Here is a 439,002-nt window from a genome sequence, read left to right as displayed (position 1 = left end):
ACTTATCCCTCCTTTGCAAAAAATTTTTAATGATTGTATCTAAATGTATAGGCACAAATAAACTCATCGATTGCCGTCTTTATATTAATTTTGACAGCAAAGGTTCGGTGAGCTGTATAAAGGAATTTTGTGTTGTGTAATGTGAAGTGCCTAAAAACTATATCTTGCGCTGTACAACTTTTGTACAGACTACATCTGGTAAGCCAGTGCAGATTTGAATGTTTATTCATCAACAGGTATTTTAAGAATTATATAATAAAGAAGAAAAAAGGGTTTTCGACAATATCCACCATCTGTGGACAGATTAATATACACAGGTCGAATAAACTATCCACAAGTTATACACAGTCTGTGGATAAACGTTCCCTGTTGATAAAGTTATTCAGAGTGAAAACACAAATATAATATCAGAAATTCAGGCGTCTTGCAATGGGTTAGAAAACTTTATCCACAACTTACCGAGCTTGTGGGAAAAACTTTTCCACAGGCCATTGTTATGTGCAAAAGTCTATAAAATGGTTTGTGGATAGAAAAAAACATGTCGAATTTTATCCACAGACCGTGATTATAGCCTCGAATTAATTTAACTTGAACCAAGTTGTTCAAGCCGGAAGACGTGCATGTGACAGATAGAAAGTGATTCAGGTTCATTCATATTATTTGTCGAATTTTGTGTCGATCAAGAGAGGATTCATTGCGAATCTCATATTTGTGCCCATCGATAAAATGATGGAAATTTCCCTTTCCCCAAAAATTTCTATATCAGTTCGGAGCAAAATCATTTACAATAGGCTAGGTAGTAAAAAAAGGCCTACTGGACATTGAGCATTAAAAATGAAATATTTTTATGGATGAGGTTGACAAGTAGAAACCTCCATCTATATAATTGTAAAGACTGTCTTTAACTGTTATTCCTCAGGGAGGTGTCATATAATGAAAAGAACTTATCAACCGAATAACCGCAAACATAGTAAAGTTCACGGTTTCCGTGCACGTATGAGCACGAAAAACGGACGTAGAGTAATCGCTGCACGTCGCCGTAAGGGCAGAAAAGTATTATCTGCATAGACCACTGAAAAGTCTCAGTGGTCTTTTTTCGCAAAATAAGGGATTTACTGAGACTCAATTCATGTAATGAAGGTGTAAAAATGAAAAAAAAGTTAAGGATTAAGAAAGAGGACGAATTTCAGCTTGTGTTTAAAAAAGGTGAATCTTCTGCTAATCGGCAATTCGTTGTCTATGTCCTTGAAAAGCCGGGTCAGGATTATTTTCGGATCGGCCTTTCAGTCAGTAAAAAAATCGGGAACGCCGTTGTTAGGAACCAAATCAAAAGATACATACGGCAAGCGTTTTTGGAATTGAAAGAAGATATAGAAGAGGGTAAGGATTATATTGTGATTGCTCGAAAACCAGCGGCGGAGATGGACTTTTTCCAGGTGAAAAGCAGCTTGATCCATGTCCTGAAACGTTCTAAATCATTAAACTTTAAAAAGAAAAAACAATAAAGTCCCCTTATATCGAATAAGCACTCCTCGGATCATGTGGTTACTTGAGAAAAATGACATAGAAAATTCCGATTGTAAACTGTGGAAAAAGTGGATTGCTTTTCCTTGAAATCTTCTAATAATCAGTTCACAATTGTTTCAAAAAAGATTGATTGCAGTTAGGAGGAAATTACGGTTGAAAAAACGAATATTACTCATTATTGGACTAGCCTCGATAATGATGTTGTTAGCAGGGTGTACTGAAATCAAAGAACCTATTACTGCAGAGAGTGAAGGTTTTTGGAATTCATACATTGTCTATCCATTATCAGCCCTGATCATTTGGCTTTCTGAAGCATTTGGTGAGAACTATGGTTTGGGAATCATCGGTGTTACACTTATCATTCGCTTAGCATTACTTCCATTAATGATCAAACAGGTGAAAAGCTCGAAAGCAATGCAGGCCATTCAGCCTGAAATGAAAGAACTTCAAGCAAAATACAGCTCAAAAGATGCTGCCACACAACAAAAACTACAACAAGAAACAATGGCTCTATTTTCAAAATATAATGTGAATCCATTGGCGGGATGTTTGCCGATATTGGTGCAAATGCCGATTTTGATCGGATTTTACCATGCAATCAGCCGGACGGAAGAAATTGCTTTACATAGTTTTCTTTGGTTTGATTTAGGTTCCCCGGATCCTGTTTATGTTTTACCGGTCGTTGCAGGTATCACGACTTTTATTCAGCAAAAGATGTCCATGGCTGGAATGAACTCCAATCCACAAATGGCGGCACAAATGACGATGATGCTTTACATCATGCCAATCATGATTGTTGTTTTTGCTATTAATTTCCCCGCTGCTCTTTCTCTTTACTGGGTAGTTGGTAACCTTTTTGGTATCGTTCAAACATATTTCATCAAAGGTCCGGATCTTAGAAAAGCAGCTGCGGAAAACGCGGGAGGGGCAAAGAAAAAGTGAAAAAGGTAACTGCTACAGGACAATCTGTCGAAGAAGCAGTAAATTTAGCTTTAGCTCAACTGAACAGCACTAAAGATCGCGTGGAGATTGAAATAGAAGATGAGGGCAAAAAAGGATTTTTTGGTTTATTTGGTGCTAGGAAGGCCATTGTCCATGTGACATTGCCTGCAGATCCCATTGAAGAGACACTTGGGTTTTTGAAGAATGTCAGCGTGGAAATGGGAGTCGATGCACAAATTGATGTCACTCGTAAAGGGAAGAACGTAACATTCCATTTATCAGGTGATAAAATTGCATTATTGATTGGTAAAAGAGGTCAAACACTAAATTCACTTCAGTATTTAGCGCAGCTTGTTGCAAATCGATATTCGAAGCAGTTTTTGAATATTACTGTAGATGCAGAAGATTATCGAAATCGCCGCAATGACACTTTAGTCCAATTGGCTGAAAGAATGGCAAATAAAGCCATGAAAACAGGTAAAGCTGTTTCACTCGAGCCGATGCCATCCTATGAACGGAAGGTCATCCATAATGCCCTCTTGGATTATCCAAAAATAAAAACAACTTCAAGTGGGACTGAGCCATATCGCCACTTGGTCATTACTCCACTTAAATGAACCTTCTGCTTTTAAGCAGGGGTTCTTTTTTTAGGCCATGAAATCGTTGTGTGTTTAATGTTTTTTTTAAGTATTAATTCAACAATAACTGACAAAATTCTTTTTATATTCTCTTGATTCGTAAAGGGAATGGGAGAAAGGGAAGCGGGCGATATTTGTTATTCACATGTGGATAAGTTAAAATGAATATTACAGAATATGGATTAATTGCATGTGGATAACTCTTGGAGAGCAGGAGTATCTACTTTTTTTCATGAATATACTGTGGTATTGTAGTAATTTAGGGATTCGACGATTTTATTAACAGAAAAAAATAGAACCATCATTATATAAGAGGTGAAAGCATGGAATTCGATACAATCACCGCTATCTCTACTCCCTTAGGGGAAGGGGCAATCGCCATCGTTAGAATCAGCGGTGATGAGGCCATAGAAATAGCCGATAGGATCTTTAAAGGACCAGGTGGAAAAGGATTGCTTGAAGTGAAATCACATACGATTCATTATGGCCACCTTATCCAGCCTAAAACAGGTGAAATCATAGAGGAAGTCATGGTTTCGGTCATGATGGGTCCAAAGACATTTACAAGAGAAGATGTAGTTGAAATAAATTGTCACGGTGGAATCGTTTCGGTCAATCGGGTATTGCAGCTTATTCTCTCACAAGGTGCTCGTTTAGCGGAACCTGGTGAATTTACGAAACGGGCTTTTTTGAATGGCAGGATCGATCTCTCTCAAGCTGAGGCCGTTATGGATTTAATCCGGGCTAAAACGGATAAAGCCATGAATGTTGCATTAGGTCAAATGGAAGGCCGGCTTTCGAAATTAATCCAAAACCTGCGTCAGGAAATTTTACAAACCCTCGCTCAAGTCGAGGTAAATATAGATTATCCGGAATATGATGATGTCGAAGAAATGACGCATCGTTTATTTTTGGAAAAGGGCAGTTATGTGAAGAATGAAATAGAGAAACTGCTTCACACGGCCCAACAGGGGAAAATACTTCGGGACGGGCTTGCGACCGTTATCATAGGGCGCCCTAATGTCGGAAAATCTTCTTTGCTTAACAGCTTAGTTCATGAAAATAAAGCGATCGTCACTGATATTCCAGGTACAACACGTGACGTAATCGAAGAATATGTCAATGTTCGCGGTGTACCGCTTAAACTTGTCGATACGGCAGGAATTCGCGAAACGGAGGATATCGTCGAACGAATTGGAGTTGAACGGTCCCGTGCAGTATTAAAAGAGGCTGATTTAATATTGCTTGTATTGAATTATTCAGATGATTTCACTACTGAAGATGAGAAACTATTTCAAGCGGTTGAGGGTATGGATGTCATCGTTATCATCAATAAAACCGACCTTCCACAAAAAATCGATATGGCCAAGGTCAAGGAAAAGGCGGCATCCCATAAAGTTGTTACGACTTCATTACTGGAGGATCGAGGGGTCGATGAATTGGAGGAAGCTATCGCTTCTTTATTTTTCGAGGGTTCTTTAGAAACGGGAGACCTGACCTATGTTTCCAATGCCAGGCATATAGCTTTGCTGGGACAGGCATTACAGTCAATTGAAGATGCAATCGATGCTATTGAAATGGGTACACCGGTTGATTTGGTTCAAATCGATTTCACGAAAGCATGGGAGCTACTTGGAGAAATCATTGGCGAAAGCGTTCAAGATAATTTGATCAACCAATTGTTCTCTCAATTTTGTTTAGGAAAATAAGCGTAAAAGGAGGAAAAGGATATGCAGTACGAAGCAGGTAGCTATGATGTCATTGTTATTGGTGCCGGACATGCTGGAAGTGAGGCAGGCCTTGCAGCGGCAAGAGTCGGAGCTAAAACGTTGATGATCACCATTAACTTGGATATGGTCGCCTTCATGCCATGCAATCCCTCCGTTGGTGGGCCGGCAAAAGGGATAGTCGTTAGGGAAATTGACGCTTTAGGCGGAGAAATGGGAAAAAATATCGACAAGACCCATATTCAAATGAGGATGCTCAATACGGCTAAAGGTCCGGCTGTTCGTGCATTGCGGGCGCAGGCAGATAAATTTCTCTATCAACAAGAAATGAAAAAGACGATAGAAGACCAAGAAAATCTAACATTGATTCAAGGAATGGTAGAGGAATTAATTGTTGAAAACAACGTATGCACGGGTGTCATCACTAAAACAGGCGCGGTGTACCGTGCGAAGACTGTCGTAATCACGACTGGAACATATTTACGCGGTGAAATCATTTTAGGAGAACTGAAATATTCAAGCGGCCCTAATAATCAGCAGCCTTCCATCAGGCTTTCTGAACATTTAGAGCAGTTAGGATTTGATTTGGTCCGTTTTAAAACAGGAACGCCGCCACGCGTGAATAGCTCTTCCATAGATTACAGCAAGACGGAAATTCAGCCTGGCGATGAAATGCCGCGTGCATTTTCTTATGAAACGACAAAGTTTATAACGGATCAATTGCCATGCTGGTTAACGTACACGAATGAGGGGACACACCAGCTCATTGATGAGAATCTACACCGTTCACCAATGTATTCGGGAATGATTAAAGGAACTGGGCCGCGTTATTGTCCATCGATTGAAGATAAAGTCGTCCGTTTTAATGATAAACCAAGGCATCAAATATTCCTGGAGCCTGAAGGTCGCAATACAAAGGAAGTTTATGTGCAAGGTTTATCTACAAGTCTGCCTGAAGATGTGCAAGTGAAAATCCTGCAAACAATTCCAGGACTTGAAAAGGCGGAAATGATGCGCGCTGGATATGCAATTGAATATGATGCTATCGTTCCTACACAGCTATGGCCTACACTTGAAACGAAGAAAATCAAAAATCTTTATACTGCTGGCCAAATTAACGGGACATCCGGCTACGAGGAAGCAGCAGGACAAGGATTGATGGCCGGTATTAATGCAGGATTGAATGCAATGGGTAAAGAAGAACTGATATTAAGCCGTTCGGATGCCTATATTGGTGTTCTCATTGATGACCTTGTAACGAAAGGCACGAATGAACCATACCGATTGCTGACTTCACGTGCAGAATATCGTTTATTATTGCGTCATGATAATGCCGATTTACGCTTAACGGAAATTGGATTCAATATCGGAATGATCAAAGAAGAACGCTACAATCGATTCCTTATGAAAAAAGAAGCGGTTGAAATGGAAAAGGAACGACTGAAATCAAACTTCATCAAACCGACCAAAGAGGTACAAGAAGTCATTACTGCAAGTGGCGGCAGTGAGTTAAAGGATGGAATCCGGGCCTCCGATTTATTGAAACGGCCTGAAATGGATTATTCCCATATCCAGAAGTTGGCGCCAAGTGATGTCGAACTGAGTGATGAAGTGACGGAACAGGTCGAAATCCAGATCAAGTATGAAGGATATATCGAAAAATCCTTGCAGCAAGTCGATCGCCTGAAAAAAATGGAGAATAAAAAGATTCCAGAGAATATCGATTATGATGCAATTTCTGGACTTGCAACGGAAGCACGTCAAAAATTAAAGCAGGTCCACCCGCTATCAGTAGCTCAGGCTTCAAGAATTTCCGGTGTGAATCCCGCTGATGTTTCCATTTTGCTTGTTTATTTGGAACAAGGAAAGATTGCCAGAGTATCTCAGTAATGGAAATACCCGAAAAGGATTGAAAAGACATGAATATTGAACAGTTCCAACAAGCACTGCTGGAGAAAGGGATCGAGCTTTCTCCTCAACAGCTTGATCAGTTTGACACTTATTATCGATTATTGGTGGAATGGAACGAAAAGATGAACTTAACAGCCATCACTGATAAAGAAGAAGTTTATCTTAAGCATTTTTATGATTCAATCAGTGCAGCCTTCTATTTTGACTTTAACAAATCATATCGAATTTGCGATGTTGGGGCTGGAGCTGGATTTCCGAGTATTCCATTGAAGATTTGTTTCCCTGATATCCACGTCTCGATTGTGGATTCCTTGAATAAGCGAATTTCTTTTTTGAATCACCTTGCGGATTCCTTGCAATTAAAGGGAGTTTCCTTCTATCATGACCGGGCGGAAACCTTCGCCCAAAAACAGGAGCATCGCGAATCCTATGATATTGTCATGGCAAGGGCAGTAGCCAGGATGTCCGTTTTAAGTGAACTATGTTTGCCGCTCGTTAAACTGGATGGGACGTTCATTGCCATGAAAGCGGCTAGTGCACAAGATGAAATGGACACAGGGAAGAAGGCCATTTTTACATTAGGCGGAAAAATTGAAGAAATTCATCCTTTCACATTGCCAGAGGAAAATAGTGAAAGAAACATCATTACTGTAAAAAAAGTGAAGAAGACTCCTAAAAAATACCCAAGAAAACCAGGGACACCGAATAAGCAGCCTATTGAATAACCCTGTACGATGAGTAAGTTTTCATAGTAAGCGTAGATGATTCAGATATATGGCTGGTACTTGCCCTTATTTTCTTTTACTATAAATGTATGACCTTATTATTTTCACTCAATACTGCATTTGCCAACAAGAAGGCATTTTCGGTACATGTCAAAACATGTGCCCTGTGCTGGCTGATTCAGGGAAATAATTTTGGGCAAGCCGGCCGATAGTTACAATAACTGGCCCTCCATTCCTCATTATTGCCTTGATGGCGCCAGTCGACATGTTTTTTACAGCGAAGGGCCATATGTATAACCATGTCGGGAAATGTATGCAGGACTTGTCCTATAAATAGAGAATATGTTATTTGGGAGTTTTAAAAGGTGGTGTAGGAAGATGAAGCATCCTTTTTCGCGGTTCTTTGGGTTTGGCGAAAAGGAAGAAGAGCAACTAGAGATGGAGACACCTAGCAATAATAATGAAGAGATAAGAAAAATTTCCATTTCTGATATTGTGCCTAATCGATTTCAACCAAGGACCGTTTTTAATGACGATAAAATTGCCGAATTGGCTCAAACGATCCATACACATGGGATCATTCAACCAATTGTAGTAAGGGCTTATGGTCAGGGAAAGTATGAAATCATTGCAGGTGAGCGTCGTTTTCGAGCCATGCAAAAGCTTGGCTGGGAATTGGCACCCGCTATAATCAAAGATTTCACCGATACAGAAACGGCTTCCGTTGCGCTGATAGAAAACCTTCAGCGTGAAGAACTGACACCGATTGAAGAAGCTTTGGCTTATGGAAAACTATTGGAGCTGCATAGTTTAACACAAGAAGCTTTGGCACAAAGACTGGGAATAGGACAATCTACCGTGGCGAATAAGCTTCGGCTGCTTAAGCTGCCCCAGGAGGTTCAGGATGCACTTCTTCAAAAGCAAATTACGGAACGCCATGCCCGCTCGTTGATACCGTTGAAGAGTCCTGAAAAGCAGCTTAAACTGCTTTTGGAAATCATCGAAAAAGGGTTAAACGTCAAACAGACCGAAGAGCAGGTCGTCAAGCTCTTGAAGGGTACTGTGCAGAAGCCGAAACCTAAGCGAAAAGCGTTTAGTAAAGACATGAGGATTGCCGTGAATACCATACGCCAATCACTCAATATGGTTACAGACAATGGAATAAATTTGGATGCAGAGGAAGAAGAATTCGAGGAGTATTATCAGTTCACGATTAAAATACCCAAGAAAAAAACTTGAGTCCCTATCCTTACCCGCTTGGTAGTCTCCGATTACCAAGCTTTTTTTATTTTCGCGCTAAAACTGGTATTTCCACCTTGAAAAACATTCAACTTTTCCCGGATTTTTAATGCTTTTAGATATATTTCAAATTTTAAGAGGAATTTCAGAAAACGATTTCTTCCAGTAACATTCATGATAAAATAGAAAGAAATAAATGGATTTACGGTAAAAATCAATAGATATAAGCGTGATGAAGATAGTTGAAAGCGGGTGAATTCGTGGGTAAGATTCTCGCCATTGCCAATCAAAAGGGCGGTGTTGGAAAAACGACAACTTCTGTCAGTCTAAGTGCTTGTCTTGCATACATAGGACAGAAAGTCTTAATGGTCGATATTGACCCGCAGGGAAATGCGACAAGCGGTGCAGGCATTGACAAAGCCGATGTGGAACAATGTATTTATGATGTATTGGTTGATGATGTCGAGGCCAGTACCGTCATCATGGAAACAAAGGTAGAAAACCTATATGCCATACCTGCGACAATTCAACTAGCAGGTGCAGAAATTGAACTTGTTCCAACCATCTCAAGGGAAGTCCGATTAAAAAGGGCGTTAGAAGAGGTGCAGGGCCAATATGATTACATTGTGATTGACTGCCCTCCATCATTGGGTTTGCTTACGCTTAATGCCTTAACGGCCGCCGATGCAGTTTTGATTCCGGTACAATGTGAATATTATGCATTGGAGGGTTTGAGTCAACTATTGAATACGGTCCGCCTCGTCCAAAAGCATTTGAACCATGATTTGAAAATCGAGGGTGTGCTATTGACGATGTTGGATGCAAGAACGAATCTAGGTCTCCAGGTCATAGAAGAAGTCAAAAAATACTTTCAGGATAAAGTCTATCAAACCATCATTCCCCGCAATGTCCGTTTGAGTGAAGCACCGAGCCATGGAGAACCGATAATTATATATGATCCAAAGTCTCGAGGGGCGGAGGTCTATCTAGAACTGGCAAAGGAAGTGGTATCAAATGGCTAAAGGACTTGGCAAAGGACTTAACGCACTTTTCAACAGTGGGGAGATCAGTAAAGATGAAATCGTGCGAGAAATCAAATTAAGGGAATTAAGGCCAAATCCTTATCAGCCCCGAAAGAGCTTTCGGCTTGAAGCTATAGAGGAATTAAAGAAATCCATCATGGAACATGGGATATTACAGCCGATTATTGCCCGGGAAAGCATTAAGGGATATGAAATCGTGGCTGGGGAAAGGCGTTATCGTGCTGCCAAGGAAGCTGGTTTAAAGACAGTTCCGGTCGTTGTGAGGAAATTGAGCGAACAGCAGATGATGGAACTGGCGATTTTGGAAAACCTGCAACGGGAAGATTTGAATCCGATCGAGGAGGCTGTCGCTTATCAAACGCTTCTTGAAAAATTGGAATTCACCCAGGAGCAGTTGGCCAACCGGCTGGGTAAAAGCCGTCCCCATATAGCAAACCATGTTAGATTGCTATCTTTGCCTGAAGGGATTAGGAGATATATCTCCGACGGGGAAATTTCCATGGGGCATGGCCGGGCATTGCTAGGTTTAAAGAAAAAAGAGATGCTTAAGCCAGTGGCGGATAAAATCCTCAAAGAAGGAATGAATGTCAGACAGCTAGAGCAATATATACATCAATTGAATGATACCGTTTCACGTGAAACTAAACATAAGAAACAAGAAAAAAAAGATATCTTCATAAAGCAACGGGAGACAAGTCTGCGTGAAAGACTAGGAACGAGCGTAACGATAAAACAAAGCAAGAAAAAAGGAAAAATAGAAATAGAATTCTTTTCAAAAGAAGATTTAGAGAGAATTTTGAACTTGATCGATCAAGAGAACCTATCCTCTTAGATCACCTTATGAAAAGATCGTGACGACATATGCAGAAAATTAGGTGGATGAGATGGTATTATTAGGGGCTTTGGTGAATGGTGCCTGCATTTTAATCGGTTCGATTTTAGGAAGGTTTTTGCAACATATACCTGAAAAGATAAAAGAAACGGTCATGAGCGGTATCGGTTTGGCCGTCATGGTCCTAGGTTTGCAGATGGGCTTTAAAAGTGATAATTTCCTTGTTGTCATTTTAAGTATTGTCGGAGGGGCTGTCCTCGGTGAATGGATGAATCTTGAGGCCAGGCTGAATTCTTTAGGCAATTGGCTTGAACGCAGGATGAAAGCGAAGGAAGGAATTTCAATATCTCAGGGATTTGTAACGGCTACGCTCATATTTGGCATTGGGGCGATGGCCATCATCGGTGCCCTGGATAGCGGTATCCGGAATGATCATGACGTTTTGATAACAAAAGCGATCATCGATGGATTTACGGCATTGGTCCTCGCCAGTACGCTTGGCATAGGTGTACTTTTTTCAGCATTTCCGGTCATTCTTTATGAGGGGTTCATAGCGATTTTTTCAAGGCAAATCAATACGATGATCCCAACTGCTTTAATGGATTCCTTCATACTGGAAATGACGGCAACTGGGGGAGTCATGATTTTGGCAATTGGTTTGAATATTATCGGTCTGACCAAAATAAGGGTGGCAAATCTGCTTCCAGGCATAATGATCACCGCGATTCTGGTTACTTTCATGTATTATGTATAAAAAAAGAAGGAAGGGGCCATCCCCTTCCTTCTTTTTTATGATAAGAAAAAACCGATCATAGGGTTTTTTCTTGCTTGAATGACCATGTGAAAGGAGTGATGGAAGGTTTTATTGGATAATGATTTTGTGCTTCATAAATCCCCTCGGCAATGGTTTTGGCCATTTTTAGCACAAGATTAAGACGTGTGTTCTGCAAGACCATGAACTCCATGAATCCACTTACATTCACGATTCCTGTAATATGGGCATTTCCGACGGAAGGAAGATCTTTATTGACCCCAGCTCCTGGTTTCACTGGTCCCTGGCCGATTTGAACGATGCCGACACTTTTCATTTTCCCTAAGCAAGCATCGATTCCAACTATAAAGGGATTGGCATGCATCTTTTTGATTTCATTTAATTTTTCCTGTAAATTCATCGCATGTATAGGGTCATCCAGAGTACCATAAACATGGAATGAAGAAGAACCGTTTTCAGCTTTTTCACTAAGCAGAGTGCCGACAAGTGGTCCGAGTGAATCGCCTGTGGAACGGTCCGTGCCTATGCAGACGATGACGATTGGTTGGAGCTTTCCGGTTGGTAGGAGGTTGATTAATTCCTGGGAAATTTGCTTGGATGCATCCGTATCTTCATGCAGGATGCGACTCAATCTATTTTTATTATTATTAAATAGACTAGAATTCAGATTCATTGGCTCAACTCCTTTACTTTATTTGGTATTACAGTATACGGATAAAAAGGGGAAAATATACGGTATTTAACATCATGGATGAGGGAATTTTTTGTAGAACATGCAAACAGGTGAAGGGGATATGAATCGACGTTATCCTCTACCAATTGCTTTCATTTATACTTTCTAGTAAATAATTACTTTAATATTTGGGAAAAAACTTCTAATTCTTTTACCTATATACCCATAATTTTTTTGTACAGAAACCATTATTTATTGATAAAATAGAGAAAATCGCTCTACTTCATGGTTATCTCAATGCATGAAGGGTAGAGGAATACGTCTATATGGGAAAAAATCATATAGACGATATAAAAGATTTGCAGTTAATTGCATTAGGCAGGAGGAAAATATGGATCGCATTTATGATAACGTTACAAAAGAGATATTGGATGAAAAGATATGGCTGCTGTTGGGCGAGGGGATTATTAAAATCTTCCTTGTTCTGTTGTTATCGCGTATTATTATTAGAATAGGAAAGACTATTCTGAATAAATTTTTCAAAGCACGTTTAAGGAGTCCCATTCGGGTATCGGAGCGCAGGGAAGCGACACTCATTAAATTGCTTGAAAATATCATTACCTATGTCATCAATTTCATTGCCTTGATAATGATTCTGGAAATTTTCGGAATCGAAGTAATGCCATTACTCGCTGGTGCCGGTGTTCTCGGTTTGGCAGTTGGTTTTGGTGCTCAAAGTTTGGTCAAGGATATAATTACAGGATTTTTCGTTATTTTTGAAGATCATTTCTCGGTTGGGGATTATATTAAAATCAATAATTTTGAAGGGGAAGTCATTGAGATCGGGCTTCGTACAACGAAAATTAAAAGCGGTGCAGGTGAATTGCACTTCATACCCAACGGCAGCATCATCCAGGTCACGAATTATTCCATTTTAAATAGTATGGCTGTTGTTGATGTGACCATACCTAACGATGGATCGGTCGAGCGTGCTGAGAAGGTGCTGATTGATCTTTTAAACAGTATGGAAGGCAAATACGATGCATTGATCAAAACACCTGAATTTTTGGGAATTGAAAAAATTAGTCCTGAAGAAATCGTCTTTCGGATTAAAGCGGAAACAAAGCCGATGCATCACATTGAAATCAGTAGGATATTAAGAAATGAAATGAGTGCTGCGCTTGATTCAAGTGGGATTAAATCTACGTACAATGGCAGCGAGTCATAGGAATTAGGGGGCTCATGGTTATGGAAGAAAAGGAATTTGCACTTAAGGATATTGTGGAAATGAAGAAACCACATCCCTGTGGAGTGAATAAGTGGAGAATTATACGGCTCGGTATGGATATCCGGATAAAATGTGAAGGGTGCGGTCATAGCGTGATGCTGCCCCGACGTGAATTCGCGAAGAAAATGAAAAAAGTTCTGCAAAAGCATGAGGAATGATCATGCTTTTTTTTTGAGTGAAAGTAGTCCTGTCATCTCAATGATTTACTTGTCTTTTTAGGAAGCGAAATCTATAATTGGGAAAGGTTTAGGTAATTGGATGGTCTTTATAGAAGATCAGTTCTTTTCCCATATGTACGAATCATCTTGAAGGAGTGAAATATAAATGGCTTTAACAGCTGGTATAGTCGGTTTGCCTAACGTAGGTAAATCCACTTTATTTAATGCAATTACTCAGGCAGGTGCGGAATCTGCCAACTATCCTTTCTGTACGATCGACCCCAATGTCGGGATTGTGGAAGTGCCAGATCACCGTCTGCAAAAATTGACTGAATTGGTAAAACCGAAAAAGACGGTTCCGACAGCATTTGAGTTCACGGATATCGCCGGGATTGTAAAAGGAGCAAGTAAAGGAGAAGGATTGGGTAATAAATTCCTTTCCCATATCCGTCAAGTGGATGCAATTTGTCAAGTCGTCCGTTGTTTTGCAGACGATAACATCACCCATGTTTCCGGAAAAGTGAATCCAATCGATGATATCGAAGTCATCAACCTTGAATTGATCCTTGCCGATTTGGAATCTGTTGCCAAACGCATCGACCGTGTCGGAAAAATGGCCAAGCAAAAAGATAAAGCCGCTGTGGCAGAACATGAAATCCTTGTGGCTTTAAAAGAAGCATTGGAAGATGAAAAGCCTGCACGTTCCGTCGAGTTTACTGAAGAGCAGCAAAAAATCGTGAAGGGCATGCATTTACTTACAGCGAAGCCGACGCTTTACGTGGCGAACGTGAGCGAAGATGAAGTGGCGAATGCTGATGATAATGAATATGTACAGCAAGTTCGTGAATATGCTGCTAATGAAAATGCCGAAGTAATCGTGATTTGTGCCAAAATCGAAGAAGAAATTGCAGAGCTTGAAGGTGAAGAAAAGGAAATGTTCCTATCTGAACTTGGAATCGAGGAGTCAGGTCTTGATCAGTTGATCCGTGCTTCTTATAATCTGCTTGGATTGGCAACATACTTTACAGCTGGTGTACAGGAAGTGCGTGCTTGGACATTCCGCAAAGGAATGAAAGCCCCTCAATGTGCCGGCGTCATTCACACGGATTTCGAACGCGGTTTCATTCGTGCCGAAACGGTTTCTTATACCGATTTACTTGAAGCGGGCAGCCATGGTGCTGCAAAAGAAGCGGGTAAAGTCCGTTTGGAAGGAAAAGAATACATCGTTAACGATGGCGATGTTATCCATTTCCGTTTTAACGTTTAAGATTCAAAGACCCTACCATTCCATGTGGGGTCTTTTTTGAGACTTAAATCATTAGATTACAATTAATTGTAATAAGTCGATCAGTTCGTTGCAAAGCCTCTTTAACTATGCTATAATTTTATCTTGTGAGTAATTATAAATAATTGCTCCTTGCCCAATTGGGCCGCTTAGACCAAAAGGAGGTGACAGTGATGAGAAAATACGAAATTATGTATATCATCCGTCCAAACATTGAGGAAGAAGCTAAAAAAGCTTTAGTTGAACGTTTCAACACAATCCTTTCTGATAATGGTGCGGAAGTAGAAGCAAAAGAATGGGGTAAACGCCGTCTTGCATACGAAATCAATGATTTCCGTGATGGTTACTACATGCTTCTTAAAGTTAACGCTGAAAGTGCTGCGATTCAAGAATTCGATCGTCTTGCTAAAATCAGTGAAGACATTATTCGCCACATGGCTACTAGAGAAGAAGTATAATTCGATATTTAATATAAATTCTAATCTTGTTTCATAGAAACAAGATTGAAACCTAGGGGTTGATTCTGATGATGAATCGCGTAGTTTTGGTAGGACGCTTAACTAAAGATCCTGAATTACGATATACACCTAATGGAGTTCCCGTAGCTACCTTTACTTTAGCTGTGAACCGTGGTTTTACGAATCAGCAGGGTGAACGTGAAGCGGATTTCATTAACTGTGTAGTTTGGCGTAAACCGGCAGAAAATGTAGCTAACTTCTTGAAAAAGGGCAGTTTAGCTGGCGTGGATGGACGTGTCCAAACACGTAATTATGAAGGACAAGACGGCAAACGCGTATATGTGACGGAGATTCTGGCTGAGAGTGTTCAATTCCTTGAACCACGAAGCAGTTCAGCGGGTGAAAGAAATGAAGGCGGTTCTTACGGTGGAGGTCAAAGAAGTTATGGCAATAATAACGGAAATGACAACAATTCGTATGGACAAAATCCTAATCAGAATCAACGGAGCAATAACAACTACACTCGTGTAGATGATGATCCGTTTGCAAATGACGGTAAGACAATCGACATTTCAGATGACGATCTTCCGTTTTAAACAGCCGTTTAAAATGAAAATTCAAAAAGCAGGGAGGGAAATTTATCATGGCAATGGGTGGACGTAAAGGACGCGGTAAGCGTAAAAAGGTTTGTTATTTCACATCTAACGGAATCACTAAAATTGATTACAAAGATGTAGATCTTCTTAAAAAATTCGTCTCAGAACGCGGTAAAATTTTACCACGTCGTGTAACTGGTACAAGCGCTAAATATCAACGTAAATTAACGATTGCTATTAAACGCTCACGTACTATGGCATTACTACCATATGTATCTGGTGAATAATAAATTGGCACATTGAGGAGTTATCCTTAATGTGCCTTTTTTATAAGTTGTCACTTATGCCTGAAAACCGCTGAATTGCGGTTTTTTTATTTCAAAAGGAAGTTATCCGGACGTTTTCCTCAGAAAAAATAATCATATTCTAAAAAAGAATGTGATGTTTGAAATATCCTGGCCGTAACGGATACAATATAAAGATGGAGATAAGACATCAATAATAACAGGGGGTGAAATAAAGATGAATAGCGGGAGACGGATTGCTGAGGGCGGAGCCCTTCTGGCACTATATTGCATTTTATTGTTCATCACCATTCAAATCCCACTATTGGGTATTTTCACTACATTCTTTTTACCCATTCCATTCATACTTGTCACAATCAAACAAAAGTTATCGTGGAGCCTTGGTTACTTATTTGTAGCCTCGTTATTGTCGATCCTCATTGGGACGATATTGTCTGTTCCGCTGACCTTGCTCATGGGGGCAACGGGAATCGCGATCGGCTATTTTTTGAAAAAGGACAAACCGATGGCTCCTATGTTCATAAGCGCAGTCCTTGTCTTCCTGGGAGGCATTTTATTAATATATGCAGCTTCAGTATTGATAACGGATGTTAATTACATAGAAGAATCGATGAACATGGCTGAGGGGTCCCTCGAGAATACTATCGGCATAATGGATTCTTTTGGACAGGCACCGACGGAACAAGTCAAAAAGCGGTTGTATGAATCACTCGATATGATGAACACGCTGATGCCAAGTTTGTTCGTCTTGATGTCAGTCATCATGGTTTTATTGATTTTCTTTGCGGCGCATCCCATTGTGAAGAGATTCAGTGATAAGGCGTTAAAATGGCCCCATTTTCGAGATCTGCGACTCCCGAAAAGCCTTTTATGGTATTATTTAATTACGATGCTTCTTGCACTTTTTGTGAATACGGACAAGAACAGTTTTGTATATATGGCCATAACGAACCTATTTTTCATACTGCAGTTCTTCATTTTATTACAAGGATATTCCCTGATATTCTATATCGCTCATGTTAAGTCTTGGGCTAAGGCCATACCTGTTTTAATCGTGGTTTTTTCTTTGCTGCTGCCGATTCCGATTATTACGACGGCCGTGCGATTTTTAGGTATAATAGATTTAGGCTTTCCTTTTAGGGAGACAATCAAGAAAAAGGAATAGAAGACTTTTTTGTAAAACAGATGCTTTTAGGAGCTGAAACTATGCCATCTTATTTGAAAGAATACTCGATTAAGTCCCCATTGTATGGGGTGCTGGCCGCAGTCGTTTTACTTTTGGGCGTACTGGCTTATTATAATTGGGTTATTGCACTTGTTGGACTATTGATTCTTGCTGGTTTATTTTATTTAACATTAAGAATGGTAGAAAAAAAGCAACGAAAGACAGAAGAGTATATAACGACTTTATCCTATCGTTTAAAGAAGGTGGGCGAGGAAGCGTTATTGGAAATGCCGATTGGGATCATGCTCTTTAATGAGGATTATTACATTGAATGGACCAATCCATTCCTGGCTTCTTGTTTTAGTGAAGACTCCTTGGCAGGAAGATCGCTATACGATGTTGCGGACTCGATAGTGCCGTTGATCAAGCAAGAAATCGAGACAGAGACGCTTACGCTCCACGATCGGAAATTCAAGGTGGTCCATAAGCGTGATGAAAGGCTTCTTTACTTTTTTGATGTGACGGAGCAAGTGGAAATTGAGAAATTATATGAAGATGAGCGGACGGCAATTGCGATCATTCTTCTTGATAATTATGATGATTTGACACAGGGTATGGATGATCAGCGTAAAAGCAGCATTAATAGCTTGGTTACCTCACTTCTTGATAAATGGGCAAGGGATAATGGCGTTTTCTTTAAACGGGTTTCCTCGGAACGATTCATCGCTGTCTTCAATGAGCATATCCTTCATCAGCTTGAGAAGGGCAAATTCTCGATTTTGGATGAAATCAGGGAAACGACGGCCAAGCAAAATGTACCCTTGACCCTGAGCATCGGGGTCGGCTCGGCCGTGCCATCCTTACCGGAACTAGGTACGCTTGCACAGTCCAGCTTGGATCTCGCCCTTGGACGGGGCGGTGACCAAGTAGCGATAAAGCAAGCGAATGGAAAAGTGAAATTTTATGGCGGCAAAACCAATCCGATGGAAAAACGCACGAGAGTCCGTGCACGTGTCATTTCCCATGCATTGAAGGATATAGTCCTTGATAGCGATAAAGTCATTGTCATGGGCCATAAAAACCCGGATATGGACGCAATCGGTTCAGGGATCGGCATCTTGAAAGTTGCCCAGATGAATGAACGTGAAGGCTATATTGTCATCGACACCCAGCAGCTCGATAGCAGTGTCCTTCGTTTAATGGAAGAAATCAAAAATAAAGAAGAGCTGTATTCCCGGTTCATAACACCTGATGATGCATTTGAAATGATTACGGATGAGACCTTGCTGGTTGTGGTCGATACACATAAACCTTCCATGGTGATTGAAGAGCGGTTATTGAATAGGATCGATAAGGTTGTAGTCATCGACCATCATCGCCGCGGTGAGGAGTTCATCAAGAATTCATTGCTCGTCTATATGGAGCCATATGCATCTTCAACAGCAGAACTTGTAACCGAACTGCTTGAATATCAACCGAAACGCTCAAAGATTGATATGCTGGAGTCGACGGCGCTTCTTGCAGGTATCATCGTCGATACGAAAAGCTTCACCTTAAGAACAGGTTCACGCACTTTCGATGCAGCCTCTTATCTAAGGGCGCATGGAGCTGATACGGTACTTGTCCAGAAATTCTTAAAAGAAGACGTGGACACCTATATCAAACGTTCGAAGCTCATTGAGGAAGTCATCTTTTATAAAAAGGGAATTGCCATTGCCTCTGCAAAAACCGATCAAGTTCATAATCAGGTGCTCATCGCTCAAGCTGCGGACACCCTATTGACCATGGATGGCGTTGCGGCTTCTTTCGTAATGGCTAAGCGATCTGATGATACAGTTGGCATAAGTGCGCGTTCTCTAGGTGATATCAATGTACAGGTGATCATGGAAATGTTGAATGGAGGCGGACATTTAACAAATGCCGCCACTCAACAGGTTTGCTCCATTGATGAAGCTGAAAGTCGATTGAAAGCAGCTATTGATGAATATTTAGAAGGGGGACAAAAAGAATGAAAGTAATATTTCTGAAAGACGTAAAAGGTAAAGGGAAAAAAGGGGAAGTTAAAAATGTAGCAGATGGTTATGCACATAATTTCCTGTTAAAACAAGGATTGGCTGTTGAAGCAAATAATTCAAATGTAAAAACTTTGGAAGCCCAGAAAAATAAAGAAGAATCACTTGCAGCAGAAGAGCTGCAGCATGCTGAAGAATTGAAAGTGCAGCTGGAGAAATTAACGGTTGAACTATCTGCCAAAGCCGGTGAGGGCGGGCGTTTATTCGGTTCCATCACGACTAAACAAATTGCATCGGAGCTTCAGAAAAAACACGGTGTCAAGGTTGATAAACGTAAAATGGAGCTTGCTGAAGGCATCCGCACTTTAGGGCATACAAAGCTTCCAGTCAAGCTTCATCCTGAAGTCACTGCGACACTGACTGTGCATGTGAAAGAAATTAACTAATTTTAGCTGTTTCATATCTGTGAAAAATTGATAAAATAGAGATAGACGAAAAATGTGATTGGGCATGTTGTCCTTTCACTTTTTTCTTTTTTACTAGAAACATATAAAAGGTATCCTCTTAGAATGGGAGGTTTTAAGATATGATAGAACAATTTCAGGATAGGATTCCCCCTCAAAATATAGAAGCCGAACAGGCAGTGCTAGGAGCCATTTTTCTTGAGCCCTCTTCATTGACCGTTACATCGGAAGTTTTGATTCCGGAGGATTTTTACAGAAGCTCACATCAAAAAATCTTTAATGTAATGCTTAAATTGAATGACGAAGGAAAAGCTGTCGATTTGATTACGGTGACAGAGGAATTGGCTGCGACAAAAAACCTTGAAGAAGTTGGCGGAGTTTCTTATTTAAGTGAATTGGCCGGATCGGTGCCTACCGCGGCCAATATTGAATATTATGCCCGCATCGTCGAGGAGAAGTCATTGCTGCGTCGTTTGATCAGGACAGCGACCAACATCGCTCAGGAAGGCTACAGTCGCGAGGACGAGGTCGAGGAGCTGCTCGGGGAAGCAGAAAAAACGATCATGGAAGTGGCCCAGCGTAAGAATTCCGGGTCTTTTCAAAATATTAAGGATGTATTGGTTGCGACGTACGATAACATAGAAATTTTGACTACCCGTAAAGGTGATGTCACAGGAATACCGACAGGGTTTGCTGAACTGGATCGAATGACAGCAGGGTTCCAACGTAATGACCTCATCATAGTGGGTGCCCGTCCTTCGGTTGGTAAAACCGCTTTTGCATTGAATATCGCTCAAAACGTTGCGACCAAAACGGAGGAGAATGTAGCGATTTTCAGTCTTGAAATGGGTGCAGAGCAGCTCGTTATGCGTATGCTCTGTGCTGAAGGAAATATCAACGCTCAGAATTTACGGACAGGTTCCTTAACTGATGAGGATTGGCGTAAACTGACGATGGCGATGGGAAGCTTGTCGAATGCCGGCATTTATATCGATGATACGCCTGGTGTGAGGATTGGTGAAATCCGTTCAAAATGCCGTCGTTTGAAGCAGGAACATGGCCTTGGCATGATATTGATCGATTACCTGCAGTTAATTCAAGGCGATGGTCGTTCAGGCGACAACCGTCAGCAAGAGGTATCCGAGATTTCACGTTCACTCAAAGCGCTCGCTCGTGAACTTAAAGTGCCCGTCATCGCCCTTTCCCAGCTATCGCGGGGAGTGGAGCAGCGTCAGGATAAGCGTCCGATGATGTCTGATATCAGGGAATCCGGGAGTATCGAGCAAGATGCCGATATCGTCGCATTCTTATACCGTGATGATTATTATGATAAAGAATCCGAGAATAAAAATATCATCGAAATCATTATAGCGAAACAGCGTAATGGTCCAGTAGGCACGGTTTCGCTTGCATTCGTAAAAGAATATAATAAATTCGTTAACCTCGAACGCCGCTTCGATGACGATTCGATGTCTCCCGGCGCATAGGGAACTGCCTGCCATTTTTGCAATGGCGGGCTTTCTCTGTTTTTGGAAAAGGAAAGGGCCTTATGATAATAGAAAAAGAAATCAAAGGGTACAATAATGATTGACAATCCAAAACCCAATGTAAAACCGAAAGAATTTTCTCATATTTACGAACAAAGTATTTATTGAAAAGTGTATTGTTCGGATTTTGTATTGACTTCCAGTTTGGATTATTGATAAAATAGGTTTGTTTGATAAGAACCGGTTAAAATGATCGGTATTACGTGAACCTTTGGAGGTGCTTTATTCAGATGTCATCAGTTGTAGTAGTCGGTACACAATGGGGAGACGAAGGTAAAGGTAAAATAACAGATTTTCTATCCCAGAATGCGGAAGCCATCGCTCGTTATCAAGGTGGGAATAATGCAGGGCATACAATAAAATTTAACGGTGTTACCTATAAACTGCATTTAATTCCGTCAGGGATTTTTTATAGTGATAAGATTTGTGTCATTGGAAATGGTATGGTGGTTGATCCTAAAGCTCTTGTAGAGGAGCTTGCTTATTTACATAGCCATGGGGTGAGTACGGATAATCTTCGTATCTCAAACCGTGCACATGTCATTCTTCCTTACCATATCAAATTGGATGAAGTCGAAGAAGACCGTAAAGGCGCCAACAAAATTGGAACGACTAAAAAAGGAATCGGCCCTGCATATATGGACAAAGCTGCTCGTAACGGAATCCGCATGGCAGACCTTTTGGACCGTGAAATTTTCGAGGAAAAATTGTCTCAAAATCTTGTCGAAAAAAATCGTATGTTTGAACGTTTCTACGAAACGGAAGGTTTCAAAATCGAGGATATCTTGGAAGAATACTATGAGTACGGACAACAAGTGCAGAAATATGTTTGTGATACATCCGTTGTATTGAATGATGCACTTGATGAAGGAAAACGGGTATTATTCGAAGGGGCACAAGGTGTCATGCTTGATATCGATCAAGGAACATACCCATTCGTCACTTCATCTAACCCGGTTGCAGGTGGAGTTACAATCGGTTCTGGTGTAGGTCCTACGAAAATCAACCATGTGGTTGGAGTATGTAAAGCATATACAAGCCGTGTGGGCGATGGTCCTTTCCCTACAGAATTGCATGATGAAGTCGGTAACCAAATCCGGGAAATTGGCCGTGAATATGGTACAACTACAGGCAGACCGCGCCGTGTAGGCTGGTTTGACGCTGTTGTCGTTCGCCATGCTCGCCGTGTCAGCGGGATTACTGATTTATCATTGAACTCGATTGACGTATTATCAGGTCTTGATACTGTCAAAATTTGTGTGGCTTATGATTACAAAGGCGAGATCATTCATGAAGTTCCAGCGACTTTGAAAGCGATTGGCGAATGTAAACCAGTCTATGAAGAACTACCAGGCTGGTCAGAAGACATCACAGGTTGCAAATCATTGGATGAGCTTCCAGAGAACGCTCGTCACTATGTAGAGCGCGTATCTCAATTGGTAGGCATTCCTTTGACCACTTTCTCTGTCGGTCCTGACCGTAACCAAACAAATGTCGTGAGAAGCCCTTGGCGTCTAGCGTAATTCTTGAAAAAGGAGCTGGCTTTTTTGCCGGCTCTTTTCTTTCGTTATTAACATCCATGCTATTATATGTCACGTTCAGGAGGTCCGGGATACCGAATGAATGGATTAAACTGTTGGAAAATGAAAAAATATAAGAAAAAAATAATTTTATTTCAAAAAACTATTGCCTAAACTATATAAACCATGATATTATCAAAAGCGTCGTCACAATAGAACAAGCCATTAACAAGATACGGATGTTAAGTTAACATCCTGAAAAAAAACATTTCCTTAGTACGAGCCATTAGCTCAGTTGGTAGAGCATCTGACTTTTAATCAGAGGGTCGAAGGTTCGAATCCTTCATGGCTCACCATTTTTTCCGGCCCATTGGTCAAGCGGTTAAGACACCGCCCTTTCACGGCGGTAACACGGGTTCGAATCCCGTATGGGTCACTTCTTTATATAAATGCTTTACTGGTCCCGTGGTGTAGCGGTTAACATGCCTGCCTGTCACGCAGGAGATCGCGGGTTCGATTCCCGTCGGGACCGCCATTTTATTTTTTTCTAAAATAGAATATTTGGCTCAGTAGCTCAGTCGGTAGAGCAAAGGACTGAAAATCCTTGTGTCGGCGGTTCGATTCCGTCCTGAGCCATCCTTTTATAAACGCCTTTCCTTTTGGGCGTTTTTTTGTTTTGCGTCCAGATGTATTTTGAATGAAATCTTGTTAATAGATTGTTAACGATTTGTAACATACCAATTTAGACCAATTCGGCTTATTACTCGCTTTTAACCTTACTGGGCCTAGGCCCACTCCTTTTTCTGCAGTTTATTGAACTTTCCCCATTCCTATATTTATTGGTACATGTTGTCACGATTTATACAGTTCCATTACATTATGAAGTCTGTTTCTTGTTTTTTTTCTCAATATGGTAGAGTTATGAGTGATAAAAATCATTATAGAAATCAGTCATAAGCATGTGGATATTTAAATTGGACTAATAAATCTCAAAATAAAATTGATTAGTTTCTTAATTGGTGACTGAGCCGTTAAGGAGGACAATATATGTTTAGCTCAAAAGGCAAGGGGATCATCCTGTTGATGGTTTCCGTCATTTTAATGCTTGCAGGAAATCGGGCAACTGCTGCTGGAATATCGGAAACTGCAACCATACAGCATGTTTATCTTAACGATGAGTTCGTCGGAAGTGTGACGGACGAAACGGAAATCGAAAAGATTGTAGCCGATAAGGTAGAAGAAGCACAGGAAGATTATCCGGACTTAACATTCGATAAGGAGACACAGCTGACGTTTGTACCTGAAGAGGTATTCGATGAAGAGGTAAAAGAGGATCAGGCTGTTAAGGGAATTCAAGATCAGTTGAATGTGAAGGCAGAGGCTTATGAAATCGACATAGATAATCAGGCGGTCGCTTATGTTGCGTCAAAGGAAGATGCCGAGGACGTTTTGGAGAAAATCACTTTATTATATGTGAATGAAAAGGAATACGCTGAATATGAATCAGGTAAAAAGGAAAGTGAAAAAGATGCGGATCCGTTAAAAGAGCCAGGAAGTAGAATTCTGGACATCGAATTTTCACTTCCCGTCACGTTTAAAGAGACAATGGTATATCCAGACGAAATCAAGAGCGTCGATGAAACCCTTTCCATGATAGAAGAAGGAAAGGAAGGAACGACGAGCTATGAGGCTAAGGAAGATGAGGATCTTGAAGCCATTGCCACTAGCCATGATATGGACCTGGATCAACTGCTGGAACTAAATCCGGGACAGGATGAGAACAAAGGTGTTAAAGAGGGCGAGCGTCTTTATGTGACCCAACGTATCCCCTATGTGAACGTAATGGTAGAAAGAGAAGTATTTAAGGAAGAGAGGATTCCTTTTGAAAAGAAAGTGAAGGAGGATGACGAACTTCCAAAGGGCGAGCTCATTACTGAACAAATAGGGAATGAGGGGATTCTTGCGTTCACCTATAATGTATCCGAAACAAACGGAAAGAAAATCAGTGAAACAATCACAAAAAAAGAAGTCACGGAAAAGGCCAAAACAGAAATCACGAGAAAAGGCACCAAGGTCATTCCTTCACAGGGCAGCGGTACATATTCATGGCCTGCAGATGGGGGCTATATTTCCAGTAAGCAGGGTCAGCGCTGGGGGAAACTGCATAAAGGTATAGATATTGCCCGGCCAGCCACCAGGACGATAACGGCAGCAGATCATGGGATAATCGAAACTGCCGGAAACTCCGGAGGATATGGAAATAAGATAACGATCAATCATAATAACGGGTATAAGACAGTGTATGCCCATTTGGATTCAATAGATGTACAAGCAGGACAAAAGATTGAAAAAGGCATGAAAATTGGCATGATGGGTTCAACGGGGAACTCGACCGGTGTCCACCTCCATTTTGAAATATATAAAAACGGGTCTCTCGTTAATCCGCTAAACTATATAAGCCAATAATCGATGGAAGTCTTCGAAAATTATTCGAAGACTTCTTTGCTACATACATAGATGAGAATAATAGGAAAAAGGTGATTTAATGCCTATAAAATGATAAAGTAGAATAGAGACAATTTGCTTTCATTCCGGTGTTCAGCCCCTTTTATTGGGTATATATACGTAACTTTGCTAAAACTAGGTTGCCGGGTTGTGCAAGCAGAAGGAAAAGTGAATAAGGTCCCGGATAAGGACACGGTTTTTAATAGATTCAGTTCAGTTATTAAAAAGGAGATAAGTACATGGATAAAAAGATTCTGGTAGTGGATGACGAAAAGCCAATTGCTGATATATTACAATTCAATTTGAAAAAAGAAGGCTATGAAGTTTTTTGTGCTTATGATGGCAATGAAGCCCTCAAAATGGTAGAAGAACGGCAACCCGATTTGATTTTACTTGATATCATGCTGCCGCAGCGCGATGGCATGGAAGTTTGCAGGGAAGTAAGGAAGAAGTATGAAACGCCAATCATCATGTTAACGGCAAAAGATTCAGAGATTGATAAGGTCTTAGGATTGGAGCTTGGTGCAGACGACTATGTGACAAAGCCATTTAGTACCCGGGAAATAATTGCCCGCGTTAAGGCGAACCTAAGACGTCAGCAAGCTGTTCCTGTTCCCGATCAAGAAAATGAACCGAAGGAAATTACGATAGGAACGCTCACTATCCATCCGGATGCCTATGTGGTATCCAAGCGCGGTGATACGATTGAATTAACGCATCGCGAATTTGAGTTGCTTCATTACTTAGCGAAGCACATCGGTCAGGTCATGACAAGGGAGCACTTATTACAAACCGTGTGGGGCTATGATTATTTTGGTGATGTGCGGACGGTCGATGTAACGGTCAGACGTCTTCGTGAGAAGATTGAAGACAATCCTAGCCATCCTGGCTGGATTGTAACTAGAAGAGGGGTCGGTTATTACCTGCGTAACCCTGAACAGGAGTAGTTTCTATGAAAAAGGTTGGTTTTTTTCGCTCAATCCATTTTAAATTTGTTCTGATTTATGTTTTGCTCATTTTCGTAGCAATGCAAATAATCGGGGTATATTTTGTTGGGGAATTGGAAGAAAATCTTGTTGGGAACTTTACGAAATCAATAAAAGGCCACGTTAACCTGCTTACCTACAGCATTGGTGAAGAAATGGAAAAAGAGAGGGGAGAGGAAGATCCAACCCTCGAAGAAGCGATTGATACGATATTGAAAGACCGGGATAATTCATCGAATGATATTTCGGAAGTACGTGTCATCGACACCCGCAGCAGACGCGTGATTGGAACTTCAGCCCCAGGTAACCAGGATATTGTAGGGAAGAAGACAACAGAGGTCCTTATTAAGAATACGCTCATTTATGGAAAAGAAGATAATGATATATTTCGGGATAAGAAAACAGGCAGGCGACTCTGGGTCCTTTCGACACCCATTGAAGCAAATGGGGAGGTCATTGGCGCCGTCTATGTAATAGCAGAGATGGAAAATGTCTTTGAGCAGATGGATGAGATCAATAGTATCTTCATGACGGGTACGGCCATCGCCTTGGTCATTACGGCCATCTTGGGGATCCTGCTCGCACGAACGATCACTAGACCTATGTCTGATATGAGAAAGCAGGCACTGGTGATGGCGAAAGGGAATTTCTCCAGAAAAGTTAGGGTATATGGCGATGATGAAATTGGCCAGCTTGCCGTCACTTTCAATAATTTGACCAAAAAACTTCAAGAGTCGCAATCAAGCACAGAAGGAGAGCGGCGTAAGCTGTCATCTGTCCTTGCCAATATGACGGATGGCGTAATTTCAACGGACAGGCGCGGTCGGGTGAACCTGATTAATGAACCGGCGGCACAATTATTGAATGTCTCGCGTGAAACCGTCATGAACCAACCGATCATTGAGGTTTTGGGGCTTGAAGAAGAATATAAATTTGAGGATTTACTGGAAGAGCGGGAGTCCGTAATCCTTGATTACAGCAAAAAAAATCGGCCTTTCATTTTGAGGGGGAACTTTTCGGTCATTCAAAAGGAAACGGGATTCGTTAATGGTTTGATTACTGTTTTGCATGATATTACAGAGCAGGAAAAAATCGAAAGTGAACGCAGGGAATTTGTTGCCAATGTATCACATGAACTGCGAACTCCGCTAACGACGATGAGAAGTTACCTGGAGGCATTGGCTGAAGGTGCATGGAAGGACGAGGAAATCGCTCCATCCTTTTTAAGTGTGACCCAAAATGAAACGGAGCGAATGATCAGGCTTGTTAATGATCTGTTACAGCTTTCAAAAATGGACAGTAAAGATTACAGGCTTAAAACAGGCTGGGTGAATTTCAATAAATTCTATGACCATATCATCGATCGTTTTGAAATGACGAAAAATGATGACATCACGTTTAAGCGTGATTTGCCGAAGGAAGCTTATTTTGTGGATATTGATGAAGATAAAATTACCCAGGTTCTCTATAATGTAATCTCCAACTCATTAAAGTACTCACCTGAAGGGGGTCAAGTGACTTTCCGCGTCAGGGCATCTGATGGCTTTATCATTGTGAGCATTACAGATCAAGGAGTGGGTATCCCGAAAAACGTCATTGATAAAATATTCGACCGCTTCTACCGTGTGGATAAAGCAAGGGCCCGTAACTTAGGCGGGACAGGGCTTGGTTTAGCGATTGCAAAAGAGATGGTCGTGGCGCATGGCGGGAAAATATGGGCGGAAAGTGTGGATGGAAAAGGAACTACCGTGTTCTTTACACTTCCTTACGAACAGGAAGAAGAGGATGATTGGTCATGAATTTTGAACGTGCAAAAAGTATAATACTGATTATTTTGGTTGGGACAAGCATTTTTTTGACATGGAGCATTTGGACGTACGAGCCTGAGTATGATCCATTTGAACAATCGTCGGAATTTATAAAGATTAAAAGCGATGTCCAGATTGTCAGTGATGTCATTAAACCAGTCAGTATCCTTTTCCATGGCAATGGGCAGCATTTCCAGACTTCCAATCCGGTGGAAATAAATGAAATGGAAAAAGAATTTTCGCAATGGCGCTTCAGCGGCATAAAAGAGGTATCCGTAAAAAGGCTGCAAAGGAAATTTGACGATTTTGTCCATGAAGATGGATCGATTGAAATCAAATTTTCCGATGATATTCCCATTGCCCTTTATAAAACGGTATTGAATATAAGGGATAAGGAAGTGCCTGAATTTTCGTTTGATCGAATCCTCATTAAACAAAAGGATATCAGTGGTAAAGAATCTGCCGTTTATTTTGTTTCCTACGATCAAGAGAAGATTTATCAAGGTATGGTCGACTCTAAAAAACTAAGGAATTTCATGGATTCATTTTATAGGGGTTCTTACGATGAGCACCCTGAATACACGGCCGAAACGATAAACAGCAAAAGGACGCTGTTCGTCCCGGAAAACCCAGTGGAGATCAACAGATTTGAATATTATATTGACGATTTGGATATTGGAAACCTGAAAAATGCTTTATTTAATAATCCGAAGTATGTACGCCAGGAACCCGTTTCGGTTGGTGAGGAATACACGGATGGAACAAGACTTATGACCGTCAATAAAGACAATTACTTAATTTCTTATATCAATCCGGCACAAAAAAGCAAGGGCAGTTCCAGTGACCTTCTGCAAAAAAGTATTGATTTCATCAATGATAATGCTGGTTGGGAAGATAACAATTACCGCTTTGCCTATATGTCGGAGAATGAGCAACGAGTGGTATTCCGCTTATTCGTAAATGGTTATCCGGCCTTCAATGAATCCGGAATGACAGAAATCGAGCAAATTTGGGGGAAAGAAGAAATTTATAGCTATGACCGCCCGTACTTTTCACTTGACTCAGTCCTCCCATCAGAAGAATCGGTAAAAACTTTAAAAAGTGGTAGAGAAGTCTTGAATCAGTTGAAATCGAAAGATAATATCGACTTCAAAAGCGTGGAGGACATCTCGATTGGTTATAGATTGAATAAATCCCTCGATTCCAAACTTGTAACACTAGTTACACTCGATCCCACTTGGTATTATCGTGTAGGCGATAAATGGTTTATTGTGCCTTTTGAAGAAGGAGGCGATCAAAGTGGATTGGAATAATACAAAGTCGATATTCATCATGGTTTTCTTTACTTTGAATATTTTTCTTCTTTATCAATTCCTGGAAAAGATTAATGACTCCCAATTAGAAAGCTTTACGGAGCCCCTTACGGATGAACTTTTGAAAGAAGATGAGATTTCAATAGAAACCCCACTTCCGAAACAAAAGTTGAAGGATCAATTCCTGATTGCCCAAAGCAAGACTTTCGAGAAGAAAGATATACAGCACCTAAAGAATCAAAAAGCAAAAATCATCGATGATAAGAAGCTTGTGGGTACATTTAAGATACCGGTTGGCATGAAAGCGGAAATTAATGCTGCAGACCTTGATATATTCCTGAAGGAGTATATATTAAATGGAAGTGAGTATCATTTTTGGAGCTATGATGAAATCAGCCAGACCATCATCTGCTATCAAGTGGCAGATAAAAAGATGTTTTATAATAATAGTAAGGGGAAGGTCACTTTATATCTGAACAAGAAGGGTGAAATCGTTTCCTATGAACAGATGTATTTAGAGGGGATCGAAAAATTCAATAAACCAAAAGAATTGGTATCTGCTTTAACTGCTATTGGAGCATTGTATCAGAATGGTGATATTGATCCTAAAAGCAAAGTCACGAATGTGAAACTGGGTTTTTATAATTCGCTGCAAACGACATCTGTGTCACATTTACTTGTGCCAACATGGTGGGTGGTCATTGATGACGAAACGGATCTCTTCGTGAATGCTTTTGATGGAGAGGTCATTGAATTGAATACAGAAGAAAAAATACTGGAGTGAGTAAAGATGACAATGCATTTTAGTGTTCTCGCAAGCGGGAGTACAGGAAATGCCTTTTTCGTGGAAACGGAGGATCAATCATTCCTTGTCGATGCCGGCTTAAGCGGTAAAGCCCTGGAAGCATTGTTTCAGGATATAGGCCGTGATATGTCGAAGCTATCCGGTATCCTTGTTACCCATGAACACAGCGACCATATTAAAGGTCTTGGCGTGGTTGCCAGAAAACATAAACTCCCGATATATGCGAATGCAAAAACATGGAATGCCATGGATCGATCAATCGGTGAAATTGCAACCGAACAAAAATTCACATTTGAAATGGAACAGGTCAAAACGTTCGGCAGTCTTGATATAGAATCTTTTGGCGTTTCACATGATGCGGCAGAGCCGATGTTTTACGTCTTTCATCATGAGGATAAGAAACTTGTGGTCATAACCGATACAGGGTACGTAAGTGATCGGATGAAGGGAATCATCTCGAATGCCGATGCTTACGTATTTGAAAGTAACCATGATGTGTCCATGCTGAGGATGGGAAAATATCCATGGAGCATCAAGCGCCGGATTTTAAGCGATGTCGGACATGTTTGTAATGAAGACGCTGCCCTTGCAATGAGTGAAGTGGCCGGTGATAAGACCAAGCGGATTTACTTGGCCCACTTAAGCCTTGATAACAATATGAAGGATCTAGCAAGAATGTCGGTGGAACAGACGTTAAAGACAAAGGGGATCATCGTTGGCGAACAATTTTCCTTATATGATACAGACCCGAAAAGACCAACGGAACTTGTTACGTTATAAATAAAAGGAATGGATGAGGGATATCCTTGTTCATTCCTTTTTTATTTTTAAAAATTTCAGTTCGTAAGTTACGAATCGGATTAAAAGGGGTACCGTTTGGTTAGAACTGTATAGGTAAAAGGAAAATGGCTGTATACTAGTCAATTTTACGTTTCCCCTTAAATAAAAGCATTCATTTTTTTAGAAAAAATTCGGTAATTGAGTATAATTGAGGGAGGATACCAAACAATAGAATTGCTATAATTTATTCCTAAAATGAGAGGATGGGGCGGTCTTGGGTTATTATGATCAGAATGATGAGAACCAAAATAAACGGAAAAGAGGCTATACGGGCTATTTTCTAGCCGGCTTGGGGGGCGTCATCATCGGGGCCTTACTTATTTTACCGGGAAGTGGGCTGTTAAATAACGATGATAACGAAATTACAACGGGGAAATCAACAGAGAATGAGCCCGCGGAGCAGTCCCAGCAAAACCTTACTCTTGATGTAACAAGTGCTGTCACCAATGCTGTTGATAAGGCCAGCGACGCAGTGGTCGGGATCACTAACATTCAGGAAACGAACTTCTGGAGTCAAGGGACCAACGCCGAGGACAGTTCGGCAGAAGCCGGCACTGGTTCTGGAGTCGTCTACAAAAAAGATGGGGGCAAAGCCTATATCGTCACAAATAATCACGTCATTGAAGGCGCTAATGAATTGGAAGTGACATTAAGTGATGGCACTAAATTGCCAGCTGAACTACAAGGTAGTGACCCATGGACAGATTTAGCTGTCATTGTCGTGAATGGCGATAAAATCAAAACCATTGCTGAATTCGGAAAATCCGGCAAATTGAAACCTGGTGAGCCCGTAATTGCCATTGGTAATCCATTAGGCCTCCAATTCTCTGGATCGATCACACAAGGGATCATCTCCGGATTGGAGCGTACAATAGAGGTGGATATCAATGAGGACGGACAAGTGGATTGGAATGCGGAGGTCATCCAGACCGATGCGGCGATTAACCCAGGTAACAGCGGGGGGGCACTCGTTAATATGTCAGGGCAGGTCATCGGAATAAATTCGATGAAGATTGCGGAAAATGCAGTGGAAGGAATCGGTCTTTCCATTCCGATCGATTCAGTTATACCGATTATTAATGATATAGAGGAATTTGGTGAAGTGAAACGTGCCTTCTTGGGTGTGAATTTGGCATCTGTAGAAGAGATTTCCCAATACCATCAACAAAATACATTAAAGTTACCAAGAAAAGTTACATTTGGCGTTGCAATAACAGGCGTTCAAAGCAACTCTCCAGCATCCAAAGCAGGATTGAAGGAATTTGACGTCATTGTTGGAATGGATAATGAAAAAATTCATGACGTTGTGGAATTACGAAAATACCTTTACAACGAAAAGAAAATCGGTGATAAAGTTAAAATCATTTATTACCGTGACGGAAAGAAAGAAACTACGGAAGTCAAACTTTCAAGCAGCGAAATTTAAAAGCACAAAAGGACAGGGGGAAAAAATGCCTCCTGTCCTTTCTATTTCCTTGCGATTTTCTTATTTTTTGTTACGATTACCTGTGGATATATACTTAAATTAAAGATCTCAAGTAACTTGTGGATAATTGGGAATAGAAGTACTGGGAATAATGAGTGGGAAAGGAGATATGAAGGATGAAATTATATTGCTGTCAGGAACACGTGGATATGGCGCTGGATGAAGTGGTATACGAATGTGAAACCTATCCTGTTTTAACGCTGGTTCCCGAAGAAAATCAGTTATCAACAACCTGTGAATATTGTCGAAACGTGGCAATATATCTAGTAGGGAACTAATATTCGCATACAAGATGTGGATAGATTTTGTGGATATGTGGATAACTATTGTGGATAACATGTTCGTAACATGTTCTTAACCTGTTCTTAACATTTTCCGAAGAATGAAGCGGCGGGTGGAATGGTTTAGATTCAAGCTTTTGGTTGTACGAATAAGCAACATAATTCTTTATCGGATCTGAACTAAGTCCAGCCCAATTTCTTCAATACACATTAAAAAATAATGAAAGTTACCGTTGCCGCTTTCAGGGGCAGCGGTTTTTATTTTAAAAGCATTAAAAATTGGAAAGGATATGCTTGTTTTGCTTATAGGCCACTGTAAGGTATGATAATAGGTAGGCAAATCCAACAATTGATAGTAAAAACATAATGAAAGCTAGAGGATATATATGAAAATAACGATTATTACTGTTGGCAAGCTAAAGGAAAAATACTTAAAGCAAGGAATTGCTGAATATACAAAAAGGTTAAGCGCCTATGCTAATATAGAACTTGTCGAAGTACCGGATGAAAAAGCTCCGGAGAACCTGAGTGCAGCGGACATGGACATTGTAAAGCAAAAGGAGGGTGAACGAATCCTGGCGAAAGTCAGCCCGGACACCTACGTAATAACGCTTGAAATCAATGGAAAACAGCTTACTTCAGAGCAGCTGGCCACTCATTTGGATCAGCTCGCTACCTATGGAAAGAGCAAAATTGCCTTTATTATTGGCGGGTCGCTTGGGCTTGGCACTGAGGTGTTATCAAGAAGTGATTATGCCCTTTCCTTCTCGAAAATGACCTTTCCGCATCAATTAATGAAATTGGTTCTAGTGGAGCAAATATATCGGGCTTTTCGGATAAATAGAAATGAACCATATCATAAATGATGGAATTAATTCCGGGGGAATTCCCCGTAAGGTTAATGGGTTAAAATATTAAATCTTAATGTAATGAAAAGAGGGTAACGAATGAATAAAGAGTCCATTTATGGTTTAACATTCGAACAATTGACATCATGGCTTTCGGACCGTGGCCATAAAAAATTCAGAGCTTCCCAAGTCTGGGAGTGGCTTTATAGAACACGTGTGACGAATTTCTCTGAAATGACGGATGTTAATAAAGAGTGCATAAAATTACTTGAAGAGCACTTTGTCATCCAGACTTTGACTGAGCACGTTAAGCAAGAGTCAGCGGATGGCACGATCAAATTCTTGTTTAAATTACAGGATGGAAACCTTATCGAAACCGTCATGATGAGGCATAAATACGGAATTTCGGTTTGTGTCACCACCCAAGTGGGCTGCAATATTGGCTGCAGTTTCTGTGCCAGTGGATTATTGGCCAAAAGCCGCGATTTATCCAGCGGCGAAATAGTGGAACAAATCATGAACGTTCAACTGCATCTGGATAAATTGGAACAAGGGGATGTTGTTAGCCATGTTGTTGTAATGGGTATTGGTGAGCCGTTTGATAACTTTGAAAATATGATAGACTTTTTGAAGGTACTCATGGACCATAAGGGTCTTGCTATCGCTGCTAGGCGTATTACTGTTTCGACGAGCGGTCTTGCCAATAAGATTTATGATTTCACTGATACCCAATTACAGGTGAATCTGGCCATCTCATTGCATGCACCGAATAATGAACTCAGGACACGGATCATGAAAATAAACCGAGCTATTCCGATAGAAAAATTGATGAAATCTCTTGATTATTATTTAGAGAAAACGAATAGGAGAATTACGATTGAATATATCCTATTGAAAGATGTCAATGACCACCAAGAAGAAGCCGAACAACTCGCCAATCTTCTTGAGGACAAAAAACATCGGCTCTATGTCAACCTGATTCCATACAATCCTGTAGATGAGCATAGTCAATACCAAAGAAGTGAAAAAGAGTCCGTTCTCTCGTTTTATGATACGCTGAAAAAGAGAGGCGTAAATTGTAAAATCCGCCAAGAACATGGAACGGATATTGATGCAGCTTGCGGCCAGCTTAGAAGCAAGCAAATCAAGAAAGCCGAAGCCCAGTAATCACTAAGAGAAAACAACAAAAAGAGGCCGCATATTTCGCGGCCTCTTTGGCATGATTTTATTATTTAGCTATTTCCTTTACCGAGGCGACTTCATACGTTGTAAGCTCGCTGCCTAGAATTGGAGATTCTTTTTTTGCTTCACCGGAACCTGGTTCAGGCCGTTTATGTGCAGCTTTGAATGCATCGCTATTTCTCCAAGCAGTAAAGTTATCAAGGTTTTCCCAGTACATATTTACGCTCAGTTCATCGTGGTCCGACAAATTCTGCGTTAATAATACTTCTACTTTTACGAAGCCTTCCGTAGTATCAAGTGGACCTGGCGCAGTAAATCCTGGGGCCATGACTGCACCCATCCCTTTTTTGACTCTGATTCTATTCGTTACGATTATCATAAATCAGCACTCCTTTTGGACATCGGTTTAGAAACTACACTCTATTTAAGCTTTTATATCATACATATTTTAGCATATTGAAAGAAGCAGGGTCCATTTTGATTAACTCAGATCATGATATCCAGATGACCATTGTTTTAGTGAAGACGGATGTTTCATTATATTGAAATAAGGCAATTGAATTTGGTTATTACAAGGTTTATCGATGCATATCGCGTATAATAGAACCTTGTATAAGGAAATTACGATTATGGAAACAATAAAGCAACATACTAAACAACAAAAGAGGCTGTCATATGAATGAATTGAGTTTTACTGATTATACATTAAGCGATGAAATTGTAAGGGCATTAGAAAGCTTGGGATATCAGCTTCCAACAGAAGTACAGCGTGAGGTGATACCAGTGGCGCTGGAAAAGAGGGATCTTGTCGTTAAATCCCAAACGGGAAGTGGAAAGACCGCTTCATTTGGCATACCGATCTGCGAAATGGTCGATTGGGAAGAGAATAAGCCTCAGGCGCTTATTTTAACACCGACACGTGAGCTGGCTGTACAAGTAAAAGAGGATATTACGAATATAGGCAGATTTAAAAGGATAAAGGCTACTGCGGTTTATGGAAAGCATCCATTCGCACTGCAAAAAGCGGAATTGAAACAAAAAAGCCATGTAGTCGTCGGAACCCCGGGGCGTGTCCTGGATCATATCGAGAAAGGGACATTCGCCTTGGAACGCTTAACCCATTTGGTTATTGATGAAGCCGATGAAATGCTGAATATGGGCTTCATCGAACAAGTGGAAGCCATTATTAAAGAGCTTCCGAAAGATAGAGTAACCATGCTGTTCTCTGCTACGTTACCTGAGAGTATAAAAAAGCTATGCAAGCAATATATGAAAGATCCTTTGGATATTGAAATCAAAGCAAAGGGTGTAACGACGGAGAAGATTGAACATGCTCTTATAGAAGTGAAGGAAGACGACAAGTTTTCCCTGCTTAGAGACGTCACCATCACGGAAAACCCCGATAGCTGCATCATTTTCTGCCGGACGAAAGATAGGGTAGACCAAGTATGTGAACAGCTGCTGGAACTGGAATATCCGTGTGATATGATACACGGCGGCATGCTTCAGGAAGATCGCCTTGCAGTGATGAATGAATTCAGAAGAGGTGAATTCCGCTATTTGGTTGCGACAGATGTTGCTGCACGCGGAATTGACATCGACAATATAACCCATGTGATTAACTATGACCTGCCAATGGAAAAGGAAAGTTACGTACATCGAACTGGAAGAACGGGCCGTGCCGGTAAAAAAGGAAAAGCCATTACATTTGTGACGCCGTACGAAGACAAATTCCTTACTGAGATTCAAGGATATATCGGTTTTGAAATCCCTAAGATGACTGTTCCTTCAAAAGAGGAAGTCTCCAATAAAAAAGTGGAATTCGAAGCGAAACTGGAAGCTCGTCCAAAAATCAAAAAAGATAAAAGTGAACAATTGAATAAACAAATCATGAAGCTGTATTTTAATGGCGGCAAGAAAAAGAAACTCAGGGCTGTGGATTTTGTCGGAACCATCGCAAAGATTGATGGAGTGAATGCAGAGGACATCGGGATCATTACGATTCAGGATAATGTTTCTTATGTGGAAATATTGAATGAAAAGGGACCGCTTGTCTTGAAAGTGATGAAAAATACGAAAGTAAAAGGCAAACTTTTGAAGGTTTCAGAGGCTTTTAAGAAGTAAGGTGTTGAATGGAAAGAAGCGGAAGCTTATCTAAACATGGTTAACCAATTAAAATTGGTTCTGTTTGTAGACAAAAGGGGTTCTATCTAATTTTAAAACAAAGTTAATTGGAACGTAAGGTGCGAGACTCCTGCGGGAAAAGCGATTCCAGGGGAGAGACCCCGAAGGCGCAATGGCGCCGAGAGCGGACCGCCCGCGGAAAGCGAGTGCCTAGAGTGGAAAACAACGTTCCTGTAGAAAAAAGTGGTGGAAGTTTTGAGAATAAACCTCCACCACTTTTTTATTGCTAAAAAAGCTTCTTTTATTTTTTTTGAAATTTTATAAATTCTAAATACATCATTGGGAAAACAATTACAAACATTATTATAAAACCTATTATTATTCCTACCAAACTTTTATCCTGAGTTATGGACATGGATACATAATAGAACGCTACACTCGTAATAATTAAATATAATAAATATCTTAAATACTTCATTTTGTTATATCAATCCATTCATTTTTTTACCAATCCAAAATCTAAAAAAGCCTCATTCTCAAAAGGTTTTCCAAAATATTCTGCTGAATTATAACTATGTTAACCCATTTGAACAAACAAATGGTCCTGAACTTATATTTACAGCAAAAATATGAAGAAAAATTATTAATATTAAGTATTCAGTTTATATGATAATAGGAAAACTCTTAGATAGACTTACTTTTTTATATGTTTTAATAACTCACTCGGAAATAATCCAAACTACGCCAGGATAATTCTACACACTTAGAAATAATTCGACATACCCCAAAATATTTCGACTCATCCATGAATAATTTGACTTCCACACTGATAATTCGACCTCCACCTGAAATAATACGTCCTCACTGGAATGATTTTTTGTTTTGAGAATGTGAAGTTTCTTTTTCTGAATTCTGTTTATTCGTCAAAATAGAGTGGTATATGAGGAAGGATAACGCAATTATTTCGAATCAAATAAATACATACAACACGATCTAATCTGAATTCTTAGACATGGAGGGGAATGAGTGGGATGACAAAAGCAAATGAAAACGGAAGAATCGATGAGCAAAGTAAGCGGCGGCAGTTGGATCAATATCGAGTGGACGATAATGGGAAAAAGATGACGACTAACCAAGGTTTGCGTATTTCTGAGGATGAGCATTCTTTGAAAGCGGGAACACGTGGTCCAACTTTGATGGAGGACTTTCATTTCCGGGAAAAAATGACTCATTTTGACCATGAGCGTATTCCTGAGCGGATTGTCCATGCCCGTGGATCTGGTGCTCATGGATATTTTCAGGTATATGAACCGATGGCCGAATTTACAAAAGCCAAGTTTCTTCAAGACCCTTCAGTCAAGACACCAGTATTCGTTCGTTACTCCACGGTGGCAGGTTCACGCGGATCGGCAGACTCGGTCCGTGATGTAAGGGGATTTTCTACAAAGTTTTATACCGAGGAAGGAAACTATGATTTGGTCGGAAATAATATTCCAGTATTTTTTATCCAGGATGCCATTAAGTTCCCGGATTTAATTCATGCGGTTAAACCGGAGCCTCATAACGAAATACCTCAGGCTGCGTCTGCCCATGATACTTTTTGGGACTTCGTCGCCAACAATGAAGAAACGGCTCATATGGTCATGTGGCATCTTTCTGATAGGGCCATACCGAGGAGTTTCCGGATGATGGAAGGGTTTGGTGTCCACACATTCCGTTTTGTAAATGAACAAGGCGTGGCCCATTTCGTTAAATTCCATTGGAAGCCTGTACTTGGAGTTAAATCCCTTGTCTGGGATGAGGCACAGAAAATTGCAGGGAAGAATCCTGACTTTCACCGCCAAGATCTGTGGGAAGCGATAGATACCGGAAATTATCCTGAATTTGAATTTGGCGTGCAAATGATTAAGGAGGCAGATGAATTCAAATTCGACTTTGATATCCTTGATCCTACTAAACTATGGCCGGAAGAACAGATTCCGGTGAAAATAATCGGAAAAATGGTATTGAATCAAAATACGGATAACTTTTTTGCAGAGACGGAACAGATAGCATTCCATCCGGGGCATGTCGTACCGGGTATTGATTTTTCAAATGATCCGCTACTCCAGGGACGTTTATTCTCCTACACAGATACCCAGCTATCCCGACTGGGAGGACCGAATTTCCATGAGCTTCCGATTAATAGGACGGTTGCCCATGTTCATAATAATCAACGCGATGGCATGCACCGAATGTCAATAAATCCAGGGCAGGTCAGCTACCACAAAAATTCGCTTGCAGGCAACTCTCCCGAACCTGCTTCGGAAGAGGAAGGCGGCTATGCACATTACCAGGAAAAAGTCGATGGCAGGAAGGTCCGACAACGCAGTGAAAGCTTCAAGGATCATTACAGTCAGGCTAAATTATTTTGGAATAGCATGACGGAAGTGGAGAAGGAGCATATTATTCAGGCTTTCCACTTTGAAGTGGGAAAAGTGAAAAGTAAGGACGTTCAGCAGCAAATTGTCGAGATGTTCAGCAATGTAGATGACGAACTGGCCAAAACGATCGCTATTGGAGTGGGCGTGAATCCTCCAGCCAACAAAAGTAAGGTCAAAATGGATTTGGCTTCTCCGGCTTTAAGCCAGGAGCAAATGAAAGTGAACACGGCCGCAACAAGGAAAGTGGCAATATTGGCTGCAGATGGTTTCAACGGGTCAGAGGTTAATCAAGTTTTGGAATCATTTAAATCGGCAGGGATAACGGCTGAAATCATCAGTAATAATCGTGGAGTGATTACAAGTTCTGAAGGACAGCAGGTTGAGGTGAATCAGACATTCCTGACAGCCGATTCGGTACTTTTCGATGCTGTATATGTGGCAGGAGGCCAGGAGAGTGTCGATGCCCTAAAGGCATCCAAGGAACCAATTTACTTTGTTGATGAAGCCTACAATCATTTCAAAGCGATTGGTGCAGGAAAAGAAGGAGCCGAGATCTTATCGAAGGCAGGCATCGTTTCCAATGACCCAGCCTCAGGCATTGTAGCTGTTACGGATAATAATAGTGGTACTGCCTTTATCGAGGCAATTGCCAAGCACCGTCACTGGAGTCGCGCTTAATATTGGATGAAAAACCCCCAGACTTGGAGTCGGGGGGTTTTTCAATAAAGACATTTCGTATCAAGCTACTTTGCTTTTTCTTCAAAAAGCGATGCAATGCCAACGATCACCTTAGTGGCCAGGATCATATTATCGACGGAAATAAATTCATATTTGCCATGGAAGTTCTCCCCGCCCGTAAAGATGTTGGGTGTTGGCAGGCCCATATACGATAATTGAGAACCGTCCGTACCACCGCGTATTGGCGAAATTTTTGGTTTTATATCGAGTTTCTCCATTGCTTCGTGGGCAATATCCACGATTTCCTTCACGGGCTCAATTTTTTCCTTCATGTTGAAGTATTGGTCGTGTAATTCAAGCTGGATACGGTTTTGCCCATATTTTTCTTTTAAATCTTCGATTACTTTTGTTATATATTCCTTGCGTTCATTGAATTTTTGGCGGTCGAAATCCCTGATGATATAAGAAAGCTTGGTCTCTTCCACATCACCGTGAAATGAAATCAGATGATAAAATCCTTCGTAATCTTCCGTATATTCCGGTGCTTCTGCCACTGGGAGTTTATTATGGAATTCCATGGCGATTTTGGCCGAGTTGACCATTTTTCCTTTAGCCGTACCAGGGTGAATATTCGTCCCTTTGATCAGGATTTTGGCCGATGCTGCATTGAAGCTCTCATATTCAAGTTCTCCAAGTGGTCCACCGTCCACGGTGTAGGCAAATTGGGCATCAAAAGCATCTACATCAAACTTATGGGGTCCCCTGCCGATTTCCTCATCGGGAGTAAAAGCAACACGGATTTTTCCATGCTTGATTTCCGGATGCTGGATCAAATAATCCATGGCAGTCATGATTTCAGCAATTCCAGCCTTATTATCTGCTCCCAACAGGGTTGTCCCATCCGTTGTAATCAAGGTATGCCCTATATAGTTCTTAAGCGAAGGAAAATCATCAGGTGAAAGAATGACATCCAATTTTTCATGTAAAGTAAGATCTTTGCCATCATAGTTGTCAATGACTTGCGGTTTTACATCTTTTCCAGTGAAATCTGTTGCTGTATCGACATGGGCCAAGAAACCGATTGTCGGGACATCCTTATTTGAATTGGCTGGCAATGTTGCCATGACATATCCGTTCTGATCAATTGTCACTTCCTTCATCCCAATGGATTGAAGTTCCTTGACCAATGCATTTGCCAAGGTCAACTGTCCGGGTGTAGAGGGGCATGATGGATTTTCCTCATTCGATTGGGTATCCACTTTCACATAAGAAGTGAATCTTTCAATGATTTCATTTTTCACTTTTCCTTCAACTCCTTTTGTCCCTTATCTTACCATGATTAATCGAAATGGAAAAATTATCTTTCCCTATGTGACATACAGACTTATTTCCAAATCTTCAAGGGTGGTGTCATCAGCAAAGAACAGCATATCCGCAAATGACATGCCGTTCTTTGCTTTGCCTTTTTAGAGTGGATTATTCAAGGCCCAAACCGATACGCTTTTCCCATGAACGGGAAAGGTCGCGAAACCATCTTCTTCAATGGTGATGTGGTCATCTCTATGACAAGTTAAATCACTCCAGATTTCACCGGCACGATGTTCACCGACGAACATCCTTTTTTCACTGTTGTGATCTCCATTCGAGATGATGACGGCGCAACCCGAGCCTTCTAGCTCTTCAACTCCGTGCCGGACCCAGCCTATCGTATTTGGATCATCAAAGTAGTCCGTCTGTTCCCCATAAGCTTTTTCATACCTAGCATATAAGAGGCGATCTAGAATGTCCTTTTTTCCAGGCACCGGAGAAGGCCCGCCAATTCCATAATAGTCTCCGTAAAAGACACATGGATAACCGCAAAGTCTAAGCAAGGTAAGTGCATATGCCGATGGTTTGAACCAGTCCTTTACCCAAGATTCCAGTGATTCATGAGGCTGGGAGTCATGGTTGTCGACAAAAGTGACGGCCTGTGCCGGATTGGTTTGGACGAGGGTATCATCAAAGATGGTTGAGAGGTCGAAGTCAGTTCCTGCGTTTGAGGCCTCATGAAATTTATAATGCAGGGAAACATCGAACAAGTTGAGGTCATGCTTGGTTTGCTCTAAGTAAGTTTGACAAGCTTTAACATCCGCCTTCCAAAATTCGCCGACCATGAAGAAATGTTCCTTTGTATAAGGAATGAGTTCTTGGAGAAATTCATTGATGAATTCATAATCGATATGTTTAACGGCGTCCAAACGAAAACCATCACACTTTAACGTATCAACCATCCATTTCCCCCAGCTAATCATTTCCTGACGAACTTCCGGCAGGCTGTAATCGATGTTGGCAAACATTAAATAATCATAGTTTCCGAATTCATCGATGACATGCTGATTCCAGTGCTTGTTTTCACCTGTGATTCGATATACACCCATTTTGTCGTTTTCGGCATCATAGTCTGTACCATTAAAATGAGTATAGTTCCACTTAAAATCAGAGTATTTATTTTTACGGCCTGGAAAATCGAATTTTGTCCAGCCTTCCATTTCAAATGGTTCTGAAATATCTTCCATACGGTTTTCTGGATTGACTTCAATCACTTCAAATTTTTCGGTTCCATCGGCTCCGGCTTTATGGTTCATGACTAAATCGATATAAACGCAAAGCCCGTAGTTATGACAGGTGGCTATTGCTTCCAGCAATTCATCTTTGGTCCCGTATTTGGTACGGACTGTTCCTTTTTGGTCAAATTCCCCCAAATCGTATCCGTCGTATATTCCATATCCATTATCCCCAACGGATTGCCCTTTCGTAACTGGCGGAAGCCAAACGCAGTCAATTCCTATATCCTTCAACTTGGAGGCTGCAAATTTCAATCTCTCCCAATGAGAACCATCTGCCTCAAGATGCCACTCAAAAAATTGCATCATCGTATGATTTCTTTTCATCCGTTTCCCCCCTGACACCGACACGTTTTTAACAAAAGTGAAACTGTACGATCGGATAAAGTAATAATGGAAATCTTTACCCCCTAAATTCAATTGATAAACAAGTGAACAACCCTCTTGATTGAGGTTCATTTACCTCTCTATTTTACTATTTTATACCAAATAAGGGTATTTTATATTAATTAGCAGTTAAAAATTAATCAAACGTGGAGGAATAACCCGGAAAATACCATGCGCCAATTCAATAAAAAAGGTATCCCGAATATTTTGGGATACCTCAGACTATAGATAATTCGAAGAAAAACGTTTGCCTACAGTTTTCTTTAAAAACTTCAAGGTGTTTTCAGAAATCCGCTTCCTTTCCGCCGACTGTCTGCCAAGCCTCCTCACGGCAAGCGCCTGCGGGATCTTTGCTGGCCAGTTATTCGGCAGGAGTGCCGCAAATTTCTTCAATCTAGTAGGGGTTTCAAAAAACAGTAAAAAAACATTAGTATACCCTAGTTAATCATGTTTAGGGATGGAACCATTCCTAACCCCCTTTTGCACCTTTTTCTAGAATGGAAGGGGGATAGTCTATTATCCTTTTTTACCTCTTCGTTTAAAGAAGTGGGCGAAAGCCATTGCCCCTAATAATAAGATTAGTAGCACGGAAGATAGAATGATCATATCTTTGGAGGAGCTAATGTTACTTGCCCCCTTTTGGCCCATGTTCCCGTTTATACCTGGAGGTGCACCATTCCCGCCGCGTTCCATGTCAGGGGGCCGCATGGCAGCCCCATTCTCGCCGCCGCCCATGTTTGGTGGTTGCTGGCCTGCATTTGCGTCATCGCCCATATTAGGAGCTCCGCCGCCCATACCGCTTTCTGTCTCGGCTTCCACAACCAGGTCTCCAGAAAGCTGCGCCAAGATGGATTCAGCACGTTGGACAGCGAAGTCAACCAGGGTTTCCTCGCCTGACGTTGCTTCTGTATACTCGTCCATTGTATAAAACTTGGTCGGATCCTTTTTCACATATGGTGTGATTAATGTGGAAATTTCAGTGGTCATTGCTGTCATATTTTCTTCAGAGAAAAAATCTGTAGCAATGTCGTCCAGATAATCATAATATTTTTCACGATACCCGTCGTTGGAAAGCAGGGCATTCAATAAAGGGCGATCTTCAAGGGCCGTACCTGAAACAGGCTCGGTAATGCTGAAGTTGATATTATTTTCATTCATGAAATTCGAACTCATATCCATCATTCCGCCACCGTTCATATTCGGTGCTTCCCCAAGGAGTTCCGTGTCAGCCTGCTTATCAGCATCGTCGTTACTCTCAGCCGTCGCTCCATTTTTTTGGTCAGCGGTCACTTCATTTTTATTTTCTTGATCGGATGCGCCCGCCTGTCGCCCGCCGCCTCCGGAAAAGCCTCCAAATGACATATTATAGTCCCAGGGAAGCATGGAAAAGATTCCATTCTCTTCATATAGATAGTAGTTATGCTTTAATGTGCCTTGATAATGATCGAGGTTGACGAGGGCCGTATTTGCTGCAAAGTAGCGTAATGTTTCATCTACATCCAAGACTTCTTCCAAATCCCCGCCATTATTGATAGCATCAAGCATCTTGATCATGGCAGATTGATCAGAATTTTCATTTGTTTTTAAGTTCAACCCTGTATAATCATCAATATCATCACTAATCCATTTTAAATCACTTCCGGTGCCATCAGGATAATAAAGGTCACCGTTGCCAGATGGAAAGTTATTATTCAAAAATGTTTCATTAATAGATTCAACGCCTAAATACAAGCCCCATTCTTTTCCGTTGATGGTCACGTACATATAGGAATGTCCGGGAGTTGCTATGCCCATCTTTTCCATAAGCTCATATGAAAGGTACTCCCTCATATACGTGGGATCACTATAATTATTATTTAAATCGAATTCTTTCAGGCCGTGTAAATTTTGATCTGTCTGATAGTAATTAAAATCTATATTCCAGCTGTAGCGTTCCGAATCTTCCATTTGGACAACAGAGTTTAAGGAAAGGTTCCCTTTGGTTCGAAACCCTACATTTTCAACTTTTTCCCCATTAATGGTCACATCGGATGCAACAACTTCCTTTTCGGAGGGGTTATCCAGGATGGATTCCAAATCCTCATCAGCCAATGTTATATCCACGGTTGTCACCTTACTTTGGTCAAAAACAGATTCTGTATAAGTATTTCCTTTAGTAGCTTTTTCAACTTGAAAATTGGGAAGGAAAAACATCACTGCTATAAAAATTATTATCAATAATCCACTGGTCGCTACAACATATCTTGTTTTTAACATGTCAAGGCTCCTTCCTCCTGTTGTCTTATATAGAGGGGTGGGCATGGATTTTTATGTCCGCCATCTATCTTAAGCTGTGAAGTTGCCATCATAACTTAACATGATGGCAGAGTGAACGCTGTTCATGTCCTTGACTTGATTTATGAATTCCGCATTATTATCTTTTAATCGAATTTCATATGTCACTTCGAGGTTATTATCCGCCATGACGGATTTCGATTTGACGGAATGCTTTTTCACCTTGTTGGATATCATTTCTTCTAACGTTTTTTCAATTGATGCATCTGAATATTTAACGATTAATAAAAATGGATTTTCAACAGTGATCCGATTGGCAAATATGAGCATCACGATACCTATTAAAATAGCACCTATGATAACCAGCGGAATTAGTCCTGCCCCGCATAAAATCCCGGATGCCGCTGCCCAGAATAGGAAGACCAAGTCCATGGGATCTTTGATGGGCGTTCTGAATCGTACGATGGAGAGGGCACCGACCATACCAAGGGAGATAACGATATTAGTTGATATGCCCATGATGATCAAGGCCGTGGCCATTGTCATTACGATGAGGGATATATTGAAATTGTGTGAGTACATCACACCGGAAAAGGTCTTCTTATAAATGACGTAAATGAACAATCCGATGGCAAATGCCAACAGTAATCCAATTAGGGAGTCAATGATTGAAAAACTCTCAGTCTTGTCCAAAAAGCTTGATTTGAAAATATCATTAAAAGTGGTGTTGGTTGTCGTCGTATCCATTTTCTATTCCTCCAAATTTTATGTGTTTGTTGCAATCAGCCGAATCTTCTGCTTAGTTGGTATTTTGAAAAAGCTGTTTTTCTAGTATCGATGATGGATAACAATTGTTTGATGATATCCGGAAGAAATTCGTCAAACTTTATTTCCAGGATTACATAATCTGGGTCTAAAGCATCGACCACGATTAATTCGGGATTCAGGAAATCCGTATTCCGATAGCTCGTTTTCACATTACTGTCAAAGGTGACCCGCACATTTCCGTACTCATAGATGAATACCTCCCTTTCATAGTCAACGACGGTTGTAGGCTTGATTTGGAAAAGGGTCATTTGAATGTATAAGTCCCTGAGGATATCCCTTGAATCCTCGGACATCCAATCTATATCCCCTGAACGAATCCGTTCGTATTCTCTAGCAGAAAGCCTGCACTTCTGTTTATAGGTAAGGTTATTCCGCTTACTCTTTTTTTCTAGATTGATGAAATTCGCATTATGATCATAAAGTCTAGCCCTGAACTTATCCCTGTGATAGAACCCCTCTGTTTTTTGCCGCAGGATTTTATTGTAAAAGTTGTCGAAATAAACACTTCGAATTAAATATTTCCCATCAAGCCCATGGGGATCAAGCTTCATGAAGTTTTGCAGATTTTTTCTTAATAAATGACAATCCGCTTTGGTGATTGCATGTTTGAGTTCCCGCCTTCCCTTTAAACCGTTCATTGTCGTTCCTCCTTTTCCATGATTTTTGACTGCGTTCAGCTTATAAATGGAATCTTAATAAAACCTTAAGAGCATTTTTTATATTCAATAGATAAATAGAGAATAGGCCCCAGTTTTAACCTTTTCTTAATTTTATTGGAATTTAATAGCAGAAAAATGAGTGAATTTACTCATTGAGAATAATTATCATTATCAGTAAAATGAATTTCATGATAATGATAATTATTCTCAATTAATTCAATACATGGAGGTTCACTATGGTAACGAACACGCTTACAAAAAATGATCAACTTTTGGAACAACAAAATACAAGGGAATCAAATGCGCGATCATATCCTAGAAGATTACCCATGGCGATCGATCAAGCGGAGGGAATTTACTTAACAGACATGGATGGAAAACGATATATTGATTTTCTTGCGGGGGCTGGAACATTAGCGCTTGGACACAATCATCCGGCAGTGCTTGAAGCAATGGAAAAAATTCTTAAGGACAAGCGTCCTTTGCATACATTGGACTTTACAACGCCGATCAAAGAGCAGTTCGTCGATGAAATTTTTGAATGCCTGCCTGAGGAATTCAGGAAAAATGCAAAAATTCAATTCTGTGGTCCTACTGGCGGAGACGCCATTGAGGCAGCACTTAAACTAGTAAAAACAGCGACAGGCAATAGAAGCATTTTATCCTTCCAAGGAGCTTACCACGGGGCAACGCATGCAACCATGTCAATCAGCGGCAATACAAAACCAAAGGAAAAAATACAAGGGTTAATCCCAGATGTACAATTCCTGCCGTATCCTTACCAATATCGCTGTCCTTTTGGAATAGGCGGAGAAGAAAGCCATAAAATCAGCAGCCAGTATATCGAAAATCTATTGAACGATCCTGAATCCGGATTATTGCCGCCAGCAGGAATGATTTTAGAGGCAGTACAAGGTGAGGGAGGCTCCATTCCAGCTCCAATTCCATGGCTTAAGGAAATCAGGAGAATAACGAAAGAGAAGGGCATTCCGCTAATTATCGACGAAGTTCAATCAGGTATCGGCCGTACAGGGAAAATGTTTGCCTTTGAACATGCAGGAATCGTTCCGGATGTTCTTGTACTATCCAAAGCAATAGGCGGAAGTCTTCCATTATCGGTGGTGATTTATAACAAAGAGCTTGACCTATGGTCACCAGGTGCACATATCGGTACGTTCCGCGGAAATCAAATGGCAATGGCAGCAGGAACGGCTACTTTAAAATACATGAAAGAGACGAATCTTGTGGAGCATGCCGCTAAAATGGGAGAAATATTAAAGGATATTCTTAAAGATTTGCAAAAAGATATTAAGCAGATCGGTGATGTCAGGGGCCGGGGATTAATGGTCGGTGTGGAAATGATCAATCATGAAGAACCGCAAAATGCGAATGGAAGCCATCCTGCTAATTCGCAACTTGCCAGTGCCATTCAACAGGAATGCTTTCAAAGAGGGTTGATTCTGGAGGTTGGCGGCAGACATGGAAGTGTTGTGAGGTTCTTGCCTCCATTGATCGTAACGGAATCCCAGCTTCGCGAAGCCACTGCAATTTTTGAACAAGCTGTTCGTGCAGCTGTTGCAAGAGGGTGAATGATCAATGATCGAAATGATAAATAAAACGGATTTTGCTTATTCTCGATTGTTCTTGAATAACGAAGAAGGTTTCAATAACTACAGCCAGTCATTAAAAATCATTGAAAAAAAGCTGACGGACTTTTTAAAGGGGAACGATTCACCATACTCTGGGAAAAAACCGTATGAAATCGAGGCAAGATTAAACGAGCTGTCCATTGCTTCTCTAAAAGGGAAGACAATGGAAGCAGTAGCGGATGAGCTGGAAGAGTTTGTTATTAACGACAGCATCAATGTACACAGCCCTACTTGTATAGGACATTTGCATTGCCCGACATTAATACCTGCCGTGGCTGCCGAAATGATTATAGGTACGTTGAATCAATCCATGGATTCATGGGACCAAAGCTCGGCGGCCACCTTCGTTGAAGAGCGTTTAATAGATTGGCTGTGCAGCCAGGTGGGGTTACCTGAACAAGCGGATGGGATTTTCACAAGCGGTGGAACCCAATCTAATTATATGGGACTGCTATTGGCGAGGGACGCTTATTGTAAGCGTTTCTGGGGTGTAGATGTTCAGCAGCAAGGTTTGCCAGCCGAGGCGAAAAAGTTGCGGATCTTATGCTCCGAGGCTGCCCACTTTACGGTCCGTAAATCAGCGGCACAGCTGGGGCTTGGTGAACAGGCTGTAGTCACGATTAAAACGGATTCAAATCACCGTCTGTCCATAGATGAATTAAATCATCAAATGTCGATTTTAGAGGAACAGGGTTTACTGCCATTTGCCATTGTTGCAACTTGTGGAACAACGGATTTCGGTTCAATCGATCCATTACACGAATTGTCCGAAGCTGCAAGGAAAAATGGGATATGGCTGCATGTGGACGCCGCATATGGAGGCGCGATGATTTTAAGTAAGGATTACAAAGAGTTAATCAGCGGAATTGAACGGGCCGACTCGATTACGGTTGATTTTCACAAATTATTCTATCAACCCATCAGTTGTGGTGCTTTTCTTGTCTCTGACAGCAACTCATTTCAATATATCCAGCATCACGCCGATTACTTGAATCCTCAGGAAGATGAAGCCGAGGGCATGGTTCATTTAGTCAATAAATCGGTTCAAACGACGAGAAGGTTCGACGCATTGAAACTCTGGATGTCATTGAAGGTCGTTGGACTGGATACCTTTGCCGAAATGATCGACTATACTTGTCATCTTGCACGTGAAGTGGCAGCGAAGATAAATAAGGAGGAAGGATTCACAGTATTAAATAAAGAACCTGAATTGAATGCGGTTGTATTCCGTTATAATCCCGAGGGAGAAAGTGATCAGTTAGTAAATCTATTAAATAAACAGATTCAGCAAGAATTACTGAAAAGCGGACGGGCATTTTTAGCAAAAACGCGTTTTGACGGACAGGTATATTTAAAAATGACACTATTGAATCCAATGACAAGCCTTGAACACATAGAGGGAATTTTAGACGAAATCCGAGTATTAGGTGAAATGTTCAAGATAATGGAGGAATGAAGATGAATGGTAAGCAAATAGCTGAAAGGGTGACAATGCAAAGCTTTCTGAATTGTTATTTCCGGGAAACCGGAAATTACAGTTTAGAAGAAACGAAAAACTGGCCGAATTTGGATGGGTCCATTCCGGATTCATTAGTAGTCAGTAAGCTCATGTCCCAAGATATTGCATTGCTTGTTCCGCTTAAATATTGGTCGGAAACGGGGCGTCATATTTTCAACTTCCCGATTTACTATCAAACGGCATCCAAACAAGTACATGAATTAGATTACGTGACAATGGTCTCGATCGTTTCTAAAGAATTATTGAATGAGCAGGGCCGGACGGATAGTGAAGATGAATTGATGCTGCGTGTCATCCTAAGCAGCCAAAATATTCAACGGTATGTTGAAGCAAGGACCGAAGACATTGATGCACTTCAAAGTCCTGATTTCACCTACATCGAAGCAGAGCAGTCACTTTTATTCGGGCACCTGTTCCACCCGACACCGAAAAGCAAGCAGGGCATTTCAGAAAAAGAGGAATGGATCTATTCACCCGAATTAAAAGGGGAGTTTCAGCTGCACTACTTCCTGGCAGAACCTTCGATTGTCATCCAGGATTCCAGTGATGTCCGATCGGCAAGTGAGATCATTAAACAGGAATTAGCCGGTGACTTGGAGATTTCCAGTGAATTCAGAGGAACGTATTGCCAACAGGAAAGCAAATTTATCATCATCCCGGCACACCCGCTCCAGGCAAAAGTACTTATCGAAAAAGAAGAGGTCAAGAGGCTGATCGAGCAAGGGTCACTAGTTTATGCTGGACCGCTTGGGAAAAAATTCACGGCCACCTCTTCATTTAGAACGGTATATAGTGCCACATCAAGATATATGTACAAATTTTCGGTTCCGGTTAAAATCACGAATTCCTTACGTGCAAATCTGCAAAAAGAATTAGATCGTGGTGTGGAAATTGCTAAATTAATAGATTCTAAAGTGGGCGACGATTTAAAAGAACGGCACCCCTCCTTCCGTATCATCAAGGACCCTGCTTACCTAACGATCAAAACAAGCGAGCAAGATTCGGGATTCGATGTTGATATCCGGGAAAACCCTTTTTATGAAAACAATAAACAAGCAAGCCTGATTGCCGGCTTATGTCAGGATAATGCCTATGGTGCACCATCAAGGCTTGGAGCGATCATCCGCAAATTATCAACTGAAGAAAACCGCAGTACCGAAGAAGTAAGTAAGGATTGGTTCAAAACCTATCTGTCAATGACATTAAAACCGATGCTTTGGCTTTTTGAAGAGTATGGAATTGTTTTGGAAGCCCATCAACAAAATTCCATCATTCAACTTCAAGATGGTTATCCAGCCACTTTTTATTATCGTGATAATCAAGGGTATTACTATTGTGAATCCAAAGTGGACAGGCTGCTGAAGATCTTGCCTGAACTAAGTGAAAAAAGCTTCACGATTTGTTCTGATGAAGTCGCTGAAGAAAGACTGCAATACTATTTCTTTTTTAATCACTTATTAGGCTTAATCAATAATTTTGGTACGGAAGGATTAGTATCAGAGAACAAACTGTTACAGCTCGTTCAGGAACAACTGGATACATGCAGCAGGGAAAGCGAAGATGAGGGTGTGAATCGAGTTGTTTCAAAGTTGCTTCATGCCCGGGAATTATCGTGTAAGGCTAATTTACTGACACGATTCCATGATATGGATGAGCTTGTGGGTTCACTTGAGACACAATCCGTTTATACAACGATTGATAATCCGTTCGCGCAGGGGGTTATGGCCGTCCATGAAAAATAGCTATGAAGAAATGCTGAAGGAACGTAATCAACAGCTTTCATTTGTCAAAGTTGAATTTGAGAGGGATTTGGATACATTGCATAAATGGATGCATGAAGATCATGTGATTCCCTACTGGAATTTGAATTTCACAAAAGAAAAATTCGCCGTTCATTTAAAAAAGGCATTGGCTGATACACACCAAACACTCTATTTAGGCTGTCTGGACTCCATTCCCATGAGCTATTGGGAATCGTATTGGGTAAAAGGCGATATCATCGAAGATTATTACGAATCCGAAGAGGGAGATCAAGGCATTCATTTACTCATAGGTGATCCGGATTATCTAGGAAAAGGACTGGCTTTGCCGTTTTTACGTGCAATGGTGAAATACCAACTGCTTTCTGCGAAAACAAAAAAAGTGATGGCTGAACCGGATATTCGAAATGCAAAGATGATTTACTTATTTGAAAAGTGCGGGTTTACCCCAATTAAAGAAATTGAGCTCCCTGATAAAACAGCATTACTTATGTCATGTACACGGGAGAACTTCGAGAGGAAGTGGAAGTATGGAGAAGCAACAATCTATCTATGACCTGGTAGGGATAGGGATAGGACCCTTTAACCTTGGACTTGCGGCCCTTTTGGAGAAAACCCCGGAGCTGAATGCCGTCTTTTTTGAGAAAAAGCGGGAATTTAATTGGCATGAAGGGATGCTGTTGGAAGGGACAACTTTGCAGGTACCTTTCTTTGCCGATCTAGTTAGCATGGCAGATGTGACAAGCCCATATAGTTACCTGAATTATTTACAGCAGCATGATCGGCTTTATCATTTCTACTTTCTTGAAAAATTCTTGATTCCACGAAAAGAATATAACGACTATTGCCGCTGGACTGCCCATCAACTTGATAGCTGCCGTTTTGGAAAAGCAGTGGAGGCGGTTGAATATATAGGGGATCAAGGTGAACCCTGCTATCAAATCAGTGTAAGGGATGCACAAACACAAAAGATCGAAGTCTTTTATAGCCGTCATATAGTCATGGGAATTGGCAGCGCCCCGACTGTTCCATCGGCCTTTCATCCATATATGGGAGAGAGCATCCTGCATTCGGCCGACTATTTACGGAATAAAGAAAATGTCTTAAAGAAAAACTCCGTAACGGTTGTCGGGTCTGGACAGAGTGCAGCAGAGGTTTTTCTGGATCTGCTTAATGAGCAGGAGGAAAATGGCTACCAGCTAAACTGGTATACAAGATCCAAGGGGTTTTTCCCTATGGAATATTCAAAACTCGGGTTGGAATACTTCACTCCGGATTACCTTGATTTCTTTTATCGGCTGCCACAGGAAAAGAAGGATGAAATCCTTCCGAAACAGGATTTATTGTATAAAGGGATCAGTGCTACGACAATTGCAGCAATTTTTGACAAGATGTATGAAAAATCGATTGGAAATGCCGAACTTTCCATTGAACTTCGGGCCATGACGGAAGTTGCGGCAGTTACCCCCGCCGAAAATGGCTGGAGATTGAAATGCCGCCAGTGGGTAGAAGATAGCGAATTTGATGTGGACACAGAGGCGATCGTTTTTGGAACGGGCTATAAATCAACCCTTCCGGCATTCCTTGAAACCATGGAGGACCATTTAGTCCGCGATGATTTGGGGCGTCTTACAATAACGAAAGACTATCGGGTAGGAACGGCCATCCCTACACCAAATCACCTTTTCATTCAAAATGGCGAGATACATACACATGGTGTGGGTGCTCCGGATTTAGGCTTAGGGGCATTCCGAAATTCGATTATCATCAATCAATTGGCAGGTAAAGAAGTTTATCCATCCGAGCCAAAGGGTGCATTTCAGTCATTCCGTGTAAAAACACCCATCATGGCTTACTAAGAGAAAGGAAGGGGAGAATTATATGCAGTTCATAAATGAAGTGGAACAGGCGGTTTCAGAAAACAATTGGTCGATAGTAAACCAAAACCTGCTGGCAAAGATGATTTCTGAGTATATGTATGAAGATATGATCCATCCAGCTGTTCTGAACGAAAATGCAGCGGGAAACCTATATGAGTTAAAGATAAATGAGGGGAAATCTTATCAATTTTTGGCATCGCCCCGTCTTTTTGACAGCTACGAAGTACAGGCCGAGTCGATCCAGGTATGTGAAAAGGAAGGCTTTACACAGGCCAATGATGCCATTCAATTCATTTTAGACATCCAGCCATTAATTGGGATGACTGCAGAAACAACAGGACATTTAATCAAAGAATTCCATCATACGCTGCTTGCGGATCTCCAATTGCTATCCAAACCTGAACAAGATGCAGATGATTTAGTCGAACTGGATTATGCATTACTTGAAGGTGAAATGAGCGGTCACCCTTGGATTGCTTATAACAAGGGAAGAATCGGTTTCGGTTATGATGATTATTTGAAGTTCGCTCCAGAAAACCAGAAGGAAGTTCAGTTATCTTGGATTGCCGTCCATAAAACGAGGGGTGAGTTCAATTCAGTCGAAACGTTATCCTATAAGCAATTGATGGAGAATGAACTGGATGGGGAAACCCAAAAATCTTTTGCAAAGATATTGACGGAAAAAGGGCTGAACGCAGAAAGCTATTACTACCTCCCAGTCCATGAATGGCAGTGGAAGAATGTAATCATCCAGAACTTTACCGATGACTTGGCCAAAGGGCTGATCGTAGCTTTGGGAAATGGTCCTGATAAGTATCTGCCGCAACAATCCATCCGGACATTTGTTAATGTATCGAGTAAGGATAAACACCACGTCAAGCTGCCGATGAGCATTTTAAATACGCTGGTCTACCGTGGATTGCCAGCTGAACGCACGGTCATTGCCCCAAAAATCACAACGTATATAAAGAACATTTATGAAAATGATTCATTCTTGAAAGAACAATGCAAAGTAGTGCTTCCTGGTGAAGTCGCCAGTTTAAATGTTGATCACCCGTATTATTCCAAATTAGAGAATGTACCCTATCAATATTTAGAGATGCTGGGTGGAATTTGGAGAGAAAGCATATACAGTTATATGGAAGATGGCGAAAAGCCCATTACGCTTGCGTCCCTTTTACATGTGGACAGCAAAGGGAAACCATATGTAGAAAGCCTTATTGAAAAATCGGGATTGACTGCAGAAGCCTGGACAGCTCAATTATTCGACGTCATCCTATCACCATTACTACATTTTATCTATCAATATGGATTGGTCTTCTCGCCGCATGGTCAAAATACCATTTTAGTTTTGAAGGATTACAAGCCTCACCGTTTGGCCATCAAGGATTTTGTAGATGATGTGAACGTCAGTGATCAGCCGCTTCCTGAATTAAGCAGCCTTCCTGATGATTTAAGGAAAGTGCTAAGAAGTGAGACTCCCGAGGGGCTGGTTCAATTCATTTTCACGGGACTATTCATCTGTCATTTCCGATACTTGTCAACCCTTTTGATGAAGAGGTCCCTTTTGGATGAGAATGCTTTTTGGGAAGGCGTCGCTCAAACAATCCTTACACATCAGAAAAGGTTCCCTATGTTACAGGATCGTTTCGATACATTCAATTTCTTTGCGCCAAAATTAACGAAACTCTGCCTGAATAGAAATCGGATGCTTCAATATGGTTATAGCGATGGTGAAGATCGCCCGCATGCATCTGAGTTTGGGCATGTGAATAATGCCCTTTATGAAAAGTTACCTGCAAAAACGCTATAAAGTTAAACTGGCTCAGACTTTTGGGCCAGTTTCAGACAGTAGACAAACTCGTTGAAAATCGAGTTTGTCTACTGTTTTTTTTATGGCTTTTACAATTAGACCGTTGATTTACGCTCCAGGCACTCGCTTTCCGCGGGCGGTCAGGGAGCCTCCTCGGCTTGCGCCTGCGGGGTCTCCCCTAGACGCGCTTTTCCCGCAGGAGTCTCGTACACCCGTTCCAATCATCTTTGTTAAAAAGTTTATAGAGCGTTAATAGTTAACAAAAGGATTATTTTATCCTTTTTGGTCCAAATTTCTCAAAAATTATCTTTGGAATAGGGCTTGCCGTTCATATAAATTGGTGATAAGCTATTGTGTAAACGGTTACACAAAATTATTGAGGGTGATATATTGGCAACGATTCGGGATGTGGCAAAGGAAGCTGGGGTTTCTGTGGCAACGGTTTCCAGAGTTATGAATGGCAGTGGTTATGCACATGAGGACACAAAAAAGGCGGTCATGGCAGCTGTTGAAAAATTAAATTATAAACCGAATGAAGTAGCAAGATCCCTCTACAAACGGAAATCCAAATTGGTTGGTTTGATTTTGCCGGACATTACGAACCCCTTCTTCCCGGAAATGGCAAGAGGTGTAGAGGATTATCTGCAGCAATTTGGATATCGGTTAATTTTTGGAAATAGCGATGAAAAGAGAGATAAAGAAATAGAATATATTGATACGTTTCTGCAAAATAATGTAGTGGGCATGATTGCTTCAACTAGTGAAGAGGCCAATGAAAATTTCGATAACCTGGAAATTCCAGTTGTCCTTCTCGACCGTACAGCAGAGAAATTACCAGCTGTTTATTCCGATCAAAAGACAGGCGGTAAGCTAGCAGCACGCGTATTGCTGGATAGAGGCAGTACGAATATCGTCCTCATTAGGGGGCCAGTCGAAATAAAGCCTGTATATGAACGGTACATGGCAGCACTGGAGGAATTGAAACAAGCAAAAGTGAACGTGCAAGTCATGGATTCATCCCTAACACTTCAGGGCGGCCAAACTTGCGTGAAGCAGCTGTTCGAGCAATATCCGGAAACGGATGGAATTATTGCTTGTAATGATATTGTTGCAGCTGCCGCACTTCAAGAGATTTTAAAACGGGGAATACGGATACCGGAAGACATACAATTGATCGGCTATGATGATATCTCCTTCACGGCGTTATTGCACCCACCGTTATCGACAATTCGGCAGCCAGCCTATGAGATGGGGGCACAAGCGGCGGAAATGCTAATTAAAAAGATCAATCAAGAAAAAATGGAAGTAACACATAAAAAGCTCCCTGTTTCTTTTGTGGAGAGACAAACAACGAGAAGGAAGGCGGAGAAGACATGATAAGAATTGCAGTAGTGGGAAGTTCTTCAATGGATTTAGTGGTGACATCAGCTAAGCGGCCAATGGCCGGGGAAACGGTTTTAGGAGAGTCATTTATCACGGTTCCTGGAGGAAAGGGAGCTAATCAGGCTGTTGCAGCGGCACGTCTTGGTGCAGAAGTGTCAATGGTTGGATGTGTAGGGGATGATGTCTATGGAGAGATCATCTTGGAAAACCTGAAAAAAAATCATGTAAATACGGAGTATGTGGAACCGGTTACAGGTTCTGCTTCCGGGACAGCACACATTACCCTTTCGGAAGGTGATAACAGCATTATTGTCGTAAAAGGTGCGAATGATTTCATTACTCCCGAATATGTACAAAAGGCGAAAAAAGTGATAGAGGAATCGGACATCGTGATGGTTCAGCAGGAAATACCTGAGGAAACCGTGGAATATCTGGCTGAATTGTGCAACACGCTTCAAAAGAGATTACTATTGAACCCAGCTCCTGCCCGCAAGCTAAGCGAGGCTGTCATTCAACAGGCATCATTCCTTACACCGAATGAACATGAATTCGAGATACTATTCAATGGGAGAGATAGAACGAAAGTCTTGACTGAGTATCCAAATAAATTATTCATTACCGAAGGAAAAAATGGCGTCCGTTATTTTGACGGACATGAAGAAAAGGTCGTTCCAAGCTTTGTCGTGGAAGCGGTGGATACAACAGGCGCAGGGGATACATTCAATGCTGCCTTTGCCGTGGCTGTTGCAGAAGGAAAAAGTTTTGACGAATGTTTGTTATTCGCGAACCGGGCAGCCTCCATTTCCGTGACGAAGTTAGGCGCCCAAGGTGGCATGCCGCAAAGGTTAGAGGTCGAGAGGGGCTTTGAAGCATGAAACGTCAAGGAATCATCAATAGTTCAATAGCCAAGGTCCTGGTTGACCTTGGTCATACCGATTATATTGTCGTAGGTGATGCCGGGCTTCCGGTGCCACCGGGAGTTTGCAAGATAGATTTAGCATTGACGCCTGGAACACCATCATTTCAAGATGTCGTCCGGGCGGTTCACGAAGATATGGTTGTTGAAAAAGTTATCGCTGCCACAGAAGTGAAGGTTAAAAACCCGGAACAGCATCAATACATGGAGCAGCAATTCGGAGCAGCGATTGAATATGTTTCCCATGAGGATTTTAAAAGGCTGACAAGTAATGCGAAAGCAATAATCCGGACCGGGGAGACGACGCCATATTCAAATTGCATATTGCAGTCTGGAGTATTCTTTTAAAGAAATGAGATGATGAGCATGCAAATCGAAATGCACAATATTTATAAAGCATTTGGTCAAAACAAGGTATTGGAAGGTGTTCATTTTTCTTTAGAGGCTGGGGAAGTACATGCACTAATGGGGGAAAATGGAGCTGGGAAATCAACCTTGATGAACATTTTGACCGGGCTGCATAAACAAGATCAAGGAACGATTGAGATTAACGGTAAAGAAACCTCATTCAAAGATTCAAAGGAAGCAGAAGAGGCGGGAATGGCCTTTATCCGTCAGGAATTGAATATTTGGCCGGAAATGACCGTGCTGGAGAATCTATTTATCGGCAGGGAAATGGTGAATGCCTTCGGTGTCCTGAAGACGAAACAAATGAAAGCGTGTGCAAACGAGATTTTTAAAACACTTAATATTTCTCTTCCTTTTGATAAGGAAGCCGGATTTTGTTCTGTCGGGGAACAGCAAATGATTGAAATTGCCAAGGCGCTCATGACGGATGCCGAAGTCATCATCATGGACGAGCCCACAGCCGCTTTAACTGATAGAGAAATAGAGAAGCTCTTTGAAGTGATGAAGGGACTTACCAAAAAGGGAGTATCGCTTGTTTATATTTCTCACCGAATGGAAGAGATATTTGCCATTTGTGACAGGATCACCGTAATGCGTGACGGAAAAACAGTCGATACGAAAAGAATTGCAGATACAAATTTCGATGAAGTCGTTCAGAAAATGGTCGGGCGGGAGCTGGAGGATCGTTTTCCTCATCGTGAAGCGAATGCTGGCGACATAGTCCTTGATGTAAAAGGTTTAACTAAAAAGGGGCTTTTTGAAGATATCCATTTCTCGGTTCGGCAAGGTGAGATTGTTGGTGTAGCAGGATTAATGGGAGCAGGCAGAACAGAAATAATGCGCGCCCTTTTTGGTGTCGACCAAATAGACAGCGGTGAAATTACCATTGAAGGCAAAAAAGTTTTCATACGGAAACCAACTGATGCAGTTCGGCACGGCCTGGCTTTCATTACGGAAAATCGTAAAGAAGAGGGGTTGATCCTGGACTTTTCTGTAAGGGAAAATATCGGTTTGCCGAATCTCAAGAGTTTTGCTCCTGGCGGAATCGTAAAAACCGAAGATGAGATGAACTTTGCCGAAATGATGATTAAGCGACTTCACGTGAAGACATCTTCTGCAGAAACGGTCATCGGCAATCTATCCGGAGGAAATCAACAGAAGGTGGTAATAGCCAAGTGGATCGGCACTTCCCCTAAAGTTTTAATTATGGATGAACCGACCCGGGGCATAGATGTTGGTGCAAAACGTGAAATTTACGAATTGATGAATGAATTGACGGAGCGGGGCATCGCCATCATCATGGTTTCGTCAGAACTTCCCGAAATAATTGGAATGAGTGATAGAATCCTTGTGGTTCACGAAGGTGAGATTGCTGGGGAATTGTTAAAGCAGGAAGCGACGCAAGAAAAAATTATGGCATTGGCGACAGGAGGGAACTAGGATGAAACTTGAGGCTACAGGGAAAAGCGGGATTTGGCAGAAATTTGGTCCATTACTCGCCCTGGTACTTTTATTTATCGTAATAACCGTTTTAAATCCATCATTCATGGAACCGAATAATATTTTGAATTTATTGCGTCAAACCTCCATCAATGCACTTATTGCATTTGGAATGACTTTTATTATATTGACAGGTGGCATCGACTTATCCGTCGGTTCCATTTTAGCTCTATCCAGCGCACTTATGGCTGGTATGATGGTCTCGGGATTAGATCCGATTTTAGCTATATTAGTAGGGATTCTACTAGGTGCAATAATGGGTGTAATCAATGGGATTCTCGTTTCAAAGGGAAAAATGGCCCCTTTCATCGTGACACTGGCGACCATGACGATTTTCCGGGGATTAACGCTTGTGTATACAGATGGAAAGCCGATTACTGGAATCGGCGATTCTGAAATGTTCCAGATGCTTGGGAGAGGTTACTTCCTGGGACTGCCAGTACCGGCCGTGGTGATGGTCATCGCTTTCTTAATCCTATGGTTCCTGCTTCATAAAACATCCTTTGGCCGTAAAACATATGCCATTGGCGGAAATGAAAGGGCTTCCCGTATTTCGGGGATTAAAGTTGACCGAGTCAAGGTGGCCATATATGGTCTGGCCGGTACGATGGCGGCAATAGCTGGTGCCATTTTAACATCCCGTCTTAATTCGGCACAGCCGACTGCAGGCCAATCCTATGAAATGGATGCGATCGCAGCCGTGGTGCTAGGCGGAACGAGCCTTTCAGGCGGTAAAGGGCGGTTGTTCGGTACGCTGGTGGGTGTCCTGATCATCGGTACCTTGAATAACGGCATGAATTTACTTGGTGTATCCTCTTTCTACCAGCAAGTGGTAAAGGGTGCAGTTATATTAATCGCGGTCTTACTTGACCGTAAAAAATCATAAGAAGAGGTGTAATCAATGAAAAAAATAGTATCGATCATCATGGTTCTTTCTTTAATGGTCTTGGCTGCCTGTTCAATGGACTCTGGTCTAACAGATGATAAAAAAGAAAAGAAAGACTCCATGAAAGACGTGAAAGTCGGAGTCAGCATCTCTACTTTAAACAACCCATTCTTCGTTTCCTTAAAAGATGGCATTGAAAAAGAAGCAAAAGAAAAAGGCATGAAAGTCACAGTTGTTGACGCTCAAGATGATACGGCAAAACAAATTAGCGGAATTGAAGATTTAATCCTTCAAAAGGTTGATGTCCTTCTTGTGAATCCAACTGACTCTGCTGCAATATCTTCAGCCGTTCAATCAGCAAATGAAGCGGGTATTCCAGTTATCACGATTGACCGCTCTTCAGACGAAGGTGACATTGAAACATTCATCGCTTCCGACAATGTGGCTGGCGGGGAAATGGCTGCAGAATATCTAGTTAAAGAGCTTGGCGAAAAAGCGAAAGTAGTGGAACTTGAAGGGGTATCCGGAGCATCCGCAACTCGTGAACGCGGAAAAGGTTTCCACAATATTGCGGACAAGCAGTTAGATGTCCTTACAAGCCAAACGGCGGAATTCGACCGGACAAAAGGGCTTAACGTCATGGAAAATATCCTGCAAGGCAATAAAGACATCCAAGCGGTATTCGCCCATAATGATGAAATGGCACTAGGAGCCATTGAAGCAATCAAGGCAGCAGGAAAAGACATCATCGTGGTTGGTTTTGACGGAAATGATGATGCATTGAAATCAGTTGAAAACGGTGAACTAAAAGCTACAATCGCCCAACAACCGGCACTTATCGGTGAAGAAGCGGTTAATGCGGCTGAAAAAATCTTAAAAGGTGACAAAGTGGATGACACAATATCCGTTCCATTGAAATTGGTCACAAAAGAATGATTGTCTTTCAACAAAAAGAGTGCCGGAACTTTTCCGGCACTCTTTTTGTCGTAACAAATAAATGTTTTTAATCCAATTGATGTTATCTGATTGTGGATACCCAGCTTGAATTGGTATGAATGAGTGGTATAAGAAAGTGATAACGCTCTTCTGCAAAAGTAAGGCGGCCCTTGTCGGAACCGCCTCCTAAATCAACTGATTGCTAGAGTATACCTTGAGTCAGCATCGCATCCGCCACTTTAAGGAATCCGGCAATATTGGCCCCGACAACTAAGTTGCCAGGCGCACCATATGCCTCTGCAGCCTCTACACTGTTTTTATAGATGTTTTTCATGATCTCATGCAGCTTGGCATCGACATCTTCAAAAGTCCAAGGCATTCTGGCACTGTTTTGGGCCATTTCAAGTGCAGACACGGCTACGCCGCCTGCATTGGCCGCTTTTGCTGGTCCAAAAAGGATGCCGTTATTAAGGAATACATCAATGGCCTCGAGGGTTGAAGGCATATTAGCGCCCTCACCGACTGCCTTCACATTGTTTTTGATCAGTAATTTTGCTGCTTCTTCATCGATTTCATTTTGTGTGGCACAAGGCAGTGCGATGTCACATGGTACAGACCAAATGCCATAGCTTCCTTCATGGTATACAGCTTCCGGGTGCGCATCGACATACTCGCTCAAACGTTTTCGTTCCACTTCTTTTAGACGTCGAACTGTGTCAAGGTTCAGACCATTTTCATCATATATATAGCCATTGGAGTCGCTGCATGCAACAACTTTTGCGCCTAGCTGTGTAGCTTTTTCAATGGCATAAATGGATACATTACCAGATCCGGAGATAACGACAGTGCTGCCATGGAATTGTAACCCTTTGTCTTTTAGCATTTCTTCGACAAAGTAAACAGTTCCATATCCAGTCGCTTCTGTACGGGCCAAGCTTCCGCCGTAACTTATGCCTTTACCGGTTAAAACACCAGCATGGTAACTGCCTTGCATCTTTTTATACTGACCGAACAGATAACCGATCTCCCTTGCACCGACTCCGATATCACCAGCCGGTACATCTGTATCAGGTCCGATATAGCGAGCTAGTTCTGCCATGAAACTTTGGCAAAAACGCATGATTTCCGCGTCCGATTTTCCTTTTGGATCGAAGTCCGATCCGCCTTTTCCCCCACCGATCGGCTGGCCAGTAAGAGAGTTTTTAAAGATTTGCTCGAAACCAAGAAACTTAATGATACTGGAGTTGACAGTAGGATGGAATCGAAGGCCGCCTTTGAATGGCCCGATTGCACTGTTGAATTGTACACGAAAACCACGGTTGACTTGGACATTTCCCAGGTCATCAACCCATGAAACGCGGAAGGTGATCATTCTTTCAGGCTCAACCAACCTCTCCAATATCCCGCTTTTCATATATTCAGGATGTTTTGCAAAAACGGGGACCAATGAAAGGAATATCTCCTTTACGGCTTGATGGAACTCACTTTCGTGGGGATTACGCTCCTTTACCTGTGCGTATACTTGACTTACGAACTCTCTGGCAACTTGTAATTCCTCATGCTCGACTTCTTGTGAAGTGGTCATTGTTCTCTCTCTCCCTTAAGGTAATTTAGTCTTAAAATACAATTGAATAAGATATCAGTCTTTATATGATACTTTCATGATATAATTTAAAAATAAAACAAACAATCTGAATATTAGATAAGTAACATGCTGTTTTGATATGGAAGAGGGAGCTTAGAGTGGAATTAAGGCAAATCGAATATTTCATTGAAGTGGCAAAGCGTGAACATATGACGGAAGCGGCAGTGAACTTGCATGTTGCCCAGTCAGCTGTCAGTCGTCAAATCTACAATTTAGAAGAAGAATTAGGTGTGCCCCTATTTATCCGGGAAGGCCGAAAAATTAGATTGACGCCTATAGGACATACATTTTTAGCGAATATGGAACAAGCTATGAATATAATCGATCGTGCCAAGCGTGAGATGGCTGAAAGTCTGAATCCAGAAAAAGGGACAATTCGCATTGGCTTTCCCAGCAGTTTGGCTTCTTATGTATTGCCAAGGGTCATTTCCGACTTCAGGGAAAGTTATCCGCAGGCAAAGTTCACTTTGAAACAAGGTTCATATCGATACCTGATAGATTCGGTAATAAAAGGTAATATTAACATGGCCTTGATCGGTCCTCTGCCGATGAATGAAAAGAAAATCAAAGGTGAAACGCTATTTATTGAGAACTTAGTTGCCCTTTTACCAGAAAGTCATCCTTTGGCCTTGAAGAAATCACTATGCTTGGATGAGCTTAAAGGAAATCCGTTCATCCTATCTCCAAAGGGCTATGTTTTAAGGGATATCGTTATGAAGGCTTGCAAACTGCATGGCTTTGAACCGGAAGTGGCATTTGAAGGAAAAGATACTGATGCTATAAAAGGCCTGGTGGGGGCAGGGTTGGGTATAACCTTGATACCTGAGATTTCCTTGATTGATAGCTTGCCACGTTTTACGGTTAAATTGCCGCTGGAGGAACCGTCTGTTACCAGGACTGTAGGGGTCATCGTTCCAACTGATAGGGAACTGATGCCAACGGAGAAGTTGTTTTACCAATTTTTGAAGGACACTTTTGCAACATTGGAAGGTTTTCAATAGGAATAAGTTGCGTCTCTATTAGAAAAGTCATAAATCCAGCTAGTGAGAGAATCCTTGAATCGGGTTCTTTTTTTTGTCGCAAATGTATCGAAATATCTTCATTTTAGCACATCCTTAAAAGGGGTAATCTATTCTGAAATAATACAATATTAGTTTTTTCTTGTATAAGAATGTGTTAAACCTTTATTTTTGAAAACGCTTTTATTTTATTAGAATAAAAATACTTCTTACATTATCAGAAAATTCATGTTATTATACGAGCAGACATTATAGGTAGCGGTAATAGGCTTTTTTAAATGAAGACCTTAATTTTTTTTTCGTTTTTACTAAATTGAATATTCTGATAATTGATAAGGAGTGGAGATAAAGTGAGCAGGAAAGAATACATCAGCGATCGAATGTACAAGGCATCAACAGGGATAGCCAACGCTGTTTTGGTTACATTAGGGATTGGGTTATTGTTTGAATCCATAGGGGGATATTTAGGTTGGGAGGTCTTCCTGGCAATAGGCGGGGCCGCAAAGGTCTTGTTGGCACCGGCTTTAGGAGCAGGCATCGCATATCAGCTAGGTGGAAATTCATTAATTATCTTTAGCGCCATGGCTTCAAGTGCTGTTGGGGGTGCTGCCATTCATAGAACTGCTGAGGGTGCCTTCACGATTGTTACGGGTCAGCCGCTAAGTGCTGTCTTGGCAGCAGTAATTGCAACATATATAGGTAAGCGCCTAATCGGCAAAACGAAGTTGGACATCATGGCCATCCCAATGGGAGCAGTTCTTGTCGGTGGAGTTTCGGGATATGGCCTGGCTCTTGTCACCACCCCGCTACTGACGTGGATAAGCAGTCAAACCACCGCTGCGGTCGCAGGTTCTCCTTTAATCGGTTCAATGGTCATAGCCTTGGTATGGAGCATTTTATTGATGACACCGGCGTCTTCCGCTGCACTGGCGATCGCTCTGCAATTAGATCCCGTTTCCAGTGCTGCAGCTCTAATCGGATGTACCGTTCAGTTTGTCGGGTTCACTGTCATGTCTTATAAAGATAATGATATGGGCGGGTTCCTGGCACAGATGGTCGTTACGCCAAAAGTTCAATTTCCTAACTTAATCAAGAAACCATTATATGTAATTCCGCCTTTTGTGGCGGCAATCATCTGTGCGCCTATCGCTACCTTGGCATTCGATTTTCAAGTGCCGTATGAGCTTGGAGGCATGGGGTTAAGTTCAATGATTGCCCCGATTGCCATCATAACTGGTCAGGGGTTGTACACGTTCTTGGTTTATGTGGCAGTGGGTATGGTATTGCCAGCTTTGATCACACTTGCATTGCATCGGGTATTGAAGATGATGGGTAAAGTTAAGCCAGGTGATCTTCATTTGGAAGTTTCATAATCAAAGTTTTCTTAGAAACCAGCCTGGTTAAGGAACCGGGCTGGTTTTTATTTATAAAGGGATTAGGGTAAAATGGGGAGGAAAGCATTTGCATAGATAGGATGATATATATGGAAAAAGAAATAGATATAAAAGTGAAAGCTAAGTTCGTGAGTAAAATCGGCAAGGGTTTTCCCTTGATTGTTAAAGAGTCGATAGCCAACCTTAATGATCTTAAGGAAGAGGGGTCCTTGGTGCGTTTGGTGGATGAAAACAACCGCTTTCTGGCAAAAGGATACTATGGTAAACAGAATAAGGGCTATGGCTGGGTGTTGACCCAAAGAGAAGATGAACAGATCGATCAAGCCTTCTTTAACGGCAAAATCCAGGCAGCATCCGAATTCCGAAAGTCATTTTTTGAAGATGAGGAGACTACAGCTTTCCGCTTGTTTAATGGGGAAGGTGATGGAATTGGCGGTTTAATCATTGATCATTACGATGGTCACTATGTCATTAGCTGGTATAGCAAAGGAATTTATTCCTTTAAAGACTACATCATTAAGGCATTGCAGGAAACGGTCGAGGTTAAATCGATTTATCAGAAGAAACGCTTTGATACAAAGGGTCAGTACGTGGATGAAGACGATTTTGTCATGGGTGAACAGCCTGCATTTCCGCTTCTTGTAAAGGAGAATGGAGTACATTTCGCTGTTTATCTGAATGATGGGGCAATGGTCGGTGTCTTCCTTGATCAACGCGATGTCAGAAGGAAAATCCGGGATGAATACGCAAAAGGGAAAACTGTGTTGAATATGTTCTCCTATACTGGGGCATTCTCCGTGTTTGCCGCTTTAGGCGGTGCTGTTAAAACAACTAGTGTCGACCTGGCGAATCGCAGTTTACCAAAGACGATCGAGCAGTTCAGTGTGAATGGAATAGATCCCGAAGCTCACAATATCGTGGTAATGGATGTTTTTAATTATTTTAAATATGCAGTGAAGAAGGCCTTGAAATTTGAAATGGTCATCCTCGATCCGCCCAGCTTTGCCAAATCGAAGAAGTTCACCTTCAGTGCCGGGAAAGACTATACGAATCTATTGAAGGATACCATTTCCATTACGGAAGATAATGGGGTCATTATCGCCTCAACTAATTGCAGTACGTTTGACATGAAAAAATTCAGGAGCTTCATTGATGTTGCTTTCAAGGAAATGAATGGAAAATACGAGATCATGGAACAATTCTCATTACCGGCTGATTTTAAAACAAGCAGGGAATATAAGGAAGGCAATTATTTAAAAGTAGTCTTCATTAAGAAAATTAAAGGTTGAAAAAGGGCGTCCACAGTTCCATTAGAGCTGAGGATGCCTTTTTTTGAAAAATTGTTTCATGTGAAACGAACGGATATTCGGAATTCAAAGGTTTGGCCGTTCACTTTTCAAACCTTTCGATAAATGGAAAGATGGTTTCCTGCGAATGCTGTTAGCGATGCAAAACTGGGCTGCATAGTAGGTAAGCATGGTCAGTGGACCAGAATAGGCAACATCATCGATGAATTTGTTCCAAGATAAAATGGAGTCGGAAATCACAAACAGGACCCCGCCGATGATTGCAGCCGCATTTCCGGTCATGAATGCCGCCCAGCCCATGAGGGAGATGACCGTTACATAACAGATTACAGGGATGATAAGGTCATGTTCACCTTTTTCAATTAAAGAACGTACAATTTCACGGCCAATCCAAGTGGAGTAAATGCTAATCGGAAGAATCGTCGCAAATCGAAGCCATGAAAAGGTCCACAGTCTAAAGAATGCCGAAATATAGAAAAGGTGGCCGATCAAGAAGGCACAAAGCCCGATGACGAACCAGATTAACAAACCATCTCCAAGCATGCAAAAGAATAAACCAAGAAGTATGAAGGATTGGTAACGATCCCTTTTTCCCACATTTGTGCAGGCGTAGAGCAAAATCAATAACATGGGGATGACCTTGAACATGATTTTAATGATTAAAGGCTCTTCCGGTATAAAAAAAATATATAATAGTCCCGTGGTAAGGATTGCGGCAGGTAAGCATTTCATTAACATTCAAATCCCTCCTTCAATCTTTAATTCTATGTAAGGGAAAAGAACCCCTTGTCAATTAAAGTACTGTTTGAAAGAAAATCGTCAAAATGAAAAAAACTGACTCCCGATTAACCAGGAGTCAGTTCAGTTATAGAATCATACAGCTTCTTTAACGAATGCTTGTTTTAACCAGTTTTTCCCCTCAACAAGCCTTGTGACAAGCATGGCACAAACCGTGTTTCCTGTTGAGTTAAGCAGTGTAGCAGGAGCATCGATGATCGTGGATATAACGGCAATGATCGGCAGGACTTCAACAGGGAAGCCGAATACACTGAGAATCAGCATTTCCCCAATCATGCCGCCCCCAGGAATGGCACCCATAACGGCTCCAACCAAAAAGGCAACAGCAAGTATACTTAAAATGCTTGATATGCTTGTCATATCCTTTCCAAATAAGCTGAATAGGAAAACGATTTTCAATACCCCGCCGAATACCGAACCATCTTTATGAGTGTTGGCTCCGAGTGGGATGACAGTCTCCGCTATATCCTTAGGCACGCCCATTTTCTTGACAGATTCCAGATTGACTGGAATGGATGCGGCACTAGAACAAGTTGCAATGGCTGTAATGGATGGTGTCAGGGCATTTTTCCAAAATAGTTTAACTCCATCTTTCCCGCCTGCGATAAAGGCATACAAAGTGAAGAAGCCGAAATAATAAATCAAGGCCAAGAATAGATAAAGAATGAAAGTGCGGGCATAGCCTTCTAAAATCTGCGGCCCAAGCTGCCCGATTATCGCCGCAAAATAAGCACCAAGCCCAATTGGAGCATAGTACATGACGATTTTGACGACCTTCATCATGACAGCTGTACCTGCTGTCAAAAACTCGGTAATCGGTCTTGCTTTCTCACCGACCAGTGCAGTGGAAAGTCCGATTAATACTGAGAAAACGATAAGCTGAAGCATATTGCTTCTGGAGAACAGTTCTGGAAAATCGGACACAGTTACTGTGTTGACCAGTTGACTGAAGAAGGAAACTTCTTCGATCGGCTCTTCAGTGGAACTGTTTTCCATCAGTTCTTTAATGGCTGTCGTATCTGTGCCTTCCAAGGGATTGATGATGGTTGTCCCAATAAATCCAATGACCGCAGCCAAAGCGGCAGTTGTCAGGAAAACGATTACAATACTGCCCATGATTTTGCCAAGACGCTTCATTCCGCTCATATTGGCAATCGCTGAAGCAATGCTGAAAAATACCAATGGCACGATGATCGTGAACATCAGATTTAAGAATAAGTCCCCTAGCGGCTGTATGACCGAGGTTTTTTCCCCGAAAACCACGCCAGCTATCCCACCGATAATAATGGCAGTGAGTAATATTAAAGAGGATCGATAGTTTTTGATAAAGCTCTTCATTAAATTTCCGTCCTTTCAGGATGAAGATATCAATAAAAATATACTTCATTATCAACTCTAAAATCAGGTTTGACAATATTTTTTTATAGGAAGGAATGTTAAAAGGAGAAATGCAATAAATAATAATAGGGAATGGGTTGTTAAAAAATAGTGAAGGAGGGATAGAATGGCATTTATTGAGGTGGGAGAGGGCGTTCAGTTGTTTTATGAAGATAAGGGCCAGGGAAGACCGGTTATTTTTATCCATGGTGTGTGGATGAGCAGCCGGTTCTTTAAAAGGCAGCTTCCGTACTTTTCAGAAAAATATAGAACGATCTTACTTGATTTAAGAAGTCATGGCCAGTCAAATCATGTACATTACGGAAATACGGTCTCCGTTTATGCAAAAGATCTTCATGCATTCATAGGTAAACTGGGATTAAAGGATGTCATACTTGTAGGCTGGTCCATGGGGGCATTTGTCGTCTGGGACTATCTTAAGCAATTCGGTGAAGGAAATATACATTCAACCGTGATTGTGGACGAATTGGCCTCTGATTTTAAGTGGCCCGATTTTAATATCGGTGCATTTGATATGGACACGTTGATTGCCTTCATGACTGAAATTCAAACGAATCGTTCCCCATTTTTACAAAGCTTCCTTACCTCCATGTTCAACAATGAATTGTCTGCAGAGGATGCAAGCTGGATGCTTGGGGAAGTGACCAAGATGCCGGAATCCATTGCCAGTAGCATTCTATTTGACCAATCGATTGTGGACTATCGTGAATTCTTGCCAGAAATCAATATTCCGACACTTCTCTGTTTTGGAAGGCATGAAAAAGTCATTCCAGTAGCTGCAGGGGAACATTTGCATAAAAACATTCCGAATTCCAAACTAGTAGTCTTTGAAGATAGTTGCCATTGTCCATTTATGGAAGAAAGCGATTTGTTTAATGAAACAGTGGATTGCTTTATTCAAAAGGGAGTATAGTCGTACAGGATATGAAAAAGGGGATGCAGGGTTCGTGCCCGCATTCCTTTTCTTTATGGTTATTAATGAATTTTTCTACTAACTAAACGGTTTCGGCAAGAAATAAAGGGAATACTGGTACTAAGGGAGTCAGTAGTGCAGGTTAATGGAATTGATAAATTAAATAGGTAATATTTTTATATCCTTTTCACAGGAATTGGGCTATTATGAGGTGGATTTAAATTGGTATGATCGTTATCTGTTATTGAGAGAAACTCATGCAGGAAGTGATGGTGAGGATAAAATGGATGATCGTTTACCATACAATGAAATTATAGATGTATGTTTACTTGCAGGAAAAATCATGCTTCAGAACGGAGCGGAAACTTCGCGGGTGGAAGATACGATGGTAAGAATCGCTGCAGCGTTTGGATGCGGTGAGTCACATAGTTTTTCGACCCCTACAGGAATTATTTTTTCGCTGGATGGTATGCACCCAGCTTCAAAATTAATTCGAGTTTCCCAACGATCTACAGATTTACATAAGGTGACGCTGGTTAACAGTATATCCCGAAGCATTTCCAGCAAGGAAATGACACCGGAGGAAGCTTATCTAAGGTTAAAACAAATCGAAAAGGCCGGGATGGGGTATCCCATGTGGGTACAGGTCTTTGCTGCGTTTATAGCAAGCGGCTGCTTTTTAATCATGTTCCAAGGACAGTGGAATGATTTCATCTGGTCCTGTATAGCTGGAGGAATGGGATTCACTTGCCTGCTTTATTTGCACTGGTTACTGGAAGTTCGCTTTTTTGCTGAATTCATCGCCTCTTTAGTCGTAGGTTTAGTAGCTATGTTCTTTGTCCAGATTGGAGTTGGAAGTCATTTGGACACGATAATCATTGGAGCGGTGATGCCGCTTGTGCCAGGGCTGTTAATTACTAATGCTGCCAGAGATTTAATTGCAGGACATTTGGTTTCAGGTCTATCCAAGGGTGCGGATGCAGGTCTGACTGCTTTAGCCATTGGGGCAGGAATATCGGCTGCGTTTGTTTTCTTATGATTTTAGGGGAGGAAGAATGATGATTGCACAGCTTATTACAAGTTTCATTGCCTCAGCCGCCTTTGGAGTCATCTTCAATGTACCAAAGAATTCATTGTTTCAATGTGGTTTCGTAGGGATGTTAGGGTGGATATTATACTTTGTTCTGGTTGAAAATGAGATAAACAGCATCATTGCAACATTATCGGCTGCATTTATCGTTGCTGTTATCAGCCAGTATTTTGCTAAAAGGTATAAAACGCCGATCACGATTTTCAATGTATCGGGAATCATCCCCCTCGTGCCTGGAGGTTTGTCGTATGATGCGATGAAGCACTTTGTCGGAAATGATTTTTATGTCGCCGTTCAGTTGGCCGCCAAGGTCTTTATGCTGGCTGGTGCCATTGCGATGGGGCTGATCTTTGCAGAAGTCATGAATCAGTTAGTAACTAAGTACAATAAAAGGAAGTTAAGATTGAGAAGTTAGAGTGATTATTTTAAAACCTTCCTGATAAATATGTTTCTAAATAAAGAGAAAGGAGAGCAGGTCGAACACCCTGATCTCCTTTCTCTTTTTAATATTTTAAAATAATAATAAATCTAGCTTATATAGGATCTTTCATCCCAGTATTAGCAGTAACCAAAATCTCGTCGAATTTTTTGGCATCAGCTTTCTTGCTTGACAGAAGTGTTCCGACGATGGCTGCGATAAAACCAATCGGGATGGAGATGATGCCTGGATTGGCAAGCGGGAATAATGGCTCCCCAACGAATATTGCCGCTCCCTCTACAGGTGACCAGACATTGGGACTTAGGAACACAAGCAATAAAGAACTGACCAGTCCAACTATCATGCCCGTGACAGCCCCAGCTGTGTTAAAACGTTTCCAGAATACCGTGAAGACAATGATGGGCAGATTGGCACTGGCAGCGACGGCAAAGGCAAGTGAAACAAGGAAGGCGACATTCATGTTTTGGGCAAATAAGGCAAGGATGATGGAGAGGACGGATACTCCGATGGATGCCCAACGAGCAGCAACGACTTGTTCCTTGTCAGTGGCTTGGCCCTTCCGGATGATGTGGCCATAGAAGTCATGGGCAAAGGCAGATGCTGCCGATAGAACGAGGCCTGCGACAACCGCTAAAATGGTAGCGAAAGCAACTGCAGAGACAAAGGCGAACAGGAAGTCACCCCCAATGGCTTCGGCAAGCAGCGGAGCAGCCATATTCCCGGCCGCATTCGCGCCAATGATTTTGTCGTATCCAACAAAAGCTGCCGCTCCAAATCCCAGGAAAATGGTCATTATATAAAAGATGCCAATGATCCAAGTGGCATATACAACGGACTTTCGGGCTGTGATGGCATCTTTCACCGTAAAGAAACGGATGAGAATGTGAGGAAGTCCAGCTGTACCGAGTACAAGCGCTAAATTAAGGGATAAAGTGTCCAATGGATCCTTGAATTTGTTACCGGGGTTGAGGAAATCCCCGCCCAAAGGAGTGGCCGTTTTCATCTGCTTGAACATCTCGATCACGCTAAAGTCGAATTTCGCCAACACGATGATGGAGATGATGAATGTACCTGCCATCAATAAAACGGCTTTAACGATTTGAACCCAACTAGTGGCCGTCATGCCGCCGAATACGACGTATACGGTCATTAAAATGCCTACAATGATGACGGAGTAAAGATAATCAATTCCAAGTAAGAGTTTTATAAGGGCACCTGCACCGACTAATTGGGCGATCATATAAAAGGTTGAAATGGAAATGGTGTTAAGGGCAGCGACCCCGCGTACTTTCTTTTCATTGAAACGGGCAGCGATCATGTCCGCCAATGTATACTTGCCAAGGCTACGGAGCGGTTCGGCCACGATATAAAGAACGACCAGATACGCAACCAGAAAACCTATGCTATAGAAAAAACCATCAAATCCAGAGAGTGCGACCATGCCGGCTATCCCCAAAAATGAGGCAGCGGACATATAATCTCCCGCAATGGCCCAGCCATTCTGCCAGCCGGTAAGGCTGCTGTCCGCCGTATAAAAGTCCGCGGTCGTTTTGGTGCGCCGTGAAGCAAAATAGGTAATGACCAATGTTAGTCCGACAATGATTAGGAATAATATAAAAGCAAGTATATTCATTATGAATTCACCTTTTATCCTTTCGCTTCTTTAACGATTTTTTCCACTAATCTGTCAAATGTCGCAGCTTTTTTGGAATAGAGGATGCATAATGTCCAGGTCATGATAAATTGAGCAAAGGCAAAAATCCAGGCCCAGCTGATTGTCCCGAAAGCAATTGAGTTAAGAACTTTAGAATAGGAAGTTAGTATGGGTAAGGTGAAATAAAAGACCATGAAAAAGATGGATAGCGGGACGATGAAATTGCGTTTTTTCCTTAAGAGTTCTTGAAAAGATTGTGATTGGACAATCTTGGTGTAGTCCGTGGAAGCGCTTACCTCGGTTTCCTTAGCGATTGAATCGTTTGATGCCAAGTTGGTTCCCCCTTCATCATCATTGATTTGGATTTCATTACCAATTTCCGATAACAGTATCAGTATATAATTTTCAGAATATATTGTAAATTTAAATGCTGAAATTAAATCTTTTTTCGTTCGACATCGTTTTATTTTTTCGTACAAGCAAGGGAGTGTGCTATATAAACGAAAGATCATGGAAATCAAACACATGACCATTAAGGAAAAGTTAAGCTTCTTTCACGATACTGGTTTCAACGAAGGAAATCTGAAAGGAGAAAAGTGATGAAAAAGATGATAATGATATGTACGGTTTTAGTGCTGGCGATTGGGGGATGCGCTTGGTTTTTCATGAGGGACAATGCTGAGCCTGTCATTGCAAAGTCGGTGACCGCTACAGTTGAAAAGGGAGATCTTGAAGTTCAAATAAGCGGTTCCGGATCGGTCGCCGCTATCAATAGTGAGGACATCACTTCCTCTGTAACGGGTGAAGTGGATGAAGTCCTTGTAGAGAAGAATGAATTGGTTGAGAAAGGTGATGAACTTATTACCTTCACGGATGGAAGTGACCCGATAACGGCCCCATTCGATGGTACGGTTACAACAATGGATGTAGAAGAAGGGGATCGTGTATCAAGCAGTGAAGTGTTGGCACATGTTACGGATTATAAAAAATTGAAAACCACGATCAGTGTTGATGAATTGGATGTTCCAAGTGTTAAAAAAGGACAAACAGTTGAAATTAAAGCCAGTGCTTTTGAAGATGAAACATTTACGGGGGAAGTGACCAGTGTAGCAAAGGAAGGTACATATGAGAATGGAGTTTCTTCGTTCGATGTCACTATCAAAATTGACAAACCCGGCGATATAAAAATTGGGATGTCGACTGAAGTGAGCATTTTGACGAATAGTGTAAAAGATGCTTTATATGTTCCGATTGAAGCAGTCCAAATGGACGGTGAAGAGAAATATGTAAATATACAACAATCCGGTACAACTGAAGGAACTGCTAGTACAAAGACAGCGGTTGAGACTGGGATCAGCAATGATAGGTATATTGAAATAACTTCGGGTCTTGAAGAGGGCCAGTCTGTTTCCTTGCCAATTACCATCAATGAAAGCTCGACTGGAAGTGGCGGCGATGGAATGAGGGGAGGCCAAGGAGGCGAAATACGAATGCAGAGCGGCAGCGGAATGCCAAGCGGCGGGATGCCAAACGGTGGCGGAATGCCAAGCGGCAAGGGAGGTCAGTAAAATGGCGAAACCCATCATAAAAATTAAGAACATGTCTAAATCATATGAATTGGGCGGCGAAACGGTTAAGGCACTTCAAGATGTATGTCTTACAATCGATAAAGGCGATTTCATTTCGATCATCGGTCCTTCTGGGTCAGGGAAATCGACGTTCATGAATATGATTGGCTGCCTTGACAAGCCTGAGATAGGTGAATATCTTCTTGATGGAAAAGAAGTGGAAAAGATGAGGGATAATGAGTTAGCTGCCATTCGTAATATTAAAATAGGATTTATCTTTCAAAATTTTAACCTGTTGGCAAAACTGACAGCGTTGGAGAATGTCGAACTTCCCCTGGTTTATAGAGGGGCAAGCGTGAAGGAAAGAAGAGAAGTGGCCAATGCATGCCTTGATATGGTAGGCCTGAGTGACCGGAAGAATCATCTGCCGACCCAACTGTCGGGCGGACAGCAGCAAAGAGTTGCGATTGCAAGGGCACTTGCCGGTAACCCTCCCGTTTTATTGGCGGATGAGCCGACGGGGGCCCTGGATAGTAAAACGAGTAAAGAAGTGCTGCAGATGCTGAAAGAATTGAACGAAAAGGGACAAACAATCATTCTTATAACCCATGACTTGGAAGTGGCAAAAGAAGCGACTCGTGTCGTCCGGATACAGGATGGTCAGCTATTTGAAAACGGAGGTGATTGGATTGAATCTGAGCGAATCAATGAAGATGGCTATACGCAGTATCAAAACCAATAAAGTCAGAGCATTTTTAACCATGCTTGGGATCATAATTGGAGTTGCCTCCGTAATCGTTCTGGTTTCGATCGGGCAGGGTTCCTCACAGTCCGTTCAGGATGAGATCAATAGCCTGGGAACGAATCTGATAACGGTAAGTGTCACGGATACTGACTCCGTGGAGCTGACGGATGATACAATTGAACAGTTTAAAGAGCTGAACGGGATATCGGAAGTGGCGCCTGTGGTCACCGGACGCGTTTATGCAAAAAATGGAGAAGCTACGGCACAGGTTTCAATGACCGGTGCAACTTCATCCTACTTATCGGTTAGGGATCTGGAGCTCAGCCAAGGTCGGTTTTTGACGGATATGGAAACGGAATTACGCTCCAAGGTCGTTGTCCTGGGGTCGGATACAGCCAACACGCTTTTTGAAAATCAAAAAGCTGTGGATCAGAACGTGCTTATCGGCGGTGTTTCCTATCGCGTGATCGGTGTGCTGAAATCGGTAGGCACCTCAATGGGATCGAGCGGGGATGATGTAATCATTGCCCCGATCACCACTGCCGAAAGGGCTACAGGCAGCACGACAATCGGAACCGTATATTTAAAAGCGGAGAACGAGAATATCATAGATAGGGTGATGTACCAGGTCCAGGGTGCGATGACCACATCATTCCCAGAACAAAGTGATAACTATTCGGTGTCCAATCAAGAAGATCTGATGGATACAATGAGCTCTGTGTCGGATACGTTCACACTCATGCTTGGCGGTATTGCCAGTATTTCGTTACTGGTGGGCGGAATTGGAATCATGAATATCATGTTGGTTTCCGTCTCAGAGAGAACGAAGGAAATTGGGATTAGAAAAGCAATTGGGGCAAATCGGAAATCGATTCTTCTTCAGTTTTTAATTGAAGCGATGGTCCTGAGCTGCTTAGGGGGACTATTGGGAGTTGGAATTGGATTGGGAATCGCAAAATTGATTTCAGTTTTTTCAAGTTTAACGATCAGTTATTCATGGTCGGTAACACTGTTTGCCTTCTTATTCTCCATATTAATCGGGATAATGTTTGGCGTATTTCCTGCCAATAAGGCATCCAAGTTAAATCCAATCCAGGCACTGCGTCACGAATGAACATACAATTTGAGAGAAAGCAGGCGATTAAAAGCCCGCTTTCTTTTGCATATGAAAAAGGATAAAATCAACATATATATCACAATTGAGGCGGTTGGGAGGTACCCTGCATGAAGGTTTTGGTGGTAGAAGATAATGTTTCATTATTAGAATCGATCCGACAAATTTTGACAGATGAATATGAAGTGGATACAGCGGATAATGGGGAAGATGGGTTATTCATGGCTCAGCAAAGTATATACGATATCATCATTTTGGATGTAATGCTTCCGGGAATCGATGGATTTGAAATCGTACGGAAAATCAGGGAAGCAAAAATAGATACAAGTGTCTTGTTTTTGACGGCAAAAGATGCACTTGAGGATCGTGTCAGGGGATTGGAAATGGGTGGCGATGATTATTTAGTCAAGCCGTTTCAGGCACCGGAACTTAAGGCCAGGATTCGTGCCCTGCTTCGAAGGAGTGGCATTATATCGCTTGAGCAGCATGTGAAATACCGCAATATTGAACTGTTGGAAAAAGAAAAGGATATTTTGGTTGATGGAAAGGTCATTAAAATGACCTTGAAACAGTTTGAATTACTGGAATACCTAATTCAAAATAATGGAAAGATACTGACCCGTGAGCAGATTTTCGACCGCATTTGGGGGTTTGATTCAGATACGACGATTGCCATTGTTGAAGTGTTCATCCATCACCTTAGAAAAAAACTGGAACCTTTCAATTACCATAAAGATATTCAAACCGTTCGGGGTATTGGTTATATGCTAAAACAACCATAAGGGGATCATTATGTTCCAAAAAACACGACTTCAACTAACATTATTGAATTCTATCGTCTTTATTGTCTTAATAGCCATTTTAAGCAGAACGATTTATTTCTATACGGAAAATCAAATCTATAAGGATGTCAATGATTCACTTAAACAGGATTACAGGGATTTCAATAATGGAGGCATGCGAGGCGGACGTCCGCAAGGTGAGTTTCTTTTAGGACCTGGGCCAAGCGTCATCGTTTGGGGACCGGATGAGACGATCATTGAGCCAAGACTGAGTGTAGACAATTTTATTAAGGTTAATGAATCGGAATTTCACCCTAAAAGATTTGATGAGATTGAAGAAATATCGGTAAATGGGCAGACGCATCGTGCACTTTCCACCAAGGTCGATACAGAGTATGGAGAGATGACGGTACAATTCATCAGGAATGTGGATACAGAAAAAGAAATGCTCGATCGCTTGCTGCTCATATTGTTTGTTGGTGGGGGAATTGGAAGTCTAGTGGCGGTAGGCGCTGGCTATCTTCTGGCAGGACGGGCCCTGATTCCGGTCAAGAAATCCTGGGATCAGCAGCAGCAGTTTGTCTCGGATGCTTCGCATGAAATTCGAACGCCGCTTGCTGTCATTCAATCGCGGGCTGATTTGCTATTTCAATCACCGAACGCGACAATCGAGGAAAAAGCCGTTGATATATCCATCATTTCGAAAGAAGTCCGGCGATTGAATAAGCTTGTTAACGGACTTTTAACCTTGACCAGAACGGATTCGAATCAAATGGAAGTTAAGAAATCGAACTTTTTCCTTGATGACTTACTTTTGGATATCGTGGAACAGTATACGGATATAGCTTCTTTTCAAGAGAAATCAATTATTAGCCATGCTCCCGAACAGGTGGTGTTTCATGGCGATAAAGAGAGAATTCATCAGCTATTGGTGATCTTGGTGGATAATGCCATGAAATTTACCGAGGAAGGCGGGGAGATTTCCCTATCCTGCATCAAAAATGCTTCATCCATCATTCTTACTGTAGAGGATAATGGAAAAGGCATTCCGCAGGAAGATCTCCCCTTGATTTTTAACCGTTTTTATCAAGTCGAGCAATCCCGTTCAGCAAATGAAGGCTCCGGTTTAGGTTTATCCATAGCCCAATGGATTGTAAACACACATCAAGGGAACATCAAGGTTACAAGTGAACAGAATGAACGCACCCGTTTTGAAATCACTTTTCCGAGAAATCAAAGGAAAAATTAATCCGCCTTCAGATGCCATCCAATACGAAAAAGACCCTTACTTTTTTCCTTGTTGCTTAAGGAAAAATTAAGGGTCTTTTTAGATAATCATCTAATATAAATACATTAATTTTCGGAGGAGAAAACCATTGATGAAAAGACTTGGTAAGATACACTTTTTGGTTGGAATATTGGCCTCGGTCCTTTTAATGGTTCACGCAGTCATTGGGATCATGATGTATGTGGATGGCAGCGGCAATGAACCCGTGAATCGGCAGGCGATGATGGGTCAGCCTGCCGACCATAACACTACAGAATCGGATGATAATGAAAAACCGGCTAATAGCAGTGCGGCGACCGATGATTCAATTGCGGAAACGGCATCTATTGATACACAGGGCAATATGGGGACAACTCCCCAAGGCGGGCCTAATGGTTCTGGAACGCAAGGAGAGATGCCAAGCGGTGGCGGTTTCCAAGGCAGAGACTCTTTTGCAGGGAAATTTATCGACTTTTATCAAGGACCAGTCGGCTTGGCTGCATCCACCATCCTCTTTGTCATTGGAGGCTTTGGATTAGTCACATCGGTGATATCCAGAAAAAAAGCAGCCTAAAAAGTCAATAATATTTGAAGAAAGAGAAGGTTCCTTTCGAAGGGGAGCCTTCTTTTTTAATTCATGAACATTATTGTCACTAATTGTTATTTTAAAAAAGGGAAATAATAATTGCACTTAAAAAAATATTAGTTTAATATAGACTTCTAGAGAGGTACGTACATGTTTTTTGGATAAAAGAGAAAACGTTTGCATAATTTTTTTGAGGGTAACCTACTAGTAATGCACGATCATAAAATTCACCCTTAGTGGAGGCAGAATATATGAAATTTCTGATTGCAATTTTAGGGCTGCTTATTGTTTTTGGACTAGCTTTATTAGCCAGCAGTGACCGGAAGAAAGTTAAAATTAAACCGATCATCCTCATGGTGGTCATTCAGCTTATTTTAACTTATTTATTATTGAATACGAAGTTTGGTTTAGTGATCATCAATTCGATTGCCGATGGTTTCGGAAAACTTTTAGAATGGGCAAATGAAGGGATCACATTTGTATTTGGCGGGATTGTAAACGAAGGAGCATCGCCATTCTTTTTAAATGTTCTTCTTCCAATCGTCTTCATCTCGGCATTAATCGGGATTTTACAGCACTTCAAGATCCTTCCGTTCATCATGAAGTGGATTGGATTCCTTCTAAGTAAGGTGAATGGGATGGGTAAATTGGAATCTTACAATGCGGTTGCATCAGCAATAGTGGGCCAATCCGAGGTTTTCATAACCTTGAAAAAACAACTCGGTGCCATTCCGCCATCTCGCATGTATACGCTTTGTGCATCAGCCATGTCAACTGTATCGATGTCGATCGTCGGTGCATATATGACGATGATTGAACCAAAGTACGTTGTGACGGCAATTGTTATTAACATGTTCGGTGGATTTATCATTGCATCCATTATCAATCCTTATACAGTAACGGATGAAGAGGATATTCTCCCTGTTGAAGAAGGGGCAGAGAAGCAGTCTTTCTTCGAAATGCTTGGGGAATATATCATGGATGGATTTAAGGTTGCTATCACTGTAGCAGCGATGTTAATTGGTTTCGTTGCTTTAATCGCAGGAATCAACAGCATATTCGACATGATCTTCGGAATCAGCTTCCAAGACATCATGGGGTATATCTTTGCACCGTTTGCCTTTATCATGGGTGTACCGATATCAGAAACCGTGACTGCTGGCGGAATCATGGCGACGAAGCTGGTAACCAATGAATTCGTTGCCATGCTGAGCCTAGGGGAAGCATCAGCAGCCTTGAGCGATAGGACGATAGGGATCGTTTCGGTTTTCTTGGTTTCATTCGCTAATTTCTCATCTATTGGAATCATTGCCGGTGCAGTCAAAGGACTTCATGAAAAACAGGGAAATGTTGTAGCCCGTTTCGGCTTGAAGCTGTTATACGGTGCGACTCTTGTCAGCATCTTATCAGCGATCATTGTAAGTGTGATACTTTAATTAACAGATCTAACACAAAAGGGCACTTGGGTTTACTCCTAAGTGCCTCTTTTATATTTGTACAGCAAAAATAGAAAACGATTTTTGAATTTGAAGGCGTTTGGCTTGCTGGTATATAATACATAAAATGACAGGCATGAAAGGGGAGTTTTAGGATGACGATGGCTGGAAAAGAAACGGCTATCTTTGCAGGAGGCTGTTTTTGGTGCATGGTTGCTCCCTTTGATGAAATGGATGGTATTATTTCAGTGACATCAGGTTATACAGGCGGTAAATTTGCCGCGCCTAGTTATAAACAAGTGATTACCGGTTCGACTGATCATGTTGAAGCGGTTCAAGTGGTATTCGATCCATCAATCATTTCCTATAAAACGTTATTGGAGATATTCTGGCGCCAAGTCGATCCTACGGATGACGAAGGACAGTTCTCGGATAGGGGAAAGCAATACAGGGCAGCCATTTTCTATCTTAATGAACGTCAGAAAAGGGAAGCAGAACAATCGAAGGAAGATTTAATGATGAGCGGGCGGTTTAAGAAACCTATTGTTACGGGTATTCTACCCTCGGGGAAATTTTACGAGGCTGCGGAATATCATCAAGAATTCTATCGGAAAAATCAGTTTCGCTATGCATTGTATCGTAAAGGTTCAGGCCGGGATGCTTTCATTAAAGAAAATTGGCCTAAGGATAATGCACATCTTAGAAAGACCTTAACGGAGAGTCAGTTTCATGTCACCCAGGAAAATGGCACGGAGCCGCCTTTCGATAATGCTTATTGGGATCACTTTGAAGAAGGCATTTATGTGGATGTCGTTTCTGGGGAGCCTCTATTCAGCTCTCGGGATAAGTATGATAGCGGTTGTGGGTGGCCAAGCTTCACCAAGGCAGTCATGTCCGCAAGTGTCAATGAAAAAATGGATCTCAGCCACCGAATGACCCGGACCGAGGTGCGCAGCAGGGAAGCCGATTCACACCTTGGACATGTTTTTCCTGATGGTCCAAGTCCTAAAGGCACGAGATATTGCATAAACTCTGCAGCCCTTCGATTCATTCCTAGAAATGAAATGGAGAGAGAGGGATATGGAGACTTATTATTACTTTTTAAAATGAAATAACTAGTGAGATAGGGGAACGCAAATGGATAAAATAGATGAAAATTTATATCGATATATCCTTGATAATTCATCCAAGATTACGGAAAACTGGATGGCTTTAAGGGAAAAGCAGTCTGGGTCCATCTATTCAATGGACTCCAATGAGGAAATCGAAAAGCTTCTTAGAGAACAGAATACATTGACCATCAAGACAGTGACTAGTGCTTTACTTGAAGATAAAACTGCTTTTATCGAAACGATGGAGCAGTGGGCCACACTTGTCGCGAAGAGCAGGGTTGAATCGGACACCCCCATTTACGAAGTGTTGGAAGCGCTTAATAAGGTTCGTGAAACATATTGGGCCTTTATCACTGATTATATGCTAAAGGATACGGGGATAACGAAGGATATAATCATCCGGTGGAGCCGGATCATTAATCGTGCATTCGACCAGTTGAACCGTGAGTTCACAGAGCAGTATTACCTTTTGACAAAAGAACGTTTACTAGCTCAACAGGAGCTGATCAATGAACTGGGCGCACCTGTCATTCCCATTGTTGATGCCATTGCGGTATTGCCGTTAATCGGTGAAATCGATACCTATCGGTCAAAGGAAATTTTGAATGAGACTCCAAGCAAATGCATTAGCAAAAATGTCACTCACTTATTCATCGATTTATCGGGAGTCTCCCTTTTAGATACGATGGTTGCCCAACAGATCTATCAATTGATAAGTACCCTGAACCTGTTAGGCATTCAATCGACCATTTCCGGGATTCGTCCTGAAGTGGCCCGGGCATCGATTCAGTTAGGTCTTGATTTTAGTCTGGTTTCGACACATAGTACTCTTAAACAGGCCCTTTCCAAGCAAGGGATCAAACTTTACGAGAAAAAATGATATAAGGGTGCAGAGAATGAAAAAGAACCAGATCCCGCTAGGAATCTGGTTCTTTTCTGTGATTCTATAACTTGAATGAACTTTTCAACCCAACGATTTGGTTGAAGACCAAGTGATCGGCCGCAGTGAGTTTTGAATCAACATTATAATAGCCATGCCTGAAGAATTGGAATTTATCCTGAGGCTTAACATCTTTCATGTTCGGCTCAACAAATCCTTGTAAAATTTCTACAGATTCAGGGTTTACCCGGTCCAGGAATGATTTTTCTTCCTCTTCATCATTTTCCTTATCCAAGATTAAAGGCTGGTAGTTGCGGAATTCTGCTGAAACGGCTTGTGAAGCTTCGACCCAGTGCAATGTACCTTTTACTTTACGGCCAGTGAAGCCCGATCCGCTTTTCGTTTCAATGTCGTATGTGCAGCGAAGTTCAATTACGTTACCGGCTTCGTCTTTTATCACTTCTTCACATTTAATGAAATAAGCATGTTTCAAACGGACTTCATTGCCCGGGAAAAGTCGGAAATACTTTTTCGGCGGGTTTTCCATGAAATCGTCCTGTTCGATATATATTTCACGTGAAAACGGGATTTGCCGTGTGCCCATTTCAGGAACTTCCGGATTGACCTCAGCATCCAGCCATTCTACCTCGCCTTCCGGATAGTTGGTGATGACCACTTTAAGCGGATTTAGGATACCCATAGTCCGTGGAGCCTTCAGCTTTAAGTCTTCCCGCACGAAATGATCAAGCATTTGAGAGTCTACGACACCGCTTGTTTTTGCGACACCAATCTCTTGGCAGAATGCACGAATTGCTTCGGGTGTATACCCGCGTCTCCGCAAGCCTGAAACGGTAGGCATCCGTGGGTCGTCCCAGCCGTCCACGAAGCCCTCATCGACAAGCTGCTTCAGTTTTCGCTTGCTCATTACTGTATTGGTCAGGTTAAGACGGCCAAATTCATATTGTTTTGGCTTGCTTTCCATTTCACAATTTTCAACGATCCAGTCATAAAGAGGGCGTTGATCTTCGAACTCTAGCGTACAAATGGAGTGTGTGACTCCCTCGATGGCATCTTCAATTGGGTGGGCAAAGGCATACATTGGGTAGATGCACCATTTGTTGCCGGTATTATGGTGTTCAGTATGGGAGATACGGTATATGACGGGATCACGCAAATTGATGTTAGGCGAGCTCATATCGATCTTGGCACGCAATACTTTTGCACCGTTTTCGAATTCACCGCTGCGCATCTTTTCAAATAGTTCAAGATTTTCCTCGACAGTTCTATTGCGGTAGGGGCTATCTTTTCCCGGCTCAGTCAGCGTTCCGCGATATTCACGGATTTGGTCGGCATTAAGGTCGTCCACATATGCCAGTCCTTTATTGATGAGCAGCACAGCTCTTTTATACATTTCATCAAAATAGTCGGAAGCGAAGAAAAGGTTATCCCAGTCGTAACCGAGCCATTTTACATCTTCCTTAATGGAGTTGACAAACTCAATATCCTCTTTCAATGGATTCGTATCATCGAAACGAAGGTTAGTTTTCCCATTGAAATCATCAGCCACCCCAAAATTCAAAATGATTGATTTGGCGTGCCCGATATGTAAATATCCGTTCGGCTCAGGAGGGAAGCGGGTGATGACATGATCATGTTTTCCGGACTCTAGATCATCTTTTATAATATTTTTAATAAAATTCGAAGAGTTATTTTCCAACTGAATTCGACCTCTTTCATTTATATACTTCTTTTAATTTTACCTGTATATATACCATAAATACAGATATTTTTCCATGTTCGAGCCGGAATCAGGGTTTATCTGAAACAATTCATCAAGTATTTAGTTTGTACAATCAGAGCGAAAATATCCCTGAAACTTTGATCATGTAATTTAGGGAACCCAAAATAAGCAATACAGGAAGTCACGCCTGTATTGCTTATTTTAGTGATTTAGGCTCTATGACAAATTATTCTCGCTAATAGACAGATTTTAGGATGGAAATCAAAAGACTGTCGTTTGCAAAAATTCTTTTGTCCGCTCTTCTTTTGGATTGGTGAAGAATTCTTTTGGCGGGCCGCTTTCGACAACCCTCCCATTATGCATGAAGACAATCCAATCTCCTACTTCACGTGCAAAGCTCATTTCATGTGTAACGACTACCATTGTCATCCCTTCCAATGCAAGTTCCTTCATCGTGGCAAGAACTTCCCCGACAAGTTCGGGATCCAGAGCCGAGGTAGGCTCATCAAAGAGTAGGATATCAGGCTTCATGGCAAGGGCACGGGCTATGGCCACACGCTGTTTCTGCCCACCTGAGAGCTTGCTTGGATAGACATCCGCTTTATCTGATAAGCCGACTTTGGCAAGCAATGCTCTTGCTTCCTCGATTGCCTGGGCCTTAGGGACCTTTTTGACGTGAGTCGGTGCTTCGATGACATTTTCAAGCACGGTCATATGCGGGAAGAGGTAGAAATGCTGAAAAACCATTCCGACTTTCTCGCGGATTTTATTAATATCATGGGTACCCGGTTGGATTTCAGTTCCTTCAATGAGGATTTGCCCGCTGTCTTTTTTCTCTAAATAATTCAAACAGCGAAGCAGGGTGCTTTTTCCGGAACCGCTTGGCCCGATCAGACAGACAACATCGCTATCCAGTACCTTCATATCAATATCTTTGAGTACATGCAGGCTTCCATACGATTTATTTAAATTCCTAATGCGAATCATTTCTTTTTGTTCCATTTCAATTCCCCCTATCGATCACTAATGGAAAGTTTCTTTTCGAATAAATTGACGATAATGGTCAGGAATGCCACTAGAATCAAGTAGTAGACCGCTACAATCAGTAAATAAGTCATTTCATCGAAATTATTCGAACCTAACGTAGTCGCCACGTTAAACAGCTCATTCATGGAGATGAAGGCTGCCAGTGATGAATCTTTCAGTCCGATGATGAATTGGTTGCCTAGCGGCGGCAATGCGCGACGGAAGGCTTGAGGTAAGATGATTCTTCTTAATGTGAGAGAGTTGCTCATGCCAAGGGAGCGCCCGGCTTCCATTTGGCCTTTATCGATGGATTGGATCGTACCACGTAAAATTTCAGAGATATAAGCTCCATTATGGAAGGCCAAGGCAAGTGACGCCGCCCAGAAGTCCGGCAGTAAGAAGAGATTGCTGATACCGAAATAGAGTATGAATATCTGTACGATTAGCGGTGTTCCCCGTACCAGGAATACATATGTATCTGAAATCCATGCAAGAATTTTTATATTGGAAATTTTTAAAAGTGCAAATAGCAATCCGATGACGATTCCTACCAATATGGAGACTACCGTCAGTTCCAATGTGAGGAGCATGGCTCGGATGAATACGTCCGAGGAGTTAAATAATGTATCAAAAAAATGTGAAAAACTTGGCAATGTAATGACTCCCTTTCTATCAATCTTTATTCAGGCTTGGTTGTGATGTCCTCACCAAAGTATTTTTTGCTGATTTCCGCAAGCGTTCCATCTTCCCGGAGGTTTTCAAGTGCTTCGTTAATACGTGCAAGCAGCTGAGGGTTGTCGTTAGGCAGTACGATGGCCTGCTCGCTTCGTTCGATCAATTGCCTTCCTTCGACGTCGAAACCTTCCTTGGCAGCTTCCTTGCCGGTTACGAAGTCGGTGATGACGGCATCATGACGTCCTCCGCTCAATGCTTTCAGGGCTGTGATATCACTGTCATAGGTTTTTACATTGGTTGTATACTTTTCTGCTGTGGTTGCGTACGTGGAGCCTTTAGAAGCCGCAACTTCCTTTCCCTTTAAATCTTCGACCGTTTTAATATCACTATCTGAGCGGACGAAAATTTGAGGACCTGAGTAGTAATAAGGGGTCGAGAAGGCAACATGTTTACTTCGTTGTTCATTGATTGTATGACTGGCAACCGCGGCATCTGCCCGACCGGTTTTGACACCTTCCACAATACCTTTGAATTTTATCCGTTTAGGTACTGGCTCCAGGTCCAGTTCCTTTGCTATTGCATCGCCGACCTCAATATCGAATCCGGTTACGGTCATGTCATCATTGACATAACTGAATGGCTTGAATTCGCCTGAGGCAGCGAAAACAAACTGGTCCTTATTGATCAGCTTGCTTCCATCCTCCAGCTGGTCCTTTTCAGCACAGCCGGATAGAAGACCGAGAACAGCCAGAATGGATACAATGAATGTAACTGATGATTTCATGATAATTTCATTTCCCCCTTTGAAAAAAACTAATAGAATGGTCTATACCCTTATGAGGCAGTGTAATAACCTCATTAACTAGGGAAATTAAAACTGAAATAAAAAAGGGTGTCCAGAACATGCCGACATTTCATTCAAGAATCCCCTTCACTATGCATTTCATAAAGGTTCTCGACCTTTGCCTTCATTTCCTTCCAAATTACCGGTAATTTCCTGAAATAATGACAATTATTATTTGGTGGAGTAAGAAAATTCAGTTAGATTCAGCGCTAGAGATGAATTTGAAACAATTCATGATGATGTTTTAGACTCTATCGAAACCATATCTAATGAATGGGATGGGGTAAAACTGGAGGATTTAAAAAAGGGACCTCGTTGTCTGCCAACAAAATCCCGTATTGAATTGACTGACTTTAATTTTGCCCATGAATTGAAGTATAATATAGCAAAATAGAAGAAGGGCAGTTGGGAAAATGGTTAGCAACTTTGTGCAAGAACAGTTACAGGAGTTTCGCGAAAAGAATCAAGATAGAGGCCGATTGATTATAAAGTGTCCGGACCGGCCAGGAATTGTTTCGACAGTTACTGCCTTTCTAAAAGAATATGATGCAAATATTGTTGAATTGAGTCAGTATTCGATGAATCCTGAGGGCGGTACCTTTTTCACCAGGATCGAATTCGATTGTCCCGGATTGAAGGATAGGGCAGCGGATATGCAACTGGCATTCCAGGAAGTTTCGACAGCATTCTCGATGCAATGGACATTTAACCATGTGAGTGATCTGAAGCGGACGGCAATCTTCGTTTCCAAGGAACCGCACTGTCTTCTGGAATTGCTATGGGAGTGGCAAAGCGGGGATTTATTAGCTGATATTGCGCTAGTCATCAGTAATCATGAAGATACAAGACAAATTGTCGAATCAATGGGCATCCCATTTTATTACATTCCTGCAAATAAGGATATACGTAGGGAAGTGGAGACAAAACAGCTTGGACTTCTGGAAGAATTCAAAGTGGACCTTATTGTCTTAGCTAGGTATATGCAGATATTGACGCCGGACTTCGTAGCGGCCCATCCAAACAAAATCATCAATATACATCATTCATTTTTACCTGCATTCATTGGAGCACGGCCTTATGAAAGAGCTTATGACAGAGGTGTTAAGCTGATTGGGGCGACTTCCCATTATGTGACGAATGATTTGGATGAAGGTCCAATCATCGAGCAGGATATTGAACGTGTGGACCATCGTGATTCTGCTGGGGATATGAAGAAAATCGGTCGTTCAGCTGAACGCAGGGTGCTGGCACGTGCCGTTAAATGGCATTTGGAGGACCGCGTCCTTGTTCATGAAAATAAGACGGTAGTCTTTTAAAGTGAACCCCCCCTTTGTTCACCAAGGGGGGTTTTTAGGATGGAATTTAGTGAGTGCTAGTACGTGTACTCCACCCTTACTGAGGCAGTGATGTTCAATTCACCAGGCTGAATCGGGGTAGTCGCCATTTTTGAAAAGGTACTTGTTTGGTAAAGCATCGGTGTTGCCGTTTCAGATAGCTCTTCAACCTTATTAGGGACTGGGTTCAATGAGATTCCTAGTGTTCGGGCCATGGAGAGTGCTTTTTCGTATGCATTTTTTAAAGCGAGAGAAAGTGCCTGGTTATAGTATGCATCCGGGTTGGATAAAGAGAAGCGGATGCTGGTGATTGAATTGGCGCCGCTTCTGACGGCCGTGTCGATTATGCTTCCTATTTTCTCGATGTCGGTCGTTTGGGCTTGGATGATATGCTGGACTTTGTAGTTCTTGAACAATTCCTTTCCGTCAATATAATCATATTGCGGATCGATTCTGTAATCACTCGTTTTCAATTGCTCTTCGGGAATGCCTGCGGATTTGAGTGATGCGATGACATTTGCGATTGCTTGGGAATTGGCTTGCTGGGCCTTTTGCGGGTCCTTATCCTCTGTTATGACTCCTAGGGTGATTGTGGCTTGATCCGGAGCGGCAGATAGCGTCTCTGAGCCGGAAACTTTCAATGTATGTTCCTCGTTGCGGTAATGAACCCTATCAGGGGTATTGTATTCTTTCATTTTGACACCAGCCTTTTTTTAAAAGAGATAATCTCACCCCTATTGTACGAATTATGAACGGGAAACATGATTGAAATATCCCATTGTCATTAATTCGGTCGAATGATCACAAAAAAACACTCGGCCTGAACCGAGTGCGCGTTACTTATGAATGACTTGAACCCTGCCGACCTGGCCATCAGTCAATCTTACTTTAATTCCATGAGGGTGAGTGCTGGAGTTAGTCAAAATATCCTTTACAGTGCCGCTTGTCAGTTTTCCGCTGCGTTGATCTGCTTTAAGTACAATGTCCACAGAGGCACCTGGGGTAATGTCCTTCCGATTTTTACCGTTCATTTCAATTCAATCCTTTTCAGAGTTATTTGCAACCATTCAACCGTGCAGTAACTTCAGTATAAGGAAAACATCGGACCCAGTCGACTATTAGATAAAATCACTGTGACCATCAGCGTATTTTTTTCAATGGTTCGACAGCAGGGCCATTCAACACTTCACCAGCGATGGAGTAGCGGGAGCCATGGCATGGGCAATCCCAAGTACGGTCGCCGCTATTCCAGGCAACTTCACATCCCATGTGCGTACAAGTGGAATCGACAATATGAAGCTGGCCATCATGATCTCGGTAACACCCTGCCTTGTCTCCATTCACCTTCACGATTGCTCCTTCATCAATTCCTATGTCTTCCGGCGTTTTATGAATGACGGCCAATTTGCTTTTGATCAAATGCTTCGCTACATCAGCATTATCTTGGACTATATTCTTCATGCCTTTTAAACGGGCGGGGTCATACAAGTCTGCATAGCGGTTATCCCTTTGCAAAACCCGGTCAGTTAAGATCTTGGCCGCAATCGACCCATTCGTCATTCCCCATTTCGCATAGCCGGTAGCTATCAGAACATTTGGATTATTGGATGTCACTGGTCCGACGAAGGGGATATTATCCGGTGTCACAATATCTTGTGCCGACCAGCGGTAGGGAATGTCCTTCACATCGAAATATTGGGAACTGAAGTCCTTCAGTGCTTCATAATGCTCGATCATCGAGACTCCCTGGCCTGTTTTATGACCATCCCCGCCGACTAGTATAAGTTTTTCCCCATTGTCCAATTCCGTATAGCGAAGGGAGCGGGTAGGGCTGTCTGCACTGTAATACATCCCACCGGGATATTCCTGTTCAGTCCTGATTCCAAGTACATAGGACCTATCTACATGGACACGGGCAAAGTATAAGCCCTTTTCATCATTAAAAGGGAAGTGGGAGGCAACGATTACCTGATTGCTTTTGATTGTATGTCCAGTATCGGTCAGAACGGTAGGTGGATCGCCGTCTTCAATCTTCATAGCCGTTGTCCGTTCATAAATTTTGCCTCCACTTTCGAGAATTGTCGAAATGAGGGCAGTTAAGTATTTTAACGGGTGAAACTGTGCTTGATCTTTCATTATCACGGCAGCTTTAGAAGGGATGGAGAAAGGGATATTCTCTGAATAATCCCCCCGAATGCCGAGTTTTTGATAGGCTTTCAGTTCATTTTGAATTTTGATTTTATATTCATCTGTATTTGCGTAGACATAGGCATCCTGTGCAGTCAAATTACATTCAATGGAATGTTCTTCTACCAAGTCTTTGATTAGCTTCATTCCCTCTGCATTGGCTTCATAATAAAGTTTGGCCTTCTCTTCGCCATGGTCAGTGATCAATTGATCATAAATCAAGCCATGCTGGGCCGTGATTTTTGCTGTAGTGTGTCCTGTCGTTCCAGTTAGGATTTCGCCTGCATCAATCAGTGTGACTTTAACACCTTGTTTAGCTAGTAGATAAGCAGAAGTGATGCCAGTAATTCCGCCGCCTACTATTAAGACATCAGAGTTTATATCTGTTTCTAGTTTAGAAAAAGATGGGAAAGTTAACGCACTGCGCCAATAGGGTTCCGGAAATCGGGGAAGGTCTGTATTTTTTTCAGTCATTTGAATACCTCCATACAGTTCATTAGTAAATTGTCCATTTATTACCATACCCAAATCCGCTATTTATACGCTTATTTTTGTAAGAAGAAATATTAAAAAAATACATTATTTGGTTTGTTTACGATTACGTATACATGTAAACGAAAATAGATGTATTGTAAACAAAAACGCATACATGTTTACGAACACGTACACATGGCTATATATCAGGCGTACACATATTTGTTCCTATTGTAAACAATTCGGAAATTATAGCTACTATTAATGAAGCATTGACTATCGTGGAAACTTTTTCAGCTTCCAGAATCGTGGAGAGGAGGGCCGTTAAATATTTTAAAGGGGTGAAACTGTGCTTGGATCATGGAAGATTTACAAGGAATGGAGAAAGGGATTTCTTCTGCATAATCCCGCGAATGGCTAGTTTCGATAGGCTTTTAGTTCTTTTGGAATTTCACTTTTATATTCATCAGTATTTGCGTGAATATAGGTATCCATTGCAGTCAAATTACATTCAATGGAATGTTCTTCTACCAAGTCTTTGATAAGCCCATTCTTTCTGCATTGGCTACATAATATAGTTTGGCTTTCTTTTCACCATGTTTTAGTGAACAAACAAATCGTAAACCAGGCCATGCTGTGGTGTGTCCCGTTGATCCGTTAAGGATTTCGCCAGCCTCTATCAGTGTAACTTTAATACCTTGTTAAACTGAGTAATCCCTGTAATTCCATCGCCTACTATTAAGACATCAGAGTTTATATCTATTTCTAGTTTAGAAAAAGATGGGAAAGTTAACGCACTGCGCCAATAGGGTTCCGGAAACCGGGGAAGGTCTGATTTTTTTCAGTCATTTGAATACCTCCATACAGTTCATTTGTAAATTGTCCATTTATCACCATATCCAAATTCGCTATTTATACGCTTATTTTTGTAAGAAGAAAGAGTAAAAAAATACATTATTTGGTTTGTTTACAAAAATGTATACATGTAAACAAAAATATATGTAATGTACACAAATAAGTATACACGTTTACAAAAACGTACACATGGCTATATATAAGGTGTATACATACTTGTTCCTATTGTAAACAATTTGAAAACAATTCGACAAATATAGCTACAACTTATGAAGGATTGACTATCGAGGCAACTTTTTCTATCCTTAAAGGGAAAGCTTCACTTAAAATTTTTTTCTATAAAAAAGGGGATGTTTTTAGATGAGTTCTAGAATCGCAGCAGTAGACGTAGGAAATGATGCTATCAAGGCTATTTTTGGAAAGCTAGAGTCTGAACTATATATACCAAATGTCATTGCAAAAGACATAGAGGACCGTCCGGTCATTGGGATTGAGGAACTTGATGAAAAAAACCCATTGGAAGGGATTCATATTAGGGTCCATTCACCAGCCCTTCAAGATAATAATGCGATTTATCGCGTTGGGAACTTGGCGACAAAAAGTGATAATCCTACTGAATTGGATTTAGGAAGCAGTAAATCGGAAGAAGATCAAACATTAGTCATGCTTTTTGCGGCTCTTGCATTAGACGCTGCCAAGTTGGGGGACAACGATACATTCAAAAAAGTGAATAACGTTGTGGAAGCCAACTATACGCTTGGAACAGGGTTGCCACTTCGGGAGGTTAAAGAAGGGAAAGACGTCGGATACCGCTCGAAATTACTTGGTTCAGTCCACCAGGTGGAATTTTTAATTACTCCTAAATACCAAGGCATAAAGGTTAATATCAAATTTGATGAAGTGAAAGTCTATCCAGAGGGCTTTGCTGCATACATAAATTTGGTCATGGATAAAGATTTGAATATTATTAACCGTGAATTAATAGATAGAAGAATACTCATCCAGGATATCGGTGGATTATCGACGGATATCGCTGTCATTAAAAATCGTAAAGTTGACGATGACAAAGCACAAGGATTTAATTTGGGAGTAGCTGAAGCCCTTGAATCGATTCGTGAAGAAATCAGGAAGAAACATGGTGTCGAGCTGGATAGCAGGCGCGACGTCGTCGAAATCATCACGAAGAAAAATGATCGCAATCATATTATGGTTCGCGGAAGCAGGACAAGCGTCCATGATATCGTCGACCGCATTTTAGGTGAACTGGCCAAAAAGCAATATCGTCACCTGCGCAACGTATGGCAAAAAAATTCCCAAACGGAAATCTGCTATTTTGTAGGCGGGGGATCGATTGTCCTGAAAGATTACTTGAAAACATTGAATCAAAATTTCGATGGCTACAATATAGACTTTTTCGAAGATGAGCGGGAAAGCGTTTGGATGATGGCAAACGCCTATTATAAATTGATTTCGGATTTTAATCGCCGCCGGAATACAAAGGAACAGAATCAGTCACAGCAAAAGAAGAAAGAACAAAGAACGGGCTCCATTAAATAGGTGAGAGAATGAAAAAAACAGCTTCTTCTGAAATTAAAAGAGGACAAGCCATCACTTTTCGTATCCCTTCGGATGTATCAGACTATACGTTAAGACAGCTGCAGAAATTGAAGGAAACGGAAAGAAGGAATTTTTCCAGTAAAATTGCCGAGTATGTTCTCGATGGAGTCGGGCAATCCTCCCATCAGGATCGGGAAATGATTGCCCTGCCCATGCCGAACAAACTAAGCAAATCTCAGCGTGATTGGCTCAAGCATTCCCACTCAGAAGCTATGCTTGGAACGATTATGTACCACCTTTTATCCGATCCTTTACGCGCTACGGCCCTGCTTGCCTCTTTGAACAATAATGAACTGAATGAGGAACTGTATGTCCAGGCCGAGCCTGAAGATAAGGAAGCCGAGGAGGCCCCAAAATACCTGCCTAAGAAGAACCTGGATGACTTTGATTGGAGTTTGAATGAACCAGAACAACAAGTGGAAGATTCCGAACCGGAAGAGGAAAATCTCGACGATCTCCTGGGTGATTTTCTTGATCAAATGAACCAGTGAACTTTTGGAGGATATTTGACGATAAGTTGAATATCCTCCTTTTTCTTTTGCGGGGGTTAATGACACAAACCCCTTTGAACTAGACATCAGCCTTTTCCCGTAAACAACCGGGGAAAGGCTTTTTTTCGTGACGGATGTAACCCCCCCTTGTCATGGACAGACACATCCCTTCTATGAATAAACACGCATCAACCGGCCCTTCACTTTTCAATGGCGACGGAAGAAGGTTGTTTCCCCGAATCACAATCCGGCTACCCCTTTATTCCATACAGATTAGCCGTAAGCTTAAGCGACTGTTCCAAAATTAACACATGTTATGTTGATTTTGAGAAATGCACATTTCACTTCCCATGTAACATTAGATGTGCGCCCCCTCTTTTTTAGGTCGAATATGGTGTCTTTGTCATCAGTCTTCGGAATACGTAAAAAACTGTCAAAGAATAAAAAAAGACATTGGAGTTTTAGATGAAACGATTATATAAAATTGCAGGAATATTTACCGTGTTCACCATAGCGTTCATCTCCCTCCAGTCAACGGCCGTCGGGGCAAACGAAGTGTGCGGACCCACAACGGGAACGTTGATTCAGTTATTGGACAATAAAGGGAAGGTAAAACAAACGCTGTCACTAGAGGCGAACTATTCCACCACAACGATCCGGGCAATCGTTAATGAGGCCATTACGAGGGTTTCCGACTACCCGCAAGATGTATCGAATGGGAAAAGGGGAACGGTTCGTTTGTCAAAAGGCCAGTTCACGGCGAGTGCCTTTATTATGATGAAAGAAGGGGTCACATTAGAAGGGACGATGGAGAATGGAAGACCCGTCACGACAATGTGTACCCAGCCCTCGAGCGATTCTGTCACCATAAAAATCATGGTGAGCCATACGGGCGTCAAAAACCTGATACTCGATGGGAAACGACGGACGGAAGATCCCCAAACTGGGGAACCGAGGAACTATTATGCGGCACGGAACAGGGGCATTGAGGTTACCGCAATCGATCAATCCAAATCCACGGCGGATTTGGTGTCTGTCTATTCGACTGTAAGTGATTTGCAGAGGCTTCAAAATATCCTGATCGAAGATGTTCAAATCACCGGGTATGAGGGATTTGGCATTTACTTAGAACATGTGAATGGAGTCACGATTAAAGGGTCCGATTCGAGAAAAAGAAACAAAATGATCATAAAAGATATTGGATATGCAGGCATCGGCGGTTATTCTGCGAGTAACGTGACTGTTAGGCATGCGACAGTGAGAGATCTTGGGCCAGGGGAAACGGTGGGCAATACCAAACAAAGCTATGGCATCGCCTTTAGCCACCGGAAAGACAATGCGGGAGATGCCATGACTCAATCAAAGTTCCCGCGAAGTGACACTATTGCAGTCGATGGGAATGTGGTGGCGAACAACCCTGGATGGGAAGGGATTGACACCCATTCAGGCCATAATGTTTCCTTTACGAATAATGTCATCTTAAACACGTGTTTTCCAATCATTGTCGGGGGAATGGATTACATGGGAGGGGATATCTCAGCTTACCCACCCGGCAATATTACGATTGCAGGGAATAGAATCAATGGTGAATCCTTTAATGATTATGCGTATTACGATATAGATAAAAATGCCACAGTCAGCGAACGAGGCATTGCGGCCAACGGAACGCAATTCCATGATCTTACTGAAACAGAGATGGGATTCCTGCAAACGGTCGTGATTAAAGGCAATTATGTGAATAATGTCCAGGCTAATGTCGAGGAATGGGGAGGCATCAGCATTCATGTGACCAAAAATGCCCTTATTGAAGGCAATATCATTGAAAATTGCTTCAACAATGGGATTGTGATCCTTAGTTCCAACAAGTTCACCAAACTCAAAGGAAACATCATAAACCAAATTCATGAATCCGACGAAAAGTTCAGTTCAGCGGGCATCGGCATCAGAGGGTCGCATAATAACGGCAGCCCTACAAATGACTATGCCATTACCTCTATGAACATGAAAAATAAGGGGATTGAAAGGGATAATATATTTACCGATGTCGGGCATGAAATCCATGTACAAGACAAGACGGTTTACAACCGCCTGGATGACTGGCTTGCCATCTCGGCCTTCCTTGACTGGAACAAACCTAATGTGAGGAAAAAAATCATGCAAGAAATCCATCTGATGCACTGAAAAACAAGGGGAAGGACAAATCTCTAGTGGGTTTCAAAGTTAAAACGGCCCATTCTAAAAAAGGGACAGGTCACACCTATATTAAGTGTTACATTTGTTTTCTGGGGAAAGCAATAGGCACAGCATTCAGCTGTAAATCAAATTGAATCATATTGGGTAAAAGAGGAGGTGATAAAGTGAAGGTTCTTTATTTGCATCAATATTTCAATACCGATAAAGGCAGTACCCGATCTTATGAAATAGCTAAATTTTTAGTCTCTAAAAATAATAAAGTCACCATCATCACCGGAAATTCAATAGATTCGCGTGAGGGAATAAAGATCATATCAACCAAAACTAAATATAAACAAGAGTATAGTTACCTCAAAAGATTATTATCGTTTATTCATTATATGTATAAGAGTTTTTTTATTGGGGTGAAGGAGAAAGGGGTAGACGTTGTTTATGCTTCCTCGACCCCTTTGACGATTGGGTTGATAGGTATGCTTCTTGCTAAGGTGAAGCGCAGCGAATTTGTGTTTGAAGTAAGGGATTTATGGCCAGATATACCTATTGAGCTGGGAATCATCAGACATGAATGGTTAAAGAGAATTTTATTGAAGCTGGAAAGCATGATTTATTCTGCAGCTGATAAAATCATCGTGCTTTCGCCTGGAATGAAAGAAGATTTATTGAAAAAAGGAGTTAAACAAGAAAAGATTTCGACGGTTACTAACTTTGCGGATATAGACTATTTTTCACGGATTTGTTCCAAGGATAAAGAAGAAGCATTGGAAAAATTAGGTTTGAAAGCGAAGTTTATCTGTTTATATGCGGGTACATTAGGATTTATCAATAATATCGATTATATTTTACAGCTTGCCGAAAAGACTGATGACCCCGATATCGTCTATCTAATTGTAGGGGATGGAAAGGAAAAAGAGCGCTTAATTCAAGTGAAAGAGAGCAAGAAATTAAACAACGTCATTTTCTTGGATCAGGTATCTAAAAAAGAAGCGTACTTATTAATGGCCGTATCTCATATAGGTCTGTGTTTTGTACGGAATAATGAAATATTGGATAGGAATAGTCAAAATAAACTTTTTGATTTTTGGGCAGCCGGAAAACCGACATTAATAAACTATAAAGGCTGGCAACATGGGGTTATGACAAAATATGATGCAGGTCACGGTTTTGAATATAGTGAACGATCAAAGATGATAGAGTATGTAAAATCAATGAAAAGTGACAAACAAATGTATCTGAAAATACAAGGAAATATAAAGCGTTTAACCCTAAATTATGAGAAAACCAAATTGATTTCAAAGCTAGAGAGAACACTGTCTGATTTGGTTGTTAATAATCATTGAATAGTCAGGGGTCTTTCAAAAATTTGATTTATTTGTATGCCTCTTACTTAACGTGTAATGAAAGATCTGATTTTGGAAAAAGGATGGAGTTCTATGGAGACTATCGTAAATACAAAGCCAGTGATAACAGGTTGGGTAAAACGGGAATACCTCAAGAACATTGAGCACATTTTGGATTCTGGCAGGTTAATTTTAGGTGAGTATACCCGGAAATTTGAAGAAAGCGTCAGACAATACAGTGATTCTAAGTATGCTGTCGCACTTTCCAGTGCAACGGCAGCCATTGAAATCATTTTAAAGTATCTAGATGTTGAAGGCAAAGAAGTGATCATGCCAAGCAATACGTTTATTTCCCCAGTATATGCGGTGAAAAATGCGAAAGGAAGGGTCGTTCTTTGTGACATCAATTTAGAGGATTTCAATTTGGATTTAAATAGCCTGAAGAGCGCCGTGACTCCCAAAACGAAAGTTGTCCTAATTACGTATATTGCTGGAAAGATCCCTGATAACATCTTTGAGATTAAAGAGTTTTGTGATGAGAATGATCTTTATCTAATCGAAGATGCTTCACATGCTTTTGGTGCCGCTATAAATGGATATAATGCCGGGACAATTGGGTTTGCCGGGGTTTTTTCAATGTACCCTACTAAAATTGTTACAAGTGCCACAGGCGGTGTCATTACATCGGATGATATTGAGTTAATCAAATACTGTGAGTTGTTAAGGCACCATGGGAATGAAAATGGTGCAGTCAATCAAGTATTATCCGGTGACATGCTTCTCAGCGAATTCTATGCATTGCTGGGTTATCTGCAAGTTCAGGAAGCTTATGGCATGATCCGGGTCAGGCAGGAAATCTTCAGTTTCTATAAAGAACAATTGAATGATACTTTTCAAGTAAACGGTCTTTACTTCCAAGCTTCATCTGACCACAATGAATCTTCATTTTATAAAATTATCGTCATGTCTAAAAGCAAAGAGCAATGCGAAACATTTAAAAAGCATTTAAAAGAGGGTCATATAAGCACCGGGCATTGTTATGGGGTCCCATTACATTTACAGCCCACATTGCTAGAGGAATATCCCCTTGCATCTCTCCCGAATGCCGATAGATTTCGTGAATCTCATTTCACGTTACCATGTCACTTGGATTTGTCTGATGAGGATCTGAAATACATTGTAGCGAAATGTAAACAGGCAGTGGAACATGGTTGTTAAAAATAGGATTGGAGTGGTGGGGTCAGGTCCAATAGGTTGTGCAATGATTGATGCCATTAATGAAAGTTCAAATGGAGAGGTGATGGGAATTTGGGGGAGAAGATTCCATTTTGCCAAGGAGCTTGCAAAAGAAAAAGGAGTTTCTAAAGTTTATGGATCACTGAATGAAGTTTTTGAAGATGATGAGCTGGATACTGTTTATATAGCCACTCCCAATGCTTCCCATTATGAGCAAGCGATGGCAGCCATTGAGCATGGAAAGAACGTCATTGTGGAGAAAACGGCATTCATGACAGCTGATCAAGCCAATCGAGTTTTCGATGCTGCAGATAAACAAAATGTTTTTGTGTTTGAGGCGGTGAGATCTATTTATGAACCCAACTTTCAAATTTTAAAGAATGCCATAAAAAAAATAGGGAAAATTCATGGGGCAACCCTAAAGTACCAAAACTATTCCAAGCAGTATTCGGCCTTATTGAAAGGAGAAAAAGCTCCACTTTTCGATGAAAATCATGGTGGCGGCACATTAAGAACAATTGGAATTTATCCTATTTATGCGGCCATTCAATTATTTGGTGCTCCCCTTAAAAGTTTTTATTTTAAACAGCTGATCGTAAAAAACATTGATTTAGGCGGCACGTGCATTTTTGAATATAAAGATTATAAAGTAACCATGTTGATTTCGAAAATTAACTTAACGAATGATTCAATATCGGAAATTTACGGAGAGAACGGAACTTTGCGTTTTCACTCGTTATACGATATCCGCACAATCAGTTACCGCAGTATCATTAATGACATTGAAGAAATGATTAGTGAACCTATTAGTGATAATAGTTTGCTTTATGAAATCACTGAATTTTCAGAATGGATTTTAATGAAAAATGAAACAGCTTACAGGGAACAAAAGAGCATTACACTTAAAGCGATATCTATCATTGAACAAGCTTTAAATGGAGGAACATGATGAAAAAAATATTGCTAGTAACAGCACATCCGGATGATGCGGAAATTAGTATGGGCGGTACCATTCGTAAGCTATTGAACCAAGGACATTACATTATCAACATCATATTTTCCATCCCTTCGAATATCAAGGTCAGGAAACAAGAGGCAATAGAGTCATCAAAGAATTTCGGATATGAGGTACAGTTTTCTAATTACTGTGAGGGTAATAACGTTGAGGATATTCCTCTTCATAAATTAATAAAAGAGCTCGACAATATCATTGAAAAGATGAATCCAGACGAAGTCTATACACATTGGATGAATGACAGTCACCAAGATCATCAAAAATTATCAAAGGTGGTAAGAAGCTGTTTTAGGAAAAAACAATTTACCCTATATGAATTCGAACAAATCAACCAAAACAATAACATCGCTGCCAATCAATTTCTCCCGAATATTTATAGTGATATTACAGAGTTCATGGAAGATAAAAAACAAATGATTACCATGTTCCAATCACAGCTAACCGGTTATATGGGGCACTATTTAGTGAATGCGGAGCATATCGGCAGTTGGAGGGGCTCCCAAGTGAATTGTAAATACGCGGAGACATTCCTATTAATTTTTTCAAAAGAGGTTTTGTAGGTGGAAAAAAAGAAGATAGTCGCAATTCACCAGCCTAATTACTTGCCCTGGATTGGTTTGATTCATAAGGTTTTCCAATCGGATGTTTTTATATATTTGTCTGATGTGAAATACTCTTCAAGTAATTTTCAAAATAAGACATACATTCTAGGTGCTGATGGAAAAGAGTCAAGGCTAACTGTACCGCTTCAAAAAAAACCTGAAATGTTACATGAAAAATTAATCAGTTATCATTCCCAAAATCAAAAATGGAAAAGGAATCATTTGAAGCAAATTTCGCAAGTTTATAAAAAAACTCGCCACTTTCAAGATTTTTTCCCGCTGTTGGAAGAAGCATATCAAAAACAACACGCTTTATTAGTCGATTTAAATATTCATTTAATTGAATTGATCTTAAATTACTTAAACTATGAAGGAGAAACATACCTTTCCACTGATTTTAATACATCCTTTGGAAAAACAGAGAGATTAGTCAGCCTGCTTAAGCAAACCGATGGTACATGCTATTTAAGCGGGAAAAGCGGAAAGGATTACTTGGAAGAAGAATTGTTTCGTAAAGAAGGAATCGATCTCGTCTATCAAAATTTCATTCATCCTGTCTATTATGTGAAAAATGAGACAGAATGTGTAAAAAATTTATCGATTCTTGACTGGATCATGCACTGTCCGGCGGATCATATAAAAGAAACGTTAACTGAACGAATAAATTAGGCTAATCTGAAAAATGTAAATGAGTATAGAAAAATAGAGATGCGGCGTGGTTTGAGAATATGAAAATAAAAAATGAATTTATAAATAAAATCCTTTTATTATTAACAGGCAATTCAATTGCACAGCTTATTCTATTTGCAAGTTCTCCCATACTGACAAGAATATATAAACCAGAAGATTTTGGTGTGTTTTCAACCTATACGTCCCTTTTGGCCATTCTCATGTCATTTTCATCTCTTTGTTTAGAAAAGGCGATTCCTTTAGAAAAAAACCATAAGAATACGTTTCACTTGATTTACATTAGCATGTTTACGATTGCCGTTGTTTGTATGCTGAATTTGATTTTGAGCCTTTTTAATCTGTCGTTATTTCATCTTTACGGGATTAAGACGACTATTATGAATGACCTTTTGCTTTCAAGTGGTCTATTTTTTGCAGGGATATACCAAGTGTTGATTCACTGGTTGGTGAAAGAAGATAAGTTTAAAGGAATATTCCATTCTAAACTACTTCAATCGATTAGCAATGTTATTAGTCAGTTCTCGCTTACGTCCATTAATCACCTTTCTCCAGGAATGGGTTTAACTGCAGGAGATATAATTGGACGGGGAATAACCTTTGCGTACATTTGGCGATTTTTCTTAAAGCAAATGCATTGGCCAAAAGTGAACTATAGAAGAATCCGGTATTTGTTTAAAAAGTATGAGGATTTCGCCAAATACTCTACGTGGTCAACACTATTAAGCTCTTTATCTATGCAAATCATATTTTTGTTATTAATGCGTCTATACGGACCTGAAGTGACGGGTCATTTTTCCATGGCTTCAAAAACGGTAGGTATGCCCATTACGTTGGTGGGAGCAAGTATTTCAGCGGTATTCTATGCCGAAGTGGTAAAAAGCATTACAAATGATCCTGGAAGGGTTTTGAAATTATATAGAAGCATTCTTACTAAGTTAGCGATGATAGGCATACCGTCATTGATACTGTTAGCTTGGATTGCCCCAGGGCTCTTCAGTTTTGTTTTTGGGGAAGAGTGGCGTGTTTCCGGTGAATATGTGACGTTGATGTCAATCATGTTTATAGGCCAAGTGAATGTCATGCCAATTTCCCAAATACTGTATATAATCAAAAAACAACAGACTCAGCTTTTATGGGATGTTTCAAGGCTGTTACTGTCAACCATTGGAGTACTGGTCATTTTCATTTCAGGGGGATCGGCTGAAACAGCCATTTTATACTTTAGCATTTGTATGGGGGCCAGTTACTACTTTTTTGCTCTCCTTGGCTATAGGGCGATACATTCCATAGATCGAGAGGATAACCTAAAAAAATGAAGCTGATTCAAATGGGTCTGATAGGAATATACGTCTGCTTATTGGATATTTCCTACGTTTACTTTATTTCCCCTGAATATGCTTATATGGGATTTATATATCGACAACATCCAAGTGCAGTCATGATAGTAATTTCCATGTTTTTTATTATATTGCCAGCCATATTCATAAAAAATGATCTGGATAAGCCGTCGGAACTCGTTTTCTGGATTTTGTATTTTATTGTCTATATACCGGTAGTATGGGTCCCGAATTATTTATTTTCGCTAAAGCCTGATTATATATATACGAATGTCCTTTTGTTTTTTTGTTTACTTATCATCGGAAATGTTAATAGATTGCCAGCCATGAAGGTTAACCCTCCTAGTATTAATATCGGTCTATTAAAAGTCATTTTCGTTATAACATTATTCATTTTTTTTCTTTACATCTTCAAGGTTTCGGGTGGAATTAGTCTAAAGCCTCCCATAAACTCCGAGGATATCTATGATAAGAGATTAACCTTTCGAACAAAATTGACCCCTCTTGCAGGCTATATTATACAGTGGCTTGCAAAAGTATGTAATCCATTTATCGTGACCATTGGCTTATGCAAAAAAAAATATACCTATGTGTTTATCGGACTAGCGCTGCAATACCTTTTATACACCGTCAATGGATTGAAGTCCACTCTGTTATCAACTGGATTATTAATTGTTGTATTTATTGCTTTTCGGAAGAAGGGAAGGAACTTCTCCATCCTTTTTTGTGTAAGTCTTTGCTTGTTGTTAGGCATCAGCATTATTCTGGATGTTATCCTTGGTCAGGCATATTTATCCAATTTATTTGCCAGAAGGATGATCGTCACGCCGGGGTTGCTGACAACCTATTATGTAGACTTCTTTTCAATCCATCCAAAAGCCTTGCTGTCGTACAGTATTTTTGAAAAATTCATAGATCCTGTTTATGACAAGAGTCCGCCATACATTATCGGTACAGAGTACTTTGGCCGACCTGAAATGGCAGCCAATGCCAATATGTTCGCCGATGCTTTTGCTAATTTCGGTTATTTTGGATTCTTGATTTATACAGTGATCTTAGCAGCGATATTATGGCTTTATGATAGCCTGACGCAAAATGAAAAGTGGCAAGGCGTTGGCATAATCCTGTTTGTTGTACCTGCATGGTGTTTAGCGGATACTGCGCTTACAACAACGTTTGTGACAGGCGGGATGGTTTTTACTTTCGTTATCATGTATTTAATGTTAGGGTCAGATTCACAAAAGGGAGATAACAGATGAAGTTATTTTATAATATCAGTTCGGTGCATCCATGGAATGACACCAGGATTTATTTTCGGCAAGCCTTTTCTCTCGGGGAAACAGGAAAGTACAAGGTGAAGCATATAGCTATTAAAAATAATCTGATCCCAGATAATATACCAGACAATATTGAAGTTGAACTGTTAACTAAGCGATCTAGAAAAGGACGTATATTAAATTGGATTGCTCTGTACCGGAAGATTAAGAAGGATAAACCTGATGTGATTCAGTTTCATGATCCAGAGCTGCTGATTTTAATGAATATTATTAGAAGGATTCCCCATTATCATCCGGTCATTGTTTATGACATGCATGAAAATGTAACAAAGGTCCTTATGAGAAAAAAAATCCCCGAAATTGCATTGAGTATGTATCGTTATTCGGAGAAACAATTGCTAAGGGCATGCAGCGGGGTCGTGTTTGCAGAAATGACGTATAAAGATGATTATCGATTCTTAACTTGTCCAACAGTTGATGTTTATAATTACCCGAAAATTCTTTCAATGATAGAAAATACAGAAAAAGAAGATGTATTTACCTTTATCTATTTAGGAAGCATCTCTGATATACGTGGCGGGGAAACCATGCTGCATCTTGCGAAAAGATTAGTAGAATTAAAGAAAGTATTTCACATGAAGATCATTGGAACGGGCGGTGAAGCATACATCGAAAAATTGAAAACGTTCATAGTTGACAACGGCTTAGAAGATTACATCAGTCTAGAGGGTGTAATGGCTTTTGATAAAGCATTTGAATCCATCCAGAAAGCACATGCAGGCATGGCATTATTAGTTCCTGATCCTAATTTCATTGGTGGTAAAACAACAAAGTGCTTTGAATATATGGCTGCTGGCATTCCATTTATGGTTTCTGATTTTCTTATTCAAGATGTACTGGATAAATGGCGCTGTGGAGTGTCTGTCGATGTAGCAAACATGGATGAAATCGTTCAAAATGCTGTTTATTTAATGGAATCCCCTGAGGAGGCCGCAAAAATGGGTGAACTGGGGAAGGCCGCATATGGACAAGAATATAATTGGGAGAATGAAGAGGAAAAGCTGCGATCACTGTTCGATAAATTAAAATCATGTTTTTAGGAGGCATATCATGGGTTTATTTAAATGGTTCAATAAATTGTCATTTATTAATAACTGGGGGAGACTGGGCGGAATCCATGGAATAATCGTCATGTTTGTTTACCGGATAGGCAATATAATTTACTATAAAGTGAACATTCCAATCTTAAAACAAGTATTATGGATTATGTACCGCATGGTAGATTTGTTAATCATAAGACTTTTCCTGAATTGCGAATTTCCTGGGCAATGTCAAATTGGCAAGGATTTACGTCTGCCCCATGGAGCTAAAGGCGTTCTTATCAACCCATATTGCAAAATAGGAGATCATGTTACGATTATGCATCAAGTAAGTTTAGGACAAAATAAAGAAAGTAAAAAGGCACCTGAGGTTTGTGATTATGCGTATATAGGAAATGGCGCTAAAATACACGGTGGCATCCGAATTGGCACGAATTCGAAAGTGGGGGCAAATGCAGTTGTTTTGACATCCGTTCCCGATAATTGCACGGCAGTTGGAGTACCAAGTGTGATTAAAGGTAAAAAGATGGATGGCGTTATAAATTAATTGCACGTAAACGAATAAAGGAGTGTTCAATTAACATGAATTGAACACTCCTTTTTATTATCCCATGATGTCCTTCACGAAATGATCAAGCCAGGAAAATCAGTTGGTAAAGGAATAAAACGGCAAACATGTACACGAACGGATGCACTTCCCGGAATTTGCCCCTTGCCATTTTTAAAATGGGATAGGAGATGAATCCGAGTGCTATCCCGTTGGCGATGCTTGATGTTAAAGGCATGGCGACAATGACCAAAAAGGCTGGGAATGATTCGTCAAAGTGTGTCCAGTCAATTTCATTAATGCTTTTAATCATCATGCTTCCGACGATGATCAAGCTAGGTGCCGTGATTGCCGCTACATTTGAGACAGCTCCTATCAGTGGGCTGAAGAAGGCGGTCATTAAGAAAAGGATGGCCACAACCAACGCGGTTAAGCCTGTCTTGCCGCCGGCTCCTACACCAGCTGATGATTCAACTGAGGCAGCGGTCGGGCTTGTACCGAACATGGCACCAACAGTAGTGCCGATGGAATCTGCAAAGAAGGCACTGCCGGATTTTTCAAGCTTATTATCCTTCAGCAATCCAGCTTGACGGACTATGCCTAATAAAGCACCGGTCGTATCGAAAAGCATTACAAGCAAAATGGAGAAGACGACGCCATAAAGGCCGTAGTTAATGACATCGGCGATAGATGTGATTGGATTGGCGACGATAATCCCTTCAGGTAATGAAGGGGTGGAAACCAGACCGTTAATTTCCAATTGGCCTGTAAAGAAAGCGATTATGGCAGTCACGATCATTCCGATGAATATCGCTCCCTGCACATTGCGAACGATCAGCACGATCGTTATGACCAAACCAATCAATGTAAGCGCCACATTAGGATCCCTGAAGCTTCCAAGGGTAACCAGGTTGGATTCATGCTGTGTTACGACACCTGACAGGCGAAGTCCGATGAAGGTGATGAAAAGTCCGATTCCGGCACTGATTGCATGCTTCAAGTTATTAGGGATGGCCTCGATCAATTTAGAGCGGAAAGAGGTTAGGGATAAAAGGATAAAGATGATACCGGTAACAAAGACTGCAGAGAAGGCAACTGTGTATGAAATATCATGGGTTCCCAATACCGAGTATGCAAAATAAGCATTCAATCCCATTGCCGGTGCTATGACAATAGGGTAATTGGCTAATAGGGCCATGCTTAGGGTACCGATTATTATTGCGATTATGGTTGCCGTAAATGCCTGGTCGAATGGAACACCGGCATCAGAAAGGATCATTGGGTTTACAACGATGATATAAGCCAGAGTTAAAAAGGTTGTAAGCCCCGCAAGTACTTCCGTCTTAATATTTGAATTTCGTTCTTTTAATTTAAACATGCGGTCACTCCTTTTTTATATACAAAAAATCCTTGCACAAATCTACAAGGATGAGATGCTTACCCTTTATTTTAAAGTAAGTAGCTCGATTGGATAATCTTATAAATTATATTAGAAAAACAACTAAAGTACAATAGGATGAAAAATTTTAAGGTACAGGTTTTCTCGAAAATAGATAATGATATACTAACAATTAGCTTAGACTAAGGAATATGACATTAACTGAAGGAAGCTGTTACCATTTCAGTGGATTTATCAGTCAATTAAATGAAGAAATTCAGAAAGTAGGCCCATACATGACAGAATTCATCGACCTTGGCGTCAGCCCGGCGATTAACATGATATTAAAGCAAATAGGAATATCCGCCCCTACCCCGATCCAGGAGAAATCGATACCAGATATCCTTGCTGGAAGGGATGTCATCGCGAAGGCTCAAACGGGGACGGGAAAGACTTTGGCATTTTTGCTGCCAATCCTGGAAAAAGTAGATCCCGCTGCATCCCACATACAATCCCTGATCGTTACGCCAACCAGGGAATTGGCTTTGCAAATCACTGCTGAACTGAAGAAATTCGCTAATGAAATTGAAGGACTCCAAGTGCTTGCAGTTTATGGCGGACAGGATGTCGAGCAGCAAATGAAAAAGCTGACAAGAAACATCTCCGTGGTGGTCGCCACGCCAGGCAGGCTATTAGATCATTTACGAAGAGGCACCATCGATCTATCACAAACTGGAACACTCGTGCTGGACGAAGCTGATCAAATGCTACATATTGGATTTTTACCAGAGGTCGAAGAAATCATGGGACAGCTTCCAGAGGAGCGCCAAACGCTGCTCTTTTCAGCGACGATGCCTGAACAGGTGCATCAATTGGCCAAACGCTATATGACTAAACCATTAACTGCCGCTGTGAAGGCTGAGCAAGTAACGGTCGAGAAAATCAGGCAGCTTGTCATCGAGACCACCGATCGTGCCAAACAGTCATCATTAATCAACATGATCAAAGAAGAACAGCCATACCTTGCGATCATATTTTGCCGTACAAAACGTCGCGTTTCGGTTTTGAATGATGCCCTGAAAGCAGCTGGATTCAATTCTGAAGAGCTTCATGGTGACCTTTCACAGGCAAAGCGGGAACGTGTCATGAAAAACTTCAGAGACGCGAAGCTTCAATATTTAGTGGCAACGGACGTTGCCGCACGAGGACTCGATGTAGAAGGCGTGACACATGTGTTTAATTATGATGTTCCCGAGGATGCAGAAAGTTACATCCACCGAATTGGCCGGACGGGCCGGGCGGGTGAGAATGGCTTGGCTGTAACTTTCATAGCAACGAAGGATTTACAGCTTTTAAGCGAGATTGAAAAAGGGATCTCCATGAAAATCGAAAGAAGGACGATTGAAGGCGTGAAAATGTTCCAACCCGATGAGGTGAGGCAAAAAGGGAAACGCTATGAAGACTCTTCTGATGAGGGTACCCGCCGACCGCGTTCGGGCGGGGGAAGGAAACACCGGGAACGGATAGATACGAGAGGACCGAATCGGGGCAGTCACCGTTCTGTAAATCAAGCGGACAATCGTGAATTCGAGAGGGAGAAACCACGGGGAGGCCGGATGGAAAACAGCCGCGGGCCAAAGCGTGAGGATTCACGGGGAGGTCGGATGGAAAACAGCCGCGGACCTAAACGTGAGGATTCACGGGGAGGCCGGATGGAAAACAGCCGCGGAACAAAGCGTGAGGATTCACGGGGAGGCCGGATGGAAGACAGCCGCGGACCAAGACGAGAGAACCCGCGGGGAGGCCGCACAGAAGACAGCCGTGGATCAATGCGTGACAATCCGCGAGGAGATCAAAGAGACAGCCGTAGAGCAAACAGGACACAAGGGCCAAGTAATCTTAGAGGTGGATCTGGCAGCAGCCCCAATAGAGGGAGAAACCGGTAAAAGGGGGAGACGGGAGTGGAAAAGCCTTGGTTGGCAGAATATCCGGTTTCGCTGGAACTAGCGGGGAAATTGATAATGCTGCAGTTTCCGGAAATTGAGTTGAAAGAGATCAAGCAACTTGGGGAGGGCTTCGATAACACGGTCATACAAATCAATGGGCAATTTGTATTCCGTTTCCCCCGCCGCCCTATTGCGGTTACGTTGATTCAGGTGGAAAGTCAGCTTTTGCCTTCCATTGCAGGCACTTTTCCGCTTGCTATCCCTGAACCGATCTTTTTTGGGAAACCAAGTACACTGTATCCGTATCCTTTTACCGGTTATAAAATGGTAAAGGGACACTTGCCTGTAGAAGGATCAGTGGCAAATAAGGCCGAATCGGCAAAAAGGTTTGCTCATTTTTTGAAAGCTCTTCACAGTTTCCCTGTGGAAAGGGCTATGCGTTTAGGTGTGCAGCCAGATGGGATGATGAGGCTTGATGTATCCTATCGTAAGAAATCGCTAATGGAAAATGTCTCGAATCTATTAAAGCTAGGATTCTTTGAACAGGCGCATGCGGTTAAGGATTTTGTTGAAACCTTAGGTGAATTCGATGTTCAGCACCCGATTTCACTCGTTCACGGAGACATTCATATCCGGAATGTTTTACTTGATGACGAAGGCGTCCTTGCAGGTATCATTGATTGGGGAGATGTTCATGTCGGGAATCCAGCCATTGATTTCTCCTTTTTATACAGTTATTTCCCAAAAGAGGCGCGCCGAGGCTTTTATGAAATCTATGGTCAAATCGAAAAGGAAACAGAGAGCTTAGCCCGGTTCAGAGCCATATTTATGCTTGTAACATTACTCGTTTATGGCATAGACCGCCATGATGAAGAGCTGATTGCCATTACGAGTACCGGTTTGAAATTTGCTATAGAAGAATAATTGTCATGTTTTTTTGATGTTTAGGAGGTTCATATGAAGGCAAGTTATTATCATTCAATCACATTAATGGCGAACATGTTGGATCAAGCTAATATTCCATACCAATATACAGGTCGATCTGCTCTGTTCGTGCAAGGAGTGGATATTGATCAGTATAAGAACATCGATATTGATGTACAATGGGATGTCTTTAATGAGGCTTTAAATCTTTTTTCTGAATACTCCCCAACAAAGCCTGAAAGAAGTCCTGAGACTGCTTTCTTTCTAATGGATGTCGAGGGGGTTTCTGCCACTGTTCACTGCCGGTTTAACACGACTATTAAAACCGACCCTTATCGTTTGTCTATAAAGATGGGGGATATGGAGGTTTGGTGCAGGTCGTTATACAGTTATTTATATAACGAAGAAATGAGAAAGTACAGTATTGAGATTCATGCTTATTTATCTGCCGAGCAGCAGGGGTTCACAGAGGAAAATGAACAGGCGTGGAACCAGAACAATTATTTAGCGCTTGTCAATCGTTATGGAAATCCCGTGGAATTGGCATCAAAAATCAAGCAAAATCCAAAATGGAGACTGCACCCTTTTTATAAATATATGGGAGATATATCCGGTAAAAAAATTACTCATTTGATGGGATCGAACGGTGTTAAAGCAGTTGCCCTCGCCATATTGGAAGCTGAAGTGAAAGTTGTTGATTTTTCCCAGGAAAACGCAATGTTTGCGAATGAGCTGGCCAGTGGGGCCAATGTCTCCATCGAGTATATCGTTTCGGATGTCCTTTCACTATCATCCGAGCATGAATCAGGGGATCAGGATTTGGTATTAATGGAGCTCGGTGTGCTTCACTACTTAATAGATCTGCAGCCGTTATTTGAAAAAATCAAAAAGATGCTGAAACCTGGAGGCCGATTCATACTGCATGAATTTCACCCGATTTCAACAAAGCTCATTACTTCAAAGGGTAAAAAACATAAAATCACAGGTAACTATTTCGCTCCGGCAATCGAAAACAATGAGGTCGCTTTTTCAAAGCATATGCCTGATGAGGAAAAAGGGAGCCTTTCAAGAGTTGTACAGCGTAAATGGACAATCGGGGAACTTATAACGTCAATAGGTCAATCAGGGCTTGTTATTAAAGTACTCGAGGAAGAACCGAATCATAAAATCCATGATATTGGGCTTCCGAAAACATATACCTTGGTGGCGGAACGAGTTTAAGGATGCAGTCAAAAGTGTTATGCATATAAAAAGGATGTCTCTATGCCTCAGATAAAAACATAAAATTTTAAACAATCAGGAGGGACCTTTTATGAGTAAAATTTATATCATTCATGAAAATGAGGAATGGACTGCCCATTTAACCAAAAGAATGAATGAGTTAGAACTTTCCTATGAAGAATGGCATCTTGATCAGGGTGTGGTGGATTTAACAGAGGAACCGCCAGAGGGCGTTTTTTATAGCCGTATGAGTGCAAGCTCACATACTCGTGGGCACCGATTTGCGCCTGAAATGACAGAATCTGTGCTAGCGTGGCTTGAACAGCATAATCGTACAGTCTTCAATGGGTCACGAGCGCTTCGTTTGGAGGTCAGCAAAGTCAATCAATATACGGCACTGACAAAGGCTGGAATTAAGACTCCGAAAACGATCGCAGCTGTAGGTAAGGAAAATATCATGAAGGCAGCAGAGAAATTAAATGTCGCTTCGTTTATCACGAAACATAACCGTGCAGGTAAAGGACTCGGTGTTCAATTATTTCACTCAGTAGAAGCATTGAAACATTATGTGGAAGGTCCAGAATTCGATGAGCCAGTTGATGGGATTACATTAATTCAGGAATACATAAAAGCGCCGGAGCCATTCATCACCCGTTGTGAATTCGTGGGTGGCAAGTTTATTTATGCGGTAGAGGTTGATACATCCGAAGGTTTCGAGCTTTGTCCGGCAGATGCATGCCAAATTGGTGACTTGTTCTGCCCGATCGGTGAAGAGGTAGAAGAAAAACCAAAATTTCAAATTGTGCAAGATTTTCATGATCCGATTATTGAAAAATATGAAGCGTTTTTAAAAGCGAATGAAATTTCGATTGCAGGAATTGAATTCATTCGTAACAGCGATGGTGAAATCTACACGTATGACATTAATACCAATACGAATTATAACAGTGACGCTGAGGAAGCAGCAGGCCAATATGGCATGCTTGAATTAGCGAAGTTTCTAGGATCCGAATTGGCGAAACAAAACTTGAACAAATAAAATAATAAAAAGTGATGCTGACTGAAAGGGGGATTTTATAACCATTTCAGTCTTTTTTGACATAAAAAGAAGGTGCCCCGTCTCAAGCGGGCACCCTCTAAATAGACCAAGTTAATTATTGTTCGACCATTCCTCAACATCCCATACTTTGGTAACCCAATCTTCATAGAAATCAGGTTCATGGCATACGAGGACAATCGTTCCTTTATACTCTTTCAATGCACGTTTTAGTTCTTCTTTTGCAACGACATCCAAATGGTTTGTCGGCTCATCGAATAACAGCCAATTGCTTTCGGTAAGCATAAGTTTGCACAGGCGTACTTTTGATTGTTCACCACCGCTTAAATGGCTCATCGGACGTGTAATGTGCTCGTTTTTCAAACCGACACGGGCAAGAATCGCACGTACCTGGGGTTGGTCCAGATGCGGAAATGCATTCCATACTTCATCTATCGGCGTCGTATTGCCTGCTTTCACTTCCTGTTCAAAATAAGAAGAAAAAAGGAAATCGCCAAGTGATCTTTTGCCGCCTAGAGGATCAATTTTACCTAAAATCGTTTTTAAAAGAGTGGATTTACCAACTCCATTACAGCCGACCACGGCAATTTTTTCTCCCCGTTCGATGGTCATGGACAACTTCGGAAGCAATGGGCGGTCATATCCGATTTCCATATCTTCACCTTCAAAGACATAACGGCTGCTCGCACGTGATTCTTTAAAGTCGAATGTAGGTTTCATTGCAGTTTCTGGACGATCTATACGTTCCATGCGATTCAATTGCTTTTGACGGCTCTTTGCGCGACCGGTCGTTGAGTAGCGGGCTTTATTTTTTGCAATGAAATCTTCCTGCTTTTTAATGAATTCGCGCTGTTTTTCATATGCGTTAATATGTTGGTTTTTATTTAATTCAGCGAGCTCAAGGAATTTTTCATAAGTTGCCGTGTAACGGGTCAGTTTTGAAAATTCAAGATGGAAAATGACATCGACGACGCCGTTCATGAACTCAGTGTCATGCGAAATTAATAAGAATGCATTAGGATATTCCTTTAAGTAGCTGCTCAGCCAGCGGATATGCTCTACATCCAAGTAGTTCGTCGGTTCATCAAGGAGCAGTACTTCAGGCTGTTCCAAAAGTAACTTGGCTAGTAAAACCTTTGTCCGTTGTCCACCGCTTAGGGCAGAGACATCACGGTCCAAACCGATTGCATCCAACCCTAAACCGCGTGCCGCTTCTTCAATTTTAATATCCAGATTGTAAAAACCGCCGGCTTCCAGCTTGTCCTGAATCTCACCCATTTGTTCCAAGAGTTCTTCAAGTTCTTCTGGAGTGGCCGCCCCCATTTTCTCTGTTACTTCATTCAGTGCTTTTTCCTGCTCGAATAAAGGTAAGTATGCATCTCTTAAGACGTCGCGAATCGATTTACCTTTTGAAAGTATCGTATGTTGATCAAGATAGCCATATTCGACACCAGGTGTCCATTCCACCCGGCCATCATCATGGATAAGTTGCCCTGTAATGATATTCATCATCGTTGATTTCCCGACACCATTTGCCCCGACTAGACCAACATGTTCGCCGGCCATCAGGCGGAAGGAAACATCCTTGAATAAGGTACGGTCGCCAAAGCTGTGTGCTAATTTATCTATAGAAAGTAAGCTCATTTATATTGAACCTCCCAATTAATTTGAAAAAATCCCTACGTTTCATCATACTAAAAACTGCACGGGATTGCTATCTAATCTATTAATTTACATATATGTGGGTACGGGGAGCCCCTCGAAGGGAAATCCTTTAATGTGAACCAATGGATCCAATGCCATGCTGTGCATTATCGCCCTGTCATAAATTATATGAGATAATAGAGGAACCAGTTTAAAAGCGAAAGGATGTTATTATGAGTAAAACAGTCGTACTGGCCGAGAAACCTTCGGTCGGCAGAGATATAGCTAAAGTGCTGAATTGCGGGAAAAAGGGTAATGGTTTTTTTGAAGGCGAACAGTATATCGTCACTTGGGCACTAGGTCATTTGGTCACCCATGCAGATCCGGAATCTTATGATGAAAAATATAAAACGTGGCGCCTTGAGGACCTGCCCATGTTGCCGCCTACTTTGAAGTTGGTCGTCATCAAGCAATCAGGCAAACAATTTCAATCGGTTAAAACACAATTGAACCGCAATGATGTCAAGGATGTCATTATTGCAACAGATGCAGGCCGCGAAGGGGAGCTCGTTGCACGCTGGATTCTCGAAAAAGCGAATGTAAAGAAGCCGATTAAAAGGCTTTGGATTTCCTCTGTAACGGATAAAGCGATCAAAGATGGATTTAAAAAGCTGAAGGATGGCAAGGAGTATGAAAACCTATTTGCCTCTGCTGTTGCAAGGGCAGAAGCGGACTGGATCGTTGGGATGAACGCGACAAGGGCTCTAACTACGAAGCACAATGCCCAGTTATCCTGCGGCCGCGTCCAAACGCCGACACTTGCGATGATTGCAAAAAAAGAAGAAGAAATAAAACAATTCCAGCCTAAGAAATATTATGGCGTTTCGGCAATTGCAGAATCCAATTTGCGCCTAATCTGGCAAGATGCCCAATCTAAAGATATCCGCACATTTGATAAAGCCAAGGCAGAAAAGGTTCTTTCAGCCGTGAAGGGGAAAAAGGCAGAAGTGGTGGAAGTGAACAAAGCCCATAAGAAAAGTTTTGCTCCTTCTTTATATGATTTAACGGAACTTCAACGGGACGCCAATAAGAAATTCGGTTATTCGGCGAAAGAGACGTTATCGATCATGCAGCGCTTATATGAAAGCCATAAAGTCTTGACGTATCCAAGAACGGATTCACGCTTTTTATCAACGGATTTGGTTGATACGCTAAAAGAAAGATTACAAGCTGTCAGCATTAAACCATATGCCCAGTATGCATCAAGGATCCTGCGCAGCCCAATTAAGGCCAATAAATCGTTCGTGGACGATAGCAAGGTCACTGATCACCATGCAATCATCCCCACTGAGCAAACGCCGCTGCCGGGAAAACTGAGCGACAAAGAATCGAAAATCTATGATTTGGTCGTTAAAAGGTTCCTTGCTGTATTAATGCCACCTTTTGAATATGAACAAACGACCATCACCGCAAAAATGGGGCAGGAGACGTTCATGGCAAAAGGGAAGGTCGTCCTGAAATCAGGATGGAAGGAAGTCTATGATCACCAATTCGATGAGGAAGAAGCTAAAGATGGCCTTGCTGAGCAACTGCTTCCGAATGTTCAAAAAGGTGACAGTTTAACTATTTCGGCTGTGAAACAAACAGAAGGTGAAACGAAACCGCCGGAACCATTCAATGAAGGGTCGCTTCTTTCGGCAATGGAGAATCCCGCTCGCTTCATGGCAGGGGAAAGCAAAGAACTCATCAAGACTCTGGGTGAAACTGGCGGGATCGGTACTGTTGCAACGCGTGCTGACGTTATTGAAAAACTGTTCAATAGCTTCCTGATCGAGAAGAGGGGAAAGGGCCTTCACGTTACCTCGAAAGGAAAACAACTTCTTCAATTGGCACCTGAAGACTTGCGATCTCCAGCTTTGACAGCTCAATGGGAGCAAAAGTTAACCGCGATTGCAAAAGGAAAGTTGCCAAAACAGGCTTTCATCGGCGATATGCGCGCTTACGCCAAAAATATCGTCCATGAAATCAAAAATAGTGACCAAAAATTCAAGCATGATAACGTGTCAGGTACGAAATGTCCCGATTGTGGCAAGCTGATGCTTGAAGTGAATAGTAAAAAGGGAAAAATGCTTGTCTGCCAAGATCGTGAATGTGGCCACAAAAAAGGTGTTTCACGTGTAACAAATGCCAGATGCCCACAATGTCACAAAAAGATGGAAATGCGCGGTCAAGGAGAAGCACAGACATTCACCTGTAAATGCGGTTTTCACGAAAAACTTTCTTCTTACAATAAACGAAGAGGGCAAAATAAAAATCAAAAAGTATCCAAAAATGAAGTCTCCAATTATATGAAAAAGCAAAATAAAGAAGAGCCGATCAATACTGCATTGGCCGATGCCTTAGCCAAACTGAAATTCGATAAATAAAAGAAAAGAGTCCTTCACCTTTAGCTCGATGGTGAAAGGGCTCTTTTTTATGGGCTTATTTGCAAGGAGCAGGTGTGGGCAATTTTTCTTGTCGGCAGGCCCATCACAACAAGGTTGCCGCTTGATGAAGTGGCGAAATTCATATAAAAGAAAAAGACGGCAGAAAGGGATGGAGCGCTCGCTCCATCCCTTTCCATATATCTTCTGTTAAACTTCATTCAGTACGGTGCCATGTAATTCATATTCAAGTGTTTTGTCAGTGTGTGTGTTTATCCGAATCTACTCGTATGAGCGTACTGAATGGCTGCTGATCACCCGGACTGAAAATTGCTTCATCATTCTCTGGATTCCATAGGCTGTAAATACTCATGATCAGTATCCTCCTCCTTTGGGTGAGAAGACTAGTAATTCCCTTCTTGATTATCATCTAACTCTTCAATTGACTCTAACGCTGATCACCGGGACTAAACACCGCTGCGTCATTCTCTTTGTTCCATTGGCTTCTGATTGTACTCATCATGCACATCATCTCCTTTGGTGAGAATGTCTTACAGTATTGGTATACCCGGATGGGACAGGTTAAAACATATATTTTTTAAAAAAACATGATTTTATTCAGAAATCCATGTAATAAATCAAACTTCCTTTTACTATTAAACAGTTTGAATTGTATTGTTCGTTTTTGTGCGGGGATGTTCTTATGTTTGACAGTTTAACAAACCCGGTCAGTTGGAGCATGCCACGTTTTCGTTGCCCCTGGTGGACTGACTTATAAAGTAACGTTCTATTTCAATGAATGTAAAAGCGAGTGGGCTTCGTACCCAGGCAACGTACAATTTCTGTAAGGGGGGCCTGGTTGATAAGTTGGGAAAAGCTCCGAACTCGTGAAAATTAAAGAACCTTTTCTACTATATTGACAAATCATTATTGTAAAGTGATATAATTTTAAATTGTATGCATGACGAAAAAGTAGGAGATAGAATCAAATGAATCAACCATTAATTAATATTGAGAGTAAATTCAGACCTGAGATCGAAGGGCTACGCGTTGTTGCGGCACTGCTGGTAGCGGTATATCATATATGGTTAAATCGTGTTTCTGGCGGGGTTGATGTATTCTTTGTAATTTCAGGTTTTCTTATTACCACTTCAATTGTTTCCACAATTAATCGAACAGGGGAATATCGTTTTAGGCCATATGTCACAAAGTTAATGAAAAGATTACTTCCTTCTGTATTTTTTATTCTTGCAATTGTTCTGGCTTTAAGTTGGTTTTTATTACCAAAATCAATTTTAGATAAAACTATACATGAAGTATTTGCCTCAATGTTTTTTTACCAAAACTGGCAACTGGCTATTTCGAGCACGGATTATTTAGATTCCAGCCAAATGAAAACACCGGTTGAACACTTTTGGGCTTTGTCCATACAAGGACAATTTTATATAATCTGGTTTTTAATATTCACTTTAATTTTATTTTTAATAAAAAAATATAAATTAACTAAAGTTAAAACATTAATCAATACTATTTTAGGGATATTATTTGTTTCTTCTTTTATATACTCAATATATTTAACCTCTGTCAATCAGCCATGGGCTTATTTCATTACGATGACACGTGTTTGGGAATTTGCTTTAGGCAGTTTGCTCTGTATCAATTTATCATCAATCAAGGTGAATAAATATATTGCTACCGTGATAGGTTGGCTCGGATTAATCGGTTTAATTTTAACTGGAATAGTATTCAATGTATCTGAAATGTTTCCGGGGTATATTGCCTTATGGCCAATGACCTGCGCATTATTCATTGTTTTGTCTGGCACATGCGATACGAAATTTGGTGTCAAACGCTTTTTAGGTTCACCTGTAATGGTGAAGCTAGGTGGAATTGCTTTTGGAATCTACTTGTGGCATTGGGTATTATTGGAGTTCTATCGTTATAATGTCCAGGAAACTCCAGGATTCATCGTTGGAACTCTTATTATCATTTCATCAATAGCCCTTTCGTTTTTAATGACTCGATATATAGAAGAACCAATCCGAAGCTCAAAGGATAATAAATTCTCATTCAAGAGAATCGGGATAATGGGCAGTGTGAATGTACTCTTGATTGCCTCTCTTTTAATTGGAGTATATATAGATAAAAATAAGCTGGAAAATAAAATAAACGATAAAAATTATCCAGGAGCGTTAGCTGTAAAAAACCCTGACGATATACCTGATCAAGAACCAATTCCGTCATATTCTGAAGTCTTTGATGATTTACCAAAAGCGCATTTGGACGGAAGTAACCAAGGGTTAAAGGAAAGTGACTTGAAAATTGGGGAATATGGCGAAACTGAAAATTACGATGCTACAATTGCCTTGATCGGCAGTTCCCATTCAGAGCATTGGTTAGGTGCCATATTAGAAGCGACAAAAGATGATAATTATCGTGTATTGAATATGACTCGTTCAGGTACACGTTTTTCAACAGGTTATGCCGATGATGATTTGAAAGGTATCTGGGTCAATAATGTTCTCGATTATCTAAAGGATTCAGATGTAGATCTTGTCATTTCTCACGCAACAGCTTCTGATACGCCTAATAATAAAATACAACAACAAATGGTTGATCAGCTGCAGTATGTTAAAGATGAATATGGTATTGAAGTGTTAGCGATTCGTGATGATCCAAGATATAGTTTTAACGTGCTGGAATCATTAGAAACAAATGGACTAGAAGAAACTACAAAAAAAATGAATTCAGTAGATAATCAGAAAGACGAAAGCTTTTGGAGACAATTTGAAAAAGAGAATAAATCCTTGCATAAAATTGACTTAACAGATTACTTCAAGGTAAACGGTAAATTTCAGCCCATTATTGGTAATGTTATAATTTACCGTGATAATAGACATTTAACGAATACTTATTCTGAAAGTTTCGGACCTATTTTTGAAGAAAAAATCAACGAGATAGGTTTAGTTGAAAAGTAAGTATAGCTAAAGGGTAATTTGTTTCAAGTATAATATTGCTTATCTTGATATAAAAAATCTGAGTTCTGTGTTTTACAGGGCTCAGATTTTTTTATATCTATAGGGATTGATGAAGTAGTGTTTACTTTGTCCAACCGCCACATAAATCACAGAAAAAACCCTGTTACTACACGGAAGAACCGCGTTGTAACAGGGTTTTTAATTAGCGTCCCAGATAGGAGTCGAACCTACGACCTACAGCTTAGGAGGCACTGTTTATTACAGTCTCCTTTACAGTAAGTTTGGACTGTTTATAAAAGCTATTATAACGGCAATTTCTGTGCTTTTACCGTAGACCATACGTAAATACTAAATAAAAGTGTCTGACGTTTACGAAACGATGTTTCCGACTTTTATTATACAAGCTTTAATCATTTTTAATCAAGGAATTAATTTAAAAGTACATGGACAGGGCATAAGGAGATTTGATTTGATGTGAAGAAAAATATGTTAATATTGCTTATGAAAGTATTGTTGGTAAAATTTGTTGATTTGAATTTACATAAAGGTTGTTTCCAATAAATATAATAAATGGGTTTGAAATTGTACAAATGAATTTTCATAAAGGAGAAAGTATTATGGAACCAATGTTACCACCCAGAACCAGAACACCAAACCCGCTAAAAAAGGGATTAAAAAAATTTACTAACAAAACAAAATATATGAAAATCATGGATACTCTTTTCTTTGTCGCTTTAATCCCTATAAGTACAGTAATAGTCATTTTTTTGATTCAAGGGTTTAATTGGTTCTATATTAAAACCGAAGGCATAATTCCAACTTCTCAGATTGCTAAAGAGTTAGGATTAAATCCAGGTCTAATTAAAGACCACTTTAAAAAAGAGGGGTAAAAGCTTTCAATGATCGCCAGAAGAAAACGTATGAGGAATATAATAATAAATAAAGACCCAATCATTCACATTTACCCATTCATAAGATATGGAAAAAAGGTGTGTTAGACTATGGGCCGTGATTGGCGTCTAAATGAATTTGGTTTCCGTAATCCTCCTCATCATGTTTACCTTTACCATTTTAGTCCTTTCCTTTACCATGATAATCCTTATCATGTTAATCCTTACTTTTACCATGTTAATCCTTACTTTTACCATGTTAATCCTTATTATTAGACGTAAGAGGTAAAGCCATCTTTTTTAAGGTGGCTTTCTTTTTATTTCAATTTATCTAATACGCTTCATATACTTTCTCACTGGTGAAAACTTATTGTGCTGATCTTTGATGTGTACGTCATCCAATTGCACATATTTTCTTGTTGTTGTGATATTAGAGTGGTCAACGATCTTCTGTAAGGTGAATAAGTCTCCGCCGTTTAGAATGTAATTTCGGATAAAAGTATGTCGAAATCTATGTGGATGTACTTTAGGTATTCCTAATGCAGTCCCAACTTTGTATAACCTTCTTCTGATTGTGTCACCAGTCAATGGTTCACCGTAAGCGTTCATAAATAGTGTTTCATGGTCTTCTCCGAAATACCCGATACATTCATCATGTAGCTTTCTAAGTTCTCGCATTACTTCACGGCTTACAGGGATGTGACGACCTTTGCTATTCTTATTTATTTCTGGTGGTATAAAGATTGATGATTCTTTAAAATCCATATTAGAAATCTTGGTTGAAATAGCTTCGTTAATTCGCATCCCAGTATCAAGCAACAGCAAAACTAGAAGCTAATCTCGCCATTCCCCAAAATTCCTTTCATTAAAGTAATTTAATATCAATGTAACTTCATCATCTGAAAAACCTTTTACTTCTTCTTCAGCATTTTGTTTAAGGTTCTTGATATTCTTCATAGGATTATCGGGTGTTATGTCTTCTTCAAACCAGAATTTACACATGGTTCGCAATGTTCGTAACCTGATATTGATTGTATTTACTGTTAAAGTAGTGGTTTTCTCACGCTGTTCATCGCCTGCATAAGCCCTCTTATTCTTTGAAAAAGTGATATATTCTCTTATTAAAGAAGGTGATAGATCGGTAACGTAATTAAAAGAGGGGTGATAAACAGATAAGGATTCCGTTAAATACCTAATGTGCCGTACATATTCGCCTAATGTTCGCTGTCGGACACCTTCAGCAACTTTTGCACGTAGAAAAATATCTAAGGCTTCTTGCAGTGTATATTCAATCGTGAAACTTTCAGTAGCCTTACTGTTCAATTTCCGTTCCTTTAACGCAGTTCCACGCTGTTTAATAACGTGTTTCTTCATGAAAAAAAGCACCTCCAGACATAGAAAATAATAGTGAAATGGAATATCACTGTTTCCTACGTACAGAAATGCTTTTATCCTACATACAATTTACGGCTTTTAACGGTCATACCAACAGAAAAAACCCTGTTACTACACGGAAGAACCGCGTTGTAACAGGGTTTTAAAATTAGCGTCCCAGATAGGAATCGAACCTACGACCTACAGCTTAGGAGGCTGTCAAAATAAACAGTACTTCCTTAGTTGTATTGGGAAAGCTAATAAATATTGATATATGAAGCATTTCAGCATTTTAACCGTGTACCATACGTAAATACTAAATAAAAGTGTCTGACGTTTCCGAAACAATGTTTCCGACTTTTATTATACAAGCTTTACTAGTTTTTTTACAAGATATTATTTGTTTATTATAGAATCAAGGATTTTTTCCATCCGTCTTGACCGAGTGACTTTATAAGTTTGGTTATTTTTACTTCATCAAGAAGAGGGTAATTTTCACCGTCATATAAACCTGACAGTGCCACCAACGTTCCATCTACATCTATTGGAAATATAAAGTTACCATTTTTAATAAAAAACACTTTAATATTTTTGTGTTTTTTTAATTCTTCTAAAGTTAAATCTTTATTAAGTTTAATTTGTTTTACAGCTAATCCACCATTAGAAATCATCATCTTTTCATCCGTCCTTCACATAAGTTTTTTGTCTTACTATTAAGGTACTTACGGTTCGGATGTGTTTTAGGACACCTGCCAAAAAGTTTTTTAGGATAAGGCTAATAATTTACCATTCATCATAATCGCATCATAAAAACCTGTTTCTTTCCCTATGAAACTTGTAATATTTTTCTGTTCTAAAACCATTTCTTTTCAGGGACATAGGTTCATATTTTTAAAAATAACTTAACACCCTAATGTAAATTTTACTATTAGTACCATATAATTGAATTAACTTAGAAAAATATTGGAGGTTAAGTAATGGAAAAGTATTAAATTCCGCCATACATAGAAAGATTTAGAGATGTACTATCGTTACAGCAACAAAGCGTATATAAGGATCCATAGTTTGGGTTGGTTGAGAATGACAGTCCCACAGTGGGTAGCGTAAGCAACCGATAGGTCGGTAGGATAATTACTCTTTCTAATGGAGGTATAGCATGTATTATGATTCAAAAGATTACTTACTCAGTATAGAAGTTTATCGTTCGAAATTGTTTCAATATTTGGAAAGTGACAAACCTTTAGTTCAATATTTTTATGACAAATTAGAATTTAATGAGTTTGCCGAGGGAAAAGAATTTTCATCGAATGCTTACAACGATGATAAGTATCATGGTTTTACAACTGTAGACTTAGTTACAACTTTAAGTGATTCATTACTCATATCTCTTTACGGCAAATATGAGTATCTTTTAACTTTATTATGTGAAGTGGTTCAGCAGAGTTTAGAAATCGGGATTAGTTATAAAATGATGAAGGGGCAAGGTATTATTGCTTCAGTAAAGTATTTAGATAGTTTACTGAATATTGATATTGAAAAATCTGATATCTATAAGAATAATATAGATTCTTGGCGAGTGTTACGTAATATTCTTGCCCATAATTATAGTGTGCCGGATGAAAAACAATACGTTCAATTGCTTAAAATAAATATTCATAGAACTGGTGAAACAGAAAGAGTCATTACAAGTATGAATGACTGTATTAGGTTGATTACTGATTTTGAGAGTTTTTATACTATGGTATTTGATACATTATTAACTATAGAAAATGAATAAAGCGTAGTACTCTTTTCCGTACTGGAGGGGCATCAACGATATGGAATTTGTTCAATTGGGTCAAGAATCCAGACCAAATGAAAAGTCCCCACAAATAAGGAAGGGACGGCTAGAACAATAGAGACTTATAAGTATTTACAGGTATATTTAGGTAAATCAAGGCAGAGGGGTTGAAGAATTTGGCAAAGGAAAATTATGTTGGACCCGAGTTTGGATTAGAGGCTTTTCATTGTCCGTTATGTGGGGTATTTAGCCATCAAGATTGGAATGAGATTACCAAGCATGGTCCCAATTATTATTTGGGTAAGCTTCAAGATGAGAGAGTACAATATATTAAAAAGAGTTCGGATTTTAATATTTGTTCATTTAGCGAGTGTTTTCATTGTGGGGAAAATACTCTTTGGAAAGGTCTTAATATGGTTTATCCGAATATTTCTATTGTGGAACCGCCTAATTCTGATATGCCGGAAAACATTAAAGCCTTATATAAAGAGGCTAGTTCTATAGTGAATCTTTCTGCTAAATCTGCGGCTGCTTTACTTAGATTGGCATTGGAGAAATTGTTAGTCCATGTTGGTGCCAAAAAAGGGAGTATCGATGTCATGATTCAAGACCTTATTGAAAAAGACATAATTACTGCTTCCGGTTCAGTAAGAAAAGCATTAGATACACTTAGATTGATAGGAAATGCAGGAGTACACCCAACAGGTATAAATTTAGATGAAGATCCCAGTGCAGCCTTACGGTTATTCAAAGTACTTAATTTTGTAGTAGAAAAGCTGATTTCAGAAGAAAAGGAAATGGCTGCTATTTACGCATTAGTTCCTGAAGGTAAACGAGAAAATCTTGATAAACGTCGTAGGGAATAGAGGAACATGCTATGACAAAGCTTTGTGCGTTTTGCGGGCGTCATTATGACATGGAGACTATGACTGCCCTGTATGAAGATGGTAAGACATTTGTTTTGTTCTATTGTGAGGGATGTTTGCCCACGGTATGGGATAACCTCTTTAATCTTCCGTTCAGGTCGCTATTTACGTGGGGGCACAAAGGCAGCGGTAAATAAAAATTAAGGGAGGGAATTAGAATGAATATAAAAGAACAGCTTAAAAAAATTCAACAATTAAGGATAGATGATGAAATCCAGATTTTATTGCAAGGAATGGATAAATTGAGTTTTCCTGCTATTACGAAAATCAGTGAATTTTGTGGATTTAATGCAAAAGATGATTTAGTAAATGACTTGCTTTTGGAGTACAGTAGGAGTGATTTAACCTTAGATGATTTAATCGAGGAACTGAAACAGGAAGTTATTAATAGGCAGAACAAACCTGAGGGGCATTCACTTAAGTTTAGTAGAGAGAAAAATTACATACCTGAAGCAGAGGATGACATCATATAAACGACAAAGAACCCCTGTTAAAGAGTTAACTGTACTGAGGATGTTTTTTTTAAGGTTGCTTTCACGCTGAAAGTCACGCTACTATTCAAATGGTATAGAATCGGGCATGGGGCAAATTTGGGGACAACAGAATTGTTTCTGCAAACACCCACCGTGACCCGATCTTTAATCTTTCTTTTATGATAGCCTTCTTTTTCCTTGTAATAGTGTTCTTTTAAAAACCATTCTCTTATTATTTAAGTTTTTATATTAAGTCTTTGTAGTAAGTGTATATAACGGGCAATATTTGCACTAGGGAAGTAACATTTATTCCCCATGAAGGTGCAAATAATGCCCTACATAATCCCTGGAATGAGGATTAATGACTTTTATAATCCCTACCGTGTGTGCTTATTGATTCCAGTTTTGCAGTCTTTGCCTATCATTTTCAGCTTCAATTTCAAGCTTGCTGATTTTAAGATCAAGTTCAGCTTTTAATCCTGGGACCAGTTTTTCCAGCACTTCCTTCTCGTGGGGAAGATTCACGTAATACCGATTTTTATTAGCATATCCCGGTGCTTTAGTTTTCCTAATTAGTCCAACTAATTCAAGCTGCTTTGTCGCTGCTTTGACAGTTCTGGGGTTAATTCCTGTCCAAATAGCTAACTGGTTTACGGTAGGGTAAGCATAAAGCTTTTGGTTGTTATCGTTCTTTAATAGCATGAGGTATACAGCTAGGTCATTTCCTGAAATGAGTCCTAACGCTAAATAATTGAATATCGCGTGTGGTACTTGTTCAAAGTTTTTCTCGACGTTTCCTTTACAACGGATATTTGCACCTGCAATTTTTGATGTATTGTTTGTCATGTTCAATCAATCCTTTTCAGTTTCAATAGTGCAAGATTTTCACCTTACCTATCTCCGCACTTGCAAAAAGGGAATGAAATGGGACATTTGATTTGAAGATTTTTTAAAATGTACTTTTTATGCCTCCACACGTCCATTCTGAGGCTTTTAAATTTAAAATTATTGTTAGATTAGGCGAAACGATAACGCCTCTGTACGTGGTGTTTACGTGGTAAATAGGGGGTGTTCTAAAATGAGTGAAATTGATGAGTTAAAGAAACTTATGGAGACCGTATTCAACGATATGGACAAACAGTTCGATGGAATCAAAGAAGAGTTCAAAAAGGTTAATAGTCGTTTAGATGAGGTAGAAAAAAAGTTAAATAAAGAAAATGGAGATGTTCTGGAACGTTTGAAACGGATAAATGCCAATTTAGAAGGGAATCAAAAAAGCTGAGGTGCTAATTACATAGCACCTTATTTGTATTTGTTAACCAAGTCGAGAATGGCAATTTCGATAAGATCGGACTTATTGAATTTTTGTTGGTCTGCGAATCTGTCCAATAATTCCCCAACTTCCTCATTGATGACAATCGTCTTCCGTACTTTCTTACCCTTTTCTAAAGTGACAACCCTCTGGTAAAGGTCATCTTTTCTACCAGGATCATCTTGTTTTTCATCAAGCACATATGCCCTTATCAGTTCCTTTAATATCGCTTTTTCTTCCGGCGTGAAGTCTATTTCACCTTCATTTCTTCCTCTATTCACATCAAATACAACAGGTTGTGAACTTGTAAGTGAAGTTTCTTTCACCTTGGGTGAACTTACGGGTGAAGTCTCAACAAATTCAAAGACTGATTTATAAAGAGGTTCTTCACCTTCCCCTACATAGTACCAGCCCTTTTGACCAGAGTTGCGATATTCATATCCAGCGGTATGTAAAACGGCTTTTAATTTCTTCTCACCAACTCCAACTTTTTCTTTTGCGACCTTGGCTATGGTATTCCCCGTCACGGACAATTCGTCTAATAACTCTTTAATCTTCATGGTTCACATTCCTTTCACACGCATATGAATCGTTATATCACACATTCTTCACATTAGTGTGAATACCCTTTTTCAATTAGAGTAAATTTTCTTGGACACCTGTAAAAAGTACCTCCACGACAACCTATAAAGTAGGCGGTCTTATTGTTCGCTACGGTTGAGGGTGAGGCAATTGCTTCACTCTTTTTGTTTTGACTAAAAAGTCATAGGATATGACGGAAATTAACGAGGTGAGTGAAATTAAAATCACAGTTGAAATGTTGCCTTATTTATATGCGTGTCGTGGGCTAAATCAGTTTGAATTTGCTGAAATCATCGGCGTTCACCAATCTTATTTATCTTTGGTTCAAGCTGGTCAAAGACCGATGACTCCACGCCTTGAAACGAAAATCGTACAGGGCATTGAAAAGCTAAAAATCAGTTCAGAGGAACTTCATCAGATTTCTCATATGGTTGAACTAAAGTCGAGGTGTTATCAATGAAAGAGAAGTTACAAAAGATTCTGCACGCTATTCTCGCTAAGGATATTGAAAACAGAATCCTGGCTGAACATACAAGCTTTAAGTCAGTAGAGGAAATCGAATTTAAAATCCATGAAATATTGGATGCTAATTATTCTTTAAAAGATCAGCTGCACGAACTAGAAAAAGAAGTAGCTAGAAATAAAGTGCTTTTAAATGTTTTAACTGAGGCAAAAAAACGAAAACAAAAATAAAAAGGTGGTAATTTTTATGTCAGAATTTAATCCGGATTTTATTAAAGCATTAGCACATGGTGACAAAGCGGCCCATGAACAAATTAAAGAGTTACCGTTAATTGAACGTATGGCAATAGGTACAGCTATTGAAAAGATGAGACGTGATGAAAACATCATTCCCATGAGTGGCGGAATGTCAATTTACGAACAAAAGAAAAGTTCTTATGTTGATGATGACGCTGTTCGTGAGGCTATGCAAAGACGCATGGATATTGAACGTGAGAACAGAGAGTTCCAAGAAAAGGCACGAGAAGAATTTATCATGGAACAAACTAGACTAGCTATGGATAGGGCACGTGCTGGCTTGCCTCGTAACGATAAATTACCACGATAAATTAAAACTATAATTAGAAAAGGATGGATGAAAATGTTAAACGATTTATTTTATGGAATGCGTGATATCAGAAACGAGTATAAAGAGGTTGGTGTAACTGCCACTAAAACGGGTGAGGCAATCAAGTCACTGGATAGACAATGCAATGTACGTGTGGATGTGGAAGGCTTAGAGGGTGATGCTACTCTTTCGATTAAGTTTGAAGAATCTAATGACGGGGTTACATTTAACGAGGTTGGTACTTTCCCTATTCCAGACGCACATCATGGCGTACTGTTCGCTTCGTTTAAAGATCATGTACGTTATAGCTTAATTGTAGGCGGTACTAATCCAAATATGAATGTGACGCTTAGTTTCTAAAGCAATGCAATATTTTCAATGACCTGTTGGCTTAATGCTAGCAGGTTTTTCTATTTTATTGAGGAGGTAAGGGGAATGAGTTTACTGGATAAAGCGACTCACAGAAAAGTTAAATCATTAGCAAAAAATAGCTGTGCCAGCTTCATAAATGGTGGCTGCGTGTTCGGTGGTCCATGTGACTATTTTACAAAATGCGGAAAGAGTATCTCGTGTGATTATTTCGAGGGTTCAGTGTTACCAGCAGATAAGGAATTGGAACAAGAATACAAACAGCAACACGGAATCAGCTATGTAGAGAAATCAATCGGTGAATATGAACGTACTTGCAAGCGGTGTAATGAAGCATTCAAAACAGATTCAAAGAACGTTTTAACTTGTTCAGATACATGTCGAAGGCAATTAAAGCAACAAAGGAACAGTATACGAAAAGTGAGTCAAAGTTAAAAGTAAGAATGTTGATTTGATGGGCTTTCTGAGGGGTTAAATTGAAGGAAAATGAAGGGGTAAGGGGTTTATACCTAAACCACTATTAAATTCATAAGAATCCCTCTATAGCAGGCTTTGTGAGTCAAAGTTAAATATAATCTTAAAGGGGAGAATTAAATGGAACAATATACGAAAGAACGCTACACAAACATAATGGTAATGCCCTTAGTTAGTGAAGGTAGCAATAATGTCATGTACTTTTACAAGAAGCCAACACTAAGAAATTGTAAATGCACTTTCATAGATGGTTCAGTGTACTGGCAGAAGATGCTTACCAATGACCAATTCAAGGCAATAAAATCTGAACCAGATAAACTTTACCTAGACCAACAATGTACCGTTTTAGCGGGTGTAACTAGAAAACAGAAAATACAGGAATGTAAGCGAATGGGGTTAATTTAAAGCCCCATTCTTTTTTTGTCCCAATCACATTATTCTTTTATATAGTTAACTAACTCAACTTTAATATCTTCAATTTCGTCACTATTGGAATGGGATTCAGAATTAGCAGGACCTATATTAGGTGCGTCAATCTTTAGCACCACACGGTCCATTTTAGGATTCTCACTCGGGTCTCCCACAAGTATTAACATGTCTAATTGAAACCAGCCAGAATCAGCATTGCTATCTTTTCCAACAGAGTTAGTTATCAGCCCTGCTTCATTTACTCTCATTGGATTTACAATCATTTGCTTTCCGTACTGATCTTTAACGATTTTATCTAATCTTGGTTCAATCAAAAGGAATAATATACTTTCGGTACTCATATACATGACCTTTTCATTCGTAAACATTCTAGGAACTTTTGCGTCCACTAAAGCACCATTGGAAAACATGAGTATAGACGTAAAGATTAAAACAGCAAACTTTCTCATTAGAATCACCTCGTCAAGTTAGTTGCTGGTTTAGTTTCCCTTAAAAGATAAAATTGATTCACCAAGATACAGAAACACTTTGGTGTAAGTTTTGTAAGCATCAGACGTGGTTAAGTTAATCGCTTAATTCCTCTTATTTTTTGGGGTGCCTATTGATTGAGGCATTCAGCAACATTAACCCGATCCCTATAATTGCGGCAAAAAAGGTTACTATGACGCCCTGCGGAGTTCTAACCACGACGCTATAGATGAAACATGCCGTGAACGCAATGACGATAAGGATGTGTATCAATCGGTATCTGGTCATTAAAGCACCCCTTTCCCACATATTGAACTTTCCACATTATACCATTTATCCCTAACCAAGCCCACCACAAAAATTTTTAGTGGGGAAAAGGTGTCCAACCTATCGGGATTTCTGTAAACACCCCTTCCCTGGTCAAATCGGCAATACAACTATCCAGCAAGATGTTTCTAATGTCCTTTAAATCCACTTCTCCAACACTGATTGTGACAAAAAGGTTTTAAAATGGTGCTAATATTATCCGGAGACTTGAGGATGGTATATTATGGTGGTTCGACCCCGGGATATCCCTTCACCATATTGGGACGTTAACGGATCTCATGGCAGCCGGACAAGGTCAAGGTGCATTGGGGTTAATCGCGTTCCTTTTCTAATTCTATTTTGATAGTCACTTTTGATAGTGCTTCAACCCTTATTCCTGCGTTGTCATTCTAGCACTCTCGAATGTGTTCAGTTTTGATTGTTCTATTATGGTGCTTACAATGTCGGTTAGACCTACTTATTTAGTATTTCTTTTATCCATTCTATCTTCTTTTCTGCTTTGTATTCATTATCAAAGTTATCCATAAATTCTTTTAAAACATACTTAAGCACTTCTGTATTACGTAAAGGTTTACTAATAGGGCTAAGGTTATTTAATTTTTGCTTAAATTCCTCAAAATCTTTATAAAAAGTCTCATTACATTTTAAAATGCAACTTATCGTATAATCTTCTCTCATGTATTTCCCTCCATTTCATGAAATAATATACCAATTTTCATGAAAAAATGCAATAAAATTATTTACATATGTATATAGTGTGTGTTATATTTAAATATTTTAAATTAATTTTAAGTTAGTTGAGTTGAGTTGAGTTGAGTTGAGTTGAGTTAAGTTAAGTTAATCTTATTTTTGTTGTCTACAAAGGTACACCATAATAGACGGTAAAGAAACAACCTAGATAGTGTCTATTAAGTCTTGAAAATAAACCTTTATGAACGCCTATAAACTAATTGACCTTTATGTACAGTTGGTGTATATTAAGCCTATCAAATAGAAACGGTGGTTTTAATCAGTGGGAATCAATTTTGCGTACATAAGAGTTTCGTCTAAGGAACAGAACTTAGACCGTCAATATGAAGCTGTAAAGGGCTATGTAACGGACGAGAAATACATATACAGTGATAAGGCAAGCGGTAAGGATATGGAACGTGAAGGCTTTCAGAACATGCTTAAAGCTATGAGGGAAGGCGATACACTTTTCATTAAGTCTATTGACCGTCTAGGACGTAATAAAGACCTGATTAAGAGTTACTTAGAACACTTCAAGAAAGAAGGGATCAGGGTTAAAATTATCGACCTTCCTACCACCATGCAAGACGTACCAGCAGGAAACGAATGGGTTATCGATATGATTAACAACATCATCATAGAGGTTTATACGTCAATGGCTGAACAGGAAAGAGTTAATATTAAACAGCGTCAATCTGAGGGTATTGCGGTTGCTAAAGCTAAAGGTAAGCATTTAGGTAGACCAGTTTTAGAACTTCCTAAAGAGTGGGGCAAGTTGTACAAGGAATGGAAAGCTGGAAAGATCACAGCTGTAAAGTTCATGGAAGAAGTGGACATGAGGAAGGCAACATTCTATAAGAAGGTGAAAGAATACGAGGCGACACTCTGACCAGTGTTTAGCCTTTTTTTATTGCTTGCAGGGAGGACATTGTGCGGGAAAAGGTTTTCAGGTTGGCTGTCTAAATAGGGCGTTGAAGCGGTATTTCGCACAATTTTTCACAACTCTCAAATTAAGGAAAGCTATATGTACCAATGCGTCAGCCCCTCTTAGTAGGCAATTTCGGGTTGTGCAGAGGGTATAAAAAAACACCCTGAAATGGGTGTTAAAACGGTAATGCGTTATATACTGTACCTGCCATACCTATTAGAGATTGTACTGTACTTGCATTATCCGTAAAGGCTTTGATTTTCCCCATGACATCCATGAATTTGGTATTTGCCTCTTCCTGATCTTTACTCTTCATGATTTCCAGTATTTCAACCATCAGTTCAAAGGTTTCAGCCTGTTTCTCGTTACTTGTTTGAAGGAGGGAGGTCATTTCCGTTAGTAGGGCAGTATTTTTCTCAATTCCCTGTAAGGAACTTAAGACAGATTCTTTATACTCTGCTTCTCTCTGCCTTTCCTCTGCCTTACTTTGTTGAATACTTTCCAGATTAGCCTGCATTCTGCTTGTATCGACTTCTGTGCGTTGACTAAAATCAGCGATTGGGAATTTTGACATTTTAAGTGATTCGAGTATTTTATTCGGTTCGAATGCTTCCTTAAATATCCCACTACTGTTTCTCATCTGTTCCAGCCACTTGGCATTGTCTTGTATCACCTTAGCTACCTCTTTACTATCCACTTGGTTTCCTCCTCCTGTTTCTTATACTTCAATTCGGCAGAGAGGTAGATAGTCCTGCTACCGGTAAATAAAAAAAGCACACTTAATGGATGCCTTAAAGTATTGTTGCGTTCATAAATTTATATCTATCTTTGCTTAATCTTAACTTTTCGCTTAAAGCCTCATTTACTAACTCGTCTAAATCTTTTCCTTGTGTTTCATCAATTTCAACAATTTCATATGAATGTTCTCTTTGAGGTAGCAATCGGTTGCCCACCTGTTCAAATTTTACATATTCAGCTTGTACTCTCATTCAACCATCCCCTTTTAACCTACTTAATTCGCCAAAAAGATTATTTACCTGCCCCCCATAAAAAGAAAGCACCCATGATTGGCTGCTTTAAATTTTTTACTATAAATCTTCTTCGTTAATCCTAAGGATTATAAATTTATTGTAATATTTCTTTGATGATAATTTCTGTTCTAATTTGAGTTGTTCTTCGCTTTGTAATTTTTTAAGGCGACCATCAATCTCATCATAGTCAATTATAATTTTAGCATCATCAATTGAATGGTCACTTCTTCGTCGAAGATTTAATACGTCTGATAGAATGGCAATCTTTGTTTGTAACTCAACTCTTTCTTCCTTGAATTTGTTCAATGTATCTATTAACTCTTCATTTTCTTTCTCTAATTCTTGTCTCCATGTTGTTAATAAGCACTTGAATTTTCGTTCATCTTCCATTTTATATTCTTGTTCTATTTCCTCTATTGATTTCATTTTAAGATCATCTCCTTTTATAATATATATTTTACCTCTTTATACATAAATAGGAAATATAAATATATTAAAAAAGCACCCGTAATGGATGCCATAGATGATTGCTATACTTTTTCTTCAGTTTCTTCAAAGTGACTATACGACAACTCTTCGTATATGATTTTTTTCAAGGAATCGACCTTTTTTTCTACCTTTTCTATTTCCTTACTTACAAAAGAAGGTTGGTATGCTTTTCCGATTAAGTATATATGTAAGTTCGATATCTCCCTCAATGTTCCCTTACAGGATGCTGATACCTCTTTTGATAAAAATAATTCATTTGTTCTAAAATACTCTACTGTGTTAAAAAGTTCAGTGCCGAATTTATTAAGTTCCCTGTTGTATATGGTTTCACCTTTAAGGTCTAATTCCTCAAGATTGTATTGTTTCATTTGTTGTAATCTGTATGAATTTTGCGTTTTAGCATCTTCAATTAATTCCTTAAGATTATATGTTTTATCAGGTTCTTTATTTAAACCGTGAAATGTTCCTAATATAAAAGTAAATTCAACCAACTGACTTCGAACCTGATACAATCGCTTATATACCTCAGGATAAATGGTGTGTTTCTTTGTTGCATAAGCTTCAAAATCGAATAGCTTTCTACTTATGTCATACTTAGCCTTTTCGGTCATAACAGCCAATTCTTTTTTGTGATCTTCTAATTTCGTATTGAAATAGGAATCAATTTTCTTCTGAATAAGGTACTTAATTAAAAATCCGACTGCAACAATAACAGCAGTATAGCTAAAAGGTTTATAAATCCACTCCATAATGTCATTCCCCTTTTCACCTACTTAATTCGACAAAAAGGGACTCTAATCCTTCCATTCCTTTATTAAACGCCATATAAATCTAGAGTAAATGCCTTTACAGCGTTTCTGTTCATCTCAATTAAATTCATACTTTGCATCTTCAATCATTCTAATAATAAATTTGTACTCCTTAATGGAAAGATTATTTATATCAACTAATCTTCCCCCTCCGTCCCCGGTTATGGCTATATCATCCACAATTCCTTTATCATTTACAGTTATAAAATGCCGACCTTTATCATCAATTACCTCAAAACATAAAAATGTAGTTGTAGTATCCTCACCGTTACTTCGAAGTGAAGCTGGAAAGGCCTTAACCATTTTAGTCTCTCCTGAAAAAATAGTTCCATTCTTAATAATCGTTTTTGTTTTCATTTTGTATCCCTCCAAGTTTTTTTGGACTTCTTAAAGCCCCTTATGTTTAAGTACTTGCAATTTGATTTCACTTTAGGACATTGTATATAAAATATTTTTTTGAAATTCTAAACTAAAAACAAAGAGTGTTTATAATAGATCACCTTTCTTGAACCAAAAAAGCCAGGCTTTGAATTAACCTGACTTGAAATTCATATTATAAAAATCTAAACATACTCGGCTAAAGCCTCGCCTTCGGATTTTCACCCTCACTACTATAGATAAGATTCTTAGTGGAATTTGTTACTAGTGCCAAATTAACATGGAGAGGGGTAGCCGTTTTTGGCTATCCCTTGTAATGTAATTGGGAAGGTTTTATTATATTTATATTTATCTTTCTTATAAGGGAATACCCGAAAAACCCAGTGATACCAAGGGTTTCAGCGTTTGTTTGCTAGGCAGTGTCTAGCAATGTTTTATAGTAACAGTAACTAAATTTCATTATTTAAATATTGTTCCAACAGTGTTCTCATTCGTATAGAAGGAATATATACATGTATAGGCTGGTCAGTACGAATACGGCTGCGAAACAACCATTGAAGCAGTTCTGATAATGCGAATAATTCCACATTTATTTCTACCTCGTGTTTGCTAAAGAAGTTTTTTATCACAGGATTGGTATACCTGTTAGCTAAATAGATACATGTGCTTTTATGTTGATAATCATTAGTAGCACGTGCATTAACACTGACAAAGTGATCTTTTAATCCTGATGGCGTAACCTTATCCTTAAACTCTTGGAAGGTAGTCCACATGACTTCTTCTGTAGGAACACTGCATTTATGGCGATAAAAATTGTAGGCACTGTTTCGCATAAGCTTTTTTGTTTCAGTGTTCTTAGTCTTTTTCACTAAATCTGAGACACTAAGTGAAGAATGTTTCTTTCCAATCTTATTTATATCTATCTTATCTCTAGGTGATGAGTAGTAAATGTTGATTAGGTTCTTTAAATGTGAACGATTCTCTTCCTGATAAGGGATGTATGAAGAAAGTTTATATTCCTCATTTTTACATATTACAGATTTATAATTGTAATTGAGACCAAAAAGATCAAAGTAAGCACGTTGAATTTGTCCATTAAACATGTAAGTTAAGATAAAAACTTCCTCAAATGATTTAAAGGTTTCAACTGGAAACGTCCAATAAATCGCTATAGGTTCATTAGCCTCATCCTGATACATCATAAGATTGCCGGAATTAGCTAGATTACGGATCTTTTCGAAGTAACCCTGCTGATAGTCAACTTGTTCCCATGACACAATCCCTTTTTTGTCCACTTCAATAACCTTATTTTGTATTAGCATACTTAAATCATCTTTAGAAATCTTAACTTGTTCAATAACATCCATAACTTCATCCAAAATCAAAATGTAATTTTCCATCTCTAAAAGATCAATAACTTCACTATCCACACGTTTGAATAATGAGTGAGTGGAAACAATGTTTTCCCCATCAGCGATAAGTCGTTTAATATCCTCTAGCTTTGTTTCACCAGCACTATCACCGTCTGGTTGCTTAAAATCACGGTTAACAGAAGATAAAACTCGTTCTACTTCAGTTTTAAAAGGTGTAATGTAAATGAATTTTTGGTAAGTCGGTGCTTCATTCATATACTGAATTGCCCAGCTAGTTTTTCCACTCCCCATAATTGAATCGACAATGTTAATGTTTTTTTGAGTTGGTTTCAATAGCATATATAATCTCCCTCATCATGTCTGTTTTGTAAGAGTTAACTTACTCTCTTATCAACTTGCGAATTTCACATGAATTAGGACATATCTTTAAGGTAGTAATCTTAAATTTTACATAAGGTATGTTCTATATTTCCTTGATTGTCTTGACTTTTGGTTTTGAATTACTGCTGAATTAACCAGATTGTCTAGGAAACATTGGACAAAAGAATGATTACCTTTATAGCACTTAAAAAAATTAAGTACTATAAAAGCAGCCATTCATTAACACTGAATTGAACCGAGTTGTTGAGGGTTCCACCGTATCACCTTGTTTGAATGTTGTACTTTCATACTCAACAGACTTTTTACACGTTATGCTTGTCCAACGTGCCGAATATTATCGTTTGTCTGTTGCTACCTGCACCGTAATGCACCAAGCAACCAAACCGAACCGTTAATGGTCGTTCTCACCTAGTAACCACCAACAAACAAGGAAAGCTGTTAATGTGATTACGGTTGTTTTTTCTGCATTGGCTACAACCAGTACCTTTCAAGGTTAGATTTACTTGCTATTAGTAGGCATTCCAGCAAGAGGACGACTAACAGGATGCCTTAAAAAAGACAATACTTAATACGCCTTGCATTAACGAAATTTTTTCGATAAGATGAAGGTAATTAAAAGACTGATAGCTGTCCAGTTATTCAGTTTTATAGGTTTTGTTTTCTTGGCACGGTGCTGATGACACTGTGTCTTTTTCTGTTTTTAACGATTGCTACGCTTCATATACTTTCTCACTGGTGAAAACTTATTGTGCTGATCTTTGATGTGTAGGTCATCTAATTGCACATACTTTCTTGTAGTTGTGATATTAGAGTGGTCAACAATCTTCTGTAAGGTGAATAAGTCACCACCATTCAAAATGTAATTACGAATAAACGTATGCCTGAATCTATGTGGATGTACTTTTGGTATCCCTAATGCAGTTCCAACTTTGTGCAATCTTCTTCGGATTGTGTCACCAGTCAATGGTTCACCGTAAGCGTTCATAAATAGGGCTTCATGGTCTCCAAAATAAACGATACATTCATCATGTAGCTTTCTAAGTTCTCTCATTACTTCACGGCTTACAGGGATGTGACGACCTTTTCTGTTCTTATTTATTTCTGGTGGTATAAAGATTGATGATTCTTTAAATTCCATATTAGAAATCTTGGTTGAAATAGCTTCGTTAATTCGCATCCCAGTATCAAGCAAAAGCAAAACTAAAAGCTTATCTCGCCATTCCCCAAAATTGCGTTCATTGAAATAATTTAAAATCAATGTAACCTCATCATCTGAAAAACCTTTTACTTCTTCTTCAGCATCTAACTTAAGATTCTTGATATTCTTCATTGGATTATCAGTTGTTATGCCTTCTTCAAACCAGAATTTACACATGGTTCGCAATGTACGTAACCTGATATTTATCGTATTTACTGATAAAGTAGTGGTTTTCTCACGCTTCTTGTCACCTTCATATACCTTTTTGTCTTTTGAATAAGTTATATAAACTCTTATCAATGAAGGAGTTAAATCACTAACATGTTTAAAAGAAGGGTGATTAACTGTTAAATAATCTGTTAAGTACTTAATGTGATGTTTGTATTCTCCTAATGTTCGGTCTCGAACCCCTTCTGCAACTTTGGCACGAAGAAATATATCTAATGCTTCTTGCATCGTGTATTCAATCTTGAAATTATCAGTAGGCTTTCTGGTTTGCTTCCGTTCCTTCAAGGGAGTACCTCGTTGTTTAATTACATTTTTAGCCACAAAAAAAAGCACCTCCGAACATTGAAAACTTTTAGTGAATGGAATCACCATTGTTTCCGACATTCAGAAGTGCTTTTATCCTACATACGTAATACAGCCATTTACGGTTACATCAATAATTATTACCTGCTACAACACGGAGAAACCGCATTATAACAGGGCTTATAAACTTTAGCGTCCCAGATAGGAATCGAACCTACGACCTACAGCTTAGGAGGCTGTCGCTCTATCCTGCTGAGCTACTGGGACATATATATAAGTCGACGACTTATTTATTATATTTCTTATAGGCAAACTTTTCAAGCTTATAGCACATACTTATGAAAAAAATATTCATAAATGCTCAGCAGGTCACTATGCTCTCGTGTTTTCCTATTAATTCATTAAATGGAATACTTTATTATCCACTAGTTTTCTGATACTATTATACTAGAAAAAATTAGGGGAATGATAGTGAAAAGATATAGAGTTTTATGGATGGTGGCATTGCTGGGGATTTTAATTTTACCTGGATGTTCACAAGGGATTTTAGAGGGTATAGGCATAAAGACGGCTGCACCGATTGCGGAAGAAGACATTGAAGTGGTCGAAGCGGCTGAGAATGGGGCAGGGCAGGATTTGGAAGGCCAAATCGATACGGGAAACTGGGTAACGGCCGAGTCCGCTGTCCAGCTTCCAATCTTGATGTATCACAGCATTTCTGAAGGTAATGGCCTTCGGGTTCCAAGTGAGGAATTCCGAGCACAGATGGCTTGGCTTCGGGAGAATGGTTACTATACATTATCCCCTGAAGAAGCATACCTTGTTTTAACCGAGAATCGGATGCCAAGTGAGAAGTGCGTCTGGCTTACTTTTGATGATGGCTATACAGATAACTACACGGAGGCTTTTCCGATATTAAAAGAAAATGATATGAAAGCAACTGTCTTCATGATCGGTAAGTCCATTGATAAAGGTCATCACCTGACTGAAGATCAAATGTTGGAGATGAGCAGGAATGGGATTTCGCTCGAAAGCCATACCATCAACCATTTGGAGCTGAACCGCATGACTGCAGTGCAGCAAGAAGCGGAAATGGTTCAGTCGAAGGAGCTATTCGACCGTATCCTCGGCCAGGTCACGACAGTGCTTTCCTATCCGGTTGGCCGGTATAATGAAGAGAGTCTAAGGCTGTCAGAAGAAGCTGGATACAAGATGGCAGTCACTACCGAACCTGGGGGAGCTTCAAGGGACCAAGGGATGCATGCCCTGCATCGAGTTCGGATTTCACCCGGGTTATCAGTCGATGGTTTTGCGTCACTGATTGAAAATGCTTCAAAGCATTAAAGGTGGAAGGGTCATTTCGTACTTGTTCAGAAAAATCATATAATAATCGATTCTTACATGGTGTATAATGAAGGCAGTGAAAATTATATACATATGAACGATTTGGTGTCTTAATGACTTAAAAGGGAAGTTGGTGAAATGCCAACGCGGTCCCGCCACTGTATATGGGAGCTGACGGCTGTGTACCACTGTATGAGATATGGGAAGGTGCCGTTAACGATGACCATGAGCCAGGAGACCTGCCAGAATTCGTACACCTGTAACCTACGCGGATGGGAAGGTGTGTGGCAGACCCTAAGAAAGAGTCCGTAATGATATTGTTGCCATGCAAGCACCTTCCGTTTAACGGGAGGTGCTTTTTGTTTTGGGGGCATCTTCCAACCAATGCGTTTTTCTTTATTTAGGTGGGAAGAAATTAAATGAAAAGATTGTGGGGAATGAAAATGAAAAAGATTTTTGGTCTGATACTGTTAATGTTGCTTACTGCAGGCTTGATGGTTGGCTGCAGTGACGCTAAGGATGAAGGAAAAGAAAAGCAGCAAACGAATCATGCTCAACACGAAGCTTTCCCGATTACGATTAAAGATGCAACTGGGGAAAAAGTAACGATAGAACAAAAACCGAAGAAAATCGTTTCGTTGATACCAAGTAATACGGAAGTGGTCTTTGCACTTGGTTTGGGCAAAAAGGTCGTTGGTGTGTCCGACAATGATAATTACCCGGAAGAAACGAAAGAAATTGAAAAAGTTGGCGGAATGGAAATGAACACGGAGCTGATTGTCTCCATGAAGCCTGATCTTGTTCTTGCGCATGCATCAAGTGCCCATAATTCAAATGAGGGTTTACAGCAACTTAAGGATGCTGGAATAGATGTCCTCGTAGTCAATGATGCACAAAGCTTTGACCAAGTCTATAAGTCTATTGAGATGATTGGACAGGCAACGGGAGAACATGATAAGGCAGAAGAAATCGTTACGGATATGAAAACGAAACTCAAGGATATCCAGGAAAAGGCCAAATCCGTAAAGGAAGCGGATAGGAAGACCGTTTTAGTGGAAGTTTCGCCTTCACCGGAAATATACACACCTGGTAAAAATACTTTCATGAATGAGATGCTTACTATTATTTCAGCGGATAATGCTGCTGCAGAATTGGACGGATGGGCAAAAATTGATGAAGAGTCGATGATTGCTGCAAATCCGGATGTCATCATTACAACGTATGGTTACTATACGAAAGATTCAGTAAGTGAAGTGAAGGGCCGAAAAGGATGGCAAGACGTAAATGCTATTAAGAATGACCAAGTCTTTGATGTCCATTCAGACTTGGTGACCCGTTCCGGTCCACGTTTAATAGAGGGAGTAGAGGAACTTGCCAAATCAGTCTATCCGAACCAATTTGACAACTAAATGGGCGTTTGTTTATTTGATTGCGTTGTTAATTTTGTTATTCGCAATGACGATAGGCATTTCCTTTGGTTCGGTGCCAGTACCGGTTCCCGTACTTATGCAAATAATCGGCAAGGAGATTTTCCATTTGCCGATTTCTGCTGATCCGGATGTTATGCTTACGAATATCGTGATGAACATCCGCTTGCCGCGCGTATTGCTTGCGGGTTTGGTCGGGGCATCACTTGCGATTGCGGGTGCGGCTTTTCAGGGACTGCTCCGGAACCCGCTCGCTGATCCTTACACATTGGGTATTTCATCAGGAGCATCGGTCGGCGCCGTATTGACAATATTCTTGAATATTTCACTGCCGTTCATCGGTTTATATACTCTTCCGGCACTGAGCATCTTATGCTCAGTGCTCACGATGCTTTGTGTACTGACGTTTGCAAAAAAAATGGATCGATCGATGAAAGTGGAAACGATCATTTTAACGGGGATCATTTTTAGCTCGTTTTTAAGTGCCTTCATTTCATTGATGATTGCGCTGACGGGTGATGAATTAAGACAAATCATCGGCTGGCTGATGGGAAGCGTTTCAATGCGCGGATGGAATTACATTGCAATCATTTTGCCGTTTTTTATCATTGGTTCATTGATCTTGATCATGAATACAAGTGAATTGAATGCGATGACTTTCGGGGAAGACCGGGCAAAGCACTTAGGTGTGAATGTTAAGCGGCGGAAAATGTGGATCTTGATAGCCGGTTCGACATTGACAGGGGCAGCCGTTGCCGTTTCGGGGGCGATTGGCTTTGTAGGATTGGTCATTCCTCATTTTGTCCGAAAGATTTGGGGGCCTGACCATAAACATTTACTTCCGTTGTCATTGTTGATAGGAAGCGGATTCTTAATATTGGCGGATTTTGTGGCACGAACGATCATTGCCCCATCGGAACTGCCGATCGGGGTGATCACCTCACTTATCGGGGCACCTGCATTTGCGCTGATTTTATTAAAGAGACGGAGAGAAGGGTAAAAACGGATGCTTGAAGTAAGAGGGTTAACAGGTGGATATCATAACAAAGCTGTTTTGGACTCTGTCTCTTTTGATGTACATAAAGGGGAATTATTCGGGATTCTTGGTCCAAATGGCAGCGGGAAAACGACGCTTTTAAGCATGCTTAGCGGGGTGCTCGATTATAAAGGCGGAAGCGTACGGATAAGAGGTAGGGATTTGAAGGATTATTCGTCAAAGCAACTTGCACAGGTCATTGCTGTGCTCCCTCAACATTCCTCATTAGCTTTCTCTTATACAGTAAAAGAGACGGTCTCACTTGGGCGATATGCCCATCAATCAGGTTGGTTCCATAGTTGGTCCGCAGAAGATGAATCGATTGTCCAACGAGTTATGGAACAAACGGGAGTAGCTGATTTTCAGGATCTTCATTTTGAACGATTATCAGGAGGGGAGAGACAAAGGGTCTTGCTGGCACAGGCACTTGCCCAAGAGCCGGAAATCCTTTTTTTGGATGAACCTACGAACCACTTGGATCTTTCCTATCAAAAAGATCTTCTTGATCTAATGAGGAAAATGGCAAAAGAGCAGAAGTTGACCGTTATTTCAATTTTTCATGATTTGAATTTGGCAGGATTATATTGTGATCGGCTTATGTTGCTTGAGAAAGGGCAGATTCAGGTTGTTGATGTGCCGAACGAAGTGCTCCAACAGGAACGGATTCAGGATGTATATCATACGACGATCGAAAAACATCCACATCCCGCCCTTCCGAAACCGCAGATGTTCATCGTTCCGGAAAAGCATGGCCATGATACTATCCCATTGGAAATCGATGGTTCTTATTTGACAGTCGGTCCTGAAATGATTCAATTGGATTCTCCGATCCCGCTTAGAACGATGTCTTCTGGAGTGACTGGTTCAGGGACGGGCTGGCATAAATATTTTGTGAATAGGCACGTCCATCATGGCTATGATTGCGAGGACCATCATGTTGAAATGGCCGACTATTTAAAGACTCATGGTTTTGAACCTCAGGAAACGGTAGGGATGATGACAGCTGTCTATCTCGATACGGTTGCTTTCAAGCTACTAAGAGCTGAAGATTTCTCGGTTTTTATTATCGTGACGGCTGGTGTAGGCAATGCCATCGACGCTTCTTTAGCAGACCGGCATTCTTGGAGTTCCGCTCCAGGAACGATAAATACTTGGGTATTCGTAAATGGGCATTTGGCAGAAGAGGCTTTCATCCACAGCATAGTTACTGCGACCGAGGCAAAAGTAAAAGCCCTTCATGAGTTGCATGTCATGGATAAGGTGACAAATACATGTGCAACAGGAACATCGACAGACAGCATTTTGATTGCGGCAACTCAAAGAGGTGCAAAGCTTCAATATGCGGGCACCATCACTCCGCTAGGGAAGCTGATAAGTCGCGGTGTTTATGATTGTACAGTGGAAGCATTAAAGAATACTCGGAAACGGATTGAGGATTTATGATTTATCAGCATCTTTTTGCAGTTACGCTGGCGTTTTTCCTTGATCTATTAATTGGTGATCCGCCAAATTGGCCGCATCCAGTCAAATGGATAGGAACGATGATAAGCAAGTTGGATCTGGCATTCAATAGAGGGGCATATAAGAAACGGAATGGACTCTTCATGTTGATCATCGTCTTATCGGCGGTGTTACTGATTACTGGTCTTACCGTCTATTTGGCTTATCGGATCCATCCGCTTGCAGGTATCATTTGGGAAGCTGTTGTCATTTCTACTACGATAGCTCAGAAGGGCTTGAAGCAAGCTGGGATGGATGTTTGCCTTCCGCTTAATGAACGGGACTTTCCTGAAGCGAGGCTTAAGCTTTCCTATATCGTGGGCCGTGATACTGCTGATCTCGATGAATCCGAAATAGTCAGGGGAACCGTGGAAACCGTAGCGGAAAATACTAGTGATGGGATTACAGCACCGATGTTTTGGGCAGCATTTGGCGGTGCGCCGCTCGCGATGGTGTACAGGGCGATTAATACCTGCGATTCCATGGTAGGGTACAAAAATGATAAATATGGGCAATTCGGCTGGGCTTCAGCCAAGCTCGATGATATCGTCAACTGGATTCCCAGCCGCCTCACCGGATTCCTGATGTTGCTGAGCTCGAAATCCAGCCATCATGGATTTGGTGCCAGATGGAAGATATTATTCAATGACGCAAAAAAACATCCAAGCCCGAATAGCGGGTGGTGTGAAGCAGGCGTTGCTGCCATTTTGGGAATACAGCTTGGAGGCCGGAATATGTACAAAGGAATTGTTTCCGACCGTGCGAGGATGGGAGTTCCGCTTGTTCGATTGGAAGCAAAACATATACCAAAAACGATTACCATCATGCATCAGTCATCTTTTCTATTTCTACTGATGCTATGGCTAGGGGGACTTATTCTTGTTATTACCTTCTCATGGCTCTAATCCTCATTATCTTTACGAAGTGCTGGAAATCGAAATGCCTGAATCGGTTACCGACTTCAGTGCTAACATCAACCCATTGGGTCCGCCTTTACGCATAAAGGAACAGTGGTCTGGTTTTTTCGAAGGAATCCTTCAATACCCAGATCCGCATGCCATTGAACTGACAAAATCAATTGCAAAAAAAGAAGCACTTCCTGAGCAATCCGTTTTGATGGGGAACGGTGGTGCTGAAATAATCATGTTGGTAGCGAACGGATTAGCCAATCAACGGGTGCTAATCATTCAGCCGGCATTTGCGGAATATGCAGAAGCTTGTTTGGCAGCCGGAAGTAAGGTCGATTTTCACCAGCTTGATGCTCCTGAGTGGCAATTGGACTTGGATCGATTGATTCCCCGATTACCCGAATATGATGCAATTTTCTTATGTACGCCTAATAATCCGACGGGTGTTTCATTTAAGCGGGATACAGTTAGGGAATTGATCATTGAATGCCAAAAAGCGGATTGCCTGGTTGTCCTGGATGAGGCTTTTTATGATTTTACGGAGGATGCCTTTAGTTATGCTTCTTTAATCAATGTATTTCCACATTTACTCATTCTAAGATCAATGACTAAAATCTTTGCAATTCCGGGTTTGAGACTGGGCTATTTGCTTGCGGCACCTGACATCATAAAACGGGTAAGAAATTATAAACCGCATTGGAGCGTCAACCATGTGGCACTTGAAGTAGGGAAAATCTGTCTTGCAGAAGAAGCCTATATGAGAAAGACAAGAGACTATATTGCATTGCAAAAGCAAAAACTATTCCGGTTTTATGAGGAGCAAGGGTTGCATGTCTCCGATAGCACAGTAAATTTTTATTTGGTGAAAGATGAATCCTTATCCCTTTTCCCCTTTTTGCTAAAAAAAGGAATCGTACCGCGCCATACCTATAATTTTCCCGGTTTGGATGGAAGGTGGCTTCGGTTTGCAGTGAAGAGTGAACATGATAACGAAGCACTGATGGAGGGGGTAAGACAGTGGAGAAAGCAAGGCTCTGTTTTATAACCGGGGGTGTCCGTTCCGGAAAAAGCAGCTTCGCAGAAAGAAAAGCGCTGGAGTATGCACTCCAATCGGATGGGAACTTGCATTACCTCGCCTGTGGCCGTATCAGTGATGTGGAGATGGGTGAACGCATCCTTAGGCACCGGAAAGATAGAGAAAGCAGCCCGATTGCTTGGAAAACTTCCGAATACGCAACCGATATTACAAGAATAGGGGAGGACATTGATCAGGATTCCATCATTCTGCTCGATTGTCTGACAACCCTGCTTGATAACGAACTATTTGGCCCAGGTATTCCGCTTGAAGAAGAATTTTTAGATAGTGTTTTTTCAAAAATAATAACGGGAATCAATGAGATAAGAAAACAATCCAGCTGTTTAATAGTCGTGAGCAATGAACTGGTGCAGGAACCGATTTTCCAGGATGATTTCCTTCATATATACGGAAAAACACTGGGCCAGCTTCATCAAACGATCGTCGGGCAGGCCGATGAGGCCTATCTTGTAGAAGCGGGGATTCCGTTGCAAAAGAAAGGGTGCATGCAGGAATGAGCGGAGTGATCGGATTTTTAATTAACCTGCAGTTCTTTACGGTTTTTCCAATAAAGAAGCAGCTTCCGATGGAGAAGAAATATATTCACCGTGCCATTCAAACCTTTCCATTAGTAGGCCTTTTGCTAGGTTTGATATTGGGCGGTGTTTTGTATGCGCTCGTGGAATGGACCCCGTTGTCATCGCTTGCGATTGCCTTTTTCCTTTGGTTTTTGACGATGGCATTAACGGGAGGTTTGCATCTCGATGGCTGGATCGATGCAAGTGATGCTTTTTTTTCCTATCAGGATAAAGAGCGGCGATTGGAAATCATGAAGGATTCCAGGACAGGTGCATTCGGTGTCATCTCCGTCATAGTCCTATTGGCCGCCCGGTTTCTATTTATCTATGAAATTGTCGAAAGGGTAAATGAATGGACATACTTCTTGATCATTGCCCTTCCACTCTTAAGCAAATGTGTGATGGGTTATTTACTCATCCGGATGCCGCTGGCTAAAAAAGAGGGGCTAGGTGCTTTTTTTCAAAGTGCAGTAAAGAAAAGCAGTTTGCCCATTTATTGGCTGTACCTCCTATTAAGTCTGGCGATTGCCTGGAGCATCGATTTTAAGCTTGTCACCTTATTTTTCATCATGTGTCTGGCTGCGGTGTTTTTCCTGGTTTATATAAAACGTAAAATCGTCAGGTGGTTCGGTGGGATAACGGGGGATGTACTGGGGGCATCCGTGGAAGGGGTTGAGCTTTGGTTATGGCTGATATTGTGGCTATTACACTACTTCGCCATGGGCTGACGGAAGCAAATGAGCGAAAGGCCTATTTAGGCTGGACGGATTCCCCATTAAGCGTCAAAGGAGAAAAGGAAATACTGGAATTGAGAGGCTCTTATCCAATGTATGAAAAAATTCACAGCAGTGATTTGCTCCGCTGTGTGGAAACTGCACGACTGCTGTTTCCAAATGCAGTTCCGGTCAAAGACCCTTTGTTCCGTGAAATGAACTTCGGCAGTTGGGAAGGTCGGACGTATCATGAGTTGAAGACAGATCGAGATTATCTTAATTGGCTGGAACGTCCCATGGAGGCCCTTGTGCCCGGGGGTGAAAGCTATCCGGCATTTTCCGAGCGAGTGAATAATGGCTGGAACCATTTGACTGCCTGTAAGGAGAACCGAATTGCCCTAATGACACATGGAGGGGTAATTCGTGATTTATTGGTCCGCTATGCCCCGAAGGAAAAGTCCTTTTTTGATTGGGGAATTTCCCATGGCAGGGGATATGAGCTGATATGGGAAGACCGGGAAAGCTTAAGGAGGGGAGAACGCTGCACTTTGTTACAGGAGGCGCCTATAATGGGAAAACTAAATGGGTAAAGCAATTGTATGGTTTGGGAAATGATGTCCTTTGGCTATCCGGTTATCGAAAAGAACAGCCGGAATTGATTGATTTTCAAGGCAAGACTGTTGTATTGCAAGGATTGGATGCATGGATTCAACAAGATGCAGAAAAGATGGATTCAGATTCGATTCGAAAAAGATGGAAGGAAATCATGGCTGATTGGCGAATATGGGAGAAAGAAAAGGATGAACACAAATGCATTGTGATCGGTTCTGATATTTCCAAAGGCATTGTCCCGATCGAAGCAAAAGATCGCAGATGGCGCGATGCCTGCGGATGGGTCTTTCAAGATGTAGCATCCATATCCAGTCGCGTTGATATCATCTGGTATGGAATTAACCAGCGAATAAAGTAGAGGAGGCAATTGGGATGAAAATTTATACACGTACAGGGGATAAGGGACAAACAAGCGTAATCGGAGGTCGGCTTGATAAGGATGATATCCGTGTTGAATCTTATGGAACGGTGGATGAAGTGAATAGCTATATCGGTCTTGCGGTGACAGAATTGGATTCAGCGATATTTAAGGATGTACTGGCTGATCTAGAGAAAATCCAGCATGAGTTGTTTGACTGCGGCGGTGATTTGGCAACCGTTTCCGAGAAGGCCCCACAAAAGCTGACGGAGGAGGCCATTACCTATTTGGAAGAACGAATAGATGCCTTCATACTTGAAGCGCCGGAATTGGAAAAGTTTATCCTGCCTGGCGGCTCAAAAGCGGCTGCAACCATTCACATCGCCCGTACCGTTACAAGAAGGGCGGAACGGTTGGTCGTTTCATTGATCAAGTCTGGTGCGGCCGTTTCACCATTATCACTTCAATATTTAAATCGTTTGTCGGATTACTTCTTTGCTGTTGCACGTGTGATCAACTTCCGTCTTGGTGTGAAAGATGTGGAATATATCCGCAGCGCAAATGTATTCCGTGGAGGGAAAAGAAAGGAAAAAGAGTAAACATGGATGTAAGAAAAATTAGTGCAATTGCTATATTCATTGCCTTATCGGCTGTAGGGGCAATGATTAAAATCCCTTCCCCGATCGGGAGTATCGCTTTGGATAGTTTTCCGGCCCTTTTGGCGGCTGTCATACTTGGCCCGGTATCGGGGGCTATTGTAGCTGGGCTTGGTCATATCATTTCAGCGTTATTCGGCGGCATGCCACTTGGGCCATTCCACTTTTTGATCATGGTCGAGATGGCAGTCCTGACATGGATGTTTAGCATTTTATATACAAACGGAAAAAAAATAGGCGCATTTTTCCTCTTCTTTATCGGTAATGCCTTCGTTTTAGCCCTGCCTTTCGCATTTCTGATCAGCCCTGGTTTTTACACGTTATTGGTTCCGGGATTGACGGCAGCGACGGCGGTAAATGTAGTATTGGCTACCCTTTTACTGCCACGCTTGGAGCCTGTCTTGAAAAAAATGATTTTTAAAGATGGACTCGCAGAATGAGTGATTCATTGATTTTGCCATTCTCCGAATCAGATTCATTGATTATTTCAAGTGATAATAGCGGCGGAATCGGCCTGAAGGAAAAAGATCTTGTCCATGTCCCTTATGAGGTCGTTGGATATTATTCCTTTCGGGTTGCCGTCATGGAATGTTTGGGCGTTGGCGGGAGTCCAGTATCCGTCGTTCTAAATAATTTCTGCGGTGATCAAGCCTGGGAGGACTTGACCAGGGGTGTCAGGAAAGGGCTGAATGAACTGGGAATGGAGGATCTCCCCATTACAGGCAGCACTGAAAGTAACATGCCGCTTCTTCAATCAGCACTTGGACTTATGGTGATTGGTAAACGAGCGAATGAATCCGTTAAAAAGCAGCATCCTTTACGGAAAATAGCTTTGATCGGCAGGCCGCTCGTTGGAGAAGAAGTAATGGAACAGCAAGATTGGGTCGCGCCGTTATCTTTATATAAAAGCCTATGTGAAATGGAAGATGTTCAGGCACTTCCAGTCGGCTCAAAAGGGATAGCATATGAATGGGAGCATCTGGATCAATGTGGTGAAGGTGTTTCTGTGCATATAAGTAATAAAGTCGATATTGCAAAATCATCAGGACCGTCCACCTGCTTCCTCATTGCTTATCCTGAACAACTGGAGGAAGAAATCAAGCACCGATCCGGTACTCTTTTTATTGGTGAATGATATTTCATGACTGAATCAGGTATCGAGTTTAGTTCACAATGAACTGGTTCGATGCCTTTTTCTTTGAGAGCTTACCTTTATGGATTCCTTTCCTGATTTAGCGTGAATTATTGAATAAGATGTTTAGTTTTCTTGATCATTATCATGGCCAAAGTAAAATGGCACACATTTATTGCGTTACTTCTCGCCTCCGTCATTTTAGGGATCATCGCACGTATGGATATTCCGGATGTTGCAGATGCTGTTCAGACAGGGGCAGGTAATAATTTTGGTTAGATAGCACTCATTGTCAGTTTAGGTACCATGCTTGGAAAGGCGATGCGAGTCGGTGAAAATCGGAATTCCCATGTTAGCTGGACCTGCTTTTGGTTTCCTGCATATTTAAAAGAATGGATGTACAAGCACCCGAGGGGCTAGCGGATCAATTCTCCAATATACATAACCGTGAGCACCCAGGCTTCGGCATAACCTTGATCGCGGTTTTAATGCCGGTCTTATTAATAGGAGATTTCAGTGCTGTGTTTGGTGAAGATACAATATTGAATGATTGGATTGTCTTCATTGGAAAACCAATCATCGCCTTCATGGTTTCTGTGGTGGTTTCATTCTTTACATTAGGTTACGCTAGAGGTTTTAATAAAGTAGAACTAAACCAATTCATGGCCGCCTGCCCCGCCCCAACTGCATCCATTATCTTGATTATTGGAGCCGGCGGTGCATTTGAAAATGAATTGGGGTGAAGCCAGGATTTTGGATGATCAAAGTGCTTTTTAATTTAACAGGCGCGCAAATTTTAAAGTCTTGGACGGTTATGGATACGATTATATCAGTCGTTTCACTTATCCTAATCTTACTATTGAATTCAATTGTTTAAGAGAAAGGAGCTTGATGTAAATATGGGACAATCAGGTTATATGATGGGAATCGATATTGGTACGACGAGTACGAAGGTCGTTCTTTTTTCAAAAGGGGGGGAGGTTGTCCAATCTTGTTCGAGGGGATATCCTCTTCATAGTCCAACTCCTTCCGTTGCGGAACAAGATCCCGAGGAAATTTATAAAGCGGTCATCATTGCAATAGGCGAGGTCATGATTGCAAGCGGAATAGAAAAGCAAGAACTGGGCTTCATATCGTTCAGTTCGGCGATGCATAGCTTGATCGCAATTGGTAAAGGCGGCAACCCGCTGACGAATAGCATTACATGGGCAGATAATCGAAGTGTTGCCTATGCGGAGAGTTTGAAGGCTTCGGAACAGGGGATGCAATTGTATCACAGAACGGGAACACCCATTCACCCAATGTCGCCAATCACGAAAGTAATGTGGTTAAGAAATGAGCATCCCGGGATTTTTAACGAAACGGAAAAATTTATAGGAATTAAAGAATACATCATCTATAAATTTTTCAATGAGTATGTGATGGATTATTCGCTCGCTTCTGCAACGGGCATGTTCAACTTGAATGACCTGAAGTGGGATGAAGAGGCACTCGCCATTGCTGGAATTGGGGCTGACAAGCTGCCGACGCTTGTCCCTACAACGCATATCCTCTCAGGCTTAAGTGAGGAATTAGCCGCAAAAATGAACATTCATGCTGGTACCCCGTTTGTGATTGGCGCGAGTGACGGCGTGCTTGCCAACTTAGGGCAAAACGCAATCAAGCCAGGCGTTCTGGCAGTGACAATCGGAACGAGCGGTGCGGTAAGGACCGTCAGTGACCGGCCGCTTACCGATCCCAAAGGCAGGACATTCTGCTATGCCCTTACTGAGAATCATTGGGTAATCGGCGGACCGGTCAACAACGGGGGAATCACTTTCCGATGGGCTCGCGATCAATTGGGCCGTGTGGAAATTGAAAAAGCGAAGGCTTCGGGACAGGACTCCTATGAAATTCTGACGGATATGGCTTCTAATATTGCACCTGGTTCTGATGGGTTGATATTCCACCCGTATATGGCAGGGGAACGGGCACCATTATGGAGTGCCGATGCAAGGGGCTCCTTCTTTGGATTGGCGCTTCATCACACTCGTGACCATATGGTCCGGGCAGTGCTGGAGGGTGTGATGTATAACTTGTACAGTGTCCTTATTGCTGTAAAGGAGTTGACTGGTGCCCCCGAGAAGATTCATGCAAGCGGCGGATTTGTCCGCTCGAAGCTCTGGCGCCAAATCATGGCTGATATATTCAATCAAAACGTGACAATTCCTGAAAGCTTTGAGAGTTCGAGCTTAGGTGCCGCCGTTCTTGGATTATACGCTTTAGGCGAAATCGAAAGCCTTGATGAGGTTGAGGGTATGGTTGGTGAAACGAATGAACTTGTCCCGATCGAAGAGAACGTTAAAGTGTATGAAGAATTAATGTCGATTTATTTATCCGTGAGCAGGCAATTGGAAGGTGACTACAAGAGGATCGCTGATTTCCAAAGACGCCATTTAGAATAATTTTTAGGAAAGCACAGATGAATAAGCACTGTGCTTTTCTTTTTGCCCGGTATTTAAAATGGTAAGATGGTAGAAAACGATAAGGGGAATTTTCTTATGGGAGCCAGTAAAACGAATGCAATGCGAATTCTTGATAACAAACGTATAGAGTATGGCATGATGAGTTATGATGCCCGCGATGGAAAAATCGACGGGATCACTGTTGCGGACAAGATTGGAAAAGCGCCGGAAACCGTTTTCAAAACGCTTGTTACCCATAACGGACCGCAGCAGCTTTACGTATTTGTCATCCCTGTCGCAACCGAACTGGATTTGAAAAAAGCAGCGAAGGCCGCAGGTGCAAAAAAAATTGAAATGCTTGCGGTTAAAGATCTGCAAAAATACACAGGGTACATTCGGGGAGGCTGTTCCCCGATCGGAATGAAAAGGCAATACCCGACTTTTATTGATGAAAGTGCGACAAACCTGCCTGAAATCATCGTAAGTGGAGGGAAAATCGGTACACAGATCGTATTAAAACCGTCAGAATTCCTGGAAGTCACACAAGCGGAATCTGTAGCCCTAATAAAATAAACTGTTTGCCTTTAGGTATTCACCTATTGGGCCTTTTCTTCATACGCTGTCTTGAAGTTACATCTGTATTGTGAGGGAGAGTGTGAAAGTGACAGGAAAAGTGATGAATTATTTTGCTGGAGGCAATACGGCTAAAGGTTTTTATAGTTTATATGATTCCAATTTAAAAGGTCTGGAAAGATTATTCATATTAAAAGGCGGACCTGGTTCCGGTAAATCGACCATTATGAAAAAAATCGGCCAAGAATGGCTGGATAAAGGCTATGACATCGAGTATTTACATTGTTCGTCCGATAATAATTCCATTGATGGAGTAATCATACCGGCTTTGAAAATCGGGATCGTGGATGGGACTGCGCCGCATGTGATTGAACCGAAGGCACCAGGGGCCATTGAGGAATATGTCAATCTAGGAGCTGCCTGGAACTCCCAGCAGCTGGCTTCTGAAAGAGCGGCCATCATAAAGTTGACGAATGCGAGAAGCAAGAGTTTCGAGAAGGCATATGCCCTATTCGCTGAAGCATTGAAGATTCATGATGAATGGGAAGACATTTATAAGGCAAATATTGATTTCGCAAAATTGAATGGGTTGACCAATAAATTGATAGAAGGCTTTTATAGAGATATCGTCCTTAATAAGAAGTCGGATGTTCGTCACCGATTCTTAGGTGCAGCTACACCAACGGGTGCAGTTGATTTCATCCCCAATATTACTGAGGGAATACAAAAACGGTACTTTTTAAAGGGACGTCCAGGTTCCGGGAAATCAACGATGCTGAAGAAGATTGCAAAGGCTGCGGAGCAAAGAGGCTTTGATGTGGAAATATATCATTGTGGTTTCGATCCGCATAGCTTGGACATGGTAATCGTCCGGGAGGTTGGGATCGCCATATTTGACAGCACATCCCCTCATGAATATTTCCCTAGTAGTGGAGGGGATGAAATCATTGATATATATAAAACGGCCATCCTGCCAGGAACAGATGAAATATATGCCGAACAGTTAAAGGATGTTTCCACTAGGTACCGGACGAAAATGAATGAAGCGACAGCAAATCTCGCTAAGGCAAAAGATCTGCATGATGAACTCGAAAAGATTTATGTAAAAGCAATGGATTTTACAGCCATCGATGACATTCAAAAAGACATCCACGAACAGATTATTGAACGGGCCCAAGATGTCGATAGAAAAACGATTCTACATTAAGAAAACAAACTGCACCTATCTTAATTAGGTGCAGTTTATTTATATAAATAATAGAATTTTTTAATGACTGAAGGCACACCAAGAATATATACGGGTTTGTTAAACGTGTTTATCCACGATCTTTCGGTTAAAATAGGGATTATATTGAAAAAAGGGGCCGATTGAATTGATAAAGACGATTGCGATTGATATGGACGGAACATTGCTTAACAAAATGCAAAAGGTCAGTGAGGAAAATAAACATGCCATCCAGAAGGCGCAAAGCGAGGGTGTGGAAGTGATCATTGCTACTGGAAGATCTTATGTGGAAGCTAGGTTTGCCTTGGATGAAGCAGGCATCGTTTGCCCTGTCATCTGTGTAAATGGTGCTGCCCTCTTCACGGAGGAAGGAAAAATTGCCGCTTCCAATCCAATGTCGGCTGCCACTGCTAAAATGGTCGCTGGATTCCTCGAAGAACAAGGGATTTATTTCGAAATATATACGAGTCAAGGAATTTATTCCAAAGACTATGAAAACGCAATATCTGTTTTGGTTGATGTATTCGTTACAGCGAATCCTGACATTGACCCTGAGAATATGCGGAAATATGCGGAGCAGCGTTTACAGCTTGGACAGGTAACTTCCATTTCCGATTATTCCGAGTTATTCAGCCGTTCGGATGAGGAATATTATAAAATTCTCAGCTTCTCAAAGGATTTAACTTTATTAAATCAAATTGCTTCGAAATTGAAAGGACATGGAGTTACAGTCACTTCATCGGGGCGTGAAAATGTGGAAATCATGAGTGAAACAGCACAAAAAGGTACGGCACTTGAAACATATGTGAATGGAAAATCCGGCTCGATGCAGGAAACGATGGCTATTGGGGATAATTATAATGATGTATCCATGTTTGAACGGGTAGGTTTGTCTGTCGCAATGGGAAATGCCCCGCTCGAAATTAAAAAACTGTGTGATGAAGTAACAGGCAAGAATGATGAAGCCGGTGTCGCGGAGGCCATTTTAAAGGTACTTAAACAGTCAGCCTATTAAACTCATGAATCGAAGGGGGGAAAGACTTTGAAAAAATTGCTCTTTTTTTCCTTATGGCTACATTGATTTTAACTGGTTGTAACATGAATGGCGACAGCAAAACCCAGCCGAATCCTGACAAAGAAGTGACGGGCACTTTAGGGGAGGATCCGGATGTGCTGATAACGAACCTGCAGGCCCCATGGTCGATCCAGAAGAATGGGGACACAATGTATGTGTCAGAGCGGGCAGGAACCATCGTTGAGTGGGACAAGGATAAGATGACACGGCAAAAGGTCAACCTTAAAAAGACATTGTCAGCTAAAGCGGAAGCTGGGTTGCTTGGATTTTTGCTAGCTCCCGATTTCTCTAAAAGCGGGCAAGCTTTCGCCTATTATACCTATGAAGAAGGCGGGGATTCAATCAATCGAATCGTCATTTTAGAAAAAAATGATGATAAATGGCAGGAGATGGAGACCTTAATCGACGGAATACCAAGCGGGGATTACCACCATGGCGGCAGGATCAAGATTGGACCGGACGATAAGCTATACGCAACAACAGGCGATGCAAGAAAGGCTGAAATCGCACAGGACCTAGATTCCTTAGGCGGGAAAATTCTGCGCATGAACCTGGATGGCACCATTCCGAAAGATAATCCTTTCGGGAATTCTTACGTCTATTCATACGGTCACCGCAATCCACAAGGTCTCGCCTGGGATGAAGCAGGACAGTTATATGAAAGTGAACACGGAGATTCGGCACACGATGAATTAAATAAAATTGATCCGGGTAAGAACTATGGCTGGCCAGATATAGAGGGCGATGAGCAAAAAACTGATATGATAACACCATTGGTTCATTCCGGTGAAAATACATGGGCTCCATCTGGCATGGCCTATTTTGACGGAAAGCTCTATTTTGCAGCCTTAAGGGGTGAAGCGCTTAAGAGCTCTTATGTAAAAAGCGGAAAACTGACTGATATCATTACGGGCTCAGGAAGGATACGTGATGTATTCGTTGATGAAGGATTTCTTTATTTCATAAGCAATAATACGGACGGCCGAGGAAATCCTGATGAAAAGGATGATAAACTTTATCGTTTGCCACTATCTAGCTTAAAAGGGAATATGCCCTGAAGTTATCAATGAGAAGCTCGGAGATGTGGTATTTGTGTGATTCAAAATAGTTTTCGAATGAAATCATTCCGCAACGCAAAGATCAAATATCGGAAGCCTCGCTTTTTAATAGCGGGGTTTCCTTTTTGTTTATAGCCTCGAAGCATCGACCACGAAGAGCATGGCATGGCCCCGATTTAACCAATACCGTTTCGCCAAACTCACGAGTATTCGCTCCAAATTCATGAGTAAAAGCGCGGAATTCACGAGTATTCGCTCGAGACTCACGAGTAAAAGCATGAAATTCACGAGTAACGCCCAAACTCACGAGTAAAAGCGTGCAATTCACGAGTATTCGCTCGAAACTCACGAGTAAAAGCATGAAATTCACGAGTAACGCCCAAACTCACGAGTAAAAGCGAGCAATTCACGAGTATTTGCTCGAAACTCACGAGTAAAAGCATGAAATTCACGAGTAACGCCCAAACTCACGGTAAAAGCATGGAACTCACGAGTATTCGCTCGAAATTCACGAGCAAAAGCGCGGAATTCACGAGTATTCGCTCGAGACTCACGAGTAAAAGCATGAAATTCACGAGTAACGCCCAAACTCACGAGTAAAAGCGTGCAATTCACGAGTATTCGCTCGAAATTCACGAGCAAAAGCGCGGAATTCACGAGTATTCGCTCGAGACTCACGAGTAAAAGCATGAAATTCACGAGTAACGCCCAAACTCACGAGTAAAAGCGTGCAATTCACGAGTATTTGCTCGAAACTCACGAGTAAAAGCATGAAATTCATGAGTAACGCCCAAACTCACGAGTAAAAGCGCGGAATTCACGAGTATTCGCTCGAGACTCACGAGTAAAAGCATGAAATTCACGAGTATTCGCTCGAAATTCACGAGTAAAAGCGCGGAATTCACGAGTATTCGCTCAAAACTTCCAATTAAAAGCATGAACCTCCTGAATTTTGTCCCGGAAGCAATGGAGAAGCTGAGGAAGCGGTGTGCATACGATTATTTTCGTACAGCCGAAAGCTAGACATTTCTAATGAATAGGTGTATAGTTACCTAGGTAACTACTTTTGCAGGAGGAATACCTTTGTCCTTTAATAATGGTTTTTTTCATCATAACTTACAATTTTCGAGGTCATTTACCAAAAAGTTAAATGAACAATTGGCCAAGGTTGATCTTTATCATTCCCAATGGTCGATTGTATATTATCTGAGTCAGTTTGGCTGTTCTACACTTGTTGAAATAAGCACATATCTAGATGTTGAGAAACCGACGGTAACCAGGACGGTAAATCGGTTGGAAGAACTTGATTTGATTGAACAAGTCCCAGGAAAAGATAAGCGGGAACGGAGAATACAGTTAACGGAGTCAGGTTTAAGGACTTATCACGAGGCCAAAAAGGTAGTTGAAGAATTTGAACTTCAATTAATGAGCGGTTTGGCTGAAGAGGATCGAGAGGCAACGTTACGAACGTTGATTTTCCTGAAGGAGAAATTAAAACAATAGTAAGGAAGAAGGATTGAAATGAATCAAAAACCGAAATTGTGGACGAAAGATTTCCTGATTGTTTCGTCTGCGAACTTTTTTTTATTTTTAACTTTTTATGTCTTGATGGTAACATTGACCATTTACACGATGGATAACTTTCATGCGTCGCAAGCACAAGCGGGACTTGCTTCAAGTATTTTTGTTCTCGGGGCTGTGCTTGTCAGACCGATTGCAGGGAAAAAAATTGACAAGATCGGCCGCAGAAAGATGTTGCTTGGATCATTGGTTCTATTCCTGGTTGCATCCATAGGCTATTTCCTGGTGAATAGTTTATCCCTCTTATTGATCGACCGGCTTATTCACGGTTTTGCTTTTGGCCTTGCCACTACCGCAACTGGAACGATTGCTGCAGATATCATTCCGAATGAGAGACGCGGGGAAGGTACTGGTTACTTTGCCATGAGTACAAACTTGGCAATGGCATTCGGTCCGTTTATTGGATTGCTGATAACACAGCATTTCAGTTATTCCATCATTTTCTATGCGGCCTCCTTATTTGCCGCATTTTCTTTAGTTGCCTCATTATTCATGAATGTGCCTGAAGGGGAACAGAGCGGAGTTTCACCACAAAAAGGATTTAAAATCAGTGATTACTTTGAGAAAAGGGCACTGCCCATTTCCATTTTTATCGGGTTTGCCGGATTTACCTATTCGAGCATCTTGTCCTATTTAACGTCTTTTGCAAAGGAAATGGATTTAATGGATGCGGCAAGTTTTTTCTTCGTCGTATTTGCTGTATTCCTTTTGGCGTCCCGTCCGTTTACAGGACGGATGTTTGATGTGAAGGGGGAAAATGCAGTTATTTACCCATCGCTCTTACTATTTGCCGTCGGTATGGTCATCCTCAGCCAATCCCATCATGGTATCACGCTTCTGATTGCCGGCGCCTTTATCGGAGTGGGGTATGGTACGTTCCAATCAAGCTGTCAAGCGATTTCGATTAAAGAAGCCCCATCAAATCGGATGGGATTAGCCACATCTACGTTTTTTACAATGTATGACTTCGGTATTGGTGTTGGCCCATTCCTATTGGGATTCCTTATTCCATTTACAGGGTTCAAAGGGTTATTCATAGGAATGTCGATCTTTGCATTCGTACTTATTGGCATTTATTTCTTGGCACATGGAAAAAAAGCCTCGGCAAGAACGAAAATGCAGCATGAGGAACGCTTGTCTGCCTAATTTTTTGAATATGATTGTATAAAATGAAAAAATTTGGGGATGCTAATATTATGATTGATTTTCCAAAGTATCCCCCTTTTCTCCGCCTGTAATCCACAGGCGTTTTTTTTATGCCATAAACAAAAAAACCGCCTATTGGCGGTTTCTTTAAAATTTATAGGTCCATAATCGTTCTTTGCGAATCCAGTCTAGAAAATCCGCATCCTGATTTTCGAATTTCTCTTTCCAATCGATCACCATTGCCTGTGTTTGCGAACGGTGGGCAGTGAATGCAGCTACCTTTTTTTCTTCGACGGCAGAGATATCCTGGATGATGTCAGGCTGTCCCAATTCGTCAATGCAGTTATTCGAGAAGGCGACACAATGAAGTTTAGGTCTCTCTTTCTCTTCCATTCTTTCCACGGCCCGAACCACAGCCCGTGCTGTCGCTTCATGGTCTGGATGGACACTGTATCCTGGGTAAAACGTAATGATCAATGAAGGATTCAATTCATTGATGGCATCGGTAAATAATGATGTCAGCTTTTCATCATCTTCGAATTCAATCGTCTTATCACGCAATCCAAGCATGCGTAAATCTTGGATGCCAATCGCATTTGCTGCATCGATTAATTCCTTTTTACGAATTTTAGGGAGCGATTCCCTTGTTGCAAATGGAGGGTTTCCTAAATTACGTCCCATTTCTCCTAAAGTTAAGCATAAATAGGTGACAGGAGTGCCCGCTTCTCTATGAAGGGCAAGCGTTCCGGAGACCGAGAAGGCTTCATCATCGGGATGTGGGAATATAACTAATACATGGCGTTCTTTTTCCAAGGTATATTTCTCCTTCCGTTCTACTTACAGTGAGTATGGTTATCGGTGAATGGGAGTTTTCATCGGAATTATATGATATATATCAAGCAAGTTGTCATCATTCAAAGGGAGTGGGACTGAGCTGCATGGAGACAGCAAGCTTTCCGGAAAAATCAAGGCCTGCCAATAGCAATCTCCCCTGTTCATCCAATTCGAAGTGGTTAACGCCTTCTGCATATACCCAGCCAATATTGAGCTTCAAGCCGATGCGGTAGGGTCCATCCCCAACAATCTTCCCATGTTCATACTGTATAAAAGCATTACGAATATAAGCACCTGCCGAAAAGAAAGCTTCATCTACATGAGTGGCATAGGCGCCATTTGTCGTTTCAAGGTGAAGATATACATCTTGTCCGGCGAAAGAATCAATGGCATTTTGCACCTCTGTACGGTCTATAGGTTTCATTCTATAATTTCCTCCTTAACTGGGCGGCTAGATAAGCTTTTCCTTCTTTCTATTTTACTAAATAAAAGCAAAAAAAGCGAAAAAGGCCGCTCGATGAATTTGAGCAGCCATTAATCTTGATGTTTTATTTTTGTGTTTTTTCCGCAATTCCATATTTATGGTATGCACCATGATTGACAGGTCCAACATAGTCATTCATCTTCCAAGAATGGCGAACCGCCTCGGTAATGAAGTCTTTAGCAATGAGGATAGCCTCACGCGGGCTTTTCCCTTCAGCCAATTGAGCTGCAATAGCTGCGGAAGAAGAACAGCCGGCACCATGTGTATTGGTCGTTTCGATTTTTTCTGATTCAAGGATTTCAAATTCTTTTCCATCATATAAAAGGTCGATGGCTTTATCAAGATCCAGCTTATTACCGCCTTTGATCAAGACATATTTTGCACCAAGTGCATGAATCTTTTCAGCTGCAGCCCTCATGTCATCAATCGTCTTGATAGGCGCAGTTCCCGCTAACTGAGCGGCCTCGAACAGGTTTGGCGTGACTACAGTTGCACGTGGAACAAGCAGTTCACGCAGAGCTACGGCCGTTTCAGGGTGCAATACTTCATCTTCACCTTTACATACCATAACTGGATCGATTACGACTTTGTCCAGCTTCAACTCGTCTATTTTACGGGCAACAAGTTCAATGATTTCCACTGATCCAAGCATTCCCGTTTTCATTGCGTCAATGCCGATTGATAAAATCGTTTCGATTTGGGCTTCCAAAACTTCTACCGGTGTAGGGAATACATTATGGGACCAGCCATTCTTCGGATCCATCGTCACGATTGTCGTTAAAGCGGACATACCGTAAACCCCGAATTCTTGGAATGTCTTTAAATCTGCTTGAAGACCCGCGCCGCCGCTCGAATCAGATCCGGCAACTGTCATAGCTCTTTTCATAGTCATTATGTGACCTCCTCAGGAGAATTAGATATCGATATTATCAGCATACCAGTTAATATCCTATTTTTAGAATATACCAAAATTTCTTTTATGTAAAACTTAGTTTTCACCCTAATATGAGTGTCTTAGAGAAAGAAGTGCAATGGCCTCGCATAAGTCATTTTTCGGACCTGAAATTCAGGAAATCGGATGGACGGGTAGCCTGCTTTTTTTGCTTTGGACCCTACTTTCCATCTTTTGAAATATAAAGCAAAGTTTGAGAAGGTGTCATTATTTTCAAAGTTGATTTAAAATAATATTTAAATATAGTGGACACATTTAGTATAGCTTTACCGTTCGATGCTGGATTAAACCCAAAAAAGGGAGGGAGATTCTTGTGGAATGGACAATGTTGCTTTTAGCTGGTGGGAAATCAAGCCGTATGGGAGTGAATAAGGCCCTGTTGACCATAGGCGGCGTTGTGAACATTTCAAGAGTGGCATCCGAATTGAAAAAGGTGTCAGAAAACATCATGGTCATTACGAATACATTTGAAGAATATCATTTTCTGCAACTTCCGCTAATTCCGGATTTACATAAAGGTCAAGGACCACTTGGCGGATTGCATGCAGGGTTGACCTCATCGAAAACGGAGCTTCAATTCCTTGCAGCCTGTGATATGCCGTTTGTGAGTGCAGATGCCATAAAGGATATCATTTCCCATTATGAACCTGAATTCGATGCTGTCGTTCCAGAAATAAATGGCAGGATCCAGCCGCTTTTTGCTGTTTACCATAAAAGGTGTCTTCCTGTACTGACGGAGTGTTTATTAAAACATGAATTAAAAATGAGTCTATTTTTGGAAAAGATTTCGGTGAAAGTCATGAAAGAAACCGACTTTAAGTTATATCGCAAGAATCCTGAACATTTTCAATATCTTTTTTTCAATATGAATACGATGGAAGATTATCAAGAGGCAGGTTATATTGATCAAACTGAATTATATATAAAGGATGGTAGACATGAATTATAATATTTCAAAAGAGCCGATTGTCATCCAGGAAGTGTTTGATAAAGTAGTCAAGCGGAATGCAGGTGCCGTCACGACCTTTATTGGTACAGTGAGGGAAATGACGAAAGGAAAAAAGACTCTCTTCTTAATTTACGAAGCGTATGAACCGATGGCCATCAAGAAATTGGAGCAAATCGGATCTGAGATCAAGGAACGTTGGCCTGATGCAGAAACGGCGATCACCCATCGTGTAGGTAAACTTGAAATCACGGATATCGCAGTGGTTATTGCCGTTAGTACGCCACATCGAAATGATGCATATGAGGCGAATAGGTATGCGATTGAAAGAATTAAAGAAATCGTCCCGATCTGGAAAAAAGAACACTGGGAAGATGGGGAGACATGGGTAGGAAACCAGTTGGAAACCGTTCCATATCCATCGGGGAAACCGGAAGAGGGGGATATTGATGATTAATGTACTTTTATTTGCCCAATTGAAAGATGAGCTAGGCAAAGAGACCCTTTCTATAGAAGGAAATGGAATGAGTGTGGCGGAGCTAAAAGGAAAAATGAAGGTGGATTTTCAATTGGAAGGTCTAGAAACCGTGATGACGGCGGTCAATGAAGAATTTGCCGATGATGACACGCTACTATCTGATGGAGATACAGTTGCTTTCATTCCACCAGTAAGTGGGGGCTAAAGCGTTCGGAAGGGAGGGTTCACGGTGAAAGAGCGATATTCAAGGCAGACTTTATTCGCCCCCATTGGTGAAGGGGGCCAATTGAAAATTATGAAGAAGCATGTCTTGCTTCTTGGTGCAGGGGCTTTGGGATCTGCTAATGCCGAGGCCCTTACTCGGGCAGGAGTAGGGAAGCTTACCATTGTCGACAGGGATTATGTCGAGACCAGTAATTTACAGCGCCAACAATTGTATACGGAACGGGATGTCGAGGAGAAACTGCCAAAAGCAGAAGCGGCAAAGCGTCATTTATTTGATATCAATCATGAAGTTGAAGTGAATGCCATCATCATGGACGCAACTGCCCAGAACCTCGAACAGCTGCTTGGTGATGTTGATTTGATATTGGATGCAACCGATAACTTTGAGACACGGATGATCATTAATGATTTATCACAAAAGCTTCATATACCGTGGATTTATGGGGCATGTGTGGGGAGTGTTGGCATGACTTTGACGATCCTTCCCGGACAGACTCCATGTTTGCACTGTTTGCTTAAAGCAATCCCCATTCAAGGAATGACCTGTGACACAGGAGGAATCATATCACCGGCTGTAACGATGGTAGTGGCACACCAAACTGCCGAAGCTTTGAAAATCCTTGTTGAAGATTTGGAATCGGTACGTCCTGCACTTGTTTCTTTTGATCTGTGGAGAAATCAATACCAAACCGTTAAATTGACAAAAGCGAAAAAGAAAGATTGTCTCTCATGCGGAGAGCAGAGGACATACCCCTTTTTAACACAGGAAAATGCAACGAAAACGGCGGTTCTTTGCGGGAGGGATACTGTACAGGTAAGACCGCCAAATCCTTTGGAACTGCAACTCGAGAAACTAGCCAAAGATCTGGACGGCAGCGGCTATTTGGTGAAATTCAATCCATTTCTTCTCTCTTGTGAAAAAGCTGGGGAGCGTATCGTCATTTTCAAGGATGGCCGGGCGTTGATTCACGGTACTAAGGACATGGTCCATGCAAAGGCCACGTACCAAAGCATCCTGGGATAATGAATATAAAAAACGAGGCTGCCGGTTAAGGAGCCTCGCTTTTTTATGAATCCATATAGGGTAATGGTTATCGGGTATTAGTGTGTAACCCCGTCTTTATTATCTTGTTTGGAAGCAACGATGACCACTTTTCCTTCGTCAAGCACTTCCTCGTAACGTTCTGCCTCCATATCACTAAGGCCAAGGTTGCTCATGCGGTTACGAAGTTCATCTCCGCGTGATTTAAAGAGATTTCCGACGGAATCAAGGAAACCTTGTTCCTTCATGCCTACACCTTCTGTATTTGTATTCTCGGTAAGGTGCTTTGAACGGGTTTTATCATGGGCAAACAAATATACATCATCTTTCGTATAACCTGATGTAACTAATTCATCGATTTTTTCCTTTGCTTGTAAACCGTTTTCTACTACATGTACTTGATACATATAAACTCCTCCTTGAATTTTAGTGAGATTCTCTTGAATATAGGTAAATGGAATCTTGCTTATTACAGTTGCTGTTTGGCTATAGTAGTATATAACCTCATTTGGGCACTGATAAACATTTATATAGAAGAAAATTTTAGTAAGTGGTGAAGCGGAACACCTTCTGAATGCGGTAGGTTAAGTATTTAAAGACAGGCAGTTTCTTCTGGTATTCACTGTAATCCACCGTGTATGTTCCATTTTGATTTGTCCAGAGTCTTTGAAAATAGCTATCGACGTCCTTGGAAACGTCCGCATCATTTGGAGCATGGATTTCAACATTCGCTTCAAGATTAAAATCATCTAGATTGCGTGACGTATAATTAGCCGATCCTCCAAGGATAACCGTTTCATCAGCCCTTTGGATCATCATCAACTTTGTATGGAACTGTTCTTTATCTGTTTTGTACCAGCGGATCGAGATATTTTCATCCCCCAGTTTTTCGAATTCGGCGGCAACCGGAAGATTGGGAAGCCCGATTTTTTCACTTCCGAAAGCGTTTTGATTCGGATCCAATATCATTTGAATCTTAACACCCCGTTTAGCTGCATCCGTTAATGCCTCGACAACCTCGCGATCGGCAATGTAGAACATGGCAAGATGGATGTGGTCACCCTTTTTTGCATCCTTGATTGCCTTAAGGACATGTTTATTGATTTTTCCTTCCGTTAGAAGTTGTACCGATATAGGTCCTTTATCTGCTGATGTCCCTTTGAACTCAGGAAATGACTTCGGTCCTCCCGAGAATTTCGAAGCGGCTTCTTCGGCTTTAACAAAATCTCCGATGATATTCCCATCCATCTGGAACGCAATATTGGAATGGAATCCACTTGCGTCATGAGGATTGGCAGATGAGATGATGGCCGTTTTTTCAGTAGCGACCACTTTTCTGTGATTGGCTTTGATATTCATCAGTCTAAGATAAGAACGCAAGGTGACCTTTGGTGCGCTTTTAGCCATTGGATTCACAATCCAGCCTTTCCCGCTTTCACCGAACCATTGGAAAAAGGTCCGATATACACCTGAATAGAGAGGATTCGGATCCCGGAGGCGGTCTAAGTTGGTAACAATGACATCAATGCCATTTTTCTTCATCGTTTCCAATGCCTCTAGCTGGTAGGCATTATAGGAAGTATTCACTTCATCAGTAATGAAAATAACCTGGAGGCCAGGTTTCTTTTTCTTCTGTTCAACCAGATTATCCTTCAGAGTCTCGGTTAGCTTCGGGAAGTTTATCTTTTCATCATAAAAAGCATTAAACAAAAACATGTCGATTACGATATAAGAATCAGCCTCTTCTATGGCTTGATTTATGGTTCGGAAAATTCGCTGCTCATGTTGCATATCCCCTTGTTCATCGTGATAGGAAAGGTCATAGATGAAATCGATATCCTCGACATGGTGAACCTTTCCTTCATAGGAAATACCATCGGGGAGAGTCTTGTAGCTGTTATAGACGATTACGAGTGCAATGACGATCAAAATGCTGACAAGCAGATAAAATCGTTTTCTTTTGTACCATTTTTTCATAGGGAATCCTCCAACATGGTTAAATTGCTTGCTAACTTTCTACTTTCCCACTTTTGGGGTATATAGAAACATAAATCGTAATCTATGGAAAAAGACAAGGCGATGTAGTTTGATATAATGTAGTTTCAAAAAGTGGAGAGGTGCTGTGGCAGATGGCAAAGCAGTTATTAACAAATGATTGGTGGCCTCTATTGAAAGAGGAATTCAAAAAAGAATATTACCAGGAGCTAAGGGAATTCATAAAGCAAGAGTACAGTCAGCAAGTCGTTCATCCCGATCAGGACGATATTTTCAATGCACTTCACTATACTCCTTATGAAGAAGTAAAGGTTGTCATCCTTGGACAGGACCCTTACCATGGCCCTGGTCAAGCGCATGGCCTTAGTTTTTCAGTTAAACCGGAGGTTCGCATCCCACCTTCTTTAAGAAATATTTTTAAAGAGTTACACACCGATCTAGGCTATGAGGTTCCGAATAATGGTTACCTAGTCGAATGGGCAAAACAGGGAGTGCTTCTATTGAATACCGTCATGACTGTTCGTGAGGGAGAGGCAAACTCACATCGCGGAAAAGGATGGGAAATCTTTACGAATCAAGTTATTCGCCTATTGAATGACCGTCCGAAACCTGTTGTATTCATCCTGTGGGGGAAACCTGCACAAACCAAAATCCCTTTGATTGATGAGACCCGTCATAAAATCATTAAGTCCGTACATCCGAGTCCGCTGTCGGCTTCCCGTGGTTTCTTTGGCACCAAGCCTTTTTCCACAACAAATCAATTGCTGATGGAAATGGGGGAATCCCCAATTGATTGGAAAATCTCGAACCGATGATATGGGCAAGAAAACGAAACGGGTGAATTGTATGGCGTGCCGTCATTTCTATATAACTTGGGATCCCAGTTTTCCAAAGGGCTGCCGTGCTTTTCAATTTAAAACATCAAACCAGCCTTCTCTTGATGTCTTTCATTCTTCAGGACAGCCATGCATGAAATTTCAGGCCAAGCCAATTAAGAGGTAGGAAATATGCAAGGTGTTTTCTTCTCTGATTTTTGCTATGCTAGTTATGATAGTTTTGACCTGTATATAGACGAGGTGGTAAAGTTGGATATTTCATCAAGACAAATGTTGGATAAAATTGAAGAGCTTGTTTTAAAAGCGAAACAGGCAAATTCAGAGGATAAGGTGCAGGGGTATGTAATCGCCATTAAGTCCCTTTGTGAAGTAATGGTGGATGAAAAAGCAGCGAACATCAGCATACCGAAGCCAATCACATTGACCCAGCCCGTTATGTCGGCTACACCGAATGTAGAACCGGTTAAAATGGATGAGGCCAATGGGGAGTCCTTGTTCGATTTTTAAATTAGGGAAGGGGAGCGAAATAATTGAAACTGTTCATCATTTTAGGTGCATTGAATGGGTTTATTGCTGTGGCACTAGGTGCATTCGGTGCACACGGGCTGGAAGGGAAAATTCCTGATAAATATTTAGAAACCTGGCAAACCGCTGTTCAATATCAAATGTTCCATGCGGTTGGTTTATTGGTAATCGGAATATTGGCTGGGAAGATTTCAAGTCCGCTGATCAACTGGTCCGGCTGGCTTATGCTAATAGGAATTATCCTGTTTTCCGGAAGCCTATTCGTTCTAAGCGTTACGCAAATCAAAGTCCTTGGTGCCATCACACCGCTTGGCGGGGTTTCATTCTTGGTTGCTTGGGTCTTAATGATCATTGCTGCATATAAATACTTGTAATGAAAAAAGTCATTCCAATATAAGAAGAGCCTCAAAATCAAATAGATTCTGAGGCTCTTCTTTATTGGATTTTCTTTACCTTGGCGAATAGGTGGCAAGCCCAGCGCCTCCAAATGGATATTCATATTCGATTTCTTCATCAAACGTTATATAATCTAAGTATACCATCGGGATTAAGTATCGTTTTCCCGTTTGAGGGTCGCTTATGATTAAGTGATCGCGTCCTGCAGCCTCAATGATTCCTTTGAAGATCTTGGCATTCCATTCCTTGTTGTTTTCAAACGTTGTATAAACAGTGGCTAATTTCCCTTTATTCAAACGCAAGATGTTCTCGATGTATGACTGTTCGACCGGAAGCATGCCAGGTATCTGTGGTCCGGAAGTGGCTGGACTCACCTGCATCGGCATTTGTTGTGGCGTGCCTGCCATAGTGGGCTGTTGTGGCTGGTATGATGGCTGTTGGTATCCTTGCTGCGGGTAACCTTGTTGCGGGTTAGGATTCTGCTGCCTTAGTTCAGGCTCATTATTCTCATAGGGGTAATAGGGGCTTCCCCCGTACGGGTAGTTACCATAAGGATTATTTTGTGACATTGCATTCCCTCCTAAATTCAAGGTTTAGTTGATGCTGTGGAATTTGGACAATCCAAGAGTGTGGACTGGGAGAAACTGTGCGATTTATAGCGACCGGTAGTATTGTATATGTTTTCTGGACAATCCCCGGGTGGCTTAAAAAACCACAATGAAAGTTAAGCGATACATAACGGCTGCCGTTCATGATATAAACCATACCCTCTTGCCGGCCAATGAATAGAAGTAACGTTCCTTCACCTCGCTGGAGTCAGGAATTGCCTTGATCAATTTTCCTGAAGCTGAATGGGACTGTGAAAAAATAAATTCATCACTATTGAAAATGTATGGGATGTGGATTGGATTTATTCCATAGCCGGGGAAAAATAAAAAGGAGGGGACGTAAAAAAAGCTTCCGGAAACCGGAAGCCCATCGTCTTATACGTATAGGAATGAAGGTACGTTTTCTTCCGGCAGGATATTGCCTACAAAGAAAGAACCAAATGCAGCGTAACGTGCACTCACTTCATCAAAACGCATTTCATAGATTAATTTTTTAAATTGAAGGACATCATCTGCAAATAGTGTAACGCCCCATTCATAATCGTCAAAACCGACAGAACCCGAAATGATTTGTTTCACTTTACCGGCATAACTGCGGCCAATCAAGCCGTGGGAACGCATTAAGCCTTTGCGCTCTTCCATGGAAAGCATATACCAGTTATCATCGCCATCACGACGCTTGTCCATTGGATAGAAGCACACATGTTTCGCTTTTGGAAGTATCGGATAAAGTCTTGAACGGACATGAGGGTTCTGGTAAGGGTCCTCACCATCTCCTCCAGCTAAGTAATTGCTTAATTCCACGACGGAAACGTATGAATAAGCAGGAACTGTATATTCCGCAAGCTTCGTTTTGTTGAATTCGTTTTCAATTGCATTCAATTCCTCCATGGTTGGGCGGGCAAACATAAGCATGAAGTCCGCTTTCTGACCAACGATGGAATATAGGGCATGGCTGCCTTCATTGTCGCTTTGTGTCATATTCCATTTATCCAGTAAACCTTGGAATTCTGAGATGGCCAATTGGCGTTCGTCGCTTGATAACGTTTTCCAAGAAGCCCAGTCGATCAGACGGAAATCATGTAAACAATACCAGCCGTCCAGTGTTTGTGCTGCTTCACTCATTACGATCACTCCTAAGTCTTATTATAACTTTAATATAACATAGTTTCAGTATAAGGAAATTTATATCAACCCGCAAACACCATCACTGTTTTTCGGTGTTCAAACAATTTTCAAATTTGCGGATTGGCAGGGGACCAAAGTGGCTGGAAATAACCTGGCTGCTAGAGTATTCTTAAAAGAAGACGACTATGAATTTTCACCGGATGGTTAAATATAGAAGGAAATAGGGAAAACGTATCTAAAAAAGGAGGAAGAGCCAATGGGTGATTTATTTGAAATATTGGAAGCGAAAGTTATGGGGCATAATTTAAAGATCGTTTTTCCAGAAGGGCTGGATGAACGGATTTTGGGAGCGGCAGCAAGGCTTGCCAAAGCTAAACTGGTGACACCGGTATTGATCGGGGATATCGGGTCGATTCAAGAGAAGGCAAAAGATATGAAAATCTCCCTTGATGCAATCGAAATATATGATCCGAAGAATTATATCATGATGGACGAAATGGTTGAAGCGTTCGTGAAGGTCCGTGAGGGTAAAGCGACCGAGGTACAAGCACGTGAAATCTTAATGGATGAGAACTACTTTGGAACCATGCTCGTCCATATGAAACAGGCACATGGAATGGTGAGTGGTGCAACGCATTCGACTGCCGATACGGTTCGTCCCGCCTTAAGGATCATAAAAACAAAGCCAGGCGTCCAAAAAACATCGGGAGTATTCATCATGGTCCGGGATGAAGAAAAATATGTGTTCGCGGATTGTGCGATCAATATAAACCCCAATTCCCAAGACCTGGCTGAAATTGCTATAGAAAGTGCGAAGACTGCACTAATGTTCGATATCGAACCGCGTGTGGCAATGCTGAGCTTTTCGACGAAGGGGTCGGCAACATCCCCCGAAACCTTAAAAGTGGCTGATGCTGTCGATTTGGCAAAAGAAATGGACCCTGAAGTAATTCTTGATGGGGAATTTCAGTTTGACGCGGCTTTCGTTCCTTCGGTAGCAAGAAAAAAAGCGCCGGATTCCCTTATTCAGGGGGATGCGAATGTTTTTATTTTCCCAAGTCTCGAAGCAGGGAACATTAGCTATAAGATGGTACAGCGCTTGGGTGGCTTCGAAGCGGTCGGTCCGATCCTACAGGGGCTGAACCGTCCGGTGAATGACCTTTCGAGGGGATGCAGTGAAGAGGATGTATATAAACTGGCTGTCATTACAGCGGCACAGGGATTTGTGGCGCAGTATCAATAGGCAGCTTGAGGATTAAATGTAGAGGGAGATTCGTATGAGTGAAACAGATTCATTATTAATGCAGCAAGAGTGGAGGATTATTGATCAATCTTCCGTTGGACCTCAGTTTCCAGCTCTGGAGTCCTTTGCGATGGATGATACATTTTGTGCTTCCGTAGGGGCAGGTAAATCAGCGGCCGTAGCCAGGGCGTGGGTACATCATCGAACCATCGTCATGGGTATACAGGATACGAAGTTGCCTTTTCTTAAAAAGGGTTTGGATCATTTAGAAGAACATGGTTTTCAGGCCATCGTGAGGAATTCCGGAGGGCTGGCAGTCGTGCTGGATGAGGGTGTTCTTAATTTGTCGCTCATTTTTCCTGAAAACGAGCAGAAAATTGAAATCAATCGTGGATATGATGCGATGTGGGAGCTTGTCCAATTGATGTTTGCTGATTTCCCGGTCACGATGGAGGCAAGGGAAATCGTCGGTTCCTATTGTCCTGGAAGTTATGATTTAAGTATAAATGGGCAAAAGTTTGCCGGGATATCCCAACGCAGGATTCGCAATGGCGTAGCGGTGCAAATCTATTTGTGTGTCAATGGAAGCGGGGCTGAACGTGCCAGTCTCGTGAAGGGTTTTTATGATGCAGCTAAAGGAAATGAAGAAACCAAATTCGCTTATCCCGATATCGTCCCTTCGGTAATGGCGTCCCTAACGGAATTGTTGGGCGTGCAATTGAGTGTTCAGGACGTTATGCTCAAATTCCTGCATGTATTGAAGGAACATAGCGAAAGGATATTCTCTGACACTCTTTCCGTTCAGGAATGGCCGATGTATGAGGCATACTTGACAAGAGTGATGGAACGCAATGATAAAGTATTCGATGCATTAAAGGATTGATATGAAAGAAGCCGTTCCGGTAATTCAGGAACGGCTTTTTTCATTAAATACGACTTTAGCATTCACTGAAACTTTAAAAGGCCTGTATGATAGGCGGAGATATTATTGATTCTTTCTTGAAACAATGAAAAAAAGAGCCTTGTCGGCTCCCTTTTTTAAGATAAACATGGGTGAAACGGCCTTTGGCATGTGGTTGATCTATTATAACTGAACCCCACATTATCTTATTACTCGGCCATTTTTTCCAAATTGCCATTCCGGTCCATCTTGAACTTCGTTGCCGGACGTTCCTCTTCCTCTAACAAGACCAGCTTTCTTGCTCGATTCATGATATTCATCAAAGTTTCATAATCTTCCTGCATCAAGCCGCTGTTTTGTTCCAGGTGGCTGATTTTATTCTCCAAATCTTCGTTTCGCTTTTTCAGCCCTTTAATTTCAAGCTTCAATCTTTCATTTTCGGTTTTTAATACTTCAGCTTGAAGCATGCGGCCGTTCATAGATTCCAAATAGGCGATGACGGCATCAAGGCTCATGGCCGTTTCCAAAGTCACTGGTGTTTGCTGTGTCATAGGAGCGAGGGCTTCAGCCACAACGAATTCCTCTGCTGCTTCATAATTGGTAGTATCGACTTCGGACTTCAACTCTAGTTCCTCTTCTTGTACATGGGGAACCATTATGTCGGAAATCGTTGGGGACGGCGGTGTATAAAGAAGCCGTTTTTTCCCTCCTTGATCTTTTCCAAGGATCCTTTGCCGCTGCTTACGCTGTTTCTTGGCTAGGGAAAGCGCCTTATCATAATTATGGCGGACAACTGCATTCCAGCGGAATCCGCATGCTGCAGAGGTGCGATTCAACTTATCTCCTACCTCTTCAAAAGCATTAAGCTGAGTGCTGCCTTCCCGCACATGGCGCAATACCGTTTCAGCCAAAAGCAAATCATCTTCTTCTGTCCAGGCGTCTTGACGAACCTTCATTTCTACATACTCCCTTTCTGGTAACTTTTAAAATAAATAACTATATAAAATATCGTGTGGCAGTGATTTATGGAGTGTTCTACTAGCATTTTGGACAAAATCTGGATTTTTTATACAAAAAGGTTAAAAGGATACTAGTTTTTTGATTAATTACATCCTTTTACAGCGGCTGCCCTTTCCTTTTCACATGTTCAAGCCCTCTTGATATTCATAAGTAGAAGCGGTAAAATACCCTTTAGTCATATAAATGGATGAAAAATAGTTTGTCATGGAAAGGATGGTGACCGGAGGATGTCCAATGAATTCAGAGTGTGCGATGACTGCTTGGCGGTAAACATTAAAACATTGATCCCGCGTCTTGAAAAGCTTGATCCCGACGCGAAAATTGAAGTGGGCTGTCAATCCTATTGCGGTCCTGGCAGAAAGAAGTCTTTTGCCTTTGTCAATAACCGTCCAGTTGCTGCACCGACAGAAGACGAGTTACTAGATAAAATCAATAAAAAACTAAAGTAGGATCCATGATATATAGGTAGAGTGGATTGTTTGCTTATGATAAATGGAACAAGTAATCATCACCCAGATTCAACACACTGCGGTGATTTTTTATTTTCTTATTTTCAAGACAAAATCAGACCGAAACTTCCGTTTTCTTACAAAAGGACCCCTCTTACTAGCAAGGTGGATGTTAGGGTTTTTTGTCAAAACACGCTATAATGAGTGCATCGAGATTATGAAAAAGAGGGTAGTTCATGGAATATTCCGGCGAAAAATTACAAGAAGAAAAAGTATTCAAGGACCCGGTGCACCGATATATACATGTTCGTGACCGGGTTATATGGGATTTAATAGGGACGAAGGAATTCCAGCGTCTTAGAAGGATCAAACAGCTGGGGACGACTTATTTGACCTTTCATGGTGCGGAACATAGCCGGCTTAGCCATTCGCTTGGAGTATATGAGATTGTCCGGAGAATCGTGGATGATGTTTTCGAGGGCAGACCGGAATGGAAACCTGAGGAACGGTTACTATCCTTGTGCGCAGCACTGCTGCATGATTTGGGTCATGGTCCTTTCTCTCATTCTTTTGAAAAAGTGTTTGACCTGGATCATGAGCAATTCACACGGCAAATAATCCTCGGCGATACGGAAGTGAATAAGATCCTCCTTAGAGTTGGACGTGATTTTCCTAAAAAAGTGGCAGAAGTCATAGCGAAAACCTATAAAGGCAAATTAGTAGTCAGCTTGATTTCAAGTCAGATCGATGCTGATAGAATGGATTATTTACAGCGTGATGCTTACTTCACTGGCGTTAGTTATGGACATTTCGATATGGAAAGGCTTTTGCGTGTAATGAGGCCAAGGGAAGAACATGCCGTCATAAAGCAAAGCGGGATGCATGCGGTTGAGGATTATATCATGAGTCGTTACCAAATGTACTGGCAGGTTTATTTCCATCCAGTTACGAGAAGTGCGGAGGTCATACTTACCAAGATTCTGCATAGGGCGAAACATTTATATGAATCCGGTTATGAGTTTGCTCAAGAACCGCACCATTTTTATTCATTGTTCAAGGGAGAAGTGACTTTAAATGACTACTTGAAAATGGATGAAGCGGTGATGCTCTATTATTTCGAAGCATGGGAAGAGGAGAACGATGCGATTTTAAAAGATTTATGCACTCGCTTCGTTAACCGTAAACTATTTAAATATGTTGAATTCCATCCATCGAACAGTCAAATGAACAGGTTGATGGAATTAAGGACGCTATTCAAGAAGGCAGGCATCGATCCGGATTATTATCTTGTCGTCGATTCTTCTTCAGATCTGCCGTATGATTTTTACCGGCCAGGTGAGGAAGAGGAGAGACTGCCGATTCACTTGCTGAAAAATAATGGCGAAATTCGTGAATTATCGCGTGAATCCGAAATTGTCGATGCAATTTCAGGGAAAAGAAGAACGGATCATAAGTTGTATTATCCAGCGGATTTATTGCGTGATGAATCTACGAAGAAAAATATAAAAAAACAGATTCGCAAGCTTTTAGAGCTATCGGATTAAAGTGGTACATTTTTGGTGAGGAGTGACGAGCCTTGTTTAAGGATCATGCAAACATAATCAATGCAATTTCTACTGCAGGTGAAATCTCGGGTCGGAAAAAATTACAAAAAATCGTTTATATCGCAAAAAAGCTGTCCTTCCCATTTCATGAAAAGTTCCAGTTTCACTTTTATGGACCGTATTCGGAGGAGTTGACCTTACGGATTGAAGAGCTCTGCGAGATGGGTTACTTGAATGAAGTGAGGGAAAAAAAAGCAGGCTATTATCAATATTGTTATTCGATAACGGATGCCGGCCAGGATTTCCTATCCATTCAGGAAGTGGAGATGCCGGCACTCGAGGCATGCCTACTGGATATGAACGAACAGAATGCCCGGTTTTTGGAGCTGGTTTCAACGGTGTTATACTTCGACACGCTTGAAAAAGAGGAAGTCACCGAGAAAATTTTCACGCTGAAAAGCAAACAAAAATATACGCTTGAAGAAATTGATGAGGCATATGAATATATTGAGCAGTTAAAAACAAAAGCTAAGCCGAATTGATGGCTTAGCTTTTCCCCATTATGTAAATCTTATAAATCGCTTTTACGGACACCGGCTACTGCTAAATGATTTTTTGACATTTCTTCAATGAAAATCGTCACGGCTTCAGCTGGTGCGCCAGTTGTTTCCGTAACGGCTGCAGTCACCTTTTCGACTAAAGCCTTTTTTTGTTCGTCTGTACGGCCTTCAAGCATTTTGACTGTTACATATGGCATCTCTTTTCCCCCCTTCCTCTCTTATCTTGTAGTGTTTCACAATGGAAAAAGAATTGCAAGACACGGAAGTCAGAGTTTTTTCACTTCTTGGACTTTTGATGTATACTAACGGTAATAAACAATGGGGGAGAAGCTATCGATGGAATTCTTTGATCAAATAGAACGGTTTTTGGCTTATAGGTTGGAAGAGCTTCCATATGTCATTGTGTCACTGTTAATCGCATTTACGGTTCATGAATTTTCCCATGCTTATGTGGCCTATAAGTTCGGTGACCCGACTGCAAAGAATGAAGGAAGAGTCACATTGAATCCGATTTCTCATTTGGATCCGATCGGAACATTGCTGATATTAATAGCCGGATTTGGTTGGGCTAGACCTGTACCGGTAAATCGTTTTCATTTCAAGAATCCAAAATTGGCAGGAGTGCTCGTCTCTTTTGCCGGTCCGTTCAGTAATTTGATTGTTGCAATTTTGGGTTTTTTAATTTTTTACGGATTGCTTGCAGCAGGCGTTGGACCTGATTTACCGTTTTTCGTCGAGCCCTTCTTAAATATACTCATAAATTTAAATGTCCTTTTATTTGTATTTAATCTGATACCGCTGCCGCCGCTCGATGGTTATAGGATCGTACAGGATCTTGTTTCAGCGGACTTGCGGGCAAAAATGACCCAGTATGAACAATATGGCTCCCTGATTTTTTTGATTTTGATCATCACACCGCTGAGCGATTATACAATTAGACCGATTATGGATACCGGTATTAAATTTGTAGGAGGCATCCTGAGTCAATTTTTTTCACTTTTGTTTTTTTAACCAATAATAAGGAATGACAAACGATAAAGGGGGATACAAACATGGAAGAACAACCAAAGAAAAAGGTAGGCTTCAATATTATAAAAAACGACCCTACAGAAGGTCATGGCGGATATGGAGCAGGGGTTTTAACGCTCGATAATATCTCTCCGGTCATCATCGATGTGGATGCAGGTGAAGCAGAGGTCGATATCGGCGCGATGCATGCCAGAAGTGCAGTGGAAAAAGGGATCAAGTTTTTAAAAACTAAAGAGGAAGTCCCGAATGCTAAACCTTACTGGCTTGTTTGGGTGACCATTGAAGCAACTCAAAACGGTCCGCACTATGCAGGTGTGACAGCATGTGAAATGACGGTCGACAGGTCAATTAGACGCGGTTACAAATCGCTTCCGGAACATGTCAACAGGATGGATAAGTCGCTGAAACGAAAAATCATCGTCGAGGACATGGACGATAAATCAAAGCGTGTGCTTGCAGACTTCCTGAAAAATCATGATGCAGGAATGTGGGAGCGCTCTTCAGATCAGCTGAAGGAGTCATTGACGGTTTGAATCTCGTTTAATGGATGAAATGTTAAGTTTAGTGAAAAATGCACTTGTAGGAAAGCGATAAAATCAGTAAACTTAAAGACAGCAGTTTAGTCACTGTGGAACTAGGACAGAAAAACCCCCGAAGCCGCTGCCGGCTTCGGGGGTTTTTCGTTATCCCCAAGGTTTTAGGACTTTTTTGTACCACGGGGCCTTTTTATGTTCTTCTTCTTTTGGGGCATGTTTCGGATTCTCACCCTTAAAGTGCTCGGCACAGTATTCGACAGGCTCGGTGCCTTTAACATAATAAGTCAATCTTGAGACAGGACAATCCTTTGTGGCCAATTTTCCGCTTACGGGATTCACGTTTACCCCGATTACGTTTTTGGTTTCCTTAAACGCTTTTGCCGGTTTCCCTTGCAGGCCCTTCTCCATATAGGAAGCCCAGATTTTCTTTGCATAGCCTTTTTCAGCAGGGATCTCGATCTTTTTACCTTGATCATATCCAGTCCATACTCCTGCAACAAGCCCCGGTGTGTAACCAATCATCCAGCTATCCGTCGGGGTGGAGCCTGATTTGCCGGCATATGGGCGGGTCAGCTGGGAACTGATGGTGCTACCGGTCACTTTCGTATAGCCATTTAAGGTTTCATCGAAAACACCTGTAAGCATCTGGGTCATGACAAATGCCTTGTCCTCATCCAAAATCTGTTCCGGTTTCTCATTTTCATCAAAAATCACTTCACCTTTTTGATTTTCAACCTTTTTGATAAACACGGGTTTAACCTTTTTGCCGCCGTTAGCCAGAATGCTATATGCGTTCACCATTTCAATCGCCTTTACACCTGACGTACCGAGTGCCAGGGAAGGAACCGCATCCATCTTGGCCGTGATTCCGAAACGATGCGCCGTATCGACCAATGTCTGTTCCCCAAGGAACAAGTGCGTTTTTACGGCGAAGATATTATCGGAAAGAGCAATGGCCTGGGCCATCGTGATTTCGCCTTCCGCATATTGATGGTTATAATTATGCGGTGTGTAGGATGAGTGACCATCATCGAAAGAAAATGTAGTTGTCTCGCTTTTTAAGGTGGTGGACGGTGTGAAACCGTTCTCCAGCGCTGAATAGTATAGCAATGGCTTCATGGTTGAACCAGGCTGGCGAACGGCCTGTGTAGCCCGATTAAATGGTGACTCGGAATAATCTTTACCGCCGACCAGCGCACGGACCTCCCCGGTATCCGGATCCATTGCCACAATCGAGGCTTGAATGCCTGAAGACTTGGGTATGGTATTGGAAAGAACCTCTTCGGCAGCATCCTGCTGGGTTTCGTCCAGTGTGGTATAGACCCTAAGCCCGCCGAGCTCGATCGTCCGGTCATCCAAATGAAGCTGAGACTTTAAAGCTTGTTTGACGGCATCTTGGAAATAGGGAGCGGTCTTATTAGTGACCGTTCCGTGCTCGCCCTTTAATGTAAGGGATGTTCGCAATGCTTCCGCGATATTTTTTCCTGAAATGTAGTTTTTGTTTTTCATGGCTTTCAGGACAACTTTCTGCCTTGATTTCGCTTTTTCAAAGTTATCCAATGGTGAATAGTTTGACGGCCCTTTTGGTATTCCAGCCAGCATGCTCGCTTCAGGAAGAGTCAAATCCTTGGCATCCTTGCCAAAGTAATATTGACTTGCAGCTTGGGCTCCATATGCGCCGTGGCCATAGTAAATCGTATTTAAATAGCCTTCTAGAATTTCCTTTTTGGAGTAGTTCATTTCTAAACGTATCGTATAAAAGGCCTCATTAAACTTACGCGACCACGTTTTGTCATGCCCAAGAAACAGGTTCCTGGCATACTGCTGGGTAATGGTGCTTGCACCCTGGACTTTGGACATTGCCTTAATATCAGCAAGGATGGCACCGCCGATCCGCTTTATATCAAATCCGTTATGAGTGTAAAACTGACGGTCCTCAACGGCGACAGTCGCTTTGATGAGCTGTGGCGAAATCGACTCCATTCCGGCCCAATAACGTTTCTGGCCATTATCTGTTTCACCGATCACATTTCCATCATCACTATAATAGAGAGTGGACTGCGGCACGACCAAGGGGGGAGGACCTAATATTTTTGCATAAATCAGTAAAGAGAGAAGCAATACAAAGAGTATCGTGAGCCCGATTGCGGCAAGGATGATGAAGGCCCGTACATATTTAGTTGTCCTTTTAAATCGTTCGCTTGGAATCAATTCCATTGCTTTCACCTCTCTTATCAGGTAAGAATCTAGTATCTATTACTATTATGGAAAAAAAAGAAAATTTTAAACATAAGAACTGCATTTATGAAATTTATCTTGCAATTCTGCTAGATTCGTCTATAATTTTTCTAGCTAATGACTATACCGATTTTGGGGAACCTATAAGGTGACTGACAATATGAAATGGAAAAGGAGCGTTAATAAATGAGCATTTGGTTTACTGAAAAACAAACAGAGAATTTTGGTATTACGATGAAAGTGAATCGTACTTTACATACGGAGCAAACTGAGTTTCAAAAGCTTGATATGATTGAAACGGAAGAGTGGGGCAATATGCTATTGCTGGATGACATGGTAATGACTTCACAGCGCGATGAGTTCGTTTACCATGAAATGGTAGCCCATGTTCCTTTATTTACCCATCCTAATCCAGAGAACGTTTTGGTTGTAGGTGGAGGGGACGGAGGAGTTATCCGTGAAATCCTAAAACACCCAAGTGTAAAAAAAGCTACATTGGTGGATATCGATGGGAAAGTTATCGAATACTCAAAGAAATTCCTGCCTGAGATTGCAGGCATGCTTGAAGATCCGCGTGTAGACGTACAAGTTGGGGATGGCTTCATGCACATCGCCAAAAGTGAAAATGAATATGACGTGATCATGGTTGACTCGACTGAACCTGTCGGACCTGCTGTCAATTTATTCACAAAAGGTTTTTATGCCGGGATTTCCAAAGCTTTGAAAGAAGACGGAATTTTTGTGGCACAATCCGACAACCCTTGGTTTAAAGCGGACTTAATTCGCGATGTACAACGTGATGTGAAAGAAATATTCCCGATCACCAGCCTGTATTTAGCGAATATCCCGACGTATCCAAGCGGCCTTTGGGCGTTCACGATCGGGTCGAAAAAATATAATCCATTAGAAGTGACTGAAGACCGTTTCCATGAAATAGAAACGAAATATTATACAAAAGAACTTCATAAAGCAGCTTTCGTACTGCCTAAATTCGTTCAAGATTTAGTGAAATAAGGGAGGCATGGACCATGAAATTCGATGAAGCCTATTCAGGCAATGTATTCATTAAAAGCCACCCTGTTTTTGAGGAATCAGAAGCTGTACTATACGGCATGCCGATGGACTGGACGGTAAGTTTCCGTCCGGGTTCTCGATTCGGCCCTACCCGGATTCGTGAAGTTTCGATTGGTTTGGAAGAATACAGTCCATATTTAGATCGTGAATTAGAGGAAGTTAAATTCTTTGATGCCGGGGATATTCCATTACCATTCGGCAATCCGCAGCGCAGTATCGATATGATTGAAAAATTTGTCGACAGCTTGTTGGATGCAGGTAAGTTCCCAATGGGTATGGGAGGGGAACATCTTGTCACATGGCCAGTCATTAAAGCCATGTTCAAAAAGTATCCCGATATGGCCATCATCCATATGGATGCCCATACAGATTTACGTGAGGATTATGAGGGAGAGCCGCTTTCCCATGCGTCCATCATCCGTAAATCCGCAGAACTTATCGGCCCGAAAAATGTATACTCTTTCGGCATTCGTTCCGGTCTGAAGGAAGAATTCCAATGGGCAAAAGAAAATGGCATGCACATCTCTAAATTTGAAGTTCTTGAACCTCTGAAAGAAGTACTGCCGCAGTTAGCTGGTCGTCCTGTATATGTGACGATCGACATCGATGTTCTTGATCCTGCGCATGCGCCAGGGACAGGCACCGTAGATTGTGGAGGCATCACTTCCAAAGAGCTTTTGGCTTCGATTCATGAGATAGCACGGTCTGAGATTAATGTAGTCGGCTGCGATTTAGTAGAAGTGGCACCGATTTATGATCCATCCGAGCAAACTGCGAACACGGCTAGCAAGCTGATTCGCGAAATGATTCTAGGTTGGGTTCAAAAAGGTTAATGATGGAAGACTTGACTGTTCCCGTTTTTTAGCGGGAATGGTCTTTTTTTATCCATTCAGGAAAAGAATTTTACATCTGAAGGACCCTTTTTGAATAATTCCGCCCCAATGAGTCATTATTGCGTTAAAATCAAATGAATTGCAACAACATGATTTCGACAGTTTATCCTCACACTTTTGGATTTACACTTTATTTTCCGCTCCAAGTTGAAACTTCCTTGAAGAATATTTATACTTATAAAGTTAAGAACGACATGATGAAGGAAGTGTAGCTTTGACTCTTCATGATATAGATAAGCATGCTATTAAAGTGACTTTACAGACAAAAATCATGCACGGCTCAGAAACGGAAACGTATGAGCTGGTGACATTTGGTACAAAAATGTATAAAGGTGCAGATTTATATTTGCAATATAAAGAGGAAAATGAAGCCGGTCAAACACAAACGACCATTAAGCACAAACCGGATGAAACGATCCTGCTTAGAAATGGCGCCATTAAAATGAGACAGCTTTTCCGCCTGCAGGAAGCGACAAATGGACATTATGAAAGTATATATGGCAGGTTAGGATTACGGACGACCGCGAAGAAGATACATCATCAATGGGATGAACAGACCAAACAAGGGAAACTTGTCCTTAAATATATGTTACATATGCAGGGAAGCGAACCCGGTCAATATGAGATGACGATTTCCTACAAGGAGGAAGCATAGCGCATGAATATAGTAAAAGAGGTACAGGAAAAACTGAAAGAAGAGATTAAAGCGGCGGTCATTAAAGCTGGTTTAGCAACGGAAGAGCAGATTCCAAATGTTGTATTGGAACTGCCGAGAGATAAGACACACGGAGATTATTCCACGAATATGGCCATGCAATTAACGAAGATTGCAAAGAAAGCGCCAAAGATGATAGCAGAGGCAATCATCGAAAACTTTGACAACTCAAAAGCATCCATCGAAAAAATCGAGATTGCAGGACCTGGTTTCATCAACTTCTACATGAATAATTCCTATTTGACAGAATTGGTCCCTGTCATTTTGAAAGTGGATGAAGCATATGGGGAAAGTGACTTTGGTAAAGGCGAAAAAATCCAAGTGGAGTTCGTTTCAGCGAACCCGACCGGTGATCTTCACCTTGGGCATGCCCGTGGTGCAGCAGTAGGTGATACGTTATGTAATATCCTCTCTAAAGCAGGTTATGATGTTTCACGTGAATACTATATCAATGACGCAGGAAACCAAATTAATAATTTGGCCATTTCCATAGAAGCCCGCTATTTCCAGGCACTTGGCCTCGAAAAGGATATGCCGGAGGGCGGTTATCATGGCGAAGATATCATTGGCATCGGTAAGACGCTTGCCAGTGAATATGGAGATAAATATGTAAATGCCGATGAAAAGGAACGTTTTGAATTTTTCCGTGAGTACGGCTTGAAATATGAAATGGAAAAACTGAAAACGGACTTGGGTAATTTCCGTGTCGGATTCGATGTATGGTACTCCGAAACATCTCTATATCAAGACGGTAAAATTGATGAGGCACTCAAAGTGTTAAGGGACAGGGGCCATGTTTACGAGGAAGATGGGGCTACATGGTTCCGCTCTACGGAACTAGGCGATGATAAAGACCGGGTGCTTATTAAGCAGGATGGGTCTTACACATATCTGACACCGGATATTGCCTATCACCGTAATAAATTGGAGCGCGGCTTTGAAACGCTGATCAATATCTGGGGTGCAGACCACCACGGCTATATACCGCGTATGAAAGCGGCGATCGAAGCATTAGGGTACAAACGCGAGCAGCTTGAAGTGGAAATCATCCAGCTTGTTCACCTGTACAAGGATGGCGAGAAAATGAAGATGAGTAAGCGTACCGGTAAAGCAGTTACGATGCGTGACCTTATTGATGAAGTAGGTCTGGATGCAACCCGTTATTTCTTTGCGATGAGAAGTGCGGATACTCACATGGATTTCGATTTGGATCTTGCGGTATCGCAGTCCAATGAAAACCCGGTTTATTATGCACAGTATGCCCATGCCCGGATTTCCAGCATTTTACGCCAAGGTGTGGAACAAGGGATCAGCTATGAAGGCGTCACTGATTTCTCTGCCCTAGCTACTGAAAAAGAAGTGGAGCTTTTGAAGAAATTAGGAGATTTCCCGCAGGCAATTGCGGAAGCAGCCGAAAAACGGATGCCTCACCGCATGACGAATTATATATTCGACCTGGCTTCTACATTCCACAGTTTCTACAATGCAGATAAGGTTTTGGATGTTGAAAAGATGGAAAGAAGTAAGGCGCGTTTAGGACTGGTCAAATCCGTCCAAATTACTTTAAAGAATGCATTAGCTATAATCGGGGTTTCGGCACCGGAAAAAATGTAATGGAAAAAGCGGCTGTTTCTAACGAAACAAGCCGCTTTTTTTTAGGTTAATTAGCACTCGACGGCACCGCCGCTCACCCTTTTTACACCACGAACCTTAGCTATATCTTCAATCAGCTGCAACATTGCCCGATCCTTCATCTTGGCTTCGATCATGAAATCGACGTCCTGTCCAAGCTCCTTAAGCACTTTAAAAAGGGGCATGATGAAGTCCAAATCAATATAATCTGCATGCGAGCGAAATTCACCTGCCGATTTTGGGGATGAAATATGAATCTTTGGTATCGCTCCTGCTTGCCTCCAAGTGGTGAACACCTCGGTGAGCAGCTCGTTTAGCGGTTCATCTGAAAGGTTTGCTAGATGATGGTGGTAATCGAATACAAGTGGGATGCCTTCCCTCTTACATACGCTCAGGGTTTCAGATGCTGTATAGGTTTTATCATCATTCTCAAAAGTCATTCTTTCCTTGACGTGCATAGGCAGCGATTTAAGGTTGTCATGAACCCTTACAAGGGCGGACTCTTTATCACCATAGGCCCCACCGACATGGATATTGATGAAAGAGGTGTCCGCAATGCCCATTGCATCAAGCATTTTATAATGGAACTCCATATCTTTTACGGCATTTTGTGTAATCCCGGGCTTAAGGCTGGTAAACAGCGTAAACTGATTGGGATGAAAGCTGATCCTCATCTTGTGTGCAGTGGCCCAATCGCCAAGCTGTTTCCACTCTTTTTTAAAAGGTGTAACGAAATCCCATTCTATTTCGGGATGTGTGGCTAAAGGAACAATGGAACTGGACATCCGGTATATTTCTATTTGGTGTGCCGTGTTATATTGAAGGACCCTTAAGGTATTTTCAATGTTCTGCCTTGTCACATCCAGGAGTTTTTTCATTCCTTTTTCCGCGCCAAGTGAGCTATATCGCTTGTAAGTAAGTGTCTTAGCCGGAGAAGCTTCCCATAAACAGGTGGCATTGGATACGAATCCAAATCTTATTTTCATTATATTTTTCTCCTTGAGCAACGGGATGTCAAAGAAAAGGAGAAAGGATGGCAGCTAGCGATTCTTTTGCTGAACGGACTACATTCATGTTGGAAATCTCGTCCCCGTTTAGCGGCTTGGATTCGGCTAGGTCCACTGCCAACTCCTTTTCTACATCTTCTATGAATGTCCGGTCAAATACGATGCAATTGATTTCACTATTTAAAAAACAACTGCGTTTATCAAAATTAGCCGTACCGATATCACACATTATATCATCAATCAGAATCACTTTAGAATGGTAGAACCCTCTTTGAAATTGCATGATTTCAGCCCCTTCTTTTATTAGTACCCGGAAATAGGGAAAAGAAGCTTCCTTGACAAGGGCATGGTCTGAAATTTCAGGTACGATGATCGTAAGGGAAACATTGCGTGCAAGTGCTTCCCTTAATTCTTGAAATAAAGTTTCACTGGGAATGAAATATGGGGTCCCGATAATGATTTTTTTAGTGGCTTGCCGAATTATGTGTGTAAGTGACTGTTCAAGATCACTGCCATTCGTGACGACAAATTGCTGTGCCTGCGTCCCGGGTGTCAATGTCGGGAAATAGGCAGGCGTTCCTCTGTAATCCTCGTTTGTATCATAGAACCAATCCGAGAGGAAGACTTCCTGAAGGTCCTTTACACCTTCCCCGGTCATTTTTAAATGGTAATCTCTCCACGGGTTTAGCTTCTCCCCTTGGTTTATATACTCCTTACCGATATTAAAGCCGCCAAGATAGCCGATTTTTCCATCTATCACCGTGATCTTACGGTGATTTCTTTTTTGTATTGTATAGAAAAGGAAGGGGAGTTTCGGTTTAAAGCTGAAAGAAAAATGAACGCCGCTTTTAGTTAGTTCCTGAATGACTTGGCGGGACATCCCTTTACTTCCTACCCAATCGGCTAAAAGCCGCACTTCCACGCCCTCTTTCGCTTTTGACTGCAGTAACTTCAAAAAGTCCTTGCTGAATTTATCATTTTTTACAATATAAAAAAGGATATGGATGGAGTCCTTAGCTTGCTTTACTTCCTTCAAGTAATCATCAAACAGGATTTTCCCTGATGTGAATACAGTCATGTCGCTGTTCCGAGGCGGATATTTTATGTTGGCTGCGTGCTTCAAATAACGCTTATGCCCTACCTTAAGATCAACCCAGCACCAAGAGAAGATCAATAAAAATATAGAGGCAATCGTAGTGATTATCTTCAAAAAAATCCCCCCTAAATGATTATATTTAGTTTGGCTCTAATTCCCTGTTAGTAACCATTAAAAAGCGGGGAGAGGGTCCTCATTTTTTTAGAATGCAGAAGGGTAATACACGAAATTGTCGAATTATATAATTAAGGTCCAGAAAAATTAAATAGTTTTAGAAAGAAAAAAGTTGACTGAATGCTCATTCATTATATAATGGAATTAATTAAATTTCAGAAAAATGCCAAATTTCCCAAAATGGTACTTGGCATTTGCAATTTACTAAAGAGGGGGAAAGACTGCATGGAAATGAATGGTTTACTGTGGATCAACTTAGTTGCATTCCTGCTTGTAACCGCTTACGCCGCCGGTTTGTTTGTCTACTTGATAAAGACCCGTATAGCTTATATAAAACTTGGCAAAAAAGTGGAATTCGATAACCGTGTGAAAGATCGTCTTGTTAAAATCGGGGTTTATGTATTTGGACAGAAGAAGCTCTTTAAAGATAAAAAGAGCGGGATCATTCATGCCATGTTATTTTATGGTTTCATCTTAGTGCAATTTGGTGCACTTGACTTTTTCGTTAAAGGCTTAAGACCGGGGTGGCATTTACCGTTTGGCCCTGTTTATCCGGCCTTTACTTTCTTCCAGGAGATTGTGACGCTTACCGTTCTTGTTGCAATCCTATGGGCGGCATACCGCCGTTATGTCGAAAAGCTCGTTCGCTTGAAAAGGGATTTCAAAGCAGGTTTGGTTGTCATCTTCATCACCGGTATCATGATCACCGTATTACTGGGGAATGGAATGGGAATGATCTGGCATGGGCACGATGCGACTTGGTCAGAGCCAGTCGCATCAAGCATCGCTTTCCTATTCGGCTGGATGGGGACAACAGCGGCAACAGTCGTTTTTTATGTAGCTTGGTGGCTGCATTTACTGATCATATTATCTTTCCTTGTTTATATCCCGCAATCTAAGCATGCTCACTTGATTGCCGGTCCGATAAATGTATTCCTGAATCGACTGGACAATCCGGGGAAATTGAAACCGGTTGATTTGGAAGAAGAGGTTTTCGACAAAGAAGGCAATCAATATTACGGTGCCAAATATATCGAAGATTTGACGCAGTACCAAATGGTGGACCTCTATGCCTGTGTGGAGTGCGGGCGCTGTACGAATATGTGCCCGGCTACAGGTACCGGTAAAATGCTGTCACCGATGGATATCATAATCAAGATGCGTGACCATTTAACAAATACAGGCGCTGCCGTTACAACGAAGCAGCCATGGGTGCCATCTTTTGTTTTTGGAAATACGAAGGGAAATAAGATAGCTTTGGCTGGTGCCGCGCAGGGGGCGCAGGAATCTGCTGCAGCAACCGAGGCTTACAGCCCGAGCCTGATTGGCGAAGTCATTACGGAAGAAGAGCTTTGGGCTTGTACCACATGCCGGAATTGTGAAGATCAATGCCCGGTAATGAATGAACATGTCGACAAAATCATCGATATGCGCCGTTATCTAGTGTTGACAGAGGGCAGACTTGATCCTGATGCGCAACGTGCCATGACGAATATTGAGCGTCAAGGAAACCCGTGGGGACTGAACCGTAAAGAGAGGGAAGATTGGCGAAGCCTTCGGGAAGATGTCAGTGTCCCTACCGTAAAGGAATTAAATAAGGCAGACGAAGAATTCGAGTATTTATTCTGGGTAGGTTCAATGGGATCGTACGATAACCGTAGCCAGAAGATTGCCCTTTCCTTTGCTAAATTATTGAATGAAGCGGGCGTCAAATTTGCAATTCTCGGAAATAAGGAGAAAAACTCAGGGGATACTCCCCGTCGATTGGGTAATGAGTTTGTCTTTCAGGAGCTTGCAATGAAAAATATAGAAGAGTTCCAGAAGAATGAAATTAAGAAAATCGTGACGATCGATCCGCATGCATACAATATCTTTAAGAATGAGTATCCGGATTTTGGCTTGGAAGCGGAAGTGTATCACCATACTGAACTGTTAGCCAAACTTGTCAGTGAAGGCAGGTTGGTGCCTCAGTACCCGGTGAATGAGACGATTACATTTCATGATTCCTGTTACTTGGGAAGGTACAATGAAGTTTACAGCCCGCCGCGTGAAATCTTGCAATCCATTGATGGTGTGAAACTTATTGAGATGGAGCGTAACCGAGAGAAGGGTATGTGCTGTGGAGCTGGAGGCGGTTTGATGTGGATGGAAGAGGAAACAGGAAACCGCATTAATGTGGCCCGTACCGAACAAGCGCTAGCCGTCAGTCCAACAGTGATCAGTTCAGGGTGTCCTTATTGCCTGACCATGCTTTCTGATGGGACGAAAGCAAAAGAAGTTGAGGAAAATGTTAAAACGTATGATGTAGCTGAACTACTAGAAAAAGCGGTCATTGGTGAAAATAAATCGATTGCCTCTTAATTTAAAATGGAATTGCCTGCTTCTACCAAATGGGTTGGATCAAATGGAAGCAGGCAATATTTTCAAATATTTATAAACTAAATATTTTCATTTTTGAGAAAAATGTGTAATATAATATATTATTAAGCGCTTACAACACTATTTTTTTAACTCCAAATTGAGCGAGCGTTCAATCAATGTTACTTATAGGGGGAAATAATGATGGCGAAAACAGTGATTATTAGCGGTGTGAGAACACCTTTTGGTAAATTTGGCGGTGGCCTTAGCAGTTTGACGGCATCACAACTTGGTGGAATAGCAATCAAAGAGGCACTTGTTCGGGCAGGGATTGTAGGCAGCCAAGTAGACGAGGTCATCATGGGGAATGTGCTTCAAGCAGGACAAGGCCAAATACCGTCCCGCCAGGCAGCCCGTCATGCTGGATTGCCTTGGGAAGTGAAAACGGAAACCATTAATAAAGTATGCGCATCAGGACTTCGCAGTGTCACATTGGCTGATCAGATCATTCGCTTAGGTGAAGAGGAAATCATTGTTGCCGGCGGAATGGAATCGATGAGCAATGCGCCTTATATCCTTCCGAAAGCAAGGTGGGGCCTAAGGATGGGTGATGGGGAACTGAAGGATACGATGATTTCGGATGGACTTAGCTGCAGTTTTACGGGCGTCCATATGGGGACTTACGGAAACAGTACTGCCGATGATCTTGAAATCACCCGTGAGGAACAAGATAGCTGGGCTTACGAGAGTCATCAAAAGGCGATAAAGGCAATCGATGGCGGTATTCTTGCAGAAGAAATCATTTCCGTACAGGTGCCGGTACGAAAAGGCGAACCAATTACCATCGAACATGATGAAGCGCCAAGAAAAGATACATCTGCCGGTAAGTTAGCTAAATTAGGTCCAGCTTTCAATAATGAGGGGACCATTACGGCAGGTAATGCACCAGGTGTCAATGATGGGGCAGGTGCACTCGTACTGATGAGTGAGGAACGTGCGGAAAAAGAAGGGAAAACGCCTTTTGCCTATATTTTAGCTCATGCAGAAGTGGCAGTGGAAGCAAAGGACTTCCCTAAAACGCCAGGTTTGGTCATAAATGAGCTCCTGAAGAAGACAGGTAAATCGATAGAGGAAATTGATTTGCTTGAAGTGAACGAAGCATTTGCAGCGGTTGCACTGGCCAGTGGGAAAATTTCCAACATCGCGCCGGGAAAAGTGAATGTAAACGGAGGGGCTGTAGCATTAGGTCACCCAATCGGGGCAAGTGGTGCCCGCATCATCATTACGCTGATGCATGAACTGAAACGCCGCGGAGGGGGATTGGGCATCGCAGCGATCTGCAGTGGCGGCGGTCAGGGAGATGCCATTTTAATTGAAGTGCCTAAGCAAGGATAATAGTTTCATAGATAAATGAGGGGGGATTTTCATGGGCATTCAAAAGGTGATGGTCATTGGTGCGGGACAGATGGGATCTGGCATTGCCCAGGTCTGTGCAATGAGCGGTTATGAAGTTCTTTTACACGATTTAAAAGATGAATATGTAGAAAAGGGGTTAGGGACAATTACCAAGAACCTTTCCCGGCAGGTTGAAAAAGGGAAAATGGAATCCGGGGAGAAAGATGCAATCCTTTCCCGGTTGACTTCATCGACTAATTTGAAAAATGCGGCTGCGGTAGATTTAGTGATTGAAGCTGCGGTGGAAAACATGGAAATAAAAACAAAAATATTCGCCGAGTTGGATGAAATCACACCGCAACACGTCATTCTTGCATCAAATACTTCTTCGCTTCCGATTACCGAGATAGCCGCTGCCACGAAAAGGCCGGAAAAGGTAATTGGCATGCACTTTATGAACCCCGTTCCGGTCATGAAGCTGGTTGAGATCATTCGAGGCCTTGCTACATCGGATGAAGTTTATAAAGAAGTTGAAAAGATGGCTGAATCCTTGAACAAGGTACCGGTGGAAGTCAATGATTTTCCAGGTTTTGTAGCTAATCGGATTTTAATGCCGATGATCAATGAGGCCATCTATACACTATATGAGGGCGTCGCTACTAAAGAGGCGATCGACGACGTAATGAAAATGGGAATGAACCATCCGATGGGCCCGCTTACGCTAGCTGACTTCATTGGGCTAGACACATGCTTGTATATAATGGAAACCCTTCACCAAGGGCTGGGAGACGATAAATACCGACCGTGTCCGCTGTTAAGGAAATATGTAAAAGCTGGGTGGCTAGGCAAGAAATCAGGACGTGGCTTTTACGAATATAACTAATCATGGAAAGATGTGCAGCTATGGAGGGATGAAGGATGGATTTCAAGTTTACAGAAGAACAGGAAATGATGCGGAAAATGGTAAGCGCTTTTGCGGAGAATGAGATCACTCCTCATATCGAGGCAATGGAAACAGGCGTGTTTCCAAAAGCGATTCTGAAAAAAATGGGTGAGCTTGGTTTGATGGGAATTCCGATTTCAGAAGAATACGGTGGCTCGGGTATGGATTTCATGTCTTATATCATTGCCATCAATGAGATTTCCAAAGTAAGTCCCACTCTCGGTGTCATACTGTCCGTTCATACTTCTGTTGGAACAAATCCAATCGTTTATTTTGGAACGGAAGAGCAGAAGCGAAAGTATGTGCCTAAGTTAGCTGCTGGTAAATATTTAGGCGCCTTTTGCTTGACTGAGCAAAGCTCAGGTTCCGATGCTGCGAGTTTGAAATCGAAGGCAGTGGCAGTCAAGGAAGGCGGAGAATATCGAATAAATGGGTCCAAGGTTTTTATCACCAATGGCGGGGAAGCGGATGTGTTTATTGTTTTTGCTTCAACCGACCCTCAGAAGGGAAGCAAGGGAATCTCCGCTTTTGTCGTAGAAAAAGGGACGCCAGGCTTAATCATCGGTAAAGATGAACGTAAAATGGGCCTTCATGGCTCAAGCACCGTACAGGTAACGTTCGAGGATATGAAAGTCCCTACAGCCAATCTCCTTGGCAAAGAAGGTGAAGGCTTTAAGATCGCAATGGCCAACTTGGACGCTGGAAGGATCGGGATTGCCGCTCAAGCGCTGGGAATTGCTGAGGGTGCCATGGAACATGCTGTCCAATATGCAAAAGGCAGGGTGCAATTCGGCAAACCTATTGCGCAACAACAAGGAATTGGTTTCAAACTGGCCGAAATGGCAACGGGCATAGAAGCTTCAAGGCTACTGGTCTATCGGGCGGCTTATTTACGCTCGCAGGGATTGAATTGCGGTAAAGAGGCGGCAATGGCTAAGCTATTCGCTTCGAGGACGGCTGTCGATGTGGCGATTGAAGCAGTCCAAGTGTTCGGAGGCTATGGATATACAACGGAATATCCGGTCGAACGCTATTTCAGGGATGCAAAGGTAACTGAAATTTATGAGGGTACCAGCGAAATACAGAGAATGGTCATCAGTAAGAATCTATAATTACGAAAAATTTGGAGGGCATATTCATGCAATTTAAACTAACGGAAGAACATGAAATGATCAGGAAAATGGTGCGCGACTTTGCCCAGAATGAGGTGGCTCCGACTGCTGCCGAGAGGGATGAAGAAGAACGATTTGACCGTGAGATCTTCGATAAAATGGCTGAGCTTGGATTGACTGGGATTCCGTGGCCTGAGGAATACGGCGGAATTGGCAGTGATTACTTAGCATATTGCATAGCGATTGAGGAACTTTCCCGCGTTTGCGCATCCACTGGGGTGACTTTATCAGCCCATACTTCGCTCGCAGGATGGCCAATATATAAATTTGGGTCTGAAGAACAAAAACAAAAATACCTTCGCCCGATGGCACAGGGTGAAAAAATCGGTGCATACGGACTGACTGAACCTAGCTCAGGCTCAGACGCAGGCGGGATGAGAACGACTGCAAAGCTTGTAGGTGATGAATATGTTATCAGCGGTTCAAAAATCTTCATTACGAACGGCGGGATTGCGGATACATATGTCGTCTTTGCATTGACGGACCCTGAATCGAAACAAAAAGGAACGAGTGCTTTTATCATTGAAAAGGACTTCCCGGGCTTCAGTGTTGGTAAAAAAGAGAAGAAGCTTGGAATCCGTTCATCACCGACCACGGAAATCATCTTTGATGAGTGCCGGGTGCCTAAAGAAAATCTCCTTGGAAAAGAAGGAGAAGGCTTTAAAATTGCGATGATGACGCTTGATGGCGGCCGTAATGGAATTGCAGCCCAGGCTGTAGGCATAGCCCAAGGTGCATTGGATGCCGCGGTTGGTTATGCAAAAGAGCGCGTCCAATTCGGCAAGCCAATTTCTGCACAGCAAGGAATCGGTTTTAAATTGGCGGATATGGCAACGGGTGTTGAGGCTTCAAGGCTATTAACCTATCAGGCTGCGTGGTTGGAATCAGTGGGCCTTCCTTATGGAAAAGAGTCGGCGATGTCCAAACTTTTTGCTGGGGATACAGCAATGAAAGTGACGACGGAGGCCGTGCAAGTTTTCGGGGGTTATGGATATACAAAGGATTATCCAGTGGAGCGGTATATGCGCGATGCGAAAATAACCCAGATTTACGAAGGTACACAGGAAATTCAAAAACTGGTCATCTCACGAATGGTTACTAAATAAGGTTGAAACTGAGGTTTTCCGATGAGGCACTGCCTTTACCGGAATTCCCTTTTCAATTTCTTCAGAATGTCTTTGATAATTGAATAATGGGCTTTCAAAAGGGGTTTGGAAATGGAAAAAAGAGAGGTTCTTGCATCTGTAAAGGATGAGCGGCTGGTTGAAAAAAGGCGTACACAAATGATTAAAGGAGCGGTTACCCTTTTTAAGGAAAAGGGATTTCACCGTACGACTACCAGGGAAATTGCCAAAGCTGCTGGCTTTAGTATTGGCACGTTATACGAGTATATCCGAACCAAGGAAGATATATTATATCTCGTTTGTGACTTTATCTATGATGAAGTCCAGGAAAAGCTTCAGAAAGAAATAGAACAGAGTGATGGGACACTTGAAAGTTTGAAGCTGACGATCGCCTATTTTTATAAAGTGATGGATGATATGCAGGACGAAGTGTTGGTCATGTATCAGGAAGTGAAGGCCCTGACGAAAGATGCTTTACCATATGTTCTGAACAAAGAAATTCGGATGGTTGGCATGTTCGAAAAAGTGATAACGAAATGTGTCGAGAATGGGGAGCTCTCGTTAACGGAAAAACAAATAAGCCTTGTTTCACATAACATTTTCGTTCAGGGACAGATGTGGAGTTTTAGAAGATGGGCTTTGCATAAACAGTATACGCTTCAAGAGTATGTTGAACTGCAGACGCAATTATTGATTCAAAATGTATCGGGTTCCAAAAAGCACTGATATAAATAAGTTTCAATAAGGAGGAGCTATATGAGTACAGTTGAGGTGTATAAACCGAAGAACCATATTAGATTCGTCACAGCTTCGAGTTTATTTGATGGACATGACGCATCCATCAATATAATGAGGAGAATCCTTCAGTCCAGCGGGGCAGAAGTTATTCACCTAGGTCATAATCGTTCGGTAGAAGAGATCGTGAATGCGGCCATCCAGGAAGATGTTCAAGGCATAGCCATGTCATCTTACCAAGGCGGACATGTGGAATATTTTAAATATATGTATGACCTGCTGAAGGAAAAGGGAGCCGAGCACATTCGGATTTTTGCCGGCGGCGGCGGGGTCATCATCCCAAGGGAAATTAAAGAACTGCATGATTATGGGATTGCACGTATCTTTTCGCCTGATGAAGGGCGGGAATATGGGCTTCAAGGAATGATAAACGTATTGATGGAGGAGTGTGATTTCTCGACAGTCAAACCATCTTTACAAGAACGTTTTAATGAATTGATTGCCGGGGGAACAAATGCCATTGCCCAATTTATTACCTTTGCCGAAAATAGACTCGATGTTTCACAGGAATCAGCGGCAGCGGTGGAGAGTCTTTTTGAGCAGATCAAGACTTCCGAAAAGAAGGTTCCCGTTCTAGGAATTACAGGGACTGGCGGCGCTGGAAAAAGTTCATTGACTGATGAATTGATACGAAGGTTCATTAACGAAATTCCAGACGAGAGAGTCGCCATTCTATCTGTAGACCCGACCAAACAGAAAACGGGCGGTGCCCTGCTTGGTGACAGGATCAGAATGAACTCGATCTTTTCAGAGCGTGTTTATATGAGGAGCCTAGCCACGCGCCATTCAAAAAGTGAGTTGTCTTTGGCGATAAAAGATGCCATTTCAGTCGTGAAGGCAGCTGGCTTTGATTTAATCATCGTTGAAACGAGCGGAATTGGTCAGGGAGATGCAGAAATTGCCGAAATATGCGATGTATCCATGTATGTAATGACGAGTGAATTCGGTGCTCCTTCGCAACTTGAAAAAATCGATATGATTGATTATGCAGACTTGATAGTCATTAACAAATACGAGCGCAAAGGCTCCGAGGATGCAAAAAACCAAGTTCAAAAGCAATACCAAAGAAGCCGTACACTTTTTGATCAAGATCCATCAGAAATGCCAGTATACGGTACGATCGCTTCCCAATTCAATGACCCAGGCACCAATGCATTATTCGCTGCACTGATTGAAAAGCTTAATGAAAAATCAGGGACGGTTTGGAGTACGGCCTTTTCGAAAGAAGCGGATGTTTACAAGCAAAATGTCATCATTCCTACTGACCGTCGGTATTATTTACGTGAAATCAGTGATACGGTCAGATCGTATCATAAGCGTGCGGCTGAACAAGTACGTATTGCCCGGAGGCTTTTCCAGCTTGAAGGAGCAATTGATGCAATTAAGGAAAATGATAACAACGACGATATGGTGGCTTCTTTAGAAAAACTGAAAAAGGAAACCGCTTTGAATTTATCACCTGAATCTAAAAAAATCCTTTCTGGATGGATGGATTTAAAAGAAAAGTATGCAGGGGAGCAGTTTGTAACGAAAGTCAGGGATAAAGAAATCGTCACAAAGCTGAAAACCAAAAGTTTATCAGGTTTAATGATTCCGAGAGTATCACTGCCTAAATATGTGGATTATGGTGAGATCTTAGGATGGGTATTCCGTGAAAACGTTCCGGGCTTCTTTCCTTACACAGCTGGAGTCTTTCCATTCAAGCGTGAAGGGGAAGACCCGAAGCGGCAATTTGCCGGTGAAGGATCGCCCGACCGAACCAACAGGCGTTTTCATTATTTGTCAAAGGATGATACTGCTAAACGGCTTAGTACGGCTTTCGATTCTGTAACTTTATATGGTGAGGACCCTGATCACCGGCCTGATATCTATGGAAAGGTAGGGGAAAGCGGAGTCAGCATCTGTACGTTGGATGACATGAAAAAGCTGTATGCAGGCTTTGACCTTTGCCACCCCTCAACATCTGTTTCCATGACCATCAATGGACCGGCACCAATCATTTTGGCCATGTATATGAATACTGCAGTCGATCAGCAGATTCAACGGAAAGAAGAAGAGTTAGGCCGTCCCCTTACTGATGCCGAAGCTGAAGAAGTGCAGGCTTATACCCTTCAAACGGTACGCGGAACTGTTCAAGCGGATATTCTGAAAGAGGACCAAGGCCAGAATACATGCATCTTCTCTACGGAGTTTGCTTTAAGGTTAATGGGGGACATTCAAGCATATTTCATCGATCGCAAAGTCAGGAACTACTACTCTGTATCCATTTCCGGCTATCACATTGCAGAAGCGGGTGCCAATCCCATTTCGCAGCTGGCTTTTACATTAGCGAATGGCTTTACTTACATCGAATATTATTTAAGTCGCGGAATGAATATTGATGACTTTGCTCCGAATTTGTCGTTCTTCTTCTCAAATGGGCTCGACCCGGAATATACGGTTATCGGGAGGGTGGCAAGAAGGATTTGGGCGACTGTCATGCGGGATAAATATGGTGCGAATGACCGTAGCCAGAAGCTCAAATACCATATACAGACTTCTGGGCGCTCCCTTCATGCGCAAGAAATTGATTTTAATGATATCAGAACGACGCTTCAGGCTTTAATGGCACTGCAGGACAACTGTAACTCCCTGCATACTAATGCGTACGATGAAGCCATCACGACGCCTACCGAAGAATCCGTGCGCCGGGCAATGGCCATACAAATGATCATTACAAAGGAGCATGGTCTCTCAAAAAATGAAAACCCGATGCAAGGTGCCTTCATCGTAGAGGAATTGACGGATCTGGTTGAAGAGGCCGTACTGCAAGAATTCGATCGCATCAACGATCGAGGCGGTGTCCTGGGTGCAATGGAGACGCAGTATCAGCGCGGGAAAATCCAGGATGAATCGATGCATTACGAAATGAAAAAGCATACGGGAGAATTGCCGATCATTGGTGTCAATACGTATTTGAATCCTAATCCTCCTTCCGAAGAAGCGGTGAACAGCATGGAAATTGCCCGTGCAACGAAGGAAGAAAAGGAAGGGCAAATCATGAATCTCCGGGCATTCCAGGAAAGAAATAAAGAGTTCACGGATGAGGCGCTAACTAAACTGAAATTGGCAGCCATGAATGGGGAAAATATCTTTGCCGAACTCATGAACTGTGTGAGAGTGGCCAGTCTGGGGCAGATAACGAGGGCGCTATATGATGTAGGAGGTCAATATCGAAGGAATATGTAAACCAAGAAGGGGCTCCGAACGTTTAGGGGCCTCTTTTTTTAATAATTCCCCTCTTTTTTAACAAAATGAAGATTTTACCTTATAATTATTTGGAAAAGGGGCAAAAATGAAGAATCAGCCCTATTGGAGTTGAGAAAATGAACCTGAAAATGATTGGATTAATCATAGGTTACATTCTTGCCATCATTTTTTTATTTGAGCTGTATGAGCATCAATTGGGTGCCATTTCTTTTTTTATCCTGACGGTTGTCTTTTTTACGGCAGCATATCGTCAGAAATCCAAAAAGAAAAAGGAATGATATTTACCTTTTGGTTTCCTGTGAATGATAGACAATAAGGTAAATGTGTGAAAGTATCATATAGAACTAGCATAAACCCATTTAGATTGTTTATAATGGAGTATATGTCTAGCAGGAATTGTCGTTATTTTATCGAACTACTGTTTTAGATTATTTTTTTATGTGAAAAAACACGGAATTCAGTGTTTGAATAGAGAAGGGAAGTGCGGAATTTGAGTTTAAAACAATACTCAAAAGAGCAATTGTTGGAAATGTCCTTAATAGAGATGGCATATGATTTGTTAGTGGAAAGAAATGAACCGATTCCATTTAAAGACTTAATAAGTGAATTAGCTTCGCTGCACCATTTATCTAAAGCGGAAGTGGAAAAGAAAATTGCACAATTCTATACGGATTTAAATGTGGATGGCCGTTTCACTTCACTTGGAGACAATCGCTGGGGATTGAAAACATGGTACCCGGTTGACCAAATCGAAGAAGAAGTCGTACATGTTGTAAAACCTAAAAAGAAAAAGAAAGCCAAAAAGGCAGCTGTCGTTATCGACGATTTCGATGAACTTGAAGACGAAGACCTTGACTTTGAAGAAGATATCGATGATCTGGACGAGGATGAAGATGACGACGATGATGATATTCTAGGTTCTCCAGTCATCGACGAAGTGCTTTTGGATGATGACGTGGATGATGACGACGATCTGGAAGAAGAAATAATCGAAGATGAAGCATTTGTCCTTGAAGATGATGAGGACGAAGATGAAGACGAAGATGACTTGAATGAAGAGGATGAGAAATAAATAATCGCCCTTGACTTTTTGAGGCGAAATTTGTAGAATCATTTTTGGGCTCCTTAAAAAAGGACACAATGATTAAATTATATCGCTCCCTTACTTTTATTGTAAGCGGAGCGTTTTTGTTTTTAATGATGGAATGAATAAATGACATCATTTTTTTATTTTTAAAAATGATTTCTCGTAGAATTGTAAAAACTATAGAGAACATATTTATGTTTACGTCATTTAAGGAAATTTATTCTTGTTCATGTATCCTGCATGACTCTCACTAAAGACCTTTAAGTGATTAATGGTTTGTACTGGTTTACGGTTTTTAGCTTTTAACCGCTCATGTGGCGGAAGATTCGATTCAGGTTCCGATTTAATGATGTGAAGAACAGAATTGGAAGAAAACATTCTATAGGAGGATATAAGATGACAAAATATATTTTTGTGACAGGTGGAGTAGTTTCTTCCTTGGGAAAAGGGATAACGGCCGCTTCTTTAGGTAGATTATTAAAAAATAGGGGATTGAATGTTACGATCCAGAAGTTTGACCCTTATATCAACTTGGATCCTGGTACGATGAGTCCATATCAACATGGTGAAGTGTTTGTAACGGATGATGGTGCTGAAACGGATTTGGATTTAGGGCACTATGAGCGTTTCATTGATATCAACCTTGGAAAACACAGCAATGTGACTACAGGCAGAATTTATTCAACCGTCCTGAGGAAAGAACGCCGTGGCGATTATCTAGGTGGAACGGTTCAAGTCATTCCCCATATCACGAATGAAATTAAAGAACGCGTTTTCCGTTCAGGTAATGAAACGAATGCAGATATAGTCATCACTGAAATTGGCGGTACTGTAGGGGATATCGAGTCTCTTCCATTCCTTGAAGCGATTCGCCAAATCAAGAGTGATATCGGCATCAATAATGTTATGTATATCCATTGTACACTGGTTCCTTACATCAAAGCTGCTGGTGAAATGAAAACAAAACCGACACAGCATAGTGTAAAGGAATTACGCAGTCTTGGCATTCAGCCAAATATCATCGTTGCACGTACAGAAAGCCCGATTTCACAAGATATGAAGGATAAAATCGCTTTATTCTGCGATATCGATAAAAATTCTGTTATCGAATGTCTTGATGCGGATACACTTTACTCCATTCCTCTTGCGCTTCAAGCACAAAATATGGACCAAATCGTTTGTGATCACTTGCAATTGGACTGTGGCGAAGCGAATATGGAAGATTGGAAGGAACTAGTCAAAAAGGTTACTTCTTTATCGAAGAAAACGAAAATCGCGTTAGTCGGAAAATATGTTGAATTGCAAGATGCTTACCTTTCTGTAGTGGAAGCACTTAAGCATGCTGGTTACGCATTTGATGCAGATGTTGAAATCGACTGGGTGAATTCCGAAGACGTAACTAAAGAAAATGTTGCTGAACTTCTTCAAGATGCAGATGGAATCCTTGTCCCTGGCGGATTTGGAGATCGTGGAATTGAAGGGAAAATTGCAGCGACCGAATTTGCCCGCACGACAAAAAAACCATTCTTCGGAATTTGCTTAGGCATGCAGTTGGCGTCCATTGAGTATGCACGCAACGTCCTGGGATTGCCAGAAGCACATTCAGCAGAAATTAAGGAAGATACTCCAGATCCAATCATCGATCTTCTTCCTGAGCAGAAGGATGTAGAAGATTTGGGCGGAACACTGCGTCTTGGTCTGTATCCATGTAAGCTTATCGAAGGAACTAAAGCATACGAAGCGTATAATGACGAGGTTGTTTATGAACGTCACCGTCACCGTTATGAATTCAATAACCACTATCGTCAAGCTATGGAAGAGGCAGGATTCGTGTTCTCCGGTACAAGTCCAGATGGTCGTCTAGTTGAAATCGTTGAACTAAAAGATCATCCTTGGTTTGTGGCTTCTCAATTCCATCCGGAATTCACGTCGCGTCCTAACCGTCCGCAGCCGCTATTCCGTGACTTTGTCGGTATGTCATTAAAGTACGGTAAAAATCTTTAATAAAAAAACAGCCCATGTGGCTGTTTTTTTTGTTTAGGATGAAGATATCATTCTTCATCTTCATATTCTTTTATGATTTCTTCCAGAGTGAATTTAATCCCATAATAAGCGAAAAGAGCGGCAATGAGGGTAGGGTACCCATATCGATTTCCAGTTTCATCGGGAATCAATCCCCGTTGGATACGTAAATCAATATGAACGTCAGCCAACTCCAAAAGAGAATCTTCTTCAGAAGGGACGGATGTAGAAACTGCAACAAATGGTATATCTTTTTCCTTGAGTTGTTTTGCCAGCATCAATGCCTCTGAATCGTCCGAATGGCGGCTGAATATAAGAAATCGATCTTCTCTGGAAAAAGTTTCTCCTGATTCATATCTTTTTGCCTTAGGAAAGGGTTCTGCCCCATTCAAAGCCTCGGCAGTGACGCCCTGCATTTCACCAAAACCGTGAATGAACACAGAACCGTCCCCAACCGCAGCCTGAGCGAGCAAGCGTCCGGCATCCTCCATTTCAAAGGCCTCATTTTCAATCATTTTTTTAAATAAACCGCTTATCTGTGTCGAGAAAATTTTTAACATGATCAGGGACTCCTTTAAAAAATAATATACTTATTATAAAGGACTTTCCTTTGCATTGACAGGTTTCAGGGCTTTTGATCCAAAGGGCTGAATTTACTAAATCGGTCGAAAAAACAAAAAAATTAAAATTCCTTTTAGCCATATAGCAGGAATTTTGTTACAATTATCGAATATGAACATAGAAATCATGAAGGAATAAATGCGTTGGACCTAAAGTGATTTAACGCAATCTATGTAACTACCCTTTTTCGGGTAATATGGCCGAATAGGCTAATATATTTTATTGATGAATCGGGAAGCGGAGAGGTGATAAAATGCCAGGGAAAATATTGATTGTTGATGATCAATTCGGGATTCGTATTTTATTGAACGAGGTTTTACATAAAGAAGGGTATGAAACATTTCAAGCGGCTAATGGCATTCAAGCCTTGGAAGTGCTAAATAATCATTCACCTGATCTTGTATTGCTGGATATGAAGATTCCGGGAATGGATGGCATTGAGATCTTGAAAAGGATGAAAGTCGTCGATCCGGACATCCGGGTCATAATCATGACGGCATATGGTGAACTTGATATGATTCAGGAAGCAAAGGATTTAGGGGCAATGACACACTTTGCAAAGCCGTTTGATATTGATGATATTAGAAAGGCCGTTCGAGAATACTTACCGATTCAATCAAGTTAACGGTCTTGAAAATTTAATATTATTGACGGGGTAATTGCTGCGGCTATCTTTTTTTAGATGGGCCGTGTTTTTTTGGAATAAAATTTGAGGCATTGAATAGTGCTAATTGTTGCTGTTTTTTTGATGTATTGATATGCTAAAAGAGGAGAGATATTCTGATTTATAAGCGTATGCTACTTTCGTTTTAGGGAATATCTAGAAAGAATTAACTTTAAAAATCATAACATCCACTAGTAGGAGGAAATCAAATGCCTTTAGTTTCTATGAAAGATATGCTGAATAAAGCCCTTGATGAAAAATATGCAGTAGGTCAATTCAATATCAATAACCTTGAATGGACTCAAGCCATTTTAGCTGCTGCAGAACAAGAAAAATCTCCAGTCATCCTTGGAGTTTCCGAAGGTGCTGCCCGTCATATGGGTGGTTTTAAAACGACTGTCATGATGGTTCAAGGATTGTTGGAAGACATGAAAATCACTGTTCCTGTGGCGATTCACCTTGACCATGGTTCAAGTTTTGATAAATGTAAGGAAGCTATCGAAGCCGGATTCACCTCAGTAATGATCGATGCTTCACATCATCCGATCGAAGAAAATATCGAAACAACCAAGAAGGTTGTCGAATTCGCTCACGCACGGAATGTTTCGGTTGAAGCGGAAGTGGGCACGGTTGGCGGACAAGAAGATGATGTAATCGCTGATGGAGTCGTATATGCAGACCCTCAAGAATGTGAACAGTTAGTTAAAGAAACGAATGTCGACTGTTTTGCTCCAGCTTTGGGATCCGTTCACGGACCATACAAAGGTGAACCTAACCTAGGCTATAAAGAAATGGAAGAAGTACGGGATTTAACGAACAAACCTCTTGTTCTTCATGGCGGTACAGGCATACCTACGAAAGATATCCAAAAAGCGATTTCTCTTGGAACATCAAAAATCAATGTGAATACGGAAAATCAAATTGTGTTCACAAAAGCGGTTCGTGAAATTTTGAATAACGATTCCGAAGTGTACGACCCTCGTAAATACATGGTACCTGGCCGTGAAGCGATTAAAGAAACTGTAATCGGCAAAATACGTGAATTCGGTTCAAACGGCAAAGCATAATTTAGAAACGTAACATAAGGGTTCCATCCCATTAAATGTAGGATGATAAAGGCAATATTCCCATTGGGGGGCTCCCCCCTAATGGTTTCTTTTAGATGCAGGGCTGAATCCGGGCTCCATTTTTAGAACAATTAGAATTCAGAGGCATATAGGGAAGTAAAAAATCGATTACATACGGAGGATATTTTATGAAATTCTTTATAGATACAGCAAACATGGAAGAAATCAAACAAGCGCACGAACTTGGCGTTTTAGCAGGTGTTACGACTAACCCATCCCTTGTTGCAAGAGAAAAGGGCGTTTCTTTCCATGACCGGCTAAAAGAAATCACAAGCCTTGTTAAGGAATCCGTTTCTGCTGAAGTCATTGCGCTTGATTTTGAAGGAATGATGGCTGAAGCCAAGGAACTCGTTGCTATTGCACCTAATATCACGATTAAAGTGCCAATGACCCCAGACGGCCTGAAGGCTGTTTCAGCACTTACAAAACAAGGTGTCAAAACTAATGTCACGCTTATTTTCAGTGCCAACCAAGCTTTATTGGCAGCTAGGGCAGGAGCAACTTATGTATCGCCATTTTTAGGACGCTTGGACGACATCGGCCAAAATGGTTTGGATTTAATTTCGGATATTGCTGACATATTTGCGATCCATGATATCAACGCTGAGATCATTGCAGCTTCCATCCGCCATCCGATGCATATTACAGAAGCGGCTCTTAAAGGGGCACATATTGCAACGATCCCTTATAAAGTTTTATTGCAATTATTCCACCACCCATTAACGGATAAAGGGATTGAAGCTTTCTTGAATGATTGGAATTCACGCACTGAAGCATAATGCCTTGCCGCTAAGTCGCTATAGATTGCACCCTTTTAACAAAATTAACATAAATTAGAAATTTTTATCTTTTTTTTACATGAATTTTCTACTTTTGTGTAAACTAAAGAACTAGATAGTAAATGTTGTCGGATTATGCAATTTTCCTGTGGTAAAATATTACTTTTGAAAGTAGCTTCTAAGTGCTTAGCGTGGAAGGGAGTTTATTATGGAAAAACTTAAAATTGCCGGTGGCTATCCTTTAAAGGGAAGCATTCGTGTCAGCGGAGCAAAAAATAGTGCGGTTGCCCTTATTCCGGCAACAATTTTAGCGGACTCTCCCGTAACGATTGAAGGCCTGCCTGATATCTCGGATGTACAGATGCTGAAAGCGTTAATGGAGGAAATTGGCGGTGAGGTATCCTTTGATGAAGGAGAAATGACAGTCAACCCAAGCAGGATGATTTCAATGCCTCTTCCCAATGGAAGGGTCAAGAAGTTACGTGCCTCTTATTATTTGATGGGGGCAATGCTTGGTAAATTCAAAAAGGCAGTAATCGGCTTGCCTGGAGGCTGCCATTTAGGACCCCGTCCGATAGATCAGCATATTAAGGGGTTCGAAGCACTAGGCGCTCAAGTGACGAATGAACAAGGAGCCATTTACCTTAGGGCGGACGAGCTTCGGGGAGCACGCATATATTTGGATGTCGTTAGTGTTGGGGCAACGATCAACATCATGCTTGCCGCCGTTTTGGCCAAAGGCCGCACTGTGATTGAAAATGCTGCGAAAGAACCGGAAATCATTGATGTTGCCACACTGTTGACCAATATGGGAGCGAAAATAAAGGGTGCAGGAACGGATATCATTCGTATTGATGGTGTGGAAAGTTTGCATGGGTGCAAGCATACGATCATACCGGATCGGATTGAAGCCGGTACTTTCATGATTTTAGCCGCTGCTGTTGGTGAAGGGATTCTGATCGATAATGTCATTCCCCAGCATTTGGAGTCATTGACTGCTAAATTAAGGGAAATGGGGATTAATATTGAAGCGGGTGATGACCAGATATTTGTCTCACCGGGAGAAAAATATAAACCCGTTGATATCAAGACATTGGTTTACCCTGGATTCCCAACAGATCTTCAGCAACCTTTCACTTCCCTTTTAACAAAAGCAAACGGTTCTAGCATGGTGACCGATACGATATACGGGGCACGATTTAAGCATATTGATGAACTGCGACGCATGAATGCGAAGATCAAAGTCGAGGGCAGAGCAGGCGTCGTCGATGGTCCTGTCCAACTTCATGGGGCAAAAGTGAAGGCAAGCGATTTACGTGCCGGAGCGGCTCTTGTAATTGCCGGATTAATGGCTGAAGGGATTACGGAAGTGACCGGGCTTGAACATATAGATCGCGGATATAGCCATCTTGTTGAAAAACTTTCGGGTTTGGGAGCGACGATTTGGCGTGAAGAAATGACGCAAGAAGAAGTGGAGCAGCTTAAAAGCTGATCCCTTTTCTTGTTACCTCATTGTGTTACTATATATGATATAATGTGTTATACTAATATATAAATAAATCATGCTAGTGTACATGAGGGGGAACCGGAAATGGAAAGAAGTTTATCGATGGAGCTTGTCCGCGTAACAGAGGCGGCGGCACTGAATTCAGCTCGTTGGATGGGAAGAGGAAAGAAAGACGAAGCAGATGATGCAGCAACAACTGCAATGCGGGATGTTTTCAATACTATTCCCATGCAAGGAACGGTTGTAATCGGTGAAGGGGAAATGGATGAAGCGCCAATGCTTTATATTGGCGAGAAACTTGGTACTGGTCTTGGGCCGCTAGTGGATGTTGCTGTTGATCCTTTGGAAGGAACGAACATCGTTGCATCTGGCGGCTGGAATGCATTGGCTGTATTGGCGATAGCCGATAAGGGGAACTTGCTGCATGCCCCGGATATGTATATGGATAAAATAGCTGTCGGACCCGAGGCTGTTGGTCAGATTGATATCAATGCTTCCGTATTGGACAACCTGAAAGCGGTAGCCAAGGCAAAGAATAAAGATATCCAAGACGTGGTTGCAACAGTATTGAACCGTGATCGTCATTCGAAGATCATTCATGAACTTCGTGAGGCGGGGGCACGTATCAAGTTGATCAACGATGGAGATGTAGCGGGAGCCATAAATACGGCCTTCGATCTTACCGGTGTTGATATCTTATTCGGATCTGGCGGGGCTCCAGAGGGAGTTATTGCAGCCGTTGCCTTGAAATGCCTTGGAGGGGAAATTCAGGGTAAGCTCGTTCCTCATAGTGATGAAGAAGTGGAACGCTGTGGAAAAATGGGCCTTAATTTAGGAAAAGTCCTCAGAATGGAAGACCTTGTTCGCGGAGATGACGCAATTTTTGCTGCAACAGGTGTGACTGATGGAGAACTTTTACGCGGTGTACAATTTAAAGGGCATTACGGTGAAACACAATCCGTGGTCATGCGTGCTAAATCTGGTACCGTTCGATTCATTGATGGGCGTCACAGTCTTAAGATTAAACCGAATGGTTTGATTGACTGATAGCGTTTTTTAGAAAAATCACTTTTAAAAAGCGAGCGGTTTCATCGCTCGCTTTCTCTTTAAAAAAATTTAAGTTGAATAATTAAAATAAAAAAAGTAAAATAAAGCTTGGTCTACTATTAATAATTTAAAATCTGCCCTTTCACTCCAAACTTCAAGAAGCCTTCAAATAATTTTCTTCTTTACATGTAAAAATGTATCATCCTTTCTAAGAAAACTCTGGTCGGGTACATGGATTGCGGTTTTTCTTCCATCTAACAAACCATTTCTTTTTCAGTATGGGTGAAAACGTTTAATTAATAAAAGTGTGGTGTCATAATGAATTTAACTATTTCTAATTTAGAAAACATGAAACTAAAGGATCTATATGAGCACGCGCGTGAATATAAAGTTTCCTATTACAGCAAACTTTCAAAAAAGGAACTTATTTTCGCTATCCTGAAAGCACAAGCTGAGCAGGATGGTCTCCTATTCATGGAGGGCGTTTTAGAGATCATACCTTCAGAGGGCTTCGGTTTCCTGCGTCCAATTAATTATTCTCCAAGCTCGGAGGATATTTATATTTCTGCTTCACAGATCCGCAGATTCGATTTGCGAAATGGAGATAAAGTGTCCGGTAAGGTAAGGCCTCCAAAAGAAAACGAGCGCTATTATGGATTGCTGCATGTTGAAGCAGTCAATGGCGATAATCCGGAATCAGCTAAAGAGCGTGTCCACTTTCCAGGTTTAACACCGCTGTATCCAAACAGGCAAATTAAACTGGAAACGACACCGAAGAACTTATCGACCAGGATTATGGATGTCCTGGCACCGGTCGGTTTTGGGCAGCGTGGTCTGATAGTCGCACCGCCAAAAGCCGGTAAAACGATGCTCATCAAGGAAATTGCCAATGCGATAACCACAAACCATCCCGAATCGGAATTGATTGTACTGTTGATCGATGAACGCCCGGAAGAAGTGACAGACATTGAACGTTCAGTCGCAGGAGACGTGGTAAGTTCAACTTTCGATGAAGTGCCGGAAAACCATATCAAGGTGGCTGAGCTGGTGTTAGAACGAGCCATGCGCCTTGTGGAGCATAAACGGGATGTCATCATTTTAATGGACAGCATCACTCGACTTGCCCGTGCTTACAACCTTGTCATTCCGCCGAGCGGGCGTACACTATCAGGGGGTATTGACCCTGCTGCATTCCACCGTCCAAAACGCTTTTTCGGTGCGGCGAGGAATATCGAGGAAGGCGGCAGCCTGACGATCCTTGCTACAGCATTGGTAGATACGGGTTCAAGAATGGACGATGTCATTTATGAAGAATTTAAAGGTACGGGCAATATGGAGCTGCATTTAGATCGTGCCCTTGCCGAAAGACGCATCTTCCCGGCTATCGATATTCGTCGCTCAGGCACTCGTAAAGAAGAATTGTTAATTCCTAAAGATCGCCTGGATAAACTATGGGCCATTAGGAAAACGATGTCAGATTCACCTGATTTCTCGGAGAAATTCCTTCGCCGTCTAAAACAGACAAAAGGTAATGAAGAATTTTTCAGTAAGCTGGATGAAGAGATGTCAGAAATGAAAAAGGGGCCAGCGAGCGTAAAACGTTCTTAAACCCTGTAAGAAACAAACAGTTGCACAACTAGTCTTAAGTTGTTATAATGAGTTCATGTGTTTTTACAATAAATGTGAGGGTGCTTTTCCCTCAACTTGAAGTATATAACTCTGTTTCGAATGATTCAGGGCATAAGGAGCTGAAAAGAATGAAAACTGGAATTCATCCAAATTATAAGCTTTCAAAAGTAATTTGCTCTTGCGGAAACACTTTTGAAACTGGTTCAGTTAAAGAAGAGATCAAAGTTGAGACTTGTTCAGAGTGCCATCCATTCTATACTGGTCGTCAAAAATTCGCTGAAGCTGGCGGACGTGTTGATCGTTTCAACAAAAAATACGGTATTAAATAAGCCGGACTTTTTAAAAAACAGGCAAGTATTTTTCTTGCCTGTTTTTTCTTTTCCATAAACAAGTAAGAATTTTTATAAAGCCGGGTCGACTTCAATTATGGCCAAGGGATCGACAGGTGGAAGGGAGTAGCTGTTTCCATGTATGTAATGAAACAAACAGGCTGGATCGAGCTAATTTGCGGAAGCATGTTTTCAGGTAAATCTGAGGAATTGATTAAACGAGTCAGCCGTGCTCAATTTGCTAAAGAGCAAATAGCTGTATTTAAACCAGCTATTGATAATCGCTATGCGGAAGAGGCTGTCGTATCACATAATGGCTCTTCTGTGATGGCAAAACCGATTGCCCATTCAACGGATATTTTTAAGTATTTGGACAAGCCCCTGGATATCATTGCAATTGATGAAGTGCAATTTTTTGATCATGAAATTATCGGGGTTGCCCAGCATCTTGCGGACAGCGGTTATCGAGTGATCATGGCTGGACTCGATCAAGATTTCAGAGGTGAACCATTCGGTCCTATGCCTGTTCTATTATCGCTTGCAGAATCGGTGACTAAGCTGCAGGCTGTGTGTGAAGTGTGCGGATCACCTGCCAGCAGGACACAGCGATTGATAGATGGGGAGCCGGCCTCCTATGATGAGCCGATCATCCTTGTGGGTGCATCGGAATCATACGAGCCCCGCTGCCGCCATCATCACGAAGTTCCGGGTAAGCAGGCTGTTGGGATCAAAGAACATATTTGAATGATGGTGCCCTATGATCCAATGAGATCGTAGGGTGCTTTTTTTATGAAGAAATGGTTGGGAATAATTATAAGTGGTGGTAAAACTGCTGTGGTTCATGACCAATACATGGAAGGGAAATAGAAGATAAATATTGCCCCATTTTGGGCAGGCTAACGGGGAAATGTTCTTCTTAACCAGTCAAAATGGAGGGAAAAAATATGAAATCGAAACTGCTTATTATGACGGCCTTTCTGCTTGCTGCACTAACGGCATGCGGCCAAAATGACAATGCAATAAATAATGATTCGGAATATGGGGATCAATCCCGTGATGGCAGGGATCTTGTTGGCAAGGGTTTAGATCAAGTATCCAATAAAGATTGGGACAATGAAACGGAACGGCCATCAGATCAGCTCCTCAACACACCGCATCATACATCCAATAATTCTCCATCCATGGGGCAGCAAATTGATGAAATCCGCGGAGTCATTGATTCTGAAACTAATTATGAGGCGGGCTCCGTTTGGTTTAATGGAAATACCATACATGTTACGGTCCATGATAAAGGCCAAATCAAGACGGAAAAAAAGAGAAAAGAGGAAATGCAGCGAATACAAAGTATGATAAACAGGGTTGTGCCTCAATATAATTTAGATGTAAAATTAAAGAAATAACGACATTTTTGAATCCTCTTTGACGTTGATTATTCACCTATACTATAATTAACCTAGAAGTGAACTGAGCTGGGGCACTGAGCTACTTATTTATAGTTAGAAAAGATGGATTACTTCCAAATCGTTTCAGATGTTTTTGGAAAATTTATGAGGTGAATAATTTGTTTGATCGTTTACAAGCAGTAGAAGATAGATATGAAAGATTGAATGAACTATTAAGTGACCCGGAGATCATTAATGACTCTAAGAAGCTAAGGGAATATTCTAAGGAGCAATCCAGCATTCAAGAGACCGCATCGACTTATAAAGAATATAAAGCGGTTCGTGAGCAACTCCAGGAAGCGAAGGCGATGCTGGAGGAGAAACTTGATGCGGATATGCGTGAAATGGTAAAAGAAGAGATCAATGAACTTGATGAGACCATAAAAGGCCTTGAGGATAAACTGAAAATATTGCTTATTCCGAAGGATCCTAACGATGATAAAAACGTGATCATGGAGATCCGCGGAGCGGCAGGCGGAGATGAGGCGGCCTTATTTGCAGGTAGTCTATACCGAATGTATAGCCGTTTTGCCGAGGTGCAGGGTTGGCGGACTGAAGTCATTGAAGCAAGTCCTACAGGGCTTGGCGGCTACAAGGAAATCATATTCATGATTAATGGCAATGGTGCTTATTCAAAATTGAAGTTCGAAAATGGAGCGCATCGCGTTCAGCGGGTACCTGAAACTGAATCAGGCGGACGGATTCATACATCAACAGCCACGGTTGCCGTGTTACCTGAAGCTGAGGAAGTGGAAGTTGAAATCCATGATAAGGATGTTCGTGTCGATACCTTTGCATCAAGCGGTCCTGGAGGGCAAAGTGTCAATACGACAATGTCAGCGGTGCGCTTGACTCATATTCCGACTAATACGGTTGTATCCTGTCAAGATGAAAAATCACAAATCAAGAACAAAGAAAAAGCAATGAAGGTTTTGCGTGCCAGGGTGTACGATAAAATCCATCGCGAAGTACAGGCGGAATATGATCAAAATAGGAAGCTTGCCGTTGGAACGGGCGATAGATCCGAAAGGATTCGCACTTATAACTTCCCGCAAAACCGCGTTACCGACCACCGTATTGGTTTAACGATTCAAAAATTGGATCAAATCATGGAAGGTAAACTGGATGAAGTCGTTGATGCATTAATCATGGAAGACCAATCTTCAAGGCTGGAAAATGCAGATGAGTAATTCTGCCGTGAAAGTGTTTGAAGCCCTTAAATGGGCTTCTTCTTTTTTAAAGGAAAATGATCGTGATGCCAATGCTGGGGAAATCCTGTTACAGCACTTTTTAAAACAAACCCGCTCCCAAATGCTGGCCAACCTTCATGATGAGCTTAGCGAAGCGGATTTTGGGCAATTTAAGGCCGCTATTGAGCTGCATGCTGAGGGAACGCCCATCCAATATATAATCGGCAGTGAAGAATTTTATGGACGGACCTTCTTTGTGAATGAAGAAGTGCTCATACCGAGACCTGAAACAGAAGAATTGATTTATTATGCTTTACGTAAAATCCCGGCCATTTTTATGGAGGGACAGAAGCTTCGTTTAGCTGATATTGGGACCGGCAGCGGCGCAATCGCCATAACGATGAAACTTGAAAAATCAAACTTGTTGGTGACGGCCACGGACATAGCGGAACCATCGCTTGAGGTGGCGCGGAAAAATGCCGAATCACTTGGTGCCGAAGTGGAGTTCATGCAAGGTGATTTGCTTTTGCCTTTCATAAACATAAACCAGAAGGTGGACGTCCTTTTATCGAATCCCCCATATATACCAGATGATGATCATGAATCCATGTCAGTAGTCGTGACAGGGCATGAACCGCATCGTGCATTATTTGCCGGTATCGATGGGCTGGATTTTTACCGCCGCTTTATGGAGCAGTTACCTCTGATCATGGAGGTGCCAGGGCTGATCGGTTTTGAAGTGGGCACTGGACAGGGTAAGGCGGTTGCCGATTTATTGAAGCGAACCTTTCCTGCCGCAGAAGTATCCATTGTAAATGATATTAATGAGAAAGATCGAATGGTCTTCGCTGTATTAAATTGATCCGTCTCTCCTTTTGAGACGGATATTTTTTTATGGAAACCACCCTCATTATCCTTTGGAATCTATATTTCCAGCAATCAACTTTTTTTATTTTTACTAGTTTAAGATAGCTGGAAAATGGTGAGACTAATTCATGTGAGGGGGCGAAGGCGATGAAAACTAAACATTTAGCCATTATTTATCTATTAATCTTAACTATAGGAACGATCGTAAGTATATATATGCCTAAAGCGGAGATGGTCGGTGCAGAAGCTACGAAGGTGATTCCGGATGAGGCGATTCGTCTGCGGATACTTGCTAATAGTGATGCAGAAAAGGATCAAGCGGTTAAACGGCTGATTAGGGATGAGGTAAATGAAGATATCACAAAATGGGTCCAAGAACTTACTTCTTTGGATGAAGCGAGGGATGTGATCACCTCGCATCTACCGGATATCCAAGCGACGGCTGAGGCAGTTATAAAGGAACAGGGTATGGAGCAGTCAGTTAAAGTCGATTTTGGACAAGCGGAATTTCCGACAAAACTCTATGGGCAGTATTTATATCCGGCAGGGGATTATGAAGCGGTGATTATCACGCTTGGGAAGGGGGAAGGCGCAAATTGGTGGTGTGTTCTATTTCCCCCATTATGTTTCCTGGATTTTTCAAATGGGACGGCTGTAAGTCAAAGTCCGATTGTCGAGGAAGAGGGTGAAGGATCCTTGAGTTCGGAAGGGAAGGCGTATGCTGCAACAAATGAAGAGGGTGCAGAGGAAGAAGTTGAAGAAGAAGTGCTGGTTAATAAGGAAAAAGGGCCCGAGGAAGTAGTTGAAGAGAAGGTAGTGGAGGAGAGCGTAAAAGAAGTACCGGAAGAAACGGTAAAAGAAGAGGTTACAGAGCCGGAAGTAAAGGAAGAAGTGACAGAAGCAAAAGATAAGGAACAAGTGACGGAGGAAGCCATTGATGGGAATGTTGAAGAAAAACAGGTGGAACTTGCGGCATCCAATAAACAAGGTCAACAATTATATGAAGGGGAAAAGGAGCCTGAGGTGGAAGTGAAGTCTCTGTTTGCAGAAATCTTCAATGATCTATTTTAAAAAGGGGGCAGATGCCCTCTTTTTTTAAAATCAGATAATTTTGTAAACATATCCACAGGGTTATTAACAAAAAATCAAAAAAGTCTGTCATTAATCATTAATATCCACAAACTTATCCACGGATTCGATGTGGTTATCCCCAATTTGTGGATAACACTTGAATTATGTGTATAGTTCTTTTATACTTTCAAAGTATATTTAAGTGAATTTATTACAATAATTTGAGAGAATCGTTCATATAAAAGCAATTATATAAAATAAGAAACGTTAAAAGGCGATGGTGTTCAAGATGAAAACGAAAATTTGGTCAGTGGATAAAAATGTGGATAATTTACAAAGTTATCCCCAGATTATACAATCAGCTGAATTGTTAAAGGCAAATCAAGTGGTTGCTTTTCCTACAGAGACCGTTTATGGACTGGGGGCGAATGCCAAAAATGATGAGGCAGTCAAAAAAGTGTTTGAGGCGAAGGGGCGTCCGAGTGATAATCCTTTGATCGTTCACATAGCCTCCGATGACCAGTTGTCAGGTATTGTAGAAGAGATTCCGGAACAGGCCAGGAAGCTAATGGCAGAATTTTGGCCGGGTCCTTTGACTTTGATCATGAAACGAAAACCGGGCCAGCTATCAAACCTTGTGACAGCTGGATTGGACACGGTGGCTGTCAGGATGCCAGATCATCAGGTTGCCCTAGGCCTTATTCGTGCAAGTGATTTGCCCATTGCGGCTCCAAGTGCAAATACTTCCGGGAAACCAAGCCCCACGTCAGCAAAACATGTTGAAGATGACTTGATGGGCCGGATTGCAGGCATAGTCGATGGCGGGACTACGGGTGTGGGCGTAGAATCCACAGTACTTGACTGCACTGTGGAAGTGCCTGTTATTTTAAGGCCTGGCGGGGTGACCCTGGAACAGCTGGAAGCGGTAATAGGGGAAGTCAGGCAAGATGTCGCATTGAAGAATCAGGAAACGGCGCCAAAAGCCCCAGGCATGAAGTATACCCACTATGCTCCGAAGGCCCCTCTATATTTAGTCAAGGGTAATCAAGCTTTCCTTCAGAAGCTTGTGGATGAAAAAAGAACTGACGGGTTAAAGGTGGGCATCATAACGGCTTATGAACATCAACAGGATTATAAGGCGGATTATGTGGTTGTCCCAGGTTCGTTAGCGGATTTACATACTGTTGCGACAGGCTTATATGATGCTTTAAGACAGTTTGACGATCTGGAGGTCGATGTCATTTTTAGTGAAATGTTTCCTGACCATGGAATAGGAGCTGCGGTCATGAACCGGCTTGAGAAGGCTGCAGGCCATCAAATCATCAAGGAACATGTGTAATAAGGACTGATTTATCCTTCTATTTCTTTTCGGACATGCATAACATGTAGTAGGCACGTCCGAGGGGGATTTGAATGAATACATTTGCTGGAGAAATCATCACCTTATTGCTAATGGCATTCGCATTGGGAATGGATGCCTTTTCAGTCGGCCTTGGAATGGGAATGTTTAAGCTAAGGTTGAGGCAAATACTTTTTATAGGACTGACAGTAGGCATTTTTCATATTTGGATGCCCTTGCTTGGAATGGGGGCAGGTCGTTTCATTTCAGAAAAATTCGGGACCTTTGCTACATACGCTGGCGGTCTGTTGTTGATCATTCTTGGTATACAGATGTTTATCCCTGGTAAAAAGGATGGAGCTGGTGTCAGGGAAAATAAGATGCTGGCTCCTGTCGGGAAAGGTCTATTCATTTTTGCTTTAGGGGTAAGCCTGGATAGCTTCTCGGTAGGATTGACACTGGGAATTTACGGTGCAAAAACGATTTTAACCGTTCTTTGTTTTGGGTTTGCTGCCACTCTATTAACGTGGGCTGGGCTTTTACTGGGTAGAAAAATGCAGGGCTTGCTTGGCGTGTATAGTGAGATTCTTGGCGGAAGCATCCTGTGTGCGTTTGGATTGAAATTATTGTTCTCTTTTTGATCCGCTTGAATTCATATCATTCCTTCCTCAACTGTTCCGATTACTGGGGCGGTTTTTATTTTTCTTCGGACATAATGACGGTGATTTTTTTGACTATATTAAACAGGCGATAGCTTATAATGAATAAAAAGGGAGGCGTTAAAAATGATCCGAGTATTATTTGTATGTACAGGTAACACATGCAGAAGCCCGATGGCAGAAGCGATATTGAAAAATAAGAATATTGCGGGTGTTGAAGTGAAGTCTGCAGGCGTGTATGCTTCATCAGGCCAGGATGCTTCGCTGCATGCTAAAAATGTATTGGTTGAAAATGACATTGTGCATAATCATCATTCAACGCCCTTATCCGAGAAGGAAATGGAATGGGCGACTCATATTTTTACCATGACGGAAGGGCATAAATCGGTCATTACCCGGGCATACCCCAAAATGATCGATAAGACTTTTACTTTAAAAGAATTCATTATTGAGGATAAATATGATAGAGACATAATAGATCCGTTTGGCGGTTCTGAAGGCATTTACCGTGAAACGTTCAGGGAGTTGCAGGAATTAATAGAAGAATTAGTGAAAAGGCTTAAAGAATAAACGGGGTACATAATGTGGTCGCTGCAGTAAAAGATATTACTAAGCTTGTTGCCCGTCAATGCAAAGTGCAGGATCAAGGCAGTCCCAAGGCTGCTATTGCAGAATAAGCATCTGCTGGAGCGGAAGAAGTGGCGGCTACGACAAGTGAACAAGCGCTAGTCATGGAAAATGTCGAAAAATCGGCAATGGAACTTAAAGTGCAAGCGGAAAAGGGTTAACAGGACCATTACCCGCTTTCACACTTGACATTTTACTGCAGGAAACCCGAGTCGGTTTCCTGCTTCTTTGCGGGGAAAAAGGATGGACATCCTTTATCTTTTCATAATTTTGTGACACAATAAAATCAAATGAAAAAGCTAGAGGAGGATTATGATGAAAGTTGCGATTGCTTCGGATCACGGTGGTATACATATCCGTGAAGAAATAAAGAATTTATTAAATGAGTTACAGATTCCATTTGAGGACTTTGGCTGTGAATGCAGTACGTCGGTGGATTATCCTGATTATGCTTTGCCGGTTGCTGAAAAAGTGGCGCGGGGTGAGTTCGATCGAGGCATTTTAATCTGTGGAACTGGAATTGGAATGAGCATTGCTGCTAATAAAGTCAAAGGAATACGATGTGCATTGGTTCATGATGTCTATAGTGCGAAATTGACCCGCCAACATAATGATACCAATATGTTAGCGATGGGGGAACGTGTCATTGGCCCGGGTTTGGCCAGGGAAATTGCACAAACTTGGCTTACTTCGGAATTTGAAGGCGGACGTCATCAAAACAGGATCGGTAAGATTGCGGAGTATGAAGGTAAACATAGCTAATTCTTATGGTTTTTTGGAGAGAACCCTTTTCTACCGATAGCAAGTTTTCTTATTGAAAGGATGCGTTTTCATGACAAGTGATGCTACATTTTCAAATGAGCTTGAGATATGGGAAAACCAGTTTCGGGAACTTTTACATGAGTTTCAAGAACAGACAGCTTTAAAAGAGAAACAGCTACTGGTGATCGGCTGCAGTACAAGTGAAGTGATCGGGAAAAGGATCGGTACTGAAGGGACGCTCGATGTTGCAGGGATGATTTTTTCCGTAGTTAGGGATTTTCAAGGGAAAACGGGTGTTCAGGTTGCATATCAATGTTGTGAACATCTAAACAGGGCCTTGGTTTTGCAAAGGGAAACCGCGGTTCGATATGATTATGAAGAAGTTTCGGTTGTACCTGTAAGAACAGCTGGGGGATCGATGGCGACGTACGCCTACCAACAATGGAAAGATGCTGTCGTCGTCGAACATATTAAAGCAGATGCGGGGATAGACATTGGGGACACCTTCATTGGCATGCATCTGAAGCATGTGGCGGTTCCAATTCGCTCTGCCATTAAAGAAATAGGACATGCACATGTGACCATGGCAAAAACGCGTCCGAAACTGATTGGCGGGGAGCGGGCCGTTTATCAGGACATTTCTGATAACAAAAGTTGTACTTAATGGGTAAGTGGGACAGCATTTCTCGGATGGGGAATGCTGTTTTTTAATTGAATGCGAGCGAAATCGTAAAGCTCTTCACAAAAAAAACATTACTTTATAGTGCTAATAGAATGGTGATTTTGCTTATGAAATATAGGGTGAAAGAGCTATTTAGCATTATTTCGATGTTAAATACGAACGTTTTTAAATAAAAAAACATTTAACGTTCGATAAAATTAGACTATCACTTCTAAATTAGACATGTTAAAATGGAGTAGAATTTTCTAATAACTATTGGTAAGGCTTTTTCATGCTTTTTTGAAGGCATGTTGCACATAAATACTAAAAAGCGAATCACGCACAATTTGAGGAGGAATTACGGAATGAATCGTTTAGCAAAGCAAGATGAGCAAGTGTTTAACGCAATTCAACTGGAATTAGGGCGTCAAAGAAGTAAGATTGAGCTTATTGCTTCTGAAAACTTCGTGAGTGAAGCTGTCATGGAAGCACAAGGTTCGGTCTTGACTAATAAGTATGCAGAAGGATACCCTGGAAAACGTTACTATGGCGGATGTGAGTATGTAGACATCGTTGAAGATCTAGCACGTGAGCGTGCGAAAGAAATTTTCGGAGGAGAGTATGTGAACGTACAGCCTCACTCTGGAGCTCAAGCCAATATGGCCGTTTACTTTACTGTTCTTCAAACTGGAGACACGGTGCTTGGGATGAACCTTTCGCATGGAGGTCACTTAACACATGGAAGTCCAGTTAACTTCAGTGGTGTTAACTACAATTTTGTTGAATATGGTGTAGACGAAAAAGATCACCGTATCGATTACAATGATGTATTGGAAAAAGCGCGTCAGCACAAACCGAAATTGATCGTAGCGGGTGCAAGTGCATATCCACGGGAAATTGACTTCAAGCGATTCCGTGAAATTGCAGATGAAGTCGGGGCTTATTTAATGGTCGATATGGCGCATATTGCAGGTTTAGTTGCGGCTGGATTACATCAAAGCCCGATTCCTTATGCTGACTTTGTAACGACAACCACTCATAAAACACTTCGCGGACCACGCGGAGGGATGATCATCTGTAAAGAAGAATTCGGTAAGAAGATCGATAAATCCATCTTCCCTGGAATTCAAGGCGGTCCGTTGATGCATGTTATATCCGCTAAGGCTGTTGCATTCGGCGAAGCGCTTCAAGATGATTTTAAAGTATATGCACAACAAATCATCGATAATGCTAAACGCTTGGGCGAAGGTTTGAAGAAAGAAGGGTTCACCCTTGTTTCTGATGGAACGGACAATCACTTGATTCTTCTTGATGTGCGCTCTACTGGATTAACGGGAAAAATCGCAGAACATGTTTTGGATGAAATCGGTATTACCGTGAACAAAAATGCGATTCCTTATGACCCGGAAAAACCATTCGTAACCAGCGGTATACGTATTGGGACTGCGGCGGTGACATCACGTGGCTTCGGATTGGAAGACATGGATGAAATAGCTGCAATCATCGGACTTGTTTTGAAAAATAATGAAGACGCAGCTAAACTTGAAGAAGCAAAACAGCGTGTCGAATCATTAGCGAACAAATTTGAATTATATCCTTCATTGTAATTTCGTAGCTGCTCCCTTTTAAAGGGAGCGGTTTTTTTGTATCTTATGGAAGGCCGGTGTTAGAAGAATCCGAATAGTGAAAATAGGTCTGACATCTAAACCTTTATTGAAGATTCAACCTTTTTTCTGTAAAATAGGTTGAAGTGAATTTTAAAAGACACGAAAATTTTTCTATTCGATTAGGGAAATCATAAAAAAGCGCAAAACTAAGCAATGGAATTGGAGAGATGCTAAATGGGAAAAGTTTATGTTTTCGATCACCCGTTAATTCAACACAAATTAGCCTATATACGTGATATAAATACAGGAACAAAAGAATTCCGTGAACTAGTGGATGAAGTTGCATCATTGATGGCATTTGAAATCACGAGGGATATGCCGCTGGAAGAGGTGGAAATCCAAACGCCTGTAAGCACAGCGAAAGTGAAAATGCTTTCTGGTAAAAAAGTGGGTATCGTCCCTATTTTACGTGCAGGCATAGGGATGGTGGACGGGATCATTAAGCTGATTCCTGCTGCAAAGGTCGGACATGTTGGACTTTACCGTGATCCTGAAACATTGAAACCGGTGGAGTATTATGCGAAAATGCCAAGCGATTTGGCTGAAAGGGAATGCATTGTCGTTGACCCGATGTTAGCCACTGGCGGATCAGCCATCGAAGCGATCCATTCCATTAAAAAGCGCGGTGCAGTCAATATTAAATTCATGTGTTTGATTGCAGCTCCAGAGGGTGTAGAAGCATTAAAAGAAGCCCATCCTGATGTTGATATTTATATTGCGGGTCTTGACGAAAAACTGAATGAACACGGGTATATCGTTCCAGGTCTTGGAGACGCGGGAGATCGTTTATTCGGCACAAAATAAGGAGAGAAACTGAGGTGTCACGAATGAATAAACCGATAAAAGTCATGACCATTTTCGGGACGAGACCAGAAGCTGTCAAAATGGCTCCCTTAGTACTCGAATTTCAAAAACACCCAGAATATTTCAAGCCGATCGTTGCTGTTACGGCTCAGCATCGCCAAATGTTAGATCAAGTTCTCGAACTATTTTCGATACAGCCGGACTATGACTTGGACATAATGAAGGAAAGGCAAACGCTTGCTGACATTACAACAAGAGCATTAAATGGTCTTGATTCAGTAATGAAGGAAGCCAAACCTGATATTGTTCTTGTACACGGTGATACAACCACAACGTTTGTCGCAAGTCTGGCAGCTTTTTATAATCAAATTGTCATTGGGCATGTAGAAGCAGGGCTGCGCACATGGAATAAGTATTCCCCCTATCCGGAAGAGATGAATCGGCAGCTTACAGGTACTATGGCAGATTTGCATTTTGCGCCGACTTCGAAAGCGGAGGAGAATCTGCTGAACGAAAACAAGAAGGATAATATCTTCGTAACGGGAAATACGGCAACCGATGCTTTAAAAACTACTGTACGTTCCACGTATTCCCATCCGGTTTTAAATGGACTTGGAGAAGACAGGCTCATTTTGCTTACAGCCCATCGCAGGGAAAACCTTGGCGAACCCATGAGGAATATCTTCAGGGCCGTGAAGAAAATCATTGCTGAGCATGATGACGTTCAAGTGGTATATCCTGTCCATTTAAATCCGCTTGTTCAGGAATTGGCAAACGAAATTCTCGGGGGCGATCCGCGGGTTCATTTGATTGAACCGCTGGATGTATTGGATTTCCATAACTTCGCTTCAAGAGCCTATCTGATTTTGACAGATTCTGGAGGAATCCAGGAAGAGGCACCGTCACTTGGTGTACCTGTCCTAGTTTTAAGGGATACGACCGAACGTCCTGAGGGGATTGCTGCTGGAACCTTAAGATTGGCGGGTACTGATGAACAAAACATATATAATTTGGCACATGAATTGCTCACCGATCATGAGGTGCACGAAAAAATGTCCAAAGCTTCAAATCCATATGGTGATGGAAATGCTTCGGTCCGCATCGCTGAAGCCATCCGTTACTATTTTAAGCAAGCAGACATGCCACCAACTAGATTTGACTCATAAAAAAGGAAAAGCCATGCGCTTTTCCTTTTTTTATTTGCATACTCCAAGGTTGTTGAGAAAAGATAACAGCTAAGGGGATGATTATGTTGGGAAAGAAAACGTTCATAGTGTTTGTTTTCCTTTTTATATTTATTTATCAAAATGAAAAGGGATTGGCATCCGTCATTCTGCCGCCATTACCAAAACTATCTGAATCTAAGGAAGTAACGGTTGTTGTCACGATGGATAAGGTGTTTCAACGAAAAAAAATCGAAAAACTGCTTGAGAAATATCCATCTCTTCAATTACGGAATGTTTATTCAGTTGCCCTGAAAGGATTTTCCGTTCAGGGGAAAATGAATGAGATAGAACAACTTAAAAAGGAGGATGAAATTCAGGCTGTAACGGAAGTAACCGTTTATCAAGCGGTGTTGGATAAAAGTGTCCCATACATAGGAGGAGGAAGGGTCAGGGGTTTCTTTGATAAGGAGAATCACCGGATCACCGGGAAAGGGGTAAAAGTAGGAATCATAGATACTGGAATCGATTATACACATCCAGATTTGCAACGTGCTTATAAAGGAGGGAAGGATCTGGTAGATGGTGATGAAGATCCGATGGAAACCAAAAATCAAGGCGACCTGGATACATTACATGGGACTCATGTGGCAGGCATCATTGCAGCCAATGGAAAAATGAAAGGCGTCGCACCAGAAGCGGAGATATATGCATATCGAGCTTTGGGACCAGGTGGTGCAGGAGATACAGACCAAGTCTTGATGGCTATTGAGTCAGCCATGAAGGATAGGGTGGATGTATTGAACCTCTCTCTTGGCAATAACATCAATGGCCCTGATTTACCTATCTCCCTTGCGTTGAATAAAGCTGTGGAAAGCGGCATCGTTGCCGTGACATCCAACGGGAATTCCGGTCCTGCTGTATGGACCGTAGGCTCACCCGGAACAGCGGAAAAAGCGATTTCCGTTGGGGCATCGACTCCTCCCTTAAGGGTTCCGTATATGATTTACGGACTTGGATCGAAAAAGCATCAATCGCATTTAACCGTGTTTCAAGGTTCTAAAAAATGGAACCTGACGTTTTCCGAGGATGTCATATTTGGGGGTCTGGGTAATGAAAAGGACCTGAAACATGTTCGGGATAAGATTGTGTTGCTGGAACGTGGCACACTTACCTTCCAGCAGAAAGTATCCAATGCAGAGAAGGCAGGTGCAAAGGGGGTAATTGTTTATAATAATACAAGCGGGACCTTTACTGGAAGCTTGGAAAAAGAAATGAACATCCCAGCTGCTTCTATTAATAGAAGAGATGGATTACAGCTAAAGCAAATCATGGAGCAAGGGCAGAGCAAAACCGTTCAATTTGTTTATAAGAACGAGCAGGATAAGCTCGCAGATTTTAGCTCCAGGGGACCGGTAACCGTATCATGGGGAATAAAGCCTGACGTATTGGCACCGGGAGTGGAAATTGAAAGTACCATCCCTAAAGGATATATGTCCCTGGATGGAACAAGTATGTCCGCACCACATGTTGCAGGAGCATGCGCCTTAATCCTGCAAAAACACCCCGAATGGAACCCGGAGCAAGTGAAATCTGCATTGATGAGCACTTCCAAACCATTGAGGAAATCTAAGAATCAATTGTATCACACATATGAACAGGGGGCTGGACGCATCCGGGTCGACGAAGCATTAAAAGCGGACACGCTCTTGAGTCCAAGCTCATTGTCTTTTGGGATGTATACGAAAAAAGAAGGAATTGAAGAGCATCATGAAACGATAGTCATAGAAAATACCGGAACGGAAATGAGGAAGTACTCTTTCATGGTTCCATTGAAAGAGACGGGACTTACTTGGGAATTGCCGAAATCCCTTACTTTGAATCCGAAGGAAAAAAAACGGATAAAAGTGGGGCTGCAGGTCAACCCAGCCGAGCTTAAAAAAGGAGTCTTTGATGGATACCTCATTATAATGGAAGGAACCAAAAGAATATCCCTTCCTTATTTATATGTAAAGGAAGAGCCTGATTACCCAAGGATAATGGGATTTGATTTTGGCCAAGGGGACCAGAAAGGCACATATCGATACGAAATGTACCTTCCGCGTGGGGCTGAGGAATTCGGTATTGCCCTTTATGAGGAAGATAGCTTGAAATTCGCTGGATATTTGGATTGGTCCAAATCGGCACCTTCCGGTTTGATCAAAAAAGATGTATTGAAAAAGAACTTGCCGCCTAAGGGAGTGTATAAAGCGATAATCTTTGCGAGAAAGGGTGGAAGGGAAGATCGGATAGAAAAGACGTTACTTATTGAGTGAATAGAGGATAATAAGTAAAATAAAAAGGATGTCAATAGTATAAAAAAGATAATTTGTGAACAATTCGTTAATAATTACAAACCTGTGACAAATTTCACTAACCACTCATTGACATTGATTCTTGCCTATTGTATGCTAACTAAGGATGTAAAATGAGAGGGGTTTCATACGTTAATAACGTGTCAAATAGAAGCTAGTTTTTGACCTTCTATTTGGACTTGTTACGGGCAAATTCCCTAGCTAAACACAGATACTACAATATTTCTAGGGAGATTACATGACAAAATGCTAGAATTGGAAAAAATGTTCAATAGGCAGCTAAAATACATGTTGTATTTAATGGGTATTTATGTACTCGGGGTGGGCTTCACTTCACATGATTCAGTCTTCCAAGGATTATTGCTTGGAACAGCCTTCAGCCTATTTATATTCTGGTCAATGGTCAAAAAGAACAAAAAGTTCGCTCAAGAGGTTGCCGAAGGTAAGAAAACGCGCTCCCTTGGTAGTTTAACTAGAATGTCTGTAGCGGGTTTAGCTGCAATTATTGCATTGAGATATCCTGACGAGTTTCAAGTGGTCTGCGTGGTAGTGGGATTAATGACAGTTTACTTTGTCATTATGATAGATTATTTTATGCAAAACATACGTAGGTAGTAAAGAAGAGAGGTGAATACTGTTGAATCATGAAGCTCCTATGTGGGAATTTATGGATACTGGAATACATTTCAACTTGGCTAATGTTCTTATGATGACTATCGCAAGTCTCATTGTCTTCATTATTGCTGTAGCAGCAACTCGAAAACTTGCGATGAAGCCAACAGGAATCCAAAACTTTATCGAATGGGTTATGGATTTTGTGAAAAATATCATCAACAGCAATATGGATTGGCGTACGGGTGGTCAGTTCCTTATGTTGGGAATGACATTAATATTGTACGTATTTGTTTCAAACATGTTAGGATTGCCGTTCTCGATTGTAATAGGGCATGAACTTTGGTGGAAATCACCTACATCAGATCCAGCAATAACTTTAACCTTGGCAGTTATGGTAATGGGTTTAACTCATTATTATGGTATCAAGATGAGAGGCATGAAAAATTATGCCAAAACTTATGTCCAACCAATGGGTTTCTTGTTTCCGTTAAAGATTATTGAGGAGTTCGCTAATACGTTAACTCTAGGATTGCGGCTTTACGGGAATATTTATGCGGGTGAGTTACTATTAACTTTACTTGCTGGACTAGGAACAAGTGGTGTTGTGGGTGCAGCCACTGCTGCATTACCAATGTTAGCTTGGGAAGGATTTAGTATCTTTGTCGGCTCCATTCAAGCTTTTATCTTTACTATGTTAACGATGGTTTATCTTTCCCATAAAGTAAGTGACGACCATTAATTATAAATATTGTTCATTTTGAACATTATATTGATGAAAAAATAAAACAACATTTCAAGGAGGAAATTTATCATGACAGGTTCTTTAGGTCTTATAGCTGCTGCTATCGCAGTTGGATTAGGTGCACTAGGTGCGGGTATTGGTAATGGTCTTATCGTAGGGCGTACAATTGAAGGAATGGCTCGTCAGCCAGAAGCTCGTGGTATGCTTCAAACTACAATGTTCGTTGGTATTGCGTTAGTTGAGGCACTTCCAATCATCGCTGTAGTTATCGCGTTTATTGTAATGGGTAAATAAGATAACTTGAAAAAGTTCAATAATGGCGAAGATGATCCAAGGAGACCCTTCGCCATTGCTCTGTGTTAAAGTGAACATTTATGACAGTGATACTGTCAATCGAAAATACAGAACTTCAATAGTGAATCTCATGAAGGGAGTGAACCGAGCGTGTTAACAAGCAATTATGTTCTTGGTCAAGCAGCCCACTTTAATGGTGGGGATATCATATACCAGCTTGTAATCTTTATTATTTTGTTAGCGTTGCTTAAGAAGTTTGCATGGGGTCCTTTAATGGGCATCATGAAAGAACGTGAAGAGCATGTTGCGAATGAAATTGAAGCAGCTGAAGTTAGTAGAAAAGAAGCACTGAAATATTTAGAAGAACAGCGTGAAATCGTAAAACAATCTCGCACTGAAGCGGGACAACTTATAGAGAATGCTAAGCAACAAGGCGAAGCACAGCGCGAAGATATTATTAATCAAGCGCGTGCAGAGGCTGAACGTGTTAAAGAATCAGCAAAACGTGAAATCGTTCAAGAGAGAGAAAAAGCAGTTGCCGCCTTACGCGAGCAAGTAGCTTCATTATCTGTTATGATCGCCTCTAAGGTGATTGAGAAAGAACTTTCATCAGCTGATCAAGAAAAACTAATCAATGAATATATTCAAGAGGCAGGAGAAGGTAAATGAGCGATATAACTGTAGCAGGACGTTATGCTGTAGCTCTTTTCCAAATTGCGAAAGAGCAAAATCTCATTAACCAACTTGAAGAAGAGCTTCGCATAGTGAATGACGTTTTCACAAATGATAAAGAGCTATTAAACTTCTTGGCTCATCCTAAAATGACTAGCGATGCAAAAAATACATTGCTTGCAAATGCATTTGCAAGTCTTTCGTCTTCCGTTCAAAATACTGTAATGTTAATGGTGGAGCGTCATCGTACAGGTGAAGTGACTGCTATGGCACAAGAGTTCATTGAACTTGCGAATGAAGAAAATTCAGTTGCGGACGCAACTGTTTATACAGTTAATCCTTTAACTGAAGCTGAAGCGGAAGCTGTGTCTTCAGCTTTTGCTGCAAAAATCGGCAAACGTAATTTGCGTATCACTAATGTTACGGATAGCAGTATTCTTGGCGGCATCAAACTTCAAATCGGTAACCGTATTTATGACGGAACGATAAGCGGGAAGCTTGATCGCCTTAGCAAACAACTATTAGGTTAATATTCACAGATAGGGGTGAAATTCATGAGCATCAAAGCTGAAGAAATCAGTGCGCTGATTAAAAAGCAGATTGAAAACTATCAGTCGGAAATTAAAGTAAGCGATGTAGGTACAGTAATCACTGTTGGTGATGGTATCGCTCGCGTTCATGGTTTAGATAATGCAATGGCTGGGGAGCTCTTAGAATTTTCTAATGGTTCAATGGGATTGGCACAAAACCTTGAGCAAAATAACGTAGGTGTTGTTATTCTTGGACCATTCAGAGACATTCAAGAAGGCAGTGAAGTACGCCGTACTGGCCGTATCATGGAAGTGCCAGTTGGAGAAGAATTAATCGGACGTGTCGTGAATCCGCTAGGACAACCATTAGATGGTCTTGGCCCAATCGCTACAACAAAAACTCGTCCAATCGAAAGCCCTGCTACAGGTGTTATGGACCGTAAATCTGTTCATGAGCCATTACAAACAGGGATTAAAGCAATCGATGCTCTAGTACCAATCGGACGCGGACAACGTGAGTTAATCATTGGTGACCGTCAAACTGGTAAAACATCAGTTGCGATCGATACAATCCTTAACCAAGCTGACCAAGACATGATCTGTATTTATGTTGCTATTGGTCAAAAAGAATCAACAGTTCGTGGAACAGTTGAGACACTACGTAAAAATGGTGCACTAGATTACACAATTGTTGTATCTGCATCAGCTTCTCAACCAGCACCACTTTTATACCTAGCTCCATATGCTGGTGTGACTATGGGTGAAGAGTTCATGTTCGCTGGCAAGCACGTTTTAGTGGTATATGATGATCTTTCTAAACAAGCATCAGCATACCGTGAACTTTCCTTGCTTCTTCGCCGTCCTCCAGGTCGTGAAGCATTCCCTGGGGATGTATTCTACTTGCACTCCCGCTTACTTGAGCGTGCAGCTAAATTGAATGACACTTTAGGTGCCGGTTCAATTACTGCGCTTCCATTTGTTGAAACACAAGCAGGCGATATCTCTGCTTACATTCCAACAAACGTTATTTCCATCACAGATGGACAAATCTTCTTACAATCTGATTTGTTCTTCTCAGGTGTACGTCCTGCGATTAACGCTGGTCTTTCCGTATCCCGTGTTGGTGGATCTGCACAAATTAAAGCGATGAAAAAAGTTGCTGGTACATTACGTCTAGACTTAGCTTCTTATCGTGAATTGGAAGCATTCTCCCAATTCGGTTCTGATCTTGATGCTGCTACTCAAGCAAAACTTAACCGTGGTGCTCGTACAGTTGAAGTTCTTAAGCAAGATCTAAATAAACCAATTAAAGTTGAAAAACAAGTCATGATTTTCTATGCATTGACTAAAGGTCATCTAGATGATATTCCAGTATCGGATATCCTTCGTTTTGAAGAAGAATACTATGTGTTCCTAGATCGTTCTCATCCAGAATTATTAGATCACATTCGCACAACTAAAGGTCTTCCTGAAGACGCTGCTATCGTTGCTGCAATTAACGAGTTCAAAAAGAACTTCGTTATTTCTGAATAATAAGGTCTAACTAATTTATAAAGGGTGGTGAGAATGAATGGCCTCTTTACGCGATATTAAGTCTCGGATTACTTCAACGAAAAAGACGAGTCAAATTACAAAAGCGATGCAGATGGTATCTGCTTCTAAAATGAACCGTGCTGAAGCTAATGCTAAAGCATATGTTCCATATATGGAAAAAATTCAAGAAGTAGTATCAAGTATTGCGAACGGAAGTACGGGTGCATCTCATCCAATGCTTGTCTCACGTCCAGTGAAGAAAACCGGTTACCTGGTAATCACATCGGACCGCGGATTGGCAGGTGCATACAACAGTAGCATCCTTCGCCACGTTCATAAAACTATTCTTGAACGCCATAAATCCAATGATGAGTTCGTCATTATCGCAATCGGAAGGGTTGGCCGTGATTTCTTTGTCAGCCGTAATATGCACGTAGAGCTTGAAGTAACTGGGGTTCCCGATCAGCCGTCTTTCGCTGACATTAGCTCCCTTGCTAAATCAACAGTGAATTTGTATCTAAATGAACTGTGTGATGAGCTTTATATGTACTATAACCATTATGTCAGCCCAATCCAGCAGGATGTAACGGAAACGCAAGTCCTTCCTTTAGCTGACTTTGATACTTCCAATGCAGCATTGACTTCTTATGAATTTGAACCGAATGCAGAAGAAATTCTTGAGGTATTACTACCTCAGTACGCAGAAAGTTTAATTTATGGTGCTTTGTTAGATGGTAAAGCAAGTGAGCACTCTGCACGTATGACTGCAATGAAAAATGCAACCGATAATGCGAAAGAATTGATCGACTCGCTTTCATTGCAATATAACCGTGCACGTCAGGCCGCAATTACTCAAGAAATCACGGAAATTGTTGGCGGTGCAGCAGCTTTAGAATAAAATCATTAACGGGGACGGTCGGCCCGAACGAAGCTTGGCCGTTCCATAATCTCGATAGTCGTTATAAGCAACGTTAGGAGGGAAAACGATGAATATAGGACGCGTTACTCAAGTTATGGGTCCGGTTGTTGACGTGAAATTCGAAGACGGACAACTTCCTAAGATCTATAACGCGTTAAGAATCGAAAATACAGCGTCTGGTACAGGACTAACTCTTGAAGTAGCCCTTCAACTAGGTGATAATACAGTTCGTACTGTAGCAATGTCTTCCACTGATGGTTTAACTCGTGGTGCAGAGACTGTTGATACAGGAGCTCCAATTTCCGTTCCTGTAGGTGAAGTAACTCTAGGCCGCGTTTTCAACGTATTAGGGGAAAACATTGACCTATTTGAACCACTTACAGCAGAGGTGCGTCGTGATCCAATTCACAGACAAGCACCAACTTTTGAGGACTTATCAACAACAGTTGAAATTCTTGAAACTGGTATTAAAGTAGTAGATTTACTTGCACCTTACATCAAAGGTGGTAAAATCGGTCTCTTCGGTGGTGCTGGTGTAGGTAAAACTGTACTTATCCAAGAACTTATTAATAACATCGCACAAGAGCACGGCGGTATCTCTGTATTCGCTGGTGTAGGTGAGCGTACTCGTGAAGGAAATGACCTTTTCTACGAGATGACTGATTCTGGTGTTATTAAGAAAACAGCGATGGTATTCGGACAAATGAACGAGCCACCAGGTGCACGTATGCGTGTAGCACTAAGTGGTTTGACAATGGCTGAATATTTCCGTGACGAACAAGGACAAGACGTTCTTTTCTTCATCGATAACATCTTCCGTTTCACTCAAGCAGGTTCAGAGGTTTCTGCCCTTCTAGGCCGTATGCCTTCAGCGGTAGGTTACCAACCAACCCTTGCTACAGAAATGGGTCAATTACAAGAACGTATCACATCAACTAATAAAGGTTCTGTTACATCTATTCAAGCGATCTATGTACCTGCCGATGACTATACGGATCCGGCTCCAGCTACAACTTTCGCTCACTTAGATGCAACAACTAACCTTGAGCGTAAACTTTCTGAAATGGGTATCTACCCAGCAGTTGATCCATTGGCTTCTTCTTCTCGTGCTCTTAGCCCAGAAATCGTTGGAGCTGAGCACTATAAAGTAGCTCGTCAAGTTCAATCAACTTTACAGAAATATAAAGAACTTCAAGATATTATTGCGATCTTGGGTATGGACGAGTTAAGCGAAGACGAAAAAGTAATCGTGCAACGTGCTCGTAGAATTCAAAACTTCTTGTCACAAAACTTCCACGTGGCTGAACAATTTACTGGTCAAAAAGGATCTTATGTACCAGTTAAAGAAACAGTCCAAGGATTCAAAGATATCCTAGCTGGAAAATATGACGAACTTCCTGAAGATGCTTTCCGTCTAGTTGGCCGCATCGAAGAAGTTGTTGCTAAAGCAAAAGAAATGGCTTAATTAAAGGGACCTAGGAGGGAATGAAATGAAGACCATTAAAGTCAATGTTGTTACTCCCGATGGCCCAGTATATGATGCAGAAGTTGAAATGGTAAGCACTAAAGCTAAAAGCGGTGAGCTGGGAATCATGGCTGGACACGTTCCAACTGTAGCCCCGCTTACCATTGGTGCTGTCCGTCTTAAAAATGGAAGCAACACAGACTATGTAGCTGTAAATGGTGGCTTCTTGGAAGTTCGCCCTGATGTGGTAACCATTTTGGCTCAATCTGCTGAAAGAGCTGAAACTATCGATCTTGCACGTGCTCAAGCAGCAAAAGCCCGTGCTGAACAAAGATTGCAGAACAATGATGGATCAAATGATGCCAAAAGAGCTGATTTAGCGCTTAAACGTGCCATCAACCGAATCCAAATTGCAGAAATGCGATAACTTTAATTTATGAAAGCACCTGATCAAACCATTCGTGGTAAGATCAGGTGTTTTTTTATCCAGAAAGTTTTTGAGGATTATTGATATTTAATATCGGAATTAGGAAAAAAAGGTCGAATTATAGAGTAAAGTATTTTCCATTTTAAACCTTAACTCGTCGACATGATTTTATCCTAATGTTATAATGTATACGCTTACATTTATTGCTTCATACCCCCTCCTTTCACGTTGCTTCTAAAAGAATGTTACCCTGCATAATATTTAAAACGGTATCCAAAAAGAAGACAAGCAAATTTGAATTGTACCCATTTAACATGAATTATCCATAAAGGGAGATGAACATGGGACAGCTGCATATTTACCAAAATAATTATTTAATTGTATTTGTTTTCCTTTGTCTTGGCATTTTATTACCTGTGATCGCTTTATTTCTTGGTAGACTGCTAAGGCCGTATAAACCGACAGATATGAAATATACGACTTATGAAAGTGGAATCGAACCTTTTCAGGATTCAAGGGTTCAATTCAATGTCAGGTATTATCTATTCGGATTGATGTTCGTCATATTTGATGTAGAAACGGTTTTTCTTTATCCATGGGCGGTTGCCTATGATGAACTCGGACTGTTTGCTTTGATTGAAATGCTGTTTTTTGTCCTGATCCTAATGCTTGGGCTAATCTACGCTTGGAAAAAGAAGGTGTTAAAGTGGAATTGAAGTTGGATGAACTTACCCCTAAAGAAATGGAAGAAATGCGCCATAGTATTTTTTTATCCACACTTGAGCAAATAAAAGGCTGGGCTAGAAGTAACTCACTCTGGCCAATGACTTTCGGTTTGGCATGTTGTGCAATTGAAATGATGGGTGTCGGTTCCTCTCATTATGATTTGGACCGATTTGGTTCATTTTTTCGGACATCACCCAGACAATCTGATGTCATGATTGTTTCAGGAACGGTAACGAAAAAAATGGCTCCAATAATAAGTAGATTATACGAACAAATGCCAGAACCGAAATGGGTTATTGCGATGGGATCCTGTGCAACTGCTGGCGGGCCTTATGTTCACTCTTACTCAGTGGTCAAGGGGGTAGATCAAATTGTACCTGTCGATGTATATATACCGGGTTGTCCCCCAAACCCAGCTGCACTTATTTATGGGATCAATAAATTAAAAGAAAAAATCCGTTACGAGGCGAAAACCGGAAAGCGGGTGATATAGATGAGTGAAAAGGAGGACTTAGCAAAACAAAAAGCGGAGGCAGCGGCCAAGGCGAAGGCAGCCGCACTGGCCCGAAAACAGGCGAAAGAAGAAGCGGTGGAAAAGCCGGAAGGCGAAATGGATATAGCGAAACAAAAAGCGGAGGCAGCAGCCAAGGCGAAGGCAGCCGCATTGGCCAGAAAACAGGAAAAAGAAGAAGCGGTGGAAAAGCCGGAAGGCGAAATGGATATAGCGAAACAAAAAGCGGAGGCAGCAGCCAAGGCGAAGGCAGCCGCATTAGCCAGAAAACAGGAAAAAGAAGAAGCGGCGGAAAAGCCGGAAGGCGAAACGGATATAGCGAAGCAAAAAGCGGAGGCCGCGGCCAAGGCGAAGGCTGAAGCACTTGCCCGAAAACAGGCGAAAGCTGAAAGTGCGGAAAAGCCGGAAGGCGAAATGGATATAGCAAAGCAAAAAGCGGCGGCAGCAGCCAAGGCGAAGGCAGCGGCATTAGCCCGAAAACAGGCGAAAGCTGAAAGTGCGGAAAAGCCGGAAGGCGAAATGGATAAAGCGAAACAAAAAGCGGCGGCAGCGGCCAAGGCGAAGGCAGCTGCATTGGCCCGAAAACAGGCGAAAGCTGAAAGTGCGGAAAAGCTGGAAGGCGAAATGGATATAGCAAAGCAAAAAGCAGCGGCCGCGGCCAAAGCGAAAGCGGCTGCTGCTGCGAAGAGCAGGACTGCTGTAAAGGAAAGCGAGGAAGTTAACACCCCTAGCGAACTATCCCCAAATCAGTCGAAACTGGATCAAATCGTTTCTGCTATTGAGAGCCATGTAGGACAAGGGGCATTATTAGAGCACTATATTAATAGATTATCAAAAGATGTACCCACTTTAGTGGCTAATCCGGATACATATTTCTCAATAGCAAAATTTCTGCGGTACGATGAACAGCTTAACTTTTCGTATTTATCGGAACTTCATGGTACGGACTTTGAAACCCATATGGAAATCTATGTACATTTACATTCATTCAAAATGAACCAATCAGTTGCCTTGAAAGTGAAACTTGATAGGGATTCTCCCGTTATTCCATCATTGGTCCCATTATGGTCAGGAGCAAATTGGCCAGAATGTGAGGCGTATGATTTATTAGGTATTAACTTTTATGAACACCCTGATTTAAAGCGGATTTTACTTGGTGAAGAATGGAAAGGGTATCCCCTTAGAAAAGATTATCAGCCTTATGATGTGGAGGTGTAAGCCCAATGTTAAGGACGGAAGAAATGCTTCTCAATGTCGGGCCGCAGCATCCGAGTACACATGGTGTTTTTCGGCTTGTCATCAAGATTGACGGTGAAATTATAAAAGAGGCAACACCTGTCATTGGGTATTTGCATCGCGGTACGGAAAAACTAGCGGAAAATCTGCAATATACACAAATAATCCCATATACCGACCGGCTCGATTATCTAGCGGCAATGACAAATAATTATGTGCTTTGCCATGCTGTTGAGACAATGATGGGGGTGGAGATCCCCGAAAGGGCAGAATATTTGCGGGTTATCGCAATGGAATTGGGCAGAGTGGCAAGCCACCTTGTCTGGTGGGGTACATACTTGCTGGATATAGGTGCGACGAGCCCTTTCCTATACGCATTTCGAGAACGTGAAATGATCGTTAATTTATTGACTGAATTGTCAGGGGCGCGCCTTACATTCAATTATATGCGTGTCGGAGGCGTGAAATGGGATGCTCCTGAAGACTGGATTGCGAAGGTTGCCGAGTTTGTCCCTTATATGAGGGAGCAGCTTGCCGGTTACCATGAGCTTGTGACAGGGAATGAAATCTTTGTTAATCGGGTTAAAGGGGTAGGCATCTATACGAAGGAAGAAGCTCTGCAGTATTCGCTTAGCGGTGCCAACTTAAGGTGTACAGGTGTGGAATGGGATTTGCGAAAAAATGAGCCATATTCCATTTACGACAGGTTCACATTTGATGTTCCTACAAGGGAAGAGGGTGATGCCTTTTCACGCTATCACTGTAGAATGGAAGAAATCGAAGAATCACTGAAAATCATCGAGCAGGCGGTTGAGCAATTTCCAGAAGGGCCGATCCTTGCTAAGGTCCCTAAAATAATAAAGGTTCCTAAGGGTGAAGCATTTGTCCGAATTGAATCGCCAAGAGGGGAAATAGGCTGTTATATCGCGAGTGAAGGGAAAAAGGAGCCATACCGTTTGAAATTTCGCAGACCTTCATTTTATAATCTGCAAATTCTTCCGAAATTATTGGAAGGGGAAAATATGGCGAACTTGATAACGATATTAGGTGCAATCGATATCGTTTTAGGGGAGGTTGATGGATAAATGATCAAGGATCTTCTCCACTCCGCTCCAAGCCTGCTGAATTTTGGCATTTTTTTTGGTTTGGCAGTCCTGCTCCTGTTCGTCGTATTAGGGTTTGTAACCTATGGAATCCTTTCAGAACGAAAAATCATGGGATTCATGCAAATGCGTGTCGGCCCAAACCAAATTGGGGGGAAATGGGGTCTCTTGCAGACCGTTGCTGACGTTTTGAAACTTCTGATCAAGGAAGATACGATACCCAAAAAAGCTGATAAGCCGTTATATATTTTAGCTCCGGTAATTGCTTTTGCTCCTGCTTTCATGGTCCTTGCCACCTTGCCGTTCACCGATGCCTTCCAATTTGCGGATATAGGTGTAGGACTGCTTTATTATATTGCGATTTCCGGCATATCGACCATCGGCATCGTCACTGCGGGTTGGGCTTCCAATAATAAATATTCCTTGATTGGCGGAATGAGGGCAGCCGCGCAAATGATATCTTATGAGATCCCATTGGTGATGTCGCTAGTGGGAATCGTCCTCCTAACAGGCAGTTTAAACTTGAATGATATAGTTGCAGCCCAGGAAAAGGTTTGGTTCATTTTTCTTCAGCCGATTGCGTTTATCGTGTTTTTTATTGCAGCGGTTGCCGAGTTGAACAGGGTTCCTTTTGACCTTCCGGAAGCGGAATCCGAACTTGTTGCAGGCTATCATGTTGAATACTCTGGATTTCGATGGGCCTTCTTTATGTTATCCGAATATGTGTATATGTTTGCAATGGCAACGCTAACCACTGTATTATTTTTAGGAGGATGGAATTCTATTCCGTTTTTGGATTTTATTCCGGCTGCCATCTGGTTCGGTTTGAAGTTCAGTGCCGTATTCTATGTATTGGTCTGGATTCGTGTAACCTTTCCTCGTATAAGGGCCGATCAATTGATGGAATTCGGATGGAAAGTGCTGCTTCCGGTTGCATTAGCAAATATATTTTTGACGGCACTAATAAAAGAATTGATTAACCTTTTTTAGAAACATAAGCTGGTCGGAAAGCGAGGGATTTATATGCTTGGTTTAGCAAAAGGTTTAACCTATACATTAAAGAACTTGACGAGGAAAAAAGTGACCTATGACTACCCGAATGAGCCGCTTCCGCTCCCTGACCGATTCCGCGGAATCCAAAAATTCTATCCTGAAAAGTGTATTGTATGCAATCAATGCGTGACGATTTGTCCAACGGATTGTATTCAATTAACTGGTAAGAAACATCCGGACCCATCGAAAAAAGGGAAAATCATCGATACGTATGACATCAATTTCGAGATTTGCATTTTATGTGATTTATGTACGGAGGTCTGCCCTACAGAAGCGATCGTGATGACGAATCAATTTGAGCTGGCAGAGTATAGCCGTGATCATCTATTTAAAAATCTGGAGTGGCTGGATGAAAATGATGAAAATATCCGGAAGGTGAATAAAGTATGAGTTTGTCGGGTGAATTAATTGCCTTTATTGGTTTGGCACTCGTCGCGATATTAGGCGGGGTGCTGCTGATTACCTTAACAAAAGTGGTGCACATGGTAATTGCACTTGTTTTTACTTTCTTGGGCATTGCAGGCATTTATATGTTGCTTTCGGCTGAGTTTGTCGCCATTGTCCAAATCCTTATTTATTCAGGGGCAATCACGATCGTGATGCTATTCGGGATTATGCTGACAAAGCACCAGGAAAATGATGCACCTGCTAAAGGGGGCTGGGGGAAATTTTCCTTGCTCGCAGCGATTGCTGGATTCGCCGTGGCGGTTTATCTGGGGATTTATAATCTGGATATACCTGTACAGCCAACGGCCTTGCATGAGGAAAATACAAAGCAAATAGGAATCGAACTTTTTTCAAAATATGTGATTCCATTTGAAGTGATGTCGGTACTCCTGCTTGTTGCTTTAGTCGGTGCCATCGTATTGGCTAAAAAAGATGATGAGGAGGGAGATCGATCATGACGGGAGTTCCCTTGTCGGCTTACCTTGTATTGGCACTCGTTTTATTTTGTATAGGGCTGTATGGTGCCTTGACGAAAAGAAATGCGGTCATTGTTTTGATTTCAATCGAGCTGATGCTGAACGCCGCGAATATCAATTTAGTCGCCTTCAGTAAATTCGGGGTAACGCCATCCATTACGGGTCAAGTTTTTTCCTTATTCACGATTACGATTGCTGCGGCCGAGGCAGCTGTAGGGCTGGCTATACTAATGTCCCTTTATCGCAATCGGAAGACGGTCAATGTCGATGAAATGGAAATAATGAAGAATTGAAGGTTTATATAAATGAAGAAGGGGATTTGATACGATGATGGAGCACGCATGGCTCATACCGATCTTTCCACTCGTCACGTTTCTGGTTCTGCTTCTATCAGGCGGGCGGTTGCGGGAACGAGGAGCTTTTATAGGAATAATATGTACATTGGCTTCGTTTGTTTTATCGTTGCTTGTCCTGATAGAACGATTTAAAGAACCTACTTATAATATATCGATAGATTGGCTTTCCTTCGGAGGGACACAACTTACAGCCGGATTCGAAATCAATCAGCTTAATGCCTTGATGCTTGTGATCGTTTCCCTTGTCAGCCTGCTTGTCCAGATATATTCGAAGGGGTATATGAAGGGTGAAGTGCGATTCTCCATTTTTTATGCTTATCTGGGCTTCTTCACCTTTGCCATGCTTGGTCTAGTCATGGCACCTAATTTATTACAGCTTTATATCTTCTGGGAATTGGTCGGGGTGGGTTCTTTCCTGCTCATCGGGTTTTACTTTTATAAACTGGAAGCTAAGGCTGCAGCGAAGAAGGCATTCATCATGACCAGGATTGGGGATGTAGGGCTCTTAATCGGCATCATTCTTCTATTCTGGGAAACAGGCAGCTTTGAATATGGAGAGATCTTTCAAGCCTTTCAATCGGGCATGATATCAAGTGGAAAACTGACTTTAATCGCTATTTTGATTTTTATCGGTGCGGTTGGGAAGTCTGGACAATTTCCGCTTCACACATGGCTTCCGGATGCAATGGAAGGCCCGACTCCGGTTTCCGCATTGATACACGCAGCAACCATGGTTGCTGCAGGGGTTTACCTGGTGGCGGCCATGTTTCCGTTATTCATGGCTAGTTCTGCTGCGATGCAGGTCGTAGCAATAACAGGTGGAATTACAGCCATATTTGCCGCAAGCATTGCCATAGTGCAAAAGGATGTTAAGCGTGTATTGGCCTATTCGACAATCTCTCAGCTCGGTTTTATGATGCTTGCTTTGGGTACTTCGGGATATGTGGCCGGGGTGTTTCATTTAATGACCCATGCCTTTTTTAAAGCATTGCTGTTTTTGGCGGCAGGCAGTGTTATTCACGCTATACATACACAGGATATGGAAAAGATGGGCGGTCTATGGGGTAAGTTGAATTGGACTGGGCCGCTGTTCTTGACTGGCACTTTGGCGATATCGGGGTTTCCGTTGCTCTCGGGTTTTTTCAGTAAAGATGAAATTCTGATGGCTGCCTGGGAGAATGGTAGTTATATATTGTTTGGTCTAGCGGTGGTTACCTCCTTTTTAACTGCGTTTTATATGTTCCGGCTGTTTTTCATGATATTTGCAGGCGACTCGCGCAGTCAAGTAAAACAGGTCAAGGAATCACCTTCCATCATGTTAATTCCGATGCTCGCATTGGCGTTGCTTGCTGTAATCGGTGGGTATTTCCAAACACCGTGGTTTGGAACTTTCCTTGGGGAGTGGCTTGTGGAGGGAAATGAAACTCTTCTAGGCGCCAGCCATAGTGAGGGGCCCGTTTGGATCATGTTGATGGCCGTGCTTGTATCGCTGGCCGGGATATACCTTGCTTATATGATATACGCTAAAAAGAAGTTACCTCGGGAATGGCTTGTCAAAGAAAACTCCGGGGTATATAGGGTTTTGGAAAATAAGTATTATATAGATGAGATTTACCACCTTACTGCAGGTTATGCAATCAAAGGCTTTAGTATATTCCTATCTTATATTGAAAGGTTCATTATCGGTGGCCTGGTTTCCACTGTAACAAGTTCAATAGAAGGATTGGGGAAAATAGGGTCTAAACTGCAAACGGGACAGGTACAGCAATATGGCATGATAGCCTTTCTGGGACTTGCGGTACTGTTGGTGATTTTTGCAGTGACTGGGGGGTATCTAAGATGAATGTCTATTTGCTCTCGCTTTTAGTGTTTTCACCGCTGCTGGGCATAGTGATGGTTGCCCTTATGCCGAAAAAAGAGGAAAGGACGATTAAACAATTTGGCTTTTTCGGAACACTGCCTCCCCTTTTCCTCTCGTTCTTTCTATGCAGCCAATATTATTCGGGTGTGGCCCTATCCTTATTTGACATTAAGTTGAATTGGATCAGGTTTGGGAACTTGGAGATGTATGATCCCAAGCTCTTCACGGTTGACTTTGAGTTGGGGCTGGATGGATTAAGCCTCATCTTCATATTACTGACAACAATCATTTCATCACTGGCCGCAATCGCGTCCATTTATATAAAAAAAGATTGGAAAGGGTATTATTTGTTATTTTTGATCCTGGAGATCGGAATGCTCGGTGTCTTCACGGCAGAAAATTTGATCCTTTTTTTCATCTTTTTTGAAATGACATTGATTCCTGCTTTCTTTTTAATTGGTAGATGGGGCTTTCTGGAGAGGGAGAAAGCTTCTTATAGTTTTCTGATTTATAATGGCATTGGTTCGGCCGTTTTATTGGTGGCCATTTTGATTTTGTTTGCCAGGACAGGTACGACTAACATTGCGGCATTGACACAGATGATGACAATGGGCGGTGTTTCGCTTTTTGCACCCATATCCGGTTCGATGAAATATGGTTTATGTCTCGCCTTTCTCGTTGCATTTGCGATAAAGCTGCCCGTCTTTCCCCTTCACAGCTGGATGGTGCGGGTCCATGCAGAAGCACCTCCATCCATAGTCATGATACATGCGGGTGTCCTATTGAAAATAGGGGCATATGGAATCATCCGGTTTGGAATGGGGATATTTCCTGAACAATATAAAAGCTTGGCCTTTACCATTGTCCTGTTTGGGGTCCTCAGTTTTTTATATGGTGCATTTCTAGCGTTGGTACAAACGGATTTCAAGCTCGTTTTAGCTTACTCGTCAATCTCACATATGGGTATAGTCATGATGGGGCTGGGAGCCTTGAATGAAGCGGGCATTCAGGGAGCTATTTTTCAAGTCATCTCACACGGGCTAATTGCCGCTTTGTTGTTTTTCCTGGTGGGAGTGCTGTATGAGCGGACGGGAACCACGATGCTTCCTAAGCTTGGGGGATTGGCCAAGTCGATGCCGATTTTTTCAGGATTTATGTTAGCTAGCGGGCTGGCTTCACTCGGTTTGCCCGGCATGTCCGGCTTCATCAGTGAATTCATGGTATTTCTTGGCTTATTCAAAAGTCAGCCGTTGCTTGCGGCAATAGGTGTGATCGGGCTGGTATTAACCGCTGTTTATGTACTGAGGGCGGTCATGCTGATGACTTTTGGAAAAAATGATAGCTTGATAGAAACAGAGAAACGGGACCTTAGGGGCTGGGAGTTTTTGCCGGCATTGGTTCTTCTCGGTTTGATAATAACTGTCGGGGTATACCCAAATTTGTTAGGCGGGCCTCTTCAAGGAACGATTGAAGCCATGATGCTAGCTCTAGGGGGGCGATGAAGGATGGATTGGAACACGATGCTTTCTTATGATTGGGGAGCGATGATGCCGGAATTCATCATCCTTGGAACGGCCATGTTTCTTTCGATATTGGATCTATTCTGGCCGAAGCACTTTGATCGGAGAAAACTGGCATGGCTCGCGTTAACCGGAATCATTTTGGCATGTTTGTCACTAATTAGCCTGCTATCCTTTGAGACGGTCAGTATCTTATCCGATACGTTTCGTTTAGATTCATTTGCAAAAGCTTTTAAGCTGCTGCTTTTATTCGGAGCGGCCCTAATCATCCTTCTGGCTGAAGGATATGAACCGCGAGAGGGGCTGCGGGAGCACCGGGGGGAATTTTATTATCTGTTCCTGACCGCTTTGCTTGGAGCGATGGTCATGTCCTCAAGCGGTGATTTGATAACGCTGTTCGTTGGACTGGAACTTCTTTCACTTTCATCTTATATATTGGTCGGAATACGCAAGCATGATCGAAAGTCCAACGAAGCGTCCATGAAGTATGTGATAAACGGAGGCATTTCCACAGCGATCACTTTATTCGGAATGAGCTATTTATATGGAGTGACCGGTTCCGTCAATCTAGGCGAAATGAGCCGGACGATGGCCGCAATGACGGACGGCCAGCTGCAATACATTATGGGACTCGCTTTCTTCATGGTATTTGTCGGTGTATCCTTCAAGATAGCTGCCGCCCCATTTCATATGTGGGCGCCGGATGTCTATGAGGGGGCACCGACACCGGTCACAGCCTTCTTGAGTGTAATTTCGAAAATGGCGGGTTTCATCATCATCCTGCGCATTTTTCTCTCGTTATTCCTAACAGCTTCGGGTGATACGTTCGGAGCGCTCGACTTTTTGGAAAAGAATAATATCTATATAGCTTCATTGGCGGGGCTGACGATCATCATTGGAAATGTGGTTGCGTTAAGGCAGCAAAATTTAAAACGATTGTTCGCCTATTCAAGCATCGCCCATGCGGGTTACCTGCTTGTAGCAGTGGCAACATTGGGCGGGGGATATTTCCTGCTGGATACTGTCTGGTTTTATCTAATGGCTTATGTATTGATGAATATAGGTGTATTTGCAGTCATTCAGCTGCTCTCCAGTCAAAGTGGGTCAGAAGATATTAGCATTCTTGCAGGGCTGGGGAGGAAATCACCGTATCTTGCCATGGCATTCACCGTATTTATCCTGGCGCTTGCTGGAATTCCCGGGACGACAGGTTTCATTGGCAAACTCAATATTTTTCTAGGAACATTCATAACGGAGCCTGGACATTTTGTCCTTGCGGGAATCATGATTGCAGGAACCATTGTTTCCTATGTGTATTATTTCGGATTATTGGTGCAGGTCTTTTTCCGACCCATTCATTCGGAGAAGGTCATTAAAATTCGTCCGGGTCTTTACGCCGTGTTGATCATTTGCGTGATAGGCACCATTCTTTTCGGGGTGGCGCCAAATATTGCCTTTGATTTTATTCATGATCAATTTGGCGAATTTACAGACTTTATTTCGAGTAAATGATATAATGCCTGTATCAGAGGCTTGTTCCATTGGATCAAGCCTCTATTTACAGTTTTAAAAAGATATTTTGCAATTCTTCCTTTTAAATTCCAAATATGCAGGAGTTTTGTGTTAGAATAGAATTTGGGTGTCTTTTAGGAGGTATGTACATGTTTTCAGCAATGGGACAGCAGGCTTTAACAGGGATTATTGCACACTTGTTTTTCATCGCAGTTACCTGGTGGGCTTTACAGGCATTACATTTTGATAAAATGTTAAGATCCAATTCGGTCATCAAGGCCAGGGTTTTATATATTTTATTAACTGTTGCCATCGGTTCAGTTGTAAGTAATTTCTTCCTCGACTACCTGGGATTTGCAAACCAACTTCCGTATATGTTTAGTAATGACTGATAAGCTGTGAGAGTTTTCTTATAGCAAAATATGATTCTACTCTCTTGTATTCGCTTTTGCTTCCTGCCAGTTTAAGGGGAAGTTGTCACCAATTGTCGGAAAACTTGAAGTATGATCTCTCTCCTTATGGAAAGAATGTGTAAAAGGGGAGGGATTTAACATGTTTAATTTAAACAAAAAAATGTTAACATACATAGTATTTCTCGGTTTGACGGTGATTTTAATTGGGAATAGTACGATTGTGGCAGAAAGTAAACCAGATATAGTTAAAATGGTGGGACTGTTACAAAAAGATGAAGATTTGGACATAGGGGATTGGTCTGTACTCACTAGAGAAATAAATAAAGAGATTACAACTAAACAAGAGTTTGAAAGCGAAGTTACAGCTTTAAAACGAAAATACCCTCAATTTCAATGGCACCGGAAAGATGATGCTTCCGGCTGGAAGGCTGAGGCGTTAACTTACAATGTCGATTCAGGTCTGACCGAGTCTATCAAAATAATGACAACGGAAGAGAAATTTGATAAAGTTACCTATGTTATTTACGAAGTGGAGGGGAAAGAGTGGAAGGAAGCCAATGCGGCATTTTTTACTGCTACGTTCCAAAACAGGGTGAATGACCTATTTATAGGAACTCCTTCAATTTTTTCTTGTATTAAAGGGTCTATCAATGATAATATGGATTCGGTTTTAAACTCTAAAACTGAAGACCTGTTAGATATGTTCCAAGCAAGGGAAATTGAGAGTGTGCATGAAACAAACTTTACATCTATATCTGCACATTCAGCTTTGTTTAAACAACCATTGACAAAAGAAAAATTAAATTTGCAGTTTGGGCTACGGACAGAAGGATTGGGTGACCGAACGAACTTTGTAGTTGGCACACCAATCATAACGTTTGAATATTAATATAGAGAAAATGGACGCGGAGGGGAATACTTTTGGAAAAAATCATCGTCCGCGGCGGAAAAAGGCTTAGCGGGACAGTTAAAGTAGAAGGTGCTAAAAACGCCGTTTTGCCAGTTATCGCTGCAACATTATTAGCAAGTGATGGGAAAAGTATCATTAAAGATGTTCCTACGCTCTCCGATGTATATACAATCAATGAAGTATTGCGCAACTTAAATGCAGATGTTGCCTTTCATGACAATCAAGTAACTGTAGATGCATCAAGAGAGTTATTAGAAGAAGCACCATTTGAATATGTACGTAAAATGAGAGCTTCCGTTTTAGTGATGGGCTCATTACTAGCAAGGAATGGCCGGGCCCGTGTTGCTCTTCCTGGTGGCTGTGCCATCGGATCACGTCCTATCGACCAGCATTTAAAGGGTTTTGAAGCGATGGGAGCAAAAGTGAAGGTCGGCAATGGTTTCATTGATGCCGAGGTAGAAGGCAGACTTAAGGGTGCAAGAGTGTATCTTGACTTCCCGAGTGTGGGTGCCACTGAAAACATCATGATGGCAGCAACACTTGCTGAAGGTATAACTATTCTTGAAAATGTGGCCAAAGAGCCTGAAATTGTAGATCTTGCGAATCTCCTTAATAAAATGGGTGCCAAAGTCAGAGGTGCCGGTACTGGTACGATGAGAATCGAAGGTGTCGATAAATTATATGGCACTGAACATACGATTATACCTGACCGTATCGAAGCTGGTACATTCATGACTGCGGCCGCTCTTACTGGCGGCAATGTTCTTGTTCAAGGAGCTGTACCTGAACACCTTACTTCCCTTATAGCTAAAATGGAGGAAATGGGCGTTGAAATTCTTGAAGAAGAAGATGGATTACGCGTTATCGGTCCAAAAACCTTGAAGGCCATTGATATCAAAACAATGCCGCATCCTGGTTTCCCGACTGATATGCAATCGCAAATGATGGCATTATTACTGCGTGCTGAAGGAACAAGTATGATTACGGAGACCGTTTTCGAAAACCGTTTTATGCATGTTGAGGAATTCCGTCGCATGAATGCCAATATTAAAATAGAAGGTCGTTCCGTTATCGTTAATGGACCAACTAACATTCAAGGTGCTGAAGTAGCTGCAACAGATTTACGTGCCGCAGCAGCGCTCATCCTGACTGGATTGGTTGCAGATGGCATTACACGTGTTACAGAACTGAAGCATCTTGACAGAGGGTACGTGAATTTCCATGGTAAATTGGCATCCCTAGGTGCAGATGTGGAACGTATTAACGAAGATGTACCTGCTGAAACAAAAAAAATTGCAGATTTAAACGCATAAATAGCTTATAGAACCATTCACGTTCGAGTCATTGAACCGTGAATGGTTTTTTTTGTCTTGATCCGGATTCATCGACTACAGTTAAATAGATGTCGTTTTTCTATTCATAAAAGCTTGTCCTTCGACATACATTTGTTATGTAAAGATACCTGCTGGATACGATTATATACGGCAGAGAAAACAAGTGTAGGGAGGCTCAGGAATTTGAAAGCAATCAAACCGATGATCGTACTATTCATAGCAGTAGCATTCGTAATTATCATGATTCCGGCAGTGCTTGTGCTTCCATTTTCAAATGATAAGACAAGTGGGCAGTTGACCGAACAATTAGAAAAGAAAGTGAAGAATGAGGGTAAAGAGGTAGCAGCAAATGAAATGAGTTCCGTAGAAGTTGCCGTTTACCGAACATCTGCAAAAAAGATTGAAAAACTGCCGATTGAATCGTACTTGACTGGTGTGGTTGCGGCTGAAATGCCAGCGGATTTTGAAGAAGAAGCGCTGAAGGCTCAAGCATTGACAGCGAGAACTTACATTGTCAATCAGCTTATAAGCGAAAGTCGATTGGGCTTGCCGGATGGTGCCGATGTAAGCGATACGGTCATGCACCAAGTTTATAAGAATAATGATGAGCTGAAAAAACAGTGGGGCTCTGATTATAAATCGAAGATGCAAAAAATTAACAAGGCTATAAAAGAAACTGCGGGTCAAATTTTAACCTATGAAGGAAAACCGATTACTGCCACTTTTTTTTCGACCAGTAATGGCTACACGGAGAATTCCGAGGACTATTGGCAAGCTGATTATCCCTATTTAAAAAGTGTATCCAGTCCGTGGGATAAAGAAGAATCACCAAAATTTTATAATAAAGTTGTAGTGGATACTGCCGATTTTGAAAAAAAACTGGGTGTAAGTCTTTCTTCGGGAACATCAATAGGGACTGTCATTGAAAGAACATCAGGTAATCGCGTAGGTGTAGTGGAAATCGCAGGAAAGAAAATGACAGGAAAACAGATTCGTGAGAAGCTCGGGCTGACATCATCCGATTTTGACTGGGAGCGTCAAGGCAACCAGATTGTCATCACGACAAAAGGATCCGGACACGGAGTTGGAATGAGCCAATACGGTGCTAATGGCATGGCCAGGGAAGGTAAAACCTATGAAGACATCGTGAAATATTATTATAAAGGAGTCAAAGTTCAGTCTTCAAATAAGTGGCTGAATACGATGACAGCAAAAAAATGAGAGATGGGAATCCCCATCTCTCATTTTTTTGCGCTTAATTTTTCTATAATGGTCAAAAAGCCCCGTTCACGCTTGAAATAATGATATTGGACATGAAAATAGACTGCTGCTACTCCTATGATATCTTTAATGACGTCTATTAAGGTAGAGGAGCGGTATGGGACGAAAGATTGGTGGTATTCATCAATAACTCCGTAAAGGCAAGCCACAAGTGCCGCCAACAGGCTTAAACCAGGCTTCAGTTTTTGGTTTGCAGCAAGGGCGGAAACTAATAATATATACAAAAGGGCAAATTCGACCAGATGAAGTGCCTCTTTGATAAATCGGTCAATTGAGGATGAGGGAAGATCAAGAATCATATCATCGGGGTTGCTCGACATTATCCAAATGGCAATCATATATAGAAAGGGCAATAACGTTAACACAAGTTTAAAAGCTTTTTTCATGATTTAAACATCCTTCAACAGTAAGATACCAAACATTTTACCATTCTACGAATAAAATCGGTTTCATTTCCACAAAATAAATCTAAAAAATTTTTTTCCTGAATGTATATAATCTTAACAAAATGTTCAGAATGATTGCTGAGGTGATTAATATGAGAGAGGAAGAAAAGAAACCAACTTCCACAATCCGACGTATACTAAAACAACGTTGGGCATTATCAGCAATCTATATCGCAAGTGCAGCCATAATCTTAGCCGCGGCCTTCTTATTACAAAATAGTTTTGACGATTCAGCTAAAGATGGTAAAGAGGAATCAGCTGAAACAGGAAAAAACTATGGTGAGCCTTCTGTAGAGGTTAATAGTAATCTTGAGACAATCAAGATGCCTGTAGCCGATGCGGACAAAACGGTTATCAAGAAACAGTTTTATGATGTGAATGCGGATGAAAAGGCACAAGAAGAAGCATTGGTATTCTACAACAATAGATATGAGCAAAACAAAGGTATAGACATTGCAATGGAAGATGGAAAGACTTTCGATGTAAAAGCTTCCTTAAGTGGAAATGTAACGAAAGTTCAAGACGATGCGTTACTTGGAAATTTAGTTGAAGTAGAGCATGAAGATGGAGTTGTTACCCGTTATCAATCTGTTAAAGACATTAAGGTTGCAGTCGGTGACAAAGTGAAACAAGGACAAGCAATTGCTACAGCTGGAAAAAGCCAAATCAATGAAGAGGCTGGCGTACATGTACACTTCGAAATCAGAAAAGATAACATTGCTTTAAACCCACTTGATTTTGTTGATAAACAAGCTTCTGCGATTCAATCGGCAACTGAAGCTGAAGGCAGCGAACTTGAAGATTCAGCTAATAAAGAAGAAACACCTGCAGTCGAAGGGTCTGAAGCTGATAAAGAAGAAACACCTGCAGTCGAAGGATCTGAAGCTGATAAAGAGGAAACACCTGCAGTTGACGAAACTGACGAGAGCACTGATTTAGAGAGTGGCACTGATGAGGAAGGCTCTGTCCCTGGTGAAGATACAACTGAAGACAGCGATTCCTTAAAAGATTCGTTAAATCAATCTAATTAAGATTAAGATTTTTAATAAAATCAAAACAAAAACCTAGAGCGTTACGAATGACAACAACTGAAAATTTGGTAAAAGGAAGCCGTTCACTTTGAACGGCTTCCTTTTTTTTTCGAGGAAATATTGGTCAATATGCTGAAACCTTTGAATTTCTGACAAATTTCTCGGGAAATAATTTACGCTTAATGAAAATAAACAGATGAAAATCAGAAATATATCCAAACCGCCTGTCCCATTAGGCATATATTCTTAACCAAGCTAATAAGATGTTATAAACCATGCAAAGAGAGTGTTTGAGGTGAGGAATCGTTTATTACAAATTATCTAATAGGTGAATAATTCTATCTTTCATTGTTTATAGGGCAGCGGTATTCGATTCGAAAAATACGAATCTCATTTCACACTTCTCACATCCAATTTGGGGAGGTCGAGTGGTGTGCACGATTACATCAAAGAAAGAACTATCAAGATAGGAAAGTATATCGTGGAAACTAGAAAAACAGTCCGCGTCATTGCAAAAGAGTTCGGAGTCTCTAAAAGCACGGTTCATAAAGACTTAACTGAGAGGCTGCCGGAAATTAATCCTGATTTGGCTAACGAAGTGAAGGATATATTGGATTATCATAAATCCATTCGCCACCTTAGAGGTGGAGAAGCGACAAAGTTAAAATATAAACGTTCTGAAAGAGAAGAAGAAATCGTTAAATGATACTTGAATCATTCCGGCAATTGGAAGTGAATAGGGCAATCGGGGCAGAATAAGGGGACATGAAAGTGAATGTCAGCTTTTTTCTTAACCTTGATTGCGGTTCCATGCCGGGATTTTTTTTATGGGGAAATGCGGAAAATTTAGTACATAAGGCATCGATTTTTTTTACATATTGGCAAAAAAGGGAATAATAGTATTTATTAGTGTTTATTTATAATTCATACTTACTTGTGCCAATGCAATATGGTAAAATAAACAATTAGGACAGAAGTAGGTTATATGTGAGGATATTCAAGGAGGATTTAAGAAATGTTTGCTAGAGATATTGGGATAGATCTTGGAACAGCCAATGTTCTTATACATGTCAAAGGTAAAGGAATTGTGTTAAATGAGCCTTCGGTAGTTGCGATTGATAAGAATACGAACCGTGTTCTTGCCGTCGGGGAAGAAGCTCGTAAAATGGTAGGCCGTACTCCAGGAAACATCATCGCAATCCGTCCTTTAAAAGACGGTGTCATTGCGGATTTTGATGTAACAGAATCGATGCTTAAGCATTTTATCAATACATTGAATGTGAAAGGCTTCCTTTCAAAGCCTAGAATTTTAATCTGCTGCCCGACCAACATAACAAGTGTCGAACAAAAAGCGATTAAAGAAGCTGCTGAAAAAAGCGGCGGGAAAAAAGTATTCCTTGAAGAAGAACCAAAAGTGGCTGCTATCGGTGCCGGTATGGATATTTTTCAACCAAGCGGCAATATGGTCGTAGACATTGGCGGGGGTACAACGGATATTGCCGTTCTTTCAATGGGGGATATCGTTACATCTTCTTCTATCAAAATGGCCGGTGACAAATTCGATAATGAAATTTTAAATTATATCAAGCGGAAGTACAAGCTCCTTATTGGTGAGCGAACAGCGGAAAACATTAAAATCCAGGTTGCAACCGTCTTCCCTGGATCTCGTAATGAAGTCATCGATATCCGTGGGCGCGATATGGTATCGGGATTGCCTAGAACCATTTCGGTCAACTCGGAAGAAATTGAGGAGGCTCTTCGCGAGCAGGTTTCCATCATTGTACAAGCTGCAAAAAGCGTGCTTGAGCGGACACCGCCAGAACTTTCTGCTGATATCATCGACCGCGGCGTCATTTTAACAGGCGGAGGAGCATTGCTTCACGGGATTGATTTACTCCTTGCTGAAGAACTTAAGGTCCCAGTACTTGTTGCCGAGCAGCCAATGGATTGTGTAGCAATCGGAACCGGTATCATGCTTGATAATATGGATAAATTGCCACGGCACAAATTCAACTAAAAAGCGGATGGAAATCCGCATCATAAGATAGGGGTCTAAGGTTCAGACAAACGTGAGGCATAGTGAAAGTGCGTGCAGTTCTAGTACAGATGAGCAATAGGCCCTCTTCTTTTAATCGAGAATTTAACACCATTCCTTTAAATCTGACCTAGCCTACGATATAGACAAATTCTTCTGCCTAATGCTGTCCCTTTTCCTTAAGATACTGATGTTCATGACCGATAAGATAGATATGAGAAATTGAACGGGATAAGTTATGTAAATTGAGGAGTGAAGAAGATGTTAAGAGGTTTTTATACGGCTGCTTCCGGGATGCTTACACAGCAAAGGCGCACAGAATTGCTCACAAACAATATGTCCAATGCGAATACAACAGGGTATAAAGCGGATCAAATGAGTGTAAGGTCTTTTCCGGAAATGCTCATAAGCAACATAGGTGGTAAAACGGTTCCTACGGAGAGCAAATTGAGCATGTCTAACTTATCCCAGGTTGGGGGGCTCAGTACGGGTGTTTACGTACAGGAAGCGAATCCTTTATTTGCCCAGGGCACATTGGAGGAAACCCAGCTTAATACGGATATTTCCTTGGTTGATGAAAACCTTCCGATCAATGAAGAAACGGGTCGGCAAGGATCGGTTTTTTTTACTGTCCAGGATGGTGATGGTGCTATCCGTTATACACGTAACGGCAGTTTCACCCTGGATGGGCAAGGTTATCTGACTACGCCTTCCGGTCATTATGTATTGAACGAAAATAATGAAAAGATCCAGCTTGATGGCGATCAATTCACAGTAGCGGAAAACGGTGTTATTTTAGAAGGAAATGTTCAAATCGCACGTATGGGCATCGGTTATTCGGATGATCCGTCATTACAGCTCATGAAGGATGGGGAAGGCCTGTACAAGGCTGTGAATGATGGGGATTTACCTAGCGCATATGCTGCTGCAGATGTCGGTTTTTCTACTAAGCAAGGCTTTCTTGAAGGCTCCAATGTTGACCAATCGAGAACGATGACAGAAATGATGTCGGCATACCGCTCTTTTGAAGCGAGTCAGAAGGTTCTTCAAGCCTATGATAAAAGTTTGGATAAAGCGGTCAATGAAGTTGGCAGGCTTTAATTAAACAGTAGGGAAAAATGATTTTGGAAATTTGAACATGTAAGGGGAAAAACCATGAATCGGACGATGATGACGGCGACGAATACGCTGAACCAACTTCAAAGTAAAATCGACCAAATAGGTAATAATATCGCGAATGCGGACACGACCGCCTACAAAAAGACCCAAACGAGTTTCAATGACTTATTGACACAGAGTTTCAATAATCAATCGGGTGAGACCAAGGAAAAAGGAAGATTGACCACACCTGGAATCCGGCAAGGAACAGGTGCTATGATAAGCCAATCTCAATTGGTGCTTTCACAGGGAGCCTTAAAAACGACGGACCGCAACCTTGATGCTGCATTCACCCGGGATGACCAATTCTTCACCGTAAGCGTTCATGACGATAAAGGGGTCAATACAAGGCTTACAAGGGATGGGGCCTTTTATTTATCTCCTAATGCTAACGACCGACTGATGCTCGTTACCTCTGCTGGGCATAAAGTCCTTGATGAAAACGGTGAACCGATCCTCATTGAGGGGAATATTAAAGACATTAAGATTTCAGAAAATGGCTTATTGATAGTGGATACGGAAGAATATGGCGAAAAGAGTTTTGGGCTCGGAATCGTCTCGGTCAAGAAAACGCAATTTCTTGACCGGCTAGGCGGAAATTTACTTGGACTGCCCAAAAACTTCAATGCCTTGGGTGTTACTGAAGACGATATCATGACTGCATTAACAGGGGATTCCCGCAACCGGGCAGCAGTCCGTCAAGGGTCTTTGGAGTCATCAAATGTCGATCTTTCCAAAGAAATGACGGATCTAATCAATGTTCAGAGGTCTTACCAATTTCAATCCCGTGCTGTAACGATGGCTGATCAAATGAGCGGATTGGTCAATGGAATCCTTTAAGGTATCTGGTAAATAAAATGTCTCCCTGCGGAATTAGAGCAAATCGGTTATAATGTATTCATAACAAAGAGAATCATTCGTGCCGATCATTTTTGCATAGCTGCTGAATTTCTGGTGTATAGGGAAAATCAGTCGGCGAGTTTTCTTAAAAGGAGCTTTCACATTCTATATGGAACAAAATCGTGTAATGAGACAAGAAATTGAAGAAGAGATAAAGGAAGTTGAGGCGAAACCGAATCGTAGAATCAAGGTCCGTCTTTTGCCAATTTGGCTTCGTTTACTCATTGTTATTGGATTGATTTTCATTGCTGTATTATCCGGGGCACTATTAGGATATAGTGTGATTGGTGGAGGACATGCAATGGATGTTTTCCAAAAATCAACATGGACCCATATTATTGATATAGTGAACAAGGGCGCGTAGTTCCATGTTTTTTTGAAGTAGTTGCTGTCGTTATCGGATTTATATTACATGGCAACTACGCCTCTGTCTACATGGCAGGGGCGAGTTTATGTTATGTTAGAAATATTTTAGTCATAGGAGGAACATGTATGCTTGATATCACACAAATAAAGGAAATTATCCCACATCGTTACCCATTCTTATTAGTCGACCGGATCATAGAAATAGATGAAGGGAAAAGAGCGGTTGGATTGAAGAATGTCTCAGCAAATGAAGAATTCTTTAATGGCCATTTCCCCGATTATCCAGTTATGCCTGGAGTTTTGATTGTAGAGGCATTAGCGCAAGTCGGTGCTGTAGCCGTTTTGAAACAAGAAGAATACAAAGGACGGCTTGCTTTTTTCGCTGGGATTGATAATTGCCGCTTTAAAAAGCAAGTTAAACCAGGTGATCAGCTGCGTCTGGAAGTGGAAATAGTGCGTATGAGAGGGTCAATGGGTAAAGGGAAAGCAGTGGCAACGGTAGATGGAGAAACAGCATGTGAAGCCGATATCATGTTTGCTTTTGGTGACAAATAAGATTCATTTTCCGCGAAAGGGAAATGGAATGTTTTAACTATATTTATCGAAAAATGGTTTAAGGAATCGTGAAGCGGTGTATATAAAAAGCACTGCATTGCTTTTTTAAAGCAAGAGCCGTTTTTAGATCTTTCTATTCTCCCTTTGAATGCCGGACATTTTATATGTCCGGCATTTTTTAATGATTAAGCAAAGCGAATTTTTCTTTTTAAATTTAAAATAGGGCGCAAGTTATTTTCACATTCGGGCAAAATAACTAATGATAAAGAAAGAAGGGAGGTTGCCAAAAATGATGAAGAAAATTTTTGCACTAATTGGGGGATCTTTATTATCTATTATGTTCCTTGCTGGATGTGGAACGAATGATAATGACAACAATCCCGCACCAGAAGATGATAACAACATCATAGAAGATGATAACAATGATGTAAATGATAACAACGATGATAACGATATGAATGATAACGATGATGATGGAGTGCTTGATAACGGCGATAATAACGTCGATGATAACGTCGATAATGATGCGGATGACTTGATTAAAGATAAAAAAGACGACGACAATAAGTAATTAGCAGAATGACAAAGACTGGCTTAGGTAAGAAGAGGATTTGTATCCTTATTCGTCTAAGTCAGTCTTTTTTTGTGCATTCGATTAGGGATGGGAATTATGGGAAGGGTATTTATTTATTAGTTGCTAATTTAGGCTTTGAGCGGATTTTTTGCTTGAACTCTTTTATTAATTCATCGCCGGATAGACCTTTTTGGACCAAATCTTCAAGAAGGAGTTCAGCATATTTGCTCCGTGTTTTTTTGATGTGGCCAACGAATAAAAGGCTATAATGGTTGCCCACTTTTCTTATTGTTCGTAAAACCGTGTGGAACAAAGCCGGTTCATTGTCCTTTTTGGTAATGACTGCCTGGATATACACCTCTCCGTCTATATTGGGAAGTGAGGGTTGAAGCTTATTGAAATGATTTTCTTCTACAAAGGCTTCCAGTAACCATGTTCTGGCGTCGTTTTCTTTATTTATTATAAGTCCATCTGTTAATGCGATATCAATCAAGTTTAAATTTTCAGTAACAATTTGCAACGAGATCAATTTAAATGATTTCATCTAATTCCTCCGTTTCTTGCAAGAAAGAGCGGTATTACCTCTCTTAAACGTAATTTTGGTACATATCGATTTAATCCTTTTAAAGGTAATTATATCATACTAAAAAAAAGTCCCTTAATGAAATGAAAACCCAACATTTGTCTAAATTATGAAGGATAGAATAAAAATTTGCAAAATATTTAATTTTGTTAACTATTCGCTTTTCACCTGATTTTAATCAATAAAAAATGATTTTGCATCAATCCAAACGGTTTTTTATGAAGAAAAATGGTGTAATAAGACCATTTCCTCGATTTTTTAATCGATGGAAGAAAGAGTATGATTAAAGCATATTAAAGAGGAAGGAGTGAAAAGATGATTAACCAAGTTACCCTCGTCGGCAGGCTTACGAAGGATCCCGAATTAAGATACACACCCGATGGCAAGGCTGTTTCCAATATCACGTTAGCAGTCAACCGGAACTTCCGTAATACTGTCGGTAACTATGAGGCGGACTTCGTACAGTGTATCATATGGAAAAAGTCGGCTGAAAATACTGCTCAATATTGTAAAAAAGGTGCAACGATCGGCATAACTGGCAGAATACAAACAAGGAGATACGAAAATCAGGAGGGCAAATATGTATATGTAACTGAAGTGGTTGCCGAGAGGGTTCAATTCATTGGGTCTAAACAAAATGATGTTAAGCCCAAAGATTTTGAACATATTGGTTTATAGTGTTACGTGGAGGTTGGTATGATGGCGTGCCACAGGACGGAAGCAAGTTTGTTTTCAAGAAAATGTAAGAGTGGGTTTATCCCGACATGTGATGAAGACCCATGTGAAAACGTAGGACCGATCAATTTGATGCTTACTGCATTGGAAACAATAAAAGTATTTATATGACCATAATGAAAAATAAATGCACAGTTTTTCAGCACAATTTAGTCAAACTCGACAGTAGTATATAGATTATCTTTCATCCATTCATTCCCCAAAAGCTAATATAGCTTCTTCCCCGCTGGAAACCTCGATTTACCCTCAATAAAATCGAGTTATCTGATTTCCCCCTTGTAATGACTGCAAATAAGCAGTCATTTTTTTGTGCCAAAATGTGTGTAAAAGAGAAAAATAAAAAAATAATTCTGTTAAATTAGAATTTTTAGAAAATATATTGTAATATTTTAATTTTGATGCAATAATAAACCCAATAATATAATTGGAAAAAAAGTTATATATAGGAAGTGATTTGATGGACGAACCAATTATTAAGGTGAATGGGCTGCGAACCAGTTTTCGTACTGACGATGGGGTGATTCCTGTCGTGAATTCAATCGATTTCCATGTCAATCCTGGTGAGGTTCTAGGGATTGTAGGAGAATCGGGATGCGGAAAAAGCGTAACTTCTCTGTCCATCATGGGTCTGGTTCCTTCGCCGGCTGGTAAGGTGGAGGGGGAAATCCTTTTTAAAGGAGAGAACATCGCAAATGCTTCTGAAGCGAAAATGAGAAAAATTCGTGGGAATGATATAGCGATGATATTCCAGGAACCGATGACAAGCTTGAATCCTGTGTTCACTATTGGCGAGCAGTTGGTCGAGACGCTTCGGATACATAAAAAATGGAACAAAAAACAGGCCCGACATAGAGCGGTTGAAATGTTGAAGCTGGTAGGGCTTGGCCGTGCCGAGGAATTGCTCAAAGAATATCCGCATCAGCTTTCAGGTGGAATGAGACAAAGGGTCATGATAGCAATGGCCATGATTTGCGAGCCGAAACTCCTTATAGCCGATGAACCGACAACGGCTTTGGATGTGACGATCCAGGCACAAATCCTAGAGTTAATGAAGAATTTAAATAAAGAAACAGACACGGCAATCATGATGATTACCCATGATCTTGGGGTAGTGGCGCAAATGTGTGAACGTGTCATTGTCATGTATGCCGGCAAGGTGATAGAGGAAGGAAATGTGCAAACGATTTTCCAAAACCCTAAGCATCCTTATACGGTCGGTTTACTTCAGTCGATTCCTGATATGCGAATAAAGAAAGATCGCCTTTACTCGATACCGGGTAATGTGCCAAAACCTGGGACAAGCAACCTCGGGTGCCAGTTTGCCCCCCGGTGCTCCCATGCTATGGAGCAATGTATAAATGAGACCCCGTCTCTATTGAACTTCGATGAGGGTCAGCATGTTCGCTGCTGGCTGTATGAAGATGGGAAAGGAGCTGCCTTGCATGAATCAAACATTGGTTAAGGTAGAAAACCTAAAGAAGCATTTTCCAATCAAAGGAGGGGTTCTCGGAAAGACCATCGGAGAGGTCAAGGCAGTTGATGGTTTGTCTTTTTCCATTTATAAAGGGGAAACCTTAGGACTTGTCGGTGAAAGCGGTTGCGGAAAGTCTACGACGGGAAGGTTATTGCTTCGATTGCTTGAGCCGAGTGAGGGTAATGTTTATTTCGAAGGAAAGGACCTGACAGCTTTATCTTCCAGTGAAATGAGAAAGATGCGCCGTGAAATGCAGATGGTCTTCCAGGACCCATTCGCTTCCCTCAATCCCAGGCATACTATTGAAAAAATATTGGAAGAACCGCTCATCGTTCATGGGGTTAAAGATAAAAGGGCGCGAAAGGCCCGTGTGCAGGAACTTCTTAAGGTTGTTGGCTTAAGTAGTTACCATGCTAAGAGGTATCCGCATCAATTCAGTGGGGGCCAACGGCAGCGTATTGGCATCGCGAGGGCACTTGCAGTCAAACCCAAACTGATCATTGCCGATGAGCCGGTATCTGCACTGGATGTGTCGATCCAGGCACAGGTCCTGAATTTGTTGCAGGATTTGCAGGAAGATTTTGATTTGACCTACTTGTTCATTGCCCATGATCTTGGAGTGGTGAGGCATATCTCCGACCGTGTCGGTGTCATGTATCTTGGACATATAGTTGAATTGACGGAAAGTGAAGGACTTTATGAAGATCCGCTTCATCCATATACGCAGGCTTTACTATCAGCCGTGCCCATCCCGGATGTGGGATACAAAGGGGATAGGGTAATCCTGCAGGGAGATGTTCCAAGCCCATCAAACCCGCCCGAAGGCTGCCCATTCCATACGAGATGTCCGAAGGCGATTACAGGATGCAGTACGGAAAAGCCAATCCTGAATGAACATAAACCTGGTCACTACGTTGCTTGTCATTTATACAATTGACACGACGTATACATAAATTCGCAAATAATAAGGGGGAAGAATATGAAGAAAACATTGGCATTATTGCTGACTGGTATCCTGGCTCTTTCGCTAGCGCTTGCGGGATGCTCCTCGTCTACATCAAAAGAAAAAGATGATGGTAAAGGGGGATCGAGTGAAGCGAAGGGCGGCGTATTGATATACGGTAAAGGCGGAGACGCTGTCGGTCTTGACCCGGCTATCGTAACCGATGGGGAATCATTCATCGTCACACAGCAGATTTTTGAAACGCTTGTGAAATATGGGGAAGATGATACGGAAATCAATCCGGGTCTTGCAGAATCATGGGAAGTGTCCGATGACGCAAAAACATACACATTCAAATTGAAAACCGGAATCAAGTTCCATGATGGTACGGATTTCAATGCAGATGCAGTCGTAAAAAACTTTCAACGTTGGGCAAAAAGTAAGGATGAGGGTAAATTTGCTTACTATGCCTCCATGTTCGGAGGATTTGAAGGTGATGAAGGCCATGTTATCAAAGAAGTAAAAGCGATCGATGCCAGCACGGTGGAATTCACTTTAAACCGTCCGCAGGCGCCGTTCCTGAAAAACCTTGCCATGCCTACATTTGCAATAGCCAGTCCGGCTGGAATTGAAAAAGAGGGTGATGACTTCACTAAAAATCCATCTGGTACAGGTCCTTTCAAATTCAAATCATGGAAACCTGGCGATACGATTGAAGTTGTGAAAAACGATGACTACTGGCAAGAAGGACTGCCGAAACTTGATGGAATCACCTTTAAGGTCATTAAAGATAACTCTGCGCGTTTAAATGCTGCAATCAAGGGTGAAATCGACCTGATGGACGGGTTGAACCCAAGTGATATCAGTAAGGTTACAGGAGATGAAAACCTGCAAATATTCGAACGTGCATCCATGAACGTCGGGTACTTTGCTTTTAATGTTGAGAAAGCGCCATTCGACAAGAAAGAAGTGCGTCAAGCCATTTCGCATTTGATCAATAAAAAGGAAATCATTGATAATTTTTATGAAGGCACAGCAGAGCCTGCCAAGAATCCTATGCCGCCATCCGTTTCTGGCTACAATGATAAAGTCGAAGACTATGATTACGATGTAGAAAAGGCGAAAGAACTGCTGAAAAAAGCTGGGCTTGAAGACGGATTTAAAATGGACCTATGGGCAATGCCGGTACCGCGCCCATATATGCCAGATGGTCAAAAAGTGGCTGAGGCCATTCAAGCAAGTCTAAAACAAGTCGGCATCGAAGCGAATATCGTTTCGTACGAATGGGCTGCATATTTAGAGAAAGTGCAGGCTGGTGAAGCCCAATCCTTCATGATGGGCTGGACAGGCGATAATGGAGATGCGGATAACTTCCTTTATACATTATTGGATAAAGATAATATCGGCTCCAACAACTATGCCCGTTACGCAAACGATGAGGTCCATAAACTGCTGATCGAAGCTCAGTCCACGGCAGATGAAGCCAAGCGAAATGAGCTGTATGGAAAAGCACAGGAAATCATCCATGATGATGCTCCATGGGTTCCGCTTGTACACTCTTTACCGCAGTTAGCCGGATCTAAGACGGTCAAAGGGTTTGTTCCACATCCAACTGGTTCACAATCCCTTGTTAATGTTTCACTAGAAAATTAACCGTACGAACCGGGTAGTATGGAGTCTTGCATGCTTCCCGGTTTTGTTATGGAATGTATTTCAAAATGATCAAGGGCGCTTCGAAGGACCCTTATTTAAAAGGCGGGTGATTGTTTTGTTTTCCTATACCGTACGACGTTTAGGATCTCTCATTCCAGTGTTACTCGGAATGGCATTTATTGTATTCATGATGATTCGGGCGATTCCTGGAAATCCAGCACAGGTGATTTTAGGGCAGCAAGCAACGGAAGAGGCAGTCGCTGCAATGACAAAGGAACTAGGTCTGGATAAACCTTGGTTCATTCAGTTTTGGGATTATTTATCAGGTCTGTTAAAGGGAGACCTGGGTGTTTCGTTAAAAACGAATAGTCCGGTTTCTGAAGAAATTGGGCCATACCTAATGGCCACGATAGAACTGGCCTTGATCGCCATGATCATCGCCGTGGTCATAGGCGTGAATGCAGGGATAATATCAGCTTGGTTTCAAAACTCATGGTTTGATTATGTCGCCATGGTGATTGCGTTGATTGGTTTGTCCATGCCTATTTTCTGGCTGGGATTAATGGAGCAATACATCGTTTCAATTCAATGGGATTTACTTCCGACGACAGGGCGGGATAATATCAGGGATCCCGTTGAAGCCATAACCGGCCTGTATTTGATGGATACACTCATGGCTGGCAGGGTTGATCAGTTTTTCGAGGTGATCAAACATCTCATTTTGCCGGGGATTGCGCTTGCGACCATTCCGATGGCCATTATTGCAAGGATGACACGTTCGTCCATGCTGGAAGTTATGAGATCGGATTTTATTCGTACGGCTCGTGCTAAAGGAATGAGAATGTTTTGGGTTGTTTACAAGCACTCCCTTAAGAATGCCCTGATTCCAGTGGTGACGGTTATCGGCCTGCAGACAGGATTACTTTTAGGCGGCGCCATATTAACGGAAAACATTTTTGGGTGGCCAGGTATCGGTACATATATTTATGATGCAATACTATCTCGGGATTATCCGGTGATACAGTCCGGAATTCTCGTCATCGCCTTTTTGTTTGTCATGATTAATCTAGTTGTGGACTTGTTGTATGCAGCGATCGATCCTAGGATTAAGTATAAATAGGGAGGGAAACTCATGCCTGAAATAGCAACGAATACTTCGCCAATCCTTCCTCCAAAAGAGGCAGAGGAAAAAGTCATCTCTCCCTGGAAGGAAGGATGGAAAAGTTTTAGGAAAAATAAGGTAGCCCTTGTGGGTCTGGGGATTGTTGCATTTTTTATCTTAATCGCCATCTTCGCGCCCGTTATTGCACCATATTCATTTGAGGGGCAAAAGCTAAGTGATAAACATTTGGCCCCGTCTGCGGAGCATTGGTTCGGAACGGATGAATTTGGACGTGACATTTTGAGCAGGGTCATTTATGGCTCGCGCATATCAATAGGGGTCGGCTTCTTATCTGTTGCCGGATCTGTCGTGGTTGGGTCTTTTTTAGGAATCATTGCCGGTTACTACGGCAAGTGGATAGATACGATCATATCGAGGGTCTTTGACATCATTTTGGCCTTTCCAAGTATCTTGCTTGCCATTGCTGTCGTAGCCGTTTTGGGACCTTCCCTTCGCAACGCACTTATTGCCATCGCCATCGTCAATGTCCCGATATTCGGCCGGCTTTTACGTTCACGGGTCTTAACGGTGAAAGAAGAGGAATATGTAACGGCTGCGAAGGCAATTGGAATGGGGGATGGCCGCATTCTCCTTCACCACGTCCTTCCTAATAGTCTTGCACCGATCATCGTTCAAGGTACCTTGGCGATTGCAACTGCCATAATTGAGTGTGCAGCACTGGGCTTTCTCGGTCTCGGTGCACAGCCGCCAGCACCAGAGTGGGGAAAAATGCTTGCTGATTCCAGGGCGTTCATCATTCAGGCACCATGGACGGTTCTTTTCCCTGGCCTTGCGATCATGCTTACGGTACTCGGCTTTAACCTAATGGGGGATGGGCTGCGCGATGCATTGGATCCAAGAATGAAAAACTAGAAGTAAAAGGGTGATGTTAGTTTAACATCACCATCTTTTTGTCGTTTATCTTGTAAGTCTATTAAAATATGAAAAATAATAACATAATCCTAGTTCGGAATAGGAAAATAGTGACTATTACCCCTTAAAATCACCCCAAAAGTTGTGATACTTTTATACTCAGTAAGAATATTCCAAAAATTGATTATTTTAGAGGAGGAAAGTTCAGTGATTAAACGCAGCTTGTCCATTCTAGCAATCTTTCTATTAGTATTTACTGCAAGCGTTTCCGCAGCCAAGCTCCCAGATCCCCCGACAGGCTCAGGCGATGCAGGTAAGAAGAATCAGGAAAGTATTATAAAGCTGAAGAAAAATGATTTGGGGAAGAAATACAAAAGCAATGAGAAGGTCAGGGTCATCGTAGAGATGAAGGAAGCCCCGGCAATAGAAACAGCTTCGAAAGAAGGAAAACTTTTTAAACAGTTATCAAAAAATAAGAAACAACAATTAAAGTCCGAAAAGCTAGCTAATCAAAAGAAATTGAAAAAAAAGGTGAAAGAGAAAAAAATAGCTTTCAAGGAACTTGAAAGTTTTACGACAGTCGTCAATGGGTTCAGTGGTGAACTTCAGTATGGTGAAATCAAAAAGGTGGAAGCCATGCCTGAAGTTGCTGAAGTACATATTGCGAATGAATATGAACGTCCTGTAGAAAAACCCGAGATGCTTTATAGTAAAGAACTTGTCCAAGCCCAGGAAGCTTGGCGGGAATATGGATATAAAGGGGAAGGGATGGTCGTCGGGATTATTGATACTGGAATCGACCCATCTCACCGTGATATGGTCCTGAACGACGAGACTAAGGCTGAACTGACTGAAAGTGAAATAAGCGGGATGAAGGAATCTAGCCATCTATTAGGCAATTATTATACGGCGAAGGTGCCTTATGGATACAATTACATGGATGAAAATGAAGAAATCCTTGACCTTGGTGAAGGGGCTTCCATGCATGGAATGCATGTAGCAGGTACGGCTGGTGCCAATGGAGATGAAGAGAACGGCGGCATTAAAGGGGTTGCTCCTGAAGCCCAGCTGCTTGCTCTAAAGGTCTTCGGGAATGATCCCGACATGCAGACAACATGGGGCGATATATACATTAAGGCGATTGACGATGCCATTATCCTTGGGGCGGATGTGCTGAATATGAGCCTTGGCTCCACTGCAGGTTTTGTATCGGCAGAAGATCCGGAGCAGCAGGCGGTATCCAGGGCTGTTGATAATGGGATCCTCATGTCGATTTCAGCAGGAAACTCGGCGCACTTTGGAAATGGATTTGCAAACCCATCGGCCTCGAACCCGGATATTGGCGTTTCAGGTTCACCTGGGCTTGCTTACGATTCTGTACAAGTGGCATCGGTAGAGAATAACTATATGGATTTGGATGCAGCGACTTATGATATAAATGGACAAGCAGGTAAAGCTCCGTTCATGTCGGCTTCAAGCGTACATCCCAATACTTTGAAGGATAAAACACATGACTTGGTGGCTGCAGGTCTTGGGACGCCGGAGGAGCTTTCCAAAGTGGATGTTGAAGGCAAGTTCGTCCTCATCGAGCGCGGCACGCTTTCTTTTATAGAAAAGGCGCAAAATGCCCAGGCAGCAGGAGCGACAGGAGTCATCATTTACAATAATGCTGACGGATATATTTCCATGGCCACAGATCCAAGCATCACCATTCCTCAGCTGTTCATGTTGAAATCGGATGGTGCAAAGCTGAAAGCGGCCTTAACGGATGGCGAAAAGGTGAAGGTTACCTTTAATGGCGATAAAACAAAAGCTGTAAATCCAGAAGCAGGGAAAATGAGCTCATTCAGTTCATGGGGAGTCGCACCGAACTTGGATTTCAAACCAGAAATCACTGCTCCGGGCGGACAAATTTATTCGACGCTGAACAACGATGAATATGGAATGATGAGCGGTACTTCGATGGCGGCACCACATGTTTCCGGAGGCTCGGCACTGGTTCTTGAAAGAGTGGATAAAGAATTTAAATTAGATGGATCTGCCCGGGCTAATTTAGCTAAGAATCTGATGATGAATACTTCAAAACCATTAACGGATCAGGGTGTCGTCAATAAGGCCCTTGACTGGGAAAACCCTTACTCGCCTCGCAGGCAGGGAGCCGGAGTCATGCAGCTGCAATCCGCATTGTCAACACCTGCTGTTGTGACCGAGGCATTCACGAAAGAAGCGAAGGTTGCAATGAAGGAGATCGGCAATAAGTTCGCCTTCACTTTAAAGGTTGAAAACTTCAGCAACAAAGCGGTCAAGTATGATGTAAAAGGAAACATCCAAACGGACTATGCAATCCAGGGACAACTGGGTTATTCCGCTAATGAGCTGGAAGCACAGGAAATTAAGAACGCTTCGATTAAAATCAATAATAAAAATACAAATAAGATTACCGTTCCTGCAAAAAAATCGGTTACATTCGAAGTGAAAGTGGACATATCCGATGCAAAGGTACTTGGCGATGACCTTCAAACTCTTGTAGACATTGACAAGGTCTTTCCAAACGGATATTTTGTTGAAGGGTTCATTTCATTGAAGGATCCAGCCGATACGAATCCGGAACTAAATGTACCGTATGTAGGGTTTAAAGGAGAGTGGGACAAAGCCCCGATCCTGGATGGCACTAAATATGACAAAGAGTCTTTCTATGGCATGGCAGGAGGAGTATCGACAGCAGGTGAAGATTTCACTTATCTCGGCTATGACCCTGCGGGAAAAACATTCAATGGCAAAAATATTGCAATTTCCCCAAATGGTGATGGTGCACAGGATGACTTCGTGCCGGTCCTATCATTCTTAAGGAATGCGAAAAAGGTAGAATACAATATATTGAATGGTGAAAACAAGTCGGTCCGGAAACTTCGCACAGAGAATAATGTACGTAAGGACTATTATGATGGCGGACAAGGGACTGCATACACCCTGGATCCAGCCCGTAAATGGGACGGTAAAATCAATAATGCACTCGCTAAGGATGGGGTCTATTATTTTGAAATCAAAGCGATGATAGATTACGAGGGTGCGAAATGGCAGACGTTTAAAATGCCTATCAAAATCGATACGGTAAAGCCGACAGTCAAGATTTCGAAAAAAGGTAATGTATTGACCATCCAAGGTAAGGATAATTTGAATGGTTCAGGGCTTGCTTATTACGATGTACAAGTCGATGGAGCATCCATCATGGAAGAACCGCTCCCGGCGAATGCGAAACAATTCACCCTACCTGATGTAAAAGGGGATAAGGTTCAGGTTGTGGCAATAGACTATGCAGGTAATGAAAAAACGGCTGAAACCGAATTAGCAAGTGATTCGGCTCCGATCGATAATCATGCACCAGCTGTAAAGATCAAGAGTCCTGAAGCCTTGAGCGTGAACAATAAAACTAAAATCAAAATAACTGGAGAAATTGAAGAAGCGTCGGAAATAACGGAATTTAAAATCGACAATAAAACGGTACCTGTAACGTATAACAAGACGAATAATAAATATCAATTCTCATATGAAAAGAAATTTGTAGATGGTGTCCAAAGCTTCACGGTTAAAGCAACCGATAAATGGGATAACACGGTTTCCTTTAAACGGACGATTATGGTCGATGCAACAAAGCCAGGGTTAAAAGTTAAAGGTGTACCGGAAACTGTGGGAGCCAAAGGAAAGAATCCAAAAGTGGACGTGACGGTAGAGGATAATTTTGATGAAATCCGTCTTTACCTGAACGGAAGCGAAGTATTCTATCATGAATTCAAGGAACCATACAAAATGCGTGCCTACAAGAAGAAGATAGAGGATTTGGAGCTGCCGCTTAAAACAGGCAACAACAAGATTGAATTTAAGGTGACCGATCTTGCAGGAAATGAATCGAAGAAATCCTTTAACATCAATAAAGCTAAAAAATAATGAGAATCAGCCCTCTTATCCAAGAGGGCTGCAGTTTGTAGAAATAATGGATTTTACCTACAGTTTTTTTGAGGGTTTGTACAATTCGAGCGTTGATTTCCACTTCAGGCACTCGCTTTCCCCGCGGGCGGTCCGGGAGCCTCCTCGGCGCTCTTTGCGCCTGTGGGGTCTCCCTTGGACACGCTTTTCCCGCAGGAGTCTCGTACCTTCCGTTCCTATCAACTGGAATGGTTTTTTAAAGAATACTGTAGGGAAACTCACTTTTCTTCATACAAAATGGGGTTCGGAATGGACTACCCCGAACCATGATTATAAAAAGAAGACTTGGTTATCCTTCATGAATTTTTACCTTTTAATATGGAATGAAACCCTCATTAAATTGAAGAAATTTGCGACACTCCTGCCGAATAACTGGCTGGCTGAGACCCCACAGGCGCTTGCTTTGATGAGGCTTGTCAGACAGTCGGCGGAAAGGGAGCGGATTTCTGAAATAATCTGGAACGTTGTTTAAAGAAAAAAACTGTAGGCAAATTGGCTTTCTTCGAATTTGTCTACAGTATGGGCCCTCTTATCCAAGAGGGCTGTTTTTACGAAATAAGATTTCCGGATTATGGATTTGAAGTATGAATTCTTTCGTGATGTTTATGGATTAGTTTGCTGCGTTTTCACCGTGCAAATATGGAAATCTATTAGTGAGGAAGTATTTTCATTATCAGGCAGGTATATGGAATGGTATGAAAGAATTAGGTATAAAGAACCTGTTGAAAGGAGGGTATCTATGAGTTATAAGAAAAAATCCAGCAATAAAGTAGGTAGTCTTGGAATTACAGTGAAATTCGAAAGGAGAGGAAGCGACAGTTCATATCTTACAAAACCGAGTTTCTTTGATGCACTTCAGCACGTCCATTCCCCCTTTGAAAAGGATCCCCGCTCAGATTCACTCTATCAGGATTTTCCTCTATGTCAGGGGGTAACCCTTTCTTTTTTTGAAAGAGGTGCTAAAACATCAATTAATTATGACCCCCACCAAGAAAAAATCATCATTGAGGAAAATTCAGGGACATATCAGCCGAATAAGGGTGAGGCGCTTACTGCAATCCTCGATTATATCATGATCAATCATGGCCATCACCATTCTTTTTTCATCATCCAGCAAAAAGGGCGGAACGTAAAAATGAAAGCTGCTAATCCGTGATATCATCTTCTGGAACTGCAGGACATTGTAGGGTATGAGAACGTGCGAATAAGTTACTTTACTCAATAAGGATGGAGCTGCCACGGCAGCTCCTCGATATGATGAGCGTTTCCTATCCTTCAAAATGTCAAACCATCCGCCGAATGATCTTTGATAGGGTTTGGATGCCATAAGCTAATTGATCCTTCGAGGCGTATGAATATGAAAGCCGTATATGTGTATGGTTATTTGGTTCGTATATGTATCCCGGATTAAGAAGTATGTTCTCCTTTATCGCTTGCTTGAAAAGGTTTGGATTCACGATGGGTTTACATAATTTTAACCATATATAAAATCCGCCTTGAGGTATTTGCCATTCAGCCAGTTCCTTAAAATATTGATCGAGAAGGGTTAATGTAAAATCTCTGCGATCTATCAACTCATGCCTTAGCCACTCTAAATGCCTTGAATATTGACCATTTGCTAACCATTCTGCCACAAGGTGTTGGGAAAGTGCACTGGAACCGTAATCCATTTGCATTTTAATGTCCGCTAAACGTTCAATCACAGTTATCGGGCCAGCAATCCATCCGATACGCAATCCGGGGCTTAAAGTTTTGGACATACTGCCAATGTGCAATACAAGGCCATCTGCATCAAGAGATTTTAAAGGCGGCGGTGGTTCTTTTTCAAACCACAAATCACTATATACGTCATCTTCAATAATAGGAATCTGTTCTTTTTTGCAAAGTGATAGGAGGTTTAGTCTTTCTTCTTTTGTCCATGTAGTATTTGTTGGATTGTTAAACGTTGGAACAGTATAAAACAGTGACGCTTTTTTCCTTCCATTGATGCGCTTTATTTGTGTCGGAATACTTTCCCGGCCTTGTATTGATAAACCTAATAAGTGCATGCCCGCAGATTGAAAAGGGTGAACGGAATTTAAATAGGAAGGGGATTCATGTAAAATCAACGATCCCTTCTGAAGTAAACCAACTGAAATCAACTGGAGTGCCTGAAGCCCGCCAGAAACGACCATGAGGGAGCTGGGACTTGCGTTGATCCCTTTTGTTTCTAAATAAACACTTATACATTGGCGAAGTCTCTTATCACCCTTGGGCTCGGAATAACCTAATGAGTGGGCATCAAATGAAGTGGATCGCAACGTCTTTTCGATTTGTTTTGTAGGCAATAGAGCTGGAGATAGTTCGCCCGTGCCCAATCTGATGATGGCGGTGTCCGTTTCATACTGATTAATGTCCTGAATCGTTTTTAAATTAGGTTCATGAAGGCCATTCCGGACATAGTTTTTCCAGTCGGGCTGTTTGCTGGAGACGAGCACATTCCATGTATTATTTGAAACGAATGTGCCGGACCCAATCTTAGTTTCCAATAATCCATCTGCAATAAGCTCATCTATGGCTGTGATGAGGGTACTTCGGTTTACACCAAATGAGTCGGCCAATGAGCGTTGTGATGGAAGCTTAGTACCAACCGGCCATTCCCCTCGTGTAATTTGTTGTTTGACCCAATCTACTATTTGTTGGTGAAGTGATTGGTCGGAAGTCCGGGTTGGCCTCCATTCGATAAACATGCGAAAACCACTCCTTTCATGTTCTATATTCATTAAATTGGTTGGATTGAAAACCAACCAATTGGATGGTTAATTCCTTTGTTGTTTTCATTATACTGAATATGAAGGGAGGGGGTATTCGTATGGGGCCATTTTTTCATGGATTATTATTGGCATTAGGGCTGATACTTCCGTTGGGAGTGCAAAATGTATTCATTTTTAATCAAGGAGCAATCCAACCTACAATAAAAAGAGCATTGCCAGCAACGATCACAGCTGCAATTTGTGATACAGTGCTCATTCTGTTAGCTATTTTAGGTGTTTCGTTGGTTGTCATGCAATATGATTGGTTGCGCCTTACATTAATCATAATCGGAGTTATATTTTTATTGTATATGGGTTTTCAGATTTGGTTTGCCAAATCGAATTCACAGTCAGGTGCCCAATCCATGCAGATGTCGACCAAAAAGCAAATTGTGTTTACTCTATCAGTCTCATTACTGAATCCGCATGCAATCTTGGATACGATAGGTGTAATCGGTTCAAGCTCACTTGTTTATTCTGGGAAAGATAAAATGATATTCGCCATAACGTGCATCTTTGTGTCATGGTGCTGGTTCCATGGATTATGTCTTGCGGGGCGATTGCTGAAAAAGGTTGATACATCCGGGAAATTCCTTGGAATATTAAATAAAATTTCTGCAATCATCATTTGGATCACAGCTCTCTATATGGTGAAATCGCTTTTTTGAATCATATAAACGTATTCGAACAAGACCATGCCAGGTATTCAAGGGTTTAAAAGTTACAGACGCTTATGTATAAAAAAAGGGGAATGCATATCATATATGCATTCTCCCCTTTTTTTGTCCTGAGTAGCTAACAACCTGCCCTCATTCATCTTCATATCGTGAGAGCGGGTTATTGAAGAGCAACCAAGTCCTTGATTTCCTCTGTGGAAAGTTCGGTGATCCAGTTGTCACTGCTGATGATCTCGTCGTTCAGGGCTTGCTTTTTATCAAGCATCTGGTCGATTTTTTCTTCCAGGGTCCCTGTGCAGATTAGCTTATGAACGTGAACGAAACGCTGTTGTCCAATTCGGTAAGCACGGTCGGTGGCTTGATTTTCAACAGCCGGATTCCACCAGCGATCATAGTGAATCACGTGGTTTGCTTCTGTAAGATTAAGTCCAGTGCCGCCCGCTTTCAACGAGAGTATGAAGATGGGGAATTCCCCATCTTGGAATCGGGTGATCATTTCATCACGCTGCTTCTTGTTCGCACTCCCGTTCAGGAATGGCACTTCAAAGCCATATCGTTTTTCCATCAATTCTTTAATCATATTGCCCATCCCGATATATTGTGTGAAAATGAGACAGCTTTCATCCTGTTCGCGGACAGCATCGATAATCTCGGTCAGCTTCTCGAGTTTGCCTGATCGGTTAGGTGCCTTCATGATGTTTTCCTTCTCCGTCTCTTTTAAGTAAAGAGCTGGATGATTGCAAAGCTGCTTGAGCTTATTCAGCATCTGGAGGATGATGCCTTTTCTTTCAAAGGCAGACAGTTGTTCGATATCAGTGAATGTATCTTTTATCAGTTGTTCATATAACGATGCTTGCTCGGTGGTAAGCGGTACGAATTCCTTTTGTTCTTGCTTATCCGGAAGATTAAGAGCGACTTCTTTATCGCGTTTTGTACGGCGAAGCAAGAAGGGCTGAATCAAACGCTGCAATTCCTTGATTTTATCCTTCTGTTCATCACGCTCAATGGTCGCCACATATTTTTCCTGAAACTGACCTAGCGTTCCAAGATAACCTTTGTTGATGAAGTCGAAAATCGCCCACAGCTCACTTAAACGGTTTTCCATCGGCGTACCTGATAAGGCGATATGATGTCTGCCGTTTAGCTTGCGGACCGCTTTGGATTGCTTTGTTTGAGCATTCTTGATGTTTTGTGCTTCATCAAGGATAACGCTGCTCCAATGGATGGTGGTCAGTTCAGCCACATCTTGGTGGGTCAGTCCATATGATGTTAAGACAATATCATGATCGGCTGCCAGTTTAGTAAATGCTTCACCTTTAGCACGATTCGATCCGTAATGAAGGTGAACTTTAAGTGAAGGTGCGAATTTTTCCAATTCCTTTTGCCAGTTGCCCAGGACCGATGTCGGGCAGACGATGAGCGCCGATTGTACAGAGACGGATTCGGGGGTAGTGGCAATGATCTCAGCCTCATCACTGCTCTCTGTGCTACTATCCTCTTCGACAATGATCGGTTCACTTTTTTGTTTATCCCTGGTGGCAGTGGGGAGCTCTTTACTCACTCCTTCTTTGCCTTTCACATGAAGTAGGTAGGCAATCATCTGGACGGTTTTTCCAAGTCCCATATCGTCGGCTAGACAAGCACCAAAACCATGCTCCCTTAAAAAAAGGAGCCAGCTCATGCCCAGTTTTTGATAGGGGCGTAAATCACCTTGAAGTGCATTAGGGACGGGCAGGATGGAAATGTTTTTGGTTTCCCGGAGTCTTCCAACCATTTTACGGAGCTCCTGGTTCAATTCAAATTGAATCCGGAGCATTTCGTCGTTTTCAGAATCGTCATCGCCATCGCCATCTTCATTTATGCCATTCAACAGTTCCTGCTGCAGCAAGTCAGTCAATTGGATGCCTTTTTCATTAGCTGTTTCCATCAGCTCCTGAATTTGTTTAATGAAAGCTGGATCAAGCTTGACCCATTGGCCGCGGATGAAGACAAGCCGCCTTTTTTCATTGACGAGCTCCTCGAACTCCGCCTCGGTGAGCTCTTTGCCATTTAATGAGAAACGCCAATCGAAGTCCATTAAAGCTTTTAACCCGACATAAGACGGGCCGCGGTTCGATTGGCTCTTCACTTTCGCCTTGACCTTCAATGAAGACTCCTTCAAGGCAAGCCACCACGATGGAAGGAGAATTTCGACGCCAAGAAACAGGAGCTTTTCGCTTGCGTCGGTCAGAAACTCCCATGCATCCGTTTCCGAAATCTCCCTTTTCAGACGGCCATTCTCCCCAAGCCACGGCACGACGAGTTGCCAGCGTTTCGTAGCACGCACCACTTCACTTGCATACTTATTCCAGCCGCGCGGCAGTTTTTTTCCTGTATATGTTTCAAGGATATTCTCATCCCTTTTTGAACGAAGGGTAACATCGAGAATCCAAGGCCCATTGCCATCAGGAGGCTCAGTTAAACGGAGACCTATGGTGAATGGCTTTGGATCGGGCAGGGTACCGAGCCATTCCTGCCAGCTGTCTTTGTCAAAAAAGGCCTGCAATTCTTCGGGAGAAAGTCGTGTATCCTTTAATGCCCCGACGGCTTCACTCCATTTATGCTGCATGGGTGAATAGTTTTTTAAATACATATTAGCGGCACCGTTATACCACTTTTCGATAAAAGTACGGTTTGTTTCCAGTTCAGGTGAAGGGAGATCCAAAGATATTTCTTCTTCCCAAAAGGAAGGGACGAATTCCTCTTCCACTTCTTCCGGCAGCTTCCAGCCGATGGAGTCCAACTGAAGATTAGTGAAATCCGGTACGGGGATTCCGGCTTCAATGGATTCATGAAGAACGGGCGCTGCTGATAGGCAAAGGGAGGATAACTCGGACCATTCCCATTCTATGAAGGAGTTAAAGCTTTCCCTAGCAAAAAAGTTGAGAAGTCCCCAAGCGTCAAGAATGAATACTTGATTTCCATCCACTATATCCGTAGTCATTTTAGTACCATAAAAGCTTGCGTCATCCCAGTTGAATAACAGCCTGCGTATATGATTCGTAGTGAGGAAGGTATTCTCTTCATTGACGACACCAAGGGCGTAAGTTCCGTTTTCGAGAGCCGCTATTTTGATTTTTAATTTCCCTGGATTAAACATCGATAAGCTTACCCCTTTTTAGTTCTTCTTGGAAAGCGCGAAGCCGTTTGGTTGAATCTGCTACATAAAGTATATAACGATCGAATACGTCTTCCTTTTTGCTCTTTTTATAAATGGTGCGCATCCTTTTCAAATAACGGACAGCTTGCTTATAAGCAGGCCGGTTTTTCAAAGAAACTTTTTCCTGGACCGCATGATAATAAAGGGGCAGGATTAGTTCCGGTTCTTTTGAGACCACTTCTTTGATGGATTCACTGCTGATTAAGTCAATGCTGATTTCTGAGTAAATATGCATCTCCACCCATTTTTTATATTGTCCTTGTTCAAAAAGGAAATTTGCATAGTTCCAATAGCTGTGCGGAAGGGTGGCCCTGTAAAATTTCTCAAGCAAATCGGTCCGTTTTAATTTATAACAGCAACTGTTAATTAAAGTCGTGAACGTTCGGACGAAATCTACCCGTTTATAATAATCGGATAAACCGGCAAGGAATTCCTGGACATTATTATTGATGAATTCAATAAAAGGGATGGCGCGTGACCGGTTGTCAGATTCAGCCAGGAGATTCAGCCAATAAAAAATGTATGGACAGGCTTCCTTCTTCAATTCATGAAGAAACTCAATCGCTTGTTTATCATGGCTCTCCAAAAGGGATAGGTGAATGGCTGCGAGGGAATAGGACGTCCTCTCAGTGGTGCCAATATACTTGTCGGGAAGTTCTTTATTGATTCGTTCCAGTTCCTCTTTACGCCATGAGGAGTTGGAGAATAAGTAGCTCCATATCTCCCGGTAGAGGTCGATCTTTTCGTATTCCAGGCCTTCTCCTCCATCCAGTAGTTTAGCTACATCTTCCTTGATGCTGAAAACGAAGGGATCAAAGGCGAAGGGCCTCGCTTGCCTGCTAAGCGGCTGTACCGATTCATGCAGCTCTTCTGCCAGGTCGACGGCAAGTGCATAAAAGACCCTGATCGTTTGCGTCTCACTTTTATGCAGCTGAATCATTCTTAGTGTCTGCTGCATCGTGCAAAATTGCGTAACGAAATGATAAAGCAACTTCCATTCCCTTTCCATTGGAGCTTTTGAGCTAAGGCGTTTAAAGTAAGTTTGTATATGATTTTCAATCATATAAGTAGCCTCGCCTATATGGGGCTCGACATGTTCCGCAAAGGCATCATTGACGAATTGCTTCCATGATGGGTAGCTTTTATCTAAGATGATGGAATTCCCCGCCGCCTGTTTAAGTAATTCACTTGCCCGTTTGACTTGCTGCAGTGCTTGGGCAGTTGAGGTGTTTTTTGGTGCTTTCCATTCGCTCAGCCATTCGGAAACACTAGCGTGTTCAGAATATGCAGAAAAGAAAACGGCCATTTGATGCCGGCATATGAACCTTGAATCACATGTACAGCTTCCATCCTGAGGGAAGAGCAGATTCAGCCTGGCCCTAAAGCGTGTCCCATCCTGTACCTCAGCCGCAATCGTATCCACCGCTTCTTCTTTAATATCGACGAGCCCCTGCCGGTATAACTGGAGCCCTTGATTCACCACATCCGAATCTTCCGGATCCCCGGCCTCCAAAAATTCCGCCAGCCGCTCCCCAACTAACAACAACTCCCGCTCCATACTCTCCTCCTTCAGGGACAAGCCCTGTTTACCAAAATTTATATTTTTTGTATGATCATGAACCATCAGTTCTTTAACTTATCGTAATCCCGCCCCCGGTTATTCTTGGGCCGTGCATATATTACATCCCGAGATCGATTGCCGGGCTTTTTCCATGGGCGTTCTCATTACGTTCTAAGACATTTAATCGAACAAACCATCACTGCTTCTAGCCGTATATTCATAAAAACCCTGTAAAAGTCAATATCGTCAAAAATCCCCTTGAATATAAGCGGTTCGGATATAAACAGGAATAACTGGCATTAACGTTAACCATGCCTGAAATCCTTCATCCTCATCACGCTTCACAAAACTAAGTGATGAGGGGCTGGAACCTTTTATTAATGTGCGTTTTTTGAAGCATCTCTTTATTATACTTCATTTTGGCTTGGAATTTAAAATGTAGAATGGAGGTTTTGAAAATGATGCGTGTGAAATTATACATATTCCTGGTGAATGGCTCAGTTTGTAGGCAAATGGGGTTCTATATAAAAGTTAAAACAAAGTTGACTGGAGCGGGTGCCTGGAGGCAACGTTCAAATTGTACATTCCTTAAAAAATTGGAGCCATTCCCATGGGAATGGCCAAAAATATAGAATTAATTTATTTTCATTTCATTCTTCCAACTGTCTAACTTTTTGTTTATGAATGTAACAAAGGTATGATTCTTTTGTAAATTGAATAGAAACGCTGACTTTTCCAAGTACTCTTTTGCCTCTTCAAAGTTACCTATGAGTTCAAAATTGTAACCTAAATGGTAGTGTAAATCAGCTAAAGCATATAATTGATCATGTTCGAGGCACCACTTTATGGCATCTTGGCAGCAGGCAATGGACTCTTCATATCGGACCAGGCGTGTTAACACTCTGCCAAAATTATAGGATAGGCGTGTCTTTAGCGTTTTATCCGTCAAAAAGGGTAGGGCTTTCAAGTGATCTAAAGCTTTCCTTAACAAGGCGAATGCATTTTCGTACTGTTCTTCGGCAACATACATTACACCAAGGCTGCTTAAGATTTCAAGCTCCCGTTCCGAATATATTTTGTCGGTCGTATGAGTAATGGCGATGGCCTGATTAATGAATTCTATAGCTTTATCTAAATCTTTATTTTTTTCATATTCGTATATTCCCTTGTGCCAAAGAATCAATTGATGATTCTTTTTATTCTGAAGAAATAGGGGACTGTTTTCCTCAGCCTTTACAATTTGCTGCATTTCCTCATAATTTCGGGTTCTTCTGGCTATTTTTAATTGATAAATCACTTCTTCAACGTAATCCAGCCTAGGGGTCATTCCAATATCGAAAAAATAGTTCACATCAACGCCTAAACGTTGGGAAATTAAGTAGAGGGTGGATGCATATGGATAGACATCGCCTTTTTCAATCTTGCTGATCTGTGCTTGTGTACAAATACCGGATGCCAACTCTTCCTGGGAAAGCCCGATTTGTTTACGTAGCTCTTTGATCTTTTGTCCAACTGCAAAAAAATCCATTTTGATTCTCCTTAAAATATGCCTAGAGTTATATTTTGTCATGAAAAATCGGTGAAAGCGGTATGTACAGGTCCTGAACGGTTTAAATAGAATCTTTAGTCGAAATTTATGGTTTTAAGAAGTGTGGTTAAATATAACTATAGAATTATTTTCTATTTTAACCAATATTTTTTTAAAAGAAAAGGAGGAATGACCTATGAAAAAAAGTACTAAAGCATTAGTCGTATCTTTTCTTATCATCGCTGCTTTTGTTATTGTCCCAAGCGAATTACCAGGCCTTTACGCAGAACTTCCAGGTTTATATAAATAAGTACTGAAGCTTCCCTATCAATCATTCAAGCATCTTCATTAGAAGATGTTTTTTTATTATTATTAAATGATTATTCTTTTACGCATATTCCTGTAGTTATAATTATCTATGAATGGGGAGTGTAAAGTCCATTTGTTAGGTGCGGAAGAAACGTGAGCGTAGTTTGTAACGCCTATTTCCTTTTAATGATTTTGTTATAGTGTAAATAACAAAACGGAGAGAGGTGTAAGTTTAACGATGGATATTAATATGAAAGTTCAACCCTCTTTTTACGATGATGAATGTGCCATTGTGTTTTCTTTTTATTTTGATAAGGCAACTAGGAATATTGGTGAAGCTGTAGTGTACACATGCAAAAAATCAGATCAAAAAGAATACAGCCAAGATCATATAGATACAGATATACAAGAAAAAATCGCTTATATTAGAGAGTTTTCCATTGTAGATGAATATCAGGCAACCTCGATGAAGAAAATTAAACATTTTTTGAATGTAATCGGTATCAAGAAATGTGTAAAGCACAACCTTCAGGGAAATGAAATCGCATTTTAAACGATAAAAACTCATGACATCCAACCCGTCATGAGTTTTTACCATTTAAATGAGAGTTTTGAGCATTCATCTTCTTTTTGATGAAATCGCTCATTTGTTTCCGTTCACTTGGTTTAGCGTTATTTGTTCTTTCAAAAAATTTAAAGTGTTGTTTATTGCTATCGGATTTCATGATGTCTCTCCTTTGCTTTTTTTATTTACCCATTTCTCATTAGTTAAAACGTGATTTTCATGATAAAGGGAAAAAAATAATGAACAAAAAAATTTTCGTTATTATTCCTATAGTTATATTTTCTTCTGGTAATCACTGTATATAAGGATTAATTAGATAATAATGAGTGGTAATGCCTAAATATGGAGGAATTTCGTGTTTTATCATACTTTAAATAAATGCTAAAATGGTCCGAATATCGGATTTTTCATTAGAAACATCAGTTTCTAGTACCCTAAAGTGAAGAGGGTTGCAGAACTCTTTTCGATGGCCCCCGAGCACTTGCTTGGGGGATCTTTTTTTATATGGATAATTTGTCCACTTTATTTCTATAATATGTTTCGTTTTGTTTGTATATACATGGGTAAATATAAGAAACAGATGAATTAAACCTATGTTTATCGCTGGTTTAATCGGAGGAATATATTTTATGGTTGCGACAGTAAAGAATGATCCCACAAAGCGAACTTTCCAGCAGTACATTTTTCCATTTGCGCTTGAAGGAAATATGATTGAAAAGTTTGTGAAAAAGTTGTTTGAGGACAATTTCGTTTTTTTGAACTTGAAAGATATGGAACAACAAAATCAATTTTACGGTGGCCATAAAGTTTCTCACCGTAAATTGGAAAAGTATTTCATGCCATACATCGAACCGATTTTATTTCCGGGTAATGCAAAACAGAAGGAAGGCTTGCGGCGTTTCACGAAAAAACTGGATATTGATTGTACCTTCGAATCACCCTATCTAAATACCCCATTTATTATTAACTCTATAGATATCTTCATATGCCCATTTCATATTGGCATGATGAATCTTCGCATTACTTTGCCTGAAGGGCTTTCATATGATGATGTGCTCTATTTTGGCGATACATTCCGAATCCTCGAACCGATTGCTGATGATGAAGAAAAAACGAAAGTAAGCTGTCGTGAAAATCAATATGAACAGGTAAAGGATTTCATCTTCAATGAACTATTGCCGCCGATTGAGGAATATATGGATGAAGAACAAGCGAACCCGACTTATTTTGGCAGTTTGCCCTTCTTCATCGATGAAAGAATGTACGTGGTCAGCTATACTGCATTCCCTGAGAATCGTGATATCACTAAAAATGATTTATTCCGCATCAGTGAGCTGAACGGGTATGACAATGATGGTGAGCCATATATTGGCGCAATAAACCCCGATTATATAGAAAAGTATTATCAAGAAAGGGTATATGACAGGTGGGGCAAGGAAACCTATTATGTAACTAGCATGTATCATTTCGCTTGTGTCACGAAAGCGACAGGTAAATTGGAACAGGAACTGGCAAGTGAAATGTATGGCCAGCATTTTTATACAGTGTTGCTTTTCTTCTATTATAAAATCGTACTGCTTAAATTGGCTCATGAACATTCCCAGATAGATGTGGAAAAAGATCAATCGGATACGGAACAGTTGATTTTCATGATCACTCAGTTTTCTGCAAAGTACTTATTCACTGAAGTCAATAGTACGGCAATCGGTAAGGAGCTATTCAAAAAAACGGATGAAGCCTTCAGGATTTCCGCTCTCTACAGAGAAGTGAAGGAAACACTTTCCTACCTTTATCAAAATCAAGATAAACTGTCTGGGAAAAGCAGTAATTATCTCTTGCAAATATTAACGATTTATACGGTTGTTTCCGGGATATTCGGAATGAATCTATATATTGAAGATTGGAAAGGGAAATTGCCGTGGAAAGCGTACATGAATTACACCTTATACGAGTGGGTAGCTGTCATTGTTACGACTAGCGGTCTAATCATTTCGGGTATCTTGGGCTTTTTCTTCTTGAAAAAATGGCTGCAAGAGAAAAAAAGCCGAAAAAAAAGAATGCTTTAATATAAAAGTCTTGTACACTATGTACAGGACTTTTGTTTTAGAAAAAACATGGTCAATTAGAAAAATGAAGAAATTCGGCGTGCAAAATCCCCCATTCCCCTAATATTTTGCTAAACTATAGGTATATCATTCTAACTATTCATTAGGAGGAAATCATGAAGAAACTAGTTTTAGTTTCCAGCTTATTGTTGATGAGCGTATTGTTTCTGGCCGGATGCTCGGATGAGCCAAGTCCTGAAGATCGCTTTGCGGCATACACGAAGCTTTGGAATAAACAAGATTTTGCAAAAATGTACGAGTATCTGTCACCTGAGACAAAGAAAGAAATCAGTGCGGATGAATTTGCGAACCGTTATGAAAAAATCTATACGGGCATAGAAGCCGACCAATTAAAGGTGGACTATAAACAGCCTAAAGAAGAGAAAAATCATAAAGATGGAGAAAAGGTAAGCCTTTCATATACCGTTGACATGTCCACTATGGCTGGTGCTGTCAGCTCTGACCATAAAGCGACACTTGTCAAGGAAGGGGAAGGCGAGGAAGAAAATTGGTACATCAAGTGGGATGAAAGCTATATATTCCCACAATTGAAAGCTGGAGAGAAGGTATCGGTTGAATCGTATCCAGCCATTCGCGGTGAAATTGTCGATCGAAATGAACGCGGCCTTGCCATGAATGGAACGGTAGCAGAAGTGGGGATCGTGCCAGAGAAAATGGCCAACGACTCCGAAACGGTTAAAAAGGTCGCTGGAATCCTCAATATGTCCACCGACGAAGTGAATCAGAAATTAAAACAATCATGGGTAAAGCCAAGCTATTTCGTGCCCATCAAGAAAATGTCAAATGATAATGCCGCAACCTTGGAAAAGCTATTGAGCATTGCCGGTGTATCTGTCAATAATACGGAAGAGCGTATATATCCATATAAAGACGCTACTGCCCATCTAATTGGATATGTCGGTGAGGCATCGGCGGAAGATCTGGAGAAATTGAAAGGAAAAGGTTATACCGCAAGTGACGTTATTGGCAAGCGAGGTCTTGAGGAAGTGTTGGAAGCACGGCTTAAAGGTGAACCTGGCGGTAAAATCTTTATTAAAACCGAAGATGGTGAAGAAAAAGTGATTGCTGAAAAGCCTGCTGAAGAGGGAGAAACAATTACCTTGACCATCGACGCCGAGCTTCAAAAGGATATCTTCGAGCAATATAAGGACGAAACTGGATCGGCATCGGCAATTGATCCGATGACAGGCGAAACGCTTGCACTTGTTTCAAGTCCGTCATTCGATCCTAATAAATATATTTTCGGGATAACAAAAGCGGAACAAAAAGCGCTTGAAGAAGACCCGGAAAAACCACTTTTGAACCGCTTCAGTTCGACGTTTGCACCTGGATCAACCATTAAGGCCATCACTGCGGCAATCGCTTTGGAAAATGGTGTGGATCCGAAAGAGTCGATCAATATCCAAGGGAAAACGTGGGCCAAATCGACATGGAAAGATCATTCCATTACAAGGGTGTCGGACCCCGGTGTTCCAATCGATATGGAAAAGGCATTAATTTATTCAGACAATATTTACTTTGCCCAAAAAGCTTTGGGGCTTGGAAAGGAAAAATTCACAAATGGACTCAAGGCATTCGGATTTGATGAGTCTTTGAATTACGATTATCCAATCAAAGCATCGAGCATCGGTAAGATCGACAGTGAGGGACGCTTGGCAGATGCCGGATATGGTCAAGCTCAAGTCCAAATGAGCACGCTACATCTCGCCATGACCTATTCAGCCTTCTTGAATGAAGGAAACATCCTGACACCTTCGTTAATAACAGGAGATAAAACAGAAAAGAAAATATGGAAAGAAAATGCGATATCAGCAGACCAAGCAAATCAGATCACTAAGATGCTGACACAAGTGGTGGAACATCCTAAGGGAAGCGGACATGGAATAGATGATCTTGGCATCAAAATCGCTGCCAAAACGGGAACTGCCGAAATCAAGGCATCCAAAAATGCTGACGGAACAGAAAATGGCTGGTTTGTTGCCATGGACACAGAAGACCCGGAACTTCTCATGGCATGGATGATGGAAGATGTAAAAGGACGAGGCGGCAGCCATGTCGTTGTCGATCATATGAAACCGGTGTTGAAAAAGTATTTGAAGTAAAGAAAAAAGTCATCCATCAGAAATGGGTAAAAATGCAGCAAGCATTTACCATTAAAAAGCAGGACATGGTTTCTTACATGTCCTGCTTTTATTTTTTCACATGTTGAGGATTCCATTTTGTTAAGACAATAAAGCTGGAATTGAAGGATAATGAGTCGTACATACAGAATGTAAAAAGAGTACCTGCAAGTAAGCCCGCGATCCAGGTGGTCCTGAAATCATCAGGGGTTTCTGCAGCTGTGACATCTTCCAGGCCGTTATCCATGCCAATGGATTGAACAGGATTAATTCAAAATTCTTTGAAAGATAAATAGAATAGGAATGAGGATGAAAAGCAATGAGAAGTTTAAGGTATTTGTTTATCGCTTTCTTTATCATTTTTTTTGCATTTCCTTCTCATGAAACAACGGCAGCGGAAGAGAATACAACGATGGAAGTGAAACTGAAGAATTATTTGGGGAATAGAACCAGCGTCAAAATAAAGGCAACCGGGGACTACAGTACTTCAGAGGGAGAGATATTCATTAAGGCGGGGGAAAATCTGACTTTGAAAGTGGAGTCGGGTAAACTTGCCGTATACAAAGGTTTTAAGAAAACGGGATCTTATGCTTCCTTTAAGGTTATGCCAGTTAAACCTGATGCTTCATTGTCCATAAACGGCCGTCCGTATCTTGGCTCATTTTCATTTACAGCGGAGGACGGTTACATCCGGCCAATCAATCATGTTTACATGGAAGATTATCTAAAGGGCGTTGTCCCATTGGAGATGCCCGCTCTATGGCATGCCGAAGCCTTAAAGGCACAGGCGATTGCCGCCCGAACTTATGCACTTCGCCATCAATCCGCAATAATTGATGATACGGTTTCTTACCAAGTATATGGCGGGGCTGCCGGTCACTATCGAACTAATTCAGCCATTGAACAGACAAAGGGCATGGTAATCAAACATGATGGCGAAATAATCGAAGCGTTCTTTTCCTCAAGCAATGGAGGAATGACCGAATCGAATTCAAATGTTTGGACAAGTGGCAACCCCCTTGGATATTTATCTATAAAAGAAGATCTCTATGATTCGAAAACCAATTGGGAGATAATGCTGGACAAGCAGCAAATCGACCTGTCAAAAATGGATTTATCTAAACCGGAAGAATGGTGGGCAAGTGTAGAGGAAAAAGATAAAACGGTTGTGCCGAAGCTGAAGGTTTGGCTGAAGAATAATGGATATGCGAATAAAGATATTAAAATAACGGAGATTCCCTTGTTAACATTTACAGATGAAAAAACGGGAGGCCGTGTAACGAAAGGCTCCATCCAACTGAATTTCTATGTAAGAGATCTCGTTGATGACAGGGGTAAACTTTTGCAGCAAACGGTTAAGCTTACTAATGTAGCGGCTTCCAAAATCAGGGGCATGGTGGGGCAAGAGGTGATGAAAAGCTATTTGGTTGACCATTCATCTACCAATCCTTCCAAAATCTCTATTGAAGGATCAGGATATGGGCATGGTGTCGGACTAAGTCAGTTTGGAGCGAAAAACAGAGCGGAAGCAGGCCAATCATATCAAGAGATTTTGTGGTTTTATTATCCTGACACAACTATAGAAAAGGAATATGGACCAGGTGCTGGATCTAAAACGGAACCTGTCGTAAAGGCGGAACCGAATTCAGTAAACATGAAAGCGGAGACGGATCATTTAAATGATGAGGTTGGAATCACATACTCCCTAAAAGAAGATGCTGTGGTAACACTCACGATTAAAGATAGTAAAGGGAAAGCCTTAGCTACCCCAGTCCGTGATCAAACAATGAAAAAGGGTACCCATTCTGCAATCTGGAACACAAAAGCGGTAAGTAACGGTACATATGAAGCAGAAATATCAGCAATGGACCGAAGCGGGAATGAAGGTTTGGCCACAATGGCGATTAAGATCAGTAAAGATACGTCGGCACCGAAAATAACCGATGTCAATACATCGGGTGATTATAGTACCGAGAAAGCGAACATATCCTATACAATTAATGAAAACGCTAATGTAACAGTGGAAATTAAAAACAGTAAAGGTAAGGTTGTTGGCATCCTTTCTGAAAGGCAGTTCCATAAAGGCAGACAATCGGCAACCTGGGATTTCAAAAATATATCCAACGGGATGTATACGGTGACAATCTCCGCTAAGGATAAGAGTGACAATCAGAAATCCATTTCAACGAAAGTCTCCATTAGGAAGACCCCGGGAATAGTGACAGCAAGCGAATTATATATTAAAGAAAATAAAAATGCATCTTCTGAAACGGCCGGGAAACTATACAGGGACCAAGCCGTAACGATCCTGGCTCAACAAGATGAATGGTATAAAGTGAAAAAGGGAAGCCAAATTGGTTATGTATTAAAAAAACATGTAAAGAAATGAATGGGGAGGACGTCAATTATGGCGTCTTTTTTTATAAATGGTATTTAGATTCTTCATCAATTTCACGAGTAAAAGGCGCAATTTCACGAGTAAAAGGAGCAAACTCACGAGTAAAAGGCGCAAATTCACGAGTAAATGCGCCAAACTCACGAGTAAAAGCGTAAAATTCACGAGTAAAGCGCAAATTCACGAGTAAATGCGCCAAACTCACGAGTAAAAGGCACAAACTCACGAGTAAACGCGCCAAACTCACGAGTAAATGCGCCAAACTCACGAGTAAATGCGCCAAACTCACGAGTAAAGCGCAAACTCACGAGTAAAAGGCCCAAACTCACGAGTAAAAGGCCCAAACTCACGAGTAAAGCACAAACTCACGAGTAAAAGGAGCAAACTCACGAGTAAACGCGCCAAACTCACGAGTAAAAGGCACAAACTCACGAGTAAATGCGCCAAACTCACGAGTAAAGCGCAAACTCACGAGTAAAAGGAGCAAACTCACGAGTATAGCGCAATTTCACGAGTAAAAGGAGCAAACTCACGAGTAAAAGGCACAAACTCACGAGTAAACGCGCCAAACTCACGAGTAAATGCGCCAAACTCACGAGTAAAGCGCAAACTCACGAGTAAAGCGCAAACTCACGAGTAAAGGGCACAAACTCACGAGTAAAGGGCACAAAATCACGAGTAAATGCGCCAAACTCACGAGTAAAGCGCAATTTCACGAGTAAAAGGCGCAAACTCACGAGTAAAGGGCACAAAATCACGAGTAAATGCGCCAAACTCACGAGTAAAGCACAAACTCACAAGTAAACGCGCCAAACTCACGAGTAAATGCCCCAAAACTTCGGAGAATGCCCCAAAACTTTGTTTTAACGACCTCAATAGAAATGTATACGGAAAAAATCCAGTTAATTTAGATAGAATTTTAAAAGAGGACTGAATGTATTCATTCCTCTTTTGTTTTATGTTGACCGGGTGTGAACGGAACACCGGCGGCTTTTGAGATGATTTTCGAAATATCCGTATTTTCAAGGACTCCATCGAAGGCTTCACTGCCTGGACCCGAGGCGAAAATGGGAATCATATTGGCTGTGTGCCCTCCTGTGGAACTGGCCGCCCGTATGCTTCGATCAGCTACACCCGCCTTATGATGCCTGGCGATAGTGCTTCCGATTTCCCAATCGATTTGATGTTGTGGATAGACAAGCGTTCTATTCTTTCTTACGTTATCGATGAATTGATCGACTTCCTGATCCGTAAGGGATATATGTGCATACTTCTTGAATGTGGAAACGACACTTTCTGGATTGATTTCATTATTTTTATCGAATGTAAGTTGTTTGGACATATATTCAGATGAAACCCTGATTTTTTTCAATGCAGTGATATCCATTGTTTCAGAAGCGGAGATCCCCATTGTTTCGTGGTCTGCAAGTACAACAATCAATGTATCATTTCGATTTTTTGCCCAATTTACAACCTCTTTCACGGTTTGGTCAAATTCGATCGTTTCTTTCCATATTCCAGTGATATCGGCTGCATGCTCCATATGGTCAATACGCGCACCTTCAGCCATCAAGAAGAATCCTTTATCACCCCTTGATAAAATATCCATCGCTTTGGATGTCATTTCGGGCAGGGATGGCTCTTGAGAATGTAATACTTCTTTATCCAGTTTAAAATTCATATAGGTAGGGTGAAATAACCCTAAAAGTTTTTCCGGTTTATTAATGGAGCTAAGTTCTTCTTTCGTCGTCGTAATCCCATAGCCAGCTTGTTTAAATTTAGCGCTTAAATCCTCGCCATTCTGCTTATCCGCCTCGAAATAGTTGGCACCTCCGCCGAGAATGACGTCGATGCGGTTATCAAATAGCTGCCTAGCGATATTCGCGCCACCTGTCCAGCGGTTAGGAACACTTGCACCAAAGGCAGCGGGTGTAGCATCGACTACCATATTGGTTGAGATGATTCCTACTTTTTTTCCATTGCTCTGAAACGCATCCAATATACTATCCACCTCGGAACCATTGGCATCGACACCGATAGATTCATTGTTGGTTTTTATACCAGTGGCAATCGCGGACCCTCCTGCTGCAGAGTCAGTGACGAAATTATTGGCGGAATACGTACGCATCAGGGCAACATGCTCCAGTTGTTCCAAATGTAGAACACCTGTCTTTCCATATTCCAATTGCCGGGCAATTTCTATGGCCCCTACCCCCATGCCGTCGCCAATCAGCAATATGACATTCTTGGGGGTGTTTTTTGTCTCTGCTTGAATAGGGGAGCTCATGTAAATAAAGCAAAATATAAGAACGAATAATCCGAAGAGATGCGGCTGTGCAAGTTTATGAATGAAATTCTTATTCATCTGTAATCCTCCATTGGGTGAAAGTCTTTCTATTATTTGTTTAAATCGATAAAAAAACCCCTCCCTGATATTCAGGATGGAGCTAATCTTTTTAGCGCTTTTAATGGAAGGGCATCCAGCCGCTTTATACGTAATTTATCTTTCAAAAAAAGAAAGAATTTCTATGATAATTAATAAACAGTAAATATTTAACTGATATAATTTAACTAAAGTTCAATTGAATTAATAGGAGAGAAAACCCTATGCTATCCAGTATGAAAAAGTTCTTCAAAGAAGGTTCTAAAGACTTAAAGAGAATTTATAAGTTGGTAGAAGATGTGAATCGGCTAGAGGGTAAATATGAAAGTTATTCAGATCTGGAATTAAGCGGAATGAAGGATAGATTTAAAAGCGTATTGGATGCTGGTGACAATATATTGGATATACAAGCCGAAGCTTTTGCGGTCGTGAGGGAGGCTTCTAAACGAGTATTGAATCTTAGGCACCATGATGTTCAGCTTGCAGGCGGTTTTGTCCTGAGTGAAGGGGGCATCGCACAAATGAATACGGGCGAGGGGAAGACGCTTGTCTCTACTTTGCCTAGCTATTTACATGCACTGTACGGTAATGGTGTCCATATTATTACGGCCAATGAATATTTGGCCAGACGTGATATGGAGTTAATGGGACAAATTCATGAATTTCTAGGGTTGACGGTTGGTTTGAATATTTCCCAAATGGGGCCTTCCGCAAAACGTGAAGCGTATGCGGCAGATATCACGTATGGAACGGCAACAGAGTTCGGTTTTGATTATTTGCGTGATAATATGGTTTACCGAAGAGAAGAAAAGGTTCAGAGAGGACACCGATTTGCCATCGTCGATGAGATTGACAGCATCTTGATTGATGAAGCGAGGACACCATTAATCATTGCGGGCAGGGCAAGCGACGGAACCGAGCTTCACCAGATCACGGCGCAAATCATGAAGACATTTATAGAAAATGATGATTACGAGATTTTCAGCGATTCAAGGTCTGCCTTTTTTACGGATCAAGGGGCTTCAAAGATTGAAGAGGCCTTTGGTATCGACAATCTGTATGGAATGGAACATCAAGAGTTATTACATAATGTTACACAGGCGCTAAAAGCCCATGCAATCATGAAATTGGATGTGGACTACATTGTCATCGATGGTAAGGTTGCAATCATCGATAAATTCACAGGAAGGGTGATGGAAGGGCGAAGCTTCAGTGATGGGCTTCATCAAGCGATTGAGGCAAAAGAAGGCTTGGAGATTTCTGAAGAGAATGAAACACAGGCCATGATTACCGTCCAAAATTATTTTCGATTATATCATTCAATGTCTGGGATGACAGGCAGTGCAATGCCATCAAAGTCTGAATTCCAGGAAATATATCAGCTCCCCGTCATTGAAATTCCAACGAATGAGCCCATCATTCGAGTTGATGAGGTTGATTTGATTTATAAAGATGAAACCAGCAAAATCAACAAAATCGTCACGGAAGTAAAACGGATTCATGATGGAGGCAGACCTATTCTGATCGGGACGACCTCCATTGAGCAATCTGAAAAAATTTCGTTTCAACTAGAGAAGGGGAAAATTAAACATCAAATCCTTAATGCGAAGACGGAAGAGGATGAAGCGGAAATCATTGCGAATGCCGGGCAAAAAAATCAAGTGATGCTGGCTACGAACATGGCTGGGAGAGGAACGGATATATTACTTGCGAATGATGTCAAGGAATTGGGCGGCCTTCATATTATTGGTACGGAGCGACACGAAAGCCGTCGGATCGATATGCAGCTAAGAGGACGTTCCGGCCGGCAGGGTGATCCTGGTTCAACACAATTCATCATTTCTTTGGAAGATGATTTGTTTGATTACTATGATGAAGAAGAAATCGGGCGTTATATCAAGAAAATCAAAACGGATGAAAATGGATTGGTGCTGAGCCCTGCACCCGATAAATTCGTAAAAATGGTTCAGGAAACAGTAGAGCAGATGCATCAATCAAGCCGTTACCATTTATTGAAGTTAGAACATGCATTAAATGAGCAGAGTAAAATCATCTATGCAATGAGAGATCGGATACTTGATATGGAGCCTGGACGGATGTCGGCCATTTTACTTGAATATATCGAAAAATACATTACTCGGCTTACAGTGAAATATTACCCTGAACATATGGTGGAACCTGATCCCTCTGCCTATATTGAAGAGCTTTCCTTTGTTTTCCCGTCGTTAGGTTGGCAGGCAAGTGATTTTCAGGATTTAGAAGGCCAAATTGAAGGAAAAGCGTTGGATGCTTTAAGTGAATTGGAATCGAGGCTGAGGCTGATGATCTTTCAAAACGATGCAGAATGGGGAAACCAGTTGCGTGCTTTCATGCTGCAGCATATTGATACAAATTGGATGAACCATTTAGATGAAATGAACAGTGTGAAGGAAGGCATTGGTTTAAGCGGATATGGTCAGCAGGACCCATATACACTGTTTGAAAAAGCGGCTCTCAGTCAATTCAACCTTCTATTAAGTAAAATTGAGTCGGAGATAAGCATCCGTTTTATGGAATATATGAAAAGCAATCAGAAAGATGCAGCTGCTTTGGAGGGTGAGGAACGATGAGTTTATTTGGAAAAAGGGATAATGCAGCTTCAGATGTACATGTGTTATTAAATCAGGATGACACCATTCATACTGCCCTGATGTTTCACAAAGGGTGGGAAATTTCCAAGCAAGAGGAATATGTATATAAATTCCACCATCAAAGGCTGCCTGCATTAAAACCGAACCAAATTTCAATATCCGGCATCAAGCTGACCAGGGTGGAAGATGATGTAATCATAGTGGCTTTTCTACGAAATTCAATAGAGAAAGCTGTCAGGTTTGATATCGTGGATTTACTGTTAGTTGATGGAGATGGGAAATTCCTCGCAAAAAAGACATTCGATCTTACAGAGCTTGGCGAGATTCCAGCACTTTCAAGCATGCCATGGCGTTTCTTATTCGAGGAAGGAGATTTGTTGGCGGAATCGATTCCTGATGAAGGTTGGAAGATTGCTTTTGAATGGAAGAGGAAGTAGGAAAACAACCGCATGATCTGGCGGCAACCGGCAGCTTTTTGCCGGAGTGCCAAAGCAAAGCCCTCATCCTTTTAGTGATGAAGGCTATTTGTTTATTAGGGAAGTCATTAGTGCCAAATATTTATGCCGTTTTCTGTGTGCATTTTCTCATAAATGGCAACGCTAAGTAATATTTATAAGTAATCTTCCGCAATCAGGCTTAACTAAGGCTTGGAAATAATGAAGAGGAAAGTGGCAGGAGCATGAAGAATAACCTGAATCAACGATTGAAGGAGAGGCTATTTGAGATATTGTCATTTTCAATCGTCGCCATACTTTTCATTTATACGAATGATAGGATGGGTAACGATCTTTCTATTGGGATCATTACGATAATCATCGGTGTTGCCGGTTTTATTGTCTATCTGAAGGAATGGATAACGAGTCGAATCGTAAAGGGCATCATTTTTTCAGTTTTCCTTCTTTCGATCATGCTCTTTTTCCTTGGGGACATCTGGTTTTATCGTTATTATTCGACACCTATAACGTCCTATATGTGGATGCAAAAAAGCAATCTGAATGGGCTAGGTGAAAGTATATTCAGTATGGTGGAAATGAAGGATGCAATCTTTCTTCTGTTAGGCATTCCAATTGCTGAATCATTTGTGAAGAAAAAATACCCCCTCAAGCATATGGCTCTAGTGCCGGCCGTAATATTCCTGATGATAGCAGGATTAAAGCCGGTCAAGAATATCCTTATCGACAAAGTAGATATAACCCGGCGTTATGAAGCGAATACCTTCTTGCGAAACTGGGGTCCTATCGGTCATCACGCATTGGATACGTATGCCTATTTTACTGACTCGGGAAGGCATGGAATGTCCTCGGAAGAAAAGAAGGCCGTTTCTGATTACTTCAATAAAAAGAAAAGAAAGGAAAATGTCCATTCCGGATCCTTGGAGGGGAAGAATCTCATTATCATCCAGGTGGAATCTTTACAGGCGTTTCCGCTATTTCAAAGTAGTGCCGGGCAGGAGGTCACGCCATTCATGAATGAACTGGCGAAAGGGGGGGTGTACTTCCCGCATGTATATCCACAGACGGTATTTGGAAATTCATCTGACGGAGAGCTTATCGTGAATACCGGACTATTTCCTTTAAAGCAAGGTGCGACCTTTTTTCGATTCCCTTATAATGATTTTCCGGGCCTTGCTAAGGAATTGAAGAAGTCGGATTATCAAAGTTTTGCTTTTCATGGAGATGAAGAAGACTTTTGGAATAGGCAGCATGCATATCCCTCGCTAGGGTTTGATGACTATCTTTCCATAGAGGATATGCAGCAGGATGAGATGATTTCGATGGGGTTGGGAGACCGCAGTTTCTTCAATCAAAGCTATGATTTCTTAAAAGATAAACGAAATCCCTATTACGCCTTTTTCGTTACTCTGACCAGCCATGTACCTTTTTCACTACCGAATGAACAGATAACATTGAAGCCTGAAGTTGGAAAAGAGAACAGTTACCTGACCAAATATTTTGAAGCCATTCATTATACAGATTCCGCCATCGGGGATTTCATAAAGAAGTTGAAGGATGACGGGAAATTGAAAGACAGCGTGATTGTCATATACGGAGATCATGATGGCCTATTTTTAAAAGATAAACAAGAGGTTGAAGCGTATTATGGCAGTAAAATTAGCGATGAAGAGTGGATTGAAAAATATATGCCCATTCCCGTGATTATTTATCAGGAGGATATGGAAGGAAGAACGATTGATAAGGTAGCGGGCCAAATCGATATTCTACCAACTCTATATGATCTGTTCAATATTAAGAGTTCTTCATACTTTGGAGAGAGCATGCTGAATGGCCAAGAGGGTGATGCTTTGGTATTGAAAGGGGATTATGGTTCTCAAATGAAAATAAATGGGGAAGGCAAGGTCGATGGATTTTCACCTGTAGACCAAAAGGAGATCGATCTGAGTGATCAAGTGATACGTTCCGATTACTTTAAACAAATTGGAAAAAAGGTAAAAAAAGAGGATGACTGATAAAAGCCATCCTCCATTCATTATAATCCCAGATGTGCTTTCACACGATTTTGGGCTTCAAGCTTTGTATCTTCTGGAACGATGTTGTACCAAACGCCATTTACCCGTTGATTGTCACCTTCGAGTGTATATTGTTCAATATTTTTGAGGGATGATTTGTAGTTATTTTGGATACTTAACATTTCATTGAAACTTAAATTGGTTTCCACGTTTTTACCTAGAGCTTCGAATATATCGTCATAATTGGTAAGTGTTGATAGGCTTGACCCTTTTTTCATGACAGCTTGGATAACCTGGCGTTGACGCATTTGCCGTCCATAATCCCCGCGGGGATCTTCTTTACGGATTCGGGAATAAATCAAGGCCTCTTTACCATTTAAGTCGATCGTGCCTTTGTTGAAGGTATATCCTTTATAGGCAAGGTCCATATCATTATCGACTGTGACACCACCAACGGCATTCACAATATCCTGAAAGCCTTCCATATTCATTTTGACATAATAATCAATCGGAATATCCAAATAGGCTTCCACTGTATTTATCGACATGGCAACTCCGCCATATGCATAGGCATGGTTCATTTTATCAGTTGTACCTTTACCGATGATCTCTGTACGCGTATCTCTCGGTAAACTCAATAACTCAATCGATTCCTTTTTAGGATTAACCGTCATGACGATCATCGTATCTGATCGACCTGAGTCATTTTTTCTTTCATCCACACCAAGAATTAGTAATGAAAATGGATCTTTGCTTTTGAACTTGATGTCCTCTACCCGCTTATCCGTTTTATGGGCTGTACCCTGCATGGTGCTGATCGCACCGGCTAATGATTGATAAACTGAAGCGCCATAAACACCTGCGCCAATGAAAAGGATAAGAAGGGTGAAGCCGATTATTTTAAACGTTTTACGTTTCTTTTTCTTTTTTTTATGTTCGGATCTCATTTAATATTCCTCCCTTAACCATCCCACAAAATGGAAGGTGTGAAAAAGTACCTAGTCGGTATTTTTAACTATACCTTTTTTTTGTCAAAAATAGAATAGTTTCTTTTTGTACTTAGAGTGCATATTTTCCTTTTTTTATCCAAAAAAACGAAGGATTCTAGAGAAACCGAATTCCTTCGTTGGCAAATCATTCGAATGTTTCGTAAATTGTATAACCCAGAGATAAAGAAACTATGATTCTTTTACATGAAATTGCCAGACTTTAATAGGAAAGTCTGGCAAGAAAATCTTATAAACTTCTATAACCGATGATTTTACTTTTGAAATAAGAGTTTGAAGTAGCACTGATAGTTACTCCCTTACTTGATGAGGCATGAATGAATTCCCCGCCGCCCAAGTAGATTCCCATATGGCTTACCACTGATTTATTGGAACCAGTTGCAAAGAAGATAAGATCGCCGCTTTTCGGTGAAGTAACTTTTTTACCCATATCATAATATGTGGAAGATGAAAGCCTGGGAACTTCATACCCAGCCTTCTTGAACGTATAGTAAATAAATCCGCTGCAATCGAAGCCTGATGGGGAGGCACCCGCCCACGAATAGGGTGTACCAATTAATTTCTTTGCTTCGGAAACGAGCTTGGCCACTTTGTTCCCCGAACTTGGGGCTTCCACTTTTCCAACATCGTTATTATCTGCAGGGGCAGTGCTTGCCGATTTACTTAATTTTAGTTTTTGACCCACTCTAATTAAATCGGACTTTAACGAGTTGATTGATTTAAGCTGGGCTACGGTCAAGTTGGTTTTTCTGGAAATATTGGAAAGAGTGTCACCTTTTACCACTATGTATGTAGACGAATTGGCTGGGGTCTGAGTCACATTGGATGGTTTGGAGCTGCCGGGTAAATCAATGGTAGTAGTGGTGGTTGATTTGGATACGATAAGTTTGGCGCCTGCATAAATTCTATCGGATTTTAAGTTATTCATTTTCATCAATTCAGCAAGTGTAAGGTTATGCTTGTTTGCTATCCTGGTTAAGGTATCACCTGGAACAATGGTATATGTGGTTTTCTTTGTTTTCTTCACGGAAACAGAAGAAGCATTTGATGTTGTTGTGGAGTTGGGTGTAATTAATTTCTGATTGATTCTCAAAAAGTCTGATTTTAAGTTATTAAGCTGTTTTAAGTCTTTTACCGTCGTATTATGCTTCTGGGCGATTTTACTTAAGTTATCACCGCTTTTGACTGTATATGTACCGGCAAGGGCAGGAGAAACAAAAGTCGAAGATAAAATGGCTAATGTCGAAAATGCGACAACACTTTTTTTCACGGTTTTCCACCTCTAATATGTCTTTTTCCCTATTCTAACAAATTAAACGGGAATAACCATATTACATTTTTGTTACAAGGGGGAAATAGTAGTATTTCCCTGGTTTATATTGGTGGGGTTTGAGTATTGTAATCTACAATATTTTCTATATTGTGAGTCTTTTTTCACATTGTTGAGCTTCCTGTTTTCGATTGTCATTTGCTGTAAAAATCCCCCTGTTTTTAGGGTGTGCCTACATCGAGGGGTTATTGAAAAAAATGAAAACCCACTTCGTTTTACGAAGTGGGCGGTTTTATTTAAAAAGGAAATCAACTAAATCCCTGCTTGAATTTCCCGTGGAGTATTCATTCCATTTTTGGTTAAAGGAAGCGATCTTCATTAATGAATGATCGGCGGTACGTATTTCCCTTAAGATCTCTTCCGTGGTAGATACCACGGGTCCGGGCATGGAAGAAGAGTAATCCTCCCAGAATCCCCGTTCCTGCACATACTTTTCTAAGTCATATGCAAAGAATATCATGGGTCTTCCCAAAAAAGAGAATTCAAATGGTATCGATGAGTAATCGGTAATTAAAAGATCCGTACTGATCAGCAGTTGATTAACGTGAAATTCACTATTTACAGGGTAAATGAATCCCGGGAATTTATCTTGTAAATCATGCTCTGCTTTTACAGCTGGATGCAGTTTTAGTAATAACGCATAATTTTCGCCCTGAAGTTCCTTGTAGAGCAATTCCAAATCAAGTGCAATCTCTCCGTTGTTCAAGCCGTCATTACGAAATGTAGGGGCATATAACATGATTTTCTTATGCTCAAGTTCTGGATACTTGGCCAGCAAAGCATTACGGGCAATTCTTTTTGATTCATCATTAAAAAAGAAATCGGTCCGAGGTATTCCGGTCCTTAGGATATGGGATGCCGGTAGTTGAAAACTTTCCTGATAAATACCGGCCATTATCTCTGAACCTGCCGTAACATAGTCAAATTTTTTATATACCTCCAAAAATCTTTTCCTTGCACCGGCTGAACGGTTTTGAATGGAAGGGTCTTTTGCCCCGAATTGCTTCACGGCCCCTGCCGCATGCCACACTTGAACACATGTCACTTGCTTTTTGAATGCAATAGCTGAAAGAAAGCCAAAATAATTATCGATGATAATCCATTTTGATGTAGCCAGATGATAAATCGATCGGATCATGGCAATGATATTTTTTGATTCAAACGGAAGGACGATGGTTTCCCCATCGTCCTTAACTTGTATAGAACTGCTCGATTTCATTAAAAAAACTTTTTGAACGGAAATGTCCTGCTTGTCCATTTCATCTGCGATATATTGGCAATTGTCCCCGAATGATGTGACAAAGGTCGTTTTGTCATATAAAGGGAAAAGCTTAAAGATAGAGAATAAAATTTTGAAACAAAAAAGATAAATCCCTATCGCGAATTCTTTAGCCATTAGTAACTTGTAAAAGGTCATCTTTAATTTGGGAAGTCGAAATGCCGATTGTTCTTGGAAGGTAGACCACTTCACAAACTTCGGATAATTCATCGAATTGGCCTTTCCAGTCATCACCCATTACAAAAATATCTACACCCTCACGTACGATGTCTTCCCTCTTTTGTTCCCAATTGTCTTCCGGTATAACTTCATCCACATAACGGATTGATTCAAGGATCATTTTTCTGTTTTCAAAGCTATGATAAGCTTTTTTATCTTTTAAAGCATTGAATTCATCCGTTGAAATGGCAACGATCAGATAATCTCCTAAATCTTTAGCGCGTTTTAATAGATTGATATGGCCCCAATGAAGCAAATCAAAGGTTCCGTAAGTGATTACTTTCTTCATTTTTATTCCTCCTTTAAGACTCTTAAACTGTTATTCAATCAAATTAATATATATTTGGTCTATTAGAATATGAAATGGAACAATAAAACAGGCAGCCAGCATTTCAATTCTGCTTGTTTTATTCCTATATTTTTTTTGGCAATGACATTCTCTAACTAATTATAACTTAATAGCTTTACAAATAAACCACAATTTTTTTACAAATAAACCACAATTTTTTACATTGATGATTATTGTTAATATAATTTTTTAAGCTAAAATAAAATGTTGACTAATTTGTCTTACTCAGCAGGGCATAATAAAGTATCTATAGAAATGCATGATTTATAATGAAAGGCATTTAAAAATAAGTTCATCAAATTACTTTAAGTAAGCTGATGAACGATAACGATATGATAAGAAAAATTTCATTATTCTTGCTGCAATCAGAATAAGCCATTCACAATTTTACCACGTTTAGGAGAGAACAACTAGAGGAGCATCATAAATCCCTGTTAATAGATGGGTCATATATAGGCCACAATCTATCGCTTCACATTTAATAGCCCGATTAATGAAGTGCAAGTATAAACAGTCGGCCTGTTTTGAAAGCGTTCACTTTGATGTCAAGAGACTTCTTTGCAATTAAGAAACATGTTTTTGCTATTCCCTTTCCATTCTGGCAACATGGAAGGACGTACATATTTACGAAATGTTTTTAGTTTTAGTATGTTCGTTTTCAACATTGAACTAACCAATATTGTCTTTTTTGTTTATTGGAGGAATTATAGGTAATTTATGGTAGGTTTACCTGTCTGTTTAATGATATTGAGGAAAAACCGAAAAAAGTTTATGATTTTAAAGTACAATAAATGATTCATTTTTATTTAAATAATAATTTGTTATAGGTGGTCTAAAATGATTAAAAAGCTTCTTGGAAAAGGGAAAGCAAAAAAAGCTCCTAAAATTAAGCTAAAACAAGTTCTGACCATTGCGCAAGAGGAAGATACGCTGTTGATAAAAGGGAGATTTTCAATAGAACATTATTGCGCAAAAGAACTATGGCTATATTCTAGGGAAAACGAAGATCAAAAAATAAAAATTGCTGAATCAGTGAGCTCATCTAAATTTGAGTTTAAAGTAGATATGAAAGATTTAATGCGGAAATTGGAAGATGATGAACCGACTGTATATGACTGTTATATAAAGGTTACCGTTCCGGTTGAAAAGCTGAGCAAAAAAACGATACTTAGTATTGAACATAAAGCTGAATATGTAGATGTGAACGAACAGGTTCATATCGAATATCCAATTCGCCTCGGGCGTTTTCAGGAAACGTACGTGAACAATTTGAGTATTTACACCTATGAAAATAAACAAAGTATATTTTCTATAACGAATAAAGGGAATTTATCTCTTTACTTCAATATGGCCCCTAAAATTTCGATTAAGTCTCAAATTGAAAAAATCCAAAACAAGTCGAAAACCATGCAAATTAATGGTCAAATTTTCACCAAGCATTCAAGAATCATAAAAGGTGAGGGACTTGTAAGAGGAAGGCAAAGTGGCAAAGAATATCAGGCAGATATATCTTTTATTCATAATGAGGAAATGAATATTAAGAAATATGGACTGAATCGTTATCTATATGATTTGATATTGGATCTAGAACGATTAGTCAGTGCGGATTTGGAAGATGATGTATATGACATTTACATGAAACTACATTTACATGATCAGGAAGAGCCGAAAATGGTACGCGTCGGAAGACCAACCACCAGAACTAAATTATTTACTAAAAAGACTGATGTCAGCTCGAATGATGGAGTTGCTATCGTCAATCCTTACTATACCTTTAAAGCATCCAATTTATCTTTGGAAGTGTTTAACTTCTCTACAGATAGTTATCGGTATTTAAAAAGGATGATGGGGTGGAGGAGATTCCTGACTTTATTTAAAAAGAAAAAGGATGTCTGGCTAGTTGGAGAAAGAACGTATAAAGCCCAGGATACTGGATATCACTTTTTTAAATATATGAGGGAAAATCATCCAGAAAAAGAAGTGTATTATGTAATAGAAGAAAATTCCGTGGAAGCCAAGAACGTCGAGCCCTTTGGAAATGTACTTTATTTCAAGTCAAAGGATCATATTAAAAAGACGATGGAATCGACACGTATCATTTCATCACATCACCCGGATTATTTATATCCTTTAAGGACATCTGAATTTAAAAATCGTGTTAAGGGGGTTAAGGTTTTCCTTCAACATGGTGTTATGGGCACGAAGAATATGGTGGCAAACTACGGGAAAAATGCAGTTTCCGGTTTTAGTACGGATGTTTTTCTAGTAAGTTCAGACTTCGAAAAGGATATGATTGTAACTGATTTTGGTTACAACGAAAAAGAAGTATTCGCGACGGGACTTTCGAGGTTCGACTCGCTGTTTAAGGATGATGTTTCAACACAGAGGCAATTATTGATCATTCCAACATGGAGAGATTGGATTACTTCCGATGAAATATTTTTGGAAAGCGAGTATTTTGAAAGGTATCAGAAATTAGTGAATCACCCGGTATTACATGATTTATCTAAAAACAATGGGTTTGAAATCATTTTTTGCCTTCACCCTAATATGCAGAAATTCACGTCTTATTTTAAGGATGCCCCAGTTAGGGTAATTAGCCAGGGTGAAGTGGATGTCCAAAGGTTAATCAAGGAAAGTGCGATAATGATTACGGACTATTCAAGTGTAGCTTTTGACTTTAGTTTCCTGCATAAACCGGTTATCTACTATCAATTTGATAGAGACCGTTTCATAGGAAAAAGACCGTCACATTTGGATTTGGATAACGATCTTCCAGGTGAAATCGTTGATGAATTGGATGAATTGTTAGGTGTATTAGCCGAATATGCCAATACTGATTTTGTCATGAAGAGGAAGTATATGGACAAGGCCAACCGTTTTATTAAATATCGCGATGTCCATTCTAATTCAAGGATATTCGAAGTGATTCAAAATGCAGAAAAAGATCAAAATTCACTAACTAAATTATATAACCATCCGATATCCAAACTCATTTTGAATCGGTTTAGGAAAAGTGATAAATATTTCCCTGTCATGAAAAAAGTTTATAAAATCATGTCCAGGGTTATCCCGGTTGACCGGAACCTTATTCTTTTTGAGAGTGGGATAGGGAAGCAATTCGCCGATAGCCCCAAGTATATTTATGAAGAACTGGTCAAAAGGGATAATAAATATAAAAAAGTTTGGGTGTATAATGGTAATTTACCGATAAAAGGAAAGAATACGAAGCTGATAAAACGCTTAAGTCCGGAATACTATTATTATTTAGCCAAAGCAGGTTATTGGATAAATAATCAAAACTTCCCTACCTATTTAAGCAAAAGGAAGGAAACGACTTATATTCAGACTTGGCATGGTACCCCATTGAAAAAAATGCTATTTGATATAGATAATATTCAAGGAAGAGACGATGGGTACTTAGATCGAGTGCATGGTGCAACGAGAACTTGGGATTATTTAATATCACCAAGTCCATACGCATCCAAGGCCTTCAGAAGCGCTTTCAAATATGAAGGCGAAATATTGGAAACGGGATATCCAAGAAATGATTTGTTTTACAGGGAGGATTCTTCAATAATTTCCAAGTCAGTGATGGAAAAACTGAAGATACCAAAAGGAAAAAAAGTCATCTTATATGCTCCTACATTCCGGGATAATCAAACTTCGAAAAATAATAAATTTGTTTTCGAGCTGAAATTTGATTTGGAAAGAATGAAGGAAGAACTTGGGGATGAATATATCCTGTTGTTAAGGATGCATGTTGTTATAAGTAATAATCTCAGCATCCCAAGCGAATTTGAGGATTTCGTGATAAATGTATCCAATTATTCAGATATTCAGGAACTTTACCTGATTTCTGATATATTGATTACGGATTATTCTTCAGTAATGTTCGATTTTGCTAATACTGCTCGGCCGATTTTGTATTACACGTATGATTTGGAAGATTACCGAGATAACATCCGCGGATTCTATATGGATTTTGAAAAGGAAGCACCAGGTCCATTTTTAAAAACAACTGAGGAGATTATCGAAACTATTACCAATATTGATGATATAAACATGCAATATAAAGAAAGATATGGTTTATTTAGAGAGAAGTATTGTGGAATAGAGGATGGTAAAGCTACCCAGAGAATCGTGGATAAATTTTTTAATGATTGATTCCTAAAATAAAGGGTATTGTTGCTTAAGTAACTGGTGAATTTGGCTGCCTGGTCGAAACGTCTATGTTACCTCTAGACATAAAAGGAGAGAGGAATCGTATGAATTTCTTGGTACGTCAAAAAGCGAGGGAACTTTTAAAAAGCGGTAATATTCAATTAAAAAATAGTCCTGAAAGCTTAAGAAATAAATTTTTAGGAAAAGGAAAAAAAGTCACAGTAGTCACTGCTGCATATAATGCTGAAAAATTCATCAGAAAAACGATTGAATCAGTGATCAATCAAACCATGGGCATAGATCAGATTGAATATATCATCATTGATGATTGTTCGACTGATGGCACAAATAAAATCATTCAAGAGTATACGGCTAAATATAAAAATATCTGTTCCGTTACCCTTCAAGAAAATAATGGGTCACCTGGGACCCCGAGAAACATAGGAATAGAATTGGGAACATCCAAATATATCACTTTTTTAGACGCGGATGACTGGCTTGCCCATGATGGACTGGAAAGCCTCTATAACATACTGGAGGAAACCGGTGATGATTATGTAGTGGGCAAAACGGTAAAAGTCGAATCTGAGTCAGAGAGTGTGATCGGGGAGTTTGCTTCCATTAAAGAAAGAAGAAGCATCACCCCAATGGATGTTCCGCACTTTTTTTATCATATGGGTCCAACGGCCAGGATGATGAATCTGCATATGGTTAAAGAAAATGAAATTGGTTTTCCGAATATGAAATTCGGTGAAGATAAATGGTTTTTTACTGATGTTTTCTTTAAAGTTAGAGCTGTATCAACTACTAAAAAACCTATTTATTATGTCAATAGAACTTCGGAAAACTCATCTTCTTTAACACGTGTTACGAATATGTTAGACAAAAGAAAAGCGGATGTTGGCATAATAAAGTATATTCAATCCAAGGATATTGCCATTGAATTGAAAAGGGTGGCTCTTAACCGGATTTATGAGTACGATATTGTAAAAACGTTCGACAGTCAAACCTTTGTGAAATCCAAGAAAAAAGAAGATTTTATTGAAATATTAGGGGAAGCCGTCGAAACTGCGAAAAACTTGTCATATGACTTCAAGAATGAATTTAAAGTACCTATTTATAAATTAGCACTTGAATTATTCATGGAGGATCGTATTGATGATTTCATAAAGTTGTTTGAATGGTTAAAGCGAGATTCCAATAAAAAATATCATATAAAAGATGGTTTACCTTATTATGAACTTCCATTTCTGGAAGATGAATATCGCTTTGTCAGGATACCGATGCTTGCCCGTGCACTGGATTCTTATATTATGGATAATGCCTACCACCAAAGTTTTGAGATTTATGGTGATGATATAGACAACATAGATTCTGTATTGATACGTGATAGGACAAGATTTGACAATGAAATCAATTGCGGAGTTCAAATAGAAGGTAATAGAGGCCATTTCACTGTTTCATTAGATGAAATTGATAAAATGGAAAAGTCGTTATTTACGGTGTTCATTCGCTACAATGATTATCAATTGGTGAATATTAAAAGAATCCTGAAAAATAAGATGACATATAATAAGAAAAATGTGGAGTTTTATACAACAGTGGCAAATAATTTGGGACTGGCAATAAAGTCTTTGGAGTAGCTGTTAGAAGTACACCAAAAATAAGCTCTCCCTTCTATTGGGCGAGCTTATTTTTAATTCGATTTATTAGCATGGTTCCATTATCATTAATCAATAAAAAGGGAGATCGGATATGTCAAATGAAAAAATACAAACCTCAAAGAGACCTTCCTTTCTATCGCTAGTTAAAAATAAGGCTAAAGCAATTTTTTTAAGAGGATATAAAGTGGCTTTTGCAATGGCGGGCACAGTATTGCCGGTAGACCGGAAGCTGGTTATTTTTGAGAGCTTTTTGGGCAAGCAGTATAGCTGCAATCCCCGGGCGATTTATGAATACTTGCAGAGTCACCATCCTGAATATAAAATGTATTGGAGCGTAGATAAAAGATATACAGCTCATTTCGAAGAGGCAGGCATCCCATATCTCAATCGTTTTTCGTTTAGTTGGCTGCTCAAAATGACAAGGGCCCATTATTGGGTAACGAACAGCAGGCTCCCGCTTTGGATTCCGAAGCCAAAGCACACGATCTATTTGCAAACGTGGCATGGTACTCCATTAAAGAAACTTGCGGCGGATATGAATGAAGTTCATATGCCTGGAACAACGACGGATAAATATAAAGAAAATTTCCATGCCGAATCAAGTAAATGGGATTATTTAATTTCACCGAATGCTTATTCCAGTGAAATTTTTGCCCGGGCCTTCAATGTCGATACTTCTAAAATTCTGGAAACCGGTTATCCTCGTAATGATATACTTTACAATGGGAATAATCGTGATACAATCGACTCATTGAAACAGAAGTTGGGTATACCAATAGAGAAAAGGATCGTTTTATATGCCCCGACTTGGAGGGACGATGAGTTTTATAGCAAGGGAAAATATAAGTTTGAAATAAAACTGGATCTGGATCGAATGAAACGGGAATTGGGGGAGGAGTATGTCATTTTGCTCCGTCTTCATTATTTGGTTTCAGAGAACTTGGATTTATCGGCGTATCAAGGATTCGCCTATGATTTATCCAGTTACGAGGATATCAGTCATTTGTATCTTATTTCGGATTTATTAATAACTGATTATTCATCCGTGTTCTTTGATTACGCAAATTTACGGCGTCCGATGCTTTTCTATGTATATGATATTGAAAATTACAGGGACAAGCTTCGCGGGTTTTACTTTGATTTTGAAAAGAATGCACCTGGTTTATTAGTCAAAACATCTGATGCGGTCATTGATAGTATCAAGACGATGAAATACGAAAATACCAATGATATCAATCATTTTCACGCGCGGTTTTGTGCACTCGAGGATGGCCAGGCTTCACGCCGTGTCGTAGAAAAAGTGTTTTTAGGAAGGTCTGTGTAATTTATGAGTTCAGCTTTGACCGTTTTAAAAGAACAAATCAATAGTTTTTATTTGGTAAGGCGTTTATCTGTTTATGAAGTGAAAAGTGCCAACAGCAATAACTACCTGGGAATCCTATGGGAAATCATCAATCCGATGATACAGATTGCGATTTATTGGTTTGTATTCGGCTTTATAATCTTAAATCGCGGTGAAAATTTCCTTCCATGGCTAATGGCAGGGATCGTTGTCTGGTTTTTTGTGAACCCTTCAATAACCCAAACGTCCAAATCCGTCTTTTCCCGACTGAATATGGTATCCAAGATGAGCTTTCCGATGAGTGTCATCCCTTCGTATGTCATCTTTGCCAAGTTGTATCAGCATTTAATGCTGCTGGGAGTCATCATCATCCTATTAGGTTTTACTGGATACCTCCCAACAGTCTATATCTTGCAACTGCCGTATTATATTGTTGCAACGGTCTTGCTGTTATTTTCGTTTGGGTTAATCTCTTCAACATTATCAACCATTATTCGTGACGTTCATAATATAATCGTGTCCTTAATGAAAGTCTTGTTTTATTTAACACCAATCCTTTGGGTATTGGATGCTAAGGACCATCCTGTTCTAGTCAATATCATGAAGCTGAATCCACTATATTATATTGTGGATGGGTATCGAGCTTCATTGTTGGGGGAATCATGGTATCTAATAGAGCATTGGGAATATACGCTTTATTTCTGGGCAGTCGTTATCATCTTGTTTTTGATAGGTTCCTCGCTGCATGTCAGGTTTAGAGATCGCTTTGTTGACTTTAAGTAAACTGGAAGTGAGAAAAGTTGGAAAAATCGGTAATAGTCAAAGATATAACGAAAAAATATAAATTATATAATAAAAACTCGGAAAAATTATTGGATCTCCTTTTGCCCAAAAGCTATGGAGAAGAGTATTTTGCTCTGAGAAATGTAAGTTTTGAAGCTGAAAAAGGCGATGTAATAGGATTTGTCGGGGTCAACGGATCAGGGAAATCCACATTGTCCAATATTATTGCAGGCATTATCCCGCCCACGGACGGAAATGTCCAAACCAACGGGAAAACGGCTTTGATTGCCGTTGCATCGGGACTGAATAATCAGTTGACGGGCAGAGAAAACATCGAACTGAAAATGCTGATGCTCGGATTCGACAAAAATCAGATCAAAGAACTTGAGCCTGAGATCATCGAGTTTTCAGAGCTAGGCAAGTTCATTGACCAACCGGTGAAATCTTATTCAAGCGGCATGAAGTCCAGGCTTGGTTTTTCCATTTCCGTGCATATTGATCCAGATATCCTGATTATTGATGAAGCCTTATCAGTCGGGGATAAAAACTTTGCTGAAAAGTGTTTGGAGAAAATGAACGAATTTAAGGAAAAAGGCAAAACGATGTTCTTTGTCAGCCATTCAATCGGTCAGATGAAGAAATTTTGCCAAAAGGCTTTATGGCTTGAATATGGAGAGTTAAAGGCATACGGTGCCATGAACGAGGTAATGCCGCAATATGAAGCATTCTTAAAAGAATATAACGCCATGTCTAAACAAGAACAGAAAAAATACCGTGAAGAACAAATGAAAAGGCGTAGTTCCGCACTGGTATGAAAGTGAAAAGCAGACCCGGGCTTCGGGTCTGCTTTTTTTAGTTCAGCACTTCATCATAAGCTTTCTCAAACCGCTCGGCAGCTGAAAGGTGGGAGTATTCGCTTTCCATTTTATATCTTGCTTTCGCAGCTAACTTTGTTGCATAAGCAGTGTCTTTAAGCAGAATGGAGATGGCTTGTGCAAGTGCTTCCTTATTTTTTTCCTCCACTAACAAACCGTCTTCACCATCAATGAGAATCTCTTTTAAACCTCCAATTGCGCTTGCAATGACGGGTGAGCGGCAACTCATCGCTTCTAATGCAGAAATGGAAGTCGCTTCTTCCACCCCGTGGGAATGAACGCTTGGGATGAGTACGATGTCCGATGCTTCATAGAGATTATGCATTTTCTCGAACGGCACTGAACCCAGGAAAAGTACGGAATCAGATATTTGGAGCCTGGCTGCCGTTTCCTCAAGACGGCTTCGCTGTTCTCCTGTACCTGCATAGACCAATACCGTTTCATGATGATTTTCCAGCACCTCCGGCAGAGCAAGGAGCGGGTAGATGACACCGTTCTTTTCCGTCATTCTTCTCGGAACGAAAAGCATCTTTTTATGCAGGGGTATTTGAAAGTCCCGGCGAGTTTGCTCCCGCTTTGCCATTTCCGGTTTGAAAGCAGACACGTCAATGAAGTTCTTGATCGTATCCGCCTCTATATGTGCCAAATGATTTATATAGTCTTTGATCCTTTGATCGACCGTCACCACTTTTGCAGCTGACTGATAAGCTTTTCTTTCCAGCTCCCGAATGATCAAATCTTCTTCACTATCCGGAAGAAGGGCGCCCCTGCTGACTGCCTCGAATGAATAATACCCATGGACGGTTTGCACCGTTGGTATCCCGGATTCGATGGAGGCGAGCGTTGCGAAAATATCTTGAGCATTTATGACATCATAGTTCTTTTTCATGGCTTTAATAGATGAAGCCAATAATTTTTGGCGTTGCCGGTCATTGAAAAGCTGGCCGCTCCCCTGTTTTACTTTATTTAATAAAAATCCTGGAGCCTGGGCGAGCATCTTCCTCTTGAAAGGTGGTAATTGAGAGAAAGATAATATGTCCACATTATGGCCCCGCGACATTAAACCCTTTTTTAACGTAGTGATATGGCTCGATAGCCCTCCTTCATGAGGGTAGTTGAAAATCGTCGTGATTAAAATGTTCATAATGGCACTCCTTCTAATGTATTACTTTGATGATCTGATCCTTTTCATCGCTTGCAGGCTGCTTACTTTAAAAAGAATGGATAATGCGAGATATAATCCGAATACCAGAGACGAGATGATCACTAATTCCATGATGATGGGCAACGTCATGGTAAGCGGATGGATCCAGAGAGCGAGTCCGTAAATGATGATTCCGATGATGGCAAGCTTGCTGCTTTCCTGAAAAACATCCCTGAAAGCTGCCTTGTCCGTTCTTTCTGTCTTTAGCCATAGGTAGCCGAAAAGGTAGAGAGATTGCAGGAGCATGGAAATGCCTGATGCTAAAGCGATTCCGCCGACGCCGAGATAACGTGATAGGACCCAGCTGAGCAGGACGTTAAGTAATACGGCAATCAGGCAGGAATACATGGCCACTTTCGTTTTCTTCAAGGCGTAGAAGGCATTCATCAGATAATCCCGCAGTGCAAAGAACGGGAGGCAAGCGGAATAAAAGATGAATGCCCTATAAGTCACCTCGGTTGCTGAAGCATCGAAGGCCCCGCGTTGGAAAGCCAGAGTGATTAAGCTGTTTCCGCTGATTAACATGACGACCATGAACGGAATCGCTAAAAATAATAGCGATTTCAATCCCTTTAAGGTCAAATTAAGGAAAGATTGATAACCTATAAGTGCGCGCTCGACGATTGAAGGATACAATACGGTAATCAGCGGCGTGAGGACAATGCTTAATGGCAGCCACAGCAGGCGATTTGCATAGTTCAGTGCAGATACGCTCCCTGTTTCGAGCGAAGTCGCGATAATCCGATCGACGACACTATTCAACTGGATCGCCAAAGCGGCGATGATGATTGGATAAAAGGTGTACAGTGTTTGAACGATCTGCCTTTTATGAGGCAGGAAAGCGACGATGGGCCGGATTCCGTATTTCTTCAATGATGGGTATTGAATAAGGAACTGGCTTGCTGCACCGAATACAAACCCCCAAGCCAATCCTTCAATCCCAAACGGAGCAGCGAACAATACAGTGGCTGCAATAATGACCGTGTTTTGTGCAGTTGAAGTGAGTGCCGGCAGAATAAAACGCTTATTCGCATTCAGGACCCCCGTCGCCATGTATGAAAGCGTGAAAAATAGTAAACTTGGCAGCATGATCCGGGTCAGTGACTCCGTCAGGGCAAGCTCGGAATCAGAGAAACCCGGGGCTGTCAACATGACGAGCGGCTTTATGAAAATCATGCAGGCAATGGTCAAGACTCCAGCTACCAGCATGAAGAAAGAGCCTAAAACACTGATGAATTCATCAGCTTTCAACGGATTGTCCGCTTTCTTTTCCAAGTAAATAGGAATAACGCCGGCCTGAAGACCGCTGCCGAGAGCCGTAAAAAGAATGGTTGGTATGAGGCTTGCCACGAAAAAAACATCTGCCATAGATGATGCCCCGAAATAGGCGGCTATGATCGATTCCCGCCCGAATCCGAGGACTTTTCCAATGGCTGCAATAATGGTGACGAGCCCGACCGATTTAATGACATGTGAAAGAGTAGGCATATTTTCAATCCTTTAAAATGATGTCCTTCTGTAAACAGATTCCCAAACAACTATAAAATATCAGCGTAAACGTTTTATCTTCGAGAATATTGTAGAAAAGTCCTGCTAATAATGCGGCCAACATCAGGCAGATGGTGAACGCTGCTAAAGTGCCATTTCCCGATTTTAGGATTTTACGGCAGGTGAAAAAGATGAATGCAAGAACTGCAATAAATCCCAGTACACCAGTTTGGACCAGAATCTGGATATATTGATTATCGGTATACATCCTTTCACCAATTTGGTATTCCTGATAAATTGGTGAGGAATAGGAAAGTGTGGCAGAATCTCCGAAGGTTGCTAGCCCGGTACCGATTATCGGGTGATCTGTGAAAATTTCAATTCCTTTGATTAGGACATATAACCGGCCCCATTCCGTACTTTGGTGCAGAGTTTTATCAGAGAACATTTCTGAAAAACGATTGGAGAGGGCATGTTCGTGTTCAGGAGAAGGGGTGCTGCCAATTACCACATTTTCCATGGGAATCGATGCGGATACCTCCACTTTACTTGATGCAAATAAAACTGGGTAATAAATAAGAAGCAGGCCGAGACAAAATGCTCCTACAGCATATTTGAGAAATAGTTTATTTCTAGTCCATATCATAAAGACAAGCGCCGAGAACCCGAATGCAATCATCGTTCCCCGTGAATAGGTAAGCAGTAACGTTCCGGAAAGCAGGATGGCTGCCAGGAAGACGATCCATTTATATTTTTTCAGCGACTGAAATAGAAAGAAACTAAGGAATAACTGGATGCTTAAGAATAAGGCAAATACATTAGGATTGGCAGGTGCTCCATAAATCCTCATTCGGTTTGTTGGAGAAAGATTCCACATTTCCCATGCATGGGGAAGCAGGACCGTACGTGAAAAAATTTTCTCCACCATGCCATGCAGGCAAAGTAAGATTGTAAATATTAGGATTACCTTTAAAAAGCGAAAGATATCCTTTCTTTCTAGATTTAATTCACCGATAATGTAAAGAAGCAAGAATGTAATAAGCAATGCACGGAGTTCAAATAGGATGGGGAGGATTCCCACTCCGGTTATGAGTGCAGCCCCGGCACCAATTAAACAAAACAACCAAAATGGCGCAGTAAAATGATATTTCGAAAATTGCCATTCGTTCTTTTTGAATCTTTCAATAAGCAAAGAAATGAATAAGGTGAGGATGATCAGGTCACCTGTATAGGTTAAGCCGCTATTCAGTTCCATCAATAAGGGACGGGCAGGGAAATAAATGAATAGAATTAATAACAGGTTTTTTTTATTTATACCGATAAAAATGAGCATCAGCGCCGTTGCCATGTAACCGGCGATAGGGTGAGGCACTGCCAATGGGACGAGCAGGCACAGAAATAGAATGGGTAACGATTGCTTTTCTATAAACTTCAATTGATTAACCACCTTTGAATCAAAAATCAAGTTCTATGATGTGTATGAAAAAATTTCTTGAATAATACCCCACCCTTTAGATGTATAGTACATATGAAAGGCTGAAGTGAAATGACAGAAAAGTTTGTTGAGATACTATCCATACCATTCATTGATAGCAATATGGATGAATTCATGAATGGAATGATCTATCCAAGATTGATGAATCAGGAAAAAACGTTTATCGTTACGGCAAATCCGGAAATAGTTGAGTATGCAAATGAACATCAGGATTATAAAGACATCATTATATCGGCTGATTACATCACTCCGGATGGCGTTGGTATTATTATGGCCTCTAAATGGCTAAATCAACCTTTACAAGAGCGGATTACTGGATTCGACTTGATGAATGAATTATTTCGGGTTGCTGATAAAAAAGCGCTGAAGGTATACCTGCTTGGAGCGGAGGAAAGCGTGATTGAAGCCGCGGCCCTGAAAGTAAAAGAATCATACCCGGGTCTCGAGTTGGTGGGATACAACCATGGTTACATTGATATAAAGGATGATGCCCTGCCTAAGTCGATAGCGGAACTTGAACCTGACATCATTTTGACTGCATTAGGGTTCCCTAGGCAGGAAAAATGGGTTTCCAAGCACTATGGGCTATTCAATAAGGGGTTATTCATGGGAGTTGGGGGAAGCTTTGATGTCCTTGCGGGAAAGGTGAACCGTGCCCCTGTTTTCTGGCAAAAGATGCGTCTTGAATGGTTGTACCGACTGATCCAGCAACCTTCGCGGTGGAAACGGATGCTTGCGCTGCCAAGATTCGTTTTAAAGGTTAGGCGGTTAAGGAAAACGGTGCAGCGTTCCTGAACATAAGGAGTGGACTGGATGAGGATCTTGCACTTAAACGCTGGGAATGAAACTGGCGGCGGAATGTTTCATATTATGTCCTTACTGAACCAATTGAATAAAGAGGAGTGTTTGCTTGGTGTATTTGAAGATGGTGAACTATACCGACGGGCCATGTCTTCCGGGATACAAACTGAACTTTTCAAGCAACATTCCAAATATGACCTTTCAATTTTGAAACCTTTAAGGGACTTTATCCGTCTAAATAATATAGACATCATCCATACACATGGTCCGCGGGCGAATATATATGGTGCCTTCATAAAGCGCCTCGTTAAATGCCCGTGGCTTCTTACTGTTCACAGTTCACCCCATCATGACTTTTTGGGGCAGGGTGTAAAAGGAAAGTTGTTTACGGGCCTTCATGTAAGGTCATTTCAATATGCCGATCATATACTGGCAGTTTCCGACCGCTTTAAGCAGGACTTGATTGACCAAGGAATCCATTCGTCAAAAATAACAAAGATCCTAAACGGAATTGACTTTGAAAAGGAATTGCCTTTCCCGTTTCAAAGAGAAGATTTCGGGTTTGGAAAGGATGATTTCATCGTCATCATGCCTGCAAGGCTTGAATCGGTGAAAGGTCATGAATTTGCTTTAGCGGCATTAAGTGAAGTGGTATCGGAATTCCCCCATGTAAAGCTGTTGCTTGCAGGGGACGGGAGCAGGAAATCCGCTCTGGAAGAGATGGTCTCGGAAAAGGGATTATCCGATCATGTGCACTTTTTAGGGTATCGTGAAGATTTAGAACGAATCTACCCGTTAGGGGACATCACATTATTGACTTCATTAAGCGAAAGTTTTCCACTGGTTTTACTTGAAGGAGCAAGGTCGGGTCTTCCGGTAATCACAAGTGATGTCGGCGGTGTACAGGAATTGATTCCCGATCGGGGCAAGGGCTGGATTACGGATATCGGCAATGTCGAACAGCTGAAATTGGCCATCTGCAATGCTTTAGAATTAAAAAAATCCGGGAACCTGACAAAGATAGGGGCGGATTTACAAAAATTTGCAAAAAACAACTTTTCTATAGAGATTTTAGCCAATAACGTATATAATGTTTATTTGAGGATGAAAAATTAAAATAAGCATTTATATATAGGTTTTCTTATAGATCGTTACCGGTATTAGATTTTTAGTTGAATTGAGGTGGTTTTTGATGTCGTTCCTGATGTTAATAGGGGCCTTGTTGGTATCCTTTTTATTATCCATTTTTTTGACTCCTTTTGTCGGAAAGCTGGCCTTTAAATTAGGAGCTACCGATAAACCGAATGAGCGAAAAGTGCATAGTAAAATTATGCCGCGCATGGGCGGTTTAGCTATATTTTTGAGTTTTTTCATTACCTTCTTGCCTTTCATGAATTATTTTAATTTCTGGAAGCAGCTGCCTCTTCTGGTGGGAGCCCTTGTCATCATTTTGATCGGGATGGCTGATGATATTTTTGAATTAAGAGCTGCACCCAAATTCCTGGGCCAGGTTTTAGCGGCCCTCATTATCGTATTATGGGGCGGTCTTGAAGTGGAATTCATCAATTTACCGTTCTTTATCGATACACTTGAATTTGGTGTTTTAAGTATACCGATCACAATTTTGTGGATTGTCGGCATCATTAATGCAATCAACCTAATAGATGGACTGGATGGTCTCGCAGGCGGTGTCTCAACGATCGCATTAGTGACAATTGCAACTATGGCCCTTATTAAAGGGGACCTATTTGTTGCTATGGTAGCATTGATCGTGATTGGTAGCACTCTTGGCTTTTTGAAATATAACTTTCATCCGGCAAAGATTTTCATGGGAGATACAGGCGCATTATTCTTAGGTTACATCATTGCCGTTCTGTCCCTGCAAGGGTTTAAAAACGTTACGATGATTTCATTGATCGTACCGATCATCATTTTGGGTGTTCCCATTTCGGATACATTTTTCGCGATTATCCGCAGGGTCGTCAATAAACAGCCGATCTCGGCTGCTGATAAATCCCATTTACATCACTGTTTGATAAACTTGGGATTCACTCATAAGCAGACTGTCTTGCTCATTTACGCTTTAGCTGCTTGCTTTGGCTTAGCGGCAATAATCTTTCAATTTGCAACGGTGTGGGGAGCTTTGATCCTTGTAACGGGACTCCTGCTGATCATAGAAATTTTTGTGGAGAAAATTGGTTTGGTCAATTCAAACTATCAGCCGTTGCTGAAGATGCTCAACTTTAAAAACAAGCCATGATTGTTTTGGAAATAGATTACTAGATTAGCTAAATTTGCTAGTGTATATATGAAAAGCCACCAACCGTTTAAATAACGGTTGGTGGCTTTTTTTGTTGTGTTGAGTGTGGATCATTTAAGGCTGTCTGTGAAGCATGTCATTTCATATAAGTTAAGCTATATGGAGGCGAACGCTTCAAAAAGGAAACCCCCACTATGAGTGGGGGTTTCACTTTATTCTTGTGTTTGTGATTGAGCGGCTTCGGTTTGATTGCCTTCATTCGGTCCCAGGTTCAAGTGGGATTGAAGCAACAGCTTAGTGTTCGCTACTGATGTATCGTTCAGCTGATAATAATAGGTTCCGTTAATGGTAGAATCCTGACCTTCAAGTTTGATGGTTTCAAGATTGAGTCCTTTATCGGTCGTTACATATTTTATGAAACCTTTCATTTGTGAGAATTGAAGGTTCGTTGTCATATTGTCACCGACAGCTTCCATTACGTCTGTATATTTCGTCAGTGATCCGGCAGAGGTTGCTTTGGCAATGATGGCTCTTAGGACTTCCTGCTGACGCTCACCACGTTGGATATCACTGTCCTTTTTACGTGTCCGTGCAAACGCTAATGCTTCTTCACCATCAACGGTCTGTAATCCTTCTTCGAGATGGATGGCATTCTTCTTGTCATGTGAATCGATTTCATTAATTTCATAAGGGACGTCGACTTCGATACCATCCAATGAATCTACGACATCGATGAAAGCATTAAAGTTCATGCGAACATAATAATCGACAGGGATATCGAATAACTCCTCTACGGTGTCCATCGTCGCTTTTGGCCCGCCGGCTGCGTGGGCCGCGTTGATTTTCGTGGTTACGCCTTTGGCTGGCACGTACACATAGGAATCACGTGGAATGCTTAATAGTTTGATAGATTTTTGATCTTTATTGAATGTGGCCAGCATTAAAGCATCCGAGCGGGAATTTCCTTTTAAGTCACGGTCCTTACTATCATCGATTCCTATGAAAAGGATCGAGAAATTATCTTCGAGCGGGTCGATCGCTGCATCTCGCTTTGCTGATGCTTCCACAGGGTCATAAGAATCACTGAATACATTCTGGGCTTTCATATACAGGGTTGCAGCATACGTAGAAGCTCCCAGACCAAGTACCAGCAGGGGAACAAGCAATAACCAAAGCCTCTTTCGCCTTTTTTTCTTTGTTTTTTTAATTTTATAAACACGCCTAGTAGTAGACATCTTTTTATTCTCCTTTTAAATAACGAACATCAGACATATATCGCTATTTTTCGAATCCTGCAGTTTATATTTCGTCATATATTACACCTAATTTTACAATGATTTAATAATTTCGTAAAATAAATATTTCTTTTCAATTATATTACAGCATAAAAAAGGAAAAATATGCAGGAGTTTATCAGGCGAATTCCTCTTCCAAATAAAGCATTTCTTCCTCAGTGATATGGCCTTGACCATTTGTCAGCTCTGTAATCCAAGCGGTATATGTCTCTTTTTGTGTTTCCTCAACATATACAAGGATATTGACCTGATCAAGGTACTGAATTTCCTTTATTTGATAAATGGAAGATCGCAATTCGTTTTCCAATTTTCCTAGCCAGGTATAGTCGACGGTTGTCGAAATGACCCGCATTAGTTTTCTTACGACCACACCAGTGGTATTTATTCCTTCTGAAGTCGCTTTGCTGTAAGCGCGAATAAGACCGCCAGCACCAAGTTTGATGCCGCCAAAATATCGTGTGACAACAACAGCGGTGTCTTTCAGTTCTTTTTTCTTAAGCACTTCCAGGATAGGGACGCCTGCCGTTCCGCTCGGTTCCCCATCATCGAGGGCTTTTTGGATTTGATTTTGTTCCCCGATCATATAAGCGGAACAATTATGTGTAGCATCTTTGTGCTTTTTCTTGATTTCCTGGATAAAGGCCTGTGCGGCATCTTCGGTTTCAACTCGGGCGATGTGGGAAATAAAACGGGATTTTTCAATGACGATTTCATGTTCGCCGCGACCTGCCACCGTTAAATATTGAGTGAGCATAACTATTCCACCTTCGTACTTCCTATTAGTTGATTTATTATAAGGCTTTGCGGAAAAAGTGGCAATGACGATTCATTTACATACCGCATGTGTAAAGAAACTTTAATATTAGAAAAAGCTGTACGTGTTATAATTAATTTCATTGCCTGTTATTGTTATTAGCTGGTCATATATGCTTAAAAGAATAACATTGTTGGAAAAACAAAAGTTCTGTGCCATTATCCTGGCTTTACTTTAACGCGTCCTCTCATTTCAGGGATTTTGCCATTTAATAAATGCATCTATTTCATATGATAATCAATGGAGCGGAATATCTCATTTGATTGAAAAGGATATTTTGTATTAGGATAATTGAAATGGCTTACTGCCTTTAATAGGCAGACTTAATGGCCGGGAATATGAGATGTATAGTAAATAGGTACATTTTATGGAAATCATAAAAGGGAATTAACGTATTTTTAATCATTTTTTGGTACAATATGTTCATGAAGGTTACTTCATACAAAATTTACCTGAAATTTAACCATTCATGAAAAAGGGAAAGAACTTTTTTCCATATACATAGTCTTTAAGACAATAAATTGTTTAAGTCTTTTGATTTAAGTGGAGGGATCTTAATGTCCATAAAAAAGGTTGATGCTAAAGCATTGGACAAGATCTTAGAAACAATGGTGAGCACTGTTAGTGAGAGTAAGGATGAAGTCTTTGATATCGGCGAACAATGCCGAAAGGATTTCGAGTCATTATCAAAAGAGCTTGATGATGTGAAAATCAGGGTTGCCATTGTGATAACCGACAGCGATGCATTGGATGCAAAAGCCAGGTTTGCTCGAAAAAGGCTTTCAGAAGTCAGTATGCACTTCAACCATTTTTCTGAAGAACAGGTGCGCGATGCTTATGAAAGGGCACATAAGCTGCAAGTCGATTTACAAATTAACCGGCAATTGGAGAAAGAGCTCCGTAATCGCCGGGATGAGCTTGAGTTAAGGTTAAGGGGTCTACAGCAGACGATCGATAAAGCGGTGCATCTCGTTTCGCAAATATCGGTAGTACAGAATTATTTGACACAGGATCTTAAATTTGTGGGGGAAGCCCTTCAAGAAGCGAAACGCAAACAGGACTTCGGCCTGAAAATAATCGAAGCCCAGGAGCAGGAACGTAAAAAGCTCTCACGTGAGATTCATGATGGTCCTGCGCAAATGCTGGCAAACGTCATGATGCGCTCAGACTTGATAGAACGAGTGCAACGGGAGAGAGGTCCTGATGAAGCGTTAGTGGAAATCCGCAGTTTAAAGGTCATGGTAAGGAATGCTTTATATGAAGTGCGCAGGATCATCTATGACCTTCGTCCTATGGCGCTTGATGATTTAGGCCTTGTACCTACCCTCAGAAAGTACCTGCAAACGACCGAAGACTATAATAATGGCGTGAATCTGAATTTCGTCAACCTTGGACAGGTCAAAAGGCTTCCTTCCGATATGGAGGTCGCTTTATTCAGGCTGGTTCAAGAGGCTGTACAAAATTCATTGAAGCATGCGGATCCAAAACAGATTCAAGTTAAACTGTCCATTTCCAAGGAGATGGTGACCGTCGTCGTCAAAGATGATGGAAAGGGGTTTGACTCTTCGATTCAAAAAGAAGGTTCATTTGGCTTGGTAGGAATGAGGGAAAGAGTCGAGCTGCTGGAAGGTGAAATGACGATCGATTCACAACCGGGGGCAGGCACTTTGGTATTTATACAAGTTCCCTACCATTTATAAATAATAGAGAATAAACATATTAAATAGAAATTAGGAGGAAGAAGCCGTTGAAGACTAGTATCATCATTATCGATGACCATCAGCTTTTCCGTGAAGGCGTAAAGCGCATATTAGATTTTGAATCATCCTTTGATGTTGTTGCCGAGGGTGATGACGGAAGCGAAGCTATGGACCTCGTTGAAACACATAAACCTGATGTTGTTATAATGGATATCAACATGCCGAACATGAATGGGATCGAAGCAACAAAAATGCTCGTGAACCGTTACCCTGAAACAAAAGTCATCATCCTTTCCATTCATGATGATGAAAACTACGTGCAGCACGCATTGAAAACAGGAGCACAAGGTTATCTTTTGAAAGAAATGGACGCAGATGCGTTGATTGATGCTGTGCGTGTAGTCGCTGAAGGCGGCTCATACCTTCATCCAAAGGTGACCCATAATTTAGTTAAAGAATATCGCCGCTTAGCAGCTGAAGAGGGTGCTGATCGTGATTCCGTACATACGATAGAAATCAGGAGGCCGCTACACCTATTGACTCGACGCGAATGTGAAGTGCTTCAACTTCTAGCGGACGGGAAAAGCAACCGGGCCATCGGCGAAACTCTATATATCAGTGAAAAAACAGTCAAGAACCATGTGAGTAACATTCTTCAGAAGATGAATGTGAATGACCGTACACAAGCGGTTGTACTAGCTATTAAAAATGGCTGGGTGGAAGTGAAGTAATTAAAGCGTTCGATAAGTCCGGCTCTTCAGATACCGCAATGCGTGCTGAAGGGCTGGATTTTTTTTGAATGGATGACTCGATTCAAATTCTCGGTTTCATATTTTTGGTAATGCAGAAGGCTATTTAATGCAAATAAGGGCATTTTCAGATAAAATGGTGAATATGATACAGAGTAAATTTTTATAAGGATGGTACTATTATGAAAACCGCAGTCGTAACAGATAGCACTGCATATATACCTAAGGAAATACGTGATCGTTTACATATACATATGATGCCGCTTAATGTCATTTTTTCCAATGAAGCTTACCAGGAGGAAGTTGATATAACTGCGGATGAGTTTTATGAGGAAGTAAAGATGCAGGAGAAATTGCCGACCACTTCACAGCCTCCAATCGGGAAGTTTGTCGAGAAGTTCGAGGAACTGCAGAAAGAATATGATGATGTTATTTCCATTCATTTATCGAGCGGCATCAGCGGAACGTATCAAGGAGCGGTATCTGCAGGTGAAATGGTCGAGGGAATTAGGGTTCATGCCTTTGATTCGGAAATCAGCTGCATGGTACAGGGGTTTTACGTGATCGAGGCGGCAAAAATGGCACTTGATGGTAAGGGTGCAGAAGAAATCATGGCAAGGCTCGAAGAAATGAAACCATCGGTAAGGGCCTACTTCATGGCAGATGACCTATCCCATCTGCAGCGCGGCGGCCGCTTAAGCAGTGCCCAAGCATTGATTGGCAGTTTGCTTCAAGTGAAGCCTGTCCTCCATTTTGTTGATAAAGTCATCGTCCCATTCGAAAAAATCCGTACAAGAAAAAAAGCGATGAAAAGGATTGCCGATTTACTTGGGGAAGACGCGTCGAGCGGCGAGAAATATAAAGCCGTCATCATTCATGCAAAACGGGAAAGTGAAGCTAAAGACTGGAAAGCCGAACTTGAAGCCCGATTCCCAAATGTCGAGTTCGACATCAGCTACTTCGGTCCAGTAATCGGAACGCATCTGGGCGAAGGTTCAATGGGGATGGGCTGGTATAAAATTTAAGCTGTGACGCCTTTACTAAGTGTAAGGCGTTTTTTTATGGAGCAAAAAGGAATCCGGGAGTAAAAAGCGAATGATAAGGAGGAGTGTAATTTATCAAGAAATGGAGGTTGCAGTTTGAAAAACATGAGCATTTCCCCCCCCTTATTCCCCGGAACTTCAGAACCATCTCACCGGAAAACACCTTTTGGCCTTCGAAATCCCCTTCTCCCAAGAACTTCTCGCAGAGCACCTCAAGAATGGGTATGTCTCGGAAACTTGCGGCGTGCAATCGGGGAACAGCAGTTTTAACTGTGTACGCTGCGGTAACAAAGATCAAACGTTGTTTTATACATTCCCTTGCAAGATTTGCAATCAAGATTGCACATACTGCCGCTCATGCATCATGATGGGACGGGTCAGTGAATGTGCAAAGCTTTATAGGTGGACCGGGCCCGGCATTCAGTTTACGATTCCTGAAAATGTTATGAGGTGGGCAGGCACTTTATCGGCAGGTCAACAAAATGCCTCCGACTGTGTCGTTGAAGCCGTGAACGGAAAAGATGAATTCCTGGTATGGGCTGTATGCGGGGCAGGGAAGACGGAGGTCCTATTTCCGGCGATTGAGGCAGCCTTGCATGCCGGGAAACGGATTTGTTTGGCAACACCAAGGACCGATGTCGTTCTCGAACTCTTCCCAAGGTTAAAAAAAGCCTTTCCCGCCATTGACGTCATGACCCTCTACGCCGGCAGTGCAGATAGACATGGCTTTTCGCCACTGACAGTTACCACGACACATCAGCTTTTCCGTTTTAATGAAGCTTTCGATGTCATCATCGTTGATGAAGTCGATGCGTTTCCCTACTCAATTGATGATTCGCTGCATTATGCGGTTAATAAATCGAAAAAGGTTTCTGCGGCGACCATCTACTTGACCGCCACACCTTCGAAACGGATGCAGCGGCAATACCGAAGCGGTAAATTGAAAGCCGTCATAATCCCGGCCCGTTATCATCGACAGCCAATTCCTGTCCCTGGAATGAAGTGGAGCGGCAATTGGCAAAAACTATTTCTTCAACAAAAGATTCCCCCCGCAATTAATGGATGGGTAAGTGAACGCCTTAAGCAGAACATCCCCTTCCTATTGTTTTTTCCAAGCATTCAAGTGATGGAGCAGGCCATTCCGCTGTTCCAAAGACTGTCCCCAAAATTATCGATTGTCCACTCCCGGCACCCTGATCGAAAGGAAAAGGTAATGGCACTAAGGAATGGAATGATTCCGGGATTACTGACAACGACCATCCTGGAACGCGGCGTGACAATTGATCGGTTGGAAGTAGCCGTGATTGGTGCTGAACATGAAGTGTTTTCTGAAAGTGCCCTCGTTCAGATTGCCGGCAGGGTAGGGAGAAGCCTTGCTAACCCTGCCGGGACGATCACCTTTTTTCATTACGGTAAAAGTAAAGCGATGGTCGAGGCGGTTCACCATATACAAATGATGAATAAAGATGCCATGAAAAGGGGGCTGCTCGATGAATAGATGTCTTGTTTGTGATGAGGGAATGAAGCAGGCATTGACATGGAGGAGCTTGCTTAAGCGGGCCGAGGCAAGGGTAATCTGCGATGGATGTGAGGGGAAACTTAATAGGATTACCGGAGAGACGTGTACAATGTGCTCAAGGCAGTTGGACAGGGAATATATAACCAGTGGCCTCTGTCTGGATTGTTCAAGATGGGAAAGGGACGGGGAATGGGGAGGCTATTTGTCGAAGAACATATCGCTATTTCATTACAATGAATACTTAAAAGATATCATTGCTAAATATAAGTACCGGGGGGATTATGCATTAACTGAGGTTTTCGCTCCTTTTTTGAAAGAAAGGTTAAAGGACATGGAATTTGACCTGGTAACGGCCATCCCGCTTAGTCATGAACGGCTTAGGGAGCGGGGATTCAACCAAGGGCAGGCTTTGGCAGATCTGATTGGACTTCACACGGTTGAGACTTTGACAAGAATCCATACGGAAAAACAATCAAAAAAATCACGGCAGGAGAGGATCTCATTGCCGCAGGTTTTTCAGGTGATGCAATCTGATTTGCTGGAGCATAAATCAATTTTGGTCATTGATGACATTTACACGACAGGCACAACTCTCAGGCATGCAGCGAAAGCATTGATAACGGCTGGGGCCAAAGAAGTATCATCCATCACCTTGGCTAGGTGAAACAGCTTATTTTAATGAACATCCCTAAAGTATCGCCGGGATTATTCGATATATACACTAAAGAATAATCGCTGTGATGGTGAAGGAGGGAACTCGATGGAAGTATTCAACTGTCCAAACTGTAATTCGTTATTCGTTATGACGAAATTCCGGGATGTATGCGATGCCTGTTATAAAGAAGAAGCCCAATATGATAAAGTGTATGCATATATTCGCAAAAAAATAAATAGAACGGCGTCCATGATGCAGGTGGTTACGGACACCGGCGTTGAAGAAACGTTATTAATTAAATTTGTGAGAACCGGAAAGCTGGTGCAGTTTCCCAATCTAGGAATTCCATGTGAAAGGTGCGGAACTAACATCAAGAGCGGAAGGTTATGCGGCAAATGCGGCGATTCACTGCGATCGGGTTTGCGGGCATTTGAAAATGAGGAAAAGCGCCTTACTGAAATTCAAGGAAATGATAAAAAAAATACGTACTACATGAAGGATGATCAAAAAGGATAAATCATGGAATCATGATGCGGCATTTGTTAAAATATTCGATATTGAGAACAATATTCGACAATGGGTGTCGAAGGAAAGATTACAGGAAACAATTAAAGAAATCCAAACCTTGTCGATAATGAAGATAGGGAGAATAACACAGTCCAGAGCCATTTTCATGTGTTAGGAATCAATGGGATTTATAAAATCGACCGAAGGAGAGGATCTGGAATATGAAAATCAATAACGTCGGTATGACAGGTGTTAACCCTTATAAACTACAAGCCAATAAAACGGGGAATATACAAGAATCCAAGGTCAAATCCTCGGATAAAGTTGAAATTTCTTCAGCGGCAAAAGAAATGCAGCAATCATCTCCGATTCTTGCTGCAAGACAAGCAAAAGTGGACGAATTGAAAATCCAAGTTGAAAAAGGAAATTATAAATTGAATGCACAAGCAACGGCTAAGGGTCTCATCGATTTTTACCGGAAATGAATTTTCAATGAAAAAGCTTGAATGAAGTGGACGGAGCCATTTTCCGTCCTTCATTTATGAGCGGAGGAGGCAGGAAAATGTCTGCACGGAACATCATCGGATCGCTTGAAAAATTGATCAAGCTTCATAAAAGCTTCAATCAATTGGCGATAAGGAAAACGGCCATTTTGAAAGCAAATGATACCGAGGCGATTACTGCCCTGCTGATTTCGGAACAAAAGCATATTAAAGCCATCAGTCAAACGGATAAGGAAAGAGAAAGGGCAGTCGAGGAATTTCTTGCAGCCAATGGAACGGTGGGACAGCCTGCCTCCATCCATACCGTAACGGAGCTGACAGGACCTGAAGAAACGGAAGTCCTTGCAATGCTAAAAGCGGAATTGATTGAAGAAGTGTCAAAGCTGAAGGAGAGGAACGGTTTAAATCAGCAATTGATCTATCAGTCCCTTCAATTCATCAATGTCTCTTTGGATATTCTAAGGCCGCAGAACCAGAATCTGAATTACGGGGATTCGGTTAGGAAAACGGCGAAAATCGGCATGGGTATGTTTGATTCCAAAGCATAAGAAGCAGAAAAAAGATGGAGGTGCGAGCAAATGATTTCAACCTTTATGGGTCTTGAGACCGCCAAGCGCGGATTATCCACCTCTCAAGGAGCCTTGTATACAACAGGAAATAATGTGGCCAATGCCAATACATTAGGATATTCAAGGCAGCGGGTCAACTTGGTCCAGACGTCGGGCTTTCCTACTGTCGGTTTGAACAGCCCGCGTGTTGCCGGCCAAATCGGGACAGGGGTGGCAGCTGAAACGGTTCAGCGGATCCGCGACAGTTTCCTGGATGCACAATACAGGACACAAAGTAATAAAATTGGTTATTACGGGGCCATGAGCGAATCCCTGACGAAAATGGAAGGGATCATGAACGAACCGACCGACAGCGGATTAGCCGCCACGATGGAGAAGTTCTGGAATTCGCTGCAGGGGCTGACGGCCAATATGGAAAACTCCGGGGCCCGTGAAGTCGTTGCCTCGACAGGTGTCATGGTCGCGGATACCCTGAACTACTACTACAACTCGCTAACGAATGTTCAAACGGATATAGGCAATCAGATAAACGTCAAAGCGAACGAAATCAATACGCTCATCAGCAGTATTGATCAGCTTAACCAACAGATCAGTAAAGCGGAGCCGCATGGTTATATCCCCAATGACCTTTATGATAAACGTGATGTACTCGTGGACAATCTCTCGCAGCTTGTCAGCATTAAAGTGAATAACGTCATTCCGAAGGATTACGGAAGAGCCAGTGATGTGGCTACAGGGCTATACAACATCGAATTGATGCAAGAAGACGGTTCGTCTTTTGCGCCGCCCATCAATCTTGTCAGTGTTAACCAAACCGGGATGGCGGGAACATCGAAAGTTGAAGTTAGCCATGATAAAAAGACAGGTATGGTAGACGGATTGAAATTTGGTTCGAAAACATTGACGGATTACAAATTCTCGGGAGAACTATCCGGTTTGATCAAAAGCTTCGGCTATATTAAGGCTGATGGCATGATCGGCGGCGCTTATCCTGATATGCTGAAAAAGCTCGATAATATGACGACGGCTTTTGTGAATGAGTTCAATGCCATACATAAACAAGGATATGCCTTAGGTGATGACAACAATTCAACATTGAACTTCTTTGAAGTTGAACCTGGTAAGAGTGCCGCCCAAAGCATCAAGGTGAATAGTGAAATTGTTAAGGATCCCACAAAAATAGCCGCAGGCGGAAAAAGCGGAGGGGCATCCGGTGATAATGAAAATGCCAAACTCCTGGCTGACCTTAAAAAGAAGGCGTTCAGTGAGTACTCGACTAAAGACCAAAACTCTGATGAATTGACAGGAAGCTTCGACACCTATTATTCCGGTATCATCGGAAAGCTTGGCGTGGATTCCCAAAGCGCCAAAAAAAACCTTTCCAATTCTGTCGTGCTTGCTGCATCGGTCAATCAAAATAGGGAGTCCGTCAGTTCCGTATCCCTTGATGAAGAAATGACGGACATGATCAAATTCCAGCAGGCATACAACGCATCTGCAAGAATGATGACGATGATGGATGAAATGCTCGATAAAATCATAAACGGAATGGGTACGGCAGGCAGATGATAGGAGGGGACGAACGTGCGGGTAACGCAATCGATGCTAAACAATAATATGTTGAGGAATTTAAGCAGCAGTTACGAAAAGATGTCCAAGCTGCAAGAGCAGGTTTCCTCTCAAAAGAAATTCTCCAAACCATCCGATAACCCTGTTGCGGCCATGATGGGAATGGGGTACCGGACGACCCTCAATCAAATAGGGCAGTATCAAAGTAACATTGCGGAGGCGACCAATTGGATCGACAGCACGGATGATGCCATTACGGAAGCGGTTTCCGCCATGCAGCGGATTCGTGAATTAACCGTTCAAGGCAGCAATGGCACGTATGAAGGAGAACAACTTAAAACCATTACTGAAGAAATTAAACAATTAAAAGAACATCTCATAACTCTCGGCGACACACAGATTGGCGGGAAGTATATTTTTAACGGTCAGGATACGAATGTGAGACCATCGTCCGTTAAAGATGCGAATGGAAATACGGTGTATGGCACAGGGGACATAAACCTTGAAGTGTTTTCCGGGATTTCCCTTAAAATTAATACGGACGGTTCCAAGATTTTTGGTGATGCACTCGCTGCCGGCGGAAGCATCGACCGAACAATCGATGCACTCGAAAACGGCGGGGACGTGAGCGGGACGCTTGAAGGACTTGACACAACGATAAATACTTTCTTAGGCATGCAGGCACAGGTTGGCGCAAGGCAGAATCGGATTGAGCTGATGACGGATCGTCTCAAGCAGCAGGAGGTTTTTGCCACTGAAATCCTTTCGAAAAATGAGGATGTCGATATCGAAAAGGCGATCATGGATTTGACGACCCAGGAAAGTGTCCATAGTGCTGCATTAAGTATCGGAGCAAAAATCATGCAACCGAGTTTATTGGATTTTCTTCGCTAAGCTATTCTTAAATGGATAGCTTTTTTCTATAAGGAGTGTTGATGATGCAGATTCCACAAATCAGATTGCAATCCACCCCAATGAAGATTGGATTGAATATAGAGCAGCCTGTACAGCAAATCGAACAGAAGGCGGCGGTCCAATCTATCGAACAGCCGCAAGCCATACTGGAGATTCAAACGGCCCCAGGCAAGCTGACGATCGATCAGTCACAAGCAAGGGAAGACATGGATTTGAAAAGCCTCTCAAGAAGAGTCGATGAATTTGCGAAGCAGGGATATCAAGATTGGCTGGCGGGTATGGCAAGACGTGCCCAACAGGGAACGGAGCTGAGGCATATTGAAAAAGGGGGTAATCCACTCGCTGAACATGCCAGGCAAAACAGCATAGGGCCTGATAAGCAATTCAATCTCGGATGGATTCCCTCTCATTTCAGCGTGAAGCTGGACTACGAGCCTGCCCGAGTGGAGATTGAAGCAACCGTACAAAAACCGATCATTGATGCTCAAGTCAATGGGGCGAACCATACATACACACCAGGAAGTGTGGATGTCGAAATTCTACAAAAAAATGCGCTGGATATAGATTTCACCAAATTTATTACCGGATGAGATAGGGAAGTGAAAACATAGATGATCATACAAACAAAGTTTCATGGCGAACTAGAATTGGCAGAGAAAGAGATTTATGTATTTGAAAGCGGGATACCAGGATTTTTAGAAGAAAAACAGTTTTGCTTGCTAGCTTTGGATGACACGCCATTTTTCGTCCTGCAATCGATAGAAACAAAAGAGCTTGCCTTCATTGTAATGGACCCATTTGAAGTGTTTCATGATTACGAAGTGAAGCTTACGGATGAGGTGTTATCTTCATTACAAATTGAAACGGAACTGGAAGTCATCACTTTCGTCATCTTAACGATCCAGGACCCTTTCAATGAAACGACGGCCAATCTCCAAGCTCCCATCATCATAAACGGCCCCAAAAAAATCGGTAAGCAATTTATCATGAGTGCTAGTGAATACCGTACAAAGCACAGACTTTTTGAACCTCCAGCAGAACAGGAGGGGAAATGATGCTTGTATTGACCAGAAAACCAAATGAAGCGATCATGATTGGCGATGATATCGAAATTACGATCCTGTCCGTTGAGGGGGAACAGATCAAACTGGGGATCAATGCCCCTAAAAACGTCGATATCCATAGGAAGGAAGTCTACCTGTCCATCCAGCAGGAAAATAGGAAAGCCTCAAAAACAGAAACCAATTTTCTGGAAAATATAAATGAGTATTTCAAGAAAAAATCGTAAAATCCGCTAAATATGTTTCCAAGCAGGTCGATATTAACTATACAACGATGGGCAGTGAAATAGGCGACCGACTTATTCACTGCCCATCGTAAACAACCACATGGACGTGGGGACTTAAGACTCAAGGAGGAAACATAAATGATTATCAATCACAATATCTCAGCTCTAAACACGCACCGTCAATTATCAAGTGCAACGAATGCACAATCCAAATCCATGGAGAAACTAGCTTCAGGCATGCGCATCAACCGTGCAGGCGATGACGCAGCCGGTCTTGCAATCTCTGAAAAAATGCGTGGACAAATCCGCGGATTGGATCAAGCTTCCCGTAACTCACAAGATGCCATCTCTTTGATCCAAACTGCTGAAGGTGCATTGAACGAAACGACTGATATCCTTCAACGCATGCGTGAACTTGCTACCCAAGCATCAACGGATACTAATACAACTAGTGACCGTGGAGAAATCCAAAAGGAAATGGATTCATTAACATCTGAAATCAACCGTATCGGTAATACTACTGAATTCAATACACAGAAATTATTGAATGGCTCTAAGGATTCAGCAACTGCAGCTCAACCCGCAGTACCAGCTGCTCCTGCTAAGGCCGGTAGCGTAACGTCAACAGGAACATTAAGTACAACTGCAGGCGACACAGTAGTAGTAGATGGAAAAACATTTACAGTTGCCGCTGCTGATGATGCCGCTGCTGGAGAGTTCACAGATCTTGATGGATTAATTGCTGCTATTGGAGCAGATGCTGAATTAAGCGCTAAGTACACTGCAACTAAAGATGGCGGACAACTTAAACTAGAACAAAAGCCTGGAACTGAATCTGCAACTGCAGCAACTATCACTGGAACTGGCGGTCTATCTGTAGATGCTGCTGAAACTGTAGATGGGTCTGCTGAAGTAAAAGCTAAAGAAGCTGTTGAAGCTGGAGCAGGTCTTCAATTCCAAATCGGTGCAAACGAAAATCAAAGCCTGACACTTGAAATTGGTGATATGCGTGCAAGTGCTCTTGGATTGACTGGTACTGGTACAGGCTTCACAACTGATACAAATGTAAGCAATGGTACAGATTCTACAGGTGTTGAATCTGGCCTGGATGTTTCTAACGCTAAAAACGCATCAGCTGCTATTACAAAAATTCAATCTGCGATTGACACTGTTTCAGCAGAACGTTCTAAACTAGGTGCTAACCAAAACCGTTTAGAGCATACTATCAACAACTTAGGTACTTCTTCTGAAAACCTGACAGCTGCTGAATCACGTGTTCGTGATACAGATATGGCTAAGACTATGATGGAGCAAACTAAAAACTCTATCTTGGCGCAAGCATCTCAAGCAATGCTAGCTCAAGCCAACCAGCAACCGCAAGGCGTTCTTCAGTTACTTCGTTAATTGAATAGTTAGCCTAACAATAAAGGGTCTGACACTTTGTGTTAGGCTCTTTTATTTGTACTGATTGAAGGGTGCAAGGAACACTACGATGCAGAAAAAAGGGATTACTGACCCTTACAAAGTAAGGGACCATTCGTTTATCTACCACCAAGGAATCTTATGGCTACAATCCTAATAGAGTATGATGGTACTACAAAATACATAGATGAAGATGTCAGTAATTTGTATGGTGAATGACTGGTGAATACAGCTATTAATCACAAGCTGGATGGGATATATCCATTCCTAGTATGTTCGCTGATTCATTTGAATAAAAAGAGAAGTCCTATAATTAAATAGTCAGTCATATTTTTTTCCAAAGGTTTTTAAAAAAGACTGTAGGTAAAGGAGCTCTATCTAAATGTTAAAACAAAGTTGATTGGAAAGCGAGTGCCTGGAGTGGAAATCAACTAGACTCCAGTTATTCTTCTGGAGTTTTTTAGTAGAATCTCTTTTATAGAAAAAGATCATTCATGAAAAGTCTACAGTTGAAACCAAAATCAAAAAGCTTTACTAAATATAAAACTGTAAGAACCGATATAAAAAGTAAAGACATCATATTGGGGGCTATTTAGATGCTGGAGAGTTTGTCCGCGAATATTCTTTCCTCACAACTTAGAACAGCAATCTCGGAAGGAAACAGTTCATATTATCAGCGGGAAATGAATACGCTTGCCTATTCGGAGCAAAGTGTGGAATCTACTGATGAGCCTTCAAAAGAAAAGGTGCAGGAAATGGTGGATAGTTTGAACACCTTCCTGAATCCGACACATACGGCCGTTCGTTTTGAATATCACGAGAAGCTGAATGAGTACTTTGTCAAGGTAGTCGGTGACGTGACGGATGAGACGCTCAGGGAAATTCCACCGAAGAAGTTATTGGATTTCTATGCGGCAATGACGGAGTTTGTCGGCATAATGGTGGATGAAAAAATATAAGCGGGTGATTTATTTTGGTACGAATCAGTGGTTTAGCAAGCGGGATGGACATTGATGAACTAGTTAAGAGCATGATGCAGGCAGAACGGGTGCCGTTGGATAAATTAACACAGAAAAAGCAGTATTCCGAGTGGCAGCGGGATGATTACCGTTCGGTAAATACAGCTTTATCAGAATTGGATACGCTCATTCGTGATGGAATCGGGAAGCAGTCTTCTTTCATTAAAAAGAAGGTGTCGGTATCGAATCCAGATGCTGTATCAGTGAGAAATGTGAATTCGACCAGTGATTTTTCCGGGAATATACAAGTGAATGGACTTGCTAAAGCAGCAACCATGACAAGTACGGAAAAATCAGCTGTTACCGACCCCAAAAAGAAACTATCGGAATTGGGTTTCACGACACCACAAGATATTACGATACTCGCCATCAATAAAGATGGCGGTTTTGATACGGAAGTAAAAGGTGGAGTGACAGTGGAAAAACCGTACACGCTTACCCTTAATGCGGACGATACGTTAGAGAGTGTGATAAATAAAATTAACGCTAACTCGGGAGTGACCCTATTTTTCGATGAAACGTCCCAGCAGTTTTCCATCACTGCTAAAAATACCGGTGATGTTAAAGGTCGGCCTGAAATTGAATTGGGAGGCACCGGAGATTTTTTCGATACGTTAAAACTGGGCAGTAACAATGAAGGAGCTGGCGGCTCAAAAGGGGAAAATGCGTCCATTGTTTATAATGGACTGGAAATTTCCCGGCCTTCGAATACGTTTCAGATTAATGGAGCGGAAATAACGGTAAAGCAAAAAACGACCGATACAGTCATATTCTCATCAAAAGCTGATGTGGATGCCATCCTGGATACAATCACTCAGTTTGTGAATAAATACAATGAAGTCATTAAAAAGGTTCAAGATAAAACGGGCGAAGCGAAATATCGCTCCTTTACGCCGCTTACCTCTGAGCAAAAGAAGGCAATGACAGAGGATGAAGTGAAGTTGTGGGAAGAAAAAGCGAAGAGCGGAACGTTAAAAAGTGATTCGACATTAAAAAGTCTCCTGACCACAATGAGGTCATCTCTATACACCTCGGTGGATGGAATCACTGGAAAAAACAATCTCAGCAGTTTGGGGATCACCACGACCAAGAATTATTTGGATGCCGGTAAATTAACGATTGATGAGGACAAGCTCCGGACAGCAATTAGTGAGGATCCCAATGCGATTTATGATATGTTCATGGCCAACGGTTCGGAAAAGAGCGACAAAGGCCTCGCGCGCCGGTTGAGGGATGATATAGAATCATCGATGAAGGTGATTACTGAAAAAGCCGGAAAGGCCGGCTATGTTAATAACAATTTTACAATCGGAAAATTGGTGGACGGGCTGGACAAGAAGATCTCAACATTTGAAGCAAAGTTAACGAAATTGGAATCACGTTACTACAACCAGTTCACGGCGATGGAAAAAGCGATTCAAAAGGCAAACAGCCAAAGTGCATCGTTAGCTTCTTATTTTAGTTAAGGTAAGTTGGAAAGGAAGTTAAGTATGGCGATAAATAATCCATATCAATCGTATCAGCAAAATTCAGTCAATACAGCATCCCCGGGAGAGCTTACATTAATGCTTTATAATGGCTGTTTGAAGTTCATCATGCTTGGGAAGAAGGGCATTGAAGCAGGAAATATCGAAGCGAAGAATACGAACATCATCAAGGCGCAAAATATTATCCGCGAATTGATGGTGACGCTGAATATGGATATGGATGTATCCAAAGATATGATGAGTCTGTATGATTTCATGAACCGGCGTCTGATCGAAGCGAATATGAAAAATGACGTTTCTGCCTTGGAAGAAGTGGAAGGACTTGTTACTGAGTTCCGGAATACTTGGAAGGAATTAATTCAGATCAATCGAAAAAAACAATTTACTCAAAGCGGTCAAGTGTAATGGTAATTAGAACCTTTCATGATTTGACTGCTGAATTGCTTGCCGTTCTGGAAGATCGCACGATCACAGAGCGTGATGATAAAATAGAAAGAATCACAAAGCTGATTGATCATCGGGATGAGCTTCTTTCTCAAATCAAACCGCCTTTTACTGGTGAAGAACAACAATTGGGCCGTGCAGTACTGTTGCTCAACCAACAGGTCGATCACTTGCTTAAGCTCCAAAAGCAGGAGATACAGCGGGATATCCAGGAAATAAATAAGAAGAAACGATCGTCCAATAAATACACGAACCCGTATGAAAGTCTATCAGTGGATGGCGTATTTTATGATAAAAGAAACTGATTACCCTGCCGTTTGGATTCCAAACGGTTTTTATGTTATATATTTTTAAATTTTCTGTAAATAATATAGGCTTAATTTTTTCTTTATAGCATAGCATTTGATATAATGAAGCTAGGGCAGACATCAACCCTTTCCAAACCTTCCGACAATTGTTTCATTATTTCGACATATTTCATGATGTGTTTCTAAAGGGAACCGGAGGGGTATTGTAGAATCTAACTGTATAGTCTTAATTTAAGGAGGACTCACTTTATGAATTACAACGTACGCGGTGAAAACATTGAGGTAACTCCAGCAATTCGAGAATACGTCGAAAAGAAAATTGGCAAGTTAGAACGATATTTTAACAATACACCAGATGCAAATGTGTTAGTGAATTTAAAAGTGAACAATAATACATCTAAGGTCGAAGTGACGATTCCTATGCAGAATTTGGTTCTTCGCGCTGAAGAGGAAAATGCGGATATGTATGCTGCCATTGACTTGATCAATGATAAGCTTGAACGCCAAATTCGTAAACATAAAACGAAGGTCAACCGTAAGTTCCGGAACAATCTATCGACGACACCCGATGCATTCGCCTTCAATACGGATGTTGACGAAGTGGTGGATGAATTCGAAGACGATAATGATATTGAAGTGGTTCGCAATAAGCGCTTTGATTTAAAGCCGATGGACAGTGAAGAAGCGATTTTACAAATGAATATGCTTGGTCACAGTTTCTTCGTTTACACGAATGCGGATACTAATACAACAAACGTAGTGTACCGCCGAAAAGATGGGCGCTATGGATTGATTGAACCTAGTTAACTATTAATCTAAGATCAAAAGCACAACCCAGCCTCTGGGTTGTGCTTTTTTAATAGAATTCGTTGGCTGTTGGATTTAAAATTTTGTTCTCTAAAACATCGAAAAGTTCATTTAAAAGAACAAAAAAGTTCTTCATTAAGATAAATAGTCGGTTTTACCTTTTTAAACACCCCTAACTTTTGCACTATATTCGAATTGTTAGTTCTTTAAAAAGAACAACTAGTTATTTATAAAAAACAATTTGATTAAGGTGCAGAGGGATTGGATAATATGTATCAAAAGAATTGCCATACATGCCATAGGGCTTCTTTTAGCAGTGCGGAATATGGAAGGTGGCTTTGCCCGACCTGCGGTGAGGATTTAACTGCGCAAAAAGCCCTCGATGCACTTATAATTGAGAGAATCAATACACCCCAACGAAATATTAAGAGAAGCAATATTCACTATTATACAAAAAAGCGAAATTGAATTAGTCCATGATAAATTACCTGCACTATGAATTTTCTTAATTTTGTAATATTTTGTCGGATAAAAGTTTTTGCTTTTATGTGGATTACCGACATAAAATAGCAATATATGGAGTATGTATCCGTTATAATATGATTATAGGCATTGTATTTGGTAATAAGTACCACGACAAAGGCAAACTTATTGAAAGATTAGGGCGCAAAGGCACAGGTCTAAGGTCCTTGTGACTATGATGGCTGGTCTGCCTGAAATACAAAGAGTATTTTAGGAGGTAGAAGAGGTGGCTAATGTGGCAATGGATCAAGAATGGGTGAAATTGATTTCAGAAGCAAGGAGCTTGGGTTTCAAAAAAGAGGAGATCAGTGCTTTTTTGAAAAGGGAAAGCCTTGAGGTATCTTTTGAGGAGAACGATGGAAAATAGGTTTCGAACAAGATCGAGAACATCCCTATAAACAGTGGTTCGATTCATTAGCTGTTTATAGGGTTTATTTCTCCTTTAGATTCTGGAAAATCTAGCTTATTCAAACTGTATTCTTCAGGATTATGTAGGTAAACTAGTGCACTACCACTCTACTCTTCTTTATCTTTTCTCCATTTATTAAACTCGATGAATTCCCTGAATTGTTGTTTTGAAACACCTGAATTCATGGCTTCCTCAACGATTTTCATCCAGTCAGTGTCCAAGGTTTCCTTATTTGGTGCATCATAAAGCAGGGCATCAACAGGAATGTTAAGTACGGCGGAGATTTTTTCAAGAAATTGAATAGAAGGATTCGTTTGTAAGTTCCGCTCGAGCGAACTTAAATAAGACTTTGCCACACCCGCTTTATCGGCAAGTTCAGTCATCGACATTTTCTTTTCTTCTCGCAGTTTTTTTACACGTTCACCAATCATCAATACCACCTCGAAACATGTTCTATTTATCTTCCGCTATTTAGTTTCAGTAGCCCACCTTATCATTCAAAACATGACGCCTGTATGGTTGGATTACCTTGACATACTATCGCTAGAAGGACATAACACCTAATGGAAGGTTATGGATAATTCTCATTTACATATGGAATAGTGGGGAGTTTGCAACATATTTTTTATACTTCCTTCTATTTTAACAGTTTTACTCCTCATTTATCCATTGTTTTTCGCAAGAATTGAATTCAGGTCTATACCAGGTAAGTGACATGAAGTTGTACCTCTAGAATAGAAGTGGTAAAATTAAGCGTGCATTAGTAATAATAGAAGTTGTGTTTCTTCTTACTTATATGAATTTAGTCATTGAACGATCATTACCATAATAGAGGAGCGTTATTGAATGCTTAATATATTAAATAAAGTTTTTGATCCGAATAAGCGAGAAATCAAACGTTTAGAAAAAATCGCCGATCAGGTCGAAGCATTGGCTGATGAGACGGCTGCGTTATCGGATGAACAGTTGCGTGCCAAAACGGTTGAGTTTAAAGAGCGTTATCAAAATGGGGAAACCGTTGATGATTTGCTTGTCGAGGCTTTTGCGGTTGCGCGTGAAGGTGCAAAGCGTGCTCTGGGCTTATATCCTTACCGTGTTCAAATCATGGGTGGGGCATCCCTTCATGATGGAAATATCTCCGAGATGAAAACAGGGGAAGGTAAAACCTTAACATCCACCATGCCTGTTTATTTAAACGCGCTTACCGGTAAAGGTGTACATGTTGTTACTGTCAATGAATACTTGGCACACCGTGATGCCACCGAGATGGGTGTATTGTATGATTTTCTTGGTTTGACCGTCGGATTGAATTTGAACAGTCATTCTAAAGAAGAAAAGCAGGCGGCGTACAATGCGGATATTACGTACAGTACGAATAATGAGTTAGGTTTTGATTACCTTCGTGACAATATGGTGTTATATAAAGAACAAATGGTACAGCGCCCGCTGCACTTTGCTGTCATTGATGAGGTCGATTCGATTTTGATCGATGAGGCGAGAACGCCATTGATCATTTCCGGTTCCGCACAAAAATCGGCTCAGCTTTATATCCAGGCCAATGCGTTTGTGAGAACCTTAAAAAAAGAAACGGACTACACATATGATGAAAAGACAAAAGGGGTTCAGCTGACGGAAGATGGGATGAACCGAGCTGAAAAAGCGTTTAATATCGATAATTTGTTCGATATTAATCACGTTACTTTGAATCATCATATCAATCAGGCGTTAAAGGCGCATGTTTCCATGCATTTGGATGTGGATTATGTGGTCCAGGAAGGCGAGATAGTCATCGTTGACCAATTCACTGGCCGTTTGATGAAAGGCCGTCGTTACAGTGAAGGTCTCCACCAGGCGATCGAAGCGAAAGAAGGACTTGAAATTCAAAATGAAAGCATGACTCTTGCGACGATTACATTCCAGAACTATTTCAGGATGTATGAAAAACTTTCAGGTATGACCGGTACAGCCAAAACGGAAGAAGAGGAATTCCGCAATATTTATAATATGAATGTCATTGCGATCCCGACAAACAGGAATATCATTAGGGATGACAGGGCAGATCTTATATACGCGACAACCGATGGGAAATTCAAGGCTGTTGTGGAAGACATCGCCGAGCGTTATAAAAAGGGTCAGCCTGTGCTTGTCGGTACGGTTGCCATCGAAACATCTGAAGTCATATCCGCCTATTTATCAAAAAAAGGAATCCCTCACGATGTTTTGAATGCCAAGAACCATGAGCGTGAAGCGGAAATCATTGCGAATGCAGGTAATCAAGGCTCAGTTACGATTGCTACGAACATGGCAGGGCGCGGTACGGATATCAAGCTTGGTGAAGGAGTCAAGGAGCTTGGAGGCCTTGCTGTCATCGGCACGGAACGTCATGAAAGCAGGCGTATTGATAACCAGCTGCGTGGTCGGTCCGGCCGTCAGGGAGACCCGGGGGTCACTCAATTCTATTTATCAATGGAAGATGAATTGATGCGCCGCTTCGGTTCGGATAACATGAAAAACATGATGGCACGCCTTGGAATGGATGATTCTCAGCCAATCCAAAGTAAAATGGTGACAAGGGCCGTTGAATCCGCACAGAAACGGGTCGAAGGCAATAACTTTGATTCACGTAAGCAATTACTGCAGTATGATGATGTTCTCCGTCAACAACGGGAAATTATATATAAACAGCGTTTCGATGTCATGGAAAGTGAAAACTTACGTGAAATCGTCGAAACGATGATTACGGCATCCATCCAGCGAAATGTTGTAGCCTTTGCACCAATGGGTGATGAGGAAGGCTGGAATTTACAAGGCCTTGTGGATTACCTGAATGGTAACCTATTTAATGAAGGTTCAATCACTATAGCTGATTTGGAAGGAAAAAATGAAACGGAATTGGTTGAGTTCATTTTAGCAAAAGTGAAAGAGGGCTATGATCAAAAAGAAGAAGAGCTATCCGAAGAACAAATGCGTGAGTTCGAAAAAGTAATCGTTCTTCGTGCAGTCGATAGTAAGTGGATGGACCATATTGATGCAATGGAGCAATTGCGCCAAGGGATCCACCTTCGTGCTTATGGCCAGATCGATCCGTTACGTGAATATCAATCTGAAGGTTTCGCAATGTTTGAAGCCATGATTGCTTCAATGGAAGATGAAGTCGCCAAATACATCATGAAGGCTGAAATCCGCAACAATTTGGAGCGTAAGGAAGTCATAAAAGGACAAGCGGTCAATCCGAAGGAAGAAGACGGGGGAAAAGTGAAAAAAGCCCCTGCCCGTAAAAAGGAAGACGTTGGCCGAAACGCGTTATGCCCATGCGGCAGCGGTAAAAAATATAAGAATTGCCATGGTAATTTAGGCTAAAGTTAGGTGTATAATGATTATGGGACGGTTAAGTGTGAGGCTTGCCGCCTCTTTTCATGTTTAGTTTGCATAAAGCAATATATTTGCATATAGTTTGAAGAGGTTTATTTGTAATGAAGCGAATCCCTCTTCAGGGATTTTTTTTAACATACTTAATGAGGTGAAGAGAAATGGAATTAGCAGAAATAAGAAATGAACTTGAACGGACAGCGCAACGATTAACGGACTTTAGGGGGTCTCTTTGACTTAGATGAAAAAGAGGCACGAATCGCACAGCTTGAAAATGAGATGACACATCCCGATTTTTGGAATGATCAGCAAAAAGCACAAAATGTCATCAATGAAACGAATGCTTTGAAAGAACAAGTCAATCAATTGTCCGATCTGAATGAATCATATGAAAATCTGGATTTGACATATGAATTAGTGAAAGAGGAGAATGATCAAGAACTTTTGGCTGAGCTGGAAGAAGAAATCACGATTCTTTCACAAAAGATGAATGACTTTGAACTTCAACTTTTACTAAGTGAAGAATATGACTCGAAAAATGCCATTCTTGAACTGCATCCTGGTGCAGGCGGAACGGAGTCCCAGGATTGGGGTTCCATGCTGCTTCGTATGTATACAAGATGGGGTGAAAAAAGAGGATTTAAAGTGGAAACCCTTGACTACCTTCCAGGTGATGAAGCTGGAATCAAGAGTGTCACTTTAATTTTCAAAGGCCATAACGCCTATGGTTATTTGAAAGCGGAAAAAGGGGTCCACCGTCTTGTCCGGATTTCTCCTTTCGATTCCTCAGGGAGACGCCATACTTCATTCGTTTCATGTGAAGTCATGCCGGAATTCGATGATACGATCAATATAGAAGTACGCACGGAAGATTTGAAAATCGATACGTACCGTGCAAGTGGTGCAGGTGGTCAGCATATCAATACAACGGACTCCGCAGTCCGGATCACCCATTTACCTACGAACACAGTGGTAACGTGCCAAAACGAGAGATCTCAAATCAAAAACAAGGCCCAGGCCATGAATATGCTGAAAGCCAAATTGTATCAACGTGAAATTGAACAGCAACAAGCGGAATTGGATGAAATCCGTGGTGAGCAAAAGGAAATTGGCTGGGGCAGCCAAATTCGTTCTTATGTTTTCCACCCGTATTCCATGGTTAAAGATCACCGTACCAGTGCGGAGACCGGAAACTTGGGAGCGGTCATGGATGGGGATATCGATATGTTCATTGATGCGTACTTGCGTTCAAAATTATAAGATCAGCCAGTCGGACCGGTATCCCCGGTCCGGCTTTTTTTTATGATTGCCTTTTTAACGAATCTTCTGGCTGACATTTACAGGATGGAAAAGGGATGCTCTACCTCGTTCGGCCAATACTAGATAATAATGATGGTTCGAGGAGACTTATGCAAAATGAAGAAAAGATACCGGGAGCAGAAGCACCCTTTAATTCAAAAGTTAATGGAGTATGGATTGGTGATTGTCGGTTCGGCCATAATTGCCATTGGTTTTAATGTATTCTTACTGCCAAACCAGGTTGCATCTGGCGGGGTCAGCGGGATTAGCACGATTCTCGATTCAACTCTCGGTTGGGAGCCGGCTTATGTACTTTGGGGTTTTAATATCCCTTTGTTCATTGCGGGGCTTATTATCCTTGGAAGACATTTCGGAGCCAAGAGCCTGATTGGAACCTTGTTTCTGCCTTTAGTGGTATTTCTGACAAAGGATTGGGATGCATGGACGAATGATGCATTGCTTGGTTCGATTTGCGGGGGGATGATGGTCGGACTTGGGCTGGGGATCGTCTTTCGCGGGAAGGGTTCCACAGGGGGGACCGATTTGGCGGCACAGATTTTCCATAAGTATACCCATCTGTCATTGGGGACCTGTGTGGCTGTCATTGATGGAATCATCGTTTTAAGTGCTGCCATCGTTTTTGATATTGAAAAAGGGCTTTATGCATTAATAGGGCTATATGTGACAAGCAAGACGATCGACCTCGTCCAGATTGGATTGAACCATTCGAAGATGTCTTTAATTATCACGAATAAAGAAATGGAAGTAAGGGATGCTATCATACATGAGCTGGACCGGGGTATAACAGGCATATCCGGGTATGGCGGCTATACGGATGATACTCGTCCAATTTTGATGTGCGTAATAGACCAGTCGGAATTCACCAAATTGAAACAATTGGTGAAACTCGTTGACCCTAAAGCGTTTGTAATTGTAATGGACGCATCGGAGGTACTTGGGGAGGGTTTTAAACTGGATTGAAATTGGTATAATGTTCTTGTGCTGGTATAAATCAGAGGGGGTAAATTCAATGAAAGTGAAATGGTTAGCCTTAGTTTTGGGTACTTCTTTGGCCTTGGCTGCATGCGGCGGGAACGATGATGCTGCAGATAAAGAGCCTGCAAGTGAAAATAATGAAACGACTACGGCAGGTGCCGGTGATGCCGCTAAAATTTATGAAAACAAATGTTCAAGCTGTCATGCAGTGAATCTTGAAGGCGGCGTGGGACCGAATTTAACGAAGGTCGGTTCTAAGCTTTCGAAAGAAGACATCGAAAAAGTCATAGCGAATGGCCAAGGTGGAATGCCAAAAGGTATAATCCAGGGCAAGGAAGCGAGCATGGTCGCTGAATGGCTTGCTGGACATAAGTAATGATAGACGAAACGTCCTGCCTTAGCAGGACGTTTCATTTAGCCTCCTTAAAAACCTCGAAACAACTCACATTTAATCCCCTATCAAGCAATCAAATCCTGGAATTATTACATAGATGTTGATATATGTCTAACTGAAATGAAACTGTAATATTTTTTATGCTTAATTTGACAAAATATGATGTTATAATGTTTCTGTGCTCAAGTAAGAGAGATTCCTGTCAGATTTCAGTGAAAATTGTCGAAAAAGCTGTTGGTACATATTGATAATCCAAGCAAATTAGGTGGTTTTAGAATGATAGAAATGATAGATGTGAAAAAGACATATCCAAATGGCGTAATTGCCATTAATGGAATCAATGTGAAAATAAAGGCAGGCGAGTTCGTTTATGTAGTGGGTCCGAGCGGTGCCGGAAAATCGACCTTCATCAAAATGATGTATAGGGAAGAAAAGCCTACAAGCGGTAATATCTTGGTCAATGGCCTTAGCCTGCCAAGTATCCGCAATTCGAAAGTTCCTCTATTCCGCCGTAATATCGGTATGGTATTCCAAGATTTTAAACTCCTTCAAACATTCACTGCATATGAAAATGTTGCTTTTGCCATGGAAGTTATTGAAAAGGAACCAGAAGAAATCAAAAAGAGAGTCATGGAAGTTCTCGATCTGGTTGGCATTAAACATAAAGCGAGGATGCTTCCTTCAGAGTTATCCGGTGGGGAGCAGCAAAGGGTTGCAATAGCCCGTTCGATCGTCAATGACCCTAAGGTAGTCATAGCCGACGAGCCTACAGGTAATCTTGATCCCGAAACATCATGGGAAATCATGAACATATTTGAAGAAATTAATAAACGCGGAACTACGCTTGTCATGGCCACTCATAATAGGGACATCGTCAACAATATTAAACGACGTGTCATTGCCATTGAAAGTGGAAAAATAGTACGCGATGAACATCGAGGTGATTACGGATATGAAATTTAGAACATTGCTCCGTCACTTCCGTGAAAGTTTTAAAAATATTGGCCGTAATGGATGGATGACGTTTGCTTCAGTCAGTGCAGTAACGGTCACTCTAACATTGGTTGGCGTCTTTTTAGTGCTCATGATGAATTTAAATCATATCGCGGGAAATGTGGAGAAAGATGTCGAAGTTCGGGCACATATTGATAATGCGGCGAATGATGACGATATAAAAGCTATCGGTAAGCAAATTACGGAGATGAACGGCATTGAATCAGTGATTTTCTCTCCAAAAGATGAAGAGCTTACTAATTTAATAGATGATTTAGGAGATAATGGTGATGCTTTTAAACCATTTGAACAAGATAACCCATTAAGGGACGTTTATGTCATCAAAACGAAATCCCCGCAAGATGTCATCAAGGTGGCAAAAAAGATCGAAGGTTTGGAGTATATCCAAAGTGTTAAATATGGACAAGGCTACGTCGAGAAACTATTCAGCTTTGTTAATATTGCTAGAAACATAGGAATCGTACTTATTGTAGGCTTACTATTTACTGCAATGTTCCTGATTTCGAATACGATTAAAATTACCATTGTAGCCAGAAGAAAAGAAATTGAGATCATGAGGTTGGTAGGGGCGACGAATACGTTCATCCGTTGGCCATTCTTCTTGGAGGGTCTCTGGTTGGGAATCCTCGGTTCCATCATTCCGATAGGTCTGATAGCAGTATTCTACTACAATCTATATAAATATGCAGCACCGCAAATCACGTTCAAATTCATAGATTTCCTGCCTGCAAATCCATTTATTTATCAAGTTTCGGCCATCCTCATCGTAATTGGTGCCGTTATCGGGATATGGGGCAGCTTGATGTCCGTCAGGAAGTTCTTGAAAGTATAAAAGTGTATCTTTACTCGAAAGCCAAAAGAAGCCAGACATAGAGAGACGTTACAAGGCGTGGATGTAACGGGTTGAAAGGGGAAATGAAACGTTGAAAAAAAATATCATTGCCATGAATGCCTCCATCATGATCGGGTTGGGAAGCATTCTAGCGGCACCTTCGGTTTATGCTGAGTCGATTTCGAATTTAGAAAAACAGAAAGAATCCATCCAGGATAAACGTTCGGGTGTTGAATCGAATATTTCCGAAACGGAAAAGAAAATCGATAACCTGCAGGATAAGCAAATGACAGCAGAAGATCAAATTGCTACCATTGAAGCGAAAATTGCCGAGTCTGCAAAAAAGATCGATGCTAAAAATGCTGAAATTACTCAAACGAAAAAAGAGATCGAGGCATTGAAAGAAGAGATTAAAGTATTAAAAGAGCGGATCGCCAAACGTAATGAAGTTTTGAAGGAAAGGGCCCTTTCTTTCCAAGAGACTGGCGGGGACGTGAACTACCTTGAAGTATTATTCGGATCATCCAGTTTTGGGGATTTAGTTGACCGTGTCGGAGCTGTAGCGACAATCGCTGAAGCCGACCGCGATATTTTAAAGCAGCATGAGCTGGATAAAAAGGATCTGGAAGAAAAGCAAAAAGCCGTAGAAACGAAGCTAGCCAGTTTAGAAGTGGCAAAAGCTGAACTATTGGAAATTCAAAAGCAGCAAAAACAGCAGAAGCAAGAAAAGGATGCTTTGGTTAAGAAATTAAAGCAACAAACTAAAAAGCATGAAGACGAGAAGATGGGTCTAGAGGAAGAGAAAGCGAATCTTGCCGCCCAAGAAAAAGCGATCAAATCAGCCATCAGCTTAGAGCATCAACGTCTTGCTGAATTGGAAGCAGCTCGTAAAAAAGCGGCAGCTGAAGCGAAAAAACGTGCAGAGCAAGAAGCTGCGCAAGCGGCAGCACAAGCAGCTTCTCAAGCATCACAGGCAACCGATACAAAAAAACAATCCACTTCTTCAGGATATAGTGCAAAAAGCAACAGCTCATCATCATCATCTTCACAATCTTCGTCTAATGTAAGTCAAGCGCCAGCTGTATCATCTGGTACTTTCACTAGACCTAGTGCAGGATATGTATCTTCAACAATGGGTGAACGTTGGAATAAACAGCATGCCGGCATCGATATAGCTGCTAGCGGAACGGTTCCAGTTGTAGCGGCAGCCGACGGAGTCGTAAGCCGTTCTTACTTCTCAAGTACATACGGTAACGTCGTCTTCGTTACCCATTCAATCGGCGGTCAGCAATGGACTACTGTGTATGCACACTTAAGTTCTAGACAAGTAGGCGAAGGTGCTGTAGTTGCCAAAGGTCAACAAGTTGGCATCATGGGTAACACAGGACATTCCTTCGGTCAGCATTTACACTTTGAGCTACATAAAGGCCCATGGAATTATAGCAAGTCAAATGCTGTTAATCCATTAAACTATATAAATATTTAATACCCAATATATCAATGGAAAAACAGACAAGGATAAATTCCTTGTCTGTTTTTTTGTGTGGGGTCACCATTTTCTATAAGCATATTCTTTCCATTCCCTTCATATAGTGAAATACATATCAGGTCAGAAATGGGGATAAATATGGTCAAAAAATGGGTACTTCCTCTAGCAATCATCATGTCACTAGCCGTTGGAGCAGTGGGGGGCATATATTGGACAAGCCTTCCGGCCAAGAATGAAGCAATGGATGAAAGCCAAGAAATATCAAAGGATAAGGAATGGGCAAAAGTTGAACAAGCCTACGGTTTGATCGTAAGCCAGTATGTGGAACAGGTGGACGGTTCCAAACTGGTCGAGGGTGCCATCCAAGGCATGCTGTCAGCGTTGAAAGATCCTTATTCCGTATATATGGACAAGGAGACCGCTAAGCAATTCAATGAAACCCTGGACTCCTCTTTTGAAGGGATTGGGACTGAAATCGGAATGGAAGATGGTAAAGTCATCATTGTTTCTCCTTACAAAGATTCTCCTGCTGAAAAAGCAGGATTAAAGCCGAAAGATCAAATCCTTAAGGTGAATGGCGAGAGTGTGGAAGGTTTCGATCTGTATGAGACACGCCTGAAAATCCGTGGCGAAAAAGGATCACCCGTCAAAATGGAAATAAAGCGGGCCGGGGTGGACAATCCGCTAGAATTCAATATGGTGCGTGCCGAAATCCCGTTGGATACCGTATTTTCATCAATTAAGGAAGTCACCGGAGAACAAATCGGTTATATCGAGTTGACCACATTCTCGGAAAATACTGCGACTGATTTCAAAAAGCAGTTGAAGGAGCTGGAAAAGCAGGGAATCAAGGGCTTGGTCATAGATGTACGCGGCAATCCAGGCGGTCTTCTTTCCAGTGTGGAAATGATTCTTGGCGAGTTTATCACGAAAGACAAACCCTATTTGCAAATTGCGGAAAGAACGGGGGAAACACAATCGTTTTTTACAAGCCTTAAGAAAGCGAAAGATTATCCCATTGCCGTCTTGACGGATAAAGGCAGCGCCTCAGCCTCGGAAATCCTGGCTGGCGCGATGCAAGAGGCGGGAGACTATCCATTGGTCGGTGAGAAGACCTTCGGGAAAGGTACAGTACAGCAAGCTGTACCAATGGGTGATGGCAGTAAGATTAAACTTACGTTATATAAGTGGCTGACGCCTTCAGGGAACTGGATCCATAAAAAAGGGATCGAACCGACAATCAAAGTGAAACAACCGGAGTATTTTGATGCACATCAGCTGGCCGTTGAGAAGGTGTTGCAGCGGGATATGAATGATGAACAAATCCAGTATGCCCAAAGCATTCTGAAAGGACTTGGATTTGAACCGGGTCGTGAGGATGGATATTATGATTGGAGTACAGAAATCGCAGTAAAGGCATTCCAAAAACAATTTGGCCTGGATGTGACTGGTAAACTGGACGCTAAAACCGCAGCACATCTGGAATCCGCCATTCTGGATAAGATCCAGGATGAAGATAATGATATTCAGTTACGCACGGCTTTGAATTATTTAGTGAAATAAATTGATCGCACCGTTCCCCTTGGAGCGGTGCCTCTTTTGCATTTGATCGAGCCCCGCCTGCGAACATGAAGGCAGTATAGGGGAAACTTAAGATAAAGCTACTTTTTCTGCATCTTAATAGGCATGAAGGTTACATTTTTGATAGAATAGGAGGTAACTGACCAGAACGAAATTTGACAAAATTTTGATTACTTTTGAGGATGGTGGAAAGAAATTGACAACGGATTGGCTGACTGCATGCTTAATGGGATTAGGAAAACTCTTCCTTCATCCTTTGCTTTATGTTTCGATTGCCTATTGTTTATTCATCGGCTATCTTCGCGTTAAACGGGAACGCCATGATTTCAATACGAAGATTTACAGTTTTTCCATGGAGCTGCGTTCCATGTTACCTCAAGGATTGATATGGGGATTGATCCTTTCCTTCGTCACGCTGGCTACTGGACTAGCCATTCCTTTGGCGGCTCTGTTCATCATGGCAGTGGTTACGGTTTTGTCCATGCTATCCATGAAAAAGAGGTTTGTTTCCCCCGTTTACACAGTGGGACTCACCTTCTTGATCCTTTTCTTTTTATATGATAGTGATATCCAGCTGACTTTATTTCAGGATGCCTTTAATCAGCTGGATCGGTCCGTATATCCGACACTTGTTATTTTGATAGGGTTATTCCTCATTGCTGAAGGGTTTTTGATTGCTGGCAATGGAAGTGAAAAGGTCTCTCCTCAGTTGGAGGTATCCAAGAGGGGGCAGCCGATAGGTGTGTATGTTTCACAGCGAATCTGGCTAATTCCCATGTTCGTTATGATTCCTGGAGGACAACTTCCAGTGCCTTTCGAATGGTATCCGGTTTTTTCAATCGGGGACATGTCCATATCGCCGATCGTATTGCCCATTTTAATCGGCTTTAAGCAAAAAGTTCATGGGACGCTTCCGGAACTGGCCATTAGGGCGCAAGGCAAAAAGGTAGGAGCATTGGGTATTGTGATTACGATATTGGCGGTAGTTGGTTACTGGTACCCACCATTGGCAATCATAACGGCTGTTTTAGCAATCCTTGGTCGTGAATTCCTGCACTATACCCAAAAGGCAATGGATCAAAAGCTTCGTTTTTATTTTTCGAAAAGTAAGCTGGGTGTCCAGATCTTAGGCGTTATCCCTCAATCTCCGGCAGATAAAATGGGCTTGCAAAAAGGCGAGGTCATTTCGAAAATAAATGGGGTCGTCGTCAGGGAAGAAGAAGAGTTATACAGGGCGCTCCAAATAAACCGGGCACATTGCAAGCTTGAGGTCATCGATAATAATGAACAGATACGTTTTGTGCAAAGAGCTCTTTTTGACGGGGAGCATTACGAATTGGGCATCTTGTTCGTAGATGATCAATTAAAGGAAAGCGGACAAGTGGGTTAAAGTCACAAATGACACAGCAGCAGTTCGCATGAATGTAAAATAAAACGGCCTTTCTCGAATTCTATATCGAGAAAGGCCGTTTTCAGTAGGATCGCAATCCTAATTTATTACTTTTCAAGCATGATCTTTTCTATATCATCCAGCATTTTATTAGCTGCAATTACCCCGCCAGCTGTATTCCAAGTAGCGTCGCTAACCTCATAAGCTTTTCCATTTTTAACTGCATCAAGGTTTTTCCAAAGTGGATCATTAGTCCATTCTTTTGCTGTGCTTAGGGCCTGTTTGTCCCCTTCAGGAGCGTACGTGAAGTAGAAGAGAATATCTCCATCCATTTTAGGGATGACTTCTTTCCCAACCTCAATGGCAAGGTTACCTAATTTATTGTCTGCAGTGAAAAGTTCCTTCTGTTGTTCTGCACGTTTAAATCCTAATTGATCGAAAATCACTCCAGAGAATGAATCTGTGTAATAAATACGAGTAGTTCCAGCCATGAAACGAACAATGGAAACTTCTTGATTTACTTTATCACCCAATTTAGCTTTAAGATCTTCTGTGTGTTTATCGAATTCTGCAATTACGTCGTTCCCTTTATCTTCAAGGTTAACGGCTTTTGCATATAGTTTAAAATTTTCTTTCCAATCTCCTCTAAGCGTTTCCGAAAAGACGGTAGGGGCGATTGCACTTAATTTATCATATACAGCCTCTTGGCGTATCTTGCTTCCGATAATCAAGTCAGGCTTCAGTGATGCGATTTTTTCTAAGTTAACTTCATGTTCAACCCCAACAACTTCGACCCCATCCATATCATCTTTAATATGGTCGTACCAAGGGTCACCAAGCCATGATTGAACGGCACCAACAGGTTTAATTCCTAAAGCAAGCAATGCCTCAGTACCTTCATTTGTTAAAACGACCACTCTTTTAGGCGTTTCTTTCAACTCGGTAGTGCCCATGGCATGCTCAATTGTGTAACTTTTATCTTCTTTCTTGTCTTCAGCTTTATTTCCATCGGCTTTATCATCCGAATTCCCGCAAGCTGCTAGAAGGAAGACTGCAAATATTGTAAAAATCGTTAATAATGACTTAAATCTAAACATCTATGTATCCCTCCCAATTTTTCAGCAAATGATAATCATTCGCACTTAACAGCATCATCATAAAATGAATATACTTTTCTGTCAATATATAAATGAAAATGATTCTCAAATTCGTTGACATAATCCCATTACCACCAGTAAAATATTACTATACAAACGTGATTGGAAAGGTAACTGGATATGTTATTAAAATATACATGGCAGAAATGGATGGGGCTGTTCATTACCATTATTTTGCTGCTGTTTTTACTGTGCTCAAGCATTGTATACGGTTATACAGATACAACATGGAAAATGGCCATCGATGCTTTTACCCATTTCAATGGGACCAATGAACACATTGTCATTCAATCAGTAAGACTTCCGCGTGCCCTGATCGCTTCGGCAATTGGTGCAAGTTTAGCCATCTCGGGGGTTTTGATGCAAACGCTAACTAAAAACCCCCTGGCCTCTCCAGATATATTCGGGGTCAACGCCGGGGCGGGATTGGCGGTTGTCACTGGGGTCACCGTTTTTGGGATAAGCAATCTTCAAGTATTCACATGGCTGTCATTCATAGGGGCGGCCATAGCCGCGATAAGCATATATATGATTGGAAGCATGGGACGCGGCGGCTTGACACCGATGAAGCTGACATTGGCTGGTGCAGCTATGACGGCCATGGTAGCTTCACTTACACAAGGTCTTCTTGTTTCTAATGAGGCACTATTAGATCAAGTTTTGTTCTGGCTTGCTGGATCGGTTTCCGGCAGAAGTTTAGACAATTTAATTGCCGTCCTGCCTTATCTTGTCGTAGGTTGGGGCCTTGCCTTGATCATGTCCGGTAAAATGAATGTGTTATCAATGGGTGAAGATGTTGCAAAAGGCCTTGGACTGAATATAGTTTTCCTTAAACTGGTCCTGGGGCTGGCAATCATACTGCTCGCTGGCGGATCAGTGGCGGTTGCGGGTCCGATTGGCTTTATAGGAATCGTCGTTCCGCATCTTACCCGTTCTATAGTTGGCATCGATCATCGCTGGTTGATTCCGTTCTCTGGACTTTTCGGGGCGGTGCTTTTGATTGCAGCCGACGTCATATCCAGGTATATCCTGATGCCTCGAGAAGTTCCTGTTGGAGTCATGACAGCCATAATCGGGACCCCATTCTTTATTTACATAGCTAGAAAGGGGTTCAGCGGCCGATGAAGTCATATAAGAGCTTTCGTTTATTTAATGAAAAAATATCATTCTTGATGGATAAAAAAGCTATGATCGTGATTTTCATATTATTTTTAGTCACTTCACTAGTGTTTGTGATCAGTACTGGAGTGGGTGAAATGAATATAAATCCGTTAAGTGTCCTCCAGGTCTTTATCGGAGGGGGGACGGAGAGCGATCGGCTTATTATCCAATCTTTCCGCCTGCCTAGAATAATTGTTGCCCTGTTGGTAGGGATGGGCCTTGCAGTAGCAGGAGGGATCCTTCAAGGGATGATTCGAAATCCGCTTGCTTCGCCGGATATCTTGGGGATAACAGGAGGAGCGACTGTAGCGGTCGTTGGATTCCTGGCCATTTTTAGCGATAAGAATCATTCTTTAACGGTGAGCATCAATTGGCTGCCGTTAGCTGCATTCATTGGGGCGACGGTCGTGGCCTTTCTTGTTTATTCTTTAGCCTGGAAAAATGGAGTTCCCCCGATAAGGCTTGTGTTGATCGGGATTGGGGTGATGGCTTTAATGAAGGCACTCACTACGATGATGATGATTCTTGGCCCAGTCTATCAAGCGAGCCAGGCCAACCTTTGGATCACGGGGTCAGTGTCTAACTCCACCTGGAATAATATCGCTGTACTGGCACCATGGACGATTCTATTCCTGTTAATAGCCTTCCTGTATGCCAGGAATATTAATTTACAGGAGCTAGGCGATGACCTTGCAACGGGGCTTGGGGGACATGTCCAAAAACAGCGGTTTGCATTATTGATGATCAGCACGGCCTTGATTGGTGGTTCCACGGCATTTGCCGGCGGAATAGGATTTGTGGGATTAATGGCACCCCACATGGCCAGAAGGCTGGTTGGCTCGAGTTTTGGAGTGTTACTGCCCACTTCAGCTTTGCTTGGTGGCATCCTGGTTATGGTGGCGGATTTAATTGGACGGACCTTATTCTCACCTTTGGAAATACCGGCTGGTGTCTTCACAGCGAGCATCGGGGCACCATACTTCATTTATTTACTATATAAAACGAGGAATTCGTAAATCCGATAAATGTAGAAAGCAGCAGTCATCCTAGGGATGGCTGCTGCTTCTTTTCATTAAGCTTCTTTAGCTGCTTCGATTTCAATGGTAAGCGTGATTTGATCGCCGATCAGTACGCCGCCTGTTTCTAATGCCGCGTTATAGGTTAGCCCATAATCACTGCGTTTGACTTTCCCTTTTCCGCTAAATCCAGCTTTTTCATTTCCCCATGGATCTTTCCCTTGGCCTTCGAAGGTGATGCTGAAAGTTTCTTCTTGTGTGATTCCATTAAGAGTCACATTTCCGGTTACATCGTATTCATCTTCATCCGTCTTCACGATTTTTGTTGATTTGAATGTTAAAGTAGGATTGTTTTCTACATCAAAGAAGTCAGCGGAACGCAAGTGATTATCCCGGTCTGCATTGCGTGTGTCAATACTGGCCACATCAACGGTAAAATCGATTTCTGCAGTTGTTAGATCCAATGGGTTTGCTAGAATGCTTGCATCGAACTTATTAAAACTTCCTTTTACTTTTGCGATCATCATATGTTTTACGGAAAATTCAATAGCACTGTGAGTCGGGTCGACTGTCCATTTTGTATTTGTCATGTTTATTCCTCCTGATTATTAATCTTGAATTTATATATCTTTAATTTGAGATATCTTAACTTAATGCAATTATAAGAGGTGGAAGCAATAGTGTCAACTGAAAGTTTTCCTTAATTTTGAAAACATGAAAAACCCTGTGCATTTTATTGGGCACAGGGTTTTCAGACTGTAGACAAACTCGATGAAAATCAAGTTTGTCTCAGTTTTTATGAAGGTTTATAAAACCTCGAACGTCGATTTCCACTCCAGGCACTCGCTTTCCGCGGGCGGTCCGGGAGCCTCCTCGGCGCGCTTTTCCCGCAGGAGTCTCGCACCTTCCGTTCCAATCAACTTTGTTTTAAAATTTTAGGTAAAACCCCTTTGTCTACAAACTCAAACCCTGTGCATTTATGGAGCACAGGGTTTTCTCTTAGAAAGGAGAATAAAGCTGACACCTTAATTAATTGACATGTTCTTTCTCTTCTTGATTAGTCACTTTACTCGGCCAAAAAGCACGGCGGCCAAGTAGGGCGGTGATTGCAGGAACAAGGAACGGGCGCACAATGAATGTGTCCATTAACACACCAAGAGCAGTAATGAGCCCGAATTGAACCAATACTTGAATCGGAAGTGTGGCTAGAACGGAAAAAGTCGCTGCCAAGATTATTCCGGCCGAAGTGATGACACCGCTTGTTTCGGCAACGCCCTTTCTGATGGCCTGCTGGATTGGCATCGTTTCTTTCTTACGCCAAATGCTTGAAACCATGAAAATGTTATAATCCTCTCCAAGCGCAACCAGGAATACGAAAGAATAAAGTGGAATTGTTCCCTCTATGGCATCGACACCCATGAAATAGTGCAGGATTATCCAACCTAAGCCCATTGCTGCAAAGAATGAGAGAATTACTGTCCCCATTAAATACACCATGGCTGACACAGATCGCAAGTAGGCTAAGAGGAGCAGGGAAATCAGGACGATGATGATCGGGATGATCATGAACTCATCGGATTTTACGGTATCCTTTTTATCGAATTGCGTCGCAGTTTGCCCGCCAATCCAAACCTTTTCGTCAACGGAAGATATATTGGCGGCCTTCAATTCTTTCTCCGCCATTGTGCGGATTTCCGGAATGGAATCAATGGCCTCGATAGCATATGGGTTCAAGTTGAATGTGACCTCATAGGATTGCAGATCTTTATTGGATTTACTTGTGACTGGATCGGAAACACTTTCAACAATATTCATCCTCTCTAATGCCGGCGCTAAATCGATATCTTCACCATCCGTATCGATAACCACTGTGGCTGGTGCCAGTTCGCCCGGTGAGTACGAGTCGGAAATAACAGAATAGCCTTCACGGGAGTTCATATCTTCAGGGAAGGAAGAGAGAATATCATATGAATATTTTATTTGTGAAGAATATCCAGCTAAAACACTGAAGATGATCAGGCATGTAAGAATGACAGTCCATGGCTTGGTCGTGACGATATGACCAAGCCATTTACCGATGCGGCCATCTTTATGCTTTTTGACGGCTTTTCCCTTTTTCTTAGCCCGTGCTTCTTCCATTTCAGGAGTACGCGGAACGATCGGGAAGAAGGAAGCCCTTCCGAATACAGAAAGCAATGCCGGTACAAGTGTTAAAGCTGCCAGCATCATGATTAAAATGGACAAGCTGAATGGTACAGCGAAACGGTGGTAGGCTCCGTATTTGGCTACAAGCAATGTTAGCAGGGAGATGACGATCGTAAGTCCGCTCATCGCAATGGCGCCTGATGAATCTTTAAATGCGGCGATCATGGCTTTCCGTTTGCTTTCATGATTCCTTAATTCACTTCTGTAGTGAGAAATTAAAAATAGACAATAATCCGTTCCGGCACCGAATAATAATACGGTCATTATTGAAATTGCCTGTGAATCGACTGTAATCCAACCATGGTCTGCCATGAATCCAAGAATAGGGCTCGTGACAATATAGGCGAAGCCTACTCCGATTAGAGGAATGATGGCTAAAAGCGGGGAGCGGTAAATGAGTAATAAGACGACAAGTACAAGTATTACTGTCGCTAATAGTAATTTGAAATCAGCACCTGAAAATAAACCGGTTGCATCGACGGATATCCCTACAGGGCCTGTCACTCGAAGGGATAATTCATCTGAATCTGTCGGGACCTTGAATGGGTCCGATCCAATGCGTTCCGATACTTGCTCATTAATGCTTTCAAGATTTTTTTCGAGAATTTCAGTCTCGGTCTTTTCTTTAAAGAAAAGCGGCTGTACGAAAGTCGTTCCATCTTCTGAAACCGATCCTTGAAGAGCAGGCAACGGAATTTCATGAAGCGGCGGTAAAAAAGATTGCTGTGTCAATGGGTTATCTGTCAGTTCTTTGGAAAGGTACTGGATTTCAGCCAAGTCGGCCTCTGTCAGTCCACTTTCCCGATGCCATGTAAGGAGGGCAGGTAATCCAGAGGATTTTGGAAACTCTTCTTTAATAAGTTCATCAGCCATGACAGAAGGTGAGTCTTCGGGCAAGTCTGCGGCATTATTTGCTGTTCGATCATTTACGGCAGGCAATGTGAAGGTTAATGCGATTGCTGCAATTATCCATACAGCAATGACAACCCAACGACCGGTTTTTCCAGTCATCATCCTGCTAAGTCTTCCTAAAATTGATTCGGCCAATGAAGGCACCCCGCTTTTTGAATTTTTTATCCTTAGTTCATTATAATGGAGCGCTGTTGTCATATACAAAAATGGGTATGCTTCCTCCATGTTTCTACTAAATGCTTCAAAGCTTTCTTATCATTATATGATTTACACCAGTTGTTAATGGCATAAACATATGATCAGCGATATATAGGGGGAATTTAACTAATTTCAATTAAATTTGAAGATTGAAGAGTGAAATATAGGGAAAAGGGGAAAGTATAGTAGTATTATGGCTTTTATTAACAGAGGAGGGATATTTTTGTCTGATAAATCCAAAAAACCAAATGATGAATCGAAAGAAACATTAACGAACAGGCAAGGGCACCCGGTAACGAATAACCAGAGTCTTAGAACTGTAGGAAACAGAGGACCTAGTACACTTGAGAACTATGATTTCCTGGAAAAGATCAGCCACTTCGATAGGGAGCGTATCCCTGAACGGGTGGTGCACGCCCGTGGTGCAGGTGCACATGGTTATTTCGTTCCGACCGGTAAAGCGGGGGAAGAGCCTATTTCAAAATATACGAGAGCGAAGGTTTTTCAGGAAGAAGGTAAAAAAACCCCGGTATTCGTGAGATTTTCATCTGTTATTCATGGAGGGACATCCCCGGAAACGTTACGTGATCCCAGGGGATTTGCGGTTAAATTTTATACGGAGGATGGAAACTGGGATCTTGTAGGCAATAACCTGAAAATTTTCTTTATCCGTGATGCCATGAAATTCCCGGATTTGATTCATGCCTTCAAACCCGATCCGGTCACGAACATTCAGGACGGCAGGAGGATTTTCGATTTTTGCTCGAGCTCACCTGAAACATTCCATATGATTACCTTTGTGTTTTCCCCATGGGGCATTCCAGCTAACTACCGCATGATGCAAGGGTCAGGGGTCAATACTTATAAATGGGTCAATGAGGAAGGGAAAGCGGTGCTTGTCAAGTATCATTGGGAACCGAAACAAGGGATCAAGAACCTGACACAGCAAGAGGCAAATGAAATTCAAGCTACGAATTTCAATCATGCCACACAGGATCTATATGAAGCGATCGAACGCGGGGACTATCCTGAATGGGATCTCAACGTACAGATCATGAGTGATGATGATCATCCTGAGTTGGATTTTGATCCGCTGGATGATACGAAAATCTGGCCGAAAGATGAGTTCCCATGGCTGCATGTTGGTACGATGGTTTTGAATAAAAACCCTGAAGACTATTTCACTGAAGTCGAACAGGCTGCATTCGGCACCGGTGTCCTAGTGGATGGACTGGACTTTTCTGATGACAAGATGTTACAGGGACGTACATTCTCTTATTCCGATACACAGCGCCACCGTGTTGGTGCGAATTATCTGCAATTGCCGATTAATGCTCCAAAGAAACCAACAGCCACGAATCAGACTGGCGGACAGATGCAATATGAAGTTGGCAGAGGCAGCCAAAGCCCCCACATCAACTACGAACCATCAACTGTCGGCGGCTTGAAAGAAGCCAAGCAGACGGGCAAGGAGTATACACCTATGGTGGAAGGGAAACTTGTTCGTGAGACAATCGATCGCCAAAACAATACGAAACAGGCTGGTGAAACATTCCGTGAATTCGAGGATTGGGAAAAAGACGATTTAATTTCCAATTTAGTGGCGGCATTGGCTCCTGCCGACAAGCGCATTCAGGAAAAAATGATAGCTCTTGCCGAAGAGGCCGATGAAGAGTATGGCCGCAGATTGAAAGAGGGACTGGCCGCGGCTTCTGAACATACGGACTCTTCAAAACCTCTGGGTGGGACGGATAACCCTGAGGACGCCGTTAGAAAAGGACATGAAGCGGATCCATATTGAGTGGGCTGAAAAGAAGCAAACTTCCCTTTAAAGGGGTTTGCCTCTTTTTTTTATGGGCATAATTGGAGGATATGTGGAATGCTCTTCTGATGATGCCTTGAAAATCAAGTAGGAAATTGATTGGCAAAAAACTTGATAATCATTTAAACTGAAACTACTCTATTTTTCTCTTATAAAGGAGATGAAAAAATGATTAAAATTCTTTCTGCCCTTTTCCTTCCTTGTCTTCTTGTCATGCTATTTTCAAGAGTCACCTATAACAATGTCGTGGGCCTTGTTTTAACTGTTGCCTTGATTACAGCTTCTGCATATAAAGGTTATACGCATACAAACTTATTGATCATCGTCGATGCCTTATCCCTGACAGTGGGATTTTGGTTATCAAAAAGAATGATGAAACGTACATCCAAGAGCGCCTGACACTAAAGGTGCTTTTTTTGTACTCAAACATGTCATTCCCCTCAACACATCATGAAGTCCATAAAACAAAAATAGAATGGATGTTCGCTTATTGCTGGTTTGTTTTAAGGCTAATGTGGTAGAATGTGTATATATGCTTTATTAAACCGGAATAAATAGAAGGGATATAGGCATGTCCCGTTTTCATATAAAAATATTTCAATAGGAGGCTATGCTTGGTGAAGGATAAGTTTGAGTTAGTCTCAAAATACTCTCCTCAAGGAGATCAACCGGCAGCGATTGAAATGCTGGTCGAAGGGATTAAGGAAGGCAAGGAAATGCAGACGCTATTGGGGGCAACGGGGACAGGGAAAACGTTCACCGTTTCCAATGTGATTCAAAGAATCAATAAACCGACTCTTGTCATTGCCCACAATAAAACGTTGGCAGGGCAGCTTTACAGTGAGTTCAAAGAGTTCTTCCCTAATAATGCCGTTGAATACTTCGTTAGCTATTATGATTACTACCAGCCAGAGGCTTATGTTCCATCCACGGATACATTCATCGAAAAAGATGCAAGCATCAATGATGAAATCGATAAACTGCGTCACTCGGCAACCTCATCTTTGTTCGAAAGGAAAGATGTCATCATCATTGCCAGTGTTTCGTGCATATATGGGCTCGGTTCCCCTGAAGAGTACCGGGAGATGGTTGTTTCCCTCCGAACAGGCATGGAAATAGACCGGAATGCCTTGCTGCACAGACTCGTGGATATTCAATATGAGAGGAATGATATTGCTTTCCAACGGGGGACCTTCCGCGTTCGCGGCGACGTGGTCGAAATTTTCCCGGCTTCACGTGATGAACATTGCGTACGGGTCGAGTTTTTCGGGGATGAGATTGACCGCATCCGTGAAGTCGATGCCCTGACTGGTGAAATTACTGGTGAACGGGAACATATCGCGATTTTCCCGGCTTCCCACTTCGTAACCCGCGAAGAGAAAATGCGGATAGCCATTCAAAATATCGAAACGGAACTGGAAGAGCGATTGAAGGAATTAAGGGAAGATGAAAAACTCCTTGAAGCACAGCGCTTGGAGCAGCGGACCCGTTATGATTTGGAAATGATGCGGGAAATGGGCTTTTGTTCAGGGATCGAGAACTATTCCCGCCATTTAACCCTTCGTCCCTCAGGTGCGACACCATACACTTTAATGGATTACTTTCCAGAGGACTTCCTATTGGTCGTGGACGAATCACACGTAACCCTTTCGCAAATCCGCGGAATGTTCAATGGAGATCAGGCGCGGAAGCAAGTGCTCGTCGATCATGGCTTCCGTCTGCCGTCTGCAAAAGATAACCGCCCGCTAAGATTTGAAGAATTTGAAAAAAAGGTACATCAATCCATATTCGTTTCTGCAACTCCGGGACCATATGAACTCGAACATACGCCAGAAATGGTTCAGCAGATCATCCGTCCTACCGGATTGCTGGATCCGACGGTAGAAGTGCGGCCGATTGAAGGGCAGATAGATGACATGATCGGTGAAATACAGGAGCGCGTCAAAAAGAACGAGCGTGTGCTCATTACGACCTTGACGAAAAAGATGTCCGAAGATTTAACTGATTATTTAAAGGAAATCGGCATCAAGGTCCAATATCTTCATTCGGAAGTGAAGACCTTGGAAAGGATAGAAATCATCCGGGAACTTCGAATGGGCAAATATGATGTACTCGTTGGAATCAACCTTTTAAGGGAAGGCCTGGATATACCGGAAGTGTCGTTGGTGACCATTCTGGATGCCGATAAGGAAGGGTTCCTTCGCTCAGAACGTTCGCTTATTCAAACAATGGGCCGTGCAGCCCGTAATGCCAACGGTCACGTCATCATGTATGCAGACCGCATCACGAATTCGATGGAACTTGCCATCAATGAAACGAGGCGGCGCCGTGAAATCCAGGAAGATTATAATAAAGAGCATGGAATAATGCCTCAAACCATTCAAAAGGATATCCGTGACTCCATAAGGGCGACTCATGTAGCCGAAGAAGGCGAAGAGTATAAAGAAGACCTTGCGCCAAGCCTCGCGAAGCTCCCTAAAAAAGAGCGTTTAAAAGTGATGGAGAGCATGGAAAAAGAAATGAAGGAAGCGGCAAAGGCACTGGATTTCGAGCGAGCTGCCGAGCTGCGTGATTTATTACTAGAGTTGAAAGCGGAAGGGTGACGAAACATGGCAATGGATAAAATTGTGATAAAAGGCGCCAGGGCCAACAATTTAAAGAATATTGATATCACGATACCGAGAGACAAACTTGTTGTACTGACCGGATTATCCGGATCTGGAAAGTCTTCCTTGGCTTTTGATACGATTTATGCAGAAGGGCAAAGACGTTATGTAGAATCACTATCCGCTTATGCTCGTCAATTCTTAGGCCAAGTGGATAAACCGGATGTCGATGCGATCGAAGGTTTGTCACCAGCCATTTCCATAGACCAGAAAACGACCAGTCGAAATCCTCGTTCAACCGTAGGGACTGTTACGGAGATCTATGATTATTTAAGGCTGTTATTTGCACGGGTCGGCAGGCCGACCTGTCCGATCCATAATATTGAAATCACCTCACAAACGATTGAGCAAATGGTGGACCGCATTCTTGATTACCCTGAGCGAACCAAGCTTCAGGTATTGGCACCGCTTGTCTCGGGCAGAAAAGGGACACATGCAAAAGTCTTGGAGGAAGTTAAGAAACAAGGATATGTCCGCATTCGTGTGAATGGGGAAATGCATGATCTCAGCGAGGAGATCACTCTCGAAAAGAATAAAAAGCATTCAATTGAAGTCATCATAGACCGGATCGTCATTAAAGAGGGTATCATGGCGCGGCTCGCAGATTCATTGGAAAGTGCTTTGCAGCTTGGCGAAGGCAAAGTCATCATTGACGTCATGGGTGAGGAAGAGCTGCTGTTCAGTGAACATCATGCTTGTCCATACTGCGGATTTTCGATTGAAGAGTTAGAGCCGAGAATGTTCTCCTTCAATAGCCCATTTGGGGCATGCCCAGATTGTGATGGCTTGGGGGCGAGGCTTGAGGTGGACCGTGATCTGGTCATCCCGAATAACGAATTAAGCCTCCGCCAACATGCGATTGCACCATGGGAGCCGACGAGTTCTCAATATTATCCGCAGCTCCTTGAAGCGGTAGCCAACCATTATGGGATAGATATGGATGTGCCCGTTAAAGATTTACCGGAAGAGAAGATGGATAAGGTCTTGCTTGGTTCAGGTAAAGATAAGATTTATTTCCGCTATAAAAATGATTTTGGAAGAGTGCAAGAAGGATATATTCCTTTTGAAGGAGTGTTAAGAAACATCGAAAGGCGCTTCAAGGAGACGAGTTCAGACTATATTCGTGAGCAAATGCAGAAATATATGTCAGAACATCACTGTCCGACCTGTAAGGGTCATCGATTAAAAAAAGAGAGTCTTTCCGTGCTCATTCAAGGGGTCCATATAAGTGAAACGACAGCTTTATCAGTGGAAGATGCGTTAGTATTTTTCGATGAGCTTGATTTGACTGAAAAGGAAGCTGCAATTGCGAGATTGATTTTACGTGAAATTCGTGAGCGGCTCGGTTTCCTGGCTAATGTAGGTTTGGAATATTTGACGTTGAGCAGGGCAGCGGGAACATTATCAGGCGGTGAAGCGCAGCGTATACGATTGGCTACGCAGATCGGTTCCCGATTGACGGGAGTACTCTATATTTTGGATGAACCTTCAATAGGGCTGCATCAGAGGGATAACGATCGATTGATCGAAACATTGAAGAATATGCGCGAAATCGGGAACACCCTGATTGTTGTCGAGCATGATGAAGATACGATGATTGCTGCGGACTATTTGATTGATGTTGGTCCTGGAGCAGGAGCGCATGGAGGGGAAATAGTGGCCGCTGGTACTCCGGAAGAGGTCATGAATAACCCTAAATCCTTAACGGGCCAATATTTAGCAGGGAAGAAATTCATTCCATTGCCATTGGAACGCCGGAAAAATGATGGCCGTGTCATTGAAATAAAAGGTGCCAAGGAAAATAATTTGAAAAACGTTAATGTGAAATTCCCACTTGGAGTCTTTACAGCCGTTACAGGAGTCTCTGGATCAGGGAAAAGTACATTAGTGAATGAGATCCTCCATAAATCGTTGGCTCAAAAGCTGAATAGGGCAAAAGCCAGACCAGGCGATTTCCGTGAGATCAAGGGAATTGAGCATTTAGATAAAGTCATTGATATTGATCAATCACCGATCGGCAGAACCCCACGATCGAATCCAGCTACCTACACGGGTGTATTCGATGATGTTCGTGATGTATTTGCCTCGACTAATGAAGCGAAAATCCGCGGTTATAAAAAAGGAAGGTTCAGTTTCAATGTGAAGGGCGGCCGTTGTGAAGCATGCCGAGGTGATGGCATTATCAAGATTGAAATGCATTTTCTTCCAGATGTCTATGTCCCATGTGAAATCTGTCATGGGAAACGTTATAACCGAGAAACTCTTGAAGTGAAATATAAAGGGAAAAACATTTCCGACATCCTCGATATGACAGTTGAGGAAGGCGTTAGTTTCTTTGAAAATATCCCAAAAATCAAACGGAAGCTACAAACGATTTATGATGTTGGTTTGGGTTATATCAAGCTTGGACAGCCTGCTACCACTTTATCAGGCGGTGAAGCGCAAAGGGTGAAACTTGCTTCTGAATTGCATCGCCGTTCCACTGGGCGCTCCTTTTATATCTTGGATGAACCAACTACCGGACTTCATGTCCACGATATAGCAAGGCTGCTCCAGGTTCTGCAGCGGCTGGTTGACAATGGGGATACAGTTCTGGTGATCGAGCATAATCTGGATGTCATCAAGACGGCGGACCATATTATTGACCTGGGACCGGAAGGCGGAGATAAGGGCGGAACAATCGTCACTTATGGAACACCTGAAAAAATATGTGAAGTTTCCGAATCGTATACGGGAAAATACTTAAAACCTGTACTTACCCGTGATCAAATTCGTATGGAAAATTGGATTGAAGAAAAAGAAACTCAGCATGAACATGCTTAAAAGAACAAGCCATCAGGCTTGTTTCTGTTTGTAGAAAAAAGGGGGTTCGGAACGGTCTCATTCCGAACCATCATTAAAAAAAAGACTAGATTATCCTTCATGTTTTTTTACTGTAATCCATTGGAATGGTTTTTATAAAAAACTGTAGGCAAACCGGCTTTTCTTCAAGTTTATCTACAGTCAGGAACAAGCCATCAGGCTTGTTTTTTTGTAGAAAAATGACGGTGCGCATTTAATCAATCGTTTGATTAAAGAATAGGAAAACAAGATATTTCCGGGGAAATCATACATCTTCCTTTTCGGAAATTGTCATTTCCCTTTGTCGAATGATGGGAAAAACGGTATTTATGAAACTTTTTAGATATCTGGGCGTATGTATGAATAAAATGATAGAAGAAAGCGAGGAATGTTCATGCAGGAGGAAAGAAAGAAAATCTTAGAAATGATTCAGGATGGAAAGTTATCAGCGGAAGAAGCCATGGGCTTATTGGAAGAATTAGATAAAGCCAGTCAGGAAAGTGAAGCTAAAGAGCAGAAATTGCAAAATGAATTATCGACGGTAGTCGTGGATAAGAAAAGCGAGGGAAGCACTCAGGATACGTTTAAGAAGAATATCCAGTCATCGAAAGAAAAGATTATTGATTTCGTTGAAAGTGCTTTTAAGAAAATCAAAGAAACGGACCTTGATTTCAATTTTGGGAAATCTGTGGAGGTCAGTCATATTTTCCAGCATGATCATGATTTCCTGAATGAAGTTGATGTGGATATAGCAAATGGGAAAATAAAAATCGCCGCATGGGACCATAATGATGTCAGGGTTGAATGCGAAGCTAAGGTATACCGTGTGGAAGATATAGAAGAAGCCAGGAAGAACTTTTTGGAAGAAGTCGATTTCACTATTGAAAATGGAAAATTGAGGTTCAAGGTTCGTGAAAAATCCATAAAGGTTGATACGATCATGTACATTCCAAGGAAGGAATATGAGGATATCCATATAAGGATGTTCAATGGCGCAATCACGACTGAATCATTGAAATCAGAGAACCTTAAAGCGAAGACGGCGAATGGTGCCATTCATATCATGCAGGTTACGGGTGATTCGTGTGAGCTTGAAACAGCTAACGGGATGATCACCATTGCGGATACCAACTTTAATGACTTGGAAGCCGAGACCCTGAATGGAGCGATTAATGCCGATGGATACTTCAAGAAATTGGATGTCCAAACTTTCAATGGGGAAATCATCTGTACGAATTCAGGGATGGATTGCGATTCGATCCATGCTAAGTCAATCACTGGAAAAGTCCAGCTGACCCTGCCAACAGGTAAGGCGATCGAAGGAGAGTTGAAATCAAATTTAGGAAGCTTTAATGTAACTTTGGAAGGGATGACCATCATCGAAGAGAAAAGTGATGTGGTTCAGAAGGTCCTTAAGTTTAAGACGGTTAAGGAAGAGGTTCCTGTGCTCCATGTTTTTGCAGAAACCAAGACGGCAGCGATAACGGTTTCCTGAAGAAAAAGAAAGCACGCTGATATAACTGGCGGGCTCTGAATGTAGGCAAACTCGGTGAAAATCGAGTTTGCCTACATTTTTTTAGGGCTTGTACAATTTGGATAGAAATTATAACTAAGGAGTTGAAGGTGTTGCTTTGGAGTTGGTTTGGGAACATCATTTGATGAAAGATACGTTTTCTGATGCCTTTTGTGTACAAAGTGAGCCCGCCAATATAAACTTGCGGGCTTTCTTAGGATTCATGTAGTTTCATCTCATCTCTTTCCTGTTCACGGAGACCTTCCCGCTTTCATAATCCGGGTGCAGTGAATAAAAAAACAATAAATCGATAATGCTTTGTTTGGTTATTAACAGAAAAATGCTAAAATAGAAAAAGTATCTCGAAAAATAGCAACGCTCCAAAAGGAGGAAAGATATATGGCAAAAGTCCGTACAAAGGATATAGTAGAAGCGTTCGGTCTAGAACTTATCAGTGGGGAAGAAGGAATTAACCGACCAATAGTCACGAGTGATTTATCTCGTCCCGGACTTGAAATAGCCGGTTTTTTTGATTATTATCCCGCGGATCGAGTACAGCTTTTAGGTATGACGGAGATGTCCTTTTTTAATCGGTTGAATGAACCGGAGCGAATACAGAGGATGGAAGAGTTGTGCAGGGACTTTACTCCAGGCATCATCATTACGCGTGGTCAGGAAGTGCCGATAGAATTGATCGAAGCTTCTGAGCGGGAATCCGTTCCTGTGATGAGATCTAATATGAAGACAACAAGGTTATACAGCCGTCTGACCAATTTCCTTGAAAGCAGGTTGGCACCAACTACTGCTGTTCATGGTGTATTGGTGGATATCTATGGGTTAGGGGTGTTGATCACCGGGAAAAGCGGAGTCGGTAAAAGTGAGACAGCCCTGGAATTGGTGAAACGGGGTCATCGTCTCGTAGCCGATGACTGCGTCGAAATCAGGCAGGAAGACCAAGATACGCTAGTAGGGAATGCCCCAGATTTAATCGAACATCTTCTTGAAATAAGAGGATTGGGAATCATTAATGTAATGACACTTTTTGGAGCTGGTGCAGTCCGAAGCAATAAAAAGATCTCAATTGTCATCAATCTGGAACTATGGGAAAAAAACAAGCAGTATGACCGGGTTGGTCTTGATGAAGAAAAAATGAAAATCATCGATACGGAAGTGACGAAAATTACCGTACCTGTCCGTCCAGGGCGAAATTTAGCAGTTATCATTGAAGTGGCAGCCATGAATTACCGCCTGAAACGAATGGGTGTAAATGCTGCGGAACAGTTTTCAGATCGCTTGAACCATGCCATTGCAGATCCGGAACATGATGAATTTTAAAAGGTTATAGGAAAAGAGGGGACAAAATGGAACAAGGAATACAGCCGCTGAATCCAATCGCGATAGATCTAGGCCCCATCCAGGTACATTGGTATGGACTGATCATCGGTTTCGGTGTGTTATTGGGTCTTATTATCGCTTTGAGGGAATCAGAGCGAAGAGGTCTTGATAAGGAAATATTTACGGATATGATTTTGTTTGCTGTCCCAATCGCGATCATTTGTGCCCGTATTTATTATGTGATCTTCCAATGGGAGTACTATTCACAAAACCCGGGGGATATCATAAAAATATGGAATGGCGGAATTGCTATACATGGTGCGTTGATTGGATCGGTGCTGACTGCCATCGTCTTTGCCAAGGTCAAGAAAGTCTCATTCTGGAAGCTGGCGGATATTGCTGCACCGAGCTTATTGTTGGGGCAGGCGATTGGCCGTTGGGGTAATTTCATGAATCAGGAAGCGCATGGGGGAGAAATAACAAGATCATTCCTGGAAAATATGCATTTGCCTGAATTCATCATCAATCAAATGTACATAAACGGTACGTACTATCACCCGACCTTTTTGTATGAATCGATTTGGAATATCGCTGGTGTCATTATCCTCTTAAGTTTACGGAAAGTGAACTTGCGCAGGGGGGAACTATTTTTAACCTATGTAATATGGTATTCCATCGGCCGTTATTACATTGAAGGATTGCGGACGGATAGTTTGATGCTGACGGAGTCACTGCGTATCGCACAAGTGATCTCGATTGTGTTAGTAGTTGTAGCCATTGCTTTAGTGGTCTATAGAAGGGTCAGCGGGCATGCAAACAAACGATATTTAGATGCATAGGGAATATGTGTAAAGGGAGAGGGCATAGTGATAGTAGATTCGATTAAAAAGGGACTTCTTTCAGGCTTGAACACAACTTGGTCTTTGGGGAAAGTGATATTTCCAGTCACTTTGATCGTCACTGTGCTTCAATATACGCCTGTATTGCCATTCATCATTAACTTGATAGCGCCTTTGATGAATCTCATCGGTCTTCCAGGGGATGCGGCAATTCCGCTTGTGTTAGGGAATTTCCTGAATTTATACGCGGCGATCGCTGGCATATTAACACTTGATTTGACTGTGAAGGAAGTTTTTATTATCGCTATGATGCTATCTTTTTCACATAATTTATTGATCGAGTCAGGTGTGGCGATGAAAACCGGTGTCAAGCTGTGGATCATCCTAACAGTACGGATCGGGCTTGCCCTTTTATCAGCGATCGTCATCAATCTTGTCTGGCAGGGCGGATCTGAAATGGCCCAAGGAGTGGCTATTGGGGAGGCTGCAGAGATTAACGGAGCAGGTGCAATCCTCCTACATGGTGTCCTCCAAGCCCTTTCAGGAATCGGTCAGCTGGCGGTCATCGTTATTCCGCTCATGGTGGCGGTTCAAATCATGAAAGATTTAAAATGGCTGGAAGCCTTCTCGAAAGCCCTGGCTCCCTTCATGAAGGTCCTGGGGATGAAGCCGAATGCTTCCATGCCTTTCGTTACAGGCCTGACTCTCGGTTTGGCATATGGGGCGGGCGTAATGATTCAAGCCGCTAAAGAAGATAATGTTTCGAAGAAGGATATGACGATTGCGTTCATCTTTTTAGTTGCCTGCCATGCTGTTGTAGAAGACACACTGATTTTTATTCCGCTGGGGATTCCAGTCTTGCCGTTGTTGCTTATTCGGCTACTCACTGCCATTGTTTTAACGATGGCCGTTGCGTATATATGGAATCGGACTGACAGGGTACAGAGAAAGGAAGCTGTATATGAACAGTAACATAACTACATTATTATTTGATCTTGATGGGACGCTGATCAATACAAATGAATTAATCATCGCCTCTTTTACGGAAACTTTAAACCACTTTTGTCCCGGAAAGTTCAATCGGAAAGATATCATTCCATTTATCGGACCGACTTTGGTCGATACTTTTTCTTCCATTGATCCAAAACTAGTGGATGAAATGATCGCTTACTATCGGGAGCATAATTGGAGGAACCATGATTTGCTTGTCACACAATTTGACGGGGTGTATGAAACCGTTCAAACGTTGAAGCAGAGCGGTTATAAATTGGCAGTCGTTACGACAAAGAAGCGTGATGTCGTCGAAAAGGGCCTGCGTTTAAGTAAACTGGATCAATTCTTTGAAGTGGTGGTCACACTGGATGAAGTAGAAAAGGCAAAGCCGGACCCAGAGCCTTTGGTAAAAGCTTTAAATCAACTCGGTTCGGTTCCTGAAGAAGCGATCATGATTGGCGACAGTTATCATGATATTATGGGCGGTAAAAATACAGGTACAAAAACGGCAGGGGTCTCATGGTCCATTAAAGGCCGTGAATTCTTGGAAAGTTATCACCCTGATTATATGCTTGAGCAGATGGCGGATATATTGAATATCGTTGAGGTTGAAAAACTCACGGAGGCTAGAAAATGAGACGCACGTCCCGCTATCCAGTTGAAGGGGCTAATTCACTATGGCATGTATATAAGACCGTTCCATTCTGGAAAGTCGTAAAGAATTTTGTGGTGATACAGCTAGCGCGTTATACGCCTTTTCTGGGCATGAAGAATTGGCTATACAAGACTTTTTTACATATGAAAGTAGGAAAGCATACTTCGTTTGCCTTAATGGTCATGCCGGATGTGATGTTTCCGGAAAAAATATCGGTTGGAATGAATACTGTCATTGGCTATAATACGACGATCCTTGCTCATGAATATTTGATTCATGAATATCGTTTAGGAGATGTAGTCATTGGTGATGAAGTGTTGATTGGAGCCAATTCGACCATTCTTCCAGGACTTTCAATTGGTAATGGGGCGATTGTCTCTGCGGGGACGCTTGTCCATAAGGATGTTCCGGAGGGAGCTTTCGTCGGGGGAAATCCAATGAAAATCATATATACCAAAGAGGAAATGCTTGAGAGAGATCAGCAAACTTCCTTATGAAAAAGGACTTGCCCATATATGTGGCAAGTCCTTTTTAATGGCATTTTGGGTATAACGGAGTCAGTTCACTCTTTAGATGCTCTATCACTTCGTTGATTGATACATTTTCCTGGTTCACCGTTGCTTCATACGTTTCTTTTAAAATTTGAAAAAACCTTTGCTGTGCCTGTTCATCCATGTTGAGCTGTCCTCCTATCATCTATTAAAGATTTATGAAGAGGGGGCAGAATAACTTCAGCCCCGCATCTCATTTACCTATCTCCGATTTCAATAAATCGGCAACCAATACGTATCGTTCCGGTGCACTACCAATATATGAAAAAGGATAGCAGGTTGTTACTGTAAGTGTGGCTTTAGGCTTGGGAACGATCACGGTACGGTCATCTGCATCGACGATACGAACCTTCCTCACTTTATATGTAAACGTACCGGCTTCTGTCTTGGCAATCAGCAAGTCACCTTCGCCGACTTCACCTAAATCTCTGAAAATTGTATCTCGGTGACCGGATAAAACGGAATTATCCTTTTCACCGGGGAGGACGGACCCCGCATAATGACCGACGCCCTTTTCGAGTTCATCTTCGTCCGTTCCGTGATAAATTGGAAGTGTTGCCTCGATTTTTGGAATATAAAGCTCACCCATCAAATCACCTGTCTCCGGTCGTTCTTCATATAGTTCAAGCCCAACGGGAATATCAGCTTTCGTCTTCGGTTCGGGTAGCTTAGCCGTCGCTTCCAGTGTGTCAGATATATTCCATTTATATAAGGCATAGCCTTTTAACAGCGTATAGGCATTTGTCGTTGTAAAATAAAAACCTAAGGTTAAAATGCAAACAGCAGTGATAAGTAACGTTTTTTTCTTATGCTTGGATTGCCTATTTTTGCTCATCTTAATTAGTGAATCTCGCTTTTCTGATTAATCCGAAAGCGATACCCATCAACATTAAACCGATTAAAGCACCGAATAAGTAATTACCAGCCGTTTTAGGAAGCACTCCGCCTTTTTCCGTTTTATGTTCAGGTTTTGTGGGTTTTTTCTTTTCTTTTTTTACCTCAACCACTTTAGAAATGACCTCAGTGGACTGTTTAATGTCATTACCGGTTTCTTTCACTAAATCTGAACCGATCATTTCACCTGTCAATGTAAAATCTAGCAAAAAATTGCCGTTTAAATCATAAATGGAAACTAGTAAACTAGCATTCGTCAATTCCTTAAGCTGGAATAAAGCCTCAAGGGATAGGTTTGTCGTGACACCATCCTGAATTAAGGCGAATTTGAATTGAATTTGCAGCAAGCTTTGAAGATCATTATATATAGAAAGCAATTCTGCCACTTGTTCAGCAGATAATTCATCAATTGTTTCAAAATACTCGAGTTGATCCATCCGATCGGAGATCGCCATTAAACGAGCTTCAAAAGAAGGGTCTTCGACGATAGGTAAAAGGTGGTTCATGAATCTGTCCAGCTCTTCGTCTGTAAGGCCAATCTCAGTAAAGAGACCATCCATTAAATCGATGATCTCTTCATCATCATATTCCATCTCTTCCTCATCATAATCCATTTCTAAATCGATGATATCCTCAATGTCGTAAAAGAAATGGAAGGTATCGATGATGGAATTCCCCTCTTCCAGTTCACCGTATTCTATTAATAATTCCTTAAGTTCAGCTTCTGTCATTTCATATTGTTTAAGTAGATTCTGTATGGTCTCAGGAGTGACGGTCGGTCCTAATGTATCACGCAACTCTTCTACCGATTTCAGTTCATTCAATGATAAGTCGTAATAGGATAAATACTCTTCCAATTCTTCTTGCGTCATTCTAACTTCAGAAAGGTATGCATTAAGCTCATCCTGGTTGATCTTAGTTGCCGCAAAAGCCTTCGTTCCGCTTATACCCAGTGAAAAAAGAACGATAAGTGCCACAAAAAATGAAAAAAATTTCTTCACTCCCATTTCCTCCTAAAATTTTATAATATTACCAAACTCCTAAATATTATAAAACAGCTAAACCAAAAGGTATACATTAATAACAATGAATGGCTAAAGATAGTAAGAAATATTCGGGTAAAAAGGTACAACTCTTTCCATTTGGACTTAAACCGGTCATGAAGAATATCCAACACCGCCGTTGTATTGAAGTAATGGAATTAGGCATATTTTCCTTGACGTAAGGTGGGGGCAGGGGTAAACTATTAATAACTTCAACCTACTACCATATTAGCGAACTAAAGTGTTCTAGTAGAATATTGTGATTATTTATATTATTATGTCAGTTTATTTGATACTATTTTTATATGTTGTCCGAAATTTGGATTTAAGCGTGAAACCTTGGAAAGATAAAGGGATAAACAAAATTAGGAATGGGTGCATCGGTTTTTGCCCATAGGCGGACCGATTGGATATAGATAGTAATCAAAATTTCAAAAGGATGTGCAGTCGTGACAAAGCCATTTATGTTTGAAAAACCATTAGGCATGAGAGATACATTGCCGGTGCTGTATGAAACGAAAGTGTCGGCCAGAAATAAAATGAGTGATGAAATCAAGAAGTGGGGCTATCAATTTATTGAAACGCCTGCTTTGGAATATTATGAAACAATTGGCGATGCTTCGGCAATCTTGGATCAACAGTTGTTTAAACTTCTTGATTCCCAGGGGCATACGCTCGTACTCCGTCCCGAGATGACAGCTCCCATTGCACGCGTCGCAGCATCCAAACTGTTAAAACAGCAAATTCCGCTTCGCCTGGCCTATTCCGCGAATGTATACCGCGCACAGCAGCGTGAAGGAGGCAGGCCGGCAGAATTCGAACAGATTGGCATTGAATGCATCGGAAATAAGTCTATAAGTGCCGATGCTGAAATGATTGCCCTGCTTGCGGATGCTCTAAAGGCTGCAGGGCTTCAGGAATTTAAGATTTCCATTGGACATATCGGATTTCTGCAAGAATTTTTCTTAAGCATTCTAGGTACGGAGGAAAGAGCCTCTATATTAAGGAAGTTTTTGTATGAAAAAAATTATGTCGGTTATCGCGAGCATGTTAAATCACTGCCGCTTTCATCCATTGATAAACAACGGCTTATCGAATTTACCTCATTAAGGGGCAGTGAAGGAACCCTGAACAAGGCGCTAGGGTTGGTTGAAAATAATAAAGGGCAAGATTCTTTGGCTGAACTGAAGGAATTGTCTGCGCAGCTGAAAGAATTTGACGTTGAACAATATGTGAGCTTCGACTTAACATTGGTCAGTCATATGAGTTATTACACGGGAACTTTATTTGAAGTGTATGCCGGGCAAGTGGGTTCGCCAATCGGCAATGGCGGCCGGTATGATAATCTGCTTGCGAAGTTCGGCTGGAATGCTTCGGCCACAGGTTTTGCAATCCGGGTGGATCGTCTTGCAGAAGCTCTTGGGGAGCCGATCCAGCCTGTCGCGCCAGAATGCATTTTATTCAGTCCCGAACGGAGATTGGAAGCAATACAATTTGCAAGAAAAAAACGCGCCGAAGGGAAAATAGTAACGATTCAAGATATTACGGTCGTCCAGAATGTCGATGCTTTTACACGGACATTTTCTGAAGTTCATTTATTCGTAGGGAATGGGGGGAATGGAAAAGATGAATAATAGCTTTTTAACGATTGCCATGCCGAAAGGGAGAATATTTGAAGAAGCGGCAGAGCTGTTAAGAAGGGCCGGTTTTCGTCTCCCTCCCGAGTTTGATGATTCCCGGAAATTGATCCTTGAAGTGGAAGAGGAGAATCTGCGGTTCATTTTAGCAAAACCGATGGATGTCGTAACATATGTGGAACACGGTGTCGCTGACATTGGAATTGCAGGGAAGGATGTCATGTTAGAAGAAGAACGTGATGTATATGAGTTACTTGATTTGAAAATCAGTGCCTGCTACTTGGCTGTAGCTGGATTGCCTGGTACGAAAATAAGTGACATCGCCCCCAAAATAGCCAGTAAATACCCGAACGTTGCTTCCAGTTATTTTCGCGAGCAGGGGGAGCAAGTTGAGATTATAAAGTTGAATGGGTCAATTGAGTTAGCACCGTTAATCGGTTTAGCTGAACGAATCGTCGATATCGTTTCAACGGGGCGGACATTGAAGGAAAACGGTCTTGTGGAATATGCGAAAATTGCCAATGTGACTTCGAGGCTGGTAGCAAACCCTGTCAGCTATCGAATTAAAGAAGCAAGGATTACCGAAATCGTGGAACGGCTAGCAGAAATTATTGAATAGTAAAGAATCGCTAATGAGGTGAAGGTATGAAAATAGAACGGTTTGCTGAAGGGATTTCACTGAAACGCTCGGTTGAAGCAGGTACTGCCGATCAAAGAAAAGCGGTTCAGGATATTATTTATGATGTCAGGAAAAGCGGAAACGCCGCTTTACATACCTATACCGAACGTTTCGATGGTGTCAGTCCAGGGGAATTACTTGTATCGGAACAGGAAATGGAAGAAGCGACGGCGGCCTTAACTGCTGAGCAGCTTGATATTATTCAAGAAGCTGCAAATAATATTCGAATGTTTCACGAGAAACAAATTCGAAATTCATGGTTTACGACTGATGATACGGGAACGATGCTAGGACAAAAATTGACACCTCTTGATGCTGTAGGTGTTTATGTACCTGGAGGTACAGCTGCATATCCTTCGTCAGTATTGATGAATGTGTTGCCTGCGAAGGCCGCAGGGGTGGAACGGATCGTTATGGTTTCCCCTCCAGGAAAAGATGGGAAATTATCGCCAGCGGTTTTGGCAGCTGCCAGAATTGCCGGAGTGAAGGAAATCTATAAAGTTGGCGGGGCCCAGGCCATAGCTGCTCTCGCTTATGGGACGGAAACAATTAAGAAAGTGGATAAAATAGTGGGTCCGGGAAATATATATGTGGCGTTAGCAAAGCGTGAAGTATTCGGTGATGTTGCCATTGATATGATAGCAGGTCCAAGTGAAATAGCGATATTGGCGGATGAATCGGCCATCGCTGCAGAAGTTGCGGCAGACTTACTATCACAGGCGGAGCATGATGCCCGAGCATGCAGTGTTTTGGTGACGACGTCAACGTCACTTGCAGAAGAAGTGGCAGCAGAAGTGACCAAGCAGGTGGCGTTACTTCCACGCCATGATATTGCTGCAGCATCCATAAGGGATTACGGACGAATCGTTGTATGCGGGAATATGGCAGAAGCTGTTGAAGCGATTAATGAACTTGCACCGGAACATTTGGAAATTGTGGCTAAAGATGCACTTGAAATCATGGCTAAAATCCGCCATGCCGGGGCAATCTTCATTGGCCGCTTTAGTTCGGAGCCCGTCGGGGATTATTTTGCAGGTCCCAACCATGTGTTGCCTACAAATGGAACTGCCCGTTTTTCCAGCCCGCTGAATGTGGATGATTTCCAAAAGAAATCGAGCGTCATCATGTATAGTGAAACAGCCTTCCGCAAAAATGCAGAAAAGATCGCAGCATTTGCCCGGATGGAAGGACTTGAGGCTCACGCCCGTGCCATTGAATCACGTGGTGTGAATGAATCCGGGGAAAAGTCCTGAATTATTAAAATAAGTGAAATCGCTGATATAAAGACTTTTGACATGCTTTTACATCTTGGGAATTGAGGAGGAGTTGTAATGGAACGTTTTGCTAGTGTGGAGCGAAAGACGAATGAAACGGAAATAAGCTTGAAGTTTGGTGTGGATGGGGAAGGTAATTCCTCCATTAAGACGGGCGTTCCGTTTATGACGCATATGCTGGATTTGTTCACGAAACACGGGAAGTTTGATTTGACTGTAGATGCAAACGGGGATACAGATGTGGATGATCATCATACAACTGAAGATATTGGCATTTGCTTGGGGCAGACGTTATTGGAGGCCCTTGGAGACAAGCGCGGGATAAAGCGTTACGGAAATGCTTTCGTACCTATGGATGAAGCACTTGCCCAGGTTATCATTGATTTAAGCAATCGTCCGCACCTGGAGTTCCGGGCTGAATTTCCTTCGCAAAAGGTCGGTACTTTCGATACTGAACTGGTGCACGAGTTTCTTTGGAAGTTCGCTCTTGAAGCCAGGATGAATCTGCATGTAGTCGTTCATTACGGACACAACACACACCATATGATCGAAGCAATATTCAAAGCGCTTGGACGTGCATTGGATGAAGCTACGACCATCGATCCACGTGTCAAAGGCATCCCTTCGACGAAAGGAATGTTGTAAATGATCGGGATCGTCGATTATGGCATGGGGAATTTATTTTCCGTAAGCAAAGGGCTGGAGCGCCTTGGTGCCGATTCATTCATTTCCGATGACCCAAATGAACTTTCAAAGTCGAATGGGATCATACTTCCCGGCGTTGGCTCTTTCAGGGATGCCATGAGTCTCTTGGAAAAACAAAAGCTGGATGAATTCCTGAAGGAATATGTAGCCGATGGAGGGTATCTTTTAGGCATCTGCCTAGGTATGCAGCTTCTCTTTGATGAAAGTGAGGAAAATGGACCTGCAAAAGGATTATCCCTCATCCCAGGTAAAGTCGTTCGTTTTAAAGGAGTGGATGCGAATGACCAGGTTTATAAAGTGCCGCACATGGGCTGGAATCGTCTTGAATTTAAACAGGCGTCACAAGTGAATGAGGGACTGGAAGAGGAACATGTTTATTTCGTCCATTCTTACTACGTCGATACGGATGAATCATTCGTTACCGCTTCGGCGACGTATGATGTGGAAGTGCCGGCGATCGTCGGTAAAGGGAATGTATTCGGCATGCAGTTCCATCCGGAAAAAAGCGGGAAGATGGGCATGTCACTCTTGAGAAATTATCTGTCATTAGTAGAAGGGAAGGAAGAAGCATGAGCAACTTTACTATTTACCCGGCGATTGATATGCGCGGAGGAAAATGCGTCCGCTTAATCCAGGGAGATTACAATCAGGAAACCGTTTATGGCGATTCCCCCTTCGATATGGCTAAAAGCTTTGCAGACCAAGGAGCCGATTGGATACATATGGTCGACCTTGACGGAGCTAAAGAGGGAGTGCGCATCAATGATTCATACGTAATTAAAGCTGCAAGTGAGTTAGGGGCCCGCATTCAAATCGGCGGCGGCATCCGTACGGAACGGGATATAGCCCATTACCTGGATAATGGAGTGGAACGTGTCATTCTAGGCAGCACGGCCGTTTCAGACCCTGATTTCACTAAAGATATGATTAGGAAATATGGAAGCCATATCGCAATCGGGATAGATGCGAAAGATGGCAGGGTAGCCACTCATGGTTGGCTTCAAACTTCTGGAACCCTTGCGATAGATCTTGGTAAATTACTGGCCGATGCTGGTGCAGAGACCTTTATCGTGACTGATATCGCGACGGATGGCATGCTTTCAGGTCCGAATGTGAAAGGTATATTGGCCATGGCGGAGGCAACTGGTAAAAACGTGATCGCTTCGGGAGGCATTAGTTCACTCGAAGACCTTGTCACCCTCAAAGAGTATGAAGCCCAAGGAATTGCAGGGGCAATCATTGGCAAAGCAATTTATACCAATCGCTTTACTGTAGAAGAAGCACTAGAAAAGGTGCGTGGTTAAATGCTCACTAAACGAATTATTCCATGCCTCGATGTAAAGGACGGGCGCGTAGTTAAAGGTATACAATTTGTTTCCCTTAGGGATGCTGGAGATCCGGTCGAACTTGCATCCTTTTACGACCAAGAAGGTGCCGATGAGCTTGTCTTCCTTGATATTTCCGCATCACATGAAGGCAGGGAAACGATCGTCGACGTCGTTCAAGCGGTAGCGGGCAGCTTGGCAATCCCGTTCACGGTGGGCGGCGGCATAAATTCATTGGCGGATATGAAGAAGATCTTACGAGCCGGTGCCGATAAGGTATCCTTAAATACAGCAGCCATTCTGCGCCCTGATTTAATAAATGAAGGTGCTGATTATTTTGGTTCCCAATGTATCGTTGTCGCCATAGACGCCCGATATGATGAAGAGCTTGGGTCATGGCGCGTCTATACCCACGGCGGTCGGAAACCGACTGAATGGGAAGTGATCGAGTGGGCGAAGGAAGCCGTAATCCGCGGTGCAGGTGAAATTTTATTGACAAGCATGGATTGTGACGGCGAGAAAAAAGGGTTTAATGTCGCTTTGACAAAAGCGGTATCTGAAGCCGTTTCAGTGCCGGTCATCGCCTCAGGCGGGGCTGGTAACGCCGAGCATTTCCAGGAAGCCTTCCAAGAAGGAAAAGCCGACGCAGCATTAGCCGCATCGATTTTTCATTATAAAGAAACATCCGTCAAAGAAGTCAAAGCGTTTCTCAAACAACAAGGAGTGGTTGTACGATGAATCTTGAAACTATTAAATACGACGAAAAAGGCCTGGTACCGGCAATTATTCAAGATGCAGGAACCGGCGAAGTGCTGACACTTGCTTACATGAACCAAGAATCGCTGCAATTGTCGATTGAAAAAGGTGAAACGGTCTTCTTCAGCCGTTCGCGCAATGAATTATGGCATAAAGGGGCGACCAGCGGCAATACCCAGAAAATCATCGAAATGAAGTATGACTGCGATCAAGATGCATTGGTCGTTCGGGTCGCTCCTGCAGGTCCTGCTTGCCATACAGGGGCAACAAGCTGTTTTAGTGAAACGATTTACCGAAACAGTGAAGCCAGACAAGACGTGAAGGCGAATGTGTCTTTCTTGACGGAATTGGAAAGATTGATTGAAAAAAGAAAATCGGAAATGCCTGAAGGTTCATATACTACCTACCTATTCGATAAGGGCGTTGATAAGATCCTGAAAAAAGTCGGTGAAGAAGCGGCAGAAGTGATCATTGCTGCCAAGAACCGGGATGCAGAGGAACTTTCGATGGAAAGCGCCGATCTCCTCTATCACTTATTCGTTCTTCTTCGGGAGCAGGAGTTGCCTTTCCAAGCAGTGCTTGATGTATTGAAGGCTAGACATGCCGATAAGGACGAACCGAAAGAAACCGAATGAATGGTGATTGCCCTCTGTCAATTGAAGGGCTCAGACTGAAGACAAACTCGATGAAAATCAAGTTTGTCTTCAGTTTTTTAATGGCTTGTTCAATTTGGACGTTGATTTCCGCTCAAGAAACTCGCTTTCCGCGGGCGGTCCGGGAGCCTCCTCGGTTTGTGCCTGCGGGGTCTCCCCTAGACGCGCTTTTCCCGCAGGAGTCTCGCACACCCGCTCCAATCAACTTCTGCAACGAAATTTTGGTGAATACCATACCTGAGATTTGAAGGTGTTGCTTTGTTCGGGACCATCATTGATGAAAGAGATATTTTCCAACCCCTTTTATCTACTAACTGTGCCCTCCGTCAATAGAGGGCTTTTTTGTATTTACGACTAATCTTGAATCCCCATTTGGCTAGGGATATAATTCGATTTTTTCTTAAAGAAAGCATGGTAATTACCGTTTTCCATTTTCTTGAATTGTTCGGCAAATATTCTCCAATATGTTATAATACTATGGTTAATCAACTTGTAGATGGAGGATTACATGAGTAAAGACTCTAAATTTGGCCAACAGGCAAAAATTCTAACTTTTCACCCAACAGGTGAGTATTATTTCACCAAGGGTTTAAAAGCTTATCATAGACGAGAATTACCTAAATCAAAAAAATACCTGGAACGTGCGCTGGAACTTGAACCGGCTGAACCGATGATAGCCTGTCAATTGGCAATCACCTGCTCGGAAATCGGTGAATATAATTATTCAAACAACCTATTGGAAAACATCTTGGATGTGATGGATCCCTATATGTCCGAATGTCATTACTTCCTGGCGAATAATTATGCCCACTTAGGCATGTTCAAGGAGGCTTATCGTCACGCCAGTGCTTATCTTGATAAAGAAGAAGACGGGGAGTTCAGCGATGACGCAGAGGATCTGCTTGAACTGATAACTTTTGAGTCGGATGAGTCAGAAGAAAACCCCTTTAAGCATGATGGGCTCATTACCAAACAGGAACAAGCCCGTGAGTACCTGGAATCAGGCAATTTCCCGAAGGCAATCGAAGTCCTGAAAGAAACGATTGCCGAGTACGAGGATTACTGGTCTGCTTATAATAACCTGGCACTTGCCTATTTCTATCTTGGTCAAGTAAATGAAGCTTTTGAAACACTTGATGAGGTACTGGAAAAAAGTCCGGGAAACCTGCATGCGCTTTGTAACCTTGTTGTTTTTCATCATTATCAACAGGATGAAGCGAAGGTTGAAGAGCTCATACAAATGCTGGAGAAAATTCGGCCGATGCTATCCGAACATCGTTTCAAGCTTGGAGCGACCTTCGCTTTGATCGGAAACTATGCTTCTGCATTTAAATGGCTGAAAGGACTCCAAAAGCAAGGGTTCGAGGGAGATGGAACCTTCTACTATTGGCTTACCATTTCCGCTTACCACTTAGGCCATGAACAGGCTGCCAAAAAGGCATGGAAAAAGGTCGTGGAAATGAACCCGGAAAAGGAAGGCATGGAGCCTTGGGGAGATATGAATGCAACTTCAGATGGTTTTGAACATCATTTTCCTTCTATTATAAAAAGACTGGAAAGTGAATTCATCGAAGAAAGGCTGTTTGCCATTTTCCTTCTGAAACATTCGGTTCATAAACAGAAGCTATTGAAAAATCAGGTCCTCAACCTAAACCAGAATTTCACTGATTTGGAACGTGATTATGCCGAACTTGTTCAAGTTCCTGCTAAAGATCGCCAATTAACACCGATTGATTTTGCCGATCGTACAGCTGAGTTATTATATCGGCATTTCCAACCGATACAATTAAATGAAGCCGGGCTCTATTTAATGTGGTTTTCCGTCTTCATCGAAGCGGTGAAATCCGAGCAGAAGTTAAATAATCCAGCAGGCTGGGCATCTGCTGTGGAGTACGTGTGGAATCAGCTTAAAAATGAGAAGGCGAGCAAACAGGCAATCGCAGACAAACATCTCATATCGGTGTCCACCTTATCGAAGTACGTAAAGTTGGTTGAAAACTTACTGGGATGAGCAGATATTTGGACGAAAAATTATTTGTTATATAGGATAATAGGTAGGGAACACTAACCGTAGTGAAGGTTCCATTTGTAATGGAATATGGAGGAGTGAAAACATGTCTGAAAAAATTTATGACGTTGTTATTATTGGAGCTGGTCCTGCAGGGATGACGGCGGCTGTCTATACATCACGTGCGAACCTTTCAACATTGATGTTAGAACGCGGAGTACCGGGCGGACAAATGGCCAATACTGAGGAAGTAGAAAATTATCCTGGATTTGACACAATACTCGGACCTGAACTTTCAACGAAAATGTTTGACCATGCAAAGAAATTCGGTGCAGAGTATGCCTATGGGGATGTTAAGGAAATCATTGACGGTGAAGAGTATAAAACGATCAAAGCCGGTTCCAAGGAATTCAAAGCACGTTCAATCATCATTTCATCTGGTGCCGAATACAAGAAAATCGGCGTTCCTGGCGAAAAAGAATTGGGCGGCCGCGGTGTATCGTATTGTGCAGTTTGTGATGGTGCTTTCTTCAAGCAAAAAGAACTGTTCGTTATCGGCGGCGGAGACTCTGCTGTTGAAGAGGGTGTGTACTTAACCCGTTTTGCTTCAAAAGTGACGATCGTTCACAGACGTGACGAACTTCGTGCTCAAAAGATTCTTCAAGATCGTGCATTTGCCAATGAGAAAATTAACTTCATCTGGAATCATACTTTGAAGGAAATCAATGAAAAAGGCGGCAAAGTCGGCGGTGTCACTCTAGTTTCCACTGAAAACGGAGAAGAGACAGTGATGGACGCAGACGGTGTATTCATTTATATCGGAATGCTTCCGCTAACTACACCATTTGAGAACTTGGGCATCTTGAATTCCACAGGCTATATTGAAACGAATGATCGGATGGAAACACGCGTCCCTGGTATTTTTGCTGCTGGTGACGTACGTGAAAAAACATTGCGCCAAATCGTTACAGCTACAGGCGATGGAAGCATTGCCGCTCAATCCGCTCAGCATTTTGTTGAGGAACTTCAAGAAAAATTGCAGCCAAAGGCTTGATTTCAAGAATATACAATCGTAATTCCGTTTTAACGACGTTGTAACACGCGTGAAATAATAATTGGGTATAGTATGGGTAGAAGTTGACCCCCTTTAATTATAAACGTTTAAGGACACAGATTGAGTTTCTGTGTCTTTTTTTTTGTTTTCCGGCTTTGAGACTATATCTTTTGTTCCAATTTTTAGGGTGTTTTTTAAATGGTTTTTAATGTGAAGTAAGCCAGCCCTTTGCATTTAGGCAGCGAAAGCGGAGAAGAATAGGAGTTAAGCAGGATCAAGGCTTGCCTATGTGATTCCTTGCGAATGAATATTCCCCCAATGCAGGAAGTTTACTTTATTGTTAGCTCATTTCAAAAATAGTATAATGATAAGATATACTAAACATAATCTTTCATAATGGTAAGAAGATGAAAAATACAACTTGTTTGAACTATTAGCATTTATAAATCGCTAAATGGATATCTAGCGGCGGTTTAAGGATATAAACTGAACCTCTTCAATATGGGGGGAAGGTTTCTATAGTCGAGCAGATCCAATTGAGGTGAAGAACGTGCAACGTGTCACAAACTGTGTATTGATAAAAGATAATCAAATCCTCTTATTGAAAAAGCCTAGACGCGGATGGTGGGTAGCCCCAGGCGGCAAGATGGAACCTGGGGAATCTGTACGCGATGCTTGCATTAGGGAATATCGCGAAGAAACGGGCGTTTATTTAAAAAACCCTTCCATCAAAGGTATTTTCACCTTCATTATGAAGGACGGAGATAAAGTTTTGTCAGAATGGATGATGTTCACTTTCTTTGCAACGGATTCCGATGGTGTAAATGTGGATGTTTGTGAAGAAGGGGAACTTAGCTGGCATCCGGTTGAAGATGTTAAAAAGCTGTTGATGGCTGAAGGTGATTTTCACATCCTGGACTATATGGTTCATGGAAGTGGGATCATCTATGGAACATTTACCTATACGCCTGAATTTAAGCTACTTTCTTACCGATTGGATCCAGGTTAATTTTAAAATATAAAAAAAGATATACATGGGGGCGGAGAAACTATGAGTACAGGGCAGATGAGTGAAACGCAATTGGTCATCATTACCGGAATGTCCGGAGCAGGTAAGACAGTGGCGGTTCAAAGTTTTGAAGACCTCGGCTTTTTTTGCGTCGATAATTTGCCGCCCACGCTATTGCCAAAGTTTTTGGAGTTAATGAAGGACTCCGGGAATAAGATGAATAAAGTGGCCCTTGTCATGGATTTAAGGGGAAGGGAGTTTTTTGATTCCTTATTTCTTGCACTGGATAATTTAACGGATACAGCTGCAGTATCACCAAGAATCCTTTTTCTTGAAGCTGATGATGATTCCTTGGTACGCAGATATAAGGAAACGAGAAGGACCCACCCCCTTGCTCCATTAGGCCGGCCATTGGAAGGCATTAAAATGGAACGGGAACTTTTGGACGAATTGAAGGGAAGGGCTCAATTGATCTTTAATACTTCCCAACTGAAACCGCGCGAATTGAGGGAGAAAATCGCTTCGGAATTTTCTGCCGATAAAAGTGTCGGTTTTACAGTCAATGTCATGTCGTTCGGGTTCAAACATGGCCTGCCCATAGATGCCGACCTTGTGTTTGATGTACGTTTCCTGCCAAATCCATATTATATTGACCATATGAGGCCAAGGACTGGCTTGGAACAGGAAGTGTCGAGTTACGTTTTAAAATGGAGTGAGACGCAAAAGTTCTTGGAAAAAGTGACCGATCTGCTTGCATTCATGCTTCCATATTATAAACGTGAAGGGAAGGCACAGCTTGTTGTTGCGATTGGATGTACAGGCGGTCAGCACCGTTCAGTAGCGTTGACGGAGTATATTTCAAACCACTTCAAAAAGGATTACAGGGTTCAAGTATCACATCGCGATATCGAAAAAAGTAAGGGGAAAGCAGATGTTAAATAAGAAGAAACAACCTAAGGTTGTGATCATTGGAGGGGGAACCGGCCTTCCTGTTTTGTTGAGAGGGTTAAAGAAGCATCCAGTGGATATTACGGCAATCGTTACGGTAGCTGATGATGGTGGCAGTTCAGGCCGCCTTCGCGAGGATATGGATATCCCCGCTCCGGGGGATATTCGTAACGTGCTGGCTGCGTTATCGGATGTAGAGCCCCTTGTTGAACAAATGTTTCAACATCGCTTTCAGAGTAAAAATGAGTTGTCCGGGCATTCGCTGGGGAATTTGATACTGGCGGCAATGACCTCGTTGACAGGCGATTTCGTCCATGCGATCCAGGAAATGAGTAAATTTCTTAATGTCCGCGGTAAAGTGCTCCCGGCTGCCAACCAAAGTGTAGTTCTCCATGCGGAGATGGATGACGGAACGATTGTTACAGGAGAATCCAAGATCCCCTTCTCAGGAAAGAAAATAAAAAAAGTTTTTCTGTCTCCTCATCATATAAAGCCGCTCAGTGAAACTCTCCAGGAAATCAAGCAGGCAGATCTTATTGTCATAGGTCCAGGAAGTCTATATACTAGCATTCTGCCTAACTTACTTGTCCCTGGCCTAGGAGAAGAGGTTGCCCGTTCCAAGGCTAAGAAGGTGTACATTTGCAATTTGATGACACAAGCCGGCGAGACGCTGGATTATAGTGCGAGCGATCATATAAAAGCGATATATGACCATATGGGAAATGCATATATTGACAGGATACTTGTTAATAATGAGGAAATACCAACCGAGATTCAGCAACGCTATCAAGCTGAATATGCCAAACCGGTCATGTATGATGTGGAAAGTTTAAAACGGATGGGTCTTGAAATCATACAAGAACGCATTTTCAGCTATGAGGGGAATGTAATACGCCATGACACGAAAAAAGTGGCGGATTTGCTTTATAATATGCTTGTAAATGAAACTAAAAGCCCCATAATACCGTAGATATAAGCGGGGACGGTTTTTTGATTGATAAAAATAGATTACTTGCGTTCGATTGGGGGTGAAATGGATGTCTTTTGCTTCAGAAACGAAAAAAGAGCTTACTACATTAGAGGGAAAGGATTGCTGCGGCAGGGCGGAATTATGTGCGCTTATCCGGATGAACGGATCCCTTTCATTTTCTAATCGGAAGCTTGTTGTGGATATTCAAACTGAGAATGCTGCGATTGCCAGAAGGATTTATACGCTGCTGAAAAAAAGTTATGAGGTCCAGGTCGAGCTGTTGGTCCGTAAAAAGATGAAGCTAAAAAAGAATAATGTATATATTGTCAGGATGTCATCCGGAGGGCAGCGGGTTTTAACCGATTTGGAAATTTTAGGCGATGGCTTTGAAATTCTCCATGATATATCCGATACTATTGTTGGGAAGAAATGCTGTAAGCGTTCTTACCTGAGAGGTGCATTTCTTGCGGGGGGTTCGGTAAATAATCCGGAAACGTCTTCCTATCACCTCGAGATTTTCTCACTTTATAAAGAGCACAATGATGCCCTGTGTGAGCTAATGAATAAGTTTGGCTTGAAGGCCAAGACGCTTGAACGCAAGAAAGGGTACATCATTTATTTGAAAGAAGCCGAAAAAATTGCCGAGTTTTTAAGTATAGTTGGCGCCCATTCAGCTTTATTAAGGTTCGAGGATGTACGGATTGTCCGTGATATGCGTAATTCAGTGAATCGGCTTGTGAATTGTGAAACAGCCAATTTGAACAAAACGATCGGGGCCTCATTGCGCCAGGTTGAAAATATCCATTATATCGAGGATACGGTAGGACTAAGCATTTTACCGGATAAGCTTCGGGAAATTGCGGAGCTTAGGATAGCGTTTCAGGATATAACCTTAAAGGAACTTGGGGAAATGGTATCCGGGGGAACCATCAGTAAGTCCGGGATTAATCACCGATTACGAAAGATTGATGAAATAGCTGACAAGCTCCGTGGGGGAGAGGCTATTGCTGCGAAAAAATAAAGCTAATAGGGGAGATCAAGATGGTGGAAAAACAAGTTGAGGTAAAATTGAAGACGGGTTTGCAAGCGCGGCCGGCGGCTCTTTTTGTACAAGAAGCTAACCGCTTTCATTCAGATGTTTTTCTTGAAAAAGAAGGAAAGAAAGTGAATGCAAAAAGTATAATGGGGTTAATGAGCCTTGCCATCAGTTCTGGCGTGTCCGTTAAGTTAATCGTCGAAGGACGCGATGAAAAAGAAGCGTTAGAGGCATTGGAAGAGTTCGTTCAGCAAGAGGGTTAAAAGAAAAGGATGCCTAAAAGTGCATCCTTTTTTTTATAATGTAAAAAAGGCTCCGGAAGTCGCTTAAGGCGATCTCCGGAGCCTTTTGTTGCATAATTATTTAGAGTCTTTTTTGTCATCAAGGATGCTGCGCGTGATGACTTTGTCAATCAAGCCATATTCAAGAGCTCTTTCGGAAGTCATGAAGTTATCACGTTCCGTATCTCTTTGAAGGACTTCAATAGGTTGACCAGTACGTTCTGCCAGGATTTGGTTCAGTTTATCTTTCAAGTGAAGGATACGGCGGGCAGCAATTTCAATTTCCGTAGCTTGACCTTGAGCTCCTCCAAGCGGTTGGTGAATCATGACTTCACTGTTTGGCAATGCATAACGTTTGCCTTTTTCGCCAGCAGCCAATAGGAAAGCGCCCATGGAAGCGGCCATACCGATGCATACTGTGGATACATTAGGTTTGATATATTGCATAGTATCATAAATGGCCATACCGGAAGTGATGCTTCCGCCAGGACTGTTGATGTATAGAGTGATATCTTTTTCAGGGTTTTCCGCTTCTAAAAATAGTAATTGAGCAACAATGGAGTTGGAAACATTATCGTCAATTGCACTTCCTAGCATAATGATCCGGTCTTTTAATAAACGGGAGTAAATATCGTAGGCACGCTCCCCACGACTTGTTTGTTCGATAACTGTAGGAATTAAATTCATGTTCATTTCCTCCTTCGATTAAGAGAATCATTTAAATTCTTTATGTATGTATGATACACTTTTTGGTCAATTTAGGTCAAACAAAACAAACCCTTTAATGGATAATTTGTTCGACAATTTTCTGGCTAAGGCTCCTTCCTGATAGATTACTTTATATATTATGCCGCACAGGGATGAATTTCCACATTACCCATAATACCCAAAAGACAAAGTTTTAAACCTGATAACCCTTGCAAAGAAGGGGATTCTATCATATAATGAAGTCTGTTAAAAAAATATTATCTATTACGCCCTCGTAGTGCAACGGATAGAACGCAAGCCTCCGAAGCTTGAAATGCAGGTTCGATTCCTGCCGAGGGCATTACCAATCTTCTGCTTAATAAAGTGGGGGATTTTTTATTGGGCATTTTTAAGCGGTTCCATAAGATTTTTGGAGAATTTACTCGTTTTCCGTAATATTCCATCGAATCCTGTGATGTTATTCCTGCCTTGAAAATATTACCCAACACTATTGAAAAATGGTGATTTTTCAATAAAAGTAGTTGTTAAATTTGCGTTTCTAACATATAGTATTTAAAACAAATAAACTATTCAGAAAAAATTCGTAAGCGTTTTCATGGGTTTTTGTGTAGAATTTTCTCCTGATAATGTAAAATGGAGTGGGGGAGGGATGAATCGATGAGTATGAATATGAAAGCAGGACTTTTTCAACAGCAAACATTAAAGATGGCAATGACCCAGGAGCTTATGCAAGCTATTACATTGCTGCAATACTCCTCGCAAGAGCTATCGGCTTTTCTAGAAAATAAAATGGTGGAGAATCCATTACTGTCCATAGATCAGCCAACATCTTCTATATTTCAGCCAACTTTTGACCGGAAAAAGGGTAAACGGACTCTTAAAAATACGTATGATGCCAACTATTGGATTGAACAGATCAGTGAAGATACTTTATCGCTTGAACAGCATATCATGTCCCAGGTGAATCACCAGCAGTTTTCAGGTGAGCAGCAGAAGGCAATGCTTCTATTAATTCATAACCTTGATGAAAACGGTTACTTGAGGACTCAACTGGATGATATATGCGTCCCAGGCATATCTCCGGCCGTTTTGGAAGAGAGTCTCTCGATATTACAGGAACTCGAGCCGCATGGCATTGGAGCGAGAAACCTTCAAGAGTGCCTTTTGCTTCAGGTGAAAGCAGAAGGGGAGAACCTGCTTGCAGAATCGATCATAGAAAATCATTTCCTCGATTTTGCTGAAAAGCGTTGGAAAGACCTAAGTAAGAAAATCGGTGTTACAATGAAGGAGATTCAAGAAGTCTTTGATTATGTCCAGACGTTGAACCCGCGTCCGGCTTCACTCTTTTTTCAGGAAAAGCCTTCTTATATAGTGCCGGATGTGGTCGTGGAAGTTCGGGATGGCATGCTGCTTGTTGGGAATTATGATGGTAACACACCCAATCTTAATGTGGATAAAGGGTATTTAAACCGAATGAAGAGCCATAAGGATCAGGGAGTTCAACGGTTTATCCAGGATAAGTGGCAGGAATACCAATGGATCTCCAGAGGGATTCAACAAAGAAAAGAAACTATATTGAAGGTCATTCAGTGCATCGTCGAAAAACAGCCGGCGTGCTTTCATCATGGCCTGAACTATTTGAAGCCGATGACGATGAAAGAAATAGCTGACGAAATTGGTATACATGAGTCCACAGTAAGCCGGGCGGTTAAAGGGAAATACGTGCAGACACCATTTGGCACGATAGAGATGCGGATATTTTTCACTACTTCTTTACAGTCAGTCGGCCTTGATGAGGATATGTCGGGCATGCAAGCAAAAAAGAGCCTGCAGGCAGCCATCAATGGGGAAAATAAACAAAAGCCGCTTTCGGATCAAGACCTGGTAGAACGGTTGAAAGAGGAGCATGGAATTATCTTGGCACGCCGAACCGTTGCCAAATACCGGGAACAATTAGGGATCCCTTCTTCATCTAAACGAAAAAGATATGATTGAAAAGGATGAGTGGTTTGGAATCAAATGCGTTTGTTTTATATAGTAGGGATAAATGCCCGTTATGTGATAAAGCCAAGCGGGTACTTGAAGAAGTGAAGGCGGAGTCGGGCATAGGCTATAAGGAAATCGATATCCATACCGATGATGATTTGCTAGAAAAATTCGGGCTGATGATTCCTGTCGTAGAATGGAAAGATGATATCGTTCAATTCGGAAATGTTGATAAATCAGCTCTAAATAGGCTTTTGGAAAAATAATTTTTCAAATCATTTGAAGAAACATTCCGTTCCTGCTAGAATAAAATATGTAGCAGGAATATTTTTTTGTTTTAAGTGGGACAGAAAATGACTACGCGGGACATTAAATGTCCAACTTAACTTTTTAGGAGTTTTAAATATGCGTACATTACTCGAGGTACAAAGAAAATTATTACCAGATTTCCTTCTGGTTATGCAAAAAAGATATGATATCCTGCGTTATATCAAAATGATGCAGCCGGTTGGAAGGCGCAGTCTGTCCGTGAGCCTTAATTTGACAGAACGGACGCTTAGAGGCGAGGTTGATTTTCTGAAAAGTCAGAACCTGGTTAACATATTCAGCTCTGGCATGACGCTGACTGATGAAGGGATTGAAATCCTGGATAAGTTAGAAGGAATAATGCGTGAAGTAATGGGTATAGACATAATGGAACGGCAATTGCAGGATTTATTACAAGTGGATGAAGTCATTATTGTCTCAGGAAATTGTGATGAGACCCCATGGGTGAAAAAAGAATTGGGTAAAGCTTGTGCAAACCGTATGAAACGAGAATGGAACTCAAAGAATATCATTGCGGTTACTGGCGGATCCACAATGGCCGAAGTGGCTGATTCGTTGTCACCTGATGAAGCGTCGAAGAAATTGACATTTGTCCCGGCCCGCGGGGGAATTGGTGAAGCAGTACAGAATCAGGCCAATACGATTGTTGAAAAAATGGCACAGAAGGCACAAGCCTCATACAGAGTGTTATATGTACCCGATCAATTAAGCGGTGAGGTTTATGCTTCATTTCAGAAGGAACCTGCAATTAAAGAAGTGATTTCCCAAATCAAATCTGCCGATATGATCATTCATGGAATCGGTGATGCCATGGCCATGGCTGAGAGAAGAAATTCTTCGCCAGAAATGTTAAAGAAGCTGTTAGATGGAAATGCTGTAGGAGAAGCATTCGGTTATTATTACGATGAAAACGGTAAAGTTGTTCATAAAGTTTTGACAGTCGGCATCCAGTTAGATGATCTTAGCCCTGAAAAGCGAGTGATAACTGTGGCAGGTGGCAAAACTAAAGCAAAGGCTATCCGTTCCTACATGAAAGGCGCACCTTCATCAACAGTGTTGATCACTGATGAAGCGGCGGCACAAGAGTTAATTCAGGGGAATTACACCCCTTAATATATTTGCGAACTTAAAAGGAGGAATTTTTCATGGCAGTAAAAGTTGGTATTAATGGTTTTGGACGTATTGGACGTAATGTATTTCGTGCAGCATTGAGTAATCCTGGGGTAGAGATTGTTGCTATTAACGACTTAACGGATGCTAATATGTTAGCGCACCTTCTTCAATACGATACAATTCATGGATCTCTTAATGAAAAAGTAACAGTTGATGGGGAGTACCTTGTTGTTGATGGTCATAAAGTCAAAGTATTGGCTGAACGTGATCCTGCACAATTAGCATGGGGTGAACTAGGAGTAGAAGTAGTTGTAGAATCTACAGGACGTTTCACAAAACGTGCAGATGCAGCTAAGCATTTAGAAGCTGGCGCGAAAAAAGTAATCATCTCTGCTCCTGCATCTGATGAAGATATTACAATTGTCATGGGTGTAAACGAAGACAAATATGATGCAGCAAACCACCATGTAATCTCTAATGCTTCTTGTACAACGAACTGCTTAGCTCCATTTGCTAAAGTGCTTCATGAACAATTTGGAATCAAACGCGGTATGATGACTACTGTTCACTCGTATACAAATGATCAGCAAATCCTTGATTTGCCTCATAAAGATTACCGCCGTGCACGTGCAGCTGCCGAGAATATCATTCCTACAACAACTGGGGCGGCAAAAGCTGTTGCACTTGTTCTTCCTGAACTTAAAGGGAAATTAAATGGTATGGCAATGCGCGTACCTACTCCAAACGTGTCTGTAGTCGACCTTGTTGCAGAGCTTGAAAAAGACACAACAGTTGAAGAAGTTAATGCAGCATTCAAAAAGGCTTCTGAAGGCGAATTAAAAGGAATTCTTGAGTACAGCGAACTTCCGCTAGTATCAACTGACTATAACGGTAACCCATCATCATCTACAATTGATGCCCTTTCCACAATGGTAATGGAAGGAAACATGGTTAAAGTATTATCTTGGTATGATAATGAAACTGGATATTCTAGCCGTGTTGTTGATTTAATCGACTATTTGGCTAAAAAAGGATTGTAATTAGAATAATAAAAAAAACCTCACCAAGGTGAGGTTTTTTTTATCACACCTCTAAAAAAACTTGGCAGAAGATGATATTATTAGTAAGTCATTAATCAGTCAAGCGTTTACATTTCTTGTTTTTGGATAATTTCCTGGAAACCGACTATAATGAAAAAGAGAAAAAGGGGAGTTGGGAAATTTACCCTCTCCCTTTTTGACTAAAGGAATCAAAAAGTATGATAACAATATCTAAGGGGGTTCTTGGATTATGAATAAAAAGTCGATTAGAGATATTGAATTAAAGGGGAAACGCGTATTTTGCCGTGTTGATTTCAACGTTCCGATGCAGGACGGAAAGATTTCGGATGATACGAGAATCAAAGCTGCACTGCCGACGATTTCCTATTTGACAGAACAAGGAGCTAAAGTCATCTTAGCCAGCCACCTTGGCCGTCCAAAAGGACAAGTAGTTGAAGAATTGCGTTTAGCACCTGTTGCGGAAAGACTAAGCGAACTTAGTGGCAAAGATGTGCAAAAGGCAGAAGAAGCTTACGGCGAGACCGTTCAATCAATCATTGATAACATGCAAAATGGCGAGATCCTGTTGTTGGAAAACGTTCGTTTCTATCCAGGAGAAGAGAAGAACGATCAAGAATTGGCGAAGTCATTTGCTGCACTGGCTGATGTTTATGTTAACGATGCATTCGGAGCTGCGCATCGTGCACATGCTTCAACTGAAGGAATAGCACACCATCTCCCAGCTGTTGCCGGATTGCTGATGGAAAAAGAGCTTTCTGTACTAGGAAAAGCCCTATTCAACCCAGAACGTCCTTTTACAGCTATAATTGGCGGAGCAAAAGTAAAGGATAAAATAGGCGTTATCGAAAACCTTTTAGAGAAAGTCGATCACTTGATCATTGGTGGTGGACTGGGTTATACATTTATTAAAGCGCAAGGTCATGAAATCGGTAATTCTTTATTGGAAGAAGACAAAATAGAATTAGCCAAATCTTTCATCGAAAGTGCAAAAGAAAAAGGCGTAAAACTCCATTTGCCTATCGATGCAGTCGTAACGGCTGAATTTTCACCTGATGCAGAGGCAGAGAATGTCGATATCGATGCTATTCCACATGATAAAATGGCTCTTGATATCGGTCCAAAAACAAGTGATTTATTTGCGGATGTAATCAAAAGTTCTAAGCTAGTGATTTGGAATGGACCAATGGGTGTATTCGAGTTCGATAAATTTGCGAATGGAACGAGAACGGTTGCTAGTGCCTTGGCGGAAGCAAAAGATACGTACAGCATTGTAGGCGGGGGGGATTCAGCCGCAGCTGCAGAAAAGTTTGGCCTGGCTGAAAAGATGTCCCATATTTCAACTGGCGGCGGTGCATCTCTTGAGTTCATGGAAGGCAAAGAGTTGCCTGGCGTTGTGGCCTTGAACGATAAATAAGATCAATCCGTTACATATTTCAACTTTAGAAGGGATGAGAAACCAAATGCGTAAACCGATTATTGCAGGAAACTGGAAAATGAATAAAACACTATCTGATGCGACTGCCTTTTTAGAAGAAGTGAGCAATTTGATTCCGAAGCAAGATGTAATTGATACGGTTGTATGTGCTCCAGCTTTATTTTTGGATCAGCTGGTTCAAGAAGCAAAAGGAACCGATGTGAAAATCGGGGCGCAAAACATGCACTTTGAAGAAAGCGGTGCTTTCACAGGCGAAATCAGCCCAATCGCATTGGCTGATCTTGGTGTATCCTACGTCATACTTGGTCATTCTGAGCGCCGGGAAATGTTCAACGAAACGGATGAAGCCGTTAATAAAAAAGCCCATGCCGCTTTTGCCCACCAGTTGACCCCGATCGTTTGCTGCGGTGAAACACTTGAGCAAAGGGAAGCTGGCGAAACGAATGATTTCGTAGGCAGTCAGATTGAAAAAGGCCTGGCAGGATTATCTGACGATCAATTGAAACAAGCCGTTATTGCTTATGAGCCGATTTGGGCGATTGGAACAGGAAAATCGTCATCTGCTCAAGATGCAAATGAAGTTTGTGCGCATATCCGCTCAGTTGTTGCCGACAAATTTTCAAATGAAGCAGCTGCAGCCATCCGAATTCAGTACGGTGGCAGTGTAAAACCTGAGAATATTAAAGAGTACATGGCACAACCTGATATAGACGGTGCGTTGGTTGGCGGTGCAAGCTTGAAATCCGATTCATTTTTACAATTGCTGGAGGCTGGTCACTATGAGTAAGTCGCCTGTGGCACTTATCATCTTAGACGGTTTTGGCTGCCGTAACGAAGAAAAGGGAAATGCTGTTTTTCATGCGAAAAAACCGAATTTTGACCGTTTTTGGGAACAGTATCCGCATTCCCATTTAACTGCAAGCGGGGAAGCGGTCGGCTTGCCTGCAGGTCAAATGGGGAACTCGGAAGTGGGGCATTTGAATATCGGGGCAGGACGGATCGTTTATCAAAGTCTGACCCGTGTGAACCTGGCTATCCGTGAAGGCGAGTTTGCACAAAATCCAACTTTGGTCGATGCCATGAGCCATACCAAAGAAAAAGGCACAGACCTTCATCTTTTCGGTCTTCTTTCAGATGGCGGCGTGCACAGTCATATTGATCATATGTATGCCCTGCTGAAATTGGCCGCAAAAGAAGGAGTTAAAAATGTATATGTACATGCATTCTTAGATGGCCGTGATGTCGGACCGAAAACGGCGCAGGGTTATATTAAGGAAGCGGAAGCGAAAATGAAGGAAATCGGTGTTGGTCAGTTTGCGACCATATCCGGAAGATATTATTCGATGGACCGTGATAAGCGCTGGGAACGTGTGGAGAAATCCTACCGTTCGATGGTGTATGGTGATGGCCCTGCTTACTCTTCTGCAATGGAATGTGTCGAGGATTCCTACGAACATGGTATATTTGACGAGTTCGTGATACCTTCAGTCATAACGGCGGAAGACGGTAAGCCGGTGGCAACGATTAAAGATGATGATGCCGTAATCTTTTATAACTTCCGTCCAGACCGGGCGATCCAGATTTCCAATACGTTTACGAATGAGGATTTTCGCTCATTTGACCGCGGTCCTGGACATCCAAAGCATCTCCATTTTGTCTGCTTGACACATTTTTCGGAAACAGTTGACGGATATGTTGCATTTAATCCGACAAATCTTGATAATACATTAGGGGAAGTACTTTCCCAAAACCAGCTAACCCAGCTTCGTATCGCTGAAACTGAAAAATATCCGCATGTGACGTTTTTCATGAGCGGCGGACGTGAAGAGAAGTTTCCTGGTGAAGAGAGGATTTTAATTAATTCTCCGAAAGTCGCTACATATGATTTACAACCGGAAATGAGTGCTTATGAAGTGACGGATGCATTGGTGGAACAGATTGAGGCTGATCGTTTTGATGCCATTCTCTTGAATTTTGCCAACCCGGACATGGTTGGTCATTCAGGGATGCTAGAGCCTACCATTAAAGCGATTGAAACAGTGGATGAATGCCTAGGCAGGATTGTCGATTTAATCGTCTCAAAAGGCGGTACAGCAATCATTACCGCTGACCACGGAAATGCTGATGAAGTCGTAACGCTTGAAGGCAATCCCATGACAGCCCATACTACGAATCCCGTGCCTGTCATTATCACTAAAAATCAGGTAACATTAAGAACAGGTGGTATCTTAGGCGATTTAGCTCCAACGATGCTTGATTTGCTTGGAGTCGAAAAACCTGTTGAAATGACAGGGAAATCCCTATTATCTAAATAAAATTGTGATTAGGAAAAGGAGAGATTTATTATGCCGTACATCGAACATGTATATGCACGCGAAGTGCTAGATTCCCGTGGTAATCCAACAATAGAAGTAGAAATCCAAACAGAGTCCGGATACTTCGGACGTGCAATCGTACCATCAGGTGCTTCAACAGGGGAACACGAAGCGGTTGAGCTTCGTGACGGAGATAAATCTCGTTACCTGGGTAAAGGGGTACAAAAAGCAGTCGATAATGTAAATGATATCATTGCTGAAGCTGTCATCGGTTTGGATGTAACGAACCAAGCAGGCCTTGACCTTACTATGATTGAATTGGATGGCACTGAAAACAAAGGAAACCTGGGAGCTAATGCAATCCTTGGTGTATCAATGGCTGCTGCCCATGCCGCTGCGGAATTTTCAGGTTTACCATTGTATCGTTACCTTGGAGGGTTCAATGCGAAACAACTTCCAACTCCAATGATGAACATCATTAACGGCGGATCACATGCCGATAACAATGTTGACTTCCAGGAATTCATGATCCTTCCTGTAGGCGCTCCTAGCTTCAAAGAAGCAGTTCGTATGGGTGCTGAAGTATTCCATGCATTGAAATCTGTCCTTTCTGCCAAAGGCTTGAATACGGCAGTCGGCGATGAAGGCGGCTTTGCGCCAAACCTTGGTTCAAACCGTGAAGCACTGCAAGTCATCATCGAGGCAATTGAAAAAGCTGGCTACAAAGCAGGCGAAGATATCTACCTTGGTATGGACGTAGCTTCATCTGAATTCTATAACAAAGAAACAGGCAAATATGATCTTGCAGGCGAAGGCCGCAATGGCGTTACATCCGAAGAAATGGTTGCTTTCTATGAAGAGCTAGTGAATGAGTTCCCTATTCTCTCCATCGAAGACGGCCTGGATGAAAATGACTGGGAAGGCCACAAACTTTTAACGGAACGCATCGGTTCTAAAGTTCAACTTGTTGGTGACGATCTTTTTGTAACGAACACGAAAAAATTGGCTGAAGGCATCGAAAAAGGCATCGGTAACTCCATCCTGATCAAAGTGAACCAAATTGGTACACTGACAGAAACGTTTGATGCAATCGAAATGGCTAAACGCGCAGGCTACACTGCAGTCGTTTCCCACCGTTCCGGTGAAACGGAAGATGCAACGATCGCTGATATTGCCGTTGCAACAAACGCAGGACAAATCAAAACTGGTTCAATGTCCCGTACAGACCGTATCGCTAAATACAACCAACTTCTTCGCATCGAAGACCAACTTGGTGACTTGGCTGTATATGGCGGCTTGAAATCTTTCTATAACCTGAAGAAGTAATTATCAAGCATAAAATACGTCCGAACTTTGTCATACAAGGCACTTTTGGACACTTTGAGTTATGTAGTACATCAACTCGAACTTAGCAATACAAATGTTTAGTATCAACCCCTGATTTATAAGTGAGTGAAATCGCTTATGAATTGGGGGTTTTTGCGTGTTAATACAGGACTTGTTGAAAGAATTTACATTTGACTTACAAATTAAAAATTATTCCAAGCGAACTATCGAGACCTACAATTACAAAATGGTATGGCCCATTGGATATTGATATTGCTAAAGATATTGACGATAAGGTCAACTTGTTAAAAGAGGAATTGGGAATTGGATATTGGATAGCCAAAAAAGGCAATCATCCAAACTCTAAGGAGTTTATAAAAAAACACAAGGAAATCCACGCATATTATGGCATTCGCTTTAAATATGATGCTTACTGTGCTTATTTAACGAAAACTGAAAGTAAAGTTCGTGAAAGCCTAGAGCTGCCTAAAACTCAAGATGATGCAAAACTTGTGTTCGATATTGTGGCTAGAAAATATAATTTGCAATTAGCAGAAAGGCGACAAATCAACGGTTTCGGTAAAGTGGACAGAGCAATACATCAAGCAAAGATAGATGGAAAGTATGTCCCACAAGCCACGCTTGTTTATGATTACATGGTAGATGGTCATGAGCTGGATGTTAAAAACACAGACGAAAAATCTTATATGCCAAACTTTTAGACCGTTCCAATAGGAATGGTCTTTTTTAGATTGACAGCATAATTTTGGTACTTCATACTTCTATAGTAATAGATGTAACGGAATATTTAGTTAATTATGAGGACGAAAGCCATGAAACCAGAAATCTTATCAACAGCCATCGAAACGCTAACAGGATTGTTTTTCCGTAACAATAATGAAGGAACTGACTTTCTTTCCAAACGCACATTGGACCATTATATAAACGACCTTGATTTGCTTGGTGATATCAACTCTGTAGCTGTGGAAATTGATAAACAGCGAGCGTGGGCTCTCATTCCCAAGCTACGATTATTTGACAGCAAGAGCGCTGATGAAATCAAAGTTGCTTTAGGTGGGTTGGGATATACCGATGCTGAAATTATTGCCAGTGACATAGTATTTGAGGAGTGGAAAAAATCTCAAAAGCACTGCCAATGATTTTAAAAGGAGGAATACCGATGTGGGGACGATACCTTTGGAAACTCCGATTGTTATTGACCATTCCATATTTGTTATTTGCGATATTAATGTTTTCGTCCATTGGCAACGATAAGGATTATGGTTATTATTGGATGGCATTTGTGGTCTATGCGATTGTTTCCAATATCATCCTTCATAAAATGGAAAAGAAAGAAAAGATGGAAAAGGAATGAATTTAAGGAGGTAAGCACTTTACCTCCTTTGCCAATTTCATAAATGGAGGTGGATATTATGGGGCTCAAGAACATTTACAAAAAATCATTGTCTATGGTTCTGGTACGGGCTGGACATGACATTCATCATACTATGCCCAATCGAAACAACAAAAAATACCAAGTGTTTGTTTTCATCCATACCGATGAATTAATAAAAGATTTACTGGAGTTAACCAAACGGGAGGTGAGACAATGACTGAACGTTTCTCTATCGCTATTATAATCTCCTGTGTAGCTGTAGTAATGGGCATACTGATTGATTTAGGAATGCTGTATATTGCATTCATACTTCTTGTAATTTGTGTATTGGCTGTTCTTCCCGTCAAGTGGTTTCGTGATTGGTTATGGAGTGACTAAAATATGCTGGTTGTACATCAATTGAATATAAAAATTCAAAAATTGGGAGGTATGTCACCAATGAAAAAATACATAAATATAGTTGGAGCATTGGGCTTAATCGTTTTGATTATGGCAATGCCATTTTTCTACACAACCATTTTTTTGGGTAGTTTTATCTTGGACCCAACACCGCATACGAATCCTCAGCCTGGCCATGAAGACCACAATGCAACAAAAATTTGGGAGGGTATGTCAAAAGAGGAATATCAGAAAATTAAATACGTAGAAGAACATAAATATAAATATGAAAATGAAGAACCTGCATTCAACCCAGATGAATCATCAAGTTTCAACCTATTTGAAGTTGAAAATAAAAACGATGAATATTGAAGGACCCCGCCAATTATGCGGAGTCCTTTTTTCGTTGCTTAAATATGCAATGCTCCAAAATTAGGTTTCGTTCTTTCAGTCTTTGAAATCCATTCACCCAATTATTTTGGGATTCTGCTTCTGACGAGAAGATGGATTCTGCACAGTAATTTCTTTTCACCTCCCATACAATGTGAGAATACACATTGTATGGGAGGTTTTTTTGCTTATAAAGTTAGCCGTCCAGTCACTGATTCCGGCTTGGTTCAGGGCTGATAAAAGGATTTAATCAAACGTTTGATTAATATAAAAAAAGGTGCCGCATCCGGGCACCTTTTTTTATTTATTCGATACAGCTTCCACTGGTACGGCATTATAGTATTCTTCTAATGTAATCTTCGCTTCAAAGATTTCAGTTGCGGTAGCCACACCAACATAACGGATGTGCCATGGTTCGTATTTATACCCTGTGATGTTTTCCTTGCCTTCAGGGTAGCGGATGATAAATCCGTATTCATGTGCATGTTCAGCAAGCCAGGCCGCTTCATTCGTATCACCGAAGCAGTCTTGTGCAGCGCATGCACCATCGTGGGTCGTGACATCAATCGCTAGGCCCGTTTCATGCTCGCTTGTCCCAGGCATTGCGCTGTAGGTTTTCGCTTTTTCTTCCCCGTCCTTAGCCACATAGTTATTAAAGACGGTGATTTGTGTTTGGTGTGAGCGGTATGCGGAAACGCCGGCGAAGTGCATGCTGTCTTTTTCGGCAGCTTGGAACATTACTTCAAGAGCCTTCCCCGCTTCTTCGCGCATCATTCTTTTTTCGATTTTATCTTGAAAGATGAAATCCACTTTTGGGTAGATGAGGTCAGCGGGTTTGTAATCTTCAGGAAGACTGTATTGTTTATTGACAAGTACAGGTATGCTTTCCGGATTGGCTAACGTCTGAAGGCCAGCCTGTGCGGGTTTAGCCGTTTCATCAACATCCACCTGGCGTTGGGCCGATTCTTTTGAATCATCATTCTTGTCGGTTTCTGTCCCCGTCTCCGTATCCTGGGAGCTCGGTTGTTCTTCTTTTTGCTCTTTTTCATGATCGCTTGTCAGGTCTGATGAACAGCCAGCCATCAGAATGAAAGATGATAGAGCGGTTGCTGCAAATATAGGTTTTAACATTTGAAAGGCCCCTTGCTTTTAATATAAGATTTCCAATAAAAGTAGTTTTGAAAAATTATCGTGATAAGTAATCCCTTGTTAATTCACTTTGATATTTATCTAGAAATAAGCCAATCCAGACGACCATCAATAAAAATGGATAATCATTACGAACTGCGGTTTGCACGACGGGATCAGACCAAAAGTTCGAAAGGAAACCAGATGACATCCTGATTGTCTCGAATGTGACAAGGGCGTGAAGCGATAACCAAAGAATCGTAAGGGTATTTGTCCCAAACCCAATGACCGCTGCTATGACGCTCAGCAAGGCGGCTGCTGCCCCGATCAGGAGGACATGGAAGTTGGATTGGAAAAAATCGGTACCGCTATTGGAAAGTCCATTATAAATAATAGCAGTAAAATAAACGGTTGTCGTGATATATGCAGCAAATAATAAGTATCGATTTCCGTGATACTTTGCCAGCAGCAATAAAATTGGTGATAGGATGATTAATAGGACACTGATAAGATTGCTTCCGCCTGTCCATAAAGAATAGCCGGCAACCGCCGAGAATAGGATGGTCAGGAGATCAAGAATCCGAAGTATGGACTTAAACATGTTGACACCTCTTTCTCTATTTATGCAAATTATCTCAAACTTTGTTTCAAAAAGAAATAAATGACTATGGGTTTTTAGGAATTCTTACCATCATAGTATAACAAAGATTGTGGATATTTATTGGGTGTGGTAAAGTTAAAGTAATTGTTTATTGGTTCTTCAGGAGGTGTAATTGCATGCATGCATTTCTCATAACGCTTTTAGTGATTGTCAGTATCGCCCTCATTGTGACGGTATTGCTTCAATCAGGTAAGAGTGCAGGTTTATCGGGTGCGATTGCCGGCGGTGCTGAGCAGCTATTCGGAAAGCAAAAGGCACGCGGTTTGGACCTAGTTTTACATCGTGCAACGATAGTATTGGCGATTTTATTCTTTGCTTTAACTTTACTTGTTGCTTTCTTTGATGTGTAATGGATCAAAAATGAGTCTAGCTAATTAGCTAGGCTTTTTTCTTTGCACAATAGTTGCATGAATAGATATAGTGATTTTAGTACTTAATTATAGGATAGGGATATTTTGAATTCTATTTACTGATAAAGGAGTTTGAAGTCATGAAAATCAAGCTGCAGCAGCCCTTTACTTTTGAAAGCGGAAAAAGGGCTGTCTTACTTTTACATGGATTTACGGGAAATTCGGCGGATGTACGGATGCTTGGCCGTTACTTGGAGAAACAGGGATACACCTGTCATGCCCCGCACTATAAAGGGCATGGAGTTCCGCCAGAGGAACTGGTGAAAACGGGTCCGGAAGATTGGTGGAAAGATGTCATGATGGCCTATGATTTTCTTAAAAGCAAAGGCCATGAAGAAATTGCTGTTGCCGGACTCTCATTAGGAGGCGTATTTTCTCTTAAATTAGGTTACACTGTACCTATAAAGGGTATCGTATCAATGTGTGCGCCTATGCATATTAAAAGTGAAGAAATGATGTTTAAAGGAGTATTGGAGTACGCCAGAGAATTTAAGAAGTATGAAGGGAAAACTCAAGAGCAAATAGAGCTTGAAATGGACCTCCTTGCCGATAAACCGATGAATACATTGAAAGCCCTTCAGGAATTGATAACGGATGTAAGAGAGCACGTCGACCTTATTTACGCTCCGACATTTGTCGTGCAGGGCCGGCATGATGATGTTATCAATCCAAAAAGTGCCGATATTATTATTGATTCCATTGAATCACCGGTCAAACGAATCAAGTGGTATGAAGAATCCGGCCATGTCATAACTCTTGATAAAGAAAAAGACCAGTTGCATGAAGATGTATTGGAATTTTTAGAAAGTCTGGATTGGTCCGAATAACAAATTTATTATACCCTGAATAGGAGGGTTTTCATGGAAGATAACATTCAAGAACATATTAATAAGCTTCTGACATACATGACGGATGAAGCGTATAAGCCGTTAACGGTACAAGAACTGGAAGAGGCTTTGAAAATCGAAGACTCGGCAGATTTCAAGAATTTCGTTAAGGCTTTAGTAAAAATGGAAGAAAAGGGATTGGTGGTCAGAACGAGAAGCAATCGTTACGGCCTGCCGCAAAAAATGAATTTGTTCCGCGGTAAATTAACGGGACATGCAAAAGGATTCGCATTTGTGACACCTGACGATAACCCAGGAATGGATGATATTTTCATTCCGCCAAATGAAACGGGCACAGCGATGCATGGAGATGTCGTCATGGTACGAGTGTCTTCGGAAACATCGGGCTCAAGGCAAGAAGGCACGGTCATCAGAATACTTGAACGCGGAATTACACAAGTGGTCGGTACATACTCCGAAAGTAAAAGTTTTGGTTTCGTCATCCCTGATGATAAAAAAATCGCAAGCGATATCTTCATCCCACAGCACGCTTCACATGGAGCGGTAGAGGGCCATAAGGTTGTCGTCAAGCTTACTTCCTATCCTGAAGGACGCATAAGTGCTGAAGGCGAAGTCATTGAGATTCTGGGGCATAAAAATGACCCTGGTGTGGATATTCTTTCCGTGATCCATAAATATGGTTTGCCAATGGAGTTCCCGGAAGACGTAATGGAGCAAGCCAATGCCGTTTCGGATACCATTCAAGAAAGTGAAATTGGCAGCCGCAGGGATTTGCGCAATGATGTTTTGGTCACAATTGATGGAGCAGATGCAAAGGACCTGGATGACGCCGTCACTGTTTCTAAACTTGAAAATGGCAATTACAAGCTGGGTGTTCATATTGCTGATGTCAGCCATTATGTGGAGGAAGGATCTCCAATCGATAAGGAAGCTTTGGAAAGAGGGACGAGCGTATATTTGGTGGACAGGGTCATTCCAATGATTCCGCATCGTTTATCGAATGGCATTTGTTCCTTGAACCCACAAGTCGATCGTTTTACACTCTCTTGTGAAATGGAAATCACGCCAGATGGCAAAGTCGTCAATCATGAGATTTTTGAAAGTGTCATTAAGACGACGGAACGTATGACCTATGGCAATGTGAACAAAATCCTTGTGGATAAAGATGAAGAACAGCTCGAACGCTATGAAGCGTTGGTGCCAATGTTCCAGGACATGGAGAAGTTAGCGGCCATCCTTCGTAAAAACCGGATGAACCGCGGTGCGATCGACTTTGATTTCAATGAAGCGAGAGTCATCGTTGATGAAGAGGGCCATCCGACTGATGTGGTTTTACGTGAAAGGTCTGTTGCGGAAAAGCTGATTGAAGAGTTCATGCTTGCGGCAAATGAAACCGTTGCAGAGCATTTTCACCGTCTTGACGTTCCGTTCATCTACCGTATTCATGAAGATCCAAAGCCGGAAAAACTGCAGCGTTTCTTCGAATTCATTACGAATTTCGGATATATTGTACGGGGATCGGCCAATGACGTCCATCCTAAGGCGTTACAGGAAATCATTGAGGCAGTTGCCGGTAAACCGGAAGAAACGGTCATTTCAACCGTCATGCTTCGTTCCATGCAACAGGCGAAATATGATCCGGAGAGCTTAGGTCACTTTGGTTTATCTGCTGAGTTTTATACACATTTCACATCGCCGATTCGCCGTTACCCGGATTTGATCGTGCACAGGTTGATCAGGACCTACTTGGTGGAAGGTAAAATGGATGAAGCTACGAAGGAGAAATGGAATGCCAATTTACCTGAGATTGCCGATCATACATCGAAACGTGAACGTCGCTCAGTCGATGCTGAACGGGAAACGGATGATCTGAAGAAAGCGGAATATATGCTGGATAAAATCGGCGAAGAATATACCGGGATCATTGGTTCGGTTACGAATTTCGGGATGTTTGTCGAGTTGCCGAACACCATTGAAGGACTTGTCCATGTCAGCTTCATGACAGATGATTATTACCGCTTCGATGAGCGTCAGCTTGCAATGATCGGGGAGCGTACCGGTAATGTGTTCCGGATTGGCGATGAGATCGACGTACGTGTTTCCAACGTCAATAAAGAGGAACGCGCCATCGATTTTGAAATCATCGGCATGAAGGTAAGCCGTCCGCGTCCATCTGGCGAGAAGAAAATATTCAAAGCCAATTCAGGTGAACGCAAACGCGGCCGAGGCGGCAATGGGGGACGTAAGGAAGGAAAAGGCGGCGACCGTAATGGAGATTCGGCTTCTTCTGGAAGAAAATCGAAAAATAAGAAAAAATTCTTTGAAAATGCGCCAGCTGCCAAGCGCAAGAGAAAACCAAAAAAGAGATAAAGATTCAGGCGTGGGGATGATCATTTCATCCTCTCGCCGCGATTGGATGTAAAAAAGGGGAGAGTTAGATGCCAAAAGGCTCAGGTAAACAACTAGCACAAAATAAAAAAGCTTATCATGATTTTTTTATTGAACAAACGTTTGAAGCGGGAATCGTTTTAAAAGGGACAGAAATCAAAGCAATCCGTGCGGCCCGAGTGAATTTGAAGGATGCCTTTGCTAAAATAGAAAATGGTGAAATTTATCTTCATAATATGCATGTAAGCCCTTATGAGCAGGGAAACCAGTTTAACCATGACCCGTTGAGGACACGGAAGCTTCTTTTGCATAAAAAAGAAATCAGTAAACTGATCGGTGAAACAAAGGAAACAGGTTACACCATCGTCCCGTTGAAAATGTATTTAAAGAATGGCTTTGCCAAAGTTTTAATCGGACTTGGAAAAGGGAAGAAACAATATGACAAGCGTGATGACTTAAAGAAGAAGGAAGCGAAGCGTGATATTGAACGTGCTTTCCGTGATCGTCAGAAGATGTAAAACTGCCAAGACCTTACAATTGATTTTTTGAACCAATCTGTTATAATTAATCCTGTACCGATGACAATTGAATATCAGCCAACTTGCTGACTATTCTTCTCTCGTACGCTCCATTTCTATCATGGGGACGTTACGGATTCGACAGGGATAGTTCGAGCTTAAGTTGCGAGTCGAGGGGATCGGCCTCGTTAAAACGTCAACGCCTATAACTGGCAAACAAAACAACAACCTAGCTTTCGCTGCTTAATAACAGTCGATAGCTGTTCCTCCCTCCATGGCCCACGTGGTAGGGTAAGGGACTCACTCTAAGTGGGATACGCCGGAATCCACCGTCTGAGGATGAAGGAAGAGACCAATCAGACTAGCTGCTCTGCCGCCTGTCGATAGGCTAATGAGTTCGCGAAATGCGAATATATCGACTACACTCGTAGAAGCTTAAGTGCCGTTATGTCTGGACGTGGGTTCGACTCCCACCGTCTCCACCAATACATATATTGGTGGTTTTTTATTTGTTTTTTTATTTGTTTTTGTCGAAAAATCGATAAAACGTATAATTCGCAGATAAATCAGGAGTTTTCGCAGATATATCTCCATTTTCGAAGATATAATCCCGATTTCGCAGATAAATTGTACAATCGCTATCATTTAAAGGAATATTCCCTTCTGGTGTAGAATCATTTGGGAGAAACCAAGATTGGAGCGATGAAATTGATTGTAAAAAAGCGAAAAGTTCCTCTTGCCATCCGCAAATTACGTGCATTAGCGAGCAGGCTTCCTCCGAATCACCCTAAACTCCCCTTAATCATGAATGATCTCAAAAAAAGGGAAGCGGGCCATAAAGGGGAATGTTCCATTGATTTTCCATTAAGCTTTCTTGAACCGAAAAGCTATTACATCTTCCACGACTTAAGGCTGCAGGATCAATCCCGATTTTTTCAACTTGATACCTTATTAATCTCCAAGAAATATGCGCTTATTATTGAAGTGAAGAACATTGCAGGGGCAATCTATTTTGATCCGCATTTCAACCAGCTCATTCGAACGATAGAAGGCAAAGAGACGGCATTTCCAGATCCCATCGTACAAGTCAGCCGCCAAGAATCACAGTTAACCTATTGGTTCTTGAAAAATGGTTTTCCCTCACTTCCAATCCACTCTTTAATTGTCATCAGTAATCCCCAAACAATCATCCGTACAGCTCCTAGTAACCATAAACTCCACTATAAAGTTATCCATCGCGATTCACTTCCTTATAAAATTAGTCAAATGGAAGATTCCATAACAGACTTCAGTTTTAGTGAAAAAGATCTGAAAAAGGCAGTTCGAGTAATGAATAAACACCACATCGATGCGGACTTTTCCATTCTGGAACGATACAACCTTACCGAAAAGGACATAATAAAAGGAGTGATATGTGAGAATTGCGAGGGGAATCAGTTATTTAGAAGGCATGGCACATGGATTTGTCATCAATGCCAATTAACCAGTAAAAAAGCACATATCCCCGCTTTACGAGATTATTTTTATCTATTAGGCTCGACCATAACGAATCGGCAGTTGAGGGACTTTTTAAACATTTCCTCTTCATCCAGTGCAACGAGGATCTTGCAATCATTGAGTCTGACAAGCAGTGGTGCGAATAAGGGGAGGGTGTACAGCCTGTATTTTGAGGATTGATTTGAGCCCACGCTTTAAATTATTTCTCTATATTTACATCAACATTTTGGAAATCCTCCAGAATAATATCTATTACTGGAGCTTGATAAGCTAATAAGATTTTTTTACTTAGGCAATATGTAATTCTTCAATTTCGATATTTTTTATATCCGCCACTTTTTTTCCCATTTCTTCCTTTGTGGGATAATTTTTTGTGCCGTAAACGCACATGAAAAATCTATCTAACTCACTAACCTCTTGCTCTGTAAAGCCATTCGGGGCCATACTATCATGTAATTTAAAAAATGCATGCTTCAATAAAAACAATTCGTATCCTAATTCCTTAATTTTTTCTTCTTGATTCATTAAATCATCCACTACAATGCTAATCTTATCCAATACGCTATACTTTTGCAGCAACTAAGCCATTACAAAACAAGCAAATGATTCATATTTTTAGCGTAGTTGTAGCTTTATCGTTCCATCAATTTTTAATGCAATTCAGGGATGTTCAACGTGTTTCATATGTTAGCATTTCATCCAATATAGAACAAAGACTCAAAAGAAGTTTCTCTTGAGTCTTTGTTCCGATTCTATTCTTTTAATTCCTTGCCCATTCCCTTTAGGAAGTGGACGCCAAAACCGATCGCCCGGTTTATGTCTGGGTCATTCAATGTTTTCATTAAATCCAAAACTCCGATCTTCTTATCGGTCTGAAGGAATTTGTTTCCTTCATCGATTCCTGCAAGTGCACTGTTTAGCAGTTTCGTGGATTGTGCGGCATCGGCATTCATCAAGGCTCCTGTTGCCCCCATAAGGGTATTGATTAGGTTTGTGACAGGTTGCCTTGTGATTTGTTGAAGAGCGATTTTTGCAATTTGTTCTTTTCCTTGAAGCATGGAGGTCGCGGCTTCGAATACTCCCGAGTCATTCAGTTCATTGACGATTTTAAACATATTGTTTAATGCATCTTCATTATCGGTGATCAGCGTTTTCAGTTCTTCGAGTTTTTGTAGCTTTATTTCTTCCTCAGTAATGGGATTATGGATTTCCGTAATAGGAGCTGCCATGATCTTCACCCTCCTTGTTTATTTATCTGTTAAGTGAACATACCCTGGACGGGCCCACTTACGTTCAACCTCGACACCATTTTGAGGGTGACGTTTTTTGTTCCTTGGATTGGTACCCGGTAATGGGATGTCTCCGCTTGCGCTTAATACTTCCATGCGGACCATCGTCTGTTTGTAGGCAGGCGTGCTTGTGCGTTGATCATAGATAGGACCAGTCAGGAAGTTGATGGCAGAGTCTTTATCGACTGAGTTCATCGGTAAAAATAGCTCATTATTTTTCACACGGTCTGTGATCAGGGCTTTTAATTTAACGGCTCCGAATGGGGACACTAAGCGAACGAGTCCGCCATCACCGACTTTACGTTCTTTTGCAAGTTCTGGTGATATCTCAACGAAAATATCAGGTACTTTCGATTGGATTCCATTGGATTTGTTCGTCATATTGCCTTCATGGAAATGCTCAAGCATGCGTCCATTATTGATATGAAGGTCATATTCTTCCGGGAATTTATGGGGTTCCACCCAGTCAGCCAGTGCAAAGCGCGCTTTCTTATCAGGAAAGTTGAAGCCATCCACATAAAGAAGCGGTGTGTTTGAGCCATCATGGCTTCCCCAGAGGAAGCTGTTCCATCCTTCCAGCACCTCGTAATTCGCTTGGCTGAATATCGGTGACAGGCTTGCCATTTCATCATAGATTTCACTAGGGTGAGTGTAGTTCCAATTTGCACCTAAGCGATTGGCGATCTCTTGAGTGATTTCCCAGTCCGCTTTAGAATCTCCTATAGTGGGAAGGGCTTTATATAAACGCTGTACACGGCGCTCAGTATTGGTGAACGTTCCGTCTTTTTCAAGAGATGGAGCTCCGGGTAATACCACGTCGGCATATTGGGCTGTCCTTGAAAGGAAAATATCCTGTACAACAAAGAAATCCAATCCGGATAATACTTTATCAACATGGTTTGCATCCGCGTCAACAAGTGCCATATCTTCTCCGACAAGATACATGGCCTTCATGTCGCCTTTTTCTATCGCTTTAAGCATTTCAATATTGTTCAAGCCAGGTTTGCCATCGATTTTCACTCCATAAGCTTTTTCGAATTTAGCACGTGCCACGTCATCGGTAACATGCTGATATCCTGGAAGCCATGTTGGAAGGGTACCCATATCGCAAGCGCCCTGTACATTGTTATGGCCGCGAAGCGGATAAGCTCCCGCTCCTGGACGACGGTAGTTACCCGTAGCCAATAGCAAGTTGGAAATTGCCGCTGAAGTATCGGAAGCACCGGTGTTTTGTGTAACGCCCATTCCCCAGAGAATGCATGTTCCGTCTGCATCGCGAATGGTCTCAGCTATTTGGATCAATGTTTCTTTTGAAATACCTGTGTGTGTTTCTGCATATTCCAAGGAATATTTCTTAAGAACTTCTTTATAATCTTCGAAGAAGTTAACATTTTCATTGATGAATTCTTGATCATGCCAGCCTTGATCGATCATATATTTTGTAACCGCCATCAACCAAACTTGGTCTGTTCCTTGTTTTGGACTGATATGGATGTCGGAGCGCTCGGCCATTTCGTTTTTGCGGATGTCAGCTACGATCAGTTTTTGTCCGTGAAGCTTGTGTGCCCGTTTTACGCGTGTCGCCAGTACGGGATGGCCTTCTGCAGGGTTAGCCCCAACGATGATGACAAGACCTGCTGCGGCGATATCTTTAATCGTACCAGCATCTCCGCCCATGCCGACTGTACGGAACAGTCCGTCTGTTGCCGGGGATTGACAGTAACGCGAGCAATTGTCGACGTTATTCGTTTCGAACATTTGCCGTGCCAGTTTTTGAATCACATAGTTTTCTTCATTCGTGATCTTTGATGAGGAAATGAAGCCTACTGAATTCCCGCCGTATTGCTGTTTGATCGAACCAAGTCTGGATGCAACTAAATCAAGTGCTTCATCCCAGCTTGATTCAACGAATCTACCATTTTTCCGAATCAGGGGCTTGGTCAAACGTTTTTCCGAGTTTACGAAGTCCCAACCGAATTTCCCTTTGACACATGTGGATATCGCATTGACGGGTGCTTCATGAGTAGGTTGGACTTTAAGAATTTTACGCCCTTTTGTCCAGACTTCGAATGTGCATCCTACCCCACAGAACGTGCAGACCGTTTTTGTCTTCTTCGTCCGTGTATCACGCATTGCCGCTTCAATCTCCGAAATGGCAAAAATCCCGCTGTATCCAGGTTCCACTTCTTTGACAAGGTCAATCATTGGTTCAAGCATATCGTTTTTCAAACCTGACATGAAGCCTGCCTCACCCAGCATCGATTTTTCCATTAATGCATTGCATGGACAAATGGTTACACACTGTCCGCAGCCTACACAAGATGAGTTATTGATTTCCGTTCCTTCATCCCAGATTACCCGGGGGCGTTCCGCTTCCCAGTCGATGGACAGCGTCTCGTTGACCTGAAGGTTTTGGCAGACTTCGACACATTGACCGCATGCGATGCATTGATTGGCATCATAGCGGTAAAATGGATGGGACATATCGACGGCACTCAATTCCACTTTAGGTGTGTAAGGATATTTTTGGTGTTCAATTTCCATTAATTCCGCTGTGTTATGCAGTTTGCAATTTCCGTTATTATTATCACATACAGTACAGTATAAAGAATGGTTTTCCAGGATCCGGTCCATGGCTTCGGTTTGGGCTTCTTTTGCCTTGCTTGAGTCCAAGGCAATATCCATGCCGCCCGCTGCTTTTGTCGAACATGATCGGACGAGTTCCCCATTAACTTCGACGATGCATGTGTCGCATGTTTGGATCGGATCCACTTCAGGAACATAACAAATCTGTGGATGAGCTATCTCATTTTGGTTGATGACCTCCAGTATTGTCGCTCCTTCATTAGCGGTATAATCCTTCCCATTGATTTTGATGGTGATGTTTGAATCGCTCATTATATTTCCCCCTTTTATAGCCAAAAACACGAAAAAAAACCACCATGATCACACCTCCGGCTCTGAACGGAAATGTAGGTCATGGTGGAATAGTTTAATAGCAAAGCTTGCCAATATACCAATCCATACCATAATGGATAATTTTTAAAAAAGATAGGACACAACAGTACACTATTATGCTCCCAACTTTCCTCTTTGATATTATACCTTTAATTTTAACAAGAAACAATCCTGGAAAGAGGTTATCATTCCCAAATTCCTTTCGTTTTTCTTCGCGTTGATTTATGATAAGAAAATTGAGAACTTAATTTTCTTGAATTGGAGTGACGTAACGGTGTCAAAAGTTATCCATGAATTCAATGATATGATTCGTAAGCTGCGCAAGGAACTATTCGGTAAAGGACCAGAACGCATACACACGGTTTTCGTGGAAAATATGGCCGTTTCTACGTTATATGGGAATTTGACTCCTACGGAAATGTTCATATCAAGATCGGAGGAAGGAAGGGACATGGTCCATTCTGCACGTACCAAAATGGTTCAGGATGTGTATTCGGAGAGTCCTCCTGATGGAATGGAAGAACTGGTTGGAGCTAAACTGGTCCATTTGTTTTCAGATATCAAAATAAAAGAGAACATAGCGATTTCCGTATTCGTATTTGATAAGGATATAGCGGACATACTCAACGGGCATTGACCATGTTCCTTACACATTGGTCAATTGGCTCCTGGATAGTAAAAGGAGTGGGAACATGAAAGCGATTGAAAGCAAGAGGGACATCATCCGGATAACCAAAGGCAACATCGAGCGGACGGAAGATACGATCGTAACGGAGTATCCCGTCACTGTCAAAATAAATGGCCAGGAATTCGTCACGATGGTTTGTACACCTGAATACATCGAGGATATGGTGATTGGTTATTTGGCTTCGGAAGGCATCATTAAAAAATATGATGAGATAAAAGAAATCTGGGTCCAGGAAAAAGAAGGCTTTGTTCATGTGAAGACAGATAAAGTGAATCCCTACTTCCAGGACTTTCAAAATAAGCGGTATATTACATCATGCTGCGGAATGAGCAGACAAGGGTTCGTCTTTGTGAATGATGCATTGACTGCCAAGAAAATGGATAATGTTTCGGTGAGACTGACTCCCGATGACTGCTTCCGCTTGATGAAGGATTTACAAAATTCCGCTGTTACCTTCCAGAACACAGGAGGGGTCCACAATGCCGCTCTATGCGATGTCGATGGCCTCGTATTAAGCAGGATGGACATCGGACGGCATAATGCCTTGGACAAGATATACGGCCATTGCTTGAAAAATGGTATTTCGATAGATGGGAAAGCTATCGTGTTCAGCGGCCGGATTTCATCGGAAATTCTCTTGAAAGTGGCGAAAATCGGCTGTGAACTGATACTCTCGAAATCCGCTCCAACCGAATTGGCCTTGGAGTTGGCTGAAGGATTGGGAATCACCACGGTCGGGTTCATTCGTAATGATTCACTGAATATCTATACATGCCCTGAAAGAATTCAATTGAATGACTGAGCGTCCTCCGCTTGAAAGATGCTGCTCCTAAGGCGGGCTGGAGAATGCGCTTTGGGAAAGTCCTTGCCGGCATGGCTGGATATGCCAACAAGCCTTTTATGGCATGTAACACTGTATCGCCTGCGGATTCAAAAGAAATATTATACTCACCAATCTACTGGTAATAAAATCCAAGTAAGTTATTTGAATTAATCGAAAAATTTGAGTATGACAGAGTTTTGGAGAAAATATCTTATGTTCGAAATCATCAAGGTTTAACAGTAACAACTATTGGAGAGGATGATTTACTAACAGAAGCAGTTTCAATTTGATGATAAACATAATTTGGTATGGGAGCGGAAATACAAGAAAAAATTAAATGAACTTGACTCACTAATTTATTAGTGGGTCTTTTAGTAGTTTCAATATGAAACTACGTAGTACCAAAACAAGTAGTAGAAAATTTTCTGATAGTTATAAACGAGCAGAAAACTGTTCATTTATTCCTAACCTTTTGCAATATTTTGTGTATTATTCACAATGTTTTTATTAGAATCCTTTAAAACATCTTCAACAATTGGTTCTATGAATGGTTTAATATTTTCTTTAACTCGTTGCATTTTTCCCTTTTATTACCATATGACTCATATGTTACAACTGCTGCTGCTAATGCGGTTGGCACTGATGATATTTTAGGATTGTTTAACTCTATGAATCCACAGCTAGTAGAAGGTGCAACATTTATTATGAATCGTAGCACTTTTAATACTGTATCTAAATTGAAAGATGGCAATAACAACTACTACTTGGTAGATATGAAGAATGGCAATGGATACAAGTACTACACTGTTCTTGGATTACCAGTACAAATTTCCGATGCTATGCCTGACATTTTAACTGGAAATAAAGCGGTTGCTCTAGTTAACTTGGGTCGAGCTTATGGAACTCTTGTTAAGAAAGGTATTGAAATAAAACATATTAGTGGAGATACTCAACAAGCACTTCGTGGTTCTCAATTGATCGTTGCTGATATGTATCTTGATGGAAAAGTCATCAATGATCAGGCTGTAAAGTTATTGAAAATTAAATAAGATTAATAAATCAGAATGGGAACGGTTTTTATACCGTTCCCACTCTCTCCTTTAGCTCGATGATTAATTTCATCGGGCTTTTTTATTTTTTGGCTCTATTAAAGAATGTTGTTGATTTTCTTGATGAATTAACGGGGCAGATTAGTTCTATATTAATTTAATGTTTTGTTATATGCACAAATATGTATTTATCAATTGGATATTATTGTATTAGGAATGAACCCCTTCAAAAATTAACAAAAAACCCAAAAATGCTACGGAAGTAATTTGTGGGTTTTTAAGAATAATTTGGTAAAGGGTGAATTTTATGTTATCTTAAGAAAGTATTTGTAATATTCAAATGCTATCTGTAAAATATATAGGAGTGAAGTAAATTGAAAAAAACACTTATTTTAGGAGTAACAACAATGTTAACTTTAGGATCTTTAAATGGATCTTTAGCAACTATTGCTCATGCAAATGAAAATGAAAATCCTTCAAACAAAATTACAAAATTAGCAAGAGCTTCATTAACTAAAGTTCCTTCAGACTCTATTTTAGAAGTAGCACCTTATGTTCATAAAGATGATCAGGGCTTTTTATATGTAGATAGTAATATCCCAAGATATATATATATTAAAAATAAAGTAAAGGTTTTGGAAAAATCTTTTAAAGATATTAATAAACAAGTAGCAAATGGTCAAGTGGTAATCAATGATGATTTATCTATCACTAAAAAATCTGATTTCACAACTTTTGCTAGTAAGGGCTATACTTCCGAAACTTTTTGGTGGGGACAAAGAGCTAAATATACTAATGCACAAACTAAATCAACGGTTAAACAATTAGAAAATGCAGGACAAGATATAGGATTTCTTGCAGCTGCACTAGTTTGGCTTCCTGCTATAGGGGGTATTACAGGTATTTCAGCGGCATATTGTGGGAAGCTTGCGAAATCAATGAAATCAAAAAATAATGGAAATGGCGTTATTCTAGATATGACTTGGGCTTTGGTATATTCAGTTAAGTCTAGATAAAATGAAGCTGTAAAAATTGGTGGTGATTGCATGTTTGATCTGTATCTATTATTTTTAGTTATTTTAACTATTATATATATTTATATATTTTATTCTAAAAAAATTAAATTCAGAAAAAGATATATTTTAATATACCTTGTTTGTATATTATTTTATGTTTGGATACTCAAAACAAATTCCCTTTAACGTAAATAGGCTTGTAAAAAAGGAATTGTGTTAGTTCCATAAGATGTACTAAAGAAGACCACTTATAGGTGGTCTCTTTTATTTGTTCAAAAATCAACATTAATCTTTAACAAAGCCATTTTTAAAATATCTAATTTGTTTCTTAGTAAAGGAAATAAAGATTCATTGATATGCCCAATTAATGTTTGACCTTGAAGAGTATGAACAGCAATTACTTAATAGTGAACTACAAAGTCAACAAAATGATAACTCTACCTTCCAACTAGTGCTAAAGAATAAACAAGAAGAGTTGAACCATATGGAAACTGGAATGGATCGTCTAATGGATTTATATATTGATGGTTTACTTGATAAAGATCAATTAAAAGCAAAGACGGATAAACTAAAATCTCGAATTCAAGATAAAAAGGATGAAATACGTTCCATTGAACGATCAATTGCGGTTGTTAATAATGAACGAACTGATGAAGAGGGTCTTCAAGCAATTAAACAATTTAAGGAAGCGTGGAACACCGCTGATATTGGTAGGAAAGAATTGAACACACTTGCTAAGGAAATTATTGACCGAATTGAATTGATTCGAGAAGGTAACAATGTGGACATCAATATTCAATTTTTTTGAGGACACCCAAGGGTACAATTGGGTGTCCTTAATTGGTTATTTATTTAGGCTAAATCCATGAAGGTTTAATGTGAATATCATTTATATGTCTAGATAAACCATCTAAATCTGGAAATAAGGAAAAGTGATTAATACCATTCAATCTTAAGAAATGGTAAACGTCCTCCCTAATTTCCAGGGGCAGGTTAATCCTTTTAAGTCCACCATTTTTATACAGAATATCTCCAAACTCAGATTCCAAAGGTTTTAGAGAGTTTCCTTGAACAGTAAAAACACCGTGTTGAGCAACAATTCTTTGATTACTTTTGTTTGGGAAAATTGCACGGGATTTTAAATTTAATTCAGAATGCTTTTTAATAAAGTCATTTTTAATAGGAAGTTTTATTTGTGATACTCCAATTGACTCTTGATTAAGCTTTTCTGGGTTTATCATCCAAATACAACATTCTCCTTTATTCCAACCAAGTGTAGCAAAAAATAATGCTACAACGAAACTTTCTGACCAATCTAGAAGTCTGGTTCTTAAACCATGATGTTGCATAGAGTAAACAATTGTCCAATCATTTCTTTCTTCTAAATCCTGTAAATATCCTAGACTCTTAAAATAGTGGAACATTTGTTGTTCCAATTCAATATATTCTTTTATTTGTGTCCCGATTTTCAATCTAAATAAGCCAGAATCTAATGAGTATGTAGAATTGCTGTGCCCTCTGAACCATACCAATCCTGAATTTAATTTTGAAAAGTCATCGACTTCATCCATTATATCTTTCCACGATGCTGAAAACCCCACAAGATAGTCCCCCTTGAAAATATAAATTTTCTAAAATATATTATATAATAAATATAGCAAATAGGAAAAAATGTAAGGAGAAAACAAAATTGGGAAAAAAACAAGGACTAGCAGCTATACAAGTTATTCAAGGTAAATATAAATTTTATGTTGTGTCAATGCCTTCTGACACTTTAAAAGAAACATGCTTTACAATTACTCGTGAAGATGACCCAGTAAAGGGCTTCCAACGTAGACTTGACGAAAGTCGTGCTGAAGAAATAGCAAAATATATCGACTGTGGTGAAGGTTCAATTCCGACTGCAATTATTTTGGCAGCTCAAGATGAGGCTAACTTAGAGTATAGCTCAAAAAGTAAAACAATTTCATTCACTCCAGAAAAAAATGCATTTTTAATAATTGACGGTCAACATAGAGTCTGGGGATTTATCAAGGCAGAGACTTCAATTCGAGTACCAGTAATAATATACGAAGAACTATCTAGGGTCGAAGAGGCACAATTATTCGTTGATATTAATTCGAATCAAAAGGAAGTACCCAGAGAGCTAATTTTAGATGTGAAACGACTTCTTCAGAAAGAAAGTGAAGAGGAAAGACGTTGTAGTGAAATTTTCGAATTTTTTTATGAGCGGAAAGATAGTATTTTAAATGGTTCTTTAGCTAGAGCTGAAAGGGAAAATGGGAAAATTACCCGAAGGGCTTTTAATAAATCAATATCTGAATTATTGTCAGATATGCTTCAAGAAATACCTAACGATGATTGTTATACAATAATTAATAATTACTTATCTGCTTTGAAGCAAGTGTTTATTGATATTGATGATACAGGAGAAGATATCATAACTAGAGTAACAGTATTCCAAGGTTGCATGTCTGTTTCAAAATATGTAATTGAAAAAACTAATAGCCTACATAATGGGCGATTAACGATAGATTCTTTTACTGATACATTAAGTGTATTGAAGCAAAACTTACCAAAATCTGTTGTTCAAAGACCCGGGAATTCATATAAAAGAATAGCCGACCATTTACTTAATGCACTAACCAAAGTTAGTTTAAGACCAGGAATTATAAGCTTTGAGTAATTTTAAAATGAAGAAGAAGAAACACCATTAAGGTGTTTTCTTTTTGTAGAAAAGGAAGCAGATTTAATAAATTTGAGATAAACTACATTCGTTCTTCCTTGAAAATCCTAATATTTGAAGTCACCCAATACAATAAGGCAAAAGGAGAAGGTAAACTAGTGTTCTTGTCTATATGTTATTTCTAAATAGAGGTATCGTAAATTTACATGCCTTTTATGGTACAGTTTGGATAAGACATTCAAGGAAAAAGCGGTATCGGGGGAAGGGTTATGAATGAAAGGGATTGGCATATTTTAAAGGTGTTGCATGAGCATAAGAACATTACTAAAACGGCGCAAAGTCTATATATATCGCAACCTTCTTTAACGAAACGAATTCAACAAATAGAGAAGGAGTTCAATCTAAAGATTGTGGAGCGGGGAACAAGGGGAGTGCAGTTCACCCCTCAAGGAGAATATTTGGCCAACTGTGCAGATGAGATGCTGATCAGGCTCCGGCAGATAAAAGAGACAGCGTTCAATATGGGCCAGGAGATCAGTGGGACATTAAGGCTGGGTGTTTCCAACTATATCACGCTGCATAAATTGCCAGGCCTGTTGAGATTATTTCGTGAGCGATATCCTAAAGTGGATTTCCATGTGACCACTGGTTGGAGTAAAGAAGTGCTGAACCTCATTTACAAGGAAGAAGTGCATGTAGGGATCGTTCGGGGGGACTATCAATGGGCAGGATCAAGGCACCATCTTTTTGAGGAAACGATTTGTATTGCTTCCAAGGAAGAAATCGAAGTCCGTGACCTGCCTTTCCTGCCGAGGATCGATTATGGGACGGATGCTTTATTGAAAACAATGATCGATAATTGGTGGAGAGACAATTTTTCAGGACCGCCTTTGGTTGGGATGGAAGTGGACAAGGGTGATACATGCAAAGAAATGGTCAGGAATGGCCTGGGATATGGCATCCTCCCCAGTGTTTTATTGGAGAAAGACCAAAATCTCCGTCAAATGGACCTCAAGGATAAGCAAGGTAATCCCCTTATCAGGAATACGTGGATGTTATATCATGAAAAGTCGCTGGAATTAAAACTGGTCAAAGCGTTTGTCGAATTTGTCAAAGACGTCGATTTCATGAGTGATATTTAACTGGAAGCGCAGAAATCTCTGTGCTTTTTTTGTCATTCCTTTTTTGAATGGATAACGATAATTTATTGGTATTTTAACTATGGTTATCCCGGGATTATGATAGATGGGAGATGTAAATCATCAGGAATTTGCCTAAGGAATGGAGAGGAAGTCAAGTGAGTGTCCTGTTTCTGATCGTATTGAATGTCATTGTGCCGGTCTTTTTCCTAATAGGGGCTGGGGCCATCCTGCATCGTAAATTCAAGTTGGATATGAATACGCTGTCTAAATTGAATCACTTCCTGCTCATGCCGGCCATTAGCTTTGTCAATATATATCAAAGTAAAATGGGCGGGGGAATGATTGTCCAGATATTCAGCTTCCTTGCCCTTCAAGCAGTAAGCCTCATCATCGTGAGTACAGTGATTGCTAAACTTGCCAGGTTTGATCAAAGTCTTTCTGCCACGTTTAAAAATAGTGTAGTCCTGAATAACTCAGCCAATTTCGGGTTACCCGTCAGCCAGATGGTTTTTAATGGGAATCCTCTTGGCCTGTCGATCCAAGTCATCGTGATCATTTTTCAAAACTTGTTGACCTATACCTATGGATTGATGAATTCCGTTTCCGTCCATACAAAAAGTGCGAAGGGCGCCATTCGCGAGTTCTTGAAGAACCCCGTCATTTATGCTTTATTACTCGGTTTTCTATTACATTCCGCTTCTTTCGACATTCCGCTGTTCTTATGGACCCCGATTGAAAATATCGCGAGTGCTTTCATAGCCATTGCCTTGATTACATTGGGTGCACAGAGTGCCTATTTGAAAATGACGCAATTTCCGCTTCCGCTTATCCTTAGCTTGATTGGCCGGTTAATACTCTCGCCATCCATCGCATTCCTGATCATCCTCCTGCTGGGCCTGGAAGGGACTGTCGCTCAGGGATTATTTATCGCAAGCTCATTTCCAACTTCGAGAAACAGCGCATTATTCGCTTTGGAATATGACAATCATCCGGAGTATGCGGCACAGGCAGTCTTGATGTCGACTTTATTCAGCAGTATAACGGTAACGGTGGTCGTATATCTATCAAAAATACTATTCTAGCAGGGCTGCTCATAATGGGTGGGCCTTTTTCCCATGTCTCCTGATAAAACTTTATGAACATTATAGAGGTTATGGAATTTATGCATCTTAGGTTAATAATCAAAGAAAAGGAAGATATTTTTGTAGAATTAAGAAAACGCTTTCAAAAGGAGGATTATTATGTTTTCTCGTAAAAAGATTTCAGCGGTCATATTGGCGGGTTCGTTAGCTTTAAGTCTAGGTGCATGCAGCAGTTCGGATACATCAGGAGAAAAGAAAGAAAGCACAGGCTATCCGAAAAAAGCCATAACGGTCGTTGCTCCATCGGGCGCAGGCGGGGGATGGGATTTAACCGCCCGTTCATTTACAAAGGTCTTGAGTGAGACAAAACTGGTGAACCAGCCATTGACCGTCGAAAACAAACCCGGTGGCGGGGGCGCAGTCTTCATGGCGGATTATGCAACACAGCAAGCGGATAATAATGACATGCTGTTCGTGAATTCACCGCCTGTCATCATCAATAACCTTAAAAAAGAAGGGAACAGTCCTTATGGATATAAAAATACGACCCCTTTAGCGCAGCTGACAAAGGATTATGGGGCAATAGTGGTAAAGGCGGATTCTGAATTCAAGGATTTGAAATCAGTGCTGGAAGCGGTGAAGAAAGATCCGCGTAAGCTGACCTTTGCAGGAGGATCGGCTCCTGGATCAATGGATCATTTGATTTCCATTCTTCCAGCCTATGAATATGGCTTGAATCCAACTGAACTTAAATACGTTTCGTACGACGGGGGCGGGGAAGCGATTACAGCATTGCTTGGCGGTAATGCAGATGTGATTGGAACGGATGCATCCAGTGTCAGGGAATTTTTAAAAGCAGGGAAGATTAGAGTGTTGGCCGTAACCTCGACTGAACGTTTGGGTGGCGATCTTAAAGACATACCGACGGCAAAGGAACAGGGTGTTGATGCTGAATTCACGATTTGGAGAGGGGTTTTTGGACCTCAGAATATGTCTGATGAAGCGAAAACCTATTGGGACGGAACCATTGCAAAGCTAGTTGAAACTTCTGAATGGAAAAAGGAAGTGGAAGTTCAAGGATGGGAACAGGAATATAAAAATAGTGAAGAATTCAGTAGGTTTTTAAAAGAACAGGAAAAACAGGTGCAACAATTATTAGAAGCTTTAGGCATGGAAAAATAATCGGGGAGAAGGAGGTGCTTTCACCTTCTTCTTATTTTCTGAAATGGAGGGATTAGGATGGACGTGAAATTTGATCGCTTTGCATCTGTAGCCTTTCTGGCTGTCGGGGTGCTGTTCATGATAGGAAGCAGGAAACTGGCCAGTTCTTCTTATGGAAGTTCGGTAGGACCGGACATTTTCCCTTTTGTATTGGGGCTCGTTCTTGCTGTTTTAAGTATTCGCCTGTTCTATGAGGCATTTCGGAGCAAGGTGCAGGAATCGGGTAAGGGAAAGCTGGAATATAAACCCTTCATCATCATTCTGCTCTCCACCTTGATTTATATTTTGACATTGGAAACGATAGGATATGTCATTACGACCTTTCTCTTTTTGTTTGTTTGCTTTCAAACGATGGAACGGAATAAGTGGGTGACATCGCTCATCATTTCCGCAGGATTTTCCGGAATCATCTATTATTTATTCGTGAATGTATTAAAGGGAACACTGCCGGGTTGGCCAATCTGGTTTTCATAAAAGGAAGGGGGATGTGAAGTGGGCACTTTTGATTATTTAATGCATGGATTTGAAACAGCACTAACTTGGTATAACATCCTTTTTGCATTTGTCGGAGTCTTGATCGGTACGGCTGTCGGCGTTTTGCCGGGGATCGGGCCGATGAGCGGCGTGGCTCTTTTGATTCCGGTAACCGCTTCGATTACAGGGGGACTTCCACCAGAGCAAGCGGCAACAAGCGCCATCATTTTACTTGCAGGTGTTTATTATGGAGCGATGTATGGAGGGTCGACAACTTCAATCCTATTGAATACACCTGGTGAATCTTCTTCTGTCGTCACCACATTGGATGGTTACCAAATGGCGAAAAAGGGAAGGGCCGGTAGTGCTTTATCCATTTCGGCAATCGGTTCCTTCGTCGGAGGGATAGTCACCCTTATCGCCATGATTGCCTTGGCTCAGCCATTATCGACGATTGCCATTAAATTCGGTCCGGCGGAGTATTTTTCGCTCATGCTTCTAGGGTTGGCGGCCGTCAGCGGCCTCGCGGGAAAATCAGTAACCAAGGCACTGATCATGACGGTTTGCGGTTTGTTGATCGGGACGATAGGAATCGATAATGTATCCGGGATCGCCCGTTTTACATTCGACATTCCTTGGCTGTATCAAGGGGTCGAATTCCTGACAATCGCAGTCGGTCTATTCGCACTTGGAGAAGTATTCAAGACAATCTTGGAAAAAGAAGAGGATGACGGGGAAATTGCAAAGATCAAAAATTTGATTCCTTCCAAAGAAGAATTCAAGGAATCCGCGGGTCCCATTGCGAGGGGGTCGCTCTTAGGTTTCTTTGTAGGGATCCTGCCGGGTGCAGGGGCTACTCTTGCATCTTTCTTCTCATATCTTATGGAAAAACGGATTTCAAAAAAACCTTGGAGATTTGGTACAGGGGCGATCGCTGGGGTGGCTGGACCTGAAACGGCCAATAATGCGGCATCTGGCGGAGCGATGATTCCATTATTGACGCTGGGAATTCCGGGTTCCGGTACAACGGCGATTTTAATGGGTGCGCTCATGATGTACAATGTTCAGCCAGGTCCATTATTATTCGAGGACCATCCTCAGGTGGCTTGGGGGCTCATCGCCAGTATGTTCATCGGGAATCTGATGCTCCTCATCCTTAATCTCCCGCTCGTTAAGGTTTTTGCGAAAATCATAGAAACGCCAAAGAAATATTTGATTCCGATCATTATCGCGATTTCCATTTTTGGAGTTTATGCTGTACAAGTATCGACTTATGATTTATTGCTATTATTAGGATGCGGGGTCTTGGGATATTTCTTAAGTAAAAATGATTATCCAATCGCCCCATTGGTATTAGGACTGGTTTTAGGACCGATGATAGAAAATAATATGCGCAGGGCCCTGACGATATCCGATGGGGATTACAGTTTGTTTTTCACTCGGCCGCTTTCCCTGACATTCCTGATCATAACGGCATTATGGCTGCTCATTCCGGTTTTGCTTAAGAAGAGAGGGAAGGATGTTGTCATCAATATTGAAGGTTAACCCGTATTTTCTGAATGTTGTGAAAAAACTCCTTTTTTAAAGGGGTTTTTTTTTATATGATGTAAGTAGAGGTGATTGAATGCGTTTACACACCAAGTTGATGCTGGGCATCTGTACGTTAATCATCTTAATGGGCGGAATCTTTGAAGTTATTTTTATAAATATCCTGGAAAATAACCTGAAGCAGGAAACAGGGGAAAAAGCATTGTCGGTTGCCCAGACCATTTCTTTGCTGCCTGATATTAAACAAGCTTTTCGAACGGATAATCCCTCTGTAATCATCCAGCCCATCGCGGAAAGGATTCGCAGGCAGATCGATGCGGAATTCATAGTAATAGGCGATAAGAATGAAACACGGCTGTCCCATCCAAATCCCGATATGATCGGGAGGAAAATGGTAGGGGGAGATAACGCCGAAGTGTGGGATGGGAAATCCATCATCACGGAGTCCACTGGGACATTGGGTCCTTCCATAAGGGGGAAATCCCCGATAATCGCAAATGAAAAAGTCATTGGAGTCGTCTCTGTTGGCTACCTTCAGGATGATATTGAAAAAGAAGTGTCCAGTATACAAAGAAAGATCGTCTGGATCATCTCTTTTATATTAATCGGCGGTTTATTGATAGCCTTTTTCATTTCATACAATATAAAAAAGGCGATATTGGGTCTGGAGCCGAAAGAGATCGCCTGGATGTTTCAAGAGAAGCATGCCATTTTGGAATCCATTCACGAAGGCATCATTGCCATTGATGTTCATGGGAAAATCACGGTCGTCAATGAAACGGCGCATAAAATCCTTCATATCCCTAAAGACGTCATGCTTCGCGGGCAAAAAATTGAAGAAGTCATAACGCAAACACATTTGCTAGATGTAGTCAGCACGGCACGGGCCGAGTATGATCAGGAATTCATGATAGACGGTGAAGTTTTTTTGGCAAGCCGGATCCCCATTTTGAATGGACAGGGTGAAATCATCGGTGCCGTTGCAAGTTTAAGAAATAAATCGGAACTATCCAATCTCCTTCAGGAACTGTCACATGTAAAGGCATATGCAGAAGGGCTGAGGGCCCAGACACATGAATATTCGAATCGGCTCTATACACTGCTAGGCCTGATTCAACTCGGTTCATATAAAGAAGCAGTGGATTTCATTTCGAAGGAAGTCGATGTCACCCAAGGCTTCATTCACTTTCTAATGAAGGAAATACCTGATCCGATTATTGCTGGGTTCATCTTAGGGAAGGTAAGTTTAGCGAGCGAGCTGAAAATTGATTTTACAATTGATAGAGAGAGCAGTTTTAAAGATATTCCGTCCGAATTAGATCGGGATTTATTAGTGACGATCATCGGCAACCTCATAAATAATGCCTTCGAAGCTGTACGGGCAAACGATAGGGAGGAAAAAAGGGTATCGTTGTTCGTCACGGACTTGGGTAAAGAGTTGATCATAGAGGTTGAAGATAATGGAAAAGGGATGAATTCAGATGTTACCGAACTGATTTTCCAGAACGGCTTTACGACGAAAAGCCATCAAACCAATTCAGGTATAGGTTTGAGCCTTGTTCAGGAAGCGATAGATGGATTAGGGGGGGATATCACTTTTTCGACGAAAGAAGGGGAATATACGATATTTACTGTAGCACTGCCAAAAAACAGAGGGGTGATTTCATGATGGCCAATCGCGATATAGAAGTTTTAATCGTAGAAGATGACCTGCGGATTGCCGAAATACAAAAGCTATTCATCGAAAAGCTTGAAGGTTTTCAAACGATTGGGATCGCCTCAAGCTATGACGAAGCCAAAAGCTTCATTGAAATCATGCAGCCGGATCTATTGCTGCTCGACATGTATTTTCCGGATATGAATGGGCTTGATATCCTGAAAGAAATCAAGCAGCAAAGCAAACAAATGGATGTCATTATGATAACGGCTGCTAAAGAAATCGAAAAAGTCCAGGAAGCTATCAAAATCGGCATATTTGATTATATTATCAAGCCTGTCGCATTTGAACGTTTCAAGCAGTCCCTACTCCGATATCAAGAGTATCACATTAAGCTGTCTGAATTGGAAAAGGGCAATTTTCCCGTAACGCAGCAACAGGTTGATAAGCTTTTGCGAAAGGATATGAAAGAAAAAGAGAGAGAACAGGCTTCACTGCCAAAAGGGATCGATCGGATGACTTTGGAGAAGGTGATGGTTGTGTTGGGGAAATCCTCCCCTGGGTTAACTGCCGAAATAGTGGCAAAGGAGATCGGGGTGAGCAGGACAACGGCAAGACGTTATCTGGAGCACTTGATGTCAGAGGAAAAAATTGATGCCGATTTAACATATGGCACGGTAGGACGTCCTGAACGGGTGTATGCCATCAAGTTATAAATGGGTTCGCCAAGCGGCGGATCTTTTTTTATTGGATCGAATAAATGTCAGGCATTTTCTTGGAATCAGATTGATTGGATTCATCGTCTTTTTTTGAAGTGTAAAAATGATGAAAGAGGAAAAAATACGTGTGAGAAGTGTTGAAGCAGACAAGTATATGACAAGTGTCATGGCAGGGAATTGACGTTTATGACTATAGAAAATCGGTTATTATTCCTATACTTAAAGAAGAGATGTAAGTATAACCACTCCATTCCTATATATTATGAGGAGGAAATCATGAGTAATCATAATCATAATCAAAAACAATTGAGAAAAGATATTGCCCCTTTTGAAAAATCCAATACTAAATCAAGCGTGAAACAGCTTATAAATACATTTCCGCCATTTTTCCTGTTATGGTTTTTAGCTTATCAAAGCTTAACCATTTCATACTGGCTGACCCTTTTATTTGCCGTCCTGGCTTCAGGATTCGTAGTCAGGATTTTCATCATTTTCCATGATTGCTGTCATCAATCGTTTTTCAAAAGCAGGAAAGCGAATGGCATCCTGGGTACAATCAGTGGAATCGTTACATTATTTCCGTATGAACAATGGAAGCATAGCCACTCCATACATCATGCAACGAGCAGTAATTTAAACAAACGCGGTACAGGAGATATTTGGATCATGACCGTTGATGAATATATCGCCGCTTCATTCTGGGGGCGTCTGGCTTACCGTTTATATAGAAATCCGATCGTCATGTTTGGATTAGGTCCATTTTATCTATTTCTTGTATCGAACCGTCTGAATAAAAAGGGCGCTAAAAAGAAAGAACGGATGAATACGTATTTGACAAATGCCGCAATCGTGGCAATTTATGGTTTTTTATGCTTGGCTATCGGATGGCAGGCATTCCTGATGATTCAGGTACCGATGCTTTTTGTAACGGGATCACTGGGCATCTGGCTGTTTTATGTACAGCATCAGTTCGAAGATTCTTATTTCGAAGAGGAATCGGAATGGGATTATGTGAAGGCTGCCATTGATGGAAGTTCTTATTATAAACTTCCAAAGGTTTTGCAATGGGTAACCGGTAATATCGGTTTTCACCACGTGCATCATCTTAGTCCAAGAGTGCCAAACTATAATCTGGAAAAAGTCCATGATTCCACCCTGCCATTGCAGCAGGCAACGACAATCACCATTAGTTCAAGTTTAAAATCACTACGCTTCCGCCTATATGATGGAGAAAACAAGACGTTTGTAAGTTTTAAAGAGATTAAGGAACGTCTAAATGAAACAAAACCTAAGGTGGAAATCAATAATAAACGTCCAAGTCTTCAAGAAAAATAAATAGTTCATCAAAAACCATTCAATTTCCATTGGGTGGTTTTTTGATGAAACTCCTTAGTATATACTAGGGTAAAAAGAAATAGAGGCGGCGCCATGCAAAGTTGGTATCATATCTTTCCGAAAAACACAGGGCTGAGCCCTTATGTCTGGATCATTTTTTGTATCCTACCTTTTTATTTCATCTTCAAATCCTCTTCGATGTTGGAGATAGTCTTTGGAATCGTCATGATCATTTTGTTTTTCATATCATATGGTCTCTCATTTGTTTCGAAGGGATGGCCCGTATACGTATGGACGGCGATACAAATAGTCATATCCATATCCATGACCATATTTTTCAGCTATATTTACTTTTCGCTTTTTTTAGCATTCTTTATTGGGAATGTTCAAAATAAGGTTGGCTTTTTCGTATTATATTCGATCCAGCTATTGGCTACCATCGTGTCTGTCAATATTGGATTCATCATGAAAGACCCTACATTCTTTTCGCAATTTCCCTTTATGCTCATTTGTGTGGTAGGCGTGATCCTGCTCCCATTCAACACATATAATCGAAATAAACGGGGCAGGCTGGAAGAACAATTGGAGGACGCACATAAAAGAATATCAGAACTTGGCAAAATGGAAGAACGTCAGCGGATTGCCCGTGACTTACATGATACACTTGGACAAAAGCTGTCTTTGATTGGCTTGAAAAGTGACCTTGCAGGGAAATTGATCGATTTGAATCCGGAGTCGGCCAAGAAGGAAATCAAGGATATCCGTCAAACGGCGAGGACGGCACTCAAGGAAGTACGTGAAATGGTGTCGGAAATGCGTGGGGCCAAGCTTAGCGATGAAATCATCCGGGTCAAGCAAATATTGAAAGCGGCAGGGATAGAATTCAATTTGGAAGGCACCACGGAATTGAAAGATACCCCATTGCTTGTTGAAACGGTTTTAAGCATGTGCTTGAAAGAAGCTGTGACCAATATCGTCAAACATAGCGGTGCCGACTGCTGTCATATCGTCATTGAAGAATTACAAACAGGAGTGACGATCACAGTGAAGGATAATGGAGTGGGGCTTTCACATAGATCAGAGTTTTTTAAAGGCAATGGGCTTCAAGGAATGAAAGAAAGGCTCGAATTCGTTAATGGCAGCCTGGATATTCAATCAACAGATGGAACGACACTTTATATAAGGGTTCCGAATGCTATAAAAAATAATGGATAGGAGGGATTGACATTGATTCGAATCGTAATTGCCGAAGATCAGCGGATGCTGCTTGGCGCGCTAGGTTCCATCCTTGATTTGGAAAGTGACATGGAAGTTGTAGGAAAAGCGAGCAATGGGGAAGAAGCAATGAATCTCGTCAATCAATTAAAGCCGGATATCTGCATAACCGATATTGAAATGCCAGTTAAAACCGGGCTCGATGTAGCGGAGGAAATCAAGGATCAGGGCCACCAATGCAAAGTCATCATTTTGACCACTTTTGCACGTCCTGGGTATTTTGAAAGAGCCAGAAAGGCAGAAGTAGGTGGATATCTGTTGAAGGATAGCCCAAGTGATGAACTGGCGAACTCGATCCGTGTCATCATGGATGGGCGGCGCGTTTATGCTCCTGAGCTGGTGGATATGGCTTTCGAAGAAGAAAACCCTTTGACTGAACGAGAGTGCCAAGTGCTCAAATTGATCGCGGATGGTAAGACCACAAAAGAAATCGCAAGCCAGCTTTATCTGACTAATGGAACGGTTCGTAATTATATATCGGTCATCCTTGATAAATTGGATGTAAGCAACCGCGTTGAAGCGATTGTAAGATTCAAGGAAAAGGGCTGGTCAAAAGATTGATCAAAGGCAAATCATTTTTGGCGCATTTAATGGCGGCTTCTCAAATCGAAAAAGCACAGTGTCAGGATTGGAATATGGTATATTAATTTTTATTACATACAGGAAAGGGGAAGACCATTATGCAAAAGGCTACATTTGCTGGAGGCTGTTTTTGGTGCATGGTGACACCATTTGAAGAACTACCGGGGATTGGGGGGATCGTATCCGGTTATTCGGGAGGACATGTTGAAAACCCGACTTACGAGGAAGTGAAGACGGGAGCTACGGGGCATTATGAAGTCGTGGAAATCACTTTCGATCCTCAGTTATTTCCTTATGAAAGATTGCTGGAACTATATTGGCAGCAAATTGATCCAACCGATGATGGCGGTCAATTCCATGACAGGGGTAGCCAATATCGGACGGCCATCTTCTATCATGATGAAGCTCAAGAAAAACTGGCTCTTGAAGCGAAAGAAAAGGTAGCAGCGAGCGGGAAGTTCCAGAAACCCATCGTAACGGAAATCCTTCCTGCCCAAACCTTCTATCCTGCCGAAGAATACCATCAAGGCTATCATAAAAAAAACAAAGATGATTATAAAGCGGACCGTGCGAAATCGGGACGCGATGAATTCATTGACCAGCATTGGACCGGTGAATGAAATGGATCATTATTAAACGATCCAGTTGATTGAAGAAATCCGCTCCCTTTCCGCCGACTGTCTGCCAAGCCTCCTCGCCGCAAGCGCCTGTGGAGTCTTGGCTAGCCAGTTTTTCGGCAGGAGTGTCGCATATTTCTTCAATCAAATGAGGTTTCATTAAACAATAAAAAACCCAAAGTGCAACCATTTCTTAATCAAGTCAGGGATGAGACCAGACTACAGTCTTTTCTTTAAAAAGCAATCCAGTTGATTGGAACGGAAGGTACGAGACTCCTGCGGGGAAAGCGTGTTCAAGGGAGACCCCACAGGCGCAAAAAGCGCCGAGGAGGCTCCCGGACCGCCCGCGGAAAGCGAGTGCCTGGAGAGGAAATCAACGCTCTAGCTGTTATCAAAGATCCGCTCTCTTTCTGCTGACTGTTTACCAAGCCAGTTATTTGGGATGAGGCCGTTCCGAACCCCATTTTGTCGACAAACTGTGACTATGGAAATATTCCATAGTCTTTTTATTATGGTTATCCATTGATACCTAGGCTTTTATTATTTAGCTATGGGGAAATTCTTAATGATTGTGAGGAATGTGTATGGTGTCTGTAAAGACCCTCTTGGACTTTTCACATCCGGTTCTTTTTTTTGACCTTTTTTAAAGGCACAAAAATTAAAATCATTATTTCATGCGGAGGGTTCAATTTCTCATGATATTTTCATATTTCTTCAGTACACTAAGGGGTAGGTGGTGATGATCATGAATAAAAGAATTTTAATTATAGAAGATGAAGAAAAAATTGCGAGGGTTCTCCAGCTGGAACTTAATCATGAGGGTTATCAAACAGAATCGGCATTTACCGGAAAGACAGGGCTGGAAAGGGCAGAAGCCGAAGAGTGGGATTTAATCTTATTGGATGTGATGCTGCCCGAGCTGAATGGCATAGAAGTACTTAGGCGTTATCGGAAAAAGAATGGATCGACACCGGTCATCCTTCTAACGGCAAGGGATGCTGTGCCAGACAAGGTGAATGGCCTTGACCATGGTGCAAATGATTATGTAACGAAACCGTTTGAAATTGAAGAGCTGCTTGCACGGATCCGTGCTTGTTTCCGTACCAATGTAAGGGAGTGCCAATCAGAAGGGGAAGTGGATGAACTAAAGATCCATGATCTGAAGTTGAACCTTGGTACAAGGGACATTCACAGGCAAGGCAAAAGGATTGAGCTGACTTCCCGCGAGTTCGATTTGCTGGTTTATCTTTTGCAAAATAAAAATCAAGTACTTTCGAGGGAGCAAATCCTGACACATGTATGGGGATATGATTTTGCAGGGGATACGAATGTGGTCGATGTGTATATCCGTTATTTACGCAAAAAAATAGATTATCCCTTTGAGCTGCAGCTCATATATACATACCGTGGTGTAGGTTACAGCTTGAAGGAGCCAGTATGAAGATCCGGACGAAAATCCAAACGTATTCCAGTCTTTTTTTAAGCGTCATGCTTATATTGTTGAGTATCATCGTTTTAATCGCCTTCCTTTGGATATCGGTAGAGAGGGAAAGGGATCTGCTTGAAGATCAAGCCTCATTAATTGAAGAAAATATCCTGACGAAAGATTTGATTTCCGGTGATCCCGATTTAATGGAGCCGTATATCCCTGACGATGGAATGGTGCGGATATTCGATACTGATGGAAGGTTGGTAAAATCATTTACCGATGAAGAGGACCTTGAGGGGCTTGCGATTAAAGCCATTAACGAGAAAGGTTATGATTTTACCAAAGCTGACGGGGAATATGTAATGACCTACCGTTATCCTTATCCTGATGAAGGGAAGAAGCTAGGGATGATCGAGGTCACACAGCCGCAAGATACCCTCCTTGATAATTTATCGACGCTTGCCCTCGTTTTAGGCGGTGCATCGCTTTTTGTCATTCTTTTATCCATTCTTGCCGGTAAGTGGCTGGCCAACCTGATCCTCAAACCGATATCGATCATGAGCGGAACGATGAACGATATTGAGAAAAGCGGGGAATTCAAACGGATACCGCTATCGGATCAATCAAAGGATGAACTGCAGGTGATGGGAGTGGCATTCAACAGGATGATAGAAAGGCTGGAGCGGAATTATAACCAACAGCAGCAATTCCTTTCAGATGCTTCACATGAATTGAAAACACCGATTACGGTCATAGAAAGCTACTCTTCCTTATTGAAACGCTGGGGAATGAAGGATGAGGCGATTCAGGAAGAGGCGGTGGAGGCAATTCATCATGAAGCCGTCCGGATGAAAAAGCTGACAGAACATCTTCTGCAGTCTGCTTCCCAAACGGAACCTTCAGCAGATGTGGAAGGGAAAATAGAAATTATTTCGTTTTGTGAAGGGATTGCCCAAACATTCAGAAGGACGGTAAATCGTGAAATAACGATAGAATCAGAGTTTAAGGAAATATATGCAATGACCATTTCCAGTAAGCTTGAACAGGTGATTGTCATCCTATTGGACAATGCTATGAAATACAGTGAATCAAATATTCAGATCATGATAAAACGGCAGGCCGATGAAATTTTCATCGGTGTGAAAGATCACGGTGCAGGGATATCACCGGAACATCTCCCACATGTATTTGAACGTTTTTATCGCGTGGATTCATCGAGGGCAAGGAAAACGGGAGGCAATGGACTCGGGCTTTCCATCGCCCGGACGCTGGTCGATTCATTCGAAGGTAAATTGGAGATTCAAAGCGAAGTGGGAGAGGGAACGTTGGTGACGATTACTCTTTCTCATCAAATTCTAATCTAACGCTCATGTTCGTTTCATGAAGGATGCTTATTATTAAGGTAACAACTTAAAGGAGGAATTCATTCATGAAAAAACAGTGGAGTACGATTAAAGAAGGTATCATTCAAAGGAAAAAGGTGATCATGACGGTGTCCATGGCCTCCGTTTTACTTTTCGGCGGTGCTGCTGGAACGGCGGTATATGCAGTCAATAAGGGTAACCTATCCGAGGATGAGGCTGTCAAAATGATTTCAGAAAAACTAGGCGGGGAAGTTACTCAATTTGAAAAGGATTGGGACCAGCCGATGACCTATGAGATGACCGTTAAAACGAAAGAAGGCTATCAAGAAGTTGACGTTGATGCTGAAAAAGGAGAGATACTTTCTCAGGAAATGGAAGACGGAGACGATGACGATATGAGCACACAACAAGCGGCGGAAACTGCAAAAATCAACAGTGATCAAGCCGAAAAGATTGCCTTGAAAGCGGTGGATGGTCAAGTAACGGACATGGAGCTTGATTCGGAGAATGGCACCCTTGTGTACGAGCTGGAATTAAAACAAGGACAAAAGGAATATGATGTAGTGGTAGATGCCACCACGGGAAAAGTATTGAAAAACCAATTGGATGATTAATCGATGGTAATCTGTGATCTAAGAATGATCATGAACTGAAGTGCATGAAAGGATTTGCCGAATGGCAGATCCTTTTTTTATGCCATTATGAATCTCAAGCGAAATTAGGGAAAAAGAAGAAACTTCCCTTAGATGAAGAGGCGGATGGGGGGAGAAACCACCGTATAGCTGATGACACTTTAAAAATATTTGCGGTTATAAAGGAATTAAAAAAAGGAATCGCGAATAGGGGCAATAAGGAATCTTATACAATGGAGGAATAGTAATGGGAGATTTGGAAATCGCACTGTCATTAAGAGGAAAAAAAGAATTCGGAAAATCCAATCGATTAATGATGGATTTGGCAAAGCAAAATCCCGGTGATGCAGTCATACAGTATCAGTGTGCCTGGAGTTTGGATATTCTCGGACATGAGGTAAAGGCGGTGCCCTATTATGAAGCGGCTCTCAAATTAGGTTTGCCGGAGGAGGAGGCAAAAGGGGCCTGCATAGGATTGGGGAGCACATATCGCACCATAGGGGAATATGAAAAATCAAGACAGACATTGGAATCGGGGCTGGCGAAGTTTCCTGAGGATAAGGCTTTATTGGTATTCAGGGCCATGGCTTTTTATAATTTGGGCCAACACGATCTTGCAATGGAGTCTTTATTGAAGATAATTGCCGAAACCTCTAAGGATCGAGACATACAATCTTATGCTAAGGCGATAGAATTTTATAGTGATAAACTGGATAAAGTTTTCACATAATAGTGATCATCCCCAAACTATCCACAAAGCCTGAATAAAACAAGTTATTATTACATGTCCGAAATGAATTAATCAACAAATATGACGGGAAATTTCTTGCTTTTAGCACATTTACGGATAAATGAATGTGGATAACCTCGGATTGTGGATAACTTTCCGGTGTTATTCACTACTTTTCCACAGGTAATCCACATATTCACCCTTATATGATAAAAAAACTGGCAATTAAGTCTTCAGGAACTTTTTATTGTAATGACTTAAGGCTAAAAGGGGATAAATATAGCGATAGCTATGATAATGTATATACAAAAAATCGGCCATTCCCTGGCCTGCAGGATAATCATTGGTCCAACTGTCCTGCTGACCTGCACGGATGAGATAGGCAATGCCTTTTTCGATTTCGGCTGTCGGCTTTTCGGATGCCGATATTAACGCATCCACAGCCCAAGCTGTATGTGCCAGTGTACTTTCTCCGAGGGGGATATATCGTTGCTTAATATCACTGTAACAAGATTCACCCCAGCCACCATCTTCATTTTGAATTTTCTCCAACCAAGTTAAGGCTTTTTGGATGGATGGATGTCCAGTGGCTTGCCCTGCTGCCTTCATGCCGGTCAGTGCAGACCATGTGCCATATAGATAGCAGATGCCCCAGCGCCCATACCAGGAGCCGTCACGCTTCTGGTCTTTCAATAGCCAATCCACCGCTCTTTTACTGACTTCTTCCGGCTTCTTCATATTTGTATAGTTCCCGAGGAATTCCAGCGTTCTTCCTGTCAAATCAGCGGTAGAAGGGTCAGTCAGGAGATATTTCGAACCCTCTATAGGAAGAAGATGCAGCCATTTATTGTCGTTATTCCGTTCGAAGGCTGGAAATCCGCCATCATCATTTTGCATGGATATCGTGAAGGAGACACCGCGCTGCCAGCTGTCCCGATTATCCGGTTTTGCTTGCAGTTGCTTAGCCAGCGCCCGCAGTGAGGTGGTCGTATCATCGACATCCGGATTCATGGTATTGAAATCCGAGAACCCCCAGCCGCCTGGAATCGTGTTGGGATTATGGATCAGCCAATCTCCATACATATAATGCTGGCGTGACAGTAAGTACTGATTGGCGGCCTTGACCGTTGGGTCTTTGGGAGGTATGCCAGCTTCTTGAAGGGCGTAGCTTATTAAGGAGGTATTCCAAACATGGGGCGTCGTGAACTGGATATGTGTGTGTCCCTCAATGGAGCAGGCCATCCCCTTCAGACCGGCAATGGCCTTTAGTATCACTGGATCCTTTTTCGAATATCCAATTGAAAGGAGGGCAAAGATCATGAAAAAGGTAGAACCGAAATAATTGTACAGTGTCCCGTCTGGTTCCAGCCTGTCGAGCATGAACCTTTTCGTTGAATCCAAGGCTAAGGAATGTAAATAATCGGGATAACCAATCAGAGTTTTGACGCCTGTTTGAAGTTTGGAAAAGAAGGAACGATATTCCTCGGTACGATACTCTTCCCATGCATGCTCTTCGGAAAGGTCCTCCCTTGTTTGAAATAATTCTTTTAAACTTGGCGTGTCCGGGGTTTTGATCTGAAACTTTTTATGGCCAAGCAATAGCAATGGAATCATGTTGACCCGCCAATATACGGAAAGATCATAAATGCTGACGAAAAAGGTCGGAGGAAGTAAGACCACTTCGAGAGGAATGGGGAATAGGCGCGGCCATTGATATTGTCCGGTAACAGTAAGCATCATTTTCGTTAACATTTTGGCCTGTTTGATGCCACCCTTGGAAAGAATGAATTGTTTGGCTTTCCTCATATGGGGATCGTTCTTATTGCGGAGTCCGCTAAAAAGAAGGCCATAATAAGCCTCGATTGTAACCGTAACATTGCCGTCCTTCTCGTCTTGGAAAAGTTTCCATGAACCGTTTTCCGTTTGCTTGCTTTCGATTCTTTTTACTAAAGCCTCCATAAGAGGAGCATCTTCCATATCTAAAATTTTTAATAATATGATCATATAGGCATCTGCCGTTATCCCGGTGTCAAAGGGATAATTCCACGAACCATCAGCGGATTGGTCTTGTTTCAAGCGATGAACAAGGCGATTTATTTCCAATTGTACATGTTGGTTCAATGACTTTCCTCCTCTAAAAACACATTTTCCGTTTATATGTATATTCAAAACTTGTCGTCGCATTCAAGAAATCATGTCAGGCGCCTCGTCCCGCATGAATAAAGGAGGTGGAAACTAAAAACGCTTTGGCAATGAAAGCTGCCGAAGCGTCATTTAGATACTATGCATCATTTAACTGGTAAGGAAGAAGGCTGCATATAGCGGTAAATCGGCAGTTCTTTTCCTTTATCAGCCGGGATGAAATTGAATGTCACATAGCTGTCAATGCCTTCAGGTTCGAGGGCAAGGGGGATGAAGTTGGCATCAGGCTGGGCCATGTCGAAAACATAGCTTCCTTTTGGGAAATCCCGAGTTGTTGAAGTAACGGTTGTCGTGACTTCCCTTGTGGAATGTCCGCTTTCCAGTTCAGCGGAAACTTTTAAATCCTTGACCCTATAGCTTTCAACAGCTATTTTCATAGGTTTTTTTAATTTTTTAACTTCTACTCCCAATAACTGAAGTTTCTTGGCGATATTTTCATATTCCGGTGGAAGGATATAGGCTGTCGGACGATCTCTAACAAGGGTAGGGTAGGCATCGGTAGAATCCAGCCAATCGATGGAGGCATCGGCCATTTTAGCTTTCGCTAAATCGACTACTGTCAATTTTTGATCCTTAACCATTTTATTTTCACTGGTGATGACAATTTTATCGTTATCATTTGCTTTTCGCCCTTTTTGCACGACTTCAGTTTCTGCCTGTTTAACGGCCTTTTTAACTTTAGTGGCCTGTTCAGCTGCCGTTTTGATGAAGGCTGCCTGGGCTGTAGCTTGTGCAAAAACACGTCGTTTAAAATCCGTACGGCCGATATTGATTCCCCTCGTTTCAATTAAATAGGTCATTGTATTTTTCAAACCGAGGGCGTTTCGGCCAATCCGGGCTTCTGTACTTCCTTCTGTGGCAGTAAGGACTCCATCATCAGAAGTAGCCAGTGTATAGTAATCGTGGTAGGAAAGCTTTTCTTTTTCCAATGCTTTAAAAACATTCGGTAAAAGCAGTTCATCGGAAGCTTTTCTAAGCTGTTTGGGAATATTTAAATTCTTGGCTGAGGAGATGAGTAAATCATAGGAAGCGATCGATCCATTTGCTCCCACTTTTTTCAGTGGGGCGGGATTCACTGTATATTCATGTACATCCAGAATGACTTCCGGTTCATAATCATCGATTGACTGATGAATCGTCTGTACTTCAGGATACTCCACTTTTAAGTAATCCCTATTCGCATCCATGTCATTTGCGGTATATCGTTTGAAATAATAAGAGCCATCAGGATTGACGCGTGGAACGATGGCAACATTCACTTTATCGAGGACATCACCAAGCTTGCCTTCAGCCAGCCATTGTGCAAGGACTAATGTTGATTCACCTGAAGCGGGTTCATTGCCATGGATCTGACCTTGAATCCAAATCAATGGTTTATGTGAACTCTTATTCGGTCTTTTTGAATCCTTGCTGAAAAGAAGCATAGGGATGTCGCGTCCTTCTGTGGATTTGCCAATCGTCTTGAACTGGATGTTCTTGTATTTATGGGAGAGGGACTTGATATGATCCAACATTTCTTCCTGGCTCGTAAAGGCGATCTTGTTTTGCTTAAAGGCAGGGGTGTTGAAAGATACATTAGGGTCAGGGAAAAGGTGGGAGAGGTTATCTGGTTGAATGTAGCTTGGACCATTTCCATAATAAGGGGTGAATTCTTCTGCTTCGGCTATGGGGTTAGGCAATCCAGTGACAAGACTTAGTGTTACGGCTGATACGATGGTAGGAATGATTTTTTTCATGGACGTCCTCCTGTCTATCTTTTTCCATAAATTATCATATATTAAGCTATTTATACAGTGAAAACGTAGGAAATAGTGAAAAACAGGAAGTAACGACTAGATTAATAATTCCATAGCATAATTCCCAATTCCTTTTAATAGATGTTCACCACCTGTATTCTGTATAATTACAGGTGGAAAGTCAAAATGATACGGATCAAGCAATTTGATTGGCCCGTATCATTTCAATACATCATGTAACTTATTTAAAAGGTCCTGTGAATCTTCGCCACTCATTATCTGGCCGTTCACTTTCGCATAGGGGGTTTTCTTACAAAGTTTACACTCACTCAAACATTCATATTCCTTATATTGAATCCTTGGATTCGCTAAGAACTTACCATAATCAGCAACTGTTTGTTCATTAAGGAAGCGGTCAAGATTATTTTGGCAAAATTCAATCTGGATTTTCGCCTTTTTTAAGAACACTTTGGATAGCAAGTTTTTCATCATATCGCTTCTTTCATTGGAAGAGTAAATATTTGTTATTTTGATTTTATCACTTCCTGTAACGAAATGCATGATTGTTCACCCAAATTCATGACAATATGACTATTCGGAGAATATCAAAGTAATTCCCTTGTATATATTGACACATGTCTGAGAAATGATAGAATAAGAGTTAATGATAATGAATCTCATTATCACGAATGGGAAAACCTTGTAACTATTGCGACTTCATAATTTCTATTTCAATAGATGACTTTGCGATAGTCTTTATTCAAGTATCTTTAATTAAAAATATTATCGCTGTATTAACTGAGATAGGAAGAGTAGGAAATGTAGATGAAGATAAGATATTTAGTCATGGCGTTAATTGTTTTATCATTTACGTCATTATTCATTGGCGTAAAAGATATTACCCCTCTGGATTTATTGGATCTAAGTGATGATAAAGTGCAAATCATGCTGCAAAGCCGTTTCCCCAGAATGGTGACCATAGTCATTGCAGGTATTGTGATGAGTATAAGCGGTCTGATCATGCAGCAATTGAGCCGCAATAAATTTGTATCCCCGACGACTGCCGGAACCATGGATTCTGCAAGGCTTGGACTTCTTCTTGCCATTATCATTTTTCCATCGGCAGCACTTATTGAGAAAATGGCATTCGCTTTCATATTCGCTTTGGCTGGTACATTCTTGTTCATGAAAATTCTTGATCAAGTGAAATATAAGGATACGATTTTCATTCCATTGGTCGGTTTGATGTTTGGCAATATCGTCGGATCCATCTCGACTTTCTTTGCCTATAAATATGATTTAATTCAAAGCCTCAACACTTGGATGAATGGGGATTTCTCGATGATCATGTCGGGAAGGTACGAACTTATATATGTAAGTATCCCTCTAGTCATTCTCGCATACTTCTTTGCCAATAAATTCACTGTGGCAGGGATGGGTGAGGAGTTTGCTATCAATCTAGGACTCAATTATAAGCTTATCGTCAATTTTGGGTTAATCATCGTTGCTTTATCCTCAACTGTCGTCCTGTTAACGGTGGGAACGATTCCTTTCATAGGCTTGATCGTACCAAATATTGTATCCCTTTACCTTGGTGACAATTTGAAAAAGAGTCTTTCTCATACAGCATTGCTAGGGGCAGTATTCCTATTGATCTGCGATATTCTGGGCAGGATCCTCATATATCCATTTGAAATCCCGATCGGACTCGTGGTTGGTGTGATAGGAAGCGCCGTATTTATCTATCTGATACTGAGGAGAAAGGCATATGAATAATAAAATTAGAATCATTATATTAGCTATTCTTGCAGCAGCTTTAACGGCAGGTTATATCTTTTGGGACCTTGGCCCGAATTGGGATTATGCACTGCCAAGAAGGGTTATCAAAATCATCGCCATCATCGTGGTTGGTTGTGCTATAGCTTTTTCAACAGTGATTTTCCAGACGGTCACGAATAATAAAATTCTGACACCAAGCATATTAGGTTTGGACTCCATGTATATGCTGATCCAAACGGGAGTGATTTTCCTCTTCGGTTCAACGCATATCATGATCATGAATAAAAATCTTAATTTCCTGATTACACTTGCGGCCATGCTTATTTTTTCCAGCCTGCTGTTCAAGTTCATGTTCAAGAAAAACCGCAATATTTACTTCCTATTGCTGATCGGCATCATCTTCGGAACCTTATTCGGCAGTATGTCTTCATTCATGCAGGTATTGATTGACCCGAATGAGTTTCAAATCATTCAAAATAAAATGTTCGCCAGCTTCAATAATGTCAACACGGACCTGTTGACGCTAGCTATTATCCTCATGATAGCGGCAATGATATATTTCATGAGATTTTTGAAATATTTAGATGTCATGTCACTGGGGAGGGACCAAGCCATAAACTTGGGTGTGGATTATGATTTTGTCACGAAGCGGGTTTTAATCGTCGTTACGGTTTTAATCTCCATTTCGACTGCCCTGATCGGTCCGATCACGTTCCTCGGATTACTTGTTGCAAATGTGGCATATCAATTCATTAAGTCCTATCAGCATAAACATATCATCCCGGGTGCCATGCTGATCAGTGTGATTGCCCTGGTCGGCGGCCAATTCATTGTGGAGAGGATCTTTACGTTCTCCACCACATTAAGTGTCATTATCAACTTTGTTGGCGGTGTCTATTTCATCTATCTTCTATTAAAGGAGAATAAATCATGGTAGAAGTGAAAAATTTATTCAAAAAATATAATAGTAAAACGGTTGTCGAGGATGTTTCCATTGAAATAATGAAAGGGAAAATCACATCCTTCATCGGTCCCAATGGAGCGGGGAAAAGTACCGTCCTTTCGATGATCAGCCGTCTCATTACCCGGGATTCGGGAGAAGTCCTGATCGATGGTAAGGATATGGGGAAATTCAATAGCAATGAACTTGCGAAAAAGATTGCCATCTTAAAGCAGGCTAACCACATCAATATCCGTTTAACGATTCGTGAACTCGTCGCCTTTGGCCGTTTTCCTTATTCACAAGGAAAGCTGACCAAAGAGGATTGGAAATACGTCGATGAAGCGATTGAATATATGGAACTTGCCGACATGCAGGATAAGTTTCTTGACCAGCTTAGCGGCGGGCAGCAACAGAGGGCCTTCATTGCCATGGTTATTGCTCAGAACACGGAGTATGTACTACTTGATGAACCCCTGAACAATCTTGATATGAAGCATTCCGTCCAAATCATGAAGGTATTGAGGAGGTTGGCCGATGAATTAGGGAAAACGGTCATCATCGTCATTCATGACATTAATTTTGCATCCTGTTATTCCGACTATATTGTCGCATTGAAGGATGGCAAGGTTGTTCATAATGGACCTACCGAGCAAGTCATCAATTCCAATGTATTAAAGGAAATCTATGATATGGATATTGAAATCCAAAATATCAATGACAATAAGATCTGTGTGTACTTCACTTAAGACAATTCCATTTGGTTTTAAATTACTTCAGTATTCGTAGCCGTCCCAGAATATCTCAAACGCTCATTAGGCTGTTAAGAGTTGGCGGGCGCCCAAGACTTTAGCCGCCTCCTGTTCATATGGCAGGGAAAGTGATGAAGGTGAACTCTGTGAAGGTGAGGATTCAATATGTAATTTTAAATAAAAAAATACTTTTCGAGGTGACCATAATGATTAAGAAATTATCTTTACTGCTTTTGGTTGCAATGCTGGCTGTAGTGGCTGCAGCTTGTGGATCAGATAAGGAAAAAGAAGAATCAAGCGCGAAAAAAGAAAATGCTAAAAGCGAAGAAATTACAGTTAAGCACCAACTAGGAGAAACGAAAGTAAAAACAAACCCTGAAAAAGTCGTTGTATTCGATATGGGTGCACTTGATACTCTTGATAAATTGGGTGTTGAAGTGGCAGCTGTTCCTCATGATGGCCTTCCAAAATACCTTTCTAAATATAAAGGTACAACTGAAAATGCCGGCGGATTAAAAGAGCCTGACTTCGAAAAAATCAACGAAATTGCTCCTGATTTAATCCTTATTTCTGGCCGTCAATCTGAAGCATATGAAGAATTAAGCAAAATTGCCCCTACTGTTTTTGTGGGTGTAGATACAACAAAGTATATGGAATCCTTTGAAGAAAACGTAACACTTTTAGGTAAAATCTTCGATAAAAAAGACGAAGCAGCTAAAGAATTGGCAAGTGTTGAAGAAAACATTAATGCTTTAAAAGAAAAAGCCCCAACTGACAAAACTGGTTTAATCGTTCTTTCAAGCGGTGGAAAAGTAAGTGCTTACGGACCTGATTCAAGATTTGGAATCATCCATGATGTATTCGGAGTACCTGCAGTAGATGATAAATTGGAAGTATCGACACATGGTCAAATTATTTCTTTCGAATACATCGCTGAAAAGAATCCTGATTACCTATTCGTTGTAGATAGAGATGCGGTTGCCGGTGATGGAGCTAGAGCGAAAGAAACTGTTGAAAATGACATTGTGAAAAATACAAAAGCATTTAAAGAAGGTAACATCATTTATCTAGACCCTAACTACTGGTACTTATCAGGCGGCGGTTTAGAATCTGTTGACGCTATGGTTAAAGAAATTTCAGAAGGCATTAAGTAATATAAATAAGGAATCCTGTCCTCGATCGAGGGCAGGATTTTTATTTTTTATAATAAAGCTGGATGAAACAAATATACTAACAAAGGGGACGAAAAGATGACTTGCAAAACACAGGTAAGCTTATAAGGCGCCACAACCCCCATTAAGGCGAATGGAAAAGACAAGACCTATATTCAAACCTGTTACCGCTGCTATGGTCATATGGGCTGCTATCGTAAGAAAATAACCCTTCAGCCAATATGGAAAAATTCAGTTTCTTCCTATTATAATGTCATTTGCTCCTTTCCGGTTCAAGGAGGGGTTTTAAAATTGTAATTTAAGTGAACTTTGGTAAATTGAATCTTTTATGGATGATAAAAATAATCCTGGAAAGTAAAAATATAAACACAATATAATCATCACTTACAGGAAAATTATTTGAAAAAAGCTAATTAAATATGCCGGAGGGGAATGATGTCGATATTACGCGAAATCCATTTGTTAGTTTATGGGATTTTAGGGTGGCAGGACGCAATGATAAACGGGTCAAACTTTTGCAGGCACGGATTTTGGATGGGGTATCAAAAGTGAGGAGGAGAGATGCATCCATGTAACCGGCTATCCATTTTTAACTGTCGAATTATCGGGAAAGAAATCCTGGATATATCTATAGCTTTAAATAATTGAAGATTTATATCTTTACATATTTTGTAATGTACTGGTTTTTTTATAAAGCTTCGTTTATAATGGTAAAAGCCTGAAGGACGTGAAACTAATTAGTGACTGTCACCCGCAGTCACCCCAAAAAGTTACGGTGATATTTATTGGATTAAGACATGGAGTTCCTATATATTTGTTATAGGTGCGCTGAACATTCAAGACGGGCGAAACTCTGTTATTTTTTCAAAGGCTTGTTCATAAGCTAAAGAAGTGTTCTGGATATAAGAGTTATGGATGTGACAAAAGGTGGTTTTCACAATCTTGACTATCCAAGTGAAAGAATGCTATTATAGGGTTTCCGATTTTCCGTCTTTTGTAAGTTTGTAAAAATTTATATAAATAAACCACTAGATTAATAGAGGTGAAAGCATGAATAATTTTCTAAAAAAAAGCCGGCATTTATTTGCAGATAACATACTAGGCTTTTTCTTTATTGCAGTAGTCTTGTTTTGGATAAAAACTTATATTGGATATCGAGTTGAATTTAACTTAGGTATTGAGAATGGCCTGCAACAGTTCTTACTGTTCATAAACCCAATTAGTTCAGCCATTTTATTCTTTGGCTTGGCATTACTGGCGAAAGGTAAAAAATCGTTTAAATGGATTATTCGGTTGAACTTATTGATGTCCTTATGGCTATTCTGCAATATAGTATACTACCGTTCATTTACCGATTTCATTACATTACCAACCTTGACACAAGTGCAAAATAATGCCGGGGATTTGGGACCGAGTATTTTAGAATTATTTAAACCCCATGATGTATTTTATTTCCTTGATACGGTCCTTTTGATCGTGTTGTACAGATTCAAAGACTTTAAAGTGGAAGACTTCAAAGTCAAACGCCGTACAGTTGGAATGGTTTACCTAGCGGGACTTGCAATTTTCGCAATCAATTTGGGACTTGCTGAAAAGGATCGCCCGCAATTATTATCAAGAACATTCGACCGGAACTATATCGTCAAATATTTGGGCATGTTCAACTATACGGTTTATGATGCCGTTCAGAATACTAAAACATACGCTCAGCGTGCGACTGCAAACAGCACCGATATCGCTGAAGTCGTCAACTATACGAAGGCAACAAGCGCTGAACCGAACCCTGAATATTTTGGTGCAGCCAAAGGTAAGAATGTCATCTACCTGCATTTGGAATCCATGCAGAATTTCTTGATCGATTATAAATTGAATGGGGAAGAAGTAACGCCATTTCTAAACTCACTTGCACATGATAAATCAGATTTCATGCACTTTGATAATTTCTTCCATCAAGTAGGCCAAGGTAAAACGGCTGATGCAGAATTCATGCTTGAAAATTCCCTGTTCGGTTTACCACAGGGGGCAGCATTCACAAACAGATCCCAAAATACGTATCAAGCAGCACCAGCGATTTTAGGACAACAAGGATACACATCTGCTGTGTTCCATGGTAATTACAAATCTTTCTGGAACCGGGACAATATGTATAAGTCTCTTGGTTTTAATCAGTTCTTCGATGCAAACCATTATAATATGGAAAATAAAGAGGAAGTACTAAGTTATGGATTAATGGATAAGCCTTTCTTTAAAGAATCGATTCCTATGTTAGAAACGCTTAAACAGCCTTTCTATACAAAATTCATAACAGTATCTCATCATTTCCCATATGCGATGGACCAGGAAAAAGCAACAATCGGTAAACAAACTACAGGCGATGCTTCGGTTGATAATTACTTCCAGACTGCACGCTATGCCGATGAGGCGCTTAAAGAGTTTTTCGATTATCTGAAGGAATCTGGTCTATATGATAACTCGGTAATCGTTATGTATGGTGATCACTATGGTATTTCCGAAAACCATAAAGAAGCCATGTCAAAAGTGCTTGGCAAGGATGTTGGAGCATTTGAGAATGCCCAATTGCAACGTGTACCATTATTGATCCATGTTCCAGGAGTTGAAGGCGGGGAAATGCACCAATACGGAGGACAGATCGACCTTCTCCCGACTTTATTGCATCTGTTAGGAATCGAATCTAAAGATTATGTACAATTCGGTTCCGATTTATTGTCAAAAGATCATAATGAAGTAGTACCTTTCAGGAATGGTGATTTTGTCACACCAGATGTCACTTCCATTAAAGGTAAATACTACGATACTAAAACAGGGGAATTGGTCGAGGAAAATGATGACATCCTCAATTATAAAAAGAGAGCTGAAACGATGCTCAATTTATCCGACCAAGTAGTGAACGGTGACTTACTCCGTTTCTATACTCCAAATGGTTTTAAACCGATAGACCCTACTGATTATGATTACACATATGATGAAGAAGGTTCAAAGGAAGACAAGACCGATAAATAAGGCTAATGAAAAGAACAGGCAGGAAGCCATCGCTTCCTGCCTGTTTTTTTATGCGTTAGATCATGCTTTATTGGTCATCATGGCAATATACTTTCTTATTTCATCAGGCTTCCCTGCATATTTTTCAGCACGCTGTTCATCTTTCATGATTTTATCCTTTGCTTTGGTAAGGATTTCTTCACCCATGGCTTGTGGCACGACCACGACTCCATCTATGTCCCCTATGATAATGTCCCCTGGAAAAACTGTGACGCCCCCACAGGAAATGGGGATATTGGTTTCTCCTACACCTGCCTTGCCGCTTGAGGCAACCGTTGTCCCTTTGCTGAAGACAGGGAAATTCATCTCTTTAATGGCTTCAAGATCGCGAATGACTCCATCTACTACGAGGCCGCCAATTTCCATGGTCTGCATCATGCCGACAACGAAGTCTCCTGCTATAGCCCGGTATGTATCACCTTTGCTGTCAACGACTATTATATCCCCAGGCCTTGCTTGTCCGATTGCTTTTAACACGGCTGAATTATCACCAACGGGCATCTGTACAGTCAAAGCTCGTCCGGCCATATGAAATTCTTCCTTTAAGGGTTTAATCGCTGATGCCAGATTGCTCAACCCTTCCATTGCATCAGAAATCGCCGTGGTGGGCAAATTCCTGAACTGTTGAATGAGAGTATCCATGATTATGATTCCTCCTTAAGAGTTAATGAATATAGCCTAATTATACACAAATTTTGTAATTTTCTAATAGTTTTCCGTTTGATAAAATGGTAAATGTAGTGTAATCAATATATGAAGGGGAGGGAAGTTCTGCTGTCACAAGGGGGTTCAAGTCAAATTCCTTTTTAATCAATCGATTGATTAAACTTTAATAGTTCATCATTATGAAGAGTTTGAAATCCAAGTGTGCACATTTTTAATTCAATGCGATAATTTCAGAAGAGTGGATATAAGGTGTTAATGGAAATAGTGATTTCCACCGTAGTACTTCATATGATAGTAAGCATAGAAGGGGTCCTATTAATGTTCGAGTCTCCATGGCAGTTTGATCCGTGCATGAACATTCTTCTAAGATCAAGAGAAGAATGTTGTTGCATATCCTCGGTGTTTTCCTGATTTGGATGGGGGTGTTAGTGAACCAGTGTGCGGGAGGTCACTAATAATCTTCAAAGCAGGAGCAGAATCAAGACGGAGGTTGCCAATGTAAGCCAAAGGGGGCTGAAAACTTCTGGATGAATGATTAAAAAAATGATTCCTGCAATAGTTGCAGCCTGCTGTATGGTCATATGTCTAATGAAGTGTATTCCAGCTTTAAAACAGGCTTTAAGCAGAGGCATTTGATTCATTTTCATTCCTCCTTTTTCTATCAATAATATGACCAGGCATAAAAGAAAATACATGGGGATTCGTTTTCTGCCCAATTATTACGGGTATAGTAAAGGTGAAATAAAAGGAGGAATCTAGGTGATCATTGTATATATTAGTCTTGCCCTCTTTATCGGATCGATTATCTATTTAGCGTTTTTTGCTTTTAAAACATTTAAGGATTCCAAACCGACAATTGAAAATGTGACTGAAACCGTTACACGCATCCAGGCCAAAACGGACCAGATTAAATCGGAGACGGACCAACTCGCCATGACACAGCAAGAAATCACTGAAGATGTTCAATATAAAAAAGAGGCCGTACAATATACGGTTGATGCGGCTAAAGAAATACCTGAACCCTTTAAAAATATTTGGTTTTCAATAAAAGGTGACAAGTGGAAGCTTAGAAACAGAAGCGATGCATAAGTGTTTGACCGATTTAAAATGTACATGATATAGTATGGAAATAATAAGTTTCTAGGGTTCCTCGGTTGGATTTTACCGGAATGGTCCAAGAGAAACGCGCAGGAATCTGCGTACACGGAGGGAAAAAAGCCCGGGAGGTTATGATTTATGACCTTTCGGGCTTTTTCTGTAATTGGAGGGAAAAAGATGGCTTGGATTCAATTGGTGATTGCCGGATTATTTGAAGTGGTATGGGCGACAAGTTTAAAGTATACTGAGGGTTTTACGAAATTATTGCCTTCTATCATAACGATTGCCGGTATGGTCATTAGTTTTTATTTTTTATCATCGGCGATAAAAACCCTGCCTATGGGAACAGCGTATGCAATTTGGACTGGAATAGGGGCTCTGGGGGCTGTTCTGGTTGGCATCATCGTATTTAACGAGCCTAAGGATGCGATGCGTTTGGTATTCGTCGGTTTAATTTTGGTGGGGATTATCGGCTTGAAGGTCACTTCTTCTGAATAATCTCTTCACTCCTCGTAAATAGTAATGTTAAACGATATTAGAGGAGTGAAGAAAATGAATTATAAAGCGATAGTATCAAGTGCGATGATGGCATTAGTGATTACAGGTTGTTCTCCTAATGATAAAGAAGGTGCCAGTGAAAATCTTGGCCTGAATCGTACCCATCAAGATAATTTAGATAATCCGATGAGAGTAAGTGACACAAGGCAAAATGTTAATGATATTAATAACAATAATGATATTAATAACAATAATGATATTAATAACAATAATGATAACGGTAATGGAATAAATGATATGAGGGTCTCCAAGGATATCTCAAATCGAGTCGAAGGCTTGAAGGAAGTAAGTAACGCAAGTGTCATCGTTACTGAAAATAATGCCTATGTAGCGGCAGTATTGAAAGACGGCGGAGATAAGGATATCTCCAATGACCTTAAAGAAAGGATTGCTGATGCAGTAAGGGGAGCCGATCCATCGGTAGACCAAGTTTATGTGTCGACAAACCCGGACTTTGTTCAAAGAATGAAAGGGTATGCGAATGATATTCAGAATGGAAAACCCGTTGCAGGATTCGCTGAAGAGTTCCGTGAACTTGTAACACGGATTTTTCCAAGCCCAAGGTAATTGGTAACGGTAATGAATTAAGACGAAAGGACTTATCCGGTGAATTCCGGATAGGTCTTTTCCTATTTTAAGGATTTAGGTGAATCATGACTAACTTTAAATAGGGTGGTTACAATAATCGAGTGAACTAAAAAATTTTGGAAAGGCAATGGGGGTGGAATGGTGAGGTTTTTTAAGGACAGGAGGGAAATGGATGCAGCATCCTTTCAGGTTACTTCCAAGGATTTTCAGGAACTCCTTAAAAAGTTTAAAGCATCTAATGATTTTCTTACCTTCCAATTCCCGGATGATGATGGCTATATCATCTCCTACTTCAATTCACTGGTAAGTGCACAACAGCTCCATGAACAAGTACTTGCTGCCATATTGAATCATCCAAAGCAGGATCTTAAGCAATTAAAAAGCGATATTCCAATGGAAGATATGCAATTGACTGCTGATATAAAAGATATTCAAAGGTTGGTATTGGCCGGATCGGTCATGATTCAATACAAGAAAGATGATGAAATGTGTTTATTGATTCCATGTGTTCATAGTGTGAAAAGGCAAATTTCCACACCTGAGTCGGAGTATACGGTCGTTGGGTCCAAGGAGGCCTTTGTTGAATCGCTTGATTCGAATTTGAATCTGATCCGTAACAGGCTGCCCACTCCAAAATTGCAGTCCAAGGAATTTCGGGTCGGGAGCATCTCGCAAACAAGGTTAGCGGTACTATACATAGATGGGATAGTAAATCAACAGATCATTAAGACAGTCATGCAGAGAATTGAAGATATAGAATATGATACGATCGTCGATATTTCGTTTGTAAGCCAGATGATCACGGATAATCGGAATTCGATGTTTCCGCAACTGATTGATACGGAGCGGCCTGATCATCTGGCCAGTGTATTATCGGAAGGGAAAATAGGGATCATGCTGGATGGATCTCCTCATGCATTAGTTGGTCCCAATACCATCATTTCGTTCTTTTCCTCATTTGAAGATTATTTTCAAATTTGGAATCTTGGCACCTCATTCCGTTTGATTCGGCTTTTCGCAGTGCTGTTTTCCGTTTTATCATCACCTCTGTATGTTGCCGTTTTAACGTATCATTATCAAGTGATTCCAACAGATTTGCTGCCCATCTTAATATCATCCAGGGGTGTGATTCCTTTTCCGCCGATATTGGAAGCGATTGTGCTGGAAGGGACAATCGAATTGCTGAGGGAAGCAGCGGTCAGGCTGCCAGCTAAGGTTGGCTCCACCATCGGCATTGTTGGCGGTATAGTCATCGGTACAGCCGCTGTGCAAGCGGGATTTGTCAGTAATGTCTTGTTGATGCTTGTCGCTTTGGCTGCCTTGGCTTCATTTACAGTGCCGATTTACCAAATCAGTAATACCATCCGCCTTATCCGCTTCCCTTTTCTAATTGCAGCCCAGTTATACGGTTTGTTTGGAATAGCTTTATGCAGTGCATTCATATTAAGTCATTTATTGAAATTGACTTCGCTTGGCAGTCCCTATTTAGACCCGCTTTACCCGTTAAGAATTCATGACTTTAAAGATAGTCTGATTCGCCTCCCTTTTTCAAAGCAGAAAAAACGCCCGCAATTTCTGCGGACGGAAAATCCGCTAAGGATAAGGAAGGAGGAGGAAACTCCAAACCCCCCTAGCGATATTGATGAATAAGGCATAGAAAGCGGTGAGAAGGTATGGAAGTCAAACCAAATGAAACTAAACAAATATCTCCATTTTTTGTTTTTTTCCTCATGCCCGGCATGCAGATTGGAGTAGGGATATTGGGGTTTGAACGGATCATAGTGAAAGAGGCTGGCCAAGACGCATGGATAGCGGTCCTCATATCAGGGTTGATCATAAATGTTCTGCTTTGGATGTGTTTCAAGCTTTTAGGCAGGGGGCCCCAAACACTTGACTTGGTCGCCATCCACAAAGATTTGTTTGGTAAATGGGTCGGAAATGCTTTCAATATTTTATTCATCCTCTACTTTATAATGATCTCCATCATTCTTATCAGGACTTATTTAGAAGTCATTCAGGTTTGGATGTTCCCTGGTGTCAATGTCCTGATGCTAATAACCATCATTCTTATTCTCGTGTATAGTTTTGTGGAGGGAGGTTTCAGGGTCATTACCGGTTTTTGCATAATCGGGCTTATTATCGGATCTCCATTATTCCTATTGAATTATTTCCCATTGAAGTACGCCCACTTCGAAAATTTAGGTCCTTTTCTTGATCATTCCTTTTTGGAAATCATGAAGGCCTGTAAGAGAATGACCCTGAATTACCTTGGTTTTGAATTACTCCTCATTTATTACCCTTTCATTAAAAACCGTGAAAAATCCCAAAAGTGGGCCCACTTAGGGGCGTTGTTTACTACGGCGACATATTTAGTATCCATAATTGTTTCATTAGCCTACTATCATCAAGATCAGCTAAAAGATGTAATTTGGGCAACTTTGACGTTATGGAAAATTGTGGATCTTCCATTCATTGAAAGGTTTGAATACATAGGGATTTCCGTTTGGCTGTTCATGGTGCTGCCGAATGTTTGCATAGGAGTTTGGGCAGCAAGCAGAACAGCGAAAAGAGTATTTGGATTTAGACAGAAAAGGATGGTAGTTTTCATTCTGCTTATCATCTTAATATCCTGCATTTTTGTGGATAATCGCTATAGAATCGATAAGTTTAACACGATCAGTTCGCAAATAGGTTTTTATATCATTTATTTGTATCTTCCTCTCTTATTCATATGGCAGTCGATCGTCTATAAAGTCAGGGGGCATAAATCATGAAAATCCGACTTCTCCTGATAACATTGGCAGGTTTCTTGATGACGGCTTGCGGCGTGGAAAAGCAAATATTAGAAGATATTTTAATTGCTGAAGTCGTAGGTTATGATGCCGAAGACAAAAAAATCAAAGGTACGGTAGTTGTCAGCGTTCCTAAGCCTGGGGAGGAAGCAGATCTAGGTAAAGAAGTATATGAAGCGATCTCCCATGATATAAAGGCAGCCCGCCAGAAGGAAAATGCAAAAACACCATTCCCGATTGCCGGCGGGAGACTGACAGTCATTCTCTATGGTTCAGAATTGGCAGGTATGGGGTTGAATGATTATGTCGATACATATAGGCGTGACCCGATGGTGGGAAGGAATTTGTATTTAGCGGTCGTTCATGGCAAAGCGGAGGATGTAGTTAAAATGGAGCCGAAGTTGATCAAAACTCCAGGGGTTCAAGTGAAAGAGCTGATCGAACAGAATATTAGGACTAATTTGCCTGATGTAGATTTGCATAGGTATTTATATGCGTGTCATGGTAAAGGAATCGACCCGGTCTTGCCCTTATTGGAAACGGCAGGGGATCATATACGGGTAAAAGGGATCGCCTTGTTTAAAAAGGATCGTTATATTGGTAAATATATTCCTTATGAGGACGGATTTTTATTTAAAGTCCTTACTGAAAACTTTAAGATGGGGAGTTATGAAATTAAATGGAAGGAAAATGACTTTACAGATATTAATAACGTGGAGTCACGTGTCCATTATCATATTTCGGATGCAAACCAAGATCCCAAGGTCAGGATTGAAGTGAAATTAAAAGCGAGTCTGCTGGAGGTCCAAGGCTATGACTTGGGTAAAGCGGTCGACCTGAATAAAATAGAGGCCAGGGCCGAGCGTGTCATTGGGAAAAAATTAAATGAGATGGTGACTATGTTTCAGGAGAACCATATCGATCCGATTGCAATCGGTGATCACGCTAAAAGTAAAACAAGAAATTTCGATCAGAGGCATTGGGAGAAGGCATATCCCTATATTCCAATCGAGGTGGATCTTGATATTGAAATGATTCAAACGGGAATAGCTGAATAAAAGTAGAATATTCTGAAGTTTCCCCCTTTATAATAGGGGTATTGGTGTAATGATTATATCAATGCGGCTAAAGAGGGGGAAAGGCATGGACAAAGCATGGTGGAAAGAGGCAGTTGTGTATCAAGTGTATCCAAGGAGTTTTATGGATAGTGATGGAGATGGGATAGGGGATATAAACGGGATCTTGATGAAACTCGATTATTTACAAGAGCTGGGTGTGAACGTGATATGGTTATCCCCTGTTTATCAATCTCCCAATGATGACAATGGGTACGATATCAGTGATTATAAATCAATCATGACTGAATTCGGGACCATGGCCGATTTCGATAGGTTGTTGAAGGCGGTTCATGAACGT

General features: G+C 41.4%; 421 protein-coding genes, 7 tRNA genes, 1 other RNA gene, 3 pseudogenes and 3 riboswitches (1 of these 435 running past the window's edge). Of the genes and pseudogenes, 337 read left to right on the top strand and 95 right to left on the bottom strand.

Features of this window, described 5'->3' with window-relative positions; translation table 11 throughout:
* The first annotated feature begins 933 nt into the window (after positions 1-933).
* The 11 genes from rpmH (at position 934) to AC3ISB_RS28110 (ending at position 11,338) form a co-directional block, all read left to right on the top strand.
* On the top strand, positions 934-1,068 hold the full coding sequence (gene rpmH / locus AC3ISB_RS28160) for a 50S ribosomal protein L34 (protein WP_034316183.1): 135 nt from the start codon (positions 934-936) through the stop codon (positions 1,066-1,068).
* Positions 1,069-1,148: 80 nt separating this feature from the next.
* Positions 1,149-1,505: a ribonuclease P protein component gene (gene rnpA / locus AC3ISB_RS28155; protein ID WP_076368512.1), complete on the top strand. Its 357-nt coding sequence runs from the start codon at positions 1,149-1,151 to the stop codon at positions 1,503-1,505.
* A 175-nt stretch (positions 1,506-1,680) separates the two neighbouring features.
* Positions 1,681-2,469, top strand: a complete 789-nt coding sequence (spoIIIJ, locus tag AC3ISB_RS28150) for a YidC family membrane integrase SpoIIIJ (RefSeq protein WP_098370328.1) — start codon at positions 1,681-1,683, stop codon at positions 2,467-2,469.
* Positions 2,466-3,086 (top strand): RNA-binding cell elongation regulator Jag/EloR, encoded by a 621-nt coding sequence (gene jag / locus AC3ISB_RS28145; RefSeq protein WP_098370327.1) that lies wholly within the window; start codon positions 2,466-2,468, stop codon positions 3,084-3,086. The genes spoIIIJ and jag overlap by 4 nt, the downstream gene beginning before the upstream one ends.
* A 344-nt stretch (positions 3,087-3,430) precedes the next feature.
* Positions 3,431-4,816, top strand: coding sequence for a tRNA uridine-5-carboxymethylaminomethyl(34) synthesis GTPase MnmE (gene mnmE / locus AC3ISB_RS28140; protein WP_098370326.1), 1,386 nt, complete (start codon positions 3,431-3,433; stop codon positions 4,814-4,816).
* A gap of 21 nt (positions 4,817-4,837) precedes the next feature.
* Positions 4,838-6,724: a tRNA uridine-5-carboxymethylaminomethyl(34) synthesis enzyme MnmG gene (mnmG, locus tag AC3ISB_RS28135; protein ID WP_098370325.1), complete on the top strand. Its 1,887-nt coding sequence runs from the start codon at positions 4,838-4,840 to the stop codon at positions 6,722-6,724.
* Between the two features lie 29 nt (positions 6,725-6,753).
* A complete protein-coding gene (gene rsmG / locus AC3ISB_RS28130; RefSeq protein ID WP_141992407.1) occupies positions 6,754-7,470 on the top strand; it encodes a 16S rRNA (guanine(527)-N(7))-methyltransferase RsmG in 717 nt (238 codons plus the stop codon).
* Between the two features lie 378 nt (positions 7,471-7,848).
* The gene (gene noc, locus AC3ISB_RS28125; protein WP_377410216.1) at positions 7,849-8,709 is read left to right on the top strand and encodes a nucleoid occlusion protein; all 861 of its coding nucleotides are present in this window, start codon (positions 7,849-7,851) and stop codon (positions 8,707-8,709) included.
* A 260-nt stretch (positions 8,710-8,969) separates the two neighbouring features.
* Positions 8,970-9,731 (top strand): ParA family protein, encoded by a 762-nt coding sequence (locus AC3ISB_RS28120; RefSeq protein ID WP_076368556.1) that lies wholly within the window; start codon positions 8,970-8,972, stop codon positions 9,729-9,731.
* Entirely contained in the window at positions 9,724-10,584 is an 861-nt protein-coding gene (locus tag AC3ISB_RS28115; protein ID WP_480340091.1) for a ParB/RepB/Spo0J family partition protein, read from the top strand. Before AC3ISB_RS28120 ends, AC3ISB_RS28115 begins: the two co-directional genes overlap by 8 nt.
* Before the next feature lie 52 nt (positions 10,585-10,636).
* A complete protein-coding gene (locus tag AC3ISB_RS28110; protein WP_076368504.1) occupies positions 10,637-11,338 on the top strand; it encodes a DUF554 domain-containing protein in 702 nt (233 codons plus the stop codon).
* Positions 11,339-11,393: 55 nt separating this feature from the next.
* On the opposite strand, the gene yyaC is transcribed toward AC3ISB_RS28110, so the two are convergent.
* Positions 11,394-12,029: a spore protease YyaC gene (yyaC, locus tag AC3ISB_RS28105; RefSeq protein WP_076368503.1), complete on the bottom strand. Its 636-nt coding sequence runs from the start codon at positions 12,027-12,029 to the stop codon at positions 11,394-11,396.
* Between the two features lie 391 nt (positions 12,030-12,420).
* On the opposite strand from yyaC, the gene AC3ISB_RS28100 reads away from it, so the two are divergent.
* The 25 genes from AC3ISB_RS28100 to rlmN all read left to right on the top strand — a co-directional run bounded on the left by AC3ISB_RS28100 (position 12,421) and on the right by rlmN (position 34,866).
* On the top strand, positions 12,421-13,257 hold the full coding sequence (locus tag AC3ISB_RS28100) for a mechanosensitive ion channel family protein (RefSeq protein ID WP_480340092.1): 837 nt from the start codon (positions 12,421-12,423) through the stop codon (positions 13,255-13,257).
* Between the two features lie 20 nt (positions 13,258-13,277).
* Positions 13,278-13,475, top strand: coding sequence for a DUF951 domain-containing protein (locus tag AC3ISB_RS28095; protein WP_034316158.1), 198 nt, complete (start codon positions 13,278-13,280; stop codon positions 13,473-13,475).
* Between the two features lie 166 nt (positions 13,476-13,641).
* The gene (gene ychF, locus AC3ISB_RS28090; protein ID WP_141992405.1) at positions 13,642-14,742 is read left to right on the top strand and encodes a redox-regulated ATPase YchF; all 1,101 of its coding nucleotides are present in this window, start codon (positions 13,642-13,644) and stop codon (positions 14,740-14,742) included.
* 191 nt (positions 14,743-14,933) lie between these two features.
* Complete coding sequence (rpsF, locus tag AC3ISB_RS28085; RefSeq protein WP_034316153.1) at positions 14,934-15,218, top strand: 30S ribosomal protein S6; 285 nt, start codon at positions 14,934-14,936, stop codon at positions 15,216-15,218.
* Between the two features lie 68 nt (positions 15,219-15,286).
* Positions 15,287-15,814, top strand: a complete 528-nt coding sequence (gene ssb, locus AC3ISB_RS28080; protein WP_076368498.1) for a single-stranded DNA-binding protein — start codon at positions 15,287-15,289, stop codon at positions 15,812-15,814.
* A gap of 47 nt (positions 15,815-15,861) precedes the next feature.
* Positions 15,862-16,101, top strand: a complete 240-nt coding sequence (gene rpsR / locus AC3ISB_RS28075) for a 30S ribosomal protein S18 (RefSeq protein WP_034316147.1) — start codon at positions 15,862-15,864, stop codon at positions 16,099-16,101.
* A gap of 235 nt (positions 16,102-16,336) precedes the next feature.
* Entirely contained in the window at positions 16,337-17,284 is a 948-nt protein-coding gene (locus tag AC3ISB_RS28070) for a YybS family protein (RefSeq protein ID WP_339201178.1), read from the top strand.
* Between the two features lie 41 nt (positions 17,285-17,325).
* The gene (locus AC3ISB_RS28065; protein WP_098370317.1) at positions 17,326-19,296 is read left to right on the top strand and encodes a DHH family phosphoesterase; all 1,971 of its coding nucleotides are present in this window, start codon (positions 17,326-17,328) and stop codon (positions 19,294-19,296) included.
* Positions 19,293-19,742, top strand: coding sequence for a 50S ribosomal protein L9 (gene rplI / locus AC3ISB_RS28060; RefSeq protein WP_098370316.1), 450 nt, complete (start codon positions 19,293-19,295; stop codon positions 19,740-19,742). Before AC3ISB_RS28065 ends, rplI begins: the two co-directional genes overlap by 4 nt.
* A 140-nt stretch (positions 19,743-19,882) precedes the next feature.
* On the top strand, positions 19,883-21,247 hold the full coding sequence (gene dnaB, locus AC3ISB_RS28055; protein ID WP_034316139.1) for a replicative DNA helicase: 1,365 nt from the start codon (positions 19,883-19,885) through the stop codon (positions 21,245-21,247).
* Positions 21,248-21,537: 290 nt separating this feature from the next.
* Complete coding sequence (locus AC3ISB_RS28050) at positions 21,538-22,830, top strand: adenylosuccinate synthase (protein ID WP_076368493.1); 1,293 nt, start codon at positions 21,538-21,540, stop codon at positions 22,828-22,830.
* A 277-nt stretch (positions 22,831-23,107) separates the two neighbouring features.
* Positions 23,108-23,183, top strand: a tRNA-Lys gene (locus tag AC3ISB_RS28045).
* 8 nt (positions 23,184-23,191) lie between these two features.
* Positions 23,192-23,263 (top strand) — tRNA-Glu (locus tag AC3ISB_RS28040).
* Between the two features lie 23 nt (positions 23,264-23,286).
* Positions 23,287-23,362: transfer RNA gene (locus tag AC3ISB_RS28035), tRNA-Asp, on the top strand.
* Between the two features lie 28 nt (positions 23,363-23,390).
* Positions 23,391-23,463 (top strand) — tRNA-Phe (locus AC3ISB_RS28030).
* 411 nt (positions 23,464-23,874) lie between these two features.
* Positions 23,875-25,293 (top strand): peptidoglycan DD-metalloendopeptidase family protein, encoded by a 1,419-nt coding sequence (locus AC3ISB_RS28025; protein WP_489275247.1) that lies wholly within the window; start codon positions 23,875-23,877, stop codon positions 25,291-25,293.
* Positions 25,294-25,571: 278 nt separating this feature from the next.
* On the top strand, positions 25,572-26,279 hold the full coding sequence (yycF, locus tag AC3ISB_RS28020) for a response regulator YycF (protein ID WP_034316131.1): 708 nt from the start codon (positions 25,572-25,574) through the stop codon (positions 26,277-26,279).
* Between the two features lie 5 nt (positions 26,280-26,284).
* Positions 26,285-28,117, top strand: coding sequence for a cell wall metabolism sensor histidine kinase WalK (gene walK / locus AC3ISB_RS28015; protein ID WP_144480697.1), 1,833 nt, complete (start codon positions 26,285-26,287; stop codon positions 28,115-28,117).
* Positions 28,114-29,439: a YycH family regulatory protein gene (locus tag AC3ISB_RS28010; protein ID WP_480340093.1), complete on the top strand. Its 1,326-nt coding sequence runs from the start codon at positions 28,114-28,116 to the stop codon at positions 29,437-29,439. The genes walK and AC3ISB_RS28010 overlap by 4 nt, the downstream gene beginning before the upstream one ends.
* Positions 29,426-30,223 (top strand): two-component system regulatory protein YycI, encoded by a 798-nt coding sequence (locus AC3ISB_RS28005; RefSeq protein ID WP_480340094.1) that lies wholly within the window; start codon positions 29,426-29,428, stop codon positions 30,221-30,223. Before AC3ISB_RS28010 ends, AC3ISB_RS28005 begins: the two co-directional genes overlap by 14 nt.
* A gap of 6 nt (positions 30,224-30,229) precedes the next feature.
* Positions 30,230-31,024 (top strand): MBL fold metallo-hydrolase, encoded by a 795-nt coding sequence (locus AC3ISB_RS28000; RefSeq protein ID WP_076368488.1) that lies wholly within the window; start codon positions 30,230-30,232, stop codon positions 31,022-31,024.
* Positions 31,025-31,298: 274 nt separating this feature from the next.
* A complete protein-coding gene (locus AC3ISB_RS27995; RefSeq protein ID WP_098370310.1) occupies positions 31,299-32,510 on the top strand; it encodes a S1C family serine protease in 1,212 nt (403 codons plus the stop codon).
* 176 nt (positions 32,511-32,686) lie between these two features.
* The gene (locus tag AC3ISB_RS27990; RefSeq protein WP_065310847.1) at positions 32,687-32,848 is read left to right on the top strand and encodes a CxxH/CxxC protein; all 162 of its coding nucleotides are present in this window, start codon (positions 32,687-32,689) and stop codon (positions 32,846-32,848) included.
* Between the two features lie 389 nt (positions 32,849-33,237).
* Entirely contained in the window at positions 33,238-33,717 is a 480-nt protein-coding gene (gene rlmH, locus AC3ISB_RS27985; RefSeq protein WP_098370309.1) for a 23S rRNA (pseudouridine(1915)-N(3))-methyltransferase RlmH, read from the top strand.
* Positions 33,718-33,798: 81 nt separating this feature from the next.
* A complete protein-coding gene (gene rlmN / locus AC3ISB_RS27980; protein ID WP_144552674.1) occupies positions 33,799-34,866 on the top strand; it encodes a dual-specificity RNA methyltransferase RlmN in 1,068 nt (355 codons plus the stop codon).
* Between the two features lie 61 nt (positions 34,867-34,927).
* On the opposite strand, the gene AC3ISB_RS27975 is transcribed toward rlmN, so the two are convergent.
* Positions 34,928-35,260 carry a heme oxygenase gene (locus AC3ISB_RS27975; protein WP_063234288.1) on the bottom strand — a complete coding sequence of 111 codons (333 nt, stop codon included), beginning with the start codon at positions 35,258-35,260 and terminating at the stop codon, positions 34,928-34,930.
* 296 nt (positions 35,261-35,556) lie between these two features.
* On the opposite strand from AC3ISB_RS27975, the gene AC3ISB_RS27970 reads away from it, so the two are divergent.
* Positions 35,557-37,005 (top strand): DEAD/DEAH box helicase, encoded by a 1,449-nt coding sequence (locus AC3ISB_RS27970; RefSeq protein WP_489275242.1) that lies wholly within the window; start codon positions 35,557-35,559, stop codon positions 37,003-37,005.
* Positions 37,006-38,036: 1,031 nt separating this feature from the next.
* Positions 38,037-40,106 (top strand): catalase, encoded by a 2,070-nt coding sequence (locus AC3ISB_RS27965; RefSeq protein ID WP_489275240.1) that lies wholly within the window; start codon positions 38,037-38,039, stop codon positions 40,104-40,106.
* Between the two features lie 65 nt (positions 40,107-40,171).
* Here AC3ISB_RS27965 and pepT read toward each other — a convergent pair whose 3' ends face one another.
* The 5 genes from pepT to AC3ISB_RS27940 form a co-directional block, all read right to left on the bottom strand.
* Positions 40,172-41,407, bottom strand: coding sequence for a peptidase T (gene pepT, locus AC3ISB_RS27960; RefSeq protein ID WP_377410191.1), 1,236 nt, complete (start codon positions 41,405-41,407; stop codon positions 40,172-40,174).
* A gap of 165 nt (positions 41,408-41,572) precedes the next feature.
* Positions 41,573-43,036, bottom strand: coding sequence for an alpha-amylase (locus AC3ISB_RS27955; protein WP_489275238.1), 1,464 nt, complete (start codon positions 43,034-43,036; stop codon positions 41,573-41,575).
* Positions 43,037-43,612: 576 nt separating this feature from the next.
* Positions 43,613-45,352 (bottom strand): CotH kinase family protein, encoded by a 1,740-nt coding sequence (locus AC3ISB_RS27950; RefSeq protein WP_489275236.1) that lies wholly within the window; start codon positions 45,350-45,352, stop codon positions 43,613-43,615.
* A 69-nt stretch (positions 45,353-45,421) separates the two neighbouring features.
* On the bottom strand, positions 45,422-46,117 hold the full coding sequence (locus AC3ISB_RS27945; RefSeq protein WP_098370301.1) for a DUF4956 domain-containing protein: 696 nt from the start codon (positions 46,115-46,117) through the stop codon (positions 45,422-45,424).
* Between the two features lie 35 nt (positions 46,118-46,152).
* Complete coding sequence (locus AC3ISB_RS27940; protein WP_489275233.1) at positions 46,153-46,836, bottom strand: polyphosphate polymerase domain-containing protein; 684 nt, start codon at positions 46,834-46,836, stop codon at positions 46,153-46,155.
* A 257-nt stretch (positions 46,837-47,093) separates the two neighbouring features.
* On the opposite strand from AC3ISB_RS27940, the gene AC3ISB_RS27935 reads away from it, so the two are divergent.
* From AC3ISB_RS27935 to rbsB, 12 genes are all read left to right on the top strand, one after another.
* Positions 47,094-48,446 (top strand): aspartate aminotransferase family protein, encoded by a 1,353-nt coding sequence (locus tag AC3ISB_RS27935; protein WP_098370299.1) that lies wholly within the window; start codon positions 47,094-47,096, stop codon positions 48,444-48,446.
* Between the two features lie 7 nt (positions 48,447-48,453).
* Positions 48,454-49,962: a pyridoxal phosphate-dependent decarboxylase family protein gene (locus AC3ISB_RS27930; RefSeq protein WP_480340098.1), complete on the top strand. Its 1,509-nt coding sequence runs from the start codon at positions 48,454-48,456 to the stop codon at positions 49,960-49,962.
* Between the two features lie 2 nt (positions 49,963-49,964).
* Complete coding sequence (locus tag AC3ISB_RS27925) at positions 49,965-51,767, top strand: IucA/IucC family protein (protein WP_480340099.1); 1,803 nt, start codon at positions 49,965-49,967, stop codon at positions 51,765-51,767.
* Positions 51,757-52,341, top strand: coding sequence for a GNAT family N-acetyltransferase (locus AC3ISB_RS27920; protein WP_260398160.1), 585 nt, complete (start codon positions 51,757-51,759; stop codon positions 52,339-52,341). Before AC3ISB_RS27925 ends, AC3ISB_RS27920 begins: the two co-directional genes overlap by 11 nt.
* Positions 52,316-53,644: a lysine N(6)-hydroxylase/L-ornithine N(5)-oxygenase family protein gene (locus AC3ISB_RS27915; protein ID WP_489275229.1), complete on the top strand. Its 1,329-nt coding sequence runs from the start codon at positions 52,316-52,318 to the stop codon at positions 53,642-53,644. Before AC3ISB_RS27920 ends, AC3ISB_RS27915 begins: the two co-directional genes overlap by 26 nt.
* 22 nt (positions 53,645-53,666) lie before the next feature.
* Positions 53,667-55,478, top strand: a complete 1,812-nt coding sequence (locus AC3ISB_RS27910) for an IucA/IucC family protein (protein ID WP_489275228.1) — start codon at positions 53,667-53,669, stop codon at positions 55,476-55,478.
* Positions 55,479-55,868: 390 nt separating this feature from the next.
* Positions 55,869-56,855, top strand: a complete 987-nt coding sequence (locus AC3ISB_RS27905; protein WP_098370295.1) for a LacI family DNA-binding transcriptional regulator — start codon at positions 55,869-55,871, stop codon at positions 56,853-56,855.
* Entirely contained in the window at positions 56,852-57,736 is an 885-nt protein-coding gene (gene rbsK, locus AC3ISB_RS27900; protein ID WP_489275226.1) for a ribokinase, read from the top strand. The genes AC3ISB_RS27905 and rbsK overlap by 4 nt, the downstream gene beginning before the upstream one ends.
* Positions 57,733-58,125, top strand: coding sequence for a D-ribose pyranase (rbsD, locus tag AC3ISB_RS27895; protein WP_034316088.1), 393 nt, complete (start codon positions 57,733-57,735; stop codon positions 58,123-58,125). Before rbsK ends, rbsD begins: the two co-directional genes overlap by 4 nt.
* An 18-nt stretch (positions 58,126-58,143) precedes the next feature.
* The gene (locus AC3ISB_RS27890) at positions 58,144-59,625 is read left to right on the top strand and encodes a sugar ABC transporter ATP-binding protein (protein WP_489275224.1); all 1,482 of its coding nucleotides are present in this window, start codon (positions 58,144-58,146) and stop codon (positions 59,623-59,625) included.
* Between the two features lies 1 nt (position 59,626).
* Complete coding sequence (locus tag AC3ISB_RS27885; RefSeq protein ID WP_076368471.1) at positions 59,627-60,571, top strand: ABC transporter permease; 945 nt, start codon at positions 59,627-59,629, stop codon at positions 60,569-60,571.
* Between the two features lie 15 nt (positions 60,572-60,586).
* Entirely contained in the window at positions 60,587-61,507 is a 921-nt protein-coding gene (gene rbsB, locus AC3ISB_RS27880) for a ribose ABC transporter substrate-binding protein RbsB (RefSeq protein WP_480340103.1), read from the top strand.
* Positions 61,508-61,709: 202 nt separating this feature from the next.
* On the opposite strand, the gene gdhA is transcribed toward rbsB, so the two are convergent.
* On the bottom strand, positions 61,710-63,092 hold the full coding sequence (gene gdhA, locus AC3ISB_RS27875) for an NADP-specific glutamate dehydrogenase (RefSeq protein ID WP_480340104.1): 1,383 nt from the start codon (positions 63,090-63,092) through the stop codon (positions 61,710-61,712).
* Positions 63,093-63,250: 158 nt separating this feature from the next.
* Between gdhA and gltC the strand changes: the two genes are divergently transcribed.
* The 3 genes from gltC (at position 63,251) to AC3ISB_RS27860 (ending at position 66,854) form a co-directional block, all read left to right on the top strand.
* Positions 63,251-64,153, top strand: coding sequence for a glutamate biosynthesis transcriptional regulator GltC (gene gltC / locus AC3ISB_RS27870; protein ID WP_098370289.1), 903 nt, complete (start codon positions 63,251-63,253; stop codon positions 64,151-64,153).
* Between the two features lie 398 nt (positions 64,154-64,551).
* Complete coding sequence (locus AC3ISB_RS27865) at positions 64,552-65,544, top strand: PTS sugar transporter subunit IIC (protein ID WP_489277043.1); 993 nt, start codon at positions 64,552-64,554, stop codon at positions 65,542-65,544.
* A 110-nt stretch (positions 65,545-65,654) separates the two neighbouring features.
* The gene (locus AC3ISB_RS27860) at positions 65,655-66,854 is read left to right on the top strand and encodes a class I SAM-dependent rRNA methyltransferase (protein WP_098370288.1); all 1,200 of its coding nucleotides are present in this window, start codon (positions 65,655-65,657) and stop codon (positions 66,852-66,854) included.
* A gap of 84 nt (positions 66,855-66,938) precedes the next feature.
* Here AC3ISB_RS27860 and AC3ISB_RS27855 read toward each other — a convergent pair whose 3' ends face one another.
* Entirely contained in the window at positions 66,939-67,610 is a 672-nt protein-coding gene (locus AC3ISB_RS27855; RefSeq protein ID WP_480340106.1) for a lysoplasmalogenase, read from the bottom strand.
* 135 nt (positions 67,611-67,745) lie between these two features.
* Entirely contained in the window at positions 67,746-69,008 is a 1,263-nt protein-coding gene (locus AC3ISB_RS27850; protein WP_144527281.1) for a dicarboxylate/amino acid:cation symporter, read from the bottom strand.
* Positions 69,009-69,174: 166 nt separating this feature from the next.
* Here AC3ISB_RS27850 and AC3ISB_RS27845 point away from each other — a divergent pair, with 166 nt between their 5' ends.
* From AC3ISB_RS27845 to AC3ISB_RS27835, 3 genes are all read left to right on the top strand, one after another.
* Positions 69,175-69,981: an alpha/beta fold hydrolase gene (locus AC3ISB_RS27845; protein ID WP_141992379.1), complete on the top strand. Its 807-nt coding sequence runs from the start codon at positions 69,175-69,177 to the stop codon at positions 69,979-69,981.
* A gap of 283 nt (positions 69,982-70,264) precedes the next feature.
* Positions 70,265-71,020: a threonine/serine exporter family protein gene (locus AC3ISB_RS27840; RefSeq protein WP_063234332.1), complete on the top strand. Its 756-nt coding sequence runs from the start codon at positions 70,265-70,267 to the stop codon at positions 71,018-71,020.
* A 16-nt stretch (positions 71,021-71,036) separates the two neighbouring features.
* The gene (locus tag AC3ISB_RS27835; RefSeq protein WP_174524181.1) at positions 71,037-71,486 is read left to right on the top strand and encodes a threonine/serine exporter family protein; all 450 of its coding nucleotides are present in this window, start codon (positions 71,037-71,039) and stop codon (positions 71,484-71,486) included.
* 118 nt (positions 71,487-71,604) lie between these two features.
* Here AC3ISB_RS27835 and AC3ISB_RS27830 read toward each other — a convergent pair whose 3' ends face one another.
* Both AC3ISB_RS27830 and AC3ISB_RS27825 read right to left on the bottom strand, forming a co-directional pair.
* Positions 71,605-73,143, bottom strand: a complete 1,539-nt coding sequence (locus tag AC3ISB_RS27830; protein WP_489275221.1) for a solute symporter family protein — start codon at positions 73,141-73,143, stop codon at positions 71,605-71,607.
* Positions 73,144-73,157: 14 nt separating this feature from the next.
* Positions 73,158-73,496 (bottom strand): DUF485 domain-containing protein, encoded by a 339-nt coding sequence (locus AC3ISB_RS27825; protein ID WP_141992377.1) that lies wholly within the window; start codon positions 73,494-73,496, stop codon positions 73,158-73,160.
* Positions 73,497-73,763: 267 nt separating this feature from the next.
* On the opposite strand from AC3ISB_RS27825, the gene AC3ISB_RS27820 reads away from it, so the two are divergent.
* The 9 genes from AC3ISB_RS27820 (at position 73,764) to AC3ISB_RS27780 (ending at position 82,654) form a co-directional block, all read left to right on the top strand.
* On the top strand, positions 73,764-74,732 hold the full coding sequence (locus tag AC3ISB_RS27820; protein WP_489275219.1) for an efflux RND transporter periplasmic adaptor subunit: 969 nt from the start codon (positions 73,764-73,766) through the stop codon (positions 74,730-74,732).
* Between the two features lies 1 nt (position 74,733).
* A complete protein-coding gene (locus AC3ISB_RS27815) occupies positions 74,734-75,474 on the top strand; it encodes an ABC transporter ATP-binding protein (RefSeq protein ID WP_489275218.1) in 741 nt (246 codons plus the stop codon).
* Positions 75,422-76,591, top strand: coding sequence for an ABC transporter permease (locus AC3ISB_RS27810; protein ID WP_286176933.1), 1,170 nt, complete (start codon positions 75,422-75,424; stop codon positions 76,589-76,591). The genes AC3ISB_RS27815 and AC3ISB_RS27810 overlap by 53 nt, the downstream gene beginning before the upstream one ends.
* Positions 76,592-76,701: 110 nt before the next feature.
* Positions 76,702-77,373, top strand: coding sequence for a response regulator transcription factor (locus tag AC3ISB_RS27805; RefSeq protein ID WP_034316054.1), 672 nt, complete (start codon positions 76,702-76,704; stop codon positions 77,371-77,373).
* A gap of 10 nt (positions 77,374-77,383) precedes the next feature.
* Positions 77,384-78,622, top strand: a complete 1,239-nt coding sequence (locus AC3ISB_RS27800; RefSeq protein ID WP_489275216.1) for a sensor histidine kinase — start codon at positions 77,384-77,386, stop codon at positions 78,620-78,622.
* Positions 78,623-78,752: 130 nt separating this feature from the next.
* Positions 78,753-79,214: a hypothetical protein gene (locus AC3ISB_RS27795; protein ID WP_489275215.1), complete on the top strand. Its 462-nt coding sequence runs from the start codon at positions 78,753-78,755 to the stop codon at positions 79,212-79,214.
* Positions 79,215-79,477: 263 nt separating this feature from the next.
* Positions 79,478-80,662 carry a NupC/NupG family nucleoside CNT transporter gene (locus AC3ISB_RS27790; RefSeq protein WP_098370276.1) on the top strand — a complete coding sequence of 395 codons (1,185 nt, stop codon included), beginning with the start codon at positions 79,478-79,480 and terminating at the stop codon, positions 80,660-80,662.
* A gap of 155 nt (positions 80,663-80,817) precedes the next feature.
* Positions 80,818-81,777 carry a peptide-methionine (R)-S-oxide reductase MsrB gene (gene msrB, locus AC3ISB_RS27785; protein WP_489275214.1) on the top strand — a complete coding sequence of 320 codons (960 nt, stop codon included), beginning with the start codon at positions 80,818-80,820 and terminating at the stop codon, positions 81,775-81,777.
* Between the two features lie 22 nt (positions 81,778-81,799).
* Entirely contained in the window at positions 81,800-82,654 is an 855-nt protein-coding gene (locus tag AC3ISB_RS27780) for an STAS domain-containing protein (protein WP_489275212.1), read from the top strand.
* A gap of 64 nt (positions 82,655-82,718) precedes the next feature.
* Here AC3ISB_RS27780 and AC3ISB_RS27775 read toward each other — a convergent pair whose 3' ends face one another.
* From AC3ISB_RS27775 to AC3ISB_RS27760, 4 genes are all read right to left on the bottom strand, one after another.
* Entirely contained in the window at positions 82,719-84,371 is a 1,653-nt protein-coding gene (locus AC3ISB_RS27775) for a glutamine--tRNA ligase/YqeY domain fusion protein (protein ID WP_098370273.1), read from the bottom strand.
* Positions 84,372-84,656: 285 nt separating this feature from the next.
* Complete coding sequence (locus AC3ISB_RS27770) at positions 84,657-85,397, bottom strand: amino acid ABC transporter ATP-binding protein (protein ID WP_098370272.1); 741 nt, start codon at positions 85,395-85,397, stop codon at positions 84,657-84,659.
* A gap of 11 nt (positions 85,398-85,408) precedes the next feature.
* A complete protein-coding gene (locus tag AC3ISB_RS27765) occupies positions 85,409-86,074 on the bottom strand; it encodes an amino acid ABC transporter permease (RefSeq protein WP_098370271.1) in 666 nt (221 codons plus the stop codon).
* A gap of 26 nt (positions 86,075-86,100) precedes the next feature.
* Positions 86,101-86,880, bottom strand: coding sequence for a transporter substrate-binding domain-containing protein (locus AC3ISB_RS27760; protein WP_098370270.1), 780 nt, complete (start codon positions 86,878-86,880; stop codon positions 86,101-86,103).
* A 473-nt stretch (positions 86,881-87,353) separates the two neighbouring features.
* Here AC3ISB_RS27760 and purU point away from each other — a divergent pair, with 473 nt between their 5' ends.
* A complete protein-coding gene (gene purU / locus AC3ISB_RS27755) occupies positions 87,354-88,256 on the top strand; it encodes a formyltetrahydrofolate deformylase (protein WP_141992370.1) in 903 nt (300 codons plus the stop codon).
* A gap of 56 nt (positions 88,257-88,312) precedes the next feature.
* Here the strand turns inward: purU and AC3ISB_RS27750 are convergent, their stop codons facing one another.
* The 3 genes from AC3ISB_RS27750 to AC3ISB_RS27740 form a co-directional block, all read right to left on the bottom strand.
* Positions 88,313-88,969, bottom strand: a complete 657-nt coding sequence (locus AC3ISB_RS27750; RefSeq protein ID WP_144552624.1) for an SIMPL domain-containing protein — start codon at positions 88,967-88,969, stop codon at positions 88,313-88,315.
* A 141-nt stretch (positions 88,970-89,110) separates the two neighbouring features.
* Positions 89,111-89,305 (bottom strand): YwbE family protein, encoded by a 195-nt coding sequence (locus tag AC3ISB_RS27745; RefSeq protein WP_076368446.1) that lies wholly within the window; start codon positions 89,303-89,305, stop codon positions 89,111-89,113.
* Between the two features lie 109 nt (positions 89,306-89,414).
* Positions 89,415-90,935 carry an FAD-dependent oxidoreductase gene (locus tag AC3ISB_RS27740; RefSeq protein WP_141992368.1) on the bottom strand — a complete coding sequence of 507 codons (1,521 nt, stop codon included), beginning with the start codon at positions 90,933-90,935 and terminating at the stop codon, positions 89,415-89,417.
* Between the two features lie 1,215 nt (positions 90,936-92,150).
* Here AC3ISB_RS27740 and AC3ISB_RS27735 point away from each other — a divergent pair.
* The 12 genes from AC3ISB_RS27735 to AC3ISB_RS27680 all read left to right on the top strand — a co-directional run bounded on the left by AC3ISB_RS27735 (position 92,151) and on the right by AC3ISB_RS27680 (position 105,232).
* The gene (locus AC3ISB_RS27735) at positions 92,151-93,347 is read left to right on the top strand and encodes a ParM/StbA family protein (protein WP_141992367.1); all 1,197 of its coding nucleotides are present in this window, start codon (positions 92,151-92,153) and stop codon (positions 93,345-93,347) included.
* 8 nt (positions 93,348-93,355) lie between these two features.
* The gene (locus tag AC3ISB_RS27730) at positions 93,356-93,898 is read left to right on the top strand and encodes a hypothetical protein (RefSeq protein ID WP_141992366.1); all 543 of its coding nucleotides are present in this window, start codon (positions 93,356-93,358) and stop codon (positions 93,896-93,898) included.
* 465 nt (positions 93,899-94,363) lie between these two features.
* Complete coding sequence (locus AC3ISB_RS27725) at positions 94,364-96,079, top strand: right-handed parallel beta-helix repeat-containing protein (protein WP_489275207.1); 1,716 nt, start codon at positions 94,364-94,366, stop codon at positions 96,077-96,079.
* Positions 96,080-96,255: 176 nt separating this feature from the next.
* On the top strand, positions 96,256-97,428 hold the full coding sequence (locus AC3ISB_RS27720; RefSeq protein WP_480340115.1) for a glycosyltransferase family 4 protein: 1,173 nt from the start codon (positions 96,256-96,258) through the stop codon (positions 97,426-97,428).
* A gap of 93 nt (positions 97,429-97,521) precedes the next feature.
* Positions 97,522-98,646, top strand: a complete 1,125-nt coding sequence (locus tag AC3ISB_RS27715) for a DegT/DnrJ/EryC1/StrS family aminotransferase (protein ID WP_489275205.1) — start codon at positions 97,522-97,524, stop codon at positions 98,644-98,646.
* Positions 98,636-99,613 carry a Gfo/Idh/MocA family protein gene (locus AC3ISB_RS27710; protein ID WP_489275203.1) on the top strand — a complete coding sequence of 326 codons (978 nt, stop codon included), beginning with the start codon at positions 98,636-98,638 and terminating at the stop codon, positions 99,611-99,613. Before AC3ISB_RS27715 ends, AC3ISB_RS27710 begins: the two co-directional genes overlap by 11 nt.
* Complete coding sequence (locus tag AC3ISB_RS27705) at positions 99,610-100,239, top strand: PIG-L deacetylase family protein (RefSeq protein ID WP_489275201.1); 630 nt, start codon at positions 99,610-99,612, stop codon at positions 100,237-100,239. Before AC3ISB_RS27710 ends, AC3ISB_RS27705 begins: the two co-directional genes overlap by 4 nt.
* Complete coding sequence (locus AC3ISB_RS27700) at positions 100,240-100,950, top strand: WbqC family protein (RefSeq protein WP_489275199.1); 711 nt, start codon at positions 100,240-100,242, stop codon at positions 100,948-100,950.
* A gap of 59 nt (positions 100,951-101,009) precedes the next feature.
* On the top strand, positions 101,010-102,287 hold the full coding sequence (locus AC3ISB_RS27695; protein WP_141992360.1) for an oligosaccharide flippase family protein: 1,278 nt from the start codon (positions 101,010-101,012) through the stop codon (positions 102,285-102,287).
* On the top strand, positions 102,284-103,567 hold the full coding sequence (locus AC3ISB_RS27690; RefSeq protein WP_489275197.1) for an O-antigen polymerase: 1,284 nt from the start codon (positions 102,284-102,286) through the stop codon (positions 103,565-103,567). The genes AC3ISB_RS27695 and AC3ISB_RS27690 overlap by 4 nt, the downstream gene beginning before the upstream one ends.
* Positions 103,564-104,685, top strand: a complete 1,122-nt coding sequence (locus AC3ISB_RS27685; RefSeq protein WP_489275196.1) for a glycosyltransferase — start codon at positions 103,564-103,566, stop codon at positions 104,683-104,685. The genes AC3ISB_RS27690 and AC3ISB_RS27685 overlap by 4 nt, the downstream gene beginning before the upstream one ends.
* A 10-nt stretch (positions 104,686-104,695) precedes the next feature.
* Positions 104,696-105,232 (top strand): serine O-acetyltransferase, encoded by a 537-nt coding sequence (locus AC3ISB_RS27680; RefSeq protein ID WP_098370255.1) that lies wholly within the window; start codon positions 104,696-104,698, stop codon positions 105,230-105,232.
* An 85-nt stretch (positions 105,233-105,317) separates the two neighbouring features.
* Here AC3ISB_RS27680 and AC3ISB_RS27675 read toward each other — a convergent pair whose 3' ends face one another.
* On the bottom strand, positions 105,318-106,610 hold the full coding sequence (locus AC3ISB_RS27675; RefSeq protein WP_141992356.1) for an NCS2 family permease: 1,293 nt from the start codon (positions 106,608-106,610) through the stop codon (positions 105,318-105,320).
* 296 nt (positions 106,611-106,906) lie between these two features.
* Here AC3ISB_RS27675 and AC3ISB_RS27670 point away from each other — a divergent pair, with 296 nt between their 5' ends.
* The 4 genes from AC3ISB_RS27670 (at position 106,907) to AC3ISB_RS27655 (ending at position 111,740) form a co-directional block, all read left to right on the top strand.
* On the top strand, positions 106,907-108,556 hold the full coding sequence (locus tag AC3ISB_RS27670) for a DEAD/DEAH box helicase (protein WP_489275194.1): 1,650 nt from the start codon (positions 106,907-106,909) through the stop codon (positions 108,554-108,556).
* A gap of 15 nt (positions 108,557-108,571) precedes the next feature.
* Entirely contained in the window at positions 108,572-109,480 is a 909-nt protein-coding gene (locus AC3ISB_RS27665) for a phosphotransferase (protein WP_489275193.1), read from the top strand.
* 33 nt (positions 109,481-109,513) lie between these two features.
* Positions 109,514-110,701 (top strand): class I SAM-dependent methyltransferase, encoded by a 1,188-nt coding sequence (locus AC3ISB_RS27660; RefSeq protein WP_489275192.1) that lies wholly within the window; start codon positions 109,514-109,516, stop codon positions 110,699-110,701.
* A gap of 91 nt (positions 110,702-110,792) precedes the next feature.
* Complete coding sequence (locus AC3ISB_RS27655) at positions 110,793-111,740, top strand: ATP-grasp domain-containing protein (protein ID WP_480340124.1); 948 nt, start codon at positions 110,793-110,795, stop codon at positions 111,738-111,740.
* A 111-nt stretch (positions 111,741-111,851) separates the two neighbouring features.
* Here AC3ISB_RS27655 and AC3ISB_RS27650 read toward each other — a convergent pair whose 3' ends face one another.
* Entirely contained in the window at positions 111,852-113,402 is a 1,551-nt protein-coding gene (locus AC3ISB_RS27650) for an ABC-F family ATP-binding cassette domain-containing protein (protein ID WP_141992353.1), read from the bottom strand.
* Between the two features lie 233 nt (positions 113,403-113,635).
* Here AC3ISB_RS27650 and AC3ISB_RS27645 point away from each other — a divergent pair, with 233 nt between their 5' ends.
* The 3 genes from AC3ISB_RS27645 (at position 113,636) to AC3ISB_RS27635 (ending at position 119,693) form a co-directional block, all read left to right on the top strand.
* Positions 113,636-115,828 (top strand): DNA topoisomerase III, encoded by a 2,193-nt coding sequence (locus AC3ISB_RS27645; protein ID WP_141992352.1) that lies wholly within the window; start codon positions 113,636-113,638, stop codon positions 115,826-115,828.
* A 986-nt stretch (positions 115,829-116,814) separates the two neighbouring features.
* A complete protein-coding gene (locus AC3ISB_RS27640; RefSeq protein ID WP_489275189.1) occupies positions 116,815-118,803 on the top strand; it encodes an acyltransferase family protein in 1,989 nt (662 codons plus the stop codon).
* 617 nt (positions 118,804-119,420) lie between these two features.
* Positions 119,421-119,693: a hypothetical protein gene (locus tag AC3ISB_RS27635; RefSeq protein WP_141992350.1), complete on the top strand. Its 273-nt coding sequence runs from the start codon at positions 119,421-119,423 to the stop codon at positions 119,691-119,693.
* 327 nt (positions 119,694-120,020) lie between these two features.
* Here AC3ISB_RS27635 and AC3ISB_RS27630 read toward each other — a convergent pair whose 3' ends face one another.
* The 4 genes from AC3ISB_RS27630 to AC3ISB_RS27615 all read right to left on the bottom strand — a co-directional run bounded on the left by AC3ISB_RS27630 (position 120,021) and on the right by AC3ISB_RS27615 (position 121,741).
* The gene (locus AC3ISB_RS27630) at positions 120,021-120,512 is read right to left on the bottom strand and encodes a tyrosine-type recombinase/integrase (RefSeq protein ID WP_489277042.1); all 492 of its coding nucleotides are present in this window, start codon (positions 120,510-120,512) and stop codon (positions 120,021-120,023) included.
* Between the two features lie 15 nt (positions 120,513-120,527).
* The gene (locus AC3ISB_RS27625; RefSeq protein ID WP_489275187.1) at positions 120,528-121,067 is read right to left on the bottom strand and encodes a hypothetical protein; all 540 of its coding nucleotides are present in this window, start codon (positions 121,065-121,067) and stop codon (positions 120,528-120,530) included.
* Between the two features lie 176 nt (positions 121,068-121,243).
* Positions 121,244-121,306, bottom strand: a tRNA-Arg gene (locus AC3ISB_RS27620).
* A 168-nt stretch (positions 121,307-121,474) separates the two neighbouring features.
* Positions 121,475-121,741: a hypothetical protein gene (locus tag AC3ISB_RS27615; RefSeq protein WP_489275186.1), complete on the bottom strand. Its 267-nt coding sequence runs from the start codon at positions 121,739-121,741 to the stop codon at positions 121,475-121,477.
* Between the two features lie 482 nt (positions 121,742-122,223).
* Between AC3ISB_RS27615 and AC3ISB_RS27610 the strand changes: the two genes are divergently transcribed.
* The 3 genes from AC3ISB_RS27610 (at position 122,224) to AC3ISB_RS27600 (ending at position 124,246) form a co-directional block, all read left to right on the top strand.
* On the top strand, positions 122,224-122,844 hold the full coding sequence (locus AC3ISB_RS27610; protein ID WP_489275184.1) for a hypothetical protein: 621 nt from the start codon (positions 122,224-122,226) through the stop codon (positions 122,842-122,844).
* 179 nt (positions 122,845-123,023) lie between these two features.
* Complete coding sequence (locus AC3ISB_RS27605) at positions 123,024-123,713, top strand: DUF4145 domain-containing protein (protein ID WP_489275182.1); 690 nt, start codon at positions 123,024-123,026, stop codon at positions 123,711-123,713.
* Positions 123,714-123,931: 218 nt separating this feature from the next.
* Positions 123,932-124,246 (top strand): hypothetical protein, encoded by a 315-nt coding sequence (locus AC3ISB_RS27600; RefSeq protein WP_489275181.1) that lies wholly within the window; start codon positions 123,932-123,934, stop codon positions 124,244-124,246.
* Positions 124,247-124,636: 390 nt separating this feature from the next.
* Here AC3ISB_RS27600 and AC3ISB_RS27595 read toward each other — a convergent pair whose 3' ends face one another.
* On the bottom strand, positions 124,637-125,092 hold the full coding sequence (locus tag AC3ISB_RS27595; RefSeq protein ID WP_489275180.1) for a helix-turn-helix domain-containing protein: 456 nt from the start codon (positions 125,090-125,092) through the stop codon (positions 124,637-124,639).
* A 232-nt stretch (positions 125,093-125,324) separates the two neighbouring features.
* Here AC3ISB_RS27595 and AC3ISB_RS27590 point away from each other — a divergent pair, with 232 nt between their 5' ends.
* On the top strand, positions 125,325-125,528 hold the full coding sequence (locus AC3ISB_RS27590; RefSeq protein ID WP_489275178.1) for a hypothetical protein: 204 nt from the start codon (positions 125,325-125,327) through the stop codon (positions 125,526-125,528).
* Positions 125,529-125,548: 20 nt separating this feature from the next.
* Here AC3ISB_RS27590 and AC3ISB_RS27585 read toward each other — a convergent pair whose 3' ends face one another.
* Complete coding sequence (locus tag AC3ISB_RS27585; protein WP_489275176.1) at positions 125,549-126,118, bottom strand: hypothetical protein; 570 nt, start codon at positions 126,116-126,118, stop codon at positions 125,549-125,551.
* 212 nt (positions 126,119-126,330) lie between these two features.
* Here AC3ISB_RS27585 and AC3ISB_RS27580 point away from each other — a divergent pair, with 212 nt between their 5' ends.
* The 6 genes from AC3ISB_RS27580 to AC3ISB_RS27555 all read left to right on the top strand — a co-directional run bounded on the left by AC3ISB_RS27580 (position 126,331) and on the right by AC3ISB_RS27555 (position 128,457).
* Complete coding sequence (locus AC3ISB_RS27580; RefSeq protein WP_489275174.1) at positions 126,331-126,600, top strand: hypothetical protein; 270 nt, start codon at positions 126,331-126,333, stop codon at positions 126,598-126,600.
* Entirely contained in the window at positions 126,597-126,833 is a 237-nt protein-coding gene (locus tag AC3ISB_RS27575; RefSeq protein ID WP_489275173.1) for a hypothetical protein, read from the top strand. The genes AC3ISB_RS27580 and AC3ISB_RS27575 overlap by 4 nt, the downstream gene beginning before the upstream one ends.
* Before the next feature lie 16 nt (positions 126,834-126,849).
* A complete protein-coding gene (locus AC3ISB_RS27570; protein WP_489275171.1) occupies positions 126,850-127,209 on the top strand; it encodes a hypothetical protein in 360 nt (119 codons plus the stop codon).
* A 33-nt stretch (positions 127,210-127,242) separates the two neighbouring features.
* Positions 127,243-127,569 (top strand): hypothetical protein, encoded by a 327-nt coding sequence (locus tag AC3ISB_RS27565; RefSeq protein WP_489275170.1) that lies wholly within the window; start codon positions 127,243-127,245, stop codon positions 127,567-127,569.
* A gap of 75 nt (positions 127,570-127,644) precedes the next feature.
* Positions 127,645-128,013 (top strand): cysteine-rich VLP protein, encoded by a 369-nt coding sequence (locus AC3ISB_RS27560; protein ID WP_489275169.1) that lies wholly within the window; start codon positions 127,645-127,647, stop codon positions 128,011-128,013.
* A gap of 159 nt (positions 128,014-128,172) precedes the next feature.
* Positions 128,173-128,457, top strand: a complete 285-nt coding sequence (locus AC3ISB_RS27555; protein WP_489275168.1) for a hypothetical protein — start codon at positions 128,173-128,175, stop codon at positions 128,455-128,457.
* A 29-nt stretch (positions 128,458-128,486) separates the two neighbouring features.
* Here AC3ISB_RS27555 and AC3ISB_RS27550 read toward each other — a convergent pair whose 3' ends face one another.
* The 3 genes from AC3ISB_RS27550 to AC3ISB_RS27540 all read right to left on the bottom strand — a co-directional run bounded on the left by AC3ISB_RS27550 (position 128,487) and on the right by AC3ISB_RS27540 (position 129,954).
* Positions 128,487-128,930 carry a hypothetical protein gene (locus tag AC3ISB_RS27550; protein WP_489275167.1) on the bottom strand — a complete coding sequence of 148 codons (444 nt, stop codon included), beginning with the start codon at positions 128,928-128,930 and terminating at the stop codon, positions 128,487-128,489.
* 133 nt (positions 128,931-129,063) lie between these two features.
* Entirely contained in the window at positions 129,064-129,237 is a 174-nt protein-coding gene (locus AC3ISB_RS27545) for a hypothetical protein (RefSeq protein WP_489275165.1), read from the bottom strand.
* Positions 129,238-129,729: 492 nt separating this feature from the next.
* Entirely contained in the window at positions 129,730-129,954 is a 225-nt protein-coding gene (locus AC3ISB_RS27540) for a hypothetical protein (RefSeq protein ID WP_489275163.1), read from the bottom strand.
* A 334-nt stretch (positions 129,955-130,288) separates the two neighbouring features.
* On the opposite strand from AC3ISB_RS27540, the gene AC3ISB_RS27535 reads away from it, so the two are divergent.
* Entirely contained in the window at positions 130,289-130,894 is a 606-nt protein-coding gene (locus tag AC3ISB_RS27535) for a recombinase family protein (protein WP_489275162.1), read from the top strand.
* 214 nt (positions 130,895-131,108) lie between these two features.
* Here AC3ISB_RS27535 and AC3ISB_RS27530 read toward each other — a convergent pair whose 3' ends face one another.
* From AC3ISB_RS27530 to AC3ISB_RS27495, 8 genes are all read right to left on the bottom strand, one after another.
* Positions 131,109-131,630, bottom strand: coding sequence for a hypothetical protein (locus AC3ISB_RS27530; protein WP_489275161.1), 522 nt, complete (start codon positions 131,628-131,630; stop codon positions 131,109-131,111).
* A 94-nt stretch (positions 131,631-131,724) separates the two neighbouring features.
* A complete protein-coding gene (locus AC3ISB_RS27525) occupies positions 131,725-131,922 on the bottom strand; it encodes a hypothetical protein (RefSeq protein ID WP_377399237.1) in 198 nt (65 codons plus the stop codon).
* Between the two features lie 99 nt (positions 131,923-132,021).
* The gene (locus tag AC3ISB_RS27520; protein WP_489275160.1) at positions 132,022-132,390 is read right to left on the bottom strand and encodes a hypothetical protein; all 369 of its coding nucleotides are present in this window, start codon (positions 132,388-132,390) and stop codon (positions 132,022-132,024) included.
* 104 nt (positions 132,391-132,494) lie between these two features.
* The gene (locus AC3ISB_RS27515; RefSeq protein WP_489275159.1) at positions 132,495-133,202 is read right to left on the bottom strand and encodes a hypothetical protein; all 708 of its coding nucleotides are present in this window, start codon (positions 133,200-133,202) and stop codon (positions 132,495-132,497) included.
* A 117-nt stretch (positions 133,203-133,319) separates the two neighbouring features.
* Positions 133,320-133,619, bottom strand: coding sequence for a hypothetical protein (locus AC3ISB_RS27510; RefSeq protein ID WP_489275158.1), 300 nt, complete (start codon positions 133,617-133,619; stop codon positions 133,320-133,322).
* Positions 133,620-134,089: 470 nt separating this feature from the next.
* Complete coding sequence (locus AC3ISB_RS27505; RefSeq protein ID WP_489275156.1) at positions 134,090-135,352, bottom strand: hypothetical protein; 1,263 nt, start codon at positions 135,350-135,352, stop codon at positions 134,090-134,092.
* Between the two features lie 742 nt (positions 135,353-136,094).
* A complete protein-coding gene (locus tag AC3ISB_RS27500; protein WP_489275154.1) occupies positions 136,095-137,141 on the bottom strand; it encodes a tyrosine-type recombinase/integrase in 1,047 nt (348 codons plus the stop codon).
* 175 nt (positions 137,142-137,316) lie between these two features.
* Positions 137,317-137,390, bottom strand: a tRNA-Arg gene (locus AC3ISB_RS27495).
* A 228-nt stretch (positions 137,391-137,618) separates the two neighbouring features.
* Between AC3ISB_RS27495 and AC3ISB_RS27490 the strand changes: the two genes are divergently transcribed.
* The 21 genes from AC3ISB_RS27490 to AC3ISB_RS27390 all read left to right on the top strand — a co-directional run bounded on the left by AC3ISB_RS27490 (position 137,619) and on the right by AC3ISB_RS27390 (position 154,837).
* Positions 137,619-138,467: a polysaccharide deacetylase family protein gene (locus AC3ISB_RS27490; protein WP_489277040.1), complete on the top strand. Its 849-nt coding sequence runs from the start codon at positions 137,619-137,621 to the stop codon at positions 138,465-138,467.
* 86 nt (positions 138,468-138,553) lie between these two features.
* A riboswitch (cobalamin riboswitch) is annotated at positions 138,554-138,728 on the top strand.
* A gap of 182 nt (positions 138,729-138,910) precedes the next feature.
* Complete coding sequence (locus tag AC3ISB_RS27485) at positions 138,911-139,876, top strand: ABC transporter substrate-binding protein (protein ID WP_489277038.1); 966 nt, start codon at positions 138,911-138,913, stop codon at positions 139,874-139,876.
* Complete coding sequence (locus AC3ISB_RS27480; RefSeq protein ID WP_489275153.1) at positions 139,839-140,894, top strand: FecCD family ABC transporter permease; 1,056 nt, start codon at positions 139,839-139,841, stop codon at positions 140,892-140,894. Before AC3ISB_RS27485 ends, AC3ISB_RS27480 begins: the two co-directional genes overlap by 38 nt.
* A gap of 6 nt (positions 140,895-140,900) precedes the next feature.
* Positions 140,901-142,373: a heme ABC transporter ATP-binding protein gene (locus AC3ISB_RS27475; RefSeq protein WP_489275152.1), complete on the top strand. Its 1,473-nt coding sequence runs from the start codon at positions 140,901-140,903 to the stop codon at positions 142,371-142,373.
* Positions 142,370-143,335 carry an adenosylcobinamide-phosphate synthase CbiB gene (gene cbiB, locus AC3ISB_RS27470; RefSeq protein WP_489275150.1) on the top strand — a complete coding sequence of 322 codons (966 nt, stop codon included), beginning with the start codon at positions 142,370-142,372 and terminating at the stop codon, positions 143,333-143,335. The genes AC3ISB_RS27475 and cbiB overlap by 4 nt, the downstream gene beginning before the upstream one ends.
* Complete coding sequence (gene cobD / locus AC3ISB_RS27465; RefSeq protein ID WP_489275148.1) at positions 143,310-144,383, top strand: threonine-phosphate decarboxylase CobD; 1,074 nt, start codon at positions 143,310-143,312, stop codon at positions 144,381-144,383. Before cbiB ends, cobD begins: the two co-directional genes overlap by 26 nt.
* Positions 144,356-144,931: a bifunctional adenosylcobinamide kinase/adenosylcobinamide-phosphate guanylyltransferase gene (locus AC3ISB_RS27460; RefSeq protein ID WP_141992345.1), complete on the top strand. Its 576-nt coding sequence runs from the start codon at positions 144,356-144,358 to the stop codon at positions 144,929-144,931. Before cobD ends, AC3ISB_RS27460 begins: the two co-directional genes overlap by 28 nt.
* Positions 144,928-145,719: an adenosylcobinamide-GDP ribazoletransferase gene (gene cobS, locus AC3ISB_RS27455; protein ID WP_489275147.1), complete on the top strand. Its 792-nt coding sequence runs from the start codon at positions 144,928-144,930 to the stop codon at positions 145,717-145,719. Before AC3ISB_RS27460 ends, cobS begins: the two co-directional genes overlap by 4 nt.
* Positions 145,677-146,294, top strand: coding sequence for a histidine phosphatase family protein (locus AC3ISB_RS27450; RefSeq protein ID WP_489275146.1), 618 nt, complete (start codon positions 145,677-145,679; stop codon positions 146,292-146,294). Before cobS ends, AC3ISB_RS27450 begins: the two co-directional genes overlap by 43 nt.
* A 5-nt stretch (positions 146,295-146,299) precedes the next feature.
* Positions 146,300-146,674, top strand: coding sequence for a bifunctional adenosylcobinamide kinase/adenosylcobinamide-phosphate guanylyltransferase (locus AC3ISB_RS27445; protein WP_480340147.1), 375 nt, complete (start codon positions 146,300-146,302; stop codon positions 146,672-146,674).
* A 14-nt stretch (positions 146,675-146,688) separates the two neighbouring features.
* Positions 146,689-147,273, top strand: a complete 585-nt coding sequence (locus AC3ISB_RS27440; protein WP_098370242.1) for a cob(I)yrinic acid a,c-diamide adenosyltransferase — start codon at positions 146,689-146,691, stop codon at positions 147,271-147,273.
* Positions 147,274-147,275: 2 nt separating this feature from the next.
* Positions 147,276-147,770, top strand: a complete 495-nt coding sequence (locus AC3ISB_RS27435; RefSeq protein WP_489275144.1) for an ECF transporter S component — start codon at positions 147,276-147,278, stop codon at positions 147,768-147,770.
* The gene (locus tag AC3ISB_RS27430; protein WP_480340148.1) at positions 147,767-148,465 is read left to right on the top strand and encodes an ATP-binding protein; all 699 of its coding nucleotides are present in this window, start codon (positions 147,767-147,769) and stop codon (positions 148,463-148,465) included. The genes AC3ISB_RS27435 and AC3ISB_RS27430 overlap by 4 nt, the downstream gene beginning before the upstream one ends.
* 132 nt (positions 148,466-148,597) lie before the next feature.
* Entirely contained in the window at positions 148,598-148,741 is a 144-nt protein-coding gene (locus AC3ISB_RS27425) for a GntT/GntP/DsdX family permease (protein WP_489275142.1), read from the top strand.
* Positions 148,742-148,854: 113 nt separating this feature from the next.
* A complete protein-coding gene (locus AC3ISB_RS27420; RefSeq protein ID WP_489275141.1) occupies positions 148,855-149,205 on the top strand; it encodes a GntT/GntP/DsdX family permease in 351 nt (116 codons plus the stop codon).
* Between the two features lie 14 nt (positions 149,206-149,219).
* A complete protein-coding gene (locus tag AC3ISB_RS27415; RefSeq protein ID WP_141992339.1) occupies positions 149,220-149,339 on the top strand; it encodes a GntT/GntP/DsdX family permease in 120 nt (39 codons plus the stop codon).
* Positions 149,340-149,361: 22 nt separating this feature from the next.
* The gene (gene gntK / locus AC3ISB_RS27410; protein ID WP_144549252.1) at positions 149,362-150,906 is read left to right on the top strand and encodes a gluconokinase; all 1,545 of its coding nucleotides are present in this window, start codon (positions 149,362-149,364) and stop codon (positions 150,904-150,906) included.
* A 96-nt stretch (positions 150,907-151,002) separates the two neighbouring features.
* Positions 151,003-151,479 (top strand): Cys-tRNA(Pro) deacylase, encoded by a 477-nt coding sequence (ybaK, locus tag AC3ISB_RS27405; protein ID WP_063234213.1) that lies wholly within the window; start codon positions 151,003-151,005, stop codon positions 151,477-151,479.
* Between the two features lie 88 nt (positions 151,480-151,567).
* A complete protein-coding gene (locus tag AC3ISB_RS27400; protein ID WP_452452371.1) occupies positions 151,568-152,686 on the top strand; it encodes a PRK06851 family protein in 1,119 nt (372 codons plus the stop codon).
* Between the two features lie 166 nt (positions 152,687-152,852).
* Positions 152,853-153,719 (top strand): Cof-type HAD-IIB family hydrolase, encoded by an 867-nt coding sequence (locus AC3ISB_RS27395; protein WP_480340151.1) that lies wholly within the window; start codon positions 152,853-152,855, stop codon positions 153,717-153,719.
* An 83-nt stretch (positions 153,720-153,802) separates the two neighbouring features.
* Positions 153,803-154,837 (top strand): PQQ-dependent sugar dehydrogenase, encoded by a 1,035-nt coding sequence (locus AC3ISB_RS27390; RefSeq protein WP_489275138.1) that lies wholly within the window; start codon positions 153,803-153,805, stop codon positions 154,835-154,837.
* An 82-nt stretch (positions 154,838-154,919) separates the two neighbouring features.
* Here the strand turns inward: AC3ISB_RS27390 and AC3ISB_RS27385 are convergent, their stop codons facing one another.
* Genes AC3ISB_RS27385 through AC3ISB_RS27375 form a run of 3 tightly spaced genes read right to left on the bottom strand, consistent with a single transcriptional unit; the run spans position 154,920 to position 155,775 of the window.
* Positions 154,920-155,207: a hypothetical protein gene (locus tag AC3ISB_RS27385; protein ID WP_489275137.1), complete on the bottom strand. Its 288-nt coding sequence runs from the start codon at positions 155,205-155,207 to the stop codon at positions 154,920-154,922.
* Positions 155,204-155,536, bottom strand: coding sequence for a hypothetical protein (locus AC3ISB_RS27380; protein WP_489275135.1), 333 nt, complete (start codon positions 155,534-155,536; stop codon positions 155,204-155,206). Before AC3ISB_RS27380 ends, AC3ISB_RS27385 begins: the two co-directional genes overlap by 4 nt.
* Positions 155,533-155,775 (bottom strand): hypothetical protein, encoded by a 243-nt coding sequence (locus AC3ISB_RS27375; protein ID WP_489275134.1) that lies wholly within the window; start codon positions 155,773-155,775, stop codon positions 155,533-155,535. The genes AC3ISB_RS27380 and AC3ISB_RS27375 overlap by 4 nt, the downstream gene beginning before the upstream one ends.
* A 145-nt stretch (positions 155,776-155,920) precedes the next feature.
* On the opposite strand from AC3ISB_RS27375, the gene AC3ISB_RS27370 reads away from it, so the two are divergent.
* Entirely contained in the window at positions 155,921-156,340 is a 420-nt protein-coding gene (locus tag AC3ISB_RS27370) for a MarR family winged helix-turn-helix transcriptional regulator (RefSeq protein ID WP_098370233.1), read from the top strand.
* Positions 156,341-156,358: 18 nt separating this feature from the next.
* Positions 156,359-157,564 (top strand): MFS transporter, encoded by a 1,206-nt coding sequence (locus AC3ISB_RS27365; protein WP_144527407.1) that lies wholly within the window; start codon positions 156,359-156,361, stop codon positions 157,562-157,564.
* 147 nt (positions 157,565-157,711) lie between these two features.
* On the opposite strand, the gene bshB2 is transcribed toward AC3ISB_RS27365, so the two are convergent.
* The 3 genes from bshB2 to pdxK form a co-directional block, all read right to left on the bottom strand.
* Entirely contained in the window at positions 157,712-158,377 is a 666-nt protein-coding gene (gene bshB2 / locus AC3ISB_RS27360; protein ID WP_098370231.1) for a bacillithiol biosynthesis deacetylase BshB2, read from the bottom strand.
* A gap of 97 nt (positions 158,378-158,474) precedes the next feature.
* Positions 158,475-158,822, bottom strand: coding sequence for a YojF family protein (locus tag AC3ISB_RS27355; protein WP_076368396.1), 348 nt, complete (start codon positions 158,820-158,822; stop codon positions 158,475-158,477).
* A 124-nt stretch (positions 158,823-158,946) separates the two neighbouring features.
* The gene (pdxK, locus tag AC3ISB_RS27350; RefSeq protein ID WP_181762157.1) at positions 158,947-159,774 is read right to left on the bottom strand and encodes a pyridoxine/pyridoxal/pyridoxamine kinase; all 828 of its coding nucleotides are present in this window, start codon (positions 159,772-159,774) and stop codon (positions 158,947-158,949) included.
* Between the two features lie 373 nt (positions 159,775-160,147).
* Between pdxK and mobA the strand changes: the two genes are divergently transcribed.
* From mobA to AC3ISB_RS27330, 4 genes are read left to right on the top strand one after another with little or no spacing between them, the layout of a single operon-like run.
* Entirely contained in the window at positions 160,148-160,783 is a 636-nt protein-coding gene (gene mobA / locus AC3ISB_RS27345) for a molybdenum cofactor guanylyltransferase (RefSeq protein WP_489275131.1), read from the top strand.
* Positions 160,773-161,237 carry a molybdenum cofactor biosynthesis protein MoaE gene (locus tag AC3ISB_RS27340; RefSeq protein ID WP_098370229.1) on the top strand — a complete coding sequence of 155 codons (465 nt, stop codon included), beginning with the start codon at positions 160,773-160,775 and terminating at the stop codon, positions 161,235-161,237. Before mobA ends, AC3ISB_RS27340 begins: the two co-directional genes overlap by 11 nt.
* Positions 161,230-161,463, top strand: a complete 234-nt coding sequence (moaD, locus tag AC3ISB_RS27335; RefSeq protein WP_098370228.1) for a molybdopterin converting factor subunit 1 — start codon at positions 161,230-161,232, stop codon at positions 161,461-161,463. The genes AC3ISB_RS27340 and moaD overlap by 8 nt, the downstream gene beginning before the upstream one ends.
* Positions 161,464-161,487: 24 nt before the next feature.
* Positions 161,488-162,507 carry a MoeB/ThiF family adenylyltransferase gene (locus AC3ISB_RS27330; RefSeq protein ID WP_489275128.1) on the top strand — a complete coding sequence of 340 codons (1,020 nt, stop codon included), beginning with the start codon at positions 161,488-161,490 and terminating at the stop codon, positions 162,505-162,507.
* 77 nt (positions 162,508-162,584) lie between these two features.
* Here AC3ISB_RS27330 and AC3ISB_RS27325 read toward each other — a convergent pair whose 3' ends face one another.
* Positions 162,585-162,932 (bottom strand): YflT domain-containing protein, encoded by a 348-nt coding sequence (locus AC3ISB_RS27325; protein ID WP_063234200.1) that lies wholly within the window; start codon positions 162,930-162,932, stop codon positions 162,585-162,587.
* 136 nt (positions 162,933-163,068) lie between these two features.
* The gene (locus tag AC3ISB_RS27320) at positions 163,069-164,502 is read right to left on the bottom strand and encodes a phospholipase D family protein (RefSeq protein WP_489275127.1); all 1,434 of its coding nucleotides are present in this window, start codon (positions 164,500-164,502) and stop codon (positions 163,069-163,071) included.
* A 152-nt stretch (positions 164,503-164,654) separates the two neighbouring features.
* Between AC3ISB_RS27320 and AC3ISB_RS27315 the strand changes: the two genes are divergently transcribed.
* The 3 genes from AC3ISB_RS27315 (at position 164,655) to AC3ISB_RS27305 (ending at position 166,255) form a co-directional block, all read left to right on the top strand.
* The gene (locus AC3ISB_RS27315; RefSeq protein ID WP_098370224.1) at positions 164,655-165,335 is read left to right on the top strand and encodes a uracil-DNA glycosylase; all 681 of its coding nucleotides are present in this window, start codon (positions 164,655-164,657) and stop codon (positions 165,333-165,335) included.
* 192 nt (positions 165,336-165,527) lie between these two features.
* Positions 165,528-165,863 (top strand): YwdI family protein, encoded by a 336-nt coding sequence (locus AC3ISB_RS27310; protein ID WP_063234197.1) that lies wholly within the window; start codon positions 165,528-165,530, stop codon positions 165,861-165,863.
* Between the two features lie 23 nt (positions 165,864-165,886).
* Positions 165,887-166,255: a DUF423 domain-containing protein gene (locus AC3ISB_RS27305; RefSeq protein ID WP_098370223.1), complete on the top strand. Its 369-nt coding sequence runs from the start codon at positions 165,887-165,889 to the stop codon at positions 166,253-166,255.
* Positions 166,256-166,330: 75 nt separating this feature from the next.
* Here AC3ISB_RS27305 and gerQ read toward each other — a convergent pair whose 3' ends face one another.
* Entirely contained in the window at positions 166,331-166,846 is a 516-nt protein-coding gene (gene gerQ / locus AC3ISB_RS27300; RefSeq protein WP_141992327.1) for a spore coat protein GerQ, read from the bottom strand.
* A 414-nt stretch (positions 166,847-167,260) separates the two neighbouring features.
* Entirely contained in the window at positions 167,261-168,010 is a 750-nt protein-coding gene (hemQ, locus tag AC3ISB_RS27295; protein WP_063234194.1) for a hydrogen peroxide-dependent heme synthase, read from the bottom strand.
* 259 nt (positions 168,011-168,269) lie between these two features.
* On the opposite strand from hemQ, the gene pta reads away from it, so the two are divergent.
* Positions 168,270-169,256 carry a phosphate acetyltransferase gene (gene pta / locus AC3ISB_RS27290; protein WP_098370221.1) on the top strand — a complete coding sequence of 329 codons (987 nt, stop codon included), beginning with the start codon at positions 168,270-168,272 and terminating at the stop codon, positions 169,254-169,256.
* 34 nt (positions 169,257-169,290) lie between these two features.
* On the top strand, positions 169,291-170,139 hold the full coding sequence (gene lipL / locus AC3ISB_RS27285) for an octanoyl-[GcvH]:protein N-octanoyltransferase (protein WP_489275124.1): 849 nt from the start codon (positions 169,291-169,293) through the stop codon (positions 170,137-170,139).
* Positions 170,140-170,366: 227 nt separating this feature from the next.
* Here lipL and AC3ISB_RS27280 read toward each other — a convergent pair whose 3' ends face one another.
* Positions 170,367-171,113, bottom strand: a complete 747-nt coding sequence (locus tag AC3ISB_RS27280) for an RsfA family transcriptional regulator (RefSeq protein ID WP_098370219.1) — start codon at positions 171,111-171,113, stop codon at positions 170,367-170,369.
* A gap of 291 nt (positions 171,114-171,404) precedes the next feature.
* On the opposite strand from AC3ISB_RS27280, the gene AC3ISB_RS27275 reads away from it, so the two are divergent.
* From AC3ISB_RS27275 to AC3ISB_RS27265, 3 genes are all read left to right on the top strand, one after another.
* Entirely contained in the window at positions 171,405-171,626 is a 222-nt protein-coding gene (locus tag AC3ISB_RS27275) for a YuzB family protein (RefSeq protein WP_048683566.1), read from the top strand.
* A 236-nt stretch (positions 171,627-171,862) separates the two neighbouring features.
* Positions 171,863-173,170 (top strand): HD domain-containing protein, encoded by a 1,308-nt coding sequence (locus AC3ISB_RS27270; RefSeq protein WP_098370218.1) that lies wholly within the window; start codon positions 171,863-171,865, stop codon positions 173,168-173,170.
* Positions 173,171-173,202: 32 nt separating this feature from the next.
* The gene (locus AC3ISB_RS27265) at positions 173,203-173,712 is read left to right on the top strand and encodes a YwgA family protein (RefSeq protein WP_076368383.1); all 510 of its coding nucleotides are present in this window, start codon (positions 173,203-173,205) and stop codon (positions 173,710-173,712) included.
* A gap of 29 nt (positions 173,713-173,741) precedes the next feature.
* On the opposite strand, the gene thmT is transcribed toward AC3ISB_RS27265, so the two are convergent.
* Positions 173,742-173,927 (bottom strand): 2-hydroxymuconate tautomerase, encoded by a 186-nt coding sequence (gene thmT / locus AC3ISB_RS27260; RefSeq protein ID WP_034315897.1) that lies wholly within the window; start codon positions 173,925-173,927, stop codon positions 173,742-173,744.
* A 139-nt stretch (positions 173,928-174,066) separates the two neighbouring features.
* Here thmT and AC3ISB_RS27255 point away from each other — a divergent pair, with 139 nt between their 5' ends.
* Together AC3ISB_RS27255 and AC3ISB_RS27250 are read left to right on the top strand one after the other, a co-directional pair.
* Positions 174,067-174,741, top strand: a complete 675-nt coding sequence (locus AC3ISB_RS27255; RefSeq protein WP_347940884.1) for a site-2 protease family protein — start codon at positions 174,067-174,069, stop codon at positions 174,739-174,741.
* A gap of 41 nt (positions 174,742-174,782) precedes the next feature.
* Positions 174,783-175,292, top strand: a complete 510-nt coding sequence (locus AC3ISB_RS27250; protein WP_054398584.1) for a YwhD family protein — start codon at positions 174,783-174,785, stop codon at positions 175,290-175,292.
* A gap of 150 nt (positions 175,293-175,442) precedes the next feature.
* On the opposite strand, the gene AC3ISB_RS27245 is transcribed toward AC3ISB_RS27250, so the two are convergent.
* Positions 175,443-177,512 carry a transglycosylase domain-containing protein gene (locus AC3ISB_RS27245; RefSeq protein WP_489275122.1) on the bottom strand — a complete coding sequence of 690 codons (2,070 nt, stop codon included), beginning with the start codon at positions 177,510-177,512 and terminating at the stop codon, positions 175,443-175,445.
* A 207-nt stretch (positions 177,513-177,719) separates the two neighbouring features.
* Between AC3ISB_RS27245 and speE the strand changes: the two genes are divergently transcribed.
* The 4 genes from speE (at position 177,720) to argS (ending at position 181,829) form a co-directional block, all read left to right on the top strand.
* Positions 177,720-178,547: a spermidine synthase gene (gene speE / locus AC3ISB_RS27240; protein ID WP_053348438.1), complete on the top strand. Its 828-nt coding sequence runs from the start codon at positions 177,720-177,722 to the stop codon at positions 178,545-178,547.
* Between the two features lie 14 nt (positions 178,548-178,561).
* Positions 178,562-179,440: an agmatinase gene (gene speB, locus AC3ISB_RS27235; protein ID WP_034315888.1), complete on the top strand. Its 879-nt coding sequence runs from the start codon at positions 178,562-178,564 to the stop codon at positions 179,438-179,440.
* Positions 179,441-179,714: 274 nt separating this feature from the next.
* Positions 179,715-180,155 carry a YwiB family protein gene (locus AC3ISB_RS27230; protein ID WP_098370215.1) on the top strand — a complete coding sequence of 147 codons (441 nt, stop codon included), beginning with the start codon at positions 179,715-179,717 and terminating at the stop codon, positions 180,153-180,155.
* Between the two features lie 3 nt (positions 180,156-180,158).
* Entirely contained in the window at positions 180,159-181,829 is a 1,671-nt protein-coding gene (argS, locus tag AC3ISB_RS27225; RefSeq protein WP_098370214.1) for an arginine--tRNA ligase, read from the top strand.
* 50 nt (positions 181,830-181,879) lie between these two features.
* On the opposite strand, the gene uvsE is transcribed toward argS, so the two are convergent.
* Together uvsE and cls are read right to left on the bottom strand one after the other, a co-directional pair.
* Complete coding sequence (gene uvsE / locus AC3ISB_RS27220; protein WP_489275119.1) at positions 181,880-182,833, bottom strand: UV DNA damage repair endonuclease UvsE; 954 nt, start codon at positions 182,831-182,833, stop codon at positions 181,880-181,882.
* 28 nt (positions 182,834-182,861) lie between these two features.
* Positions 182,862-184,064, bottom strand: a complete 1,203-nt coding sequence (gene cls / locus AC3ISB_RS27215) for a cardiolipin synthase (protein ID WP_489275117.1) — start codon at positions 184,062-184,064, stop codon at positions 182,862-182,864.
* A 291-nt stretch (positions 184,065-184,355) separates the two neighbouring features.
* Here cls and AC3ISB_RS27210 point away from each other — a divergent pair, with 291 nt between their 5' ends.
* From AC3ISB_RS27210 to pyrG, 10 genes are all read left to right on the top strand, one after another.
* Positions 184,356-186,485, top strand: a complete 2,130-nt coding sequence (locus AC3ISB_RS27210) for a (Fe-S)-binding protein (protein ID WP_098370337.1) — start codon at positions 184,356-184,358, stop codon at positions 186,483-186,485.
* A 201-nt stretch (positions 186,486-186,686) separates the two neighbouring features.
* Complete coding sequence (locus AC3ISB_RS27205) at positions 186,687-187,877, top strand: acetyl-CoA C-acetyltransferase (RefSeq protein ID WP_489277036.1); 1,191 nt, start codon at positions 186,687-186,689, stop codon at positions 187,875-187,877.
* Positions 187,878-187,908: 31 nt separating this feature from the next.
* Complete coding sequence (locus tag AC3ISB_RS27200; protein ID WP_141992320.1) at positions 187,909-188,760, top strand: 3-hydroxybutyryl-CoA dehydrogenase; 852 nt, start codon at positions 187,909-187,911, stop codon at positions 188,758-188,760.
* 35 nt (positions 188,761-188,795) lie between these two features.
* Complete coding sequence (locus AC3ISB_RS27195; RefSeq protein ID WP_489275115.1) at positions 188,796-189,932, top strand: acyl-CoA dehydrogenase; 1,137 nt, start codon at positions 188,796-188,798, stop codon at positions 189,930-189,932.
* Between the two features lie 26 nt (positions 189,933-189,958).
* Positions 189,959-191,098, top strand: coding sequence for an acyl-CoA dehydrogenase (locus tag AC3ISB_RS27190; RefSeq protein WP_098370209.1), 1,140 nt, complete (start codon positions 189,959-189,961; stop codon positions 191,096-191,098).
* A 111-nt stretch (positions 191,099-191,209) separates the two neighbouring features.
* The gene (locus AC3ISB_RS27185) at positions 191,210-191,842 is read left to right on the top strand and encodes a TetR/AcrR family transcriptional regulator (RefSeq protein WP_098370208.1); all 633 of its coding nucleotides are present in this window, start codon (positions 191,210-191,212) and stop codon (positions 191,840-191,842) included.
* Positions 191,843-191,872: 30 nt separating this feature from the next.
* Positions 191,873-195,139 (top strand): fused isobutyryl-CoA mutase/GTPase IcmF, encoded by a 3,267-nt coding sequence (gene icmF, locus AC3ISB_RS27180; RefSeq protein WP_141992318.1) that lies wholly within the window; start codon positions 191,873-191,875, stop codon positions 195,137-195,139.
* Between the two features lie 137 nt (positions 195,140-195,276).
* Positions 195,277-195,438 carry a hypothetical protein gene (locus AC3ISB_RS27175; protein ID WP_155726484.1) on the top strand — a complete coding sequence of 54 codons (162 nt, stop codon included), beginning with the start codon at positions 195,277-195,279 and terminating at the stop codon, positions 195,436-195,438.
* 212 nt (positions 195,439-195,650) lie between these two features.
* A complete protein-coding gene (gene rpoE, locus AC3ISB_RS27170) occupies positions 195,651-196,232 on the top strand; it encodes a DNA-directed RNA polymerase subunit delta (protein WP_480339257.1) in 582 nt (193 codons plus the stop codon).
* A 411-nt stretch (positions 196,233-196,643) separates the two neighbouring features.
* Positions 196,644-198,251 carry a CTP synthase gene (pyrG, locus tag AC3ISB_RS27165; RefSeq protein ID WP_098370205.1) on the top strand — a complete coding sequence of 536 codons (1,608 nt, stop codon included), beginning with the start codon at positions 196,644-196,646 and terminating at the stop codon, positions 198,249-198,251.
* A 47-nt stretch (positions 198,252-198,298) separates the two neighbouring features.
* On the opposite strand, the gene AC3ISB_RS27160 is transcribed toward pyrG, so the two are convergent.
* Positions 198,299-198,829 carry a DUF2529 domain-containing protein gene (locus AC3ISB_RS27160; protein WP_098370204.1) on the bottom strand — a complete coding sequence of 177 codons (531 nt, stop codon included), beginning with the start codon at positions 198,827-198,829 and terminating at the stop codon, positions 198,299-198,301.
* Positions 198,830-199,143: 314 nt separating this feature from the next.
* On the opposite strand from AC3ISB_RS27160, the gene AC3ISB_RS27155 reads away from it, so the two are divergent.
* The 45 genes from AC3ISB_RS27155 (at position 199,144) to spoIID (ending at position 242,454) form a co-directional block, all read left to right on the top strand.
* Positions 199,144-199,515: a response regulator gene (locus AC3ISB_RS27155; protein ID WP_034315860.1), complete on the top strand. Its 372-nt coding sequence runs from the start codon at positions 199,144-199,146 to the stop codon at positions 199,513-199,515.
* Between the two features lie 248 nt (positions 199,516-199,763).
* Complete coding sequence (locus AC3ISB_RS27150) at positions 199,764-200,621, top strand: class II fructose-bisphosphate aldolase (RefSeq protein WP_098370203.1); 858 nt, start codon at positions 199,764-199,766, stop codon at positions 200,619-200,621.
* Between the two features lie 188 nt (positions 200,622-200,809).
* Positions 200,810-201,460, top strand: coding sequence for a fructose-6-phosphate aldolase (gene fsa, locus AC3ISB_RS27145; protein WP_098370202.1), 651 nt, complete (start codon positions 200,810-200,812; stop codon positions 201,458-201,460).
* A gap of 208 nt (positions 201,461-201,668) precedes the next feature.
* Entirely contained in the window at positions 201,669-202,952 is a 1,284-nt protein-coding gene (gene murA / locus AC3ISB_RS27140; protein WP_489275111.1) for a UDP-N-acetylglucosamine 1-carboxyvinyltransferase, read from the top strand.
* 99 nt (positions 202,953-203,051) lie between these two features.
* Positions 203,052-204,014 (top strand): class II fructose-bisphosphatase, encoded by a 963-nt coding sequence (glpX, locus tag AC3ISB_RS27135; protein ID WP_098370200.1) that lies wholly within the window; start codon positions 203,052-203,054, stop codon positions 204,012-204,014.
* 318 nt (positions 204,015-204,332) lie between these two features.
* A complete protein-coding gene (gene rho, locus AC3ISB_RS27130; RefSeq protein WP_034315849.1) occupies positions 204,333-205,622 on the top strand; it encodes a transcription termination factor Rho in 1,290 nt (429 codons plus the stop codon).
* Between the two features lie 149 nt (positions 205,623-205,771).
* Positions 205,772-205,972 (top strand): 50S ribosomal protein L31, encoded by a 201-nt coding sequence (gene rpmE, locus AC3ISB_RS27125; protein WP_034315847.1) that lies wholly within the window; start codon positions 205,772-205,774, stop codon positions 205,970-205,972.
* Positions 205,973-206,110: 138 nt separating this feature from the next.
* Entirely contained in the window at positions 206,111-206,716 is a 606-nt protein-coding gene (locus tag AC3ISB_RS27120; RefSeq protein WP_034315845.1) for a thymidine kinase, read from the top strand.
* Between the two features lie 200 nt (positions 206,717-206,916).
* A complete protein-coding gene (locus tag AC3ISB_RS27115) occupies positions 206,917-207,372 on the top strand; it encodes a hypothetical protein (protein ID WP_489275107.1) in 456 nt (151 codons plus the stop codon).
* A 161-nt stretch (positions 207,373-207,533) separates the two neighbouring features.
* Positions 207,534-208,604, top strand: coding sequence for a peptide chain release factor 1 (gene prfA / locus AC3ISB_RS27110; protein WP_141992316.1), 1,071 nt, complete (start codon positions 207,534-207,536; stop codon positions 208,602-208,604).
* On the top strand, positions 208,597-209,466 hold the full coding sequence (prmC, locus tag AC3ISB_RS27105) for a peptide chain release factor N(5)-glutamine methyltransferase (protein WP_489275105.1): 870 nt from the start codon (positions 208,597-208,599) through the stop codon (positions 209,464-209,466). Before prfA ends, prmC begins: the two co-directional genes overlap by 8 nt.
* 152 nt (positions 209,467-209,618) lie before the next feature.
* The gene (spoIIR, locus tag AC3ISB_RS27100) at positions 209,619-210,542 is read left to right on the top strand and encodes a stage II sporulation protein R (RefSeq protein ID WP_489275103.1); all 924 of its coding nucleotides are present in this window, start codon (positions 209,619-209,621) and stop codon (positions 210,540-210,542) included.
* A 289-nt stretch (positions 210,543-210,831) separates the two neighbouring features.
* A complete protein-coding gene (locus AC3ISB_RS27095; RefSeq protein ID WP_141992314.1) occupies positions 210,832-211,881 on the top strand; it encodes an L-threonylcarbamoyladenylate synthase in 1,050 nt (349 codons plus the stop codon).
* Positions 211,882-211,955: 74 nt separating this feature from the next.
* Entirely contained in the window at positions 211,956-212,522 is a 567-nt protein-coding gene (locus AC3ISB_RS27090) for a manganese efflux pump MntP (protein WP_098370195.1), read from the top strand.
* A 144-nt stretch (positions 212,523-212,666) separates the two neighbouring features.
* Positions 212,667-213,110, top strand: a complete 444-nt coding sequence (locus tag AC3ISB_RS27085; RefSeq protein ID WP_430096283.1) for a low molecular weight protein arginine phosphatase — start codon at positions 212,667-212,669, stop codon at positions 213,108-213,110.
* Between the two features lie 372 nt (positions 213,111-213,482).
* The gene (gene rpiB / locus AC3ISB_RS27080) at positions 213,483-213,929 is read left to right on the top strand and encodes a ribose 5-phosphate isomerase B (protein WP_034315832.1); all 447 of its coding nucleotides are present in this window, start codon (positions 213,483-213,485) and stop codon (positions 213,927-213,929) included.
* Positions 213,930-213,999: 70 nt separating this feature from the next.
* Positions 214,000-214,593, top strand: a complete 594-nt coding sequence (locus AC3ISB_RS27075) for a TIGR01440 family protein (protein ID WP_098370193.1) — start codon at positions 214,000-214,002, stop codon at positions 214,591-214,593.
* A gap of 362 nt (positions 214,594-214,955) precedes the next feature.
* Positions 214,956-216,197, top strand: coding sequence for a serine hydroxymethyltransferase (glyA, locus tag AC3ISB_RS27070; protein ID WP_053536892.1), 1,242 nt, complete (start codon positions 214,956-214,958; stop codon positions 216,195-216,197).
* A gap of 234 nt (positions 216,198-216,431) precedes the next feature.
* On the top strand, positions 216,432-217,061 hold the full coding sequence (upp, locus tag AC3ISB_RS27065; protein ID WP_034315825.1) for a uracil phosphoribosyltransferase: 630 nt from the start codon (positions 216,432-216,434) through the stop codon (positions 217,059-217,061).
* Positions 217,062-217,084: 23 nt separating this feature from the next.
* Entirely contained in the window at positions 217,085-218,227 is a 1,143-nt protein-coding gene (wecB, locus tag AC3ISB_RS27060; RefSeq protein WP_489275099.1) for a non-hydrolyzing UDP-N-acetylglucosamine 2-epimerase, read from the top strand.
* An 83-nt stretch (positions 218,228-218,310) separates the two neighbouring features.
* Positions 218,311-220,539, top strand: coding sequence for a S8 family serine peptidase (locus AC3ISB_RS27055; protein ID WP_489275097.1), 2,229 nt, complete (start codon positions 218,311-218,313; stop codon positions 220,537-220,539).
* Positions 220,540-220,824: 285 nt separating this feature from the next.
* Entirely contained in the window at positions 220,825-221,193 is a 369-nt protein-coding gene (locus tag AC3ISB_RS27050) for an ATP synthase subunit I (protein WP_063234155.1), read from the top strand.
* 22 nt (positions 221,194-221,215) lie between these two features.
* A complete protein-coding gene (gene atpB, locus AC3ISB_RS27045; protein WP_076368353.1) occupies positions 221,216-221,932 on the top strand; it encodes a F0F1 ATP synthase subunit A in 717 nt (238 codons plus the stop codon).
* A gap of 72 nt (positions 221,933-222,004) precedes the next feature.
* Complete coding sequence (gene atpE / locus AC3ISB_RS27040) at positions 222,005-222,229, top strand: F0F1 ATP synthase subunit C (protein ID WP_034315818.1); 225 nt, start codon at positions 222,005-222,007, stop codon at positions 222,227-222,229.
* Positions 222,230-222,379: 150 nt separating this feature from the next.
* Positions 222,380-222,898, top strand: coding sequence for a F0F1 ATP synthase subunit B (atpF, locus tag AC3ISB_RS27035; RefSeq protein ID WP_098370190.1), 519 nt, complete (start codon positions 222,380-222,382; stop codon positions 222,896-222,898).
* Positions 222,895-223,431 (top strand): F0F1 ATP synthase subunit delta, encoded by a 537-nt coding sequence (locus AC3ISB_RS27030; protein ID WP_098370189.1) that lies wholly within the window; start codon positions 222,895-222,897, stop codon positions 223,429-223,431. Before atpF ends, AC3ISB_RS27030 begins: the two co-directional genes overlap by 4 nt.
* A 24-nt stretch (positions 223,432-223,455) precedes the next feature.
* Positions 223,456-224,964, top strand: a complete 1,509-nt coding sequence (gene atpA, locus AC3ISB_RS27025; protein ID WP_034315812.1) for a F0F1 ATP synthase subunit alpha — start codon at positions 223,456-223,458, stop codon at positions 224,962-224,964.
* A 37-nt stretch (positions 224,965-225,001) separates the two neighbouring features.
* A complete protein-coding gene (locus tag AC3ISB_RS27020; RefSeq protein ID WP_098370188.1) occupies positions 225,002-225,862 on the top strand; it encodes a F0F1 ATP synthase subunit gamma in 861 nt (286 codons plus the stop codon).
* A gap of 88 nt (positions 225,863-225,950) precedes the next feature.
* Positions 225,951-227,348: a F0F1 ATP synthase subunit beta gene (gene atpD, locus AC3ISB_RS27015; protein WP_034315806.1), complete on the top strand. Its 1,398-nt coding sequence runs from the start codon at positions 225,951-225,953 to the stop codon at positions 227,346-227,348.
* Between the two features lie 25 nt (positions 227,349-227,373).
* Positions 227,374-227,775, top strand: a complete 402-nt coding sequence (locus tag AC3ISB_RS27010; RefSeq protein WP_034315803.1) for a F0F1 ATP synthase subunit epsilon — start codon at positions 227,374-227,376, stop codon at positions 227,773-227,775.
* A gap of 341 nt (positions 227,776-228,116) precedes the next feature.
* The gene (locus AC3ISB_RS27005; protein ID WP_076368347.1) at positions 228,117-228,491 is read left to right on the top strand and encodes an NADH-quinone oxidoreductase subunit A; all 375 of its coding nucleotides are present in this window, start codon (positions 228,117-228,119) and stop codon (positions 228,489-228,491) included.
* A 26-nt stretch (positions 228,492-228,517) separates the two neighbouring features.
* On the top strand, positions 228,518-228,994 hold the full coding sequence (locus AC3ISB_RS27000; RefSeq protein ID WP_170946902.1) for a NuoB/complex I 20 kDa subunit family protein: 477 nt from the start codon (positions 228,518-228,520) through the stop codon (positions 228,992-228,994).
* The gene (locus AC3ISB_RS26995) at positions 228,995-230,230 is read left to right on the top strand and encodes an NADH-quinone oxidoreductase subunit C (RefSeq protein WP_489275092.1); all 1,236 of its coding nucleotides are present in this window, start codon (positions 228,995-228,997) and stop codon (positions 230,228-230,230) included.
* A 5-nt stretch (positions 230,231-230,235) separates the two neighbouring features.
* Positions 230,236-231,333 carry an NADH-quinone oxidoreductase subunit D gene (locus AC3ISB_RS26990; RefSeq protein ID WP_098371645.1) on the top strand — a complete coding sequence of 366 codons (1,098 nt, stop codon included), beginning with the start codon at positions 230,236-230,238 and terminating at the stop codon, positions 231,331-231,333.
* A complete protein-coding gene (nuoH, locus tag AC3ISB_RS26985) occupies positions 231,334-232,341 on the top strand; it encodes an NADH-quinone oxidoreductase subunit NuoH (protein ID WP_098371644.1) in 1,008 nt (335 codons plus the stop codon). It abuts the gene before it with no gap.
* A 33-nt stretch (positions 232,342-232,374) separates the two neighbouring features.
* A complete protein-coding gene (nuoI, locus tag AC3ISB_RS26980; protein ID WP_048685828.1) occupies positions 232,375-232,794 on the top strand; it encodes an NADH-quinone oxidoreductase subunit NuoI in 420 nt (139 codons plus the stop codon).
* On the top strand, positions 232,791-233,309 hold the full coding sequence (locus AC3ISB_RS26975; RefSeq protein WP_076368342.1) for an NADH-quinone oxidoreductase subunit J: 519 nt from the start codon (positions 232,791-232,793) through the stop codon (positions 233,307-233,309). Before nuoI ends, AC3ISB_RS26975 begins: the two co-directional genes overlap by 4 nt.
* Complete coding sequence (nuoK, locus tag AC3ISB_RS26970) at positions 233,306-233,620, top strand: NADH-quinone oxidoreductase subunit NuoK (protein ID WP_098371643.1); 315 nt, start codon at positions 233,306-233,308, stop codon at positions 233,618-233,620. The genes AC3ISB_RS26975 and nuoK overlap by 4 nt, the downstream gene beginning before the upstream one ends.
* Before the next feature lie 34 nt (positions 233,621-233,654).
* Complete coding sequence (gene nuoL / locus AC3ISB_RS26965; protein WP_489275088.1) at positions 233,655-235,526, top strand: NADH-quinone oxidoreductase subunit L; 1,872 nt, start codon at positions 233,655-233,657, stop codon at positions 235,524-235,526.
* A complete protein-coding gene (locus tag AC3ISB_RS26960) occupies positions 235,523-237,046 on the top strand; it encodes a complex I subunit 4 family protein (RefSeq protein WP_141992306.1) in 1,524 nt (507 codons plus the stop codon). The genes nuoL and AC3ISB_RS26960 overlap by 4 nt, the downstream gene beginning before the upstream one ends.
* Before the next feature lie 3 nt (positions 237,047-237,049).
* On the top strand, positions 237,050-238,576 hold the full coding sequence (nuoN, locus tag AC3ISB_RS26955) for an NADH-quinone oxidoreductase subunit NuoN (RefSeq protein WP_480339269.1): 1,527 nt from the start codon (positions 237,050-237,052) through the stop codon (positions 238,574-238,576).
* 149 nt (positions 238,577-238,725) lie between these two features.
* Positions 238,726-238,968, top strand: coding sequence for a DUF1146 family protein (locus AC3ISB_RS26950; protein ID WP_034315776.1), 243 nt, complete (start codon positions 238,726-238,728; stop codon positions 238,966-238,968).
* Positions 238,969-239,128: 160 nt separating this feature from the next.
* Positions 239,129-239,878 (top strand): YwmB family TATA-box binding protein, encoded by a 750-nt coding sequence (locus tag AC3ISB_RS26945; RefSeq protein WP_489275086.1) that lies wholly within the window; start codon positions 239,129-239,131, stop codon positions 239,876-239,878.
* A 32-nt stretch (positions 239,879-239,910) separates the two neighbouring features.
* A complete protein-coding gene (gene murA / locus AC3ISB_RS26940) occupies positions 239,911-241,212 on the top strand; it encodes a UDP-N-acetylglucosamine 1-carboxyvinyltransferase (protein ID WP_098371638.1) in 1,302 nt (433 codons plus the stop codon).
* A gap of 204 nt (positions 241,213-241,416) precedes the next feature.
* Positions 241,417-242,454 (top strand): stage II sporulation protein D, encoded by a 1,038-nt coding sequence (spoIID, locus tag AC3ISB_RS26935; RefSeq protein ID WP_260397942.1) that lies wholly within the window; start codon positions 241,417-241,419, stop codon positions 242,452-242,454.
* Positions 242,455-242,474: 20 nt separating this feature from the next.
* Here spoIID and AC3ISB_RS26930 read toward each other — a convergent pair whose 3' ends face one another.
* On the bottom strand, positions 242,475-242,900 hold the full coding sequence (locus AC3ISB_RS26930; RefSeq protein WP_076368335.1) for a VanZ family protein: 426 nt from the start codon (positions 242,898-242,900) through the stop codon (positions 242,475-242,477).
* Between the two features lie 152 nt (positions 242,901-243,052).
* Between AC3ISB_RS26930 and spoIIQ the strand changes: the two genes are divergently transcribed.
* The 8 genes from spoIIQ to AC3ISB_RS26890 all read left to right on the top strand — a co-directional run bounded on the left by spoIIQ (position 243,053) and on the right by AC3ISB_RS26890 (position 249,576).
* Positions 243,053-243,991, top strand: coding sequence for a stage II sporulation protein SpoIIQ (gene spoIIQ, locus AC3ISB_RS26925; RefSeq protein ID WP_141992305.1), 939 nt, complete (start codon positions 243,053-243,055; stop codon positions 243,989-243,991).
* 433 nt (positions 243,992-244,424) lie between these two features.
* Complete coding sequence (gene spoIIID / locus AC3ISB_RS26920; RefSeq protein ID WP_034315767.1) at positions 244,425-244,697, top strand: sporulation transcriptional regulator SpoIIID; 273 nt, start codon at positions 244,425-244,427, stop codon at positions 244,695-244,697.
* Between the two features lie 309 nt (positions 244,698-245,006).
* On the top strand, positions 245,007-246,008 hold the full coding sequence (locus tag AC3ISB_RS26915) for a rod shape-determining protein (RefSeq protein WP_076368333.1): 1,002 nt from the start codon (positions 245,007-245,009) through the stop codon (positions 246,006-246,008).
* A 279-nt stretch (positions 246,009-246,287) separates the two neighbouring features.
* A complete protein-coding gene (locus AC3ISB_RS26910) occupies positions 246,288-247,127 on the top strand; it encodes a flagellar hook-basal body protein (protein WP_098371635.1) in 840 nt (279 codons plus the stop codon).
* Positions 247,128-247,181: 54 nt separating this feature from the next.
* A complete protein-coding gene (locus AC3ISB_RS26905) occupies positions 247,182-248,024 on the top strand; it encodes a flagellar hook-basal body protein (protein ID WP_489275082.1) in 843 nt (280 codons plus the stop codon).
* Between the two features lie 169 nt (positions 248,025-248,193).
* Positions 248,194-248,448, top strand: coding sequence for a DNA-directed RNA polymerase subunit beta (locus AC3ISB_RS26900; protein WP_098371633.1), 255 nt, complete (start codon positions 248,194-248,196; stop codon positions 248,446-248,448).
* 128 nt (positions 248,449-248,576) lie between these two features.
* Positions 248,577-249,005, top strand: a complete 429-nt coding sequence (gene fabZ, locus AC3ISB_RS26895; RefSeq protein WP_034315755.1) for a 3-hydroxyacyl-ACP dehydratase FabZ — start codon at positions 248,577-248,579, stop codon at positions 249,003-249,005.
* Positions 249,006-249,294: 289 nt separating this feature from the next.
* A complete protein-coding gene (locus AC3ISB_RS26890) occupies positions 249,295-249,576 on the top strand; it encodes a hypothetical protein (RefSeq protein WP_489275080.1) in 282 nt (93 codons plus the stop codon).
* A 112-nt stretch (positions 249,577-249,688) separates the two neighbouring features.
* Here AC3ISB_RS26890 and AC3ISB_RS26885 read toward each other — a convergent pair whose 3' ends face one another.
* Positions 249,689-250,123: a YwpF family protein gene (locus AC3ISB_RS26885; RefSeq protein ID WP_098371631.1), complete on the bottom strand. Its 435-nt coding sequence runs from the start codon at positions 250,121-250,123 to the stop codon at positions 249,689-249,691.
* A gap of 354 nt (positions 250,124-250,477) precedes the next feature.
* Between AC3ISB_RS26885 and ssb (AC3ISB_RS26880) the strand changes: the two genes are divergently transcribed.
* From ssb (AC3ISB_RS26880) to AC3ISB_RS26840, 9 genes are all read left to right on the top strand, one after another.
* Positions 250,478-250,840 carry a single-stranded DNA-binding protein gene (gene ssb / locus AC3ISB_RS26880; RefSeq protein WP_141992301.1) on the top strand — a complete coding sequence of 121 codons (363 nt, stop codon included), beginning with the start codon at positions 250,478-250,480 and terminating at the stop codon, positions 250,838-250,840.
* 514 nt (positions 250,841-251,354) lie between these two features.
* Positions 251,355-252,359 (top strand): ABC transporter ATP-binding protein, encoded by a 1,005-nt coding sequence (locus tag AC3ISB_RS26875; protein ID WP_489275078.1) that lies wholly within the window; start codon positions 251,355-251,357, stop codon positions 252,357-252,359.
* A complete protein-coding gene (locus AC3ISB_RS26870) occupies positions 252,340-253,308 on the top strand; it encodes an ABC transporter ATP-binding protein (protein WP_489275076.1) in 969 nt (322 codons plus the stop codon). The genes AC3ISB_RS26875 and AC3ISB_RS26870 overlap by 20 nt, the downstream gene beginning before the upstream one ends.
* A gap of 42 nt (positions 253,309-253,350) precedes the next feature.
* Positions 253,351-254,967 carry an ABC transporter substrate-binding protein gene (locus AC3ISB_RS26865; RefSeq protein ID WP_098371627.1) on the top strand — a complete coding sequence of 539 codons (1,617 nt, stop codon included), beginning with the start codon at positions 253,351-253,353 and terminating at the stop codon, positions 254,965-254,967.
* Between the two features lie 115 nt (positions 254,968-255,082).
* On the top strand, positions 255,083-256,087 hold the full coding sequence (locus AC3ISB_RS26860; protein ID WP_098371669.1) for an ABC transporter permease: 1,005 nt from the start codon (positions 255,083-255,085) through the stop codon (positions 256,085-256,087).
* 12 nt (positions 256,088-256,099) lie between these two features.
* On the top strand, positions 256,100-257,002 hold the full coding sequence (locus AC3ISB_RS26855; RefSeq protein WP_076368323.1) for an ABC transporter permease: 903 nt from the start codon (positions 256,100-256,102) through the stop codon (positions 257,000-257,002).
* A gap of 207 nt (positions 257,003-257,209) precedes the next feature.
* On the top strand, positions 257,210-260,947 hold the full coding sequence (locus AC3ISB_RS26850) for a S8 family serine peptidase (protein WP_489275074.1): 3,738 nt from the start codon (positions 257,210-257,212) through the stop codon (positions 260,945-260,947).
* Between the two features lie 337 nt (positions 260,948-261,284).
* Positions 261,285-261,458: a hypothetical protein gene (locus AC3ISB_RS26845; RefSeq protein ID WP_489275073.1), complete on the top strand. Its 174-nt coding sequence runs from the start codon at positions 261,285-261,287 to the stop codon at positions 261,456-261,458.
* A gap of 267 nt (positions 261,459-261,725) precedes the next feature.
* The gene (locus tag AC3ISB_RS26840; protein WP_141992296.1) at positions 261,726-262,142 is read left to right on the top strand and encodes a hypothetical protein; all 417 of its coding nucleotides are present in this window, start codon (positions 261,726-261,728) and stop codon (positions 262,140-262,142) included.
* Between the two features lie 127 nt (positions 262,143-262,269).
* Here AC3ISB_RS26840 and AC3ISB_RS26835 read toward each other — a convergent pair whose 3' ends face one another.
* A complete protein-coding gene (locus AC3ISB_RS26835; RefSeq protein WP_098371624.1) occupies positions 262,270-263,715 on the bottom strand; it encodes an aminotransferase-like domain-containing protein in 1,446 nt (481 codons plus the stop codon).
* A gap of 122 nt (positions 263,716-263,837) precedes the next feature.
* On the opposite strand from AC3ISB_RS26835, the gene AC3ISB_RS26830 reads away from it, so the two are divergent.
* The gene (locus AC3ISB_RS26830; RefSeq protein WP_430096322.1) at positions 263,838-264,446 is read left to right on the top strand and encodes a LysE/ArgO family amino acid transporter; all 609 of its coding nucleotides are present in this window, start codon (positions 263,838-263,840) and stop codon (positions 264,444-264,446) included.
* Between the two features lie 169 nt (positions 264,447-264,615).
* Here AC3ISB_RS26830 and AC3ISB_RS26825 read toward each other — a convergent pair.
* The 3 genes and pseudogenes from AC3ISB_RS26825 to AC3ISB_RS26815 form a co-directional block, all read right to left on the bottom strand.
* A pseudogene (locus AC3ISB_RS26825) lies at positions 264,616-266,748 on the bottom strand (DEAD/DEAH box helicase); the annotation flags it as partial.
* 838 nt (positions 266,749-267,586) lie between these two features.
* Positions 267,587-269,212: a hypothetical protein gene (locus AC3ISB_RS26820; protein ID WP_098371621.1), complete on the bottom strand. Its 1,626-nt coding sequence runs from the start codon at positions 269,210-269,212 to the stop codon at positions 267,587-267,589.
* A gap of 637 nt (positions 269,213-269,849) precedes the next feature.
* Complete coding sequence (locus AC3ISB_RS26815; protein ID WP_098371620.1) at positions 269,850-270,743, bottom strand: helix-turn-helix domain-containing protein; 894 nt, start codon at positions 270,741-270,743, stop codon at positions 269,850-269,852.
* 547 nt (positions 270,744-271,290) lie between these two features.
* Here AC3ISB_RS26815 and AC3ISB_RS26810 point away from each other — a divergent pair.
* Positions 271,291-271,605 (top strand): hypothetical protein, encoded by a 315-nt coding sequence (locus tag AC3ISB_RS26810; protein ID WP_098371619.1) that lies wholly within the window; start codon positions 271,291-271,293, stop codon positions 271,603-271,605.
* Positions 271,606-271,633: 28 nt separating this feature from the next.
* On the opposite strand, the gene AC3ISB_RS26805 is transcribed toward AC3ISB_RS26810, so the two are convergent.
* The gene (locus tag AC3ISB_RS26805; protein ID WP_179086066.1) at positions 271,634-271,777 is read right to left on the bottom strand and encodes a hypothetical protein; all 144 of its coding nucleotides are present in this window, start codon (positions 271,775-271,777) and stop codon (positions 271,634-271,636) included.
* 469 nt (positions 271,778-272,246) lie between these two features.
* On the opposite strand from AC3ISB_RS26805, the gene AC3ISB_RS26800 reads away from it, so the two are divergent.
* The 3 genes from AC3ISB_RS26800 (at position 272,247) to AC3ISB_RS26790 (ending at position 278,252) form a co-directional block, all read left to right on the top strand.
* Positions 272,247-273,683 (top strand): hypothetical protein, encoded by a 1,437-nt coding sequence (locus AC3ISB_RS26800; RefSeq protein ID WP_489275070.1) that lies wholly within the window; start codon positions 272,247-272,249, stop codon positions 273,681-273,683.
* Between the two features lie 155 nt (positions 273,684-273,838).
* On the top strand, positions 273,839-275,845 hold the full coding sequence (locus tag AC3ISB_RS26795) for a penicillin-binding transpeptidase domain-containing protein (RefSeq protein WP_489275068.1): 2,007 nt from the start codon (positions 273,839-273,841) through the stop codon (positions 275,843-275,845).
* A 337-nt stretch (positions 275,846-276,182) separates the two neighbouring features.
* On the top strand, positions 276,183-278,252 hold the full coding sequence (locus tag AC3ISB_RS26790; protein ID WP_489275067.1) for a SpoIID/LytB domain-containing protein: 2,070 nt from the start codon (positions 276,183-276,185) through the stop codon (positions 278,250-278,252).
* Positions 278,253-278,283: 31 nt separating this feature from the next.
* On the opposite strand, the gene AC3ISB_RS26785 is transcribed toward AC3ISB_RS26790, so the two are convergent.
* The 4 genes from AC3ISB_RS26785 to AC3ISB_RS26770 all read right to left on the bottom strand — a co-directional run bounded on the left by AC3ISB_RS26785 (position 278,284) and on the right by AC3ISB_RS26770 (position 280,623).
* Positions 278,284-278,442 (bottom strand): hypothetical protein, encoded by a 159-nt coding sequence (locus tag AC3ISB_RS26785; RefSeq protein ID WP_489275065.1) that lies wholly within the window; start codon positions 278,440-278,442, stop codon positions 278,284-278,286.
* Complete coding sequence (locus AC3ISB_RS26780; protein ID WP_489275063.1) at positions 278,420-278,566, bottom strand: hypothetical protein; 147 nt, start codon at positions 278,564-278,566, stop codon at positions 278,420-278,422. The genes AC3ISB_RS26785 and AC3ISB_RS26780 overlap by 23 nt, the downstream gene beginning before the upstream one ends.
* A 385-nt stretch (positions 278,567-278,951) precedes the next feature.
* Positions 278,952-279,077 (bottom strand): hypothetical protein, encoded by a 126-nt coding sequence (locus tag AC3ISB_RS26775; RefSeq protein WP_489275062.1) that lies wholly within the window; start codon positions 279,075-279,077, stop codon positions 278,952-278,954.
* 121 nt (positions 279,078-279,198) lie between these two features.
* Positions 279,199-280,623, bottom strand: a complete 1,425-nt coding sequence (locus tag AC3ISB_RS26770; protein WP_489275060.1) for an alkaline phosphatase — start codon at positions 280,621-280,623, stop codon at positions 279,199-279,201.
* A gap of 242 nt (positions 280,624-280,865) precedes the next feature.
* Here AC3ISB_RS26770 and secA (AC3ISB_RS26765) point away from each other — a divergent pair, with 242 nt between their 5' ends.
* From secA (AC3ISB_RS26765) to AC3ISB_RS26750, 4 genes are all read left to right on the top strand, one after another.
* Positions 280,866-283,250 carry a preprotein translocase subunit SecA gene (secA, locus tag AC3ISB_RS26765; RefSeq protein WP_489275058.1) on the top strand — a complete coding sequence of 795 codons (2,385 nt, stop codon included), beginning with the start codon at positions 280,866-280,868 and terminating at the stop codon, positions 283,248-283,250.
* Positions 283,247-283,708, top strand: coding sequence for an SLAP domain-containing protein (locus AC3ISB_RS26760; protein ID WP_489275056.1), 462 nt, complete (start codon positions 283,247-283,249; stop codon positions 283,706-283,708). The genes secA (AC3ISB_RS26765) and AC3ISB_RS26760 overlap by 4 nt, the downstream gene beginning before the upstream one ends.
* Complete coding sequence (locus AC3ISB_RS26755; RefSeq protein WP_489275055.1) at positions 283,693-283,878, top strand: hypothetical protein; 186 nt, start codon at positions 283,693-283,695, stop codon at positions 283,876-283,878. Before AC3ISB_RS26760 ends, AC3ISB_RS26755 begins: the two co-directional genes overlap by 16 nt.
* A gap of 72 nt (positions 283,879-283,950) precedes the next feature.
* Positions 283,951-285,738 carry an LTA synthase family protein gene (locus AC3ISB_RS26750; protein ID WP_489275053.1) on the top strand — a complete coding sequence of 596 codons (1,788 nt, stop codon included), beginning with the start codon at positions 283,951-283,953 and terminating at the stop codon, positions 285,736-285,738.
* Between the two features lie 20 nt (positions 285,739-285,758).
* Here AC3ISB_RS26750 and AC3ISB_RS26745 read toward each other — a convergent pair whose 3' ends face one another.
* The 4 genes from AC3ISB_RS26745 to tagD form a co-directional block, all read right to left on the bottom strand.
* Positions 285,759-286,685, bottom strand: a complete 927-nt coding sequence (locus AC3ISB_RS26745) for an LCP family glycopolymer transferase (RefSeq protein ID WP_098371609.1) — start codon at positions 286,683-286,685, stop codon at positions 285,759-285,761.
* Between the two features lie 289 nt (positions 286,686-286,974).
* A complete protein-coding gene (locus AC3ISB_RS26740) occupies positions 286,975-288,015 on the bottom strand; it encodes a C40 family peptidase (RefSeq protein WP_141992773.1) in 1,041 nt (346 codons plus the stop codon).
* Positions 288,016-288,307: 292 nt separating this feature from the next.
* Positions 288,308-289,471 (bottom strand): CDP-glycerol glycerophosphotransferase family protein, encoded by a 1,164-nt coding sequence (locus tag AC3ISB_RS26735; protein ID WP_181762195.1) that lies wholly within the window; start codon positions 289,469-289,471, stop codon positions 288,308-288,310.
* On the bottom strand, positions 289,464-289,862 hold the full coding sequence (tagD, locus tag AC3ISB_RS26730) for a glycerol-3-phosphate cytidylyltransferase (RefSeq protein ID WP_057278149.1): 399 nt from the start codon (positions 289,860-289,862) through the stop codon (positions 289,464-289,466). Before tagD ends, AC3ISB_RS26735 begins: the two co-directional genes overlap by 8 nt.
* An 897-nt stretch (positions 289,863-290,759) precedes the next feature.
* On the opposite strand from tagD, the gene AC3ISB_RS26725 reads away from it, so the two are divergent.
* The 5 genes and pseudogenes from AC3ISB_RS26725 to tagH all read left to right on the top strand — a co-directional run bounded on the left by AC3ISB_RS26725 (position 290,760) and on the right by tagH (position 298,690).
* Positions 290,760-294,089 (top strand): CDP-glycerol glycerophosphotransferase family protein, encoded by a 3,330-nt coding sequence (locus AC3ISB_RS26725; RefSeq protein ID WP_489275052.1) that lies wholly within the window; start codon positions 290,760-290,762, stop codon positions 294,087-294,089.
* Positions 294,090-294,190: 101 nt separating this feature from the next.
* A complete protein-coding gene (locus AC3ISB_RS26720) occupies positions 294,191-295,729 on the top strand; it encodes a glycosyltransferase family 2 protein (RefSeq protein WP_489275051.1) in 1,539 nt (512 codons plus the stop codon).
* A gap of 139 nt (positions 295,730-295,868) precedes the next feature.
* Positions 295,869-297,074: pseudogene (locus tag AC3ISB_RS26715) on the top strand (CDP-glycerol glycerophosphotransferase family protein); the annotation flags it as partial.
* 3 nt (positions 297,075-297,077) lie between these two features.
* Positions 297,078-297,875 (top strand): ABC transporter permease, encoded by a 798-nt coding sequence (locus AC3ISB_RS26710; protein ID WP_098371603.1) that lies wholly within the window; start codon positions 297,078-297,080, stop codon positions 297,873-297,875.
* Positions 297,876-297,892: 17 nt separating this feature from the next.
* The gene (gene tagH / locus AC3ISB_RS26705) at positions 297,893-298,690 is read left to right on the top strand and encodes a teichoic acids export ABC transporter ATP-binding subunit TagH (RefSeq protein WP_098371602.1); all 798 of its coding nucleotides are present in this window, start codon (positions 297,893-297,895) and stop codon (positions 298,688-298,690) included.
* A 37-nt stretch (positions 298,691-298,727) separates the two neighbouring features.
* On the opposite strand, the gene AC3ISB_RS26700 is transcribed toward tagH, so the two are convergent.
* From AC3ISB_RS26700 to AC3ISB_RS26690, 3 genes are read right to left on the bottom strand one after another with little or no spacing between them, the layout of a single operon-like run.
* A complete protein-coding gene (locus tag AC3ISB_RS26700; protein ID WP_489275049.1) occupies positions 298,728-299,894 on the bottom strand; it encodes a glycosyltransferase family 4 protein in 1,167 nt (388 codons plus the stop codon).
* Positions 299,895-299,915: 21 nt separating this feature from the next.
* On the bottom strand, positions 299,916-301,442 hold the full coding sequence (gene murJ / locus AC3ISB_RS26695; protein WP_480339290.1) for a murein biosynthesis integral membrane protein MurJ: 1,527 nt from the start codon (positions 301,440-301,442) through the stop codon (positions 299,916-299,918).
* Positions 301,443-301,446: 4 nt separating this feature from the next.
* On the bottom strand, positions 301,447-302,877 hold the full coding sequence (locus AC3ISB_RS26690; protein ID WP_480339291.1) for an O-antigen ligase family protein: 1,431 nt from the start codon (positions 302,875-302,877) through the stop codon (positions 301,447-301,449).
* A gap of 111 nt (positions 302,878-302,988) precedes the next feature.
* On the opposite strand from AC3ISB_RS26690, the gene AC3ISB_RS26685 reads away from it, so the two are divergent.
* The 3 genes from AC3ISB_RS26685 (at position 302,989) to AC3ISB_RS26675 (ending at position 305,998) form a co-directional block, all read left to right on the top strand.
* Positions 302,989-303,732 carry a WecB/TagA/CpsF family glycosyltransferase gene (locus AC3ISB_RS26685; RefSeq protein ID WP_489275047.1) on the top strand — a complete coding sequence of 248 codons (744 nt, stop codon included), beginning with the start codon at positions 302,989-302,991 and terminating at the stop codon, positions 303,730-303,732.
* A gap of 18 nt (positions 303,733-303,750) precedes the next feature.
* On the top strand, positions 303,751-304,854 hold the full coding sequence (locus AC3ISB_RS26680) for a glycosyltransferase family 4 protein (protein ID WP_489275045.1): 1,104 nt from the start codon (positions 303,751-303,753) through the stop codon (positions 304,852-304,854).
* Between the two features lie 88 nt (positions 304,855-304,942).
* A complete protein-coding gene (locus tag AC3ISB_RS26675; RefSeq protein ID WP_489277034.1) occupies positions 304,943-305,998 on the top strand; it encodes a glycosyltransferase family 4 protein in 1,056 nt (351 codons plus the stop codon).
* A 212-nt stretch (positions 305,999-306,210) separates the two neighbouring features.
* Here AC3ISB_RS26675 and AC3ISB_RS26670 read toward each other — a convergent pair whose 3' ends face one another.
* Together AC3ISB_RS26670 and AC3ISB_RS26665 are read right to left on the bottom strand one after the other, a co-directional pair.
* Complete coding sequence (locus AC3ISB_RS26670; RefSeq protein WP_141992783.1) at positions 306,211-307,233, bottom strand: LCP family protein; 1,023 nt, start codon at positions 307,231-307,233, stop codon at positions 306,211-306,213.
* Between the two features lie 178 nt (positions 307,234-307,411).
* Positions 307,412-308,047: a YigZ family protein gene (locus tag AC3ISB_RS26665; protein WP_098371595.1), complete on the bottom strand. Its 636-nt coding sequence runs from the start codon at positions 308,045-308,047 to the stop codon at positions 307,412-307,414.
* Positions 308,048-308,664: 617 nt separating this feature from the next.
* Between AC3ISB_RS26665 and AC3ISB_RS26660 the strand changes: the two genes are divergently transcribed.
* The 21 genes and pseudogenes from AC3ISB_RS26660 (at position 308,665) to AC3ISB_RS26560 (ending at position 325,500) form a co-directional block, all read left to right on the top strand.
* Positions 308,665-309,807 (top strand): sensor histidine kinase, encoded by a 1,143-nt coding sequence (locus AC3ISB_RS26660; RefSeq protein ID WP_098371594.1) that lies wholly within the window; start codon positions 308,665-308,667, stop codon positions 309,805-309,807.
* 47 nt (positions 309,808-309,854) lie between these two features.
* Complete coding sequence (locus AC3ISB_RS26655) at positions 309,855-310,538, top strand: response regulator transcription factor (protein ID WP_098371593.1); 684 nt, start codon at positions 309,855-309,857, stop codon at positions 310,536-310,538.
* Positions 310,539-310,738: 200 nt separating this feature from the next.
* Positions 310,739-311,581: a DegV family protein gene (locus AC3ISB_RS26650; protein WP_489275042.1), complete on the top strand. Its 843-nt coding sequence runs from the start codon at positions 310,739-310,741 to the stop codon at positions 311,579-311,581.
* Between the two features lie 157 nt (positions 311,582-311,738).
* Positions 311,739-311,987 (top strand): annotated as a pseudogene (locus AC3ISB_RS26645) (DNA/RNA helicase); the annotation flags it as partial.
* Positions 311,964-313,097 (top strand): ATP-dependent helicase ComFA, encoded by a 1,134-nt coding sequence (locus AC3ISB_RS26640; protein ID WP_489277033.1) that lies wholly within the window; start codon positions 311,964-311,966, stop codon positions 313,095-313,097. The pseudogene AC3ISB_RS26645 and the gene AC3ISB_RS26640, both read left to right, overlap by 24 nt.
* A complete protein-coding gene (locus AC3ISB_RS26635; protein WP_489275041.1) occupies positions 313,090-313,782 on the top strand; it encodes a ComFC family protein in 693 nt (230 codons plus the stop codon). The genes AC3ISB_RS26640 and AC3ISB_RS26635 overlap by 8 nt, the downstream gene beginning before the upstream one ends.
* 96 nt (positions 313,783-313,878) lie before the next feature.
* Positions 313,879-314,289 carry a TIGR03826 family flagellar region protein gene (locus AC3ISB_RS26630; RefSeq protein ID WP_489275039.1) on the top strand — a complete coding sequence of 137 codons (411 nt, stop codon included), beginning with the start codon at positions 313,879-313,881 and terminating at the stop codon, positions 314,287-314,289.
* Positions 314,290-314,501: 212 nt separating this feature from the next.
* Complete coding sequence (gene flgM, locus AC3ISB_RS26625) at positions 314,502-314,765, top strand: flagellar biosynthesis anti-sigma factor FlgM (protein WP_098371589.1); 264 nt, start codon at positions 314,502-314,504, stop codon at positions 314,763-314,765.
* 77 nt (positions 314,766-314,842) lie between these two features.
* Positions 314,843-315,331 (top strand): flagellar protein FlgN, encoded by a 489-nt coding sequence (locus AC3ISB_RS26620; protein WP_181762197.1) that lies wholly within the window; start codon positions 314,843-314,845, stop codon positions 315,329-315,331.
* Between the two features lie 30 nt (positions 315,332-315,361).
* Complete coding sequence (gene flgK, locus AC3ISB_RS26615) at positions 315,362-316,921, top strand: flagellar hook-associated protein FlgK (protein ID WP_489275037.1); 1,560 nt, start codon at positions 315,362-315,364, stop codon at positions 316,919-316,921.
* A gap of 15 nt (positions 316,922-316,936) precedes the next feature.
* Entirely contained in the window at positions 316,937-317,815 is an 879-nt protein-coding gene (gene flgL / locus AC3ISB_RS26610) for a flagellar hook-associated protein FlgL (protein ID WP_489275036.1), read from the top strand.
* 41 nt (positions 317,816-317,856) lie between these two features.
* The gene (locus AC3ISB_RS26605) at positions 317,857-318,426 is read left to right on the top strand and encodes a DUF6470 family protein (RefSeq protein ID WP_489275034.1); all 570 of its coding nucleotides are present in this window, start codon (positions 317,857-317,859) and stop codon (positions 318,424-318,426) included.
* A gap of 21 nt (positions 318,427-318,447) precedes the next feature.
* Positions 318,448-318,891, top strand: a complete 444-nt coding sequence (gene fliW / locus AC3ISB_RS26600; protein ID WP_480339299.1) for a flagellar assembly protein FliW — start codon at positions 318,448-318,450, stop codon at positions 318,889-318,891.
* Positions 318,891-319,124, top strand: a complete 234-nt coding sequence (gene csrA, locus AC3ISB_RS26595; protein WP_141992792.1) for a carbon storage regulator CsrA — start codon at positions 318,891-318,893, stop codon at positions 319,122-319,124. The genes fliW and csrA overlap by 1 nt, the downstream gene beginning before the upstream one ends.
* Before the next feature lie 138 nt (positions 319,125-319,262).
* Positions 319,263-320,528, top strand: coding sequence for a flagellin N-terminal helical domain-containing protein (locus tag AC3ISB_RS26590; protein ID WP_480339300.1), 1,266 nt, complete (start codon positions 319,263-319,265; stop codon positions 320,526-320,528).
* A 614-nt stretch (positions 320,529-321,142) separates the two neighbouring features.
* Entirely contained in the window at positions 321,143-321,505 is a 363-nt protein-coding gene (gene flaG, locus AC3ISB_RS26585; protein ID WP_489275033.1) for a flagellar protein FlaG, read from the top strand.
* A 14-nt stretch (positions 321,506-321,519) separates the two neighbouring features.
* Entirely contained in the window at positions 321,520-323,031 is a 1,512-nt protein-coding gene (locus tag AC3ISB_RS26580) for a flagellar hook-associated protein 2 (protein ID WP_489275031.1), read from the top strand.
* A 24-nt stretch (positions 323,032-323,055) separates the two neighbouring features.
* Positions 323,056-323,457: a flagellar export chaperone FliS gene (gene fliS, locus AC3ISB_RS26575; protein WP_141992795.1), complete on the top strand. Its 402-nt coding sequence runs from the start codon at positions 323,056-323,058 to the stop codon at positions 323,455-323,457.
* Entirely contained in the window at positions 323,457-323,801 is a 345-nt protein-coding gene (fliT, locus tag AC3ISB_RS26570; RefSeq protein WP_480339303.1) for a flagellar protein FliT, read from the top strand. The genes fliS and fliT overlap by 1 nt, the downstream gene beginning before the upstream one ends.
* A 252-nt stretch (positions 323,802-324,053) precedes the next feature.
* On the top strand, positions 324,054-324,611 hold the full coding sequence (gene hpf / locus AC3ISB_RS26565) for a ribosome hibernation-promoting factor, HPF/YfiA family (RefSeq protein WP_098371577.1): 558 nt from the start codon (positions 324,054-324,056) through the stop codon (positions 324,609-324,611).
* A 631-nt stretch (positions 324,612-325,242) separates the two neighbouring features.
* Positions 325,243-325,328, top strand: a riboswitch (cyclic di-GMP riboswitch).
* A gap of 31 nt (positions 325,329-325,359) precedes the next feature.
* A complete protein-coding gene (locus AC3ISB_RS26560) occupies positions 325,360-325,500 on the top strand; it encodes an anti-repressor SinI family protein (protein WP_286178586.1) in 141 nt (46 codons plus the stop codon).
* A 149-nt stretch (positions 325,501-325,649) separates the two neighbouring features.
* Here the strand turns inward: AC3ISB_RS26560 and AC3ISB_RS26555 are convergent, their stop codons facing one another.
* Complete coding sequence (locus AC3ISB_RS26555) at positions 325,650-325,973, bottom strand: helix-turn-helix domain-containing protein (protein ID WP_063233922.1); 324 nt, start codon at positions 325,971-325,973, stop codon at positions 325,650-325,652.
* Between the two features lie 415 nt (positions 325,974-326,388).
* Between AC3ISB_RS26555 and secA (AC3ISB_RS26550) the strand changes: the two genes are divergently transcribed.
* The 9 genes from secA (AC3ISB_RS26550) to AC3ISB_RS26510 all read left to right on the top strand — a co-directional run bounded on the left by secA (AC3ISB_RS26550) (position 326,389) and on the right by AC3ISB_RS26510 (position 337,906).
* Positions 326,389-328,902, top strand: coding sequence for a preprotein translocase subunit SecA (gene secA, locus AC3ISB_RS26550; protein WP_489275028.1), 2,514 nt, complete (start codon positions 326,389-326,391; stop codon positions 328,900-328,902).
* Between the two features lie 170 nt (positions 328,903-329,072).
* Positions 329,073-330,171, top strand: a protein-coding gene (gene prfB / locus AC3ISB_RS26545; RefSeq protein ID WP_286178587.1) for a peptide chain release factor 2 whose coding sequence is annotated in 2 segments (ribosomal slippage) — positions 329,073-329,135 and positions 329,137-330,171 — 1,098 coding nt in all. Because the reading frame shifts where the segments join, the coding sequence is not laid out codon by codon here.
* A 204-nt stretch (positions 330,172-330,375) separates the two neighbouring features.
* A complete protein-coding gene (locus tag AC3ISB_RS26540) occupies positions 330,376-331,191 on the top strand; it encodes a YitT family protein (RefSeq protein WP_480339391.1) in 816 nt (271 codons plus the stop codon).
* A 49-nt stretch (positions 331,192-331,240) separates the two neighbouring features.
* On the top strand, positions 331,241-331,582 hold the full coding sequence (cccB, locus tag AC3ISB_RS26535; RefSeq protein WP_076368274.1) for a cytochrome c551: 342 nt from the start codon (positions 331,241-331,243) through the stop codon (positions 331,580-331,582).
* A gap of 294 nt (positions 331,583-331,876) precedes the next feature.
* A complete protein-coding gene (ftsE, locus tag AC3ISB_RS26530) occupies positions 331,877-332,563 on the top strand; it encodes a cell division ATP-binding protein FtsE (protein WP_076368273.1) in 687 nt (228 codons plus the stop codon).
* Positions 332,553-333,446, top strand: coding sequence for a permease-like cell division protein FtsX (gene ftsX, locus AC3ISB_RS26525; RefSeq protein WP_489275026.1), 894 nt, complete (start codon positions 332,553-332,555; stop codon positions 333,444-333,446). Before ftsE ends, ftsX begins: the two co-directional genes overlap by 11 nt.
* Positions 333,447-333,537: 91 nt before the next feature.
* Positions 333,538-334,932 carry a murein hydrolase activator EnvC family protein gene (locus AC3ISB_RS26520; RefSeq protein WP_489275025.1) on the top strand — a complete coding sequence of 465 codons (1,395 nt, stop codon included), beginning with the start codon at positions 333,538-333,540 and terminating at the stop codon, positions 334,930-334,932.
* A gap of 141 nt (positions 334,933-335,073) precedes the next feature.
* Positions 335,074-336,498, top strand: a complete 1,425-nt coding sequence (locus tag AC3ISB_RS26515; RefSeq protein WP_489275023.1) for a S41 family peptidase — start codon at positions 335,074-335,076, stop codon at positions 336,496-336,498.
* A 214-nt stretch (positions 336,499-336,712) separates the two neighbouring features.
* On the top strand, positions 336,713-337,906 hold the full coding sequence (locus tag AC3ISB_RS26510; protein ID WP_489275021.1) for a PDZ domain-containing protein: 1,194 nt from the start codon (positions 336,713-336,715) through the stop codon (positions 337,904-337,906).
* A gap of 107 nt (positions 337,907-338,013) precedes the next feature.
* Here AC3ISB_RS26510 and AC3ISB_RS26505 read toward each other — a convergent pair whose 3' ends face one another.
* Positions 338,014-339,003 (bottom strand): ABC transporter substrate-binding protein, encoded by a 990-nt coding sequence (locus AC3ISB_RS26505; protein WP_141992805.1) that lies wholly within the window; start codon positions 339,001-339,003, stop codon positions 338,014-338,016.
* Positions 338,996-339,124 carry a hypothetical protein gene (locus tag AC3ISB_RS26500; RefSeq protein WP_339201110.1) on the bottom strand — a complete coding sequence of 43 codons (129 nt, stop codon included), beginning with the start codon at positions 339,122-339,124 and terminating at the stop codon, positions 338,996-338,998. The genes AC3ISB_RS26505 and AC3ISB_RS26500 overlap by 8 nt, the downstream gene beginning before the upstream one ends.
* A gap of 59 nt (positions 339,125-339,183) precedes the next feature.
* Between AC3ISB_RS26500 and AC3ISB_RS26495 the strand changes: the two genes are divergently transcribed.
* Positions 339,184-340,188: a FecCD family ABC transporter permease gene (locus AC3ISB_RS26495; protein WP_098371568.1), complete on the top strand. Its 1,005-nt coding sequence runs from the start codon at positions 339,184-339,186 to the stop codon at positions 340,186-340,188.
* Positions 340,185-341,240 (top strand): FecCD family ABC transporter permease, encoded by a 1,056-nt coding sequence (locus AC3ISB_RS26490; protein WP_098371567.1) that lies wholly within the window; start codon positions 340,185-340,187, stop codon positions 341,238-341,240. Before AC3ISB_RS26495 ends, AC3ISB_RS26490 begins: the two co-directional genes overlap by 4 nt.
* Positions 341,241-341,296: 56 nt before the next feature.
* On the opposite strand, the gene AC3ISB_RS26485 is transcribed toward AC3ISB_RS26490, so the two are convergent.
* Both AC3ISB_RS26485 and AC3ISB_RS26480 read right to left on the bottom strand, forming a co-directional pair.
* The gene (locus AC3ISB_RS26485) at positions 341,297-341,830 is read right to left on the bottom strand and encodes a YceI family protein (RefSeq protein WP_098371566.1); all 534 of its coding nucleotides are present in this window, start codon (positions 341,828-341,830) and stop codon (positions 341,297-341,299) included.
* A 439-nt stretch (positions 341,831-342,269) separates the two neighbouring features.
* Positions 342,270-344,492 carry an MMPL family transporter gene (locus AC3ISB_RS26480; RefSeq protein ID WP_489275020.1) on the bottom strand — a complete coding sequence of 741 codons (2,223 nt, stop codon included), beginning with the start codon at positions 344,490-344,492 and terminating at the stop codon, positions 342,270-342,272.
* Between the two features lie 256 nt (positions 344,493-344,748).
* Here AC3ISB_RS26480 and AC3ISB_RS26475 point away from each other — a divergent pair, with 256 nt between their 5' ends.
* The 10 genes from AC3ISB_RS26475 (at position 344,749) to AC3ISB_RS26430 (ending at position 357,716) form a co-directional block, all read left to right on the top strand.
* On the top strand, positions 344,749-346,356 hold the full coding sequence (locus AC3ISB_RS26475) for a catalase (RefSeq protein ID WP_489275018.1): 1,608 nt from the start codon (positions 344,749-344,751) through the stop codon (positions 346,354-346,356).
* A gap of 189 nt (positions 346,357-346,545) precedes the next feature.
* Positions 346,546-346,776, top strand: a complete 231-nt coding sequence (locus AC3ISB_RS26470; RefSeq protein ID WP_034309928.1) for a CsbA family protein — start codon at positions 346,546-346,548, stop codon at positions 346,774-346,776.
* A 218-nt stretch (positions 346,777-346,994) separates the two neighbouring features.
* Positions 346,995-348,980, top strand: coding sequence for an excinuclease ABC subunit UvrB (gene uvrB, locus AC3ISB_RS26465; RefSeq protein ID WP_377409891.1), 1,986 nt, complete (start codon positions 346,995-346,997; stop codon positions 348,978-348,980).
* 6 nt (positions 348,981-348,986) lie between these two features.
* Positions 348,987-351,866, top strand: a complete 2,880-nt coding sequence (uvrA, locus tag AC3ISB_RS26460) for an excinuclease ABC subunit UvrA (protein ID WP_141992807.1) — start codon at positions 348,987-348,989, stop codon at positions 351,864-351,866.
* Between the two features lie 412 nt (positions 351,867-352,278).
* Complete coding sequence (locus tag AC3ISB_RS26455; protein ID WP_144527553.1) at positions 352,279-353,379, top strand: DUF4097 family beta strand repeat-containing protein; 1,101 nt, start codon at positions 352,279-352,281, stop codon at positions 353,377-353,379.
* Between the two features lie 417 nt (positions 353,380-353,796).
* Complete coding sequence (gene hprK, locus AC3ISB_RS26450; RefSeq protein WP_076368260.1) at positions 353,797-354,732, top strand: HPr(Ser) kinase/phosphatase; 936 nt, start codon at positions 353,797-353,799, stop codon at positions 354,730-354,732.
* A 26-nt stretch (positions 354,733-354,758) separates the two neighbouring features.
* A complete protein-coding gene (lgt, locus tag AC3ISB_RS26445) occupies positions 354,759-355,571 on the top strand; it encodes a prolipoprotein diacylglyceryl transferase (protein WP_098371563.1) in 813 nt (270 codons plus the stop codon).
* 27 nt (positions 355,572-355,598) lie between these two features.
* Positions 355,599-356,543, top strand: a complete 945-nt coding sequence (locus AC3ISB_RS26440; RefSeq protein ID WP_144527556.1) for a nucleoside recognition domain-containing protein — start codon at positions 355,599-355,601, stop codon at positions 356,541-356,543.
* Positions 356,533-357,201 (top strand): pyrophosphatase PpaX, encoded by a 669-nt coding sequence (gene ppaX, locus AC3ISB_RS26435; RefSeq protein WP_489275014.1) that lies wholly within the window; start codon positions 356,533-356,535, stop codon positions 357,199-357,201. Before AC3ISB_RS26440 ends, ppaX begins: the two co-directional genes overlap by 11 nt.
* Positions 357,198-357,716, top strand: a complete 519-nt coding sequence (locus AC3ISB_RS26430) for an acyltransferase (RefSeq protein ID WP_098371560.1) — start codon at positions 357,198-357,200, stop codon at positions 357,714-357,716. The genes ppaX and AC3ISB_RS26430 overlap by 4 nt, the downstream gene beginning before the upstream one ends.
* A 34-nt stretch (positions 357,717-357,750) precedes the next feature.
* Here the strand turns inward: AC3ISB_RS26430 and AC3ISB_RS26425 are convergent, their stop codons facing one another.
* The 3 genes from AC3ISB_RS26425 to AC3ISB_RS26415 all read right to left on the bottom strand — a co-directional run bounded on the left by AC3ISB_RS26425 (position 357,751) and on the right by AC3ISB_RS26415 (position 359,665).
* Entirely contained in the window at positions 357,751-357,894 is a 144-nt protein-coding gene (locus tag AC3ISB_RS26425) for a YwzD family small protein (protein WP_179891063.1), read from the bottom strand.
* A 69-nt stretch (positions 357,895-357,963) separates the two neighbouring features.
* Complete coding sequence (locus AC3ISB_RS26420; protein WP_480339311.1) at positions 357,964-358,605, bottom strand: class D sortase; 642 nt, start codon at positions 358,603-358,605, stop codon at positions 357,964-357,966.
* 1 nt (position 358,606) lies between these two features.
* A complete protein-coding gene (locus AC3ISB_RS26415; RefSeq protein WP_489275011.1) occupies positions 358,607-359,665 on the bottom strand; it encodes a processed acidic surface protein in 1,059 nt (352 codons plus the stop codon).
* Positions 359,666-360,156: 491 nt separating this feature from the next.
* On the opposite strand from AC3ISB_RS26415, the gene AC3ISB_RS26410 reads away from it, so the two are divergent.
* The 15 genes from AC3ISB_RS26410 to AC3ISB_RS26340 all read left to right on the top strand — a co-directional run bounded on the left by AC3ISB_RS26410 (position 360,157) and on the right by AC3ISB_RS26340 (position 374,024).
* A complete protein-coding gene (locus AC3ISB_RS26410; protein ID WP_141992814.1) occupies positions 360,157-361,341 on the top strand; it encodes an ATP phosphoribosyltransferase regulatory subunit in 1,185 nt (394 codons plus the stop codon).
* Positions 361,334-361,963, top strand: a complete 630-nt coding sequence (gene hisG, locus AC3ISB_RS26405; RefSeq protein WP_034311625.1) for an ATP phosphoribosyltransferase — start codon at positions 361,334-361,336, stop codon at positions 361,961-361,963. The genes AC3ISB_RS26410 and hisG overlap by 8 nt, the downstream gene beginning before the upstream one ends.
* 26 nt (positions 361,964-361,989) lie before the next feature.
* Positions 361,990-363,276, top strand: coding sequence for a histidinol dehydrogenase (hisD, locus tag AC3ISB_RS26400; RefSeq protein WP_141992815.1), 1,287 nt, complete (start codon positions 361,990-361,992; stop codon positions 363,274-363,276).
* Positions 363,277-363,354: 78 nt separating this feature from the next.
* Positions 363,355-363,942 carry an imidazoleglycerol-phosphate dehydratase HisB gene (gene hisB / locus AC3ISB_RS26395; protein ID WP_480339315.1) on the top strand — a complete coding sequence of 196 codons (588 nt, stop codon included), beginning with the start codon at positions 363,355-363,357 and terminating at the stop codon, positions 363,940-363,942.
* The gene (hisH, locus tag AC3ISB_RS26390) at positions 363,943-364,575 is read left to right on the top strand and encodes an imidazole glycerol phosphate synthase subunit HisH (protein ID WP_489275008.1); all 633 of its coding nucleotides are present in this window, start codon (positions 363,943-363,945) and stop codon (positions 364,573-364,575) included.
* The gene (hisA, locus tag AC3ISB_RS26385; RefSeq protein WP_480339317.1) at positions 364,572-365,306 is read left to right on the top strand and encodes a 1-(5-phosphoribosyl)-5-[(5-phosphoribosylamino)methylideneamino]imidazole-4-carboxamide isomerase; all 735 of its coding nucleotides are present in this window, start codon (positions 364,572-364,574) and stop codon (positions 365,304-365,306) included. Before hisH ends, hisA begins: the two co-directional genes overlap by 4 nt.
* Entirely contained in the window at positions 365,307-366,065 is a 759-nt protein-coding gene (hisF, locus tag AC3ISB_RS26380) for an imidazole glycerol phosphate synthase subunit HisF (RefSeq protein ID WP_098371552.1), read from the top strand. It begins immediately after the preceding gene.
* Entirely contained in the window at positions 366,062-366,718 is a 657-nt protein-coding gene (hisIE, locus tag AC3ISB_RS26375) for a bifunctional phosphoribosyl-AMP cyclohydrolase/phosphoribosyl-ATP diphosphatase HisIE (RefSeq protein WP_489275006.1), read from the top strand. Before hisF ends, hisIE begins: the two co-directional genes overlap by 4 nt.
* A 526-nt stretch (positions 366,719-367,244) precedes the next feature.
* The gene (locus AC3ISB_RS26370) at positions 367,245-368,747 is read left to right on the top strand and encodes a tetratricopeptide repeat protein (protein WP_144527563.1); all 1,503 of its coding nucleotides are present in this window, start codon (positions 367,245-367,247) and stop codon (positions 368,745-368,747) included.
* A 103-nt stretch (positions 368,748-368,850) separates the two neighbouring features.
* A complete protein-coding gene (trxB, locus tag AC3ISB_RS26365; protein ID WP_141992819.1) occupies positions 368,851-369,798 on the top strand; it encodes a thioredoxin-disulfide reductase in 948 nt (315 codons plus the stop codon).
* A 550-nt stretch (positions 369,799-370,348) separates the two neighbouring features.
* Positions 370,349-370,807 (top strand): NUDIX hydrolase, encoded by a 459-nt coding sequence (locus AC3ISB_RS26360; RefSeq protein WP_141992820.1) that lies wholly within the window; start codon positions 370,349-370,351, stop codon positions 370,805-370,807.
* A gap of 42 nt (positions 370,808-370,849) precedes the next feature.
* Positions 370,850-371,749 (top strand): RNase adapter RapZ, encoded by a 900-nt coding sequence (rapZ, locus tag AC3ISB_RS26355; RefSeq protein WP_141992821.1) that lies wholly within the window; start codon positions 370,850-370,852, stop codon positions 371,747-371,749.
* Positions 371,739-372,725, top strand: a complete 987-nt coding sequence (locus AC3ISB_RS26350; RefSeq protein WP_098371547.1) for a gluconeogenesis factor YvcK family protein — start codon at positions 371,739-371,741, stop codon at positions 372,723-372,725. The genes rapZ and AC3ISB_RS26350 overlap by 11 nt, the downstream gene beginning before the upstream one ends.
* A gap of 67 nt (positions 372,726-372,792) precedes the next feature.
* The gene (gene whiA / locus AC3ISB_RS26345; protein ID WP_480339319.1) at positions 372,793-373,746 is read left to right on the top strand and encodes a DNA-binding protein WhiA; all 954 of its coding nucleotides are present in this window, start codon (positions 372,793-372,795) and stop codon (positions 373,744-373,746) included.
* Positions 373,747-373,766: 20 nt separating this feature from the next.
* Positions 373,767-374,024 (top strand): HPr family phosphocarrier protein, encoded by a 258-nt coding sequence (locus AC3ISB_RS26340; RefSeq protein ID WP_048688029.1) that lies wholly within the window; start codon positions 373,767-373,769, stop codon positions 374,022-374,024.
* A 96-nt stretch (positions 374,025-374,120) separates the two neighbouring features.
* Here the strand turns inward: AC3ISB_RS26340 and clpP are convergent, their stop codons facing one another.
* Positions 374,121-374,729, bottom strand: a complete 609-nt coding sequence (gene clpP / locus AC3ISB_RS26335; RefSeq protein ID WP_063233960.1) for an ATP-dependent Clp endopeptidase proteolytic subunit ClpP — start codon at positions 374,727-374,729, stop codon at positions 374,121-374,123.
* 289 nt (positions 374,730-375,018) lie between these two features.
* Between clpP and AC3ISB_RS26330 the strand changes: the two genes are divergently transcribed.
* From AC3ISB_RS26330 to AC3ISB_RS26260, 15 genes are all read left to right on the top strand, one after another.
* A tRNA-Arg gene (locus AC3ISB_RS26330) sits at positions 375,019-375,090 on the top strand.
* A 317-nt stretch (positions 375,091-375,407) separates the two neighbouring features.
* Positions 375,408-376,745, top strand: a complete 1,338-nt coding sequence (gene rpoN, locus AC3ISB_RS26325) for an RNA polymerase factor sigma-54 (protein ID WP_353617854.1) — start codon at positions 375,408-375,410, stop codon at positions 376,743-376,745.
* 5 nt (positions 376,746-376,750) lie between these two features.
* Complete coding sequence (locus tag AC3ISB_RS26320) at positions 376,751-377,002, top strand: glutaredoxin family protein (protein ID WP_098371660.1); 252 nt, start codon at positions 376,751-376,753, stop codon at positions 377,000-377,002.
* A gap of 139 nt (positions 377,003-377,141) precedes the next feature.
* On the top strand, positions 377,142-378,176 hold the full coding sequence (locus AC3ISB_RS26315) for a sugar-binding transcriptional regulator (protein ID WP_141992822.1): 1,035 nt from the start codon (positions 377,142-377,144) through the stop codon (positions 378,174-378,176).
* A gap of 32 nt (positions 378,177-378,208) precedes the next feature.
* Entirely contained in the window at positions 378,209-379,216 is a 1,008-nt protein-coding gene (gap, locus tag AC3ISB_RS26310) for a type I glyceraldehyde-3-phosphate dehydrogenase (RefSeq protein ID WP_063233962.1), read from the top strand.
* A 250-nt stretch (positions 379,217-379,466) separates the two neighbouring features.
* Complete coding sequence (locus tag AC3ISB_RS26305; RefSeq protein ID WP_141992823.1) at positions 379,467-380,651, top strand: phosphoglycerate kinase; 1,185 nt, start codon at positions 379,467-379,469, stop codon at positions 380,649-380,651.
* Between the two features lie 46 nt (positions 380,652-380,697).
* On the top strand, positions 380,698-381,459 hold the full coding sequence (gene tpiA / locus AC3ISB_RS26300) for a triose-phosphate isomerase (RefSeq protein ID WP_489275002.1): 762 nt from the start codon (positions 380,698-380,700) through the stop codon (positions 381,457-381,459).
* Positions 381,452-382,987, top strand: a complete 1,536-nt coding sequence (gpmI, locus tag AC3ISB_RS26295; RefSeq protein ID WP_480339320.1) for a 2,3-bisphosphoglycerate-independent phosphoglycerate mutase — start codon at positions 381,452-381,454, stop codon at positions 382,985-382,987. The genes tpiA and gpmI overlap by 8 nt, the downstream gene beginning before the upstream one ends.
* A gap of 30 nt (positions 382,988-383,017) precedes the next feature.
* Positions 383,018-384,313: a phosphopyruvate hydratase gene (gene eno / locus AC3ISB_RS26290; protein ID WP_098371542.1), complete on the top strand. Its 1,296-nt coding sequence runs from the start codon at positions 383,018-383,020 to the stop codon at positions 384,311-384,313.
* Positions 384,314-384,573: 260 nt separating this feature from the next.
* The gene (locus AC3ISB_RS26285; protein ID WP_489275000.1) at positions 384,574-385,035 is read left to right on the top strand and encodes a hypothetical protein; all 462 of its coding nucleotides are present in this window, start codon (positions 384,574-384,576) and stop codon (positions 385,033-385,035) included.
* 111 nt (positions 385,036-385,146) lie between these two features.
* On the top strand, positions 385,147-385,473 hold the full coding sequence (locus tag AC3ISB_RS26280) for a hypothetical protein (RefSeq protein ID WP_480339322.1): 327 nt from the start codon (positions 385,147-385,149) through the stop codon (positions 385,471-385,473).
* Between the two features lie 20 nt (positions 385,474-385,493).
* Positions 385,494-385,688 (top strand): hypothetical protein, encoded by a 195-nt coding sequence (locus tag AC3ISB_RS26275; protein ID WP_101223709.1) that lies wholly within the window; start codon positions 385,494-385,496, stop codon positions 385,686-385,688.
* A gap of 58 nt (positions 385,689-385,746) precedes the next feature.
* Positions 385,747-385,926, top strand: coding sequence for a hypothetical protein (locus tag AC3ISB_RS26270; RefSeq protein WP_489274998.1), 180 nt, complete (start codon positions 385,747-385,749; stop codon positions 385,924-385,926).
* Positions 385,923-386,087 carry a hypothetical protein gene (locus tag AC3ISB_RS26265; RefSeq protein WP_157831060.1) on the top strand — a complete coding sequence of 55 codons (165 nt, stop codon included), beginning with the start codon at positions 385,923-385,925 and terminating at the stop codon, positions 386,085-386,087. Before AC3ISB_RS26270 ends, AC3ISB_RS26265 begins: the two co-directional genes overlap by 4 nt.
* A 3-nt stretch (positions 386,088-386,090) precedes the next feature.
* Positions 386,091-386,459 carry a hypothetical protein gene (locus AC3ISB_RS26260; protein WP_141992829.1) on the top strand — a complete coding sequence of 123 codons (369 nt, stop codon included), beginning with the start codon at positions 386,091-386,093 and terminating at the stop codon, positions 386,457-386,459.
* Positions 386,460-386,777: 318 nt separating this feature from the next.
* Here AC3ISB_RS26260 and AC3ISB_RS26255 read toward each other — a convergent pair whose 3' ends face one another.
* Positions 386,778-387,608, bottom strand: a complete 831-nt coding sequence (locus AC3ISB_RS26255) for a M15 family metallopeptidase (protein WP_480339323.1) — start codon at positions 387,606-387,608, stop codon at positions 386,778-386,780.
* 55 nt (positions 387,609-387,663) lie between these two features.
* A complete protein-coding gene (locus AC3ISB_RS26250) occupies positions 387,664-388,206 on the bottom strand; it encodes a hypothetical protein (RefSeq protein WP_098371540.1) in 543 nt (180 codons plus the stop codon).
* A 176-nt stretch (positions 388,207-388,382) separates the two neighbouring features.
* On the opposite strand from AC3ISB_RS26250, the gene secG reads away from it, so the two are divergent.
* The 6 genes from secG (at position 388,383) to AC3ISB_RS26220 (ending at position 394,107) form a co-directional block, all read left to right on the top strand.
* A complete protein-coding gene (gene secG, locus AC3ISB_RS26245; protein ID WP_063233970.1) occupies positions 388,383-388,616 on the top strand; it encodes a preprotein translocase subunit SecG in 234 nt (77 codons plus the stop codon).
* A gap of 140 nt (positions 388,617-388,756) precedes the next feature.
* Positions 388,757-389,503 (top strand): alpha/beta hydrolase, encoded by a 747-nt coding sequence (locus AC3ISB_RS26240; protein ID WP_480339324.1) that lies wholly within the window; start codon positions 388,757-388,759, stop codon positions 389,501-389,503.
* Between the two features lie 33 nt (positions 389,504-389,536).
* Positions 389,537-391,894 (top strand): ribonuclease R, encoded by a 2,358-nt coding sequence (gene rnr / locus AC3ISB_RS26235; protein ID WP_098371538.1) that lies wholly within the window; start codon positions 389,537-389,539, stop codon positions 391,892-391,894.
* Positions 391,895-391,962: 68 nt separating this feature from the next.
* On the top strand, positions 391,963-392,430 hold the full coding sequence (smpB, locus tag AC3ISB_RS26230; protein WP_057912049.1) for an SsrA-binding protein SmpB: 468 nt from the start codon (positions 391,963-391,965) through the stop codon (positions 392,428-392,430).
* Positions 392,431-392,553: 123 nt separating this feature from the next.
* Positions 392,554-392,915, top strand: a transfer-messenger RNA (tmRNA) gene (ssrA, locus tag AC3ISB_RS26225).
* Between the two features lie 193 nt (positions 392,916-393,108).
* Complete coding sequence (locus AC3ISB_RS26220) at positions 393,109-394,107, top strand: nuclease-related domain-containing protein (protein WP_489274994.1); 999 nt, start codon at positions 393,109-393,111, stop codon at positions 394,105-394,107.
* A 108-nt stretch (positions 394,108-394,215) separates the two neighbouring features.
* On the opposite strand, the gene AC3ISB_RS26215 is transcribed toward AC3ISB_RS26220, so the two are convergent.
* From AC3ISB_RS26215 to fdhF, 3 genes are all read right to left on the bottom strand, one after another.
* Positions 394,216-394,452 (bottom strand): hypothetical protein, encoded by a 237-nt coding sequence (locus AC3ISB_RS26215; protein ID WP_489274992.1) that lies wholly within the window; start codon positions 394,450-394,452, stop codon positions 394,216-394,218.
* Between the two features lie 227 nt (positions 394,453-394,679).
* A complete protein-coding gene (locus AC3ISB_RS26210) occupies positions 394,680-395,156 on the bottom strand; it encodes a helical membrane plugin domain-containing protein (RefSeq protein ID WP_098371530.1) in 477 nt (158 codons plus the stop codon).
* An 18-nt stretch (positions 395,157-395,174) separates the two neighbouring features.
* Positions 395,175-398,114: a formate dehydrogenase subunit alpha gene (gene fdhF, locus AC3ISB_RS26205; RefSeq protein ID WP_489274990.1), complete on the bottom strand. Its 2,940-nt coding sequence runs from the start codon at positions 398,112-398,114 to the stop codon at positions 395,175-395,177.
* Between the two features lie 334 nt (positions 398,115-398,448).
* Between fdhF and AC3ISB_RS26200 the strand changes: the two genes are divergently transcribed.
* The 5 genes from AC3ISB_RS26200 to AC3ISB_RS26180 all read left to right on the top strand — a co-directional run bounded on the left by AC3ISB_RS26200 (position 398,449) and on the right by AC3ISB_RS26180 (position 402,558).
* Positions 398,449-398,811: a Na-translocating system protein MpsC family protein gene (locus AC3ISB_RS26200; protein WP_480339329.1), complete on the top strand. Its 363-nt coding sequence runs from the start codon at positions 398,449-398,451 to the stop codon at positions 398,809-398,811.
* 55 nt (positions 398,812-398,866) lie between these two features.
* A complete protein-coding gene (gene fdhD, locus AC3ISB_RS26195) occupies positions 398,867-399,664 on the top strand; it encodes a formate dehydrogenase accessory sulfurtransferase FdhD (protein WP_480339330.1) in 798 nt (265 codons plus the stop codon).
* Positions 399,665-400,257: 593 nt separating this feature from the next.
* Positions 400,258-400,734 (top strand): phage major capsid protein, encoded by a 477-nt coding sequence (locus AC3ISB_RS26190; RefSeq protein ID WP_489274988.1) that lies wholly within the window; start codon positions 400,258-400,260, stop codon positions 400,732-400,734.
* A 374-nt stretch (positions 400,735-401,108) separates the two neighbouring features.
* Positions 401,109-401,750 (top strand): hypothetical protein, encoded by a 642-nt coding sequence (locus tag AC3ISB_RS26185; RefSeq protein WP_489274987.1) that lies wholly within the window; start codon positions 401,109-401,111, stop codon positions 401,748-401,750.
* 484 nt (positions 401,751-402,234) lie between these two features.
* The gene (locus tag AC3ISB_RS26180; RefSeq protein ID WP_489274985.1) at positions 402,235-402,558 is read left to right on the top strand and encodes a hypothetical protein; all 324 of its coding nucleotides are present in this window, start codon (positions 402,235-402,237) and stop codon (positions 402,556-402,558) included.
* 49 nt (positions 402,559-402,607) lie between these two features.
* Here AC3ISB_RS26180 and AC3ISB_RS26175 read toward each other — a convergent pair whose 3' ends face one another.
* Positions 402,608-403,351, bottom strand: a complete 744-nt coding sequence (locus tag AC3ISB_RS26175; RefSeq protein WP_489274983.1) for an FRG domain-containing protein — start codon at positions 403,349-403,351, stop codon at positions 402,608-402,610.
* Between the two features lie 89 nt (positions 403,352-403,440).
* Between AC3ISB_RS26175 and AC3ISB_RS26170 the strand changes: the two genes are divergently transcribed.
* The 12 genes from AC3ISB_RS26170 (at position 403,441) to msrA (ending at position 416,091) form a co-directional block, all read left to right on the top strand.
* The gene (locus tag AC3ISB_RS26170) at positions 403,441-404,436 is read left to right on the top strand and encodes a DGQHR domain-containing protein (RefSeq protein WP_489274981.1); all 996 of its coding nucleotides are present in this window, start codon (positions 403,441-403,443) and stop codon (positions 404,434-404,436) included.
* Positions 404,437-404,705: 269 nt separating this feature from the next.
* Positions 404,706-405,578 (top strand): LysR family transcriptional regulator, encoded by an 873-nt coding sequence (locus AC3ISB_RS26165; protein WP_098371528.1) that lies wholly within the window; start codon positions 404,706-404,708, stop codon positions 405,576-405,578.
* Positions 405,579-405,733: 155 nt separating this feature from the next.
* Positions 405,734-406,660: an AEC family transporter gene (locus AC3ISB_RS26160; protein ID WP_141992838.1), complete on the top strand. Its 927-nt coding sequence runs from the start codon at positions 405,734-405,736 to the stop codon at positions 406,658-406,660.
* 159 nt (positions 406,661-406,819) lie between these two features.
* A complete protein-coding gene (locus AC3ISB_RS26155; protein ID WP_480339331.1) occupies positions 406,820-407,842 on the top strand; it encodes a Bug family tripartite tricarboxylate transporter substrate binding protein in 1,023 nt (340 codons plus the stop codon).
* 57 nt (positions 407,843-407,899) lie between these two features.
* On the top strand, positions 407,900-408,355 hold the full coding sequence (locus tag AC3ISB_RS26150; protein ID WP_098371525.1) for a tripartite tricarboxylate transporter TctB family protein: 456 nt from the start codon (positions 407,900-407,902) through the stop codon (positions 408,353-408,355).
* 18 nt (positions 408,356-408,373) lie between these two features.
* Entirely contained in the window at positions 408,374-409,900 is a 1,527-nt protein-coding gene (locus AC3ISB_RS26145) for a tripartite tricarboxylate transporter permease (protein ID WP_098371524.1), read from the top strand.
* A gap of 79 nt (positions 409,901-409,979) precedes the next feature.
* Entirely contained in the window at positions 409,980-411,572 is a 1,593-nt protein-coding gene (locus tag AC3ISB_RS26140) for an ATP-binding protein (RefSeq protein WP_489274978.1), read from the top strand.
* Positions 411,569-412,276: a response regulator gene (locus AC3ISB_RS26135; protein ID WP_098371522.1), complete on the top strand. Its 708-nt coding sequence runs from the start codon at positions 411,569-411,571 to the stop codon at positions 412,274-412,276. Before AC3ISB_RS26140 ends, AC3ISB_RS26135 begins: the two co-directional genes overlap by 4 nt.
* 279 nt (positions 412,277-412,555) lie before the next feature.
* Positions 412,556-413,614, top strand: a complete 1,059-nt coding sequence (gene desA, locus AC3ISB_RS26130) for a Delta(5) desaturase DesA (RefSeq protein ID WP_098371521.1) — start codon at positions 412,556-412,558, stop codon at positions 413,612-413,614.
* Positions 413,615-413,707: 93 nt separating this feature from the next.
* Positions 413,708-414,829, top strand: coding sequence for a sensor histidine kinase (locus AC3ISB_RS26125; RefSeq protein ID WP_098371520.1), 1,122 nt, complete (start codon positions 413,708-413,710; stop codon positions 414,827-414,829).
* Between the two features lie 12 nt (positions 414,830-414,841).
* On the top strand, positions 414,842-415,450 hold the full coding sequence (locus AC3ISB_RS26120; protein ID WP_076368214.1) for a response regulator transcription factor: 609 nt from the start codon (positions 414,842-414,844) through the stop codon (positions 415,448-415,450).
* Between the two features lie 119 nt (positions 415,451-415,569).
* Complete coding sequence (gene msrA / locus AC3ISB_RS26115) at positions 415,570-416,091, top strand: peptide-methionine (S)-S-oxide reductase MsrA (RefSeq protein ID WP_098371519.1); 522 nt, start codon at positions 415,570-415,572, stop codon at positions 416,089-416,091.
* Here msrA and AC3ISB_RS26110 read toward each other — a convergent pair.
* Positions 416,063-416,248: a hypothetical protein gene (locus AC3ISB_RS26110; protein ID WP_489274975.1), complete on the bottom strand. Its 186-nt coding sequence runs from the start codon at positions 416,246-416,248 to the stop codon at positions 416,063-416,065. The genes msrA and AC3ISB_RS26110 overlap by 29 nt on opposite strands.
* 585 nt (positions 416,249-416,833) lie before the next feature.
* On the opposite strand from AC3ISB_RS26110, the gene AC3ISB_RS26105 reads away from it, so the two are divergent.
* From AC3ISB_RS26105 to AC3ISB_RS26090, 4 genes are all read left to right on the top strand, one after another.
* On the top strand, positions 416,834-417,529 hold the full coding sequence (locus AC3ISB_RS26105; RefSeq protein ID WP_489274973.1) for a response regulator transcription factor: 696 nt from the start codon (positions 416,834-416,836) through the stop codon (positions 417,527-417,529).
* On the top strand, positions 417,526-418,881 hold the full coding sequence (locus tag AC3ISB_RS26100) for a sensor histidine kinase (protein WP_144549422.1): 1,356 nt from the start codon (positions 417,526-417,528) through the stop codon (positions 418,879-418,881). The genes AC3ISB_RS26105 and AC3ISB_RS26100 overlap by 4 nt, the downstream gene beginning before the upstream one ends.
* Positions 418,882-418,946: 65 nt before the next feature.
* Positions 418,947-419,495 (top strand): PepSY domain-containing protein, encoded by a 549-nt coding sequence (locus AC3ISB_RS26095; RefSeq protein ID WP_489274971.1) that lies wholly within the window; start codon positions 418,947-418,949, stop codon positions 419,493-419,495.
* 265 nt (positions 419,496-419,760) lie between these two features.
* A complete protein-coding gene (locus AC3ISB_RS26090; RefSeq protein WP_489274969.1) occupies positions 419,761-420,243 on the top strand; it encodes a tetratricopeptide repeat protein in 483 nt (160 codons plus the stop codon).
* A gap of 225 nt (positions 420,244-420,468) precedes the next feature.
* On the opposite strand, the gene shc is transcribed toward AC3ISB_RS26090, so the two are convergent.
* The 3 genes from shc to AC3ISB_RS26075 form a co-directional block, all read right to left on the bottom strand.
* Positions 420,469-422,364, bottom strand: a complete 1,896-nt coding sequence (shc, locus tag AC3ISB_RS26085) for a squalene--hopene cyclase (RefSeq protein ID WP_489274967.1) — start codon at positions 422,362-422,364, stop codon at positions 420,469-420,471.
* Positions 422,365-422,531: 167 nt separating this feature from the next.
* Complete coding sequence (locus tag AC3ISB_RS26080; RefSeq protein WP_489274965.1) at positions 422,532-424,181, bottom strand: M14 family metallopeptidase; 1,650 nt, start codon at positions 424,179-424,181, stop codon at positions 422,532-422,534.
* Positions 424,182-424,400: 219 nt separating this feature from the next.
* The gene (locus tag AC3ISB_RS26075; RefSeq protein ID WP_141992847.1) at positions 424,401-424,742 is read right to left on the bottom strand and encodes a DUF1450 domain-containing protein; all 342 of its coding nucleotides are present in this window, start codon (positions 424,740-424,742) and stop codon (positions 424,401-424,403) included.
* A 264-nt stretch (positions 424,743-425,006) separates the two neighbouring features.
* Between AC3ISB_RS26075 and AC3ISB_RS26070 the strand changes: the two genes are divergently transcribed.
* The 5 genes from AC3ISB_RS26070 to ltaS all read left to right on the top strand — a co-directional run bounded on the left by AC3ISB_RS26070 (position 425,007) and on the right by ltaS (position 431,845).
* Positions 425,007-425,957, top strand: a complete 951-nt coding sequence (locus AC3ISB_RS26070; protein WP_076368205.1) for an ABC transporter permease — start codon at positions 425,007-425,009, stop codon at positions 425,955-425,957.
* Positions 425,950-426,897, top strand: coding sequence for an iron chelate uptake ABC transporter family permease subunit (locus AC3ISB_RS26065; RefSeq protein WP_489274962.1), 948 nt, complete (start codon positions 425,950-425,952; stop codon positions 426,895-426,897). The genes AC3ISB_RS26070 and AC3ISB_RS26065 overlap by 8 nt, the downstream gene beginning before the upstream one ends.
* Entirely contained in the window at positions 426,891-427,649 is a 759-nt protein-coding gene (locus AC3ISB_RS26060; protein WP_098371510.1) for an iron ABC transporter ATP-binding protein, read from the top strand. Before AC3ISB_RS26065 ends, AC3ISB_RS26060 begins: the two co-directional genes overlap by 7 nt.
* 212 nt (positions 427,650-427,861) lie before the next feature.
* Entirely contained in the window at positions 427,862-428,806 is a 945-nt protein-coding gene (locus tag AC3ISB_RS26055) for a siderophore ABC transporter substrate-binding protein (protein WP_489277031.1), read from the top strand.
* 1,068 nt (positions 428,807-429,874) lie between these two features.
* Positions 429,875-431,845: a lipoteichoic acid synthase gene (gene ltaS, locus AC3ISB_RS26050; protein WP_144527589.1), complete on the top strand. Its 1,971-nt coding sequence runs from the start codon at positions 429,875-429,877 to the stop codon at positions 431,843-431,845.
* A 60-nt stretch (positions 431,846-431,905) separates the two neighbouring features.
* Here ltaS and AC3ISB_RS26045 read toward each other — a convergent pair whose 3' ends face one another.
* Both AC3ISB_RS26045 and AC3ISB_RS26040 read right to left on the bottom strand, forming a co-directional pair.
* A complete protein-coding gene (locus AC3ISB_RS26045) occupies positions 431,906-432,526 on the bottom strand; it encodes an RraA family protein (protein WP_098371507.1) in 621 nt (206 codons plus the stop codon).
* A 485-nt stretch (positions 432,527-433,011) separates the two neighbouring features.
* Positions 433,012-433,191: a hypothetical protein gene (locus tag AC3ISB_RS26040; protein WP_034310080.1), complete on the bottom strand. Its 180-nt coding sequence runs from the start codon at positions 433,189-433,191 to the stop codon at positions 433,012-433,014.
* Between the two features lie 118 nt (positions 433,192-433,309).
* Here AC3ISB_RS26040 and AC3ISB_RS26035 point away from each other — a divergent pair, with 118 nt between their 5' ends.
* From AC3ISB_RS26035 to AC3ISB_RS26005, 7 genes are all read left to right on the top strand, one after another.
* Entirely contained in the window at positions 433,310-433,639 is a 330-nt protein-coding gene (locus AC3ISB_RS26035; protein ID WP_098371506.1) for a DUF948 domain-containing protein, read from the top strand.
* Positions 433,640-433,679: 40 nt separating this feature from the next.
* A riboswitch (guanidine-I (ykkC/yxkD leader) is annotated at positions 433,680-433,778 on the top strand.
* Positions 433,779-433,825: 47 nt separating this feature from the next.
* Positions 433,826-434,146 (top strand): quaternary ammonium compound efflux SMR transporter SugE, encoded by a 321-nt coding sequence (gene sugE / locus AC3ISB_RS26030; protein WP_098371657.1) that lies wholly within the window; start codon positions 433,826-433,828, stop codon positions 434,144-434,146.
* 54 nt (positions 434,147-434,200) lie between these two features.
* Complete coding sequence (locus AC3ISB_RS26025) at positions 434,201-434,773, top strand: YhcN/YlaJ family sporulation lipoprotein (RefSeq protein ID WP_489274958.1); 573 nt, start codon at positions 434,201-434,203, stop codon at positions 434,771-434,773.
* Between the two features lie 189 nt (positions 434,774-434,962).
* Positions 434,963-436,444: a spore germination protein gene (locus AC3ISB_RS26020; RefSeq protein ID WP_489274956.1), complete on the top strand. Its 1,482-nt coding sequence runs from the start codon at positions 434,963-434,965 to the stop codon at positions 436,442-436,444.
* 23 nt (positions 436,445-436,467) lie between these two features.
* The gene (locus AC3ISB_RS26015; RefSeq protein ID WP_141992856.1) at positions 436,468-437,568 is read left to right on the top strand and encodes a GerAB/ArcD/ProY family transporter; all 1,101 of its coding nucleotides are present in this window, start codon (positions 436,468-436,470) and stop codon (positions 437,566-437,568) included.
* Entirely contained in the window at positions 437,565-438,644 is a 1,080-nt protein-coding gene (locus AC3ISB_RS26010) for a Ger(x)C family spore germination protein (protein ID WP_489274954.1), read from the top strand. Before AC3ISB_RS26015 ends, AC3ISB_RS26010 begins: the two co-directional genes overlap by 4 nt.
* Before the next feature lie 85 nt (positions 438,645-438,729).
* Positions 438,730-439,002, top strand: partial view of a glycoside hydrolase family 13 protein gene (locus AC3ISB_RS26005; protein ID WP_489274952.1) — the 5' portion only. It continues 1,407 nt past the right edge of the window; the window shows 273 of its 1,680 coding nt (coding positions 1-273); its start codon is at positions 438,730-438,732; its stop codon lies off the right edge, out of view.

The organism is Peribacillus sp. GL_122 (genome assembly GCF_057835005.1).
Note: the sequence above shows the minus strand (reverse complement) of the source record. Positions and strands in the feature narration are given on the sequence as shown.

Coding starts and splice junctions, on each gene's coding strand:
- AC3ISB_RS26215 (WP_489274992.1), bottom strand. CDS start 394,452: ATGAATCAAGAAGAAAAAATTAAGGAATTAGGATACGAATTGTTTTTA.
- rpmH (WP_034316183.1), top strand. CDS start 934: ATGAAAAGAACTTATCAACCGAATAACCGCAAACATAGTAAAGTTCAC.
- ftsE (WP_076368273.1), top strand. CDS start 331,877: ATGATAGAAATGATAGATGTGAAAAAGACATATCCAAATGGCGTAATT.
- AC3ISB_RS27205 (WP_489277036.1), top strand. CDS start 186,687: ATGGCGAAAACAGTGATTATTAGCGGTGTGAGAACACCTTTTGGTAAA.
- atpD (WP_034315806.1), top strand. CDS start 225,951: ATGAATATAGGACGCGTTACTCAAGTTATGGGTCCGGTTGTTGACGTG.
- AC3ISB_RS27930 (WP_480340098.1), top strand. CDS start 48,454: ATGATCGAAATGATAAATAAAACGGATTTTGCTTATTCTCGATTGTTC.
- AC3ISB_RS27925 (WP_480340099.1), top strand. CDS start 49,965: ATGAATGGTAAGCAAATAGCTGAAAGGGTGACAATGCAAAGCTTTCTG.
- AC3ISB_RS26950 (WP_034315776.1), top strand. CDS start 238,726: ATGTTTTCAGCAATGGGACAGCAGGCTTTAACAGGGATTATTGCACAC.
- AC3ISB_RS26010 (WP_489274954.1), top strand. CDS start 437,565: ATGAAAATCCGACTTCTCCTGATAACATTGGCAGGTTTCTTGATGACG.
- AC3ISB_RS27570 (WP_489275171.1), top strand. CDS start 126,850: ATGTCAGAATTTAATCCGGATTTTATTAAAGCATTAGCACATGGTGAC.
- AC3ISB_RS28050 (WP_076368493.1), top strand. CDS start 21,538: ATGTCATCAGTTGTAGTAGTCGGTACACAATGGGGAGACGAAGGTAAA.
- upp (WP_034315825.1), top strand. CDS start 216,432: ATGGGAAAAGTTTATGTTTTCGATCACCCGTTAATTCAACACAAATTA.
- AC3ISB_RS26260 (WP_141992829.1), top strand. CDS start 386,091: ATGCTGGTTGTACATCAATTGAATATAAAAATTCAAAAATTGGGAGGT.
- atpE (WP_034315818.1), top strand. CDS start 222,005: ATGACAGGTTCTTTAGGTCTTATAGCTGCTGCTATCGCAGTTGGATTA.
- AC3ISB_RS27560 (WP_489275169.1), top strand. CDS start 127,645: ATGAGTTTACTGGATAAAGCGACTCACAGAAAAGTTAAATCATTAGCA.
- AC3ISB_RS26280 (WP_480339322.1), top strand. CDS start 385,147: ATGAAACCAGAAATCTTATCAACAGCCATCGAAACGCTAACAGGATTG.
- AC3ISB_RS27690 (WP_489275197.1), top strand. CDS start 102,284: ATGAAGCTGATTCAAATGGGTCTGATAGGAATATACGTCTGCTTATTG.
- AC3ISB_RS27210 (WP_098370337.1), top strand. CDS start 184,356: ATGAATGGTTTACTGTGGATCAACTTAGTTGCATTCCTGCTTGTAACC.
- tagD (WP_057278149.1), bottom strand. CDS start 289,862: ATGAAGAAAGTAATCACTTACGGAACCTTTGATTTGCTTCATTGGGGC.
- AC3ISB_RS27865 (WP_489277043.1), top strand. CDS start 64,552: ATGTACAAGGCATCAACAGGGATAGCCAACGCTGTTTTGGTTACATTA.
- AC3ISB_RS27615 (WP_489275186.1), bottom strand. CDS start 121,741: ATGATGATTTCTAATGGTGGATTAGCTGTAAAACAAATTAAACTTAAT.
- AC3ISB_RS26060 (WP_098371510.1), top strand. CDS start 426,891: ATGGTAGAAGTGAAAAATTTATTCAAAAAATATAATAGTAAAACGGTT.
- AC3ISB_RS27885 (WP_076368471.1), top strand. CDS start 59,627: ATGAAACTTGAGGCTACAGGGAAAAGCGGGATTTGGCAGAAATTTGGT.
- secA (WP_489275058.1), top strand. CDS start 280,866: ATGCTATCCAGTATGAAAAAGTTCTTCAAAGAAGGTTCTAAAGACTTA.
- AC3ISB_RS27725 (WP_489275207.1), top strand. CDS start 94,364: ATGAAACGATTATATAAAATTGCAGGAATATTTACCGTGTTCACCATA.
- mnmE (WP_098370326.1), top strand. CDS start 3,431: ATGGAATTCGATACAATCACCGCTATCTCTACTCCCTTAGGGGAAGGG.
- AC3ISB_RS26650 (WP_489275042.1), top strand. CDS start 310,739: ATGAAAACCGCAGTCGTAACAGATAGCACTGCATATATACCTAAGGAA.
- AC3ISB_RS27830 (WP_489275221.1), bottom strand. CDS start 73,143: ATGAATATACTTGCTTTTATATTATTCCTAATCATTGTCGGACTAACA.
- ppaX (WP_489275014.1), top strand. CDS start 356,533: ATGAACAGTAACATAACTACATTATTATTTGATCTTGATGGGACGCTG.
- AC3ISB_RS26795 (WP_489275068.1), top strand. CDS start 273,839: ATGAAGAAACTAGTTTTAGTTTCCAGCTTATTGTTGATGAGCGTATTG.
- gdhA (WP_480340104.1), bottom strand. CDS start 63,092: ATGACCACTTCACAAGAAGTCGAGCATGAGGAATTACAAGTTGCCAGA.
- AC3ISB_RS28010 (WP_480340093.1), top strand. CDS start 28,114: ATGAATTTTGAACGTGCAAAAAGTATAATACTGATTATTTTGGTTGGG.
- AC3ISB_RS27005 (WP_076368347.1), top strand. CDS start 228,117: ATGGGACAGCTGCATATTTACCAAAATAATTATTTAATTGTATTTGTT.
- tpiA (WP_489275002.1), top strand. CDS start 380,698: ATGCGTAAACCGATTATTGCAGGAAACTGGAAAATGAATAAAACACTA.
- AC3ISB_RS26275 (WP_101223709.1), top strand. CDS start 385,494: ATGTGGGGACGATACCTTTGGAAACTCCGATTGTTATTGACCATTCCA.
- AC3ISB_RS27155 (WP_034315860.1), top strand. CDS start 199,144: ATGCCAGGGAAAATATTGATTGTTGATGATCAATTCGGGATTCGTATT.
- AC3ISB_RS26540 (WP_480339391.1), top strand. CDS start 330,376: ATGGAGTATGGATTGGTGATTGTCGGTTCGGCCATAATTGCCATTGGT.
- msrA (WP_098371519.1), top strand. CDS start 415,570: ATGCAAAAGGCTACATTTGCTGGAGGCTGTTTTTGGTGCATGGTGACA.
- AC3ISB_RS27585 (WP_489275176.1), bottom strand. CDS start 126,118: ATGAAGATTAAAGAGTTATTAGACGAATTGTCCGTGACGGGGAATACC.
- fsa (WP_098370202.1), top strand. CDS start 200,810: ATGAAATTCTTTATAGATACAGCAAACATGGAAGAAATCAAACAAGCG.
- AC3ISB_RS26995 (WP_489275092.1), top strand. CDS start 228,995: ATGAGTGAAAAGGAGGACTTAGCAAAACAAAAAGCGGAGGCAGCGGCC.
- AC3ISB_RS27715 (WP_489275205.1), top strand. CDS start 97,522: ATGGAGACTATCGTAAATACAAAGCCAGTGATAACAGGTTGGGTAAAA.
- AC3ISB_RS27820 (WP_489275219.1), top strand. CDS start 73,764: ATGAAAAAGATGATAATGATATGTACGGTTTTAGTGCTGGCGATTGGG.
- AC3ISB_RS27030 (WP_098370189.1), top strand. CDS start 222,895: ATGAGCGATATAACTGTAGCAGGACGTTATGCTGTAGCTCTTTTCCAA.
- AC3ISB_RS26630 (WP_489275039.1), top strand. CDS start 313,879: ATGGAAGTATTCAACTGTCCAAACTGTAATTCGTTATTCGTTATGACG.
- AC3ISB_RS27245 (WP_489275122.1), bottom strand. CDS start 177,512: ATGGAATTGATTCCAAGCGAACGATTTAAAAGGACAACTAAATATGTA.
- AC3ISB_RS26045 (WP_098371507.1), bottom strand. CDS start 432,526: ATGGATACTCTCATTCAACAGTTCAGGAATTTGCCCACCACGGCGATT.
- AC3ISB_RS26475 (WP_489275018.1), top strand. CDS start 344,749: ATGGCTTTTATTAACAGAGGAGGGATATTTTTGTCTGATAAATCCAAA.
- AC3ISB_RS26210 (WP_098371530.1), bottom strand. CDS start 395,156: ATGGCAGCTCCTATTACGGAAATCCATAATCCCATTACTGAGGAAGAA.
- AC3ISB_RS26515 (WP_489275023.1), top strand. CDS start 335,074: ATGGTCAAAAAATGGGTACTTCCTCTAGCAATCATCATGTCACTAGCC.
- AC3ISB_RS27595 (WP_489275180.1), bottom strand. CDS start 125,092: ATGACAAACAATACATCAAAAATTGCAGGTGCAAATATCCGTTGTAAA.
- AC3ISB_RS27650 (WP_141992353.1), bottom strand. CDS start 113,402: ATGAGCTTACTTTCTATAGATAAATTAGCACACAGCTTTGGCGACCGT.
- rsmG (WP_141992407.1), top strand. CDS start 6,754: ATGAATATTGAACAGTTCCAACAAGCACTGCTGGAGAAAGGGATCGAG.
- hisD (WP_141992815.1), top strand. CDS start 361,990: ATGAAAATAGAACGGTTTGCTGAAGGGATTTCACTGAAACGCTCGGTT.
- hprK (WP_076368260.1), top strand. CDS start 353,797: ATGGCAAAAGTCCGTACAAAGGATATAGTAGAAGCGTTCGGTCTAGAA.
- AC3ISB_RS26605 (WP_489275034.1), top strand. CDS start 317,857: ATGATGCAGATTCCACAAATCAGATTGCAATCCACCCCAATGAAGATT.
- AC3ISB_RS27325 (WP_063234200.1), bottom strand. CDS start 162,932: ATGTATCAAGTACATGTAGTAGAAAACGGTTTACAAGCAAAGGAAAAA.
- thmT (WP_034315897.1), bottom strand. CDS start 173,927: ATGCCATATGTAACAGTCAAAATGCTTGAAGGCCGTACAGACGAACAA.
- AC3ISB_RS26370 (WP_144527563.1), top strand. CDS start 367,245: ATGAGTAAAGACTCTAAATTTGGCCAACAGGCAAAAATTCTAACTTTT.
- AC3ISB_RS27920 (WP_260398160.1), top strand. CDS start 51,757: ATGAAAAATAGCTATGAAGAAATGCTGAAGGAACGTAATCAACAGCTT.
- nuoI (WP_048685828.1), top strand. CDS start 232,375: ATGCTTGGTTTAGCAAAAGGTTTAACCTATACATTAAAGAACTTGACG.
- AC3ISB_RS27770 (WP_098370272.1), bottom strand. CDS start 85,397: ATGGAACAAAAAGAAATGATTCGCATTAGGAATTTAAATAAATCGTAT.
- AC3ISB_RS27565 (WP_489275170.1), top strand. CDS start 127,243: ATGTTAAACGATTTATTTTATGGAATGCGTGATATCAGAAACGAGTAT.
- AC3ISB_RS27085 (WP_430096283.1), top strand. CDS start 212,667: ATGATCCGAGTATTATTTGTATGTACAGGTAACACATGCAGAAGCCCG.
- AC3ISB_RS27160 (WP_098370204.1), bottom strand. CDS start 198,829: ATGTTAAAAATTTTCTCGACACAGATAAGCGGTTTATTTAAAAAAATG.
- AC3ISB_RS27740 (WP_141992368.1), bottom strand. CDS start 90,935: ATGACTGAAAAAAATACAGACCTTCCCCGATTTCCGGAACCCTATTGG.
- AC3ISB_RS27680 (WP_098370255.1), top strand. CDS start 104,696: ATGGGTTTATTTAAATGGTTCAATAAATTGTCATTTATTAATAACTGG.
- AC3ISB_RS27280 (WP_098370219.1), bottom strand. CDS start 171,113: ATGAAGGTTCGTCAAGACGCCTGGACAGAAGAAGATGATTTGCTTTTG.
- AC3ISB_RS26975 (WP_076368342.1), top strand. CDS start 232,791: ATGAGTTTGTCGGGTGAATTAATTGCCTTTATTGGTTTGGCACTCGTC.
- hisA (WP_480339317.1), top strand. CDS start 364,572: ATGAGCAACTTTACTATTTACCCGGCGATTGATATGCGCGGAGGAAAA.
- AC3ISB_RS27660 (WP_489275192.1), top strand. CDS start 109,514: ATGAAGGCAAGTTATTATCATTCAATCACATTAATGGCGAACATGTTG.
- AC3ISB_RS26265 (WP_157831060.1), top strand. CDS start 385,923: ATGACTGAACGTTTCTCTATCGCTATTATAATCTCCTGTGTAGCTGTA.
- AC3ISB_RS28070 (WP_339201178.1), top strand. CDS start 16,337: ATGAATAGCGGGAGACGGATTGCTGAGGGCGGAGCCCTTCTGGCACTA.
- AC3ISB_RS27945 (WP_098370301.1), bottom strand. CDS start 46,117: ATGGATACGACGACAACCAACACCACTTTTAATGATATTTTCAAATCA.
- AC3ISB_RS27175 (WP_155726484.1), top strand. CDS start 195,277: ATGAACCTGAAAATGATTGGATTAATCATAGGTTACATTCTTGCCATC.
- AC3ISB_RS26420 (WP_480339311.1), bottom strand. CDS start 358,605: ATGAGCAAAAATAGGCAATCCAAGCATAAGAAAAAAACGTTACTTATC.
- AC3ISB_RS26930 (WP_076368335.1), bottom strand. CDS start 242,900: ATGAAAAAAGCTTTTAAACTTGTGTTAACGTTATTGCCCTTTCTATAT.
- AC3ISB_RS27590 (WP_489275178.1), top strand. CDS start 125,325: ATGAGTGAAATTGATGAGTTAAAGAAACTTATGGAGACCGTATTCAAC.
- AC3ISB_RS27020 (WP_098370188.1), top strand. CDS start 225,002: ATGGCCTCTTTACGCGATATTAAGTCTCGGATTACTTCAACGAAAAAG.
- AC3ISB_RS26905 (WP_489275082.1), top strand. CDS start 247,182: ATGAATCGGACGATGATGACGGCGACGAATACGCTGAACCAACTTCAA.
- gpmI (WP_480339320.1), top strand. CDS start 381,452: ATGAGTAAGTCGCCTGTGGCACTTATCATCTTAGACGGTTTTGGCTGC.
- AC3ISB_RS27685 (WP_489275196.1), top strand. CDS start 103,564: ATGAAGTTATTTTATAATATCAGTTCGGTGCATCCATGGAATGACACC.
- AC3ISB_RS28115 (WP_480340091.1), top strand. CDS start 9,724: ATGGCTAAAGGACTTGGCAAAGGACTTAACGCACTTTTCAACAGTGGG.
- AC3ISB_RS27915 (WP_489275229.1), top strand. CDS start 52,316: ATGGAGAAGCAACAATCTATCTATGACCTGGTAGGGATAGGGATAGGA.
- AC3ISB_RS26835 (WP_098371624.1), bottom strand. CDS start 263,715: ATGTTTATCGAATGGAGGCCAACCCGGACTTCCGACCAATCACTTCAC.
- AC3ISB_RS27990 (WP_065310847.1), top strand. CDS start 32,687: ATGAAATTATATTGCTGTCAGGAACACGTGGATATGGCGCTGGATGAA.
- AC3ISB_RS26425 (WP_179891063.1), bottom strand. CDS start 357,894: ATGGATGAACAGGCACAGCAAAGGTTTTTTCAAATTTTAAAAGAAACG.
- uvsE (WP_489275119.1), bottom strand. CDS start 182,833: ATGAAAATAAGATTTGGATTCGTATCCAATGCCACCTGTTTATGGGAA.
- AC3ISB_RS27375 (WP_489275134.1), bottom strand. CDS start 155,775: ATGCTTTTAATTGGAAGTTTTGAGCGAATACTCGTGAATTCCGCGCTT.
- spoIIR (WP_489275103.1), top strand. CDS start 209,619: ATGAAAACTAAACATTTAGCCATTATTTATCTATTAATCTTAACTATA.
- AC3ISB_RS27860 (WP_098370288.1), top strand. CDS start 65,655: ATGGAAAAAGAAATAGATATAAAAGTGAAAGCTAAGTTCGTGAGTAAA.
- AC3ISB_RS26495 (WP_098371568.1), top strand. CDS start 339,184: ATGTTATTAAAATATACATGGCAGAAATGGATGGGGCTGTTCATTACC.
- AC3ISB_RS26990 (WP_098371645.1), top strand. CDS start 230,236: ATGTTAAGGACGGAAGAAATGCTTCTCAATGTCGGGCCGCAGCATCCG.
- flgM (WP_098371589.1), top strand. CDS start 314,502: ATGAAAATCAATAACGTCGGTATGACAGGTGTTAACCCTTATAAACTA.
- AC3ISB_RS27555 (WP_489275168.1), top strand. CDS start 128,173: ATGGAACAATATACGAAAGAACGCTACACAAACATAATGGTAATGCCC.
- AC3ISB_RS26845 (WP_489275073.1), top strand. CDS start 261,285: ATGAATTTTTACCTTTTAATATGGAATGAAACCCTCATTAAATTGAAG.
- speE (WP_053348438.1), top strand. CDS start 177,720: ATGAGCATTTGGTTTACTGAAAAACAAACAGAGAATTTTGGTATTACG.
- rpmE (WP_034315847.1), top strand. CDS start 205,772: ATGAAAACTGGAATTCATCCAAATTATAAGCTTTCAAAAGTAATTTGC.
- AC3ISB_RS26755 (WP_489275055.1), top strand. CDS start 283,693: ATGGAAGAGGAAGTAGGAAAACAACCGCATGATCTGGCGGCAACCGGC.
- AC3ISB_RS27050 (WP_063234155.1), top strand. CDS start 220,825: ATGCTAGAATTGGAAAAAATGTTCAATAGGCAGCTAAAATACATGTTG.
- rpoN (WP_353617854.1), top strand. CDS start 375,408: ATGAGTATGAATATGAAAGCAGGACTTTTTCAACAGCAAACATTAAAG.
- AC3ISB_RS28065 (WP_098370317.1), top strand. CDS start 17,326: ATGCCATCTTATTTGAAAGAATACTCGATTAAGTCCCCATTGTATGGG.
- AC3ISB_RS27505 (WP_489275156.1), bottom strand. CDS start 135,352: ATGCTATTGAAACCAACTCAAAAAAACATTAACATTGTCGATTCAATT.
- flgK (WP_489275037.1), top strand. CDS start 315,362: ATGATTTCAACCTTTATGGGTCTTGAGACCGCCAAGCGCGGATTATCC.
- AC3ISB_RS27950 (WP_489275236.1), bottom strand. CDS start 45,352: ATGTTAAAAACAAGATATGTTGTAGCGACCAGTGGATTATTGATAATA.
- AC3ISB_RS27800 (WP_489275216.1), top strand. CDS start 77,384: ATGTTCCAAAAAACACGACTTCAACTAACATTATTGAATTCTATCGTC.
- AC3ISB_RS26875 (WP_489275078.1), top strand. CDS start 251,355: ATGGACGAACCAATTATTAAGGTGAATGGGCTGCGAACCAGTTTTCGT.
- pyrG (WP_098370205.1), top strand. CDS start 196,644: ATGACAAAATATATTTTTGTGACAGGTGGAGTAGTTTCTTCCTTGGGA.
- AC3ISB_RS27705 (WP_489275201.1), top strand. CDS start 99,610: ATGATGAAAAAAATATTGCTAGTAACAGCACATCCGGATGATGCGGAA.
- AC3ISB_RS27835 (WP_174524181.1), top strand. CDS start 71,037: ATGATGATTGCACAGCTTATTACAAGTTTCATTGCCTCAGCCGCCTTT.
- AC3ISB_RS26065 (WP_489274962.1), top strand. CDS start 425,950: ATGAATAATAAAATTAGAATCATTATATTAGCTATTCTTGCAGCAGCT.
- AC3ISB_RS26250 (WP_098371540.1), bottom strand. CDS start 388,206: ATGTTTAAGTCCATACTTCGGATTCTTGATCTCCTGACCATCCTATTC.
- AC3ISB_RS26735 (WP_181762195.1), bottom strand. CDS start 289,471: ATGGCTAAAGAATTCGCGATAGGGATTTATCTTTTTTGTTTCAAAATT.
- purU (WP_141992370.1), top strand. CDS start 87,354: ATGGTTAGCAACTTTGTGCAAGAACAGTTACAGGAGTTTCGCGAAAAG.
- secA (WP_489275028.1), top strand. CDS start 326,389: ATGCTTAATATATTAAATAAAGTTTTTGATCCGAATAAGCGAGAAATC.
- AC3ISB_RS26320 (WP_098371660.1), top strand. CDS start 376,751: ATGAGTGGTTTGGAATCAAATGCGTTTGTTTTATATAGTAGGGATAAA.
- AC3ISB_RS26505 (WP_141992805.1), bottom strand. CDS start 339,003: ATGTTTAGATTTAAGTCATTATTAACGATTTTTACAATATTTGCAGTC.
- AC3ISB_RS27760 (WP_098370270.1), bottom strand. CDS start 86,880: ATGAAATCATCAGTTACATTCATTGTATCCATTCTGGCTGTTCTCGGT.
- AC3ISB_RS26855 (WP_076368323.1), top strand. CDS start 256,100: ATGCCTGAAATAGCAACGAATACTTCGCCAATCCTTCCTCCAAAAGAG.
- AC3ISB_RS27710 (WP_489275203.1), top strand. CDS start 98,636: ATGGTTGTTAAAAATAGGATTGGAGTGGTGGGGTCAGGTCCAATAGGT.
- AC3ISB_RS27695 (WP_141992360.1), top strand. CDS start 101,010: ATGAAAATAAAAAATGAATTTATAAATAAAATCCTTTTATTATTAACA.
- flaG (WP_489275033.1), top strand. CDS start 321,143: ATGCTGGAGAGTTTGTCCGCGAATATTCTTTCCTCACAACTTAGAACA.
- AC3ISB_RS26100 (WP_144549422.1), top strand. CDS start 417,526: ATGAAGATCCGGACGAAAATCCAAACGTATTCCAGTCTTTTTTTAAGC.
- AC3ISB_RS27270 (WP_098370218.1), top strand. CDS start 171,863: ATGGAATATTCCGGCGAAAAATTACAAGAAGAAAAAGTATTCAAGGAC.
- AC3ISB_RS27520 (WP_489275160.1), bottom strand. CDS start 132,390: ATGAAATCAATAGAGGAAATAGAACAAGAATATAAAATGGAAGATGAA.
- AC3ISB_RS27540 (WP_489275163.1), bottom strand. CDS start 129,954: ATGAGAGAAGATTATACGATAAGTTGCATTTTAAAATGTAATGAGACT.
- AC3ISB_RS27790 (WP_098370276.1), top strand. CDS start 79,478: ATGAAATTTCTGATTGCAATTTTAGGGCTGCTTATTGTTTTTGGACTA.
- desA (WP_098371521.1), top strand. CDS start 412,556: ATGAGTAATCATAATCATAATCAAAAACAATTGAGAAAAGATATTGCC.
- AC3ISB_RS27275 (WP_048683566.1), top strand. CDS start 171,405: ATGTCCAATGAATTCAGAGTGTGCGATGACTGCTTGGCGGTAAACATT.
- AC3ISB_RS27855 (WP_480340106.1), bottom strand. CDS start 67,610: ATGTTAATGAAATGCTTACCTGCCGCAATCCTTACCACGGGACTATTA.
- cbiB (WP_489275150.1), top strand. CDS start 142,370: ATGATTTATCAGCATCTTTTTGCAGTTACGCTGGCGTTTTTCCTTGAT.
- AC3ISB_RS28025 (WP_489275247.1), top strand. CDS start 23,875: ATGTTTAGCTCAAAAGGCAAGGGGATCATCCTGTTGATGGTTTCCGTC.
- rapZ (WP_141992821.1), top strand. CDS start 370,850: ATGAGTACAGGGCAGATGAGTGAAACGCAATTGGTCATCATTACCGGA.
- gap (WP_063233962.1), top strand. CDS start 378,209: ATGGCAGTAAAAGTTGGTATTAATGGTTTTGGACGTATTGGACGTAAT.
- smpB (WP_057912049.1), top strand. CDS start 391,963: ATGCCAAAAGGCTCAGGTAAACAACTAGCACAAAATAAAAAAGCTTAT.
- hisB (WP_480339315.1), top strand. CDS start 363,355: ATGGAACGTTTTGCTAGTGTGGAGCGAAAGACGAATGAAACGGAAATA.
- argS (WP_098370214.1), top strand. CDS start 180,159: ATGAATATAGTAAAAGAGGTACAGGAAAAACTGAAAGAAGAGATTAAA.
- AC3ISB_RS26255 (WP_480339323.1), bottom strand. CDS start 387,608: ATGTTAAAACCTATATTTGCAGCAACCGCTCTATCATCTTTCATTCTG.
- AC3ISB_RS27575 (WP_489275173.1), top strand. CDS start 126,597: ATGAAAGAGAAGTTACAAAAGATTCTGCACGCTATTCTCGCTAAGGAT.
- AC3ISB_RS27390 (WP_489275138.1), top strand. CDS start 153,803: ATGAATGGCGACAGCAAAACCCAGCCGAATCCTGACAAAGAAGTGACG.
- AC3ISB_RS26750 (WP_489275053.1), top strand. CDS start 283,951: ATGAAGAATAACCTGAATCAACGATTGAAGGAGAGGCTATTTGAGATA.
- fabZ (WP_034315755.1), top strand. CDS start 248,577: ATGCTTGATATCACACAAATAAAGGAAATTATCCCACATCGTTACCCA.
- yyaC (WP_076368503.1), bottom strand. CDS start 12,029: ATGAATCTGAATTCTAGTCTATTTAATAATAATAAAAATAGATTGAGT.
- AC3ISB_RS26960 (WP_141992306.1), top strand. CDS start 235,523: ATGAATGTCTATTTGCTCTCGCTTTTAGTGTTTTCACCGCTGCTGGGC.
- AC3ISB_RS26790 (WP_489275067.1), top strand. CDS start 276,183: ATGAGAAGTTTAAGGTATTTGTTTATCGCTTTCTTTATCATTTTTTTT.
- rpsR (WP_034316147.1), top strand. CDS start 15,862: ATGGCAATGGGTGGACGTAAAGGACGCGGTAAGCGTAAAAAGGTTTGT.
- AC3ISB_RS26770 (WP_489275060.1), bottom strand. CDS start 280,623: ATGAATAAGAATTTCATTCATAAACTTGCACAGCCGCATCTCTTCGGA.
- wecB (WP_489275099.1), top strand. CDS start 217,085: ATGAATAAACCGATAAAAGTCATGACCATTTTCGGGACGAGACCAGAA.
- AC3ISB_RS27745 (WP_076368446.1), bottom strand. CDS start 89,305: ATGAACGGTAAAAATCGGAAGGACATTACCCCAGGTGCCTCTGTGGAC.
- AC3ISB_RS26915 (WP_076368333.1), top strand. CDS start 245,007: ATGTTTGCTAGAGATATTGGGATAGATCTTGGAACAGCCAATGTTCTT.
- csrA (WP_141992792.1), top strand. CDS start 318,891: ATGCTTGTATTGACCAGAAAACCAAATGAAGCGATCATGATTGGCGAT.
- yycF (WP_034316131.1), top strand. CDS start 25,572: ATGGATAAAAAGATTCTGGTAGTGGATGACGAAAAGCCAATTGCTGAT.
- AC3ISB_RS27970 (WP_489275242.1), top strand. CDS start 35,557: ATGAATGAATTGAGTTTTACTGATTATACATTAAGCGATGAAATTGTA.
- AC3ISB_RS27955 (WP_489275238.1), bottom strand. CDS start 43,036: ATGAAAAGAAATCATACGATGATGCAATTTTTTGAGTGGCATCTTGAG.
- AC3ISB_RS27515 (WP_489275159.1), bottom strand. CDS start 133,202: ATGGAGTGGATTTATAAACCTTTTAGCTATACTGCTGTTATTGTTGCA.
- AC3ISB_RS27640 (WP_489275189.1), top strand. CDS start 116,815: ATGAATCAACCATTAATTAATATTGAGAGTAAATTCAGACCTGAGATC.
- AC3ISB_RS27315 (WP_098370224.1), top strand. CDS start 164,655: ATGGCAAAGCAGTTATTAACAAATGATTGGTGGCCTCTATTGAAAGAG.
- AC3ISB_RS27485 (WP_489277038.1), top strand. CDS start 138,911: ATGAAAAAGATTTTTGGTCTGATACTGTTAATGTTGCTTACTGCAGGC.
- AC3ISB_RS26350 (WP_098371547.1), top strand. CDS start 371,739: ATGTTAAATAAGAAGAAACAACCTAAGGTTGTGATCATTGGAGGGGGA.
- AC3ISB_RS26675 (WP_489277034.1), top strand. CDS start 304,943: ATGTTAATAGGGGCCTTGTTGGTATCCTTTTTATTATCCATTTTTTTG.
- AC3ISB_RS26140 (WP_489274978.1), top strand. CDS start 409,980: ATGCGTTTACACACCAAGTTGATGCTGGGCATCTGTACGTTAATCATC.
- AC3ISB_RS26015 (WP_141992856.1), top strand. CDS start 436,468: ATGGAAGTCAAACCAAATGAAACTAAACAAATATCTCCATTTTTTGTT.
- AC3ISB_RS26885 (WP_098371631.1), bottom strand. CDS start 250,123: ATGAAATCATTTAAATTGATCTCGTTGCAAATTGTTACTGAAAATTTA.
- AC3ISB_RS26105 (WP_489274973.1), top strand. CDS start 416,834: ATGAATAAAAGAATTTTAATTATAGAAGATGAAGAAAAAATTGCGAGG.
- AC3ISB_RS27150 (WP_098370203.1), top strand. CDS start 199,764: ATGCCTTTAGTTTCTATGAAAGATATGCTGAATAAAGCCCTTGATGAA.
- glpX (WP_098370200.1), top strand. CDS start 203,052: ATGGAAAGAAGTTTATCGATGGAGCTTGTCCGCGTAACAGAGGCGGCG.
- AC3ISB_RS27780 (WP_489275212.1), top strand. CDS start 81,800: ATGGATAAAATAGATGAAAATTTATATCGATATATCCTTGATAATTCA.
- AC3ISB_RS27525 (WP_377399237.1), bottom strand. CDS start 131,922: ATGAGAGTACAAGCTGAATATGTAAAATTTGAACAGGTGGGCAACCGA.
- AC3ISB_RS26090 (WP_489274969.1), top strand. CDS start 419,761: ATGGGAGATTTGGAAATCGCACTGTCATTAAGAGGAAAAAAAGAATTC.
- AC3ISB_RS27675 (WP_141992356.1), bottom strand. CDS start 106,610: ATGTTTAAATTAAAAGAACGAAATTCAAATATTAAGACGGAAGTACTT.
- AC3ISB_RS26315 (WP_141992822.1), top strand. CDS start 377,142: ATGCGTACATTACTCGAGGTACAAAGAAAATTATTACCAGATTTCCTT.
- AC3ISB_RS28000 (WP_076368488.1), top strand. CDS start 30,230: ATGACAATGCATTTTAGTGTTCTCGCAAGCGGGAGTACAGGAAATGCC.
- AC3ISB_RS27255 (WP_347940884.1), top strand. CDS start 174,067: ATGGAATTCTTTGATCAAATAGAACGGTTTTTGGCTTATAGGTTGGAA.
- AC3ISB_RS26800 (WP_489275070.1), top strand. CDS start 272,247: ATGGTTGCGACAGTAAAGAATGATCCCACAAAGCGAACTTTCCAGCAG.
- AC3ISB_RS26075 (WP_141992847.1), bottom strand. CDS start 424,742: ATGCATTTCGTTACAGGAAGTGATAAAATCAAAATAACAAATATTTAC.
- AC3ISB_RS26240 (WP_480339324.1), top strand. CDS start 388,757: ATGAAAATCAAGCTGCAGCAGCCCTTTACTTTTGAAAGCGGAAAAAGG.
- AC3ISB_RS26095 (WP_489274971.1), top strand. CDS start 418,947: ATGAAAAAACAGTGGAGTACGATTAAAGAAGGTATCATTCAAAGGAAA.
- rbsB (WP_480340103.1), top strand. CDS start 60,587: ATGAAAAAAATAGTATCGATCATCATGGTTCTTTCTTTAATGGTCTTG.
- rpiB (WP_034315832.1), top strand. CDS start 213,483: ATGAAAGTTGCGATTGCTTCGGATCACGGTGGTATACATATCCGTGAA.
- AC3ISB_RS27965 (WP_489275240.1), top strand. CDS start 38,037: ATGACAAAAGCAAATGAAAACGGAAGAATCGATGAGCAAAGTAAGCGG.
- AC3ISB_RS26025 (WP_489274958.1), top strand. CDS start 434,201: ATGAATTATAAAGCGATAGTATCAAGTGCGATGATGGCATTAGTGATT.
- AC3ISB_RS27090 (WP_098370195.1), top strand. CDS start 211,956: ATGAATACATTTGCTGGAGAAATCATCACCTTATTGCTAATGGCATTC.
- dnaB (WP_034316139.1), top strand. CDS start 19,883: ATGATAGAACAATTTCAGGATAGGATTCCCCCTCAAAATATAGAAGCC.
- AC3ISB_RS27600 (WP_489275181.1), top strand. CDS start 123,932: ATGAATATAAAAGAACAGCTTAAAAAAATTCAACAATTAAGGATAGAT.
- AC3ISB_RS26640 (WP_489277033.1), top strand. CDS start 311,964: ATGATGGGACGGGTCAGTGAATGTGCAAAGCTTTATAGGTGGACCGGG.
- AC3ISB_RS26490 (WP_098371567.1), top strand. CDS start 340,185: ATGAAGTCATATAAGAGCTTTCGTTTATTTAATGAAAAAATATCATTC.
- hisH (WP_489275008.1), top strand. CDS start 363,943: ATGATCGGGATCGTCGATTATGGCATGGGGAATTTATTTTCCGTAAGC.
- nuoH (WP_098371644.1), top strand. CDS start 231,334: ATGATCAAGGATCTTCTCCACTCCGCTCCAAGCCTGCTGAATTTTGGC.
- AC3ISB_RS26720 (WP_489275051.1), top strand. CDS start 294,191: ATGAATTTCTTGGTACGTCAAAAAGCGAGGGAACTTTTAAAAAGCGGT.
- AC3ISB_RS27750 (WP_144552624.1), bottom strand. CDS start 88,969: ATGAAAGAATACAATACCCCTGATAGGGTTCATTACCGCAACGAGGAA.
- atpA (WP_034315812.1), top strand. CDS start 223,456: ATGAGCATCAAAGCTGAAGAAATCAGTGCGCTGATTAAAAAGCAGATT.
- ybaK (WP_063234213.1), top strand. CDS start 151,003: ATGGGAGCCAGTAAAACGAATGCAATGCGAATTCTTGATAACAAACGT.
- rbsK (WP_489275226.1), top strand. CDS start 56,852: ATGATAAGAATTGCAGTAGTGGGAAGTTCTTCAATGGATTTAGTGGTG.
- AC3ISB_RS27975 (WP_063234288.1), bottom strand. CDS start 35,260: ATGATAATCGTAACGAATAGAATCAGAGTCAAAAAAGGGATGGGTGCA.
- AC3ISB_RS27055 (WP_489275097.1), top strand. CDS start 218,311: ATGTTGGGAAAGAAAACGTTCATAGTGTTTGTTTTCCTTTTTATATTT.
- AC3ISB_RS26305 (WP_141992823.1), top strand. CDS start 379,467: ATGAATAAAAAGTCGATTAGAGATATTGAATTAAAGGGGAAACGCGTA.
- AC3ISB_RS28100 (WP_480340092.1), top strand. CDS start 12,421: ATGGATCGCATTTATGATAACGTTACAAAAGAGATATTGGATGAAAAG.
- AC3ISB_RS26340 (WP_048688029.1), top strand. CDS start 373,767: ATGGTGGAAAAACAAGTTGAGGTAAAATTGAAGACGGGTTTGCAAGCG.
- AC3ISB_RS26745 (WP_098371609.1), bottom strand. CDS start 286,685: ATGAGATCCGAACATAAAAAAAAGAAAAAGAAACGTAAAACGTTTAAA.
- AC3ISB_RS28095 (WP_034316158.1), top strand. CDS start 13,278: ATGGAAGAAAAGGAATTTGCACTTAAGGATATTGTGGAAATGAAGAAA.
- lgt (WP_098371563.1), top strand. CDS start 354,759: ATGGAACAAGGAATACAGCCGCTGAATCCAATCGCGATAGATCTAGGC.
- AC3ISB_RS26470 (WP_034309928.1), top strand. CDS start 346,546: ATGATTAAAATTCTTTCTGCCCTTTTCCTTCCTTGTCTTCTTGTCATG.
- AC3ISB_RS27910 (WP_489275228.1), top strand. CDS start 53,667: ATGCAGTTCATAAATGAAGTGGAACAGGCGGTTTCAGAAAACAATTGG.
- pta (WP_098370221.1), top strand. CDS start 168,270: ATGGGTGATTTATTTGAAATATTGGAAGCGAAAGTTATGGGGCATAAT.
- msrB (WP_489275214.1), top strand. CDS start 80,818: ATGACGATGGCTGGAAAAGAAACGGCTATCTTTGCAGGAGGCTGTTTT.
- AC3ISB_RS27420 (WP_489275141.1), top strand. CDS start 148,855: ATGGATGTACAAGCACCCGAGGGGCTAGCGGATCAATTCTCCAATATA.
- AC3ISB_RS27670 (WP_489275194.1), top strand. CDS start 106,907: ATGACAGAATTCATCGACCTTGGCGTCAGCCCGGCGATTAACATGATA.
- AC3ISB_RS26805 (WP_179086066.1), bottom strand. CDS start 271,777: ATGAAATCCGATAGCAATAAACAACACTTTAAATTTTTTGAAAGAACA.
- icmF (WP_141992318.1), top strand. CDS start 191,873: ATGAGTACAGTTGAGGTGTATAAACCGAAGAACCATATTAGATTCGTC.
- sugE (WP_098371657.1), top strand. CDS start 433,826: ATGGCTTGGATTCAATTGGTGATTGCCGGATTATTTGAAGTGGTATGG.
- AC3ISB_RS27415 (WP_141992339.1), top strand. CDS start 149,220: ATGATCAAAGTGCTTTTTAATTTAACAGGCGCGCAAATTTTAAAGTCT.
- ltaS (WP_144527589.1), top strand. CDS start 429,875: ATGAATAATTTTCTAAAAAAAAGCCGGCATTTATTTGCAGATAACATA.
- AC3ISB_RS27320 (WP_489275127.1), bottom strand. CDS start 164,502: ATGAAAAAATGGTACAAAAGAAAACGATTTTATCTGCTTGTCAGCATT.
- AC3ISB_RS27190 (WP_098370209.1), top strand. CDS start 189,959: ATGCAATTTAAACTAACGGAAGAACATGAAATGATCAGGAAAATGGTG.
- AC3ISB_RS26635 (WP_489275041.1), top strand. CDS start 313,090: ATGAATAGATGTCTTGTTTGTGATGAGGGAATGAAGCAGGCATTGACA.
- AC3ISB_RS26555 (WP_063233922.1), bottom strand. CDS start 325,973: ATGATTGGTGAACGTGTAAAAAAACTGCGAGAAGAAAAGAAAATGTCG.
- AC3ISB_RS26155 (WP_480339331.1), top strand. CDS start 406,820: ATGTTTTCTCGTAAAAAGATTTCAGCGGTCATATTGGCGGGTTCGTTA.
- fdhF (WP_489274990.1), bottom strand. CDS start 398,114: ATGAGCGATTCAAACATCACCATCAAAATCAATGGGAAGGATTATACC.
- AC3ISB_RS26680 (WP_489275045.1), top strand. CDS start 303,751: ATGAGGATCTTGCACTTAAACGCTGGGAATGAAACTGGCGGCGGAATG.
- AC3ISB_RS26840 (WP_141992296.1), top strand. CDS start 261,726: ATGAGTTATAAGAAAAAATCCAGCAATAAAGTAGGTAGTCTTGGAATT.
- AC3ISB_RS27435 (WP_489275144.1), top strand. CDS start 147,276: ATGGATGTAAGAAAAATTAGTGCAATTGCTATATTCATTGCCTTATCG.
- AC3ISB_RS26270 (WP_489274998.1), top strand. CDS start 385,747: ATGGGGCTCAAGAACATTTACAAAAAATCATTGTCTATGGTTCTGGTA.
- AC3ISB_RS26945 (WP_489275086.1), top strand. CDS start 239,129: ATGTTTAATTTAAACAAAAAAATGTTAACATACATAGTATTTCTCGGT.
- rlmN (WP_144552674.1), top strand. CDS start 33,799: ATGAATAAAGAGTCCATTTATGGTTTAACATTCGAACAATTGACATCA.
- AC3ISB_RS27195 (WP_489275115.1), top strand. CDS start 188,796: ATGGATTTCAAGTTTACAGAAGAACAGGAAATGATGCGGAAAATGGTA.
- AC3ISB_RS27310 (WP_063234197.1), top strand. CDS start 165,528: ATGCAAGGTGTTTTCTTCTCTGATTTTTGCTATGCTAGTTATGATAGT.
- AC3ISB_RS26910 (WP_098371635.1), top strand. CDS start 246,288: ATGTTAAGAGGTTTTTATACGGCTGCTTCCGGGATGCTTACACAGCAA.
- AC3ISB_RS27185 (WP_098370208.1), top strand. CDS start 191,210: ATGGAAAAAAGAGAGGTTCTTGCATCTGTAAAGGATGAGCGGCTGGTT.
- cobS (WP_489275147.1), top strand. CDS start 144,928: ATGAGCGGAGTGATCGGATTTTTAATTAACCTGCAGTTCTTTACGGTT.
- AC3ISB_RS26430 (WP_098371560.1), top strand. CDS start 357,198: ATGAGACGCACGTCCCGCTATCCAGTTGAAGGGGCTAATTCACTATGG.
- rplI (WP_098370316.1), top strand. CDS start 19,293: ATGAAAGTAATATTTCTGAAAGACGTAAAAGGTAAAGGGAAAAAAGGG.
- whiA (WP_480339319.1), top strand. CDS start 372,793: ATGTCTTTTGCTTCAGAAACGAAAAAAGAGCTTACTACATTAGAGGGA.
- AC3ISB_RS27840 (WP_063234332.1), top strand. CDS start 70,265: ATGGATGATCGTTTACCATACAATGAAATTATAGATGTATGTTTACTT.
- AC3ISB_RS26485 (WP_098371566.1), bottom strand. CDS start 341,830: ATGACAAATACAAAATGGACAGTCGACCCGACTCACAGTGCTATTGAA.
- AC3ISB_RS26665 (WP_098371595.1), bottom strand. CDS start 308,047: ATGCTCACTCAATATTTAACGGTGGCAGGTCGCGGCGAACATGAAATC.
- walK (WP_144480697.1), top strand. CDS start 26,285: ATGAAAAAGGTTGGTTTTTTTCGCTCAATCCATTTTAAATTTGTTCTG.
- AC3ISB_RS27200 (WP_141992320.1), top strand. CDS start 187,909: ATGGGCATTCAAAAGGTGATGGTCATTGGTGCGGGACAGATGGGATCT.
- pdxK (WP_181762157.1), bottom strand. CDS start 159,774: ATGACTATGAAAAGAGCTATGACAGTTGCCGGATCTGATTCGAGCGGC.
- AC3ISB_RS27115 (WP_489275107.1), top strand. CDS start 206,917: ATGAAATCGAAACTGCTTATTATGACGGCCTTTCTGCTTGCTGCACTA.
- rlmH (WP_098370309.1), top strand. CDS start 33,238: ATGAAAATAACGATTATTACTGTTGGCAAGCTAAAGGAAAAATACTTA.
- rbsD (WP_034316088.1), top strand. CDS start 57,733: ATGAAACGTCAAGGAATCATCAATAGTTCAATAGCCAAGGTCCTGGTT.
- AC3ISB_RS27250 (WP_054398584.1), top strand. CDS start 174,783: ATGGAAGAACAACCAAAGAAAAAGGTAGGCTTCAATATTATAAAAAAC.
- hisIE (WP_489275006.1), top strand. CDS start 366,062: ATGAATCTTGAAACTATTAAATACGACGAAAAAGGCCTGGTACCGGCA.
- AC3ISB_RS26500 (WP_339201110.1), bottom strand. CDS start 339,124: ATGTCAACGAATTTGAGAATCATTTTCATTTATATATTGACAGAAAAG.
- trxB (WP_141992819.1), top strand. CDS start 368,851: ATGTCTGAAAAAATTTATGACGTTGTTATTATTGGAGCTGGTCCTGCA.
- AC3ISB_RS26125 (WP_098371520.1), top strand. CDS start 413,708: ATGCAAAGTTGGTATCATATCTTTCCGAAAAACACAGGGCTGAGCCCT.
- fdhD (WP_480339330.1), top strand. CDS start 398,867: ATGAAAGCGATTGAAAGCAAGAGGGACATCATCCGGATAACCAAAGGC.
- rnr (WP_098371538.1), top strand. CDS start 389,537: ATGGAAGATAACATTCAAGAACATATTAATAAGCTTCTGACATACATG.
- prmC (WP_489275105.1), top strand. CDS start 208,597: ATGAGTAATTCTGCCGTGAAAGTGTTTGAAGCCCTTAAATGGGCTTCT.
- moaD (WP_098370228.1), top strand. CDS start 161,230: ATGATTAATGTACTTTTATTTGCCCAATTGAAAGATGAGCTAGGCAAA.
- nuoL (WP_489275088.1), top strand. CDS start 233,655: ATGATGGAGCACGCATGGCTCATACCGATCTTTCCACTCGTCACGTTT.
- AC3ISB_RS27610 (WP_489275184.1), top strand. CDS start 122,224: ATGTATTATGATTCAAAAGATTACTTACTCAGTATAGAAGTTTATCGT.
- AC3ISB_RS27075 (WP_098370193.1), top strand. CDS start 214,000: ATGACAAGTGATGCTACATTTTCAAATGAGCTTGAGATATGGGAAAAC.
- hisF (WP_098371552.1), top strand. CDS start 365,307: ATGCTCACTAAACGAATTATTCCATGCCTCGATGTAAAGGACGGGCGC.
- AC3ISB_RS26080 (WP_489274965.1), bottom strand. CDS start 424,181: ATGAAAAAAATCATTCCTACCATCGTATCAGCCGTAACACTAAGTCTT.
- rnpA (WP_076368512.1), top strand. CDS start 1,149: ATGAAAAAAAAGTTAAGGATTAAGAAAGAGGACGAATTTCAGCTTGTG.
- eno (WP_098371542.1), top strand. CDS start 383,018: ATGCCGTACATCGAACATGTATATGCACGCGAAGTGCTAGATTCCCGT.
- AC3ISB_RS26815 (WP_098371620.1), bottom strand. CDS start 270,743: ATGGATTTTTTTGCAGTTGGACAAAAGATCAAAGAGCTACGTAAACAA.
- gntK (WP_144549252.1), top strand. CDS start 149,362: ATGGGACAATCAGGTTATATGATGGGAATCGATATTGGTACGACGAGT.
- nuoK (WP_098371643.1), top strand. CDS start 233,306: ATGACGGGAGTTCCCTTGTCGGCTTACCTTGTATTGGCACTCGTTTTA.
- AC3ISB_RS26590 (WP_480339300.1), top strand. CDS start 319,263: ATGATTATCAATCACAATATCTCAGCTCTAAACACGCACCGTCAATTA.
- lipL (WP_489275124.1), top strand. CDS start 169,291: ATGAGTGAAACAGATTCATTATTAATGCAGCAAGAGTGGAGGATTATT.
- hpf (WP_098371577.1), top strand. CDS start 324,054: ATGAATTACAACGTACGCGGTGAAAACATTGAGGTAACTCCAGCAATT.
- AC3ISB_RS26870 (WP_489275076.1), top strand. CDS start 252,340: ATGAATCAAACATTGGTTAAGGTAGAAAACCTAAAGAAGCATTTTCCA.
- secG (WP_063233970.1), top strand. CDS start 388,383: ATGCATGCATTTCTCATAACGCTTTTAGTGATTGTCAGTATCGCCCTC.
- AC3ISB_RS27730 (WP_141992366.1), top strand. CDS start 93,356: ATGAAAAAAACAGCTTCTTCTGAAATTAAAAGAGGACAAGCCATCACT.
- AC3ISB_RS27805 (WP_034316054.1), top strand. CDS start 76,702: ATGAAGGTTTTGGTGGTAGAAGATAATGTTTCATTATTAGAATCGATC.
- AC3ISB_RS27510 (WP_489275158.1), bottom strand. CDS start 133,619: ATGAAAACAAAAACGATTATTAAGAATGGAACTATTTTTTCAGGAGAG.
- AC3ISB_RS26135 (WP_098371522.1), top strand. CDS start 411,569: ATGATGGCCAATCGCGATATAGAAGTTTTAATCGTAGAAGATGACCTG.
- AC3ISB_RS27450 (WP_489275146.1), top strand. CDS start 145,677: ATGGCTGATATTGTGGCTATTACACTACTTCGCCATGGGCTGACGGAA.
- AC3ISB_RS27850 (WP_144527281.1), bottom strand. CDS start 69,008: ATGAAGAGCTTTATCAAAAACTATCGATCCTCTTTAATATTACTCACT.
- rpsF (WP_034316153.1), top strand. CDS start 14,934: ATGAGAAAATACGAAATTATGTATATCATCCGTCCAAACATTGAGGAA.
- AC3ISB_RS27440 (WP_098370242.1), top strand. CDS start 146,689: ATGAAAATTTATACACGTACAGGGGATAAGGGACAAACAAGCGTAATC.
- AC3ISB_RS26070 (WP_076368205.1), top strand. CDS start 425,007: ATGAAGATAAGATATTTAGTCATGGCGTTAATTGTTTTATCATTTACG.
- spoIIQ (WP_141992305.1), top strand. CDS start 243,053: ATGAGAGAGGAAGAAAAGAAACCAACTTCCACAATCCGACGTATACTA.
- hemQ (WP_063234194.1), bottom strand. CDS start 168,010: ATGAGTGAAGCAGCACAAACACTGGACGGCTGGTATTGTTTACATGAT.
- AC3ISB_RS26820 (WP_098371621.1), bottom strand. CDS start 269,212: ATGGAGCGGGAGTTGTTGTTAGTTGGGGAGCGGCTGGCGGAATTTTTG.
- nuoN (WP_480339269.1), top strand. CDS start 237,050: ATGGATTGGAACACGATGCTTTCTTATGATTGGGGAGCGATGATGCCG.
- AC3ISB_RS26760 (WP_489275056.1), top strand. CDS start 283,247: ATGAGTTTATTTGGAAAAAGGGATAATGCAGCTTCAGATGTACATGTG.
- murJ (WP_480339290.1), bottom strand. CDS start 301,442: ATGCCTACTCTTTCACATGTCATTAAATCGGTCGGGCTCGTCACCATT.
- hisG (WP_034311625.1), top strand. CDS start 361,334: ATGAATAATAGCTTTTTAACGATTGCCATGCCGAAAGGGAGAATATTT.
- AC3ISB_RS27120 (WP_034315845.1), top strand. CDS start 206,111: ATGTATGTAATGAAACAAACAGGCTGGATCGAGCTAATTTGCGGAAGC.
- AC3ISB_RS26455 (WP_144527553.1), top strand. CDS start 352,279: ATGCAGGAGGAAAGAAAGAAAATCTTAGAAATGATTCAGGATGGAAAG.
- AC3ISB_RS27545 (WP_489275165.1), bottom strand. CDS start 129,237: ATGACCAGATACCGATTGATACACATCCTTATCGTCATTGCGTTCACG.
- AC3ISB_RS27475 (WP_489275152.1), top strand. CDS start 140,901: ATGCTTGAAGTAAGAGGGTTAACAGGTGGATATCATAACAAAGCTGTT.
- fliW (WP_480339299.1), top strand. CDS start 318,448: ATGATCATACAAACAAAGTTTCATGGCGAACTAGAATTGGCAGAGAAA.
- ftsX (WP_489275026.1), top strand. CDS start 332,553: ATGAAATTTAGAACATTGCTCCGTCACTTCCGTGAAAGTTTTAAAAAT.
- AC3ISB_RS27935 (WP_098370299.1), top strand. CDS start 47,094: ATGGTAACGAACACGCTTACAAAAAATGATCAACTTTTGGAACAACAA.
- ychF (WP_141992405.1), top strand. CDS start 13,642: ATGGCTTTAACAGCTGGTATAGTCGGTTTGCCTAACGTAGGTAAATCC.
- AC3ISB_RS26620 (WP_181762197.1), top strand. CDS start 314,843: ATGTCTGCACGGAACATCATCGGATCGCTTGAAAAATTGATCAAGCTT.
- AC3ISB_RS27625 (WP_489275187.1), bottom strand. CDS start 121,067: ATGAAGAAACACGTTATTAAACAGCGTGGAACTGCGTTAAAGGAACGG.
- AC3ISB_RS26810 (WP_098371619.1), top strand. CDS start 271,291: ATGGATATTAATATGAAAGTTCAACCCTCTTTTTACGATGATGAATGT.
- AC3ISB_RS27635 (WP_141992350.1), top strand. CDS start 119,421: ATGGAACCAATGTTACCACCCAGAACCAGAACACCAAACCCGCTAAAA.
- cccB (WP_076368274.1), top strand. CDS start 331,241: ATGAAAGTGAAATGGTTAGCCTTAGTTTTGGGTACTTCTTTGGCCTTG.
- AC3ISB_RS26180 (WP_489274985.1), top strand. CDS start 402,235: ATGGAAACTGGAATGGATCGTCTAATGGATTTATATATTGATGGTTTA.
- AC3ISB_RS27095 (WP_141992314.1), top strand. CDS start 210,832: ATGAAAACGAAAATTTGGTCAGTGGATAAAAATGTGGATAATTTACAA.
- clpP (WP_063233960.1), bottom strand. CDS start 374,729: ATGAATTTAATTCCTACAGTTATCGAACAAACAAGTCGTGGGGAGCGT.
- AC3ISB_RS26890 (WP_489275080.1), top strand. CDS start 249,295: ATGATGAAGAAAATTTTTGCACTAATTGGGGGATCTTTATTATCTATT.
- AC3ISB_RS26670 (WP_141992783.1), bottom strand. CDS start 307,233: ATGTCTACTACTAGGCGTGTTTATAAAATTAAAAAAACAAAGAAAAAA.
- rho (WP_034315849.1), top strand. CDS start 204,333: ATGAATTTAACTATTTCTAATTTAGAAAACATGAAACTAAAGGATCTA.
- AC3ISB_RS26865 (WP_098371627.1), top strand. CDS start 253,351: ATGAAGAAAACATTGGCATTATTGCTGACTGGTATCCTGGCTCTTTCG.
- AC3ISB_RS27940 (WP_489275233.1), bottom strand. CDS start 46,836: ATGAACGGTTTAAAGGGAAGGCGGGAACTCAAACATGCAATCACCAAA.
- AC3ISB_RS27490 (WP_489277040.1), top strand. CDS start 137,619: ATGGTGGCATTGCTGGGGATTTTAATTTTACCTGGATGTTCACAAGGG.
- AC3ISB_RS27845 (WP_141992379.1), top strand. CDS start 69,175: ATGGCATTTATTGAGGTGGGAGAGGGCGTTCAGTTGTTTTATGAAGAT.
- ssb (WP_076368498.1), top strand. CDS start 15,287: ATGATGAATCGCGTAGTTTTGGTAGGACGCTTAACTAAAGATCCTGAA.
- AC3ISB_RS27000 (WP_170946902.1), top strand. CDS start 228,518: ATGGAAGAAATGCGCCATAGTATTTTTTTATCCACACTTGAGCAAATA.
- AC3ISB_RS27890 (WP_489275224.1), top strand. CDS start 58,144: ATGCAAATCGAAATGCACAATATTTATAAAGCATTTGGTCAAAACAAG.
- AC3ISB_RS27655 (WP_480340124.1), top strand. CDS start 110,793: ATGAGTAAAATTTATATCATTCATGAAAATGAGGAATGGACTGCCCAT.
- mnmG (WP_098370325.1), top strand. CDS start 4,838: ATGCAGTACGAAGCAGGTAGCTATGATGTCATTGTTATTGGTGCCGGA.
- AC3ISB_RS27430 (WP_480340148.1), top strand. CDS start 147,767: ATGAGTGATTCATTGATTTTGCCATTCTCCGAATCAGATTCATTGATT.
- noc (WP_377410216.1), top strand. CDS start 7,849: ATGAAGCATCCTTTTTCGCGGTTCTTTGGGTTTGGCGAAAAGGAAGAA.
- AC3ISB_RS27365 (WP_144527407.1), top strand. CDS start 156,359: ATGAATCAAAAACCGAAATTGTGGACGAAAGATTTCCTGATTGTTTCG.
- AC3ISB_RS26700 (WP_489275049.1), bottom strand. CDS start 299,894: ATGAACATTTTAATCACGACGATTTTCAACTACCCTCATGAAGGAGGG.
- AC3ISB_RS26830 (WP_430096322.1), top strand. CDS start 263,838: ATGGGGCCATTTTTTCATGGATTATTATTGGCATTAGGGCTGATACTT.
- AC3ISB_RS27550 (WP_489275167.1), bottom strand. CDS start 128,930: ATGAGAAAGTTTGCTGTTTTAATCTTTACGTCTATACTCATGTTTTCC.
- AC3ISB_RS26685 (WP_489275047.1), top strand. CDS start 302,989: ATGACAGAAAAGTTTGTTGAGATACTATCCATACCATTCATTGATAGC.
- glyA (WP_053536892.1), top strand. CDS start 214,956: ATGAATCGTTTAGCAAAGCAAGATGAGCAAGTGTTTAACGCAATTCAA.
- AC3ISB_RS26165 (WP_098371528.1), top strand. CDS start 404,706: ATGAATGAAAGGGATTGGCATATTTTAAAGGTGTTGCATGAGCATAAG.
- AC3ISB_RS27580 (WP_489275174.1), top strand. CDS start 126,331: ATGACGGAAATTAACGAGGTGAGTGAAATTAAAATCACAGTTGAAATG.
- AC3ISB_RS26710 (WP_098371603.1), top strand. CDS start 297,078: ATGAGTTCAGCTTTGACCGTTTTAAAAGAACAAATCAATAGTTTTTAT.
- AC3ISB_RS26020 (WP_489274956.1), top strand. CDS start 434,963: ATGGATGCAGCATCCTTTCAGGTTACTTCCAAGGATTTTCAGGAACTC.
- AC3ISB_RS26900 (WP_098371633.1), top strand. CDS start 248,194: ATGGAACAAAATCGTGTAATGAGACAAGAAATTGAAGAAGAGATAAAG.
- fliT (WP_480339303.1), top strand. CDS start 323,457: ATGGTAATTAGAACCTTTCATGATTTGACTGCTGAATTGCTTGCCGTT.
- AC3ISB_RS26660 (WP_098371594.1), top strand. CDS start 308,665: ATGTCCATAAAAAAGGTTGATGCTAAAGCATTGGACAAGATCTTAGAA.
- AC3ISB_RS27340 (WP_098370229.1), top strand. CDS start 160,773: ATGAATTATAATATTTCAAAAGAGCCGATTGTCATCCAGGAAGTGTTT.
- fliS (WP_141992795.1), top strand. CDS start 323,056: ATGGCGATAAATAATCCATATCAATCGTATCAGCAAAATTCAGTCAAT.
- ssb (WP_141992301.1), top strand. CDS start 250,478: ATGATTAACCAAGTTACCCTCGTCGGCAGGCTTACGAAGGATCCCGAA.
- uvrA (WP_141992807.1), top strand. CDS start 348,987: ATGGCAATGGATAAAATTGTGATAAAAGGCGCCAGGGCCAACAATTTA.
- AC3ISB_RS27795 (WP_489275215.1), top strand. CDS start 78,753: ATGAAAAGACTTGGTAAGATACACTTTTTGGTTGGAATATTGGCCTCG.
- murA (WP_489275111.1), top strand. CDS start 201,669: ATGGAAAAACTTAAAATTGCCGGTGGCTATCCTTTAAAGGGAAGCATT.
- speB (WP_034315888.1), top strand. CDS start 178,562: ATGAAATTCGATGAAGCCTATTCAGGCAATGTATTCATTAAAAGCCAC.
- AC3ISB_RS26040 (WP_034310080.1), bottom strand. CDS start 433,191: ATGAATCAAATGCCTCTGCTTAAAGCCTGTTTTAAAGCTGGAATACAC.
- AC3ISB_RS27645 (WP_141992352.1), top strand. CDS start 113,636: ATGAGTAAAACAGTCGTACTGGCCGAGAAACCTTCGGTCGGCAGAGAT.
- AC3ISB_RS26110 (WP_489274975.1), bottom strand. CDS start 416,248: ATGAAACCTCATTTGATTGAAGAAATATGCGACACTCCTGCCGAAAAA.
- AC3ISB_RS26725 (WP_489275052.1), top strand. CDS start 290,760: ATGATTAAAAAGCTTCTTGGAAAAGGGAAAGCAAAAAAAGCTCCTAAA.
- AC3ISB_RS28110 (WP_076368504.1), top strand. CDS start 10,637: ATGGTATTATTAGGGGCTTTGGTGAATGGTGCCTGCATTTTAATCGGT.
- AC3ISB_RS27355 (WP_076368396.1), bottom strand. CDS start 158,822: ATGAAACCTATAGACCGTACAGAGGTGCAAAATGCCATTGATTCTTTC.
- AC3ISB_RS27815 (WP_489275218.1), top strand. CDS start 74,734: ATGGCGAAACCCATCATAAAAATTAAGAACATGTCTAAATCATATGAA.
- gerQ (WP_141992327.1), bottom strand. CDS start 166,846: ATGTCACAAAATAATCCTTATGGTAACTACCCGTACGGGGGAAGCCCC.
- AC3ISB_RS26150 (WP_098371525.1), top strand. CDS start 407,900: ATGGACGTGAAATTTGATCGCTTTGCATCTGTAGCCTTTCTGGCTGTC.
- AC3ISB_RS27010 (WP_034315803.1), top strand. CDS start 227,374: ATGAAGACCATTAAAGTCAATGTTGTTACTCCCGATGGCCCAGTATAT.
- AC3ISB_RS27735 (WP_141992367.1), top strand. CDS start 92,151: ATGAGTTCTAGAATCGCAGCAGTAGACGTAGGAAATGATGCTATCAAG.